General features: G+C 53.4%; 420 protein-coding genes, 10 tRNA genes, 1 rRNA gene, 1 other RNA gene, 3 pseudogenes, 1 riboswitch and 2 other annotated features (2 of these 438 cut by a window edge). Of the genes and pseudogenes, 256 read left to right on the forward strand and 179 right to left on the reverse strand.

Features of this window, described 5'->3' with window-relative positions:
- The 4 genes from rnr to SGBXF1_RS01905 form a co-directional block, all read left to right on the forward strand.
- A protein-coding gene (gene rnr, locus SGBXF1_RS01890) for a ribonuclease R (protein WP_037422566.1) crosses the window boundary here: on the forward strand, positions 1-954 show its end. 1530 nt of this gene lie to the left of the window's left edge; the window shows 954 of its 2484 coding nt (coding positions 1531-2484); its start codon lies beyond the left edge, outside the window; its stop codon occupies positions 952-954.
- 59 nt (positions 955-1013) lie between these two features.
- A complete protein-coding gene (rlmB, locus tag SGBXF1_RS01895; RefSeq protein WP_037422563.1) occupies positions 1014-1745 on the forward strand; it encodes a 23S rRNA (guanosine(2251)-2'-O)-methyltransferase RlmB in 732 nt (243 codons plus the stop codon).
- Positions 1746-1878: 133 nt separating this feature from the next.
- Positions 1879-3513 (forward strand): isovaleryl-CoA dehydrogenase, encoded by a 1635-nt coding sequence (locus SGBXF1_RS01900; protein ID WP_130382646.1) that lies wholly within the window; start codon positions 1879-1881, stop codon positions 3511-3513.
- 87 nt (positions 3514-3600) lie between these two features.
- Positions 3601-3999: a DUF350 domain-containing protein gene (locus SGBXF1_RS01905; RefSeq protein ID WP_037422557.1), complete on the forward strand. Its 399-nt coding sequence runs from the start codon at positions 3601-3603 to the stop codon at positions 3997-3999.
- Here SGBXF1_RS01905 and SGBXF1_RS01910 read toward each other — a convergent pair.
- Positions 3996-4271: a YdgH/BhsA/McbA family protein gene (locus SGBXF1_RS01910; protein WP_037422554.1), complete on the reverse strand. Its 276-nt coding sequence runs from the start codon at positions 4269-4271 to the stop codon at positions 3996-3998. The two genes, SGBXF1_RS01905 and SGBXF1_RS01910, sit on opposite strands and share 4 nt — an antisense overlap.
- Before the next feature lie 121 nt (positions 4272-4392).
- Positions 4393-4701: a biofilm peroxide resistance protein BsmA gene (bsmA, locus tag SGBXF1_RS01915; RefSeq protein WP_186427735.1), complete on the reverse strand. Its 309-nt coding sequence runs from the start codon at positions 4699-4701 to the stop codon at positions 4393-4395.
- Positions 4702-4828: 127 nt separating this feature from the next.
- Between bsmA and yjfP the strand changes: the two genes are divergently transcribed.
- The gene (gene yjfP / locus SGBXF1_RS01920; RefSeq protein WP_061807509.1) at positions 4829-5581 is read left to right on the forward strand and encodes an esterase; all 753 of its coding nucleotides are present in this window, start codon (positions 4829-4831) and stop codon (positions 5579-5581) included.
- 94 nt (positions 5582-5675) lie between these two features.
- Here yjfP and SGBXF1_RS01925 read toward each other — a convergent pair whose 3' ends face one another.
- A complete protein-coding gene (locus tag SGBXF1_RS01925) occupies positions 5676-5942 on the reverse strand; it encodes a YdgH/BhsA/McbA family protein (protein WP_037422545.1) in 267 nt (88 codons plus the stop codon).
- 457 nt (positions 5943-6399) lie between these two features.
- On the opposite strand from SGBXF1_RS01925, the gene rpsF reads away from it, so the two are divergent.
- The 5 genes from rpsF (at position 6400) to SGBXF1_RS01950 (ending at position 8311) form a co-directional block, all read left to right on the forward strand.
- Entirely contained in the window at positions 6400-6798 is a 399-nt protein-coding gene (gene rpsF / locus SGBXF1_RS01930) for a 30S ribosomal protein S6 (RefSeq protein ID WP_006317459.1), read from the forward strand.
- An 8-nt stretch (positions 6799-6806) separates the two neighbouring features.
- Positions 6807-7124: a primosomal replication protein N gene (gene priB / locus SGBXF1_RS01935; RefSeq protein ID WP_037422542.1), complete on the forward strand. Its 318-nt coding sequence runs from the start codon at positions 6807-6809 to the stop codon at positions 7122-7124.
- 4 nt (positions 7125-7128) lie between these two features.
- Complete coding sequence (gene rpsR / locus SGBXF1_RS01940; protein WP_000135199.1) at positions 7129-7356, forward strand: 30S ribosomal protein S18; 228 nt, start codon at positions 7129-7131, stop codon at positions 7354-7356.
- Positions 7357-7395: 39 nt separating this feature from the next.
- A complete protein-coding gene (gene rplI, locus SGBXF1_RS01945; protein ID WP_012004910.1) occupies positions 7396-7848 on the forward strand; it encodes a 50S ribosomal protein L9 in 453 nt (150 codons plus the stop codon).
- A gap of 109 nt (positions 7849-7957) precedes the next feature.
- Entirely contained in the window at positions 7958-8311 is a 354-nt protein-coding gene (locus tag SGBXF1_RS01950) for a DUF488 domain-containing protein (RefSeq protein WP_130382644.1), read from the forward strand.
- A 48-nt stretch (positions 8312-8359) separates the two neighbouring features.
- On the opposite strand, the gene SGBXF1_RS01955 is transcribed toward SGBXF1_RS01950, so the two are convergent.
- Positions 8360-9034: an OapA family protein gene (locus SGBXF1_RS01955; RefSeq protein WP_037422536.1), complete on the reverse strand. Its 675-nt coding sequence runs from the start codon at positions 9032-9034 to the stop codon at positions 8360-8362.
- 288 nt (positions 9035-9322) lie between these two features.
- Here SGBXF1_RS01955 and fklB point away from each other — a divergent pair, with 288 nt between their 5' ends.
- Entirely contained in the window at positions 9323-9943 is a 621-nt protein-coding gene (fklB, locus tag SGBXF1_RS01960) for a BamJ family beta-barrel-assembly machinery protein (protein WP_037423251.1), read from the forward strand.
- 43 nt (positions 9944-9986) lie between these two features.
- Here fklB and ytfE read toward each other — a convergent pair whose 3' ends face one another.
- Positions 9987-10652: an iron-sulfur cluster repair protein YtfE gene (ytfE, locus tag SGBXF1_RS01965; RefSeq protein ID WP_037423249.1), complete on the reverse strand. Its 666-nt coding sequence runs from the start codon at positions 10650-10652 to the stop codon at positions 9987-9989.
- A gap of 122 nt (positions 10653-10774) precedes the next feature.
- Positions 10775-12727, reverse strand: coding sequence for a bifunctional 2',3'-cyclic-nucleotide 2'-phosphodiesterase/3'-nucleotidase (locus tag SGBXF1_RS01970; protein ID WP_186427736.1), 1953 nt, complete (start codon positions 12725-12727; stop codon positions 10775-10777).
- 382 nt (positions 12728-13109) lie between these two features.
- On the opposite strand from SGBXF1_RS01970, the gene cysQ reads away from it, so the two are divergent.
- The gene (gene cysQ, locus SGBXF1_RS01975; protein ID WP_165392882.1) at positions 13110-13850 is read left to right on the forward strand and encodes a 3'(2'),5'-bisphosphate nucleotidase CysQ; all 741 of its coding nucleotides are present in this window, start codon (positions 13110-13112) and stop codon (positions 13848-13850) included.
- Here cysQ and SGBXF1_RS01980 read toward each other — a convergent pair whose 3' ends face one another.
- Positions 13851-14408 carry a YtfJ family protein gene (locus SGBXF1_RS01980; RefSeq protein ID WP_037423240.1) on the reverse strand — a complete coding sequence of 186 codons (558 nt, stop codon included), beginning with the start codon at positions 14406-14408 and terminating at the stop codon, positions 13851-13853.
- A gap of 323 nt (positions 14409-14731) precedes the next feature.
- On the opposite strand from SGBXF1_RS01980, the gene SGBXF1_RS01985 reads away from it, so the two are divergent.
- Positions 14732-14938, forward strand: coding sequence for a DUF1107 domain-containing protein (locus SGBXF1_RS01985; RefSeq protein WP_037423237.1), 207 nt, complete (start codon positions 14732-14734; stop codon positions 14936-14938).
- Positions 14939-15007: 69 nt separating this feature from the next.
- Here SGBXF1_RS01985 and paeA read toward each other — a convergent pair whose 3' ends face one another.
- Together paeA and msrA are read right to left on the reverse strand one after the other, a co-directional pair.
- Positions 15008-16339 carry a polyamine export protein PaeA gene (paeA, locus tag SGBXF1_RS01990; protein WP_037423234.1) on the reverse strand — a complete coding sequence of 444 codons (1332 nt, stop codon included), beginning with the start codon at positions 16337-16339 and terminating at the stop codon, positions 15008-15010.
- Between the two features lie 177 nt (positions 16340-16516).
- A complete protein-coding gene (gene msrA, locus SGBXF1_RS01995; RefSeq protein ID WP_403348634.1) occupies positions 16517-17158 on the reverse strand; it encodes a peptide-methionine (S)-S-oxide reductase MsrA in 642 nt (213 codons plus the stop codon).
- A gap of 286 nt (positions 17159-17444) precedes the next feature.
- Here msrA and tamA point away from each other — a divergent pair, with 286 nt between their 5' ends.
- The 3 genes from tamA to SGBXF1_RS02010 are packed head-to-tail and all read left to right on the forward strand — an operon-like array spanning position 17445 to position 23346.
- A complete protein-coding gene (gene tamA, locus SGBXF1_RS02000) occupies positions 17445-19181 on the forward strand; it encodes an autotransporter assembly complex protein TamA (protein WP_061807505.1) in 1737 nt (578 codons plus the stop codon).
- Complete coding sequence (gene tamB / locus SGBXF1_RS02005; RefSeq protein ID WP_186427737.1) at positions 19178-22996, forward strand: autotransporter assembly complex protein TamB; 3819 nt, start codon at positions 19178-19180, stop codon at positions 22994-22996. Before tamA ends, tamB begins: the two co-directional genes overlap by 4 nt.
- Before the next feature lie 2 nt (positions 22997-22998).
- Positions 22999-23346: a gamma-glutamylcyclotransferase family protein gene (locus tag SGBXF1_RS02010; RefSeq protein ID WP_037423222.1), complete on the forward strand. Its 348-nt coding sequence runs from the start codon at positions 22999-23001 to the stop codon at positions 23344-23346.
- Positions 23347-23398: 52 nt separating this feature from the next.
- Here SGBXF1_RS02010 and ppa read toward each other — a convergent pair whose 3' ends face one another.
- The gene (gene ppa / locus SGBXF1_RS02015) at positions 23399-23929 is read right to left on the reverse strand and encodes an inorganic diphosphatase (protein WP_037423219.1); all 531 of its coding nucleotides are present in this window, start codon (positions 23927-23929) and stop codon (positions 23399-23401) included.
- Positions 23930-24185: 256 nt separating this feature from the next.
- Between ppa and SGBXF1_RS02020 the strand changes: the two genes are divergently transcribed.
- A complete protein-coding gene (locus SGBXF1_RS02020; protein WP_061807502.1) occupies positions 24186-25739 on the forward strand; it encodes a methyl-accepting chemotaxis protein in 1554 nt (517 codons plus the stop codon).
- Positions 25740-25800: 61 nt separating this feature from the next.
- On the opposite strand, the gene fbp is transcribed toward SGBXF1_RS02020, so the two are convergent.
- Positions 25801-26805 carry a class 1 fructose-bisphosphatase gene (gene fbp / locus SGBXF1_RS02025; RefSeq protein WP_012004925.1) on the reverse strand — a complete coding sequence of 335 codons (1005 nt, stop codon included), beginning with the start codon at positions 26803-26805 and terminating at the stop codon, positions 25801-25803.
- Between the two features lie 168 nt (positions 26806-26973).
- Here fbp and mpl point away from each other — a divergent pair, with 168 nt between their 5' ends.
- Positions 26974-28353 (forward strand): UDP-N-acetylmuramate:L-alanyl-gamma-D-glutamyl-meso-diaminopimelate ligase, encoded by a 1380-nt coding sequence (mpl, locus tag SGBXF1_RS02030; protein ID WP_037423212.1) that lies wholly within the window; start codon positions 26974-26976, stop codon positions 28351-28353.
- 198 nt (positions 28354-28551) lie between these two features.
- On the opposite strand, the gene yhcN (SGBXF1_RS02035) is transcribed toward mpl, so the two are convergent.
- From yhcN (SGBXF1_RS02035) to argR, 3 genes are all read right to left on the reverse strand, one after another.
- Entirely contained in the window at positions 28552-28815 is a 264-nt protein-coding gene (gene yhcN / locus SGBXF1_RS02035) for a peroxide/acid stress response protein YhcN (RefSeq protein ID WP_037423210.1), read from the reverse strand.
- A gap of 123 nt (positions 28816-28938) precedes the next feature.
- Complete coding sequence (yhcN, locus tag SGBXF1_RS02040; RefSeq protein WP_037423207.1) at positions 28939-29202, reverse strand: peroxide/acid stress response protein YhcN; 264 nt, start codon at positions 29200-29202, stop codon at positions 28939-28941.
- Between the two features lie 405 nt (positions 29203-29607).
- Positions 29608-30078 carry a transcriptional regulator ArgR gene (gene argR / locus SGBXF1_RS02045; RefSeq protein WP_020824937.1) on the reverse strand — a complete coding sequence of 157 codons (471 nt, stop codon included), beginning with the start codon at positions 30076-30078 and terminating at the stop codon, positions 29608-29610.
- Positions 30079-30543: 465 nt separating this feature from the next.
- Here argR and mdh point away from each other — a divergent pair, with 465 nt between their 5' ends.
- The gene (gene mdh, locus SGBXF1_RS02050; protein WP_186427738.1) at positions 30544-31482 is read left to right on the forward strand and encodes a malate dehydrogenase; all 939 of its coding nucleotides are present in this window, start codon (positions 30544-30546) and stop codon (positions 31480-31482) included.
- Between the two features lie 68 nt (positions 31483-31550).
- Here mdh and SGBXF1_RS02055 read toward each other — a convergent pair whose 3' ends face one another.
- A complete protein-coding gene (locus SGBXF1_RS02055) occupies positions 31551-31811 on the reverse strand; it encodes a helix-turn-helix domain-containing protein (protein WP_037423200.1) in 261 nt (86 codons plus the stop codon).
- A gap of 181 nt (positions 31812-31992) precedes the next feature.
- On the opposite strand from SGBXF1_RS02055, the gene SGBXF1_RS02060 reads away from it, so the two are divergent.
- Positions 31993-32343, forward strand: a complete 351-nt coding sequence (locus SGBXF1_RS02060) for a DNA-binding protein (protein ID WP_037423198.1) — start codon at positions 31993-31995, stop codon at positions 32341-32343.
- Positions 32344-32391: 48 nt separating this feature from the next.
- On the opposite strand, the gene ispB is transcribed toward SGBXF1_RS02060, so the two are convergent.
- Positions 32392-33363, reverse strand: a complete 972-nt coding sequence (ispB, locus tag SGBXF1_RS02065) for an octaprenyl diphosphate synthase (protein ID WP_037423195.1) — start codon at positions 33361-33363, stop codon at positions 32392-32394.
- Positions 33364-33632: 269 nt separating this feature from the next.
- Here ispB and rplU point away from each other — a divergent pair, with 269 nt between their 5' ends.
- From rplU to cgtA, 4 genes are all read left to right on the forward strand, one after another.
- A complete protein-coding gene (gene rplU, locus SGBXF1_RS02070) occupies positions 33633-33944 on the forward strand; it encodes a 50S ribosomal protein L21 (protein ID WP_037423192.1) in 312 nt (103 codons plus the stop codon).
- Positions 33945-33961: 17 nt separating this feature from the next.
- Complete coding sequence (gene rpmA / locus SGBXF1_RS02075) at positions 33962-34219, forward strand: 50S ribosomal protein L27 (RefSeq protein ID WP_004933559.1); 258 nt, start codon at positions 33962-33964, stop codon at positions 34217-34219.
- 112 nt (positions 34220-34331) lie between these two features.
- Positions 34332-35303 (forward strand): DMT family transporter, encoded by a 972-nt coding sequence (locus SGBXF1_RS02080; protein ID WP_061807500.1) that lies wholly within the window; start codon positions 34332-34334, stop codon positions 35301-35303.
- Between the two features lie 16 nt (positions 35304-35319).
- Positions 35320-36492: an Obg family GTPase CgtA gene (cgtA, locus tag SGBXF1_RS02085; RefSeq protein WP_037423186.1), complete on the forward strand. Its 1173-nt coding sequence runs from the start codon at positions 35320-35322 to the stop codon at positions 36490-36492.
- 49 nt (positions 36493-36541) lie between these two features.
- On the opposite strand, the gene pmrB is transcribed toward cgtA, so the two are convergent.
- From pmrB to dacB, 3 genes are read right to left on the reverse strand one after another with little or no spacing between them, the layout of a single operon-like run.
- On the reverse strand, positions 36542-37606 hold the full coding sequence (gene pmrB, locus SGBXF1_RS02090; protein ID WP_130382633.1) for a two-component system sensor histidine kinase PmrB: 1065 nt from the start codon (positions 37604-37606) through the stop codon (positions 36542-36544).
- Positions 37603-38265 carry a two-component system response regulator PmrA gene (pmrA, locus tag SGBXF1_RS02095; RefSeq protein WP_037423181.1) on the reverse strand — a complete coding sequence of 221 codons (663 nt, stop codon included), beginning with the start codon at positions 38263-38265 and terminating at the stop codon, positions 37603-37605. Before pmrA ends, pmrB begins: the two co-directional genes overlap by 4 nt.
- Before the next feature lie 8 nt (positions 38266-38273).
- A complete protein-coding gene (gene dacB / locus SGBXF1_RS02100) occupies positions 38274-39707 on the reverse strand; it encodes a serine-type D-Ala-D-Ala carboxypeptidase (protein WP_037423179.1) in 1434 nt (477 codons plus the stop codon).
- 256 nt (positions 39708-39963) lie between these two features.
- Between dacB and greA the strand changes: the two genes are divergently transcribed.
- Positions 39964-40440 carry a transcription elongation factor GreA gene (greA, locus tag SGBXF1_RS02105; RefSeq protein WP_037423174.1) on the forward strand — a complete coding sequence of 159 codons (477 nt, stop codon included), beginning with the start codon at positions 39964-39966 and terminating at the stop codon, positions 40438-40440.
- A 114-nt stretch (positions 40441-40554) separates the two neighbouring features.
- Here the strand turns inward: greA and yhbY are convergent, their stop codons facing one another.
- Complete coding sequence (gene yhbY, locus SGBXF1_RS02110; protein ID WP_004933536.1) at positions 40555-40848, reverse strand: ribosome assembly RNA-binding protein YhbY; 294 nt, start codon at positions 40846-40848, stop codon at positions 40555-40557.
- A 144-nt stretch (positions 40849-40992) separates the two neighbouring features.
- Between yhbY and rlmE the strand changes: the two genes are divergently transcribed.
- The 19 genes from rlmE to yedF all read left to right on the forward strand — a co-directional run bounded on the left by rlmE (position 40993) and on the right by yedF (position 60773).
- A complete protein-coding gene (gene rlmE, locus SGBXF1_RS02115) occupies positions 40993-41622 on the forward strand; it encodes a 23S rRNA (uridine(2552)-2'-O)-methyltransferase RlmE (RefSeq protein ID WP_012004940.1) in 630 nt (209 codons plus the stop codon).
- A 56-nt stretch (positions 41623-41678) separates the two neighbouring features.
- A complete protein-coding gene (gene ftsH / locus SGBXF1_RS02120) occupies positions 41679-43610 on the forward strand; it encodes an ATP-dependent zinc metalloprotease FtsH (protein ID WP_037423171.1) in 1932 nt (643 codons plus the stop codon).
- 100 nt (positions 43611-43710) lie between these two features.
- A complete protein-coding gene (gene folP / locus SGBXF1_RS02125; RefSeq protein WP_186427739.1) occupies positions 43711-44544 on the forward strand; it encodes a dihydropteroate synthase in 834 nt (277 codons plus the stop codon).
- A 7-nt stretch (positions 44545-44551) separates the two neighbouring features.
- Positions 44552-45889: a phosphoglucosamine mutase gene (gene glmM / locus SGBXF1_RS02130; protein ID WP_037423165.1), complete on the forward strand. Its 1338-nt coding sequence runs from the start codon at positions 44552-44554 to the stop codon at positions 45887-45889.
- 251 nt (positions 45890-46140) lie between these two features.
- Positions 46141-46476 carry a preprotein translocase subunit SecG gene (gene secG, locus SGBXF1_RS02135; RefSeq protein ID WP_020824951.1) on the forward strand — a complete coding sequence of 112 codons (336 nt, stop codon included), beginning with the start codon at positions 46141-46143 and terminating at the stop codon, positions 46474-46476.
- 78 nt (positions 46477-46554) lie between these two features.
- Positions 46555-46641: transfer RNA gene (locus SGBXF1_RS02140), tRNA-Leu, on the forward strand.
- A 60-nt stretch (positions 46642-46701) separates the two neighbouring features.
- Positions 46702-46778, forward strand: a tRNA-Met gene (locus SGBXF1_RS02145).
- A 217-nt stretch (positions 46779-46995) separates the two neighbouring features.
- On the forward strand, positions 46996-47448 hold the full coding sequence (gene rimP, locus SGBXF1_RS02150) for a ribosome maturation factor RimP (protein WP_004952852.1): 453 nt from the start codon (positions 46996-46998) through the stop codon (positions 47446-47448).
- 21 nt (positions 47449-47469) lie between these two features.
- The gene (gene nusA / locus SGBXF1_RS02155) at positions 47470-48978 is read left to right on the forward strand and encodes a transcription termination factor NusA (RefSeq protein WP_012004946.1); all 1509 of its coding nucleotides are present in this window, start codon (positions 47470-47472) and stop codon (positions 48976-48978) included.
- Positions 48979-49002: 24 nt separating this feature from the next.
- Positions 49003-51690, forward strand: a complete 2688-nt coding sequence (gene infB / locus SGBXF1_RS02160; protein WP_037423159.1) for a translation initiation factor IF-2 — start codon at positions 49003-49005, stop codon at positions 51688-51690.
- Positions 51691-51758: 68 nt separating this feature from the next.
- Entirely contained in the window at positions 51759-52169 is a 411-nt protein-coding gene (rbfA, locus tag SGBXF1_RS02165) for a 30S ribosome-binding factor RbfA (RefSeq protein WP_037423156.1), read from the forward strand.
- Complete coding sequence (gene truB / locus SGBXF1_RS02170; protein WP_186427740.1) at positions 52169-53113, forward strand: tRNA pseudouridine(55) synthase TruB; 945 nt, start codon at positions 52169-52171, stop codon at positions 53111-53113. Before rbfA ends, truB begins: the two co-directional genes overlap by 1 nt.
- Positions 53114-53237: 124 nt before the next feature.
- On the forward strand, positions 53238-53507 hold the full coding sequence (rpsO, locus tag SGBXF1_RS02175; protein WP_012004950.1) for a 30S ribosomal protein S15: 270 nt from the start codon (positions 53238-53240) through the stop codon (positions 53505-53507).
- Positions 53508-53762: 255 nt separating this feature from the next.
- Positions 53763-55880, forward strand: coding sequence for a polyribonucleotide nucleotidyltransferase (gene pnp / locus SGBXF1_RS02180; protein ID WP_186427741.1), 2118 nt, complete (start codon positions 53763-53765; stop codon positions 55878-55880).
- Between the two features lie 138 nt (positions 55881-56018).
- Positions 56019-56903: a lipoprotein NlpI gene (gene nlpI / locus SGBXF1_RS02185; RefSeq protein WP_012004952.1), complete on the forward strand. Its 885-nt coding sequence runs from the start codon at positions 56019-56021 to the stop codon at positions 56901-56903.
- 247 nt (positions 56904-57150) lie between these two features.
- The gene (gene yrbN, locus SGBXF1_RS24010; protein ID WP_223499600.1) at positions 57151-57225 is read left to right on the forward strand and encodes a protein YrbN; all 75 of its coding nucleotides are present in this window, start codon (positions 57151-57153) and stop codon (positions 57223-57225) included.
- Positions 57215-59176, forward strand: coding sequence for a DEAD/DEAH family ATP-dependent RNA helicase (locus SGBXF1_RS02195; RefSeq protein ID WP_061807495.1), 1962 nt, complete (start codon positions 57215-57217; stop codon positions 59174-59176). Before yrbN ends, SGBXF1_RS02195 begins: the two co-directional genes overlap by 11 nt.
- A 146-nt stretch (positions 59177-59322) precedes the next feature.
- On the forward strand, positions 59323-60537 hold the full coding sequence (yedE, locus tag SGBXF1_RS02200; protein WP_037423147.1) for a selenium metabolism membrane protein YedE/FdhT: 1215 nt from the start codon (positions 59323-59325) through the stop codon (positions 60535-60537).
- Complete coding sequence (gene yedF / locus SGBXF1_RS02205; RefSeq protein WP_012004955.1) at positions 60534-60773, forward strand: sulfurtransferase-like selenium metabolism protein YedF; 240 nt, start codon at positions 60534-60536, stop codon at positions 60771-60773. The genes yedE and yedF overlap by 4 nt, the downstream gene beginning before the upstream one ends.
- 34 nt (positions 60774-60807) lie before the next feature.
- Here yedF and SGBXF1_RS02210 read toward each other — a convergent pair whose 3' ends face one another.
- On the reverse strand, positions 60808-61821 hold the full coding sequence (locus SGBXF1_RS02210; protein WP_172479768.1) for a luciferase-like monooxygenase: 1014 nt from the start codon (positions 61819-61821) through the stop codon (positions 60808-60810).
- A 225-nt stretch (positions 61822-62046) separates the two neighbouring features.
- On the opposite strand from SGBXF1_RS02210, the gene SGBXF1_RS02215 reads away from it, so the two are divergent.
- Genes SGBXF1_RS02215 through SGBXF1_RS02225 form a run of 3 tightly spaced genes read left to right on the forward strand, consistent with a single transcriptional unit; the run spans position 62047 to position 65290 of the window.
- Positions 62047-63018: an HlyD family secretion protein gene (locus SGBXF1_RS02215; RefSeq protein WP_037423142.1), complete on the forward strand. Its 972-nt coding sequence runs from the start codon at positions 62047-62049 to the stop codon at positions 63016-63018.
- Complete coding sequence (locus tag SGBXF1_RS02220) at positions 63000-64154, forward strand: ABC transporter permease (RefSeq protein ID WP_130382625.1); 1155 nt, start codon at positions 63000-63002, stop codon at positions 64152-64154. The genes SGBXF1_RS02215 and SGBXF1_RS02220 overlap by 19 nt, the downstream gene beginning before the upstream one ends.
- The gene (locus tag SGBXF1_RS02225; RefSeq protein WP_037423138.1) at positions 64151-65290 is read left to right on the forward strand and encodes an ABC transporter permease; all 1140 of its coding nucleotides are present in this window, start codon (positions 64151-64153) and stop codon (positions 65288-65290) included. Before SGBXF1_RS02220 ends, SGBXF1_RS02225 begins: the two co-directional genes overlap by 4 nt.
- Before the next feature lie 15 nt (positions 65291-65305).
- Here the strand turns inward: SGBXF1_RS02225 and SGBXF1_RS02230 are convergent, their stop codons facing one another.
- The 4 genes from SGBXF1_RS02230 to ubiU form a co-directional block, all read right to left on the reverse strand.
- Complete coding sequence (locus SGBXF1_RS02230; RefSeq protein ID WP_037423134.1) at positions 65306-65941, reverse strand: CerR family C-terminal domain-containing protein; 636 nt, start codon at positions 65939-65941, stop codon at positions 65306-65308.
- A 30-nt stretch (positions 65942-65971) separates the two neighbouring features.
- Positions 65972-67228 carry a M24 family metallopeptidase gene (locus tag SGBXF1_RS02235; protein WP_186427742.1) on the reverse strand — a complete coding sequence of 419 codons (1257 nt, stop codon included), beginning with the start codon at positions 67226-67228 and terminating at the stop codon, positions 65972-65974.
- 251 nt (positions 67229-67479) lie between these two features.
- Positions 67480-68358 (reverse strand): U32 family peptidase, encoded by an 879-nt coding sequence (locus SGBXF1_RS02240; protein ID WP_037423128.1) that lies wholly within the window; start codon positions 68356-68358, stop codon positions 67480-67482.
- An 11-nt stretch (positions 68359-68369) separates the two neighbouring features.
- Positions 68370-69365: a ubiquinone anaerobic biosynthesis protein UbiU gene (gene ubiU / locus SGBXF1_RS02245; protein WP_130382619.1), complete on the reverse strand. Its 996-nt coding sequence runs from the start codon at positions 69363-69365 to the stop codon at positions 68370-68372.
- Between the two features lie 257 nt (positions 69366-69622).
- On the opposite strand from ubiU, the gene ubiT reads away from it, so the two are divergent.
- Both ubiT and SGBXF1_RS02255 read left to right on the forward strand, forming a co-directional pair.
- Entirely contained in the window at positions 69623-70144 is a 522-nt protein-coding gene (ubiT, locus tag SGBXF1_RS02250) for a ubiquinone anaerobic biosynthesis accessory factor UbiT (protein ID WP_037423121.1), read from the forward strand.
- Positions 70138-70641 carry a GNAT family N-acetyltransferase gene (locus SGBXF1_RS02255; RefSeq protein ID WP_186427743.1) on the forward strand — a complete coding sequence of 168 codons (504 nt, stop codon included), beginning with the start codon at positions 70138-70140 and terminating at the stop codon, positions 70639-70641. Before ubiT ends, SGBXF1_RS02255 begins: the two co-directional genes overlap by 7 nt.
- On the opposite strand, the gene SGBXF1_RS02260 is transcribed toward SGBXF1_RS02255, so the two are convergent.
- The 4 genes from SGBXF1_RS02260 to speFL all read right to left on the reverse strand — a co-directional run bounded on the left by SGBXF1_RS02260 (position 70628) and on the right by speFL (position 74951).
- On the reverse strand, positions 70628-70936 hold the full coding sequence (locus SGBXF1_RS02260) for a GIY-YIG nuclease family protein (protein ID WP_152555907.1): 309 nt from the start codon (positions 70934-70936) through the stop codon (positions 70628-70630). The two genes, SGBXF1_RS02255 and SGBXF1_RS02260, sit on opposite strands and share 14 nt — an antisense overlap.
- A 91-nt stretch (positions 70937-71027) precedes the next feature.
- A complete protein-coding gene (gene potE, locus SGBXF1_RS02265) occupies positions 71028-72344 on the reverse strand; it encodes a putrescine-ornithine antiporter (RefSeq protein ID WP_082797620.1) in 1317 nt (438 codons plus the stop codon).
- Positions 72345-72407: 63 nt separating this feature from the next.
- Entirely contained in the window at positions 72408-74570 is a 2163-nt protein-coding gene (gene speF, locus SGBXF1_RS02270) for an ornithine decarboxylase SpeF (RefSeq protein ID WP_186427744.1), read from the reverse strand.
- Between the two features lie 276 nt (positions 74571-74846).
- On the reverse strand, positions 74847-74951 hold the full coding sequence (gene speFL, locus SGBXF1_RS02275) for a leader peptide SpeFL (RefSeq protein ID WP_112363015.1): 105 nt from the start codon (positions 74949-74951) through the stop codon (positions 74847-74849).
- 431 nt (positions 74952-75382) lie between these two features.
- On the opposite strand from speFL, the gene SGBXF1_RS02280 reads away from it, so the two are divergent.
- Both SGBXF1_RS02280 and SGBXF1_RS02285 read left to right on the forward strand, forming a co-directional pair.
- Complete coding sequence (locus SGBXF1_RS02280; protein WP_061807478.1) at positions 75383-75817, forward strand: YhbP family protein; 435 nt, start codon at positions 75383-75385, stop codon at positions 75815-75817.
- Between the two features lie 46 nt (positions 75818-75863).
- On the forward strand, positions 75864-76502 hold the full coding sequence (locus SGBXF1_RS02285; RefSeq protein ID WP_186427745.1) for an NAD(P)H-binding protein: 639 nt from the start codon (positions 75864-75866) through the stop codon (positions 76500-76502).
- Here the strand turns inward: SGBXF1_RS02285 and phnP are convergent.
- The 11 genes from phnP to phnF all read right to left on the reverse strand — a co-directional run bounded on the left by phnP (position 76453) and on the right by phnF (position 84825).
- The gene (gene phnP / locus SGBXF1_RS02290) at positions 76453-77235 is read right to left on the reverse strand and encodes a phosphonate metabolism protein PhnP (RefSeq protein ID WP_186427746.1); all 783 of its coding nucleotides are present in this window, start codon (positions 77233-77235) and stop codon (positions 76453-76455) included. The genes SGBXF1_RS02285 and phnP overlap by 50 nt on opposite strands.
- Before the next feature lie 84 nt (positions 77236-77319).
- Positions 77320-77922 carry a DapH/DapD/GlmU-related protein gene (locus SGBXF1_RS02295; protein WP_037423100.1) on the reverse strand — a complete coding sequence of 201 codons (603 nt, stop codon included), beginning with the start codon at positions 77920-77922 and terminating at the stop codon, positions 77320-77322.
- Entirely contained in the window at positions 77919-78488 is a 570-nt protein-coding gene (gene phnN / locus SGBXF1_RS02300; RefSeq protein ID WP_130382613.1) for a ribose 1,5-bisphosphokinase, read from the reverse strand. Before phnN ends, SGBXF1_RS02295 begins: the two co-directional genes overlap by 4 nt.
- The gene (gene phnM, locus SGBXF1_RS02305) at positions 78488-79624 is read right to left on the reverse strand and encodes an alpha-D-ribose 1-methylphosphonate 5-triphosphate diphosphatase (RefSeq protein WP_037426038.1); all 1137 of its coding nucleotides are present in this window, start codon (positions 79622-79624) and stop codon (positions 78488-78490) included. The genes phnN and phnM overlap by 1 nt, the downstream gene beginning before the upstream one ends.
- Entirely contained in the window at positions 79624-80328 is a 705-nt protein-coding gene (gene phnL / locus SGBXF1_RS02310) for a phosphonate C-P lyase system protein PhnL (RefSeq protein ID WP_037426035.1), read from the reverse strand. Before phnL ends, phnM begins: the two co-directional genes overlap by 1 nt.
- 16 nt (positions 80329-80344) lie before the next feature.
- A complete protein-coding gene (gene phnK, locus SGBXF1_RS02315; protein WP_037426032.1) occupies positions 80345-81133 on the reverse strand; it encodes a phosphonate C-P lyase system protein PhnK in 789 nt (262 codons plus the stop codon).
- Entirely contained in the window at positions 81133-81993 is an 861-nt protein-coding gene (locus SGBXF1_RS02320) for an alpha-D-ribose 1-methylphosphonate 5-phosphate C-P-lyase PhnJ (RefSeq protein ID WP_037426030.1), read from the reverse strand. The genes phnK and SGBXF1_RS02320 overlap by 1 nt, the downstream gene beginning before the upstream one ends.
- Entirely contained in the window at positions 81986-83071 is a 1086-nt protein-coding gene (locus SGBXF1_RS02325) for a carbon-phosphorus lyase complex subunit (RefSeq protein WP_186427747.1), read from the reverse strand. Before SGBXF1_RS02325 ends, SGBXF1_RS02320 begins: the two co-directional genes overlap by 8 nt.
- A complete protein-coding gene (gene phnH / locus SGBXF1_RS02330; RefSeq protein ID WP_130382607.1) occupies positions 83071-83652 on the reverse strand; it encodes a phosphonate C-P lyase system protein PhnH in 582 nt (193 codons plus the stop codon). The genes SGBXF1_RS02325 and phnH overlap by 1 nt, the downstream gene beginning before the upstream one ends.
- Positions 83653-83655: 3 nt before the next feature.
- Positions 83656-84099, reverse strand: a complete 444-nt coding sequence (gene phnG / locus SGBXF1_RS02335; protein ID WP_037426023.1) for a phosphonate C-P lyase system protein PhnG — start codon at positions 84097-84099, stop codon at positions 83656-83658.
- Positions 84100-84825: a phosphonate metabolism transcriptional regulator PhnF gene (phnF, locus tag SGBXF1_RS02340; protein ID WP_172479798.1), complete on the reverse strand. Its 726-nt coding sequence runs from the start codon at positions 84823-84825 to the stop codon at positions 84100-84102. It abuts the gene before it with no gap.
- A 267-nt stretch (positions 84826-85092) separates the two neighbouring features.
- On the opposite strand from phnF, the gene SGBXF1_RS02345 reads away from it, so the two are divergent.
- On the forward strand, positions 85093-86151 hold the full coding sequence (locus tag SGBXF1_RS02345; protein WP_061807473.1) for a permease: 1059 nt from the start codon (positions 85093-85095) through the stop codon (positions 86149-86151).
- 42 nt (positions 86152-86193) lie between these two features.
- On the opposite strand, the gene nrdG is transcribed toward SGBXF1_RS02345, so the two are convergent.
- From nrdG to SGBXF1_RS02360, 3 genes are all read right to left on the reverse strand, one after another.
- Positions 86194-86658 carry an anaerobic ribonucleoside-triphosphate reductase-activating protein gene (gene nrdG / locus SGBXF1_RS02350; protein WP_037426017.1) on the reverse strand — a complete coding sequence of 155 codons (465 nt, stop codon included), beginning with the start codon at positions 86656-86658 and terminating at the stop codon, positions 86194-86196.
- A gap of 60 nt (positions 86659-86718) precedes the next feature.
- On the reverse strand, positions 86719-88857 hold the full coding sequence (gene nrdD, locus SGBXF1_RS02355; protein ID WP_186427748.1) for an anaerobic ribonucleoside-triphosphate reductase: 2139 nt from the start codon (positions 88855-88857) through the stop codon (positions 86719-86721).
- A 272-nt stretch (positions 88858-89129) separates the two neighbouring features.
- On the reverse strand, positions 89130-90038 hold the full coding sequence (locus SGBXF1_RS02360; RefSeq protein ID WP_037426011.1) for a LysR family transcriptional regulator: 909 nt from the start codon (positions 90036-90038) through the stop codon (positions 89130-89132).
- Positions 90039-90142: 104 nt separating this feature from the next.
- On the opposite strand from SGBXF1_RS02360, the gene SGBXF1_RS02365 reads away from it, so the two are divergent.
- Positions 90143-90667, forward strand: a complete 525-nt coding sequence (locus SGBXF1_RS02365; protein ID WP_186427749.1) for an NAD(P)H-dependent oxidoreductase — start codon at positions 90143-90145, stop codon at positions 90665-90667.
- A 27-nt stretch (positions 90668-90694) separates the two neighbouring features.
- On the opposite strand, the gene treC is transcribed toward SGBXF1_RS02365, so the two are convergent.
- Positions 90695-92359, reverse strand: coding sequence for an alpha,alpha-phosphotrehalase (gene treC / locus SGBXF1_RS02370; protein ID WP_186427750.1), 1665 nt, complete (start codon positions 92357-92359; stop codon positions 90695-90697).
- A 56-nt stretch (positions 92360-92415) separates the two neighbouring features.
- A complete protein-coding gene (gene treB / locus SGBXF1_RS02375; RefSeq protein WP_037426002.1) occupies positions 92416-93831 on the reverse strand; it encodes a PTS trehalose transporter subunit IIBC in 1416 nt (471 codons plus the stop codon).
- 320 nt (positions 93832-94151) lie between these two features.
- On the opposite strand from treB, the gene SGBXF1_RS02380 reads away from it, so the two are divergent.
- A complete protein-coding gene (locus SGBXF1_RS02380; protein ID WP_186428454.1) occupies positions 94152-94565 on the forward strand; it encodes an Exc2 family lipoprotein in 414 nt (137 codons plus the stop codon).
- A gap of 42 nt (positions 94566-94607) precedes the next feature.
- On the opposite strand, the gene treR is transcribed toward SGBXF1_RS02380, so the two are convergent.
- Entirely contained in the window at positions 94608-95555 is a 948-nt protein-coding gene (gene treR / locus SGBXF1_RS02385) for a trehalose operon repressor TreR (protein ID WP_037425997.1), read from the reverse strand.
- A gap of 419 nt (positions 95556-95974) precedes the next feature.
- Here treR and mgtA point away from each other — a divergent pair, with 419 nt between their 5' ends.
- Positions 95975-98683 carry a magnesium-translocating P-type ATPase gene (gene mgtA / locus SGBXF1_RS02390; protein WP_037425994.1) on the forward strand — a complete coding sequence of 903 codons (2709 nt, stop codon included), beginning with the start codon at positions 95975-95977 and terminating at the stop codon, positions 98681-98683.
- A 156-nt stretch (positions 98684-98839) separates the two neighbouring features.
- The gene (locus tag SGBXF1_RS02395; RefSeq protein ID WP_186427751.1) at positions 98840-101233 is read left to right on the forward strand and encodes a beta-N-acetylhexosaminidase; all 2394 of its coding nucleotides are present in this window, start codon (positions 98840-98842) and stop codon (positions 101231-101233) included.
- A gap of 76 nt (positions 101234-101309) precedes the next feature.
- Here SGBXF1_RS02395 and SGBXF1_RS02400 read toward each other — a convergent pair whose 3' ends face one another.
- From SGBXF1_RS02400 to SGBXF1_RS02450, 11 genes are all read right to left on the reverse strand, one after another.
- Positions 101310-102038 (reverse strand): proteasome-type protease, encoded by a 729-nt coding sequence (locus tag SGBXF1_RS02400; protein ID WP_186427752.1) that lies wholly within the window; start codon positions 102036-102038, stop codon positions 101310-101312.
- A gap of 75 nt (positions 102039-102113) precedes the next feature.
- Entirely contained in the window at positions 102114-102908 is a 795-nt protein-coding gene (locus SGBXF1_RS02405) for a transglutaminase family protein (RefSeq protein ID WP_061807465.1), read from the reverse strand.
- A complete protein-coding gene (locus SGBXF1_RS02410) occupies positions 102905-103834 on the reverse strand; it encodes an alpha-E domain-containing protein (RefSeq protein WP_037426377.1) in 930 nt (309 codons plus the stop codon). The genes SGBXF1_RS02405 and SGBXF1_RS02410 overlap by 4 nt, the downstream gene beginning before the upstream one ends.
- Complete coding sequence (locus tag SGBXF1_RS02415; protein WP_037426416.1) at positions 103828-105264, reverse strand: circularly permuted type 2 ATP-grasp protein; 1437 nt, start codon at positions 105262-105264, stop codon at positions 103828-103830. The genes SGBXF1_RS02410 and SGBXF1_RS02415 overlap by 7 nt, the downstream gene beginning before the upstream one ends.
- A 278-nt stretch (positions 105265-105542) precedes the next feature.
- The gene (ridA, locus tag SGBXF1_RS02420) at positions 105543-105929 is read right to left on the reverse strand and encodes a 2-iminobutanoate/2-iminopropanoate deaminase (protein ID WP_017891419.1); all 387 of its coding nucleotides are present in this window, start codon (positions 105927-105929) and stop codon (positions 105543-105545) included.
- A 221-nt stretch (positions 105930-106150) separates the two neighbouring features.
- Positions 106151-106615 (reverse strand): aspartate carbamoyltransferase regulatory subunit, encoded by a 465-nt coding sequence (gene pyrI, locus SGBXF1_RS02425; RefSeq protein ID WP_020825003.1) that lies wholly within the window; start codon positions 106613-106615, stop codon positions 106151-106153.
- A 12-nt stretch (positions 106616-106627) separates the two neighbouring features.
- Positions 106628-107563: an aspartate carbamoyltransferase gene (gene pyrB, locus SGBXF1_RS02430; protein WP_037426380.1), complete on the reverse strand. Its 936-nt coding sequence runs from the start codon at positions 107561-107563 to the stop codon at positions 106628-106630.
- A gap of 443 nt (positions 107564-108006) precedes the next feature.
- Positions 108007-109011: a FecCD family ABC transporter permease gene (locus SGBXF1_RS02435; RefSeq protein ID WP_186427753.1), complete on the reverse strand. Its 1005-nt coding sequence runs from the start codon at positions 109009-109011 to the stop codon at positions 108007-108009.
- A complete protein-coding gene (locus SGBXF1_RS02440; RefSeq protein WP_037426386.1) occupies positions 109011-109967 on the reverse strand; it encodes an ABC transporter substrate-binding protein in 957 nt (318 codons plus the stop codon). Before SGBXF1_RS02440 ends, SGBXF1_RS02435 begins: the two co-directional genes overlap by 1 nt.
- Before the next feature lie 292 nt (positions 109968-110259).
- The gene (locus SGBXF1_RS02445; protein ID WP_186427754.1) at positions 110260-111048 is read right to left on the reverse strand and encodes an ABC transporter ATP-binding protein; all 789 of its coding nucleotides are present in this window, start codon (positions 111046-111048) and stop codon (positions 110260-110262) included.
- Between the two features lie 19 nt (positions 111049-111067).
- On the reverse strand, positions 111068-112309 hold the full coding sequence (locus tag SGBXF1_RS02450; protein WP_186427755.1) for an amino acid deaminase: 1242 nt from the start codon (positions 112307-112309) through the stop codon (positions 111068-111070).
- Between the two features lie 192 nt (positions 112310-112501).
- Here SGBXF1_RS02450 and SGBXF1_RS02455 point away from each other — a divergent pair, with 192 nt between their 5' ends.
- From SGBXF1_RS02455 to SGBXF1_RS02470, 4 genes are all read left to right on the forward strand, one after another.
- Complete coding sequence (locus SGBXF1_RS02455; protein ID WP_186427756.1) at positions 112502-113365, forward strand: MurR/RpiR family transcriptional regulator; 864 nt, start codon at positions 112502-112504, stop codon at positions 113363-113365.
- Positions 113366-113404: 39 nt separating this feature from the next.
- Positions 113405-114844 carry an N-acyl-D-amino-acid deacylase family protein gene (locus tag SGBXF1_RS02460; protein WP_186427757.1) on the forward strand — a complete coding sequence of 480 codons (1440 nt, stop codon included), beginning with the start codon at positions 113405-113407 and terminating at the stop codon, positions 114842-114844.
- A 17-nt stretch (positions 114845-114861) separates the two neighbouring features.
- A complete protein-coding gene (locus SGBXF1_RS02465) occupies positions 114862-115260 on the forward strand; it encodes a RidA family protein (RefSeq protein ID WP_061807459.1) in 399 nt (132 codons plus the stop codon).
- Positions 115261-115377: 117 nt separating this feature from the next.
- Positions 115378-115638, forward strand: coding sequence for a Rho-binding antiterminator (locus SGBXF1_RS02470; protein WP_186427758.1), 261 nt, complete (start codon positions 115378-115380; stop codon positions 115636-115638).
- Between the two features lie 92 nt (positions 115639-115730).
- On the opposite strand, the gene SGBXF1_RS02475 is transcribed toward SGBXF1_RS02470, so the two are convergent.
- The 7 genes from SGBXF1_RS02475 to argF (SGBXF1_RS02505) form a co-directional block, all read right to left on the reverse strand.
- Complete coding sequence (locus SGBXF1_RS02475) at positions 115731-117299, reverse strand: ABC transporter substrate-binding protein (protein ID WP_186427759.1); 1569 nt, start codon at positions 117297-117299, stop codon at positions 115731-115733.
- Between the two features lie 226 nt (positions 117300-117525).
- Positions 117526-118017: an arginine repressor gene (locus tag SGBXF1_RS02480; RefSeq protein ID WP_037426409.1), complete on the reverse strand. Its 492-nt coding sequence runs from the start codon at positions 118015-118017 to the stop codon at positions 117526-117528.
- Positions 118018-118078: 61 nt separating this feature from the next.
- On the reverse strand, positions 118079-119509 hold the full coding sequence (gene arcD / locus SGBXF1_RS02485; RefSeq protein ID WP_130382581.1) for an arginine-ornithine antiporter: 1431 nt from the start codon (positions 119507-119509) through the stop codon (positions 118079-118081).
- Between the two features lie 90 nt (positions 119510-119599).
- A complete protein-coding gene (gene argF / locus SGBXF1_RS02490) occupies positions 119600-120604 on the reverse strand; it encodes an ornithine carbamoyltransferase (protein WP_037424441.1) in 1005 nt (334 codons plus the stop codon).
- An 18-nt stretch (positions 120605-120622) separates the two neighbouring features.
- Positions 120623-121540 (reverse strand): carbamate kinase, encoded by a 918-nt coding sequence (locus SGBXF1_RS02495; RefSeq protein WP_455431402.1) that lies wholly within the window; start codon positions 121538-121540, stop codon positions 120623-120625.
- Between the two features lie 18 nt (positions 121541-121558).
- A complete protein-coding gene (gene arcA / locus SGBXF1_RS02500) occupies positions 121559-122779 on the reverse strand; it encodes an arginine deiminase (protein ID WP_037424437.1) in 1221 nt (406 codons plus the stop codon).
- A gap of 606 nt (positions 122780-123385) precedes the next feature.
- Positions 123386-124405, reverse strand: coding sequence for an ornithine carbamoyltransferase (argF, locus tag SGBXF1_RS02505; RefSeq protein WP_186427761.1), 1020 nt, complete (start codon positions 124403-124405; stop codon positions 123386-123388).
- Positions 124406-124568: 163 nt separating this feature from the next.
- On the opposite strand from argF (SGBXF1_RS02505), the gene rraB reads away from it, so the two are divergent.
- Together rraB and miaE are read left to right on the forward strand one after the other, a co-directional pair.
- Positions 124569-124997 carry a ribonuclease E inhibitor RraB gene (rraB, locus tag SGBXF1_RS02510; protein ID WP_037424433.1) on the forward strand — a complete coding sequence of 143 codons (429 nt, stop codon included), beginning with the start codon at positions 124569-124571 and terminating at the stop codon, positions 124995-124997.
- Between the two features lie 54 nt (positions 124998-125051).
- Complete coding sequence (gene miaE / locus SGBXF1_RS02515) at positions 125052-125816, forward strand: tRNA isopentenyl-2-thiomethyl-A-37 hydroxylase MiaE (RefSeq protein ID WP_037424431.1); 765 nt, start codon at positions 125052-125054, stop codon at positions 125814-125816.
- 23 nt (positions 125817-125839) lie between these two features.
- Here miaE and SGBXF1_RS02520 read toward each other — a convergent pair whose 3' ends face one another.
- Positions 125840-127447 carry a GMC family oxidoreductase gene (locus SGBXF1_RS02520; protein ID WP_186427762.1) on the reverse strand — a complete coding sequence of 536 codons (1608 nt, stop codon included), beginning with the start codon at positions 127445-127447 and terminating at the stop codon, positions 125840-125842.
- 352 nt (positions 127448-127799) lie between these two features.
- On the opposite strand from SGBXF1_RS02520, the gene SGBXF1_RS02525 reads away from it, so the two are divergent.
- Entirely contained in the window at positions 127800-128807 is a 1008-nt protein-coding gene (locus SGBXF1_RS02525) for an acyltransferase family protein (protein ID WP_186427763.1), read from the forward strand.
- 157 nt (positions 128808-128964) lie between these two features.
- Here SGBXF1_RS02525 and SGBXF1_RS02530 read toward each other — a convergent pair whose 3' ends face one another.
- The 4 genes from SGBXF1_RS02530 to pepA form a co-directional block, all read right to left on the reverse strand.
- Positions 128965-129468 (reverse strand): GNAT family N-acetyltransferase, encoded by a 504-nt coding sequence (locus SGBXF1_RS02530; protein WP_037424425.1) that lies wholly within the window; start codon positions 129466-129468, stop codon positions 128965-128967.
- A gap of 304 nt (positions 129469-129772) precedes the next feature.
- A complete protein-coding gene (locus SGBXF1_RS02535; protein ID WP_061807452.1) occupies positions 129773-132649 on the reverse strand; it encodes a valine--tRNA ligase in 2877 nt (958 codons plus the stop codon).
- A gap of 13 nt (positions 132650-132662) precedes the next feature.
- Entirely contained in the window at positions 132663-133115 is a 453-nt protein-coding gene (locus SGBXF1_RS02540; RefSeq protein WP_037424421.1) for a DNA polymerase III subunit chi, read from the reverse strand.
- Between the two features lie 195 nt (positions 133116-133310).
- On the reverse strand, positions 133311-134822 hold the full coding sequence (gene pepA, locus SGBXF1_RS02545; protein WP_037424420.1) for a leucyl aminopeptidase: 1512 nt from the start codon (positions 134820-134822) through the stop codon (positions 133311-133313).
- Between the two features lie 280 nt (positions 134823-135102).
- Here pepA and lptF point away from each other — a divergent pair, with 280 nt between their 5' ends.
- The 5 genes from lptF to SGBXF1_RS02570 all read left to right on the forward strand — a co-directional run bounded on the left by lptF (position 135103) and on the right by SGBXF1_RS02570 (position 141637).
- Complete coding sequence (gene lptF, locus SGBXF1_RS02550; RefSeq protein WP_037424419.1) at positions 135103-136197, forward strand: LPS export ABC transporter permease LptF; 1095 nt, start codon at positions 135103-135105, stop codon at positions 136195-136197.
- Positions 136197-137267 (forward strand): LPS export ABC transporter permease LptG, encoded by a 1071-nt coding sequence (lptG, locus tag SGBXF1_RS02555; RefSeq protein ID WP_037424418.1) that lies wholly within the window; start codon positions 136197-136199, stop codon positions 137265-137267. The genes lptF and lptG overlap by 1 nt, the downstream gene beginning before the upstream one ends.
- A gap of 321 nt (positions 137268-137588) precedes the next feature.
- A tRNA-Leu gene (locus SGBXF1_RS02560) sits at positions 137589-137673 on the forward strand.
- A gap of 164 nt (positions 137674-137837) precedes the next feature.
- A complete protein-coding gene (locus SGBXF1_RS02565) occupies positions 137838-139100 on the forward strand; it encodes a tyrosine-type recombinase/integrase (RefSeq protein ID WP_186427764.1) in 1263 nt (420 codons plus the stop codon).
- Positions 139101-139198: 98 nt separating this feature from the next.
- Positions 139199-141637: an SIR2 family protein gene (locus SGBXF1_RS02570; RefSeq protein WP_186427765.1), complete on the forward strand. Its 2439-nt coding sequence runs from the start codon at positions 139199-139201 to the stop codon at positions 141635-141637.
- 865 nt (positions 141638-142502) lie between these two features.
- Here SGBXF1_RS02570 and SGBXF1_RS02575 read toward each other — a convergent pair.
- Both SGBXF1_RS02575 and SGBXF1_RS02580 read right to left on the reverse strand, forming a co-directional pair.
- Entirely contained in the window at positions 142503-142757 is a 255-nt protein-coding gene (locus SGBXF1_RS02575) for an ogr/Delta-like zinc finger family protein (protein WP_186427766.1), read from the reverse strand.
- Positions 142754-143086, reverse strand: coding sequence for a hypothetical protein (locus tag SGBXF1_RS02580; RefSeq protein WP_186427767.1), 333 nt, complete (start codon positions 143084-143086; stop codon positions 142754-142756). Before SGBXF1_RS02580 ends, SGBXF1_RS02575 begins: the two co-directional genes overlap by 4 nt.
- Before the next feature lie 113 nt (positions 143087-143199).
- On the opposite strand from SGBXF1_RS02580, the pseudogene SGBXF1_RS02585 reads away from it, so the two are divergent.
- From SGBXF1_RS02585 to SGBXF1_RS02595, 3 genes and pseudogenes are all read left to right on the forward strand, one after another.
- A pseudogene (locus SGBXF1_RS02585) lies at positions 143200-143373 on the forward strand (TA system toxin CbtA family protein); the annotation flags it as partial.
- A 442-nt stretch (positions 143374-143815) separates the two neighbouring features.
- On the forward strand, positions 143816-144721 hold the full coding sequence (locus SGBXF1_RS02590; RefSeq protein ID WP_238321000.1) for a hypothetical protein: 906 nt from the start codon (positions 143816-143818) through the stop codon (positions 144719-144721).
- Between the two features lie 335 nt (positions 144722-145056).
- Positions 145057-145692 carry a carbonic anhydrase gene (locus SGBXF1_RS02595; protein ID WP_017891468.1) on the forward strand — a complete coding sequence of 212 codons (636 nt, stop codon included), beginning with the start codon at positions 145057-145059 and terminating at the stop codon, positions 145690-145692.
- Positions 145693-145920: 228 nt separating this feature from the next.
- On the opposite strand, the gene SGBXF1_RS02600 is transcribed toward SGBXF1_RS02595, so the two are convergent.
- From SGBXF1_RS02600 to SGBXF1_RS02635, 8 genes and pseudogenes are all read right to left on the reverse strand, one after another.
- Positions 145921-147039, reverse strand: coding sequence for an HNH endonuclease (locus SGBXF1_RS02600; RefSeq protein WP_186427768.1), 1119 nt, complete (start codon positions 147037-147039; stop codon positions 145921-145923).
- Positions 147040-147293: 254 nt separating this feature from the next.
- Entirely contained in the window at positions 147294-147602 is a 309-nt protein-coding gene (locus SGBXF1_RS02605; protein ID WP_186428456.1) for a hypothetical protein, read from the reverse strand.
- Between the two features lie 96 nt (positions 147603-147698).
- Positions 147699-147773, reverse strand: a pseudogene (locus SGBXF1_RS23985) (hypothetical protein); the annotation flags it as partial.
- A gap of 204 nt (positions 147774-147977) precedes the next feature.
- Positions 147978-148943, reverse strand: coding sequence for a GTPase (gene yjiA / locus SGBXF1_RS02615; protein ID WP_186427769.1), 966 nt, complete (start codon positions 148941-148943; stop codon positions 147978-147980).
- Between the two features lie 12 nt (positions 148944-148955).
- Positions 148956-149159 carry a YbdD/YjiX family protein gene (locus tag SGBXF1_RS02620; RefSeq protein WP_004953088.1) on the reverse strand — a complete coding sequence of 68 codons (204 nt, stop codon included), beginning with the start codon at positions 149157-149159 and terminating at the stop codon, positions 148956-148958.
- Positions 149160-149478: 319 nt separating this feature from the next.
- Entirely contained in the window at positions 149479-151659 is a 2181-nt protein-coding gene (locus tag SGBXF1_RS02625; protein ID WP_037424412.1) for a carbon starvation CstA family protein, read from the reverse strand.
- 361 nt (positions 151660-152020) lie between these two features.
- Positions 152021-152731 (reverse strand): trehalose-6-phosphate synthase, encoded by a 711-nt coding sequence (locus SGBXF1_RS02630; protein WP_186427770.1) that lies wholly within the window; start codon positions 152729-152731, stop codon positions 152021-152023.
- A gap of 64 nt (positions 152732-152795) precedes the next feature.
- Positions 152796-154175, reverse strand: coding sequence for a glutamine synthetase family protein (locus SGBXF1_RS02635; RefSeq protein ID WP_186427771.1), 1380 nt, complete (start codon positions 154173-154175; stop codon positions 152796-152798).
- Positions 154176-154433: 258 nt separating this feature from the next.
- Here SGBXF1_RS02635 and SGBXF1_RS02640 point away from each other — a divergent pair, with 258 nt between their 5' ends.
- On the forward strand, positions 154434-154682 hold the full coding sequence (locus SGBXF1_RS02640; RefSeq protein ID WP_186427772.1) for a hypothetical protein: 249 nt from the start codon (positions 154434-154436) through the stop codon (positions 154680-154682).
- A gap of 514 nt (positions 154683-155196) precedes the next feature.
- On the opposite strand, the gene yncE is transcribed toward SGBXF1_RS02640, so the two are convergent.
- A complete protein-coding gene (gene yncE, locus SGBXF1_RS02645) occupies positions 155197-156273 on the reverse strand; it encodes a 7-bladed beta-propeller protein YncE (protein ID WP_186427773.1) in 1077 nt (358 codons plus the stop codon).
- A 264-nt stretch (positions 156274-156537) separates the two neighbouring features.
- The gene (locus SGBXF1_RS02650) at positions 156538-157356 is read right to left on the reverse strand and encodes an AraC family transcriptional regulator (RefSeq protein WP_186427774.1); all 819 of its coding nucleotides are present in this window, start codon (positions 157354-157356) and stop codon (positions 156538-156540) included.
- A gap of 116 nt (positions 157357-157472) precedes the next feature.
- On the opposite strand from SGBXF1_RS02650, the gene SGBXF1_RS02655 reads away from it, so the two are divergent.
- The 8 genes from SGBXF1_RS02655 to SGBXF1_RS02690 all read left to right on the forward strand — a co-directional run bounded on the left by SGBXF1_RS02655 (position 157473) and on the right by SGBXF1_RS02690 (position 165709).
- Positions 157473-157859, forward strand: coding sequence for a hypothetical protein (locus tag SGBXF1_RS02655; RefSeq protein ID WP_186427775.1), 387 nt, complete (start codon positions 157473-157475; stop codon positions 157857-157859).
- A 9-nt stretch (positions 157860-157868) separates the two neighbouring features.
- Positions 157869-158747 (forward strand): helix-turn-helix domain-containing protein, encoded by an 879-nt coding sequence (locus tag SGBXF1_RS02660; protein ID WP_186427776.1) that lies wholly within the window; start codon positions 157869-157871, stop codon positions 158745-158747.
- 297 nt (positions 158748-159044) lie between these two features.
- On the forward strand, positions 159045-159965 hold the full coding sequence (locus SGBXF1_RS02665) for a L,D-transpeptidase family protein (RefSeq protein WP_037424405.1): 921 nt from the start codon (positions 159045-159047) through the stop codon (positions 159963-159965).
- Between the two features lie 331 nt (positions 159966-160296).
- Positions 160297-160704 (forward strand): ExbD/TolR family protein, encoded by a 408-nt coding sequence (locus SGBXF1_RS02670; protein ID WP_037424404.1) that lies wholly within the window; start codon positions 160297-160299, stop codon positions 160702-160704.
- Between the two features lies 1 nt (position 160705).
- Positions 160706-161452: an energy transducer TonB family protein gene (locus tag SGBXF1_RS02675; RefSeq protein WP_061807431.1), complete on the forward strand. Its 747-nt coding sequence runs from the start codon at positions 160706-160708 to the stop codon at positions 161450-161452.
- Between the two features lie 39 nt (positions 161453-161491).
- Positions 161492-163738 (forward strand): TonB-dependent receptor family protein, encoded by a 2247-nt coding sequence (locus SGBXF1_RS02680; RefSeq protein ID WP_061807430.1) that lies wholly within the window; start codon positions 161492-161494, stop codon positions 163736-163738.
- A 77-nt stretch (positions 163739-163815) separates the two neighbouring features.
- Positions 163816-164466: a MotA/TolQ/ExbB proton channel family protein gene (locus SGBXF1_RS02685; protein ID WP_037424398.1), complete on the forward strand. Its 651-nt coding sequence runs from the start codon at positions 163816-163818 to the stop codon at positions 164464-164466.
- Positions 164459-165709 (forward strand): phospholipase D-like domain-containing protein, encoded by a 1251-nt coding sequence (locus SGBXF1_RS02690; protein WP_186427777.1) that lies wholly within the window; start codon positions 164459-164461, stop codon positions 165707-165709. Before SGBXF1_RS02685 ends, SGBXF1_RS02690 begins: the two co-directional genes overlap by 8 nt.
- Before the next feature lie 20 nt (positions 165710-165729).
- Here SGBXF1_RS02690 and SGBXF1_RS02695 read toward each other — a convergent pair whose 3' ends face one another.
- The 5 genes from SGBXF1_RS02695 to aptA form a co-directional block, all read right to left on the reverse strand.
- Entirely contained in the window at positions 165730-166812 is a 1083-nt protein-coding gene (locus SGBXF1_RS02695; protein ID WP_186427778.1) for a hypothetical protein, read from the reverse strand.
- 84 nt (positions 166813-166896) lie between these two features.
- The gene (locus tag SGBXF1_RS02700; RefSeq protein WP_186427779.1) at positions 166897-168006 is read right to left on the reverse strand and encodes a DmpA family aminopeptidase; all 1110 of its coding nucleotides are present in this window, start codon (positions 168004-168006) and stop codon (positions 166897-166899) included.
- Positions 168007-168008: 2 nt separating this feature from the next.
- Positions 168009-169385 (reverse strand): APC family permease, encoded by a 1377-nt coding sequence (locus SGBXF1_RS02705; protein WP_130382541.1) that lies wholly within the window; start codon positions 169383-169385, stop codon positions 168009-168011.
- A gap of 163 nt (positions 169386-169548) precedes the next feature.
- Positions 169549-171057 carry a CoA-acylating methylmalonate-semialdehyde dehydrogenase gene (locus tag SGBXF1_RS02710; protein ID WP_186427780.1) on the reverse strand — a complete coding sequence of 503 codons (1509 nt, stop codon included), beginning with the start codon at positions 171055-171057 and terminating at the stop codon, positions 169549-169551.
- 12 nt (positions 171058-171069) lie between these two features.
- Positions 171070-172410: an omega-aminotransferase AptA gene (gene aptA / locus SGBXF1_RS02715; protein WP_186427781.1), complete on the reverse strand. Its 1341-nt coding sequence runs from the start codon at positions 172408-172410 to the stop codon at positions 171070-171072.
- 135 nt (positions 172411-172545) lie between these two features.
- On the opposite strand from aptA, the gene SGBXF1_RS02720 reads away from it, so the two are divergent.
- Positions 172546-173475 carry a LysR family transcriptional regulator gene (locus SGBXF1_RS02720; protein ID WP_061807424.1) on the forward strand — a complete coding sequence of 310 codons (930 nt, stop codon included), beginning with the start codon at positions 172546-172548 and terminating at the stop codon, positions 173473-173475.
- A 133-nt stretch (positions 173476-173608) separates the two neighbouring features.
- Here SGBXF1_RS02720 and SGBXF1_RS02725 read toward each other — a convergent pair whose 3' ends face one another.
- On the reverse strand, positions 173609-174736 hold the full coding sequence (locus SGBXF1_RS02725) for an iron-containing alcohol dehydrogenase (protein ID WP_186427782.1): 1128 nt from the start codon (positions 174734-174736) through the stop codon (positions 173609-173611).
- A gap of 265 nt (positions 174737-175001) precedes the next feature.
- On the opposite strand from SGBXF1_RS02725, the gene SGBXF1_RS02730 reads away from it, so the two are divergent.
- From SGBXF1_RS02730 to SGBXF1_RS02740, 3 genes are all read left to right on the forward strand, one after another.
- A complete protein-coding gene (locus tag SGBXF1_RS02730) occupies positions 175002-175760 on the forward strand; it encodes a helix-turn-helix transcriptional regulator (RefSeq protein ID WP_037424385.1) in 759 nt (252 codons plus the stop codon).
- A gap of 101 nt (positions 175761-175861) precedes the next feature.
- Complete coding sequence (locus SGBXF1_RS02735) at positions 175862-177163, forward strand: NAD(P)/FAD-dependent oxidoreductase (protein ID WP_061807422.1); 1302 nt, start codon at positions 175862-175864, stop codon at positions 177161-177163.
- 21 nt (positions 177164-177184) lie between these two features.
- Entirely contained in the window at positions 177185-177550 is a 366-nt protein-coding gene (locus tag SGBXF1_RS02740) for a cupin domain-containing protein (RefSeq protein ID WP_037424379.1), read from the forward strand.
- Positions 177551-177588: 38 nt separating this feature from the next.
- Here SGBXF1_RS02740 and SGBXF1_RS02745 read toward each other — a convergent pair whose 3' ends face one another.
- The 4 genes from SGBXF1_RS02745 to SGBXF1_RS02760 form a co-directional block, all read right to left on the reverse strand.
- Entirely contained in the window at positions 177589-178395 is an 807-nt protein-coding gene (locus tag SGBXF1_RS02745; protein ID WP_037424376.1) for an alpha/beta hydrolase, read from the reverse strand.
- Between the two features lie 98 nt (positions 178396-178493).
- A complete protein-coding gene (locus tag SGBXF1_RS02750; protein WP_037424373.1) occupies positions 178494-179606 on the reverse strand; it encodes a class II histone deacetylase in 1113 nt (370 codons plus the stop codon).
- A gap of 13 nt (positions 179607-179619) precedes the next feature.
- On the reverse strand, positions 179620-180792 hold the full coding sequence (locus SGBXF1_RS02755; RefSeq protein ID WP_186427783.1) for an MFS transporter: 1173 nt from the start codon (positions 180790-180792) through the stop codon (positions 179620-179622).
- A gap of 147 nt (positions 180793-180939) precedes the next feature.
- The gene (locus tag SGBXF1_RS02760) at positions 180940-181587 is read right to left on the reverse strand and encodes a response regulator transcription factor (protein ID WP_037424234.1); all 648 of its coding nucleotides are present in this window, start codon (positions 181585-181587) and stop codon (positions 180940-180942) included.
- 568 nt (positions 181588-182155) lie between these two features.
- Here SGBXF1_RS02760 and SGBXF1_RS02765 point away from each other — a divergent pair.
- The 7 genes from SGBXF1_RS02765 to SGBXF1_RS02795 all read left to right on the forward strand — a co-directional run bounded on the left by SGBXF1_RS02765 (position 182156) and on the right by SGBXF1_RS02795 (position 189613).
- The gene (locus SGBXF1_RS02765) at positions 182156-183868 is read left to right on the forward strand and encodes an arylsulfatase (RefSeq protein ID WP_186428457.1); all 1713 of its coding nucleotides are present in this window, start codon (positions 182156-182158) and stop codon (positions 183866-183868) included.
- The gene (locus SGBXF1_RS02770) at positions 183865-185049 is read left to right on the forward strand and encodes an anaerobic sulfatase maturase (protein ID WP_186427784.1); all 1185 of its coding nucleotides are present in this window, start codon (positions 183865-183867) and stop codon (positions 185047-185049) included. Before SGBXF1_RS02765 ends, SGBXF1_RS02770 begins: the two co-directional genes overlap by 4 nt.
- A 132-nt stretch (positions 185050-185181) precedes the next feature.
- Positions 185182-186675, forward strand: coding sequence for an APC family permease (locus SGBXF1_RS02775; protein WP_186427785.1), 1494 nt, complete (start codon positions 185182-185184; stop codon positions 186673-186675).
- Positions 186650-187237, forward strand: a complete 588-nt coding sequence (locus tag SGBXF1_RS02780) for a DUF3156 family protein (protein ID WP_061807417.1) — start codon at positions 186650-186652, stop codon at positions 187235-187237. The genes SGBXF1_RS02775 and SGBXF1_RS02780 overlap by 26 nt, the downstream gene beginning before the upstream one ends.
- A complete protein-coding gene (locus SGBXF1_RS02785) occupies positions 187230-188012 on the forward strand; it encodes an SDR family NAD(P)-dependent oxidoreductase (RefSeq protein ID WP_061807416.1) in 783 nt (260 codons plus the stop codon). Before SGBXF1_RS02780 ends, SGBXF1_RS02785 begins: the two co-directional genes overlap by 8 nt.
- Before the next feature lie 10 nt (positions 188013-188022).
- On the forward strand, positions 188023-188820 hold the full coding sequence (locus SGBXF1_RS02790; RefSeq protein WP_186427786.1) for a MoaF C-terminal domain-containing protein: 798 nt from the start codon (positions 188023-188025) through the stop codon (positions 188818-188820).
- Positions 188821-188824: 4 nt separating this feature from the next.
- Entirely contained in the window at positions 188825-189613 is a 789-nt protein-coding gene (locus SGBXF1_RS02795; protein ID WP_037424220.1) for an SDR family oxidoreductase, read from the forward strand.
- Positions 189614-189688: 75 nt separating this feature from the next.
- On the opposite strand, the gene hpaR is transcribed toward SGBXF1_RS02795, so the two are convergent.
- The gene (hpaR, locus tag SGBXF1_RS02800; RefSeq protein WP_061807414.1) at positions 189689-190141 is read right to left on the reverse strand and encodes a homoprotocatechuate degradation operon regulator HpaR; all 453 of its coding nucleotides are present in this window, start codon (positions 190139-190141) and stop codon (positions 189689-189691) included.
- A 325-nt stretch (positions 190142-190466) separates the two neighbouring features.
- Here hpaR and SGBXF1_RS02810 point away from each other — a divergent pair, with 325 nt between their 5' ends.
- From SGBXF1_RS02810 to hpaC, 11 genes are all read left to right on the forward strand, one after another.
- Entirely contained in the window at positions 190467-191099 is a 633-nt protein-coding gene (locus SGBXF1_RS02810; protein WP_037424215.1) for a fumarylacetoacetate hydrolase family protein, read from the forward strand.
- A complete protein-coding gene (locus SGBXF1_RS02815; protein ID WP_037424213.1) occupies positions 191096-191860 on the forward strand; it encodes a fumarylacetoacetate hydrolase family protein in 765 nt (254 codons plus the stop codon). Before SGBXF1_RS02810 ends, SGBXF1_RS02815 begins: the two co-directional genes overlap by 4 nt.
- Positions 191857-193311, forward strand: coding sequence for a 5-carboxymethyl-2-hydroxymuconate semialdehyde dehydrogenase (hpaE, locus tag SGBXF1_RS02820; RefSeq protein WP_012005080.1), 1455 nt, complete (start codon positions 191857-191859; stop codon positions 193309-193311). Before SGBXF1_RS02815 ends, hpaE begins: the two co-directional genes overlap by 4 nt.
- A 181-nt stretch (positions 193312-193492) precedes the next feature.
- Complete coding sequence (hpaD, locus tag SGBXF1_RS02825; RefSeq protein ID WP_061807412.1) at positions 193493-194350, forward strand: 3,4-dihydroxyphenylacetate 2,3-dioxygenase; 858 nt, start codon at positions 193493-193495, stop codon at positions 194348-194350.
- Positions 194351-194359: 9 nt separating this feature from the next.
- Positions 194360-194746 (forward strand): 5-carboxymethyl-2-hydroxymuconate Delta-isomerase, encoded by a 387-nt coding sequence (locus SGBXF1_RS02830; RefSeq protein WP_037424210.1) that lies wholly within the window; start codon positions 194360-194362, stop codon positions 194744-194746.
- 10 nt (positions 194747-194756) lie between these two features.
- Entirely contained in the window at positions 194757-195560 is an 804-nt protein-coding gene (gene hpaH / locus SGBXF1_RS02835) for a 2-oxo-hept-4-ene-1,7-dioate hydratase (RefSeq protein ID WP_186427788.1), read from the forward strand.
- Between the two features lie 75 nt (positions 195561-195635).
- Entirely contained in the window at positions 195636-196430 is a 795-nt protein-coding gene (gene hpaI, locus SGBXF1_RS02840) for a 4-hydroxy-2-oxoheptanedioate aldolase (protein WP_186427789.1), read from the forward strand.
- A 16-nt stretch (positions 196431-196446) separates the two neighbouring features.
- Positions 196447-197817, forward strand: a complete 1371-nt coding sequence (hpaX, locus tag SGBXF1_RS02845; RefSeq protein WP_037424201.1) for a 4-hydroxyphenylacetate permease — start codon at positions 196447-196449, stop codon at positions 197815-197817.
- Between the two features lie 142 nt (positions 197818-197959).
- Positions 197960-198856, forward strand: a complete 897-nt coding sequence (gene hpaA / locus SGBXF1_RS02850) for a 4-hydroxyphenylacetate catabolism regulatory protein HpaA (protein ID WP_037424197.1) — start codon at positions 197960-197962, stop codon at positions 198854-198856.
- Between the two features lie 193 nt (positions 198857-199049).
- Positions 199050-200612: a 4-hydroxyphenylacetate 3-monooxygenase, oxygenase component gene (hpaB, locus tag SGBXF1_RS02855; protein ID WP_130382511.1), complete on the forward strand. Its 1563-nt coding sequence runs from the start codon at positions 199050-199052 to the stop codon at positions 200610-200612.
- A gap of 17 nt (positions 200613-200629) precedes the next feature.
- Complete coding sequence (gene hpaC, locus SGBXF1_RS02860) at positions 200630-201142, forward strand: 4-hydroxyphenylacetate 3-monooxygenase, reductase component (protein WP_037424192.1); 513 nt, start codon at positions 200630-200632, stop codon at positions 201140-201142.
- A 38-nt stretch (positions 201143-201180) separates the two neighbouring features.
- Here the strand turns inward: hpaC and ampH are convergent, their stop codons facing one another.
- Both ampH and SGBXF1_RS02870 read right to left on the reverse strand, forming a co-directional pair.
- Positions 201181-202323 (reverse strand): D-alanyl-D-alanine-carboxypeptidase/endopeptidase AmpH, encoded by a 1143-nt coding sequence (gene ampH, locus SGBXF1_RS02865; protein WP_037424189.1) that lies wholly within the window; start codon positions 202321-202323, stop codon positions 201181-201183.
- A gap of 197 nt (positions 202324-202520) precedes the next feature.
- Complete coding sequence (locus SGBXF1_RS02870; protein ID WP_037424186.1) at positions 202521-203279, reverse strand: FadR/GntR family transcriptional regulator; 759 nt, start codon at positions 203277-203279, stop codon at positions 202521-202523.
- 235 nt (positions 203280-203514) lie between these two features.
- Here SGBXF1_RS02870 and SGBXF1_RS02875 point away from each other — a divergent pair, with 235 nt between their 5' ends.
- The 7 genes from SGBXF1_RS02875 to fucP are packed head-to-tail and all read left to right on the forward strand — an operon-like array spanning position 203515 to position 209687.
- Entirely contained in the window at positions 203515-204255 is a 741-nt protein-coding gene (locus tag SGBXF1_RS02875) for an SDR family oxidoreductase (RefSeq protein WP_186427790.1), read from the forward strand.
- A 59-nt stretch (positions 204256-204314) separates the two neighbouring features.
- Positions 204315-205160: a fumarylacetoacetate hydrolase family protein gene (locus SGBXF1_RS02880; protein WP_186427791.1), complete on the forward strand. Its 846-nt coding sequence runs from the start codon at positions 204315-204317 to the stop codon at positions 205158-205160.
- A 14-nt stretch (positions 205161-205174) separates the two neighbouring features.
- On the forward strand, positions 205175-206452 hold the full coding sequence (locus SGBXF1_RS02885; protein WP_037424178.1) for an L-fuconate dehydratase: 1278 nt from the start codon (positions 205175-205177) through the stop codon (positions 206450-206452).
- Between the two features lie 14 nt (positions 206453-206466).
- Positions 206467-207330 carry an amidohydrolase family protein gene (locus SGBXF1_RS02890; protein WP_186427792.1) on the forward strand — a complete coding sequence of 288 codons (864 nt, stop codon included), beginning with the start codon at positions 206467-206469 and terminating at the stop codon, positions 207328-207330.
- Positions 207308-208084 carry an L-fucose dehydrogenase gene (locus SGBXF1_RS02895; RefSeq protein WP_186427793.1) on the forward strand — a complete coding sequence of 259 codons (777 nt, stop codon included), beginning with the start codon at positions 207308-207310 and terminating at the stop codon, positions 208082-208084. Before SGBXF1_RS02890 ends, SGBXF1_RS02895 begins: the two co-directional genes overlap by 23 nt.
- Positions 208081-208434 (forward strand): L-rhamnose mutarotase, encoded by a 354-nt coding sequence (locus tag SGBXF1_RS02900; protein WP_186427794.1) that lies wholly within the window; start codon positions 208081-208083, stop codon positions 208432-208434. The genes SGBXF1_RS02895 and SGBXF1_RS02900 overlap by 4 nt, the downstream gene beginning before the upstream one ends.
- A 23-nt stretch (positions 208435-208457) precedes the next feature.
- Positions 208458-209687, forward strand: coding sequence for an L-fucose:H+ symporter permease (gene fucP / locus SGBXF1_RS02905; RefSeq protein ID WP_037424167.1), 1230 nt, complete (start codon positions 208458-208460; stop codon positions 209685-209687).
- Between the two features lie 17 nt (positions 209688-209704).
- On the opposite strand, the gene SGBXF1_RS02910 is transcribed toward fucP, so the two are convergent.
- Positions 209705-210778 (reverse strand): GGDEF domain-containing protein, encoded by a 1074-nt coding sequence (locus SGBXF1_RS02910; protein WP_061807407.1) that lies wholly within the window; start codon positions 210776-210778, stop codon positions 209705-209707.
- A gap of 263 nt (positions 210779-211041) precedes the next feature.
- On the opposite strand from SGBXF1_RS02910, the gene SGBXF1_RS02915 reads away from it, so the two are divergent.
- Positions 211042-211326, forward strand: a complete 285-nt coding sequence (locus tag SGBXF1_RS02915) for a DUF1435 domain-containing protein (protein ID WP_037424165.1) — start codon at positions 211042-211044, stop codon at positions 211324-211326.
- A gap of 83 nt (positions 211327-211409) precedes the next feature.
- On the opposite strand, the gene SGBXF1_RS02920 is transcribed toward SGBXF1_RS02915, so the two are convergent.
- The 4 genes from SGBXF1_RS02920 to SGBXF1_RS02935 form a co-directional block, all read right to left on the reverse strand.
- Positions 211410-211496, reverse strand: a tRNA-Leu gene (locus SGBXF1_RS02920).
- A gap of 43 nt (positions 211497-211539) precedes the next feature.
- Positions 211540-211626, reverse strand: a tRNA-Leu gene (locus SGBXF1_RS02925).
- 34 nt (positions 211627-211660) lie between these two features.
- A tRNA-Leu gene (locus SGBXF1_RS02930) sits at positions 211661-211747 on the reverse strand.
- Between the two features lie 72 nt (positions 211748-211819).
- The gene (locus SGBXF1_RS02935) at positions 211820-212764 is read right to left on the reverse strand and encodes a LysR family transcriptional regulator (RefSeq protein WP_186427795.1); all 945 of its coding nucleotides are present in this window, start codon (positions 212762-212764) and stop codon (positions 211820-211822) included.
- A 119-nt stretch (positions 212765-212883) separates the two neighbouring features.
- Between SGBXF1_RS02935 and SGBXF1_RS02940 the strand changes: the two genes are divergently transcribed.
- Positions 212884-213876 carry an aldo/keto reductase gene (locus SGBXF1_RS02940; protein ID WP_186427796.1) on the forward strand — a complete coding sequence of 331 codons (993 nt, stop codon included), beginning with the start codon at positions 212884-212886 and terminating at the stop codon, positions 213874-213876.
- Positions 213877-213938: 62 nt separating this feature from the next.
- On the opposite strand, the gene rsmC is transcribed toward SGBXF1_RS02940, so the two are convergent.
- The gene (rsmC, locus tag SGBXF1_RS02945) at positions 213939-214982 is read right to left on the reverse strand and encodes a 16S rRNA (guanine(1207)-N(2))-methyltransferase RsmC (protein ID WP_061807404.1); all 1044 of its coding nucleotides are present in this window, start codon (positions 214980-214982) and stop codon (positions 213939-213941) included.
- A gap of 191 nt (positions 214983-215173) precedes the next feature.
- On the opposite strand from rsmC, the gene SGBXF1_RS02950 reads away from it, so the two are divergent.
- The 13 genes from SGBXF1_RS02950 (at position 215174) to deoD (ending at position 227595) form a co-directional block, all read left to right on the forward strand.
- Positions 215174-215611 carry a DNA polymerase III subunit psi gene (locus tag SGBXF1_RS02950; protein WP_037424156.1) on the forward strand — a complete coding sequence of 146 codons (438 nt, stop codon included), beginning with the start codon at positions 215174-215176 and terminating at the stop codon, positions 215609-215611.
- Entirely contained in the window at positions 215556-215999 is a 444-nt protein-coding gene (gene rimI, locus SGBXF1_RS02955; RefSeq protein ID WP_037424153.1) for a ribosomal protein S18-alanine N-acetyltransferase, read from the forward strand. Before SGBXF1_RS02950 ends, rimI begins: the two co-directional genes overlap by 56 nt.
- A gap of 170 nt (positions 216000-216169) precedes the next feature.
- A complete protein-coding gene (gene prfC, locus SGBXF1_RS02960) occupies positions 216170-217759 on the forward strand; it encodes a peptide chain release factor 3 (protein ID WP_037424147.1) in 1590 nt (529 codons plus the stop codon).
- Between the two features lie 533 nt (positions 217760-218292).
- On the forward strand, positions 218293-218907 hold the full coding sequence (osmY, locus tag SGBXF1_RS02965; RefSeq protein WP_061807403.1) for a molecular chaperone OsmY: 615 nt from the start codon (positions 218293-218295) through the stop codon (positions 218905-218907).
- A gap of 156 nt (positions 218908-219063) precedes the next feature.
- Positions 219064-219225: a DUF1328 domain-containing protein gene (locus tag SGBXF1_RS02970; RefSeq protein ID WP_004955572.1), complete on the forward strand. Its 162-nt coding sequence runs from the start codon at positions 219064-219066 to the stop codon at positions 219223-219225.
- A gap of 58 nt (positions 219226-219283) precedes the next feature.
- Positions 219284-219469 carry a CsbD family protein gene (locus tag SGBXF1_RS02975; RefSeq protein WP_037424142.1) on the forward strand — a complete coding sequence of 62 codons (186 nt, stop codon included), beginning with the start codon at positions 219284-219286 and terminating at the stop codon, positions 219467-219469.
- 10 nt (positions 219470-219479) lie between these two features.
- Positions 219480-220601 (forward strand): patatin-like phospholipase family protein, encoded by a 1122-nt coding sequence (locus SGBXF1_RS02980; RefSeq protein WP_037424137.1) that lies wholly within the window; start codon positions 219480-219482, stop codon positions 220599-220601.
- Positions 220598-221374 (forward strand): TatD family hydrolase, encoded by a 777-nt coding sequence (locus SGBXF1_RS02985; protein ID WP_186427797.1) that lies wholly within the window; start codon positions 220598-220600, stop codon positions 221372-221374. Before SGBXF1_RS02980 ends, SGBXF1_RS02985 begins: the two co-directional genes overlap by 4 nt.
- Positions 221375-221571: 197 nt before the next feature.
- Positions 221572-222849, forward strand: a complete 1278-nt coding sequence (locus SGBXF1_RS02990; protein ID WP_037424132.1) for a NupC/NupG family nucleoside CNT transporter — start codon at positions 221572-221574, stop codon at positions 222847-222849.
- 374 nt (positions 222850-223223) lie between these two features.
- Positions 223224-224003, forward strand: a complete 780-nt coding sequence (deoC, locus tag SGBXF1_RS02995; protein WP_186427798.1) for a deoxyribose-phosphate aldolase — start codon at positions 223224-223226, stop codon at positions 224001-224003.
- A gap of 69 nt (positions 224004-224072) precedes the next feature.
- Positions 224073-225395 carry a thymidine phosphorylase gene (gene deoA, locus SGBXF1_RS03000; RefSeq protein ID WP_061807401.1) on the forward strand — a complete coding sequence of 441 codons (1323 nt, stop codon included), beginning with the start codon at positions 224073-224075 and terminating at the stop codon, positions 225393-225395.
- A gap of 69 nt (positions 225396-225464) precedes the next feature.
- Positions 225465-226688, forward strand: a complete 1224-nt coding sequence (deoB, locus tag SGBXF1_RS03005; protein WP_012005115.1) for a phosphopentomutase — start codon at positions 225465-225467, stop codon at positions 226686-226688.
- 175 nt (positions 226689-226863) lie between these two features.
- Positions 226864-227595, forward strand: coding sequence for a purine-nucleoside phosphorylase (deoD, locus tag SGBXF1_RS03010; RefSeq protein WP_130382496.1), 732 nt, complete (start codon positions 226864-226866; stop codon positions 227593-227595).
- 90 nt (positions 227596-227685) lie between these two features.
- Here the strand turns inward: deoD and SGBXF1_RS03015 are convergent, their stop codons facing one another.
- Complete coding sequence (locus SGBXF1_RS03015) at positions 227686-228375, reverse strand: YtjB family periplasmic protein (RefSeq protein ID WP_037424122.1); 690 nt, start codon at positions 228373-228375, stop codon at positions 227686-227688.
- A 104-nt stretch (positions 228376-228479) separates the two neighbouring features.
- On the opposite strand from SGBXF1_RS03015, the gene serB reads away from it, so the two are divergent.
- From serB to SGBXF1_RS03035, 4 genes are all read left to right on the forward strand, one after another.
- Positions 228480-229457: a phosphoserine phosphatase gene (gene serB / locus SGBXF1_RS03020; RefSeq protein WP_037424121.1), complete on the forward strand. Its 978-nt coding sequence runs from the start codon at positions 228480-228482 to the stop codon at positions 229455-229457.
- Positions 229458-229519: 62 nt separating this feature from the next.
- Entirely contained in the window at positions 229520-230905 is a 1386-nt protein-coding gene (gene radA / locus SGBXF1_RS03025; RefSeq protein ID WP_020825123.1) for a DNA repair protein RadA, read from the forward strand.
- Positions 230906-230961: 56 nt separating this feature from the next.
- Positions 230962-232236: a multifunctional transcriptional regulator/nicotinamide-nucleotide adenylyltransferase/ribosylnicotinamide kinase NadR gene (gene nadR / locus SGBXF1_RS03030; RefSeq protein WP_037424120.1), complete on the forward strand. Its 1275-nt coding sequence runs from the start codon at positions 230962-230964 to the stop codon at positions 232234-232236.
- Between the two features lie 127 nt (positions 232237-232363).
- Positions 232364-233836, forward strand: a complete 1473-nt coding sequence (locus tag SGBXF1_RS03035) for a glycosyltransferase family 39 protein (protein ID WP_186427799.1) — start codon at positions 232364-232366, stop codon at positions 233834-233836.
- On the opposite strand, the gene SGBXF1_RS03040 is transcribed toward SGBXF1_RS03035, so the two are convergent.
- Positions 233830-234831 carry a zinc-binding alcohol dehydrogenase family protein gene (locus SGBXF1_RS03040; protein WP_130382490.1) on the reverse strand — a complete coding sequence of 334 codons (1002 nt, stop codon included), beginning with the start codon at positions 234829-234831 and terminating at the stop codon, positions 233830-233832. The two genes, SGBXF1_RS03035 and SGBXF1_RS03040, sit on opposite strands and share 7 nt — an antisense overlap.
- 98 nt (positions 234832-234929) lie before the next feature.
- Here SGBXF1_RS03040 and SGBXF1_RS03045 point away from each other — a divergent pair, with 98 nt between their 5' ends.
- Positions 234930-235841 carry a LysR family transcriptional regulator gene (locus SGBXF1_RS03045; protein WP_061807394.1) on the forward strand — a complete coding sequence of 304 codons (912 nt, stop codon included), beginning with the start codon at positions 234930-234932 and terminating at the stop codon, positions 235839-235841.
- Between the two features lie 30 nt (positions 235842-235871).
- Here the strand turns inward: SGBXF1_RS03045 and ettA are convergent, their stop codons facing one another.
- The 5 genes from ettA to SGBXF1_RS03070 all read right to left on the reverse strand — a co-directional run bounded on the left by ettA (position 235872) and on the right by SGBXF1_RS03070 (position 240559).
- Positions 235872-237539 (reverse strand): energy-dependent translational throttle protein EttA, encoded by a 1668-nt coding sequence (gene ettA, locus SGBXF1_RS03050; protein ID WP_037420609.1) that lies wholly within the window; start codon positions 237537-237539, stop codon positions 235872-235874.
- 268 nt (positions 237540-237807) lie between these two features.
- Positions 237808-238305 carry an outer membrane lipoprotein YfiB gene (gene yfiB, locus SGBXF1_RS03055; RefSeq protein ID WP_037420612.1) on the reverse strand — a complete coding sequence of 166 codons (498 nt, stop codon included), beginning with the start codon at positions 238303-238305 and terminating at the stop codon, positions 237808-237810.
- A gap of 37 nt (positions 238306-238342) precedes the next feature.
- Complete coding sequence (gene dgcN, locus SGBXF1_RS03060) at positions 238343-239590, reverse strand: diguanylate cyclase DgcN/YfiN (protein WP_061807393.1); 1248 nt, start codon at positions 239588-239590, stop codon at positions 238343-238345.
- Positions 239587-240201: a regulatory sequestration protein YfiR gene (gene yfiR / locus SGBXF1_RS03065; RefSeq protein ID WP_037420614.1), complete on the reverse strand. Its 615-nt coding sequence runs from the start codon at positions 240199-240201 to the stop codon at positions 239587-239589. Before yfiR ends, dgcN begins: the two co-directional genes overlap by 4 nt.
- Entirely contained in the window at positions 240185-240559 is a 375-nt protein-coding gene (locus tag SGBXF1_RS03070) for a hypothetical protein (protein ID WP_130382482.1), read from the reverse strand. Before SGBXF1_RS03070 ends, yfiR begins: the two co-directional genes overlap by 17 nt.
- 386 nt (positions 240560-240945) lie before the next feature.
- Here SGBXF1_RS03070 and sltY point away from each other — a divergent pair, with 386 nt between their 5' ends.
- Both sltY and trpR read left to right on the forward strand, forming a co-directional pair.
- Positions 240946-242874 (forward strand): murein transglycosylase, encoded by a 1929-nt coding sequence (gene sltY, locus SGBXF1_RS03075; protein ID WP_037420619.1) that lies wholly within the window; start codon positions 240946-240948, stop codon positions 242872-242874.
- Positions 242875-242929: 55 nt separating this feature from the next.
- Positions 242930-243259 (forward strand): trp operon repressor, encoded by a 330-nt coding sequence (gene trpR, locus SGBXF1_RS03080; RefSeq protein ID WP_037420622.1) that lies wholly within the window; start codon positions 242930-242932, stop codon positions 243257-243259.
- A 17-nt stretch (positions 243260-243276) separates the two neighbouring features.
- Here trpR and yjjX read toward each other — a convergent pair whose 3' ends face one another.
- Complete coding sequence (gene yjjX / locus SGBXF1_RS03085) at positions 243277-243816, reverse strand: inosine/xanthosine triphosphatase (RefSeq protein WP_061807392.1); 540 nt, start codon at positions 243814-243816, stop codon at positions 243277-243279.
- A 110-nt stretch (positions 243817-243926) separates the two neighbouring features.
- Here yjjX and gpmB point away from each other — a divergent pair, with 110 nt between their 5' ends.
- Complete coding sequence (gpmB, locus tag SGBXF1_RS03090; protein WP_037420628.1) at positions 243927-244574, forward strand: 2,3-diphosphoglycerate-dependent phosphoglycerate mutase GpmB; 648 nt, start codon at positions 243927-243929, stop codon at positions 244572-244574.
- Here gpmB and robA read toward each other — a convergent pair.
- Positions 244571-245440, reverse strand: a complete 870-nt coding sequence (gene robA / locus SGBXF1_RS03095; protein WP_037420631.1) for an MDR efflux pump AcrAB transcriptional activator RobA — start codon at positions 245438-245440, stop codon at positions 244571-244573. The genes gpmB and robA overlap by 4 nt on opposite strands.
- A gap of 344 nt (positions 245441-245784) precedes the next feature.
- Here robA and creA point away from each other — a divergent pair, with 344 nt between their 5' ends.
- Positions 245785-246264 (forward strand): protein CreA, encoded by a 480-nt coding sequence (gene creA / locus SGBXF1_RS03100; RefSeq protein ID WP_037420635.1) that lies wholly within the window; start codon positions 245785-245787, stop codon positions 246262-246264.
- Between the two features lie 44 nt (positions 246265-246308).
- Here creA and arcA (SGBXF1_RS03105) read toward each other — a convergent pair whose 3' ends face one another.
- Positions 246309-247025 (reverse strand): two-component system response regulator ArcA, encoded by a 717-nt coding sequence (gene arcA, locus SGBXF1_RS03105; RefSeq protein ID WP_004949989.1) that lies wholly within the window; start codon positions 247023-247025, stop codon positions 246309-246311.
- 633 nt (positions 247026-247658) lie between these two features.
- Between arcA (SGBXF1_RS03105) and SGBXF1_RS03110 the strand changes: the two genes are divergently transcribed.
- The 5 genes from SGBXF1_RS03110 to thrC all read left to right on the forward strand — a co-directional run bounded on the left by SGBXF1_RS03110 (position 247659) and on the right by thrC (position 253392).
- Positions 247659-248345, forward strand: a complete 687-nt coding sequence (locus SGBXF1_RS03110) for a tRNA/rRNA methyltransferase (RefSeq protein ID WP_037420638.1) — start codon at positions 247659-247661, stop codon at positions 248343-248345.
- A gap of 212 nt (positions 248346-248557) precedes the next feature.
- A complete protein-coding gene (gene thrL / locus SGBXF1_RS03115; protein WP_071998276.1) occupies positions 248558-248626 on the forward strand; it encodes a thr operon leader peptide in 69 nt (22 codons plus the stop codon).
- Positions 248565-248683: a sequence feature (Thr leader region), on the forward strand. (Overlaps the previous gene by 62 nt.)
- A gap of 25 nt (positions 248684-248708) precedes the next feature.
- On the forward strand, positions 248709-251168 hold the full coding sequence (gene thrA, locus SGBXF1_RS03120; protein WP_037420641.1) for a bifunctional aspartate kinase/homoserine dehydrogenase I: 2460 nt from the start codon (positions 248709-248711) through the stop codon (positions 251166-251168).
- A gap of 1 nt (position 251169) precedes the next feature.
- Entirely contained in the window at positions 251170-252099 is a 930-nt protein-coding gene (gene thrB, locus SGBXF1_RS03125) for a homoserine kinase (protein WP_186427800.1), read from the forward strand.
- A gap of 3 nt (positions 252100-252102) precedes the next feature.
- Positions 252103-253392, forward strand: coding sequence for a threonine synthase (thrC, locus tag SGBXF1_RS03130; RefSeq protein ID WP_037420646.1), 1290 nt, complete (start codon positions 252103-252105; stop codon positions 253390-253392).
- A 66-nt stretch (positions 253393-253458) separates the two neighbouring features.
- Here the strand turns inward: thrC and yaaA are convergent, their stop codons facing one another.
- Entirely contained in the window at positions 253459-254232 is a 774-nt protein-coding gene (gene yaaA, locus SGBXF1_RS03135; RefSeq protein WP_061807390.1) for a peroxide stress protein YaaA, read from the reverse strand.
- 105 nt (positions 254233-254337) lie between these two features.
- Positions 254338-255762, reverse strand: coding sequence for an alanine/glycine:cation symporter family protein (locus SGBXF1_RS03140; RefSeq protein WP_186427801.1), 1425 nt, complete (start codon positions 255760-255762; stop codon positions 254338-254340).
- A 380-nt stretch (positions 255763-256142) separates the two neighbouring features.
- Here SGBXF1_RS03140 and tal point away from each other — a divergent pair, with 380 nt between their 5' ends.
- The 3 genes from tal (at position 256143) to SGBXF1_RS03155 (ending at position 259266) form a co-directional block, all read left to right on the forward strand.
- The gene (gene tal / locus SGBXF1_RS03145; protein ID WP_037420655.1) at positions 256143-257096 is read left to right on the forward strand and encodes a transaldolase; all 954 of its coding nucleotides are present in this window, start codon (positions 256143-256145) and stop codon (positions 257094-257096) included.
- A gap of 150 nt (positions 257097-257246) precedes the next feature.
- A complete protein-coding gene (gene mog / locus SGBXF1_RS03150; RefSeq protein WP_130382476.1) occupies positions 257247-257834 on the forward strand; it encodes a molybdopterin adenylyltransferase in 588 nt (195 codons plus the stop codon).
- Between the two features lie 124 nt (positions 257835-257958).
- The gene (locus SGBXF1_RS03155) at positions 257959-259266 is read left to right on the forward strand and encodes an MFS transporter (protein ID WP_061807388.1); all 1308 of its coding nucleotides are present in this window, start codon (positions 257959-257961) and stop codon (positions 259264-259266) included.
- Between the two features lie 47 nt (positions 259267-259313).
- Here SGBXF1_RS03155 and satP read toward each other — a convergent pair whose 3' ends face one another.
- Positions 259314-259913 carry an acetate uptake transporter gene (gene satP, locus SGBXF1_RS03160; RefSeq protein WP_037420812.1) on the reverse strand — a complete coding sequence of 200 codons (600 nt, stop codon included), beginning with the start codon at positions 259911-259913 and terminating at the stop codon, positions 259314-259316.
- Positions 259914-260237: 324 nt separating this feature from the next.
- On the opposite strand from satP, the gene dnaK reads away from it, so the two are divergent.
- From dnaK to nhaR, 4 genes are all read left to right on the forward strand, one after another.
- Positions 260238-262151, forward strand: coding sequence for a molecular chaperone DnaK (gene dnaK, locus SGBXF1_RS03170; protein ID WP_130382474.1), 1914 nt, complete (start codon positions 260238-260240; stop codon positions 262149-262151).
- Between the two features lie 106 nt (positions 262152-262257).
- The gene (gene dnaJ, locus SGBXF1_RS03175) at positions 262258-263385 is read left to right on the forward strand and encodes a molecular chaperone DnaJ (RefSeq protein ID WP_186427802.1); all 1128 of its coding nucleotides are present in this window, start codon (positions 262258-262260) and stop codon (positions 263383-263385) included.
- A 235-nt stretch (positions 263386-263620) separates the two neighbouring features.
- Positions 263621-264787, forward strand: a complete 1167-nt coding sequence (gene nhaA, locus SGBXF1_RS03180; protein ID WP_037420670.1) for a Na+/H+ antiporter NhaA — start codon at positions 263621-263623, stop codon at positions 264785-264787.
- Positions 264788-264981: 194 nt separating this feature from the next.
- Entirely contained in the window at positions 264982-265881 is a 900-nt protein-coding gene (gene nhaR / locus SGBXF1_RS03185; protein ID WP_037420673.1) for a transcriptional activator NhaR, read from the forward strand.
- 70 nt (positions 265882-265951) lie between these two features.
- Here nhaR and rpsT read toward each other — a convergent pair whose 3' ends face one another.
- Positions 265952-266215 carry a 30S ribosomal protein S20 gene (rpsT, locus tag SGBXF1_RS03190; RefSeq protein ID WP_037420676.1) on the reverse strand — a complete coding sequence of 88 codons (264 nt, stop codon included), beginning with the start codon at positions 266213-266215 and terminating at the stop codon, positions 265952-265954.
- A gap of 390 nt (positions 266216-266605) precedes the next feature.
- Here rpsT and ribF point away from each other — a divergent pair, with 390 nt between their 5' ends.
- The 5 genes from ribF (at position 266606) to ispH (ending at position 272431) form a co-directional block, all read left to right on the forward strand.
- A complete protein-coding gene (gene ribF / locus SGBXF1_RS03195; RefSeq protein WP_037420679.1) occupies positions 266606-267544 on the forward strand; it encodes a bifunctional riboflavin kinase/FAD synthetase in 939 nt (312 codons plus the stop codon).
- A gap of 155 nt (positions 267545-267699) precedes the next feature.
- On the forward strand, positions 267700-270516 hold the full coding sequence (gene ileS, locus SGBXF1_RS03200) for an isoleucine--tRNA ligase (protein WP_186427803.1): 2817 nt from the start codon (positions 267700-267702) through the stop codon (positions 270514-270516).
- On the forward strand, positions 270516-271025 hold the full coding sequence (gene lspA, locus SGBXF1_RS03205; RefSeq protein ID WP_037420684.1) for a signal peptidase II: 510 nt from the start codon (positions 270516-270518) through the stop codon (positions 271023-271025). The genes ileS and lspA overlap by 1 nt, the downstream gene beginning before the upstream one ends.
- A 1-nt stretch (position 271026) precedes the next feature.
- Positions 271027-271497 carry an FKBP-type peptidyl-prolyl cis-trans isomerase gene (gene fkpB, locus SGBXF1_RS03210; RefSeq protein ID WP_037420687.1) on the forward strand — a complete coding sequence of 157 codons (471 nt, stop codon included), beginning with the start codon at positions 271027-271029 and terminating at the stop codon, positions 271495-271497.
- Positions 271478-272431, forward strand: coding sequence for a 4-hydroxy-3-methylbut-2-enyl diphosphate reductase (gene ispH / locus SGBXF1_RS03215; RefSeq protein ID WP_037420690.1), 954 nt, complete (start codon positions 271478-271480; stop codon positions 272429-272431). Before fkpB ends, ispH begins: the two co-directional genes overlap by 20 nt.
- Before the next feature lie 307 nt (positions 272432-272738).
- Here the strand turns inward: ispH and SGBXF1_RS03220 are convergent, their stop codons facing one another.
- Complete coding sequence (locus tag SGBXF1_RS03220) at positions 272739-273662, reverse strand: LysR family transcriptional regulator (RefSeq protein ID WP_186427804.1); 924 nt, start codon at positions 273660-273662, stop codon at positions 272739-272741.
- Positions 273663-273853: 191 nt separating this feature from the next.
- Between SGBXF1_RS03220 and pvcA the strand changes: the two genes are divergently transcribed.
- The 8 genes from pvcA (at position 273854) to kefC (ending at position 285685) form a co-directional block, all read left to right on the forward strand.
- Complete coding sequence (gene pvcA, locus SGBXF1_RS03225) at positions 273854-274810, forward strand: L-tyrosine isonitrile synthase (RefSeq protein ID WP_186427805.1); 957 nt, start codon at positions 273854-273856, stop codon at positions 274808-274810.
- 99 nt (positions 274811-274909) lie between these two features.
- The gene (locus tag SGBXF1_RS03230) at positions 274910-275773 is read left to right on the forward strand and encodes a TauD/TfdA dioxygenase family protein (RefSeq protein ID WP_186427806.1); all 864 of its coding nucleotides are present in this window, start codon (positions 274910-274912) and stop codon (positions 275771-275773) included.
- A 21-nt stretch (positions 275774-275794) separates the two neighbouring features.
- A complete protein-coding gene (locus SGBXF1_RS03235; protein WP_186428458.1) occupies positions 275795-277054 on the forward strand; it encodes a glycosyltransferase in 1260 nt (419 codons plus the stop codon).
- Between the two features lie 367 nt (positions 277055-277421).
- Positions 277422-278243, forward strand: a complete 822-nt coding sequence (gene dapB, locus SGBXF1_RS03240) for a 4-hydroxy-tetrahydrodipicolinate reductase (RefSeq protein ID WP_037420700.1) — start codon at positions 277422-277424, stop codon at positions 278241-278243.
- 470 nt (positions 278244-278713) lie between these two features.
- Positions 278714-279862, forward strand: a complete 1149-nt coding sequence (gene carA, locus SGBXF1_RS03245; RefSeq protein ID WP_130382466.1) for a glutamine-hydrolyzing carbamoyl-phosphate synthase small subunit — start codon at positions 278714-278716, stop codon at positions 279860-279862.
- A gap of 16 nt (positions 279863-279878) precedes the next feature.
- Positions 279879-283103 (forward strand): carbamoyl-phosphate synthase large subunit, encoded by a 3225-nt coding sequence (gene carB / locus SGBXF1_RS03250; protein ID WP_037420703.1) that lies wholly within the window; start codon positions 279879-279881, stop codon positions 283101-283103.
- Between the two features lie 178 nt (positions 283104-283281).
- Positions 283282-283839, forward strand: coding sequence for a glutathione-regulated potassium-efflux system oxidoreductase KefF (gene kefF, locus SGBXF1_RS03255; protein ID WP_061807377.1), 558 nt, complete (start codon positions 283282-283284; stop codon positions 283837-283839).
- Positions 283832-285685, forward strand: a complete 1854-nt coding sequence (gene kefC / locus SGBXF1_RS03260; protein WP_186427807.1) for a glutathione-regulated potassium-efflux system protein KefC — start codon at positions 283832-283834, stop codon at positions 285683-285685. Before kefF ends, kefC begins: the two co-directional genes overlap by 8 nt.
- Positions 285686-285727: 42 nt before the next feature.
- Here kefC and SGBXF1_RS03265 read toward each other — a convergent pair whose 3' ends face one another.
- On the reverse strand, positions 285728-286342 hold the full coding sequence (locus tag SGBXF1_RS03265) for a LysE family translocator (RefSeq protein ID WP_037420712.1): 615 nt from the start codon (positions 286340-286342) through the stop codon (positions 285728-285730).
- 128 nt (positions 286343-286470) lie between these two features.
- Between SGBXF1_RS03265 and SGBXF1_RS03270 the strand changes: the two genes are divergently transcribed.
- The 4 genes from SGBXF1_RS03270 (at position 286471) to SGBXF1_RS03285 (ending at position 290441) form a co-directional block, all read left to right on the forward strand.
- Entirely contained in the window at positions 286471-287271 is an 801-nt protein-coding gene (locus SGBXF1_RS03270; RefSeq protein ID WP_037420820.1) for a threonine/serine exporter family protein, read from the forward strand.
- Positions 287268-287732, forward strand: coding sequence for a threonine/serine exporter (locus SGBXF1_RS03275; RefSeq protein WP_037420715.1), 465 nt, complete (start codon positions 287268-287270; stop codon positions 287730-287732). The genes SGBXF1_RS03270 and SGBXF1_RS03275 overlap by 4 nt, the downstream gene beginning before the upstream one ends.
- A gap of 142 nt (positions 287733-287874) precedes the next feature.
- Entirely contained in the window at positions 287875-288357 is a 483-nt protein-coding gene (folA, locus tag SGBXF1_RS03280) for a type 3 dihydrofolate reductase (RefSeq protein ID WP_037420718.1), read from the forward strand.
- Positions 288358-288551: 194 nt separating this feature from the next.
- Entirely contained in the window at positions 288552-290441 is a 1890-nt protein-coding gene (locus tag SGBXF1_RS03285; RefSeq protein WP_186427808.1) for a PhoX family protein, read from the forward strand.
- A gap of 39 nt (positions 290442-290480) precedes the next feature.
- On the opposite strand, the gene apaH is transcribed toward SGBXF1_RS03285, so the two are convergent.
- From apaH to lptD, 6 genes are all read right to left on the reverse strand, one after another.
- Complete coding sequence (gene apaH / locus SGBXF1_RS03290) at positions 290481-291332, reverse strand: bis(5'-nucleosyl)-tetraphosphatase (symmetrical) ApaH (RefSeq protein ID WP_186427809.1); 852 nt, start codon at positions 291330-291332, stop codon at positions 290481-290483.
- Between the two features lie 4 nt (positions 291333-291336).
- The gene (gene apaG, locus SGBXF1_RS03295; protein WP_012005174.1) at positions 291337-291714 is read right to left on the reverse strand and encodes a Co2+/Mg2+ efflux protein ApaG; all 378 of its coding nucleotides are present in this window, start codon (positions 291712-291714) and stop codon (positions 291337-291339) included.
- Positions 291715-291726: 12 nt separating this feature from the next.
- Positions 291727-292545 (reverse strand): 16S rRNA (adenine(1518)-N(6)/adenine(1519)-N(6))-dimethyltransferase RsmA, encoded by an 819-nt coding sequence (rsmA, locus tag SGBXF1_RS03300; protein ID WP_037420728.1) that lies wholly within the window; start codon positions 292543-292545, stop codon positions 291727-291729.
- The gene (gene pdxA, locus SGBXF1_RS03305) at positions 292538-293530 is read right to left on the reverse strand and encodes a 4-hydroxythreonine-4-phosphate dehydrogenase PdxA (RefSeq protein WP_186427810.1); all 993 of its coding nucleotides are present in this window, start codon (positions 293528-293530) and stop codon (positions 292538-292540) included. Before pdxA ends, rsmA begins: the two co-directional genes overlap by 8 nt.
- Positions 293517-294815 carry a peptidylprolyl isomerase SurA gene (gene surA, locus SGBXF1_RS03310; RefSeq protein WP_037420734.1) on the reverse strand — a complete coding sequence of 433 codons (1299 nt, stop codon included), beginning with the start codon at positions 294813-294815 and terminating at the stop codon, positions 293517-293519. Before surA ends, pdxA begins: the two co-directional genes overlap by 14 nt.
- Before the next feature lie 65 nt (positions 294816-294880).
- Positions 294881-297244, reverse strand: a complete 2364-nt coding sequence (gene lptD / locus SGBXF1_RS03315) for an LPS assembly protein LptD (RefSeq protein ID WP_186427811.1) — start codon at positions 297242-297244, stop codon at positions 294881-294883.
- A 228-nt stretch (positions 297245-297472) separates the two neighbouring features.
- Between lptD and djlA the strand changes: the two genes are divergently transcribed.
- The gene (djlA, locus tag SGBXF1_RS03320) at positions 297473-298294 is read left to right on the forward strand and encodes a co-chaperone DjlA (RefSeq protein WP_186427812.1); all 822 of its coding nucleotides are present in this window, start codon (positions 297473-297475) and stop codon (positions 298292-298294) included.
- Positions 298295-298687: 393 nt separating this feature from the next.
- Here the strand turns inward: djlA and rluA are convergent, their stop codons facing one another.
- The 3 genes from rluA to SGBXF1_RS03335 form a co-directional block, all read right to left on the reverse strand.
- Entirely contained in the window at positions 298688-299338 is a 651-nt protein-coding gene (gene rluA / locus SGBXF1_RS03325; RefSeq protein ID WP_061807367.1) for a bifunctional tRNA pseudouridine(32) synthase/23S rRNA pseudouridine(746) synthase RluA, read from the reverse strand.
- A 58-nt stretch (positions 299339-299396) separates the two neighbouring features.
- Positions 299397-302303, reverse strand: a complete 2907-nt coding sequence (gene rapA / locus SGBXF1_RS03330) for an RNA polymerase-associated protein RapA (protein WP_061807366.1) — start codon at positions 302301-302303, stop codon at positions 299397-299399.
- A gap of 269 nt (positions 302304-302572) precedes the next feature.
- Complete coding sequence (locus SGBXF1_RS03335; protein ID WP_186427813.1) at positions 302573-304936, reverse strand: DNA polymerase II; 2364 nt, start codon at positions 304934-304936, stop codon at positions 302573-302575.
- Positions 304937-305120: 184 nt separating this feature from the next.
- On the opposite strand from SGBXF1_RS03335, the gene SGBXF1_RS03340 reads away from it, so the two are divergent.
- Complete coding sequence (locus tag SGBXF1_RS03340) at positions 305121-305891, forward strand: DedA family protein (protein ID WP_037420752.1); 771 nt, start codon at positions 305121-305123, stop codon at positions 305889-305891.
- Positions 305892-306134: 243 nt separating this feature from the next.
- Here SGBXF1_RS03340 and ilvN (SGBXF1_RS03345) read toward each other — a convergent pair whose 3' ends face one another.
- From ilvN (SGBXF1_RS03345) to sgrR, 7 genes are all read right to left on the reverse strand, one after another.
- Positions 306135-306428, reverse strand: coding sequence for an acetolactate synthase small subunit (ilvN, locus tag SGBXF1_RS03345; RefSeq protein ID WP_037420755.1), 294 nt, complete (start codon positions 306426-306428; stop codon positions 306135-306137).
- Between the two features lie 3 nt (positions 306429-306431).
- Entirely contained in the window at positions 306432-308126 is a 1695-nt protein-coding gene (gene ilvB / locus SGBXF1_RS03350) for an acetolactate synthase large subunit (protein ID WP_061807364.1), read from the reverse strand.
- A 111-nt stretch (positions 308127-308237) separates the two neighbouring features.
- A complete protein-coding gene (gene ivbL / locus SGBXF1_RS03355) occupies positions 308238-308354 on the reverse strand; it encodes an ilvB operon leader peptide IvbL (protein ID WP_208295193.1) in 117 nt (38 codons plus the stop codon).
- Between the two features lie 88 nt (positions 308355-308442).
- Entirely contained in the window at positions 308443-309147 is a 705-nt protein-coding gene (thiQ, locus tag SGBXF1_RS03360) for a thiamine ABC transporter ATP-binding protein ThiQ (protein ID WP_186427814.1), read from the reverse strand.
- Positions 309134-310741 (reverse strand): thiamine/thiamine pyrophosphate ABC transporter permease ThiP, encoded by a 1608-nt coding sequence (thiP, locus tag SGBXF1_RS03365; RefSeq protein ID WP_186427815.1) that lies wholly within the window; start codon positions 310739-310741, stop codon positions 309134-309136. Before thiP ends, thiQ begins: the two co-directional genes overlap by 14 nt.
- Positions 310717-311703, reverse strand: coding sequence for a thiamine ABC transporter substrate binding subunit (gene thiB, locus SGBXF1_RS03370; RefSeq protein ID WP_186427816.1), 987 nt, complete (start codon positions 311701-311703; stop codon positions 310717-310719). Before thiB ends, thiP begins: the two co-directional genes overlap by 25 nt.
- A gap of 57 nt (positions 311704-311760) precedes the next feature.
- Positions 311761-311867, reverse strand: a riboswitch (TPP riboswitch).
- A 37-nt stretch (positions 311868-311904) separates the two neighbouring features.
- Complete coding sequence (sgrR, locus tag SGBXF1_RS03375) at positions 311905-313566, reverse strand: HTH-type transcriptional regulator SgrR (protein WP_186427817.1); 1662 nt, start codon at positions 313564-313566, stop codon at positions 311905-311907.
- A gap of 90 nt (positions 313567-313656) precedes the next feature.
- Here sgrR and sgrT point away from each other — a divergent pair, with 90 nt between their 5' ends.
- The 3 genes from sgrT (at position 313657) to SGBXF1_RS03390 (ending at position 316862) form a co-directional block, all read left to right on the forward strand.
- A complete protein-coding gene (gene sgrT, locus SGBXF1_RS03380; RefSeq protein ID WP_186427818.1) occupies positions 313657-313830 on the forward strand; it encodes a glucose uptake inhibitor SgrT in 174 nt (57 codons plus the stop codon).
- 211 nt (positions 313831-314041) lie between these two features.
- Positions 314042-315247: a sugar efflux transporter gene (locus SGBXF1_RS03385; protein WP_037420772.1), complete on the forward strand. Its 1206-nt coding sequence runs from the start codon at positions 314042-314044 to the stop codon at positions 315245-315247.
- 142 nt (positions 315248-315389) lie between these two features.
- Positions 315390-316862: a DASS family sodium-coupled anion symporter gene (locus SGBXF1_RS03390; RefSeq protein ID WP_037420773.1), complete on the forward strand. Its 1473-nt coding sequence runs from the start codon at positions 315390-315392 to the stop codon at positions 316860-316862.
- Between the two features lie 135 nt (positions 316863-316997).
- Here SGBXF1_RS03390 and leuD read toward each other — a convergent pair whose 3' ends face one another.
- The 5 genes from leuD to leuL all read right to left on the reverse strand — a co-directional run bounded on the left by leuD (position 316998) and on the right by leuL (position 321852).
- Positions 316998-317600: a 3-isopropylmalate dehydratase small subunit gene (leuD, locus tag SGBXF1_RS03395; RefSeq protein ID WP_037420776.1), complete on the reverse strand. Its 603-nt coding sequence runs from the start codon at positions 317598-317600 to the stop codon at positions 316998-317000.
- Positions 317601-317609: 9 nt separating this feature from the next.
- Positions 317610-319010 carry a 3-isopropylmalate dehydratase large subunit gene (leuC, locus tag SGBXF1_RS03400; RefSeq protein ID WP_037420779.1) on the reverse strand — a complete coding sequence of 467 codons (1401 nt, stop codon included), beginning with the start codon at positions 319008-319010 and terminating at the stop codon, positions 317610-317612.
- A gap of 1 nt (position 319011) precedes the next feature.
- Positions 319012-320103, reverse strand: coding sequence for a 3-isopropylmalate dehydrogenase (gene leuB, locus SGBXF1_RS03405; RefSeq protein ID WP_037420782.1), 1092 nt, complete (start codon positions 320101-320103; stop codon positions 319012-319014).
- 2 nt (positions 320104-320105) lie between these two features.
- Positions 320106-321680, reverse strand: coding sequence for a 2-isopropylmalate synthase (gene leuA / locus SGBXF1_RS03410; protein ID WP_061807358.1), 1575 nt, complete (start codon positions 321678-321680; stop codon positions 320106-320108).
- A gap of 88 nt (positions 321681-321768) precedes the next feature.
- Positions 321769-321852 carry a leu operon leader peptide gene (leuL, locus tag SGBXF1_RS24015; RefSeq protein WP_186428459.1) on the reverse strand — a complete coding sequence of 28 codons (84 nt, stop codon included), beginning with the start codon at positions 321850-321852 and terminating at the stop codon, positions 321769-321771.
- A 721-nt stretch (positions 321853-322573) separates the two neighbouring features.
- Between leuL and leuO the strand changes: the two genes are divergently transcribed.
- From leuO to cra, 5 genes are all read left to right on the forward strand, one after another.
- Complete coding sequence (gene leuO, locus SGBXF1_RS03420; protein ID WP_061807357.1) at positions 322574-323521, forward strand: transcriptional regulator LeuO; 948 nt, start codon at positions 322574-322576, stop codon at positions 323519-323521.
- A gap of 465 nt (positions 323522-323986) precedes the next feature.
- A complete protein-coding gene (locus SGBXF1_RS03425) occupies positions 323987-325795 on the forward strand; it encodes an AMP-dependent synthetase/ligase (protein ID WP_186427819.1) in 1809 nt (602 codons plus the stop codon).
- A gap of 315 nt (positions 325796-326110) precedes the next feature.
- Positions 326111-327829: an acetolactate synthase 3 large subunit gene (gene ilvI / locus SGBXF1_RS03430; protein WP_186427820.1), complete on the forward strand. Its 1719-nt coding sequence runs from the start codon at positions 326111-326113 to the stop codon at positions 327827-327829.
- Positions 327830-327831: 2 nt separating this feature from the next.
- Positions 327832-328323, forward strand: a complete 492-nt coding sequence (gene ilvN / locus SGBXF1_RS03435; RefSeq protein ID WP_004950121.1) for an acetolactate synthase small subunit — start codon at positions 327832-327834, stop codon at positions 328321-328323.
- A gap of 215 nt (positions 328324-328538) precedes the next feature.
- Positions 328539-329543 (forward strand): catabolite repressor/activator, encoded by a 1005-nt coding sequence (cra, locus tag SGBXF1_RS03440; RefSeq protein ID WP_020825201.1) that lies wholly within the window; start codon positions 328539-328541, stop codon positions 329541-329543.
- A gap of 42 nt (positions 329544-329585) precedes the next feature.
- Here cra and SGBXF1_RS03445 read toward each other — a convergent pair whose 3' ends face one another.
- On the reverse strand, positions 329586-330026 hold the full coding sequence (locus SGBXF1_RS03445; RefSeq protein WP_186427821.1) for an L-alanine exporter AlaE: 441 nt from the start codon (positions 330024-330026) through the stop codon (positions 329586-329588).
- An 871-nt stretch (positions 330027-330897) separates the two neighbouring features.
- Here SGBXF1_RS03445 and mraZ point away from each other — a divergent pair.
- The 16 genes from mraZ to lpxC all read left to right on the forward strand — a co-directional run bounded on the left by mraZ (position 330898) and on the right by lpxC (position 348750).
- Positions 330898-331356, forward strand: a complete 459-nt coding sequence (gene mraZ, locus SGBXF1_RS03450) for a division/cell wall cluster transcriptional repressor MraZ (RefSeq protein ID WP_037420797.1) — start codon at positions 330898-330900, stop codon at positions 331354-331356.
- A 2-nt stretch (positions 331357-331358) separates the two neighbouring features.
- A complete protein-coding gene (rsmH, locus tag SGBXF1_RS03455) occupies positions 331359-332300 on the forward strand; it encodes a 16S rRNA (cytosine(1402)-N(4))-methyltransferase RsmH (protein ID WP_037420800.1) in 942 nt (313 codons plus the stop codon).
- Positions 332297-332617, forward strand: a complete 321-nt coding sequence (gene ftsL / locus SGBXF1_RS03460; RefSeq protein WP_012005204.1) for a cell division protein FtsL — start codon at positions 332297-332299, stop codon at positions 332615-332617. The genes rsmH and ftsL overlap by 4 nt, the downstream gene beginning before the upstream one ends.
- A 42-nt stretch (positions 332618-332659) precedes the next feature.
- Entirely contained in the window at positions 332660-334423 is a 1764-nt protein-coding gene (locus tag SGBXF1_RS03465; protein WP_012005205.1) for a peptidoglycan glycosyltransferase FtsI, read from the forward strand.
- Complete coding sequence (gene murE / locus SGBXF1_RS03470) at positions 334410-335897, forward strand: UDP-N-acetylmuramoyl-L-alanyl-D-glutamate--2,6-diaminopimelate ligase (RefSeq protein WP_186427822.1); 1488 nt, start codon at positions 334410-334412, stop codon at positions 335895-335897. Before SGBXF1_RS03465 ends, murE begins: the two co-directional genes overlap by 14 nt.
- Positions 335894-337255: a UDP-N-acetylmuramoyl-tripeptide--D-alanyl-D-alanine ligase gene (gene murF, locus SGBXF1_RS03475; protein WP_037420806.1), complete on the forward strand. Its 1362-nt coding sequence runs from the start codon at positions 335894-335896 to the stop codon at positions 337253-337255. Before murE ends, murF begins: the two co-directional genes overlap by 4 nt.
- Entirely contained in the window at positions 337249-338331 is a 1083-nt protein-coding gene (mraY, locus tag SGBXF1_RS03480; protein WP_012005208.1) for a phospho-N-acetylmuramoyl-pentapeptide-transferase, read from the forward strand. Before murF ends, mraY begins: the two co-directional genes overlap by 7 nt.
- Before the next feature lie 2 nt (positions 338332-338333).
- The gene (gene murD, locus SGBXF1_RS03485) at positions 338334-339653 is read left to right on the forward strand and encodes a UDP-N-acetylmuramoyl-L-alanine--D-glutamate ligase (protein ID WP_186427823.1); all 1320 of its coding nucleotides are present in this window, start codon (positions 338334-338336) and stop codon (positions 339651-339653) included.
- Positions 339650-340852, forward strand: coding sequence for a cell division protein FtsW (gene ftsW / locus SGBXF1_RS03490; protein ID WP_037426050.1), 1203 nt, complete (start codon positions 339650-339652; stop codon positions 340850-340852). The genes murD and ftsW overlap by 4 nt, the downstream gene beginning before the upstream one ends.
- 3 nt (positions 340853-340855) lie before the next feature.
- Positions 340856-341920, forward strand: coding sequence for an undecaprenyldiphospho-muramoylpentapeptide beta-N-acetylglucosaminyltransferase (murG, locus tag SGBXF1_RS03495; protein ID WP_186427824.1), 1065 nt, complete (start codon positions 340856-340858; stop codon positions 341918-341920).
- Positions 341921-342005: 85 nt separating this feature from the next.
- Positions 342006-343484 (forward strand): UDP-N-acetylmuramate--L-alanine ligase, encoded by a 1479-nt coding sequence (gene murC, locus SGBXF1_RS03500; protein ID WP_186427825.1) that lies wholly within the window; start codon positions 342006-342008, stop codon positions 343482-343484.
- Positions 343474-344394, forward strand: coding sequence for a D-alanine--D-alanine ligase (locus SGBXF1_RS03505; RefSeq protein WP_186427826.1), 921 nt, complete (start codon positions 343474-343476; stop codon positions 344392-344394). The genes murC and SGBXF1_RS03505 overlap by 11 nt, the downstream gene beginning before the upstream one ends.
- A gap of 1 nt (position 344395) precedes the next feature.
- Positions 344396-345247 (forward strand): cell division protein FtsQ, encoded by an 852-nt coding sequence (ftsQ, locus tag SGBXF1_RS03510; protein ID WP_037426058.1) that lies wholly within the window; start codon positions 344396-344398, stop codon positions 345245-345247.
- The gene (gene ftsA / locus SGBXF1_RS03515) at positions 345244-346500 is read left to right on the forward strand and encodes a cell division protein FtsA (RefSeq protein WP_004950148.1); all 1257 of its coding nucleotides are present in this window, start codon (positions 345244-345246) and stop codon (positions 346498-346500) included. The genes ftsQ and ftsA overlap by 4 nt, the downstream gene beginning before the upstream one ends.
- Before the next feature lie 74 nt (positions 346501-346574).
- Positions 346575-347729, forward strand: a complete 1155-nt coding sequence (gene ftsZ, locus SGBXF1_RS03520; protein WP_004950150.1) for a cell division protein FtsZ — start codon at positions 346575-346577, stop codon at positions 347727-347729.
- Between the two features lie 103 nt (positions 347730-347832).
- A complete protein-coding gene (lpxC, locus tag SGBXF1_RS03525) occupies positions 347833-348750 on the forward strand; it encodes a UDP-3-O-acyl-N-acetylglucosamine deacetylase (protein ID WP_037426060.1) in 918 nt (305 codons plus the stop codon).
- A gap of 140 nt (positions 348751-348890) precedes the next feature.
- Here lpxC and SGBXF1_RS03530 read toward each other — a convergent pair whose 3' ends face one another.
- Positions 348891-349415, reverse strand: a complete 525-nt coding sequence (locus SGBXF1_RS03530) for a DUF721 domain-containing protein (protein WP_037426063.1) — start codon at positions 349413-349415, stop codon at positions 348891-348893.
- A 26-nt stretch (positions 349416-349441) separates the two neighbouring features.
- Between SGBXF1_RS03530 and secM the strand changes: the two genes are divergently transcribed.
- From secM to mutT, 3 genes are all read left to right on the forward strand, one after another.
- On the forward strand, positions 349442-349975 hold the full coding sequence (gene secM, locus SGBXF1_RS03535; protein ID WP_130382430.1) for a secA translation cis-regulator SecM: 534 nt from the start codon (positions 349442-349444) through the stop codon (positions 349973-349975).
- Positions 349976-350062: 87 nt separating this feature from the next.
- The gene (gene secA, locus SGBXF1_RS03540) at positions 350063-352774 is read left to right on the forward strand and encodes a preprotein translocase subunit SecA (RefSeq protein ID WP_037426069.1); all 2712 of its coding nucleotides are present in this window, start codon (positions 350063-350065) and stop codon (positions 352772-352774) included.
- 102 nt (positions 352775-352876) lie between these two features.
- A complete protein-coding gene (gene mutT, locus SGBXF1_RS03545) occupies positions 352877-353281 on the forward strand; it encodes an 8-oxo-dGTP diphosphatase MutT (RefSeq protein ID WP_186427827.1) in 405 nt (134 codons plus the stop codon).
- Between the two features lie 41 nt (positions 353282-353322).
- Here mutT and yacG read toward each other — a convergent pair whose 3' ends face one another.
- The 3 genes from yacG to coaE are packed head-to-tail and all read right to left on the reverse strand — an operon-like array spanning position 353323 to position 354938.
- Positions 353323-353514, reverse strand: coding sequence for a DNA gyrase inhibitor YacG (gene yacG, locus SGBXF1_RS03550; RefSeq protein WP_037426075.1), 192 nt, complete (start codon positions 353512-353514; stop codon positions 353323-353325).
- A 51-nt stretch (positions 353515-353565) separates the two neighbouring features.
- Entirely contained in the window at positions 353566-354318 is a 753-nt protein-coding gene (zapD, locus tag SGBXF1_RS03555; protein WP_061807348.1) for a cell division protein ZapD, read from the reverse strand.
- A gap of 5 nt (positions 354319-354323) precedes the next feature.
- Complete coding sequence (coaE, locus tag SGBXF1_RS03560; RefSeq protein WP_186427828.1) at positions 354324-354938, reverse strand: dephospho-CoA kinase; 615 nt, start codon at positions 354936-354938, stop codon at positions 354324-354326.
- A 379-nt stretch (positions 354939-355317) separates the two neighbouring features.
- Here coaE and SGBXF1_RS03565 point away from each other — a divergent pair, with 379 nt between their 5' ends.
- Positions 355318-356361, forward strand: a complete 1044-nt coding sequence (locus SGBXF1_RS03565; RefSeq protein WP_037426081.1) for a GMP reductase — start codon at positions 355318-355320, stop codon at positions 356359-356361.
- 68 nt (positions 356362-356429) lie between these two features.
- On the opposite strand, the gene hofC is transcribed toward SGBXF1_RS03565, so the two are convergent.
- The 4 genes from hofC to nadC all read right to left on the reverse strand — a co-directional run bounded on the left by hofC (position 356430) and on the right by nadC (position 360603).
- Positions 356430-357629 (reverse strand): protein transport protein HofC, encoded by a 1200-nt coding sequence (gene hofC, locus SGBXF1_RS03570; RefSeq protein WP_186427829.1) that lies wholly within the window; start codon positions 357627-357629, stop codon positions 356430-356432.
- Positions 357626-359074, reverse strand: a complete 1449-nt coding sequence (gspE, locus tag SGBXF1_RS03575; protein ID WP_186427830.1) for a type II secretion system protein GspE — start codon at positions 359072-359074, stop codon at positions 357626-357628. The genes hofC and gspE overlap by 4 nt, the downstream gene beginning before the upstream one ends.
- Complete coding sequence (ppdD, locus tag SGBXF1_RS03580) at positions 359071-359520, reverse strand: prepilin peptidase-dependent pilin (protein ID WP_186427831.1); 450 nt, start codon at positions 359518-359520, stop codon at positions 359071-359073. The genes gspE and ppdD overlap by 4 nt, the downstream gene beginning before the upstream one ends.
- A gap of 192 nt (positions 359521-359712) precedes the next feature.
- Entirely contained in the window at positions 359713-360603 is an 891-nt protein-coding gene (nadC, locus tag SGBXF1_RS03585; protein WP_061807344.1) for a carboxylating nicotinate-nucleotide diphosphorylase, read from the reverse strand.
- A gap of 250 nt (positions 360604-360853) precedes the next feature.
- On the opposite strand from nadC, the gene ampE reads away from it, so the two are divergent.
- Complete coding sequence (gene ampE, locus SGBXF1_RS03590) at positions 360854-361708, forward strand: beta-lactamase regulator AmpE (protein ID WP_037425630.1); 855 nt, start codon at positions 360854-360856, stop codon at positions 361706-361708.
- 71 nt (positions 361709-361779) lie between these two features.
- Here ampE and hemL read toward each other — a convergent pair whose 3' ends face one another.
- Positions 361780-363069 carry a glutamate-1-semialdehyde 2,1-aminomutase gene (gene hemL, locus SGBXF1_RS03595; protein WP_186427832.1) on the reverse strand — a complete coding sequence of 430 codons (1290 nt, stop codon included), beginning with the start codon at positions 363067-363069 and terminating at the stop codon, positions 361780-361782.
- Between the two features lie 178 nt (positions 363070-363247).
- On the opposite strand from hemL, the gene clcA reads away from it, so the two are divergent.
- Both clcA and erpA read left to right on the forward strand, forming a co-directional pair.
- Positions 363248-364687 (forward strand): H(+)/Cl(-) exchange transporter ClcA, encoded by a 1440-nt coding sequence (clcA, locus tag SGBXF1_RS03600; protein WP_037425633.1) that lies wholly within the window; start codon positions 363248-363250, stop codon positions 364685-364687.
- A gap of 89 nt (positions 364688-364776) precedes the next feature.
- Positions 364777-365121: an iron-sulfur cluster insertion protein ErpA gene (gene erpA / locus SGBXF1_RS03605; protein ID WP_004950184.1), complete on the forward strand. Its 345-nt coding sequence runs from the start codon at positions 364777-364779 to the stop codon at positions 365119-365121.
- A gap of 58 nt (positions 365122-365179) precedes the next feature.
- Here erpA and SGBXF1_RS03610 read toward each other — a convergent pair whose 3' ends face one another.
- The 4 genes from SGBXF1_RS03610 to mtnN all read right to left on the reverse strand — a co-directional run bounded on the left by SGBXF1_RS03610 (position 365180) and on the right by mtnN (position 367778).
- The gene (locus SGBXF1_RS03610; protein WP_037425636.1) at positions 365180-365425 is read right to left on the reverse strand and encodes a hypothetical protein; all 246 of its coding nucleotides are present in this window, start codon (positions 365423-365425) and stop codon (positions 365180-365182) included.
- Positions 365426-365654: 229 nt separating this feature from the next.
- Complete coding sequence (locus SGBXF1_RS03615; RefSeq protein ID WP_012005233.1) at positions 365655-366269, reverse strand: TRIC cation channel family protein; 615 nt, start codon at positions 366267-366269, stop codon at positions 365655-365657.
- Positions 366269-367030, reverse strand: a complete 762-nt coding sequence (gene btuF, locus SGBXF1_RS03620) for a vitamin B12 ABC transporter substrate-binding protein BtuF (protein ID WP_475297050.1) — start codon at positions 367028-367030, stop codon at positions 366269-366271. Before btuF ends, SGBXF1_RS03615 begins: the two co-directional genes overlap by 1 nt.
- 46 nt (positions 367031-367076) lie before the next feature.
- Entirely contained in the window at positions 367077-367778 is a 702-nt protein-coding gene (gene mtnN, locus SGBXF1_RS03625) for a 5'-methylthioadenosine/S-adenosylhomocysteine nucleosidase (protein ID WP_186427834.1), read from the reverse strand.
- A 129-nt stretch (positions 367779-367907) separates the two neighbouring features.
- Between mtnN and dgt the strand changes: the two genes are divergently transcribed.
- Positions 367908-369425: a dGTPase gene (gene dgt / locus SGBXF1_RS03630; RefSeq protein WP_037425647.1), complete on the forward strand. Its 1518-nt coding sequence runs from the start codon at positions 367908-367910 to the stop codon at positions 369423-369425.
- A gap of 191 nt (positions 369426-369616) precedes the next feature.
- The gene (gene degP / locus SGBXF1_RS03635; protein WP_037425651.1) at positions 369617-371056 is read left to right on the forward strand and encodes a serine endoprotease DegP; all 1440 of its coding nucleotides are present in this window, start codon (positions 369617-369619) and stop codon (positions 371054-371056) included.
- A gap of 65 nt (positions 371057-371121) precedes the next feature.
- Here the strand turns inward: degP and barA are convergent, their stop codons facing one another.
- A complete protein-coding gene (gene barA, locus SGBXF1_RS03640) occupies positions 371122-373842 on the reverse strand; it encodes a two-component sensor histidine kinase BarA (RefSeq protein ID WP_130382412.1) in 2721 nt (906 codons plus the stop codon).
- An 84-nt stretch (positions 373843-373926) separates the two neighbouring features.
- Between barA and SGBXF1_RS23770 the strand changes: the two are divergent.
- The 5 genes and pseudogenes from SGBXF1_RS23770 to eno form a co-directional block, all read left to right on the forward strand.
- Positions 373927-374509, forward strand: a pseudogene (locus SGBXF1_RS23770) (class I SAM-dependent RNA methyltransferase family protein); the annotation flags it as partial.
- Between the two features lie 9 nt (positions 374510-374518).
- Positions 374519-376750, forward strand: coding sequence for a GTP diphosphokinase (relA, locus tag SGBXF1_RS03645; protein ID WP_130382410.1), 2232 nt, complete (start codon positions 374519-374521; stop codon positions 376748-376750).
- A 60-nt stretch (positions 376751-376810) separates the two neighbouring features.
- Positions 376811-377605, forward strand: a complete 795-nt coding sequence (gene mazG, locus SGBXF1_RS03650; RefSeq protein ID WP_037425657.1) for a nucleoside triphosphate pyrophosphohydrolase — start codon at positions 376811-376813, stop codon at positions 377603-377605.
- A gap of 367 nt (positions 377606-377972) precedes the next feature.
- The gene (gene pyrG / locus SGBXF1_RS03655; RefSeq protein ID WP_037425661.1) at positions 377973-379610 is read left to right on the forward strand and encodes a glutamine hydrolyzing CTP synthase; all 1638 of its coding nucleotides are present in this window, start codon (positions 377973-377975) and stop codon (positions 379608-379610) included.
- Positions 379611-379691: 81 nt separating this feature from the next.
- On the forward strand, positions 379692-380987 hold the full coding sequence (eno, locus tag SGBXF1_RS03660) for a phosphopyruvate hydratase (RefSeq protein ID WP_037425665.1): 1296 nt from the start codon (positions 379692-379694) through the stop codon (positions 380985-380987).
- Positions 380988-381087: 100 nt separating this feature from the next.
- On the opposite strand, the gene SGBXF1_RS03665 is transcribed toward eno, so the two are convergent.
- On the reverse strand, positions 381088-381237 hold the full coding sequence (locus tag SGBXF1_RS03665; protein WP_186427835.1) for a hypothetical protein: 150 nt from the start codon (positions 381235-381237) through the stop codon (positions 381088-381090).
- 50 nt (positions 381238-381287) lie between these two features.
- Between SGBXF1_RS03665 and SGBXF1_RS03670 the strand changes: the two genes are divergently transcribed.
- The 3 genes from SGBXF1_RS03670 to SGBXF1_RS03680 are packed head-to-tail and all read left to right on the forward strand — an operon-like array spanning position 381288 to position 384097.
- On the forward strand, positions 381288-382478 hold the full coding sequence (locus tag SGBXF1_RS03670) for an NAD(P)/FAD-dependent oxidoreductase (RefSeq protein WP_186427836.1): 1191 nt from the start codon (positions 381288-381290) through the stop codon (positions 382476-382478).
- Between the two features lie 10 nt (positions 382479-382488).
- The gene (locus tag SGBXF1_RS03675; RefSeq protein WP_186427837.1) at positions 382489-382860 is read left to right on the forward strand and encodes a hypothetical protein; all 372 of its coding nucleotides are present in this window, start codon (positions 382489-382491) and stop codon (positions 382858-382860) included.
- A gap of 46 nt (positions 382861-382906) precedes the next feature.
- Complete coding sequence (locus tag SGBXF1_RS03680; RefSeq protein WP_186427838.1) at positions 382907-384097, forward strand: methionine gamma-lyase; 1191 nt, start codon at positions 382907-382909, stop codon at positions 384095-384097.
- Between the two features lie 33 nt (positions 384098-384130).
- Here SGBXF1_RS03680 and hutH (SGBXF1_RS03685) read toward each other — a convergent pair whose 3' ends face one another.
- The 8 genes from hutH (SGBXF1_RS03685) to SGBXF1_RS03720 all read right to left on the reverse strand — a co-directional run bounded on the left by hutH (SGBXF1_RS03685) (position 384131) and on the right by SGBXF1_RS03720 (position 395086).
- Positions 384131-385654: a histidine ammonia-lyase gene (hutH, locus tag SGBXF1_RS03685; RefSeq protein WP_186427839.1), complete on the reverse strand. Its 1524-nt coding sequence runs from the start codon at positions 385652-385654 to the stop codon at positions 384131-384133.
- A 10-nt stretch (positions 385655-385664) separates the two neighbouring features.
- A complete protein-coding gene (locus SGBXF1_RS03690) occupies positions 385665-386522 on the reverse strand; it encodes a quaternary amine ABC transporter ATP-binding protein (protein ID WP_061807335.1) in 858 nt (285 codons plus the stop codon).
- A gap of 5 nt (positions 386523-386527) precedes the next feature.
- A complete protein-coding gene (locus SGBXF1_RS03695) occupies positions 386528-387373 on the reverse strand; it encodes an ABC transporter permease (protein WP_037425673.1) in 846 nt (281 codons plus the stop codon).
- Positions 387374-387440: 67 nt separating this feature from the next.
- Positions 387441-388406: an ABC transporter substrate-binding protein gene (locus tag SGBXF1_RS03700; RefSeq protein WP_037425676.1), complete on the reverse strand. Its 966-nt coding sequence runs from the start codon at positions 388404-388406 to the stop codon at positions 387441-387443.
- Between the two features lie 52 nt (positions 388407-388458).
- Entirely contained in the window at positions 388459-389850 is a 1392-nt protein-coding gene (locus SGBXF1_RS03705; protein ID WP_130382398.1) for an amino acid permease, read from the reverse strand.
- A gap of 226 nt (positions 389851-390076) precedes the next feature.
- Positions 390077-391612: a histidine ammonia-lyase gene (gene hutH / locus SGBXF1_RS03710; protein ID WP_037424697.1), complete on the reverse strand. Its 1536-nt coding sequence runs from the start codon at positions 391610-391612 to the stop codon at positions 390077-390079.
- Complete coding sequence (gene hutU / locus SGBXF1_RS03715) at positions 391609-393300, reverse strand: urocanate hydratase (protein ID WP_037424785.1); 1692 nt, start codon at positions 393298-393300, stop codon at positions 391609-391611. Before hutU ends, hutH (SGBXF1_RS03710) begins: the two co-directional genes overlap by 4 nt.
- A 439-nt stretch (positions 393301-393739) precedes the next feature.
- Complete coding sequence (locus tag SGBXF1_RS03720; protein ID WP_186427840.1) at positions 393740-395086, reverse strand: MFS transporter; 1347 nt, start codon at positions 395084-395086, stop codon at positions 393740-393742.
- Positions 395087-395409: 323 nt separating this feature from the next.
- Here SGBXF1_RS03720 and queE point away from each other — a divergent pair, with 323 nt between their 5' ends.
- Entirely contained in the window at positions 395410-396081 is a 672-nt protein-coding gene (queE, locus tag SGBXF1_RS03725; RefSeq protein ID WP_037424703.1) for a 7-carboxy-7-deazaguanine synthase QueE, read from the forward strand.
- Positions 396082-396216: 135 nt separating this feature from the next.
- Here queE and queD read toward each other — a convergent pair whose 3' ends face one another.
- Complete coding sequence (queD, locus tag SGBXF1_RS03730) at positions 396217-396576, reverse strand: 6-carboxytetrahydropterin synthase QueD (RefSeq protein ID WP_012005257.1); 360 nt, start codon at positions 396574-396576, stop codon at positions 396217-396219.
- A gap of 437 nt (positions 396577-397013) precedes the next feature.
- On the opposite strand from queD, the gene cysJ reads away from it, so the two are divergent.
- From cysJ to SGBXF1_RS03745, 3 genes are all read left to right on the forward strand, one after another.
- Positions 397014-398813, forward strand: coding sequence for an NADPH-dependent assimilatory sulfite reductase flavoprotein subunit (gene cysJ / locus SGBXF1_RS03735; RefSeq protein WP_186427841.1), 1800 nt, complete (start codon positions 397014-397016; stop codon positions 398811-398813).
- The gene (gene cysI / locus SGBXF1_RS03740; RefSeq protein ID WP_037424710.1) at positions 398813-400528 is read left to right on the forward strand and encodes an assimilatory sulfite reductase (NADPH) hemoprotein subunit; all 1716 of its coding nucleotides are present in this window, start codon (positions 398813-398815) and stop codon (positions 400526-400528) included. The genes cysJ and cysI overlap by 1 nt, the downstream gene beginning before the upstream one ends.
- Before the next feature lie 71 nt (positions 400529-400599).
- Positions 400600-401334 carry a phosphoadenylyl-sulfate reductase gene (locus SGBXF1_RS03745; RefSeq protein ID WP_037424712.1) on the forward strand — a complete coding sequence of 245 codons (735 nt, stop codon included), beginning with the start codon at positions 400600-400602 and terminating at the stop codon, positions 401332-401334.
- Between the two features lie 59 nt (positions 401335-401393).
- On the opposite strand, the gene SGBXF1_RS03750 is transcribed toward SGBXF1_RS03745, so the two are convergent.
- Positions 401394-402467 (reverse strand): aminopeptidase, encoded by a 1074-nt coding sequence (locus SGBXF1_RS03750; RefSeq protein ID WP_186427842.1) that lies wholly within the window; start codon positions 402465-402467, stop codon positions 401394-401396.
- 261 nt (positions 402468-402728) lie between these two features.
- Here SGBXF1_RS03750 and cysG point away from each other — a divergent pair, with 261 nt between their 5' ends.
- The 5 genes from cysG to SGBXF1_RS03775 all read left to right on the forward strand — a co-directional run bounded on the left by cysG (position 402729) and on the right by SGBXF1_RS03775 (position 407550).
- Entirely contained in the window at positions 402729-404159 is a 1431-nt protein-coding gene (cysG, locus tag SGBXF1_RS03755; RefSeq protein WP_186427843.1) for a siroheme synthase CysG, read from the forward strand.
- 9 nt (positions 404160-404168) lie between these two features.
- Positions 404169-405077, forward strand: a complete 909-nt coding sequence (cysD, locus tag SGBXF1_RS03760) for a sulfate adenylyltransferase subunit CysD (protein ID WP_037424720.1) — start codon at positions 404169-404171, stop codon at positions 405075-405077.
- A gap of 11 nt (positions 405078-405088) precedes the next feature.
- Positions 405089-406516 carry a sulfate adenylyltransferase subunit CysN gene (gene cysN / locus SGBXF1_RS03765; RefSeq protein ID WP_186427844.1) on the forward strand — a complete coding sequence of 476 codons (1428 nt, stop codon included), beginning with the start codon at positions 405089-405091 and terminating at the stop codon, positions 406514-406516.
- 1 nt (position 406517) lies between these two features.
- The gene (gene cysC, locus SGBXF1_RS03770) at positions 406518-407147 is read left to right on the forward strand and encodes an adenylyl-sulfate kinase (RefSeq protein WP_037424723.1); all 630 of its coding nucleotides are present in this window, start codon (positions 406518-406520) and stop codon (positions 407145-407147) included.
- Positions 407148-407232: 85 nt separating this feature from the next.
- Positions 407233-407550, forward strand: coding sequence for a DUF3561 family protein (locus tag SGBXF1_RS03775; protein WP_186427845.1), 318 nt, complete (start codon positions 407233-407235; stop codon positions 407548-407550).
- Between the two features lie 52 nt (positions 407551-407602).
- Here the strand turns inward: SGBXF1_RS03775 and SGBXF1_RS03780 are convergent, their stop codons facing one another.
- The 3 genes from SGBXF1_RS03780 to SGBXF1_RS03790 form a co-directional block, all read right to left on the reverse strand.
- Entirely contained in the window at positions 407603-408325 is a 723-nt protein-coding gene (locus SGBXF1_RS03780; protein WP_037424787.1) for an amino acid ABC transporter ATP-binding protein, read from the reverse strand.
- Positions 408309-409028, reverse strand: coding sequence for an amino acid ABC transporter permease (locus SGBXF1_RS03785; protein ID WP_051922616.1), 720 nt, complete (start codon positions 409026-409028; stop codon positions 408309-408311). The genes SGBXF1_RS03780 and SGBXF1_RS03785 overlap by 17 nt, the downstream gene beginning before the upstream one ends.
- A gap of 88 nt (positions 409029-409116) precedes the next feature.
- Entirely contained in the window at positions 409117-409887 is a 771-nt protein-coding gene (locus tag SGBXF1_RS03790; protein ID WP_037424732.1) for a basic amino acid ABC transporter substrate-binding protein, read from the reverse strand.
- Between the two features lie 406 nt (positions 409888-410293).
- On the opposite strand from SGBXF1_RS03790, the gene ftsB reads away from it, so the two are divergent.
- The 8 genes from ftsB (at position 410294) to rpoS (ending at position 416878) form a co-directional block, all read left to right on the forward strand.
- Positions 410294-410614, forward strand: a complete 321-nt coding sequence (ftsB, locus tag SGBXF1_RS03795; protein WP_037424733.1) for a cell division protein FtsB — start codon at positions 410294-410296, stop codon at positions 410612-410614.
- 3 nt (positions 410615-410617) lie between these two features.
- Positions 410618-411325, forward strand: coding sequence for a 2-C-methyl-D-erythritol 4-phosphate cytidylyltransferase (gene ispD / locus SGBXF1_RS03800; RefSeq protein WP_186427846.1), 708 nt, complete (start codon positions 410618-410620; stop codon positions 411323-411325).
- Positions 411326-411335: 10 nt separating this feature from the next.
- On the forward strand, positions 411336-411809 hold the full coding sequence (gene ispF / locus SGBXF1_RS03805; protein ID WP_004950274.1) for a 2-C-methyl-D-erythritol 2,4-cyclodiphosphate synthase: 474 nt from the start codon (positions 411336-411338) through the stop codon (positions 411807-411809).
- Positions 411810-411813: 4 nt separating this feature from the next.
- A complete protein-coding gene (truD, locus tag SGBXF1_RS03810; RefSeq protein WP_186427847.1) occupies positions 411814-412860 on the forward strand; it encodes a tRNA pseudouridine(13) synthase TruD in 1047 nt (348 codons plus the stop codon).
- 272 nt (positions 412861-413132) lie between these two features.
- Positions 413133-413894: a 5'/3'-nucleotidase SurE gene (gene surE / locus SGBXF1_RS03815; RefSeq protein WP_186427848.1), complete on the forward strand. Its 762-nt coding sequence runs from the start codon at positions 413133-413135 to the stop codon at positions 413892-413894.
- Positions 413888-414514, forward strand: a complete 627-nt coding sequence (locus tag SGBXF1_RS03820; protein WP_061807322.1) for a protein-L-isoaspartate(D-aspartate) O-methyltransferase — start codon at positions 413888-413890, stop codon at positions 414512-414514. Before surE ends, SGBXF1_RS03820 begins: the two co-directional genes overlap by 7 nt.
- 325 nt (positions 414515-414839) lie before the next feature.
- Positions 414840-415826 carry a murein hydrolase activator NlpD gene (nlpD, locus tag SGBXF1_RS03825; protein ID WP_037424748.1) on the forward strand — a complete coding sequence of 329 codons (987 nt, stop codon included), beginning with the start codon at positions 414840-414842 and terminating at the stop codon, positions 415824-415826.
- Between the two features lie 53 nt (positions 415827-415879).
- A complete protein-coding gene (rpoS, locus tag SGBXF1_RS03830; RefSeq protein WP_012005280.1) occupies positions 415880-416878 on the forward strand; it encodes an RNA polymerase sigma factor RpoS in 999 nt (332 codons plus the stop codon).
- Between the two features lie 77 nt (positions 416879-416955).
- On the opposite strand, the gene mutS is transcribed toward rpoS, so the two are convergent.
- Positions 416956-419511 (reverse strand): DNA mismatch repair protein MutS, encoded by a 2556-nt coding sequence (gene mutS, locus SGBXF1_RS03835; protein ID WP_186427849.1) that lies wholly within the window; start codon positions 419509-419511, stop codon positions 416956-416958.
- 364 nt (positions 419512-419875) lie between these two features.
- On the opposite strand from mutS, the gene SGBXF1_RS03840 reads away from it, so the two are divergent.
- Together SGBXF1_RS03840 and SGBXF1_RS03845 are read left to right on the forward strand one after the other, a co-directional pair.
- Complete coding sequence (locus SGBXF1_RS03840; RefSeq protein ID WP_186427850.1) at positions 419876-420649, forward strand: type IV toxin-antitoxin system AbiEi family antitoxin; 774 nt, start codon at positions 419876-419878, stop codon at positions 420647-420649.
- A complete protein-coding gene (locus SGBXF1_RS03845; protein ID WP_186427851.1) occupies positions 420642-421559 on the forward strand; it encodes a nucleotidyl transferase AbiEii/AbiGii toxin family protein in 918 nt (305 codons plus the stop codon). Before SGBXF1_RS03840 ends, SGBXF1_RS03845 begins: the two co-directional genes overlap by 8 nt.
- Positions 421560-421713: 154 nt before the next feature.
- On the opposite strand, the gene SGBXF1_RS03850 is transcribed toward SGBXF1_RS03845, so the two are convergent.
- From SGBXF1_RS03850 to SGBXF1_RS03860, 3 genes are read right to left on the reverse strand one after another with little or no spacing between them, the layout of a single operon-like run.
- Entirely contained in the window at positions 421714-422718 is a 1005-nt protein-coding gene (locus SGBXF1_RS03850; RefSeq protein ID WP_238321001.1) for an NHL repeat-containing protein, read from the reverse strand.
- Positions 422719-422746: 28 nt separating this feature from the next.
- Positions 422747-423721, reverse strand: a complete 975-nt coding sequence (locus tag SGBXF1_RS03855; protein ID WP_238321002.1) for an aldo/keto reductase — start codon at positions 423719-423721, stop codon at positions 422747-422749.
- Positions 423722-423766: 45 nt separating this feature from the next.
- Positions 423767-424570, reverse strand: a complete 804-nt coding sequence (locus tag SGBXF1_RS03860; protein ID WP_186427852.1) for an SDR family NAD(P)-dependent oxidoreductase — start codon at positions 424568-424570, stop codon at positions 423767-423769.
- Between the two features lie 106 nt (positions 424571-424676).
- On the opposite strand from SGBXF1_RS03860, the gene SGBXF1_RS03865 reads away from it, so the two are divergent.
- The 6 genes from SGBXF1_RS03865 (at position 424677) to chbG (ending at position 430988) form a co-directional block, all read left to right on the forward strand.
- Positions 424677-425591, forward strand: coding sequence for a LysR family transcriptional regulator (locus tag SGBXF1_RS03865; protein ID WP_061807318.1), 915 nt, complete (start codon positions 424677-424679; stop codon positions 425589-425591).
- 494 nt (positions 425592-426085) lie between these two features.
- On the forward strand, positions 426086-426403 hold the full coding sequence (locus SGBXF1_RS03870; RefSeq protein WP_020825274.1) for a PTS sugar transporter subunit IIB: 318 nt from the start codon (positions 426086-426088) through the stop codon (positions 426401-426403).
- An 11-nt stretch (positions 426404-426414) separates the two neighbouring features.
- Complete coding sequence (chbC, locus tag SGBXF1_RS03875) at positions 426415-427776, forward strand: PTS N,N'-diacetylchitobiose transporter subunit IIC (protein ID WP_037424763.1); 1362 nt, start codon at positions 426415-426417, stop codon at positions 427774-427776.
- Between the two features lie 49 nt (positions 427777-427825).
- Positions 427826-429211, forward strand: coding sequence for a glycoside hydrolase family 1 protein (locus tag SGBXF1_RS03880; protein ID WP_186427853.1), 1386 nt, complete (start codon positions 427826-427828; stop codon positions 429209-429211).
- Positions 429211-430074 (forward strand): transcriptional regulator ChbR, encoded by an 864-nt coding sequence (gene chbR / locus SGBXF1_RS03885; protein ID WP_037424765.1) that lies wholly within the window; start codon positions 429211-429213, stop codon positions 430072-430074. Before SGBXF1_RS03880 ends, chbR begins: the two co-directional genes overlap by 1 nt.
- Positions 430075-430226: 152 nt before the next feature.
- Positions 430227-430988, forward strand: coding sequence for a chitin disaccharide deacetylase (chbG, locus tag SGBXF1_RS03890; RefSeq protein WP_186427854.1), 762 nt, complete (start codon positions 430227-430229; stop codon positions 430986-430988).
- A gap of 4 nt (positions 430989-430992) precedes the next feature.
- On the opposite strand, the gene SGBXF1_RS03895 is transcribed toward chbG, so the two are convergent.
- Entirely contained in the window at positions 430993-432387 is a 1395-nt protein-coding gene (locus SGBXF1_RS03895) for an MFS transporter (protein WP_186427855.1), read from the reverse strand.
- A gap of 251 nt (positions 432388-432638) precedes the next feature.
- Between SGBXF1_RS03895 and pncC the strand changes: the two genes are divergently transcribed.
- The 15 genes from pncC to tnpA all read left to right on the forward strand — a co-directional run bounded on the left by pncC (position 432639) and on the right by tnpA (position 443119).
- Entirely contained in the window at positions 432639-433127 is a 489-nt protein-coding gene (gene pncC, locus SGBXF1_RS03900; RefSeq protein WP_061807314.1) for a nicotinamide-nucleotide amidase, read from the forward strand.
- A gap of 112 nt (positions 433128-433239) precedes the next feature.
- Positions 433240-434301: a recombinase RecA gene (recA, locus tag SGBXF1_RS03905; protein ID WP_037424778.1), complete on the forward strand. Its 1062-nt coding sequence runs from the start codon at positions 433240-433242 to the stop codon at positions 434299-434301.
- Between the two features lie 68 nt (positions 434302-434369).
- Positions 434370-434876, forward strand: coding sequence for a recombination regulator RecX (gene recX / locus SGBXF1_RS03910; RefSeq protein ID WP_186427856.1), 507 nt, complete (start codon positions 434370-434372; stop codon positions 434874-434876).
- A 133-nt stretch (positions 434877-435009) separates the two neighbouring features.
- Entirely contained in the window at positions 435010-437637 is a 2628-nt protein-coding gene (gene alaS, locus SGBXF1_RS03915; RefSeq protein ID WP_061807312.1) for an alanine--tRNA ligase, read from the forward strand.
- Positions 437638-437889: 252 nt separating this feature from the next.
- The gene (csrA, locus tag SGBXF1_RS03920) at positions 437890-438075 is read left to right on the forward strand and encodes a carbon storage regulator CsrA (protein WP_004091602.1); all 186 of its coding nucleotides are present in this window, start codon (positions 437890-437892) and stop codon (positions 438073-438075) included.
- Between the two features lie 310 nt (positions 438076-438385).
- A tRNA-Ser gene (locus SGBXF1_RS03925) sits at positions 438386-438478 on the forward strand.
- A gap of 3 nt (positions 438479-438481) precedes the next feature.
- Positions 438482-438558 (forward strand) — tRNA-Arg (locus tag SGBXF1_RS03930).
- A 61-nt stretch (positions 438559-438619) separates the two neighbouring features.
- Positions 438620-438696, forward strand: a tRNA-Arg gene (locus SGBXF1_RS03935).
- Positions 438697-438746: 50 nt separating this feature from the next.
- Positions 438747-438823: transfer RNA gene (locus SGBXF1_RS03940), tRNA-Arg, on the forward strand.
- Positions 438824-438850: 27 nt separating this feature from the next.
- A non-coding RNA gene (locus SGBXF1_RS03945) (RtT sRNA) lies at positions 438851-438971 on the forward strand.
- A 173-nt stretch (positions 438972-439144) separates the two neighbouring features.
- Complete coding sequence (gene yqaB / locus SGBXF1_RS03950; protein WP_186427857.1) at positions 439145-439711, forward strand: fructose-1-phosphate/6-phosphogluconate phosphatase; 567 nt, start codon at positions 439145-439147, stop codon at positions 439709-439711.
- Complete coding sequence (locus tag SGBXF1_RS03955; RefSeq protein ID WP_186427858.1) at positions 439708-440136, forward strand: YqaA family protein; 429 nt, start codon at positions 439708-439710, stop codon at positions 440134-440136. Before yqaB ends, SGBXF1_RS03955 begins: the two co-directional genes overlap by 4 nt.
- An 82-nt stretch (positions 440137-440218) precedes the next feature.
- A complete protein-coding gene (gene gshA, locus SGBXF1_RS03960) occupies positions 440219-441781 on the forward strand; it encodes a glutamate--cysteine ligase (RefSeq protein ID WP_186427859.1) in 1563 nt (520 codons plus the stop codon).
- A 166-nt stretch (positions 441782-441947) separates the two neighbouring features.
- Complete coding sequence (gene luxS, locus SGBXF1_RS03965; RefSeq protein WP_037424812.1) at positions 441948-442463, forward strand: S-ribosylhomocysteine lyase; 516 nt, start codon at positions 441948-441950, stop codon at positions 442461-442463.
- Positions 442464-442660: 197 nt separating this feature from the next.
- A complete protein-coding gene (gene tnpA / locus SGBXF1_RS03970) occupies positions 442661-443119 on the forward strand; it encodes an IS200/IS605-like element IS1541C family transposase (protein WP_129935314.1) in 459 nt (152 codons plus the stop codon).
- Between the two features lie 116 nt (positions 443120-443235).
- Here tnpA and SGBXF1_RS03975 read toward each other — a convergent pair whose 3' ends face one another.
- Together SGBXF1_RS03975 and SGBXF1_RS03980 are read right to left on the reverse strand one after the other, a co-directional pair.
- Positions 443236-444525, reverse strand: a complete 1290-nt coding sequence (locus tag SGBXF1_RS03975) for an HlyC/CorC family transporter (protein WP_037424814.1) — start codon at positions 444523-444525, stop codon at positions 443236-443238.
- Positions 444526-444565: 40 nt separating this feature from the next.
- The gene (locus SGBXF1_RS03980; protein WP_186427860.1) at positions 444566-445357 is read right to left on the reverse strand and encodes a cytochrome C assembly family protein; all 792 of its coding nucleotides are present in this window, start codon (positions 445355-445357) and stop codon (positions 444566-444568) included.
- Positions 445358-445526: 169 nt separating this feature from the next.
- Here SGBXF1_RS03980 and ffh point away from each other — a divergent pair, with 169 nt between their 5' ends.
- From ffh to rplS, 5 genes are all read left to right on the forward strand, one after another.
- On the forward strand, positions 445527-446888 hold the full coding sequence (gene ffh / locus SGBXF1_RS03985) for a signal recognition particle protein (protein WP_037424818.1): 1362 nt from the start codon (positions 445527-445529) through the stop codon (positions 446886-446888).
- Positions 446889-447104: 216 nt separating this feature from the next.
- Positions 447105-447353: a 30S ribosomal protein S16 gene (gene rpsP / locus SGBXF1_RS03990; protein ID WP_004932501.1), complete on the forward strand. Its 249-nt coding sequence runs from the start codon at positions 447105-447107 to the stop codon at positions 447351-447353.
- An 18-nt stretch (positions 447354-447371) separates the two neighbouring features.
- A complete protein-coding gene (gene rimM, locus SGBXF1_RS03995) occupies positions 447372-447920 on the forward strand; it encodes a ribosome maturation factor RimM (RefSeq protein WP_037424830.1) in 549 nt (182 codons plus the stop codon).
- A gap of 52 nt (positions 447921-447972) precedes the next feature.
- On the forward strand, positions 447973-448740 hold the full coding sequence (gene trmD, locus SGBXF1_RS04000) for a tRNA (guanosine(37)-N1)-methyltransferase TrmD (RefSeq protein ID WP_037424833.1): 768 nt from the start codon (positions 447973-447975) through the stop codon (positions 448738-448740).
- Positions 448741-448794: 54 nt separating this feature from the next.
- Positions 448795-449151 (forward strand): 50S ribosomal protein L19, encoded by a 357-nt coding sequence (gene rplS, locus SGBXF1_RS04005; protein ID WP_012005300.1) that lies wholly within the window; start codon positions 448795-448797, stop codon positions 449149-449151.
- 112 nt (positions 449152-449263) lie between these two features.
- On the opposite strand, the gene SGBXF1_RS04010 is transcribed toward rplS, so the two are convergent.
- Entirely contained in the window at positions 449264-449482 is a 219-nt protein-coding gene (locus SGBXF1_RS04010) for an ogr/Delta-like zinc finger family protein (protein ID WP_061807308.1), read from the reverse strand.
- Between the two features lie 322 nt (positions 449483-449804).
- Positions 449805-450569: a DUF481 domain-containing protein gene (locus SGBXF1_RS04015; protein WP_037424880.1), complete on the reverse strand. Its 765-nt coding sequence runs from the start codon at positions 450567-450569 to the stop codon at positions 449805-449807.
- A 584-nt stretch (positions 450570-451153) separates the two neighbouring features.
- Between SGBXF1_RS04015 and SGBXF1_RS04020 the strand changes: the two genes are divergently transcribed.
- Both SGBXF1_RS04020 and tyrA read left to right on the forward strand, forming a co-directional pair.
- On the forward strand, positions 451154-452227 hold the full coding sequence (locus tag SGBXF1_RS04020) for a 3-deoxy-7-phosphoheptulonate synthase (RefSeq protein ID WP_037424883.1): 1074 nt from the start codon (positions 451154-451156) through the stop codon (positions 452225-452227).
- Positions 452228-452233: 6 nt separating this feature from the next.
- Positions 452234-453355 (forward strand): bifunctional chorismate mutase/prephenate dehydrogenase, encoded by a 1122-nt coding sequence (gene tyrA, locus SGBXF1_RS04025; protein ID WP_061807307.1) that lies wholly within the window; start codon positions 452234-452236, stop codon positions 453353-453355.
- A 44-nt stretch (positions 453356-453399) separates the two neighbouring features.
- Here tyrA and pheA read toward each other — a convergent pair whose 3' ends face one another.
- The 4 genes from pheA to bamD all read right to left on the reverse strand — a co-directional run bounded on the left by pheA (position 453400) and on the right by bamD (position 456232).
- A complete protein-coding gene (gene pheA, locus SGBXF1_RS04030; RefSeq protein WP_037424889.1) occupies positions 453400-454557 on the reverse strand; it encodes a bifunctional chorismate mutase/prephenate dehydratase in 1158 nt (385 codons plus the stop codon).
- Between the two features lie 42 nt (positions 454558-454599).
- Positions 454600-454726, reverse strand: a sequence feature (Phe leader region).
- Positions 454678-454725: a pheA operon leader peptide PheL gene (pheL, locus tag SGBXF1_RS23745; protein WP_187962929.1), complete on the reverse strand. Its 48-nt coding sequence runs from the start codon at positions 454723-454725 to the stop codon at positions 454678-454680. (Overlaps the previous feature by 48 nt.)
- Before the next feature lie 120 nt (positions 454727-454846).
- Positions 454847-455188, reverse strand: coding sequence for a ribosome-associated translation inhibitor RaiA (raiA, locus tag SGBXF1_RS04035; RefSeq protein ID WP_037424892.1), 342 nt, complete (start codon positions 455186-455188; stop codon positions 454847-454849).
- A 312-nt stretch (positions 455189-455500) separates the two neighbouring features.
- On the reverse strand, positions 455501-456232 hold the full coding sequence (gene bamD, locus SGBXF1_RS04040; RefSeq protein ID WP_037424894.1) for an outer membrane protein assembly factor BamD: 732 nt from the start codon (positions 456230-456232) through the stop codon (positions 455501-455503).
- A 131-nt stretch (positions 456233-456363) separates the two neighbouring features.
- On the opposite strand from bamD, the gene rluD reads away from it, so the two are divergent.
- The 4 genes from rluD to SGBXF1_RS04060 all read left to right on the forward strand — a co-directional run.
- Complete coding sequence (rluD, locus tag SGBXF1_RS04045; protein WP_037424897.1) at positions 456364-457341, forward strand: 23S rRNA pseudouridine(1911/1915/1917) synthase RluD; 978 nt, start codon at positions 456364-456366, stop codon at positions 457339-457341.
- Positions 457341-458072, forward strand: coding sequence for a purine nucleoside phosphorylase YfiH (gene yfiH, locus SGBXF1_RS04050; protein WP_186427861.1), 732 nt, complete (start codon positions 457341-457343; stop codon positions 458070-458072). Before rluD ends, yfiH begins: the two co-directional genes overlap by 1 nt.
- A gap of 130 nt (positions 458073-458202) precedes the next feature.
- Positions 458203-460776, forward strand: coding sequence for an ATP-dependent chaperone ClpB (gene clpB / locus SGBXF1_RS04055; RefSeq protein ID WP_037424903.1), 2574 nt, complete (start codon positions 458203-458205; stop codon positions 460774-460776).
- A gap of 520 nt (positions 460777-461296) precedes the next feature.
- Positions 461297-461373 (forward strand): 16S ribosomal RNA (locus SGBXF1_RS04060); it runs 1466 nt beyond the window's last position.

Below are 461373 nucleotides of genomic sequence, written 5' to 3' on the forward strand. Positions count from 1 at the left end.
GGTAACAAGCCGCAACCGAAAGACTACGCGACCTTGATGGATGAAGTGTCCGAACGTCCCGATCATGAAATGCTGCAAACCATGTTGCTGCGCTCCATGAAGCAGGCGATCTACGATCCTGAAAACCGCGGCCACTTTGGTTTGGCGCTGGCTTCTTATGGTCACTTCACCTCGCCAATCCGCCGTTACCCCGATCTGGCACTGCACCGCGCGATCAAATATGTGCTTGCCAAAGAGCACGGTCAACCGAAAGAGCGCTGGACGCCGACAGGCGGCTGGCACAGTGAGTTCGAAGAGATGCTGCAACTGGGCGAGCACTGTTCGATGGCTGAACGTCGCGCCGATGAGGCGACACGCAATGTCGCTGACTGGTTGAAGTGCGACTTTATGCAGGATCACGTCGGGGAAGTGTTCAGCGGTATTATTGCCAGCGTGACCGGTTTTGGTTTCTTTGTCCGCCTGAATGATCTGTTTATCGACGGTCTGGTACACGTATCATCGCTGGATAATGATTACTATCGCTACGATAATATCGGCCAGCGCCTGATTGGCGAATCTTCCGGCGTGGTTTATCGCTTGGGTGATACCGTTGAGATCCGTGTGGAAGCGGTGCATATGGATGAGCGTAAGATCGATTTCGCGTTGGTCTCCAGCACCCGTAAACCACGCGGTGAAGGTAAAACTGAGCGCGACCGTGCCAAGAGCGGCCAACGCACCCTGCGTGGTGGCGCAGGCGCAGGTCGTACTCAAGCACCACGTAAACGTCGTGGTGGCAAAGCGCCAGCCAATTTTGAGCCTGACAGCGCCTTCCGTAAAGACGAAGCCAAACCCGCTGACAAGGTGAAGAAAGACAAAAAGGCGAAAGCCAAGAAAGTGTCCGACAAAACCCGGAAAATAGCGGCGGCGACCAAGGCCAAACGCGCCGGCAAGAAGAAAGGTGCTGAGCAGGCTTAAGCTGCCACACGTCATTATCACCGGCTGGCAAACGCCAGCCGCACAGTTAAAAGAGCATCATGAGCGAAATTATTTACGGTATCCATGCCGTCAAAGCCCTGTTAGATAACGATCCGCAACGCTTCCTGGAAGTGTTTATCCTCAAAGGGCGCGATGACCGCCGCTTGCAACCGCTGATCGCGGAGCTGGAAGCGACCGGTATTGTTATCCAGGTGGCAAACCGCCAGTGGCTGGATGATAAAGTCGAGGGCGCGGTGCACCAGGGGATTATCGCCCGGGTGCGTGAAGGGCGTCAGTATCAGGAAAATGATTTGCCGGCGCTGTTGGAAAGCGTGGATACGCCGTTCCTGCTGGTACTGGACGGCGTGACCGACCCGCATAACCTTGGCGCCTGTCTTCGCAGTGCCGATGCGGCCGGTGTACACGCGGTGATCGTCCCGCGCGATCGCTCTGCCCAGTTGAATGCGACTGCCAAGAAAGTGGCCTGCGGCGCGGCGGAAAACGTTCCGTTGATTCGCGTCACCAATCTGGCGCGTACCTTGCGTTTACTGCAAGAAATGAATGTCTGGGTCGTCGGCACGGCAGGCGAAGCCGATCACACTTTGTTCCAGAGCAAAATGACGGGCCCAATGGCGCTGGTGATGGGGGCAGAAGGCGAAGGTATGCGCCGTCTGACCCGTGAACACTGTGATGAGTTGATCAGTATCCCGATGGCCGGGACAGTGTCTTCACTGAACGTTTCAGTCGCTACCGGTATCTGTTTGTTCGAAGCAGTACGTCAGCGCAGTTGATTTACCCATAAGGGCGCAACGTATTGCGCCCTTATTAATTAGGTCCTCATTTCCCACCCTGTGATCTCATCTGCGGCAGAAATCGCCCTGACGACCATACTTACTCCTGACGCTTTTATCAGGGAGCAAGCTCATGGTCTGGAATACACACACCGTTTTTAATCAGCCGAAGCCGCTGGGTAACAGCAATCTATTCCTGTCCGACACGCCGTTGCATGAAGCCATACAGCGCGAGCAAGCCGGTTGGGATGCGGAGGTGCTGGCTTCGTTGGGGCAGCAGTTGGGTACTCAGGAATCGCTGGAGCTGGGGCGGTTGGCCAACGTCAATCCGCCGGAACTGCTGCGCTATGACGCCACCGGTCAGCGGCTGGATGATGTCCGCTTCCACCCTGCCTGGCATATTCTGATGCAAGGGTTGATCGCCAACCGTGTGCATAACCTGCCGTGGCAGGAGGATGCGCGTATTGGTTCGTTCGTGGCGCGCGCCGCGCGTTTTGTGCTGCACGCCCAGGTTGAAGCCGGCACCTTGTGCCCAGTGACCATGACTTTTGGTGCAATTCCATTACTGCAACGTTCATTGCCTGCTGAATTCCAGACTTGGCTGACGCCGCTGCTGTCTGATCGTTACGATGCACATTTGTTACCCGGCGGGCAAAAACGCGGATTGCTAATTGGCATGGGGATGACCGAGAAACAAGGTGGTTCCGATGTGTTAAGTAATACGACCACCGCTACGCCTTTGGCTGCACGTGGCCCGGGAGAAGCTTACAGGCTGGTGGGGCACAAATGGTTCTTCTCGGTGCCACAGAGTGATGCGCACCTGGTGCTGGCGCAGGCCGAAGGTGGGCTATCTTGTTTCTTTCTTCCGCGTATTCTGCCTGACGGTACACGCAACGCAATACGGCTGGAACGTCTAAAAGACAAACTCGGCAACCGTTCAAATGCTAGCAGTGAAGTTGAATTCCAGGACGCCGCCGCCTGGCTGGTGGGTGAGGAAGGGGATGGTGTGCGGCATATCCTAAAAATGGGTGGCCTGACGCGATTTGACTGTGCATTGGGTAGCCATGGTTTGATGCGGCGTGGCTTATCGGTAGCGCTATATCATGCCTTGCAGCGACAGGCGTTTGGTAAACCACTGATCGAACAACCGATGATGCGCCAGGTGTTAGCGCGGATGGCATTGCGGTTAGAAGGGCAGACAGCGGCTCTGATGCGGTTAGCGCGTGCCTACGACAGCGTTGGCACCGGTGCGCCTTTGGAGCAGGCACTGTGCCGTGTGATGACCCCGGCTGCGAAGTTTGAAGTCTGCCGACAAGGCATCCCTTTTGTCGGTGAAGCGATGGAAGCGTTAGGTGGAATCGGTTACTGCGAAGAGAGTGAGCTGCCGCGACTGTACCGTGAAATGCCGGTAAACAGCATTTGGGAAGGGTCAGGCAATATCATGTGTCTGGACGTGATGCGTGCCTGGGGAAAGCTGCCGGTGGTGCAGGAGGCCCTGGAACTCGAATTTGTTGAGGTCAGGGGACAGAATCGCCACTTTGATCATCAGTGGCGACGGCTGCTCCAACTGATGCGTAAACCTCAGGAAGAACAAGGGCGCGCGGTCACCGGTGCGTTATTCAATCTGTTCGCCGCGGCGCAGCTTCTGCGTCACAGCTCTCCCCCGCTGGCAGAGGCCTGGTGTCAAATGATGCTAGATGCCCGTGGTGAAAGGGCATTGCCAGACCGGTTATGCGAAACGTTGTTTACCCGAGCGATGGGGGGCTAGGGAAAACAGTGGCGTCGGAACGAGAAAAGCTTTTTAATTCAGCACTTGGCCCGTAAGGGATACTGACCTCTGACCAGGAAGCATGACATGGATATTCTTAGCGCGTTGGCGGCATTCGCCTCTTATTTCTTCAGTGGCTTTGCCATGGTTCTGGTGTTCTTGTTTGTTTATACCCGCATTACGCCACACGACGAATGGGCGCTGATTAAGGCCGACAATCAATCTGCTGCTTTCGGATTCGTTGGTGCTTGCTTGGGTTATGTGATCCCGTTGGCCAGTGCGGCGATCAACTCTGTCAGCCTGTTGGATTACTTGCTGTGGGGTGTTGTGGCTTTAGTGGTGCAACTGCTGCTGTTTGCGGCGGTGAAAATCTACATGCCGCGCATCAGTGACAAGATTGAATCTAATCACGTGGCCGCCGGGATTTTCCTGGGGGGCGTTTCGATCAGCGGCGGCGTATTGAATGCGGCTTGCATGACCTATTAAAGATAGAGTATTGCCGAGGCGCGCCAGCCAGGTTGGTGCGCCTGTTCTTCCATCTTCAGGATGCGATAATAACTGGCCCCGTGCTCATCAGCCTTACGGGCTATCAGTTGTTCTACATCCTGAGGTGAGCCGGACAGGTTATTTAGCGTGATTTCAGCGATTTCACTGAGCGGAGTAACGCGATCTGCAGGTGCCAGTTCAGCGGACTGGGCGCTGGCGCTGAGTAACCCCATGGAAAGCAGGAGGGCGGTGAGTGCGGCGGAGCGTGTCATGGCGTTCCCCTTCGTCGGATCCTGGATCCACGCCGCAGGGTGCGGCGCGCTGTTTGCCAGTGTGCAATATCCAACTTCAGTCTGTGCAAAGCCAATGTAAATCTTATTAAAACTCTAAGGGCTACCGATACAGGATCGCCTGTGAATACCATTGGCCGGGAACCACGGTTTCACTGTTCATGATGATCATGTAATAGCGTGCCCCGCTGGCGTTGGCTTTCTGCTGTATTACCGCTTCCACATCCATTGGACTACCGCGGACCAGCGCGCTGGTGGTACCCATTTTCACCAGGCTGCCAGTTTGTGCCCGGGTTATCTCCTGTGCTTGACCGGTCGGTGGTGGTGGTGCTTTTGGTGTTGTGGTCATCATACCGCAGGCGCTAAGCAGCATAACCAGTGTTAGGGGGAGTAACAGGCGGGAACGTTTCATGAGCACCTCGGGAAAGTCGACAGCATGATTTCAGTGTAACCCATTATAAATTGGAACAGATTGAGCTAATGCTTTTTAGCGCAAGTTTGCCATTATGAAGGCAACAAATATGCAGAGGGTAAAACGGATGATTGAAATCTATGACGAGCGGGCAGGGAATATTGCCGTGATCCACGCAGTGCCTGCAGGGCAATATCATCAACCGCTGCCGACGATATTTTTCTATCATGGTTATACCTCATCAAAAGAAGTGTATGCCTACTTTGCCTACGCGTTAGCCAAAGCTGGGTTCCGCGTGGTGTTGCCGGATGCCGATCTACACGGTGAGCGTTTTGACGGTGATGAACAAAAGCGTCTGGCCAGTTTTTGGGAGATCCTGCGGCGTAATATTGATGAGTTGCCTGTGCTCAAGGCACATTTTGAGCAGCGTGGCCTGCTTGTGGAAGAGCGTATCGGCGTTGCCGGTGCGTCAATGGGCGGTATGACGACACTGGGTTGTTTTGCCCGTTATTCATGGGTGAAAGCGGCAGCCAGCTTAATGGGGGCCGGTTATTACACGTCCCTGGCGCAGACGTTATTCCCCCCGTTAGATGAGCAAGGACATCATTTGGCAAGCCGCGACTTTGATGCGCGTATTGCCGTGCTAGCAGATTATGGTCTGGAACATCAGTTGGCGAAAATTGTCGATCGTCCGCTGTTGTTGTGGCACGGGGAGGCGGATGATGTGGTCCCGGTGGCAGAAACCTTGCGATTGGCTACGGAGCTTCGCCAGAGCGGCTGGGATCAGCAATTGACGTTGCTTACGGAGCCTGACGTCAAGCACCGCATTACACCGCAGGCGCTCAGCGCAACGGCCGATTTCTTCATACGCACGTTGTAAAAAAAGCCCCCTGTATCCAGGGGGCCGACGACGACATTCACATTTTTATTTACCGCTTTTAGGCGCGGCTGACTTCCTGGCGTTGCATTTTCTCTTAGCGATACAGTTCGGCACTAACATGCATGGTGCTGTTGTTTTCAGGTTCATGCAGGGCAATGATCCGATAGGCAGTAGCGCCACGTTGCTCGGCTATTTTGTTCACTTGGCTACTGGCATCATCAGGGGAGACAACGTCCTGGTTTAGCGTGACGAACCCGACGCTTTGGCGTTGATCAGCCTGATGTGAAGTAATTTCAGTGGCGGCCATGACATGGGCGGAAAACAGTAAAGCAATGGCAGTAGCGATGGTAATGCGTTTCATAAGTGCCTCTCTTAACTGTTTGCTTCAACGGCCTGACAGCCGGTGCCAGTGCAGCAAAAAGTTATTTGTATGTATTGAATAACCTCGAATCTTTTTCGTCGCGCTGTCTGCGGCGGATAAGTACAATTTTAGACCTTCATGCAGGATTAAAAAGGGGGCTATTTTGACATCCTCTTTCAAAAAAAATGAATGAGATTTGCGAATCAGTGATGATTTCATTGAAAGATTTTTTGAAGTGATGGATCTGTGTACATAGGTTACGCAGGCAGCAAATCGTGCTATTTCCGTAGCAGGTTCGCATTACCTAGAATAAATCCCCTTCGGTCCTTGAGTTTCCTCGCTAGCGCAAGTATGATTACGCGTCATTTTTTCAGCCGCACACACATACACGTTCCTTGCTTCCATGGGCCGCGGTTGACCCTGACAGGAGGCTGAATAATCCGTAAGGAGCAATTCGATGCGTCATTACGAAATCGTTTTTATGGTCCATCCTGACCAAAGCGAACAGGTTCCGGGCATGATCGAGCGTTACAGTGCTACCATCACTAACGCTGCTGGTCAGATTCACCGTCTGGAAGACTGGGGCCGCCGTCAACTGGCTTACCCGATCAACAAACTGCACAAAGCTCACTACGTTCTGCTGAACGTTGAAGCTCCGCAGGAAGCGATCGATGAGCTGGAAACAAACTTCCGCTTCAACGACGCCGTTATCCGTAGCATGGTTATGCGCGTTAAGCACGCGGTAACTGAAGCATCTCCGATGGTTAAAGCGAAAGACGAACGTCGTGGCGATCGCCGCGAAGACTTCGCTAACGAAACCGCAGATGATGCAGATGCTGGGGATTCTGAAGAGTAATTGCTGCCGTGACATCTAATCGTCTGGTTTTGTCGGGCACTGTGTGCAAGACACCGGTTCGAAAAGTGAGTCCTTCCGGGATACCCCACTGCCAATTTGTGCTTGAGCACCGTTCGCAGCAAATGGAAGCCGGATTCAGCAGACAAGCATGGTGCCGAATGCCCGTGGTTGTCAGCGGACAACAGTCACAAGCACTAACTCAAAGATTAACGGTCGGCAGTCAGATAACCGTGCAAGGCTTTGTTAGCAGCCATCAAGGGCGCAACGGGCTGAACAAATTGGTTCTGCATGCCGAGCAGATTGAATTGATAGATTCTGGAGACTAGCCTAATGGCACGTTATTTCCGTCGTCGCAAGTTCTGCCGTTTCACCGCGGAAGGCGTTCAAGAGATTGACTATAAAGACATCGCTACGCTGAAAAACTACATCACTGAAAGTGGTAAAATTGTCCCGAGCCGTATTACCGGTACTCGTGCCAAATATCAGCGCCAGCTGGCCCGTGCTATCAAGCGCGCGCGCTACCTGTCTTTGTTGCCGTACACTGATCGTCATCAGTAATCGGCCACTGTCCATTAACGACTTTGAGAGGATAAGGTAATGCAAGTTATTCTGCTTGATAAAGTAGCAAACCTGGGCAGCCTGGGTGATCAAGTTAACGTTAAAGCGGGCTACGCCCGTAACTTCCTGGTACCACAGGGCAAAGCTGTTCCTGCTACCAAGAAAAACGTAGAGTTCTTCGAAGTACGCCGTGCAGAACTGGAAGCCAAACTGGCTGAAATTCTGACTGCTGCTGAAGCTCGCGCAACCAAGATCAACGAACTGGGTTCAGTCACCATCGCGTCTAAATCAGGCGACGAGGGTAAACTGTTCGGCTCTATCGGCACCCGCGACATCGCTGACGCAGTTACTGCGGCAGGCGTTGAAGTTGCCAAGAGCGAAGTTCGTCTGCCGAATGGCGTTCTGCGTACCACTGGTGAACACGAAGTTCAATTCCAGGTACACAGCGACGTATTCGCACAGCTGAATGTAGTTGTGGTAGCAGAAGCTTAATTGCTCCTGTTCACCAAGTTAAAACGCCAGCCTCGTGCTGGCGTTTTGCTTTTCTGCGTCCAGTAAAACGCGTTACCCTGCTAGCACCTTGGGTGAGGAGCAGTGGCAAATGGCAGTGATTTACTTAGAGCGAGTGTATGATTTTTCCGGCCCTGCGCCGGTTAACTGTTATCTGATTGACCGATTGTGGCCACGAGGTATCAGCAAGGAGCGGCTACAGGGGGTTCAATGGCTAAAGCAGGTCGCGCCAGATAACGCACTACGACAGTGGTTTCACCAGCACATAGAGCAGTGGGAATTATTTGAAAGCCGTTACCGGCTGCAATTGGCAGAAAATGACGCCTGGCAGCCACTGGTGGCGTTATTACGGCAGGGAGAGCCCTTAACCTTGCTCTATGGCAGCAAAGACACACAGCACAACCACGGCATCGTGCTGCGCGACTTTTTATTGACGCAGATTTAGGCTGCCTGTCCATTGCGCGTGAATACGCGGTCAATGACGAGGCAGAATTTAACGCTCGCGGCGATAGCTACCGTCGGCCTGGCGGCGGAACAACACCTGAGTGTTATCTGCGGCAGTGACCGATAACGCAGTAATCACGCCGTTAGTGTCACGTTCGATACGCACTTCCTGGCCGGCCTTCATGTTGCTGAGTGGCTTATCGTTACCTTCAACTTGGGCCATCGCGAAGACTTCATTCACCGGCAGACTATTGTCGCGGAACAGTTGCGCCAGCGTTTGCCCCGGTTGGATTTGGTAACGTTGCCAGTTACCGGCTGGCTCCGGTTCGGCAGCGTGCTGCTGCTGAGGATCATTTTGCAGATCGGCCTGCAGTGGTATGTTGTTGCCCTGCTGGGTGACCGGGAACGGCTGCTCGCTGTTTTCTGATGAATACGGCCACAGCAGTGCCAACAGCAAGATAATGCCGAAAATCAGGGTCCAGCGACGGTGGAAATAGGGTAATGGCTCCATCCAACCGAAGCCGTCCGGCAGGTGCCAGATCTTCAGCAGTAGCGCTTTGATGTTTTGCCCCTTACCGCTTGCCGGTGACTGTTCTGAATCCGGATCCTCTACTGCCTCTGGCGCGGAGCCTGGTTTCAGGCGCTGACTGAAGTTCAGCCAGGTGCGCAACAACGGCTGGTAGACTCGGGTGGTCTTCCTTCTCCTGGGCGAGATTCTGCCCATGGTAACCTCTCTTCAACGGCGTAAAAATATCACGGTACAAAAGGGTGTACCGCCGACCCGATGCCCTGCTTCCAGTATAGTCTGCTAACTGATTGAAGTGAAAGGCAGCAGCAAACCCATACCTGTTGCGACAGGCGATTCGCCTGGGCTCGCGGGAGCGGGTGTTAACTGAGGGTTATTGTTTCTTTTTCTACGACAAAAGTCATCATTCTCCACACAAGATTTTACCCGGCATTGCGGCGCTGTTATGCTGCGCTTTCGACTTTTTACAGACTAAAGGAAAACCCCATGACAACCCCTTCTTTTGACAGCGTTGAAGCGCAGGCGAGCTACGGGATTGGTTTACAGGTCGGCCAGCAGTTGCAAGAGTCCGGTCTGGAAGGTTTACAACCGGAAGCTTTGCTGGCAGGTTTGCGTGACGCGCTGGAAGGGAATGCCCCGGCGGTTCCGGTAGACGTGGTGCACCGTGCGCTGCGTGAAATCCACGAACGTGCGGATGCCGTGCGTCGTGATCGTCAACAGGCGATGGCTGTTGAAGGCCAGAAATTCCTGGAAGACAACGCCAAGCGTGACGAAGTGACGCTGACCGAATCTGGTCTACAGTTCTCCGTACTGGAGCAGGGTAATGGCCCAATCCCGTCCCGTCAGGATCGCGTGCGTGTGCATTACACCGGTCGTCTGATTAACGGCGATGTGTTCGACAGCTCCGTAGAACGCGGCCAACCGGCAGAATTCCCGGTTAGCGGCGTGATCCCAGGCTGGATCGAAGCGCTGACCCTGATGCCGGTCGGTTCTAAATGGCAGTTGTATATTCCACACGACCTGGCCTATGGCGAGCGTGGTGCTGGCGCATCCATCCCGCCATTCAGCGCGCTGGTGTTTGACGTCGAACTGCTGGAAATCCTGTAATCCTCTGACAGGTTTCTCTGGGCGCCTTAATGGCGCCCTTGTTTTATGCGCCGTTCAGCGCGCGTGGGAACAACAGGCTGTTCTCCAGATTGATGTGTTCCATCAGGTCATCGATGAACTCGTCGATGCCGCCATACAGCGCCTGCCAAGTATTGCAGGCACCTTCTGGTGGCGTCACGTTGTTGGTGAGGAACTTCACCACTTCCAACTGTTCGCCCGCTTCGTCATGCTCATGTTCCATTACTGAGATCGGTCCAGCCGCTTGGCGTCCCATACCTTGCTTGATCATCGGGAACAGGATCTGTTCTTCTTTCATCATATGATTTTCCAGATCCAGCCGGATCAGGTTCAGCTGCTTCGCCAAGCCACGCGGACAGGTGGGTTTGTCGGCATGAACCCGTTCGACTTTTTCCGCCATGAGTACCAGTTCGGCTAACTGTTCGCGATGCCGCTGATGGAAGCGTGGCAGAATATAATCAATCACTTCACCGAGGGGCGCAGTATGCCAGTCATGACGTTGTTCTGGTGTGGAGGCGAGGGTGGCCAATTCGCTTTCCAGCTGCTCGATATCCAGCCCTTTACGCTCGGCAGCGCGTTGCAGTGTTTGTTTTCCACCACAGCAGAAATCTAAATCGTTCAGGCGAAACAGGCGTGATGCCCGGGGAATAGCGATGGCGAGAGCGCCGAGGGATTGGTTACGGTAATCCATAGGAGAGCCTCTTTAAATGAAAAAAATAATAACATGCATTTTAAATGCAATTTAAAGGACGCGCCAGAGAGAAAAAGGGGTAGATGGCCGGAGGAAACGCAATTTCCCCTCCGGCCTGCTGCTTATTTGCTTCTTAAATCAATCAGATAAACTGCAAATCCGATGTTATCCGTACCTTCTGATTTCATTGGATACTGGGCATGGGTTTTGATAAACGCTGTGGCTTTTTCGCTTGGTGATGTTTCGAAGCGAATATCCAGTGGCTGCGGGCTGCTGAACGTCGCCAGACGCCAGTTATTATCTACCTGTGGCCGTACTGCACCCTGCTGCTTGGTTTCAGCACTGATATAAGCTGCCAGTACCGAACGGTTCTCATCCGGTGAAGCGAAGGCAATATGCTGATCGCCTGTGCCGGCAAACTTACCGCCGTAGGCACGGTAATTATTGGTGGCAACCAGGAAGATGGCATTTGGATCAATAGGCTTGCCTTTGAACGTCAGACCTTTGATACGCTCCGCCTTATCGTTGATCAACTGGCATTCACCGTCGTAACGTGCAGGCTGGCTGACGTCGATCTGATAATTTACCCCGTCAATCACATCAAAGTTATAGGTGCGGAAACCATCCCAGTTGATCAGACCCTGTGGTTTGGTGCTGTTAATGTCGATTTGATTGAATTGCCCGGCGGAACATTCCAGCCATTCTTTCACCTCTTTGCCACTAGCTTTTACCACTACCAATGTATTGGGATAGAGGTAGAGATCCGAAGCGTTACGGAAGGTGAGCTGGCCTTTCTCCACTTCAACGAAGCTGGCCGGATCGTTTTTGCGTCCGCCAACTTTGAACGGCGCAGCGGCTGATAGAACTGGCAGGTCAGCAAGATCCGGATCGCCCTGAATATAATGCTCTACATAGGCTTTCTGCGCGTTATTCACGATTTGTACTGTTGGATCATCCTGAATCAGGGCCAGATAGCTGTACATGTTGTCATCTGCTTTGCCGACGGGCTTACTGACGAAATCACGTGTGCCTTTATGATCTTCGGCCAGTACTTTCACCAGATTGGCGTCTTCCGCGGCCAGTGACTTTTTGTTCTCTTTGTCGTAAATCGGCCGCGCTTGCGCCTTGGCCCTCGTGACTTTCCAGGCACCCCCGTCGTTGTTCAGTTGCAAATCGACTACGCCGAGGTGATCACCCCATTGACCCGGCATCACCGCCGGTATGCCATTGAGCGTACCTTGTTCAATGTCTGCGCCTTTGATATTGGCAAAATCCTTACTCGGGAACACCGCGTGAGCATGGCCGAACATGATGGCGTCAATGCCTGGCACTTGGCTGAGGTAGTACACCGAGTTTTCCGCCATCGCTTTATAGGGTTCGCTGGATAAACCGGAGTGCGGAATCGCGACCACCAGATCGGCACCTTGTTTACGCATTTCTGGCACGTAACGTTTTGCGGTTTCGGTGATGTCGTTAACCGTAACTTTGCCCTGCAGGTTGGCTTTATCCCATACCAAAATTTGTGGCGGTACAAAGCCGATATAGCCAATTCGCAAAGTATGTTCTTTGCCATCACGGTCTTTTACCGGTGTATCGACGATAATGTAAGGTGTGAACAGGGTTTTTTGCGTTTTAGCGTCGATGACGTTAGCGTTGATATACGGGAATTTGGCTCCGGCAATGGCATTTTTCAGGTAGTCGAGCCCGTAGTTGAATTCATGGTTCCCGATGTTGCCAACTACATAGTTCAGGGTATTCATTGCCTTATACACTGGGTGTACATCACCGGGTTTCAAGCCTTTGGCCGCCATATAGTCGCCGAGCGGGCTGCCCTGAATAATGTCGCCGTTGTCGACCAGCACCGTATTAGCCGCTTGTTGGCGTGCCTGTTCAATCAGGCTGGCGGTACGGACCAGGCCGAATTTATCGGTTGGTTTATCCTTGTAGTAATCGAAGTCCATCATGTTGCTGTGCAGGTCGGTGGTTTCCAGCACGCGCAGATCGACCGTGGCCGCCTGCGCCGAGGCGCAAACCAGCACGGCAAGGGCAGACAACGTCAGCGAACGCTTCATCATTTTTGGCTTTCTCCATTCCATTTTTCGAGTTTTATCGCAGAGGGACATGTAATTAACATTGGTTGTCTCACCAAACTGTGAAGTGTGGCAGAAAATTGACCGAGGTATCTGAGGAAATGTCACAGTTGTGACGGCAAAGACTTGAGTAATTACCGAAGGTTAAATCGTTATGATGGATATTCGACGCAAAAAAAACTAGGCTGCTAGCAATGAGAAAGGGGAAATGGCCCACGGAACCGTATACCCGTCATATTTGAAGCTGCTTCTTTGTTGGCAGCGCCTACTCACCCCGCTCACATAGTGGACTATGCTCCTAGGGATTTGTAGAACTTACCGCCGCGATGCAGCTCCAATTATTGAGGGTATTTATCTGAGGTGAATGATGTTAGAAAAAATTTGCCAACTGTCCCGCGAGGCGGGAGCCGCCATTATGGCGGTGTATAATGGTGAGCAACCACTTGATGTTGCACAGAAAAAAGATGATTCCCCGGTGACGGCGGCCGATCTGGCGGCGCACCACATTATCAAGCGTGGCCTGGCGGCATTAACGCCGGATATCCCGCTGCTGTCGGAGGAAGATCCACCGGCTTGGTCTGTGCGGCAGAGCTGGACGCGCTACTGGTTGGTTGATCCGTTGGACGGCACCAAGGAGTTCCTGAATCGCAACGGCGAGTTCACGGTAAATATCGCGCTGATTGAAGACGGGCAGGCGGTGATGGGCGTGGTTTACGCCCCGGCGATTGACGTGCTGTATTTGGCCGAACGTGGTAAAGCCTGGAAAGAAGAAAAAGGTCAGCGGCAGGCAATTGGCGTCAGCAATGCCCATCCACCACTGGTGGTGGTCAGCCGTTCGCACAGTGACGAAGAATTGAAAGATTACCTGAACCAGTTGGGTGAGCATCAGACGGTTTCTGTCGGATCCTCGTTAAAGTTTTGTCTGGTCGCAGAAGGCAAAGCGCAGCTCTACCCGCGGTTTGGACCAACTAATATCTGGGATACCGCTGCCGGTCATGCAGTCGCCGTAGCGGCCGGGGCACAGATCCACGATTGGCAGGGTAAACCTCTGCTCTACACGCCACGTGAATCGTTCCTTAACCCCGGCTTTCGGGTTTCGTTGTTCTAATTACTTTGCCAGAAGTTGGTGCAGTTGGGTCATGACCTGCTGCACTTCTTCCGGTGTCAGTGCGCCATCTTTGGCAAACTGGATCCTGCCTTGATTATCCAGCACAACAATGGCTGAGCCCTTCGGCTGCAAATCCCACGCTTTGCGTACGTTGCCGTTGCTGTCGACAATAAACTGCGACCACGGGAATTCTTTCTTGCTGTCTTCAATGCTGTTGCGCACAAACATCGCGGTGCCGAGCAGCGCATCGTCGGTATTCACAATTGTCGTCGTTTGGTAACGATCATGCGGTAGCTTAGCTTTCTTGATCGCTTCTATCAGTGGGTCGTTCATGTCTTTGGCGGAGCTGCGGCCAGCAATATGTTGTATGACTCGCACTTTCCCACTGAGCTGCGCGCTATTCCAGTTTTGATAGCTAAACTTATTATTAGCGTAATCCAACTCTCCCTTATCGCTGACGCCAACTGGCGCGACGCGTTGCTGGAGCTGGAAGTTGTGCGCGGAGGCGAAAAGGGGAGCAAACAGCAGGGATACAATGAGCATGTGGCTTTTTTTCATGCCTTCTCCTAAGGGGAAACGGTGCCGACAGCACCCGATAGCCTAAAGCATAGGCGGTGATCAGAGGTCTGTCCTGTTACCCGGATCGCAGTTTTTCCTTCTGGGGGCAAATGCCTGTATTTTGAAGGGATATACTGAAAAAGTTATATATTATCATATACAATTCTGTCAAAAAGTGTAAATCCAGTGCAGATCTCCAAGCGCAAATGAACGATATGGTCTTTACTGGGTCTACTACATGGCAATCACGTTGCGTTCTTACTTTAGAAGCTGCTGCCTTGGCGGCTCGCTGAGCGCATGGACAAACGGAGGAGAGTAATAGAATGAGAATCTTCCAGCGTTATAATCCGTTGAAAGTGGCAAAGTACGTAAAGACCTTGTTCCGTGGTCGGCTGTACATCAAAGATGTTGGTGCGTTTGAGTTCGATGAAGGAAAAATCCTGTTGCCAAAAATCCGCGACAGGCGCCATTTCAGTGTGATGTCAGAGGTAAACCGTCAGGTGTTACTGCTGCAATCCGAAATGGGGTGATTGGGCACAGAGCCTCAGTCAAAAAATACGGCCCCCAAGGGGCCGTTTATGTTTTTGCAGTAAGTGTCGTCAGACTGAAGGGGTTTCGTCCGGCGCTTTTGGCAGTGTCGCCGCCGGTTTATCGACCAACCGAGTGACCAGCAACTGGTCAATCTTGTAGCTGTCGATATCCACTACTTCAAACTTGTAGCCGGCATATTTGACGAAGTCGGTGCGCTTAGGGATTTTGCGCAGCATATACATCATAAAGCCGCCAATGGTCTCGTAGTTACCTGCTTGCGGGAACTCGTCGATATCCAGCACACGCATCACGTCATCGATAGGCGTACCGCCTTCAATCAGCCATGAGTTCTCATCGCGCGCCACGATCTGCTCTTCCTGCCCCTGACCGACCAAATCGCCCATCAGCGTGGTCATTACGTCATTCAATGTGATGATGCCTACGACCAGCGCATATTCATTGAGAATGACCGCAAAGTCTTCACCTGCCGTTTTAAAGCTTTCCAATGCTTCAGACAGCGTCAGGGTATCTGGCACGATCAGCGCTGAGCGGATCTGTACGCCACTGCTCAGCACCAAACTTTGATTACCCAACACGCGGTTTAACAGGTCTTTGGAGTCAACGTAACCGACGACCTGATCGATATTGCCGTCACACACCAGGAACTTGGAGTGCGGATGCGTTGAGACTTTTTCGATGATGCTTTCTTCGCTCTCGCGCAGATCAAAGTAAACCACGCTTTCGCGTGAGGTCATCGACGAAGGCACTGTGCGCGATTCCAGTTCGAAAACGTTTTCGATCAGTTCATGCTCTTGCTTACGCAGAACCCCAGCCAGTGCGCCGGCTTCCACCACCGCATAGATATCGTCTGAGGTGATGTCGTCTTTACGTACCATCGGCAGTTTGAACAGACGGAAAATCAGGTTTGCCATACCGTTGAAGAACCAAACCAGCGGTCGGAAAATCATGATCGAGAAACGCATCGGGTTGATGATCCGGACGGCGACCGTCTCTGGTGCAATCATACCGATGCGCTTCGGCGTCAAATCTGCGAACAGGATAAACAAGCTGGTCACCAGCACGAACGAGCAGATGAAGCTAACCTGCTCAGCCATCTCTGGGGATAAGAAACGGTCAAATAACACTTTAAAACTAGGAGAAAAGGCTGCATCACCGACGATACCACCAAGGATGGCCACGGCGTTCAGGCCAATTTGTACCACGGTAAAGAACAGCCCCGGGGTTTCCTGCAGTTTGAGGACTTTGGCGGCATTGACGTTACCTTCGTCAGCCATCAGTTTCAGTTTAATCTTGCGTGACGCGGCCAGAGATATTTCCGACAGTGAGAAAAACGCACTCACTGCGATCAGAAAAAGAATCAGTAAAATACTGTTTAACATAATCTATCCATACGTGCCGACGGGATGACGGCGCTCTTGAGGAAGGGTAGTACATTGTAAAAAAAGTAGTGATAACAACCAGAAAGGAGGCTATCAGGCCGCAGATGCGGCCCGCACAGTATAGCAGCAGCCCCACAGGAGCCGCCAGCGGTTAAAAAATTACCGCTGGCCAGTGGGTTAGCGTTGAGGGGGCAAGCAAACACCAATACCGCCCAAGCCACAGTACCCTTCTGGGTTCTTATACAGATATTGCTGATGGTCATCTTCGGCATAGTAAAATGGCAGCGCCGGAACGACCTCGGTGGTGATGACGCGTTTGTCACCCGCTTCGTTCATGGCTTGTTGGAAACGCTGTAGGCTGCTTTCGGCTTCGGCCTGCTGTTCTAGCGTTAGCGTATAAATTGCCGAGCGGTACTGAGTACCAACGTCGCCACCTTGGCGCATGCCCTGAGCCGGGTCGTGATTCTCCCAGAAGACGTGCAGCAACTGTTTATAACTGATGATCTTCGGGTCGAACACGACACGCACCACTTCGGTATGGCCGGTCTGGCCACTGCACACTTCACGGTAGGTTGGATTTGGCGTATAGCCGCCGCTGTAGCCTGCAGCAGTGCTGTATACCCCCTGCTGTTGCCAGAACAGGCGCTCCACCCCCCAGAAACATCCCATGGCGAAGATCGCCACCGCCATACCCTCTGGCACGTGAGTCATCGAATGATCGGTGACCACATTGAGTGTGGCAACCGGCATGGGAGTCGTGCGGCCAGGCAGTGCGTTCGCCTTGTCGACGGTTTGTGTTTTATCAAAAAATGGCACCACGGTTGACTCCTGTTGTCACAGTAAGAATTGGCCTAAGAGGCGGCAGTTCGGTTGTATCTAACCGCAACTTTGCCCACAATAAGCTACATATTCAGATTATGTATCAGATTAACGCAGTATTTAGAGCGCCAAAAGCGAAGAATGCGCCAGTTTACTGCGACAGTAAAACCGTAACATGCAGCGTCTGGAATAATGCTGAAAGGGTTGCCGTCTTGATAGCGCGGAGTATGCCCTGGTACCAGAGCGAGTGTTATTACAGGAAAGTAAAATAAATTAAGGAGAACGCGTGCCACGATACCGAGCCCTGTGCTTTTTGTGTGCGCTGCTCGCGACGCCTGCGGCGTATTCGGCGAATGTGCGGCTGCAGGTTGAAGGACTTAGCGGGGAACTGGAAAAAAACGTCCGGGTGCGTTTGTCATCCATCACGCCGGAAGAGGTCAGCACTGACGGCCGTTTCCGCGCACGTGTGGATGAAGCCGTCCGTCAGGGGCTACGAGCGCTTGGCTATTATCAGCCAACGATCGACTTTACCTTGGATGATCGCCCTGGGCTGTCGCGTCCGATACTGCACGCCAAGGTGAATCCAGGTGAACCCGTGCGGATTGCCGGTGCCAATATCGTGCTGGAAGGCGGCGCGAAAACCGATGATGACTACCTGGCACTGGTTAAAAAAGGCAGGCCAACGATAGGTGAGATCCTCAATCACGGCAAATACGACAGCTTTAAAGGGTCATTGACCGGCATGGCGCTTCGCAAGGGCTATTTCGATGCTGATATGACCAAAAGCCAGCTCGGTGTCGCAGAAGATCTGCATAAGGCCTATTGGGACATCGACTTCAACAGTGGGCAGCGTTATCGCTTTGGCCAAGTGAAGTTCAGCGGCTCGCAAATCCGTGAAGACTATCTGCAAAATCTGGTGCCCTTTCATCAGGGGGATTACTACAGCTCGGAGGATTTGGCCGAGCTGAACCGCCGTTTGTCCGCCACCAACTGGTTTAACTCGGTGGTCGTATCCCCTGATTTCCAAGATGCCAAAGAGAACAAGATTTTGCCGCTAGATGCGTTGGTGACACCACGCACCCGAAACACCATTGAAACCGGGGTGGGTTATTCCACTGACGTTGGCCCGCGTGTGAAGGGCACCTGGAAAAAACCGTGGCTCAACGATCGTGGCCACAGCCTGGAAACCAGCGCCAGCGTTTCGGCGCCAGAACAACAGCTCGATTTGACCTATAAAATCCCGTTGCTGAAGAATCCGCTTGAGCAGTACTACCTGCTGCAAGGAGGGTTCAAAAACGTCGATCTCAACGATACCAAATCTGTTACGTCAAAAGCCGTGGTTTCCCGTAACTGGGATTTGTCCAGTGGCTGGCAGCGGGCGTTAAACCTCACCTGGCGTCTTGACCACTTTACCCAAGGTACCGTGACCAATACCACTATGCTGCTGTATCCCGGTGTGAGTGTAAACCGGACCCGTTCCCGTGGTGGTTTGATGCCGACATGGGGCGACAGTCAACGTTACTCTATTGATGTATCTGACAGCACCTGGGGTTCTGACGTGGACTTCGCACTGATGCAGGCACAGAACGTCTGGATTCGTACGTTGGCCGACAAGCACCGTTTTGTTGCGCGTGGGCAGGTGGGGTGGATTGAAACCAACGACTTTGAAAGAGTCCCGCCAGACCTGCGATTCTTCGCCGGTGGGGACCGCAGTATCCGCGGCTATAAATATAAGGGCATTTCTCCTCGAGACGACGACGGCAAGTTGACCGGCGCCTCTAAAATGCTGACTGGCTCGCTGGAATATCAATACAACGTGACCGGAAAATGGTGGGGCGCAGTGTTTGTGGACTCCGGTGAAGCGGTGAACGATATCACCCAGAGTAATTTCAAAACCGGTGCTGGTTTTGGTGTGCGTTGGCAGTCACCGGTCGGCCCGGTGAAACTGGATATCGCTGCTCCGGTTGGTGATAAAGATACCCACGGGGTGCAGTTCTATATTGGTTTGGGGCCTGAACTATGAGCCTGATAAAAAAGATTTGTTTGGGTTTCCTGATTGTTCTGCTGCTGCTGATTGGCGGAATTGCGTTCTTGTTGGGCACCACTAGTGGTTTGCATATGGTGATAAACGGTGCGGCACGCTGGGTGCCGGGACTGGATATCACCAGTGTCAGCGGTGGTTGGCGTGATCTGACGCTGAAAGGCGTGAAATATCAAATGCCGGGTGTCACCGTGAATGCCGGGCAGTTCCATTTATCACTCGATCTGGCCTGCTTTAAAAACAGTTCTTTGTGCGTCAATGCATTGACGGCACAGGACGTGGACGTCGTGGTGAAAACCAAAGAAATGACGCCATCCGCACCAGTCGCAGAGACCAGCGAACCAACGACGAATCTGAGCACGCCGTACCCGATTACTTTGCGCATGTTGGCGCTGAATAACGTTAAAGTCAGCGTAGACGACACTGCCATTTCGCTCGGCGAATTCCGTACCGGTGCACAGTGGCAGGAGCGTGCGTTGACACTGCTGCCCACCAAAATTAGCGGATTACTGATTGCACTGCCGAAAACGCCGCAAAACCCACTGCCGGAGGCTGTGCAGCCGGTGGTTGACGTAGCGAAAAAGGTAGAGGAAAAAGCCAATCAGGCCGCGAAGCCAGTACCACAGCCCATAGAGAAGCCACTGGGCGAAACATTGAAAGAACTGTTCGCAAAACCGCTGCTGCCGGACCTGCCGGATATCCGCTTGCCGCTGGACATCACGGTCAAGGAGATCAGTGGTGAACAACTGCGGCTGACAGGGGACACCGACGTGCTGATTACGAGCTTGCTGTTGCAGGCCAGCACTCAAGATCAGCATATCAAGCTGGACAATTTCGATGTGAAATCCCCGCAGGGCACGCTGTCGGCCCAAGGGCAGGCAACGCTGACCGGCAATTGGCCGGTGGAGATGGTAGCCAACAGTACGGTGAACATTGAACCGCTGAAAGGCGAAAAGATTAAACTGAACATTGGCGGCGGGCTGCGTGAAGAACTTAAGGTAGCGCTCAACCTGTCCGGTCCGGTCGGCGCGCAGCTTGATCTGCAAACCCAACTGGCCGAAGCCGGTTTGCCGCTGGCGTTGACGCTACAAAGCAAACAACTGAAATGGCCTCTGAGCGGTGAAGCTCAATATCAGATCAATGACTTCCGCCTGCGTTTCAATGGCAAGGCAACCGACTATGCGTTGTCGACTCGCGCCAATATCAAAGGCCAGGATCTGCCTCCAGCCGTATTGACGCTAGACGGTAAAGGCAACATAGAGCAGTTTAAATTGGAACGCCTGCGTCTGGCAGCCTTGCAGGGTAATACCGATCTGACTGCGCTGGTGGACTGGAGCAAGGCCATCAGTTGGAATTCACAGCTGACGCTGAGTGGTATCAATACCGCCAAACAGTGGCCGGAGTGGCCGGCGAAGTTGGACGGTAAGATCACCACGCGCGGTAGCCTGCATGGCGGCAGTTGGCAATTGCAGGTCCCAGTGCTGCAACTTGACGGTAACGTGAAGCAAAATAAGGTCACCGCACGTGGCACGCTGAGCGGTAATGCTGCAGGCCAGTGGAAAATTCCGGGTATCGATCTGACCCTGGGACGCAACCAGCTGAACGTCAAAGGGCAACTGGACGAGAAGAGCTGGAATCTGGATGCGAACATTGACGCACCGCGCCTGGACGGTGCCTTGCCGGGACTGGGCGGTACGGCGAAAGGCCTGCTTAAACTACGTGGCAACCTGCAGGCACCTCAGTTGCTGGCTGACCTGACCGCTTCTGGCCTGCAGTGGCAGGCATTACGCATCAACCGGGTGAAAATTGACGGCGACGTGCGTTCCAGCGATCAAATTCAGGGCCAATTGGCAGTGCGTGTTGAACAGCTGAAGCAAGATGCACTGGACATCAACCTGCTTCAGCTTACTGCCAAAGGCAGTGAGAAACAGCATCAGTTACAACTGAAAATTGATGGTAAACCGGTATCCGGTCAACTGGCGTTGCAAGGCAGTTTTGACCGTCAGCAGCAACGCTGGCACGGCAATCTGAACAATACACGTTTCGATACGCCGGTGGGCGAATGGCGATTGACTCGCGCCATTGCGCTGGATTACCTGAATACTGCGCAGAAAATCAGTATTGGGCCGCACTGCTGGCAGAACCCGAATGCTGAACTGTGCGTGCCGAAAACTATCGAAGCTGGTCAGAGCGGGCAGGCAAGCGTCGTGTTGAACCGTTTTGATCTCGCAATGATTAAACCTTTCCTTGGCCCGGAGACGGCGCTGAGTGGGGTCTTCACCGGACGGGCAGACGTGAGCTGGAAGCCTGGTGGTGCACTGCCGGAGGCGAAGGTCTCGTTGGTGGGGAATGGGGTTAAAGTGGTACAGCAGGTTCAGGGCAATGCATTGCCGATTGCCTTTGACACGTTGAACCTCAATGCCGGTCTCACCAATGGCCGTGCGCAGGCCGATTGGTTGATCAAACTAAATAACAATGGCCAGTTTGACGGCAATATCCAGGTGGCTGATCCGCAGGTGCGCCGTAATATCAGCGGTAACGTCAATATCACTAACCTTTCACTGGCAATGATTAACCCTGCGCTGATGCAGGGGGAAAAAGCCGCAGGTATGCTGAATGCCAATCTGCGTCTGGGTGGCAGTGCACTGAAGCCTTTAGTGTATGGTCGGATGGCCTTGGATAAGGTGAAGGTGCAGGGGCACTGGATGCCGTTTGACATGACGGAAGGCCGGTTGGTGATGAATTTCGGCGGCATGACCTCAACGCTGGAAGGATTGGTTAGCACGACTCATGGTCAGCTTAATCTGTCCGGCGACGCTGATTGGCGTGATATCAACGCATGGCGTGCACGCATTGCCGCCAAGGGCGATAAATTACGGGTGACGGTGCCGCCGATGATCCGCATCGATGTTTCGCCGGATTTGATATTCGAAGCCACGCCGCAGCTGTTCTCACTCAATGGTTCGGTAGACATTCCGTGGGCGCGTATTACGGTACAAGATCTGCCAGAGAGTGCGGTCGGCGTCTCTTCCGATGAAGTGATGCTGGACGACCAGCTTAAACCGATACAGCCGAAAACGGCTTCGATCCCGATCAACAGCAACCTGATGATCCACGTTGGCAACGATGTGCGGTTGGATGCCTTTGGCCTCAAAGCGCGGCTGAAGGGGGATCTGAAAGTGGTGCAGGATAAGAACGGCCTGGGCCTGAACGGTCAGATTGACATCCCTTCCGGTCGCTTCCATGCTTATGGTCAGGATTTGATTGTCCGCAAGGGCCAGTTGATGTTCTCGGGGCCGCCGGACCAGCCATTGCTGAATCTTGAGGCGATCCGTAACCCGGATTCGACCGAAGACGACGTTACCGCTGGGGTACGCGTCACTGGGTTGGCGGATGCACCGAAGCTGGAAGTGTTCTCGGATCCGGCAAAATCGCAACAGGAAGCGCTGTCTTATCTGTTGCGTGGGCAAGGATTAAGTAGCTCCGGCGCCGATGGCAACGCAATGACCTCAATGTTAATTGGGATGGGGGTTGCACAAAGTGGTCAACTTGTGGGTAAAATCGGCGAGGCGTTTGGCGTAAGCAATTTGGCCCTGGATACTCAAGGGGTCGGTGACAGTTCGCAGGTCGTCGTGAGCGGCTATGTTCTCCCAGGCTTACAAGTAAAATATGGGGTGGGTATATTCGACTCATTGGCCACACTGACGTTGCGTTACCGCCTGATGCCTAAATTGTATCTTGAAGCGGTGTCTGGTCTCGACCAGGCATTAGATTTGCTCTATCAGTTTGAGTTTTAGCGATGCGAATAATTGTCTACGGCAGTTTACGACGCAAACAGGGAAACAGCCATTGGATGACCAACGCCCAATGGCTCGGCGAGCATGAGCTCGAAGGCTATCAGATTTATAATCTGGGCCATTACCCGGCGGCGATCCCTGGAGAGGGCACGGTACATTGTGAGGTGTACCGTATTAACTCATCGATATTGGCCGAGCTGGACGAACTGAAAAGCAACACCCGGGACTATAAGCGTGAGCTGATTCAGACGCCTTATGGGAGTGCGTGGATCTACCTGTATAAACACAGCGTAGACGGTTACCCGCGGATTAACAGCGGTGACTGGCTGAAGCGTCTCGACGAAAAGTAAAAAAAAACACCGCTCACTGAGCGGTGTTTTTTTATCGGACGGCGGCTAAGAATTACTTCTTGGCAGCACGTTCGAAAGAGGCAACGATTTCAGCTTTGGCAGCGGCAGCGTCTGCCCAGCCTTCCACTTTCACCCATTTGCCCTTCTCCAGATCTTTGTAGTGCTCGAAGAAATGAGAGATCTGTGCTTTCAGCAGTTCTGGCAGGTCGTTCACATCGTTGATGTGATCGTACTCTTTGCTCAGTTTGCTGTGCGGAACGGCAACCAGTTTCGCATCTTCACCGGCTTCGTCAGTCATCTTCAGTACGCCCACCGGACGGCAGCGGATCACTGAGCCAGGCTGCAGCGGGTATGGCGTTGGTACCAGTACGTCAACAGGATCACCGTCCAGAGACAGGGTGTGGTTGATGTAACCGTAGTTGCACGGATAGAACATCGCGGTGGACATGAAACGGTCAACAAACAGCGCGCCGGTGTCCTTGTCGATTTCATATTTGATCGGATCGGCATTGGCCGGGATTTCGATAACTACGTAGATGTCTTCTGGCAGGTCTTTGCCAGCAGGGACGTTAAGCAAGCTCATGTCGGTTTCCTTTAATCAAACCAGAAATGGAGTGGCGGCTATTATAGCGGACTCTTTTACGATTTCCTGCCCTTTTCATCAACGTGCTCCCGGCCCAGAGCCATCCATTGAATTTCCAGATTAATCCTCCGGCGATGTTAAGTTTTCACCGCGGTTGCCGATAACTTCATTAAATAATAATGAGTCGGCGAAGTCTGACTCTGCGTTTTACCTCCTCTACGTTAGATCTCACTATTTCTGAAGCCGGGAAGAACTCATGTTAAAAAAGATTACGGTCAAGGCAGGGCTGATTGCCTTGCTGAGCCTGATGACGCTGCTGCTGATTATGGTCAGCACCATCGGCGTCAACGCCATTAACGAAGGGTCGCGATCGTTGCACACCCTCAACCAGATTTTAGGCGAAGAACTGGGCTCGCTGGCCAGTAGCTCCAACCTGACGTTACGAGCCAGAACTGCTGCTTCGCTGGCGGTACGTCAGCGTGAAATCGGTCAGATTGAGGTTTCAGACGCGACGGTTGGCCGTATTTATGACTACCTCGAACAGTCGAAACAGGAAATGGCGCGCTTTGTCCGTGTCGGCACCGTGACAGAACGCGGGCGTGAGCTGTCCACTCGCCTGCAAAATAGTTACCGCGCCTATCTGGAACAGGGTGTCAGACCGATGGCTGACGCCATCAAGGCCGGCAAAGTCGATGACTATTACGACATCCAGGAAACCAAAATCTCTGCCCTGAGTATCGCTTTTGAAAAAGACCTCAGCGATTTCCGCAGCTTTGCCATGAAGATTGGCCAGCAGCGGGTACATGAAGCGGAGAGCAACGCCAGTACCAAGATAACCCTGATTGTGATCGCCGGTCTGCTTAGTGTCTTGCTAGCGGTATTGGCCTGGTTTGCATTGAGGATGATTATCCTGCGCCCACTCGATGAATCTATTGCCCAACTGGAATATATCGCAGGTGGCGATCTGACTCACACCATCACTGGCGAAGGGAATACCGAAATGGGTCGTCTGGTGCGCGCAATGCAGCGTATGCAGCAGGCGCTGGCCAGTTCGGTTAGTAAGGTGCGTGACGCCAGCAGCCAGATTGACACCGGTTCACGCGAGTTGGCTGCCGGCAACCTGCATCTGGCCCAGCGCACTGAAGAATCGGCCGCCTCGCTGGAAGAGACGGCTGCCAGTATGGAACAATTGACCTCGACGGTGAAAATGAATGCCGAAAACTGCGAACAGGCCAATCAACTGGCGTTGAGCGTATCCGGCATTGCCAATCAGGGCAGTGAAGTGGTGAGTCAGGTGATGAGCAAGATGCAGGCGATCACCGACAGTTCACGTCGCATCGCTGATATCATCAGTGTGATGGACGGTATCGCTTTCCAGACCAATATTTTGGCGCTGAATGCGGCTGTAGAGGCGGCTCGTGCTGGCGAACAGGGCCGAGGTTTTGCAGTCGTGGCGGGTGAAGTTCGCAGTTTGGCCCAGCGCAGTGCGCAGTCAGCAAAAGAGATCAAAGGGCTGATTGAAGCGTCACAGAATCGCGTGCAGGAAGGCGAGCAGATGGCAGAGTCTGCGGCGAAAACCATGAATGGCATTACCGGCGAAGTCGGGCGTGTAACGGCGTTGATGCGGGAAATCTCTGCGGCTACGCGTGAACAAAGTAGTGGGATTGAGCAGGTAAACCTAGCGGTGGCTCAGATGGATCAGGTGGCGCAACAAAATGCGGCGTTAGTTGAAGAGTCAGCGGCGGCGACACGATCGCTGGAGGATCAGGCTCAGCAACTGGCGCAGAGTATGGCGGCGTTCAAATTATAATGTAGGGGTGCAGCATGCTGCACCCCTGGGGTCAATATGTAGAACCCCTACGTTGAACGCTTTATTCGTCCGGATTTTCGGCGATAAAGCGTTCTGCGTCTTCAACCATAGATTTGGTGCCGACGAAGAACGGTGCACGCTGGTGCAGTTTCACCGGGGTAATGTCCAGAATACGGTTTTTACCGTCACTGGCTTTGCCACCGGCTTGTTCTGCCAGGAACGCCATCGGGTTACATTCATACAGCAGACGCAGCTTGCCTTGTGGGTGGCTAGCGGTGCTTGGATAAATGTAGATGCCGCCTTTCAGCAGGTTGCGGTGGAAGTCGGCAACCAGTGAACCGATGTAGCGTGAGGTGTAAGGACGTTGTGTTGCTTCGTCTTGTTCCTGGCAATACTTGATGTATTTCTTCACACCGCGCGGGAACTTGATGTAGTTACCTTCGTTGATGGAATACATATTGCCAGTGGCTGGGAAGCGCACTTTCTCATGGGACAGGCAGAACACGCCCAGAGACGGATCGTAAGTAAAGGCATGCACGCCATAACCGGTGGTGTACACCAGCATGGTGGATGAACCATAAACTACGTAGCCAGCAGCGACCTGAGCACTGCCCGGTTGCAGGAAGTCTTCTTCGGTCACCGGAATGCCTACCGGGGTAATGCGACGATAGATAGAGAAAATCGTACCGACCGAGACGTTGACATCAATATTGGACGAACCGTCCAATGGATCCATCAGTACCACATACTTGGCATTTTCAGCCCGCTCGCCGTCGAATATCACGATTTCATCTTCTTCTTCGGAAGCGATACCCGCAACTTCACCGCGCGCTTTCAACGCCGCTTTCAGCTTTTCATTGGCGTACAGGTCCAGTTTCATCTGAACTTCACCCTGTACATTGGAAACGCCGCTGGTGCCCAGAATATCAACCAGACCCGCTTTGTTGATATCGCGGTGGATGATTTTGGCGCCCAGTTTAATTGCAGAAAGTAGCGCAGTCAGCTCGCCGGTGGCGTGAGAGAAGTCGTGCTGTTTCTCGACGATAAATTCGCCTAACGTTTTCATGACACAATCCCTGAATCTACGGATGGGTAGCGGTTTGTTAACATACCGCCAACGTATTCGCGAGCAGTGTAGCCCAAAGATGAGCGCTATTCATAGGCAAATCCATTTCTTCTGGACGATTCTGGGCGTTAGAATAAGCCAACATTCGACGTACTCTATGAGAAAACTATGCGCATTCACATTCTTGGGATCTGTGGCACCTTTATGGGCGGGCTAGCGGTGCTGGCACGTTCGCTAGGGCATGAGGTGACCGGCTCTGACGCTAATGTCTATCCGCCGATGAGCACGCTGTTGGAAAAAGAAGGGATCGAACTGATCCAAGGCTACGATCCTGCTCAGTTGGATCCCATGCCGGATCTGGTGATCATTGGTAACGCCATGACACGCGGCAACCCCTGTGTTGAAGCGGTACTGGAGCAGGGCATCCCTTACGTTTCTGGCCCACAGTGGTTGCATGACTATGTGCTGCGCGATCGCTGGGTACTGGCCGTTGCCGGGACTCACGGTAAGACGACCACTGCCGGTATGGCAACCTGGATCCTCGAAGTCTGCGGATATAAACCGGGCTTTGTGATCGGCGGTGTTCCTGGCAACTTTGACGTTTCTGCTCGCTTAGGCGACAGCCCGTTCTTTGTGATCGAAGCTGACGAGTATGACTGCGCGTTCTTCGACAAGCGTTCCAAGTTTGTGCATTACAGCCCACGTACGCTGATCATGAATAATCTGGAGTTCGATCATGCCGATATCTTCGATGATCTGAAAGCAATCCAGAAACAGTTCCATCATTTAGTGCGTTTGGTTCCAGGCAAGGGCAAGATCATTTTGCCTGACAACGACAATCACTTGAAACAGGTGATGGCGATGGGCTGCTGGAGCGAGCAGGAGCTGGTCGGGGAAGAAGGGGCATGGCGTGCACAGAAGCTAACACCGGACGCCAGCCATTATGCGGTATTCCTTAATGGTGAGCAGGTGGGGGAAGTTAAGTGGTCGCTGGTGGGTGAACACAACATGCATAATGGCTTAATGGCCATTGCCGCTACGCGCCATGTTGGTGTGATGCCTGCGGATGCTTGCCGTGCGCTCGATGATTTCATCAATGCGCGCCGCCGTCTGGAATTGCGTGGTGAAGCCCATGGTGTGACGGTCTATGATGACTTTGCCCATCACCCAACGGCTATCTTGGCGACCCTGGCCGCGCTGCGTGGCAAGGTCGGTGGTACTGCCCGAATTCTTGCCGTGCTTGAGCCCCGTTCCAATACCATGAAAATGGGGATCAGTAAGAACGATTTGGCGCCATCGCTGGGTCGTGCTGATGAAGTATTCCTGTTCCAGCCGCATCATATCCCCTGGCAGGTGGCAGAAGTGGCCGAAGCCTGCGTGCAGCCAGCCCATTGGAGTGCCGATCTCGACACGTTGGTAGAGATGATTGTGAAAACGGCCCAGCCGGGTGACCATATTCTGGTGATGAGCAACGGCGGTTTCGGCGGTATCCACGATCGCCTGTTGGAAGCGCTGGCTCACAAGTCGGAACCGAAAGTCACCTATTGATATATAGGGTGGCGTTAAAAACCTTTCTAAGGGCCGGCAGCGGCCCTTTTTTTGCGCATAAAAAAGCCCTCGCGAGCGAGGGCAACGGGGTTCGTCGGATAGGACGACGAAGCTTCTTCAGGGAATCAGTGCTTACGACAGAACTCGGCAGTGGCAGTGACGAGGGTAATCAGTTCGGTAAGCATGTCCTCTGAATTGTTATTTATAGATTTCGGCAGTCGCATGCCAGTTGCCGTTTTCGTAGGCTTCGATCACTCGGTAGGCTTTAGCGCCTTGTTTGTCAGCCTTGTCAGACAGTGCCTGACGAATATCGGAAGGCGCGCCGGTAATGCCGCTGACGGTAATGGTACCGGCAGACTGAAGATTATTGGCCTGGTCATTTGTGATTAACGCAGCGGCAGAAGCACCGAAGGAAACAACTGACAGCAGGCTGAGTGCGACGAGGGTAGTTTTCATGCTCATGATATTAAGTCCTGTTGCGATAACCGCCTGGAAGGGCTTTTTCAGCGTTTTTATACTTGAAGGCTGTTATCGGGGTACTGGGTTCCAGAGTTCTATTGCCCGTTTCCGGGTAACGCCTTGTACTTATTTATAAATTTCTGCGGTAGCGTGGAAGTTGCCTTCGTTACGCGCTTCAATTACACGGTAAGCGGTTGCCCCTTTGGCATCGGCTTTCTCAGACAGTGCCTGACGGATGTCGGAAGGTGCACCGGCTACGCCGCTAACGGTAATTGTGCCTGCAGCCTGCATTTTTTCTGCTTGGCTTGCATCAACAGATTGTGCTGCAAATGCACCGAAAGAAAGCATGGACAGAACGCTCATGGTTGCAATGGTAGCTTTAATTTTCATGGTTTGACCTCATCGTATTCTTTTATCAGTTCCAGTGAACTGTGATTTACGTCACGGAAATGAGTATACATCTAGTAACGCTAAAAATTAATAGTTAGCTAACAGTTTCTAGTGAAACTTTATTATGGAGTCACTCATCTTTTATAACTAAAAGGAATAAAAACAGGTTATAAAACGATCTTTTGATGTTAAATTTATGTGATTTCAATAAGGTAAGTGCTTTTGACCAAAAGTGCGGAAGATTGCAGTAGCTATCACTGGCTACACAGAAATGTCATTGAAATGTGTTGTAGCGCGAAGGAAATCTAGAGTTATACGTGGTAGGGGATGAAAGGAACGTAAGGATAGGGTTAAAGAAACGCTAACAAAACGCGACGGCTAGCCGCATTTTGTTAGCGTTAAGCATCATAACTCTTGTTCAAACAGCGTTAGGATGGCTTCGTATAACTGGCGAGCGGTAAAACTGCTGGCTGGGGTAACAAAAATAGTGTCATCACCGGCAATGGTGCCCAGGATCCCTTCGGATTTCCCTAATGAATCCAACAAACGGGCAATTAACTGTGCTGCGCCAGGGCTGGTATGGATGACGACCACTGCATCATTATGGTCGACATCAAGCACCAGGTTCTTCAGCGGGCTGGTGGTGGTCGGCACACCGAGTTCTGCTGGAAGGCAATACACCATTTCCATCTTGGCATTGCGCGTACGCACTGCGCCGAACTTGGTCAGCATGCGCGATACTTTGGATTGGTTGATGTTTTCGAAGCCTTCTTCTTGCAGCGCCAAAACGATCTCGCCTTGAGAACTGAATTTTTCTTCTTTCAATAACGCTTTAAACGCTTTGATCAGATCTTCCTGCTTTGCGGGATTACGCATTTTGCACCGTAGAATGTTGACAATGGAAGTGATTATTATGCATATAAATGAATTTTTATGCAATGAAAGGACGCCCAGGAAAAACAATAATGCCCGGACAATGAGGAAAGTGCGGCATTTTAACAAAATCCGTACCCCATGAATATGCCCTTTCAGCGACCTAAAAGTCGTCTGTGGTGGTAAAGAAAATGTTATTAAAATGATGTTGTTCTGATGTTATGTAAGGGTGTAATGTAACCGCCGGTTAACTTGCTCGTGAATAACCTCGCAGTATTTTTGATTAGTGTGCGCTATGCCCTTAATGCGTAAGCTATTTAATCTAAAATGAGCGCGACATCGGCTGTTTTATTGCGCCAGTTCTCAAACGAACTGTTAAGAGATTGTTTTTAAAGGTGTAATAATCTAAGGTCCGTAACAAACATATTCACGGCGCTTTATATATTTAAGATAATAAAGGAGTATAGGATGAAAGTTGCAGTTCTCGGTGCTGCTGGCGGTATTGGCCAGGCCCTCGCCCTTCTACTCAAAACCCAGCTTCCTTCAGGTTCTGAACTCTCTCTCTACGACATTGCCCCTGTGACTCCAGGCGTTGCCGTCGATTTAAGCCACATCCCTACCGCAGTAAAAATCAAAGGCTTCAGTGGTGAAGACGCAACGCCAGCTCTGCATGGCGCAGACGTTGTGTTGATCTCTGCCGGTGTTGCACGTAAGCCAGGTATGGACCGTTCAGATCTGTTCAACGTGAACGCGGGTATCGTGCGTAATCTGATTCAGCAAGTGGCAACAACCTGCCCGAAAGCCTGCATCGGTATTATCACCAATCCGGTTAACACCACCGTGGCTATCGCAGCAGAAGTGCTGAAGAAAGCCGGCGTGTATGACAAAAACAAATTGTTCGGCGTCACCTCGCTGGACATTATCCGTTCTAACACCTTCGTAGCTGAGCTGAAAGGCAAGCAGCCAGAAGAGTTGAACGTGCCAGTTATCGGTGGGCACTCTGGTGTGACCATCCTGCCACTGTTGTCACAGATCCCTGGCGTGAGCTTTACCGAGCAGGAAGTGGCTGATCTGACCAAACGCATTCAGAATGCGGGTACCGAAGTCGTTGAAGCCAAAGCCGGTGGCGGGTCTGCAACGCTGTCAATGGGTCAGGCAGCGGCACGTTTCGGCCTGTCCCTGGTTCGTGCGCTGCAAGGCGAAAAAGGCGTGGTGGAATGTGCTTATGTGGAAGGTGATGGCAAATATGCTCGCTTCTTCGCACAACCGCTGCTGCTGGGCAAAAACGGCGTTGAAGAACGCAAAGACATCGGCACTCTGAGCGCATTCGAGCAGAAAGCGCTGACAGACATGCTGGATGTGCTGCATAAAGATATTGAACTGGGCGAAAAGTTTATCAATAACTGATCAACCAACGATGTAAGTGTATGCATCAGCCGCCGGACAAGGTTCCGGCGGTTTTTTTATGCCTGCGGTTATGACCGAATGCGCGCTTTTCGATCCAGCAGATTATGGGTATGTGGATCGAAATAACGGCTTGGCCAGATCTCTGCAGGGTGTATGTCGAGACTTTCGGCAATTAACCATTCCCCTTTTGGCCAGGGGCGTGACAATGCATTTGCCAATGTTGATGAGCTAAGCCCCGCTTTGCGCGATACCGCCGCCAGTGTCGTCCCCTTCTTACGTAAAGCCGCAATGATATCCGCCGGGTGCCAGTCCTTGTTCTCTGAGTTCATGTTTGCATTCCTTTTTTTGATTAGCGAAAGTTCTGTTAGTGGTATAACTAACAGGTCAAGATTAATCGTTTAAACAACATGAATCGCTTATGCGGAAACTAGCATACCACTAAGTTTCTAAAAAAATACCCCAATAGTTTCCAAAAAAAGATATTTGCCAACTTTCCCAGAGATCATGGCTATGAAAAAAGAGTGGTTTGCCGCCAAGGAACTGACAGGCGTGGCAGGGTTACCTTCCTCACCACAGGGAATAAATTTGATGGCGCGCCGTGAAGGCTGGACCAGCCGACGCCGTAAAGGCGTACAAGGCAAGGCGCTGGAATATCATATCGACAGCTTGCCGAATAACACCCGTAATCTTCTGATATTGAAAGAAGACTCTGCGCATTATGACGTTGAACGTCAGGATCCACTCACGGTGTGGATTGAGTATTTCTATCACCTGACAGAGAGCGAGCGTGAGAAAGTATTGACGTTCTTGATGCGTGAAGGGATCGGTGGCCTGTTGGCGAGAATCTTACCGGAGAAATGAGCAGACCCGCAGAGCGGGTCTGTGGAAACAGCAGATGTTTATTGTTTCTTAAAAATCACGTTGAACCGCAAGGTGTGCCAATCCTTCCAGCGCAGTGCGATGGGATGATTCTGGCAGGACCTGCAGTGCGGCAATGGCCTTGTCGGCTTCTTCCTCCGCGCGCTGGCGCGTGTATTCCAGCGAGCCGCATTGCTGCATGGCTTTTAGTACGGGCTCCAGCAAATGACGGCCATTGCCTTGTTCAATTGCACCGCGGATCATGGCTTTCTGCTCGCCTTCACTATTATGCATGGCGTGCAGCAACGGCAATGTCGGCTTCCCTTCATTGAGATCGTCACCGGTATTTTTACCCAGGGTGCTGCCATCGGCGCTGTAATCGAGCAGATCGTCGATCAGCTGGAAGGCGGTACCAAGATAGCGACCGTAATCCTGCAGTGCTTTTTCTTCTGCAACGCTTGCGTCTGAGAGGATCGCCGAAGATTGCGCTGCTGCTTCAAACAGGCGTGCGGTTTTGCTGTAGATCACCCGCATGTAGCTTTCTTCGGTGATATCCGGATCGTTCACGTTCATTAACTGCAGTACTTCGCCTTCTGCAATGACGTTAACGGCTTCGGACATCAGCGCCAACACGCGGAGAGATTCCAGGCTCGTCATCATCTGAAAAGCACGTGTATAGATGAAGTCGCCTACCAACACACTGGCGGCATTGCCGAAGGCGGCATTGGCAGTTGCCTTGCCGCGACGCATGTCGGATTCGTCCACCACGTCATCATGTAGCAAGGTGGCGGTGTGAATGAATTCGATCAGCGCAGCAACGGTAATGTGTTTATCACCCTGATAATGCAAAGCCCGGGCCGCCAGAACGGCGATCATCGGGCGGATGCGCTTACCGCCACCACTGATAATGTAATAGCCAAGCTGATTGATGAGCGTGACATCAGAATTCAGCTGTTCGAGAATTGTTGCGTTCACGGCCGCCATATCTTGCGCGGTTAACTCGGTAATTTGCTCTAGGTTCATTGTATTTTTTTCAGCTGTGTTTCTCTTCACCGCGTTGAGATCGCTGCTCACATCGGTACATGGCGGTAACTGTCCCCCTGATTGTACTTGAAAAACGGTTCAGATAAACGCCATGAAAGAAACTGTGCTTTTTTTCTTCTTTTTTCTGCTTCTGGTCTTATTCTGCTCTTGTCATATGCGGGATTATTGCGTAGAATTCGCGCCCTATTGTGAATATTTATAGCGCGCTCTGTACTAAACAGTTGGGCACGCGGAAAGCGGAGTTTTATATGTACGCGGTTTTCCAAAGTGGTGGTAAACAACACCGAGTAAGCGAAGGTCAAACCGTTCGCTTGGAAAAGCTGGACATCGCAACTGGTGAAGCTGTTGAGTTTGACCAGATTCTGATGATCGCTAATGGCGAAGATATCAAAATCGGCGTTCCTTACGTCGATGGCGGTAAGATCAAAGCTGAAGTAGTTGCTCACGGTCGTGGCGAGAAAATTAAGATCGTTAAGTTTCGTCGTCGTAAGCACCATCGTAAGCAGCAGGGCCACCGTCAGTGGTTCACTGACGTTAAAATCACCGGCATCAGCGCTTAAGTTAGGGGAGCAGATTAATGGCACACAAAAAGGCTGGCGGCTCGACTCGTAACGGTCGCGATTCAGAAGCTAAACGTCTGGGCGTAAAACGCTTTGGCGGCGAAGCAGTACTGGCAGGCAGCATCATCGTTCGTCAGCGCGGCACTAAATTCCACGCTGGTACCAACGTGGGTTGCGGCAAAGACCACACTCTGTTTGCTTTGAAAGACGGTAAAGTCAAATTCGAAGTTAAAGGCCCGAGCAATCGTAAATTCATCAGCATCGAAGCTGAATAATTTTTCGAGCCTTACTAAATAGATGTAAGCCCCGCAATTCGTTGCGGGGCTTTTTACATTCTAGGGTGTTGGGCTGCTTGTACGCAGACCCGTTAGCGCTGGCAAAGGTAAGATGGAAACGAAACAGCAGGTCGGAATTGGCATTTCTCTGGCGGTGACTACAGCGGTTTGCTGGGGCGCATTGCCAATTGCGATGAAAGAAGTGCTGGTAGTGATGGAGCCGTTTACCATCGTTTGGTATCGCTTTACCATTGCTGCGCTTGGGCTGGGTCTTATTTTAGCCGTGCGCGGCAGGCTGCCGCCAGTGACCCTGTTTCGTCAACCGCGCTGGTTGCTGATTCTGGCTATCGCTACAGCGGGCCTGCTGGGGAACTTCATTTTCTTCAGCTCTTCGCTGCAGTATCTCAGCCCGACAGCATCGCAGGTGATCGGCCAACTGTCACCGGTCGGCATGATGTTTGCCAGCGTACTGATTTTAAAAGAGCGCATGCGCATCACTCAGGTGATAGGCGCGTTGATGCTGATTTTTGGGTTGTTGTTATTTTTTAACGTCAGCCTGATTGAGATTTTCACTCGCCTGACAGATTACACCCTTGGGGTGCTGCTGGGCGTGTGTGCGGCGATGGTGTGGGTCACTTATGGCGTTGCGCAGAAAGTGTTGCTGCGCCGATTAGCCTCGCCGCAAATACTGGTAATGTTGTACACTTTATGTGCAATAGCCTTATTTCCTCTGGCCAAGCCAGAGGTGATTTTTCAGCTCAGCGGCTGGCAATTAGCTTGCTTGCTGTTCTGTGGCGCCAACACGCTGATTGGCTATGGTGCGCTGGCGGAAGCAATGGCGCGCTGGCAGGCGGCGCAGGTGAGTGCGTTAGTGACGCTGACACCGCTGTTTACCCTGCTTTTTTCAGATTTATTGGCGTTGGCTTGGCCACACGTATTCGCCGCCCCGACATTAAATGTCGTTGGCTATGTCGGTGCTTTCGTGGTGGTAGCGGGCGCCATGTTTTCCGCAATAGGTCACCGTTGGTGGCCGCGACGGGCAGAAACCCGCCTGGTTGCTCCTTTGAAGCAGCCCGGTGAATGATTTACGGAGACGGTAAATGAAGTTTGTAGATGAAGCAGCGATTTTGGTCGTTGCAGGTGACGGTGGTAATGGTTGCGTCAGCTTCCGCCGCGAAAAATATATCCCGAACGGCGGACCAGATGGTGGTGACGGCGGCGATGGCGGCGACGTCTATTTGTTGGCGGACGAAAACCTCAACACGCTGATCGACTACCGCTTTGAGAAATCTTTCCGCGCCGAACGTGGTCAGAACGGCCAAAGCCGTGACTGTACAGGTAAGCGTGGTAAAGACATTACGATCAAAGTCCCTGTCGGCACCCGTGTGCAAGATCAAGGCACTGGCGAAATCCTCGGCGACATGACCCGCCATGGTCAGCTTCTGATGGTCGCGAAAGGGGGTTGGCATGGTTTAGGCAATACCCGTTTTAAATCATCAGTTAACCGCGCCCCACGCCAGAAAACGCTGGGTACCGCTGGCGAAGCGCGCGACATCTTGCTGGAGCTGCTGCTGCTGGCCGATGTGGGCATGCTCGGTTTGCCAAATGCCGGTAAGTCGACGTTCATCCGTGCAGTATCCGCCGCCAAGCCGAAAGTTGCTGACTATCCGTTTACCACGCTGGTACCAAGCCTGGGTGTGGTACGTATGGATCACGAACAAAGCTTCGTGGTTGCCGATATCCCAGGGTTGATCGAAGGTGCTTCTGACGGTGCTGGGCTGGGTATTCGCTTCCTGAAGCATCTGGAACGCTGCCGCGTATTGCTGCATTTGGTGGATATCGCTCCTATCGATGAATCTGATCCGGTAGAAAATGCCAAAATCATCATCAATGAGTTGAATCAATACAGCGCAAATCTGGCAGATAAGCCACGCTGGCTTGTTTTCAACAAGATTGATGTGATTGGTGAGGAAGAAGCGGCCGTGCGTGCCAAGGCGATTGCAGAGAGCATGGGCTGGGAAGGCAAGTACTACATGATCTCCGCCGTTAATCGCGAAGGCGTCAACGCGCTGTGTTGGGATGTGATGAAGTTTATCAATAGCCAACCGAAGGCGATGGCGATCGAAGAGAGCGCGCCGGAGAAAGTCGAGTTCATGTGGGATGATTATCACCGTGAACAACTCGCAGAAGTGGAAGCTGAAGCGGATGACGACTGGGATGATGACTGGGACGAAGATGACGACGAAGGCGTCGAAATCGTTTACCAGAAGTAATCTTGTGAAGAGAAGGGCTCAGTTAACACTGGGCCCTTTTTTATCGACGTTACTTGTTCAGCACGTTTTCCGGTAGCCAGCATTGGGCATTTAGCCCACTGGTATCCTGACGGTTTTCCATCGTCAAGCGTCCTTGATGCAGTTGTACGATACGGGTCACTATATTTAGCCCCAATCCACTGCCGCCGTACCGCTGGTCCATACGACGAAACGCCTGGGTGAGCTCGCCCACCATTTTCTCTTTAATGCCGGGACCTTCATCAATCACTTGTAGCAAATAACCGTGTTTCTGCGCGGCAAGTTGTACCCGAATGTTGCTGCCTTTTGGGCTGTAACGATGGGCATTTTCCACCAAATTACGCAGCAAGAGGCGCAACAGTACTGGGTCACCGTGAACCGGCGCGGTTTCAGGCAGCTGCCATTGCAGTTTTTGTTCACGCTGTGCGACCAATTCTTCGAGCTCTTCCTGCAGGGGTTGGATTACGTTGTTTACCCAGTCGAACTGTTGGTAGTGGCCGCTGGCAAAATCTTGTCCGGCGCGCGCGAGCATCAGTAATTGTTCGACGGTGTGCATCAGTTGGTCAATGCGGGCAATTAACGGACCGCTTTGCGGAATACCCTGTTTTTCCATGAGTTCCAGATGCAGCCGGATCCCCGCCAGCGGCGTGCGCAGTTCGTGTGCGGCATCGGCAGTAAAAAGCCGTTCTTGCTGGATTGTGTTATCTAGTCGTGAGAACAGTTGGTTGAGTGTGGTGGTAACCGCCATCATTTCAAGACTGTCACTGTTGAGCGGGAGTGGTGTCAGGTTATCGGCGGAACGCTTCTCCAGCCGTTCCTGCAGTTGATTAAGTGGTCGGATAATCCAACTGATAGCCCAAAATGAGGCCAGCAGAGTGACTATCATCATGATTAACGAAGGAGCAAGTAGCGAGGCTATTGCTTCGGCGATCTCCGTATCGACACGTTCGGTGCGAACTTTAGCCGACAAGGTTTCATCCACCAGGAAGCTGATTTGCTCCTGACTTTCGTGCCAGAGCCAAAAGGCGCTAATGAGCTGGGTGACCAAAAGGATCAGCGCCAGCATCAGTAACAGACGGCGGCGCATGCTGATCATGATGAAGACTCCAGGCGGTAGCCGATACCACGCACGGTACGGATACGGTCCTTACCTAATTTGCGGCGTAGGTTATGAATATGAACTTCTAGCGTGTTAGAGCCCAAATCATCCTGCCAGGTATAAAGATCCTGCTGTAACAATTCGCGGTTAACCGTTTGGCCGGCGCGCATCATCAGGCGTGACAGGATGGCAAACTCTTTCGGTGTGACTTCCACCGGTTGCTGCTGAACATACACCTGTTGGCTGGAAAGATTGAGCTGGAGATCATCCAACTGCATAAGATTGTCACTGTGGCCCTGATAGCGACGAATAAGGGCACGTACACGCGCTTGCAGTTCAACCAATGCGAAGGGCTTCACCAGATAATCGTCAGCACCGGCGTCCAGCCCATCGACACGGTCTTCAAGGGCATCGCGAGCCGTAAGGATGAGTACCGGTAAGTCGACTTGTTGACGGCGCCACTGCCGCAGCAGGCTGGCGCCATCCATGTCAGGCAGGCCCAAATCGAGGATGATCATGCTGTACTGGCTAGTGATGAGCAGGGCGCTGGCCTCCGCCGCCGTGGCGGCGCAGTCGCAGGCATAGCCTTCCCCAGCTAATGCCAGCGACAATCCTTGTTGCAGGAGCTCATCGTCTTCCACAATCAGCAGTTTCATCATTATCCTCAGTTATTCTGATAAATATCCCGGTACAAGCGGCTTTCAAAACGCACCAGCGGAGCGCGGCGCTGTTTTTGATCTTCCGGTGGTACGGCATAACCTGACAGATACTGCACGAATGCAAAGCGCTGACCGCTAGCGGTCGTAATAAACCCGGCCAGATTATATACGCCTTGCAGCGCACCGGTTTTTGCAGAAACCTTACCGTCAACACCAGCTTCGTGTAACCCGCCGCGGTAGCGCAGGGTACCGTCGTAGCCCGACAGCGGCAGCATCGAAATAAAGTTCAGCTCATTGTCATGCTGCGCAATGTACTGAAGTGCCTGCATCATGGTCGCTGGGGCCAGCAGGTTATGGCGTGACAGGCCTGAACCGTCCACCACGATGCTGTTGCCCAAATCGACACCGGCTTTCTGACGAAGTACCTGACGTACAGCATCAGCACCGGCACGCCAGGTTCCTGGGACACCAAAGCGTTCATGCCCGATCGTCCGGAACACGGTATCGGCGATCATGTTGTCCGACTTCTTCAGCATGATCTTCAGTAGTTCGTGCAGTGGTGCCGACTGCGCTTGTGCGATCACGGTCCCTTTAAGGCCCGGCTGGGTCTGGCGCTTCAGGTGACCGTCGATCTGTATGCCAGCCTGTGTCAGCTCATCTTTCAGGATGGCTCCGGCATAGCTGGCGCCATCTTGGATGGCGAAGGCCAACGGCAGTGGATCGCTACGTTGGGTCAGGCAGCCGGTCAGAGTAAAGCGATTTAGCTCACCGGGTACAACATCCAGCTCACAGTATTGAGCGTCTGGCGACCCTTTAGCCAGTGTACGAACCTGGCTGAACATATTGACCGGGTAATAAGAGGCCACGCGAATAAAAGCCATATCGCCCGGATTTGGCGCGCTGTACAGCGACACCGAGAAACAGTTTCGGTCGACAATCGCGGCTGCCGGCGGTGCGCTAAAACACTGCGTCAGGTCGTTCCACGGCCAACCAGGGGCTTTATCATGGCTGGCGAATACTGACGTATCGACCAGCACATCACCGGTAATTTGGCGCACACCCTGCTTTTTCAGGATGGCGACCATATTGCGCAGACTCTGGCGCTTAAAGGTCGGATCGCCGCTGAAGCGAGCAATCAAATTGCCGCGCAGTATGCCGTCGCTGATATCACCTTGGCTCTCCAGCGTGGTCGTGAAGCGGTAATCGGGGCCGAGCTGCAATAATGCAGCCAGCGCGGTCAGTACTTTTTGGGTACTGGCCGGTAACGCCATTTGCTGTGAATGATAATCGATGGTCGGCGTATCGGCGCCGATCTTCTGAACTACCAGGGCAAGGTTGGCCCCATCAGGCAAATATTGTGTGTAATCTTCAACCGGGGCCGCATTCGCATTTAGAACAAATGCGCAAGCCAATGCACTGACAATTCGTGAAAAACGCATAATCTCGGTATAACAGCTGGATAACGTGCCGTCATACTACGGTGCATTCAGGGAAAAAGTAAACGATGACCCTCAAGGAACTCTACGCTAAAATGCGTATCAAAATGCAAAATCGATCCTGACTTGGGCAACTGTTCCGAGTCAGGCTTCTTTTGTTTATCGCCTGGAGGCGGCGGGCATGTACCCTCCGTTTTTTCATACGAACACGTCAGGATGACGGCTATTTGAACAGGAAAGATTTAGAGGTATTTACACGATGAAACAGATTCCGATGACCTTGTTTGGCGCTGAAAAACTGCGCGAAGAGCTCGAATATTTGAAAGGCGTGCGCCGTCCGAAAATCATTGCGGATATCGCTGACGCCCGTGAACACGGCGATTTGAAAGAAAACGCAGAGTACCATGCCGCTCGTGAGCAGCAGGGGTTCTGTGAAGGGCGTATTCAGGAAATTGAAGCCAAGTTGTCGAACGCGCAGGTGATCGACATCACCAAGATGCCAAATAATGGCCGCGTGATTTTTGGCTCCACCGTTTCGGTGATGAACCTGGATAGCGAAGAAGAAGTGACTTACCGCATCGTTGGTGACGATGAAGCCGATTTCAAGAAAAATCTGATTTCGGTTAATTCTCCAATGGCGCGCGGTTTGATCGGTAAAGAACAAGACGATGTGGTCGTGATAAAAACACCGGGCGGCGATGTCGATTATGAGATCTTGAAGGTTGAATATCTCTGAACATTCGCTATTCGTTCAGAAATTCGCCAGGGTTTTGTAAAGAAAGGAAAAAGGCCGCACGCGGCCTTTTATCTGAATCAGGTGCATGGCACCTTTTCGTTAACCCAATGCTTATTAACGCGGTAGACTGATCTTGCGCTCTTTAGATGGGCGGTAAAGAATAAGCGTACTGCCGATAACTTGTACGTTGCAGGCACCCGTTTCACGCACGATAGCGTCGGCGATCAGGGTTTTGGTTTCGCGATCTTCAGCAGCGATTTTTACCTTGATCAGCTCATGATGCTCCAGAGCCTGTTCAATTTCAGCCAGCACCCCTTCGGTGAGACCGTTATTACCCAGCATGACAACCGGTTTTAACGGATGCGCCAGGCCTTTCAGGTGCTGTTTTTGTTTATTATTCAGATTCATTGTCTTTTTTGCTTAAGTTGGGATTGAAAACGGTACATTCTACCGCCATCTCATGTATATCACCAAATCGGTCTTCACCGGTGTGAGTCTACATGAGCAGCGAACCTGACATTAAGACTCTTTTTATGATAGTTGGAAAACGAGATGGCTAATAAAAAGCGTTCTGCTAGCTCCAGTCGCTGGTTACAAGAACACTTTAGCGATAAATATGTGCAACAGGCGCAGAAAAAAGGGCTGCGTTCGCGCGCCTGGTTTAAACTTGATGAAATACAGCAGAGTGACAAACTGTTTAAACCCGGCATGACCGTAGTGGACTTAGGTGCGGCACCGGGTGGTTGGTCGCAATATGTCGTGACTCAGATCGGCGGTTCCGGCCGCATTATCGCCTGTGATATTTTGCCAATGGATCCTATCGTTGGCGTCGATTTCCTTCAGGGCGATTTTCGTGATGAACTGGTGCTCAAGGCTCTGTTGGAACGTGTAGGTGAAAGCAAGGTTCAGGTAGTCATGTCTGACATGGCTCCGAATATGAGTGGCACTCCGGCCGTCGATATTCCAAGATCGATGTATCTGGTGGAATTAGCACTGGGAATGTGTCGTGATGTCCTCGCACCAGGCGGAAGTTTCCTGGTGAAGGTGTTCCAGGGAGATGGTTTTGACGAGTACCTACGGGAAATTCGCTCCCTGTTTACGAAGGTTAAGATTCGTAAGCCAGACGCTTCCCGCGCACGTTCGCGCGAAGTGTACATTGTAGCGACAGGGCGCAAGCTGTAGTACCCTAACGCTGTTTGTTAACACAGTTGTAATATGAGGTTAATCCCTTGAGTGACATGGCGAAAAACCTAATTCTCTGGTTAGTCATCGCGGTAGTGTTGATGTCTGTATTCCAGAGCTTTGGGCCCAGCGAGTCGAATGGCCGTAGGGTGGATTACTCTACCTTCATGTCCGAACTGACCCAAGATCAGGTTCGCGAAGCGCGAATCAACGGACGTGAAATTAACGTTACCAAGAAAGACAGTAACAAATACACGACCTACATCCCTGTCAACGATCCTAAGCTGTTGGATACGTTGTTAACCAAGAATGTGAAAGTTGTTGGTGAACCGCCTGAAGAGCCGAGTTTGCTGGCTTCTATCTTTATTTCATGGTTCCCGATGTTGTTGCTGATCGGGGTCTGGATCTTCTTCATGCGGCAAATGCAGGGCGGCGGCGGCAAGGGCGCGATGTCCTTTGGCAAGAGCAAGGCCCGCATGCTGACCGAAGACCAGATCAAAACCACGTTTGCTGACGTTGCAGGTTGTGACGAAGCAAAAGAGGAAGTGAGCGAACTGGTTGAATACCTGCGCGAGCCGAGCCGTTTCCAGAAGTTGGGCGGTAAGATCCCTAAAGGTGTGCTGATGGTTGGCCCTCCAGGGACCGGTAAAACGCTGCTGGCGAAAGCTATCGCCGGTGAGGCAAAAGTGCCGTTCTTCACCATCTCCGGTTCCGACTTCGTTGAAATGTTTGTCGGTGTTGGTGCTTCTCGTGTGCGTGACATGTTCGAGCAGGCGAAAAAAGCAGCGCCATGCATCATCTTTATCGATGAAATCGACGCCGTCGGCCGCCAGCGTGGCGCCGGTCTGGGTGGTGGTCACGATGAGCGTGAACAAACGTTGAACCAGATGCTGGTTGAAATGGACGGCTTTGAAGGCAACGAAGGCATTATCGTCATCGCTGCAACTAACCGTCCAGACGTGCTTGACCCAGCGTTGCTGCGTCCAGGCCGTTTCGACCGTCAGGTGGTTGTTGGCTTGCCAGACGTACGTGGTCGTGAACAGATCCTTAAGGTGCATTCACGTCGTGTGCCATTGGCTCCAGATGTTGATGCCTCTGTGTTGGCACGTGGTACCCCTGGGTTCTCGGGTGCTGATCTGGCTAACCTGGTCAATGAAGCCGCACTGTTTGCTGCCCGTGGCAATAAACGTGTCGTGTCGATGGTTGAGTTTGAAAAAGCCAAAGACAAGATCATGATGGGTGCGGAACGTCGCTCCATGGTGATGACTGAAGCGCAGAAAGAGTCAACCGCGTATCACGAAGCAGGCCACGCCATTATCGGCCGTCTGGTTCCTGAGCACGATCCGGTACACAAGGTAACCATTATTCCTCGTGGCCGTGCATTGGGTGTGACCTTCTTCCTGCCGGAAGGGGATGCGATTAGCGCCAGCCGTCAGAAGCTAGAGAGCCAAATCTCTACTCTGTATGGCGGTCGTCTGGCTGAAGAGATCATTTACGGGCCAGAGAAAGTCTCTACCGGTGCGTCGAACGACATTAAAGTGGCGACCTCGATTGCCCGCAACATGGTGACCCAATGGGGCTTCTCCGAGAAGCTGGGGCCACTGTTGTATGCGGAAGAAGAGGGCGAAGTGTTCTTGGGCCGTTCCGTCGCCAAGGCGAAACACATGTCTGACGAAACTGCGCGCATCATCGACCAGGAAGTTAAATCCCTGATCGAACGCAACTACATCCGTGCGCGTGCGTTATTGATGGAAAACATGGACATCCTGCATTCAATGAAGGATGCCCTGATGAAGTATGAAACCATCGATGCGCCACAGATCGACGATCTGATGAACCGTAAAGACGTGCGTCCGCCAGCGGGTTGGGACGATGCGGGTAAAGGCAGCAACTCCGACAATGGTGGCACACCAAAAGCCCCAACGCCGGTTGATGAGCCGCGTACGCCAAACCCAGGCAATACCATGTCTGAACAGCTAGACAAGTAACTTTAGCTGTGTAATAACATCGAACCCCGGCATGCCGGGGTTTTTTATTGCCCGGTGGGCAGTAAACCAGGCAATCAGGCAATAGTAAGGTGAATTAGCCATGCAGCTAACCGTGCGAGACATGACTCTCGATCTTTCCCATCCAAGGGTGATGGGGATCCTCAATGTAACTCCGGATTCTTTTTCTGACGGCGGCAAGCACAACCAGCTCAATCAGGCGTTGCTACATGCACATGCACTGATTTCGGCCGGTGCGACCATGATTGATGTGGGTGGTGAGTCGACCAGACCGGGGGCGGCAGAGGTCAGTGAAGAGGAAGAGATCGCACGCGTAGTGCCGGTAGTCGAAGCGATTGCTCAGCGTTTTGAAGTCTTTATCTCTGTGGATACCTCGAAAGCTGGGGTGATCCGTGAGTCGGCTCAGGCGGGCGCGCATCTGATCAACGACGTTCGCTCTTTGCAGGAGCCGGGTGCGCTGGCGGCGGCGGCAGAAAGTGGCCTGCCGGTGTGCCTGATGCACATGCAGGGGGAACCGCGCACCATGCAGCAGGCGCCGCACTACGATGACCTTATCGGCGATGTGCACGCATTTTTCCAACAGCATATCGAGCGTTGCCATGCTGCCGGAATTACAAATCAGAAATTGCTGCTCGACCCAGGATTCGGTTTCGGTAAGAATTTAGCGCACAATTATCAGCTTCTGGCCAGATTGTCAGAGTTTCATCGCTTCGGCCTGCCGTTACTGGTAGGGATGTCGCGCAAGTCGATGATTGGACAACTGCTGAATGTACCGCCTGATCAGCGGGTCATCGGCAGCGTGGCCTGTGCGGTGATCGCCGCCATGCAGGGCGCACAGATTGTCAGAGTGCATGACGTTAAAGAAACCGTCGAGGCGATGCGTGTCGTCGAGGCAACACTTTCAGCTAAGGGATGACAGAGACATGAGCGAGCGCAAATATTTTGGTACTGACGGCATTCGTGGCAAGGTCGGTGATAGCCCGATTACCCCTGATTTCGTTCTGAAGCTTGGCTGGGCGGCGGGTAAGGTATTGGCACGCCATGGTTCACGTAAAATTATCATCGGCAAAGATACCCGCATTTCCGGCTACATGCTGGAGTCTGCGTTGGAAGCGGGTCTCGCCGCTGCAGGTTTGTCTGCCTCCTTCACGGGCCCCATGCCAACGCCGGCGGTGGCCTATCTGACCCGGACCTTCCGTGCAGAAGCCGGTATTGTGATCTCGGCATCGCATAACCCGTTTTACGACAATGGCATTAAATTTTTCTCCATTGACGGGGCGAAACTGCCGGATCATGTTGAAGAAGCCATTGAAGCCGAAATGGAAAAGCCGCTGACCTGCGTCGAATCCTCAGAATTGGGTAAGGCTAGCCGAATCATCGATGCCGCTGGTCGTTATATCGAGTTCTGTAAAGGTACCTTCCCGAGTGAACTGAGCCTGAAGGGCCTGAAAATTGTGGTGGACTGCGCCAACGGCGCGACTTATCACATTGCTCCGAGTGTTCTGCGCGAACTGGGCGCCACGGTGATTGCTATCGGCGTTGAGCCGGATGGCATGAACATCAATGAAAAGTGCGGCGCAACAGACGTTCGTCAATTGCAGGAACGCGTGCTGTTGGAAAAGGCACATGTCGGTCTGGCGTTTGATGGCGATGGTGACCGCGTGATGATGGTGGATCACCTGGGCAACAAGGTTGATGGCGACCAGATTCTCTACATCATTGCCCGTGAAGGGCTGCGTCAGGGGCAACTGCGCGGTGGCGCCGTCGGCACGTTGATGAGCAACATGGGGCTGGAGCTGGCACTGAAACAGCTGGGTATCCCGTTTGCGCGCGCCAAAGTAGGCGACCGCTATGTACTCGAAAAGCTGCAGGAGCTGGGCTGGCGCATCGGCGCGGAAAACTCTGGCCACGTGATCTTGCTGGACAAAACCACTACGGGTGACGGTATTGTCGCCGGTTTGCAGGTGCTGACCGCTATTGTTCGCAATAGCATGAGTCTGCATGATTTGTGCAGCGGCATGAAATTGCTGCCACAGATTCTGGTCAATGTGCGTTTTGTCGGTGAACACAATCCGCTGGAGTCCGAGGAAGTGCGCAAAATCACCGAGCAGGTTGAAACTGAATTGGCTGGTCGTGGCCGCGTCCTGTTGCGTAAATCTGGCACTGAACCACTGATCCGCGTGATGGTGGAAGGCGAAGATGAGCAGCAGGTGACTGCGCTGGCGCATCGTATTGCCGACGCGGTGAAGTCTGCAGGTTAATTGATCATTACTGCGTTCGGGGGCACTTAGCGCCCCCGGGAATCACAGCCTGCGCATTTTATTGGTGTTTTTTTCTGCAAACGCGCCGGTGGCTGCAAATTGCCCTTGCGCGGTTTGGCGCCTTTGGTTAGTATTCACACCCGCTTCAGTGGGCAGTTTGATATAACGCCTGCGACTTCTTATTAGAAAAGAAGCCTATGGGGTGTGAAGCATTTGGCACGCGGTGAAGCCGCAAGGATACGGGTACAACTATGTACGAAGCTCTTCTGGTAATTTTCCTGCTGATCTCAATCGGGCTGGTAGCTCTGATTATGCTGCAGCAAGGTAAAGGCGCTGATATGGGAGCCTCATTCGGAGCAGGTGCATCTGGCACATTGTTCGGTTCGAGTGGTTCCGGCAACTTCATGACCCGCATGACGGCTGTGCTGGCGACGTTGTTCTTCGTCATCAGTCTGATCCTGGGCAATCTGAGCACCAACCAGAGCAAGAAAGGCAGCGAGTGGGAAAATTTGGGTCAGCCAGTGAAATCTGAGCAGACTACCGCGCCGGCAGCACCAACCAAGCCGAGCAGCGATATCCCGCAGTAAGCGCCAGGCAGTAACAGAGTTTGAAAACGGTTGTTGTTACCTCGATATAAATAACAGCCGTTAGCAGTAAGAATCAGTACCGAGGTGGTGGAATTGGTAGACACGCTACCTTGAGGTGGTAGTGCCCTAACGGGCTTGTGGGTTCGAGTCCCATCCTCGGTACCAAATCCCAGAGATAACTTGCAATTTTGCGATTATCGGCGTAATATTTGCCACGTTTTCGGACGCGGGGTGGAGCAGCCTGGTAGCTCGTCGGGCTCATAACCCGAAGGTCGTCGGTTCAAATCCGGCCCCCGCAACCACTTTCCTTTAAGTGTTTATTTTCAAATACACTTTTCGATTGAATTCCGCTTTTCTCGATCAACATTTGAAAATGACACTTGTTAGAAAGTTGCACCGAAGCCGCTTAGCGGCAAACAGGGTCCAGTTGCATAAAGCCCCGAATTTTCGGGGTTTTTTGTTATTTGGCAACAGAATCACTGGGCTATTAGGCCCTTTTTTTATGTCTTGGGGGTGGGCTTGTCCACATTAGAGCAAAAATTAACAGAGATGCTTTCGGCACCGGTAGAAGCGTTGGGCTTTGAACTTGTAGGCATCGAATTTATTCGTGCGCGCCAATCGACGCTCCGTATCTATATTGATAGTGAAAACGGCATCAATGTTGACGATTGTGCTGATGTCAGCCACCAGGTCAGCGCTGTATTGGACGTTGAAGAGCCAATCACAGTCGCTTACAACTTGGAAGTCTCCTCTCCTGGCCTTGATCGCCCGATGTTCACCGCAGAGCACTATACTCGTTTCCTCGGTGAAGAAGTCAGCCTGGTCCTGCGCATGGCCGTACAGAACCGTCGCAAATGGCAGGGCATTATTAAGTCTGTCGATGGCGAGATGATCACGGTTACTGTGGAAGGGAAAGATGAAGTGTTCGCGCTGAGCAATATCCAGAAAGCGAACCTGGTACCCCACTTTTAAAGTTTGGATGAGGCAACTAGGATGAATAAAGAGATTCTGGCTGTTGTTGAAGCTGTTTCCAATGAAAAATCCCTTCCGCGTGAGAAGATTTTCGAAGCGCTGGAAACCGCATTAGCCACCGCCACCAAGAAAAAATACGAGCAGGAAATCGAAGTTCGCGTCAGCATTGATCGCAAAACGGGTGATTTCGATACCTTCCGCCGTTGGGTCGCCGTAGATGAAGTGACTCAGCCAACGCGTGAAATCACGCTGGAAGCTGCACAGTATGAAGAGCCAGGCATTGAGCTGGGCGGGTACATCGAAGATCAGATTGAGTCTGTTACCTTTGACCGTATCACTACTCAGACCGCAAAACAGGTTATCGTACAGAAAGTACGCGAAGCTGAGCGCGCCATGGTTGTTGATGCTTTCCGCCAGCACGAAGGTGAAATCGTCACCGGCGTGGTGAAAAAAGTTAACCGTGACAGCATTGCGCTGGATCTGGGTAGCAACGCTGAAGCAGTGATTGGTCGTGAAGACATGCTGCCACGCGAAAACTTCCGTCCGGGCGACCGCATCCGCGGCATCCTGTACGCTGTTCGTCCTGAAGCCCGTGGTGCACAGCTGTTTGTCAGCCGCTCCAGCGCTGAGATGCTGAAAGAACTGTTCCGCATCGAAGTACCGGAAATCGGCGAAGAAGTTATTGAAATTAAAGCGGCAGCCCGTGATCCTGGCTCTCGTGCAAAAATTGCAGTGAAAACCAACGATAAGCGTATCGACCCTGTCGGTGCTTGCGTCGGTATGCGCGGTGCGCGCGTTCAGGCCGTTTCGAGCGAGCTCGGCGGTGAGCGTATCGACATCATCCTGTGGGATGATAACCCAGCGCAGTTCGTCATCAACGCTATGGCGCCGGCAGACGTTGCCTCGATCGTTGTTGATGAAGATAATTGCACTATGGATATCGCCGTTGAAGCCAGCAATCTGGCACAGGCGATCGGCCGTAATGGCCAAAACGTGCGTTTGGCATCCCAGCTGTTAAAACAACATCGTGACGATGACCGTTGGGAACTGAACGTGATGACGGCGGACGATCTGCAGGCCAAGCACCAGGCCGAAGCTCATGCCGCCATTGATACCTTCACCAAACATCTTGATATTGACGAAGATTTCGCCACCGTACTGGTTGAAGAAGGCTTCTCTACTCTGGAAGAGTTGGCTTATGTGCCAATCAAAGAGTTGCTGGAAATCGACGGTCTGGATGAAGATATGGTTGAAGCGTTGCGCGATCGCGCCAAAGCTGCATTGACCACGCTGGCCCTGGCACAAGAAGAAAGCCTGGGCGACCAAAAACCTGCTGACGATTTGCTCAACCTGCCGGGTCTTGAGCGCAGCATGGCCTTTAAACTGGCCGCGCGTGGGGTTTGTACGCTGGAAGATCTTGCCGAGCAGGGTGTTGACGATCTGGCTGATATTGAAGGGCTTAGCGATGAGCAAGCCGGCGAGCTGATTATGGCCGCACGTAATATCTGTTGGTTTGGCGACAACGCGTAATAAACTGTAGCAGGAAGGAACAGCATGACGACAGATGTAACCGTAAAATCACTGGCAGCAGAGATTCAGACTCCAGTTGATCGCCTGGTACAGCAGTTTGCTGATGCAGGGATTAACAAGTCTGAGACAGACTCTGTAACCCAACATGAGAAAGAAGCCTTACTGGCGCACCTGAACCGTGAACACGGTAGTGCGCCGGGTAAGCTCACGTTGCAGCGCAAAACGCGCAGCACCTTGAATATTCCGAGCACCGGCGGTAAAAGTAAATCGGTGCAAATCGAGGTCCGCAAGAAACGCACTTATGTAAATCGCGATACGCCAGAAGCCCAACAGGCTGAAGCGGCAGAGCAGGCACAGCGTGAAGCGGAAGAGCAGGCACAGCGCGCAGCAGAAGAGCTGGCGAAACGCGAAGCAGAAGCAAAGCGCGCAGCCGAAGAGCAAGCCAAACGTGAGGCCGCGGAGATTGCTAAGCGTAATTCAGCGGAAAAAGAAAAAGTGACGAATCAACATACCGACGAAATGACCAAGCCAGCTCAGGCAGAAAAAGCACGCCGTGAAGCCGAAGCCGCTGAACTGAAACGTAAAGCGGAAGAGGAAGTACGACGTAAGGTTGAAGAAGACGCCAAACGTGTCGCAGAAGAAGCGCGCCGCATGGCCGAAGAGAAAGGCGAAGAATGGGCTGCTGCTGAGAAAGCCAGCGCAGCGGTTGAAACTGCCGATTATCATGTAACCACTTCCCAGCACGCCCGTGCTGCCGAAGACGAAAACGACGCTAAAGTTGAAGGCGAACGCCGCAGCCGTACCCGTGGTGGTAAAGCAACCAAGCAGAAGAAAGGCAATAAACTTTCCGAGTCTAAAGCAGACCGTGAAGAAGCGCGCGCCGTGACCCGTGGTGGTAAAGGCAAGCGTAAGCCAAGCACTCTGCAACAGGGCTTCAACAAGCCGGCTCAGGTGGTTAACCGTGACGTTGTGATCGGCGAAACTATCACCGTAGCTGAACTGGCTAACAAGATGGCGGTTAAAGGCTCTCAGGTCATCAAAGCGATGATGAAACTGGGCGCAATGGCGACTATCAACCAGGTCATCGATCAGGAAACCGCACAGCTGGTTGCCGAAGAGATGGGCCACAAAGTTATCCTGCGTCGTGAGAACGAGCTGGAAGAAGCGCTGATGAGCGACCGTGATACCGGTGCCGCTGCTGAGCCACGTGCGCCAGTCGTGACCATCATGGGCCACGTTGACCACGGTAAAACTTCTCTGCTGGACTACATCCGCTCCACCAAGGTGGCAGCAGGCGAGGCCGGTGGTATTACCCAGCATATCGGTGCTTACCACGTAGAAACCGAAAACGGCATGATCACCTTCCTGGATACCCCAGGCCACGCAGCGTTTACCTCAATGCGTGCCCGTGGTGCTCAGGCGACTGACATCGTTGTTCTGGTTGTTGCTGCTGATGACGGCGTGATGCCGCAAACCATCGAAGCTATCCAGCATGCGAAAGCAGCGCAGGTGCCGTTGGTTGTTGCAGTGAACAAAATTGACAAGCCGGAAGCTGATCCAGACCGCGTTAAGCAGGAACTGTCCCAGTACGGCGTTATGCCGGAAGAGTGGGGCGGCGAAGCACAGTTCGTCCACGTATCTGCGAAAGCCGGTACTGGCATCGACGAACTGCTGAACGCAATCCTGCTGCAGTCTGAAGTTCTCGAACTGAAAGCAGTACGCAGCGGCATGGCCAGCGGTGTGGTTATCGAATCCTTCCTGGATAAAGGTCGTGGTCCGGTTGCTACCGTACTGGTACAAGAAGGTACGCTGAATAAAGGCGATATCGTTCTGTGTGGCTTTGAATACGGCCGTGTGCGTGCGATGCGTGACGAACTGGGTCGTGAAGTGACCTCTGCAGGTCCTTCTATTCCGGTTGAGATCCTGGGCCTGTCCAGCGTTCCTGCTGCCGGTGATGAAGCGACTGTTGTGCGTGACGAGAAGAAAGCGCGTGAAGTTGCGCTGTACCGTCAAGGCAAGTTCCGCGAAGTTAAACTGGCACGTCAGCAGAAATCTAAACTGGAAAACATGTTTGCGAACATGACCGACGGTGAAGTTTCTGAACTGAACATCGTACTGAAATCTGACGTACAGGGTTCTTGTGAAGCCATTATGGATTCACTGCTGAAACTCTCTACTGACGAAGTGAAAGTGAAGATTGTTGGCTCTGGTGTTGGTGGTATCACTGAAACCGACGCAACGCTGGCAGCTGCTTCTAACGCCATCATCCTGGGCTTCAACGTCCGTGCCGACGCTTCTGCACGCCGCGTGATTGAAGCAGAAAGCCTGGATCTGCGTTACTACTCCGTGATCTATAACCTGATCGACGAAGTGAAGCAGGCGATGAGCGGTATGTTGGCGCCTGAGTACAAGCAGCAGATTATCGGCCTGGCCGAAGTACGTGACGTGTTCAAATCACCTAAATTCGGTGCCATTGCAGGTTGTATGGTTACCGAGGGTAATATCAAACGTCACAACCCAATCCGCGTTCTGCGCGACAACGTGGTTATCTATGAAGGCGAGCTGGAATCCCTGCGCCGCTTCAAAGATGACGTTAACGAAGTCCGTAACGGCATGGAATGTGGTATCGGCGTTAAGAACTACAACGACGTGCGCGTCGGCGACATGATCGAAGTGTTCGAAATCATCGAGATCCAACGCACCATCGCTTAACGCTAGCACATCTGCTTAAGTCTGTTCTGGGGGGCCTTGTGCCCCCCGATTTGTCTGGAGAATCCAAAATGGCAAAAGAATTCAGCCGCGGTCAGCGCGTGGCACAAGAGATGCAAAAAGAGATTGCTATCATTCTGCAGCGTGAAGTCAAAGATCCGCGTATCGGCATGGCTACCGTTTCTGGTGTAGAAGTTTCTCGTGATTTGGCTTACGCCAAAGTTTATGTCACCTTCCTGAACGTGTTGACCGAAAACGCCGATCCGGAACTGGTGCCTAACGGTATCAAAGCATTGCAAGACGCATCCGGTTATATCCGCACGCTGCTGGGTAAAGCTATGCGCCTGCGTGTAGTTCCAGAGCTGACTTTCGCTTACGACAACTCCCTGGTTGAAGGCATGCGCATGTCTAACCTGGTGACCAACGTAGTGAAGAAGGACGTCGAACGCCGTTCCGCATCAGGCGATGACGAGGAGGCTTAATGAGTCGCCCTCGTCGCCGCGGCCGTGATATCCACGGTGTCCTGTTGCTGGACAAATCGCAGGGTTTGTCATCCAACGACGCCCTGCAAAAAGTAAAACGCCTCTATAACGCTAACCGCGCGGGCCACACTGGCGCGCTCGATCCGCTGGCGACCGGCATGTTGCCAATTTGCCTCGGTGAAGCGACCAAGTTTTCACAGTTCCTGCTCGACTCCGATAAACGTTATCGTGTTATCGCCCGTCTTGGTCAGCGTACGGATACCTCGGATGCCGATGGTCAGATAGTGCAAGAGCGGCCGGTGAATTTCACCCAGGCACAGCTCGACATAGCACTGGAAAGCTTCCGTGGCGATATCAAGCAAGTACCTTCGATGTACTCGGCGCTGAAGTACCAAGGCAAAAAACTCTATGAGTATGCACGCCAGGGTATCGAAGTCCCGCGTGAAGCACGCAGCATTACCGTTTATGAATTGCAGTTTATTCGCTGGGAAGGGGATGAGCTGGAGCTGGAAATTCATTGTTCAAAAGGCACTTACATCCGCACCATCACCGATGACCTCGGTGAGCTGTTGGGTTGTGGTGCACATGTGATCTACCTGCGTCGTCTGCAAGTGGCGACCTACCCGACCGAACGCATGGTCACGCTGGAGCAGCTGAACGCATTGCTGGAGCAGGCGCAGGCGCAGGACATTGCGCCGGCAGAACTGCTCGATCCACTGCTGATGCCGATGGACAGTCCGGTGGAGAACTACCCGGAAGTGAATCTGCTACCCGTTGTTGCGGGTTACGTTAAGCAGGGGCAGCCAGTGCAGGTTGCCGGTGCACCGGCCTCGGGCATGGTACGGATCACGGAAGGTGAAGAGCGTAAATTTATCGGCGTGGGTGACATTGCCGATGATGGTCGTGTGGCACCGCGCCGCCTGGTAGTCGAATATTTCGACTGAGGGTAGAAAACGCACTGCCTTGCGATCGCACTGCGCTAAGAGTAGAATGGCGCAGCTTATGCATTGGGTTGCTGAATTAGAGATCGGCGCCTGTATTTATTATCTATAATTCTGGAGTATGACAATGTCTCTAAGTGTTGAAGCTAAAGCTAAAATCGTAGCTGATTTCGGTCGTGGTACTAACGACAGCGGTTCTTCCGAAGTTCAGGTTGCCCTGTTGACTGCGCAGATCAACCATCTGCAAGGCCACTTCTCAGAGCACAAAAAAGATCACCACAGCCGTCGTGGTCTGCTGCGTATGGTTTCTCAGCGTCGTAAGCTGCTGGACTACCTGAAGCGTAAAGATGTAGCACGTTACACCAGCCTGATCGAGCGTCTGGGTCTGCGTCGCTAATCTAGCGAGTTTCAGTGGAAAGGGGCCTATTTTGGCCCCTTTCTTCTAGGAAGCATAAGCAAATCAGGTTAATGTATTACTGATGTTTCCAAATAGGATCTTCCATTACAGAGGTTCGCGCGGCTAATGAGAGGCTTTGTCTCAGGCTTGAGATAAGGATTGTCATTAGTCGCGAGGATGTAGTGAGAAGGCAAGTCGAGTCACTGGCGTGTCGAGTCGTCAATACGATTGCGCGCCTAATCAAAGGATATAATTTTGCTGACACCGATCATTCGCAAATTCCAGTATGGCCAGCATACCGTCACTATTGAGACGGGTATGATGGCTCGTCAGGCCACTGCCGCTGTTATGGTGAGCATGGATGACACCGCCGTATTCGTTACCGTGGTTGGCCAGAAAAAAGCCAAGCCAGGCCAGAGCTTCTTCCCACTGACGGTTAACTATCAGGAGCGTACCTACGCTGCTGGTCGTATCCCAGGCAGCTTCTTCCGTCGTGAAGGCCGTCCGAGCGAAGGCGAAACTCTGACTTCACGTCTGATTGACCGTCCGATCCGTCCACTGTTCCCAGACAGCTTCCTGAACGAAGTTCAGGTGATCGCGACCGTTGTTTCCGTCAACCCGCAAGTTAACCCAGACATCGTTGCGATGATTGGCGCTTCTGCAGCCTTGAGCCTGTCCGGTATTCCGTTCAACGGCCCAATCGGTGCTGCGCGCGTGGGTTACATCAACAACCAGTATGTGTTGAACCCAACTACCGACGAGCTGAAAGAAAGCAGCCTGGACTTGGTTGTTGCCGGTACCGCTGGTGCTGTACTGATGGTTGAATCCGAAGCTGACGTTCTGAGCGAAGATCAGATGCTGGGTGCTGTGGTCTTTGGCCATGAGCAACAGCAGATTGTTATCGAGAACATCAATTCACTGGTTGCTGAAGCTGGCAAACCTAAGTGGGACTGGCAGGCACCTGCAATCAACGAAGTGCTGCACGCACGCGTTGCAGAACTGGCAGAAACCCGTCTGGGCGACGCTTATCACATCACCGAAAAACAAGAGCGTTATGCTCAGGTAGATGCGATCAAGAGCAGCGTTGTTGAAACGCTGTTGGCGCAAGACGACACTCTGGACGTGTCTGAAATTCAGGACATCCTGGGTAGCGTTGAGAAAAACGTCGTTCGTAGCCGTGTACTGCGTGGCGAACCACGTATCGATGGTCGTGAAAAAGACATGATTCGTGGTCTGGACGTGCGCACTGGCGTACTGCCGCGTACCCATGGTTCCGCGCTGTTCACCCGTGGTGAAACTCAGGCTCTGGTTACTGCAACGCTGGGTACTGCCCGTGATGCACAGAATCTGGATGAGCTGATGGGCGAGAAGACCGACAGCTTCCTGTTCCACTACAACTTCCCTCCGTACTCCGTTGGTGAGACTGGGATGGTAGGTTCGCCTAAACGTCGTGAAATTGGTCACGGTCGCCTGGCGAAACGTGGCGTATTGGCTATGATGCCTAAAGCAGAAGATTTCCCGTACACGGTGCGTGTGGTTTCTGAAATCACCGAATCCAACGGTTCTTCTTCTATGGCTTCAGTCTGTGGTGCTTCTCTGGCGCTGATGGACGCAGGTGTGCCAATCAAGGCTGCTGTTGCGGGTATCGCAATGGGCCTGGTTAAAGAACAAGACAACTTTGTTGTTCTGTCCGACATTCTGGGTGACGAAGACCACCTGGGCGACATGGACTTCAAAGTAGCCGGTAGCCGCGACGGTATCACCGCGCTGCAGATGGACATTAAAATTGAAGGCATCACCCGCGAAATCATGCAGGTGGCACTGAACCAAGCCAAGGGCGCGCGTCTGCACATTCTGGGCGTGATGGAACAGGCTATCAGCACCCCGCGTGGCGATATCTCTCAGTTTGCACCACGTATTCATACTATCCGCATCAACCCGGATAAGATCAAAGACGTGATTGGTAAAGGCGGCTCTGTCATTCGTGCGCTGACTGAAGAGACCGGTACTACCATCGAAATCGAAGATGATGGTACAGTTAAAATTGCTGCTACCGATGGTGAGAAAGCGAAATTCGCTATTCGCCGCATCGAAGAGATCACCGCTGAGATCGAAGTAGGCCGTATTTACCAGGGTAAAGTTACCCGTATCGTTGATTTCGGCGCATTCGTGGCGATCGGCGGCGGTAAAGAAGGTCTGGTTCACATCTCTCAAATCGCTGACAAGCGTGTTGAGAAAGTGACCGACTATCTGCAAATGGGTCAGGAAGTGCCGGTTAAGGTACTGGAAGTTGACCGTCAGGGCCGTGTGCGTCTGAGCATCAAAGAAGCGACAGCACCAGAAGCAGGTTCACCTGCGCCTGAAGCAGAATAAGTAGAAAAAACTGTATAGATAGATTTACAGCTCCCCGCCATGGGGTTGGGAGCTGTTCGTATCGCGCGGGTAGGATGCTTGCGTATTAGCAAACGGATGACAGGACGTTCATCCAATGTTTGTCTTCGGGAGTGGGAAATGAAGCCTTTCTTGCGCTGGTGTTACGTTGCGACAGCACTCATGCTGGCAGGATGCAGCAACCATGATTGGCGTAAAGACGAAGTTTTGGCGATCCCGTTGCAGCCAACTCTGCAGCAGGAAGTGATCCTGGCGCGCATGGAACAAATACTTGCCAGCCGGGCACTGACGGACGATGAGCGTGCGCAGCTTTTATATGAGCGCGGTGTGTTGTATGATAGCCTCGGGCTACGTGCATTAGCGCGAAATGATTTTTCGCAAGCGCTAGCAATACGTCCTGATATGCCAGAAGTTTTCAACTACCTGGGCATTTACTTAACGCAGGCAGGCAATTTTGATGCTGCCTATGAAGCGTTTGATTCTGTACTAGAGCTTGATCCAACTTACAATTACGCGCGTTTAAACCGGGGCATCGCACTGTATTATGGCGGCCGCTTCCCGTTGGCGCAGGATGATCTGCAGGCGTTTTATCAAGACGACCCAAACGATCCCTTCCGTTCGTTGTGGCTGTATCTTGTGGAAAGAGAAATCGATCCCAAGAAGGCTGACGTAGCGCTCCAGCAGCGTTATGACAAAGCGAACCGAGGGCAATGGGGATGGAATATTGTCGAATTCTACCTGGGCAACATTAGCGAAAAAACGCTGATGGAACGCCTCAAGGCAGATGCAACGGATAACACTTCGCTCGCTGAGCATCTCAGTGAAACTGACTTCTATTTGGGTAAACACTACCTGAGTCTGGGGGACAAGGACACCGCTTCGGCGCTGTTCAAACTGACGGTTGCTAACAACGTTCATAACTTCGTTGAGCACCGCTATGCATTGTTGGAATTGGCGCTGTTGGGCCAAGAACAAGACGACCTATCGGAATCGGACCAGCAATAGCTGACGAACACCTCTACCCAAAAGATTTCAAGTTGCGGCAAGGCGGCAATCTAACGAATCCCTGGGAGCTTAGTTCACTAAGTGACGAGGATGCGGGAGAGCAGCCAAAACAGCGGCAGCTTGGAAGATGAAGGGTAATCAGCCTGAACGACATTGGTTTTACCGCCAAAGTTATCGCCTTTACGGGCGAGGGCTTTTTTGTTCGTTTTATAATCTAATTTGAGCCGGTTCACACTTTTCAATGAAAATGACTGAAAATTTTCTCGACGAGTTATGTAGACTGGCTGCCATTATTAATGAGGCACGTGTACATGACTACTGAGCTTGAAACCTCTTTTGTTGACCTGGGGCTGTCTGCTCCGATCATTTCTGCCCTGACCGATCTGGGCTACGAAAAACCGTCACCGATCCAGGCTGAGTGTATTCCTCACCTGTTGAACGGCCGTGATGTGCTGGGCATGGCACAGACCGGTAGCGGTAAAACTGCAGCATTCTCGCTGCCACTGTTGCACAACCTGAAAGCTGAGCTGAAAGCACCTCAAATCTTGGTGCTGGCACCGACCCGCGAATTGGCGGTTCAGGTTGCAGAAGCAATGACTGATTTCTCTAAACACATGCATGGCGTTAACGTCGTGGCCCTGTACGGTGGCCAGCGTTATGACGTGCAGCTGCGCGCTCTGCGTCAGGGCCCGCAAATCGTTGTAGGTACTCCAGGCCGTCTGCTGGATCACCTGAAGCGTGGCACCCTGAACCTCTCTAATCTGAGTGGTTTGGTGCTGGATGAAGCCGACGAAATGTTGCGTATGGGCTTTATCGAAGACGTAGAAACCATCATGGCGGAGATCCCGGCTGAACATCAGACCGCGCTGTTCTCTGCAACCATGCCGGAAGCTATCCGTCGCATTACCCGTCGCTTCATGAAAGATCCGCAGGAAGTGCGTATCCAATCTAGCGTCACTACTCGTCCTGACATCAGCCAGAGCTACTGGACTGTGCAGGGCATGCGTAAAAACGAAGCGCTGGTGCGTTTCCTGGAAGCAGAAGATTTTGATGCGGCGATTATCTTCGTTCGTACCAAAAACGCGACCCTGGAAGTGGCTGAAGCGCTGGAGCGCAGTGGTTACAGCAGCGCAGCACTGAACGGTGACATGAACCAGGCACTGCGTGAGCAGACTCTGGAGCGTCTGAAAGATGGTCGTCTGGACATCTTGATCGCAACTGACGTTGCTGCCCGTGGTCTGGACGTTGAGCGTATCAGCCTGGTTGTGAACTATGACATCCCTATGGATTCAGAGTCTTACGTTCACCGTATCGGCCGTACAGGTCGTGCAGGTCGTGCAGGTCGTGCGTTGCTGTTCGTAGAAAACCGCGAACGTCGCTTGCTGCGTAACATCGAACGCACCATGAAGCTGACTATTCCAGAAGTTGAACTGCCAAATGCAGAACTGCTGGGTGAGCGTCGTCTGGCCAAGTTCGCCGCTAAAGTACAGCAACAGCTGGAAAGCAGCGATCTGGACATGTACCGTGGCCTGCTGGCTAAACTGCAGCCGGGCGAAGAAGAGCTGGAAATGGAAACACTGGCCGCAGCACTGCTGAAAATGGCACAGGGTGAACGTCCTCTGATTCTGCCACCGGATCCAGTATTCAAACCGCGTCAACGTCGTGAATTCAACGACCGTGACGATCGCGGTAACGACCGTCGTCGTGATGCACGTCCAGACAGCCGTGATGGTGGCGCTGAGCGTCCACGTCGTGAGCGTCGTGACGTTGGCGAAATGCAGCTGTACCGCATTGAAGTGGGCCGTGATGATGGCGTGGAAGTTCGTCATATCGTTGGCGCGATTGCTAACGAAGGCGACATCAGCAGCCGTTACATCGGTAACATCAAGCTGTTCGCTGGCCACTCTACTATTGAGCTGCCAAAAGGTATGCCGGGCGAGATCCTGTCTCACTTCACCCGTACCCGTATCCTGAACAAGCCGATGAACATGCAACTGCTGGGCGATGCACAGCCGCATGAGCGTCGTGAGCGTCCTGCCTCTGCCGGTAACGGCGAGCGTCGTGGCGGTGGTCGTCCATTTAACGGCGAACGTCGTGAAGGTGCAAACCCAGGTCGTCGTTCTTTCGGTGATCGTCGTGAAGGCGGTGCTGCTGCACCTGCTGGCAACGGTGGCGAGCGTCGTGGCGGTAACTTCAACCGTGATGGTCAGCGTGCACCACGTCGTGATGACGCCGCTCCGGCTACACCACGTCGTCGCTTCGGTGATGCATAACGCCTGATTTAACCGTTCGCGGTTAATCGGACTAAAAACCAGCCTTCGGGCTGGTTTTTTTATGCCTGAAATTCACCATTAAGTGCGGGAAAATGGCGTATCATTTATAAGGTTTTTTCTTATGGATACTATGCACGGGAGATGCCATGAGTTGGCAGCAGTTTAAGTCTCAATATCTGGTGCGTTTTTGGGCACCTTTACCTGCGGTGATTGCTGCGGGGATCCTTTCTACCTATTACTTCGGCTTGACCGGCACCTTCTGGGCAGTAACAGGGGAATTTACCCGTTGGGGCGGCCATGTATTGCAATGGTTTGGTTTCCACCCTGAACAATGGGGTTACTTCAAAGTCATTGGCCTTGAGGGAACGCCACTGCAACGCATTGATGGCAGGATGATCATCGGTATGTTCGCCGGCTGTATCGCTGCGGCGCTGTGGGCCAATAACATCAAGCTGCGGCAGCCGCAGCATCGCATCCGCATTGTACAAGCGTTGCTGGGCGGTATCATCGCCGGTTTTGGGGCGCGTCTCGCGATGGGCTGCAATCTGGCTGCATTCTTTACCGGTATTCCTCAGTTCTCACTGCACGCTTGGTTCTTCGCGCTGGCAACCGCTGCGGGATCTTACTTTGGCGCTAAATTTACGCTGTTACCCCTGTTCCGTATTCCGATCAAATTACAGAAAGTGAAGGCTGCCGCGCCATTGACGCAAAAGCCTGAACAGGCTCGTCGCCGATTCCGTCTGGGGATGGTGATTTTTTTCCTGTCGATTGCCTGGTCATTATGGACGTTATTTGATGCGCCGAAACTGGGTATTGCCATGTTGTTCGGTATCGGTTTTGGCCTGTTGATTGAGCGAGCTCAGATCTGCTTTACCTCGGCGTTTCGTGATTTGTGGATCACCGGACGTACCCACATGGCAAAAGCGATCATTATCGGCATGGCGGTCAGCGCCATTGGTATTTTCAGTTATGTGCAGCTGGGTGTGGCGCCGAAAATCATGTGGGCTGGCCCGAATGCGGTGCTGGGCGGCCTGCTGTTCGGCTTTGGCATCGTGCTGGCTGGCGGCTGTGAAACCGGCTGGATGTATCGCGCGGTGGAAGGGCAAGTTCACTATTGGTGGGTTGGGCTTGGCAATATTATTGGTGCCACGCTGTTGGCTTACTATTGGGATGATTTGGCCCCGGCATTGGCAACGAATTACGACAAAGTCAATTTACTGGATACCTTCGGCCCGATCGGCGGTCTGCTGGTGACCTACCTGCTGCTGGCGTTGGCATTTGCCGCCATGCTGTGGTGGGAGAAACGCTTTTTCCGCGCCAAGCCCGACGCGCAGGTGGTTAATTTAAGGAGTGTGTCATGAAGCAAACGGCGATAGTGCCAGATTACCGGCTGGATATGCTCGGTGAGCCATGTCCTTATCCGGCGGTGGCGACGTTAGAAGCCATGCCGCAATTGAAACCGGGGGAAATCCTGGAGGTGATCAGCGATTGCCCGCAGTCGATCAACAACATTCCTCTCGACGCACGCAATCATGGCTACAAGGTGCTGGATATCCAACAGGACGGGCCGACCATCCGCTATTTGATCCAGCGCTGATAAAATGAGGGCGCCGTAAAGGCGCCCAAAGCGTTTATCCTTTCACTAAATCGCCTTTGACGGCGGCCACAATCTCAAACGAATGTAGCCGTGCCTGATGATCAAAAATCTGGCCGTTGACCATGATTTCATCCGCTCCGGTTTCGCGCAGCAATGTCTGCAATCCGTTACGGACAGTGCTTTCATTACCGACAATCGACATGCGCAACGCCTGATCGACCCCGTATTGTTCACCGGCGGTCCACAGCGCGTGGATATTGTCCACTGGTGCGGGCAACGGACCAGGCGAGCCGCGACGCAGATTAATAAACTGTTGCTGCATAGAGGTGAACAGGAAGCGCGCATCGGCATCGCTGTCGGCAGCTACCACGTTGACGCATACCATGGCATGCGGCTGCTGGCATTGTTCTGAAGCCTTGAAGTTGTCGCGGTACAGGTTCAGAGCCTGGAACAGCATCTCCGGCGCAAAGTGGGATGCGAAGGCAAATGGCAGGCCGAGCTGGGCTGCCAACTGGGCGCTATACAGGCTGGAACCCAATAGCCAAAGTGGCACATGTAATCCCTGCCCGGGGACGGCCTGCACCGCCTGTCCTGGCTGCGCATCACAAAAGTAATGTTGCAGTTCTTGTACGTCGCGCGGGAAATTATCCACTTCGCCGGACAGATGGCGCCGAAGTGCCATCATCGTGCGTTGATCGGTGCCGGGCGCGCGACCAAGGCCCAGATCGATACGTCCAGGGTACAGCGATTCCAGCGTACCGAATTGCTCGGCGATCACCAGCGGCGAATGGTTAGGCAGCATTACGCCGCCGGAACCAAGGCGGATACTTTTGGTGCCAGCGGCCAGATAACCCAGCAGCACTGACGTTGCTGCGCTGCCGATACCCGTCATATTGTGGTGTTCAGCGAGCCAATAGCGTTGATAATCCCATTTCTCGGCGTGTTGTGCTAAATCTAAAGAGGCGTGAAACGCATCACGCGGTTTGGCCCCTTGTGGGATGGGGGATAAATCCAGTACCGAAACCGGTACCGCAGTTTTTTCAGTCATGTCATCGTCCATCAAAGAGTTGATCGCTTAAAGGGCGATTGCAGGGATCTGCAAACTACAAAGCAGAATGTGCTTTTAGTGTTAAAAGCATAATCCAATTTATAGTTATAAAAGAGGATATATGTGCTTGTAATATCCTTATGATAAAAATGGTTTTTTGGGAGCTTATTAAAATATGGACGTGTTGATTTCCGCCTGCCGCTTACCGCTCAGGGAGCTGAGATAATGAAAAAAAAGACATTGTTTACCCTGCTATTGATGGTGGTAGCGATCGCCATGGCGATTTTGTTCCGTGCCCATAATCAAGACCTGCTGCTGCAAGGGGAAGTGGATGCCCCCGAGGTGATAGTGGCGTCTAAGGCCAAGGGACGGGTAGTAGAACGTTTGGTGGAGCGTGGTGATGACGTCAAGGTCGGGCAGGTCATGATTCAGCTCGACAGCCCAGAACTGATGGCACAACTGCGCTCTGCGCAGGCGACACGGGACGAAGCCAAGGCACAGCTCGATCAGTCGTTGCATGGTACGCGTGAAGAAAGCATTCGTAACTTGCGTGCTAATCTGGCGCAGGCCGAAGCCCAATACCGTAATGCGCAGAACGATTACAACCGCAGCCTGAGCGTATCCGGCAAAGGGTATATTTCGAAGTCTGAGCTGGATAGCTCACGCCGTGCGCGTGATACTGCCTTCCAGCAGGTGCAAGCGGCCAAGGCCAATCTGGACGAAGGGACCAACGGTGACCGTATCGAACTGCGCCAACAATATGCGGCGGCGTTGCGGGCAGCGGAAGAAAATCTGCTGCAAATCAAAGCACAAACGGACGATTTGCAGGTGTTAGCACCGGTCGATGGCGAAGTGGGGCCTATCCCGGCAGAGGTCGGGGAGCTGTTAAACGCAGGTAGCCCACTGTTGACGTTGATCCGTGTACCTGACGCCTATTTCGTGTTCAACCTGCGTGAAGACATTTTGGCTCACGTACGCAAGGGCGATAAGATCAAAATGCGTGTACCGGCGCTGAAGGACAAAATGATTGAAGCCGAAGTACGCTATATCGCCCCACTGGGTGATTACGCAACCAAACGCGCCACGCGAGCCACCGGTGACTTCGATCTGAAAACTTTCGAAGTGCGTTTGTATCCGTCACAGCCGGTGGAAGGCCTGCGCCCAGGGATGAGCAGCTTATGGCTATGGAAAGAGTAAGGGCAGGTTGGCGCTGCTTCAGTCACGCGTTCGATAATGAATGTCGCGTGGCCTTTCGCAGCCCGGTTGTACACTGGCTAAGCTGGATCTTCCCGTTGATGCTGTTTGGTCTGATTAGCAGCAACTTTTCGGAAGGTACTTTGTTGGATCTGCCGGTGTCGGTGGTGGATAACGATCACAGCTCATTGTCCAAGTCGTTGACCCGGAGGCTGGATGCGGGCTCACATGCCCATGTTGAAGCCTATGACGGTGGATTGGGTGAGTCGCTGCACCGTCTGCGTAGTGCGCAGGATTACGCGTTGTTGTATGTGCCGCCGGATTTTGAAGCCGATGCGTTGGCGGGCAAGCAACCGAGTGTGGTGATGTATTACAACGCACTGTTCTACGGTGCCGGGCTGTACTCCACTCAAGATTTCAGTGGGTTGATGGCTGAAATTAACGCCAACTACCGCAGTATTATCGCGGGTGAAATGGGTAAGACCTTACCGCCATTGGCGGACGTGACGCTATCGTACGGCAGTTTATTCAATGCCAGCGGCAGCTATATCTATTACCAGCAGTTCGCTGCCACCATCCATCTGCTGCAGTTGTTTGTCGTGACCTGCATGATTTACGTGTTGGCGCGCAGTAAATCGCTATTAAAAGCCCGGCCGTTTAGCCTAGCACTGCTCGGTAAACTGGCACCCTATACCCTTTGTTTCACCAGTCTGCTGATGGTTGAGATTGCTGCGTTAGTCGGTATTTTTGATGCTCGTGTTAGTGGCAACCCGCTGTTTATGCTGATGATCGCTTTTTTCTATGTCATGGCAGCGCAAAGCATTGGCCTACTGTTGTTTACTTTCACCAGCACTACTATCACCGCTTACAGCCTGATCGCTATTTTAGTGAGTATTGCGCTGACCTTCTCGGGAATGGCGGTACCGGAACTGTCGATGCCGCTGCCTGCGCGTATCATCTCCAATATCGAGCCGCTGACTCATGCGCTGTACGCGATGTTTGACGTTTTCCTGCGGCAGGTGCCGGCCAGCGCCATTTTCAGCGTTTGTGCGTTGCTGTCGGTCTATCCTCTGGTGACCGCACTGTTAGTGCGTAACCGACTGTTGCCACGGCTCCTGAAAGAGGGGGGCGCAGGATGAAAATCTATTGGCAAACCTTCGTTCGGGTACTGCTCGGTATGTTGGAGCGGCCGATGTGGCTGATGCTGATCTTGTCGCTGTGTGTCATGAGCATGGTCTATGCCAACCGCACGGTGTGGGATTTGCCGGTGGGTGTTATCGATCAGGATCACAGCACGGCCAGCCGTCAACTGATCCGCCAACTGGACGCCACGTCAAAAATTGCCATCGTGACCTACGATAGCCTGGAACAGGCGAAGCTCGATCTCGGTTGGCGCAAGCTGTTCGCGGTGATCATCATGCCGGTGGATCTGGAGAAGAAGATCCTGAGCGGCCAAAACATCGTAGTGCCGGTTTACGGAGACGCCACCAACCGACTGGCCAACGGCCAGATCCAACAGGACGTGGTCGCGGCCTACCAACAGCTCCTGAATCAGTACAACAATGGGTTGCTGCTGCGTAGCGGATTCAGCGAACGGCAAGCGCAGGTGATCCTGACGCCGATACAAGGGCAAACGCTGGATGTATTCAACCCTGGTATCAGCTTTGCGGCGATCATCTTCCCTGGTCTGCTGGTGATGTTGTTGCAGCACTCGTTATTGATTGCCTGTGTACGCGTCAGCATTGCCATGAAAAGCATACCCGGCGGCAAGCCACCGTTGGCGGCTCATTTGGGCGGGCTGACGGCGTTGTTACCGATTTGGCTATTTTTGTCGATCGTGCTGTTTGTGCTGTGGCCGTGGGTATTGGGTTACCGTCAGACAGCGGGCATCCTGGAAATTTTGCTGCTGACCTTCCCGTTCTTGTTGGCCGTACTGGGGTTGGGCAAGTTAGTGACTGAGTGCTTGCGCAGCGTAGAGATGATCTACCTGACGCTGGCATTTATCACCACGCCGATATTTTATCTTTCAGGGACTATCTGGCCGCTACAGGCTATGCCAGCTTGGGTGCGGGCGATTTCCTACTGTATTCCCTCCACTTGGGCAACCAAGGCCGTTGCCGGGGTCAACCAAATGGGACTGTCGCTCAATGAAGTCTGGGGCGATGTGGCGATGCTACTGGTGCTGGGCGCCATTTATACGCTGTTGGGAATTGGTGTGGCACTGGTACGTAACAGCGTGGCGCTACGTAGCTTGTTCCGCAAACGTCGAGCCTAGCCTACACCGCCGTGTCTAGTGTTGTGCGGCGGCGACCGACATAATGCCTATTAGCCCGGCAATCTGTGCCACTTCTTGCGGCGACAGTGCATTTTCGCCAAGTCGCCGTAGCAGGGCTTCCCGCGCCACGGAGAAGGCTAACGCCTGACCGAGGATAGCGTGAGCGCGCAGAATATTTTCCCGTAGATCCGCGGTTTCACCACGGATCGCCGCGACCAACTCACTCACAGCCTGATGCAGCGGTAAGAATAAACGAGAATACAAGGCATCAAACTCAGCGCTGGGCTGGAGTTGTTCGCGCGCTAATAACAGGCTGCTTGCCGTCGAGGTTTCAGACCCTAGCAAGGCACTAACGAAATCTTGCATCAGCGTTTGTAAAGCCACTGCTGGCGATTGTGAGTTTGTCAGGCGGCGAGGCAATGCTAAATGTTCAACGATTCCGTTGGCAACGTGTTCAAGCACTGCCAAATATACGCCTTCTTTGCCGCCAAAATGATACGGAATGGCGGATTGATTTACGCCCGCTTCATCGGCCAGCTGTCGGGTACGTACACCTTCTAATCCCTGTTTACTGAACAGGCTCAACCCTGCCCGGATAAGCCGCTCTTGGGTTTCGCGGGTTCGTTCACTGAGCCTGTCCTGATCTTGCATGAATACATCATCTCCTGATAATCGGTTCGCTTAGCTGCCTGCTAGCATCAACCGCGTAGAATTTTCATTAAGCGCTACACCACCCGATTCCCCGACCAATACTGTACCGCCGATGTTAGCCATGTGCCGACCAAAGGCACAGTTAGGCTCGAAGGCGAAGCACATACCTACCTGTAGTGGAACATCACGCCCTACGGTTGGCAAACGTTTGAGCTGTGCATAGCGAGCAGCTTCAGGCAAGGACTCAATACCTGGTGCCGCGCCGAAGCCGACTGGACCGTAAGGATTGATACTATGGATCAATGGATGTACATGCCAGCCTCCAGAGGCTAACAGCGGTTGTTCCATGGCATCGACTACATCACCGAAGGTATTGCCTGTGCGTAGTGTTTGCAATCCTGCTTCATAGCTCGCCCTGGCAACCTCTGCAGCGCGCAAGATCTCCGGGTGCACTTCGCCAATAGCGACAGCGGCCTGGTGCTGTGTTTCCATCATACCGTACAGTGCGAAGATCTCCGACAGCACGAGGTCACCTTCCTGCAACACCCGCGGGGCTTGCGCACGGTATTGCCAAGCCGGTGGCCCCCAACCGACGTATTCAGGCCCAGAGCCCAGTAAGAGCTCGGCGGTATAGCCCCCCATCGAAAAGCAGGTTGCCGTCACTGCTGCGACCAGATCTGCTTCGGAAACGCCGGGCTGGGCTGTGGCTCGTAGAGTTTCACTCATTGCTTCGCCGATGTGCGCGGCATAGCGTACCAAAGCTAATTCTTCTTCACTTTTTACCGATGCACGCTGGAAGAATTCACGGTATACCGGAACCCAGCTTGCTGCCGGGAGCGCATCTGCTAATCCTTGAAGGGTACGAGCTGGCATGGCGCCGTCAAAGTAGAACGGCGGATAGGGCTCTAACCCGATAATACCGATGCGCGTTCCGTCCAACCGACGATTGGCTAGCCAGGCTCCGACGTCGCGGCCAGTTTTGCCAACAAACAGCTGTTCTGCGTCGATCCACTGCAAGTCGCCGCGCAACGATGCCTGAATGTGATCGGCCACCATCAGCGAGGCAAAAGTGTAAACCCGCGGTGGTTCATCGCCGATAAAGACGATGATTGAGCCGGGACGGTCGTTGGTGAAATAGCAATCCGGTGCGAAACCTGCAGGGGCAGCAGCTTCTCGATCGCCATACACGATCAGGGCTGCCAGGTTCTCCGTCTGAATAATGTCGCGCGCCAACTGCCAGCGGCGGTCACGTTCAGTATGGGATAACGGTTTTGGCGGTACCAACATGGTGTGACTCCTTTTTACTTGTCGGGAGTTTGAAATTAATTCATTCAAATGAATTAATCAATGTTTAAATTTTGATCTGAATAATGCACGTGTTGTGACTGTGGTGATGAGGATGATTTGCCCCGGTTGGATTTCGGTGCATTTATCGTATGCAGGGTTTTAGGGAGCATGTCTTTGTACGGGAGGAAGTGGATTGACCTAGATAAACAGAGTGTGTCGGCGTGCCGACACACGAATAATGTATGCCGCGGTTATGACACCAACTCCAGCCCGGCAACCCGCCGCCAGTAACCGTTGCAGTCGGCCTGATCGGTGAGCGTTAACGGCTGCGCACCATGTTCGTTAGCACGGAAGTGCTCGACCAGCGCTAGCGTCTCGGAACCCTGTGGCGAAAGACGCACAATGTCCACCAACCCCTGCATACCGGACAGTTCGTTGCCCAGGTTGTAGCAGTAACCACTCATGGTCTGAATGCCATTGAGTACAAACACCTGCTGCTGTTCTTGCGAACGCATAACTCGCCCTTGTGGGTATTTGATGCAGCAGGTTTCGCATTCATCCTTGGCGCGATCTTCCGAGCGTGCGGTAAAGCAGCGTGCAGAATAGGCCAGCGGCAGATGACCATAGCTCAGTACTTCAACCTCAAACTGCTGGCGAAAGCCCAGTTCATCGCACTGTTCCAGCAGTTTAGCCAGCCAGTCACGTGACAGTTCGACAGGCATACACCAGCGCATCATGCCCTGACGGTGCAGCAGGCGCAGAGTGTAGGCGTTGTAGCAGTTCAGCGCATGACCAGCGACGAACGGCAGGCCGCGCTCCGCCGCCATGTTTACGCTACCCAAATCGTTGGCTTCAATCAGGAATTCACCGTTCTCCACATAACGCTTCAGTTCATTTAGCTCAGACGGTGCCTGCAACAGCGCCAGAGTAGAGAGCACCACTTGTTTACCGCTGTGGGCGATCTCTTGTGCCAGCGCTAACCAGTCGCCTACTTTCATCTCGCGTCGTTTGGTACAGACACTTTCGCCGAGATAAATAATCTCGGCACTACTATTCACCGCTTGTCGGTAAAAATCTTCGACCTCGGTTTTCGGCCAGTAGTACAGCACCGGGCCTAATGCGTATTTCATGTTTCCTCCTGCTACTGCCATTTGCGGTGATAGGCGCCGAGTGTCGTTTGCGTGCCTTCAGACATCGCTCCAAGGGCTTCCATCCAGCCAGCATCGGCCTGATAGGCAGCGGGATCGGCCTGACAGCGATCAATAGCCTGACGCCAAACGCGGGCGACCTGACTGACATAGGCCGGACTGCGTTGACGACCTTCAATCTTCACCGACGCGATATTGGCAGCCAGCAGTTCCGGCAGCAGTTCCAGCGTATTGAGGCTGGTGGGTTCTTCCAGCGCGTGGTAACGCACGTCATCGACCAAATAGCGCCCCTTGCACAGCGTTGGGTAGCCGGCATTCTCATCGTCGCGATAACGGTCGATCAGCACACCATTCAGGCGTGACTCCATGCCTTGAGGGGTTTGTTGCCAGCGTACGTAGCGCGCCGGTGAACAGGCGCCGACGGTATTAGGCGACTCTCCTGTGAGATAAGAAGAGAGATAGCAGCGTCCTTCGGCCATGATGCATAGACTGCCGAAGGCGAATACTTCCAGCGGTACTGGGCTGGTGCGTGCCAACTGTTTGACCTGATGCATCGATAACACGCGCGGCAGTACGACCCGGCCGACATCGAAATGGCGCTGATAAAAGCGGATTGCCTCTTCGTTGGTGGCAGAGGCTTGCACTGACACATGACGTTCCAACTGTGGGTAACGTTCGGCGGCATATTCCAGCATGGCCAAATCAGCCAAGATCAACACGTCAGCGCCCAACTGTGCTGCCATGTCTACTGCGCGTTGCCAGCGGGCATAACCGTCCGGGTGGGCGAAGGTATTGATGGCAATATGCAGCTTACGGTTGTGACGGTGCACGTAGTCGACCGCTTCCTGCAGCTTTTTCTCGGTAAAGTTGAGGCCGGCAAAGTGGCGCGCGTTGGTATCATCTTTCAGGCCGATATACACGGCGTCGGCGCCGTTATCTACCGCGGCCTTCAGGGCCGGCAGATTACCGGCGGGACAAAGCAGCTCCATAGATTTATCCTGACTCAGCCGCACACCCGTGGCGGGCGTAGGCTGTCACAATGGTTGCCGGTGTCCGTTTTCAACCGGCAAACGCTAATCGGGAGGCAATTTTAGTGAAAGCGCGATGAACAGGCTTTGATTTGGGGCAGCTTCTGGCGTATTGATAAAGCTGGCGGTGAAATGCACTATTTGTTGATATAGAGCGCTTCAGCCGCGCGTCATTGTGGCAAAATAGCACAAGTCTGTATTGAAAGGAGTGAACGACAGTGTTGGAACAATTACGAGCGCGCATTGTGCGCCAGGGGCCGTCGCTGCTGCGCGTACCGCTAAAATTCACGCCGTTTGTTTTACAGCGTCAACTTCTGGAACAGGTGTTGGGCTGGCAGTTCCGTCAGGCGTTGGCGGATGGCGATCTGGCGTTTCTTGAGTCGCGCTGGTTAAAGATCGAAGTTCGCGATCTGGCGCTACACTGGTTTATGACGGTAGAAAACGACAAACTGGTTGTCAGCCAACACGCCGAGGCTGATGTTAGCTTCAGCGGGGATGCCAACGATCTGATTCTGATCGCGGCGCGTAAGCAAGATCCGGATACGCTGTTCTTTCAGCGTCGGCTGCAGATTGAAGGGGATACCGAATTGGGCCTGTATGTAAAAAATCTGATGGACGCCATCGAACTGGAAGCCATGCCTATGCCATTGCGCGTGGGCCTGCTGCAACTGGCGGAATTTGTGGAAGCAGGACTGCAGGAGGGCACGGTGCAAACTTCCCGTGTGCCGGTAGCATGCTAATCCGCGTAGAAATTCCGGTAGATGCCGCGGGGATCGATGCTCTGCTGCGTCGCGCTTTCGGGCGTGATGACGAGGCCGATCTGGTGCAACAATTGCGCGAAGATGGCTTGCTGACGTTAGGCATCGTCGCCACCGACGATGAAGGCGGTGTCGTGGGTTATGCCGCGTTCAGCCCAGTGGATGTGGCCGGTGAAGATCGCCAATGGGTCGGTCTGGCTCCGCTGGCGGTAGATGAAAGTCTGCGTCGACAGGGGTTGGGCGAAAAGCTGATTTACGAAGGGCTGGATGCGCTTAACGAGTTTAGTTATGCCGCGGCAGTCGTACTGGGCGAACCGGCTTACTACGGGCGATTTGGCTTTAAGCCTGCCGCCGCCTACGGTCTAAAGTGTCGCTGGCCAGATACCGAGGCTGCGTTCCAGGTTTACCCACTGGCGGAAGATGCCTTGACCGACGTAAGCGGATTAGTTGAGTACTCAGAGCCGTTTAACCGGCTTTAGCGTTAACGTCCGGCAGTAAATAATCCAATGAAAGAGGCGGGTGGCTCACCAGCCTCTCTTTTTGCGTTTTGCTTAGTTGCTTGACCCGATATTCCAGTCTCAATGCTTTTGAGCGATCCCCCGCCTGACAGTGAAAAGCCAGCACCAGTTGGCCTTTACCCCGTAGCGCCTTGGCCCCTTTGCCCGCCTGATGCTGCGCCAGCCGCCGCGTTACGTCGGTAGTAATGCCGGTATACAGCATACCGCTGGGCATGCGCAGCATATAGAGATGCCAGGTTGAAAGTGTTTCTGTCATGAATAAGCAGCAACGTTGGTGGCCAGGGACGGATTATGATGGCATGTTCCCTGTCGTAATCCTATCCCCGACCACCCATGGCTTATTACCGCTAGCCTTTTTTCCCTGCCATTTCAAAACGAGGTGAAACCAGACCGTACAACGTCCAACCGAGGAAGGTGGCAATTGCGCCCCACATCATGGCCTCTTCGCCGGAGCTGTAGAGTGCATAGAAGCTGTAGAGTGCCCCAATACCGGCGATGATATTGGCAATCCGCGCTTTGTTCTCCGGTACTTTTGCCACCTTCTGAATGATGATCAGCGCTGCCATCGACAAGATGTAAGGGATGATATTGGTCACCACAGCCAGATTCACCAACACGTTGAACTGCTTATTCAGCGACGGGCTGATGGTCATCAGAGACAGCACGCTCTGGATCACCACGATGGTCAACATACCTTTAACCGGAGCATCGGCCTTGCTGAGTTTGGAGAAAATTTTCGGGAAGAAACCGCTGTCGGCAGAGGATTTGAACACCTGCGCAATGGTGAACTGCCAGCCCAGTAGTGAACCGACGCAGGACATGATCATCAGTGCCATGATGATCTTACCGACTGTCGGGTTGAACATGTGTGAAAACGCTAGCCCGAAAGGCGCGGTCGAGTTAGCCAGGTCCATATTGGGTACGATACCGGCAATGACGTTGGTTGAAACGATGTAGATAACCGCAGCACTGAGAGTACCGCCGAGTACGGCGATCGGAACATTACGTTCAGGGTTTTCCACGACGTCAGTATTGGCACAGGCGGATTCAAGACCCAGGAAGGCCCACAGTGTCATGGAGATAGAAGCCCCAATGGCTTCAAACGTTGGCACCGAATGCGGATTCCAGGCGGCGATATAGGCGCTGCCACTGAACCAGTGCCAGCCGATGATCGAGATTCCCACCACCGGGATAATAACGCCCCAGACCGTGATACCGCTGATCCTGCCGGTAATGCGTGCACCACCGAAGTTAGCGACCGTGGCCAGCCACAGCACACCAATGGTGGCGATACAGATCCCTAATGGGCTTAGATTGGCGCCAAACAGTTCAGTGCCGTAGCCGACGGCGGAAATAGCGATGGCGATATTGGCAATCAGCAACGATACACCGTAGGTGTAGTTCGCCATGAAATTCCCTGATTTACCGAAGGCGTATTCGGCATACCCGCCCATGCCGCCGGATTTTCGGCTGAACATGCCGCATTTGGCGAAAGCATAAGCGAGCGCCATTGAACCTATGGCTGTGACCAACCAGGATACGATGGAAATTGTGCCTACTTCGGCCAGTTTGGTCGGCAGCATAATTATGCCAGAACCCATCATGTTCACTGCGGTTAGGATCGTTAACTGAACGACCCCCATTTTATTATTAGACTTACTCATGATCATTCTCTCTTTTATAATGCGATCTGGGCGGTGAAGGGTATTCACCGCCTTGTAAGGTGTTTAATTTTTCATTACATAACCGTACGCGCGGTTCCAGCCATCTTCATCTTTCTGGATATACACGCCCTGTAATTCCGGTGCGAAACCAGGCAATAAATTGATGCCTTCTTCCAATGCCAGGAAATAACGCTGTGCAGCGCCACCCCAAATTTCACCAGGTACTACACACAAAACACCTGGGGGATAAGGCAAAGCACCTTCAGCGGCAATTCTACCTTCGGCTTTCGCCAATGAGACCAATTCCACATTGCCGCGAACAAACTCGGTGTTTGCATCTTGTGGATTCATGGCTACGCGAGGGAAATAACTTTTCCTGAACATTTCTTTTTGCAGTTCTTTAACGTCATAGCTTACGTAGAGGTCATGCATTTCTTGGCAGAGTTGGCGAAGGGTATAGTTTTCATAACGCTGATGATTGTTTTTATAAACCGCAGGCAAGACTTCGCTAATTAAAGAGTCTTGTTCGATATGTTTTTCAAAACGAGCAATAAGCGCCACCAAATGCTGCATTTTGGCGATGTCTTCGGCCGGTGTGAGCAAGAACAAAATAGAATTGAGGTCGCATTTCTCCGGCACGATGCCGTTTTCGCGCAGATAGTTGGCCAGGATAGTCGCCGGAATACCGAAATCGCTGTAGTTGCCACTTGCCGTATCAATACCCGGCGTGGTGAGTAGTAACTTGCATGGATCGACAAAATACTGTGACTCTGCATAGCCTTCAAAGGCGTGCCATTTCTCGCCGGGAATAAAGTTGAAGAAACGCAAATCGTTGGCCATTGCTTCGGTGTCATAAGATTGCCAGGCTTTGCCGTCGATCTGGTCCGGTACGAAAGGTTTGATTAAGCTACAGGTGTCCAGCAGCATTTTGCGCGCTTCAATGCCTACGCGAACGCACTCTTTCCACAGACGTTGACCACTCTTACCTTCATGCATTTTGGCATTGACGTCCAGTGCGGCAAACAGTGGGTAGAATGGGCTGGTGGAAGCATGCAGCATAAAGGCATTGTTAAAGCGTTTGTGGTTGCAGTAACGATCTTGCCCCTTGATATGCTTGTCTTTCTTGTGAATTTGCGAGGTTTGTGAGAACCCGGCCTGCTGCTTATGGACAGACTGAGTCACAATGATCCCAGGATCGCTTTCATTGAGTTCAAGCAGCAAAGGCGAGCAGTCTTTCATCATCGGAATGAATTGCTCATAGCCGACCCAGGCCGAATCGAACAGGATGTAATCGCACAGATGGCCAATTTTATCGACTACCTGACGGGCGTTATAAATGGTGCCGTCATAGGTGCCCAACTGAATGATCGCCAAACGGAAAGGTCTGGCTTCATTGGCGCGTTCAGGGGCGACTTCGCGGATCTGCTGGCGCAAATAGCGCTCTTCAAAGCAATGGGCGTCGATTCCGCCGATGAACCCGAACGGATTGCGGGCGGTTTCCAGATATACCGGCGTCGCGCCTGCCTGAATCAGCGCACCATGATGGTTGGATTTATGGTTATTACGGTCAAATAGCACCAAATCACCGCGTGTCAGCAGGGCATTGGTCGCTACTTTGTTTGAGGCAGATGTACCGTTGAGAACAAAATAGGTTTTATCAGCGTTAAACACTTTAGCGGCATGCTGTTGTGCTGCGCAGGGAGCGCCTTCATGAATCAATAAATCCCCCAATTTCACGTCTGCGTTGCACATATCAGAACGGAAAAGGGTCTCGCCGAAGAAGTCAAAGAACTGGCGTCCTGCCGGATGTTTACGGAAGAATTCGCCCCCCTGATGCCCTGGGCAAGCAAAGGTCGCGTTACCCATCTCGACATATTGCGTGAGCGTATTAAAGAATGGTGGCAGCAGCTCACTTTCATATTTTACCGCTGCAGCTTCCAGCTGTTTGCCATAGAACTGGGTATTTTTGCCACAGAGTTCAAATACACCATGCAGGGCTGGGAGTATGGCGTTGTCCAACTCTTCTTCGCAGCAAACTGCGACAAACAGAGGAATATTCAAGCCGATCTCTTCGAGGTGTGCCACCATACCCTGAGTGACGTCTTCTACCGACAGCACGATGGCAGCAATATCATTGAAGTCACTCTGATGGACATCGACAATTTCACGAGAGGTTTCAAAACAGCCTACTGTTTTGATATTGGCGGCAATTTTCAATTTATTCATTTTTATCATTCTTCAGACAAAGGTATTCCACCAACAAGATTAATGATCTTATTGTGATTACCTTATATAAAATAAAGGTGTGAGAAGAACATGGCAGTGCTTAATAGCACAGCCTGAGTTCTCTCTATTGTATTTTCTGATGCTGCGTTTACGCGATACAGCTATTCACTTGCACGATTTACTGAAAAATTGATGTGCATATCCGTCCTGATTTCTCAGGATAAATAATGTAGACGTAATAGTGATCGGCTGCTTTGGGTAAAGCGAGAGGGGGTGTTATCTGAAGTTAAAGAAGGCAAAGCTAAAGCAGCTGCGATGAGCCATCATCATAATATGCGTAGTGCGCCTAATGTGTGCCATTTTTCGGTTGTTATTTTCCATTTCTAATCCACCTTGCTGAGTGAAAAGATGGCGCTATTTTAACGCCCTTCAGACTAAAATATGTGACGTTAGTCACGTAAATACGGCAATTGATAAATAATTATTCACTTGTTATTCAGTGATGTGCATAAACAGTGAGTGATGACATTTTTTTGCATGTAAATAGATTGATAAAAAAAAAGGATTTTTTGCATCATGTCTTGCCGGTGATAGAGAGTGGACAAAAAAATTGCGTCTAAACTGGCTGTATAATGCACATATGAAGATGCTTTGTTTTTTTAATGTTATAAATACACTCACGATGGTTTGGAATATTAATTCATGTTTAGTGTTTTTATATTCGTTTTTAATTTTTGCTGGCATTATCGTTATTTGTGACCCTCCTCAACAACGCAAGGTAAGATGAGAAGAGATGAAAGGGAGAATTGACGTTGAAAACGACTGAAGAGCAACAACAGATCGTACATTTCCTCAGTAAGCAGCATGTGCTAACGCTTTGCGCCGGTAATGGTATGGACATGTGGTGCGCCAACTGTTTTTACGTGCTTGATGCCGAGAATATGGCGCTGTGGCTGATGACGGAAACGCACACTCGTCATGGCGAGTTGATGCTGCAAAATAGCCGAGTGGTCGGCACTATCGCGCCAAAGCCGAAGACTATCGCGTTGATCCGTGGCGTACAGTATCGCGCTGAAGCGGTGATGCTGAGCGGCGATGAAGAAATGCGGGCACGTGCGCGTTACTGCAAGCGTTTTCCAATAGCCAAGATGATGAAAGCGCCGATTTGGCGGCTGGCTCTGCAAGAAGTGAAAATGACCGACAACACCCTCGGCTTCGGCAAGAAACTGCATTGGGCGCGGATCTGACGTAATAAACTATACTTTTCAGAGAGATCAATCGGCAGGAGGGTATATGGCACGGGTATTCATGGTAGGGGCTACCGGGTTGGTGGGGCGCGAATTGTTGCGCCTGTTACAGGCCGATCCGCAGGTCACGGCGATCGTGGCGCCAACGCGCAAGCCGCTGCCGGCGCATGGAAAATTAGTCAACCCCGTGGGTGATGACCTGTTCGCACTACTGACAAAGCAGGAGCAGCCGGTCGATATTGTTTTCTGTTGCTTAGGCACCACACGACGTGAGGCAGGCAGCGATGCTAATTTCCACTACGTCGACTACACACTGGTGATCGAAAGCGCGTTGACCGGCCGGCGGTTGGGCGCCCAGCACTGCCTCGTTGTCAGTGCGCTAGGGGCGAATATCCGTTCCACCTTCCTCTATAACCGTACTAAAGGGGAGATGGAGCAGGCATTGCGTGAGCAAAACTGGCCGCGACTGACGTTGGTGCGCCCATCGATGTTGTTGGGCGAGCGTTCATCGCCACGTTTGCTTGAACGTATCACCGCGCCACTGTTCACATTGTTACCCGGCAAATGGCGCGCAGTTGCCGCAAAAGACGTGGCGCAAACGCTGTTGGAGCAGGCGTTCAGCCCCGGCAGCGGCGTTAAGGTACTGGAATCCGATCGGCTGCATTGCTTTCACAGCGCACACTGAGATTATCGAACGCCAGCTCCAGGCCGAGTGGTAATTCGTTATCCATCAGCCACAGATCGAGATGATGGCTGATATGCGTAAGCAAAGTGCGGCCTGGCTGCAGGCGTTGCTGAATCTCCAACGCGCGGGTTAAATCGTTATGATTACGTGGCATCTGGGGTTGGGGCGGCAGACTACAGTCGAGTATCAGCAAATCCAGCGGTACCTGGCGCAGGAAAGCGTCGGCATCCGGCGGCAAACCGACAGTATCGGTCAGGTAGGCCAGCGATTTCCCTGCGGCCTGGATCAGATAACCCAGTGTGAGTTTCGAATGCTGCAGAGGCAGCGGCGTGACGAGCAATCCTCCCAACTCAAGGGTTTCGAAAGGTTTGAACGGAGGTTGAAATGCCAGAATACCGGGGTGCTTAAAGAGATCATCGCAACCCTGTTCATCTGCCGGACCGTACACGGGGATGAAATTTCCGCACCCCCAACGCAAAGGAAATAACCCCTGTACGTGATCCATGTGGTAATGTGTCAGTAAAAAACGTTGAATTTCCCCCGCCGAAAAGCGCCGTTCTAACGACGGTAATCCCGCATCCAGCAAGGTCGTTTCTCCCTGAAATTTAAGCATCGCGCTGCAAGGTCTGCGCCTGAATGCAGGCTCGCGTCGCGCCCGCTGACAGACTAAACAATCGCAACCAAACACGGGGATCTGTTGCGCGCCGCCGGTACCGAGAAACGTCAGTTGCATGTCGTCACTCCCATCCTCTTTGCCTTTCACGCCACAGCATTGTTGGCTGCAACGTGAAATTCATTGGGTAAGATTGATAAGGCTCTAGAGATATTTTTCTGCAAAGGCATGAATGTCGCGAAAATCTGCCAGCCGTTGCTGTAGCGTCTGATGATCCCAATGCCACCACTGGCTACGTTCGATACGTTCAATCAGTGCATCATCAAAACGCATGCCGATCTTTTTGGCCGCCACCCCGGCGACAATCTCATAAGGGGCCACATCCTTGGTCACCACGGCGGCACTACCAATTACCGCACCGTTGCCGATGCTGACACCGGGCATCACGATGGCGTTATGGCCGATCCACACGTCGTGGCCTATGGTCACGTGGTGCTCACGTCGCCAGTCGAAAAATGCTTCGTCGTCTTCACCCAGATCGTACTCTGAAGCGCGGTAGGTGAAATGATGTTGGGCGATGCGTTGGTAGGTTGGGTGGTTGCCAGGATTGATGCGTGCGTAAGAGGCGATTGACACAAATTTGCCGATGGTAGCGTAGAAAATCTGGTTATGTCCGGCAGTGTAGGAATAGTCGCCCATTTCCACTTCTTCCAGAATCGCGTCATCAGCCAGGTGGACATACTGACCGAGTCGACTGCGGGTTAGGGTCACGTTGTCGCCGATTCTCGGTTGTGCAAAGTCGCTCATAGTATGGCGTCCTGAGGGTATTTTGTGGATGAAGGAAGCAGCGCGAAAAGCGCCGCCAAAGTGTCATCGAGGTTGCCGTCGTTATCCAACAAACGGCAATGGGTGGGCAGATGTTGTTGATACTCCGCTGCCCGTACCAGTCGCTGCTCGATCTGGTCGGCACTTTCACGTCCACGGTTCTGTAGACGCTGACGCAAAATATCGGTGCTGACTTGCAGGCACACCGGCAGCAGTTGTGCACCGTAGCGCTGCTGCGCCTGCGGCAGGTGGGCGCGCGAACCATTGACCACCACGTCGATCCCCTGAAGTAACCAGAGATCCACCTCGATCCCAAAGGCGTAATGGTGTTGGTGCGCTTGCCAGTCGAGGGCAAAAAGCCCCTTGGCACGGCGGCGCAGGAACTCCGGTTCGCTAAGTGCAATATGGTTCTCGCAGCCGGCGTCTGCCGGTCTGGTGATATAGCGGTGCGCGACCAGCGGCGCGTTATCAGCATCGGCACGCAGTGCAGCCAGCAGGCTGTCTTTACCCGAGCCGGAAGGCCCCATCAGATAGATAAGATGCGCCATCAGAACACCTGCTTGCCCTGGCGCCACACGTTTTGCACGTAGATGTGCTCGCCGTGCGACCGTGCTAATACCAGATCCGCGCGTAATCCTTCGGCGATGGTACCGCGATCCTGCAAATCCAACGCCCTGGCCGGGTTGCGGGTGATCATCTGCACCGCTTGCGGCAAGTTATAGCCATTGCGCTCATCGGCGGCGATGCGAAATGCTGCATCCAACAGACTGGCCGGGTAATAATCTGAGGATAAAATATCTAGCACCCCCAGCGTCGCCAGATGGTGCGCTGCAACGTTGCCGGAATGTGAGCCGCCACGCACGATGTTCGGTGCGCCCATCAGCACCTGCAATCCTTGTTGGTGCGAAGCAAGGGCAGCATCTTCGGTAGTGGGGAATTCGGCAATCACACTACCCAGTGCGCAGGACTCGTTGACGTGGGCGGCGGTAGCATCGTCGTGGCTGGCGAGCGAAATTTTACGCGCCCGACAATGGGCGGCAATGGCTTCGCGATTCGGCGTGGCCCAGCGGCCAGAAAGCTCGACCTGCCGCTCTTCATACTCGCTCATCTGCTGATCATTGAGATGATATTTGCCCTGATAATACTCCCGGTATTTTTCGCGTGAGGCGAACTGGCGCTGGCCCGGTGAATGGTCCATCAACGACACCAGCGACACGCCGGGTTTGTCCATCAGTTGTTCGAACAGCGGCAGGGTACTTTCGTTGGGCAGTTCGCAGCGCAGGTGCAACCGGTGTTCGGCGCGATTGACCCCGGCGCGCTGGCTGTGGATCACCGCGTCGATCATTTTTTGCAGGTTTTCCAGACGATGACCGCCGTCGCGCACGTCACCTATCGCCACCGCGTCCAGCACCGTGGTGATGCCGTTGGCCACCATCAGTGCGTCATGGCTGCTCATCGCCGAATGCGCCGGCCAGTCGACATTTGGGCGCGGGGTGAAAAACTTGTCCAAGTTATCGGTGTGCAGTTCAATCAAACCCGGCAGCAGCCAGCCGCCTTCGCCGTTCAGTGCTTGTGGCAATTGGCTTGGCGTATCGGCAAAGCTGCGAATAATACCGTCGCTTACCTCCAGCGATCCTTCTACGATCTGATCTTCCAGCACCAGTTTAACGTTATTGATGATCATCAGAGGATCTCCAGCGCCTGTGGCGCCTGCATGTCATATAACCGGTCGGCGACCTGTTGGCGGACGCCTTCGTCATGGAAAATACCAACGATCGCCGCGCCGCGTTGTTTAGCCTGTTCGATCAGCCCGACTACTGCCGCGCTGTTGCGGCTGTCGAGTGACGCGGTCGGCTCATCGAGTAGCAGGATCGGGTAGTCGACAATAAAGCCGCGCGCGATGTTCACCCGTTGTTGTTCACCACCGGAGAAAGTGGAGGGGGCCAACTGCCACAGGCGCTGCGGTACGTTGAGTTGATTGAGCAGCGTCTCGGCGCGTTCGCGGCATTCGGCGCGGTTTACGCCCTGTTCCAGCAGCGGTTGCATCACGACGTCCAGCGCGCTGATCCGCGGGATCACCCGCAGAAATTGGCTGACCCATCCGAGGGTGTGGCGGCGAACCGCCAGGATCTGGCGCGCTTCGGCCTGCACCATGTCCAGCCATTCCCCCTGATGATTGACCCAAATATGGCCGCTGTCGGGCAGGTAGTTAGCGTACAGCGAACGTAATAAAGTTGATTTTCCGCTGCCGGAATGCCCGTGCAGCACCACGCATTCGCCACTGCTGACGGTCATGTTGGCATCGTGTAGCACCGGCAGTTGTGTGCCGTGCTGCTGGTGGAGCACAAAGGTTTTACTAAGGTGTTCAACCCGGATTTGAATAGTCATCTGTTATCACCTTGCGTTACGACAGCACCGAAGAAACCAGCAGTTGGGTATAGGGATGATGCGGATCGTCCAGCACCCGGTCGGTCAGGCCACTTTCCACCACTTCGCCCTGTTTCATCACCAGCAACCGGTGTGCCAGCAGACGTGCTACGCCGAGATCGTGGGTAACGATCACCGCTGCCAATTGCATCTCCACCACCAGGGTGCGCAGTAGGTCGAGCAGTCGCGCCTGTACTGAAACGTCCAGCCCGCCCGTAGGTTCATCCATAAATACCAGCTTCGGGTGGGTCACCAGATTACGGGCGATCTGCAATCGCTGCTGCATGCCACCGGAGAAGGTGGTTGGCAGATCGTCAAGGCGTGACACAGGGATCTCGACGTCTTCCAGCCATTGGGCAGCCTGGCGGCGGATGTCACCGTAGTGGCGCTGGCCGATAGCCATCAGACGTTCACCGATGTTGCCACCGGCAGAAACCTTGGGGCGCAGCCCGTCGAGCGGATGCTGATGCACCACGCCCCAGTCGGTGCGCAGCAAACGGCGGCGATCGCTTTCCGCCATCGCGTACAGGTCATGCTGTTGCCCGGCTTGCGGACGATAGATGATCTGTCCATTCTGCGGCGCCAGCCGTGCAGAGATCGATTTCAGTAGCGTGGTCTTGCCAGAGCCAGATTCACCGACGATGCCCAGCACTTCACCGGGATAAATATCGAAAGACACATCGCTAAAACCTTTGCCGGGTGCGTAAAGGTGAGTAAGGTTAGCCACCGACAGCAGCGGCGTGGTGCTCAAAGGGGTGGAAGTCATCAGTGCTGCACCTTTTGCGAAGGTTGCGCCAGTTGCTGCTGGCAGTAATCGGTATCTGAGCAGACGAACATGCGGTTGCCCTGGTCGTCGAGCACCACTTCATCCAGATAGCTGTGGCGTGAGCCGCACAGCGCACAAGGCTCGTCCCACTGTTGTACGCTGAACGGATGATCGTCGAAGTCCAGGCTTTCTACCTTGGTAAAGGGTGGCAGGGCATAGATACGTTTTTCGCGCCCAGCGCCAAACAGCTGTAATGCGGGCATCATGTGCATCTTCGGGTTATCGAATTTCGGTATCGGCGACGGGTCCATCACGTAGCGGTCATTGACCTTTACCGGGTAGGCATAGGTGGTGGCGATATGACCGTAGCGCGCGATGTCTTCATATAGTTTCACCTGCATCACGCCATACTCTTCCAGTGCGTGCATCTTGCGGGTTTCGGTTTCACGCGGTTCGATAAAGCGCAAAGGTTCGGGGATCGGCACCTGATAAATCAGGATCTGGTCCTCGCGCAAGGCGGTTTCTGGAATACGGTGTCGGGTCTGGATCAGCGTAGCCTCCGGCGTGCGTTCGGTGGTGGCAACCCCGGCGACACGCTGGAAGAAGCGACGGATGGAAACCGCATTGGTGGTGTCGTCGGCCCCCTGGTCGATCACCTTCAGCACGTCGGCGCGGCCAATCACGCTGGCAGTCAACTGAATACCGCCGGTGCCCCAGCCGTAGGGCATTGGCATCTCACGGCCGCCGAACGGCACCTGATACCCGGGGATCGCCACCGCTTTCAAAATAGCGCGGCGGATCATACGTTTGGTCTGTTCGTCCAGATAGCCAAGGTTATAGCCGGTTAATACTTCACTCATCGCGGGCCTCCTGACGCTCGCTAAACTCCTGCCGCAGACGTTTGAGCAATTCCAGTTCGGCCTGGAAATCGACGTAGTGTGGCAATTTGAGATGGGAAACAAAGCCTGCGGCTTCGACATTGTCGGCATGGGCCAGAACGAACTCTTCGTCTTGCGCCGGGCTGGCGATGCCTTCGTCGTATTCAGGGCTTTGCAGAGCACGGTCCACCAGTGCCATCGCCATTGCTTTGCGTTCAGCACGGCCAAACACCAGGCCGTAGCCGCGGGTGAAATGTGGTGGTTGGTCTGCTGGGTCGATGAAACCGTTGACCATTTCGCACTCGGTTAACAGGATCTCGCCGATATCTACGGCGAAACCCAACTCTTCGGGCACTATCTCGACGGAAACATAACCCGTGCGGATTTCACCGGCGAACGGATGGGTACGGCCGTAACCACGCTGAGTGGAATAGCTCAGTGCCAGCAGGAAACCTTCGTCACCGCGTACCAGCTGCTGTAAGCGTGCCGAGCGGGAACAGGGGTAGACCGGAGGATTGCGGGTGATATCATCCGGCGTGCTGCCGTCATCCTGTTCCGCCAGTGCTAACTGCTGCTGGCTGAGCAGACTGAACACGTGCGCGCAGTTCTCTGGCAAGGGTTCGTCGGCATGGGGTGCACGCGGCGCTTCACCTTCCGCCAACAGGGCAAAATCCAGCAGGCGGTGGGTGTAATCGTAGGTGGGGCCCAGAACCTGCCCACCGGGCAAGTCTTTGTAAACCGCAGAGATACGGCGTTCCAGCCGCATATTAACGGTCTCTAAAGGTTCGCTGACCGCCAGCCGTGGCAAGGTGGTGCGATAGGCGCGCAGTAAGAAAATCGCCTCGACCAGATCACCGCTCGCCTGCTTGATCGCCAGTGCTGCCAATTCCGGGTCGTAGATACCCCCTTCGGTCATCACGCGATCTACCGCTAATCCCAACTGTTGTTCAATTTGTTGAGTACCGAGCGCCGGTACGCTGTCGCCACCGCGTCGCAGTTGCTCTTGTAACTGATGGGCGGCCTCAATGGCTTTTTCGCCCCCTTTAACGGCAACGTACATCAGCACACCTCCACGCGGGTGGTCCGCGGTAACGCCAGAAGACGTTCACCGCAGGTCAGTAGAAAGTCCAACCCTAGCGGGAAGCGCTGCGGGCGGTTGATGAGATAGTCCAGTAGTGCGGGAGGTAACGACGGAGAGATAATCCGTTGATGTTCAATGCCGGGGCCGGTGAGTCGTAAAGCGGTACCCTGTTCCAAACTCTCGAGCTGCACCACGACGGTGGTACTGAATTCAGGGGAGATCTCACTGCCGTGCGGCAATGCTTGTAAATCAGTGGCTTGCAGTTGCGCATCGAACAGGGCAAAACACACCTGATCAGCCTGTGTCGCCATTGGTGCACCGCTATGGAAGCGAATGTTTGTTAGCACTTGCTCACTTTCTAGCGCTGAACACAGTTGCAGTGGGGTCTCCTGATCCGCCAGCGTCAGCAGTGCGGCGGTACTGGCGGCATTCAATGTGCCCCAGGCCGGGCTGCCCGGAAGCGTGACGACATGCCCTGGCTCGCTTAACGCCTTAAGAATCAAACGGAAAGCTTGTTGCGATTGTTCTATCGGTTGTGCAAAACCTGTCAGTAGGCTCATTGGTTAATCCCCTCGCACCAGCGTAAAGAAGTCCACCCGGCTGGACGCAACTGCCCGCGCGCGCAGCTGGCGCTGTTCATGCTGTAGGGCAGCCAGCGGCTCAATCAGTTGTTGTTGCAGTAACTCGGCTTGATCTGGCTGTTGCAGCAGAGCATCTGCCAGTGCGCAGAGTTCGGCATGTGCTTTGTCACGTCCGGCGATATAGCTGTAGCCGTAACCGCCGTTTTCCAGTTGCACCACCGCACGGGTGACCGTCATATCACCCAATACAAAACGGCGGCCGGTAGCACCCATGCGCCCTTGTAACTGCGCAAGGCCAATCTCTGGTGCGCGAATGGTTTGGAAGCGCGGGCTGAGGTTCAGCGCCTGCCAGTGACTGCGTAGCTGGGCGGGTTGGCTGTGCGCCAGTACTGACATCCAGCGTTGTCTAGGCTGTAAGGCTTGCATTCAGTGCTCCATCGTCAGTTCAATCATGTCGGCGCGCGCCAGGCTGACGGAGTATTCCGCCACGTTGTCACTGCCGGTGCAGACGTTCAGGGTGCGCACGCACAGCAGCGGCGCGTGGGTGGCTATCTCCAGCAGTTGACTCTCTTTGGCCTGAGCGCGGCGGGCACTGATACGCGTCTGGCTGCGGGTCAGCGGCTGGTGGATGTTGAGTTCGATAAATTCGTGTAATGAGCCGCTATGGAACTGCTGTAACGCAGGCCACCAGTCCAGATCGGGCAGATAATGGTCGATCAGGCTCATCGGCACGCCGTTGACCCGACGCAGGGTACGCAGGTGGATCACCGTTTCGCCTTCTTCACGCGACAGTGCACTGGCAACATGCCCATTACACGGGCGTAATACAGCGAGTAAGCGCTCACTGGTGGGGTGGCTGCCTTGCTCGAACAGGTTCTGACTGAACCGGGTATTGGCATGTAGCGGATAGTCATAGGGGCGCATCAGCACCAGAATGCCGATGCCGTGTCGGCGTTGCAGCCAGCCGCGATCCACCAATTGGTCGACTGCGCGGCGAAGGGTATGGCGATTTACTTGATAGCGCTCCGCCAGTTGTTGTTCGGAAGGCAGATAGTCGCCACAGCGGTATTGGGTACGCAGCTCTTGCTCAAGCTGCGCGGCGATTTGCTGGTAGCGGGTAGGGAAACTGGTCGGATGTCTAGATAAGTCCATCATAATAAAAACCTCGGCGTGCCGAATGCTCATTAAAATCTATGGGATGTCAGTTTTTCTTACAGTGCTTGTGCTGCTCACAACGCTACAGCGTGAAAGGCGACGGGTATGTCCCGTGGTGAAGTTGGCATTATCTTGCCGGGGCCAGATGACAATCGCGTTACGCATCGGTGGCGAACAGATGAACTATTTTGGACAGACTGATGATGCGTACTGGCCTACGTCGCGCTAAGCTGACGCCATTGATGACTGAACCGAGCCAATCCCATGCCACATCCCCTGACTGCAACTGAAAACCGTGCCCGCCCCTGGCCATTGTGGAAACCGATTCTGTTTCTGCTGGTGATGGCCGTTGGTCTTTACTACGTCAAATGGCAGCCTTATTACGGCAAGGCCTTTTTGGCTGCCGAAACGCACTCGATCGGCAAATCGATACTGGCTAATGGTGACAACAGCCCGTGGCTGGCGGCCTGGCACTATGCGTTGATCTATTTCACTGCGGTGTGGAAAGCGGCGGTACTTGGTGTGGTGTTGGGCTCGCTGGTGCAGGTATTAATCCCGCGTGATTGGTTGATGCGTACATTGGGACACCCACGGTTTTCCGGCACCTTGCTCGGCGCGGTGATCGCACTGCCGGGCATGATGTGTACCTGCTGTGCGGCACCGGTTGCCGCCGGGCTGCGCCGTCAGTCGGTATCCAGCGGCGCGGCGATGGCATTCTGGCTCAGTAACCCGGTGCTGAACCCGGCGACGCTGATTTTTATGGGCTTCGTGCTCGGCTGGCAGTTTGCCGCTATTCGGCTGGTGGCCGGGGTGATGATGGTATTGGGTATTGCCTGGCTGGTGCAGCGCGCGACTGCCAACGACCCGCAACCCGCCGCATTGCAAATGCCGGTGATAGCGCTGGAGAAAATCGAGGAGCAACCTTTCTTCGGGCGTTGGCTGAAGGCGCTGTGGTCGCTGTTTTGGTCAACCATACCGATTTACATTTTGGCGGTGTTGGCGTTGGGTGCGGCGCGGGTCTGGTTGTTCCCGCATGCTGATGGCGCGATAGATAACAGTGTGCTGTGGATTATTGGGTTGGCGATCGCCGGTTGTTTGTTCGTGATCCCTACGGCGGCGGAAATTCCGATTGTGCAGGCGATGATGTTGGCTGGCATGGGCACGGGGCCGGCGCTAGCGTTGTTGATGACCTTACCGGCGGTCAGTGTGCCTTCACTGCTGATGCTGAACAAAGCCTTTTCCGCTAAAGCTCTGATTCTGACGGCGGCTTTAGTGGCACTGTGTGGGATCGTGACAGGCGTGGTGGGAGTGTGGCTGGTGTAAGGTGAGAAAGGCGCAGCTTACAGGCTGCGCCCTTGAAAACAGTCAACGCAGCTTATGCACCACCTGATTGGCGCTGCCGCGCCAGATCAATGCCGGGTCTTTTAAGTCCTGCACAAACTTGCCGTCAATCAGCACGTTAATCCGATCCACTACCTGCATTTGCTGTTCATCCAGTTCAGCTAGCCGATAGCCCGTCCACAGCCAAATATCCTTGCCGGGGCACTCGGCATGCACTCTTTTCACCAATTGCAGCACCGCCGGGATATTGGCCGGATGCAGCGGATCGCCGCCGGACAGCGACAGGCCCTGGCGCGGAATACGCGTGTCGTTAAGGTCGGCAATCACTTGGTCTTCGATCGCTTGGGTAAATGGCTGCCCGGAATTGAGCCGCCAGGTGCTTTTGTTGTAGCAGCCAGGGCACTGGTGTACGCAACCGGCAACAAACAGCGTGCAGCGAGTGCCAGGGCCGTTGACCACGTCGATGGGATAGTACTGGTGGTAGTTCATATTTCGCTTTCTGATAGTAGGGGCTCAGCATGCTGAGCCCTGATGTATCGCTGCCCGACGTTAGCCGATCTGTCCATTCCCCAGGTGTTTCACCCGGCGTTTCACTTCCTCCTGCTTGCCTGCGTTGAACGGTCTGGCATCCGGGCTACCGAGGTAGCCGCACACCCGACGCGTAACGGACACCTTGGATGGCTCGTGATTACCGCATTTCGGGCAGGTGAAGCCTTTGCTGGTACAGGAGAATTCGCCGGTAAAGCCACACTCGTAGCACTCATCGATCGGCGTGTTGGTACCGTAATAAGGCACGCGGCTGTAGCTGTAATCCCATACATCTTCCAGTGCTTTCAGGTTGTGTTGCAGGTTCGGGTATTCGCCGTAACAGATGAACCCCCCATTGGCCAATGGCGGGTAAGGCGCTTCAAAATCCAGCTTGTCGTACGGATTGACCTTTTTCTCTACGTCCAGATGGAAGCTGTTGGTGTAATAGCCCTTGTCGGTGACACCCGGCACCACCCCGAAATCAGCGGTATCTAACCGGCAGAAGCGATCGCACAGGTTTTCGCTTGGCGTGCTGTACAGGCTAAAACCGTAGCCGGTTTCGGCTTTCCAACTGTCGGTAGCAGCCCGCAGATGCGCAACAATGGCGACCGCTTTGGCACGCAGCGCTTCATCGTCGTAAACATGTTGTTCATTGCCGAATAGCGCATTGATAGTTTCATGCAAGCCGATATAGCCCAGTGAGATCGACGCGCGGCCATTTTTGAAAATGTCGGCAATATTGTCGTCAGCTTTCAACCGCACACCACAGGCACCTTCCATATACAGGATGGGGGCCACGCGGGCTTTGATACCCTCGAGCCGCGCGATACGCGTCATCAGTGCTTTCTTCGCCAGCAGTAAACGTTGATTCAGCAGTTGCCAGAAGCGGCTTTCATCCCTCATAGCCTCTAGCGCAATGCGCGGCAGGTTTAGGCTGATGACACCGATATTGTTGCGGCCGTCGTGCACCAGCTCGCCATCCTCTTCATAGGTACCGAGGAAGCTGCGGCAACCCATCGGCGTTTTGAACGAACCTGTGACTTTCACTACCTGATCGTAATTGAGGATGTCTGGATACATGCGCTTGCTGGCACATTCTAGTGCCAACTGTTTGATATCGTAGTTTGGATCGCCATATTGGTGGTTCAGGCCGTCGCGAATGGCGAACACCAGTTTAGGGAACACTGCTGTCTTGCGGTTCTTGCCCAGCCCGGCGATACGGTTTTTCAGAATAGACTGTTGGATCAACCGTGATTCCCAGCACGTACCCAGGCCGAATCCGAAGGTGACGAACGGGGTTTGCCCGTTGGCGGTGTGCAAGGTATTGACCTCGTACTCCAATGACTGGAAGGCGTCGTAACACTCTTTCTCGGTGCGTGCCATGGCGTAGCCTTGCGCGTCCGGGATCTGCCACTCTTCGGCGACTTGCCGGTGCTTGTTGAAGCTTTCGCTGACGAACGGTGCCAGGATCTCGTCGATGCGGTTAATGGTGGTGCCACCATAAATATGGCTGGCGACCTGTGCGATGATCTGTGCGGTGACGGCGGTCGCGGTGGAGATCGACTTCGGTGGTTCGATCTCGGCATTACCCATTTTGAAGCCGTTGGTCAGCATGCCTTTCAAATCGATCAGCATGCAGTTGAACATAGGGAAGAAGGGCGAGTAATCGAGATCGTGGTAGTGGATCTCGCCGCGCTCGTGGGCCAGCACCACGTCACGTGGCAGGATATGCTGTTTGGCGTAATGCTTGGCGACGATCCCGGCCAGCAGGTCGCGCTGGGTAGGGATCACCTTGCTGTCTTTATTGGCATTTTCGTTCAGCAACGCCATGTTGCTTTGTTCCACCAGGCCGCGGATCTCTTGGTTGAGTCGCCCACGCAGTTCGCGTGCCACGTCACGATCGTGACGATATTCGATATAGGCGCGTGCCAGCTGTTTGTATTCGCCGGCCATCAGCTGATTTTCAACCGCCTGCTGAATTTCATGGATATCAACGCGCTGCTGTTGTGACATCCGTTGAGCGACTACGCGGGCGACAGTAGCGCAGTAGTCAGCATCGACAATCCCGGCGGCCAGTGCTGCCCGCTCGATAGCTTGCCCAATGCGTGCCTCGTCAAAAGGTACCTGGCAACCGTCCCGTTTAATCACTACTGGTTTCACGTTGTTACTCCTTGTTCCCCGAGGGAGCGCTGATGCCCGGCAGCCTGAAAGCTATTGGGTATCGGTATGATTTCGGCTTATCCACAGGGCAAAGCCGCAGCGCACAAGGGCTGAGGCGACGTGTGGATGATTTTGTGGATAACTACTACATATAGGTGTTGGTGTTTCTTAATGCACTATATATAGATATTGGCAGGGTTCTTTTGACGTAGGACAAAGAAATTGAAAGAGCGGGCGTTAGCTGTACAAACGTTAATTTACGGCCTGAAAACTCAGGCCGGGCGGTGACGAAAATGCTCTAGCAGGAACTCAACCCAGACGCGTACCCGAGGCGGAAGGTCGGCAGAAGCGTAATACAGCCACAGTTGAGTCGGCTGTGGCCAGCAGCCCGCCAGCACCGGCAGCAGAGTACCTTGCGCAAAATGCTGTTCCGCGTACCAGCGAGCCAGGCAGGCGATGCCTACCCCAGCCAGGGCCGCATCCAGCAGCATCTCCGGCCGGCTGGCAACCAGGCGACCATGCAGCTCCAGCGTTTTGGCGTCGCCGTGCTGACGCAGAGGCCATTTTGCGTTGCGCCCGGTAGCCGGGTTACGGTGCAGCAGGCAGTTATGTTGCAGTAGATCGTCAGGATCCTGCGGCATGCCGTGTTGCGCCAGATAACCGGGTGAGGCCGCCAGCACCATCTGCATTGAGTATAGGGGGCGCGCCACCAGTCGACTGTCAGGATCGACCCGGCTGCCAATACCTACGTCAAAGCCTTCACCCACCAAATTGACTACTCGCGCATCCAGTGAAAGATCGAGATCGATCTGCGGATAACGCTCGAGAAATTGGGGGATCAATGGCATCAACATTTGGCGGCCGAAGCCGGGGATCATACTGACGCGTACCGTCCCTGATGGTGTTTGCTGCGCACTGCCGGCGGTTTCCAGCGTTGTGGACAGCGCCTGCCACAGCGGAGCGACTTGGTGCAGCAGTGCTTTACCTTCGTCGGTCAGCACCACGTTGTGGGTATTGCGCTGGAACAATCGCAGCGCCAGCTTTTCTTCCAGCACGCGAATATTTTTGCTAATCGCCGCCGGGGTGACACCCAACTGGCGCGCAGCAGCAGAGAAATTCTGTGCCTGGGCTGCGGTGAGAAACGCTGGCAGCAGGCGATGTACGTCAAAGGGCAGTGACATAGTGGTTGATACTTTCAGTTGAAATTGAAGTGACAACTAACAGCCTACACCCGGCGTGCAGGAAATGGAAAAATGCGATATCAAATCTTAATCAAGGATCTCTTATGTCGCGTATTCTCGTGTTAACCGCTCACCGTTTCCCTGATGATTCACGTATCAACAAAGCGTTGATCGAAGCACTGCGCCCGCTGCCAAACGTGACTATTCACGAACTGATGCGCGCTTACCCGGACTATCAAATTGACGTGGCGCGTGAGCAGGCGTTGTTGCAGAGCCATGATGCGGTGGTGATGTTGTTCCCATTCTACTGGTACAGCTCACCCGCGATCCTCAGTGAATGGCAGGACGCGGTATTAACCCACGGTTTTGCCTACGGTACTGATGGCACCAAACTGCAGGGTAAACCGTTGCAACTGGTGGTCACTACCGGCGGCAATCAGCAGGCCTATACGCCTGAAGGGTATAACCGCTATCCAGTAACAGATTTACTGCGCCCGTTCCATGCAATGGCCAATCTGACCGTCATGGATTACCTGCCGCCGTATCTGGTTCAGGGTGTGTTTGATATCAGTGAGGAGCGTCTGGCGCAAGAGGCAGCCGGTGTGGTGGAATTACTGGAAAAACTGTAAGGCGCAGCAAGCCACGCCCCGGCAGTATTAGTCTTCTAACAGCCACCATACGGCTTCGAATGGCCGCAAGGTAGTGGCCTGCGGTTGCGCAGGCGCATTAGCGTAGTTGCTCATTAGCGGGCGCCACAAATCAGACGGCTCTACGCCTTCCGCTTGCCAGGCCAGCGACTCGCGGCTCAGGTTGGCGACAACCAACAGGCGTTGGCCGTTCCAGCTGCGCTGGTAGCACCACAGTGCCGGGTGGGCGGGGGCCAGGTCACGGTAGTCACCGTGAGTCAGCAGTGGATACTGCTTGCGCAGGGTGATTAATTGGCGATAGGCGTAAAACACCGAATCCAGATCGGCCAGCGCCGTTTCGGCATTGATTTGCGGGTAGTTTTCCGCGCAGCTAATCCACGGGGTGCCTTGAGTGAAACCGGCGTTCGGTGCGGCGCTCCACTGCATCGGCGTGCGGCCGTTATCGCGTGATTTACTGGCCAAGATAGCCAGCAGCTCGGCGTCACTTTTGCCCTGTGCACTGAGTTCGCTATACATATTCAGGCTTTCCACATCGCGATACTGCTCTATGGTGTTAAAGCCCGGGTTAGTCATGCCGATCTCTTCGCCCTGATAAATATAAGGTGTGCCCTGCATGCCATGCAGCACCATTGCCAGCATTTTGGCGGCCGGTACCCGCAGCTCGCCTTCATCACCGAAGCGAGAAACGATGCGCGGCTGATCGTGGTTACACCAGAACAGCGCGTTCCACGCCTGATTATGCATGCCTTGCTGCCAGTGGCGGAAAATCTGTTTGAGTTCAACGTAATCAGGCGCGGCCAGTGTCCATTTTTCGCCGTCGGCATAATCCACCTTCAGATGGTGGAAATTGAAGGTCATCGACAGCTCTTCACCACTTTTTGCCGCGTACTGTTGGCAATGTTCCAACGTGGTGGACGACATCTCCCCTACGGTCATCAAGCCGCGTGGCTGGAACACATCCCGGCTCATCTCTTGCAGAAATTCATGAATACGCGGCCCGTCGGTGTAGAAACGGCGACCGTCGCCTTGGTTATCAGAGGGGAAATCCTGCTGCTTGGAGACCAGGTTGATTACGTCGAGACGCAGGCCGTCCACGCCCTTGTCGGCCCAGAACTGACACACTTTCTTCAGTTCCTCGCGTACCGGTGGGTGCTCCCAGTTAAGATCTGCCTGCTCGGTAGCGAACAGATGCAGATAATACTGACCACTGTCGGCGTGCCATTGCCAGGCGTTGCCGCCAAACTTGGAACGCCAGTTGTTCGGCGGTGTGTCGCCTTCGCCGTCGCGCCAGACATAGAATTGACGGAACGGGCTGTTACGATCCTGTGAGGCTTTGAACCACGGGTGTTCGGTCGAGGTATGGTTGAACACCATGTCCATTACGATGCGGATGCTGCGCTGGTGGGCGGCAGCGATCAGACGGTCGAAATCCTCCATGGTGCCGTAGGCCGGATCGATGGCGCAGTAGTCCGCCACGTCATAGCCGTTGTCCACCTGCGGGGAGACATACACCGGCGTCAGCCAGATCGCGTCGATGCCCAGTTCCTGCAGATAGTCCAGCCGCTGGGTTACACCGGCCAGATCGCCGTAGCCATTGCCGGTGCTGTCCTGAAAACTCTTCGGATAGATTTGGTAGATGACACCGTTTTGCCACCAGGGGATTGGATTGCTCATAGTAATACCTTTGAATCGTGACAACGGGCCCGGCTTGGCGGGCCCCTACATTTCAATCAGACCGGCAGCTCACCGCGGCTGGCTTTGCGTTTGTAAACCATGATGGTCAGTACCAGAGGGATAATCACCGCCACCAGGATCGCCACCGTGTAAATCATCCAGAACTGCGGTTTGATCGACAGGATGCCCGGCAAACCACCGACGCCGATACCGTTAGCCATCACGCCGTCCAGGCCGCAGATCAGCCCGGCGAAGGCGGAGCCGATCATCGCGCACAGCATAGGGAAACGGTATTTCAGGTTGATCCCGTACATCGCCGGTTCGGTAACGCCGAGGTAGGCGGAGATGGCCGCCGGTACAGAGATTTCTCGTTCGTTGGCTTTACGGCTGACAATGATAATGCCCAGTACCGCAGAGGCTTGTGCAATGTTAGACAGCGCAATCAGTGGCCAGACCGGGGTACCACCCATGCTCTGGATCATCTGCATATCGATGGCTAGGGTAGTCTGATGCACACCGGTAATCACCAGCGGTGCATACAGGAAGCCAAACAGCGCGGCGCCAATCGGTGCGAAGCTACCGGTCATCACGGCTTTTACCGCCCAGGCTACGCCATCGCCAATCATGCGACCAAACGGCCCAATAAACGCGTGTGCCAGGAACACTGCCAGCAGCAGTGAAACCACCGGCACTACCACCAGATACAGGTAATCCGGCACGATCTTTTTCAGGCGGGTCTCAATCCAGCCCAGCGCCATACCGGCCAGCATGGAAGGGATCACCTGCGCCTGATAGCCGACTTTCTGAATGGTGAACCAGCCGAAGTTCCACACTTCCGGAATCTGCTGACCGAGTTGATAGGAATTCATCAACTGCGGGGAAACCAGCGTGACGCCCAGCACAATACCCAGCACCGGCGTGCCACCCATTTTTTTCACTGTGGACCAGCAAATGGCGACTGGCAGGAACATGAAGATGGCTTCGCCGAGCAGCCACAGGAAGTCGTAAATGGTTTTCCACGCCGGATGCATCTGCGCCAGCGTTTGGCCGCCGGACATCGGGATGTCGCCGATCACGTTGCGGAAACCGAGGATTAAACCGCCGCTGATCAAGGCAGGCAGCAGTGGGAAGAAGATTTCAGCAAAGTGAGAGATGGCACGTTCGCTCCAGGTCATGTTCTGGCGCGCTGCCACTTTGGCTTGTTCTTTATCCGCTTCATTGACGCCGGTGGTGGCGATCAATGCCTGGTAGTAATCACCGACTTCCGGACCAATCACCACCTGGAACTGACCGGCATTGGTGAAGCAACCTTTGACCATCGGCAGCTCTTCGATTTCTTTCGGTTTAGCCAGAGCTGGGTCATTGAGAACAAAACGCAGCCTGGTAATGCAATGGCTGACGGTAGCGATATTCTCGCGCCCGCCCACCAGCACAATCAGGCGATCGATATCCTGCTGTTTTACTTTGCTCATTATTAGATACCTTTCTTGGTATGGGACTGTCGCAGAGGTGTTGACTGAGTAATGATCAAAGCTTAGTCATTCCCCTTTTCTTATGGAATGGGAACGTTCCCGGTTTGGGGCGAGGATCACAAAACGATAAAAAAATGACCATTTATCCCGCAGGGAATTTTGAGCGCTGGCCGAAACATCCAGCAATATTATCTTGAACAAACGCATTGGCGGCTATACTGTCACCCTTAACAATCAATAAGTTGATTGAAATTAGCGCGACGCGTTAGTCCAATACATTATGTGATCGTCGCTACCACGCACTTTTTCAAGGAAGAATGATGACTTTGACATTGCCCCGAATTCTTATTGTTCTCACCGCGTTGTTCCTGAGCGCCTGTACCGGCCAAAAAAGCAGCCCGGAACGCCACGCCCGGCATGCGATTTATCAGCTGGCGCGAGAGGATTTTTCCCCCGAAATGCGGACGCAAATTCCGGACTCGATAAAAGCCTCTATTCCGTTTTTTGACCAGTTCTATCAAATGGGGAAGGCCGATCGGGCCAAAGGATTGACGCGCAAGCAGGCAGAGCAGCAGGAAGCCTATTTCCGCAGCCCTGAATTCCTCAGCGACATGGGGAAGAAAGGGAAATTTATCAATCGGGAATATTCAGTGGATAACCCGCAAAAACAACGCCAGATCCTGCTGGATTCCGCTGTGGCTACCTACTGGGATGGCTATGAAGGACGGCCTTGAAAGCGGTTATCACGCTACCTAATAGCCCCAGCAAACCCGCCCTTAGGCGAGTTTGCTTGGTACGATGATCTGGCGGATACCCAGTTCGCCGCTGAGCTGGCCTAATAACTGCTGGGCGGCTTGCAGCCCGGCGCTGCCGTAGCCGAGGTCAACCGAAAACGTTTCAGGGAACAGGAAATTAAGCAGCGGGGTATTACCGATACCGCAAACTTGCAGTGGGGCAATATGTTGCTGTTGCAGGTATTTGATGGCGCCCAGGGCGATGGTGTCCGAGGCGCACACCAGCGCCGTGGTCTGGGGATCGATGACCGAAGCGGCCAGTTGGAAACCACTCTGATAGCTCAGTTCCCCCAAGGCTACGCTTGGGGTTATCCGCTGTTGCTGGCAAGCGTCCAGATAAGCCTGATGGCGGCGCATACCCGTGGTGGCATCCGAAAGTTGTACTCCCAGGTAACTGATGTGCTGGTGGCCCTGTTGTTGAAGGCGTTCCATCAACAGCCGTACGGCACCGTCATCATCGTAGCAAACTGAAGAAAACCCCTCGTATTCGCGAGCCAGCACCACCATCTTGTCTTGCCATGGGCTTAGCATCGCTGCCGTCAGTCCTGTGAAGCCAAATAGGATCACCCCGTCGACGTTACGCTGCTGCAGGACGTGCAGATGCTCTTTCACCAACCGTGTTTCAAACTGACTTTCCATAACGATCGGGTCGAAGCCCTGCTGATAGAGCAGCGGCAACATGGTACGCACCGCCTGGTTTTCCGACGGTGAGTCGAGACGGGAAACGATAATACCCACCACTTTGTCGCTTTGGCCGCGCATCGCACGTGCCGACTTGGACGGTGTAAACCCCTGCTGACGGATCACCGCCTCCACCCGTTCGCGGGTCTGCGGGCTTACGCTGCCTTCGTTGTTCAACACCCGTGATACGGTGGATTTTCCTACGCCGCTCAGGCGTGCGATGTCCTTGATGGTCAGCCGGTTTTGCATGGTTTACTTGTCGTTTAGGTTAAAAGGCGTAAATTGACGGCGTACGCTGAATGCCCGTCAGCATAGCCTATTTTCCGCAACGGATCTTGGCGCAATAAGGGGATTTGTGTACTGCGCTGAACGGCCGCTCTTGTCGTTCGATCTTTTCATTTACCGGAGGTTATCACCCGTATGGATCCCGATCCGACAGCCTTAGACACTCACTCGGTGATCCGGTAAAACCTGCCCGCTCTGCGCTGCTGTTTTACCGGTGAAGTAAACGGTAACCGGTAGCGCACGCCCGTCGTTCGCTCCTGCTGCTTTTAAAAATACAAGAATCTGCTCCGGCAGAGGCTTTTTGGCGTGTCCGAAAGCCTGGCTGGGGAAAGATCCTGCGTTCACCCGCTGCCGTGAGGCAATGGGCGACGAGGTGCGAAAAAATGAAACTGAAAAATATCCCCCGTCGGCTGCTGGGCTTGCTCAGCCGCAATTTACCGCGCCGTTTGGTGCACCGTGACAGCTTGTTGGACGGCCTTAGCGGCAAAGCTCAGGGGTTGCCCGCCGGCCTGGCGCAGCAGCGTTTAGAATGTGCTGCTGCTGACACAACCCAACTGTACTTGCGCTTCCATAGCCATCCTGAAGGCATTACCGCCCATGAGGCGGATGTGGTGCGTCAGCGCTGCGGTGAAAACATTATCGACGATCAGCAGCAAGAGGCTTGGTGGCAACACCTGTGGCACTGCTATCGCAACCCATTCAATCTGTTGCTGACTGCACTCGGCATGATCTCGTATGCGACGGAAGATCTGACCGGTGCACTGGTGATCGCCCTGATGGTGGTGATCTCGACACTGCTTAATTTCATTCAGGAAGCGCGATCCAACAAGGCGGCAGATGCGCTGAAGGCCATGGTCAGCAATACCGCGACAGTGATCCGCAGTGACGCGTTGACGGGCAAAAGTGAACATATTGAACTGCCAATATCCCAGTTGGTGCCAGGCGATATCATAAAATTGGCGGCAGGCGACATGATCCCGGCGGATCTTCGCGTGTTGTCGGCTAAGGATCTGTTTATCAGCCAGGCCGCACTGACCGGTGAATCTCTGCCTGTAGAGAAAGTTGCCGAGTTGCGCGGGCAGGTGGACGATCCGCTGGAATGCCAAAACCTGTGCTTTATGGGCACCAACGTGGTGAGTGGCACCGCGCTGGCGATGGTGATCGGTACCGGCGGGGATACTTACTTTGGCCAGCTGGCGCAACGCGTCATCAGCCAGGATGAGCAACCGAACGCCTTCCAGAGCGGCATTAGCAAGGTCAGCTGGCTGTTGATCCGTTTTATGTTGGTGATGACACCGATTGTGTTGCTGATCAACGGCTACACCAAGGGTGATTGGTGGGAAGCCGCGCTGTTTGCACTGTCGGTTGCGGTGGGGTTAACACCGGAAATGTTGCCGATGATCGTCACGTCGACATTGGCCAAAGGGGCAGTAAAACTGTCCAAACAGAAGGTGATCGTCAAACGCCTGGACGCTATTCAGAATTTTGGCGCCATGGATATTCTGTGTACTGACAAAACCGGGACTCTGACCCAGGATAAAATCGTACTGGAACGTCACACTGACGTCTTCGGTGTCGCCAGTGATCGGGTGCTGCATTACGCCTGGCTGAACAGTTTCTACCAGACCGGGCTGAAAAACCTGCTCGACGTGGCGGTGCTGAGCTGTGCAGAGCAAAATGAACAGCCGGATGTGCTGCAACATTACCGTAAGGTCGATGAGATCCCGTTTGATTTTGAACGCCGCCGTATGTCGGTGGTTGTGGCCAAAGACGCGCAATATCACGAGCTGATCTGCAAGGGTGCCCTGGAGGAGATGCTGGCAATTTGCAGCCATGTGCGGCAAGAAGATGAGGTGATCCCGCTGACTGAAGCGCTGCTGACTCGGATTCGGCGTATCACCGACGATCTTAACCAGCAAGGGCTGCGGGTTGTCGCGGTGGCTAACAAGATCCTGCCAGCGCAGGCGCATGAATATAGTGTGGCTGACGAATCGGATCTGATCCTCGAAGGGTATGTGGCCTTCCTCGATCCACCGAAGGAGAGCACGGCGCCTGCACTGGCGGCGTTGAAAAACAGCGGTGTCACGGTGAAGATCCTCACGGGTGACAATGAGCTGGTGGCAGCGAAAGTGTGTAAAGACGTCGGGCTGGCGGCGGATCATGTGTTGCGTGGCAGTGAAATCGAACAGATGGACGATGAGCAACTGGCGCAGGCGGCGGCACGTACCACGGTATTCGCCAAGTTGACGCCACTGCACAAGGAACGCATCGTCAAGCTGTTGCGCCAGCAGGGTCATGTGGTTGGTTTTATGGGGGACGGCATCAATGATGCGCCGGCGCTGCGTGCGGCGGACATTGGTATTTCTGTCGATTCTGCGGTGGATATTGCCAAGGAAGCGGCGGATATCATTCTGCTGGAAAAAAGCCTGATGGTGCTGGAGCAAGGTGTGATTGAGGGGCGTCGTACCTTCGCCAATATGCTCAAGTACATCAAGATGACCGCCAGCTCCAACTTCGGTAACGTGTTCAGCGTGCTGATTGCCAGCGCTTTCTTACCGTTCCTGCCGATGTTACCGCTGCACCTTCTGATCCAGAACCTGATGTATGATATTTCGCAGATTGCGATTCCATTTGATAACGTGGATGACGATCAGATAACGCAGCCGCAGCGTTGGAACTCCGGCGATATTGGGCGCTTTATGGTGTTCTTTGGGCCGATCAGTTCGATCTTCGACGTGCTGACCTTCAGCCTGATGTGGTGGGTGTTTAAGGCCAATACGCCTGAAATGCAGACGTTGTTCCAGTCCGGCTGGTTTGTTGAAGGTCTGCTGTCGCAAACACTGATTGTGCATATGATTCGCACACGCAAAATTCCGTTTATCCAGAGTCGCCCTTCGTGGCCGCTGTGTATCATGACGCTGGTTGTGATCACTACTGGTATTGGCCTGACCTTCTCGCCGTTAGCCGGTTTCCTGCAATTGCAGGCACTGCCGCTCGGCTACTTCCCGTGGTTGGTGCTGATCCTGGCCGGTTATATGGTGTTGACCCAGTGCGTGAAAGGCTGGTTTGTGCGCCGCTACGGCTGGCAATAATTCCCGCGCCCCTCTTGCATGCGTAAGAGGGGCATTTGTGATCCAACCCGGCTTTTCGCCCTCACCGTTGGACATCTGCACTGTGCTCAGTCTTTATTTACAGCTTCATTATCTTTTTGCTGTTTTTATTGATTTTTTTCCTCTGAGGAATTTCTGATGCACAGAACTCTGCGCTATACGCTATTGGCTTCATCGTTATTATTGTCTCTGGGCGCACTGGCGCAGCCAGCCGGTGATCTGCCGTTGATGCCCTGGCCGCAACAGGTTGAACTGACTCAGCCAGCAGGCAGGCTGGTGCTGGATCACCGCTTATCAATTAACGTGCAAGGCGACGATTTGGCCGATGCGCAGCAACGTTGGCGGCAGCGTCTTGAGTTGCAAACCGGCTGGACGTTGGCGCCGCAGGCAACAACAGATACGGGCGTGGTCGTTAAGGTCGATATCAAAGATAAGGTGGCGGTGCAGCCGCTGCCGGACAGTGACGAGAGCTACAAACTCGTGGTGAAACCGGACGGCGTCACGTTGACAGCCAATACCCGTTTTGGCGCGTTACGCGGGATGGAAACCCTGCTCCAGCTGGTACAGACAGATGAGCAGAACACCTTCCTGCCGTTGGTAAGTATCACCGACGTGCCACGTTTCCCGTGGCGCGGTGTGCTGTTGGATTCTGCACGTCATTTCCTGCCGGTGGCAGATATTCTGCGCCAGCTTGACGGTATGGCAGCGGCGAAACTCAACGTGTTTCATTGGCATCTGACCGACGATCAGGGTTGGCGCTTTGCTTCAGAGCATTACCCTAAACTGCAACAACAGGCCAGCGACGGCCAGTTTTATACCCGTGAGCAGATGCAACAGGTGGTGGCCTACGCGACCGCACGCGGCATCCGGGTAGTGCCGGAAATCGATCTGCCAGGCCATGCTTCAAGTATCGCGGTGGCCTACCCGGAATTGATGAGTGCGCCGGGGCCGTATCAGATGGAACGCAAGTGGGGTGTACATAAGCCAACGCTCGATCCGACACGTGATGACGTTTATCAGTTTGTTGACGCCATCATAGGTGAACTGGCCGCGATCTTCCCCGATCCATACCTGCATATTGGCGGTGATGAGGTCGATGCCAGCCAGTGGAAAGAATCAAAAGCCATTCAGAGCTTTATGCAGCAACATCAGTTGGCTGATACCCATGCACTGCAGGCCTACTTCAACCAAAAGCTGGAAAAAATCCTTGAGCAGCACCAACGGCAGATGGTTGGCTGGGATGAGATTTATCATCCGTCTCTGCCACGCACCATTGTTATCCAGTCCTGGCAGGGGCCGGATTCACTCGGTGCCAGCGCGCAGGACGGGTACCAGGGCATTCTGTCCACCGGCTTCTACCTTGATCAACCGCAGAGCACGGCCTATCACTATCGCAATGAGATCCTGCCGCAGCCACTGGGCGTTGCTACCGAGGTGCAGCCCGATGAGAAAGCGCAGAGCTGGCAGTTCAGCATGCCGCGCCTGAAGGGCAGTGCAGTGGAGGGCAGTTTTACCCTGATTGAAGGGAAACAGGGTTGGCGTGGCTTTATCGATTTTAATGGCAAGTCTCGGCGCGCATTGCACGATATTGTCTGGCGTTCTCCACAACAAGTGAGCTTCCGTCTCGATACCTGGATGGGGGATACGCGCCCGGTGTTCACGTTGGATCAAGACAAACTCAGTGGGTATACATTGGTCGGCAACGTACGTTACCCGACCAGCGGCAGTAAGCTGGCCACTGTTCCGGCAGGCAAGATGCCGGTAGTGCCGGGGCTGAAGCAGCAGGCTAATATTCTCGGCGGTGAAGCGGCGCTATGGGCGGAAAACATCAGAGCCCCCATTCTTGATCTTAAACTGTGGCCGCGTGGGTTCGCGGTGGCGGAGCGCTTGTGGTCAGCGCAGGATGTGACCGATGAAAACAACATGTATCGGCGACTGGCGGCGGTTGATGCCTGGTCGGTCGTGTCGGTGGGGTTGCAGCAACATGCTGAGACCGCTCGCGAGTTTACCCGGTTGGCGAACAGCGTGCAGATCGCACCGCTCTACACGCTGGCTGAAGCGGTAGAACCGGGTCAGTACTACACCCGCCAGCATTTGAAATTCAAGGCCGGCAACTACCATCAGTTCGAGCCGCTGAACCGCTTTGCCGATGCGTTACCCCCGGAAAGTAACGCGGTACGCGAGATGGGCCTGCAGGTTGCCGCGTTGGTGAAGGATCGTAACGATCGAGCCGCAGCGCTGGCGTTGCGCGAGCGTTTGCAGCGTTGGCAGTTGAATACCGCCCCGGTAAAAACGGTGATTGCCGGTAACAGGGTGATGCAGGACTTGGCTCCGGTGGCGCAGGATGTCGGCTCATTGTCCACATTGGGTCTGATGTTGCTGGAACGCTATCAGCAAAACAAGCCCTTGAGCAAAGCCGAAGCCGGACAGATACAACAACAACTGGATGCAGCCGCACAGATACGGGACGAAGTGGTGATTGCGGCGGTTTATCCGCTGGAAACCTTGCTGCGTGCCAGCGCGATCGAATAACTTTCTGCCTCGTCGGGCTTTGCTTCGTTGGGCTTTGCATGCGTAGGGGCTCAGCATGCTGAGCCCTCACAAAAACTTACAGCTGCAACGGCGGCAACTGTTTGAAAATGCTGACCAGCCCTTCGCCCCAGCCTCTGCGGATGGCGCTGAAATGTGGATGATCTTCAGTAATCCGATATTGTTGAGCGCTGCTGAAGCTGTCGCGTGGGTAGATCATCACGTCGAGCGGCAAACCGACCGACAGGTTGCTGCGTAGTGTGGAATCGAGGGAGATTAGCGCGCACTGCATCGCTTGTTCCAGCGGGGTATCGTAATTGAGCACCCGATCAATAATCGGTTTGCCGTACTTACTTTCGCCAATTTGGAAATAGGGCGTATCGCGGGTGGCTTCGATAAAATTGCCTTGCGGGTAGATATGGAATAACCGCATCTCTTCGCCCGTGATCTGGCCGCCAAGCAACAGGCTACAACTGAAGTCGGTGGTGCTCCCGCTCTGCTGGGCTTCGCTGTCGCGTTGGATCACTTCACGCACGGTTTCGCCCACCAGCGTGGCGGCTTCGTACAGACTGGGTGCGTTCAATAGATTTAGGCGCTCGGCATCCTTACAGCGGCGCTGTAGCAGGCTAATGATACTTTGGGTGGTTGCCAGATTACCGGCGCTTTGCAGCACCAGCATGCGGTCACCGTCTTGCTGGAACACGTGCAGTTTGCGGAAGATGGAAATATGGTCCACTCCGGCATTGGTGCGTGAATCGGAAGCAAAGACCAGCCCGGATGATAAGCGCATGGCCACACAATAGGTCATACCACAATCCCTCAAAACAGTACTGGCACACCGCCAAACGCCAGCGTGCCGTAAACCTTCGTTTTCGGCAAGATGCTATTGTCCGGTTGGCATCATCTGCACTTCGGCCATGGTCTGCATATTTTCACAGCCTCCCCCTAACCGTATGCCGCGTACCGGGCATGCGTCCAGATAGTCGATACCCACGGCAAGCTTAAGGTGCTGATTTGGCAAACGGGTGTTATTGGTGACGTCGAAGCTGTGCCAGCGTTCGTCGACCCAGGCTTCGGCCCACGCATGAGTAGCGACATGGCTAGAATCTTCGCTGTAGAGATAGCCACTGACATAGCGTGCCGGAATATTCAGGCTGCGGCAGCAGGCCAGAAACACATGGGTGTGATCCTGGCAAACACCGGTACCGGTCGCGAAGGCTTGGGCAGCACTGTCGGTGACGCTGGTGGAACCTGGGCCGTAAGGCATTTTCAGCAACAGTTCGCTCATCAGGTGTTCCAGCCCGTCGAGCACCGCGTGTGGTTGGTAATAGCGTAGGGCAAAGGCCTGTATCGCACTGTCGGGCTGGGTCAACGGGCTGTGGCGCAGAAAGACCAACGGTGACAGATGCCCCATGACCTGATCTTCTGCCCCGTCTTCAATCTCCACCACGCCATGGGCCTGAATGGTAATCGCCTGATGCGGATGGTCCAGCGTCAGTACATGCAGCACGTTGCCGAAGGCGTCAGTGGTGCATACCGCATCTTCCGGTAGCGTCAGTTGCCAGGAAATGATGCGTTGATGCTCTGAGTCCTGTGGCGTCAGGCGCAGATACTGGGTGCTACGCTGTACCTGTTGGGCGTAGGTATAATGGGTATTGTGCTCAATGTTCAGTTTCATTGTGCCTCCAGATAAGTGTGATGGACGCTCTCCGCGATACCGCCAATTTGCCCAAGAAACGCTTCTAACCAGTCGTTCAGCCCAACCTCATTCAGGTCTTTCATGCTGCTGAAACGCAGTTCGGCGTGCAGTGTATGTGCCAGCCGGCGTGGCTGATTTGAACGGTTACCGCCAATTTGCTCCAGCTGCTGCACCATATCGCCGACGCAGGCCAGCAGGGAGCGCGGGATTTCATTACGCAAGATCATCAGTTCGGCAATGGTGTCCCGGCTGAGCTGCTGCTTGTAGATGCTGTGATAGGCTTCGCGTGCGCTGACTGCCCGCAGCAGTGTGTCCATGCGGTAATACTCACGTACCGGGTCGCCGTCGCTGTCCATCAAGGTATTCTTGACACCCAGCAGGCGTGCGGTGCTGTCGGCCCGTTCCAGCAGGGTACCGAGGCGGATAAAGCACATGGCATCGCTGCGCAGTAGGGTGCCAAACATGGCACCGCGAAACAGGTGTGAGCGTTCTTTCACCCAATCGAAAAAGGCATCTGCGCCCACCGAACCGATGCCCTGACGGCGGATCAGCTTCATCTCGATCCAGGTCGCGTTAATGCACTCCCAAACCTCGGAAGACAGGCTGCCGCGCACCGCATGGGCATTGTTCCACCCCATTTGCAGACAGCTGTAAATGCTACTGTGATTGCGGCTGTCGAGTGCAAAAAAACTCACCAGATTGGCCATGGTCAGGTCGGGATAGGCGGCGGCATACAACTGCCCGGTACTGGTCAGATTGAGTGGCACCTGCAAATCCTGATCTTCGCTGTCGCGGATCGGCATCATCGACAGCTTATTAGTGACATCGAGCACCCGGGCAATGCTTTCTGCCCGCTCCAGATAACGGGCCATCCAATAGAGTTCACTGGCAGTTCGGCTCAGCATACGTCGTCCTCCAACACCCAGGTATCCTTGGTTCCCCCGCCTTGCGACGAGTTGACCACCAGCGAACCTTGCGCCAGCGCCACACGTGTCAGGCCACCTGGCACCAGTCGAATTTCGGCACCGCTGAGGGCAAATGGCCGCAGATCGATATGTCGTGGGGCCAGGCCTTCGTTGACGAAAGTCGGACAGGTCGACAGCGCAAGTGTATTTTGCGCAATGTAGTTATGGGGTTTGGCTAACAGCAAGGTGCGGAAATGGGCGATTTCGTCTTTGGTCGCTGCCGGGCCGATCAACATGCCGTAGCCACCGGCCCCGTGGACTTCTTTCACCACCATCTGATCCAGATTTGCCAGCACATACGACAGCTCATTCTTGTGGCGACATTGCCAGGTCGGCACATTGTTGAGGATCGGCTCTTCTTGCAGATAGAAACGCACCATGTCAGGCACATACGGATAGATTGATTTATCGTCGGCCACGCCGGTACCAATGGCGTTTGCCAGTACCACGTTGCCGGTGCGGTAAACCGACAGCAGCCCCGGAACACCGAGCATTGAGTCAGGGCGGAACGCCAGTGGATCGAGGAAAGCGTCATCCACCCGGCGGTAAATGACATCCACCTTGCATGGTCCGGCGGTGGTACGCATAAACACGGCACCGTCTTTGACGAACAGATCAGCGCTTTCAACCAGCTCAACCCCCATCTGCTGTGCCAGGAAACTGTGTTCGAAATAGGCGCTGTTAAAGCGGCCCGGTGTCAGTACCACGACCGTGGGATCGTTAATCGGCGAGCTTTCACGCAGGGTTTGCAGCAGGTGCGATGGATAGCGCTCCACCGGTGCAATACGTTGCTGGGCGAACAGTTCGGGGTACAGGCGCATCATCATCTTGCGGTTTTCCAGCATGTAGGAAACGCCGGAAGGGGTACGCAGGTTATCTTCCAGCACGTAATACTGGCCATCGCCGTTGCGCACCATATCCACGCCAACGATGTGCGCGTAAATATTGCGGTGCAGATCGACGCCTTGCATACAGGGCTGATATTGATCATTAGCCAGCACCTGTTCTGCCGGAATGATCCCGGCTTTCAGAATGTGTTGTTGGTGGTAAATGTCGTGAAGAAAGGCGTTTAACGCCTGGACGCGTTGGCGAATACCGCGATCGAGCATCGCCCATTCGCTGGCGGGTATGATACGTGGCACGCTATCAAACGGGATCAATCGTTCGGCACCATCATCCTCACCATAGACATTAAAGGTAATCCCCACTCGGTGAAACAGCAGTGCAGCTTCTTCCCTTTTGCGCTGAATGGCCTTTTGATCGGCCTGTTGCAGCCAGTGCCAGTAAGCTTCGTAGTGACCCCGGTGTTTACCCTCAGCCAGAAGCATCTCATCAAAAAACGGTGAAGCGGACAGATCGATATTTAGCATCATCACCTCGTCGACATTGCAGGCTGTAAACGGATCCAGCATAAAATGTGCCAAGGTGATAAAGGGGCGAAAATGGCGCGAAACCACGGTTTTTCGCCGATAAAGAGCACACTTTAGGTGCAGTCAAAGAAGAGGTTGCCTTAAAACAGGGCGAAACTACGGTAAGTGTGGGCCAGAGTGATCGTTAGTGGCGCGCCATTAGAGGGACATGCTGTAACTGGAATAAATAAAAACGGCCAGCCGAGGGCTGACCGTTGGTCGCGTGCGTGGTCGTGGAATTAACGACGAACGGCGATGGCTTCGATTTCGATTTTCACGTCTTTTGGCAGACGCGCGACTTCGACGCAAGAACGGGCCGGGAACGGCGCGCTGTGCTCGGTAAAGAAGCTTTCGTAAGCGGCGTTAACGGTGGCGAAATCGTTCAGGTCTTTCACGAATACCGTGGTTTTCACGATATCGGCGACTTTCAGGCCGGCAGCTTCAACGATTGCTTTAACGTTTTCCAGTGACTGGCGTGCCTGAGCGGCGACGTCGTCGGCAACGGCGCCGGTTTTAGGATCAACCGGGATCTGACCGGAAGTGATGATCATGCTGCCCAGATCAACGCCCTGCACGTAAGGACCAATGGCTGCCGGGGCGAGTTCAGTGCTAATGTTACGTGACATTTTTTCTCCTAATTTACCCTTCGTCTTTCAAACCGCAGCGTTGTTGACTGCGTGTGCTCACCCCAGTCACTGACTTAAGTCAGCTCCTGGGAATTCCCACACTTGCCGCCTAGCTGCGGCTCGAAATCCATTGGGTAATAAACGTGGGTATTTTCTTCAGTGACTCATTATAGGGAGTGGCGAGCAGATTAACAGCGCCGTTCCCGGTCAATAGGCATATTTCAGTCTGCCTGTAACACCACCTGATGTTCGAACTCTTTCTCGCAGTAGCGGCACTTCAGATGTACGTCACCGTCGCGGGATTTTACGCTAAAGCTGGACGACACCGGTTCGCTGCGGCTGATGCAGTTGCTGTTCGGGCAGGTCAGCACGCCGTCGATATGATCCGGCAGGCTGAGGGTCAGTTTACGCACCACTTCGTAATTATCGATGCGGTTGACCGTGGCTTTGGGCGCATACATCGCCAACTGGTTAGCCTGTTGTTCCGTCAGGAATGTGTTCTCGATTTTGATCAGGTCTTTGCGGCCCAGCTCATTGGAGGGCAGGTTCAGGCCGATAGTGATGCGCTGATCGGTGGCAGTCAATTTGAACAGCGTCAACAGCTTAAAACCTATCTGTGCCGGAATGTGGTCAATCACCGTACCGCATTTGATCGCTTCAACCTGCAGTTTATTATCGTGAGTCATGACGGTTCCCCCTTAAAGAGCCAAATCTGCGTTTAATACCAGTGCCAACAGTGCCTGACGGGCGAAAATACCGTTACCTGCTTGCTGGAAATAGTAGGCGTACGGTGTTTTATCCACGTCGGTGGTAATCTCGTCAATGCGTGGCAGTGGGTGCAAGACTTTGAGATTGGTGCGTGCATCCGCCAGATCCGCTGCACGCAGGACGAACTGCGCCTTCACGTTAGCGTATTCGGAAGGATCCAGACGTTCTTTCTGCACCCGGGTCATGTAGAGAATATCCAATTCAGGAACCACTTCTTCAATGCTGCTGTGCAAGCTGTATTGGATGCCTTTCTCTTCCAGCATTTTCAGGATATAGGTCGGCATGGCCAACGCGTCCGGGGCGATGAAGAAGAAGCGGTTGCCTTCAAATTTAGCCAGCGCCTGTGCCAGCGAGTGCACGGTACGTCCGTATTTCAGGTCGCCCACCATAGCAATGTTGATATTGTTCAGGCGGCCCTGGGTTTCTTGAATGGTAAACAGATCGAGCAGTGTTTGGGTCGGATGCTGGTTGGCGCCGTCACCGGCGTTGAGCACCGGAATACCCCCGGAGAATTCGGTTGCCAGTCGTGCAGCACCTTCCTGTGGGTGGCGCATCACGATGGCGTCGACGTAGGTACCAATCACCGAGATGGTATCAGCCAAGGTTTCGCCTTTCTTGCCGAGTGAGGTGTTGCTGCCGTCGGCAAAACCAACCACTGAAGCTCCCAGGCGGTGCATCGCGGTTTCAAATGACAGGCGGGTACGGGTTGATGCTTCAAAGAAGCAACTGGCAATGACCTTGTGCTTTAGCAGTTCAGGCTGTGGATTGGCTTTCAGGCTGGCAGCGGTGCGTAGCACCAGTTCCAGATCCTCGCGGCTGAGATCGTTAATAGAGATGATATTTTTGTGATACAGCGGGTTGGCCATTTTTCACTCTCCTCGATGCATGCCCGTGGCGCGGGAATGCCCGTTATCTTTCGAACCACAGCGGCGTTGGCTTCTCGTTTTTACCCCAATCACTTAGTTGATTAAGCTCCTGGGATACCATCGGTTGCTGCCTGGCTGCGCCCCGAAATCTATTGGGCATAATTTTTTAAGGCAAAAAAAAGCCCCTCAACGAGGGGCTTGAAAAGATCGGTTTAGCAACAGGAGAAATAACGGCAGTTGGCTGCCGATTGGCAGTCGGTTTTGTCGGTTGTGGCTAACAAAACAAACGTCGTTTTTCATGCTTTCTCCTGGCAAATTGTCGCGCATTATACTCGCGCTTTTGGACACTGCAAGCGCTAAAACGCCGATTTTTTGTCATTTCGCAATCGATTGGCTGGTGGATTTGATGTGTTGCTTTTAGATACATGCGAATAGCGCGAGGATCAGTGAGTACGTCGTAGCAAAATAACCAGCACGAAAATACCGCCAAGGCCGGCGGTAATAATCCCAATGGGAAGTTCCTGTGGCGCGATGATGACACGGCTTAGGAGATCTCCGGCGGAGAGCAATATAGCCCCCAATATGCCAACTAGCGGCAGCAGACGGCGGTGACGGACGCCGGTGAATGGGCGTGCCAGGTGGGGGACCATTAAACCGACAAACCCAATGACTCCGGTTAAGGCGACCAGCAGTGCAGTCGCCAGTGAACAACACAGAAATACCTCAGTGCGTAAGCGATTCGTGTTGATGCCCAGGGTGCCTGCGGTTTGTTCTCCCGCCAGTAAGCCATCCAGTGAACGCCAGCGGAATGCGATCAATATCACCAGTAACAGCAGCGCTATCACTGCAAAAATCAGGTTGTCCCAACGTGCTAACCCCAGCCCACCCAACGTCCAGAAGAGTACGCTGCTGGCTGCCCGTTGATCACCGGAAAACACCAAATAATTTGTGAAGGCGCCGAATAAAAAAGAGACCGCCAGGCCGCAGATAATCAATTTCTCGGTGCCTTTCTGCGACTGCGTCACAAAAATAATCATCACCACGGCAGCGGAGAGCATGCCGCCGACAAAAGAGGAAACCGGTAATGTCCACGCCCCGAGGCTATCACCGAGGCGGGTAATCACCAGCACTACGCCGGCAGAGGCGCCAGAAGAGAGACCAAATAAGAACGGGTCGGCCAGATCATTACGGGTCGTGGTTTGTAATAGTGCACCAACCAGCGCCAACCCGGCACCTGCCAGCAACCCGAGCAAGGTGCGTGGCAAACGCAGTTCCAGCACAATGCTTTTAATCATTGGCGGCACCTCACCAGGGGTAATGCCTAGCGCAGCCATCACCTGAGTGAAAGAGAGTGCCACACTCCCTTGTGCGACATTGGCGAGGATGAGCCCTGCCAACAACAGCGGGGCAATGCCCCAGACCAACCTAAAACGCGTTGTTTCCGACATTAGCTGACGGCAGCGGGATAAAGGGCGTGAGCCAGTTTGTGGATAGCCTCAATATTGACAGGGCCCGGCGTCAATTCCTGATATTTTAATTTCAAATAACGGTGGTGGATGACAGCCAGGGTTTTCTTCATCAGCGGATGTTGTTCGAGAAAACGCTGTCGTACGTCGGTATCGTGATTCGTCTCCGACTGGTAATCCACCAGGATGATAAATTCAGGTTCAGTTGCTGCGACACTTTCCCAGTTGGTGGTCGTCCAACTGGTGTTTAGGGTATCCATCACATTCTTCGCTCCCGCGGCCTCAATAATGGCTGTTGGCATTGCGTAAGCGCCGCTGGTAAAGGGTTTATCCTCACCAGAATCGTAAAGAAACACTTTGATAGGTTTTTGCGTCGCAATTTTGCGATGGATATCCACGACCTGCTGCTTCCAGCCATTGACCTGTTTCTCCGCATCCTCCTGTTTACCGAATACTTTACCGAGCCTGATCATATCGTCGTAGAGCAAATCCATACTGGCCCGTGGACGATGGCTGTTGACGTGGATACAGCTTTCACTCAGTACCAGCGTTTTGATATTAAATTTTGCCAGCGCTTGCGGGGTCACGTCACCCCGAAGCCCATAGTTCCAGCCGGCGAAGAACAAATCAGGGCTCACGGCGAGCAGATTTTCGATCGTCGGATATTTCGGTGCCAGTTCAGGAATCGCGCCCTGTTGTTGCGTGAATTCAGGGATGTTTTTATACCAACCGGAGATCCCTGTGACACCGACAATAGCAGGCTGTAAATTCAGGGCAAACGCCATTTGCGACATATTAATGTCTTGAATAACGGCACGTTGTGGGGGTTGGTTAAAGGTAAGGGGCTGGCCACAGTTGTCCACCGTGACAGGAAAACCAGAAGCAGCGGCACTGCCTGAGGTGAATATCAGTAATGCGGCGAGGGCGAACTTTTTCACATCGACTCCAGATTCATCACACCGAAGGACCATTGAGATCGCTTTGGCGTCGGTTTCTGGCCTCGCGTCAACCTTCACCCTGCGGGTGTCTTGTCTAAGGTGTCGTCAGCATTAAAGCCGTGGAAGACGGTGGAGAAATATCACGCCACTTCCCGGATAACCGCGTGGGTTAAATCGGCAAAACCGAAGCCAGCAACCTGGCCCGTTGATTAGGGTGGCAACATACCTGAATAACGCACATGGCAAATGTAGTTAGATCAAACAACGGTCGATTGTGATGATTTCACCGGCATTATGTCGGTAACGCCTCGAAGAAACGTATTGCTTTGCCGGTTTCCGGATGACGTGCTTGCAGAGATCGCATACCAAACACCTGTTGCAGGTGCACTGACTCCAGCACGCTATCAGGACGGCCATAACAAACGATCTTGCCTTCATTCATCATGATGACGTTGTCAGAAAAGGGCTGTACCAACTCAAGATCATGCAACACTTTTAGCGTGGCTATCTTTTTCTGCTGGATCAGCGACAGCAGTTGGTGCCGGGCGAGTGGATCGAGATGGTTGGTGGGTTCATCAAGCAATAATAACACGGGCTGCTGCGCCAGGACGCGTGCAAACCCTGCACGCTGGCGTTCACCACCAGAAAGCTTACTCAACGGCATATGTTGCAGATGGCAGATACCCACGTCATCCATTGCCTTTGCAATAATGCGTTGGTGCTGTGACTGCACGCTATCGGCCTGCCAGGGCAGACGACCAAGGGCAACATACTCGTTAACTTTAAGGCGTAAATCAGCGTTATCGTGTTGGGTGAGCAACGCAATAGCGCGGGCGCGTTGATGGGGTTTTAAGGCGGATAAGCGATCCCCCCGGAAAAGGATTTCACCGTCACTCGGCGTTAACTCGCAGGTAATGAGCCGTAGTAACGTGGATTTTCCACTGCCGTTTGGGCCGATAATGGTAACTGACTCACCTTGCTGAAGCGTAAACGTGATCCCATTAATCCGTGGCGCTTCCCCTGGGCGAGCCAGGGAAAGATTCTTCACCGATAAAAGACTGTCGGTGGGCAGGTTATTCATGAAATATCCTTTTCCGTTATCAGAAAAATGTCTCAATGGTTTCGATGACATTGTAATCATCATCAATCAAAAATAACGTTTTCCATTTATCAAAGGTCAGGCACGGGTGCGATGTGGCGAACACCAGTATATCGCCGACCTGTACCGGGAACTCTGCCGGGCAGCTCAGCATGGCGTGCTGATCCATAATCCCCTGGGTCGTCAGGTGCTGGACGCCGCTCTGTTGCTGAACACCACTGCGGTAATGGGCGATTGGTTGCGGCAAGCCGGCGTCGAAAGCGGCATCGCGCTTGCCGAAATTGACGATAACCCGGCCCGGTTCCGGGACTGACTGCACCAGCGCAATCAATTCCAGTGCTGAGGTTAACTCGCCCGCCAGATCACAGGCGTAGCTGTCACGGGCCAACACGGCATTTTGCGCGTCTTGGTAAATCCCCTGATCGTGGGTGATGTAACAGCCGGGGCGGATCACCAGGCGGCAGTTTGCCGGCAGCGTTTCTTGGCACCAGACGCTGCAAACCACGTCATACCAAGAGGAACCGGCACCGGTCAGGAGGGTTTCCTCACCGGAAAAAACACCTTGCTGGTGCAGTTCACGCAACAGGCCGGCAGCATCACGCAAGAATTGCTCGATTTTTTGCTGGGCGTTGTCACCGTGCATTACCCCTTCATACAACTCTATACCTTGTAAGCGCAAACCGGGCAGCGCGGCGATCTCATGCGCCAGCTGTTTTGCCTGCACAACGCTACGGCAGCCACAGCGACCGCCGGGTACACCTAATTCCAATAATACGTCCAGCGTTTGGCCATGTTGACTGAAAAAGGCTGAGAGGGCCTGCGCATTGCTTAAACTGTCGATACAGCAAAAGAAAACCGTATTGGGATGCTGAGTCTTCAACTCGGCGATCAGCTGCATGTTGGCTCTACCGACCAGTTGGTTGGCCATCAACACTCGCGGTACGCCTGCGTCCATTGCTACTTTTGCTTGCCAGGCGGAGCCGACACCGATTGCCCAGGCACCTTGTGCCACCTGACGCTGGAAGATCCATGGTGTCATGGTGGTTTTGCCATGCGGGGCCAGAGAGACACCGCGCGCATCGGCATAGCCTTGCATCCAGGCAATATTGCTTTCCAGGCTGTTGCGCTTAATGGCGACAGCGGGCAGGCAGACATCTTCGTTAATCAGGTTCGCCGGGTTGTTTGGGTCAGCGTGCATCACGGCGGCTTTGTGGGTAACGGTGAAATTTTTTTGGTATTTCATAACATTATCCTTTTGATGTTCTATCTATTTTGAATTATGTATCTTTATTTATGATATTGATTTAATTTGTTTTTTAATTTTATTGTTCTGTTTTTAGGTACAAAGTATCATTTTTAGGTCTGTTTTTTGTGTAGTCTTCCACTGTTTTCTTGCATTGTAAATGACAAACTTTAACCACGATAAGGTGAGGCGATGAGTGTTGAGATCGACATTATTTCGCGTATTACGGAGCGTTTTATCGAGCTGAGTAGCGCCGAAAAACGCATTGCCCAATTCATCCTGGACGATACCCAAGCGGTGATCGCCTTACCGATAGCCGAACTGGCTCGGCAGGCCAGCGTTAGCCAAGCCTCAATCACGCGTTTTGCCAAAATGCTGGGGTGTAAGGATGTGCGCGATCTTAAGGTCAAACTGGCGCAGTCGTTGGCAGTCGGGCAGCGATTTATTCATGAAGAGCCTGATCTGGAAGGGATACAGGGGATTTATGAAACCATCATCAATGTCCTGAACGTCAACCGGCGGGCGATCGATGAGCCAGCCTTGGCAAAGGCGGTGGGGTGGCTCAGTGATGCCCGGCAAATTGTGGCAATAGGCATGGGGGGCGGTTCAACCATATGCGCTGCGGAGGTACAGCATCGCCTGTTCCGACTTGGGTTACCGGTGACGGCGCAGAGTGATGGTTTGTTGGTGCGGATGATGGCGGCGGCGGTGGCGAAGCACGATGTGGTAGTGGCGCTGTCATTGGGCGGTTACACGCAAGACGTGGTGGAAAGTGCGGCCATAGCACGGCAGTACGGTGCCAAAGTAGTGGCGATCACACCTGCGGGAACGCCACTTGCGGCGCAAGCTGACGCGTTGTTGCCGCTGGTGGTGCATGAGAATGATTACATCTACAAACCCAGCACATCGCGCTACGCCATGCTGGCGATGGTGGACGTGTTGGCGACGTCACTGGCTGTGGCGAATAAACGTCAGTCCAGAGACCGGCTGCGCCGTATCAAGTTGGCGTTAGACAGCCATCGCGGCGGAACCGATCGACAGCCGTTGGGGGATTGAGCCCGTGGCCCACAGACAATAACGGAAGGATGATGATTCATGCGGTATCAGTATCTGTTTAAAAATGTCACGGTGATCGACGGCAGCGGTGGGCCGCAATACCGGGCAGATGTTGCGGTAAAAGACGATCGCATTGCCGAGATTGCCCCCTGCATTGAGGCTGATTCTGAGGTAGTGATCGATGGCCGGGAGCGGGTGTTGTCGCCGGGATTTATTGACGTGCATACCCATGATGATACCAACGTGATCCGCATGCCTGAGATGCTGCCGAAGATTTCACAGGGGGTCACGACGGTGATTGTCGGCAACTGTGGTATCAGCGCGGCCGGAGCGGTGATCAAAACCCACGTGCCTGACCCGATGAACCTGCTGGGAGAGAAGGCGCACTTCGTGTACCCGACGATTACTGACTATCGTCAGCAAATTGAACATGTGACCCCTGCGGTGAACGTGGCGACGCTGATTGGGCATACCACGTTGCGTAGCAACCAGATGGATGACCTGTTTCGTCCGGCTACGGGCGAAGAGATTGCTGCCATGCGCCAGCAGTTACGGACCGCGTTGCAACAAGGCGCGCTGGGGCTGAGTACGGGGTTGGCGTACGCTTCAGCGTTTTCGGCACCTACCGAAGAGGTCATGGCCCTGGCAGAGGAACTGGCCGATGAGCAGGGGATTTACACCACCCATCTGCGTTCGGAGTTTGAACCCATACTCGACGCCATGGATGAGGCATTCCGCATTGGCCGCCATGGCCGGGTGCCGGTGGTGATCTCGCACCATAAATGCGCGGGAGCCAAAAACTGGGGCCGTACGCAAGAGACGCTAAAGCTGTTCGACAAAGTACGCCAGACCCAGGATGTCTCCTGTGACTGTTATCCCTATTCTGCCAGTTCATCCACACTGGATCTAAAACAGATCACCGATGAATTCGATATCGTCATCACCTGGTCCGAGCCGCATCCAGAGATGGCGGGACAGTCTTTGCGCGACATCGCCGGTACCTGGTCGATAAGCCTGGTTGATGCAGGCAAGCGACTGATGCCGGCAGGGGCAATTTACTACAACATGGACGAGCAGGACGTGCGTCGGGTGTTGAGTTATCCGTTGACCATGGTGGGATCGGATGGCTTACCGAACGATCCGATGCCACATCCGCGTCTGTGGGGTGCCTTTCCGCGGGTACTTGGTCATTACAGTCGTGACGAAGGGTTGTTCCCCTTGACCGTTGCGGTGCACAAAATGAGTGGCATGTCCGCGGCGCGCTATCAGTTGCCACAACGCGGGCTGATCAAAACAGGGTATTACGCCGATCTGGTACTGTTTGATGCGTTAAAAGTGAAAGACAGCGCGACATTCAGCCATCCTCAGCAACCCGCCGCCGGGATCGACGCGGTGTGGGTGAACGGTGTACTCAGTTACGAACACCAGGCCGTTACTGGCCTGCGCGCCGGGCGGTTTTTGCACCGCCAAGGCAAATAAATCGACAGGAGTAAGGCATGACGATCAAAAGATACGGCGTTGACGGTGGTACCGGGACCGGTGGGCAGCACCTGCCTTTTGCCAGAGCAGTAGAGGCGGGCGGTTGGTTGTATATTTCCGGCCAGACACCGATGAAAGACGGTGAAGTGGTTGAAGGTGGGATTATTGAGCAGTCCCGTCTGGCGATCCAAAACTGCCTGGATATCATGATGGAAGCGGGATATGGCCTGGAGGATGTGGTGCACGTTAAGGTTATTCTGACCGACGCGCGTTATTTCCAGTCATTCAATAAAGTGTTCCGTGAGTTTTTTGCGGCTCACCCACCGGCGCGTATTTGTGCCGTCGCGGATTTGGTGGTGGATTGCAAAGTTGAAGTGGATATTACCTGCTATAACGCTGCACGCATTACCCGCTAGTGGGTGACGAAACGATCATGTTTAATGGTTTCATTGTGTGATGCGCTGCAAAAAATCAGGCTTACGGAGGGGCCTGGTTCACCTTCATCGACCTAATGGGCTAAAAGAGGTTGTATTATGAATACCTATCAACCGATTGATTGCGATCTCCATGACCATTTGGAAATCGCCTGCTTATATTTCTGGGTATTAAAAATTGAGTTAGACGATGGGAAGGTAATAACCGCTAAATCCATCACCACGCTGACACGGCCTGGCGACGGCGAGTTTCTTATTCTGGATGATGATGGGGAAAGAGTGAGTATCCGTCTTGATTATATTCATGCCATAACTCATCTGGATAAAAATAAGCCGGCTCATCGCATTGTTTTTAAATAAAGAGTTGATATTACCCTGGTCAAGAAAATTGACCCGTTATAGAAGAGGCGGCGCTGGCCGCCTCGTCTATCCCACGTCTTAAAGACGCCGCCTTATTTGCTGACGCGATCGTAATAGACCATGTCGGCATTCAGACCCTGCTGATAGCCTTTGACGTTATCGCGCAGCACCACTTCGGTTTTTGCCTGATCGATAAAGACATACGGCGAACTGCGCTGTAGCTCCTGCTGCATTGCGGTATACAGCGCGGTGCGCTTGGCAGGATCGGCTTCGGCCACGGCCGCCAGCGTCTGTTTGCTAAGCTGCGGGATCTGCCAGCCATTGAGGCCTGCGACGGTGCTGGTCTTGCCGTCGTTATAGGCGAAGGCACTGGCATTGGAGTGGGCGTCGAAGTAGTCCGGGATCCACAAACGGATCGCTGCCTGATGCTGTTTGGCTCGGACACGTGAATAGACCTGGCTGCCAGCGGCCGGCAACAGTTCGACCTTCACACCCCCTTCGGCAAAGCTGGCTTGTAGCGCCTGCGCGATGGTGATAAACGGCGGTTTGTTCTCTACGTCCAGCGTCAGCGAGGCATTGGTGATACCAGCCTTGGCAAGAATCGCCTTGGCTTTTGCCGGATCGAAGCTGAACGGATTGTCTTTCAGTGCACCCGGCAACCCGACGGGCAGGAAGCTCTGATGCACAAAATATTGGCCTTTAAGTAAATCCTTCGTGATGCCCTGGTAGTCAATGAGATAACGGGCGGCTTCCCAGAAGGCCGGATTTTTCAGCAAGGGGTTAGCGGTATTACCGGTGTTGAACACCAGGTAGTTCTGCTCGGCTGAAGGGATCTCCAGCACCTTCACACCCGCTTGATTCTTCAATGCGACAGTTTGGTCCGGGCCAAGCTCACGCGCCACGTCGGCGTCGCCTTGCTGGATCAGCAGGCGACGGGTGGCGGAGTCCGGCACGCTTTTAATGATAATGCTTTTCAACAGTGGCTTACTGCCCGGCGACGTCGGGTTAGCGTCCAACACAATCGCCTGATGGGGTTGATAGACGCGCATTTTAAATGGCCCGCTACCCGCAGAGTGCATTTTTAGCCAGGCGTTACCATAGTCACCGTCTTTGACATTGGGTTGCACTGCCTTGCTGTCGACGATCGACGCGATAGGCGTAGAGAGAATATTCAGTGCTACCGCCGGGCTGACGTTCGCCGTCCAGCTCAGTTGCAAACTGTGGTCATCGATTTTCTTCAGGTGTGCATCGATGTTATCCGGCTGCCAGCCGAGCACGTTAAGGATAAACGCCGGTGATTTGTTCATCTTCACGGCACGGCTGTAGGAAAAGATCACATCATCGGCAGTGAGTGGGTTACCGGAAGCGAATACCGCCTGCGGGCGCAATTTTATCGTCAGCGTTTTCGCCGCGACATCGCCCTGCCAGCTTTCTGCCAGTACTGGCACGACTTTCGCCGGGTCATCGCGATCCGCCTGTACCAACCGCTGATACAGGCTTGGTACGGTCTGGATGCTGGACAATTCGTTGGCTTCCGCTGGATCGAGGCTGACAATATCGTCCAGCGATTGCACCACCACCAGTGTGTTGGGAGGTGTCGCGGCCAATGCGGTAGTAGACAGAGCAGCAAGTACGAATAGCGGCAGGATTTTGGCTTTCATTGATGTTATCCCTTAAATGCACCGTGATCCCCGGTGCCGAGAACGCATTGTTATCATTGGTTTTTGCAGCGTTTTCGCCGTCAGCATGCACGGTAGAACCTTTACTGATGGCTGACAAAGGCTAATCGGCTATTTTATATGACAAAAAACACTATAAGACGGCGGGCAAGGATTCGCTAACGTAGGTGGGAATAAAGCCCTCGTTGAGAAAGGGCTTTGGGGGCGATCAGAGGGCGGAGCTGGTTTCCAGCAAGGCTTTCAGACGTTGATGCAGTTGAGCGACATAGCGGGTATCCCGCGGTGCGACCCACACCACATTGCTGCTGGCGATAACACCCAATACGGCGGGCCAGGCGCAAAGATCAATGATGCGTGCCATGGCTTTTGCATAGCCAGAATTCATGTGGATCAGCACAAAATTGTCGTTATGCTCGACATCAATCAGCATGGCTGACAACGGCTCGCTGATACACGGGGCTGGATGATGCAGCGCATTAAGAGAGTAGACCTTTTTCCCTTTGGCGTTTTGCACCTTCATTACCCCCAGTGCTTTCAGCAGACGGGAAACGGTCGACTGACTGATGCCTGGATAACCCCCTCGTATCATTTCACTGCGGATTTCCTCCTGTGATGAATAGCGTTGGCTCACGACCAGCTTGCGGCACAATGCCAGTTTCCGTTGTTCTTTCTCCCACAGGGTTTCTATTTTATTCGCCATTATGTTGCCTTGGTTTAAAAATGAGTGACAACTCTATATAAATCAATGCAATGAAGATGGGTTAACCGAGGGTGATATGACCCGTCGCAATCATATAAAGGGTAATAAGGGCGACAATGACCAAAAGAACGGCAATTAACGCTTCGTAACCTTTCAACAACCGTTCTGCATGTTGATTTTTTTGATGCCAGAGGAAGACCAGCAAGCCAGGGACGAACAACAATGAGGTCAGTAACATCTGGCTGCCGGCTGCATAGCACAGCCAGAAACCGTAGACGGTGCCTATCAGCCCAAGGATCAGATCGCGGGTACGCGTTTCACCCGGTTGGTAGCTTTCACCGGTGATCGCCAGTTTCAGGCCATAGGCGGCGCTGAACAGATAAGGGGGAAGGATAGCGGCAGTCGCGATGGAGAATAGCGCCTGATAGCCCGCACTGTAGACCAGCGTCAGCAACAGGAAGAGCTGTATCAAACCATTGGTGATCCACAGCGACACTGCTGGCGAGCCATTGGCGTTGGTTTTGGTGAATATCTGCGGGAACATGCCGTCTTTGGCTGCGACGAACGGCAACTCTGCGGCGAACAGTGTCCAGGCGAGCAGCGCACCGGCTACCGACAGAATCACGCCGGCTGCGACAAAACGAGCCCCCCAAATGCCGACCACGGATTCCAGTACACCGGCCATTGACGGATTTTTTAATCCGTTCAACGTTGCCTGATCGAGCACGCCCATCGACAGCACGCTGACCAGGATATAAATCACCAGGCAACCCAGCAGACCGATCACCGTCGCTTTGCCGATATCGGCACGTCTGGCGGCCCGTGAGGAAACAACGGTAGCGCCTTCAATACCGATAAAGACCCAGGTGGTGACCAACATGGTGTTTTTTACCTGATCAAACAAGGCAGGATGGCTACCGTCGACCACCATCATGCGGCCCCAGAAGTCTGCGGTAAAAATACCGATACGGAAGGCGATCACGACCGCCACAATAAACACCAACAACACCAGTACTTTGACTACCGTTAACACGGTATTGATCATGGCCGCTTCCTGCACGCCACGTAGCACCAACGCATGCACCAGCCATAGAACGATGGACGCGCCGAGGATTGATTGCCAGTTATTGCCCAGGCCGAACACCGGGAAGAAGAAGCTTAGGGCACTGAACAACAGCACCGCATAAGACACGTTCCCCAGCCAGGCGGAGAACCAATAGCCCCAGGCAGACTGGAAGCCAATAAAATCGCCAAACCCGGCGCGAGCATAGCTGTAAATACCGCCCTCCAGCTGCGGACAGCGGGCACTGAGGTTCTGATAAATTAATGCCAGGCAGATCATCCCTACGGCGGTGATCAACCAACCGATCAGCAGTGCGCCTGGTGAGGCGACGGAAGCGAAATTTTGCGGCAGGCTGAACACGCCACCGCCCACCATGGATCCGATGACCAGCGCAATCAGGGCCACCAGCCCCAGTTTTTTTTCAGACATGAGGGTTCCTCCAGCTGCGCAGGGCAGCAGGAAAATAATGATTCAGAGGTAGAGAAGACACGGCGGCAGACGATACCGCCGCGCCGTCAATCAGTCGCCGAGGGTGGCGACCATCACGGCCTTAATGGTGTGCATGCGATTTTCCGCTTCATCGAACACAATGGAGTGGGCCGATTCGAACACGTCATCCGTGACTTCCAGCCCTTTCAGGCCATAAGCGAGCTCAATTTCCTTGCCTACTTTGGTCTGTTCGTTGTGGAAGGCCGGTAGACAATGCATGAATTTAACCTGTGGGTTACCGGTAGCTGTCAGCACCGCGGCATTAATCTGATAAGGCTGCATCAGGCTAACGCGTTCCGCCCAGGCCTCCTTCGGTTCTCCCATCGATACCCACACGTCGGTATAGAGGAAATCGACACCTTTAACGCCTTCCTCAACCTGGTCGGTAACCGTGATATGTGCGCCGGTATCGCGGGCGATGTCTGCGCACTGTGCCAGCAGGGCTTCATCCGGCCAAAATGCCTTAGGGGCGACCAGGCGGATATCCATGCCCATTTTTGCTGCACCTACCATCAGCGAGTTACCCATGTTGTTGCGTGCATCTCCGAGGTAGGCGAAAGCGATCTGATCAAGGCTTTTGCCTGGTGCATGCTCCAGCATGGTCATCAGATCGGCCAGGATTTGTGTAGGGTGGAATTCGTCGGTCAGGCCATTCCATACCGGCACCCCGGCAAATTCGGCCAACTCTTCCACGATGGACTGCGCGAAGCCCCGGTATTCGATGCCGTCATACATGCGGCCCAATACCCGCGCGGTGTCTTTCATCGACTCTTTATGGCCAATCTGGGAACCGCTTGGGCCGAGATAAGTCACCTGAGCGCCCTGATCGAACGCGGCTACCTCAAATGAACAGCGAGTGCGGGTAGAGGTTTTTTCGAAAATCAGCGCAATGTTTTTACCGCACAGTTGCTGCTTTTCTACATTGCCGTATTTGGCTTTTTTCAGCGTGAAGGCCAGGTCGATCAGGTATTGGATTTCATCGGTGTTGAAATCCAGCAGTTTCAGGAAATGACGGTGGCGTAAGTTAATGCTCATAATCTTGTTCCTCTCTGTTCAAAGCGTTGGCGTGATTAACGTGCCTTTCTCACCGGCCAGGATACGGGTGGCATCCTGTAGCGCGCCGATGCCGGCGATACCCTGGGCGTAGCGTACAAAATGGCTGGCGGCCGAGATCTTCGGTCCCATTGAGCCAGCGTCGAAGGTGATGCCGGCCAGATCGTCTGGCGTGACTTTGTCCAAAGCGCGTTGTTGTGGCGTACCCCAGCCGAGATAAACGGCATCGGCGTCGGTGAGGATAAGCAGTGCATCGGCCTTGATCTGCTCTGCCAGGAACGCAGCGGAAAGATCTTTATCGATCACGGCCTCAATGCCTTCCAGACGACCTTCACGGCGTAACACCGGGATGCCACCACCACCGGCGCAGATCACCAGATGCCCTTGGGCGATCAGGGTGTTAATCGCGTCGGTCTCGATGATGTTGAGCGGTTTCGGTGACGGCACTACGCGACGGAAATATTTGCCGTCTGGCTTGATCGTCCAGCCTTTCTCCAGGCTTAGTGCCAGTGCACTTTTCTGGTCATAGACCGGCCCGATGTATTTGCTGGGGTTGCCGAAGGCACTGTCGTCAGGGTCGACCTCCACCTGAGTCAGCAGGGCGCTAACCTGTTGCTTTGGCAGGCAGTTTTTCAGCTCCTGTAGCAGCAGATAGCCGATCATGCCCTGGCTTTCCGCACCCAGTACGTCCAGCGGGTAGGGGGCAACCTGCGGATAGGCATTATTTTGCAGTGCCAGTAAACCGACCTGCGGGCCGTTACCGTGTACCAGTACGACGTTCCAGCTTTCGGTCAGTGCCGCAATCTGGCGGCTGGCAAGCAGGACGTTACGGCGTTGGATATCCGCCTCAAGCGGTTCTCCGCGGCGCAGCAGGGCGTTCCCACCCAGGGCAATCACCACTGTGGGTTTAGTCATGATGTTTACTCCGTCGGGGGATCAGATGTCGTCGCGTTCTAACGGGCAGCTCATACAGCGTGCGCCGCCGCGGCCACGGCCCAGCTCATCGCCGGGGATCGGCAGGACGGTGATGCCAGCTTTGTCGTATTTTTCGTTGGTCCAGGTGTTGCGTTCGTAGCCGACCACCACGCCAGGCCGGATGGTGAGAACGTTGTTGGCGTCATTCCACTGTTCGCGTTCGGCCTCGAAGCTGTCGCCGCCGGTGGTAATGAGTTGCACCTGACTGATACCCAGCGCGCGCTCGATAGCGGTCAGGAAGTGTTTTTCCTGCTGGCGATGCAAGCCACCTTTGCCGTCCGGTGTTAACGTCCAACACTGCGCTTCTTTACGCACCACTTCTGGATAAACCGAGAAAGTATCCAGATTGATATGAGTCATGACGGTATCCAGGTGCATACAAGAACGGTGTTTTGGCAATTCCAGAGCGATGACCCGCTCCGCCTGATGGGATTTGAACAGTGCCTGCGCCAGGAATTCGACCCCTTGCGGCGTAGTGCGCTCCGACATGCCGATTAATACGGCGCCACGACCAATGACCAAAACGTCGCCGCCTTCCAATGTGGCATGATCGTAATTACGTTCCTCATCGCCAAAATAGGTGGTGAAATTGCCATTCGCAAAATACGGGTGCCATTTATAGATAGCGCGCAGGTTATTTGTTTCACGCTGGCGCGCGGGTTTGGCCATTGGATTAATCGACACGCCGTTATATATCCAGCATGAGGTATCACGGGTGAACAAATGATTAGGTAACGGCTTCATAATAAAGTCGGTGCCCTGATGCGTATCAACCACCATATTACTGAAGCTGGCCGGCACTTCCTCATATGTCAGGCCGCCGGTCATATGACGCGCCAATTGGCGGTCGGGTAAATCACCCAGCCAGCCGCGAATGTCGGCGGCGAGCGACGGCCCCAGACGGAAGTCAGAAACCTGTGCTGACAACAACCACTGCTTAGCCGCGGGAATGCTCATGGTTTCGGTCAGCAGATCGGTCAGCAGCAAAACTTCGACATTCTGTGCACGCAATGTTTGCGCAAAAATATCGTGTTCCGCACCGGCACGTTCTACGGACAATACGTCGTCGAATAATAATTCCTGACAGTTTGATGGGGTTAATCGCTTTAAACTTAAATTAGGTCGGTGAAGCATAACGCTGCGCAGCTGGCCTATTTCAGAACCTACATAATTCTTATCCATGTCATTTCCTATTATCAGATTTAGGTAACATCGAACAAAACGAAATAAAGGTTTATTTCATTTATTGAGAATGGGTGCAGTGCCGTTGCCGCTGATAATAAACATTGCTTCCGGTTGTTTTGTGATGGGTGTCACATTGAGAGGGCGCGAAAAATGAAAAGGATTATCAATTGATTAGCGTCATTGTTTTATTGGAAATTTCATTTATCAAAATGAATTAATACGCATCTATCGCGTTAATTATCCAAAAATAAAGCAAGTTCACCTTAAAGGTGAGTGACTTAATTTATTGTAATTGCTTGGTTTTATCGGATGGCTGGCGTAGTTATGCATTTACAGATTATTAATATCCTGGTGCACTCAATTTCTTTTGAATTTTTATTCCCGTCGGTAACGGATAATGGGTTTTTATTTTTGTGACGCAGCGGGCTTCTATTTTATTCCAACAGGATAAACAAGGTATTAGCACAGTGCATTTCCCTGAGGGTGGAGAGGTTATGTACGTCGGGTGCATAAAAATCTGCAATACAACGAGACAGAGTGGGATAGTTAATCGGTTGGGGCTGGGGTGGCGAGAAAGCCCACCCCTATTGGGGGAGTCAATCGTTAAAGGGATTCGCTTAAGGTGGCGACCATCACTGCTTTGATGGTGTGCAGACGGTTCTCTGCCTGATCGAACACGACGCTGTGCGCCGATTCGAACACATCATCGGTGACTTCCATGCCGCCGTGCAGCCCGTATTGTTCGGCCATTTGCTTGCCAAGTGTGGTTTGGTCGTCGTGAAATGCCGGCAGGCAGTGAAGGAATTTGACGTTCGGGTTGCCGGTCAGTTTCACCATCGCCATATTGACCTGATATGGCTTAAGCAGGGCGATACGCTCCTGCCAGGTTTCTTTTGGTTCCCCCATCGACACCCACACGTCGGTATAGAGGAAATCTGCGTCTTTTACCCCTTCGGCGATGTCTTCAGTCAGGGTGATCTTCGCACCGGTCTTCTGCGCTAATGCCTGGCACTCTGCCACCAGGTTTGCCTGTGGCCAACATGCCTTTGGTGCCACCAGACGCAGATCCATGCCTGCCAAGGCTGCGGCCTCCAGCAGGGTATTGCCCATATTGTTGCGGGTATCGCCGAGGTAAGCGAACTTCACCTCATTGAGTGGCTTGCCCGGCAGGTGTTCCTGCACCGTGAGCAGATCCGCCAATAACTGGGTTGGGTGGAATTCATTGGTCAGCCCATTCCACACCGGTACGCCGGCATGATTTGCCAAGGTTTCTACCAGGTGCTGACCGTAACCGCGGTATTGAATACCGTCATACATGCGGCCCAGCACGCGGGCAGTGTCTTTCATCGATTCTTTGTGGCCGATCTGACTGCCACTCGGGCCGAGATAGGTGACCTGAGCGCCTTGATCGAAAGCGGCAACTTCGAAAGAGCATCGTGTACGGGTCGAGTCTTTTTCGAAGATGAGCGCGATGTTTTTGCCCTGCAAATGACGAGTTTCCTTGCCTTGCTTCTTGGCCTGCTTCAAATCGGCGGACAGTTGCAACAGCATCTGCAGTTCTGCCGGGGTGAAATCCATTAACCTCAGGAAGTGACGTTTGTAGAACGGGTTTATGCTACTCATTGCCGTATATCCTTATCGCTTAAATTGAATTTAAATTCACTTTATATGTATGAATATTCAATTTCAAGCCCGGGATGGAAATCTTTCACGTTTATCGTGGAAGCAATGCCGACGGTGTGTGAAAATAGAAGGAATACAGGCCATTTGACTTGAGGATATAGGCATGGCAAACAGCGAACAGCTAGACGAACAACGTGAAGAGACCCGCCTGATCATCGAAGAACTGCTGGAAGACGGCAGCGATCCAGAGGCGCTCTACACCATCGAACACCATTTCTCTGCCGAAAAGTTTGAAGTGCTGGAGAAAGCCGCTGTCGAAGCCTTCAAGTTAGGCTACGAAGTGACTGACGCCGAAGAGCTGGAAGTGGAAGACGGTACCCTGGTGATGTGTTGTGACGTAATCAGCGAAGTCAGCCTGAAGGCCGAACTGATCGACACTCAGGTTGAGCAACTGGTCGCGCTGGCGGCACGTTGCGGCGTTAACTACGACGGCTGGGGCACTTACTTCGAAGATCCGAACGGCGAAGAAGGTGACGATGATGAAGAAGACGGTGACTTCATCGACGAAGACGACGACGGTAAACGTCATTAATTAACTTCTGCTTAATTCCTGTGGGCCAGCGCTTGTTGGCCCCTGATAAATGACATGAAATACCAATCTCTGTTAGCCCCTATTTTAAACTTCCTGCACTGTGAAACCCCAGACGCCTGGATTGATGCTGCGCGCCGCCCAGAAAATCTGCCGCTGTTGCTGACTGACCATATGGTATGCGAGCTAAAAGCTGCGCAGACCGGCATGTGGCTGATCCGCCGCTATGTAGCAGACAAAGAGAGTGGTGACGCGTTACTGGCACTCCTCAGGCCCTATGAGGCGTTTCTGCATGAAGCGCAGGGCGTGCCGGAAGCCCTGTTTCAGCAGAACAATTTCACCCGCAAGATCCTGCCAAAAAACGGCTCGGCCTATGGTCAGGATCTGGCGGACAAGATGGTGTTGTTGATCAAAGAAGAGCTCCACCACTTTTCTCAGGTGCTGGAGATCATGCTGGCACGGCAGATCCCGTATAAGAAGATCACCGCCAGTCGCTATGCTAAAGGCATGATCCGTGAGATCCGCACCCACGATCCGGCGACGCTGATTGATAAACTGATTTGTGGTGCGTATATCGAAGCGCGCTCCTGCGAACGTTTTGCCCGCCTGGCGCCGCATCTGGACGACGAATTAAACCGTTTCTACGTTTCACTGCTGCGCTCTGAAGCGCGCCATTATCAGGATTACCTGACGCTAGCCGAACAGATTGCCGGTGGCGATATCAGCGAACGGGTGGCTCATTTTGGCCGTATCGAAGCGGCACTGATCCAGACCCCAGACAGCGAGTTCCGTTTCCACAGCGGTGTGCCCGCTATCGCCTGATAGCTGGGCATCCGTGGCATGTTTTATTCCGGTGTGCCCAGCAAGATATCTACGGCTTTCTCTGCCAGCATAATGGTCGGCGCATTGGTATTGCCGCTGGTCACCTGCGGCATCACCGAACAGTCGATCACCCGCAGCCGTTCAAAACCGTGCACTTTGAGCTGTAAGTCGGTGACCGAGTCCTGTGGGGATTGCCCCATGCGGCAACTGCCCACCGGGTGATACACCGTCTTGCAGAAGTTGCGCACGAACTCTTCCAACTGTGCTTCATCGTTCAGCCATGCCGGCTGCGGCATCAGTAGATCTTTGATGATCGGTTTGAGGGCGGCGGTTTGTAGGAAGCGCAGGCCAAACTTCACTGCGCGCACGCTGCCGGCCAGATCTTCCGGATGACCGAGGTAGTTGGCATGCAGTTTCACCGGATCGCGTGGATCGCGGCTGCGCAGCAGAACTTCACCGCGTGCTTTGGGTTGCAGATAGCCGACCTTCAGCGTGAAGCCGTGGATATTAGGTAAAGGTTCGCCAGGTACATCGTCCCAGCTGTCGAGCATCGGCAGGAAATGGATTTGCACATCTGAGCGCCCGTCACCCAGACTGTCAGTGAAGACAGCGCCTTCGAGCACGTTGGAGCTCAGTACGCCGCTGCGAAATGCCAGCCATTCGGTACCGTGGCGCAACGCTTGCAGGCCGCGATCGGCACCGTACAGACTGATAGGGTCGCGGGTACTGACGTTGATCGACATATGCAGGTGATCGTGGAAGTTTTTGCCTACTGGCAGATCCGCGCGCGGTTCGATGCCCAACTGTTGCAGATGTTCGCGTGGCCCAATGCCGGACAACATCAGGATCTTCGGTGATCCTACGGCGCCGGCGCTGAGAATCACCTCTTTTGTTGCATGTGCAGTGACTTCGGCACCGCCATTTTGGCTGTACACCACGCCGGTGGCGACGTTGTTGTCGAATACCACGCGGTGCACCAGCGCATTGAGCTTCACGACCAAGCGTTGCTCGTTGCGCACTGCTTTCAGGTAGGTGCGTGCGGTGCTGGCGCGCTCGCCGTGGTGGGTGGTGGTTTGGTAGAAGCCGACGCCGTGCTGGCTGTCGCCGTTGAAATCATTACGGTAGGGTAGATCCAGCTCTTGGCCCGCGCGGATAAACGCCATGCTAAGCGGGTGACGGTAGCGGTTCTCGCTGACCGGCAGCAGCCCTTCGCCACCGTGATAGGCATCCGACAGGCTTTCGTTGGCCTCGGCACGTTTAAAGTAGGGCAGCACGTCCTGATACCCCCAGCCGACGCAGCCATAGCGTTCGGCCCATTCGTCATAATCCTGCCGCTGGCCACGAATGTAGATCATACCGTTGACCGAACTGCTGCCACCCAGCACCTTGCCTTGGGCTATCTGCATACGCCGGTTGTTGGCGTGTGGCTCCGGTTCGGTCTCATACGGCCAGCTTTTCTTGGCGATGATCTTCGCCACGCCAGCTGGCATCTTGATGAATAGATTATTGTCGTCACCACCGGCTTCCAGCAGCAGTACCCGCGCCTGGGTACGGCGGATCAACTGTGCTGCCAAGACGCAGCCGGCGGAACCTGCGCCGACAATGATGTAATCAAAAGTGTTTTCCGACATGACTGCTCCCTGTGCGATTGCGGCATGAGCCTGTTCTGGCAGAGTATCGCAAGCGGGCAGGAGGTCAATTTGCAATCGTTAATTTATTAATGAATATCACAAAATTTATTTTTAAAATTAACTATCATTTTGATTTTTATGGAATATTAACAACATAACTATATTAATATTTTATCTTTTAATTTTGCATGTGTATGCTGATGCGGCGGGAGTGCGGTTTTATAAAGAATTGGCACATTGTTTCTTAACGGAATATTAAATATGAGACTTATCCGATCAGGAAAGAGAGTGTCAGAGTAAAAATGCTGCTATATGATGAATCCCTCTATTATTGGATAAGATATTAAGAAATATGGAAATTTCGATTAATAAATCTAATTATTTAAAAGGGATTGCCATCATTTTGATGTTGGTCCATCACCTGTTTGCCTACCCTCTGCGAATTAGCCCGGATATCCCGATCTATCATATTGTTAACCGCGTCGACATTGAGATGTACCTTGGCCTGTTCGGCAAGATTTGCGTGTCGATGTTCCTGTTTTTATCGGGTTATGGATTCTCGCTTAAAAAACAAATCTCGCTTAAATATATTTGGGGGAAGCTGAAGAACTTATATATCAGCTACTGGATAGTGCTGTTTATCTTTGTGCCGATTGGCATTATTTTCTTTCCGGGAGAAAGGTATACCCTTTCTCCATCGCTGTTTTTCGAAAACCTGATTGGTCTTAAATCCACTTATAACAGCGAGTGGTGGTTCTTTAAACTTTACGTTTTGTATGTGCTTTCTCTGCCGCTGTTGTCGCGGCTCAATACCTATCCATTGCTGGGGCTGCTGGTGTTGGCGGCAGTGTGTGGCAAAGGGTTGCAGTATTTTGCTTGGGCACCGGAGGTGCTAATCGAATATTGCACCTGGCTGTTGCCTTTCGGCTTTGGCATGGTGTTTGGCCGTAGCCAGAAAATGCCGGCAAACACGTGGCTGGTGAAGCTGATCGTTACCCTAAGCCGTACACACCCGTTGATCTTACTGATGGTGACAGTGGCGGTGTTTATCGTTGCTCATAACCCTGGGCTGCTGCTGGTGACACCGCTGTTTATTATCGCGTTGATGAATACCGCTGACGGCCTGGGTAGCACGGTGAATCGGGTTGTGGGTGAGTTGGGCAAACATTCGATGTACATGTGGCTGACCCACAGTTTCTATTGCTATTACTTCACTCAAAAGCTGATCTTTGCGCCGCGCTATACGCCGCTGATCCTGTTGTTGTTGATTGTGGTGTCATACCTGACCAGTCTGGTGCTGAGCCGGATTGAGTTGGCTATCAAGGGCGGAGTGATGAAGAGGGTGCAGAAGGTAGAGTAGGCTGGATAAGAAAAGAGATCACTTATGTGTTCTCTCAGAAGACGGGCAATGTTTGTTATTAGGGAGAGCGTGCCGAAGGGGTCGTAGCAGCCTTGGCTGCCGGAGCGCCCTTCGGTGCGCTAGGCCCGGGTATCTCGGGCCGAACAGTAAACGCTGATCACAGGGTCTTCAGCATGGTGACTTCGCAGTCGACGTGGCCGGTGGTGCCCATCGCCTGGTCGATATGCTCAAAGCCCAGATGCTCATACAGGCCGATGGCCTGCGTCAGGCTGGCGGTAGTTTCTAAATAACAACAGCGGAAGCCCTGTTGACGGGCGAACTCCAATGCTTGCAGCGCCAGGCGTTTTGCCAGGCCCTGGCCGCGCAACAGCGGCAGGAAATACATTTTCTGTAATTCGCAAATATCGTCTTCACCGCCTTGCAGTGGTGCAACACCGCCGCCACCGGCAATCTGACCATCCACTTCTATCACCCAATACGCGCTGCGCGGCAGGCTATAGAGTTGATACAAGACGTCCAGATTGGGGTCAGAAACGGTATAGCCTTTGTCCGCCGTCAGACCGTGTTCGGCGGAGACTTCGCGAATGACATTAGCAATAGCGGCATTATCATCAGCCGTTATTGGGCGCACCAGAAGACGTACTGGGGTTGCTGTTGTCATGTTTACACTCGCCATTAAAGGGAACCACATTCGTTTTTATCGCAACACAAAACGCACCGGAGTTATTTCCCGGCGGCGTCCATGCAGCATTATATACCCGTCATCTTTCAAGTTGCAGCGTTGTTACCTCCCCAGTTACTTACCTGAGTAAGCGCCTGGGGATGAGCGAGCTGGGCGCCTGGCTGCAACTTGAAAGCTATAGGGTAGGCTTTGTAATAACATCTTAAGCGGGCCGGATGCAACGGCGATAAAAAAACAGCGGGGAAATCCCCGCTGTTTTCAGCTGTTGCAGTGATTCGACAGATTACAACGCGGCGATGGACGCCTGCTGTTCCTGCAACTTCACTTTACCTTCTTTGCAGGCAGTCAGACGTTCGCGTTCTTTCGCGACGACGGCTTCTGGCGCGCGCGCCACAAAACCTTCGTTAGACAGCTTGCCTTCGATCGAGGCGATTTCTGCATCCAGCTTGCCCATCTCTTTCGACAGACGCGCAATCTCGGCGTCTTTATCGATAAAGCCGGCCATTGGGATCAACAGCTCGGCACCGTCTACCAGCTTGGTGACGGATAACGGGCCTTTGTCACCGGCAGGCAGCAGAGAGATAGACGACAGACGCGCCAGACGCTCGATAAAGCTCTGGTTCTCCTGCACGCGGCGCTCTGCGTCGGCGTTGCAGTTGCGCAGCAGCACTTCCAGCATTTTGCTCGGCGCGATGTTCATCTCGGCACGGATATTACGTACCGCGGTGATCGCCTGCTTGATCCACTCCAGGTCGTTCAACGCCTGCGCGTCTTCCAACGCGGCGTCGTACTCTGGGAATGGCTGCAGCATGATGGTGTCTGCAGTTTCGCCAGTCAGGGTCTTCACGCGCTGCCAGATGGTTTCGGTAATGAACGGGATCACCGGGTGCGCCAGGCGCAGCAGGGCTTCCAGCACGGTGATCAGCGTGTGGCGGGTGCCGCGCTGTTCCGCTTCGCTGCCGTTGGTCACGACAGGCTTGGTCAGCTCCAGATACCAGTCACAGAACTGGTTCCAGGTGAATTCGTACAGGATGTTGGCGGCCAGATCGAAGCGGTAAGTGTCCAGCGCTTCGCGGTATGCCTTCACCGTGCGGTTGAATTCAGCCAGGATCCAGCGGTCTGCCAGCGACAGCACTTTCTCGCCACCGTTAAAGCCACAGTCCTGGCCTTCGGCGTTCATCAGCACAAAGCGGCTGGCGTTCCACAGCTTGTTACAGAAGTTGCGGTAGCCTTCCAGGCGCTTCATGTCCCAGTTAATGTCACGGCCGGTAGAAGCCAGTGCCGCCAGAGTGAAGCGCAGGGCGTCGGTGCCGTGCGGCTCGATGCCGTTCGGGAATTGCTTCTCGGTGCGCTTACGGATTTTTTCCGCCAGCTGCGGCTGCATCATGTTGCCGGTACGTTTTTCCAGCAGGTCTTCCAGTGAGATACCGTCAACCATGTCCAGCGGGTCGATCACGTTACCCTTCGACTTGGACATCTTCTGTCCTTCGTCGTCGCGGATCAGACCGGTCATGTAGACGGTCTTGAACGGAACCTGAGGCTTACCGTTTTCGTCCTTCATGAAGTGCATGGTCAGCATGATCATGCGCGCAATCCAGAAGAAGATGATGTCGAAGCCGCTGACCATCACGCTGGTCGGGTGGAAGGTTTTCAGCGCGTCGGTTTGTTCTGGCCAGCCCAGAGTAGAGAAGGTCCACAGGCCGGAAGAGAACCAGGTGTCCAGCACGTCTTCGTCCTGGTTCAGCACCACGTCTGGGCCCAGGTTGTTCTCGCTGCGCACTTCTTCTTCGCTGCGGCCAACGTAGACTTTGCCGTTCACGTCGTACCAGGCCGGGATACGGTGACCCCACCACAGTTGACGAGAGATACACCAGTCCTGAATGTCACGCATCCAGCTGAAGTACATGTTTTCGTACTGCTTCGGCACGAACTGGATCTCGCCTTGCTCAACCGCCTCCACCGCCACTTTCGCCAGCGGTGCGGTACGCACGTACCATTGGTCGGTCAGCATCGGTTCGATCACCACGCCGCCGCGGTCGCCGTAAGGCACCGTCAGGTCGTGCGGTTTGATCTCTTCCAGCAGGCCCAATTCTTCAAAGGCGGCGACTACCGCTTTACGCGCTGCGAAGCGCTCCAGGCCACGGAACTGGGCTGGGATTTCGTTGCAGTAATCTGTGCAGATTTCGCCGAGCGTATTGAACACTTCCGCTTCCTGACGGATATCGCCGTCGAAAGTCAGGATGTTGATCATGGTCAGACCGTGACGTTTACCGACTTCGTAGTCGTTAAAGTCGTGCGCCGGGGTGATTTTCACGCAGCCGGTGCCTTTTTCCATATCGGCATGTTCGTCACCGACGATGCGGATGCGGCGGCCAACCAGCGGCAGAATAACTTCTTTGCCGATCAAATCTTTGTAGCGCGGATCTTCTGGGTTCACGGCCACGCCGGTATCACCGAGCACGGTTTCCGGACGGGTGGTGGCGACTACCAGGTAATCTTTGCCTTCGGCAGTTTTGGCGCCGTCGGCCAGCGGGTAGCGCAGGTGCCACATGGAGCCTTTGGATTCGCGGTTTTCCACTTCCAGATCGGAGATGGCAGTGCGCAGTTTCGGATCCCAGTTCACCAGGCGTTTGCCGCGGTAGATCAGATCTTCTTTGTGCAGGCGGACAAACACTTCGCGTACGGCGTTGGACAGGCCTTCGTCCATGGTGAAGCGCTCGCGCTCCCAGTCCACGGAGTTGCCCAGACGACGCATCTGACGGGTAATGGTGCCGCCGGATTCTGCCTTCCACTGCCAGATTTTGTCGATGAACGCGTCGCGGCCATAGTCATGGCGAGTTTTGTTTTCTTCTGCGGCGATCTTACGCTCAACCACCATCTGGGTGGCGATACCGGCATGGTCAGTACCGGCCTGCCACAGGGTGTTTTTACCCTGCATGCGCTGGTAACGGATCATGGTGTCCATGATGGTCTGCTGGAATGCGTGGCCCATGTGCAGGCTGCCGGTGACGTTCGGCGGCGGGATCATGATGCAGAAGCTTTCCTGGCTGGTATCACCATTTGGCTTGAAGTAACCCTGGTTTTCCCAGTGATCGTACAGCTTCTGTTCGATCTCTTTCGGGTCGTATGCGGTATCGAGATGACTGTTTGTCTTTTCCATTTTATATCGTTGTTCAGTGAGTTGGCGGCGTGGCCGTGGTCAAATGGAAGCCGACGCTGCGATAAGCTTTATATCGGTCGCGCGCCAACTGTTTCAGGGTGTCTTCGTAAGGGACGAAGTCTACCACTTCATGGAAAGCAGTAGCAAAATCTGCAAACTGCGGCAGCAGGGCGATCAGTAGATCGCGCGGGGAGTTGCCGCGTTTACCGGGCCAGCATAGCTCGACCGGCGCACCGTAGTGCGGGCCTTCACCGGCCAGATTGTGTGGTACGAACTGGTGCGGATCGCGCTGCCATAGCGCCTCGTCCAACCGTTGGGCTTGTTCCTGGCTTTCGCAGGCGATCAACACCCGCTTGCCGGAACGCCAGCGCTCGGCGGCAACGGCGCAGGCCACGGCCTCATGGGCGCTGAGCGCACCTGCGGGTTCCGCGTGTTCAATTAAATAGAACGTTGCCTGTTTGCTCATGAGTCCATTGCCGTTAGAAAAAATTAGGGGCGCAACTTGTGCGCCCTTCGCTTTGTTACCGTGATTATATACCCAATAGGTTTCAAGTTGCAGCTAGGCGGCAAGTTCGTAAATCCCCAGGAGCTGACATAAAGTCAGTGACTGGGGTTTACGAGCACAGCCAACAACGCTGTAGCTTGAAAGATGAAGGGTATTTTAATCGTCGCCGTTTAACCCAGCACGGTTCAACAGGAACTGTGACAGCAAGGCTACCGGACGACCGGTAGCGCCTTTGGCCTTGCCTGAACGCCAGGCAGTGCCGGCGATATCCAGGTGTGCCCAGCTATACTTACGGGTGAAACGCGACAAGAAGCAGGCTGCGGTGATAGCCCCGCCCGGACGGCCACCAATGTTCGCCATATCGGCAAAGTTGGAGTCCAGCTGCTCGTAGTACTCGTCGGACATCGGCAAACGCCACGCGCGGTCGCCGGCCTGTTCGGACGCGCCGATCAGTTCGTGCGCCAGCGGGTTGTGGTTCGACATCAGGCCGGTGATGTGGTGGCCCAACGCGATCACGCAGGCGCCGGTCAGGGTGGCAACGTCAATCACCAGCTCCGGATCGAAACGCTCGACGTAAGTCAGGGTGTCGCACAGTACCAGGCGGCCTTCGGCGTCGGTGTTCAGCACCTCGACGGTCTGGCCGGACATGGTAGTCAGCACGTCGCCCGGACGATAAGCGCTACCGCCAGGCATGTTTTCACAGCCCGCCAGCACGCCGATCACGTTCAGCGGCAGGTTCAGTTCCGCCACTACACGCATCACGCCGTACACGGTAGCTGCGCCACACATGTCGTACTTCATCTCGTCCATGCCATCGGCAGGTTTGATCGAGATGCCGCCGGCATCGAAGGTCAGCCCTTTACCGACAAGCACAATTGGCTTAGCGTCCGGGTTCGGATTGCCCTTATATTCCATCACCGACATCAATGACTCGTTGCGCGAGCCAGCGCCAACCGCCAGATAGGCGTTCATCCCCAACTCTTTCATCTGCTGTTCGCCGATGACGCGAGTGGTGATGTTGGTGCTGAAAGCGTCCGCCAGTTGGCGAGCCTGTGACGCCAGATAACCGGCGTTACAGATGTTCGGCGGCATATTGCCGAGATCTTTCGCCGCTTTGATGCCTGAAGACACCGCCAGACCGTGCTGGATAGCACGTTCACCGCTGGTGAGTTCACGACGGGTCGGCACGTTGAACACCATTTTACGCAGTGGACGGCGTGGCTCCACTTTGTTGCTTTTCAGCTGATCGAAGGTGTAGAGCGTTTCTTTAGCGGTTTCTACCGCCTGACGCACCTTCCAGTAAGTGTTACGGCCTTTCACGTGCAGCTCAGTCAGGAAGCAGACTGCTTCCATGGAGCCGGTATCGTTAAGGGTATTGATGGTTTTTTGAATCACCTGTTTGTATTGGCGTTCATCGAGCTCGCGCTCTTTGCCACAGCCAATTAACAGGATGCGTTCGGAGAGAATGTTAGGTACATGGTGCAGCAGTAACGTCTGCCCGACTTTACCTTCCAGTTCGCCACGGCGCAGCAAAGCGCTGATATAACCATCACTGATTTTGTCGAGTTGTTCTGCGATAGGGGACAAGCGGCGCGGTTCGAAAACGCCGACTACAATACAGGCACTGCGCTGTTTTTCCGGGCTACCGCTTTTTACACTGAACTCCATGCACTCTCCTGAATCTTAAAGACAAAGGCGGACGCTACGGCTAGAATGACGCACTCCGTAACGATCTCCGGCCATCGAGTTAACTAACTATGTTAACCTGAACGGCGTAAATTGCTCTGTTTTGGCGACTATAAGTAAGTTCCTATAGGACACCCAAATGCTAGATGTTGTAATACTATTTTAGCTGTGTCGGTTGCCATATGATGAGAATAAATGGCGGATTAGCGATGAAACTATCGATTTTCCTGCAAAAAGACAAGTTTTCACAGGCGTAATAAGCGTGATCATCATAAGATATCTGGTACGGGAAACGCTAAAGAGCCAAATCGCAATCCTGTTCATCCTGCTTCTGATCTTCTTTTGTCAGAACTTAGTCAGGGTGTTAGGCGATGCGGTGGACGGCGATGTCCCGACAAATTTAGTTCTTTCTTTGCTCGCATTGGGTGTGCCGAAGATGGCGCAGCTAATCCTGCCATTAAGCCTGTTTCTCGGTTTATTGATGACGCTTGGGCGGCTGTATACCGACAGTGAAATCACCGTGATGCATGCCTGCGGTCTGGGTAAACGTACCCTGATCATCGCGGCAATGGTCTTGGCACTTTTCACTTCCGTCATTGCAGCGGCCAACGTGTTCTGGGTCGGGCCCTGGGCCTCGCGCTATCAGGACGTGGTGGTGTCCGAAGCCAAAGCTAACCCGAGTATTGCCGGGCTGGCAGAAGGGCAGTTCAAGACGTCACAAGACGGTAACGCGGTGCTGTTTATCGGCAACGTTAAAGGCAGCACCTTCAATAATGTGTTCCTGGCGCAACTGCGGCCGAGTGGTAACCAACGCCCATCCGTGGTGGTGGCTGAGCACGGCCAGATTAACCAGTTGAATGACGGTTCGCAGGTGGTGACGCTGGACAAAGGCACCCGCTTTGAAGGTACTGCACTGCTGCGCGACTTCCGTATTACCGATTTCAACGACTATAAGGCGGTGGTAGGCCACCGTGCGGTCGCCGTGGACGGTAACCAGGCCGAACAGATGTCGATGAAGACGCTGCTGGAGTCTGACGACCCGGACGCACGTGCCGAGTTCCATTGGCGCCTGACGCTGGTGGTGTCTGTGGTGCTGATGGCGTTGCTGGTTGTGCCGCTCAGCGTGGTGAACCCACGACAGGGCCGCGTGCTGAGCATGCTGCCAGCCATCCTGCTGTATTTGATATTCTTCCTGCTACAGACCTCGCTGCGTTCCAACGCCGGTAAAGGCAAACTGGACCCGATGTTGTGGCTCTGGCTGGTCAACGCCGTGTACTTTGCGATCGCGCTGGCGCTGAACCTGTGGGATACCGTGCCGATGCGTAAGCTGCGTGCACGCCTGAGAGGAGCGGCCTGATGTTTGGTGTTTTAGACCGATATATCGGTAAGACGATTTTCAACACCATCATCATGACGCTGTTCATGCTGGTGTCGCTTTCCGGCATCATCAAGTTCGTCGACCAGCTGCGCAGAGTGGGCCAGGGTGACTATACGGCGCTGGGCGCCGGGATGTTTACCCTGCTGAGCGTGCCGAAGGACATCGAGATCTTCTTCCCGATGGCGGCCTTGCTGGGGGCATTACTTGGCCTGGGGCAATTGGCGACGCGCAGTGAACTGGTGGTGATGCAGGCTTCTGGTTTTACCCGCATGCAGATCGCCGGTTCGGTGATGAAAACCGCCATTCCGCTGGTGCTGTTGACCATGGCGATTGGCGAGTGGGTAGCCCCGCAGGGCGACCAGATGGCGCGTAACTACCGTGCGCAGCAGATGTACGGCGGTTCACTGCTTTCCACCAAAAACGGCCTGTGGGCGAAAGACGGCACCGACTTTATCTACATCGAACGCGTAGCGGGTGAGAAAGAGCTTTCCGGCGTGAACATTTACCACTTCAACGACCAGCGCAGGCTGGAGACGGTACGCTACGCCGCTAGTGCAACCTTTGAAGACGGTGTATGGAAGCTGTCGCAGGTAGATACGTCTGACCTGACCAACCCTAAACAAGTTACTGGTACCCAGACGCTGACCGGCGAATGGAAGACCAACCTGACTCCGGACAAACTGGGCGTGGTGGCGCTGGACCCAACCTCACTTTCGATCAGCGGCTTGCACAACTATGTGAAGTACCTGAAACAGAGTGGTCAGGAAGCCAACCGCTATCAGTTGAATATGTGGAGCAAAGTGTTCTCGCCACTTTCCGTTGCGGTGATGATGCTGATGGCACTGTCGTTCATCTTCGGGCCGCTGCGTAGTGTACCGATGGGTGTGCGTGTGGTAACCGGTATCAGCTTCGGCTTCTTGTTCTACGTGCTGGACCAGATATTCGGCCCACTGAGCCTGGTATACAACATGCCGCCGGTACTGGGCGCGTTGCTGCCAAGCATGCTGTTCTTGTTGATCAGCGTGTATATGCTGCTAAAACGCAAGTAGCGACGCTACAGGCAGTTTAAGAAGGCGTAGCCATTGGTTACGCCTTTTTTGTTTCTGGGAGCCCTGCACGTTGCGCCCGTGATGTTTGCCGCAGGTATCGCCGATGTCATTCGTAGGGGCGATGCACGCTGCACCCGTGCCGTTTGCCACAGGTATCCGCGATGTTATTCGTAGAATGAGGGCTTATTTCGCCTACAAAATGAGCCAAACATGACCCTGTCGACGATTTTTTCAGCACTTAACTCATTGAACAACGGATAAGTGTTGCGTGCGGATCGCTGAAAGGTATAATGCACACGTTTTCCGCATACTACTTGCAGTGCCGAAGTGGCGAAATCGGTAGACGCAGTTGATTCAAAATCAACCGTAGAGATACGTGCCGGTTCGAGTCCGGCCTTCGGCACCATTAGTATGTTCGAGAACGTCCGTAACAGTCCGTAAGTTACTGAAGAAAAAGCCGAAAGGCTTTTTTTTTGATCTAAATCCGTCCGAGCACATCCGTTGCAATCCGGGTATCGGTGGGGGCATAATTGGGGGCATCTACACTTCGATTGAAAATGTGCCCCCAAAATGAAGCTCAACGCCCGCCAAGTCGAGACCGCAAAGCCCAAAGACAAAACCTACAAAATGGCCGATGGTGGCGGTTTGTATCTTGAGATCACCGCGAAGGGATCCAAATACTGGCGCATGAAGTACCGACGACCTAATGACAAAAAAGAAGATCGCTTAGCATTTGGTGTGTGGCCGACAGTTACCCTTGCCGAAGCTCGTGGAAAACGAGATGAGGCCAAAAGGTTACTGGTGCAGGGAGTAGACCCAAAAGCCGAGCAGAAGGAAGCACAGGCCGAAACGGCAGGGGCATATACTTTCGAAACCATCGCCCGAGAATGGCATATCAGCAACAAGCGCTGGAGCGAGGATCATCGTTCGCGAGTGCTCCGCTATCTGGAACTGCATATTTTCCCGTATATTGGCGCAGCTGATATTCGCGGCCTTAAAACCAGCCATCTCTTAGCACCGATCAAGGTTGTTGATGCTACTGGCAAGCACGATGTTGCTCAGCGCCTGCAACAGCGTGTTACGGCTATCATGCGTTTTGCTGTCCAGAACGATTATATTGATTCGAACCCTGCAGTTGATATGGCTGGAGCCTTAACGATAACCAAGGCTCGGCATTATCCGGCTCTGCCCCCACACCGTTTTCCAGAGTTTCTTGCTCGTCTTACCGCTTACCGTGGTCGCATGATGACGCGTATCGCTGTAGAGCTTTCATTACTTACCTTTGTGCGTTCTAGTGAGCTGCGTTTTGCTCGCTGGGATGAGTTCGATTTTGATAAAGCTTGCTGGCGCATACCTGCAAAGCGGCAAGAAATAGAAGGTGTTCGCTACTCGCACCGTGGGATGAAGATGAAAGAAGAACACATTGTTCCGCTCAGTCGTCAGGCGTCGTCCTTGTTGGAGAGGTTGAAACTGCTAAGCGGTGATAACGAGCGACTTTTCCCCGGCGATCACGACTCCAAAAAAGTCATGAGCGAAAACACGGTAAATAATGCGTTGCGTGCGATGGGATACGACACTAAAACGGAAGTCTGTGGGCACGGTTTTAGGACGATGGCGCGCGGTGCTTTGGGTGAGTCAGGGTTATGGAGTGATGACGCGATAGAACGTCAGCTAAGCCATTCAGAGCGAAATAATGTGCGTGCTGCTTATATTCATACATCAGAACATTTAGATGAGCGTCGCTTGATGGTGCAATGGTGGGCTGATTATCTTGAAAATAACCTTAATTGTAGTATCAATCCGTATGAATACGCAAAATTTTACGATAAGTGAAAATATTGTTACTGTCTGAAAGTGTAGCGTATATTAATTATTAAAACTAATTGATATAGTTATTGTGAGCATAGTGTAGAAATCATAAGGATTTTATTATGAATGATAATACGCAACAAGTAAAAACTATGGACATCAAACAGGCTCTGTTTCAAGCCCTTAAAGGAAATAGTGTATTGTTTTTAGGTGCTGGTTTTAGCTATGAAGCCAGAAATAAATTCTCTAATAGATTCCCCAGCGCAAATGAATTGTCAGAAGATATTCAAAACCGATTGACATCACCTGATGATGGCGTATTAAGTCTGAAAGAATCATCTGAGGATTACATCGATGAGTTTGGTAAAGAGAAGTTATTTAGCTTGATATCAGAAACTTTTAGAACTAAAAATACCACTAAGGATTACAGCAGCTTAGCGAAAATAAATTGGAAAAGAATTTATACAACGAACTATGATGATTTGGTTGAAACAACTTATCGTTCAGCTAATAAAACTATAAATTCATTGTTGATGACTGATGAGCCTGCATTGATGACGGCTGATGATACAACATGTTTGCATCTGAACGGGTTTGTTGAAAAAATGGCATTAAATAAGTTCAATGCCGAATTCAAGTTAACAGAAACAAGTTATTTAACGAGAATGTTTTCAAATGGGAAGTGGAAAACCATATTTAATGCTGATCTAAGAGAATGTGATTATATATTTTTCATTGGTTATTCTCTTTACGATATTGATATTGAATTACTACTTATCGAAAACTCTGAGATAAAAGATAAAATTGTATTTATTACGGCACCAGAACCCAATTCAAGACTCGTAAAGAAATTAGTAAAGTATGGTTCCGTTCATAATATAGGGATTTCTGGTTTTTTAGATGAGTTGTCAATTTCTATTGATACTTGGAAAGAAATTAAGCAAGAATTTCATTTCACACAGCTAAGGAGATTTATCTCTCCTACTCCTCATACAGATTTCAAAACAAATGACATAGTCTCTCTTTTTTTATATGGTGAAGAAAATCAACCATTAATAAAAAATGCTATCGAGAAAAAAAAGTCTGGTTACTATATTTTTAGAAGTAAGATAAAAAATCTTGATTATGATCTCCGGAATAATTCATGTGTTGTGGTTCATGCAAAATTAGCAAATGGGAAAACTCTATTCTGCCTCGGAGCATTAGAATATTTAATTGAGATGGGTTACACACCATTCGTGTTGGATCTTGGTAAAGAAATTACGGTGAGGGAAGTTGAAGAGTTAAAAAAAGAAAAGAAACCACTGTTACTAATCGAAAACTATCATAGGCATTTAAAAAACCTAGAGCTGATAGCATCGCTGAATACTGATGGAATTAAACTACTACTATCGAGTCGTACTGAGTTACATGAGATATACAATGAAGAAATTACATCTATAGGATGGTCACATATAGATATTAATGTTAATTACTTGACTAATGAAGAGATTGAATCCGTAGCAAAGTTGATGAGTTCTAATGGACTTTTTGGTGAAAAATCTAGATTAAATGATAAAGGCAAGACCGATCTGCTTAAAAACAAACTGAGGGGGGAGTTTTCTCTAATTTTAGGAGAGATTCTTCAAGCCCCTCAAATCACTGAAAGAATAGAGTCACTATTGGATTTAGTTAACAAGGATAGTGAACTTGAGGATTGTTTGCTCATTTGCTCTATAGCTTCATATTTATCTTATGATTTAGATAGTATAGATATACAAACTCTCACATCGGTGAGGGGCATAGATGGAGTAAAATATTTAAAAAACGAAGTGGCCTCACAAATTCTGGAGAAAAATAACAGATTAGTATTATTGAAAAATCCCGTTTTGGCTAAAGTTATTATTGAAAGAAAAAGTGCAAGCGATCCTCGAGGAATGTTGGAATTTTTAGTCTCCCTGTATGAGTCTTTAAATAAATACAGTAATGGAGAAGCCAAGTATAATGTATTTATGAAAGATGTGAATGTTTTCTCAAATTTGCTTAAAATATTTGGACTTAAAAATGTTGTGTTTATTGATGAGTTCTATGAACGTGTGAGATTATATTCTGATAATAGTAAAAATCAGCACTTTTGGTTACAATTTGCAATAGCCAAACTATCTATTAAAGATTATCCAACTGCTGAGAGGTTTATTCAAACTACTTACTCTTTGGCTCAAGGTAAAAATTACAATCATGATTGGGTAAATTGTCAATATGCTCGACTACTTATTGAAACAGCCTCAACATTAACAAGTAAAGAAGATAGGATTGATAGGATAAAACAAGCTCACGCCCTCATTATCGGGCAAAATAATAGACAGTATCCTTTCCGTGTTGCTAATAAATATTTTGATTTCTTAGAAGAGGTGGAGCGAGATATAGATTTGGATACAAAGAAAGTCATTGCTGGATTATTGAGGGAATTTGATGCTAAGTATATCAAGACTAAACTTGCAATGAACAATCAATCCCATCAGGTGATGGAGCAGTTCAGGCGCCGTTGTAATGGTTTTTTTCGAGCAAATCCTACTCTTTGATGATTTATTGAGTGAGATTGTATGGGTGGGTTATTTTAAATAAGCCCTTTGGAAAGATGGGCTTTTATTTTTATTATTTTAACTAGTTAGGGTTGTTTTTATAATCTATTCTGACGTGCGTGCGTTGGATTTCTTGTGGGGTTCAATATTATTTATCAAGGTATGTGCTGTGCAATCAATACTCTCATGAAAACATTTAACTTCAAATTTTTACATTCATCTTTTCACGAAATATATAATATGAGGCTGGTAATAAAAAATAAATAATCATATGCCAAGTGTATTTAATTAATTACGTATTTTAACCTTGTGTGCATGCTATCCCGTCTCGCCTGTAGGTTTCAATTGTGTCATGCCGAAGCCAGATGAGTACTATGTCGGCAGGGAATGAAAAGTGCATTTTCTTGCATGTAGTTTCATGCAACTTTTGTGTAAGTATCCCGTCAAATTGGACTATGCAGCCTTGCTGTGCGTCCCATTCACTTAGCAAAAAGAAACACACTCAGAGGGCTATCATGGCACGATAATGCCTGCATCCTGCTAAGTAAAATTGCAAAAAATAAATGGCTCAGCGACGAGTTGACGCATTAAATGAAAAGTCGCTCAAACCTCTGCGCGCGCAATACTCCCTCGCCTACGCGCTCTGACTTTATCATGCACATTTCATGCATGATACAGAGGCCCTGTAAGCCCTTGTGCCGCAGGGTTCTGGCTGTTTTTAGAGGTTGGGGATTAATGCAAAATCATGCACTCTATGCATGCACGCGCAGTTTGAGGCAGGCTAGCCAGAAAAAAGGCTGTTTTCGGGCTTGGGGCAAGGTCAAAACCCCGCAGCAAAATCAGCAATGCGACGGGGCCAGTTCAATCAATGAAGTGTTTGATTTCGGCTATAACGGCGGTAGCGATTTAATGTCCTTTTCTCCGGCGGCGGTAAATCATCGCTGGTCACCGTTTCCGCTTGAATGGGCTGACATAAAATCTTATCGACGCTCTCCACCGTTTTAAATGTGCAGGAACACCCGATGTTTTGGCACTGATAATAGGCCTCTTTCGTTTGTTCGGTCACATAACGACTGGTACGGGTATAAGACGAATGGGTGCACAGCGGACAACGCATCATGATGTGGCCCCTTGCTGCTGCAAACGCTGACGTTTTGTTCTCAGCTCTGTTGCAACATGCATTCGACGCATTGGGCTGTTTTGCAGTTCTGGCAATACCCCGGTTTCTTCCGGCTTCGTCAGCCCGATGTCGTTCAATACCGGGTGCTCAATGTTCTGTAGCGACGTAGCACTACGGATACGGTAGCTCAGTGCCCCCAACAGACGTTGCTCAATCATTTTCATCGGGTCGTTCCCATAAACGCCGTAAGCCTGTTTCGCCAGCGCACAAGCCTTGATGACGTCAGGGCTGATAAGCGCAGCACTGAGCGCGTTTACCGCCTTGCTCATCGCATGTTCGGCAAAAGCAGTCAGGGCAACTTCATGGCCGTCACCACTTTCGGGGCCGTGCCGCCGCTGAACTGCTTACTTGCCTGCTGGAACAGCACTAGAGCCTGACGTAAAATGACACACCGTTCAGTGACGAAACCATCATTAAGGAACATATTGAGGCCAGCGTCACTCTGGCTAATGCCGTTAATTTTCTGGTGGAAAAATATGAGCTGGTTCGTATAGATCGCAGAGGATTTAGCTTGCAGGAGCAATCATCGTATCTCTGGGCTATAGATATTCTGTGAGCGCGAAACACTGCTGGCCTGTTGAGTTAAAGTTGTAATAATGTGGAATAGTGAATGCATCGACAGTCTTTATAATTTACACTTAAGATACTTTTCCTTATTTACTCGCTGCAACATGCGTCTGTGATTATTGGTAAGCGTATATGTTTATTTCTGATAAAATACAATGTAAACATTAGTGTAAATTTCAACCAAGTAATGAGTTGATTTGCTTGACAAGCATTGAGTGTATAGCGACGGAAGATGACACCAAGTTGAGCTAGATAAAAGCCCGATCTGTTCGCTATACCTTCCAATTTTTCTCCAGTAATGAAATTTGTGTTTTCATAATAAGTGCAGTTAGTTCATCTAATGGATCACCGCTATCTATAAAGTACAAATTGGTATCGCAGCTTCTCCCAGTAACGTGAGCTGAATCATGCCATCTAACTAAAGGTTCTTTATGAATAATGGTATGATTAAGAGAAATCCAATTGAGGGAACCAAAGTGGATAGAGCTTTGTGTACTATTGATGAACAAGAATGGAGCGCGGATGCATTTTATGCGTTGCCGCCTGCTGAGATGCAATTAAAGAGACGGAGTTTGCTTTGTACCGAATGTAAGGGTAATGCATGGTTCAGACGTTCAAGTTACGGAAATGATGCACCGCATTTTTGCGCCCATCACCAGGAAAACTGCTCATTGGGGACCTCATACGAAGCTGTGGGGGAGGGGGATGAAAATAAGAGCCTACCTGCATCAGACGCTGATAGCGGCATAGTTTTAGATTTGGGGTTAACTCAAAGCTATGACATTGATGTCAAAACAGTAGTGGATACATCTGAAAATACACCCCAAGGACAAAAGTTCACAGGTAAAAAAACTGTTGATGGTGGTAGTCTAAAATATCCAGCACATTTTACTTTGAAGAACCTACTTTACAAATTAGTACAGTCGAAAGGGGTATGCTATACCGATAAAAAGGTGAGATTTAAAGATCAATTTTTTAACGATTTACCAGAGCGCGGAGCTGAACTGTTTGTCGAATTTATTAATGTTGCGCCATGGATGAACGGTGCCCGTAGAATTTTTTGGGGCTTTATTAGTGATGTTGGACAAACAAGAGATGGCAAGATTTGGTTAAATGCAGGCAATATAAAATCTGGGTTAAGTGTCTGTATCAATAGCGAAATTTCAAGTGAGTTTAAAGAGCAATTTAAGGTTAAAAATAGTCTTGATGAATTAGATGGATGTCATGCACTAATTATTGGTACTTGCACATATGCTACAACAGGTAAACCTATACTGAGGTGTGGTGATCTTAGTTATATCGTACTGAGAAGGTATAAGTTTGATCAGGATTTATGACATCAGCCTGTCTGTGTAGTAAATGGTCTATGTACCTACTTGTTTCCTGAGAGCTTCGCAAAGGGAGCCAAATGTTGTCGTATGACGTGTCGCTGACCTGCGGAAAATAAATTTGGGTAAGTTCGGGTTGAGGGGATGCTGCTCTCGCAATAATGGAGGAATAAAGTCGAGTCCTTCCGGCTCAATTGTGGAGGCAGGTCTGGCTTAACGAACGGCTCTTGCTTCGTACGCATGTTTCGCAGTCCCTTGAACGTTCATTCCCATCCAAGAGGTGCTGGACTAACCGGGAGTGATGATTATCATGTTATCGATACTACCGATCCAGAGAGCGTGTTATGCAACATATCATTGAAGGTTTCCTCAGCTTCCAGAAAGAGATTTTCCCACAGCGTAAGGAACTCTTCCGCAGCCTTGCCTCCAGCCAGAACCCTAAAGCGCTTTTTATTTCGTGTTCTGACAGCCGCCTGGTACCCGAGCTTGTGACCCAGCAAGAACCGGGGCAGCTTTTCGTTATCCGTAACGCGGGCAACATCGTTCCTTCCTTTGGCCCGGAACCGGGCGGGGTGTCGGCGACCATTGAATATGCGGTTGTTGCATTGGGCGTCACGGATATCGTGATTTGCGGCCACTCGAACTGCGGCGCCATGAAAGCGATAGCTTCTTGCCAGTGCCTTGACCCGATGCCTGCTGTGGCCCACTGGCTGCACTACGCGGACGCGGCCAAAGCGGTGGTAGAGAAGAAAACGTGGGATAACGAAATCGACAAAGTTAACGCTATGGTCGAAGAGAACGTCATCGCCCAGCTAAATAATATTAAGACTCACCCGTCCGTTGCCGTGGGCCTGCGCAACAACGGCCTGCGTCTGCACGGCTGGGTGTACGACATCGAAAGTGGCGAGATCCGTACGCTGGATAAAAATACGAAGAATTTCGTTTCACTGGCGGATAACCCCGCAGTTCACTTCGAATAAAGTGATGGTTGGCTTTGTCTATGAAATTCAATCCACGTTTCGGCGTGGATTTTTTATGGGTAGTTACTTGCTCCCCATTGATTAGCACACCTCGATCTTAATAAGGTTGTCATTAGCAAAGCGTGGGCAGAGGATGATGTGGGGAAAAGATGCTCCTTTTGCGTAGGCTCATCTCTTTCAACATCATCCTCTAAGCAGTTCTACTTGAATGTTTTTTATAAAGAAAAACTATTTAAAGCCAGCCTCTTTAAACTCCAGCTTCACCATCAAAGTCTGATTCAGCGCTTTCCCATCAGCACCGCTATGTATCCGACGATGGCAGGTAGGGCAGATAGCGCCAACCCACTGAGGATGGTCGGGGCCTTCATCAGCTAGGCGTTTTGTGTGATGAGGCTCCAGGTAGGGTTCGCCATTCTTTTTCATGAACGGAGCCGGTTTATCGCATGACTCACAGATGCCATTGGCGCGTTGCAGTACGTATTTTTTCACGTCCTCGCTGCGCTTGAACCAAGAATTCTTGCTGTCACTTTCTTTACGCTGGCCCGTCATCATGGATGATTTTATGGCCTTGGCACGTAGCTGCTCGAGCGTTTCTTTCTTTTGGTCAATTTCTGATGTAATGGTGTCATTGTCAACGTCTTGAGCGGAAGATACCCGGAATAAATTAAAAACGATCCCTTGCCTCATTTTTTTCTCGGTATCTAGACATTGGGTGTAATTCCATGAATCGCACTCAAACAATCCAACAAACTTTACGCCAGTACGTTTTTTATTATATTCAAATAAAAGTATATCCCTACCATTATCTTTATGGTCTCGGATATGTTTATTACCGTTGGTAAACGCCATATCACCGTTTTGGCCTTCTCCCGTGTAGGAGAAGTGGTCGTCGGTAGACCATCCATCTTTATACCCATGAGTTTCGCCAATCTCACCAGTAAAAATGAAAATCACGGGGAAATCTTTTGGTGTGGATATTCCACCCTGTTCTTGTCCACCGTAGAGGTCGTGGAGGTCTTTACGCTTGTAAAGTTTACCTTTTTCTAATTTCTCCAGAGGGTGTGGTGTTTCAATTACTTCGAAGCCAAGGTTTTTAAACGCTTGGATAACCGTTTCAAGATTAGCACTGAACTTTATCTTCTCTGATGGTTCCCCAAGCTGGAGAATATAAGATGCCGTGGCGATCCCATTAATATCGTACAGGGATTTATTATAACTGACCTTGTGTGTTCTTATTTTTTCAATTTTGTTTTTTTTAAGGAAATTATCATAACCTTGGTTGTTATATTCCTTGATTGCGTCTAAAACAGCATCTTTCGAAGATAACATCGCGATCTTAATAGCCAAAACATTCCCCTCATTGCAGAACAGATTCTGATCAATGTGTTTGCGTACTGCCAGCGGCCATGCGTCGTTATCCAGCAGTTAACTCATCGATTTATCGAATGCGTTAACTATGCCAGGCCACGGGGGAAATGCCTACCTTCGTGAATGTGTTTATCGTGATATGTCAGTCAGATCTATGAGATTTACTGGGGTGATAAGAACGGCACAAAACTAATACCGTTCTTATTATTTATTATGTTTTTTATTTTAACCTGTCAGCTCTGGCATTCCATCTGCCGTAGCGCACGACCATAAAGGTTGCACAGCGCAGGCACCAAGTGAGCCGTCGCGTTGAGGTAATGATTCAGTTGTTCCCACTGGGTGTCGTCAGGTTGCGGGTTGTTTTGCAGCAGGTCACCGAACAGCATCAGGCCGTGGCAGAGTCCTTCGGCCTGTTCGGCGGAGAGGGCGGCAAGGTCTAGGAGTTGCGTTGAATCAAAGGTGCTGAGATCGAGCTGATTGAACAGTTGGCGATAGAGGGTGAGGGTGTTTGTGGCGGGTTGTGAAGTAGAAGTGTTTTCCATGTGTTTGCTCTCCTTAGTGTGGTGCGCTGCTACCACATAAGACGCTAAACCTATGGTGGTAGCCCAAGCGGAGTTAGCGTTACCGGACACTAAGGAAACCGGCGCTTCTTGCGAAGCCTCCGCCTGGGCCACCATAATTCTGGATGTTCTAGGCCCCAGCATTATATACATAATGCTGCTCAGTGTATGTTCGGAACGCTAACTCCGGCTGCGGATTGTGCCGCAGCCAACAGACTATAGCGCTGGCAGGAAGGCTAAAAAACAGGCTGTATAGAATTACAGGTGGGTTACCGTAAAGTCTGGAATGTGGCTCGCAATTATCACGTTCGGCGGCCATTGTTATCATCGCCAATGGCCCTTGTGGATTACCTAAAACTATTTATCCAATGCCGTAAACCTCGCCCGAATCACTTCTTCCGGCAAATCCACGCCAATAAACACCAGCGTACTGCGGCGTTCTTCGTCGGCCAGCCACTCGCGGTCCCAGTCGGCGTTATACAGCCGTTGTACGCCCTGGAATAACAGGCGGCGCGGCTCGTCCTTGATCGACAAAATTCCCTTATAGCGCAGCAGGCTGTCGGCGTATTCCAATAACAGGCCTTCCATCACTTCGGAAATCTGCATCAGCTCAAGCGGTTGGTCGTGATACACCACAATCGAGCCAATGTTGTTTTGTGCTTGCGGAATACGGCGGAACAGCGGGGCAGGCGGCGTCAGGGTCAGCTTGTCGTTCAGCACAAAGCCTTCGATGTCGAACAGCACGCCCAGATCGATATCGCCGTGCGTCACTTTATACACCGGTGCGCGGGCGTTCATTTGTTGCAGCCGTTGGATCAGCGCTTCGCAGTCCGGTGCCACGTCAGTTTTGGTCAGCAGAATGCGGTCGGCGTAGCCCACCTGCGCCTGCGCGATGCTGAACTGGTTCAGTTGTTGATCGGCATGTGCGGCGTCCACCAGGGTGATGATGCCGTCCAGCAGGAAGCGTTCGCAGAGGATCTCGTGCGAGAAAAAGGTCTGGGTGATCGGGCCGGGATCGGCCATACCGGTGCATTCGATGATCAGCCGGTCGAACTCCAGTTGGCCCTGGTCCACACCGTCCAGCAAGTCCAACAGTGCGTCTGCCAGCTCATTGGATTTGCTGCAGCAGATGCAGCCGTTGCTCAGGGTAGTGATGCGGCTGGCACGCTCGCCAATCAAGGCGTTGTCGATCGGCACTTCACCGAACTCGTTTTCGATTACCGCAATCTTGTAGCCGTGTTCGGCGTTCAGAATATGGCGTAGCAGGGTAGTTTTACCGGCACCCAAAAAGCCGGTCAGAATGGTGACTGCGATGGGTTTCATTACGGGTCCTTGTTAACAACAGCGCATACCGCCTTTGCCGTCTCCACCGTAGCGGGCTTGCTGGCGTTCGCGGAAAAACTCTTTATAGGTCATCACCGGCTTGTCCGGGTGGTTGTCTTTCATATGCTGGACGTAGGTATCGTAGTCAGGCACGCCCACTAACATGCGCGCTGCCTGCCCGAGATATTTCCCCGCCTGGCCGAGATTTCCGAACATCGCCTTCCCCTCGTTGATGAAAATACCCTGCATATATACCCGTCATACTTGAAGCTGTCTCTTTGTTGGCTGCGCCGACTCACCTCGGTCACATAGTGGACTATGCTCCCGGGGACCCGCAGGTTTGCCACTGCGATACAACTCCACGTATGTGGGTATAGATCTCATTATATCCAATAGATTTCAAGTTGCAGGTAGGCGGCAACTGAGCGAAACCCCAGAAGCTTGGCCTACCAAGTTACTGGGGTGAGCGAAGGCAGCCAACACCCCTGAGACTTGAAAGATGAAGGATATATGCAGGGTATCCGTTAAATCACCCTCAGTGCTGCGGTGAAACTTTGACGTCTCCTTCGGTTATGCCCTTGGCAGGCGTTTCTTCAGGCACCGGCACGTATGGCGTTTCCTGGTCAGTACGGTTCGGGTTTTTGTGCGCCGCCATGGCGGTTTTCACCCCGTAGAAGATGATGCTGTACACCACCAGCAGGAACAGAATGCTCAGCCCGGCGTTGGTGTAGTTGTTCACCACGATATGGTTCATGTTAGCCACTTGCTGAGCGGTCAGCTCGGCACCGCCTTCGGCGATTTTGCGCTTGTACTCCCCGGCCTGGAAGAAGAAGCCTTCCAGTTGCGGGTTGTCGCTGAACAGCTTCAGACCCAGCGCATAGGTGGTACAAATCAGCAGCCACACTGCCGGTAGCACGGTGACCCAAATGTACTTGGTACGTTTCATCTTAATCAGCACCACGGTACCCAGCACCAGCGCTACGGCAGCCAACATCTGGTTGGAGATGCCGAACAGCGGCCACAGGCTCTTCACGCCACCGAGCGGATCGACCACCCCTTGATACAGCAGGTAACCCCATAGACCGACGCAGCCTGCGGTGCCGACAATACCGGCAACCAGCGAGTCGGTTTTTTTCAGGAATGGTGCAAAGTTGCCCAGCAAGTCCTGCAACATAAAGCGGCCGGAACGGGTACCTGCGTCCAGTGCGGTCAGGATGAACAGTGCTTCAAACAGAATACCGAAGTGGTACCAGAAGCCCATATTGGCACCAGGAATGATCTGGTGGAACACGTGAGCGATACCCACCGCCAGCGTAGGCGCGCCACCGGCGCGGTTCAGCACTGAAGGTTCACCGATATCTTTAGCGGTTTGCAGGATCTGTTCCGGACTGATGACAAAGCCCCAGGAACTGACGGTCGCTGCCGCATGGGCAGTCACATCGCGCAGTGACGCCATGATCATCGGTGCGTCTTCGGTCCCCAAACGGTGCAGGTCTGGCATGGTGATGCCCAGTGCCGCTGGTGGGGTGTTCATGGCGAAGTACAGGCCAGGTTCGATGATGGACGCGGCAACCAGCGCCATGATGGCAACGAAGGACTCCATCAGCATCGCGCCGTAACCGATAAAGCGTGCGTCTTTCTCATTGGCCAACAGCTTCGGCGTGGTGCCGGAAGCGATCAGCGCATGGAAGCCGGACACTGCGCCACAGGCGATGGTAATGAACAGGAACGGGAACACCGAACCCTTCCACACCGGGCCGGTACCGTCGATAAACTGGGTCACCGCCGGCATTTTCAGCTCAGGATTGAGGATTACGATGCCAATCGCCAGGCCGACGATCACACCAATTTTCAGGAAGGTCGCCAGATAGTCGCGTGGTGCCAGGATCAGCCACACAGGCAGCAGGGCGGAAACGAACGCATAACCAATCAGTGTAAAGGTGATGGTAGTGTCTTTAAAGGTCAGTGCCGGGCCCCAGTAAGGGTCGTGGGCAATTACGCCACCGAACCAGATGGACGCCACCAGCAGCACGATACCAATGACCGACACTTCACCCACCCGGCCAGGGCGCAGGAAGCGCATATAGATGCCCATAAACAGGGCGATCGGCACGGTGGCGCAGACGGTGAACACGCCCCACGGGCTTTCCGCCAGTGCTTTCACCACGATCAGGGCCAGCACCGCCAGGATGATGATCATTATCAGGAAGCAGCCAAACAGCGCGATAGTGCCCGGTACGGGGCCCATTTCCTTTTTGATGATCTCACCGAGCGATGCGCCGTTGCGGCGTGAGGAGATGAACAGCACCATAAAGTCCTGCACTGCCCCCGCCAACACCACGCCACCCAGCAGCCACAATGTACCAGGCAGGTAACCGACCTGCGCAGCCAACACCGGGCCGACCAGCGGGCCTGCGCCGGCAATGGCAGCAAAGTGGTGGCCGAACAGCACGTTCTTGTTGGTCGGCACGTAGTTAAGGCCGTCGTTGTTAACCACCGCCGGGGTCGCGCGGAAGGCATCCAGCTTCATCACCTTGGTGGCGATGTACAGGCTGTAATAACGGTATGCCACCAGATACACCGCCACCGAGGCGACGATGATCCACAGGGCGCTGATGTTCTCGCCGCGGCGTAGTGCCACTACGCCCAGGCAAGAAGCGCCGAGTATTCCCAGCAGCATCCAGGGTATGTGTTTTAAAATCCCCTCTCGGTTCATTGAGATGTCCTTAGTTCAAATCTGCAAAAAAATGAGTGAGTTAATCCGCTTATAAGATGTTTCAGGCACACGGCCTGGGTGCGGATAACGGTCGGGTATGAACTCTAAATAATTCGAGTGGCATTGAGGTGGCAAGGGCACGAAGCCCGATGAGCTTACATAAGTAAGTGATTCGGGTGAGCAGCCGTAGCCAACAACGATGCAACTTGAAGTATGACGAGTTTAGGAACAGCTCATCATTGCGCCTTGGCACAGGGGAAGACATCTGAATTTCAGTCAGCGGTGCTATAGGGGAGCTAAGCGGTCAAAAAACAGGGGTGAACGGTTGGACGCTGTGCGGCAACGCCAACCGGGCAGCGAGTCAGTAGATCTTGCGGGTGTTGATCCCCGCCGGGAAGATGCCGGCGGTAAAGATATGACCGTTAACCTGCAACTGGTCGTCGGACAGCATTTCCACCGGGTATTCGTTGGCCAGATAGTTGAGGAAGTTATTGCGATCATCAAGTGTCTGAAAGCCGATCAGGTCGTAGAAAAGCAGCGACTCGATTAACCCCAGGTGATCGGGGATCTGCCGCAGCAGTGCCGCCGATGGGAACGGCAAATGGAAAAAGAACGCGCAAGGGTTCATCAACCCTTGCTCCTTCAACGCCTGGCCGCAGGGCAGCAGTTGGTAATCATCAATGCAGATGATGTCGTTCGGGCACACATATTCGCAGGCGATATTAGCGAAATGTTGGTTGAGCTGCCGATAAGCCTGGTAGTTCTCCGGCGTGAAGTGCGCTTTCTCTGGGTAGTTATGGAACACCGGCCACAGGCCATCGTGATAGTAGCCCTGATAGTGGAAGTGAAACTCCTCGGTCGACAACGGGAAGGTTACTTGTTCATAGCCGCTGCGATGCTGATAACTGACCGGACGGAGCGTTGCCGCGCCAAAATTTTGCACGTCGCCGTTCCAGCCCAGCCACAGACCTTGATCGTCATCACTCGTGGTACCGGACGATAAGGCCTGCGAGGCGCAGGCCAGATCCTTGCTGTCACACTGCTTATTCGAGATCAAAACCAAACGAGACATGTTTTGCTCCTTGTTCAATTATGAGGCGAATATATTCGCCCCAACATACAGAACTCTGGCGGCGTTAAAGCATCCAGCTGACTTCCGCTGCGGTGACTTGCCCTTCAAAGCGGTGCAGTTCTGCGGTCTTACAGGTATGCCACAACGCAGTAAATGCCGGGCCGAGGTTCTCGCGCAGCGCCGGACATTGGCGGAAGAGCGTTAATGCCTCCTGTTGGCTGAGCGGCAGCATCGCCGCGTCATCATTTTCGTCACCGTTACCGCAGGCTGGCGGGGGCAGTGGCAGAGCATGTTCCAGCCCGTACAGCATGCCGCTCAGCATCACCGCCACCGCCAGATAAGGGTTGGCGTCGGCACCTGCCAGCCGGTATTCGATGCGCTGGTTGGCGCTATCGGCACAGGGCAGGCGCAGCGCTACCGTGCGGTTGTTGTGCCCCCAGGAGGTGCGTAATGGCACATGCATGCCTGGGCGGAAGCGGCGAAATGCGTTGATATTTGGCGCGAGTATTGCCATCGACGCCGGCATTAACGCCAGCATCCCGGCCATCACCTGTGTCATGGTAGTGCTCAGTTCACCCGGTGTGCACGCCAGTAGGTTGTTGCCCTGTTCATCCTGCAAGCTGATATGAAAATGCAAACCGCTGCCGGCTGCCTGCGCGCAAGGTTTTGCCATGAAGCAGGCGTGCTGCTGGTGTTTCTCTGCTATCTGGCGGGTAAGGCGCTTCAATGCCAGTACCTGGTCACAGGCCTCTAACACCCGTGCGCTGTGGTGCAGGTTTAGCTCATACTGGCCGGAGGCCGCCTCGGCCACCACGCCGGTCAGCGTCAGCGCTTGTAACCGGGCCTGATGTTCGATGTCATTGAGCAGCGCATGGTGGCGTTCTGGGGCATCGACAGAAAAACTCTGCGTTGGGTACTGGCTGGTGTCGGCGGGTTGTTGCAGCGGGTCATGCAGATAAAACTCCAGCTCTGCGGCTACCACGGGGTAATAACCTTTGGCCTGCAGGCGTTTGAGTACCTGTTGCAGTACCACTCGCGGCTCCAGTTCACAGGCGTCACCGTCGGTGTTTTTCATCGTTAGCAGCAGTTGTGCATGGTGTTGTGGGTCACGGGCACAAGGCCGCAATGTACCCTGCACTGGTAGACACAGCCGGTCGGGTTCCCCCGCTTGTTGGCCCAGTCCGCTTTCTTCGATCACCCGGCCGTTAAGATCCATCGCGTAGATCGACAGTGGGAAATAACAGCCCTTATCCAGTGCGAACAGCTCGGCAACTGGTAGCCGCTTACCGCGGAATTGGCCGTTCAGATCGTTAAGATAAATATCGACGTGTTCGGTGTCCGGATAACGCTGTAAATACTGCTCTACTTCTTTGCGGAATGAGCGTGTCCGTGAAGCAGGTATATCCGCCAGCATCGGGTTGAAGCCAATAATATTAGAATACATCGTGGCCCCCGAATTTAATAAAAACAGAGGAGTAAATAATAAATAATGTAGGGGATAAACACATGAGGCATCCGTCTCGTGAGGCCATATTGGCGATGTAATGATGTTATCTGCGCCCCTAAAAACTGTCTGTAAAAACGCCGTAACTTTATTTCCGCTCAGAATAAAAAAGCTGTAAATAATGCGTGTTGATCTGATGGCTGAATAATAAATGGCTGCATATCCTGCTGAATAACCCGTTATTCAGGAGAGAAAACTATGCTCAGGGGATTTATTTTGATTTCTGCCGCCGTTATGGCATTCAGTGCAGGTGCGTCGTCCGAAGCGGCCTGGGCCAGTGGCGATAAAGCGCTGCAAATGGCCTGCCTGGAGACCAGTGAATTGAAAGGGGCCAAAGCCGCTGGCGATATTATCCATTATGGTGACGACGTCGGTTACTCAGCGTTGCTGATCACAGGGCGCTATCCGCAACCGTTTATGCATAACAAAGCGGGGAAGGAGCTGTAATGCTTGTCAGTTAGTGTTTATCTAAGCGTGTGAGCAACGTTTCGGTCGATAAATCTACGGGGTTCTATGCGGTTTATACGCTCCGACCGAGCAAGGGACCGTAAGGCGCGGTCCCTTGCAACCCGCGCCTTCGGCCCCTCCAATTGCCGGACATTGTTCTTACAGATAATTGCCCTACGTTTATGGCAATTCCCTTTACACGCAACTAACAGACACCAACGAAATAATCTATCAGGCCGTCATTAGGGAAAGAGCTATGCCTTTACCAGCGTGCCACCAAAAAAGCGGTGAGCCAGGATGCCGACGGGCTGGTGGGTAAGGTACAGCCGCCATTCAGGGTTCAGGATGAATGAGGGATAATCGATTAGGGGCCTTCGTGGTAGGGGCGCTGCATGCTGCGCCTTATTGTATAACCAATGGGTTAGCTCGGGTCGAACATGTTCGACCCCACTGGTTTAGCTATCACTCCGGTTTTTCAGCCGTCTGAGGGGCACCGTAGCGCCCCTTGTCGGTGTTATTTCAAAGCGATACGGATCACGTCATCCGGCGCCGTGGCTTCTTTCTCACGGCTGGAAGCCTGCTTAACGCTGACGTACAACGTTTGGCCATCCGGTGACAGCGCAAGGCTGTTCGGGTGGGTTGGCGTTTTGATCGTCTGCAACAGCTTGTAGTTCTTGGCGTCAATCACACTGACTTCACCCGCCTGGCGATGGGTCACGTAGACTTCATTGCGCGCCGGGTTGAACAGTACTGCCAGGGATTCTGGCACGTCGATTTTGCTCAGAATGTTGCCGTCGCGGATATCGACAACCAACACCTGTGCCTGCTTGGAGTCGGTGATAAAGGCGCGGTGCGTGGCTGGATCCAGGCTGATGTTCAGGAAGAAGTGCTCTTTGGATTCATCGAGTTTCTTGCGGCTGACAACCTTGTTGGTTTTGGTGTCGATAGTCACCAGTTCGCCTTCGGCGTTGGTCACGTACAGGCGGCTTGCGGCAGCGTCCAGTGCCAGACCGGTACCGTACTTACCGGTTTCGGTGATGGTGGTGCGCAGCGTCAGGTCTTTACCGTCCACAACCCACACCACGCTGGATTCACCCAGCCCAGTGATATACAGGGTATCGGTGGTGGCATCAGCGACCAGCTCACGTGGCGCCAAGGGTTTTACCGTCTCGGAGCGCTTGCGCGCGTCCAGCACCAGGCGGCCTTTCACCTCGCCTGTTTTGCCATCGATGGCGGTCACCGAGTTGCTGGTGGTATTGCCGAAGAACAGCGTGTCGGTTTTGCTGTTAATGGCTGCGCCGAACGGTTTGATATCGTTGTGAATGATCTGGGTGATATCCAGCGTCTGTGGATCCAAACGGTACACCACGCCGCCTTTATCCAGCTTACGGCTTTGTGACGTAGCCAAATACAGTGCGTTCTCGCCCTGGCTGTACACCATTTCATAAGCGCCTTTGCCGACCGGTTTACGCAGTAGTTCTGGCTCACCCTGCGCAAACAGCGGAGCGGAAAACAGCATTGAAGTGAGTAGCATCAGTGGGAAAGCTGTGCGCCCGCCGAAACGACGGTTGCGAGTTGTTGCAGAGTTCATAACCTCTCCATGGAGTTAAAAAGTCTATCGTCACAGAGCCGTTGCTCTGGGACCAAGAAAGCTCATCATCGAATTGAAGGTAAAGTCCTGCCGGTCACGTCGTGGCGCACCGGGTCTTTATGTTTGCGAATAGTAATCATTATTTATTGAGAATGGGAGTTATTTCAGTGTGAGGTGGAGTGAAACTCACAGTGTGGAGAGAGGAGAAGGGATGCTGGCAAGGCCCGAATGGCTCGGGCACCTCAATCGCTGTACTGCTGTGGATTACATGACGATCCCGACTCCTTGCGCCCGATCCGCTGCATTTTTCTCCGCCAAATAACGCGCCGGTGGCTTGCCTACCGCTTTGCGGAACATGGTGACAAAACCGCTGGCGCTCTCATAGCCAAGATCCAGCGCTACCCGCTGTACGCTGTCGCCCTTGGTCAGACGTTGTAGCGCCAGCACCACGTGCAATTGTCGTCGCCAGTGGCCAAAGCTCATGCCCATTTGCTGTTGTAGAGTCCGGTTGAGGGAACGTTCGCTCATGCCGATACGTTGCGCCCATTGGCTGAGGGTTGCCTTATCCGCTGGATTAGCCAGCAGGCGTTCGGTTAACTGGCGGATACGTGCGTCATGGGAAACCGGCAGGTGCAGGTTCTCAACCGGCGCGCTGATCAACTGATCCAGCAAGACGCTGGTCAAACGCCCTTCAGGCCCCTGTTCGTCGTACAGCGGATCGAACCCGCTGGCCTGCAACAGCAGTTCGCGCAGGAGTGGAGACACCGCCAATGTGCAGCAATGTTCGGGTAAGCCGGCGATAGCATCCTGATCGACAAACAGACAGTAGCACTCGCTGGCGCCGGCCCCTTGCGCGTTATGCAGCACATTGCTGGGCATCCATAACGCGCACTGCGGGGGCACCAACCAAAGGCCGTTTTCCACCTCGCAGCGGATCATGCCGCGCACCGTATAAATCAACTGTGCCTTGCGGTGCCGGTGATGGGTTATCTCCCAATCGCTGTTAATGGTGGAACCCTGGACGGCAAAAATGGCCCGTGGCACCTGATCAATGTCAAAACGCGGTGTGGTGATGAAGGTCATGAGAATAATTCTCAATTTGGCGTAATTGAAAAACATTATGTCCTGATTGTGCAATGTGGTCTAGCACCGCGATCGATACAGTAAGCGCTCGTTTTAGCACTCCCAGGAGACATCGCATGTCATTAGACTCCGCCATCTTCCCGCTGGTGTGGATGCGTCAGCCCACGGCAGAGCAACCGCACGACACCGCCGCCGAATTTGCCGAATTCAGCCGCTTATTGCAGCGCGAGCAGCCCTTTGTGCTGTTGTGCGACCGGCGGATGGATGACGACGGTAAGCATGATCGTGATGAGCGCACTCAAATCGCACTCTGGAAACGCGATCACCGTGAGGCGCTTGCGCGCTGGGTGAAGGGCATGGTGTTGATTGAGCCGGATGACGTGCGGCGGCAGGCCGCAGAGGCATTTGTCGATTTTGCCAGCCGATTCTGGGGTTATCCGGTTCAGGTGGTCGCCAGCGAACGCCAGGCTCATGAACTGGCGCAACGTTTGCTGGTGCAATAAGGGGGAGCGATGTATCAACAACAGGTAATTACGGCACTGCTGGACTGGATCGAGCAAAACCTTGAACAGCCATTGTCACTGGACGACATTGCCAACAAGTCGGGCTATTCCAAATGGCACCTACAGCGGTTGTTCAAACAGTTGACCGGCCACGTACTGGGGACTTATGCACGACGCAGAAGGTTGACCGCGGCGGCCCGTGAGCTGCGGCTTACCAGTGCCGGTGTTGCTTTTATCGCGGATAAATACCAGTTTGATTCCCAGCAGACCTTCACCCGCTGTTTTAAAAAACAGTTCGGCATGCCGCCGGCCGGTTATCGGCGCAGTGCGGATTGGTCAGGTCAAGGTATGCAGCCGCCATTGCGGTTAACGGATGAGCCACTGCCGCAGGCGGACATCATCACGCTGCCGGCAATGCAACTGGTGGGGCGTACCCAGCACCGCAGTTGTACGTTGGGGCAACTTCTGCAGTCGAAAAATGCGCTGCGCCAGCATGCCTGGCGCCAGATGTTGCCGATGGAAACCGAGGCGCCGACGGTCGTGTATGGTCTCACCAGCCTGGAGGCTGACAGCCGGCAGCGCAGTGGGCAGCGCATGGCTTATACCCTGGCACTGGCGGACGATCGGGTTGACGGGGAACAGGTGCTGATTGAACAGGGGGATTACGCCAGTTTTGCCTATCAGGGACAGGTTGAAGAGTTACAAAACTTTATCGCCCGTTTGTATGACACGGCGATACCGATGATGAAAGCGATACGGCGACCGGGTCAGGATATCGAGCGTTTTTATTCCATGCCGGGCGGTGTTTGCAGCGTAGATGGCGCGGCGATCCGCTGCGAATATCTGATTCCCATTCGTCGCATGTCACCGCAAACTGCCGCACTTTAGCGGCGGTTTTCACAGAAATTCCTCTTCGTGCTGCACCAGGTTACAAAAAAGTTCGATATTGCGCCGGTAATGTTTCACACTTAGGTTGATGTGCACATATAATGCGCATCCGGTCATATACCCTATGCCTTTCAAGCTGCAGCGTTGTTGGCTGTGTGCGTCCACCTCGTCCACTTACCTGAGTAAGCGCCCGAGTATTCGCGCATTGGCTGCCGAGCCGCAACCTGAAATTCTGTGGGTACAGAGGGCCGAGTTAACCTATATCTATAATTGCCAGTGGCCACAACCAACACGAAGATGAAAATGAGCATTCGCGCGTTACTAACCCTGTTTACGGCACTGGTGGTATTCAGCCAAGCTGCCTTCGCCGTTGTCTATCCTTTGCCTGCCAAAGACAGCCGTCTGGTGGGTGAGAACATCCAAATCACCGTACCGGAAGACAGCAAGTTGCCGCTGGAGAGCTTTGCCGCTCAATACCAGATGGGCCTGAGCAACATGCTGGAAGCCAACCCAGGTGTGGATCCCTTCCTGCCGAAGGCCGGCAGCACACTGACTATCCCGCAACAATTGATCCTGCCAGACGCCCCGCGTGAAGGCATCATCATCAACAGCGCCGAGATGCGTCTGTACTACTACCCGAAAGGTACTAACACGGTGATCGTGCTGCCAATCGGTATCGGCCAACTGGGTAAAGACACCCCGTTGAACTGGACCACCACGGTGCAGCGTAAGAAAGACGGCCCAACCTGGACGCCAACCGCCAAAATGCGTGCAGAGTATGCTGCTGACGGTGAAATCCTGCCTGCGGTATTCCCAGCCGGTCCGGATAACCCAATGGGGCTGTATGCGCTGTACGTCGGTCGTTTGTATGCGATCCACGGCACCAACGCTAACTTCGGTATCGGTCTGCGCGTGAGCCACGGCTGTGTGCGTCTGCGTGCTGACGACATCAAGTTCCTGTTCGAAAACGTGCCAGTCGGTACGCGCGTGCAGTTCATCAACGAGCCGATCAAAGCCAGTGTTGAACCGGATGGTTCTCGCTACCTGGAAGTGCATAACCCACTTTCTGCTAACGAAGAACAGCTGAAGTCGAAAGATCCTGTGCCGTTGACCATCTCTGCGCCTGTGGGCAAAGTGGTGATGGACCCTGCGGTTAACCAGAGTGCAGTTGATGCGGCAATCAAAGCCCGTTCCGGTATGCCGGTTAAAGTGAACTGATTGATTCAGTGTTGCGGAAAAGACGCCTTCGGGCGTCTTTTTTTTGGCTGAAAAACGCTTCAGGGGAGAAAGCACAACCGGAAGCCTTGTGGTGAATTGTCATAATAATCACAGTGCATCTACCTCTGCTATCGCCACCAGAAATGCCCATCCTGTGATTATTCCATTAAAAATCATCGCTGATTAATAAGTTATATAACCCCTCTGACCAGTTCCTGATTGAAAAAATTCTCTCAAATTATGTGCACTGTGAAAATAAGATCACACAAGCGTAACAAAAGGTAAACATAGGCTCTCTATATTGGCTGCTTTGCTTTTGGGAGGGAGTGCCATGCGTAACTGGAACGAGCCGAAAAAGAACAAAGCGCACATCGAATTGATCCCGATGATCGACGTGATGATGTTTTTGCTGGTGTTTTTTGTGTTGATTAGCCTGAACGTGATCCCGGCCCTCGGGCTGAAGACCCAACTGCCGTCTGCGGGCAGTGCTCAGCAATTGAAGCCGCAGAAAAAGGCGATCATCACGCTGGGCGCAGAGGATCAATTGCAGCTCGACGGCCAACCGGTCGCACTGAATGCACTGGTCAGCACGCTGAAACAGCAGCAGCAGGAAAACCAGACCACCACCATTATCGTCAACAGTGACAAAGGCGTGGCGGTAGAGCGGCTGGTGGCGGTGATGGATAACCTGCGTCAGGGCGGCTTCTACTCCGTCTCTATCGCCACACGGAAGCTGTGACATGTATCTGCTCTATCGTTCACGTCACCTTTTCAGTTGGTTACCGGCGCTGATTGTCGCTGGCTGTGTGCTGTTTGCCAGCCAGCAGGCGGCACTGAAAATTCAGCCGCGCTATGACGAAACTGCCATGGAGCTGGCGTTGGTCGAGCCGGAACCTCAGACACAGCCAGAACCAGAACCTCCGGTGGAAACGCCGCCACAACCCGAACCCCCACCGCCAGAGCCGGAACCTATTCCTGAACCGGTAGTGCCGGCCCCAGAGCCGATTATTGAAGCCAAGCCGGTGCCAAAACCGCAGCCGAAACCTAAACCGGTAAAAGAAAAAGCCAAACCGGTGGAGAAGGCCAAACCCGTCGCAGCACCGGCAGCGCCACGAGCATTGGTCAGCAAGCCAGCGGCAGTAACCGCTCCGGCAGCTCCGGCAGCGCCAAAGGTGAATACGCAGGCGATCGAAAACGGATATTTACAGGCGTTACGCCACGAGCTGGAACAGCGCAAGCGCTACCCCAGCGGACGGCAGGCCTCTCTCGAGCGACCTCAGGGCAACGTAGAAGTGTGGCTGGAGGTTGATCGCAGCGGTCGGGTGCTCTCGTCCGGCATCACGAATAAAGCCACCAGTATGCTGCTCAACCGTGCGGCACTGAGCAGTCTGCAAAGCATCAGCCAGGTGAAGCCGTTCCCAAGCGACGCTTTCAACGGGCAAACAACAAAACGATTTTCAGCCACGTTCAATTATCAGGCGCCTTGACGCCTGGCATAACAGTTTGATCTTTATGGGAAGGGAACAATGAAATCTTTCAATCGATCTGGGATTTATCTGGCAGTGATGTCGGCGATATTGCCGGGTGCGGCACTGGCGGCGGACTCGACCGACGTCGGTACCATCAGTGTAAAGGGGCAGTCGCTGGGCGGTGGCATGATGGTGCAGGACGACAGCGCCAAGTCACGCTCCACCGTTACCAAAGAGGCGATGGATAAAATGCCGGCAGCGGCCAACGCCATCGACAAATTGAAATATACCCCGGGCCTGAACGTTAACAGTAATGACGCCAGCGGCCTGAGCGGCGTTGATTACACCATGCGCGGCATGAACTCTGATCAGATCGGTCTGTCGATGGACGGTATTCCCATCAACGACTCCGGCAACTATGCGGTGTACCCGAACTTGCTGGGCGACTCGGAGAACCTGGAGGAGATATTCGTTACCCAAGGTTCCTCTGAGGTTGATGGCCCGCATATCGGTTCCAGCGGCGGTAACATTGGGATGGTAACGCGCCGTCCGTCGAAGGACTTTGGCGGCTTTGTTAAACAGACGCTGGGCAGCAACAACCTGAGCAAAACCTTTGCGCGTTTAGAGACCGGTGAGTACAACGGCTTCAGCAACTGGCTATCCTACTCGCACACTGAAGCGAAAAAGTGGCGTGGTGAAGGGCGCAACTATTCCGATAAGTTTGAGATGAGCTCGTTGTATGAGGACGGTAACGGTAACAGCAGCAACCTGGTGATGAAGTACAACCGTCAGAATAACGTTAACTATAACACCCTGAGCAAGGCGCAGTTTGAAAATGACGGCCGTTATGCCAACGATTACTCTGCTACGCCGGAGTACAACAGCAAGGGCCAGTTGACCAAGTACTACAAACTCAACCGCAATCCGTTCGATACCTTTACCCTGTCGTTCACCCAAAAACTGCAACTGCGTGACAACCTGGCGTTGACGGTACAACCCTATTACTACTGGGGTAATGGTGGTAGCTTCAACGGCCAAACTGCTTCTGTGCTGTCCAATACATCAGATAAGGCGGGTCAGTACGATCTCAGCAATTTGAAATCCAACACTTATTACCGCCCATCCTGGACCCAGACCTGGCGTCCGGGTATCACCACCAAGCTGAAGTGGGACATCAACGATCAACACAGCCTGGATATCGGCTACTGGTATGAACGTGCGCGTCAGTCACAGACCCAACCGTTTATCGGTATCAAGGACGACGGTAACCCAGAGCAAATTTCGGGTAAACCGGGCGGTTCCGATCAGGTAAAGGATGCCAATGGCAAAACCGTGCAGGGGCGTAACCAGTACACCATCACCCCAGCGCAAAAAGTGTGGCTGCAGGACACCTGGTTTGCCACGCCGGACTTAACCTTCGTCGGCGGGCTGGCCTATCAGTATGTTGAACGAAATGGGGATAATAAAGGCAGTCTGTATAACGTGCCGGAAAAGCGCGATGCCAGATACCATGAATTCCTGCCGAACTTCAGCGCCAGCTACAAGCTGAATCAGGAAAACCAGGTGTTCTATAACCTGACGCGTAACATGCGTACCCCGCCAAACTACGTGCTGTACAACGTGGGGGATTCAATCAGCACCAAGCCGGAACTGAGCTGGAACCACGAGTTGGGCTGGCGTTTCCAGCAGGAAAATATGCTGATGAGTGCCACGCTGTTCTACATGCGCTACAGCGATCGTCAAATCTCCACCACCAACCCGGCCGGTGACTACGAGATGATGAACATCGGCAACGTCGAGAACAAAGGGCTGGAGCTGGAGTGGAGTGGCCAGTTGCCGCATAACTTCAACTACTACACCTCGTATACCTACACCCAATCTAAGCAGAAGAGCGACATCGTCAGCAACGGCGGTCTGCCGCTGCCAACCAGTGGCAAAGAGGTGCCGAACGTACCGAAAAACCTGCTTAACATGACACTGGGTTATGACGATGGCCTGTACTACAGCAGTGTCAGTGGCAAATACGTCGGGGCGTTCTACGGCGACTTGACCAATGACGAGAAGATTGGCGGCCGTACGGTATTCGACTTGGCCGCGGGTGTGCATTTGCCGGTGGACAAAAAGATCGTCAAGAGTGCGGCGTTGCGCTTTGGTATCAGCAACCTGTTTGACAAGGAGTACCTGACATCGGTGCGCACCACCACCTTCAACGCGGCCCCTTATGGCGGTGTGAGGGCCAGCACGCCGTACTACAACGTCGGGGAAGAACGTACCTTCAGCGTCTCGCTGGAAGCCACCTTTTAACTAATTAAACGCTATGGTTTTCACGTTGCAGCCAACAACGCTGCAACGTGAAAGACGATGGGCAAGAGGACCGAACGATGAATGCCAATCTGTTACACGACATTATTTTCTACGTGATGTACGCCGCACTGGCGATTGCGCTGGTGATCATTGTCGAGCGCGCGCTGTACTTCGCTTACACCCAACGTCAGGCGCGCCGACTGGAGCAGGCGCTGACGCTGGACGTGCATCGTACCGCCGATTTGCCAGATGAACTGACGCAACGCAACAGCCTGCCACTGGCGGTGATTTCACCGGTGTTGGATCAAAAGCACCGTGCCGGCGACCGTGAGGCGATTGGCGATCTGATTGATGCTCAGTACCTGTTGAGTAAACCGCTGATGGCGCGAGGTCTGTGGCTGTTGGAAACTATCGTGACTGCTGCGCCATTGTTGGGGCTGCTGGGCACGGTAATGGGGATTATCGAAACCTTTAAGGCACTGGCTGCCTCTGGGGTGTCTGAGCCAAGTCTGGTTTCTGCTGGTATGGGGACGGCGCTGTACGCCACCGGGTTGGGTATCGCCATCGCGCTGCTGTGCCTGGTGGGAAACAACTATCTGCAAAGCCGTATGGAACGTATTAATGAACTGCTGAAAGTGCTGTTGATCCGTGCGGGCGCGCCGACCAGCCGTCCGGAAAACGGCAGCCGCGAGCAATGGGTTGACAGCGAGGCACCACGCTATGCCTAATGGCCGTCAACCACGGCGGCCTCTGGGCCGCCTTTACACTGCGTTATGGGGTGGCTGTCTGTTGATGTTGAGCCAGAGTGCGACGGCACGTTTTGAGATTCCCGGCTACGAGCTGGTATACACCGCACCGGTGGAAACCGCTTTGCAGGCAGATGACCTGCGCAACACTGCGGAAGTGTGGCAACAGATGTTTGATGCGGCGAAAACCCGTATTGATCTGGGCCAGTTCTATGTGGCGAATGAACAGGGATCGTTGCTGGACGGTGTATTGCAGCACCTGAAAGCCGCAGGTGAGCGCGGGGTGAAAATCCGGTTTCTGATGGAAGAGAAGGGTATTCGCATCTCTACTCCTGAGACACTGGAACAGCTTAAGGCGATCCCGAATCTGGAGCTGCGCATTATTCCTTACCAGCGTCTGAGCGGTGGCATTTTGCACGCGAAGTATCTGCTGGTGGACGGTGAGCAGGCATTTGTCGGCAGCCAAAACTTTGACTGGCGTGCATTGGCGCATATCCACGAAACGGGATTGCGTATCAGCGATGCCGGGGTTGTTGGGCAGATCCAGGCGATCTTCGAGCAGGACTGGCAGGCTCAGGCCTTGCTGGCTGCGGATAAACCGGTGCCACAACTGCCGTACCAGCCAAATACCGAAACACCGCAGGGCAACTATTTGGTCGCCAGTCCGCGCGCTTACAATCCTGCCGGGGTGGTTGACTCGCAGGTGGAGTTGCCGCGTCTGTTGGCAACCGCCAGGCAGCAGGTTCGGGTGCAGGTGATGGATTACGCGCCGCTGTCCTATGGCCCGGAACGCAGCCGGCCTTACTATGCCGTGATCGACAACGCCCTACGCAGTGCCGCTGCACGCGGCGTGAAGATCGAGCTGATGGTTGCCAACTGGAACACCAAAAAGCCGGATATCGCCTGGCTAAAAAGCCTGTCAGTGGTGCCGAATGTGCAGATAAAGATCGTCACGATCCCACCGGCAAGTAACGGGTTTATCCCGTTCGCCCGGGTGATCCACAGCAAAATGATGACCATCGACGGTGAAACGACGTGGATCGGCACCAGCAACTGGACCGGCGGTTATCTGGATAATTCGCGCAATCTGGAGCTGGTGTTGCACAACCCAGTGATGAGCCAGCGGGTGGATAAGCTCTACAGCCAACTGTGGGACAGCGTTTACGCCGAACCGCTTAAGCTGGATTACGACTACCCGGTACCCAAACCGGGCGGCGAGTCCTGAGATCGAAAATAGAGTGGTGGTCATTGATTGTCTTTGGATGAGATTTCACATTTATATTCTTCAAAGGAAATGTTGTTTTCACCAAAATAGGCAACGGAGACCACCCCATTTTCCAGTTCAGCGACAGTCGCTTCCAGCGGCAGATTAGTGCATTGATAGTTGGTATGATAATGAAGCTCCACAAGGAATTTCTTTGCCAAAAGACTGACCGTCGGTGAACTGATGTTAAACATACTGTGCATGCCTGAGATCATCAACGACGCCAGTATTAGAGGAGCGAATCTGCGCGGCAGCATAATGAGTTTTTTCACTTCCAGTTGTTTGTCTGCATCGGACGAAAGACGTTTTTTCCCGGTGATGAGACGCTGTGCCATACGTTTGGTTAATTTCGGTGCGAATATCTGTAACGGCATGATGAAAACCATTGGAATGATAATGGCTAACCATTCAATCATTGCCATTGTTATAACGAACAGCAGGATGATGCTTAAGTAAGTGATTGGCGTATAGAGGGTCGCTAATATATTGGTAATTTCCGGGAAAAAACGCGAGCTGCTGTGTGTGAGTTCCGTCAGCCAACTCTTTGACATTGCAGATGAGATATAAAATGCCAATGTTCCGACACCAGCTAGCAATACTTTACCTGCCAATCTTGCCCAGGTCTTTTTTATCATCCATTCGCACCTGGATTTTAAATCCAACAGGGCGGCGAGGGCATAAATCCCGATGCTAATCTGCATCAACAGTAGGCTATGTACATCGATAAATAAAACGTAGGGAATATGCAGGATAATGAGGAGAGTCGCAAGATAAAGCAGGAATTCGGTGAAAATAGACAGTTTATAAAATTTTCTAGTATTGACCACCAATCGCCAGTAATGCCTGATTAATCTTGATTTTATTGTGGGTAGCAGGGCAACAGTTCTAAGTAAAAACATTGTCGGTAATGTCAAAAATAAACACAGGGTGATGGCATGAATAATATAGTTTTTGTTGTGGAAAAATAACGCGAAGAGGGCCAGTAAAAAACTTATTACAAGTTGGGCTCGACGTTTTTCTAGTGGGCTTTTATTTAAAAGAGACTTGATCGAGTGGCGGCTCATCACTAATTCCTTGAGAATAAAAAATGGACGCCGCCCAGAATAGCATTTTTTAGTCTGCCCTCATAACAAGAGCAGATTTTGGGATTATTTTCGCCAGCCGGCTTGCTCCAGTGCCGTCAGCAACTGCTCTGCACTTAATCCTTCCGCCCGATGGCCGTTACCGGAAACGGTATTGGCCGCCAGCAACGCATTGATAATTGCCTCTTCTACCGCCTCAGCCGCCGCGGCAAACAGCTCGGAAATGTAATCGTTATTCACCATGCGCAATGGGGTGGTGAAGGCTCCCTTATTGGCGTAGTCGGCTGGCGGCAGCCCGTCGTTGCCGGTGGCGAAGGCGATAAAGATATCACCGCTGGAGTCTTCAGTGCCGCCGCCGGTACGGGCAATGCCAATGCTGGCACGTTGGGCCAGTCGCGTGCATTGGTGCGGCAACAGCGGCGCGTCGGTGGCGAGTGTAACGACGATTGATCCCATACCCGGATGCGGCAGTTGCGGGGTGAATGGCGAATGAATATGCCCCAGATGGCGACCCACCGGATATCCGCCAACCAAAAGCGACGCACGCTTACCGTGGTTGGCCTGCACGATGGCGCCAACCGTCCAACCTCCGCGATCGGCGGGCAGACGACGGGATGCCGTACCGATCCCCCCTTTGAACTCATGACAAATCATGCCGCTGCCGCCGCCGACTGCACCTTCCTGCGGCAATCCGTCGTGCGCCGCTTGCAGTGCTTGTCGCACGTGCTCCGGTTTGACGTGAAATCCGTTGATGTCATTGAGCAGGCCGTCGAAGGTTTCCATGACTACCGGCATATTCCAGTACACCGCATTGTCGTCGGCGGGCAGTGCTTCGCGTTCCAGGGCAATCAGGCTGTCACGCACCACCCCGACGCTGTGGGTGTTGGTGAAGGCGATTGGGCTGGTGAGCAGACCGGCTTCGCGGATCCATTCCAACCCCGTGGCGTCACCGTTCCCGTTGAGGACATGCACGCCGGCAAAGCAGGGGGATTTTCGGGCCTGACCGGCACGGGGTTCAATGATCGTAACGCCGGTCCGCACGCTACGACCGTCGGCCAGATCGGCGTGGATGCTGGTGTGACCAACGCGGACACCGGGCACGTCGGTGATGGCGTTCAGCGGGCCGGCAACGCCGTGACCAATCTTAATGCCCAAATCCTGAGCGCGCTGCGACATGGTTATTCTCCTTCTATTGAGGGTTCAACGAGCGGGACGGTTTGACGGGTGTGCATATAGCTCAGCACCAGGCCAAAACAGAGGATACCGGCAATGATAATAAAGTCTTTCAGGCTGCTGGCGATCAAAATTGTCCACAACACGTACAGGCAGCCAAGCAGTGCTATCACCACAGGCAGCGGCCACAGTGGCATCAGATACGGGTGATGGAAATGCACACGGCGACGGCTGATCAGCGCAGCGATGGCCATAATGATGTACACCAGCAGCAGCAGGATCACGGTAAATGAGGTTAGATCGCCGAGGTTGGAGCAAAAGGCCAGCAGCGCTGAGGGGATGCCGAACAGCAGGGTGGCAATCCACGGCGTGCCAAAACGCGGGTGAATCTTTTTCAGTGCCCGGTTCACCTGTGGCAGCCAGAAACCGTCACGGCCACTGGAGAACATCATCCGGCTGAACTGGGCTACGATAGCGATAATGGCGTTGAACACAGAGAGGTAAATGGCCCCGCTGACCACCCGCGCCAGCGTCGGTCCGCCCAATTGACTGACTACGTAGCCGACGGGGTCCGCCTGTTTGGCCATTTCAACCAAAGACGGCGCACCGATCAACAGCGCGGTGAAGGGCAGCAATTCAACCAGCACCACGATCACCAGCGTTAACATGATGGCGGTCGCCATCGGTTTGCCCTGTTCGCGCATATCTTCTGCCATGTACACCGCAGCGCCATATCCGTTGTAGGAAAATAGTGCGACGCCGACCATGGCGACGATTAACGGCACGGAGACTGGCGCCAGCACCCCTTCGGGATTGAGCATTACTGGGGCGGTGAGTATGTCTGCGCTCTGATGCGGGTTGCTGAACCCCAGCCAGGCGATTAAGCCCAGCACTGCGATCTCGACCACCAGAAAGGTGCCGGTCAGCAGGGCGTTGGCCTTGATATTGAAAATGGCGCAGGCACCGCCGATCAGGATGGTGATCATGCCTGCCGTAGAGGCGTCAAATTGCGTGCCCAGCGCGGTATTTAAATAGGGCACCGCGCCAGTAGCCAGCACGGCCGGGACAAAGAGTGCGGCGCTGAGGATAAAAAGGTAAGTTTGTAGCCCACACAGGGTGCCGAACAGCCGTTTAATGATGCTGTATTCGCCGCCTGCGCTGGGGTGTGCGGCGCCTAGCTCTGCGTAGCACAGCGCGATGGTGGCTGCGATAAAGGCGGCGATCAGAAATGAAATAAAGGCGCCGCTGCCGGCGCTGGCAATCGCCAGTGGAGCGATGACAAAGATAGAGCTGGCTGGTGTGACGCCGGAGGCCGTAATCATCACGACGTCGAGGACGCTGAGATTACCTTTGAATTTATGTTCTGGTGTGGGCTCTTTCATTCAATACCCCATTAACAACGCGTAAGTGAGTGATGTTGCGGACGGCGATCATGCGATAGCACATTGCGATGGCATGTCGTTGTCCGGGCCTGATTAAATAGAGCGCGTGGAAAAAGAGGGCGAATGCCTTCGCCCCTATAAAATCATTATTTTTATTATGAAATTACCCTTGCCCGGACGGGAAGCTGAAGCTGGCATGCTGGGCGTCATGGGACGAAGGCCAGCGCTGGGTAATGGTTTTGCGCTTGGTGTAAAACCTGACGGCATCCGGTCCGTAAGCGTGCAAGTCGCCAAACAGCGAACGTTTCCAACCGCCAAATGAGTGGTAGGCCACTGGTACCGGCAATGCAACGTTAATCCCCACCATGCCGACCTGAATATGATTAGAGAAGTAACGTGCCGCCTCGCCGTCGCGGGTGAACAGACAGGTGCCGTTACCGTATTCATGGGCATCAATCATCGCCATTGCCTCTTTTAGCGTGTTGACCCGCACTATGCCTAACACGGGGCCGAAGATTTCCTCCTGATAAATCCGCATACCGGGTTGTACGCGGTCAAACAGTGTCGGGCCGAGGAAATAACCTTGGCTGGGCTGCCCGTTACCGTCTTGTACCTTCAACTCACGGCCGTCGACCACCAACCGGGCGCCTTCTTCAACTCCCTGATCGATGTAGCTTTTTACCTTTTGATAATGTTGCTGAGTGACCAGCGGACCCATGTCGTTGTGGTTATCGCGACCGGCACCCACCCTCATGTTGGCCATTTGCTGTTGCAAGCCGGCGATCAGAGCATCGGCGGTTTCATCTCCTACCGCGACAACCAGTGGAATTGCCATGCAACGTTGCCCACAAGAGCCGAATGCCGCCCCCATCAGTGCATTGACGCTGCCGGTGATGTCAGCGTCCGGTAACACCACTGCGTGATTTTTCGCACCGCCCAATGCTTGCACCCGTTTGTTTTGGCCGCAGCCGGTGTGATAAATATGCTCCGCTACCGGCGTCGATCCGACAAAACTCACCGCTTTAACGCGTGGATCATGCAGCAGAGTGTCCACGGCTTCGCGGTCGCCGTTGACCAGATTCAATACGCCGGGTGGCAGCCCAGCCTCCGATGCCAGTTGAGCGATATATAACGTGGAGGAGGGCACGCGTTCAGAAGGCTTCAATACAAAGGTATTGCCGCATGCCACAGCCATCGGCCACATCCACAACGGCACCATCGCCGGGAAGTTAAAGGGCGTGATACCGGCCACGACACCCAGTGGCTGAAACTCACTCCAACTGTCGATACCGGGCCCGGCATCCTTACTGTGTTCCCCTTTGAGTAGTTCCGGTGCATAGCTGGCGTACTCAATATTTTCGATGCCGCGTTGGAGTTCACCCATGGCGTCACTGAGTACTTTGCCATGCTCGGCGGTTATCAGTTGGCAGATGTGGTCGGCATGCTGTTCCAGCAACGCTTTAAGACGAATCATGATCCTGGCCCGTTTCAACGGCGGGGTATCTCGCCAGGCTGGATAGGCCCGTTCGGCGGCATCTATGGCACTTTCCACGGTGGCACGGTCAGCCAGTAACACGTCCTGATGTGACAGCCCGGTCGCCGGATCGAATACCGGTTGGCTGCGGGTGCCGCCAGTGGCGGACTGACCGTTGATCCAATGTGCAATTGGCATGGTATTCGCTCCTTATTCAGTGGCGTTGATGGCGTCGCCCAAGGCGTTGATTAACGAATCGATCTGCGCCTCACTGCTGATAAACGGCGGCGCCAGTTGCAGGGTGTCGCCGCCGTAGCGGACATAAAACCCTTTTTCCCAACAACGCATTGCCACCTCGTAGGGCCTGCGTGCTGCTTCTCCCGGTCGTGCCGCCAGCGTGATACCGGCCGCCAAGCCAAAATTGCGAATGTCGGTAACGTGGTGGCAGCCCTGTAAACCGTGCACTGCCTGCTCAAAATACGGTGCCAGTGCCTGAACCCGCTCAATCATCTGCTCGCGTTGAATAATATCCAGTGTCGCCAACCCAACGGCACAGCTAACCGGGTGGGCGGAATAGGTATAACCGTGCGGGAATTCGAGCAAATACTCGGGGTCATCGGTGTCCATAAAGGCCTGATAAATCTCTGGGCGAACCACTACTGCCCCCATCGGTTGCGCGCCGTTGGTCACCTGTTTGGCGATATTCATAATGTCTGGCGTGACACCGAACGCTTCGGCTCCGGTCAACGCGCCGCAGCGGCCGAAGGCGGTTATCACTTCGTCAAAGATCAGCAGAATATTGTGTTGGGTGCAGATCTCACGGATGCGTTGCAGATAGCCAACGGGCGGCACAATCACCCCAGCGGAGCCGGAAAAGGGTTCAATAATGACGGCAGCAATGGTTGAAGCATCACGCAGCGCGATGATCCGGTTCAGTTCTTCTGCCAGCTCGGCCCCCTGCGCAGGCATCCCGCGTGAAAAAGCGTTATCCGTCAGCAAGGTATGCGGCAGGTGATCAGCCTCGGCGCTGGTACCAAAGGCTTTACGGTTACCGGCAATCCCACCCACGGCAATCCCACCGAAGTTAACACCGTGATAGCCCTTTTCGCGGCCGATAAAGCAGGTTTTTCCTGCCTGACCTTTGGCTCGCCAGTAGGCCCGCGCCATTTTTAATGAAGTGTCTGCCGCTTCGGATCCGGATCCGGTGAAAAAGACATAATCCAGCCCGGCTGGTGTCATGGCTTTAATTTTATTCGCCAACTCGAACGATAAGGCATGGCCGAATTGGAATGCCGGGGAGTAATCCAATTGGGAAAGTTGTTTATGAGCCGCGTCGGCTATTTCTTTGCGGCCATGGCCTAAACCGCAGCACCATAGCCCTGATAAACCGTCAAATATTTTACGCCCGTCCTGGCTGGTATAATAAACGCCTTCAGCGTGGCTTATCATTCGCGGGTTGGTTTTAAAATTACGGTTACCGGTAAACGGCATCCAATGTGCTTCTAACCATTCACGTTCGGGTTTATTTTTAGGGTGATTTAAATCAGCCATTTTTCCCTCCGGGCGGGAGAATCGATGAGGTTAATTAAATAACCTGGCGTGTTAATGAATTGTTGCTTTAAATTGACTATGTTCTGCTTCTTCACTAATGTGAATAATCATATGTCGAAACTTACTTAAGGTTTTATGCAAGTAAAAAAGCGCGCACTTTTGGGGCAGTTATCGGATATGGACTTGCGGTTGCTGCGAGTGTTTAAGGCCGTGGTTGACTGTGGTGGCATGAGCGCCGCCGAATTGGAATTGAATATCAGTCTGTCGACCATCAGCAAGCATATCAAAGATCTGGAACAGCGTTTGGGCCTGACACTGTGCCATCGCGGGCGTGAGGGGTTTGCGGTCACTGACGAAGGGCTGCTGATTTACCAGGAAACCATTAATCTCTTGGCGGCAACCGAGGCTTTCCGTCGTGGCGTGGATGATGTGCACCAGCGTTTGGGTGGACAACTGCATGTGGCGATATTTGATCATACCGTCAGTAATCCACAGGCACATATCGGGCGAGCTATTGCGTTATTTAGTGAACAGGCACCGGACGTGTCTTTGCAAATGTATGTGGAGCCGATAAATACCATTGAGCGCGGCGTTATTGATGGGCAATTTCAGGTTGGCATTATTCCCATGCACCGTAGTGCAGAAAGTTTATCTTATAGTTCGTTATTTAATGAGAGGATGTTCTTATATTGCGGTGCGCAGCATGAATTATTTTCTGCTAATCATGAAACGCTGAATTGGGATCTATTGCACAATTATGCCTTTGCTGGATTAGGTTACCATTCGCCGAATATGGAACTGAGCCTGCAACAGCATTTGCATCGCAAAGCGACGGGTTTTGCCCAAGAATCGATAGCGACATTAATCCTTTCCGGTAAGTACGTCGGTTTTCTCCCCGACCACTATGCGGCATTTTTTGTCGCGCAGAAGATGATGCGGGCGATCAAACCCTCGCTGTTCTGCTACCACTGTGAGTATTCCAGCGTATTACGGCGTTCACCCAGCCCGCAACGGGTCGTGAAGCTGTTCCACGAGTGCCTGCTGGCGGCTCATGGAACAGCATGATGTTACTGATCTTTCTTCTTGCCGAAAATCTTGATCAGCACGCCGACCAGTATGCCAATCGCGATGCCGGTGAAAATCCAGCTGATGATACCCATTTCCGATCTCCCGCTATTACTTTGATCTAATTATATAATCATTCGACGCGGAATGCGCCTTCGATCATCAGCTGCCGCTGCGGCGCACTGTAGTCGATCAGTGAGTTCTTGCTGTTGGATTTGGCCAGTGTGACGGCCAGTTCGTCGGCGGAAATGGGCAGATCGTCCTGCCAAAACGTGGCGATGGCGTTGCGGGTAATGAAGTCGATCAGATAGCGTTCCGGGCTGTCTTGTTGTTCGGGGAACAGGCGAGTGGCGAGTTCGGCCATCAGTGCCCGCTGTTGCGGTTGTTCACTCTGCGCCAGCAGCTCGAGGAAGGGCAGCAGCAGACGGCCACACACCTGTCCATGGTGGTAGTCGCGCAATGCGCCAATTTCACCTGCAATACCGTGGATCACACCTAACCCTGCGGCGCTCAGCGTCAGCCCACCAAGGTAGGAAGCTTGCATGATGTCCTCACGTGCCTGAGCACTGCGGTTGAGTGTCGGCCAGGCACGCAGGAAGTGGCGGATACCGGTCAGCGACATCTCACGTGTCATGGCATTGGCGGTTTTGGATAAGTAAGCTTCGAACAAATGGGTGAAGGCATCGATGGCGCAATAAGCCAGTACCTTGTCCGGTGTGCCCTGTAGCAGTTGTGGATCCAGGATCGCGGTATGCGGCACAAAGTTGTTATGCCGCAGCGAGGCTTTTACCTTGCTGAAGTGAGTATCTGTGATTACCGCGTTCTGAGTCACTTCGCTGCCGGTGCCGGCCGTGGTCGGAATGGCAATCAGCGGCAAGGTGGCACCACTGATTTTAGTGTCGCCGACTTTTTCCATATAGCGCAGGGTCGGCAACGGGTGTTCAACCAGTGCGGCAAATGCCTTGGCGGCATCCAGTACGCTGCCACCGCCGATCGCGACTACGCGTTGAGCTTTTCCGCGCCAGCGCGCGACCCAGGCGTCGATCTCTTGCGGCGACGCCTCGTGACTGACTATTTCGGTACCGATCAGCAGCGGTGTCAGCGTGTCCGCCAGGGAAGAATACACCGCGCCATTGAGAAATGAGCGGCAGCTAAACAGCAGCGTCGGTTGCGGCTCTGCGGTCAGTAGCGGGATCAATTGGCTGATGCTGCCGTGGCCGAACCAGGTATGGCGGTTGGCGATCGTCAGGCTGGTGGTCATAGTCTCTCCTTGGCGCACGAAAACCACAGCATAAGCCAGCCTCTGCGGCTGAACCACTGCTTTTCGCTGCCTGAAAGACATTCCGTTAATATGTTAACCCAGCATGATTGCTTCAGGGCGCGATAATCTCGCGAAGGTGTGATTTGTTTAACATGTAAACAATTCAGGGATTGCATTTGGTGCTATTGAGTGTTTTCTATAACAAGCAGGCCAGAATGAAGCCGGAGCAAAGTGATTGTTAATTTATTAATGATGGCGGGCGAATATGACTATTCAGGTCGAACGATTATCAGCAGTGATCGACGCAGTGGCGACTCAACGCTTTTATCCTAGCTTGCTGGCCTGGCTGGAAGGCTTTTTCGCCTTTGATAATGCTATTGTCTACGCTTTTGAACGCGGCCAGGCACCACGTTGCCTGATAAAAACCGAGAAGGAAAACAGCGACGCGGTTAACCAACTCTACCAGCAGGGCGCTTATTTGCAGGATCCGTTTTATCAGGCGCTGAATGGCGGTGGGAGTGACGGAGTGTTAACGTTGCGCCAGCTCGCACCGTGCGGTTTTTACCATACTGATTATTACCGTAATTTTTACCGAAAAACCGGCTGGCACGATGAAGCTGGCGTACTGCTGCCCCTGACGACGGAACGCGGGCTGGGGGTGTTTTTCGGCTCGGCGCGTCAGTCTGTGGGAGTACGCTCTCCGCAACTGACAGAGTTGCGCGACGCGCTGACACTGTTGAAAAGTGTCGCTCGCCTGCATGGTGAAGTGATCGCGGCGCCCGCTGCGCCGGACAAGGTGACGGACCATGCCGTGCAGGCACGTTATCTGTTGACGCCACGTGAGCGTGAAATTGTGGATCTGATCCTTGAAGGCTCCGGTTCACAGCAGATCGCCGACCGGCTGTTTATCAGCCTGGGTACGGTGAAAAATCACCGCAAGAACATCTACAGCAAGCTGAATATCGGCTCACAGGCCGAGCTGTTCAGCCTGCTGTTGGCCACACCGCTGCGACGCAGTGCCTGAGTGTTAATTATTTGTTGCGAATGTCCCTAAGGGGACATAGCGACGACGACGTCGCTTGCTGATAATCCGATGATAGAGCCAAGGTCATCGGGAGTGCGGCAGTGAATAATAATATCGAATCGTTAACCTACTACGCGGCAACCAAGAAGTACGATCTGCGCTTCCCGACGCTGGAAGAAGATCTGGACGTTGACGTGGTCATCATCGGTGGTGGCTTCTCCGGCATTAATACCGCACTGGAGCTGGCGGAACGGGGCATCACCAATATTGCCATTCTTGAAGGGCGCCATCTGGGCTACGGCGGCACTGGCCGCAACGGTGGACAGGTGATGGCGGGGATCGGCCATGATCTGGAAAAGATCAAACGTCATGTCGGTCCTGCCGGGCTAGAAACCATCTTTAAAATCAGCAACCTTGGTGCCGGGATTATTCGCGAGCGCATCAAAAAATACCACATCGATGCCGACTTCTGTTTTGGCTACGGCTATCTCGGCAGCAACGCGCGCCAGGAGAAAACCTTGCGCAGCTGGCTGAAGGAGTTTAAAGCGGTATCGCCGGATGAAGAGATCGAACTCTATACCGGTGCGGAAGTGAAGCAGGTGGTGGGTTCAGACGCTTATACCTGCGCATTGAAACACATGGGCGGCGGGCACGTGCATTCACTTAACCTGCTGTTAGGGGAAGCTCAGGCGCTGAGCGGCTATGGCGTGAAGATCTTTGAAAACAGCAGCGTGCTCGGCGTGGAATACGGTTCGCGTATTAAGGTACGTACCGCCATGGGATCGGTACGCGCCAACAAGATGCTGTGGGCCTGTAACGGTTTTCTCAACGGCATGGAACCGTTCATCTACAACAAAACCATCAATACCTATGCTTTCCAACTGGCGACCGAACCGCTGCCTGACGAACTGATCCGCCAGATCAGCCCGATTCGCGGTGCTTACAGCGACATCCGTCCGGTGATTGACTATTACCGTGTGACCAATGAAAACCGTTTGCTGTTCGGCAGCGCGACCCGACTGATCGAATACATTCCGGCGGATCTCAAAGCCTGGAACCGTAATCTGATGTTGAAGGTGTTCCCCTATCTGCATGACGTCAAGATCGACCTGGCCTGGGGCGGCCCACTGTGTTGTAGCGCCAATCTGTTCCCGCAGATTGGTACTTTGCCACAGCACGATAACGTGTTCTACGTGCAGGGTTATTCCGGTTTTGGCGTCACGCCGAGCCATATCGTCTGCAAGGTGTTGGCGGAGGGCATGAGTGAAGGATCCGATCGTTACGATCTGATGAGTTCGATTCCGCACGTCAATATCTTCGGCAAGGACAAACTGCGGCGGGTGATGACCACTGCCGGCAAGGTTTGGCACCAGACATCCGGTTACTGGAAAGGCCGCCGTTAATTCTTATGAGAGGAGAGAGACATGAAACCATTACTGCTGAAGCAAGCGTTGCCTGAATTGCTGGAGATTGGCAGCGTCAGCAACCTCGGTGCCAAGGTGATCGCTGGTGAGCCAAACGTGGGCGTCGCGAGTATTTTTGGTGAGCCAACGGATAACCTGAATTGTGGCATCTTTAGCTGTACACGCGGTACCTTCGTGATGGAGTACCCGTTTGCTGAACACGCCACCGTGTGGGAAGGCACGGCAACGCTGACTGATGAGAACACCGGTAAATCCGTGCAATATCAGGCCGGTGACTCCTGGTTTGTCGAAAAGGGCACGCCGGTGCGCTGGGAAATCACCTCCGATCGTTTTGTAAAACACTACCTGGCGATTGTCGAAGGTTGATCTCGTACTTCCCCCTCTTCGCTGGAGAGGGGGATCCGCTACCCCAGCACCCGTTCAATAAAACTGCCGATCCGCCTCAAGATCTGATCTTTGTTCGTCTCGTTAAAGCTTTCATGACGCCCACCGGGGTTCACCATGGATTCAAAATCGTGGCCCTTCAGCACGTTGATGGCGGTTTGCGACTGCGCCATAAGCACCAGCCGGTCGTCATCACCGTGTATCCATAACGTTGGCAATGCACCAAAGCCCGGCCCGGCGTTGATTTTGGCCAGCATTTGCTGAATGCCATGCAAGGTTGGGCGCTTGAATGGGCCGTGCCACACCAGCGGGTCGGCCTGATAGGCAGTGCCAACTGCCGGATCGCGCGACAGGGTGGCGGTATCAAGCGGATCGTCAGGGATCTTCGAGAGATTCAGCAGATCGGAAATTTGGGTTCTTTCGCCAATTAGTGGACCGGAAAGCACCAGCGCACGCACGTTATCCCCATAACGCTGAACGTAGCGGGTGGCGATCATGCCGCCCATGGAATGACCAATGACCACCAGTGGTACCCCAGGGTGCAGTTGCTGGAAATGTGCCGCCACGCGGTGAACGTCGTCGACGACGGCGTCATAATCTTCAATTAATACGCGCTCACCCTGTGACAAGCCGTGGCCAACATGGTCGGGGCCAAACACGCGCGCACCTTGGGCTTCCAGCGTGCGTGCTACGTACTGATAGCGACCGAGATGCTCGCCGTAACCGTGTACCAGCAGCGCCAGAAAGCGCGGTCGGTCATGGCCCCAATCATGTACCGCGATATCGCCCTGGCCACCTTTGATAAAGCTAATCTTCTGTTCAGACATATTATTTTTCTCATCGGTAGGGATAAACGGAAACCCTATTCAGCGTAGTGGCAAAGCGAGGAATTGGTAGGGGCGCAAGATGCTGCGCCCTGAGGTGATTAGCGAATGAACTGCTGCGCCAGTTGATCAATAGCCTGACGCTGGAACTGATTGAAGGCCTCGCGTGGTTGCTGTTGTTGGATAAATTCCAGTAGCGGATCCTGTACTTCGGTACGGATGCCGCTGAGTTCTTCCATCACTGCCAGACCGCAAAACGGTACGTAGGATTCGGCATAACCGCCTTCATGCACCATCACCAATTTGCCATCGCACAGGCGATCGGCGGCGTCCTGCACCAGGGCTGTCATGTGACGGAAACTGTCACTGTGTAATTGCATACGCGCCAGCGGATCGAGGGCGTTGGCATCGTAACCGCAAGCGACAATGATCATTTCCGGTTGGAATTGTTCCAGCGCCGGAATGACAATTTGGCGCATGGCGTGCAGGTAACCATCATCACCTGCCCCGGCCAGCAGCGGAATATTGATGTTATAGCCTTCGCCCGCACCGGCCCCGCGATCCTGCTCACCAGAGTATCCTGCCGGGAAGCAGCCATCCTGATGCAGTGACAGTGTTAGCACGTCGTCCCGCTGCCAGTAGATATGCTGGGTGCCATTGCCGTGATGGACGTCCCAGTCGAGCACCGCCACCTTGCCCAGACCGTATCTTGCTTTGGCACGTTCGATGGCGATGGGGATATTGGCCAAAAAGCAAAAACCCATCGATTGGTCCGGCAGGCAGTGGTGACCCGGCGGGCGTGACAGTGCATAGGCGTTGTCCAGATCGCCCTGCAGCACCGCCTCGACGGCTGCACAGGCTAATCCGGCGGACAACTTGGCTATCTCGTAACTGCCGGGGCCCAGCGGCGCTTCCTCGCCCAGCATGCCGCCGCCGTTGTCGCTTAACTGTTTGAAGCGTTGTAAATAGTGGGCCGGATGAATGCGTAGCAGGTCTTCATCCGATGCCAGCTCCGCGCTCAGCAGCGTGAGCTGGCGCGACAGACCGGACACGTCCATCAGGTTCTTCATGCGCCGTTTGGTTTCCGGCGATTCTGCATGGCCCGCCCCCGAAGGCGGTTGTACCCAGCCGCCGACCGGTAGCGTGGTGGCGTGCAGGCCGGTGCTGTGCCAGAAACAGCGTTCATCAAACAAGAAACCGGTTTTTCTTTTCACCTTTTTACTCCTGTTAAACGGCGCGGCGAACGCGCTGTGAAGCCAACAAAATCAACAGCAACGACAGCAGCGCACTACCCAGTGCGCCGACCAACAGTGCATCGAAGCCGCCGAAAGACTCAATCAGATAACCGGCCAGCGTTGGTCCAATCGCCATGCCACCGCCAATCACCAGATTGATGTTGTTCATGAGTTTGCCGTTGTTATCCAACCCGGCAACGCGGGCCAAAATAAACGGCAGTACAAAGGTCCAGGTGAACTTGAACAGCACTGCGGCGGCGGCGAAACGCAGCAGCAAGGGTTCCCTGAACAACAGCCCAATACCGGCGATCAATAAACCGTAACTCAGCCAAATCAGCGTGTTGCCGCCACGGCGTGCACTGATTAACGCGGCACCACCGGCACCAACGATGCCAAACAGTGTGGCGGCGGCCAGTACCTGACCGCTGTTGACCGGCGAGAGGCCCGCGGCGGCGGCGATGCTGCCGATAAAGGTCCAGACTGCGCTCAGGCTGATATAAAAGGTCAGTACGGACAGTACGGCGAAGGCTTTACGGATCCAGGGAGTTGCTGCGGTTTGGACTGCGGTATGCGCAGGGTGAAATCCAGTAGGGAAGGCGCGGATCAGTAGCAGGCAACACAGCATGATGGCTGCCAGAATCAGATAAACCGCCATCAGGCCAAAATGGGCAAACAACGGCGGCAGTACCAGCAACCCGACGGTCCCCAGTACCAGTTGTCCCAGTACCCACAGAGCGTAGACCCGGCTCGGATTAGCGGTGCTGGCGGCGCAGGTGATACACAGGATCATCAGCGTGCCGCCCGCGAGCGAAGCGACAAAGCGTAGCCCCAGGAGCAGGCTGAAATCACTGACCAGTGCCGAGGCCAGATTTCCGACAATAAATACCGCTGCCGCCAGCGCCGCGATTCGACGCCAGTTAACGCGCCCAATCCACCACCAGGCGGGCAGGGTCGCCAGGCTCATTGCGCCCAGTTCGGTGGAGAACAGGTGCCCGATTTGCGCAGGAGTGAGGTGCCATTGGCTGGCTAATTGTGCTGCTACCGCTGGGGCAGTCATCAGGATGCCCGGCGCAATGGCGGCAAAGATAATAATGGCAGTCAACAGCCGCGGCGGGCAGGGGAGAGCCGCCCCGGCAGCGGGTACAGAAACGGAATCACTGGACATAATAATTATCCCCGCAGGTTAAGCCTTAATCAGATATACCCGCGATGCCGTGTTTGGGGCAGGCGGACACCGCGCCATGGATGGCGAATAATTAACGCGTTGAATTAACAACGCCATAACTGATTGCTATGACTACAGTTTCATTAATTAACCGTGGGCAATAAAGCTGCTGGCCACTAATTCGGTACGATTTACCACGTCGGTTTTGGCAAATATATTACGCATGTGGGTTTTCACCGTTGACAGTGAAATACCCAATTTCAGCGCAATACGTTTATTGCTCGCCCCTTCGCGCACCATATTCACGATTTCTTGCTCTTTGGCGGTCAGTAATTGGGCTTCCCCTTCAGGCAGCAGATCGCGGGTGGCCAGTTCGATCAACGGCATAACCGCCCGCAAGCGGCTACGTTCCAGCTCGGTAAAGGGGGTATCGCGGATCAACGACACGCCGGCGACGATGCGTTTGCGCTGGCGGATAAATATCTCGGTCATGTCGCGCATGTCATTGGGCAGCATAAAATCATGATAGTAATGACGATTATTGGCAATCGCCATCGGGCTCATACCGACCATATTGATATCCTGATGGTGGAAATTGGCCGGTTTGAGTGGGTCGATTTGCTGGAAATGATTCAAATACTGCTGATGGGTTTTATCGGAAATGCCATGCAAAATATAGTGATCCGGCCGCAAATCTGAATTCACCAAATAAAATACCCCAGCGGACACCGGGATCAGGTGTGCAATGGTGGTCAGACAGCTAGTGATAAAGGCATCAGGTGATGCAGTGTGCATGATTCATTTCCTCCCTTTACCCGTCGTCTTTAAAGCCGCAGCGTGATTAGCGGCAACGTTAAATTCATTGGGTATGTCATTCAGGTACTGGGACGGTACGTGTATCTGTATACAATATGAACGATACAAGCATAGTTGTAGCAATTTCGCAACACAATAAAAACATATTAACAACGTGAGCCTGATTGCAATAAAATACATAAATAACAAGATGACACTTGGCTCATTATCGCGGTCTTTACTCAATTTCCTGTCTGTTTCGTTAATACATTAATGAAATTTTTGTGACGTTTTCCCGCTGAATTTACAGCGGTTTCCCCTCTTTCCTCAGTGCGGACACCTTTGCGTTCTGCGTGCTACATCTCGGCTTCTTCATTCCGGCGCCTCGTTCTTAAGAACGATAGCCAGGCTTTTCCATTGCTTCCTACACTGCCAAAAACCGCTCAGGCCATGCTTTGAAGATAACGGCAGCCGACGGAAAAAGGATAAGACGAAAAAACTATGACCTTTCTCGGGCTGAGGTGTTTGGTTGTTCAACCCGAATGACAATGCAGGGGATGAGGTGATGATGAAGAAGAAAACACTCGCGGTGGCGCTGGGTAGCGCACTGTCGGGGATGGCTCATGCGGCAGACACTGGGCGTCCCAACGTGCTGATAATTTTGGTCGATGACATGGGCTATTCCGACATTAGCCCATTCGGCAGTGAGATCCCCACGCCCAACCTGCAGGCACTGGCCGAGCGAGGGGTGCGCATGAGCCAGTATTATACTTCGCCGATGTCTGCCCCAGCACGTTCGATGTTGATGACTGGCAATACCAACCAACAGGCCGGTATGGGCGGCATGTGGTGGTACGAAAGCACGGCGGCGCAGCCGGGTTATGAAATGCGACTGACCGACCGGGTGACCACGATGCCTGAACGTTTCCGGGACGCTGGCTATGCCACCATGATGGCGGGTAAATGGCATCTGGGCTATGTCGACGGTGCTAAACCAACCGATCGCGGTTTCGAACGCGCTTTTGCCTTTATGGGGGGCGGTACCAGCCATTTCGACGATGCAAAACCGCTAGGCACTGTCGAAGCCTTTCATACCTTCTACACCCTGAATGGCAAACGCGTCTCGCTGCCGCAGGATTTCTATTCCAGCAAGGCCTACGCCACCCAGATGGAGCAGTGGATCAGCGATACGCCGAAGGATAAACCTATCTTCGCCTATCTGGCTTTCACCGCCCCGCACGATCCGTTGCAGGCACCGGATGACTGGATCGCAAAATTTGACGGCAAGTATGATGCCGGTTACCAGCAGGCCTATCAGCAACGTATTCAGCGGTTGAAGGCATTGGGGATCATTTCCGATAACACGCCGATGCCGACGCTGGCACTTGATAAAGCCTGGAAAGACATGACGCCGGAGCAACAGAAATACGCGGCGAAAACCATGCAGGTGTACGCAGCGATGATTGCCTATATGGACGATCAGGTCGGTGGGGTACTGAAGACGCTGAAACAAACTGGGCGTGATAAGAACACGGTGATCATCTTCGCCACCGACAACGGCGCCAACCCGGCCAGCGGCTTCTACTACGGTTCGAAGCCGGAATATTGGCAGCAGTTTGACAACAGCTACGCGAATATTGGCCGCAAGGGTTCCTTTATCTCTTACGGGCCACACTGGGCTAACGTCAGCAATGCGCCTTACGCTAACTATCATAAAACCACCAGCGCGCAGGGTGGGATCAATACTGACTTCATCATTTCTGCACCGCAGCTGAAAGGACGCGGTGGCATCGATAAAACGCCCATGGCGGTGTATGACATCGCACCGACGCTCTACGACTACGCTGGTATTGATGCCAGTAAGCAACTGAAGGGAAAACCGACGCTGCCGATGGTTGGCGTCAGCTTCAGGCGGTATTTCAGCGGTGATATCGACACTGTACCGCGCTCGACCTACGGCGTTGAGCTGCACAATCAAGCTGCCTTCGTGGAGGGCATCTGGAAGCTGCGACGGCTGGTGAAAGCCGGACCGACGGCGCAAATGGCCCCTTGGGGGCTGTTCAACTTACAGAACGACCCCCTCGAAACACAGGATGTGGCTGCCGCCAACCCCGAGCGGGTTAAGCGGCTGAGTGAGGAATACCAGCAGTACGCTGATAAAGGCATGGTGATTGAAGCTAAAGGCGAAGCGATTGATTACCTTGGGGTGGACGCTAAATCCGGCAACTATATTGGTCTCGATCCAGTTACCCATAAGCCTTTACCTGAGGCAGCAGAATGAACCTGACTCAACTGCGTGCGCAGCAGATCCCGGTTGCCGTCGAACCGCGTGCGGCGGTGCCGTTCCATCTGTTGGTCAAACCGATCGGGGCTGGCTGTAATCTGGCCTGCAACTATTGCTATTACCCGCAGCGGCAGGGCGAGCGAACGCAAAAAATGGACGACGGGCTGCTCGAGGATTTTATCCGGCGCTATATTGCCGCCCAACCGCGCTACAGCCGCGAGATTAACTTTGTTTGGCAGGGCGGTGAGCCACTGCTGGCAGGTATCGGTTTTTACAAACGGGCCCTGGCGTTGCAGCAAAAATATGCGCTTTCAGGCGTCAGGATCAGCAACAGCATACAGACCAATGGCACATTGCTGAATGCCGCATGGTGTCGGTTGTTCAAACAGCATGATTTCATCATCGGCGTCAGCCTTGACGGCGACCGACAGATCCAAGACGCGCACCGTCCGGATAAGCGTGGCGACAGTAGCTATGACGATGTTCTGCGCGGTATTGCGCTGCTGCATCGGTATCACATCGAGTTCAACCTGCTGGTGGTGGTACATGACGGTGTGGTGGATCGGGCACAGGCGATGTACGACCATTTTGTCGCCCTCGGTGCACGTTACTTGCAGTTTCAGCCACTGATGCTGGAAGGTGACGCCCCGGATGCCGGGTACGGATTGAGCGCCGCCAACTGGGGGCGTTTTATGTTAGCGATTTACCGTCGTTGGCGTGGGCAGGGGCATTGGGGGAAGGTGTTTGTGATGAACATCGAACATGTTTACGCGCAGTACTTCACCCAAGTCAGCCCCAGTTGCGTGCATGCTGAACGCTGCGGCGGCAATTTGGTGATGGAGCCGGATGGTCGCCTCTACGCCTGCGATCATCTGATGGACGCACAGCATTATCTGGGGCATTTCGATCAGCACACGTCCTTCGCGGATTCTGTATCGGCGGCAACAGCCATGGCATTCGGTCAGGTCAAAAGTCTGCGTCGCGAATGCCAGAGTTGCAGCGTGAAAAGTGTCTGTCAGGGCGGCTGCCCGGCGCATATCGGTGCGGATCGCTACAACCGGCTGTGTGCGGGTTATTACGCCTTCTTTTCTGCACTGCTTGAGCCGTTGCGTGCTTACCCGCGTAGCCCGCAGGGCGCCATGCAATGGCGCATTGCTGTGAGCGGCAGCACAGCTTGAGTTCCTCTCGTCCTTAAGGACGATAGTCAGCATTTTCTATTCCTCTCTATAGTGATATTGCCGCCACTGGCGACGTAAAACCTGCAAATGCACCATCAGGGCAAAACGATAAAACTATAAGAGGAAATAACCATGAACCTGTCGTCGCGGCTTCACGCCCACCTTGAGCGGGGTAAGGTCGGATTCCCCACCACGCTGGCCAGTTCGGTCGGGGTGATTATGGCCAGTCCGGTGATCCTCACTGTCACCAGTGGTTTCGGTATCGGCGGCGACACCTTCGCGCTGGCGATGTTGATCGCTTTTATTATGATGCAGGCCCAGCTCACCACTTTCTCCGAGGCGGCGGCGATATTGCCGACCTCCGGCTCGGTGTACGACTACATTGCCTGTGGCATGGGGCGCTTTTTTGCCATCACCGGCGCGCTGTCAGCCTACTTGATCGTGCATATCTTTGCCGGTACCGCGGAAACCATTCTCTCCGGCATCATGGCGCTGGTGAATTTTGAACACCTCAATACCCTGATGGAAACCCACAATGCGTCCTGGATGGTCGGGGTCGGGCTGGTGATCGTATTCGGGTTACTTAACGCATTCGGTATTGAGGCGTTCGGCAAAGCGGAAATCGTGCTGACGTTCGCTATGTGGAGCACGCTGGTGATCTTTGGCATTGCTGGCTTGCTGTCACCGCATGCGGTTCCACTGGAAGGTTGGTTTGGCAGTACGTTGAGTCTGAGCGATCCGTTCGCTGTGTTTAGTCTGATTGGCATGGCGATGTTCATGTTCGTCGGCTGTGAGTTGGTTACGCCGATGGCGCCGGAGATCAAACGTTCCGCCAGTGTGATCCCGCGTGCGATGTCGCTGGGCTTGTGCGGCGTGGCGGTTTGCATGGCGCTATACGGTGCGGCACTCAGTCATCAGGTGGAAAACGTGGTAGTGGATGCTGCTAATGGCGTTCACCTGCTGGATACACCGATGGCGATCCCGGCCTTTGCTGGTCAGGTTATGGGGGAGTTCGGCAAATACTGGCTGGGCGTCGGGCTGTTACTGGCCGGGGCGGCGACCATTAATACGCTAATGGCGGCCGTGCCACGTATTCTGTATGGCATGGCGTTGGACGGCGCGCTGCCACGTATCTTCGCTTATCTGCACCCGCGCTTTAAAACCCCGGTGGTGGGGATTTTGGTGGCGGTGCTGATCCCTTGCGTACATGCCTTTGCCATTCAGGGCAATCTCGATCGCATTATACCTTTGGTGTTGGCGGCAGTCTGTGCCTGGGGCGTGGCCTACCTGCTGGTGACCTGTTCGGTAGTGATCCTGCGTATTCGTCGTCCAGACTTGCCGCGTGCTTATAAATCACCGTGGTTCCCATTGCCGCAAGTCATTTCCAGTGTGGGCATCGTGTTGGCGATTATCTATATCACCCCGCCGGGCATGAACCCACGTGCCGTCTACATTCCTTTCAGCATCATGATCGGCCTGACCGCAGCCTATGCGCTGTTCTGGACCCTGTGTGTGCAGAAGGTCAACCCGTTCAAACCGGTGCCAGTTGAGCAGGTGCTGGAAACTGCTTTTGCGAAAGCAGAAAACGAGGAGGCGCAGTTTGATCGGCTTACTTCCCTCACTTAACCGCCTTTGGCAGCGCGCGCCAACCGGCTATCAGCCAGGGGTGACCCTCAGTCGCCTGGCAAGCAACCTGCAGCCTTATGCCTGCGAGCGGCTTTCGCCCTGTTTGCTGCGCCTGACGTTGCCACAGGGGCCAGTGATCGACATTAGTGAACAGGTTAGCGCGTTGTTTATGGCGCATATCGTCAGCCATCGTTTCCTATTGCAGGGCGACTGCTCGCTGAAAGCGCCCCTGACGCTACGCATTACCGCAGGCGGTTGGCTACGTCGACGCGGTGTGGTGTATCGCGCCCGTCGAGATGATGCCATAGCACAGCAGGTGATTGCTGCCCTACAGCGTTATCCGCAAATAGACCAAACGTTGGAGCAACTTGATTTCCGTCGTATTCAATTGACGGTGGTCGCTGGCCGTTGGCGGTTGGAGATAGAGCATTTTGCGGCATCCGAGGTGGTCAGTCGGTTGCCGGCGGGGCGCCGTTATCTGCGGTTGGAGCCGGAGCAGCGGCGGCTACTGTTGAGCAGTTTGCTGATGATCGGCCAATTGATGGAGAAACTCGATGAGTAGAGTCGTAGTGATTACCGGTGGTGGCACAGGTGTGGGTGCCGCTTGTGCCCGATTACTGGCGGATAACGGAGACCGTGTGTTTATCATCGGCCGACGCCGTGAACCCTTGACGGCGCTGGCGGACGAGATTGGTGTACAGGCTTTGGTGGGCGACGCGTCCAGCGGGGACAGTTGGAAATCCGTGTTGTTACCGGCCATTTTACAGCAGGCTGGGCGCATCGACTGCCTGATAGGGAGCGCAGGTGGCATGGGATTGGGGCGCATTACCGAGATGAGTGATGACCACTGGCGGCAAGCGCTGGACAGCAATCTCAACAGCGCCTTCGCCAGCGCCCGAGCCTGCCTGCCGGAACTGGTTAAAACGGGCGGCAACCTGTTGTTTGTCGCGTCTATCGCGTCACTGGCTGCCGGGCCAGAGGTCTGTGGCTATGTCACCGCCAAACACGCTTTGATCGGGTTGATGCGCTCTATCGCCCGTGATTATGGCCCACAAGGCGTGCGTGCCAATGCCGTCTGTCCGGGTTGGGTCACAACCCCGATGGCGGATGAAGAGATGCTGCCGTTGATGGCTGCGCACCAACTTACGCTGGAACAGGCCTACCAACATGTCTGCCGTGACGTGCCGCTGCGCCGTCCTGCCAGCGCCGAAGAAATTGCCGGCATCTGTCGTTTTCTCTGTTCGCCGGAAGCGTCAATCATCACCGGCGCGGCGCTTGTAGCCGACGGCGGTTCAACCATTGTTGACGTACCGACATTGGCTTTCACTTCTCTATAAGGAGCATCACATGAGTTCAGAAGCGGTATTTATTCAGGTTGGCGCGTTGGCGGAAGGTTTTGCACCGCACAGCAATACACTGGAACAACAACACGGACTGAGCGGCAGTGCGCTAGCATTGCGCTTTACCGATGGGGAAATGCTGAGCTGTCATTTTGTCGATGAGCAAACGCTGAGTTGGGGTGAATACCGTGGCATTGCTTATCGTGCCACCAGTATTCGTCCCGGCATTTTATTTATCGATTTTCTCGATCCCGCACAGGATAACGCCAGTATCACGCTGGTGTGCGATCGCAATCAGGGCAATTTTACTGCGGTGTATGGCCAATTGCCGGATGAGGAGCAAACCCGTTTGGACGCCTTTAGCCGCGTTGAGCAGGGGCTGCCGCTGACGGCCGTCAACGCCGAATTCCAATTCGGCACATTGGATGGTGCCACGGTTGCACCACCGCATTTCACCGACGAGTTGATCGGTATGCGCAATATGTACACCTACAGCCCGACAGAGCGTTACGAACATATCTACCTGAACGACAATTTCTACGCCTGGCAGTGTCTGGATGGTGTGGAGAAAGGGCTGGCGGATGTGGATCGTTGTCATTACGTGAAAGTGGCTGAAAAACTCTACCTGTTCGTCTGGCGCGAGAAGATCGTGCCGACGTTAGGGGTGGTGATGATCGATCTGCAAGGCATGCGGACTGACGGCAAGATCCTCGGTTATCAGGGCAGCGATTTCAGTGCGCTGAGCAATTTTGCGGTGGGCGCTCATGCGCAAGTGCTGAACACGACCCGCCATCCACGGGGATAAGCCGATGAAGACGACGTATGCGGCCGATGCCTTCAGCGGCAAGGTAGTGTTGGTGACTGGCGGTGCGCAGGGTATTGGGCTGGCGATTGTCAGCGCCTTTGCCCAACTGGGTGCGACGGTGGTGATGGCGGATCTGCAACTGCAAAAAGCGCAGGAAGCGGCCGAGACGCTGCAACAACAGGGTTGGCAGGTGCAAGCGATGGCCTGCGATCTGGCCGATCCAGGGCAGATTGCCGAATGGGTAGCGGCGGTGGGGCTACGTTATCAGCGGCTGGATGTTGTGGTCCACAATGCGGCTTATTTCCCGTTGACGCCGTTTGCCGAAATAGATGCTGTGCTGTTGCAACGTACGCTGAGCGTCAATCTGATGGCACCGTTCTTTCTGGCGCAGGCGGCGTTACCGTGGATGCAGCGCCAGGGCGGCGGTTGCATTCTGGTGACCTCATCGGTGACCGGGCCACGGGTGGCTTATCCTGGGTTGGCGCACTATGCCGCCTCCAAAGCTGGGGTTAACGGTTTTATTCGCGCGGCAGCGTTGGAGCTGGCAGAGGCAGGCGTACGGGTTAACGGCGTAGAGCCAGGGATGATCCGCACACCGGCGATGGCCAACCTGGGGGGGACTGCGCTCAATCAGGCGATTGCCGCCGCAGTGCCGCTGGGACGGCTGGGAGAACCTGAAGACATCGCTGCTGCGATGGTGTTCCTGGCCTCACCGGCGGCGGCCTACATTACCGGGCAGACGCTGGTGGTGGATGGCGGCGCGTTGTTACCTGAAGCCCATCCTCTAACTTGAAGGTAGGGGACGAACATGTTCGTCCCGATTGATACGGGCGCAGCACGCAGCGCCCGTACGGAGGAAATGTTTGAATCACTTTTTTGTTGGATGGGCGGTCACGTTGGCGGGCAGTTTATCCCCCAGGGTGATCAGTTCGTCCAAGAGTGCCATTAGTTGGCCCATCTTCTGCTGCGAAAACGCAGCTTCAATCTCACCGTACCCCTGTTCTACCTGATGGCGAGCCACCTCATACAATTCCTGGCCTTGCTGGGTCAGTGAAACGTAGAGCTTGCGCTGATCGTTAACCGGCTTCAGGCGGAAAATAAGCTTATCGCGCTCCATGCGCGACAAGATGCCGGTCAGGCTGGGGCGCAAGATGCAGGTTTCTGCTGCCAATTCATGGAACTCAATAGAGCGGCTATTGGCCAGCACGCGAATGATACGCCACTGCTGTTCCGTCAGATTATGGCTTTTCAGGATCGGGCGGAAAAACCCCATGGCGGTTTCACGCGCCTGCAGCAGGGCAATAGTTAAGGATTCATGCATAGATTTAGCCTTTGCTATCAAGGTGTTTGTTATTCCGGCGTTGATCGCTGGGAACGCAATATGCTGCCTGGATTTATTAATAACTTAATAGTAGCCAAGTTTACCTTGCCGGATAAAGCGAAAATGCACCTGCGGGTGGAAAAATCGCCTGAAAATGATTAATACGTTGAATAATCACGCTAATGTTCACTGTTTGTGAATATTTTGTTATCACGATCACAAATCAACCCACCCGCGTTGCGTAAAAGCTGAACAGCGTATAAAAGTAATCATTAACATATTAATGAATGCCGGTTGTCATGTTCTGTCATTGAAAGGAGTTTGCATGAAAGGCACCGTATTTTCCGTCGCGTTAAACCACCGCAGCCAAATTGACGCCTGGGATCAGGCGTTCCATGAACTACCGTATAAAACCCCGCCGAAGACCCCGGTATGGTTTATCAAACCGCGTAATACCCACCTCGCCAATGGCGGGGCGATCCCGTTTCCTGCCGGTGAGCAGGTGCAGAGTGGTGCAACGCTGGCGGTAGTGATTGGCGACACCGCGCGTAAGGTGCCGGTTGAGCGTGTGGCTGATTATCTGGCCGGTTATGCACTGGCTAATGACATCAGCCTGCCGGAAAGCAGCTTCTATCGCCCGGCAATCAAAGCGAAATGCCGCGACGGTTTTTGTCCGTTAGGCGATATCGGCCAGTTAGCGACCTCTGCCAAGCTGGAGATCATCACCGAAATCAATGGCGTAGAGCAGGATCGTTGGTCGACGGCCGATCTGGTGCGTTCGGTGCCGGAACTGATCGCGGCCATCAGCGATTTTATTACCTTGCAGCCGGGGGACGCGGTACTGATCGGCACGCCACACCAGCGTGTTGAGATCAAACCGGGGGATGAAGTGACGGTGCGCGCTGCCGGTTTGCCGACCCTGACCAACCGTGTGACGCAGGCAGGAGAAACAGCATGAGACACGCCCGAATTCGCCATCACGGCAAAGTTGTTAACGTCAGCGTTGATGAGCAACTGCGCGTTACCCTGCCGGACGGCAGCGTTCTGAACGAGTTGGACGCTGAGTGGTTACCGCCAGCACAGGGCACGGTGTTTGCCTTGGGTTTGAACTACGCTGATCACGCCAGCGAGTTGGAGTTCAAGGCACCGGAAGAACCTTTGGTATTCCTGAAAGCGCCAAACACCCTGACCGGACACCGTCAGGTATCGGTGCGCCCGGCCGACGTCGAGTATATGCACTATGAAGCCGAGCTGGTGGCAGTGATCGGCAAGACTGCGCGTAACGTCAGCCGAGAAAACGCCATGGACTATGTTGCGGGTTACACCCTGTGTAACGACTACGCCATTCGCGACTATTTGGAAAACTACTACCGCCCGAATCTGCGCGTGAAAAGCCGCGACACCTTGACCCCTATTGGGCCTTACATTGTGGATCGTGATGATATCGCCGATCCGCACCGTCTGGCGCTCAGTACTTACGTCAACGGTGAGTTACGCCAGCGCGGCAGCACTGCCGATATGATTTTCGATATTCCGTACCTGATCAGCTACCTGAGCGAATTCATGACGCTGCAACCCGGCGACATGATCGCCACCGGCACGCCGAAAGGGCTGGCTGATGTGCTGCCGGGTGACGAAGTGGTGGTGGAGATCGAGGGCATTGGCCGTTTGGTTAACCACATCATCAGTGAAAAAGATTACGAGGAAAGCCTGCGATGAAAACCATCAACCATTGGATTAACGGTAAGAATGTAGCCAGCAAAGAGTATTTCACCACCACCAACCCGGCTAACGGTGAGGTGCTGGCGGAAGTGGCTTCAGGCGGACAGTTGGAGATCGATCAGGCAGTAGCCGCTGCTAAGGCGGCATTCCCTAAATGGGCCAATACGCCAATGAAAGAGCGTGCGCGCCTGATGCGTCGCCTGGGTGAATTGATCGATGAGAATGTCCCGCAGATCGCCGAGATGGAAACTGCCGATACTGGCCTGCCGATCCACCAAACTAAAAATGTGCTGATCCCACGTGCGTCGCACAACTTTGAGTTTTTCGCCGAGATCTGCCAACAGATGAATGGTCGTACTTATCCGGTGGACGACAAGATGCTCAACTACACGCTGATCCAGCCGGTGGGTGTGTGTGCGCTGGTGTCGCCGTGGAACGTGCCATTTATGACAGCCACCTGGAAAACGGCGCCTTGCCTGGCATTGGGTAACACTGCAGTGCTGAAAATGTCCGAGCTGTCGCCGCTGACCGCTGACCGCCTGGGTGAACTGGCGCTGGAAGCCGGTATCCCGGCAGGGGTACTCAATGTGGTACAGGGTTACGGTGCGACTGCCGGGGATGCATTGGTACGCCATAAAGATGTGCGTGCAGTGTCCTTTACCGGCGGTACCGCCACCGGCCGCCGCATTATTGAAAGCGCTGGGCTGAAGAAGTTTTCCATGGAACTGGGTGGGAAGTCGCCGGTACTGATTTTTGAAGATGCGGACATCGAACGTGCCTTGGATGCCGCGCTGTTTACTATTTTCTCTATCAATGGTGAACGCTGCACGGCCGGTTCGCGCATCTTCATTCAGGAGAGCATTTATCCGGAATTCGTTAAACGCTTTGCCGAGCGCGCCAACCGCCTGCGCGTGGGTGATCCGCAGGATCCCAACACCCAAGTGGGGGCGCTGATCAGCCCGCAGCACTGGGAAAAAGTCTCTGGCTATATCCGCCTTGGGCTGGAAGAAGGCGCCACTCTACTGGCGGGTGGCCCGGATAAACCGGCCGGCTTGAGCCACGGCAACTTCCTGCGCCCGACGGTGCTGGCGGATGTCGACAACCGTATGCGCATCGCGCAGGAGGAGATTTTTGGGCCAGTGGCCTGCCTGCTGCCGTTCAAATCAGAAGAAGACGGCCTGCGTATGGCCAACGACGTGGAATACGGCCTGGCGTCGTATATCTGGACGCAGGATGTGAGCAAGGTACTGCGTCTGGCCCGCAATATTGAAGCGGGCATGGTTTTCGTTAACACCCAAAACGTACGCGATCTGCGCCAGCCATTTGGCGGCGTGAAATCGTCCGGCACCGGCCGTGAAGGTGGGGAATACAGCTTCGAAGTGTTCGCCGAGATGAAGAACGTGTGTATTTCCATGGGTGATCACCCGATCCCACGCTGGGGCGTCTAAATCCGCTCCCTGTTTTATAACTAAAAAAGATATACCCAAAATCATTGGAGTGCATCAAGGCAGATGGTACGGGCGTTGCACGCTGCGCCCGTATTAGCCGGGGCGAATAATTCGCCCCCTAGGGTGAATGCTTGCAGTCAACACAGATGCAGCTTCAAGGATGCCGGGTATAGGAGGTTGTATGGGTAAGTTAGCTCTGGCCGCCAAGATTACGCATGTTCCATCGATGTACCTGTCGGAACTTCCAGGAAAAAACCACGGTTGTCGCCAGTCGGCGATCGACGGCCACAAAGAGATCAGTGCGCGCTGCCGTGAAATGGGCGTCGACACCATTATTGTGTTCGACACCCACTGGCTTGTGAACAGCGCCTATCACATCAATTGCAGCCCGCATTTCGAAGGGTTGTATACCAGCAATGAATTACCGCACTTCATCCGCGACATGACCTACGAATATGACGGCAACCCGGCGTTAGGTCAGCTGATCGCCGCCGAGGCCTGCAAACTCGGGGTACGAGCCAAAGCGCATGAGATCCCAAGCCTGAAGCTGGAGTACGGCACGTTGGTGCCGATGCGTTACATGAACAGCGACAAGCATTTCAAGGTGATCTCAATTTCGGCGTTTTGCACCGTGCATGACTTTGCCGACAGCCGCCGTTTGGGTGAAGCGATAAAAACCGCGATTGAGAAATACGACGGTACGGTGGCGGTATTGGCCAGCGGTTCGCTTTCACACCGTTTCATCGACGACCAACGTGCTGAAGAAGGCATGAACAGCTACACACGTCAGTTCGACCAGCAGATGGACGAACGGGTGGTCAAGTTGTGGGAAGAAGGGCGTTTCCGTGAGTTTTGCGAAATGCTGCCGGAGTACGCCGATTATTGCTACGGCGAAGGCAACATGCATGACACCGTGATGCTGCTTGGCTTGCTGGGGTGGGATAAATATGACGGCAAAGTGGAGTTCATTACGCCGTTGTTCGCCAGTTCAGGCACCGGGCAGGTTAATGCCGTGTTCCCGTTGCCGGCTGAAGCCTGAGGAGTATCCATGCCCCATTTTTACGCTGAATGTACCGACAATATCCGCCTTGAGGCGGATTTGCCCACACTGTTCGCCAAGGTTAATCAGGCGCTGGCGGACACCGGCATTTTCCCGTTGGCCGGCGTACGCAGCCGCGCTATTTGGCTGGATACCTGGCAGATGGCCGACGGCAAGCAGGATTACGCCTTCGTGCATATGACGCTGAAGATTGGTCACGGCCGCAGTCTGGAGAGCCGTGAACAAGTGGGAGAAATGTTGTTCGCTCTGATCACCGAGCACTTCGCTGCGTTGATGGCCAGCCGCTATCTGGCGTTGTCCTTCACCATGGAAGAGCTGGATCCGGTGTTGAACTACAAACAAAACAATGTCCACGCGCTATTCCGCAAAGAGTAAGGGGCCGTCAATGTTGGATAAAGAGCTGGTTAGCCGTGCCGTGCAGCGTTTGCATCAGGCGGAGCAGAATCGTGAGCAGATCCGCGCGTTATCACTGGAGCATCCCGAGATCACCATCGAAGACGCTTACGCCATTCAGCGGCAATGGGTGGCGCTAAAGATCGCCGAAGGCCGCACATTGAAGGGCCATAAGATCGGCCTGACATCGCGTGCTATGCAGGTCAGTTCGCAGATCACTGAACCGGATTTTGGCGCCTTACTTGATGACATGTTTTTCAATGACGGCAGCGACATTCCCATCGATCGTTTTATCGTGCCACGCGTTGAGGTTGAGTTGGCATTTGTGCTGGCCAAGCCATTGCGTGGGCCGAATTGCACACTGTTTGACGTCTACAACGCCACGGATTACATCATTCCGGCGCTGGAGATCATTGATGCACGTAGCCATAACGTCGATCCCGAAACGCAGCGTCCCCGCAAGGTGTTCGACACCATTTCCGATAACGCCGCCAACGCCGGTGTGGTGATGGGCGGTAGACCGATCAAACCGGATGCATTGGATCTACGTTGGATCAGTGCACTTCTGTACCGCAATGGCGTCATCGAAGAGTCTGGCGTGGCGGCGGCAGTGCTGAACCACCCGGCTAATGGTGTTGCCTGGCTGGCCAACAAGCTGTTCCCGTATGACGTGGAACTGGAGGCTGGTCAGGTGATCCTTGGCGGCTCCTTCACCCGGCCAGTTGCCGCTCGGCGCGGCGACACCTTCCATGCGGATTACGGCCCGATGGGCTGCATTAGCTGCCGGTTTGTGTAATCAGCAGGTTCGGTAGGCCGAACCTCAAGCGTGTTGGGGCGCTGCTGGCTGCGCCCGTTAATCAGGGAGAATGTGATGTTAACCAACTCTTTTAAGGAGGCGTTGCAGGAAAAGCGCCCGCAGATTGGCCTGTGGCTGGGTTTATGCAGCAGTTACAGCGCAGAACTGCTGGCCGGTTCCGGTTTCGATTGGCTGTTGATCGACGGTGAACACGCGCCTAACAACGTACAAACGGTGCTGGGCCAGTTGCAGGCTATCGCGCCTTACCCGAGCCATCCGGTGGTACGCCCGGCCTGGAATGACGCGGTGATGATTAAGCAATTGTTGGATATTGGTGCGCAAACGCTGCTGATCCCGATGATTCAGAACGCCGAACAGGCGCGTGATGCGGTGCGTGCCACCCGTTATCCGCCGAACGGTATACGCGGTGTCGGCAGTGCGTTGGCGCGGGCCTCTCGCTGGAATCGGGTACCGGATTATCTGCAACAGGCTGATGCACAGATGTGTGTATTGGTGCAGATCGAAACACGTGAGGCAGTGAAAAATCTGGACGAGATCCTGAAGGTGGAAGGCGTCGACGGGGTATTTATCGGTCCGGCGGATTTGAGCGCGGATATGGGGTTTGCCGGTAATCCGCAGCAACCGGAGGTGCAGCGCACTATCGACGATGCTATTGCGCGTATCAGCGCAGCCGGCAAAGCACCGGGCATTTTGACGGCTAATCCGGAACTGGCGCAGCATTACCTGGCGTCTGGTGCGCTGTTTGTTGCGGTGGGCGTGGATACCACTCTGCTGGCGCGAGCGGCGGAAACCCTGGCAAGCCGCTTTAAACAAGAGCAGCCACCTGTGCAATCCCCGAGCGTTTATTAGACTGAGAGAACACACCATGAGCAACGTCGATTCGCTGCCGCCGGTCAACCCGGCGCAGCAACATAAAGCGTTAACCGCCGCCGAGCAATCGGTGATTAAAAAGTTATTTCGGCGACTGATTATTTTCCTGTTTGTGCTGTTTGTTTTCTCTTTCCTCGACCGCATCAATATCGGTTTCGCCGGGTTGACGATGGGTAAGGATCTCGGCCTCAGTTCGACCATGTTTGGACTGGCAGCGACCTTGTTCTACGTCACCTATGTGATCTTTGGTATCCCGAGCAATATCATGCTGGGGATCGTGGGGGCACGACGCTGGATCGCGACCATCATGGTGTTGTGGGGGATCGCCTCAACCTGCACCCTATTTGCCACCGGGCCGACAAGTTTGTATGTGCTACGGATGATCGTCGGCATTACCGAAGCCGGTTTTCTGCCGGGCATTTTGGTGTATCTCACCTACTGGTTCCCGGCGTTTTACCGTGCCCGTGCCAATGCGTTATTTATGATTGCTATGCCAGTGACCATGGCGATCGGTTCGTTGGTATCCGGCTATATTTTGGCACTGGACGGCCTGATGAACCTCAAAGGCTGGCAATGGCTGTTCCTGGTGGAGGGGATTCCTTCGGTGCTGCTGGGTGTAGTGGTGTGGTTCTATCTGGACGATACCCCGGCCAAAGCCAAATGGCTGACCGATGAAGAAAAAAGCAGCCTGAAGGCGATGATGGATGCTGACAAGCTGCAACTGGTACAGCCCAATGGGCCGGGCAGCCATCGGGCGATGCAGCAGCGCAGCCTGTGGCGGGAAGTGTTCACGCCAATTGTGCTGATGTATACGCTGGCTTATTTCTGCCTGACCAATACGCTGAGTGCCATCAACATCTGGACGCCGCAGATCTTGCAGAGCTTCAATCAAGGCAGCAGCAACATTGTGATCGGTATTCTGGCGGCGATCCCGCAGATCTGTACCATTGCCGGGATGATTTGGTGGAGTAAACGATCGGATCGATTGCAGGAACGTAAACACCATACGGCGCTTCCGTACCTGTTTGCCGCAGCCGGGTGGTTGCTGGCTTCGGCGACCGACCACAGCATGATCCAATTGTTGGGGATCGTGATGGCATCGGTGGGGTCTTTCACGGCGATGGCGATCTTCTGGACCACACCGGATCAGTCGATCAGTCTGGAGGCTCGTGCAATTGGGATCGCGGTGATCAATGCCACAGGCAATATAGGATCGGCGGTTAGCCCGCTGTTGATCGGCTGGTTCAAGGACCTGACCGGCAGCTTTAACTCCGGACTGTATTTTGTTTCGGCATTGTTGATCATCGGCGCACTGATCGTGTGGCGTATTCCGATGCAAGGCTCGCGTCCACGGGCCACACCATAAGCTTGATATTAGCCATTTTGGCCTGGGACAGTGCTCGTAACCCTAACGGAATGGGTTCATGTGCGCTGTCCATGGCCAAACTGCCTGCGACAATGATGCCTAATAAGGCTTATCACTGATCTCATCGCTGAGGGAGGATGATGTGCAGAAAAGTACCGGTTTTATCGCCAATATCGATATATGCAAAGAATACGATGCGCGTTACGCCACGGATGAAGTGCACTACGAAACCTTTGCCGGGCTGGCGGCGTTTTTTGGCCGCGATATGCAGGTGCACTGGCATGACCGTTTCTTCCAGGTACATTTCCTGGAGACCGGCAAGATTGAGTTGCAGTTGGACAGCCAACACTATTCGGTGCAGGCCCCGTTATTTATCCTGACACCGCCCTCGGTACCACATGCCTTCTTCACTGAACCGGACAGCGATGGTCACGTATTGACGGTGCGTCAGGAGCTGATATGGCCGTTGCTGGAACGCTTGTACCCTGGCAGCAATTTGGCACTGGATATGCCAGGTATCTGTTTGTCGATGGCAGATGCGCCACACGAATTGACGGCGCTCAGCCATTACTGGGCGTTGATCCGCCGTGAGTTCAGCCAAGGGCTGGCCGGTCGTGAGCAGACGCTGGCGCTGTTGGCACAGGCGGTATTGACTCTGCTGTTACGCAATGCCGCACTGGAAGATTCTGCGACCAGCGGCGTGCGCGGTGAGCTGAAGTTGTTCCAGCGTTTTAACAAGATGGTGGATGAACGTTTCCGCGATCACCTGCCGGTACCGGACTATGCCCAGGCGCTGGGAGTGACCGAATCACGGCTCAATGACCTGTGTCGGCGTTTTGCCAATCAGCCTCCCAAACGACTGATATTCGATCGTGTGTTGCGTGAAGCCAAGCGTATGCTGCTGTTCAGTGCCTGCACGGTGCATGAAACCGCTTATAGCCTGGGTTTTAAGGATCCGGCCTATTTCGCCCGTTTTTTCAATCGGCTGGAAGGTTGCTCTCCCTCAAGCTACCGCGCCGCACAACATCCTCTTTCGTAAAAGCAGGACAGCACCTGGATCACACTTTGCCGCGAAAGCGGCAAACCCACCTGAAAAGTACCCGCGATTGCCGCAAAAGTCTCTTCTCGAAATCGGCGTTGGGAGCTTCAATTAAGCAACCAAAAGAAAACATTATTTTAACAAATGGCCGAATACACGGCCCATAAAATGCCGATTACGAGGAAGACAACGAATGAAACCAGAAGACTTTCGTGCTGACAGCAAACGTCCGTTCACCGGGGCTGAGTATCTTAAAAGTTTGCAGGACGGCCGTGAAATCTACATCTACGGCGAGCGAGTGAAAGATGTCACCACTCACCCGGCGTTCCGTAACGCGGCGGCGTCAGTCGGCCAGTTGTATGACTCATTGCACGATCCGGTCAGCCAGGATCGTCTGTGCTGGAATACCGACACCGGCAACGGCGGTTATACTCACAAATTCTTCCGCTACGCCCGCAGCCCTGAAGAAATGCGTCAGCAGCGCGATGCCATCGCCGACTGGTCACGTCAGAGCTACGGTTGGATGGGACGTACCCCAGATTACAAAGCGGCTTTTGGTTGCGCACTGGGTGCCAATCCGGAGTTTTATGGCCAGTTCGCTGACAACGCACGCCACTGGTACAAACGTATTCAGGAAACCGGCCTGTACTTTAACCACGCTATCGTCAACCCGCCCATTGATCGCCACAAGCCGGTTAACGAAGTGAAAGATGTGTTCATTAAGGTGGAAAAAGAGACGGATGCCGGCATCATCGTCAGCGGCGCTAAAGTGGTGGCGACCAACTCGGCGCTGACTCACTACAACTTTATCGGCTTTGGCTCGGCACAGGTGATGGGCGATAACCCGGACTTCGCACTGATGTTTGTCGCACCGATGGACGCCGAAGGAGTGAAACTGATCTCCCGTGCTTCTTATGAATTGGTCGCTGGTGCCACCGGATCGCCGTTTGATTACCCGCTATCGAGCCGTTTTGATGAAAACGATGCGATCCTGATCATGGATCATGTGTTGATCCCGTGGGAAAACGTCCTGATCTACCGTGATTTCGATCGTTGCCGTCGTTGGAGCACTGAAGGCGGATTTGCCCGGTTGTTCCCGTTACAGGCGTGCGTACGCTTGGCGGTGAAGATGGACTTTATTACCGCACTGCTGCAAAAAAGCCTGTCTTGTACTGGGGTGCTTGAATTCCGTGGCGTGCAGGCCGATCTCGGTGAAGTGGTCGCCTGGCGTAATCTGTTCTGGTCGTTGAGCGATGCAATGTGCGCTGAAGCCACCAAGTGGGAAAACGGTGCTTATCTGCCGGATTCCGCTGCGTTGCAGACGTATCGCGTGATGGCGCCGATGGCCTACGCCAAGGTGAAGAACATCATCGAAAAGAACGTCACCAGCGGTTTGATTTACCTGCCGTCGAGTGTGCGTGACATGAATAACCCAGAGATCGACAAGTATCTGTCTCGCTATGTGCGCGGATCTGACGGCATGGATCATGTCGAACGTATCAAGATCCTCAAATTGATGTGGGATGCGATCGGCAGTGAATTCGGCGGTCGTCACGAGTTGTATGAGATCAACTATGCCGGTAGCCAGGACGAGATCCGTCTACAATGTCTGCGTCATGCACAAGGATCTGGCACCATGGGCAAGATGATGGAAATGGTCGACAAATGCCTGTCCGATTACGATCAACATGGCTGGAAAGTACCGCATCTGCATAACAATGACGATATTAATCAACTGGATAAACTGCTTAAGTGATCCGGTAGGAGGTTTGTATGTCTCAGGAAAATGAACACCGTCTGCTGTTTCGCGACGCTATGGCCAGCCTGTCTGCGGCGGTGAATATCGTGACGACCGATGGCCCGGCGGGGCGCTGTGGTATTACCGCCACCGCAGTGTGCTCAGTGACGGATACGCCACCGACGTTGCTGGTGTGTATCAACCGCAACAGCGCGATGAACCCGGTTTTCCAGGCGAATCAGCGACTGTGCGTCAACGTGTTGAACCATGAGCAAGAGCTGATGGCGCGCCACTTTGCCGGTATGACGGAAGTCAGCATGGAAGAGCGTTTCCGTCTGGATGAATGGCAAAACGGTGCGTTGGGCCAACCGGTGTTACGTAATACGCTGGCGAGTCTGGAAGGGGAGATTGAGCAGATCCAGAGTATTGGCACCCATCAGGTGTATCTGGTGCAGATCCGTCAGATTGTGGTGAGTGCGGCGGGCAACGGCTTGATCTACTTCAAGCGCAACTTCCATCCGGTGATACACGAGATGAGTTTAGCCTGAGATTAACGGGGTGCAGCGGCATGCTGCACCCCTTAACCTTAGCTTTTATTGGCGGCTAATTCGCCCACCAGCCGGTTAACTGGATCGCTCATATTGGTGAATTTGCTCAGTTCTGAGCGAGTAACGACCACAAATACCCCAACATTTTTCTGCGGAATCATTGCCATATAGGTAATAAAGCCGCCGCCACCGCCCGTTTTCTGAATTATCCCCGGCAGCTCGCCGTTTGGCGCCATATATACCCAACCCAGACCCAGTGCGCTGGCTTCGCCCGGTACGTCCATGCCTTTCAACGAGACCAGATCGTTACGCTGGAAGTACATGGTCTGTTCGCTGGCGGCAGTCGATTTACGTGAGCCTGAGACGTTAGAGGTAAGGAACTGTTGCATCCAACGTTGCATGTCGCGTGGGGTGGAGTAAACACCGCCACTGCCCCCGGCAGCCGTTGTGTCACGGCAGGCACTCGGTCCAGCCGAAGCCACCATCAGGCGTGAACACTGTTCGGCACTTGGAGTGAGGGTGGTGTCGACCATGCCGAGCGGTGCAGTGATTTTTTCCTTCAGCAGCGCGCTGTATGGTTTACCCGCTGCGCGTGACAGTGCATCTGCCAGCAGGTCATACGCCAGGTTGGAATAAGAAGCACGTACGCCCGGTGGTACGGTGACGTTGGCGTGTTCCAGCCATTGCCAGCGTTGCGCTTTGGTCGGCCAGGTAAATACTGGTGTTTTTGGCGGCTTCTTGCCTGGCTGTTCACGCGGCAGTGCGCTGGTATGGGTTGCCAGGTTCAGTAGTGTGATGGGTTGGCGAGTGTTATAAGCCGGTACGTAAGCGCCCTGCGGGGCATATTTACGCAATGGGTCATTGAGCTTAACCCGACCTTCCGCCGCCATCTTAACCATTACCTCACTGGTCATCAGCTTGGTGATGGAGGCGATGCGGATCAGTGAATCCGGGCGTGGGCGCAGGTTATTCCCGGGTTTGGTGTCACCAAAACTGCGGTTAACCACCTGATTACCGTCGATCACCACCAGCGCCATACCGGTGGCACCGCTGTTGTAGAAAATATGTTCGGCATACTGGTCGACGATTTGCGAAGCCAGTTGCGGGGCGGCGGCCTGCGCGGCCAGCGGTGCGGCACACAGGCACAGCGCCAGCAATGAAGCGGAGAAAGAGTTCTTCAACGGTCGTTATCCATTTTAAAGGGCAGTATGCAGCGCCACTACCTGACTTGAGGATGAGCGAGCTGGCCGCCTAGCTGCAACTTGAAAGCCATAGGGTACGGTCTGATGTCAGTGTAATGTGCCTGGGCCTTGGCTGCATGTGGAAAAAAGAGCGTTTTGATAAAAATTTTCCCCCGTCCAAGTGAAGCCCAAGTGACCTACTGTGCGCGGGTGAAAATGGCGATCACTTCATCCAAATGGGCTTTCATCGCCTTGCGCGCGCCGCGTACGTCACGTGCTTCAATTGCCGCCAGAATCTCCCGGTGTTCTTGCTCGGAACGGTGTGGCATATCGTCAGGCGTATAGTGGCGTTGCAGTACACGGAACATGCTGCCATAACGGTGGCCGAGCAGATGGCCGATGATAAATGCATAGGCCGGGTTACCGCTGGCCTGGGCGATGCGGATATGAAACAGCCGATCGCCGGGGTGGGTCGCTGAGCCCGCGCGGTTATCGCGGCAGTTTTGCTCATAAGCTTCACGAATGCCGACCAGTTCCAGATCTGTGGCATGACGTGCGGCCAGGGCGGCGGTTTCTGGTTCGATCAACAGGCGAGTTTGCAGCAGTGAGAAAGGCGGCAGCTCGGCGTTAAAATCCAGCTCGATATTCAGTTCATCATCGATTTCTGCCCACTGATCACGCCCGGCCTGCGTCATTACCGGTTCCTGCGAGGCCAACACCGGCGTCTGTGCGCGGACGATCACCCCGTTGCCCACTTTGACATCCACCAATCCGATCACTTCCAGCGCAATCAGCGCCTCACGGACGGAAGCACGGCTAACTTGTAGCTGCTGAGCCAGATCTCGCTCGGACGGCAGGCGGCTGCCCGGAGGAAATTCATTATTATCGATAAGTCGTTTCAGTTGGTCAGCTATCTGTCTGTAAATCCTTGGGTTTTCCAGTCGAGTGATCGGCATATGTTACCTTAGGCTGTTCGGGTAAAAGTGATTCAGCGCACAATTATTAGTCAAGCTGCTTGAGTAATAGTTATTCAAGTGTAAAAAATTGGTTAACCAAAATGCTGTTTTAACTGTGTCTTATAACATTATCACCAAACCATAACGCGAACAGCGTCTTTTGTCATGTTAAAGGCCTGACCTTTAACCGCCTTGAGTGGCCTGACCATTAGACCTTTGATCCAAGGGAGCGAAAATGAATTTAACCGGAAAACGCGTGCTGATTACTGCGGCTGGGCAGGGGATTGGCTTCAGCACCGCCAGGCTTTTTGCCGGTGCAGGCGCGGATGTCATTGCCACCGATATCAACACTGAACAACTGCGGGGATTGCCCGGCATTCAGCCGATGACGCTGAACGTGACCGATCCCGTGGCGATCGCCGCAGCGGCAGAAACGCTTGGACCGATCGACGTGTTATTCAACTGTGCGGGCGTGGTGCACAGCGGTTCGATCCTGGAATGCAGTGAGGATCAATGGGCTTTCGCCGTCGATCTTAATGTGACCGCGATGTTCCGCATGATCCGCGCCTTCCTGCCCGGCATGTTGGCGCGCAAAAACGGTTCGATTATCAACATGTCTTCAGTTGCCTCCAGTGTGAAAGGGGTACCGAACCGCTTTGCCTACAGCGCCACCAAAGCCGCAGTGATCGGCCTGACACGTTCTGTCGCGGCGGATTACGTCACGCAAGGCATTCGTTGCAATGCCATTTGCCCCGGCACGGTGGAGTCACCGTCGTTGCGTCAACGTATTGCTGAGCAGGCGCGTGAACAGGGGCGAAGTGAAGAAGAGGTGTATCAGGCGTTCGTTGCCCGTCAGCCAATTGGTCGCATCGGCACCACCGGCGAAATAGCCCAGTTGGCGCTGTATCTGGCGTCCGATGCCAGCTCTTACACCACCGGTACGGTGCAGATTATTGATGGCGGTTGGAGCAACTGAGGAATGGGGTATCAGACTGCTGATCCCTTCCTCCGACATACTTTTTCAGAGAGGACTGCATGAAACTTTTACGCTATGGCGCACCTGGGCAAGAACGCCCCGGAATTCTCGATGATAACGGTCAAATCCGTGACCTTTCGCAGCATATCGCCGATCTGAGTGGTGACGCACTGTTGCCCGCCGCATTGGATCAACTGCGCGCGCTGGATATCGCCAGTCTGCCGTTGGTGCAGGGCCAGCCGCGGCTTGGCCCTTGCGTCGGCAGTATCGGCAAATTTATCTGCATTGGTCTGAATTACGCCGATCACGCAGCGGAAACCGGCGCAGCGATCCCGCCTGAACCCGTGGTGTTCAGCAAGTGGACCAGCGCGGTGGTCGGGCCGAACGACGAGGTGCAGATCCCACGTGACTCGGTCAAGACCGACTGGGAAGTGGAACTAGGGGTGATCATTGGTCAGGGCGGACGTTATATCAGCGAGCAGGATGCAATGCGTCACGTCGCCGGTTACTGCGTGATTAACGACGTCTCCGAGCGTGAATTCCAGATCGAACGCGGTGGCACCTGGGACAAAGGCAAAGGGTGCGATACTTTTGGCCCGACAGGCCCCTGGCTGGTCACGGCCGACGAAATCGCCGATCCCCACAGCCTGAATCTGTGGCTGGAAGTGGACGGCAAACGCTATCAGGACGGCAACACCAGCACCATGATCTTCCGCATTCCGCACATCATCAGCTATCTGAGTCGTTTCATGAGTCTGCAACCGGGCGATGTGATCTCCACCGGCACACCGCCGGGCGTCGGCATGGGACAGAAACCGCAGCCAATCTACCTGAAGGCCGGACAGACAATGCGTTTGGGCATTGAAGGACTGGGTGAACAGCGTCAAATAACCGTACAAGCCTGATGAGGAGCATTGCCATGACGACGATTACCGCACTGCGGGTTGAAGATATTCGCTTCCCGACCTCGCTGGCGCTGGACGGTTCCGACGCGATGAACCCGGATCCAGACTACTCTGCCGCTTATGTGATCCTGGAGACCGACCGCGAAGATCTCACCGGCCACGGGCTGACCTTTACCATCGGCCGTGGCAATGAGATCTGCTGCGCGGCGATCCGGGCACTGGAGCACCAGATCGTCGGGGTTCGACTCGAGGAGATCACTGCCGATATGGGGGCCTTCTGGCGGCGCTTCACCGGCGACAGCCAGTTACGTTGGATTGGGCCAGACAAGGGCGCGATTCACCTGGCGACCGGCGCCGTGATCAATGCGGTATGGGATATGTGGGCCAAAGCAATGGGTAAGCCAGTGTGGCGACTGGTGGCAGAGATGACGCCAGAGGAACTGGTACGTTGTATCGATTTTCGTTACATCACCGACTGCATTACACCGCAAGAGGCACTCAGCTTGCTCAAACAGCGGGCAGAAGGCAAAGCACAGCGTCTGGAGCGCCTACTGGAAGAGGGTTACCCCTGTTACACCACGTCCGCTGGCTGGTTGGGTTACCCGGACGACAAACTGCGTCGGTTGTGTCAGGAAGCGGTCGACGCGGGTTTCTCCTATCTGAAGCTCAAGGTGGGTCGCGATCTGGAAGACGATATCCGTCGGGTGCGTATCGCTCGCGAGGTCATCGGTCCTGATCGTCAACTGATGATTGATGCGAACCAGGTATGGGAAGTTAACGACGCCATTCCCTGGGTGAAACATCTGGCATTCGCCAAACCCTGGTTTATCGAAGAGCCTACCAGTCCGGACGATGTGGAAGGACACCGCCGCATCCGCGAGGGCGTTTACCCGGTTAAGGTTGCCACCGGCGAGATGTGTCAAAACCGTATCCTGTTCAAGCAGTTCATCATGCGTGAAGCGATTGATGTGGTGCAGATCGACGCGTGTCGTCTTGGCGGCGTTAATGAAGTCTTGGCAGTGATGTTGATGGCCGCCAAATACAACCTGCCGGTATGCCCGCATGCGGGCGGTGTAGGTCTGTGCGAATACGTCCAGCATCTGTCGATGATTGATTACCTGTGCATTGCCGGTACCCACGACGGTCGGGTCATTGAATACGTCGATCATCTGCATGAACATTTTGTCCACCCTTGTGACATCAAGGGAGCGGCCTACATGCCACCGCTCAATCCCGGTTATTCGATCGAAATGCATGCATCGTCGCTCGAACAGTATCGGTTCCGCGGTTGAACGGGAAACAGCCCATGCTGCGTATCGACGCCCATCAACATTACTGGCATTACCATCCGCAACGCTATCCGTGGATCAGCGAACAGATGGCGGTACTACGGCAAGATTTTGGCCCGGCAGAACTGGCTCCCTTGCTGAAATGCCACGGTTTTGACGGTGCGCTGGTGGTGCAGGCCCGCCACTGCGAGCAGGAAACCCAGATGCTACTGACGCAGGTACAGCAGAGCAGGGGCGTATGTGGCGTGGTGGGTTGGCTGGACATTACCGCACCGCAACTGGCGCAGCGGCTTGATGAGCTGCGCCAACAACCTTTGCTGCGGGGTTTGCGTCATCAAGTGCAGGACGAACCAGAGCCGGGCGCCTGGTTGGCACGTTCAGAAGTGCGACGTGGCATGCAGGCGTTGCAGCGACAGGGTTATACCTACGACATTTTAGTCACCCACCGGCATTTGGCCGCGGCAGCACAGTTTGCTGCTGAGCACGACGATTATTGGTTGGTGCTGGATCATCTCGGCAAACCGGATATCGCGCAGGGGGCCGAACACTGGGCGCAGCAAATCAAACCGCTGGCGGCGTTAGGGCATGTGGTTTGCAAACTGTCCGGGTTGATCACTGAAGTGCCCAATGGGCAGTGGCAAACGTCTCAGTTGTTACCGTTTATTGAGGCGGCGCTGGAGGCATTCGGCCCACAGCGACTGATGTTCGGGTCTGACTGGCCAGTGTGCCTGCTGGCGGGTGAGTACAGCCAGGTTTATCAACTGAGTGAGCAGGCGATCGCCTCGCTGAGTCCTTCGCAGCAGGCGGAGATTTGGGGCGGCACTGCCTGCCGAATTTATGGGTTAACGGAGTCTGGTTATGGATCTGTATCTGAAAGATAAGGTGGTGATTGTTACCGGTGGTGGTTCTGGCATCGGCGCAGCCATCTCACAGCTGTTGGCGGAAGAAGGGGCAATCCCGGTGATTGTCACTAACGCCATGCCAGAGACCGAGTTTCTGGCGCAGCTGCATCGCTTGCAGCCACAGAGCACGGTGATCATCACCGATTTGTGTGCAGAACAAGAGTGTCGGCGGGCAGTGGCACAGACGCAGGAAACCTTTGGTCGTATCGATGCAGTGGTCAATAACGCGGGTGTTAACGATGGCGTAGGGTTGGATGCCGGGCGTGAAGCCTTTGTCGGATCGCTGGAGAAAAACCTGATTCATTACTACTTGATGGCGCACCTGTGCCAGCAAGCCTTGCAAAAGAGTAAAGGGGCCATCGTTAACATTGCGTCCAAGACTGCACTCAGTGGGCAGGGTGGCACCAGCGGCTATACCGCCGCCAAAGGTGCGGTGCTGGCGTTGACACGCGAATGGGCGGTATCGCTGCGCCATGAAGGTGTACGGGTGAATGCGGTGGTACCGGCAGAAGTGATCACGCCACAGTATCAGCGCTGGATTAATACCTTCGCGCAGCCTGAACAGCAACTGGCCGCGATCACCGCGCGTATTCCTTTAGAACAACGGATGACCACACCGCAGGAAATTGCCAATACCGCGGTGTTTTTGATCTCATCGCGGTCGTCACACACCACCGGGCAATGGCTGTCGGTGGACGGCGGTTACCTGCATCTTGATCGGGCGATTACATGAACGGCGGGACGGGGCAGCGCTTTTGCCAGGCGCTCGACTTGGTCGATTCACCGGCGCTAATCGAGGAATACCTGAGTTATCACCAGCAGATCTGGCCAGAAATTGCTGCTCATCTGCGTGAGCACGGCATCCTGGATATGGAGATTTATCGGCTGGGTACCCGGCTGTTCATGATCGTTGACGTCAGTGCCGAGTTCGATGCTGTGCGGTTTGATGCCGCCAGCCTGAGCAATCCCCACGTGCAGCGCTGGGAAGCCCTGATGTGGCACTACCAGGTCGCCACCCCCTGGACGCCGCAGGGCGATAAATGGGTGGTGATGGAGCGGATATTCTCTTTGAAACAACAATAACTTACCCTACCGAGGATATATCAATGCTTGCTGAAAAAACTGTGGCCCCACCTCAGGCGGGCGCCAGGGCGACTGCCAATCTGCGTTGGGCGTTTATCTTGGTCACCAGTCTGTTCTTTATGTGGGGACTGTCGTATGGCCTGTTAGACGTATTGAATAAACATTTTCAAGAAACGTTGCACGTTACCAAGGCGCAATCAGGATTATTACAGGCCGCGTATTTCGGTGCCTATTTCCTGGTGGCGCTGCCTGCCGGCTATTTTATGGATAAAAAAGGCTACAAGGCCGGTATCCTGATAGGACTGTGTTTGTATGCGCTGGGGGCATTGCTGTTTGTGCCCGCCGCGTCGGCGAACAGCTTCGGTATGTTCCTGTTCGCGCTGTTTGTCATTGCCTGTGGGTTGGGGTGCTTGGAAACGGCTGCTAACCCCTATGCAACGGTGTTGGGGGACGCGCAGGGCGCTGAACGGCGACTGAATCTTTCCCAGTCGTTTAACGGTCTGGGGCAGTTTATCGGTCCGATGATTGGCGGTACGCTGTTTTTCTCCGCCACCCAGGGCACCAGTAGCGGTGACCAGAGTGCAGTGAAGATGACCTACGTGGCGATCGCCGTGTTGGTGCTGTTGATTGCCTTTTTGTTCAGTCGTACTCGGCTGCCGGATATCCGTGAAGAAGAACAGCCTGAGCACGGTGAAATCGCTCAAGGGCTGTGGCAACACAAACACTTTGTCGGCGGGGTGATTACCCAGTTCTTCTATGTGGCGGCTCAGGTTGGGGTTGGCGCGTTCTTTATTAACTATGCTACCGAACACTGGCGCGATGTTTCCAACCAAAGCGCGTCCTACTTGCTTTCTATCGCCATGATTTGCTTTATGGTGGGGCGCTTCTTCAGTACCTGGCTGATGGGCAGAATCAAACCTGCCACGTTGTTGATGTTTTACTCGCTGATTAACATTGTGTTGTGCGGCGTAGTGATGCTCAGCATAGAGGGGGTTTCGGTGGTGGCGTTAATCGCCGTGTTCTTCTTTATGTCGATTATGTTCCCAACCATTTTTGCCCTGGGTGTGAAAAACATGGGCAAACACACCAAGCGTGCCAGTTCCTTTATGATCATGGCGATCGTCGGGGGAGCCATCATGCCTTACTTTATGGGGGCGCTGGCGGATCGCTACAGTACAGCGTGGTCGTATCTGTTGCCGCTGTTGTGCTTTGCCGTGGTATTTGTTTACGGCTTGCAGCAACGTCGCCGCTAATTTTATCGCCCGCCGGCTCAGACAGCGGCGGGCTGCGTGTTTTGCGCCAACTGAATATTATTACGACCGCTGTTTTTCGCGTGATATAACGCAGCGTCTGCTGCACGAATAGCCGACGATACATCCAGTTTGTCCAACGCGGAGATCCCGGCGCTGAGCGTGACTGTGGTGACTTCTAATTGGTTAAACCGGTGAGGGATTTTTAATTCCTGCACACGTTGCCGCACTTGTTCAGCCAGCTGAGTTGCGTAATCTTCACTCACGTTGGTCAGCAGCACCAAAAACTCTTCCCCACCGTAGCGCACCACAATATCACGTGAACGTACCGAATCCCGGATAGCGATGGCTACCTGCACCAGCGCTTGGTCGCCCATGGTATGACCATAGTTATCGTTATAGGCTTTGAAATGGTCAATATCGAGTAACACCACGAAATGACAGCCGGACGGGGGAGCCGTTAGCATATTGATTTTATTTTCCAGGCCACGGCGGTTATAAAGCCCGGTTAGCGGATCGATCATGCTTAAATTGCTAAACCTGTCACGTTCGTTATACAGATTAGCCACCAGTGCTTGGGTAAAGAGCTCACTGCGTTTGAGCATCAGGTGGTGGATAGAGAAAGCGATAATCGGCAATACCGTGGTGAATACGATCCGCATCGTATTGTGCATACCATCCAAAAATAGAATGACCAATGCAGAAGGCACGGCATGCAGACAGAAAGCGATAAAGTTGTCCGTTAGGGCAATAGCACTTATAAAAAACATACTGAACAGACTAATTAATAGAAAACTTTGGTTGTTCGGCGCACAGTACTGACTTTTAAGGTAAATATGTGCCGCCCACAGCAGGCCGATAACAAAGGAAAATAGATTCAATTTTCTGACGTATAACCGTGGAGACTGCAAGGTAAATAACAGTGCTACCAGACAAAATAGCGGTATACCTAATAACGGTAGGGTAAAAGCAGGTTTATCTTTAAATGGGACCAATAATGTAAATAAGGAAGACGCAGTGTTCATCAACAAAAATAAAAATAATGATAAGCGGTGCTTGCTGTTCAGCAGTTCCTGATAAGAACGCGCGTTCATACGGGATTCACTCTTTACAATATCGATCTGTCGAAAAATTAAGGTTGCGAAAAATTCTTCCGGTATGAATTAAACACCCGCATTGTATGGTTGTTGATTGTGATTATTAACATGCGAATAAGACTAAGAATTTTCTTATGGCAAACTATCATTTTTCCACCGTTGTGTCATCCGCGTTTGGTCGTCGGGGTGAAAATGATGCGCAGTGAAAAAAAGTGTTATATGATATTGGTTATCATTATCACTTGAAAGGTAGGGTTATCATGATTGCAGCCATGATTACCGCGTGTGGGTTGTGGGGCGTCAGTTGGTGCCTGGGCAACCGTCTGGCCAGCGCCTGGGGCGTTTTGCTGCCATGCGCTCTAATGCCGTTACTGGCATTGATCAACCTGGATATGATGCAACTGCGTACACTCATTGTGATCGCGATGCTGGCCACATTGGTGATGTTGTTTAACAGTCGCTGGCGTCACTACTTGCTGCTGCCGTCTTGCATGGCGTTGGCAGGGGGCTTGGCGGCAATCGGTTTGAACTTCAACCTGGGCTGAAAACGCAAAACCACGCTTTCGCGTGTTCTTTATCGTTTCAATGGGGAGTTTCTTTGGGGATGTTACCGGAGAGAGTTATCGATTGGTGCGAAGAGAGGGACTTGAACCCTCACGTCCGTAAGAACACTAACACCTGAAGCTAGCGCGTCTACCAATTCCGCCACCTTCGCACAGTCGATACTGTCATTTTGCTTTCGATTTATATCACCAGCTTGGTGCGAAGAGAGGGACTTGAACCCTCACGTCCGTAAGAACACTAACACCTGAAGCTAGCGCGTCTACCAATTCCGCCACCTTCGCATTGATGCTGTGCAATATAAATCATGTGGTTATTTGGTGCGAAGAGAGGGACTTGAACCCTCACGTCCGTAAGGACACTAACACCTGAAGCTAGCGCGTCTACCAATTCCGCCACCTTCGCATACCAGAAACATTACCGGAGTAACGCTACCACGGAGGCGAATTCTAGAGATTTTGGCGGGTACGTCAATAGTTATTTCCCCTGTTTGCTGGCGTTTGCTGGAAATATAGCCATATCACTGCTTTTGTCGTTCGCAAACAGCCAAATCAGCCAGTCAATCAACACCCTGACCCGTGGCGCAAGGAAACGACCGGGAGGATACATGATGTAAATGGGCATCGGCGGGGGCGGTGTTTCCGCCAATACTTCCACTAATTCCCCCTTTTGCAGCCAAGGTGCCAACGAATAACGAGACGCTTGTATGAGTCCCAGGCCGGCGCGACAACCGCTGGTGTAGGCATCAGCGCCACTGACGTTTAGCCGGGTGGGTAGTTCGCGTAGTTCCACTTTGCCATTACGACAAAACTCCAAGGGGTAATTACGGTTGCTGTTGAGGGAAAAGTAGCCCACGGCCTGATGCTGTTGTAATTGATCAATCGACTGCGGCACGCCAAACGTCGCCAGATAGCCGGGAGACGCACAGGTTAACTGCGGCATCATGGCAATGCGACGTGCCACCAGGCTGTCGTCCTCGGTTTCCCAGGCGCGCAGTACGCAATCCACACCCTCACGCAGTAAGTCTACATGGGTGTCGTTGGCTCCCAGCGACAGAGTGAGTTCTGGATAGCGCTGATAAAAGTCGCCCAATGCCGGAATAACGATTTCCCGTGCCAACGAGTGGGGCATATCAATGCGTATATTGCCGGATGGCTTGAGCTTATGGTGGCTAAACAGAGTGTCCGCCTCTTCCAATGCCCCCAGCAACTGCACACAGCGTTGGTAATAAAGCGTGCCTTCGCTGGTCACTTGTACCTGACGGGTTGTGCGGATCAGCAGGCGCACGCCGAGGCGTTGTTCCAATCGCTTGAGCGCATTACTGACCGTGGCTCGTGGCAATTGCAGACGCTCGGCCGCCCGACTGAAGCTGCCCAATTCGACGATACGGGTGAAAATGCGCATGGCCTGGATCTGATCCATCGGCTTCTCCGTATTGTTAGCGATTTATGAACAGTGATGAGCAATCCGCATTATTTATCTTTGCAGGGTAAACAACCAGACTTTGTTGCGATATCAATCCACGGTATGAGGGCAACACAATGCAACAACGTCAATTAGGCCCCAATGGCCCGACTGTTTCTGCTCTGGGCTTGGGCTGCATGGGGATGAGTGATTTCTATTCGACGGCGCAGGACGAAAAAGAGGCCATCGCCACACTGCACCGGGCATTGGAGCTGGGGGTCACACTGCTGGATACCGCCGACATGTACGGCCCACACACGAACGAGCAACTGGTGGGGCAGGCGATCAAGGGCAAACGGCAGCAGGTATTTTTAGCGACGAAGTTCGGCATCCTGCGCGATCCCACCGATCCTGCCGCACGCGGCGTCAGCAGCAGGCCGGAATACATTCGTCGTTCGGTTGAAGGCAGTCTGAAGCGGTTGGGGGTCGATGAAATTGACCTTTATTACCAGCACCGAGTCGATCCGCAGGTGCCCATTGAGGATGTCGTGGGCACCATGGCGGATCTGATCCGTGAAGGGAAGATCCGTCACATTGGGCTTAGCGAAGCTTCGGTTACTACGCTTGAGCGCGCGCACAAGGTGCATCCGATCACCGCGTTGCAAACCGAGTATTCACTGTGGACGCGTGATGCCGAGCAAGGCGTATTGGCGGCCTGCGAGCGTCTGGGCATCGGTTTCGTTCCTTACAGTCCGCTGGGGAGAGGTTTCCTGACTGGGGCGATCCAGCGGCCTGAGGATTTGGATGCCGATGATTTCCGCCGCAGCAATCCGCGCTTCCAGGGGGATAACTTTGTCCGTAACCTGGCTTTGGTGGCGAAAGTGACCGAGCTGGCGAAACAAAAAGGTGTGGCGCCATCGCAGCTGGCGTTGGCCTGGGTATTGGCACAGGGCGAGCATATTGTGCCGATTCCGGGCACCAAACGTCGCCGTTATCTGGAAGAGAACATCGCAGCAGCGGAACTGACGCTTAGCCAGGCTGAACTGGCGGCAATTGAGGCTGTGTTCCCGGCAGAGGCGGTCGCGGGCAACCGCTACAGTGCGGAGTCGATGACGTATATTAACGGCTAAATAAAAAGGGCGCGGCGTGTGAACGCTGCGCCCTGATTCCCGGAATGAGCGGGCAATCTGACTTATTTTTTCTTCTTGGTATCGCGTGGCGCACGGGCTACGGTCGCCTGATAAACCTTGAAGCGTCCGTTTTGTGCCAGTACTTCATGGCTGCCAAAGGTGGCGTCCAGAATGTCCGGATACGGCAGGAAGGCGTTGGCCACGATGCGCAGACGACCACCAATCGGCAGGTGTTTTAACGCACCGCGGATCAGCGTTTCGGCCGCAGTCAGGCTGGTTTGTAGGCCATCATGGAACGGCGGGTTGGAGATAATCAGATCGAAACGGCCGGTAATGTCGGAATAGACGTTACTGACGATCACTTCACCTTCAATGCCGTTGGCGGCCAGGGTTGCACGGCTGGATTCAATGGCGGCCGCATTGACGTCGCTGAGGGTCAGCTTCATCTTTGGTGACATCTTGGACAACACGGAAGCCATGACACCGGCACCACAACCCACGTCCAGCACTTTGCCTTTCATGTGTTTATCCAGTGTAGACAGCAGCAGTGAACTCCCGACGTCCAAGCCATCACGGCTGAACACGCCCGGCAGTGTTTTCACTTCCAGATCGTGTAATTGATAGCTTTCCCACCAGTCTTCAAGTGCGAACTCGGTCTGAGTATCCAGACGACCGTGATACAGGCCACAGCGGCGAGCGCTGTCGATTTTAACCAGTGTGATGTTGTCTTCCACCATCTGATCTGCGCTGCGTACGCCGCTGCGGTTCTCACCGACCACGAACACGTCAGCGCCGACTGGCAGTAACGCCAGAATGTTGCACAACTGGAATTGCGCTTCCTGTTTGCTCTTCGGCCAGTAGTAGATCAGCGTATCGCACTCGGCGACGAACGCGGCGTCCACGGTCAGACCAAACTGCACGTTGTCGCCCATCGCCCGGTTCAGTAACTGCCAGTGATGGTATTGTTGGGTATGGACACGCACATCCGCGGCCTCGAATTGGGCCGGCAGGGTATCCTGCAGGTCACCGGCAAACAGAACGCGGCGTTCAATAAACTCATCACTGTGGCGCAGCATAACTTCACTGGCGGGGGTTAATGCAGACATCAGGTTTTGGCTCCTAGAAATTAGACCGGGGATTATAGAGCTTTGTGGCGATATGTTCGACGGGTTTATATACCCGATGCCGTTGACGAAAGATGAAGGGATGTTGGCGCAGGCCGTGCGGGTTTGTTAGCATAGCGCGGCGCATGGCAGGCATGGCGCACCACAACAGGTAGATCCTGACAGGAATCGGCATGGCATCAAAACGCGACTGGCTGTTACAACAACTGGGTATTACGCAGTGGACATTGCGCCGCCCGGGCGTGTTGCAGGGCGAAGTAGCGGTCAGCCTGCCACCTGAGGTGCGTTTGTTGGTCGTAGCGCAGACCTTGCCTGAGCATAACGATCCGCTATTTTGCGACGTGCTGCGTAGCCTGGGATTGACCCCGGCGCAAACCTACGGCCTGACACCGGACCAGGTGGCCATGCTGCCTGAGGATACCGAATGCAACAGTTGGCGGTTGGGCGTTGCGGAGCCGCTTGCGGTGGCCGGCGCGCAGCTCTATAGCCCGGCTCTGGCCGAGCTTTCTCTCGATGCGAGTGCCAAACGCGCACTCTGGCAGCAGATTTGTCATCATGAACACTATTTCTACCCTGAACGCGGCCGATCTGGCCACAGCCTTCAAGATTGAGCAAGCCAGCCACGCCTTTCCCTGGACACAAGCTACCTTTGCCAGTAATCAGGGCGATCGTTACCTGAATCTGAAACTGGAAGTTGACGGGCAGATGGCAGGTTTTGCCATTACCCAGATCGTGCTGGATGAAGCCACGCTGTTCAACATCGCCATTCATCCAGACTGGCAGCGCCGTGGCTTTGGCCGCCAACTGCTCGAAGCGCTAATTGCACAATTGGAACCCCGCGGCGTGTTTACGCTGTGGCTTGAAGTGCGTGCCTCTAACCGTGCCGCCATCGCGCTGTACGAAGATCTCGGCTTTAATGAAGTGACCATCCGCCGTAACTACTACCCTGCTGCCAATGGGCGTGAAGACGCGATAGTGATGGCGCTGCCGCTGGCTTAGCGGGTGTCGCGTTTCTAACTTCTCCGCTGGGAAAAGCATTGATTGTCACCGGTTGACAAATCAGCGAAAATACCCGGCTATTATCTTTTATTTACCGCTTTGCCTGGCGCCACGATCGGCGTGTTCTGATGTGCTTTCGCAGGGCGGACTAACTGTAGAATCTGAAAAACATGTCTCCTAGTGAATTTGCCCGCGAAGTCTCGAAAAGAAGAACTTTCGCCATCATCTCGCACCCCGATGCCGGTAAAACAACCATTACCGAAAAGGTGTTGTTATTCGGACAGGCTATCCAGACCGCTGGTACGGTAAAAGGCCGCGGCTCAAACCAGCATGCCAAATCCGACTGGATGGAGATGGAAAAACAACGTGGTATCTCCATTACTACTTCGGTGATGCAGTTCCCGTATCGCGAATGCCTGGTTAACCTGCTGGATACCCCAGGGCACGAAGACTTCTCCGAAGATACGTACCGTACCCTGACCGCTGTTGACTGCTGTTTGATGGTGATCGACGCGGCGAAAGGGGTTGAGGATCGTACCCGTAAACTGATGGAAGTTACCCGTCTGCGCGATACACCGATCCTGACCTTTATGAACAAACTGGACCGTGATATCCGCGATCCAATGGAAGTGATGGACGAAGTTGAGCGTGAGCTGAAAATCGCCTGTTCACCGATCACTTGGCCTATCGGCTGCGGCAAACTGTTTAAAGGGGTTTATCATCTTTACAAGGATGAAACCTACCTCTATCAGACCGGTAAAGGTCACACCATCCAGGAAGTGCGTATTGTCAAAGGGTTGGATAACCCGGAGCTGGACGCTGCCGTCGGTGAAGATCTGGCTGCGCAGTTGCGTGAAGAGCTGGAGCTGGTGCAGGGTGCATCTCACGAGTTTGATCACGACGCTTTCCTGAGCGGTGATTTGACGCCGGTATTCTTCGGTACCGCACTGGGTAACTTCGGTGTGGACCATATGCTTGACGGTCTGGTGGCTTGGGCCCCAGCACCTATGCCACGTCAAAGCAGCACCCGTGAAGTGGTCGCGGCGGAAGAGAAGTTCACCGGTTTTGTCTTTAAGATTCAGGCCAACATGGATCCTAAACACCGTGACCGCGTTGCCTTTATGCGTGTAGTCTCCGGCCGTTATGAAAAAGGCATGAAACTGCGTCAGGTGCGTACTGGTAAAGACGTGGTGATCTCCGATGCATTGACCTTCATGGCGGGCGACCGTTCGCATGTGGAGGAAGCTTATCCGGGCGATATCATTGGTCTGCATAACCACGGCACGATTCAGATTGGTGATACCTTCACCCAGGGTGAAGATATGAAGTTCACTGGTATTCCGAACTTCGCACCGGAACTGTTCCGTCGCATTCGCCTGCGTGATCCACTGAAGCAAAAACAATTGCTGAAAGGCCTGGTTCAGCTGTCCGAAGAAGGGGCGGTACAGGTCTTCCGTCCGATTGCCAACAACGATTTGATTGTTGGTGCGGTCGGTGTGCTGCAGTTCGACGTGGTGGTTGCGCGGTTGAAAAGCGAATACAACGTGGAAGCCTTGTACGAGTCGGTCAACGTATCGACCGCGCGCTGGGTTGAATGCAGCGACGTGAAGAAGTTTGAAGAATTTAAACGTAAGTGTGAGCTCAACCTGGCATTGGACGGCGGAGACAACCTGTCTTACATCGCACCAACCATGGTGAACCTGAATATCACACAGGAACGTTATCCTGAAGTGGTGTTCCGCAAAACGCGCGAGCACTAACAGAGCAGTAGGGCGCCTTAGGGCGCCCTACTGTTATTGAATCCCCACCACAGCCTGCTAATTAGTAAATCCCTCTCATCAGTTTTCTCTTTCTCATCACCATCAGCATTTTCTCGGGCCAACCTGCTTTTTTTGCCATATGGTCTATATTTAACAGGGCACTGCCAGCCGGGTAAGCGTAATTCACTGTATTTGTTCATAACCGCAGCGAGTTATTCGGTACTGTTGCCAATTAGAGACAGTGTGATGTCATAAATATCAATAACATAGCTATAACATCGATTTTACTGACTGATGTTGTCGTCAATAGGCGACAGTTTTTAGTTTGAAAAGTAAGCTTATTTTGTTTTGTTATTGATTTTTAAGTTAATTTTAAAATTGGCACAGCCGTTGCAATGGTCCTGGTGTGGCAACAATCGTTTTACGTGAATGTCTGATCGTATAGAAATCGTGAAGTATTTACTGAGTGGGCCGCGTTATGGCGGCTGAAGAATCCGTCACCATTTTGGATTCACAACCAAAGGAAGAGATCGATGAAAAATACTAAATTTGCACAATCACTGATGGCTGTTGTTTTGGGTTCCGTTCTGGTTAGTGGCAGCGCGCTGGCTGAAGATACAATGCTCAATAAAGCGTCAAGTGCCGCTGATAGCGCGGGTGCTAAAATCGATAGCTCCATGAAAAAAGTCGACGGCTACATGGATGACAGCGCAACAACGGCTAAAGTTAAAAGTGCGCTGGTCGATGACAAAGCCATCACAAGTACGGATATTTCGGTGAAAACCGAGAAAGGTACCGTAACCCTGAGCGGGTTTGTCGGTAGTCAGGCGCAGGCCGAGCACGCGGTAGAAGTGGCCGGTAAGGTTGAAGGCGTTAAATCCGTCAGCGACAAGCTGCACGTGAAAGATGAAAGCAAGCAGTCCATGAAAGCGTATGCCGGTGATACTGCGACCACCAGCGAACTGAAAGCTAAGCTGCTGGCCGATGACATCGTGCCTTCACGTAATGTGAAAGTGGAAACCACCGACGGTGTGGTGCAGCTTTCCGGTGAAGTAAAAACCCAGGCGCAGTCTGAGCGTGCAGAGAGCATCGCCAAAGCTATCGACGGCGTGAAAAGCGTCAAGAACGACCTGGTTGTTAAACCATAAATTTTTAGAACACGTAACAACAAGCACCAAATCCTGGGTTGACCGCGAGGTTAACCCAGGATGCACCATCAAAAAAAGAAACTGACCTGCAACCTGGGAAAGCCTGAGAAGGGCACAGGTTGCGATGTGTTTTTTCACTATGGTAAGGAGAAGCTTATGTTTCGTTGGGGCATTATCTTTTTAGTTATCGCACTGATTGCTGCGGCGTTAGGTTTCGGGACCTTGGCAGGTACCGCCGCTTGGGCTGCAAAAATCGTCTTCGTCGTGGGCATCATTCTGTTCCTGGTCAGCCTGTTTACCGGCCGCCGACGTCCTTAGCTTTTCTCTCAAAGTGTAACAAAGCTTAATTCCTTTTCTCACCGCAGGGAGGTCAATCATGAATAGCGACATCATCCTCGGACGCTGGAAACAGTTGAAGGGCCGGGTGTGTCAGGCATTGGCGGAGTGGTCCGACAATGACTGCATCTGGTTGATGGGAAGCAATGATTGCCTCTCTGGTGTACTGCAAGAGGATTACGGAAGAGAGCAAGACGAGGTATCCTCGGGTAAAACGTCTCACTGAGGATGCAGGGTTGGGATACAGAATACCCATCACGCTCGGCAATATAGAACCGCTGGCGTATAAACCTTACCGGCCCGGTAAAATGGCGCTGGTATGTGAAGGAGGCGGGCAGCGCGGCATTTTTACCGCCGGCGTGCTGGACGAGTTTCAGCGTGCCCGCTTTAATCCTTTTGATCTGATGATCGGCACTTCTGCCGGCGCACAAAACCTCTCGGCTTTTATCTGTGGCCAGATGGGCTACGCGCGGCGGGTGATCACCCGCTACACCACTTCCGCTGAATTCTTTAACCCATTGCGCTTTGTGCGCGGCGGGCATCTGATCGATCTTGACTGGTTACTCGATACCACTACGCAACAACTGCCGCTGGCGATGGATGTTGCGGAAAAAAGCCTGATTGATGGCCGTGAATTCCTGATGTGCGCCTGCCGCAGTGATGACTTCGAGCCGACCTACCTGCCGGCACAGCGCGAAAGCTGGCTGCCGGCCATCAAAGCATCCAGCGCTATCCCCGGTTTTTACCGTATGGGTGTGGAGCTGGACGGCGTTAGCTATCAGGATGGTGGCATCAGTGACGCGATCCCGGTTGAAGAAGCCTATCGCCGTGGCGCAGATACTATTGTGGTGATCCGCACCGTGCCATCACAGATGTATTACACGCCGCAGTGGATGAAGCGCATGGAGCATTGGCTGAGTGAAAGCAGCCTGCAACAGATGGTGCGCATCCTGCAACACCATGAGCAAAGCTATCACCGTATTCAGCAGTTTATTGAGAAACCGCCCGGCAAGCTGCGTATCTTTGAGATTTTCCCACCGAAACCGTTAGCCAGTAATGCCTTGGGTAGCCGTGTGACGTCGCTTAATCAGGACTATCACTTGGGCCGCAAGTGCGGGCGTTACTTCCTGGCGACCGTGGGTCACTGGTTGGTAGAGCAGGACAAACTGGACGGGATGAAGGTGAAAAAGGCGCTGTCGCGTCGTTTGATCCAACCGGAAAATGTCATTATGCCTTCACCGATTATTACTGATGTCAGCCACCCGCGTGAGCTTGCCAACCCGTCAGAAGCCAAGCTGGCGGCAATGGACATTATTTTGCCGGGCGAAGTGCCACCGGGTGAGGGTGGCCTGCTGTGATGTACGACTTCACCGACACCCACTGTCATTTCGATTTCCCGCCGTTCAGTGGTCATGAGCAAGAAAGCCTGGCACTGGCTGAACAGGCGGGCGTGCAACGGATCATTGTGCCGACGGTGACCGCCGATCGCTTTGCGCGGGTACTGAAGCTGGCACGAGAATATCCACCGCTGTTTGCCGCTCTGGGTCTACACCCGTTGTATATCGCCCAACACCAAGAGTCTGAACTCGAGCAGTTGGCGGCATTCCTGGCCAGCCGCCCGCCGAAGCTGGTGGCCGTGGGGGAAATTGGCCTCGATCTGTATATGGAAAACCTACAGTTTGAACGACAGCAGCGTGTACTGACGGCCCAATTGGCGCTGGCTAAACAATACGATTTGCCGGTGATTCTGCATTCTCGCCGTAGCCATGATCAGTTGGCTGCGATGCTACGCCGCACTCCAGTACCGCGTCGTGGCGTGGTGCATGGCTTTGCTGGCAGCTTGTCGCAAGCGCAGGCGTTTATTCGTCTGGGGTATTACATTGGCGTTGGGGGCACCATCAGTTATGAGCGGGCGCAGAAAACCCGCAACGTCATGGCCCAACTGCCACTGACAGCGTTGTTGTTGGAAACTGATGCGCCAGATATGCCGCTAGCCGGTTATCAAGGCCAACCCAACCGTCCTGAGCGTGCTGCTGAGGTCTTTAAGGTGTTATGCCAACTACGTTCTGAATCTCCCGACGATATTGCGGCTCATCTGCAACACAACACTCACGCCCTGTTTACGCTCTGAGGTGTAAACCCATCATAAATGTGATGCACGTCACGTTATAAGATTTTCATTTGCTTCCTGTTGTATACATTTGTGACATAAATCGGTGCGGGTATCGTCTCGCTCCGTATAATCGCACCCCGAAATCACTCATAAGCAACCCTCGCGGTATAACCGGACAGGGATGCATTTCTTCTTTCGCAACAGGGATACTTTGCATGCAACTCATCATGAGCCTGGTCGGCATGGCGGTGCTGATCGCCATCGCCGTACTGCTCTCCAGCAACCGCCGTGCGATTAAGTTTCGCACCGTTGGCTGGGCATTCGTTCTTCAGGTCGCCATCGGCGCGCTGGTGCTGTATGTCCCGGTAGGCCGTGCCATTCTTGGCGGCATGTCGGCTGGCGTGGCTAACGTGATTGCCTATGGTAATCAGGGGATCTCATTTATCTTCGGCGGTCTGGTTTCCGACAAGATGTTTGAAGTCTTTGGCGGCGGCGGCTTCGTTTTTGCGCTGCGCGTCCTGCCGGTGATCGTGTTCTTCTCCTCGCTGATTGCGGTGCTTTACTACCTCGGCATCATGCAACTGGTGATCCGCGTGCTGGGCGGCGGAGTGCAAAAATTGCTGGGCACTTCACGTACCGAATCGCTGTCTGCAACCGCCAACATCTTCGTTGGCCAGACCGAAGCTCCGCTGGTGGTGCGCCCGTATATCGCTACCATGACTCAGTCTGAGTTGTTCACCGTAATGTGTGGTGGCCTGGCTTCCGTCGCCGGTTCGGTGCTGGCGGGCTATGCCCAGATGGGTGTACCACTGGAATACCTGATTGCTGCTTCATTCATGGCCGCACCGGGTGGCCTGCTGTTTGCCAAGCTGATGGTGCCGGAAACCGAAAAAACTCACGACAAAGACGATGCGACGAAGCTGATCGCAGAAGAAGACCGCCCGGCTAACGTGATCGATGCAGCGGCTTCCGGTGCGGCTTCGGGCATGCAGCTGGCGCTGAACGTCGGTGCGATGTTGTTGGCGTTTATCGCATTGATTGCGTTGTTGAACGGCATTCTTGGCGGTATTGGCGGTTGGTTCGACTATCCGCAACTGTCGCTGGAACTGATACTGGGTTGGGTGTTCTCACCGATCGCCTTCCTGATCGGTGTACCATGGCATGAAGCGATGACCGCCGGTTCGTTTATCGGTCAGAAAATTATCGTGAATGAATTTGTTGCCTATATGAACTTCGGCGCTTACCTGCGTCCGGACGATGTGGTGGCGGCAGATGGGCTGCAAGTGCTCTCAACGCATACCAAGGCGATTATCTCCTTTGCCCTGTGCGGTTTTGCCAACTTGTCATCGGTAGCGATCCTGCTCGGTGGTCTGGGCAGCATGGCACCGAACCGTCGTCACGACATCGCACGCTTCGGTCTGAAAGCCGTGGCGGCGGGGACGCTCTCCAACCTGATGAGCGCGACTATTGCCGGGTTCTTCCTGGCGCTGTAAACCCTGGGCTGTCCTGCCATAGTGCGCATGCCCTATTGCAGGACTCCGCCTATACTCTAAGACGGGCACAGGAATGCTGTGCCCGTTGTCTTTGTCCGTTTCTTTAGCGAATTTGTGAACGATATCGCGTTATTTTGTGATGCTCTTCACATATAATTCCAGCCTGTTACAGTGTTATTTCATATAGTGTGACTGTGAACGCGAATTGCCTCGGGCGATCGTGTTCAAATAGCTATTACTGACCCTGCGCGAAGCGAAGGGTTATGTGCGGTGAGAAGGATCTCAGTTGCCGCCGTGGGAACCCTGTTCCCCAGCGCTATCTTCAAGGAACCAAGTCCGCTCGCCAACACCCAGGTTCTCAGTTGGAGAGTTTTATGACCGAATTAACCGCAGCAGCGCAACGAGCGCTGACCTTAATGGATTTAACCACGCTGAACGATGATGACACCGACGAGAAAGTGATCGCGCTGTGTCGTCAGGCGAACAGCCCAGCTGGCCATACGGCAGCCATCTGTATTTACCCACGTTTTATCCCTGTGGCGCGTAAGACGCTGCGTGAACAAGGGACGCCGGACATCCGTATAGCGACCGTGACCAACTTCCCGCATGGCAACGACGATATCGATATCGCGTTGGCGGAAACCCGTGCGGCTATCGCCTACGGTGCTGATGAAGTGGATGTGGTATTCCCCTATCGCGCGTTGATCGCCGGGAATGAGCAGGTGGGATTTGAACTGGTAAAACAGTGCAAACAGGTCTGTCAGGCGGCTAACGTCCTGTTGAAAGTGATCATCGAAACCGGTGAGCTTAAGCAGGCAAACCTGATTCGCAAAGCGTCGGAGATTGCCATCAAGGCCGGTGCTGACTTTATCAAAACCTCTACCGGTAAAGTGCCCATCAACGCGACGCTGGAAAGCGCTGAGCTGATGATGTCGGTGATCCGCGATATGAATGTCGCCAAAACTGTAGGCTTTAAGCCTGCCGGTGGTGTACGTACGGCGGAAGATGCACTGCATTATCTGCAACTTGCCGATCGTATTCTGGGTGAAGGCTGGGCCGATGCGCGTCATTTCCGCTTCGGGGCTTCCAGCTTGTTAGCCAGCCTGCTGACGACGCTGGGCCATAGTGCCGAGACGTCCGGCAGCGGTTACTGAACGATTACGTCGGTAAGGCGCGATACGGCGCCTGCCTGCACCCTACATTCGCTAAAACAGGGGGATGCCTTGTTCCTGGCACAAGAAATTATTCGTAAGAAACGTGACGGCCAGCCGTTGAGCGAAGCGGAAATCCGCTTTTTCATCAATGGCATTCGTGACAATGTGGTTTCCGAAGGTCAGATCGCCGCACTGGCGATGACCATTTATTTCCACGATATGACTATGCCGGAGCGCGTAGCGCTCACCATGGCAATGCGTGATTCCGGCACCGTGCTGGACTGGAAAAGCCTGTCGCTGAATGGACCCTTGGTCGACAAGCATTCCACGGGCGGTGTGGGCGATGTGACTTCACTGATGCTGGGCCCAATGGTGGCCGCATGTGGTGGTTATGTGCCGATGATTTCCGGCCGTGGTTTGGGTCATACCGGTGGGACGCTGGACAAGCTGGAAGCGATCCCGGGTTTTAATATTTTCCCGGACGACAATGCCTTCCGTAAGATTATTCAGGACGTAGGTGTAGCGATTATCGGCCAAACCAGCTCGCTGGCACCGGCGGACAAGCGTTTCTACGCGACCCGTGATATCACCGCGACCGTGGATTCTATTCCGCTGATCACCGCCTCGATTCTGGCGAAAAAGCTGGCCGAAGGGCTGGATGCGTTGGTGATGGACGTTAAGGTCGGTTCCGGTGCCTTTATGCCAACCTACGCATTGTCGGCTGATTTGGCACAGGCGATTGTGGGTGTGGCCAACGGTGCGGGCTGCAAAACCACGGCATTGCTGACTGACATGAACCAGGTACTGGCTTCGAGCGCCGGTAATGCTGTGGAAGTGCGTGAAGCGGTACGTTTCCTTACCGGTGAATACCGTAACCCACGCTTGCTGGAAGTGACCATGGCGTTGTGCGTGGAAATGTTGCTTTCCGGTGGGCTGGCGACAGACGACGCCGATGCGCGTGCCAAACTCCAGGCGGTATTGGACAATGGTAAGGCGGCGGAAGTGTTTGGTCGTATGGTGGCTGCGCAACAAGGCCCAACTGATTTCGTTGAGCGTTACGACAGCTATCTGCCTGCAGCAACCCTGAGCAAACCCGTTTATGCCGAGAAACAGGGCATTATCAGCGCGATGGATACCCGCGCACTGGGCATGGCAGTCGTGTCACTGGGCGGTGGTCGTCGTCGTGCGACCGACAGTATTGATTACAGCGTTGGCCTGACCGGCATGGCGCGTCTGGGCGATAAAGTCGATACCCAGCAGCCGCTGGCGGTGATCCACGCTAACGACGAAGAAAGCTGGCAGCAGGCGGCCGAAGCGGTACGCAATGCGATGGTGCTGAGTGACAAAGCGCCGGAAGTGACGCCAGTAGTTTATAAGCGTATCACTGAATAATTAACGAATCAGGAGTGGCAGCGGCGTTTTCGTTGTCACCCACAGCGTGAGAACACGCAGGAGAGCATGATGAAACGCACATTTATTATGGTATTAGACTCATTCGGTATTGGCGCAAGCGAAGATGCGGCTAAATTTGGCGATCAGGGTTCCGATACGCTGGGGCATATTGCCGAGGTTTGCGCGCGCGGTGAAGCTAACGTTGGCCGTCAGGGCCCGTTGACGCTGCCTAACCTGAGCCGTCTGGGCCTGGGCAAAGCGGCGGAAGAATCCACCGGTACTTTCCCGCAGGGGCTGGATCGCAATGCAGACATCATTGGCGCCTATGCTCACGCCAGCGAGCTTTCTTCCGGTAAAGATACGCCGTCAGGCCACTGGGAAATTGCCGGCGTGCCGGTGTTGTTCGACTGGGGCTATTTCAGCGATGAGCACAACAGCTTCCCGCAGGAACTGCTGGATAAACTGGTTGAGCGTGCCAATTTGCCGGGTTACCTCGGCAACTGCCACTCATCCGGCACCGTGATCCTCGACCAACTGGGTGAAGAACACATGAAAACCGGCAAGCCGATTTTCTACACTTCTGCCGACTCGGTCTTCCAGATCGCCTGTCACGAAGAGACCTTCGGCCTGGACCGTCTGTATGAGCTGTGTGAAATCGCCCGTGAAGAACTGACCGAAGGCGGTTATAACATTGGCCGCGTGATCGCGCGTCCGTTCCTGGGCGACAAGCCAGGCAACTTCCAGCGTACCGGTAACCGCCATGACCTGGCAGTAGAGCCACCGGCGCCCACCGTGCTGAAAAAGCTGGTGGACGAGAAGGGCGGCGAAGTGGTGTCTATCGGTAAAATCGCCGATATCTACGCTAACGTGGGCATCACCAAAAAGGTCAAGGCGACCGGTATCGACGCGCTGTTCGACGCCACCCTGATCGAAATGGAAAAAGCAGGTGATAACACCATCGTGTTCACCAACTTCGTTGATTTTGACTCCTCATACGGCCACCGCCGTGATGTTGCAGGCTATGCCGCCGCGCTGGAGCTGTTCGACCGCCGCCTGCCGGAGCTGCTGAAACTGGTTAAAGATGAAGACATCATTATCTTCACCGCTGACCACGGTTGTGACCCAACCTGGCCGGGCACCGACCACACCCGCGAACACATCCCGGTGTTGGTTTACGGCCCGAAAGTAAAACCAGGCTCGCTGGGCCACCGTGAAACTTTCGCCGACATCGGCCAGACGGTTGCCAGCTATTTTGGCGTGTCGCCGATGGATTACGGCAAATCGATGTTCTAAGCCACGCCTTTCAAGCTGCAGCGTTGTTAGCTTCACGAGCAAACCCCAGTCACTTACTCAAGTAAGCTCCTGGGGATTCACTCGCTAGCTGCCTAGCTGCAACTCGAAATCCAATGGCTTAGATGTTTGGCGTTTTTATTAAATACTTAAATACGATTTCTAAAGGAAGACAATTATGGCTACGCCGCATATTAATGCTGAAATGGGTGATTTCGCTGACGTAGTACTGATGCCGGGCGATCCGCTGCGTGCAAAATACATTGCGGAAACTTTCCTGGAAGGCGCGGTGGAAGTGAACAACGTGCGTGGCATGCTGGGTTTCACCGGGACTTACAAAGGTCGCAAAATCTCTGTAATGGGCCACGGTATGGGGATCCCATCTTGCTCCATTTATGCGCGTGAACTGATTGCCGAGTTCGGCGTGAAGAAAATCATCCGTGTGGGTTCCTGTGGCGCAGTTCGTGACGATGTCAAACTGCGTGACGTGGTGATCGGCATGGGTGCTTGCACCGATTCCAAAGTGAACCGCTTGCGTTTCAAAGACCATGACTATGCGGCGATTGCTGACTTCGACATGGTGCGTAACGCGGTAGACGCAGCGGCAGCGCAGGGTATCCCGGCGCGCGTGGGTAACATCTTCTCTGCTGATTTGTTCTACACGCCAGATCCAGACATGTTCCAGGTGATGAAGAAGTACGGCATCCTGGGTGTGGAAATGGAAGCCGCCGGCATCTACGGTGTGGCTGCGGAGATGTACGAAGAGTTTGGTTGTAAAGCACTGACCATTTGTACCGTTTCAGACCACATTCTGCGTCATGAAGCGACCACTGCGGCAGAGCGTCAGACCACCTTTAACGAAATGATCGTTATCGCGCTGGAATCTGTACTGCTGGGTGACAAAGCATAATACCTTGCGGGCGCAGCAGCATGCTGCGCCCCAATGCGATTCTATTGACTAAGTTTCACGTTATTCAATTCACGCATCTGCATGCGGCCTTTAGCGCTTTTTCCCTTCTTCTTTTTTCTCTTTCGGTTGTTCATCATCGTCATTTTCTACCGTGTTACCTTCATCCAATGGTGTATTGGCGGTCAGGAGATACGGTGACTGTTGCCAGCGGCTACGACGGTGTTGCAGCAGGGTTCTGGCCAAAATAATGCCGATCGCCAACGCCAGCAGGATCATCAGACGTAGCAGGTTGGTGGTGTTGTCGACCTGTTTGGACTCAGTTGCCAACACGTGGGTATCCAGCGTGATGCGGATAAAGCCAATCGGGCCGTCTTTGCTCTGGATGGATTCAACCAGTTGGTGGTTGAAGTAACTACCGGCGCGTTTACCGTCAAGCGACAGACGATCGCGTATACTTATTTGTTCGCCGGCGTGGGAAATCAATGTGCCGTCAAGCTGATAGACGCTGGCGTCCAGAATACGGCTATGATCGGTGAGTTGTTTGAGGATGGCATCGATGCGTTGATTGTCGACATCGTTGTCGTCATCCATCAGAGGGGCGAGACTTGACGCGACCTGTTTGGTCAGCGTTTGTGCCAGTTCTTCCACCTGTTCGGATCGCGCCAACTGGTGACTCAGGCTAAAATAGGACGCGCCCTGCATCAATAAAACCAGTAAAGCCAGGCAAATCAGGATAATAGCAGTGCGGTGCAGGCGGAATTTCAGTTTAGCGCGAGCCATGCAGGTTCCTTGGGCATCTTGGACACTTTATGTTGCCAGAAGCAATGGCGATAGGATAGCTTGATGCGTCGTTTTATCATGCAGTGTTTTTTCAGGAGTTAAGGATGTCGAATAGTCTGACCTATTGCGATCTCCCGGCAGAGATCTCTCAATGGCCGGGTCTTCCCCTTTCGCTGAGCGGTGACGAAGTGATGCCGCTGGATTATCGGGCGGGTCATACCGGTTGGCTATTATATGGCAGAGAACTGAACAAAACGCGCATCACCGACTTCCAGCGTAAGTTGGGTGCGGCGATGGTGATCGTGACCGCCTGGTGTGTTGAAGATTATCAGGTGGTGCGTCTGGCCGGTACTTTGACGGCACGCGCCAAGCTGTTGGCGGCAGAGAGCGGACTGGATGTGGCACCGCTCGGTAAGATCCCCCATCTGCGCACCCCAGGGTTGTTGGTGATGGATATGGATTCGACCGCGATTGAGATTGAATGCATTGACGAGATCGCCAAACTGGCAGGTGTGGGCGAGCAGGTGTCGGAAGTCACCGAGCGTGCGATGCGGGGTGAGCTGGATTTTACCGCCAGCCTGCGCCAGCGCGTAGGTACGTTGAAAGGTGCCGACGCTAATATTCTCAAGCAGGTGCGTGAAGAGTTGCCGTTGATGCCGGGATTGATCAGCCTGGTGCGTAAGTTACAGGCAATGGACTGGCATGTGGCGATTGCTTCTGGCGGTTTCACTTATTATGCCGAGTACCTGCGCGATAAACTGAAATTGGTGGCGGTAGCGGCCAATGAACTGGAAATTCGCGACGGCAAGCTGACCGGTGAAGTACTGGGACCGATAGTCGACGCGCAGTTCAAAGCTGATACGCTGGTCGCACTGGCGGAAAAACTGGGTATTCCGCCTCAGCAAACTGTGGCCATCGGCGACGGTGCCAACGATTTGAAAATGATGCAGGTTGCCGGGTTAGGCATCGCCTATCACGCCAAACCGAAAGTGTATGAGAAGGCGCAGGTGTCGATTCGCCATGCTGACCTGATTGGCGTGCTGTGTGTACTGACCGGCAGCCTGAAACACGAAGTTCGCTAAAATTGACCCTGATCCGGCGAGAATGCCAGACAGCGGCAATGTGGTAAAAACAGAGGTAATACGTGGCAAAAGCAGCAAAACGGGCGTTTGTATGTAATGAGTGCGGAGCCGATTATCCGCGCTGGCAGGGGCAGTGCAGCGCTTGCCACGCCTGGAACAGCATTACAGAAGTGCGTCTGGCTGCCGTGTCTTCTTCTTCTCGCAATGAACGCCTCAGCGGTTATGCCGGCGATGCCGGCATCAGCAAAGTGCAAAAGCTGTCGGATATCAGTCTGGAAGAGTTGCCGCGTTTCTCCACCGGTTTTCTTGAGTTTGACCGCGTATTGGGTGGGGGTGTGGTGCCGGGCAGTGCTATCCTGATTGGCGGTAATCCCGGTGCTGGCAAGAGTACGCTGCTGTTACAGGTATTGTGCAAACTGTCCGAACAAATGAAGACCTTGTACGTAACCGGTGAGGAATCCTTACAACAGGTCGCGATGCGCGCTCACCGTCTTGGTTTGCCGACCGGCGGTCTGAATATGCTGTCGGAAACCAGTATCGAACAGATTTGCCTGATCGCCGAGCAGGAGCAGCCAAAACTGATGGTGATCGACTCCATCCAGGTGATGCACATGGCGGATATTCAGTCTTCGCCGGGCAGTGTGGCACAGGTGCGTGAAACCGCAGCCTACCTGACACGCTTTGCCAAAACACGTGGTGTGGCGATTGTGATGGTGGGTCACGTGACCAAAGACGGTTCTCTGGCCGGTCCGAAAGTATTAGAACACTGTATTGACTGCTCTGTGTTGCTGGACGGCGATGCCGATTCGCGTTTTCGTACCTTGCGCAGCCACAAAAACCGCTTCGGTGCAGTGAATGAACTGGGCGTTTTCGCTATGACTGAGCAAGGCCTGCGTGAGGTCAGCAACCCGTCGGCCATCTTCCTGAGCCGTGGTGATGAAGTTACCTCAGGCAGTTCGGTTATGGTGGTGTGGGAGGGAACACGACCGCTGTTGGTCGAGATTCAGGCGTTGGTCGATCATTCAATGATGTCCAACCCTCGCCGGGTTGCGGTTGGCCTGGAGCAAAACCGCTTGGCTATCTTGCTGGCCGTTTTGCATCGGCACGGTGGTTTGCAGATGTCCGATCAAGACGTCTTTGTTAACGTGGTCGGCGGGGTGAAAGTCAGTGAAACCAGCGCCGATTTGGCATTGCTGATGTCGCTGGTATCCAGTTTGCGAGATCGCCCACTGCCGAACGATCTGGTGGTGTTTGGGGAGGTCGGTCTGGCGGGAGAAATTCGTCCGGTACCGAGTGGGCAGGAACGTATTTCTGAGGCGGCCAAGCATGGTTTCAAACGGGCTATCGTGCCGCACGCTAACGTGCCGAAAAAACCACCGGCCAACATGCAGGTGTTCGGCGTGAAGAAATTGGCGGACGCATTGGACGTGCTGGAACAGTTTTATTAATTGCCACGCGGTGTGAAGATTATGCTATTTTGTTTAGCATATTAAACGGAGGGACTATGCGGCAATTTGATTACCTGAAGGCGTCGATTAAGCAGAAGAGCTGCACTCTGCAGCAGGTGGCAGATGCCAGCGGCATGACAAAAGGCTATCTCAGCCAGTTGTTAAACGATAAAATCAAAAGCCCAAGCGCCCAAAAACTGGAAGCGCTGCACCGCTATCTTGGCCTGGAATTTCCTCGTCGTGAGAAAACAGTCGGTGTGGTGTTTGGTAAATTTTACCCTTTGCATACCGGCCATATCTACCTGATTCAACGCGCTTGCAGCCAGGTGGATGAACTGCACGTGATTCTGTGCCACGACGAACCGCGCGATCGGGAGCTGTTCGATAACAGCTCCATGTCGCAACAACCGACGGTTAGCGATCGGTTACGCTGGTTACTGCAAACCTTCAAATACCAGAAAAACATCCATATTCATTCATTCGACGAACAGGGTATCGAACCCTATCCGCATGGCTGGAATGTGTGGAGCGATGGGATGAAAGCTTTTCTGGAACAGAAAGCCATCGTACCGAGCTTTATCTATTCCAGCGAAGCACAGGACGCCCCGCGTTACCGCGAACACCTGGCGATTGAAACTATCCTGATCGATCCCGAACGTTCATTTATGAATATCAGCGGTAGTCAGATCCGTCAGGATCCCTTCCGCTATTGGGACTATATCCCGACCGAAGTGAAACCATTCTTTGTCCGCACCGTGGCGATTCTCGGCGGTGAGTCGAGCGGTAAATCGACGCTGGTGAATAAGCTGGCGAATATCTTTAATACCACCAGTGCCTGGGAATATGGCCGTGACTATGTGTTCTCGCACCTGGGTGGTGATGAAATGGCGTTACAATACTCTGACTATGACAAAATCGCTTTGGGCCAGGCCCAGTATGTTGATTTTGCAGTGAAATATGCCAATAAAGTGGCATTTATTGATACTGACTTTGTCACCACACAGGCATTCTGTAAAAAGTATGAAGGGCGTGAACACCCCTTTGTGCAGGCGCTGATCGACGAGTACCGGTTTGATCTGGTGATTCTGTTGGAAAATAACACGCCATGGGTGGCGGATGGCCTGCGGAGCCTTGGTAATCCCAATGACCGCAAAGCCTTCCAGCAGCTGCTGGAGGAGATGCTGCGTGCCAATAACATTGAGTACGTGCATGTGGAAGCCAGCGGCTATGACGAGCGTTTCCTACGCTGTGTCGACTTGGTAAAACAGTTGTTGGCGGCTGACGCTAGCCGTTTGATAGCCGCGCCTGAAAACCAGCACGTCATTGGTTGATGTTGTCCAATGTGTGATCACTCAGGCAGAAATAGCAGTTAAACGCTGGATTTCACTGTTGTTTAGTTAAGGTTCATTAACCATTTATTAGGTTAAGCGTTTCGTCGAAACAAATGCTGTAGAGACTATGACGTATCGCTTACTTGCTATCTGGTTACTGTTCTATGCCGCTGCGTGGACACTGCTGACTGTTCACCTCGATCCAACCGTGCCTTATGATGCTGTCGAAGCATTAAACTGGGGCATCAATGCAGAGTGGGGCTCGCCGAAAAACCCGTGGTTAGTGGGGGTGGCGATGCACCCTGTGCTTTGGTTGCCCTGGTTGCCGTTGAATATTTATTGGTACGCGAGTCACTTCGTGGCAATCGCCATAGGTATGCTGGGCGTATGGATTCTGGCGCGGCATCTAAGTGGTAGCACCCGGTTGGCTTGGCTGGCACTGTTGACGCTGAACCTTTCAGGCATCATTAATTTCGATATTATCCCCTATAACGACAACTATTTGCTGGTGATGCTGTGGCCGTGGATGATGCTGTTTTTTCATCAGGCGATCACCCGTTCTGCTAACTGGTGGCTGGCGTTTGCCGTCACGGCGGGTTTGGCGACGATGGCGAAGTATTCAACCTTTGCATTTGTTTATTTCGCTTTCCTGTCGACGCTGTTTGTACCGCATATTCGTCGCTGCTACAGGCAGCCTCAGTTTTACCTCGCAGTTGCCGTTTGGCTGGTTATCGTCTTGCCTAATCTGGTTTGGTTGTGGCAGCATGATTTTGCCGCATTCAAATGGGTCGACTCACAAGTCAAAATGCAGTTAAACCTGGATATGCTGCAATCGCTGCTGTTGGTGTTTTATCCGTCACTGTTCCTGTGGCTGATTTTACGACGAGCGGGGGCGGTGCTGGCATGGCCTGACGATACTTCGAAGCGGGTACTGTTAGGCATTTATCTGTTGCCATTAGGCATTATTACCTTCTGGTTTTCTTTCAACGTGGGCGGTCGATTGACCGAGTGGCTGCAACCTTTCTTCGTGCTGGCTCCCGCGTTGTTGGTGGGATGCGTGAAACAACCGCCTCACCGTTCATTGCGCGGCGCTGCAGTGGGAATGATGTGTGCAGCACTCGTTATTTATCTGGGTTATGCCGCCATCATGTTAGGCAACGTGCGTAATGCTGGGCAAAAGATGGTGGGTATCAAGGCGTTCAGTGCCGGGGTTGAACAGCGTTGGTTGCAACATTACGGAACGGAATTGAATTATGTGGGGGGCGCTTATTTATCACAATGGATGACGGTGTATGCCGTTTCCCGCCCGCAGACGATTACGCGTTGGTCCAATCATGAGCGGCCAAACATTTATAACGCCCATATCAATTATGCGCAGATTGCACAGCACGGGGCCGTGCTGTTTGGTCATTTGGGGGAATCCTGCGAGCAAACGGATTTCGATGGGGCTCTGGCCAGTTGGCCCAGGATACGTATTGACGAGCAGCAGAGCTTGCAGTATCAAGCCGATCCCAACGCTACGCCGCAGCCGGTGTGCATTGCTTTTGTTCGACCGGAAAAGGCGCGTGACGCCTTAACGCCACGCGCTTTGCCTCAGTAAACAATTACCAATTTGCCCTGCATATGGCCGTCGCGCAGTTTTCCATGCGCGGCGGTCAGGTTGTCTACCGTCAACCCATGCAGCGTCTCGCTCAGGGTGGTAGTTAACTTCCCTTCGTCCAGCAGCTGTGCGACTTGCTTAAGGATCTCACCTTGCTGGGCAATGTCCGGCGTGGTGAACATGCTGCGGGTAAACATCAATTCCCAGTGCAATGCAGCACTTTTCAACTTTAGGGCGCTCTGATCCAGCGGTTGCGCATTTTCTACGATAGTGCAGATATGGCCCATCGGTGCGATCAGATCCGAAATGGCTTTCCAGTGACCATCGGTGTCGTTCAAACACAAAATATAATCCACATTTTCAATCCCTTGCTGTGCAAGGTTGGCCTTCAGATCGCGATAATCAACGACCAGATCGGCGCCGCGTTCCAGACACCAGGCTGCTGATTCTGGACGTGAAGCCGTTGCAATCACTTTTACCTGGCTGCGCTGTGCGGCAAAGGGGATCGCCAGGGAGCCAACACCACCGGCACCGCCGATAATCAATAAAGTTTTGTCTGGCGCAGCGTCCTGAATTTTCAGGTGTTCGAATAGCGCTTCCCATGCGGTCAGCGCTGTTAGTGGCATGGCTGCGGACTCAGCCCAGTTCAGGCTACGAGGTTTGTGGGCCGTGATACGCGAATCAATCAACTGATGAGTACTGTTGCTGCCCGGGCGGGTGATATCACCTGCGTACCAGACTTCATCGCCGGGCTTGAAACCGCTGACATTGCTGCCGACTTCAACCACCACACCGCTGGCATCCCAACCGAGAATACGTGGCTGTTGCAGGCCGCTTTTTTGCAGGCCGGCATGGACCTTGGTATCCACCGGGTTGACCGACACTGCTTTGACCTCTACCCACAGATCGTAAGGACCTGGTGCCGGTTTTTCTGGGCTGATTTCAATGAAGTTTGCCGGGTTTTTCGGGTCTACGGCAATGGCTTTAATTGGCATGACTGTGCTCCTTTCAAGTGAATAACCACAGTGTAGACCTCTTGGTGGTGAGTGATAAGATGGACAATAACTAACTAAGTGTTCGTTTGAGGTGAACAATGCGGTTTAAACAGTTACAGGACATGGCGCTGTTTGCACTGGTGGCTGAGTGTGGCAGCTTTACCGCCGCTGCCAGGCGTGCAGCGTTGCCTAAGTCCAGCGTCAGCCAGCGGATCAGCCAATTGGAGCAAACGCTGGGCCTGCGGTTACTGAACCGCACCACCCGCCAGCTCAATCTGACCTTTGCCGGTGAACGTTATTTGGAACATTGTCAGGAGATGTTGTCCGCTGCCGAACGGGCAGATCTGGCTCTGCAACGGCTGCGTGATAACCCCAGCGGTCGGTTACGTATATCGACCCCCGCAGGCTTAGGGGCAACCTTGTTGCCGCGATTGACTGCGGATTTTCAACGTCAATATCCAGATGTCTCATTGGAGGTGTCGGTGTCTGATGCCATGGTAGATATGGTGCAGGAAGGGTATGACGCAGCGCTGCGGACCGGCAAACCGCAGGACTCTTCACTGATTGGCCGTCGTTTGGGCCATGCGCCCCGCTATTTGTTGGCATCATCGGCTTATTTGGCGCAGCACCCACCAATCCTTCACCCGCAGCAGTTGCAGCAGCATCGCTGTATTGCACACAGTTCTTGGCCAGCCTGGAACCTGCGCCGGAGTGATGAGTATTTCCGTTGGCAACTGCCGACGCGGCATATTACTGATAATCTGTTGTACGCGCGTGAATGTGCGATTGCCGGGGCTGGGATAACCCTCTTACCAGCATTTCTTAGCCGTGAGGTGGTAGCGCAGAAGCAGTTGGTGGAAGTGTTGCCGGAATGGCAGGCAGAAGGGAATGAGCTGTATCTGGTCTATCCGAGCCGCAAACTGAATTCGCCGGCGCTGGCCTGTTTTATCGACGTGGTGTTGCAGCACCCGGTGTTTGACGATTATGCCCGCGAGCTGGCGTGGGAATAAAAAAAGCGCCGCATGCGGCGCTTTCCGGGATTACTTGGCGATTCGTTTGTACTTGATACGATGTGGCTCAAGTGCTTCGGCACCAAGAGTACGTTTTTTGTACTCTTCGTATTCGGTAAAGTTACCTTCGAAGAACTCCACATTGCCTTCATCCTGGTAATCCAGAATGTGGGTGGCGATACGGTCAAGGAACCAACGGTCGTGCGAGATAACCATCGCGCAGCCTGGGAACTCAAGCAGGGCGTTTTCTAACGCGCGCAGGGTTTCGATATCCAGGTCGTTGGTCGGTTCATCGAGCAGCAATACGTTACCGCCAACTTGCAGCAGTTTGGCCAGGTGCAGGCGGCCACGCTCACCACCGGACAGTTCGCCAACACGCTTGCCCTGATCAACACCCTTGAAGTTAAAGCGGCCGACGTAGGCACGGCTTGGCATTTCAGTGTTGCCGATACGCATGATGTCCTGACCACCGGAGACTTCTTCCCAGACGGTTTTGGCGTTATCCATGCTGTCGCGGAACTGATCGACCGAGGCCAACTTGACGGTATCACCCAACACGATGCTGCCGGAATCAGGCTGTTCCTGACCGGACATCATGCGGAACAACGTAGACTTACCGGCGCCGTTCGGACCGATAATGCCCACAATGGCCCCTTTTGGTACCGCGAAGGTGAGATCATCAATCAGCACACGGTCGCCGTAAGACTTACGCAGGTTGCTGACTTCAACGACTTTATCGCCCAAGCGTGCGCCAGGTGGGATAAACAGTTCGTTGGTCTCGTTACGCTTTTGGTATTCAGTGCTGTTCAGCTCTTCAAAGCGGGCCAAACGAGCCTTGCCTTTAGACTGACGGCCTTTAGCGCCCTGGCGAACCCACTCCAGCTCTTTCTCAATGGATTTGCGACGAGCGGCTTCGGAAGAGGCTTCCTGTGCCAGACGAGCGTCTTTTTGCTCCAACCAAGAAGAGTAGTTACCTTCCCATGGAATACCTTCACCGCGGTCAAGCTCGAGGATCCAGCCGGCCACGTTGTCGAGGAAGTAACGGTCGTGCGTGATTGCCACAACGGTACCTTCGAAGTCGTGCAGGAAGCGTTCCAGCCAAGCCACGGATTCAGCATCCAGGTGGTTGGTAGGTTCGTCGAGCAGTAACATGTCAGGTTTTTCCAGCAGCAGGCGGCACAGCGCCACGCGGCGACGCTCACCACCGGAAAGGTTGGCGATTTTTGCGTCCCATTCTGGCAGGCGCAACGCATCAGCGGCACGCTCAAGCTGGGTATTTAGGTTGTGACCATCATGAGCCTGAATGATCTCTTCCAGGCGGCCCTGTTCAGCGGCCAGCTTGTCAAAGTCAGCGCCTTCTTCAGCGTACAGTGCGTACACCTCATCCAGGCGTTTCAGAGCACCAACCACTTCCGCCAGCGCTTCTTCGACTGACTCGCGGACAGTATGCTCCAGGTTCAGCTGTGGTTCCTGTGGCAGGTAGCCGATTTTAATCCCTGGCTGCGGGCGAGCTTCACCTTCGATATCGGTATCGATGCCGGCCATGATGCGCAACAGGGTGGATTTACCCGAGCCGTTCAGACCCAGCACACCAATTTTGGCGCCAGGGAAGAAGCTCAGAGAGATATTTTTCAAGATGTGACGCTTCGGCGGAACCACTTTGCCGACGCGATGCATGGTATAGACGTATTGAGCCACGTTGCTCTAGCCTCTCTATATCAGTTTTTATAGGATGTCTGGCTGCGGAGTGTAGCCCGTTTCGAAAGCGGATCCCAGACATCACTCCGCGATCGCTAAGTATAACTCTTTATGCGACCGTAAAGGCGTATCCCCTTCATCTTTCAACATCACCAGCGCGCGGGTTGCCTTCACGCATCCCCGGTCATTGCATTTACTCAATGTCCGGGGATCCGCGGTGTTATCGTCTTGCTGAAAGTTGAAATTTAGCAGGGATGAAAAGGGTGGATTACGGCGTGACGACGATCGCGACGCGGCGGTTTTCCGCACGACCGCTGGAAGTACGGTTATCGGCAACAGGATCGCGTTTGCCCATGCCACGCGTTTCAATGTTGGCGCGAGGAATACCTACGCTGGCCAGCAAATCGGCGACGGCATCGGCACGGCGCAGCGACAGTTGATCGTTATAGCTGTCTTCACCGTAATTATCGGTATGACCATCCAGACGGAACTGGGTAATACCGACGCTCATCAGTGCGCGACCCATTTTTTGTACCGTTTCGGTACTTTCCGGGTTCAGTTTGCCGACGTTATTGCCAAACAGTACTTTGTCGGACAGGCCAAACTCCCAGCCGTTATCCGTCAGTTTGAATCCCTGTGATTGCAACAAAGCAATCTGCTCAGGCGTTAGGCCCTGCGGTTTGCTCTGGCAGCCAGCGAGGGCTAGCAAGGCGATAAACATCATCGTCAGCAGTGAAAAACGGCGTTTTAGTGTTTGCTGTATCATAATCAAAATCCCTAGTTTTATTTTTTTAGCCGGGGCTTTATTTCTGTATGGCCAGCCGCCAGCCTCCGTTATAACGATGCTTTGCCTGGTACATGGCATCGTCAGCTTCGTGCAAGAGTCCCTGAGGCGTTACCGCATGTTCAGGGTAAAGCGCAATACCGATACTCAGAGAGGAAATCACCGTCTCGTTGTTCGGCAAAATTACCGGTTGAGTCATACAGTCGATAATATTATCGGCAATTTGCAGCACATCTTCCGTAGTGTGGACCGGCGCCAACAGTACGGCGAACTCATCACCTCCTAAACGTGCCACCAGATCGCTTTCCCGCAGCTGCGCGCGAATACGCCCGGCAATCGTGGTCAGCACCACATCGCCTGCCGCGTGGCCGTAGCTGTCATTGACTTCCTTGAAGCGATCACCGTCTATAAACAGCACCGCCAGTTTTTCTTTTGGCTTAATGTCTCCTAACGCGCGGCTCAATCGGCCTTCAAAGAATGCGCGGTTTGGCAAGCCGGTTAGGCTGTCATGGGTTGCCCGGTGTGTCAGTGAGTCATTTTCCTGTTTCAGGTGCGCCTGCCAGGCTTCCAGCTCGTCAAGCAGGCCATTAAAGTCACTGCTTAACTCATGCAGTTCGGCAATGGGGGCAGAAGGCACCCGCAGACCAAATGTACGATCGCGTCGCACCGCATGCGCCACGTTGGCAATGTCGTCAAGTGAGCTGACAATCCCTAGCAACATGCGGCGGGAAAGGACCAATGAGCACAGCGTACTGAGCACCAGACAGGCGAGCATGCCCACCATACCGCGCAGCAGGAAGCGCAGCAGACTACCGCCGTGCCCGCTAAGCCACACTTTACCGACCACTTTGCCTTCATGGGTAATCGGCAGTATCACCGGTTCCGGTAGCGCCCAGTGAGCGACGACTTGCTCCATGCCATGCAAAGGACCGTCTTTGGGATGACGCCAACTGGCGAGCACCTTGCCGTTGTTGTTCAGGATCCTTGCTTCTGACACCTCCTCATTGGAGGCGATCAGTACCAGCGCTTCGTGTGCGGCGCTGCGGTCTTCAAACACTACCGCAGCTTCGACGGTATAGCTGATGGAGCGTGCGATCAGGTGCAAGTTGTGGTTGGCATAGGCGCGTAGCGCAAACAGCGCGACCAGCGTCAGGAAAATCCCGGCGGTGCCGACAGCAATCAACGCCAGTGCAAGATGAACTCGTTGCAACACCCTGCCCAGCGTAGGTCGTGACTGACCCGATCTATTCTTGCGCAACCACTTCATAGCGGAGGCGCCTGTTTGCGTGCGAGTTGAAGCACGTTAGGGTGAACGCGCACGCCGCTGCGTGCTAGTGCGTCAAGGTTCACTTTAAAGCTGGCGGTGTCACCTTCGATCTGCAGGCAAAACGCGCTGCCGGCAGAACATTCACCGTCGTTCTCACTGATACTGAGAATGGAGCGTCCGCTAATGCGTTGCATAAAATTCTGTTTCTGGCTGGCGCTGATATTACCCAGATAGATCACATCACAGCCGGTGCTCAGCAGTGGGCTATCGAAAGGAATACGCTCAGCTTTTATTGGCCGAGGGGCGCTCAGCAGAATGGGATCGAACAGGCCCTTGGCATATTGGGTTGGCGCCGTCACGCATAACCGTATTGGATTGGGTTCACTGTGCCAGCGGGCGTAGCTGATAATGCCAACGACGACTGTGGTCACTGCATGGGTGCGATTTTTATAGGGATCGACAGTCTCGGGGCGGGCTAAACTGGGAAAAGCCAGCAGAGTGGCAAGAAACAGCGACAATAGACGGCCATAATTCAGGCGTGCGCAAATGAAACTCATAAATGAGTTTTTTGCGCAGGTTGCCAATAACGCGGCATTATTCGCCATCTTCATCTGCCATTCCTGCCCACGTCCGCGCACTGTTGCGGCAACGTAACAATGAGAAGCCTGACCCGGTTGAAGGGATAATTATCTTGCTGAAAACTGTCAATCGCACTGCCTGATGAACACTATCTAACCCATAATTGGCGCGGATTGTATTATAAGATATCTCGGTTGCGCGCTTTATGTGCCGTTTTCTCGGAATTATCTTATCTTTTTTTAACAGTATAAAAACGTCCACCTGAGTTTGCCAGGCGTTTTCAGCAAAGTTGGCGCAGCAGGTCAGGGATTCAGCGGTTTGCGCAACATCTCTCTTTCGTAGTTCTGATAGTGGAATTCTATGGTGGCTAATAATTTCAAATGACTTCATCTTATTATCGGCGTAGCCATTAATAATGGCCGAGCGCGTCATTTTTCAGTGATAACACCAGGCCAAAATGATTAATACGGCAGAAATTGCCGCCAGCTTTATTTTATTTGTCAGCGACGGTAAACCTTTTTTACCTGTAGCCCATCGTGGCGATAAACTTCTTCTACAGTAGTGAATGGATAAGCGATCGTGCTGTCTATGATAGATGGCTGAGTCGGTCGCTCAGCACATCCTTTTGTTCTGGCGTGATGATGATGATTTTCCACGACAGAACGTGAAACACTCGGAGAGCCGATTTCCCTCGTCCGTTGGCTGCTGGCGTAGCGCGGCAACGGGGGGGGAATTGTCTCTGGCAACACATGAGCATTAGCGAGGAAAGAGTCAGTATGGTCAAGGTAGACAAGTGGCGGTTTTTAGCTGTGGGCCTGTGCCTGACGGCATTCTCAAGCGCCGCATTGGCGGATTCTCTGGACGCCCAGCGTCAACGTTACCTGCAGATTAAGCAGGCGTGGGACAGTAATCAAATGGACGTCGTGGCACAACTGATGCCGACGTTGCGTGATTATCCACTTTACCCCTATCTGGAATACCGTGAGCTGACGCAAGATCTCAGCCAGGCTGGGTTCTCTGAAGTGAATGACTTCATTAAGCAGCACCCGACACTACCGCCTGCCAAATCGTTGGCTCCGCGTTTTGTTAATGAGCTGGCACGGCGCGAAGACTGGCGCAGTCTGTTGGCTTTCAGTCCACAGGCGCCGAAACCTATCGCTGCGCGTTGTAATTATTACTACGCCAAATGGGCCACGGGTGATCAACAGGCGGCCTGGAGTGGTGCTGGTGAGGTTTGGATGAGCGGCAAGTCGTTGCCGGGCGCCTGTGACAAGCTGTTCAGCGTTTGGCAGGGGGCAGGTAAGCAAACGCCGTCGGTGATCCTGGAGCGTATGAAGCTGGCACTGAAAGAAGGCAACAGTGGATTGGTGAACAGCCTTTACCGCCAGTTACCGTCAGATTATCAGACGATGGGCGATGCGTTGGTGCGCCTGCAAAATGATCCCGCGACGGTGGAGTCCTTCGCCCGCAGCGTGGGACCGACTGACTTTACCCGGGCAGCAACCAGCATCGCTTTTGAACGTCTGGCACGTCAGGATGTGGAAAACGCCCGTGCGATGATCCCAACCCTCGCCCGTTTGCAGAAAATGAGCGACAGCGAACGACTGGGGCTGGAAGAAGCGGTGGCATGGCGCCTGATGGGCAGTGATGCCACCTTTGAACAGACACAATGGCGCGATAAGGTGATCCTGCGCAGCCAATCTCCCACATTACTGGAACGCCGTGTGCGCATGGCGCTGGGCAATGGCGATCGCCAAGGCGTAGCGACCTGGTTAGCCCGTTTGCCAGAAGAGTCACGTAATAAAGATGAATGGCGTTATTGGCGTGCGAGTATTTTGTTGGACGAAGGCAAACGCAGTGAAGGGGAAGAGATCCTGCGTCGCCTGATGACTGAGCGTGGCTTTTATCCAATGGTAGCGGCGCAAAAATTGAATACAACCTACCCTGTTATGGTCGCCGTGGCAGCGAAGCCGCGCGCCTCGTTGGTGGACGGGCCGGAAATTGCCCGTGTGCGTGAACTGATGTACTGGAATATGGACAATCTGGCACGTAGCGAGTGGACCTCCTTCGTGGCCAGTCGCAGTCGCCCAGAGCAGGAAGCGCTGGCGCGTTATGCTTTCGAGCAGAAATGGGCTGATCTCAGTGTGCAGGCGACTATCGTCGGTAAACTGTGGGATCACCTGGAAGAGCGTTTCCCGGTTGCCTGGCCACAAGAGTTTCGTGCTGCCACTGATGACAAAGGGATAACGCCGAGCTATGCCATGGCGATTGCCCGCCAAGAGAGTGCCTGGAACCCAAAAGCGCAGTCACCGGTGGGGGCGAGCGGTTTGATGCAGGTGATGCCGCGAACCGCGCAGCATACCGTTGAGATGTACAATATTCCGGGTTACTCAAGCCCAAGCCAATTGCTTGACCCGCGTGTCAACATTACCATCGGCACCAGTTATCTGGAGTACGTTTACCAGCAGTTTGGGCGTAACCGTATTTTGTCATCTGCGGCTTATAATGCCGGTCCTTCTCGCGTAAATACGTGGCTGGGCAACAGTGAAGGGCGGGTTGATGCTGTGGCGTTTGTCGAAAGCATCCCTTTCTCGGAAACCCGTTCTTATGTGAAGAATGTGCTGGCTTACGATGCATTTTATCGCTATCTCATGCACCGGCCAGCCAAAGTGCTGACCGATGCTGAGTGGCAGAGGCGTTATTGATTTTGACGGCGCTATGGTATGCTGCTGTACTAGTTAAATAGTATGGTGGCTTGCCATGACGCAATTATCACTTAACGACCCGGCTCTTTCAGAACAAGGTAATGAGGATTGGCTGCGCTTTGTTGCGCTGCTGCAAAACTCGTTTGCACAAGATCTGCATCAACCTCTGATGCAACTGTTGCTGACGCCGGATGAACGTACGGCTTTAGGCACGCGGGTGCGGATTATCCAGGAACTGATGCGCGGTGAGATGAGCCAGCGTGAGCTGAAAAACGAATTGGGGGCAGGCATTGCCACTATCACTCGGGGTTCAAACAGCCTGAAGGCGGCAACACCGGCGCTAAAGCAATGGCTGGAACAGCAGTTGTTGGGCGATACGCAGTAGCGTAACGCCCAACAGGGTTACTTCTGCGGTGCGCTGTTGTGGTTTTGGTAGATTGGGTTGTGGAAGGGCACCAACGCCAGTAGCAGCGCCTGATGGTAAACACTGGTGCGGCTCAACCGCCCGTCGGTAAAGATACCGATAGCGCCGCCCTGGCGTTTCACTTCGGCATTGCCGGTGATGGTCGCCATCTCACTTCCCAATTCGCGGCCGGCGCGAATTCCCTGTAAAATCGTCTCTGGTAACATCAGGCTGGCTGAGCGCGACTCGCCACGGGTGTATGGGTTTTCCACCGTCATCCAGGCGAAAGTCATATTCTCTTCGATACCAGCTTCCACGCCGACCCAAAAGTCGGCTTCTGGGCGTACTTGCCGCGCTTCCATTACACGCTGGCGTGCCCCGGTGCGGGTTTCGTGATTACCTATGGGTTGCAGTGAGACGCCGCTGGCGACGTCGACTGATTCAATGCGGCATTGGCCCGCGCCAAAGGTGTCATCAAAGGCCAACTCAATAGCCTTGATCTTTGCCGGGTTGGTAGTTGCAGCGACAACATGATACATAACGGGTTTGGCATCCTTAAGCTAAGAGCCTATTCAAACGTCAGACTTTTGCGAAAGCGGTTTCTGACGAAGATAAACTCAGGTTTCACGCAGTATAACGGAAAAGCAAAATGTTACAGGTATACCTCGTTCGCCACGGCGAAACGGAATGGAATGCGGCTCGCCGTATCCAAGGCCAGTCCGACAGCCCGTTAACCGCTAACGGTGAACATCAGGCTCGTCTGGTTGCCCAGCGCGTCAGCAAACAAGGTATCACGCATGTGATTACCAGCGATCTGGGGCGCACCCGACGCACCGCACAAATCATCGCAGAGGCTTGTGGCTGCGAGGTGATTAACGATCCACGTTTGCGTGAGTTGCATATGGGGGTGCTGGAAGAGCGCCTGATCGACAGTCTGACGCCGCAGGAAGAGCAGTGGCGTAAGCAGATGGTCGATGGTACTGCGGACGGGCGCATCCCTCAAGGTGAATCCATGAGTGAGTTGGGCGAACGTATGCGTGCGGCATTAGAAAGCTGTCTGATGTTGCCTGAGGGCAGCAAACCGCTGATCGTCAGCCACGGTATCGCTTTGGGGTGTTTGATCAGCACCGTGCTCGGATTGCCGGCTTATGCTGAACGTCGCTTACGCCTGCGTAACTGTTCGCTGTCGCGTGTCGACTATCAGCAGAGCCCATGGTTGGCTTCTGGCTGGATTGTCGAAACCGCGGGCGATGTCACGCATCTGGACATGCCCGCGTTGGACGAACTGCAACGTTAACGGCGAATCGGGATCAAGTAGTCGCAGTTGATCTCGGTCGGGGGCTGAGGTGGCCTACGGTCACCTTTTGGATAAAAGCGCTCAATGTCGTGCCCTTTACGGCGCGTAAGTTTGAGCGCCGGCAGGCAGGTGCCATACACAGTCAGAATAAAGTCCTGTAGGCCAGAGGCCGGGCCTTCATAGCTGAACATGGCATACTCGCCACCTTGCAGTACGAGCGGCTGTCCTGCCTGAATTTTTGCCGGCACGTGATCTGGTTCCAGCGCTGTGGTGTACAGCACTTCCTGTTCGTCATCCTTTTCCTGGCTTGGGCGCGAATGATGCAACCCGTACAACACCGGTGGCAGCGTGTCTGCTTCGCCCAGATACTGGCGCCAGAACTGTGAACGCAGCTCGGTACGGAAGTTGGAAATTTGCTCTAATGTGCAGGAATAGCTTTGCGTCAGGCCAATCAGATGCTGTTCCGGCAGTGAGACAAACTCTGGCTGCGGCAGGGTAAAGGCCCCCAGGCGAATTGGCGGGCAAATACCGAATGCGCTCCAGTCTTCTGCACGACGATATAGCGCTGGCGTTTGCGCAAACTGTTTTTTAAATGCGCGTGTGAATGTCTGCTGCGAGTCGAAGCGATACTGTAAGGCAATATCCAGAATAGGTCGGCTGGTTAAACGCAGCGCTACCGCAGCTTTGGATAATCTCCTTGCCCGGATATAAGCGCCGATGGCGTTACCGGTAATATCTTTGAACATCCGTTGTAAATGCCACTTGGAGTAACCCGCTTTAGCCGCCACGTTGTCCAGCGACAAGGGTTGGTCCAAATGGCTTTCCAGCCAGCTAAGCAGATCACGAATGATACCGGCTTGATCCATAGATCTTCCTCGTAGAGCTTTAGGGTAGGGACCCGAACTGTTTATTCATTACGCTGGTGCTTGCGCTATCAGACCAATCCATGAGCCATTTTGCGTAGCACTCTTTACCTCTTGCAGCGGGTTGCGCGAGAGTTGGATAGGGGCACACCTTAAACGGGCGAAAAGAAATAACGACGCCGCATAATAGCAATTTTTTTCCTCCGAGACTCCCAAAGATTTTTTTCACGCTCTGTGCTAAAAAGATCGGTGCGGACCAGAAAGAACCCTATTCTGTGACCTAAAACATAAACAATATTGATTGCCTGCGCCTATTTCTTTAGGTTCTGGCTATTGGAGTTAAGTGAATGAAAAAAGGATGGATATTTTTGTTTGGTTTAGTTTGCGCAACAGTAAACAGTGCGCAGGCCGAACAGGTTGGGTCAGTGGATACGGTATTCAAACTCTTTGGTCCAGACCACAAAATTGTAGTGGAGGCGTTCGATGATCCTGATGTCAAAAATGTAACTTGTTATATCAGCCGGGCAAAAACCGGTGGTATTAAAGGTGGGCTGGGATTAGCGGAAGACACTGCGGATGCGGCCATTTCTTGTCAGCAGGTTGGGCCGATTGAGCTGAACGATAAAATTAAGAACGGTAAGGCGGAAGGCACCGTCGTGTTCCAGAAGCGGACATCGTTGGTGTTTAAGAAGCTGCAGGTAGTGCGTTTTTACGACGCTACACGCAATGCATTGATTTATCTTAGCTATTCAGACCGTGTAGTGGATGGTTCACCGAAGAACGCGTTGAGCGCGGTGCCAATCATCCCATGGGGTGAGGCAAAATAAGATTTGGGGTTCGATAGAACCCCAAATATTTTAACGCGGGAGACTTACTCTTCCAGATCGCCGCAGAAACGGTAACCTTCACCGTGAATGGTGGCGATAATTTCTGGTGTGTCTGGCGTTGATTCGAAGTGCTTGCGGATGCGACGGATGGTCACGTCCACGGTACGGTCATGCGGCTTCAGCTCACGGCCGGTCATTTTCTTCAGCAGTTCGCCACGGGATTGGATCTTGCCCGGGTTTTCGCAGAAGTGCAGCATGGCGCGGAATTCACTGCGCGGCAGTTTATACTGTTCGCCTGCCGGGCTGATCAGTGAGCGGCTATTGATGTCCAGCTCCCAACCGTTGAATTTATAGCTTTCAACCAGGCGACGTTCTTCGCCGACGCTGCCCAGGTTCATGGTACGTGACAGCAGGTTGCGTGCGCGAATGGTCAGTTCACGCGGGTTGAACGGCTTGGTGATATAGTCATCAGCGCCGATTTCCAATCCGAGGATCTTATCAACTTCGTTATCACGGCCGGTCAGGAACATCAGCGCAACGCTGGCCTGTTCACGCAGTTCGCGTGCCAGCAGCAGGCCGTTTTTGCCTGGCAGATTGATGTCCATGATAACCAGATTGATATCATTTTCAGACAGGATGTTGTGCATTTCTGCACCATCATTGGCTTCATGAACAACGTAGCCTTCCGCCTCGAAAATGCTCTTCAGGGTGTTACGAGTGACTAACTCGTCTTCGACAATCAGAATGTGCGGGGTCTGCATATTTGCTACCTAAAATTGCCAACAAAATAGAAAATAGGAAGTACAGAAGTCTTTGTTTTCTTGGTGGAGGGCAGAGATTAGCGCTCACGTTCCCTCTTAACAAATGACTACAGTACGTAAACTCGTTCTTGATGCACTTTCCATCTCATGTCAACAAGATCGCTAGCTTGGTGGGGGTGCTATTCCCTACAACCCCAAAGGTGCCAAAACGGCGCATATCCTAACCCTATTAACAGCAATATAACAGTGCGTACCGAATTCATCACCCAACAAAACTAAGCTTTGTTGACATATATCAAATTCAATTGTAGCACGTTAACAGTTTTGTGAAAAACACTTACAGAAATGCCAGCTTAAGTCACAGATGCATAAATTCTGTGTACGATTCAGCATTGTTGCGCCTAATGGGGTAGAATTATCGGCTTATTGATAAAGGGGTTCTTTTAACACTTTGATTAATAAGAGCAGTAAATCATAAGCAGCAATAATATGTATTACGCTCTATTTATCAGGCCAATAACTCATTTAACCCTATCTCTCGTGGCTGTCGGGATTATTGTTGCGCGCTTGTAAATATAATCAGACTATCCTGAACAGTCAAAAACTCGCAATCCCTCATTTTGTGGAGTATTGATGCAGCTTCATATTGTTTTAGTGGCTCCGGCACGGCCGGAAAACGTCGGCGCTGCGGCGCGGGCGATGAAAACCATGGGCTTCACTTCGTTACGCATTGTCGATAGCGAAGCGCACCTGCAACCAGCGGCGCGCTGGGTCGCCCATGGGGCAGGGGATATCCTTGACGGCGTGCAAACTTTTTCAACGCTTGAGCAGGCGTTGGCGGATGTTGATTTCACAGTGGCGACCACTGCTCGCAGCCGTGCACGATTCCACTATTACTGTACGCCCCAGCAGTTGCTTGGTCAGTTGGACGAACGCCGCCAGTGGGTCAGTCAGGCTGCGCTGGTGTTTGGCCGTGAAGATTCCGGCCTGACTAACGAAGAACTGGAATTGGCCGATCTGCTCACCGGTGTGCCAATGCAGGCAGATTACCCTTCCTTGAATCTTGGCCAGGCAGTGATGGTGTATTGCTATCAATTGTCTGCGCTGATGAACGTAAGCGCACCGCAGGAGCCGGTGGCTAATGAAGGCCAGCTTAAAGCACTGCGTCAGCGTGCCGACGGGTTACTTGGCGCGTTAGGGGTCAGTGATGACCAAAAATTGCGTGACTGGTTGCATCAGCGACTCGGTGCTTTGCAGCAGCGGGATACGGCGATGCTGCATACTTTGTTGCATGACATCGAAAAAAAACTGACAAAGTGATACCCGCAAACATGGCTTATTATGCAGTGTGATCCACTGCAAAATTGCTTCCTGTCGGTATTTTTGTTCTGTCATTTGGCTTTTCAGCTCTCTCATTGCTCAATAGCCCCTTTGGGTGATAAATAAGCAAAAATAAGAAATAATTTGACTTGGGATAGCGATTGCTTTAACCAATAGAGGGGACAGAGTATTTAATGAGACAGACAGAAAAAATGCGAAACATCAGCCTGAACACAACAATTATTACCACCACCGATACCACAGGTAACGGGGCGGGCTGACGCGTACAGGAAACAAAAGAAAAAAGCCCGCACCTAACCAGTGCGGGCTTTTTTTTCGGCTTAAATTCGGGAGAGATAAGAAATGCGAGTGCTGAAATTTGGCGGAACCTCGGTAGCGAATGCAGAACGTTTTCTGCGCGTCGCCGACATCATGGAAAGTAATGCACGTCAGGGACAGGTGGCCACGGTATTGTCCGCTCCGGCTAAAATCACCAACCACTTGGTGGCGATGATTGACAAAACGGTAGCAGGGCAAGACATTCTGCCAAATATGAGCGATGCAGAACGCATCTTCGCTGACTTGCTGAGTGGCCTGGCGCAGGCGTTGCCCGGTTTTGAATATGATCGTCTCAAAACATTGGTTGATCATGAGTTCGCTCAACTCAAGCAGGTGCTGCACGGTGTTGCACTGCTCGGACAATGTCCGGACAGCGTGAATGCGGCCATCATCTGCCGCGGTGAGAAGCTCTCCATCGCGATCATGGAAGGCGTGTTTCGTGCCAAAGGTTTCCCAGTAACGGTGATCAACCCTGTCGAGAAATTGCTGGCTCAGGGGCACTACCTGGAATCTACGGTAGACATTGCCGAATCCACACTGCGTATCGCTGCGTCGGCGATCCCGGCGGATCACATTGTGCTGATGGCCGGTTTCACCGCGGGTAATGACAAAGGCGAACTGGTCGTGCTGGGCCGTAATGGTTCTGATTACTCCGCTGCCGTGCTGGCTGCTTGTCTGCGTGCCGACTGTTGTGAGATCTGGACTGACGTCGATGGTGTCTACACCTGTGACCCGCGTACTGTGCCGGACGCCAGGTTGTTGAAGTCGATGTCGTATCAGGAAGCAATGGAGCTTTCTTACTTCGGCGCCAGCGTACTTCATCCCCGCACTATCGCCCCGATTGCCCAGTTCCAAATCCCTTGCCTGATTAAAAATACCGCCAACCCGCAAGCCCCAGGCACGTTAATCGGCGGTGAAAATTTGGATACCGATACCCCGGTTAAGGGCATCACCAATCTGAATAACATGGCGATGATCAACGTCTCCGGTCCGGGGATGAAGGGCATGGTCGGCATGGCTGCACGGGTGTTCGCCGTGATGTCGCGTGCGGGTATCTCGGTGGTGCTGATTACCCAGTCCTCTTCTGAATACAGCATCAGTTTCTGTGTGCCACAAAATGAGTTGCAGCGCGCGCGTCGTGCACTGGAAGACGAGTTCTATCTTGAATTGAAAGATGGCCTGCTGGAGCCGCTGGACGTCATGGAAAAGCTGGCGATTATTTCGGTAGTCGGCGATGGCATGCGCACCCTGCGGGGCATTTCGGCCAGTTTCTTCTCAGCACTGGCACGCGCCAACATCAACATTGTTGCTATCGCACAGGGGTCTTCAGAGCGTTCTATCTCGGTCGTGGTGAGCAATGATTCCGCGACGACCGGTGTTCGTGTCTGCCACCAGATGTTGTTCAACACTGATCAGGTGATTGAGGTGTTTGTCATCGGCGTCGGTGGCGTTGGTGGTGCATTGATCGAGCAGATTTACCGCCAGCAGCCGTGGTTAAAACAAAAGCATATTGATCTGCGCGTGTGTGGTATCGCCAATTCCCGTGCCATGTTGACCAACGTGCACGGTATTGCCTTGGAAAGCTGGCGCGATGAGCTGGCCGGTGCGCAAGAGCCGTTCAACCTTGGCCGTTTGATCCGTCTGGTGAAAGAATATCACCTGCTGAACCCGGTCATTGTCGACTGTACCTCCAGCCAGGCGGTTGCCGATCAGTATGCGGATTTCCTTGCCGATGGATTCCACGTGGTGACGCCGAACAAAAAGGCCAATACCTCGTCGATGAATTACTACCAGCAATTACGCACTGCCGCAGCCGGTTCGCGTCGTAAGTTCCTGTACGACACCAACGTTGGCGCTGGCTTACCGGTGATCGAGAACCTGCAGAACCTGTTGAACGCGGGCGACGAATTGACGCGTTTCTCCGGTATTCTCTCTGGTTCGCTGTCATTTATTTTTGGCAAGTTGGATGAAGGGATGTCGTTGTCGGCTGCAACTCAGCAGGCTAAGGAAAAAGGGTACACCGAACCGGATCCGCGTGATGATCTGTCCGGTATGGATGTGGCGCGTAAGTTGCTGATCCTGGCCCGCGAAGCGGGTTACAAGCTGGAGTTGGCTGATATCGACGTCGAGTCGGTGTTGCCGCCGTCCTTTGATGCCTCTGGTGATGTAGATACCTTTATGGCGCGCCTGCCGGAGCTGGATAATGAATACGCCCGCAACGTAGCCAATGCCACCGAGCAGGGTAAGGTGCTGCGCTATGTGGGTGTGATCGAAAATGGTCGCTGCCAGGTACGTATAGATGCGGTAGACGGCAACGATCCGTTGTATAAAGTGAAGAACGGCGAGAACGCCTTGGCTTTCTACAGCCGTTACTATCAGCCGTTGCCGCTGGTGCTGCGTGGCTATGGCGCCGGTAACGATGTGACCGCAGCGGGCGTCTTTGCTGACTTGCTGCGCACACTGTCATGGAAGTTGGGAGTTTAATATGGTTAAGGTGTATGCGCCGGCCTCAATTGGTAACGTAAGCGTCGGTTTCGACGTTCTGGGGGCCGCGGTGTCCCCGATTGACGGTACTCTGCTGGGCGATTGCGTCAGCGTAGAGGCTGCCGAAACGTTCAGTTTGCAGAATGCCGGCCGTTTCGTCAGCAAACTGCCGGACGACCCGAAAGAGAATATCGTTTACCAATGCTGGGAGCGTTTCTGTCAGGAAATTGGTCAACAGATCCCGGTGGCGATGCGGCTTGAGAAAAATATGCCGATCGGCTCCGGGCTGGGCTCAAGCGCCTGTTCGGTGGTCGCTGGGTTGATGGCGATGAATGAATTTTGCAACCGCCCATTGGATAAAATGAAGCTGTTGGGCCTGATGGGCGAGCTGGAAGGCCGCATCTCCGGCAGCGTACATTACGATAATGTGGCGCCTTGCTATCTCGGCGGCCTGCAGTTAATGCTGGAAGAAGAAGGCTTCATCAGCCAGGAAGTGCCATGCTTTAAAGACTGGCTGTGGGTGATGGCCTACCCGGGCATCAAGGTATCCACCGCCGAAGCGCGTGCGATCTTGCCCGCGCAGTATCGTCGTCAGGACTGTATCAGCCATGGCCGCTATTTGGCGGGCTTTATTCATGCCTGCCATACCCAGCAACCGCAATTGGCCGCCAAACTGATGCAGGATGTGATTGCCGAGCCGTATCGCACCCGCCTGTTGCCGGGCTTTGCCGAAGCGCGCAAAGCCGCGCAGGACATCGGTGCGTTGGCTTGCGGTATCTCCGGCTCTGGCCCGACGCTGTTCGCCGTTTGCAACGACAGTGCGACCGCACAGCGCATGGCTGACTGGCTGACTCATCACTATCTGCAAAACGACGAAGGTTTTGTTCATATTTGCCGTCTGGATACCGCAGGCGCACGACTACTGGGATAACGCATGAAACTGTACAACCTTAAGGATCACAACGAGCAGGTCAGCTTCGCACAGGCGATCAAACAGGGCCTGGGTAAACAGCAAGGGCTGTTTTTCCCGCTGGAGCTGCCGGAATTTGAACTGACGGAAATCGACCAGTTGCTGGAACAGGATTTTGTCACGCGCAGCAGCCGTATTCTGTCGGCGTTTATTGGTGATGAAGTTTCTGAAGAAGCATTGCATAAGCGTGTGGCGGCGGCCTTTGAATTCCCTGCGCCAGTCGCGCAAGTCGAAGACGACATTGCCTGTCTGGAGCTGTTCCATGGCCCAACGCTGGCGTTCAAAGACTTCGGTGGCCGCTTTATGGCGCAAATGCTGGCAGAAGTGGCGGGCGATCAGCCGGTGACTATTCTGACTGCGACTTCCGGTGATACCGGCGCTGCGGTAGCGCATGCGTTCTACGGCCTGAAGAATGTACGCGTGGTGATCCTGTATCCGCAGGGCAAAATCAGCCCGCTGCAGGAAAAACTGTTCTGCACCCTGGGTGGCAACATCCATACCGTGGCGATCGACGGTGACTTCGATGCTTGCCAGGCGCTGGTGAAACAGGCATTTGACGATCAGGAATTGAAAGAAGCACTGCATCTGAACTCGGCTAACTCTATTAATATCAGCCGACTGCTGGCACAGATTTGTTATTACTTCGAAGCGGTAGCGCAACTGCCGCAAGAAGCACGCAATCAGTTGGTGATCTCGGTACCAAGTGGCAACTTCGGTGATTTGACTGCCGGCCTGCTGGCCAAATCATTGGGTCTGCCGGTGAAGCGTTTTATCGCCGCGACCAATGCCAATGACACCGTGCCGCGCTTTCTGACTAACGGCCAGTGGCAACCACACGCCACCGTGGCGACGTTGTCGAATGCGATGGACGTTAGCCAGCCGAACAACTGGCCGCGGGTAGAAGAACTGTTCCGTCGTAAGATCTGGCAGTTGAAAGAGCTGGGCCATGCAACGGTCAGTGACGAAACTACCAAAGACAGTATGCGCGAGCTGGCACAATTGGGCTATCTCTCTGAACCGCACGCGGCAATCGCTTATCGCGCATTGCGCGATCAGTTGCAGGATGGGGAGTTTGGCCTGTTCCTGGGTACCGCGCATCCGGCCAAGTTCAAAGAGAGCGTAGAAGAGATCCTGGGTCAGGAACTGCCATTGCCGAAAGCATTGGCATTGCGTGCTGATTTGCCGCTGTTGTCGCACAACCTGCCCGCCGGTTTTGGCGAACTGCGCAAGTTCCTGATGGCCTTGCCAGCCTAATCCTGCTGGGGACATAAAAAAGCGAAAAGCCGTCATTGCGACGGCTTTTTTTATGGCTGAGACGGATTACTGCTCCGGGCGTTTGAACACCAGTTCGTTGCCTTTGGAATTGGCCTCATCAAAGGCATAGCCTTCCAGGTTGAAATCAAGCAGTTGTTCACGCTGCGTCAGGCGGTTTTTGATGATAAAGCGGCTCATCAACCCGCGTGCTTTCTTGGCGTAGAAGCTGATGACTTTGTATTTGCCGTTTTTCTCGTCGAGGAACACCGGTTTAATCAGCTCACCGTGCAGTTTGGCCGGTTTCACTGATTTGAAGTATTCGTCGGAAGCCAGGTTGACCACCACGTCGTCACCCTGCTGTTCCAATGCCTCGTTGAGCTTTTTAGTAATTTGCTCGCCCCAGAAACTGTACAGATCCTTGCCCTTGGCATTTTCCAGTTTGATGCCCATCTCCAGACGGTAGGGCATCATCAGATCAAGCGGGCGTAGCACGCCGTACAGCCCGGACAGCATACGCAGATGTTGTTGGGCGAAATCAAAGTCATCTTCGCTGAAATCCTGTGCGTGCAGGCCGGTATAAACGTCGCCTTTAAAAGCCAGCAGGGCCTGGCGGGCATTGTCCGGGGTGAATTTTGGTTGCCAGTCGCCAAAGCGAGCGGCGTTCAGGCCGGCCAGTTTATCGCTGATGCCCATCAGCTTGGAGATTTGTACCGGCGTTAGGTCACGGCAGATTTTGATCAACTGCTTAGATTTGTCCAACAGTTCCGGCTGTGTAAAGCGTTCTGTCGCCAGCGGGCTTTCATAATCAAGAGTTTTTGCAGGTGAAATAATAACGAGCATGGCCAGATCCTGTTTATCCAAGAGCGACTACTGTAGCAAAAAGCGCGGCAAAAAGGGTCAATGGGTCTGATAGGCAGGGCGCATGTGATGATGCGCCCTCCTAAATTAATTTTTGTCCCATACGCCCGGTTCAAGCTGGGATTTCAGTTCGGGGAAGCGGTTGGCGTCGAAAGTGGGTAATTTTCCCAGCGTTCGCTGACGGTGGTAATCATTCGCCAGTTTCAGCGCCACACGTGACAGCAGCAGGATTGCAGTCAGGTTGGTAATGGCCATTAAAGCCATAGAGGTATCAGCCATTTTCCATACCACCGGCAGCTCTGCCAATGCGCCAAACATCACCATGCCCAGCGCGGCGCAACGGAAAATCAGCAAACCTGCCGGGTGGTTGTGCTCCAGGAACAACAGATTGCTCTCGGCATAGGCATAGTTGGCAATAATAGAGGTAAAGGCGAAAAAGAAAATGGCGATGGCGACAAACGGCGAGCCCCAACTGCCCACGGCGGCGGAAAGTGCCCGCTGCGTCATGTCGATACCGCTGATGTTGGCTACCGGTTGGTCCAATACGCCAGAGGACAGAATGATTGCGGCGGTCGCGCTGCAAATCACAATGGTATCAATAAATACCCCGAGCATTTGCACATAGCCCTGAGAAGCCGGGTGTGGCGGATAAGGTGAAGCGGAGGCCGCGGCATTGGGCGCGGAACCCATACCTGCTTCGTTGGAAAACAGACCGCGCTGAACGCCCTGAGTCATCGCCTGAGAAATGCCATAGCCGACAGCGCCTGCTGCTGCTTCTTGCAGCCCGAAAGCGCTTTTGACCACCAGAGACAGGATTGCTGGCATATGCTCAATGTTATGGCCAATCACCCACAGGGCTAGCAACAAATAAGCGGCTGCCATCACAGGGACGACCAACTCGGCCACGCGGGCGACGGAACGAATGCCACCAAAGATCACTGCGCCGCTCAGGATGACCAGGCCGATACCGACATACAGTGGTTTCACGTGGAAGGCGACGGCGGACGCCTGAGCGATGGAGTTGGCTTGCACGGCGTTGAACACCAGGCCAAAGGCGATGATCAAAAAGATTGAGAACAATACGCCCATCCAGCGCATGCCCAGACCTTTCTCCATATAATAAGCTGGGCCACCGCGATAGTTACCCTGATGGTCTTTGGTTTTGTAGAGCTGCGCCAGGCTGCTTTCTACAAAAGACGTGGCCATGCCGATAAACGCCACTACCCACATCCAGAAGATAGCCCCAGGGCCACCGGCGGTGAGAGCGATCGCTACTCCCGTAAGGTTGCCGGTACCAACGCGGGCGGCGAGGGTGGTACAGAGTGCTTGAAAAGAGGAGATGCCAGCGCTGTCGCTCTTGTTGCTGTGCTTGAGCACCGAGAACATATGGCTGAAATGGCGGACCTGAATAAAACGGGTACGCAGCGTGAAATAAATGCCTGTACCAAGCAGCAAATAAATCAGTACCGAACCCCACAAAATATTATTTATAAAATTCATCAGGTCCGTCACGGATCCCTCCTTGTTGAATTTGTTGCGCACCACGCCGTATCCACCGCGGGTGAAAAGACATTGCTTGAATTTTTACAAGAGCTTAGCTGAAACCAGCCTGGTTCTGAGCAATTGAGATTTTTCTCAGATTTTGTCACCCATTGCACTAATTTTCGCGAATTTAACATAATTTATTCAATCGATAGCACGTTATTGCCTTTTCATCAGCTCGAGAATGGCGAAAGATAGCGGCGTAAACGGTTGCTCGCTCAAGGATAAAACTAGCGTCGCCAGGCCGTGATTTTCCAGCCTTGCACCGGGCCTTACGCATGTTATTATCAAGGCAGGGCATGGTTGAACGATGCCAAAAGTTCATGCACACACGATGAGATAATGCCAACATGACCGATAAATTAACTTCCCTGCGCCAACTGACTACCGTGGTTGCAGATACGGGCGATATCGCGGCAATGAAGCTGTATCAACCGCAAGATGCTACGACCAACCCTTCGCTGATCCTCAATGCAGCCCAAATTCCTGAATACCGCAAACTGATTGATGAAGCCATTGCCTGGGCACGCGAGCAGAGCAGCGATCGCGAACAGCAGATCGCCGATGCCGCCGACAAGCTGGCCGTTAACATTGGTCTGGAAATCCTGAAGCTGGTCCCGGGCCGCATCTCCACTGAAGTGGACGCACGCTTGTCTTACGACACCGTTGCCAGCGTTGCCAAGGCCAAGCGCCTGATCAAACTGTACAACGATGCCGGCATCAGCAACGATCGCATCCTGATCAAACTGGCTTCTACCTGGCAGGGCATCCGTGCCGCGGAGCAGCTGGAAAAAGAAGGCATCAACTGTAACCTGACACTGCTGTTCTCCTTCGCTCAGGCGCGTGCTTGTGCTGAAGCCGGTGTGTTCCTGATTTCTCCGTTTGTTGGCCGTATCCTCGACTGGTACAAAGCCAATGGCGACAAGAAAGAGTTCGCGCCAAACGAAGATCCAGGTGTGGTTTCCGTTACTGAGATTTACCAGTATTACAAAGAGCACGGTTACAAAACCGTGGTGATGGGCGCCAGCTTCCGTAACGTTGGCGAAATCATCGAACTGGCTGGCTGTGACCGCCTGACCATCGCCCCTGCACTGCTGAAAGAGCTGGCAGAGAGCGAAGGCACGCTGGAGCGTAAACTGGCTTACACCGGCGAAGTGAAAGCGCGTCCTGCGGCGTTGACTGAGCCTGAGTTCTACTGGCAGCACAACCAGGATCCAATGGCAGTTGAGAAACTGACCGACGGTATCCGCAAGTTTGCCGTAGACCAGGGTAAGCTGGAAAAAATGATCGCCGATCTGCTGTAATTTCCGCAATCAGCGCAGAAAAAGGTGGCTTAGGCCGCCTTTTTTTATGCCCGCAGATCCCGCTGGCGGGTAGACACTTTATACTCTCTGGATTCATAACAGGGCGGGAAATGAACTCGTCCGAACCCCATCAGGCTGTAGAGGTTACGCATGGACATATTACGTATTGGTTTGGTTTCCGTTTCTGACCGCGCTTCTGGCGGTGTTTATCAGGATAAAGGCATACCCGCGCTGGAAGAATGGTTAACCGCAGCGTTGGCGACGCCGTTCAAATTGGAAACCCGGCTGATCCCCGATGAGCAAACGCTGATCGAACAAACCCTATGTGAGCTGGTGGATGAAATGGGCTGCCATCTGGTGCTGACTACCGGCGGTACAGGTCCGGCACGGCGTGATGTGACTCCAGATGCCACCTTGGCGATAGCGGATCGCGTGATGCCTGGCTTCGGTGAGCAAATGCGTCAAATCAGCCTACACTATGTGCCAACGGCAATTCTTTCGCGTCAGGTGGGGGCGATCCGCAAGCAAGCGTTAATCATCAACCTGCCGGGTCAGCCCAAGTCGATCAAAGAAACGCTGGAAGGGGTTAAGGACGAACAAGGTAAGGTGGTGGTGCACGGTATCTTCGCCAGCGTCCCTTACTGCATACAATTGCTTGAGGGACCTTATGTGGAAACTCATGCCGGGGTGGTAGCAGCATTTCGCCCGAAGAATGCACGTCGCGAGATAAACCTCTAAATTTCAGCGTTGTGTGGGATAAATCCCAGTCGAACTGGTGTGAAAAAAATTTGCCGTTATAGTAAGGATTCGTTTACAGAAAGCCGCTGGCTTTTATTTTAACAGTCTCCTCCGACGGTACCCTATGCCTCACGATAATAATCGCCGGTTAAACCGGCAAGACTACAAAACGCTGACGTTAGCTGCTCTGGGCGGTGCGTTAGAGTTCTATGACTTCATCATTTTTGTTTTCTTTGCCGCGGTCATGGGCGAGTTGTTCTTTCCAGCAGATATGCCGGAATGGCTACGTCAGGTGCAGACCTTCGGCATCTTTGCCGCAGGTTATCTGGCACGTCCGCTGGGTGGCATCGTGATGGCGCACTTTGGCGATCTGGTCGGTCGCAAAAAAATGTTCAGCCTGAGTATTTTACTGATGGCGTTGCCAACGTTGGCGATGGGTCTGTTACCGACCTATGCCAGCATCGGCATTGCCGCACCACTGTTGCTGCTGCTGATGCGGGTGCTGCAAGGCGCGGCGATCGGCGGCGAGGTGCCGGGGGCCTGGGTGTTTGTTGCCGAGCACGTGCCGCGTCGTCGCATCGGTTTTGCCTGCGGTACGCTGACTGCCGGTCTGACCGTCGGCATCCTGCTGGGGTCGTTGGTGGCGACGGTAATCAATACCACACTCAGCCAACAAACCATTATTGAAGGCGGCTGGCGTATCCCGTTCCTGCTCGGCGGTATTTTCGGTCTGGTGGCAATGTATCTGCGCCGCTGGTTACAGGAAACGCCGATCTTCATCGAGATGCAGGCACGGAAAGCCTTGGCGGAGGAGCTGCCGCTGAAGTCCGTAGTACTTAACCATCGCAAGGAAGTCGTGGTGTCGATGCTACTGACCTGGCTGCTGTCTGCCGGCATTGTGGTGGTGATTCTGATGACGCCGACCTATTTGCAAAAACAGTTTGGCATCGCCCCGGCGCTGTCGCTGCAAGCTAACAGCATCGCCACCATTATGTTGATTGCCGGTTGTATTATCGCTGGGCTGTCGGCGGATCGCTTTGGTGCCAGCAAAACCTTTATTGTTGGCAGCATGTTACTGGCTGGCTGCAGTTGGTTGTTTTATCGGACGGTGGGAGAACACCCGGAAATGTTGTTCGCCTGCTATGCGCTGGTGGGCTTCAGCGTGGGTGTCGTCGGGGCTGTACCCTATGTAATGGTGCGGGCTTTCCCAGCGGAAGTGCGGTTTACCGGGATTTCGTTCTCATATAATGTCGCATACGCTATTTTTGGGGGTTTAACCCCAATATTTGTAACGTTGATCATGAAGTTAACCCCGTTAGCACCCGCTTACTATGTATTGGCGTTGTCGGGTATTGGGTTGCTGCTGGGAATATACCTGCACCGTGACCTGAACAGTGAAACCAAGGTACAGCGGGCCCGCTCTTACAGCTAAAAAAAGCCCTGCAAAAATTGCAGGGCTTTTTGTTTCAGTGGCGGTGATTATGCCGCCGCGCGAATCGGCTCTACATTGTTGACGTTGGGTTCGCCAATCGGCAGAACCTTACGACCAAATTGCTCGTTGAGCACTTCTGCCATTGCCAGATAAATAGCACTGGCTCCGCAGATAATTCCTTCATAACCCGCAACGTTCAGCAGCGCATGATTGCCCGTGATATTGCCAATCGCCAGCAAGGCGAACAGCAGTGTCAGGCTACCGAACACGAACTGCAGCACACGGTTGGCGCGCAGAGTACCGAAGAACATGAACAGTGTGAAAACGCCCCACAATGCCAGATAAATACCCAGTACGCTGGCGTCGGTCGGTTCGGCCAGACCCAGGCGTGGCAGCAGCAACAGACCGACCAGGCTCAGCCAGAAGCTGCCATAAGAGATAAAGGCAGTCATGCCGAAGGTGTTGCCCTTCTTGTATTCCAGCAGGCCGGCCATAATTTGGGCCAGTCCACCGAAGAAAATCCCCATACTGATAATGGCGGAATTCAATGGGAAAAAGCCCGCGTTGTGCAGGTTCAGCAAGACGGTGGTCATCCCGAAGCCCATCAGGCCGAGAGGGCCGGGATTCGCCAACTTGTTGGTGTGCATAAGTCCTCTGCAATAACAGAAAATTAACGGAAATAGCGAAGTAAATTCATAAATGGTCTGAATGGCCGAAAAATCGATAACTTCCATCAGAGCGCGCGGCATCATAATGATCCCCGGAACAGGAAACAATGATCTGAGTGACGATAAAAAAGAAATTTTTTTCGCCTTACCCCTTGATGCTGAGTTGGATGGCCCCATCTTATTTGCAACCGCAGTTGCTGACCGCGGCTAAGACTGAAATGTTGGGCAGTTGAAAAACAAAAATTTGCCCGCATATAGGTTAGCAACCTGACCGAATATGAATTTATTAGTGGAGACGTTTAGATGGGCAAAATTATTGGTATCGACCTGGGTACTACCAACTCTTGTGTAGCTATTATGGATGGTGGTAAAGCGCGCGTGCTGGAGAACAGCGAAGGCGACCGTACTACACCTTCGATCATCGCATATACCCAGGATGGTGAAATTCTGGTTGGCCAGCCTGCTAAGCGTCAGGCTGTTACTAACCCACAAAACACCCTGTTTGCGATCAAGCGCCTGATTGGCCGTCGCTTCCAGGATGAAGAAGCACAGCGTGATAAAGACATCATGCCGTACAAAATTGTGGCTGCTGATAACGGCGACGCATGGGTTGAAGTAAAAGGCCAGCGTGTAGCACCACCGCAGATTTCTGCTGAAGTGCTGAAGAAAATGAAGAAAACGGCTGAAGATTACCTGGGCGAACCGGTAACTGAAGCGGTTATCACTGTTCCTGCATACTTCAACGACGCACAGCGTCAGGCGACTAAAGACGCCGGTCGTATCGCAGGTCTGGAAGTAAAACGTATCATCAACGAACCGACTGCTGCTGCTCTGGCTTACGGCCTGGACAAAGAAGTTGGCAACCGTACCATCGCGGTTTATGACCTGGGTGGCGGTACTTTCGATATCTCTATTATCGAAATCGACGAAGTTGACGGCGAAAAAACCTTCGAAGTTCTGGCAACCAACGGTGATACCCATCTGGGTGGTGAAGACTTCGACAGCCGCTTGATCAACTACCTGGTGGAAGAGTTCAAGAAAGAACAAGGTTTCGATCTGCGCAATGATCCGTTGGCGATGCAGCGTCTGAAAGAAGCCGCTGAGAAAGCGAAGATCGAACTGTCTTCCGCTCAGCAGACCGACGTTAACCTGCCGTACATCACTGCAGATGCGAGCGGTCCAAAACACATGAACATCAAAGTGACCCGTGCAAAACTCGAGTCGCTGGTTGAAGATCTGGTTGCGCGTTCTATCGAGCCACTGAAAGTAGCTCTGAAAGATGCAGGCCTGTCGGTTTCCGACATCCAGGACGTGATCCTGGTGGGCGGCCAGACCCGTATGCCAATGGTTCAGAAGAAAGTTGCTGACTTCTTCGGTAAAGAACCACGTAAAGACGTTAACCCGGACGAAGCCGTTGCGGTGGGTGCTGCGGTACAGGGCGGCGTGTTGGCCGGTGATGTGAAGGACGTTCTGCTGCTGGACGTTACCCCGCTGTCGCTGGGTATCGAAACCATGGGCAGCGTGATGACTCCGCTGATCACCAAAAACACCACTATCCCGACCAAGCACAGCCAGGTGTTCTCTACCGCTGAAGACAACCAGTCTGCGGTAACCATCCACGTGCTGCAGGGTGAGCGTAAACGCGCTAACGATAACAAGTCACTGGGCCAGTTCAATCTGGACGGCATCCAGGCTGCTCCACGCGGTATGGCGCAGATCGAAGTTACCTTCGATATCGACGCCGACGGTATTCTGCACGTGTCTGCTAAAGACAAGAATACTGGCCGTGAGCAGAAAATCACCATCAAGGCTTCTTCTGGTCTGAACGAAGAAGAAATCCAGAAAATGGTGCGTGATGCTGAGCTGAACGCCGAAGCGGACCGTAAGTTCGAAGAGCTGGTGCAGACCCGTAACCAGGCTGACCATCTGATCCACGGTACCCGTAAGCAGTTGGAAGAAGCGGGCGACAAACTGCCGGCAGAAGACAAAACGGCTATTGAAGCTGCGCTGAAAGATCTGGAAGCTGCGATTAAAGGCGAAGATAAAGCCGAGATCGAAGCGAAGACCCAGGCTCTGGTGCAGGTTTCTGGCAAACTGCTGGAAATGGCTCAGGCGCAGCAGGCTCAGCAAGGTGCTGATGCTGGTGCTGACAACGCGGCGCAGAAAGACGACGACGTGGTTGACGCTGAGTTCGAAGAAGTTAAAGACAAAAAATAATCGCCCTTAAGCGGGCACGTAACGGCCGAGAGGCCGTTACTGGAAACCAGCACGGGCGTCGAGGCAACTCTGCGCCCGTGCACGCATGTTAAGGGTTACAGAAATAATGGCGAAGAAAGACTATTACGAGATTCTCGGCGTCTCCAAGACGGCGGAAGAGCGTGACATAAAAAAGGCGTATAAGCGCCTGGCGATGAAATACCATCCTGACCGTAACCAGGATCAAGACGCCGAAGCCAAGTTTAAAGAGATCAAGGAAGCGTACGAAGTCCTGACCGACGATCAAAAACGTGCCGCCTACGATCAGTACGGCCACGCAGCCTTTGAACAAGGCGGTATGGGCGGTGGTGGTGGGTTTGGCGGCGGTGCCGACTTCAGCGATATCTTTGGCGACGTGTTTGGCGATATCTTTGGTGGTGGTCGCCGTCAGCGTGCCAGTCGCGGTTCTGATTTGCGTTACAACATGGAGCTGTCCCTTGAGGAAGCGGTTCGTGGTGTAACCAAAGAGATCCGTATTCCGACGCTGGAAGAGTGTGGCGTTTGTCACGGCAGCGGTGCGAAACCAGGCAGTTCGCCAGTGACTTGCCCAACCTGTCACGGTCAAGGCCAGGTGCAAATGCGCCAGGGCTTCTTTACCGTGCAGCAGGCCTGTCCACATTGCCATGGACGCGGTCAAATTATCAAAGACCCGTGCAACAGCTGTCATGGCCACGGTCGGGTAGAGAAAGCCAAAACGCTGTCGGTGAAAATCCCGGCTGGCGTTGATACTGGCGACCGCATCCGCTTAGCGGGTGAGGGTGAAGCCGGTGAGCATGGCGCACCAGCGGGCGATCTGTACGTTCAGGTTCAGGTGAAAGCGCACCCGATCTTCGAGCGTGAAGGGAATAACCTGTACTGTGAAGTGCCAATCAACTTCGCAATGGCAGCATTGGGCGGTGAGATCGAAGTGCCAACGCTGGATGGCCGCGTGAAGCTGAAAGTACCGTCAGAAACCCAGACGGGCAAACTGTTCCGCATGCGTGGCAAGGGTGTTAAATCAGTACGTGGTGGCAGTCAGGGCGACCTGTTGTGCCGCGTGGTGGTGGAAACTCCTGTTAACCTGAACGACAAACAGAAGCAATTGCTGAAGGAACTGGAAGAAAGCCTGGGTGGTCCTTCTGGTGATAAAAACAGCCCCCGTTCGAAGAGCTTCTTCGACGGTGTGAAAAAGTTTTTTGATGACCTGACGCGTTAAGCTGCTGTTCTGTCAGCGTACTGCATAACCCCGGCGTCAAAACCGGGGTTTTTTATTGGTTATTGTGTGCCAATAACCCTATATAAAGTGTGATGCTTATCGTAAATAGCTCGGTTTTTACGATTGTTAAAGCATTTATAAACGTGTTTTATCGAGCTAAATCGCCGTCTATACTCATTCCATTACTTTGTTTGCGAGGCTATTTCTGCTTCGCGCATCTCTGGAGAGACGTATTGTGACCAATATCATTCGTCAATTTTTACGTCAGGAAGCCGCAGGCGGCATTATCCTGATCGTAGCCGCGATTATCGCGTTGATCATGGCCAATACCCCAGCCCAGGGGATTTATCATGCTTTCCTCAATTTACCTGTCATGGTGAAAGTGTCCTCACTGGAAATTGCCAAGCCGTTGCTGCTGTGGATTAACGACGGCCTGATGGCGATCTTTTTCCTGGTGGTTGGGCTGGAGGTCAAGCGTGAACTGATGCAGGGTTCATTAGCCGGGCGTGACAAGGCGGTGTTTCCCGCTATTGCTGCGTTGGGCGGCATGTTGGCACCGGCATTAATTTACCTGCTGTTCAACGGCGCTGATGAGGTTACTCGCCAGGGCTGGGCAATTCCGGCGGCAACTGATATTGCGTTTGCCCTTGGGGTAATGGCGCTGTTGGGGAACCGCGTACCCACCAGCCTGAAGGTGTTCCTGCTGGCGCTGGCGATTATCGATGACCTGGGTGTGATCGTGATTATCGCACTGTTCTATACCCATGAAGTGTCGATGGCGGCGTTGGGTGTAGCTGCCGCGTCTGTTGCGGTGCTGGCATTTATGAACTGGCGTGGCGTAGGGAAAACCTCGCTTTATATGATTGTCGGCCTGGTGCTGTGGGTGGCTATCCTCAAGTCCGGGGTACATGCGACCCTGGCGGGTGTAATTATTGGCTTCATGATCCCGCTGAACGTGAAGAAAGGCCCATCTCCTTCGGAGACTCTGGAGCACGAGCTGCACCCATGGGTGGCGTTCCTGATTCTGCCGCTGTTCGCTTTTGCCAATGCGGGTGTTTCATTACAGGGCGTGTCACTGAGTGGGTTGACCTCACTGCTCCCTGTCGGTATCGCAGCGGGCTTGTTCATCGGTAAGCCGTTGGGTATCTTCACCTTTAGCCTGCTGGCGGTGAAGTTGGGCATTGCCAAACTGCCTGAAGGAATTGGTTTCAAACAGGTGTTTGCCGTTTCCGTGCTCTGTGGTATTGGTTTCACCATGTCAATTTTCATCGCTTCGCTGGCATTTGGCGATGCGGATGTCGTACTAAGCACGTATTCGCGGCTGGGTATCCTGATTGGGTCAACCACGGCGGCGGTGGTCGGGTACGGTCTGTTGCGCATGTCGTTACCACGAGTCAGATAACCCCTTTAGGGGATCCTCTGTTCGTAAGTACAGATTACAATAGCTGGTCGGAGCTGCGCAGTATAAAATATGCGCAGCTTCGACCGTTCTGTTTGGGACGAATGCAGCAACAGGTTGTCTGAAACAGGGAAAGGACATTAGTCGCTCGTCACGGTCGATCGTTTAACCTGACGAAATGTTAAGGAGAGCACCTCGTGAGGATGTCGCATATTAACTTTAATCACCTTTACTACTTCTGGCAGGTCTGCAAGGAAGGTTCGGTGGTCGGCGCCGCTGAAGCATTGTTTCTGACGCCGCAGACCATCACCGGCCAGATCAAAGCACTGGAAGAACGTTTGGACGGCAAGCTGTTCAAGCGTCAGGGGCGTGGGCTAGTGCCTTCTGAATTGGGGCAGCTGGTTTTCCGCTACGCCGACAAGATGTTTATGCTCAGCCAGGAAATGCTGGATATCGTCAATTATCGCAAGGAATCTAACCTGCTGTTCGACGTTGGGGTCGCGGATGCGCTGTCCAAACGTTTGGTGAGTCAGGTTCTGGAGACCGCGGTAGTGGTGGATAATGAGCAAATTCATCTACGTTGCTTTGAGTCGACGCACGAGATGCTGCTCGAACAGCTCAGCCAACATAAGCTCGACATGATCTTGTCAGACTGCCCGGTGGACTCCAGCCAGCAAGAAGGGTTGTTTTCGCTCAAGCTGGGTGAATGCGGTATCAGCTTCTTTTGCCGTCAGCCGGCGCCGGACTTACCGTTCCCCGCTTGTCTTGAACAACGCAAGCTGCTCATTCCAGGCCGGCGTTCGATGCTGGGGCGTAAGCTGCTTAACTGGTTTAACACCCAGGGTATCCAGGTAGAGATCTTGGGCGAATTTGATGATGCGGCCCTGATGAAGACCTTTGGCATGTACCACAACGCGATCTTCGTTGCACCGACGCTGTATGCGCAAGATACCTATAACGATGATGACGTGGTGGAGATTGGGCGCATTGATAGCGTGCAGGAAGAGTACTACATCATTTTTGCCGAACGTATGATCCAGCATCCCGCGGTACAACGGGTGTGCAACAAGGATTTCTCCGCACTGTTTACTTACTAGAGCGGTGAAAACAGCAGACGTAAAAAAACCGGCCTGAGCCGGTTTTTTTATCAAGCAGACAACGTAATGCTTATTGCATTGCGTTGATACGCGCAGTCAGATTTGACTTATGGCGTGCTGCTTTGTTTTTGTGGATCAGGCCTTTAGCTGCCTTGCGGTCCACGATTGGTTGCATCACGAGGAATGCGTTTTTTGCAGCTTCTTTATCGCCAGTTGCGATAGCAACTTCTACTTTCTTGATGTAGGTACGCATCATAGAGCGGCCGCTAGCGTTGTGCTTACGACGTTTCTCAGACTGTACGGCGCGTTTCTTAGCTGATTTGATATTAGCCAAGGTCCAACTCCCAAATATATTCTATTGAGGACAATTCGAAGGCCGAGGAATATCCCCTTTTAGTCTTCGTTTGTCAACGGATTTGTGCAAATAAGCGCCGTTTGTACGGGCGGCACTTGCTACGTTGTGATGGGGCAGGATTTTACCAGCTTCGGTCATGGGAATACAGTGTTTCGCGAGAAAATTCGCCAATGAGTTGCTGTATTGGCCGCAAGCTGTTGGTCGTGGTCGATAATCAGCTTCATGTTGCCGGATAAACTGCGGTTAGGGCGTTTCACCTGCAGATTATCTCCGGTATGGTATGTCTATTACACAAAGGCACCAATCGCGGGTTAACCTTAACCGCTGTACAAGGTATAATCCGGCGATTTCCACTGTTTTGAGCCAGCTATGGAGCTAATTCGCGGCATTCACAATATCCGGGCACGCCACCATGGTTGTGTGCTCACCATCGGCAACTTTGACGGCGTACACCGCGGTCACCAAGCGTTGCTGGAGCAGCTGAAACAAGAGGGGCAACGCCTCGGGCTGCCAGTGATGGTCATGATCTTTGAGCCGCAACCGCTGGAAATGTTTGCAGCGGACAAGGCACCGGCCAGACTCACGCGTTTGCGTGATAAGGCCAAATATCTGGCGCAAGCGGGCGTTGACTACCTGCTGTGCGTCAAGTTTGACCCGCGTTTTGCCGCCAACACGGCACAGGCGTTCGTTGCCGAATTGCTGGTGGAAAAACTGGGCGTGAAATTCCTGATGGTCGGGGATGATTTTCGCTTTGGCGCGACGCGTCAGGGCGATTTTCCGTTATTGCAAAAAGCCGGGATAGAATACGGTTTTGAAGTGATCAGCACGCCGACCTTCCGTGAAGGCGATCAACGTATCAGCAGTACGGCGATTCGCAATGCACTGCGTGATGATGATCTGGCGCAGGCTGAAACGCTGTTGGGTCATCCGTACAGCATTTCAGGCCGAGTAGTACACGGTGATGAACTGGGCCGCACCATCGGCTTCCCTACGGCCAACCTGCCGCTGAAACGCCTGGTTGCACCGGTAAAAGGGGTCTATGCGGTGGAAGTGTATGGCCTGGGGTCTGAACCGCTACCTGGCGTAGCCAATATTGGTACGCGACCAACCGTTGCCGGCGTGCGCCAACAGCTGGAAGTCCATCTGTTGGATGTCACAATGGATCTTTACGGGCGCCATATTGACGTGGTGCTCCGCGCGAAATTGCGCAATGAACAGCGTTTTGCTTCGCTCGATGCCCTGAAGCAGCAAATCGCCAATGATGTGGTGACGGCCCGGAAGTTCTTCGGGTTAAAAACACTGGTTTAATCGTTTACCCTCAATAATTCGAGTTGCATCGCGGCGGCAACCGCACGAATCCGAAGAGCTTGCACAGGCAAGTGATTCGGATGAGAAAGGGCGGCCAACAAAGATGCAGCTTGAAGTGTGGGGGGTAAATAGCCGAAAACGGAAACGAGAATCTCATGAGTGACTACAAGAATACCCTGAACTTGCCGGAAACAGGGTTCCCGATGCGTGGCGATCTGGCCAAGCGCGAACCTGGCATGCTGCAACGTTGGTATGAACAGGATCTGTACGGGATTATTCGTACTGCCAAAAAGGGCAAAAAATCCTTCATTTTGCATGACGGCCCTCCGTATGCGAACGGCAGCATTCACATTGGTCACTCGGTTAACAAGATTCTCAAAGACATTATTATCAAGTCGAAAGGGATGTCCGGCTTCGACTCGCCTTATGTCCCAGGTTGGGACTGCCATGGCCTGCCGATCGAACTGAAAGTCGAACAACTGTACGGTAAGCCGGGCGAGAAACTCACCGCGGCGGAATTCCGTGTCAAATGCCGTGAGTATGCCGCTGAACAAGTTGAAGGCCAGAAGAAAGACTTCATCCGTCTTGGCGTGCTGGGCGACTGGGATCACCCGTATTTGACCATGGACTTCAAAACCGAAGCCAATATCATCCGCGCGCTGGGCAAGATCATCAGCAATGGTCATCTGCTGAAAGGCGCAAAACCGGTGCACTGGTGTACCGATTGCCGTTCTTCGCTGGCAGAAGCGGAAGTGGAATATTACGACAAGACTTCACCGTCTATCGATGTGGCGTTCCACGCGGTTGACGCGGCAGCGGTAGCGGCCAAATTTGGTGTGACCAGCTTCAATGGCCCGATTTCTTTGGTGATCTGGACCACGACCCCATGGACCTTACCTGCTAACCGTGCAATTTCATTGCATCCGGAATTTGCTTATCAACTGGTGCAGGTCGAAGGTCAGTGCCTGGTGCTGGCGGCTGAACTGGTAGAAAGCGTGATGAAACGCGCCGGTATCAGCGCGTGGACCGTACTGGGCAGCTGCAAAGGTGCCGATCTTGACCTGATGCGTTTTGAACACCCATTCATGGGCTTCGACGTACCGGCGATCATGGGTGAGCACGTCACGCTGGACGCGGGTACCGGTGCGGTGCATACCGCAGGTGGCCACGGCCCGGATGACTTTGTTATCAGTCAGAAATACGGTTTGGAAATTGCCAACCCGGTAGGGCCGAACGGTTGTTATCTGCCGGGTACTCATCCGCTGCTGGATGGCAAGTTTGTGTTTAAGGCCAATGATCTGATCGTTGATCTGCTGCGTGAGAAAGGTGCATTGCTGCATGTGGAAAAACTGGTTCACAGTTACCCATGCTGCTGGCGTCACAAAACGCCGATCATCTTCCGTGCAACGCCTCAGTGGTTCATCAGCATGGATCAAAAAGGTCTGCGTAAGCAGTCGCTGGAAGAGATCAAAGGCGTGCAGTGGATCCCTGAGTGGGGCCAGGCGCGCATCGAAACCATGGTCGCTAACCGCCCGGACTGGTGTATTTCACGTCAGCGTACCTGGGGCGTGCCGATGTCCCTGTTTGTGCATAAAGACACAGAACAACTGCACCCACGCAGCGTAGAGCTGATGGAAGAAGTGGCAAAACGTGTTGAGCAAGATGGTATTCAGGCCTGGTGGGATCTGGACGCAGCCGACATTCTCGGCGCGGATGCTGCCGACTACGTGAAAGTGCCAGATACCCTGGACGTGTGGTTCGACTCCGGTTCGACTCACTCTTCCGTAGTCGACGTTCGCCCTGAGTTCAATGGTCATGGCGCCGACATGTATCTGGAAGGCTCTGACCAACACCGCGGCTGGTTCATGTCATCACTGATGATCTCAACCGCCATGAAAGGTAAAGCGCCGTATAAAGAAGTGCTGACTCACGGTTTCACCGTGGACGGTCAGGGCCGTAAAATGTCCAAGTCCATCGGCAACACCATCAGTCCACAAGACGTGATGAACAAGCTGGGCGGCGACATCCTGCGTCTGTGGGTAGCCTCTACCGACTACACCGGTGAAATCGCGGTATCTGACGAGATCTTGAAACGTTCTGCTGATTCTTATCGCCGCATCCGTAACACAGCGCGCTTCTTGCTGGCGAACCTGAACGGGTTCGAACCGAGCACGGATTGCGTGGCACCGGAAGACATGGTGGTACTGGATCGCTGGGCAGTCGGTCGTGCTCTGGCGGCACAACAGGATATCGAGCAGGCTTATGCCAACTACGATTTCCATGAAGTAGTGCAACGCCTGATGCAGTTCTGTTCTGTCGAGATGGGCTCCTTCTACCTGGATATCATCAAAGATCGCCAGTACACCGCGAAGAGCGACAGTGTCGCCCGTCGCAGCTGCCAGACTGCTTTGTTCCATATCGCAGAAGCATTGGTACGCTGGATGGCGCCGATCATGTCGTTCACTGCCGATGAAATCTGGGCTTTCCTGCCGGGCAAACGTGCGCAGTACGTGTTCACCGAAGAGTGGTACGACGGCCTGTTCGGTTTGGCTGAAGGCGAAGGCATGAACGATGCTTTCTGGGCTGAACTGCTGAAAGTGCGTGGCGAAGTGAACAAGGTGCTGGAACAGGCACGTGCAGACAAGCGTCTTGGTGGCTCGCTGGAAGCCGCAGTAACGCTGTATGCCGATAGCGAACTGGCTGAACGTCTCAACAGCCTGCAGGATGAGTTGCGCTTCGTGCTGCTGACCTCTGGCGCGCACGTTGCACCTCTGGCTGATGCGCCAGCAGATGCACTGACGTCAGAACTGGTGAAAGGCCTGAAAATCGCCTTCAGCACCGCTGAGGGTGAGAAATGCCCGCGTTGCTGGCATTACACCACCGATATCGGTTTGGTGGCGGAGCATGCAGATCTCTGCGGCCGCTGTGTTATCAACGTAGCCGGCGACGGCGAAAAGCGTAAGTTTGCCTAATGAGTAAACCTATTTGTTCGACCGGCTTGCGCTGGCTGTGGCTGGTAGTCGTCGTGTTGGTACTGGATTTTGCCAGCAAGCAGTGGATCCTCGGTAACTTTGTGCTGGGCCAGTCCCAGCCACTGATCCCGTCGTTCAATCTGTTCTATGCGCGCAACTACGGTGCTGCGTTCAGTTTCCTCGCCGATCATGGCGGCTGGCAGCGTTGGTTCTTCGCCGGTATTGCGGTGGCTATCGTGGCGGTGCTGTTGGTGATGATGTACCGCAGCAGTGCACAGCAGAAGCTGAACAATATCGCCTATGCTTTCATCATCGGCGGTGCGCTTGGTAACCTGTTCGATCGCTTATGGCACGGTTTTGTTGTCGATTTTATCGACTTCTACGTAGGCGATTGGCATTACCCGACTTTCAACCTTGCAGATAGTTTTATTTGCGTAGGGGCGGCGATGATCGTGCTGGAAGGCTTCTTGTCGCCAGCGAACAAAAGCGCAAAGAGTAAAGGTGAGTAATATGACGGCTCAGGTTAACGGTAGCAGTGAAGTGCTGGTGCACTTCACGCTGAAACTGGAAGACGGTTCGACCGCAGAATCCACCCGCAGCAGTGGCAAACCGGCACTGTTCCGTTTGGGTGATGGCAGTTTGTCCGAGCAGCTGGAAGCACAGTTGCTTGGCCTGAGTGCGGGCGACAAATGTGCTTTTACCTTACAGCCAGAAGCGGCATTTGGTGCAGAGAACCCGGATCTGGTTCAGTTCTTCTCGCGTCGCGATTTCGCGGAAACCGGGGTGCCGGACGTCGGCACAATTATGCTGTTTACCGCTGTCGATGGTAGCGAAATGCCAGGCGTAGTACGTGAAGTGGCGGAAGATTCGATTACCGTTGATTTCAACCATCCGCTGGCGGGCCATCCGGTGACCTTCGATATCGAAGTGCTGGAGATCGATCCGCAGCAGGAGGAGACGCATGCAAATATTGCTGGCTAACCCACGTGGCTTCTGTGCCGGGGTTGATCGTGCGATCAGTATCGTTGAACGTGCGCTGGAAATTTACGGCGCGCCTATCTATGTACGCCACGAAGTGGTGCATAACCGCTATGTGGTAGATAGCCTGCGTGAGCGCGGGGCGGTGTTCATTGAGGAAATCACCGAAGTGCCGGATGGGTCTATTTTGATCTTCTCGGCGCACGGTGTTTCTCAGGCGGTACGAGCAGAAGCCAAAGCACGTGATTTGACCATGCTGTTTGATGCAACTTGCCCACTGGTAACCAAAGTACATATGGAGGTGGCGCGAGCCAGCCGCCGTGGTACCGAGGCGATCCTGATTGGTCATGCGGGCCATCCAGAAGTGGAAGGCACCATGGGCCAGTACAGTAACCCTAAAGGGGGCATGTACCTGGTCGAGTCGCCAGATGATGTGTGGAAGCTGCAGGTGAAGGATGAGAGCAACCTGTGCTTTATGACACAAACCACATTGTCGGTGGATGATACGTCTGACGTGATCGATGCATTGCGCAAGCGCTTCCCGAGCATTATCGGCCCGCGTAAGGACGATATCTGCTACGCCACCACTAACCGTCAGGAAGCAGTACGTAACCTGGCTGGTGATGCGGATGTGGTTCTGGTTGTGGGGTCGAAAAACTCGTCTAACTCTAACCGTCTGGCGGAGCTGGCTCAGCGTGTCGGCAAGCCGGCATATCTGATTGACTCCGCGGCTGACATTCAGGAAGCCTGGCTGAAAGGTGCCCGTAATATTGGTGTTACCGCCGGAGCATCCGCACCTGACGTGTTGGTTCAGGATGTGATCAGTCGTCTGAAGGCGCTGGGTGGTGCTAACGTGCAGGAAGTCAGTGGACGCGAAGAGAACATCGTGTTTGAAGTGCCGAAAGAGCTGCGGGTTGATATCAAGCAGGTTGAATAAGCATCAGCTACAAATAAGATAACGGGGAGCCTAGGCTCCCCGTTTTGCTTTTTGGGGACGGTGCCAGGAAATAAAAGTATTAACGTTGAGTAGAGAAAGGGGACTAATTCAAATTTTCTGCTATTTAAAGTCAAATTTGTTCTGACAATTTGAATTAATGATAGGAGAAATACTTATATAGGGAGTGAGAGAGTTATTAAGGATAATATCATTAGTCTGCAATCTAAATGAGCTCTGGTGCTGGTCAGCAATGGGCTGAAAAGTTAAATAACTAAATTAAGTGGTGTTACGGAAACTTCTTATTTCATTAAGTTCTGAACTGCTCTAAAGAATGCTTCTCTTTTTTCTGTAAATGGATTTTCATATGCTCTAATAAACGGCGAACTTTTAATGGTTGGCTGTCCCTTCTTGGCATAATTGCAAAGCAATTAATATCGGGTAATCGCCACTCGGGTAACACTTCCACCAAATCACCGTTGTGTAATTCACGCTCAACATTGACAAAGAAATTACGGATGATTCCTTTGCCAGCCAGTGCCAATTCTTTCATCGCCATACCGTTATTGGTAAATAAACGTCCGGTCATTCGCAACCGATGTTCTGCACCGTCATGGTGGAGCAGGCGAACAAACTGCGGATTGCCCAAGGGAGTAAAAGTGACCCATTGGTGGTGGGTTAGTGACTGAGGACTATCGGGTATGCCGTGGCTGGCAAGGTAGGCCGGAGAGGCACACAGGACTTCGCGAAAGCGTGCCAGCCGGGTCGAGACGTAACTGGAGTCGGCTAACACACCACCACGAATTGCCAGATCAATGCGTTGGCCTATCAGGTCGATTTTTTCGTCATGAATCTCCAATCTCAGTGTGATCCGTGGGTGTTCGTCCAGGAAGCTTTGCAGCGCCGGCACCAGATAATGGGTGGCAAACTCCGTGGAGGTGGCGACGCGCAATTCCCCCGCCAGTTCGCCGCGCAGGGCAGCGATACGCTGCTGTCCCCGTTCGGCTGCATGGATCATCAGTACACAATCCTCATAAAAACACAGTCCGGCCTCGGTCAGGCTCAATGAACGAGTAGAACGTAGAAGTAATTGAATGCCCAGTTCGGTTTCCAGCAAGCGGATATGCTGGCTGACGGCGGAAGTAGTAATGCCTAATTCTTTGGCTGCCATGCTGAACGCGCCGCAATCGACAACTTTAGAAAAAATGGCCATGCGTTTTAGAATATTACTCATAGTTTGTTAAGTTCAACTTAACCAAGATTGTGAATTATACGGGCTAATAATATAGCATTTTCTCTTCTATATTGCCTGAAGCAGATAAATCGTGAGGGCAGACTTATTTCCCGAGCGTCATCTCTCTTTTTGATAAGTCTTATTGCGTTTGCGAATAAATTGCCTGCGCCACATCTGAACAGGAGTTAATTGTGGATAGTGCTCGTATTAATACAATATCGTTAAAAATCCTTCATGAGCTATTGCAATATCGACGTCGGTTCCCAGGATTGGAAACCTCAAACACTGCGGAAGAACATGCCGTTTCTCAGGTACAATTACCGCGTATCCGTGCATTTATTGAAAACCAACAGCGTATTGAATTTGTACTCCCGGCCTTCCCAACAAAATCACCTAATACTAATAAGGTGATTGGTTCGGTGCCCGATATGGCAGAACGGCTGTCGCTGATATTCCTTAATTCTCTCTGCCAGCGTATTCAGCTTTATTACCCGCCAGGTGCGCATATCGTCATCTGTTCTGACGGTCATGTTTTCGGTGATTTGATCCGCGTCAGCGACGACGCCATTAACCACTATCAGCGCGAAATTGAAAACTTGTTACACGAAGTTGGGGCGACTCACCTGAGCGTGTTCAACCTGGGCGATGTGGAAGGGTTGGCCGAACATACCGGTGATTACGATCTCCTGCGTCAGTTGCTGGTCGACGGCTATGCCGAATCGGAAACGACGATCAAACAACAGTTGATGCAGGATGAACAAGGGTTACAGCTGTATCGCGCCATCACCCGCTTTTTGTATGAAGACAGTCAACTTCCTGATTACGCTGGTTCCAACGCGGCGCTGCAAAAAGATGCCAAACAACGTGCGTGTGGCGTGATACAGCGTAGCTGGGCTTGGGGCAATTTGTTGGCCCAGCATTTCCCATCGGCGATACGCTTGTCTATTCATCCGCAGCCTGCGGACAGCCTGAAAATGGGCATCCATATGATGCCAACAAAAGATGATTGGCTGACCCCGTGGCACGGTGTAGCGGCGAACATCAACGGACAGTTTGTATTGATGAAGCGCAAGGATGCTCAACAGTTAGCGGGTGAGCTGGTAACGATCCGCGGGACACCCAGCCATTACCTGATCGAACAGCCTTAAATGGCGTAATAGGCCAGATTACGCCCGCAATCTTGGCGGGCGTCTTTTAACGGCACGGTTGCCGTGTGAGCAGCAAATTCGATTCAAGGAGAGTTACTGATGGACAATCAAACACTGAACTGCCGCATTGAACTGAATACCCCCTTTGGTGCGGTACTGACCCCTATGCACTCTGGGCAGCACATCAGCGAACTGCCGGTGGCTGCACTGCGGGCATTGGCGCAGCAGCATCATCTGCTGGTGTTGCGCGGCTTTGATTCCGGCTTTAACGACCCACAGGTACTGACTCATTATGCCGAGGGGTGGGGAGACATCATGATGTGGCCGTTCGGTGCTGTGTTGGACGTGAAAGAACACCCGGACGCCAAGGATCACATTTTCGACAGCAGTTATGTGCCACTGCATTGGGATGGTATGTACAAGCCGACCATTCCAGAATTCCAGCTGTTCCACTGCGTTGCTGCACCTTCACAGGATGAAGGCGGACAGACTACCTTTGTTGATACCACACGCTTGCTGGCCAATGTCGATGAATCACTATTGGCCCAATGGCTGACGGTATCGATCTCCTATCGTATTAAGCAGGTGGTGCACTATGGCGGTGAGGTATGTTCGCCACTGGTGGTGACGCATCCAAGCGGTCATGGGCAGATCATGCGTTACAACGAGCCACCGACCGAGGGCAAGAAATTCCTGAATCAGCATGCTTTGGAATACCACGGCGTGCCGCAAGATCAACAGGAGGCTTTCCATCAGACGTTGCAGCAGCACTTGTACGATCCGCGCCACTATTATGCCCATCAATGGCAGCAGGGTGACGTGGTCATAGCTGACAACTTCTCGTTATTGCACGGCCGTGAAGGTTTCACGGCCCGTTCCGCACGCCATTTGCAGCGCGTGCATATTCAGAGTCACCCGGTGTGCGCCAATCTGGCGCTGAAGCCGGCTAACGCAGAGGTTTAACCCGTTATGGCATGTATTCTGATGACCGCAGTGGCAACGCCGGGTCATGTTTATCCGATGCTGAGCATTGCTCGACACCTGATTGCGCAAGGGCATCAGGTTCGGGTGATGACCGGCGCCCTGTTTCGTGAACGTGCAGAAGCGGCTGGCGCGCAATTTATCGCCTTTGATGAGCGGGTGGATTTTGATTACCGCTATCTTGAACAGCACTTTCCAGAGCGTGCTGCGTTGCCTCCCGGTAATGCACAGATGGCGTTAGCGCTGAAAGATTTTTTTGCTGCGCCGATCCCACTATTGGATCAGCAATTACGCATCGCGATTGCGGCTGAGCCCACGGATTTGTTGATGGTGGAAAACTGCTTCTATGGCGTGTTGCCACTGTTGCAGACGATGGATCGTCCCCCGGTGCTCGGCATTGGCGTGACACCGTTGTCGTATTCTTCAACGGATTCGATCTTCTACGGGCCGCGTATACCCCCCGCATTATTGCCTCGTGATCTGCTGCGTGAGCAACTGGTGGATGATGAGACCCGTTTGCTCATCGATGAAGTGCAACAGCGTTTTGATTTTGCGATGGCTCAATCCGGCGGTAAGCCACTGCAACAAGCGTTTACTGATGCATTGATTGGCGGCTGTGATCGCTTCTTGCAACTGGCCACTCCGGCGCTGGAATATCCCCGTGACGATTTGCCTGACAGCGTGCGCTTTATCGGTCCATTACGCCATGTAGCGACGGCGGAGCAGACCCCAGATCTGTGGGATGAGTCAGATCGTCGTCCGTTGGTGATCGTCTCGCAGGGCACGCTGGCGAATGTCGATCTGCACCAGTTGATTGTGCCAACACTGAAGGCGCTGTCGCAGTTACCAGTGCGGGTTTTGGCGACCACTGGCGGGCGTTCGGTCGAAGCACTGTTGGCGTTGTTGCCTGCCAACGCTAAGGTACAAGAGTTTATCTCTTTCGATCACTGGTTGCCGCAGGCGGCGCTGCTGATCACCAATGGCGGTTACGGTTCGATCAACGCCGCGTTGGATCACGGTGTCCCCTTGATTGTCGCCGGTACGGGGGAGGATAAACTCGAGGCAGCTACGCGGGTGGTCGCTGCGGGCTGTGGGGTAAACCTACAGACCAGCAATCCGGATGAAGCACAGTTGAGGCAGGCTGTGCGGCAGATTCTGGCACAACCACTGTATCGACAGCGTGCGGCGCTGGTCCAGGCTGATTATGCTCGTCATGATGCGCTGGCGATGATCGCTGAGGAAGTGGTGGCATTAACCGGGTGAACAACCCGTTTCATGACCTTTTAGGCACCCTTCGTGGTGCCTTTTTTATGCAGTTTTATCCAGTCAAAACTGCATGATTATGTACAATCGCGAATGGGTGTTTATTGCAGCGAATGTTAACCCATTGACAGCATTACTGATGAAAAGCAGGGAATATCATAATTTTCTAATTATGAAATGAATCCTCTGGTGGTGATAAGGTGTGGCAGTTAACCTGAACCAATATCCCCACTATATTTGAAGTGGCATCCGTGTTGGCTGTGTTCACTCACCCGTAAGAGTACGTTCATCGGGGAAAACGCCTTTGCAGCCTGGGTGTCGCTCTGATTATCTCGGGTGCTGATATCACAATGACAAGAGAGCATGTATGACTGATTCACAAATCCGCATTGCGATTGCGGGTTCCGGCGGCCGTATGGGTCGTCAATTGATCCAGGCGGTACAACAGACGCCTGGTGTGGTGCTGGGTGCGGCGATTTCACGCCCGGGTTCAAGTCTGATCGGTGTTGATGCTGGTGAACTGGCAGGCATCGGTACGTTGGGCGTGGCTGTTAGCGACAGTCTGGAAAGCGTTGTCGATGATTTTGATATTCTGATCGACTTCACTCGTCCGGAAAGCTCCCTGATGTATCTGGCTTTCTGCGTCGAGCATAAAAAAGCTATCGTGATCGGCACCACCGGTTTTGACGATGCGGGCAAAGATGCCATCCGCGCTGCTGGCGAGCAGATTGGTGTCGTGTTTGCTGCCAACTTTAGTGTGGGCGTTAATCTGGTGCTGAAACTGTTGGAAAAAGCTGCCCAAGTGATGGGTGACTATACCGATATTGAAATTGTAGAAGCACATCACCGCCATAAAGTGGATGCCCCGTCAGGGACCGCGCTGGCGATGGGGGAAGCGATCGCCGGTGCGCTAGGGCGTGATCTTAAGGAGTGCGCCGTGTATGCACGTGAAGGTTATACCGGCGAGCGTGACCCAAAGAGTATCGGCTTTGCCACTATTCGTGCTGGCGACATTGTTGGTGAACACACAGCCATGTTTGCCGACATTGGCGAGCGGGTGGAAATCACCCATAAAGCCTCCAGTCGCATGACTTTTGCCAGTGGCGCAGTTAAAGCCGCTATATGGTTGAATAACTGTGATAAAGGTCTGTTTGATATGCGTGATGTACTGGGTCTTGACCAGTTGTAATTAATTTATACACCATCGTGATGTGGTTGTATTAATCATAACCATATGATTAAAGGACAATAATTTTATTGTCCTTTTTTTTAACATGAAAAATGATGTCTTCGTCATAATTATTGTTAGTGACGTGTATTTTTTTGTGTTTTTGTGGGTTTTTTCGTTCGTAATAGGCGTTGGTGATGTTTTCAACCCGATATTGGGTCTTCATTATTGCTATTTTCTGTCATCCCATCCCGCAACCGTTTACCAGCCCGAGTTTAGCGGTGTTTTTATGGCGACTGAGGCTATTAAACGCCGAGAAGTGCAAAAATAAGAGAAAAAATGGCGCTTTGGGTAGACAAGTGAAGCACTCATCATTAAAATGCGCCCAATTTGCCAAAAATTGACCTTGAGGGCGGTTTTTGCATTGATTTAGATCGCGATATCTGAATTAATATGCAAATATTGTGATTGATTATTCCTTGGAGGGTGTTTTGATTAAGTCAGCGCTATTGGTTCTCGAAGACGGAACCCAATTCCACGGTCGGGCCATCGGGGCAGAGGGTACGGCAGTGGGGGAAGTGGTCTTCAATACGTCGATGACCGGTTATCAAGAAATCCTCACTGATCCTTCCTACTCCCGCCAGATCGTTACTCTTACTTATCCCCATATCGGCAATGTCGGCACCAATGCTTCCGACGAAGAATCCTCCGCTGTACACGCCCAAGGCCTCGTCATTCGTGACCTCCCACTGATTGCCAGCAACTACCGCAACGAAGAAGGCCTGTCTGAATACCTGAAGCGTCATAACATCGTGGCGATTGCCGATATTGATACCCGCAAGCTGACTCGCCTGCTGCGTGAGAAGGGTGCTCAGAACGGTTGCATCATCGCTGCTGACACACCGGATGCTGCTTTGGCGTTAGCGAAGGCGAAAGCCTTCCCAGGCCTGAAAGGCATGGATCTGGCTAAAGAAGTGACCACCCAGGAAGCTTACAGCTGGCAGCAGGGTAGCTGGACACTGGAAGGCGAACTGCCGGAAGCCAAGACAGCTTCTGAACTGCCATTCCACGTTGTGGCATATGATTACGGCGCCAAGCGCAACATCCTGCGTATGCTGGTGGATCGCGGCTGCCGTCTGACGGTAGTACCGGCACAGACCCCGGCAGATGATGTATTGAAGATGAATCCGGATGGTATTTTCCTGTCCAACGGCCCAGGTGACCCAGAGCCCTGTGATTACGCTATCACGGCGATTAAACAGTTCCTGGAGACCGACATTCCGGTGTTTGGCATCTGTCTTGGCCACCAGTTGCTGGCACTGGCTAGCGGCGCAAAAACCGTGAAGATGAAGCTTGGTCACCACGGCGGCAACCACCCTGTGAAAGACCTGGATAACGACTGCGTCATGATTACTGCGCAGAACCACGGTTTTGCGGTGGACGAAAATAACCTGCCGGCCGAACTGCGCATCACGCATAAATCCTTGTTTGACCACACGGTGCAGGGCATTCACCGCACCGATAAAGCAGCGTTTAGCTTCCAGGGTCACCCTGAAGCCAGCCCGGGCCCACATGATGCCGCGCCGCTGTTCGATCACTTTATCGAACTGATCGAGACTTACCGTTCTAACGCCAAATAATCAGGAGCAGTAAAAAATGCCAAAACGTACAGACATAAAAAGCATCCTGATCCTCGGCGCTGGCCCGATTGTTATCGGCCAGGCGTGTGAGTTCGACTACTCGGGTGCCCAGGCGTGTAAAGCGCTGCGCGAAGAGGGTTACCGGGTAATTCTGGTGAACTCCAACCCGGCCACCATCATGACCGACCCGGAAATGGCAGATGCGACCTACATCGAGCCAATCCACTGGGAAGTGGTGCGTAAAATCATCGAAAAAGAGCGTCCAGATGCCGTGCTGCCGACCATGGGCGGTCAGACCGCACTGAACTGTGCACTGGAGCTGGAACGTCAGGGCGTGCTGGCCGAGTTTGGCGTGACCATGATTGGCGCGACCGCTGACGCGATCGATAAAGCTGAAGATCGTCGCCGTTTTGACGTAGCAATGAAGAAAATCGGTCTGGACACCGCGCGTTCAGGCATCGCACACAACATGGAAGAAGCGCTGGCGGTTGCCGCTGACGTTGGCTTCCCATGCATCATCCGTCCTTCCTTTACGATGGGGGGTACCGGTGGCGGCATCGCTTATAACCGCGAAGAGTTCGAAGAGATCTGCGAACGCGGTCTGGACTTGTCACCAACCAAAGAGCTGTTGATTGATGAGTCGCTGATTGGTTGGAAAGAGTATGAGATGGAGGTGGTGCGCGATAAGAATGATAACTGCATCATCGTCTGCTCGATTGAAAACTTCGACGCCATGGGCATCCATACCGGTGACTCAATCACCGTAGCACCGGCGCAGACGTTGACCGACAAAGAATACCAAATCATGCGTAACGCCTCGATGGCGGTGCTGCGTGAAATCGGCGTGGAAACCGGCGGCTCTAACGTACAGTTCTCGGTTAACCCGAAAACCGGCCGTTTGATCGTCATCGAAATGAACCCGCGCGTGTCCCGTTCTTCGGCACTGGCGTCGAAAGCTACAGGCTTCCCGATTGCTAAAATCGCCGCCAAGCTGGCAGTGGGGTATACGCTCGATGAACTGATGAACGACATCACGGGTGGTCGTACGCCTGCATCGTTTGAACCGTCTATCGACTACGTTGTGACTAAAATTCCTCGTTTCAACTTCGAGAAATTTGCCGGTGCTAACGACCGTCTGACCACGCAAATGAAATCCGTTGGTGAAGTGATGGCCATTGGCCGCACCCAACAAGAGTCGCTGCAAAAAGCCCTGCGCGGTCTGGAAGTCGGTGCCACAGGTTTTGACCCGAAAGTCAGCCTGGATGACCCGGAAGCGTTGACCAAAATTCGTCGTGAGCTGAAAGATGCGGGCTCTGACCGTATCTGGTACATCGCTGACGCCTTCCGTGCTGGCCTGTCAGTTGACGGTGTATTCAACCTGACCAACGTTGATCGCTGGTTCCTGGTACAGATTGAAGAACTGGTGCGCCTGGAAGAGCAGGTTGCCGAAACCGGCATCAACGGCCTGACCCAAGAGTTCCTGCGTACCCTGAAGCGTAAAGGCTTCGCTGATGCACGTTTGGCCACTTTGGCTGGCGTCGCCGAAAGCGAAATCCGCAAACTGCGCCACGGTTATGGCCTGCATCCGGTTTACAAACGTGTGGATACCTGCGCAGCAGAGTTCGCCACCGACACCGCTTACATGTACTCCACCTATGAAGAAGAGTGTGAGTCCAACCCGACCAATGACCGTCCGAAAGTGATGGTGCTGGGCGGTGGTCCGAACCGTATCGGCCAAGGCATTGAGTTCGACTACTGTTGCGTACACGCCTCGCTGGCGCTGCGTGAAGATGGTTACGAAACCATTATGGTCAACTGTAACCCGGAAACCGTGTCTACCGACTACGACACCTCTGACCGCCTGTACTTCGAGCCGGTGACGCTGGAAGACGTGCTGGAAATCGTGCGCATCGAGAAGCCGAAAGGCGTGATCGTGCAATACGGCGGCCAGACTCCGTTGAAGTTGGCGCGTGAGCTGGAAGCTGCCGGTGTGCCGATTATCGGTACCAGCCCGGATGCCATTGACCGTGCCGAAGACCGTGAGCGTTTCCAACAAGCGGTGCATCGTCTGGGCCTGAAACAGCCGGCTAATGCCACTGTTGCCACCATCGAACAAGCGGTAGAGAAAGCGGCGGGCATCGGTTATCCGCTGGTAGTGCGTCCATCCTATGTGCTGGGTGGCCGTGCGATGGAAATCGTGTATGACGACATCGACCTGCGTCGTTATTTCCAGAACGCGGTCAGCGTTTCTAACGACGCGCCAGTGCTGCTGGACCGCTTCCTGGATGACGCGGTAGAAGTCGACGTCGACGCCATTTGCGACGGCGAGCGGGTGCTGATTGGCGGCATCATGGAACACATCGAACAGGCGGGCGTGCACTCCGGTGACTCCGCTTGCTCACTGCCGGCGTACACCTTGAGCAAAGAAATTCAGGATGTTATGCGTCAGCAGGTTGAGAAATTGGCGTTTGAGCTGCAAGTTCGTGGCCTGATGAACGTACAGTTTGCTGTGAAGAATAACGAAGTCTACCTGATTGAAGTCAACCCACGTGCAGCACGTACCGTGCCGTTCGTCTCTAAAGCGACAGGTGTACCCTTGGCCAAGGTGGCTGCGCGTGTGATGGCAGGCAAAACACTGGCTGAGCAGGGCGTGACGGAAGAAGTTATCCCGCCGTACTACTCAGTGAAAGAAGTGGTGTTGCCGTTCAACAAATTCCCAGGCGTTGACCCGATTTTAGGGCCAGAAATGCGCTCTACCGGGGAAGTGATGGGCGTTGGGCGCACCTTCGCAGAAGCCTTCTCCAAGGCGATGCTTGGTAGCCAGTCAGGCATGAAAAAACAGGGCCGTGCACTGCTGTCAGTACGTGAAGGCGATAAAGCCCGCGTGGTGGATTTGGCCGCAAGCCTGCTGAAACAGGGTTTCGAGCTGGATGCAACTCACGGCACCGCAGTGGTATTGGGCGAGGCGGGGATTAACCCACGTCTGGTCAATAAGGTGCATGAAGGTCGTCCGCACATTCAGGACCGTATCAAGAATGGCGAGTACACCTACATCGTTAACACCACGGCTGGTCGTCAGGCGATTGAGGATTCCAAGCTGATTCGCCGCAGTGCACTGCAGTATAAAGTGCATTACGACACGACCCTGAACGGCGGCTTTGCCACCGCGATGGCGCTGAAGGCAGATCCAACCGAGCAAGTCACTTCGGTACAAGAGCTGCACGCACGCATCGGTAAGTAATCTCCCATTGCCATAACATCCGGGCGCCGCAGTTAACTGCAGCGCCCTTTTTTATCTCTTTCAGTCAATTTGTTGTGTCGCGTTAAAAATTTCCGCTATCAATCAATACGTAAACTGTCACTCTTGTGATTGGTATATGCTTGAAGTATTGGCAAGGAACGAAGGAACGACGACAACCATGATCCTGATTATTTACGCCCATCCGTATCCACGGCATTCCCATGCCAACCAACGTCTGTTACAGGCGGTAAAGGATCTTCCCGAGGTGGAAGTCCGTTCGTTGTATGAGCTGTATCCCGATTTCAACATCGATATCAATGCTGAGCAGCAAGCCTTGGAGCGCGCCGATCTGGTGGTGCTGCAACACCCGATACAGTGGTATAGCCAACCGCCGCTACTGAAACTGTGGATTGATAAAGTGCTGGAACATGGCTGGGCTTATGGCCATGAAGGCGATGCTTTGGTGGGGAAAGATGTCCTCTGGGCCGTTACCAGTGGTGGGGATGAACACCATTTTGAACTGGGTGATTACCCCAATTTTGCAGCATTGGCACAACCACTGCAGGCGACAGCATTGTATTGTGGCATGAACTGGCAGCCCTACTTTGCCGTGCATAACACCTTTACTTGCAATGAACCGGCGTTGATTGCTGCCGGTGAGGCTTACCGCCAGCGTTTAGTTGCATATCTGATGGAACACAGTGAACCGGCGGAGCAGGGAGTTGAGCATGGATAATCACAACATGATGATTGAGGGGCTGATCTATCTGGGATCGGCTGCGCTGTTCGTGCCGATTGCGGTACGACTCGGCCTGGGATCGGTGCTCGGCTATCTGATTGCCGGCTGTATTATTGGTCCCTGGGGATTGAAATTGGTGTCCGACGCGGAGTCGATCCTCACCTTTGCCGAGATCGGCGTCGTGCTGATGCTGTTTATCATCGGGCTGGAACTGGATCCGAAACGGTTGTGGACACTGCGTGCTTCGGTGTTTGGCGGCGGTATTATGCAGATGGCCGCCTGTGGGCTGGCACTCAGCGCCTTCTGTTATTTCCTTGGGCTGGATTGGAAGGTGGCGTTGCTGATTGGCCTGACGCTGGCGTTGTCCTCTACGGCGATAGCCATGCAGGCCATGAGCGAACGTAACCTGACGCCGTCACCGATTGGTCGCAGCGCCTTTGCCGCTCTGTTATTCCAGGATATTGCGGCGATCCCGCTGGTTGCGATGATCCCATTGATGGCCAGCAGCGGTGCTGTCACCACCTTGGCGACCTTTGCCCTGTCGGCGGCCAAGGTCGTGGGGGCATTGGTCACGGTAGTGTTGCTCGGCCGCTATGTCACTCGACCGCTGCTGCACTTTGTTGCCCGTTCCGGTATGCGTGAAGTCTTCAGTGCCGTGGCACTGTTCCTGGTCTTTGGTTTTGGCATTCTGCTGGAAATGGCCGGGCTGTCGATGGCGATGGGGGCTTTCCTCGCAGGAGTGATGTTAGCGAGTTCTGAATACCGCCATGCATTGGAAAGCGATATTCAGCCATTCAAAGGGTTGTTACTCGGGCTGTTCTTCATCGGCGTCGGCATGTCTATCGACTTCGGCACTCTGTTCCATCATCCGCTGCTGATCGCATCGCTACTGTTGGGCTTTATGCTGATCAAGGCAGCGTTGCTGTGGCTGATTGGACCGTGGCTGGGTGTACCGAAACGTCAGCGTGGCATGTTTGCCATCTTGTTAGGTCAGGGCAGTGAGTTTGCTTTTGTCATCTTTGCGGCTGCGCAACTGGCTGGAGTTTTACCGCCAGAATGGGCCAAGTCGCTGACACTGGCTGTGGCTCTGTCGATGGCGATGACACCGTTGTTGTTGGTGGTGGCCGCACGGCTTGAGAAGAACGCGCCGAAAGACGAACGCCCGGCGGATGAGATTGACGATGAGAATGCCAGCGTAATCATCGCCGGATTTGGTCGTTTCGGTCAGATCGCCGGCCGTTTATTGCTGGCCAATGGCGTGCATACCGTGGTGTTGGATCACGACCCGGACCATATTGAAACACTGCGTAAATTCGACACCAAAGTATTTTATGGCGATGCCACCCGTGCCGATCTCCTTGAGGCGGCGGGGGCTGAGCATGCCAAGGTGTTGATTAATGCTATCGATGACGTAGAGGCCAACTTGCAGCTGACCGAACTGGCCAAGCGGCACTTCCCGCATCTGAAGGTGGTGGCGCGTGCACGTGACGTTGATCACTGGTATCAGCTGCGGCAGTTGGGGGTGGAAAGCCCGGAACGTGAAACCTTTGAAAGCTCGCTGCGTATCGGCCGTGAAACACTGGAGCTGCTGGGGCTGGATGCCTATGAGGCGCGTGAGAAAGCAGATACCTTCCGGCGTTATAACCTGAAGATGCTGGAAGAAACACTGGAAAATTATCAGGATACTGAATTCCGCCTTGCGAGCCTACAACGTGCCAAAGAGATGCTTAGTGCTGCTATCGAGCAGGACCAAAATCGACTGGCTCGGGTACAGCAAAGTGGTTGGCGTGGCAGTATTGATGGCAAAGCACCGGAGGATGAAGTGGTGGAAGCCAAAGGATAAATTGAGTGGGCGCAGCGCGGTGCTGCGCCCTGTAACGCAGAGTTAACTCAGTGCGACTTTGATACCCAGGGCAATCAACATGCCGCCCAATAATTTATCCACTATCTTCTGGGTCTTTTCCAGCCCGCGACGTACCGGGCCACTTTGGATCAGGAACACCAGCGCTGGCCACCACAGGACAGACAGACCAAGGATAATCCCCGCGTACCACAGCTTTTCACCCAATCCAGAATCGATCTGCAATACCTGAGTGAATACCGCCAGGAAGAACAGCGTGGCCTTCGGATTGAGCAGATTACACAGATAGCCCTGCACAAAGGCGCTTTTCAGGCTCACCTGCTGCTGCGGTAAATTGCTGACGTTCATTTTGCCGCCACCGCGTGACAACAGTGCCTGAATACCAATCCAGACCAGATAGGCCGCACCGGCGTATTTCAGCACGTTGAACAGCCATGGTGTGGTGGTGATCACTACCGCCAGCCCGGCAACGCAGTAAGACATATGGGTTGCGACGCCGCAGATCACACCGAAAGCGGTCATCATGGCAGCCAACCGCGGATAGCGGGCGGCATTCTTGATCACCATGAAAAAATCAGGGCCGGGCGACAGCATCCCCAGGGTGGCAATACCGGCAACGAACAGCGAAGTTTCAAGCATGATTTGACTCTCTGCACAAAAGGCCTAATTGCGCTGATAATAACGCTGCTTCTCCTGATGCGCATCAACCAAATGAGGTAATGTTTGGCAATAAGATGAACTTTATTTTGATGAACCAGGGGCCCCACATGCAGCAGCCGACCACCACCGACATCCCGCCGCCGCAGCGGCAACAGCGTGAAATCACCCGCCTGTGTATTCAATGCGCCTTACTGTTGTTACAGCATGGGGCGGAAAGTATGGTGGTGGAGCAGTTGTCGACGCGTTTGGGGTTGGCATTGGGCATGGACAGCGTAGAAAGTTCGATATCGGCCAACGCGGTGGTGTTGACGACCCTCAGTCACGGTGAATGCTTGACCACGACACGTAAGAACGTCGATCGCGGCATCAATATGCAGATGGTGACCGAGGTGCAACATATCGTTATTTTGGCAGAACACCGGCTGGCGGATGCACACGACGTGGCCCGCCGTCTCCAAAAAATTCGTCCGCTTCGCTATCCACGCTGGCTGGTGGTGTTGATGGTGGCGTTATCTTGCGGTTGCTTCAGCATGCTCAACGGTGGCGATCAAAAAGCGTTTGCCGTGACCTTTATCGCCAGTGGTCTGGCGATGTCTGTGCGCCAAATGCTGACCGCCCGCCACATGAATCCGTTGATCAATTTTTGTCTGACGGCCTTTGTCGCCACTTCGGTTTCCGGATTGCTGCTGCGATTGCCGATGTTCAGCCAAACCTCCACGGTGGCGATGGCCGCCAGCGTGTTGCTGTTGGTACCCGGGTTCCCACTGATTAACGCGGTCGCCGATATGTTTAAGGGACACATTAATACCGGCTTGGCGCGTTGGGCGATGGCGAGCTTGCTGACGCTAGCCACCTGTATTGGTGTAGTGATGGCGATGTCGCTGTGGGATCTGCGGGGGTGGTCATGAGTTTGCTTTGGGCTTTACTGCAGGACATGTTGTTGGCGGCGGTGCCGGCGCTGGGTTTTGCCATGGTATTTAACGTGCCGGTGCGCGCGCTGCGTTATTGTGCACTGCTTGGCGCAGTAGGCCACGGTTCACGCATGCTGATGATGCACGCAGGAATGAACATCGAATGGGCCACGTTTTTGGCATCGATTTTGATCGGTATGATCGGCATTTACTGGTCGCGCTGGTTGTTGGCACACCCGAAGGTGTTTACCGTGGCGGCAGTGATCCCGATGTTCCCAGGGATCTCGGCCTATACTGCGATGATCTCGGTGGTGGAAATTTCGCATCTGGGTTATAGCGAGGCGCTGATGGCTACCCTGATGAGTAACTTCCTCAAAGCCTGTTTTATCGTCGGCGCGTTATCGATCGGGCTGTCATTACCTGGGCTGTGGCTATATCGGAAACGCCCGGGAGTTTAAGCGTGATCAGCCGGTAAAATTGAGTATTAGTTATGCTGATAAGAGCTATCTTATATATTCATATTGCTTGATTAGCCTATCGACGGCAGATAGGGCTTTACGTATAGTGTGAGCAATTTTGCTGCCTACACAGGGTTTAACAATGATTATCAGCCTGATCGCTGCCTTGGCGGCGGATCGCGTTATTGGTATGGAAAACGCCATGCCGTGGCACCTGCCAGCAGATTTAGCGTGGTTTAAACGTAACACGCTGAATAAACCGGTTATTATGGGCCGTAAAACGTTCGAGTCCATTGGTCGTCCGTTACCGGGTCGCCATAACATCGTTTTAAGCAGCCGTCCTGGTAGTGAAACCGGGGTGACTTGGGCGACGTCACTGGACGAAGCACTGGCCGCTGCTGGCGATGTCGAAGAAGTCATGGTGATGGGCGGTGGGCGTATTTATACCCAATTCCTGCCACGAGCCAACCGCATGTACCTGACGCATATCGATGCCGAAGTCGGTGGTGACACTCATTTCCCTGACTATGAGCCGGATGAATGGGAAACCTCGTTCAGTGAGTTCCACGATGCTGACGAGCTGAATTCTCACAGCTATTGCTTCGAGATTTTAGAACACCGCTAATAATCGGGTGTTAGCAATATCCTACAAAGGGCGCAAGAGATTGCGTCCTTTGTCGTTTCTGCGGGCAAAGGTTTTCTGACTTCTAGTTGTAACATTTTCGTCACACTTCCTGATTAGTATGAAGCCCAACTCTGAGCGCCCGGCAACTCTGGTGAATCTTGACTGCGGCGCCATATTAAAAAGGAAATAAACCTATGACGACCAAAATTGAGCAATTAGATGCCGATCGCCTGACCGATCCCACCCGCCGTAAGTTACTGCTGGGCAGTGCAGGTGCCGTTGGCCTGGCCGGTTTCCTCGGCGGCGGCATTTGGACCGTGTCCGCCGAGGCACTGGCAGAGGATTTACCGCCAAATAAGCTGCTGGGCTTCAAAGGCATTGCGGCCTCAACGGCCGATGAGGTGGCGATTGCACCGGGGTACCGCGCTGAGGTGCTGATCTCTTGGGGGGAACCGCTGGTAGAGGGGGCCGCCGCGTTTGACCCGCAGGGCAACAACAGCGCCGCCGACCAGGAAAAGCAATTCGGCGATAATAATGACGGTATGAGCTTTTTCCCGATTGATGACAACCACGGCGTGATGGCCATCAACAACGAATACGTTAATGAGCAATACCTCTTTGCCCACGGTGGCACCAAAGCCACCAGTCTGGAAGATGTGCGTAAATCTCAGGCCGCACATGGTGTTTCTATTGTTGCGGTGCGCCGTGACGGTGACAGCCAGCGTTGGGAAGTAGAACGCCCATCACGCTATAACCGCCGCATCACGGCCAATACCGAAATGCAGTTCAGCGGCCCGGCTGCCGGGCATCCGCTGTTGCAGACGGCGGCTGATCCTACCGGACGTAAGGTGCTGGGCACCTTCGGCAACTGCGCCAACGGTAAAACGCCCTGGGGCACTTACCTGACCTGTGAAGAGAACTTCGATACCTATTTTGGCACCCATCAGGCCGACTATAAGACCACGGCGGAGCAAAAGCGCTATACGCTAAAAGTCAGCGAACCGGAACGCAACTGGCCAGATTACGACGAGCGTTTTGACGTGGCGAAGAACCCGAATGAATTTAACCGCCACGGTTGGATTGTCGAAATCGACCCTATGAATCCGACCTCGACGCCAATCAAACACACAGCGCTGGGTCGCTTCAAACATGAAAATGCCGCGGTAACCGTTGCCAAGGATGGTCGCCTGGTGGTTTACATGGGGGACGATGAGCGCGGCGAGCACATTTATAAATACGTTTCCAAAGGCGTGGTCGACGTGGCTAACCCGGCCAATAACCGTAGCCTGCTGGACGAAGGCACGCTATATGTGGCGCAGTTTGACGGTGATGCTGCCGGCACACCGTTGAAAGGCACCGGGCGCTGGATTGCCCTGGAGTTCGGCAAGAACGGACTGACGCCGGAAAATGGCTTCCGGGATGAGGCCGAAGTGCTGATCTTCGCCCGCAAGGCTGCGGCACAGGTGGGCGCCACCAAAATGGACCGCCCGGAATGGATCGCAGTCAACCCGCATGATGGTCGCGCCTACTGCACACTGACCAACAATAGCAAGCGCGGCGAAGAAGGTATGCCATTGAACGCGGCTAACCCACGCCCGAACAATGTCTATGGCCAGATTATCCGTTGGGATGAAGGTGGCGATGCCACGGCGGCGTCATTCAACTGGGATATTTATGCACTGTGCGGCAACCCGATTGCGCACCCGGAAGGGGTGAATCGTGGTACGCCAAACATTACTGCGGACAATACCTTTAACAGCCCGGATGGCTTAGGTTTTGATAAGTCAGGTCGTCTGTGGATCCTCACCGACGGTAAATACAGTAATAAGGGCGACTATGCAGGGCAGGGGAACAACCAGATGCTGGTGGGCGATCCACTCAGTGGCGAGATCCGCCGCTTTATGGTTGGGCCAAAGTCGTGCGAGTTAACCGGGATTACTTTCACTCCAGATTACAAGACGATGTTCGTCAACGTACAGCACCCGGGCGAAGAGGGGGATTCTCATTTCCCGAACAACAGTCCACGCCCGCGCTCGTCAGTATTGATGATTACGCGTGAAGACGGTGGAGTGATCGGGGCTTAACCAGAAAATAGCGGGGCGGTGTTGACCGCCCCGGCTTGATTATGACGCTACCTGTTGGTGTACGCCGTCCAGCAGATCCCGGCGATTAGCCGGTTGGGTAAAGTACTGCTTATCTTCCCAGCGCAACATGGTCAGGTCACCTCCCCAGCAACAGCCGGTATCGAGACCGATAACGCCTGCTGGCGTACCCTTACCTTCCAGTGATGCCCAATGACCAAAGATAATGGTGTAATCGGCATCGACCAGTCGTGGCAATTCAAACCAAGGTTTGAGTGGGGCCGGTGCTGTACCTGGCGCATCTTTGCAGATCATGTCGAGCTGGCCATTCGGGAAGCAGTAACGCATGCGTGTCAGCGCGTTGGTGCTAAACCGCAGTCGCGCCAATCCGCTCAGCTCTGGGCTCCAGTTGTTCGGCATATCGCCGTACATGGCGTCGAGGAATAGCGGATAGCTGTCACTGCTCAGTACGGCTTCCACTTCACGGGCGCAGATTTGTGCCGTTTCAATGTCCCATTGCGGGGTGATTCCGGCATGTGCCATCACCAGTTTGAGTTGTTCATCCACTTGCAGCACCGGTTGGCGGCGCAGCCAGTTGATAAGCTCATCAGCGTCAGGGGCTTCCAGCAATTGAGTGATGCGATCTTTAGGCTTATTGCGACTGATACCCGCATAGACAGCTAACAGGTGCAGATCGTGGTTGCCCAACACCATACGTACCGCAGGACCGAGTGAACGCACGTAACGCAGCACGTCCAACGAACCGGGGCCGCGGGCAACCAAATCACCGGTCAGCCACAGCTGGTCATGCTGAGGATCGAAAGCAACTTGGGCCAATAGCGACTGCAGTTCATCAAAACAGCCATGAACATCGCCGATAAGATATGTCGACATAGAATTAGTGGATCAGTGTTGGAATAGCTAAGCGGAACACGGGAATAGCGGTCTGGAACGGTTGACCTTGATGATCAACCATTTCGTAATGCCCTTCCATGGTACCCAGTGGCGTTTCAAGAATCGCGCCGCTGGTGTATTGGAATTCTCCCCCAGGTGGAATGAGAGGTTGTTCGCCAACCACCCCTTCACCCTGAACTTCGGTTTGACGGCCATTGCTGTTGGTAATCAACCAGTAACGGCCCAGCAGTTGTACGTTGAAACGCCCCAAATTGCGGATGGTGATGGTATAAGCGAAGACGTAACGTTCTTCCTCAGGTATCGATTGTGATTCTACATAGACACTTTGTACCTGAATACATACACGAGGCGAATCAATCATGACCACTACTCCTTATTGCTGCGGCGCGGGATTGGCTGAAAGCCAGTTAGCCAGCTTACAGTATTGCGCCACAGAAATATTCTCTGCTCTAAGTACCGGATCGATACCCAATTCCGTCAGTTGCTCTGGCGTGAACAGGTCACCCAGGCTGTTGCGGACAGTCTTCCGGCGCTGGTTGAACGCCTGAGTTGTAATCCGGCTTAGCATGCGTACGTCACCCACTGGGTTTGGGTTCACCAGGTGCGGAACCAGACGTACCACAGCGGAATCCACTTTTGGCGCTGGGGTGAAAGAGGTCGGTGGTACTTCCAGCACCGGGATGACGTTGCAGTAGTACTGTGCCATCACGGTTAAACGCCCGTAGGCTTTGCTGTTTGGCCCAGCAACCAGACGGTTGACTACCTCTTTCTGCAACATAAAGTGCATGTCGCGGATGGCCTGAGTATAGCTGAAAAGGTGGAACATCAGCGGTGTCGAAATGTTATACGGCAGGTTACCAAACACGCGCAGCGGTTGGCCAGCCTGCTCGGCCATTTCGGCAAAGTTCACCGTCATGGCATCTTGCTGGTGAATGGTCAGTTTGTCTTTCAGCTGCGGGTGGTTCGCCAGACGTGCCGCCAGATCGCGGTCCAGCTCAATCACTGTCATGCGGTCCATACGTGCGCCAACCGGCTCGGTCAATGCACCCAACCCGGGACCGATTTCAACAACCGCTTCACCCGGCATTGGGTGAATGGCGGAGACAATGCTATCGATGACAAACTGATCGGTTAAAAAGTTCTGTCCAAAGCGTTTGCGGGCAAAGTGCCCTTGGTGGACTTTATTATTCATTACAATTAATTATCATTTTAATGGCGAGATTCAAGGCCGTTTTGAAACTGCCTGCATCGGCGGTGCCGGTGCCTGCAAGTTCTAAAGCGGTACCGTGGTCGACCGAGGTACGGATAAAAGGCAAACCGAGGGTAATATTTACCGCCCGGCCGAACCCTTGGTATTTTAGCACTGGCAGACCCTGATCGTGATACATCGCCAGCACAGCATCGGCATGTTGCAGATATTTGGGCTGGAACAGGGTGTCTGCCGGCAGTGGGCCGATCAGATGAATACCTTCAGCACGAAGCGCGTCTAGCGCCGGGATAATGGTATCGATCTCTTCACGTCCCATATGGCCGCCTTCTCCGGCATGCGGATTCAAACCACAGACATAAATTTGTGGTTGGGCCAGGCCAAATTTGGTTTTCAGGTCATGGTCGAGAATATGGATGACTTCATGCAAACTCTGCTGGGTGATAGCGCCAGGCACCGCCAGTAAAGGCAGGTGAGTGGTCGCCAGTGCCACGCGCAGCTCTTCGGTCGCCAGCATCATCACGACACGATCGCAGCCGCTGCGATCGGCAAAGAATTCGGTATGGCCAATAAAGGGGACACCGGCATCGTTGATAACGCCTTTGTTCACCGGTCCGGTTATCAGTGCGGCGAATTCGCCATTCAGACAACCGTCGCAGGCGCGTGCCAGCGTTTCCACCACGTAGGCGCTATTGCCCACGTTCAATTCACCCGCTACTACCGTATGAGCGAGCGCGACGGGTAAGACCGTCAGCGTACCGGCTCGCTGTGGCAGGGCTGGCTGCTGTGGTTGATAGTCGCGCAGTTGCAACGGCAGGTTTAACTGCCGGGCGCGCTCAAGCAACAAGGCCGGATCCGCGCACACCACAAGTTCAACAGGCCAATCCTGTTGCGCCAGCGCTGCCACCAAATCCGGCCCAACCCCGGCAGGCTCGCCGGGGGTGATTACGATACGATTATTGTTGTGCATTACCGTCAAGGATCTTCACGTAAGCCTGAGCACGTTGTTCCTGCATCCAGGTTTGCGCTTCTTCAGCAAACTTGCGGTTGAACAACATGCGGTAAGCACGGTCTTTCTGCGCCGCGTCGGTTTTATCCACCTGACGCGTATCCAGCAACTGAATCAGGTGCCAGCCGAAGGAAGAGTGCACTGGTTGGCTGACTTCGCCTTTACTCAGTTTCATTAAGGCATCGCGGAAAGCGGGATCGTAGATGTCTGGAGAAGCCCAGCCGAGATCACCACCCTGAAGTGCAGAACCTGGATCCTGAGAAAGCTGTTTAGCTTCGTCAGCAAACTTGGCGCGGCCGCTCTTGATTTCTGCAGCAACGGCTTGCAGTTTTGCACGTGCCTGATCGTCGGTCAGCACCACAGACGGCTTCAGCAGAATATGACGTGCATGAACCTCGGTGACGGATACTGACTGGTTTGCACCACGGATATCGTTCACTTTCAGGATGTGGAAGCCAACGCCAGAACGGATTGGGCCGACCACATCACCTTTTTTGGCGTTAACAAGTCTTTCGGCGAACAGAGTAGGGATTTCCTGCAGCTTGCCCCAACCCATGTTGCCGCCTTTCAGCGCCTGGGAATCCGCGGAGTAGGCGATCGCCAGCTTGCCGAAGTCGGCCCCGCCGTTGATTTCACCCATCAGTTTTTTAGCCAAGGCTTCCGCGTCGTCAACCTGCGCCTGCGACGGATTTTCCGGCAGCGGGATCAGGATGTGACTGATGTTCATTTCAGTATCGCTACCGTTCTGAGCGCCAACCTGCGTTGCCAGTGAGTCGACTTCCTGAGGCAGGATGGTGACGCGTCGGCGCACTTCGTTGTTACGCACTTCAGAAATCAGCATTTCCTTACGGATCTGCGAACGGTAAGTGTTGTAGTTCAGACCTTCATACGCCAGACGGCTGCGCATCTGATCGATGCTCATTTTGTTCTGTGCGGCGATATTACTGATGGCTTTGTCCAGATCGGCGTCGGAAACGTTGATCCCCATTTTCTTGGCCATCTGCAACTGGATGTTATCCATAATCAGACGCTCAAGGATCTGGTGACGCAGTGTCTTGTCATCCGGCAATTGTTGCCCGGCCTGCTGCGCATTAAGTTTCACCGACTGCAACAGGGTGTTTACGTCGCTCTCAAGCACAACGCCGTTATCCACGACGGCGGCGACTTTATCCACTTCTTGGGGTGCTGCGAACGCGGTATTGGCGCAAACCACCAATCCGAGAATAAGCGTTCTCCAGTTCTTCATACATTTCCCATTATGTAATCCGCAAATGCGGGTGAAAGTTCTCGTTTTCAAAGTGTTACAAAGCATCAAAATGCACGCTGGTAAGGCAGAATGCCGGAACGCAACATTTCCGCGGAGCCCAGACTGTGATCGCTGCTCAGGCCACGCAGTTCGACGTTGAATGAAACTTTGTTGTCATAAACGCTGGTATTGTTGCTGTTGTTCCAGTCGGTGATCTTGCGCTCATAGCCCAAGGTTACCGCCCAACAGCAGGTGTTGTACTTCACGCCGAGCAACTGATCGGCAGATTGTTTTGCACGGGTGTCGTAGTAATAAGCACCTACAACGGCCCAGCGATCGGCAATCGGCCAACTGCCGGTGACGCCCACTTGCGAAATACCGTCCTGATAAGCCGGAACCTGCGTGGTATTCAACGCCGTCTCAATATACTCCGGTGTAGCGTAACGGTAGTTCAACTGCAATACGCGTTCAGAATCCTGACGGTATTCCAGTACACCATTACCCAATGAGATGCTATTGAGACGCGTGTCATACTGCAGACCGCCACGCAGACCCCAACGATCGTCAATCTTCCAATAGCTATCGCCAGCCCAAGCCAGGCTACCGGTATCGTCATTGTTGTCGTAACGCGTCGTTTGGTCGCCGGTACGAGAACGGCTGAAGTAGTAGATTTGACCTACGGAAACATTAAAACGTTCAACCAGCGCGTCATCATAAATACGCGAGGTCAAACCGGTTGAAATACGGTTCTGCGAAGCAATGCGATCCAGACCACTGTATGTGCGGTCACGGAACAAGCCAGAGTAGTCGGTTTGCAGCAACGTGGTGTCGTAGGTATAGATGTTGCTTTGGTCACGATACGGCACATACAAATACTGCACGCGCGGCTCGAGGGTTTGTGTATAGCCCTCAGACCAGTTCATTGGGCGATCGAATACCATCTTGCCGTCGACTTTGAACTGCGGCAGCACGCGGTTCACCGAATCTTCCAAGTCTGGCGCATTGTTACCGGTGCGGTTCTTGTAGTTGGTTGCAAAACCGTCAGGAATATCCTGCTGATAGTGGGTCGCCAGCAGTTTGGCTTCGGTGTTCAGACTGCCCCAACCGTTGGTCAGTGGCAGGCTCAGCGTCGGTTCCATATGCAGACGCGTGGCGTCAGGGCTGTATGGGTTAACGCTAATGAACTTGGCTGCCTGGCCGTAAATGTGGAAATCGAACGGGCCAATATCGTCTTTATAGTAGTTCAGGTCCAACTGTGGCTGAACTTTATAAGAATCCGATTGGCTGCGGTCGGTATCGTCATAGATCTGGAACTGTTTGGAGCTTAAGGTCGCGTCCCAGTTATCAATGGCGTAGCCGACGCTGAATTTCTGCGTGGCATAACCGTCGGTTGTTGAGCCGTATTTGGAGTCCAGATCGGTAAAGTATTTGGAGTCGCTGACCTTGGTGTAGTCGACGTTGAAACGCCACACCTTGTCCATAACACCATTGTGGTTCCAGTAGAACAACCAACGCTTACTGTCGTCAGGGTTGTCCTTGCTGTATTCCTTATCGTTCGGCAACCAGTCTAATTCCATCAGGCCCAAGCCAGGCTGTACCAGATAGCGGAATTCGTTCTGCAACTGCAAGCCACGTCGGGACATGTAGTGTGGTGTGATGGTGGCGTCGAAGTTTGGCGCAATGTTCCAGTAATACGGCAGCATGAACTCAAAGCCATTGCTGCTACCATATTTTGCATTCGGGATCAGGAAACCGGAACGACGTTTATCACCCACCGGCAATTGCAGGTAAGGACTGTAGAATACGGGGACGCCGCCAATTTTAAAGCGGGCGTTCCAGATTTCTGCAACCTGCTCTTCGCGGTCGTGGATCACTTCGGAGCCGACTACGCTCCAGCTGTCGTCACCTGGCAAACAGGACGTAAAGGTGCCGTTTTCCAGAATGGTGTAACGGTTGGCACCGCGCATCTTCATCTTGTCGGCGTCACCGCGCCCCTGACGGCCTACCATTTGGTAGTCACCTTCATAGACATCGGTATCTTTATTATTCAGGTTTGACCAGGCTTTCGGACCTTTCAGTTTGATCTGATTGTCGCTGTAGTGCACGTCACCGGTCGCCGTTACGGTACGTACCGGCTCGGTCTGCCCTGGGTTTTGCGTCTGGTTAAGCTCCACCTGTTTGGCGGTCAGGGTGCTGTTGCCTTGCTCAATATTCACGTTACCGGTGAACAGCGCGCTTTTTGGATAATCTGCGCGAGAGTCATCAGCGTGAATAGTGACGGGCTGGCTGTTAGGATCGCCGCTGACCAGCGGTTTGTCATAAACAGGTACGCCAAGCATACATTGCTCAGCCAGGTCAGCCAGCGCGTGCTGACTGTAGAGTGCCGTCCAAATCAGTGTGGCCAGCAGTGTTGGGAAACTTTTTTTCATACGCGGTTTTGGTGTTCCGTCATCAGAGGCGTCATGTCCGGCAAACGGTCAGAGACTATATCACTCATCTGCGTTGCGCTAGTGTTAAATCCGGCCGTTTACTTGCGTCGTCGATAGGCGCAAAGATAAATGACAGGTATGATAATCCAAATCCTGGGAAAAATCGCCTTAACCCTTACCTAAGACGGAAGGGAGCAGTCGGCTTTCGGCATGATAATTGAGGAGTATATGCAGTATTGGGGAAAACTGCTCGGGGTCATCGTGGCCATTTGGGCTGGCGCGGGATTCTGGGGTGTAGTTTTGGGGCTGATTGTCGGTCATATGATTGACACTGCGCGCAGCAACAAGCGTAGCCGGGGCTTTTTCGCCGATCAGCAAACGCGGCAAACGTTGTTTTTCCGCACCACTTTTCAGGTGATGGGTCACCTGACTAAATCTAAAGGGCGCGTTACCGAGGCGGATATTCAGATCGCCAGCCTGTTTATGGATCGTCTGCAACTGCACGGTGAAGCCCGTACGGCGGCACAGCAGGCGTTTCGTGAAGGCAAGCAAAGCCAGTTCCCGTTGAGGGAGACACTGCAGCAGTTCCGCAGTATCTGCTTCGGTCGTTTTGACCTGATTCGGATGTTTCTGGAAATTCAAATCCAGGCGGCATTCGCCGACGGTTCGCTGCATCCAAACGAGCGGCAGGTGCTGTATGTCATCGCTGAAGAATTGGGCATTTCACGGGCGCAGTTTGATCAGTTCCTCAGCATGATGGAAGGTGGACGCCATTTTGGTGGCGGTCAGCAAGGCGGGTATTCGCAGGGCGGTTACCAGCAGGCACAGCGTGGGCCTACTTTGGATGATGCCTGTAAAGTGCTGGGTGTCAGCAGCAGCGACGATGCGACTACCATCAAGCGCGCTTACCGCAAGCTGATGAGCGAGCACCATCCGGATAAGCTGGTGGCGAAAGGTTTACCACCGCAAATGATGGAAATGGCCAAGCAGAAAGCGCAGGAAATTCAGGCGGCATATGACCTGATCAAGCGTGAAAAAGGCTTCAAGTAACGATACCAGTCATACTTGAAGCTGCCTCTTTGTTGGCTGCGCCTGTTCACCCCGGTCACATAGTTGACTATGCTCCCGGGGATTTACATGCTTGCCGCCTCGACGCAACTCCAATTATTTAGGGTATAGAACCGTCATACTTGAAGCTGCCTCTTTGTTGGCTGCGCCTGCTCACCCCGGTCACATAGTTGACTATGCTCCCGGGGATTTACATGCTTGCCGCCTCGACGCAACTCCAATTATTTAGGGTATAGAACCGTCATACTTGAAGTTGCCTCTTTGTTGGCTGCGCCTGTTCACCCCGGTCATGTACTTTCTGTACGTTTCCGGGGTTGCGCTTAGTTACCGACTTTCTGCAACTCGAAGTATTTGGGGTATAGCCGTCCGGTGGTGTTAGAAATCCGGCTCGGCGCGAAAATGCATAGGTGTCTGGAATGCGGGGTGGGTAATACGCAGTTCCTGGGCGTGCAGCTGTAGTCGGGGTGCCATGGCCTTGGCTTCTGGATGTGCATAGAAACCGTCACCGAGGATCGGGTGGCCTAGCGCCAGCATGTGCACGCGCAATTGGTGCGAGCGACCGGTGATCGGCATGAGTTTTACCCGCGTGCTGCCATCGGTATCACGTGACAGCACCAGATACTCAGTCTGTGCCGCTTTACCCGTTTCAAAACACACTTTCTGCAACGGTCGGTTAGGCCAGTCACAAATCAGTGGCAAATCCACCAAACCTTCGTCGTGTTCCAGATGGCCCCATACGCGAGCGATATAGGACTTCTTCGGTTCACGTTCGCGGAACTGGCGTTTCAGTTCACGCTCAGCCGCCTTGTTCAGCGCCACCACAATCACACCACTGGTTGCCATATCCAGGCGATGCACCGACTCGGCGGCCGGAAAGTCTGCCTGAATGCGCGTCATCAGACTGTCTTTGTTTTCCGGCGCACGGCCGGGTACCGACAGCAGGCCGCTCGGCTTGTTGACCACGATAATGTGCTCATCCTGATACAGGATATGCATCGGGCCTTGCGGGGGATTGTAGGGTTCCATCTCATTGGCTCCGCTGAAAAGGCCACGCGGGGAACCGGGGTCCCCCGCGCTGTGCCGGTTACTGGTGGGTCACAACGACCAGACGGATTGCATCCAGACGCCATCCTGCTTCATTCAGGTTAACCAGCACCTGCTTGCGATTGAACTCCAGCGCTTCGACTTCGTCATCACGGATGTTCGGGTTGACCGCCTTCAGGGCTTCCAGACGCGCCAGCTCGGTGCTCAGCTTGTCATCCGCTTCCTGTTTTGCTTGCTCGATCAAGGCACGGGCCTGCTCTTCAACCAGGCTTTCCGCCTGTTGCAGCATAGCGTGCACATCTTGCTGCACCGCATTGACCAGCTTGCTGGAGGTATGGCGGTTGACCGCGTTCAACTGACGGTTGAAGCTTTCGAATTCAACCTGTGCCGCCAGATTGGTGCCTTTGCGGTCCATCAGCATACGGATTGGCGTCGGTGGCAGGAAGCGGGTCAGTTGCAGGTGCTTCGGCGCTTGTGCCTCAACCACATACACTAATTCAACCAACAAGGTCCCGACAGGCAGCGCCTTGTTTTTCAACAGAGAAACGGCACAGCTACCGGTATCGCCGGACAGGATCAGATCCAGACCGTTGCGGATAATCGGGTGTTCCCAACTGACGAACTGTGCATCTTCACGCGACAACGCCTGCTCGCGATCGAAGGTGACGGTGCAACCGTCCTGCGGCAGGCCCGGGAAGTCCGGCACCAGCATGTGGTCAGATGGCGTCAGGACAATCAGGTTGTCGCTGCGATCGTCCTGATTGATACCGACGATGTCGAACAGGTTAAGCGCAAAGCCCACCAGGTTGACGTCGTTGTCCTGATTGGCAATGGCTTCAGCCAGTGCCTGTGCTTTCTCGCCGCCGTTGGAGTGCATTTCCAGCAGGCGATCGCGGCCCTGCTCCAGTTGCACCTTCAGGTGGTCATGCTGCTGACGGCAGGTGTGAATGAATTCATCCAGCCCTTCTTGTTCAGTAGGCGACGCCAGGAAACCGATCAGTTGCTCATAACCACTGTCATAAATGGTACGGCCGGTCGGGCAGGTATGTTCGAAGGCATCAAGCCCTTCGTGGAACCAACGCCCCAGTACCGCCTGAGCGGTGTTTTCCAGGTAAGGCACCATGATTTGAATGTCATGCATCTGGCCGATACGGTCCAGACGGCCAATACGTTGTTCCAGCAGATCCGGGTTAAACGGCAGATCGAACATTACCAGATGGCTGGCGAACTGGAAGTTACGGCCTTCGGAACCGATTTCCGAGCACAGCAGCACTTGAGCGCCGTCTTCTTCTGAAGCGAAGTAAGCGGCGGCACGATCGCGTTCGATAATCGACAAGCCTTCATGGAACACTGCGGCACGGATAGCTTCACGCTCACGCAATACCTGTTCCAGTTGCAGTGCGGTGGCGGCCTTGGCGCAGATCACCAGCACTTTTTCGTTGCGGTTGCTCACCAGGTAATTCAGTAACCACTCAACGCGCGGATCGAAGTTCCACCAGGTGGCGTTTTCGCCTTCAAATTCCTGATAGATTTGCTCTGGGTACAGCATATCGCGTGCGCGTGCTTCAACGGTTTTCTTCGCACCCATGATGCCAGACACTTTAATGGCGGTCTGATATTGGGTCGGCAGCGGCAGTTTGATTTGGTGCAGGTTGCGGTGTGGGAAGCCTTTTACACCATTGCGGGTGTTACGGAACAGCACACGGCTGGTGCCGTGGCGGTCCATCAGCATGGTGACCAGTTCCTGGCGTGCCTGCTCGGCGCCATCGCTGTCGCTGTTGGCGGCCTTCAGCAGTGGCTCAATATCTTGTTCGTCGATCAGTTCGCCCAACAGATTCAGCTTATCATCGGCCAGACGTTCACCGCTCAGTAGCAAGGTGACTGCATCCGCCACAGGGCGGTATTTCTGCTGTTCTGCGACAAACTCGTGGTAGTCGTGGAAACGGTTTGGATCCAACAGGCGTAAGCGTGCGAAGTGGCTTTGTTGGCCAAGTTGCTCTGGGGTTGCAGTCAGCAGCAGTACACCGGGAATGTGCTCAGCCAGCTGTTCAATGACTTGGTATTCGCGGCTGGGAGCATCTTCGCTCCAGGCCAAGTGGTGTGCTTCATCCACTACCAGCAAATCCCACTGGGCATCGGCCAGTTCTTCCAGGCGCTGCTTATTACGGCGCACGAAGTCCAGCGAGCAGATCACCAACTGTTCAGTTTCAAACGGGTTGCTGCTGTCGAGCTTAGCTTCTGAGTAACGGCTGTCGTCGAACAGAGAAAAATACAGGTTGAAGCGGCGCATCATTTCGACCAGCCACTGGTGCTGCAATGTTTCTGGCACCACGATCAACACGCGCTCGGCACGGCCCGCCAGCAATTGCTGGTGGATGATCATACCGGCTTCAATGGTTTTACCCAGACCCACTTCATCTGCCAACAGAACGCGTGGCGCATGGCGCTGGCCGACTTCATAGGCAATATGCAACTGGTGAGGGATCAGGCTGGCTCGCATACCGCGCAGACCGGCAAATGGCAGACGATACTGCTCGCTCTGGTATTTACGGGCGCGGAAACGCAAAGCGAAGCGATCCATACGGTCGATCTGGCCGGCAAACAGACGGTCCTGTGGCTTGCTGAAGGTCAGCTTACTGTCCAGCAGCACTTCACGCATTGACACACCGCTTTCCTGGGTGTCCAGACGGGTGCCAATGTAGGTCAGCAGGCCGTTATCCTCTTTGACCTCTTCTACCTGCAGCTCCCAGCCTTCGTGGTTGCTGATAGTGTCGCCCGGGTTGAACATCACGCGAGTGATTGGCGAGTCATTTCTGGCATAGAGGCGGTTTTCGCCGGTTGCGGGGAAAAGCAGGGTAATCATGCGCGCATCCAGCGCCACGACAGTACCCAGTCCTAATTCGCTTTCCGTGTCGCTGATCCAGCGTTGACCAAGTGTAAAAGGCATATATTGTCGGCTCGATTCTTTTTAAGTAAGTCTTGTTACCGGGCTTTGATCACCGCGGTACCCGTATCAAACGTCTGCTAATCCCGATTTATTTTAATATGGCGGGCAATAGCTATTCACCCCATGCAAACATCGTCAGACGGCATGAGTGAAGTGTGGTCCAGAATTTGGGAAGGGCGCTATGGTAATGGAAGGCGACGCGTTCGTCACCTGCAAAACCTGATGATTTTTCTTAACCCTTCGCCAAAGCCCGCGGGACGGGCTGAATGTCAAAACAACCCCATTTGCCCGGTCACCAGCGTGGTAAAATCGTCATGCAAGAATGGGAGTATAGCGTCTGCCACAGGTTGTAACTGACGCTCCAGATAATGGGGATAATCAATTGCCGACTGCTGGGTCTCAAGCGGCTCAGGCCCGGCCACGGTCATGACATAGCTAATCCAGCCGCCGTTCTGGTATTGAAGCGGTCGCCCCTGCTGACGATTATAGTCGTCAGCGATGCGTGCAGCACGAACATGTGGTGGTACGTTGCGCTGATATTCGTCCAGCCTCCGGCGTAGGCGCTTGCGGTAGACCAAGCGATCGTCAAAATCACCATTGAGCGTTTGGCTGACGTATTCCCGCACAAAGTCCTGATATGGCTGTTGCTTAAAAATGCGTTGGTAGAGCAGTTGCTGGAACTGCTGCGCCAGCGGTGTCCAGTCTGTGCGCACGGTTTCCAGGCCTTTGTATACCATTTCTTCGCTGCCATCCGCTCTTGCGATTAACCCGGCATAACGCTTTTTACTGCCCTGTTCGGCACCACGGATGGTAGGCATCAGGAAGCGTGAATAATGGGTTTCGAACTCCAGTTCCAGGGCATTATCCAGCCCATATTGCTCCTGTAAATGTTGTTGCCACCATTGGTTCACTTGCTGGACCAGCGTCCGGCCAATGTTGGCTGCCTGCTGCTCGTCATGCGGTTGCTTGAGCCAGACGAAGGTAGAATCGGTATCGCCGTAGATCACCTGGTAACCTTGCGCTTCTATCAGCTCTCGTGTTTGGCGCATGATCTCATGGCCACGCAGGGTGATCGACGAAGCCAGGCGGGGATCGAAAAAGCGGCAGCCGCTCGATCCCAATACCCCATAAAGCGCGTTCATGATGATCTTCAATGCCTGGGATAACGCTTTGTTCTGCTGACGCTTCGCCGCTTCACGGCCCTGCCAGATCTGCTCGACGATCGCCGGCAGGCAATGTTTTTCACGTGAGAAACGCGCATTGCGGAAGCCGGGCACTGAATCGGCATCGCTCGGGTGTTGCATACCTTCCACCAACCCAACGGGATCGATCAGGAAAGTGCGGATGATCGACGGGTACAGGCTTTTGTAATCCAGTACCAGAACTGAGTCATACAGGCCGGGTCGCGAATCCATCACAAAACCGCCGGGGCTGTGTTCTTCCGGCTGTTCGCCGAGATTGGGGGCGATAAAACCCAGTCGGTGCATGCGTGGCATATACAGATTGCTGAAAGCCGCGACCGAACCGCCGCTACGATCGGCTGCTAACCCGGTCACCGTGGCGCGCTCCAGCAGGAAGGTCAACAATTCGGTTTTGGCAAAAATTCGCGTCACCAGCTCGCAGTCTTTTAGGTTGTAGCGCGCCAGCGCCGGTTTGTCTTCTGCGAAGCGTCGGTCTATTTCAGCCATCCGCTGATAGGGGTTGTCGATCGACTTGCCTTCCCCCAGTAATGTCTGTGACACGTGCTCGAGACTAAAAGAAGGGAAGTTCCAGGTGGCAGATTTTAGCGCCTCGATGCCGTCGATAATCAACCGCCCGGCAGCGGAGGCGAAAAAGTGATTCTGTTTGAAACCGTGTTCACGCCATTCGAGCAGGTTGCCACCACGGCCCAGCTTTAGCGGGATTTGGTAACGTTCAGCGTGTTTTTGCAGTACTCGCAGATCGAACTGCACCAGATTCCAACCGATGATGGCATCGGGATCGTGTTGTTCCAGCCACTGGTTCAGGCGTTCCAGCATCTGTGGGCGACTGACGCAGTACTCCAGGTCAAAATCCAGCGGTTCATTGCCACCGTTGGCCGGCCCGAGCATGTAGACCTGGCGCTGACCGCAGCCTTCCAGAGCAATAGAGTACAGCTCACCATGAGCAGTGGTTTCAATGTCCAGCGAGACCAGCTTCAAGGCAGGGCGATATTCTGGCGCGGGTTTCATTTTACTGTTGAGCAGTGGACCAGTGCCATTTGGCTGGCCGCTGAACCATACCGGCGCGGTGATAAAGCGCTCCATCAGATAGCGTTCAGGCGGGCGAATATCGGCTTCGTAGATATTAACGCCGCCGTCTTTCAGCAGCCTTTCCAGTTTGATCAACTGACGGTGTTGGTGGCAGTACAGCCCCAGTACCGGGCGATGATGAAAATCAGTCAGCGGTAAGAGTTTTAGCTCCCATTGCCGTTCTTCGCGCAGCAACAACTCAGCACGTTGACGCTGTTCGGCAGGAATGAAGGCGACCGAAGTCTGCGGTGCCAGGCGAAGTTGCTGCGGGCCATTCTCGGTCGCCAGCCAAAACTCCACCTCGGTGCCGGCGGGCGTATCACGCCAGTGGCGGGTGAGCAAGAAACCCTGTTGGAGTGACATCGCGCTGTTCCTGACAAGCTAAGCTATAAGGGAGAATATATAGACTATAGTATGGGTTTTTATACAGTAATTGTCTATTGGCACACAGTTCTGCCAAAAAACCATACAATTCACCGGTTGACTCGTTCCCGGTCGCACCTGACAATCCCACGCCCACGCGCTTTGGATAACCAACAGAGGTTTAATGGAAGCCTATTTACAGCATTTAATTACCCAGTCTTTGGCTTTCACTCTGATGGTCGTCATGCTTGTCGCGTTTTTGGAGTCATTGGCGCTGGTGGGATTATTGTTGCCCGGCACGGTGATGATGGCCAGTATCGGTGCATTGATCGGCAGTGGTCAGGTTGACTTCTATTACGCCTGGGCGGCAGGTATTGTCGGCTGTCTTTTGGGCGACTGGATTTCTTACTTTATCGGTCGTGCCTTCAAAGGGCCGTTGCACCGTTGGTCCTTCCTGAAAAAGAACAAGGCGATGCTCGACAAGACCGAGCATGCGTTACATCAGCATAGTATGGCGACCATTCTGATTGGTCGTTTTATTGGCCCGACGCGTCCACTGGTACCGATGGTTGCCGGGATGTTGGATTTACCGCCGTACAAATTCGCATTGCCGAACATTATCGGCTGTATCACCTGGCCACCGGTCTATTTTTTCCCGGGTATTCTGGCTGGTGTGGCGATCGACATTCCTGCCAGCGCTAACAGTGCGTTATTCAAATGGCTGTTGTTTGCGGTGGCGATGCTGATTTGGCTGGCCGCCTGGCTGAGCTGGCGCTGGTGGCGTGAAGGTAAACGCAGCAATGACCGTTTGAGCCAATGGTTGTCGCCACTGCGGCTACGGATAGCCTGCGTGCTGAGTTGGATCCTGGCGATCGGCACCTTTTATTACCTGTCCCAACAGCCGCTGATGCCGGTTTACCGGCATTTACTTTGGAAGGTGCTGGCAGGGCAGTAACAAGAGGGTATTCACTTCAGACTGCTGACCAAGCCAATTATTAGGGAGAGCGTGCCGAAGGGGGCGTAGCGGCTTGTCCTCCGACCAATTTACCGGGAGCAAATTGGAACGACTTTCAGTCGGCCCATAGGGTGGGACACATGGACGTGTCCCATAATGGCCATTCGGTGCGCTAGGCCCGGGTATCTCGGGTCCAAAGACAACTTTGTCATCAAACTCGGGGGCGTAACGCCCCTCTGTACATTACTGGAAGAATGCCTCCAACTGTTCGAATACCCGCACGTCTTCGCTGTGGCGCTTTACCTGCAACACATCTTCGAGTTTTTCCACTTGGCTTATCATCTGCATCAGTCGTTGATCGTCCGCTACCAATAGCCAGATGCGGCTCTGTTTACCGTCTTTCAGCGGTAGACACAGAATGCCTTCCACGTTAAAGGCACGGCGGGCGAACAGACCGCACACATGCGACATCACGCCGGGATGGTTACGTACCGTCAGCTCCAGGATTACCTGCGGGTTATTGTATTGTTCTGACATGGCTTATTCTCCAATCATGTCGATGTTAGCGGCACCCGGCGGCACCATCGGGAAGACTTTTTCATTGATATCGATCAGCGCGTGGATCAGACAAGGGCCCGGGCGTTGGATCGCTTCTGCGAGAGCGGCTTGCGGATCTTCAGCGGCGTTCAAATCGCAGGTGTCCAACCCGAAACCGGCGGCAATCTTGATAAAGTCGGTACGCTTGGGATAGGCGGCGGCAAAAATACGCTGCTGATAAAACAGGGTTTGCTGCTGATGTACCAGTCCCAACGCCTGATTGTTCATCAGGATAATTTTCACATCCAGATCATGCTCAACGGCGGTGGCCATTTCCTGAATGTTCATCATCAGGCTGCCGTCACCGGAGAAGCACAGCACCTTGCGCTGCGGTTCGGCCAGGGCTGCGCCTATCGCTGCCGGCAGACCGAAGCCCATGGTGCCCAATCCGCCGGAGGTCAGCCACTGGCGCGGACGACTCAGCGGGTAGGCCTGCGCCACCCACATTTGATGCTGGCCCACGTCGGTGGTGATAATGGCGCTTTCATCCACGCAGCGCGCAGCAGCCAGCACCAGCCCATAGTGGCTCAGTGGATCTTCGGCATCCGGCATGCTGAACGGGAACTCGCGCTTCAGGCCGTTGACGGTGTCCAGCCATTCGCTGCGCGGCTGCGCCTCAATCTGTGGTAACAGCTGTTGCAATACCTGGCCAACGTCGGCATGAATGGCAATGTTGGCCTGCTTCACCTTGCCCAGTTCGGCACGGTCAATATCCACATGAATAATGGCGGCGTTCGGGCAGAACTGTTCGGTTTTGCCAATCGCCCGATCGTCAAAGCGGGCGCCCAGTACGATCAGCAGATCGGCCTCTTGCAGAATAAAGTTGGTGCTGCGTGCTGCATGCATCCCCAGCATGCCCAGCGACAGCGGGTGTTGCACCGGCATCGCACCCAACGCCATCAGCGTCATGGTGGTCGGCAGGTTGGCGCGTTCCGCCAGCTCAATCGCCTGTTGGTAAGCATTGGCGCAGATGATGCCACCACCCAGATACAGTACCGGGCGTTTGGCCTGGTTGATCATCGCAGCGGCCTGGGTTACGTCAGAGGCCTCAAAGGCCGGTGCCGCATCGGGAATGGCGATCGGCGGCAGTTCATCCAAATCGATCACCGCAGTTTGTACATCTTTAGGCACGTCGATCCATACAGGACCAGGACGACCGGATTCTGCAATCCGAAATGCATCACAGATCACTTGCGGCAGTTCGCGGATATCGCGTACCAAATGGTTGTGCTTGGTGATAGGAATCGAGATGCCGTAGGTATCTACTTCCTGGAAGGCGTCGGTGCCGATCATTGAGGAAGGCACTTGGCCGGTGATGCATACCAGCGGGATGGAATCGAGCTTGGCGTCAGCGATAGCGGTGACCAGATTGGTTGCGCCCGGTCCGCTGGAAGCGATACATACCGCCGCCTTGCCATTGGCACGCGCCATGCCTTGTGCCATAAAGCCCGCGCCCTGTTCGTGGCGTGCCAGTACGTGATGAATGCGGGTGCTTTGGCTCAGTGCGTCATACAGCGGCAGTGCAGCGCCGCCGGGAATGCCGGCAACGGTGGTGATGCCCTGACGTTCCAGCAGATGAACGATCAGCTGTGCGCCGGTGAAGCGGTTGCCTTGCTGTGGCGTGCCCGAAATTGCCATGTTCCTATCCTTTCTCAAGGCCGGTTCGCTTTTCTGGGCAGGGGGCTGAAACTAAAAACCCCGCCCGGTTTGCGCCGGCGGGGTTTGGGAATCGATGCGTTGATTCGGACCCTACGGCGCATTGCCGACGACCACCACCACACGCACGACGACCATCACCGCGGCTGGTAGCGCGGTAACTAGTAGGGTCGAAGTCAGCGAGGATGCGATCACAGGGAACCTTATCATCAGTAAAAAAAGTCAGGATTTTATAAAACCACAGGCGCAAAATTCGCACAACAGGTTTATTTGCGCAGCATAAAAAACGCGCTGCGGATCACGCTTTGTGTGAAATGCCGAGCACTCTGGCTTCTGGTGCGCTGCCGTCCAGCAGCGCCTGCGTTGGACCGTCGTAAAAAATGCGGCCATCGACCACCAGCAAGGTGCGTGGCGCAATACGTGCAGCATCATCCAGGTTGTGAGAGACCATCAGCAATGTCAGGTTGCGCTGGTCGCAAACTTCTTGCAGTAGCTGCAACATTTCATTGCGCAGTGCTGGGTCGAGTGCTGAAAAAGGCTCGTCGAGCAACAGGATTGGCTGTTGCCTGATCAGACAGCGGGCCAAGGCTGCACGCTGTCGCTGCCCCCCGGATAGCTGTGACGGCAGGCGCAGTACATGTTCTTCCAATCCGACTTGTCGCGCGATTTGTGCCAACTGTTGCTTCTGTTCTTCGTTCAGCCGCAATCCGGGATCCAAACCTAATCCGATGTTTTGCGCCACCGTCAGATGGGCGAACAGGTTATTTTCCTGAAACAGCATCGAGACAGGGCGTTTAGCCGGTGGCGTTGTGGTGTGGTCGCTGCCATCTAGCCGCAGTTTACCGCTGGTGGCTGACAGGAACCCGGCAATCAGGCTAAGAAGCGTACTTTTGCCCGCCCCGCTGGGGCCAAGCACCGCGACACGTTCGCCTGGTTCAATGCGTAGATCAAAGCGCATTGGCAGGTGTTCATACAGGTAGGTCAGTTTTTCAAGATCTATCATGGTGGCCCGGTAAACGTTCGATCAGGGTAAACAGCAGGAAGCACAACAGTAGCAGCAACAGTGCGGTGACCGCGCCGTCATTACTGCGATAGGCACCAATCTGCTGATACAGGTAAAAAGGCAGGGTGCGGAAGTGCTCGTTGCCAAACAGGGCCACCACACCGAAATCGCCAATCGACAGTACGCAGGCGAAGGCCAGCGCCTGGGCCAGTGGGCGGCGCAATGCTTTTAGTTCGATAAGCCGCAGTCGCTGCCAGCCGTGGATATCCAGCGACAGGCACAGCGGGTTATAGCGTTCGGCCAGGTCACGCATCGGGTTTTCCAGCACTTTCAGCGCGTAGGGCACCGCCATCAGTGCATTGGTGAGGATCACCAGCGCATACGGCGACTGCGGCAGCCCCACGGTATCGCTTAACAACAAGAAGAAGCCGGTCGCCAGCACGATACCCGGCATTGCCAGGATCACCATACCGCTCAGCTCAAGTCGCTGGCCCCAGCGCAGCCGCTGTTGCAACTTCAGCTCACGGCTGCTCCACAGCAGCATCATGGTCAGTACCACGCACAGCGCACCGGCACCGAGAGCAATACGTAACGAGGTGAATAACGCCTGCCACAGCACCTGTTGTTGCAGTACGCTGACCAGGCTTTGGTTGGCACCGTCGGCAATGACGGCCAATAGCGGGGGCAGCAGCAGTAGCAGCGCGGCGGCAATCAGCAAAAAATCACTCACGCGGCGCCACAAGCTGTCTTCCGGATTGCGCCAGATGTGGGCATGGGTACTGCCCACGGGCAGCGCCTGACTCAAGCGCTGGCTGAGCACCACCAGCCCCAGGCAGCAGGCCAGTTGGATCAGAGCCAGCAGTGCAGCGCGGCTGAGATCGTAGTCATAGCTGAGCGCCTGGTAGATCGCCAGTTCGATGGTGGTGGCCTGCGGCCCGCCGCCCAGTGACAACACGGTGGCGAAGCTGGCAAAGCACAGCATAAAGATCAGCGCGCCGCTCGGCAGGATCTGGCGACGCAGTGCTGGCCACTCAACGAAGCGGAATTGCTGCCAGCCGCTCATGCCAAGCTGGGCCGCTAATTGGCGTTGTTCGACCGGAATATTTTCCAGTGCCTGCAGCAGCAAGCGAGTCGCTAACGGCAGATTGAAGAACATGTGTGCCAACAGGATGCCCTGCAAACCGTAAGGGGAGAAACTGTAGTTAATGCCGAGCCAACCGCATATTGCAGCCAGCCAGCCTTGTCGGCCATAAACACTGAGCAGGCCGAACACCGCCACCAGTACCGGCAGCACCAGCGTCATGGCGCACAGCCGCAGCAGTAACTGGCGGCCGGGGAAACGGCGACGGAACAGTGCGCGTGCCAACAGGATCGCGGGCAGCACCGAGATCAGCGCCGACAACAACGCCTGCCAGAAGGTGAAACGCACCACATGCCACAGGTAGCTGTCCTGCCACAGACCCCGCCAGTCGCTTTCGGGCGCGTGTCGCCACAGCGAACCCATCGCCAGTACGGCGACGGTCAGGATCAGACCGGAAGCCAGCAGCCCCGGCCATAACCAGCGTGGGATCAGTGGCTGACGGCGGTTTGCCATGCCCGGATCCAGTTGCCGCGTTGTTTAGCCACGTCTTCAGCGCTGTATTGTAGCGCTGTCTGCGGTACGGTCATTTGCTCAAAACCTGCCGGTAGTTGGGTTTTGATCACCGGGTACATCCAGTTACCGGTAGGAATAGTGTTCTGGAACGCTGGAGTCACCATAAATTGCATAAAGCGCTCGGCCAGTGCCGGTTGTTTGCTGGCCTTGAGTTTGCCCGCCACTTCGACTTGCAGATAATGACCTTCGCTAAAGTTGGCAGCGGCGTAGCTGTCTTTCTTCTCTTCAATCAGATGATAGGCCGGAGAGGTGGTGTAGCTGAGTACCAGATCGCCTTCACCTTTCAGGAACAGACCGTAGGCTTCACTCCAGCCCTTGGTCACGGTGACGGTTTTCTTCGCCAGTTTCTGCCAAGCTTCGGGGGCTTTGTCACCATAAACTTTCTGCATCCACAGCAGCAGCCCCAGGCCCGGCGTGCTGGTGCGAGGATCTTCGTAAATCACTTTCCAATTTTGGTCGCTGTCGACCAGTTCTTTCAGGCTTGTGGGGGGATTTTTCAGTTTTTCTTTATTGTAAACAAAGGCAAAGTAGCCGTAGTCGTAAGGCACGAAGGTTTTATCCTGCCAGCCGCCGGGGACGCTTAACTGAGCGCTGTCGACGTTGCTTGGTGCGAATAAACCGGTTTGCTGCGCGGCCTGTAACAGGTTGTTGTCCAACCCCAGAACCACGTCGGCGGCACTGTTTTTGCCTTCCATACGTAGACGGTTAAGCAGTGATACGCCATCTTCCAGTGCCACGAATTTCAGCTCACAGTCGCACTGGGCCTCAAAGGCCTTTTTGACTGCCGGACCAGGGCCCCAGTCTGCAGCGAAGGAATCATAGGTGTAGACCGTCAGCGTGGGTTTGGCGAACACCGGCGCGGCGCTCAGCAACAATAATAAGGGCAGACTTTTTTTGACCACTTTGCACTCCTGAACATTTAGGGGGCAAGGGTATCTGAGGGGGCGAGTGGCGGCTGCCGGTTCGCTAGGCTCAAATCCCTCCGCCGGTATTGACCGGATCAGGTTCGACGGGTTTATTCTCAGCAAAATCGGCACGCCGCATTTTTGCACCCCGTTGAGACGGCGCCATTGTAAAGACTAACGGGCGTCGGTGAAAGGCGCTTATGCTTCCGGCGGCGCAAACCACGCGGATTTAAAATCAAACCAGCCGAGGGTGTTCATCCGCACACCGCGCATACTGCGTTGACCATGCAATTGCAACCAGTGGTGGAACAGCGGGTGTAGCTGATGGCTGCTGACCAGACGTCGGCCAAAATCGGCCAGCGGTAAGGTATTGGCGCGCCACAACGTCGCATCTTCAGCGAGATCTTCATTCATGCAGTGCTGCATTAGCGGCAACTCATACAGCGTGGCGAACAGCGAGAATTCCAGCGGCAGATAGAAGTTAGCGCTGCCTAGCCACACATCGCTGATCGCATCGCCTTTATGCCAGGTATCGTAATCGACGATCTGAATCTTCAGCTTGATACCCTGTTGCACCAGCAAGGGTTCGATCGCCTGTTGAATGGCGTGGAATTCCGAGTGTTCGCTGTAGAAGGTCAGTGTCAGTTCGGTTAACCCAGACGGCTTGGATTGTAGTGCCAGCGCACGGTTATGGTGCCAGCGCGGCAGAATGCCATAGGCGGGAGACCAATAGCGTTGATAGACTGGCCCGGCGTTGCTCAGCAGTGAAATCGGGTTGATCAACTCACACAGCCAACTGCGAATGGCCGGATCCGCCGCCAATGAGGAGCGCTGATCAAACAGCAGGAAATAGCAGCCTTCTTCCAACCGGCTTTCCAGTTCATTTTTGCCAGTGTCGTCCGCCTGCAACTGGACGCCGGAGTGCACCAGTTCTTCGGTCACTTCCGGCAGCACCCAGATGTTCACCTCATCGATCAGTGCGCGGTAACCAAAGTAATCGTCGAAGGCGTGAATTTTCATCTGGCTGCGGTGGTTGCGTACCACACTGTACGGTCCGGTTCCTATTGGATGGCGTGAGAACTCCGGCAGACTCTGCCACTCACGTGGGAGGATCATGGCGTGCACAGAACCCAGCAACCAGGGTAGCCAGTAGTCGGGGCTGAGCAGGTGCACGTCAATCACGTATGGCGTCGGCGAGATCACGCGCTCGATATGGGAAAACAGGGGCTGTGGCATCAAGCGACTGAGCGTACTGATGACATCCTCCATTTCCAGCTCGCGGCCATGATGAAAATGAATCGCCGGACGCAGATAAAAACGCCAATGCAGCGGTGTTAAAGCTTGCCAATGATGCGCGAGGTCTGATTCCAGTTCCCCGTTTTCCTCATTTATGCGCGTCAGTCCGCTGAAAATCTGCCGTGCCAAATGGGTTTCCGAACGTCGTAACGCTGAACCGGGCAACAGGTTGTACAACTGGCGATAGTAGAGCACGCGCAGAATGTGTTTGCCCTGACGAAAGCTGCGGCCCAGTTGGGACAGCAGCATCTGCCGCACCACATTTTTATCGCCGACCAGTTGCACCAGTTGATCAATACGGTCTTGCTCCAACAATTCTTCCGCACGCTGCTGCTGCAATGCCAGGCCAGTGTAGTGGAAGGTGAGCCGCGAACGTTTACCACGCCCCGATTCCGCTTGCCAGGTCAGCCAGCCTTGCTGCTGCATGGCTCCAAGTAACGAACGCACGTGACGACGTGAGCAGGTGAGCACTTCGGCCAGCTCTTGCAGCGTGGTATCGGTCGGCTCGCCATGGCAGCGTTGCCACAGACGAATGAACTGCTGTTGCAATCTGGAGGTGGACATAAAAGAGGAACGCTCCGGTATCAACCCATCAATTTATCTTTCCCTATATTACGCCGATAATTTTCCTCAATGAAAGGGGGAGGGCGACAGATGAAAGTTTTCTTGTCAAAACAGTTCTATCAACGGTATTTCAGCGCGGTACGCCGCCAGCATGCCGATTGGCTGGGGCTGGTGCCTGAACAGGCGCGGCTGGATATGCTGGCTCACCTGACCCAATGGGACATCCATAAGATGGCGGACAAGGAATATCGCGAGCATCTTTGATGCGACAACTGAGTTAGGCCACTGCGCTTTGAGCAGCAACATCGCGGCTTGAAAGGCGAAGGGCACAAGAGTTTCTGAGTAATGGTGCTGTTTCACCAGCCAGTGGGGTCATACCCACTGGTTTTTTTATCACCAGCCGCGGTGATGTTCTTGCAATTTATCTGCCGTAGCCTAAGGTTCTCTCTTCCGCATTAGGGCCAGGGACGACAATATGAAACGTCTGTACGGGTTACCACGCCGCTTTAATCCCATTTTTGCCGCTTTCCTGCTGATTGCGTTTCTTTCTGGCATTGCCGGAGCGTTATTGGCCCCGACGCTGAGCCTCTTCCTTACGACTGAAGTTAAGGTACGGCCACTGTGGGTTGGTCTGTTTTACACCGTTAATGCCATTGTCGGTATTGCCGTCAGTTTTCTGTTGGCCAAGCGTTCGGATACGCATGGCGACCGGCGTAAGTTGATTCTGGTGTGTTGTATTATGGCGATCGGCAACTGTCTGTTGTTTGCCTTCAACCGTGACTATTTGACGCTGATCACCGCCGGTGTGCTGTTGTCGGCGATTGCCAATACCGCGATGCCGCAAATTTTCGCGCTGGCGCGAGAATATGCTGACAGCTCGGCGCGTGAAGTAGTGATGTTCAGTTCGGTGATGCGTGCACAACTGTCGCTGGCATGGGTAATTGGCCCGCCGCTGTCGTTTACGTTGGCGCTGACCTACGGATTTACCGTGATGTTTGTAATTGCGGCGACAACCTTTGCTGTCTGTGCGTTACTGGTGTGGTTTACCTTGCCATCGGTGCCGCGTGCTGGGCAGGAAGTTCAGGACAATGTACTTACCAATACGGCTTCGGCGCCTATTGCACCCGCCAGTGCCTGGCGTAACCGTGATGTACGGCGCTTGTTTATCGCCTCGATGCTGATGTGGACGTGCAATACGATGTATATCATCGATATGCCGCTCTATATTACCGCGGATTTGGGGCTGCCGGAGAATCTGGCGGGCCTGCTGATGGGCACTGCGGCGGGGTTGGAAATTCCTGCAATGCTGCTGGCCGGCTATTACGTCAAACGGTTCGGTAAGCGCAACATGATGTTGTTTGCTGTGGTGGCGGGTATTTTGTTTTATGCCGGGTTGGTGATGTTTAAATTCAAGCTGGCTCTGATGGTGTTACAGCTGTTCAACGCCATATTTATCGGCATTATCGCCGGTATCGGCATGCTTTATTTCCAGGACCTGATGCCGGGACGTCCGGGGGCTGCGACGACGCTGTTTACCAATAGTATTTCTACCGGTGTGATTCTGGCGGGGGTACTGCAGGGGGCATTGGTGGAAAACCTGGGCCATTATGCGGTGTATTGGTTCGCGACCATCCTGGCAGTAGCGGCGTTATGGATGAGTGCTCGCGTGCGGGAAGTGTGAGTTTTAACATCAGCAACATTGACGCATGTCATTGAGAACATTACGCCAACCCTCCAAGCTAAAGGGAACACGGAGCGTGACTGCTACGCTCCCGCCCATCTTGCTGCTGAGATGCCGATCCGTTTAGAAAAGTGGGTATGTTATGGATAAACTAACACCGCTCAAGCCTGTTCCTTCCCTGTTTGCCCTCGCTGCGACTTTGCTAATTTGGTTTGTGATCCCTGTGCCTGCTGGGGTAGAGCCCAATGCCTGGCATTTACTGGCGCTGTTTATCGGCACTATTATCGCCATTATCGGCAAAGCGATGCCCATTGGTGCCGTTTCGGTGGTGGCTATTGCGCTGGTAGCAGTGACCGGTGTTACCAACCCGGGTAACCCAGGCGCGGCGCTGAATGATGCGCTGAGCGGATTTTCCAACCAATTGATTTGGCTAATTGGTTTCTCGATCATGATCTCTCTTAGCCTGAACAAAACCGGGTTAGGGGCGCGCATTGGCTATTACTTTATTTCGCTATTCGGCAAAAAGACACTGGGGATCGCCTATGCATTAACGCTGGCGGAGACCACGTTGGCACCGGTAACGCCAAGCAATACTGCCCGTGGCGGCGGGATTATCCACCCGATCATGAGATCGATCGCCGATAGCTTTGGCTCCAAACCCGAGTTGAATACTTCCGGTAAGATTGGGCGCTATTTGTCACTGGTGAATTACAATATCAACCCCATCACTTCTGCGATGTTTATCACTGCTACGGCACCTAACCCATTGATCGTCAGTTTGATTGCCAAAGGTACCCATGGCAACTTTGAGCTTACTTGGTCAATGTGGGCTGTTGCAGCTCTGGTGCCAGGCTTGTGCTCGCTCATCGTTATGCCGCTGGTCATTTATCTGTTGTATCCGCCGGAAGTAAAAAGTACCCCGGATGCACCACGTTTCGCCCGGGAAAAACTGCAGGCCTTGGGGCTAATCACATTACCCGAGAAAATCACTTTGGCGGTGTTTGCCTTGCTGTTGGTGATGTGGGCAGGTATCCCAGCGATGATCTTTGGTCCGGCATTGTCGGTTAACCCAACCACTGCGGCGCTGATTGGCCTGGCGGTGCTATTGGCGACGGGGGTGTTGAGCTGGGAGGATGTACTGAAACACAAGGGCGCTTGGGATACGGTCGTGTGGTTCTCCGCGCTGGTGATGATGGCCAGTTTCCTTGGTAAGTTGGGATTGATCAGTTGGCTGTCGCAAACGGTGGGCAACGGTATCGATCACATGGGTATGAGCTGGGTAGGTGGTACGGTGTTACTGACTATCATCTATCTGTATTCGCATTACTTTTTCGCCAGCACGACCGCGCACGTCACTGCCATGTTTGCCGCGTTCTTTGCTGCCGGGGTTGCACTCGGTGCACCGCCCGCGTTGCTGGGGCTTATCCTGGCGTTCTCTTCTTCACTAATGATGTCACTGACTCACTATGGCACAGGTACGGCACCGATTATTTTCGGCTCTGGCTATGTGACGCTGGGTGAATGGTGGAAGGCCGGTTGGGTGATGAGCGTAGTTAACCTGCTGATTTGGATGTTGATTGGTGGGGCGTGGTGGAAGTGGCTAGGTTACTGGTGAAACCCGTCATACTTGAAACTGCCGCTGTCTTGGCTGCGTAAGCACACCCCTGTTACTTAGTTCACTAAGCTTCAGGGGATTCTTACTTGCAGCCTTGCCGCAGTTCCAATTATGTAGGGTATTAGTAGCCGATGATCAGTTCAGAAACGCCGGCTGCTGTGCTTCGTAGCGGGAAATATCCGCTTCGTGCTGCAACGTCAAACCGATGCTGTCCAGCCCATTGATCATGCAGTGGCGACGGAAGCTGTCAATTTCGAACGGATAGCTTTTACCACCTGCGTTGACGGTCTGATTTTCCAGATCAACCACGAACTCCACACCTTCATTGTCGGCCACCAGTTTGAACAACTCATCGACTTCTTGTTCGCTCAGTGTGACAGGCAGCAACTGGTTGTTGAACGAGTTGCCATAGAAAATATCAGCGAAGCTGGGTGCGATCACGACTTTGAAACCGTAATCGGTCAGTGCCCAAGGCGCATGCTCACGTGAGGAACCACAGCCAAAGTTTTCACGCGCCAGCAGGATGCTGGCCCCTTTGTAACGCGGTTTGTTCAGCACGAACTCCGGGTTCGGTTGCTGACCGGCATCGTCGAGAAAACGCCAGTCGTTGAACAGGTGCTGGCCGAAACCTGTACGCGTTACTTTCTGTAAAAACTGTTTTGGGATGATGGCATCGGTGTCGACGTTAGCCGCGTCCAGAGGTACGACTAAACCGATATGCTGAGTAAATTTAGACACGTTAGCCCCTTAGTGAATATCACGGATATCGGCGAAATGACCGGCAACGGCCGCCGCAGCAGCCATCGCAGGGCTGAGCAGGTGAGTACGTCCACCACGGCCCTGACGCCCTTCAAAGTTACGGTTGCTGGTGGACGCACAGCGTTCGCCGGGGTTCAGGCGGTCGTTGTTCATCGCCAGGCACATTGAGCAACCTGGCAGACGCCATTCAAAACCGGCTTCAATAAAGATTTTATCCAAGCCTTCCGCCTCTGCCTGCGCCTTCACTGGGCCGGAACCAGGCACCACGATTGCCTGAACGCCGTTGGCAACCTTACGCCCCTTGGCGATCGCTGCCGCTGCGCGAAGATCTTCGATGCGCGAGTTGGTACATGAACCGATAAACACTTTGTCGATCGGCACGTCAGTCAGCTTGATACCCGGTTTGAGGTCCATATAGGCCAGTGCTTTCTCGGCAGAGGCGCGTTCGACAGGATCGCTAAAGGATTCCGGTGCAGGGATCACCTGATTGACGGCAATCACCTGGCCTGGGTTGGTGCCCCAAGTGACTTGTGGCGCAATATCTTCTGCGCGTAAGCTGATCACAGTATCGAATTTGGCATCGTCATCGGACTTCATAGTACGCCAGTAGCTGACAGCCTGTTCCCAGTTGCTACCGGTCGGCGCAAACTGGCGGCCCTTCAGATAATCAAAGGTGGTGTCATCTGGTGCAACCAAGCCAGCTTTGGCACCCATTTCGATCGCCATATTGCACAGGGTCATGCGGCCTTCCATACTCAGCGCTTCGATCGCCTTTCCGCAGAATTCCACTACGTGACCGGTACCACCGGCGCTGCCGGTTTTACCGATCACCGCCAGTACGATGTCTTTGGCGGTAATGCCAACGGCGGCATCCCCGGTGACTTCAATTTTCATCGTTTTGGCGCGGCCCTGTTTCAACGTCTGGGTCGCCAGTACATGTTCGACTTCCGAGGTACCAATACCGAATGCCAGCGAGCCGAAGGCCCCGTGAGTTGCGGTGTGGGAGTCTCCGCACACGATGGTCATACCCGGCAGAGTCATACCCTGCTCAGGGCCGATCACGTGCACGATCCCCTGGAACGGGTGGTTCAGGTCGTACAGCGAGACACCAAATTCCGCGCAGTTCTTGATCAGTTCCTGCATTTGAATTCGTGCCATTTCACCGCTGGCGTTGATGTCTTTGGTCTGGGTCGAGACGTTGTGATCCATGGTGGCGAAAGTCTTGCCGGGTTGGCGAACCTGACGGCCCATGGCCCGCAGGCCATCAAACGCCTGCGGCGAAGTGACTTCGTGCACCAAATGACGGTCGATATACAGCAATGGTGTTTCGTTCGGGGCTTCGTACACCACGTGGGCATCGTACAGCTTTTGATATAAGGTTTTGCCCATGTTATGCCCCTTGAGTTACGAAGCGGGCGATAATGTCACCCATTTCATCAGTGCTGATCGCTTTACCTTCACCGGCCAGATCGGCAGTGCGGTAACCTTGTTCCAACGCCTGGTTGATGGCACGTTCTACGGCATCAGCCGCATCAAAGGCACCCAGGCTGTAACGTAACAGCAGGGTGGCAGAAAGGATCTGAGCGATCGGGTTAGCGATACCTTTGCCCGCGATGTCTGGCGCAGAGCCACCCGCGGGTTCATACAGGCCGAAGCCTTGTTCGTTCAGGCTGGCTGATGGCAGCATACCCATTGAACCGGTGATCATGGCGCATTCGTCGGACAGGATGTCGCCGAACAGGTTGGAGCACAGCAGCACGTCGAATTGGGACGGATCTTTAATCAGCTGCATGGTGGCGTTGTCTATGTACATGTGTGACAGCGACACGTCCGGGTAATCTTTAGCAACCTGATTGACCACTTCACGCCACAGGATCGAGCTTTGCAGCACGTTGGCTTTGTCGATAGAGGTGACTTTGTTGCGACGTTTACGGGCGGACTCAAAGGCGATGCGTGCAATGCGTTCTATCTCGAAGCGGTGATAGACCTCAGTATCGAAGGCACGTTCCTGCATACCTTGGCCTTCACGGCCTTTCGGCTGGCCAAAGTAGATACCGCCGGTCAATTCACGCACACACAGGATATCGAACCCACGGGCGGCGATGTCTGCGCGCAGTGGACAGAATTCTTCCAACCCTTGGTACAGACGAGCGGGACGCAGGTTACTAAACAGCTTGAAGTGCTTACGCAGTGGCAGCAACGCGCCGCGTTCAGGTTGTTCGGCCGGCGGCAGGTGTTCCCATTTCGGGCCGCCCACGGAACCGAACAGGATCGCATCGGCTTGCTCGCAACCTGCGAGGGTAGCTTGTGGCAGCGGGCTACCATGGCGGTCGATAGCGATGCCACCGACGTCATATTCGGCTTCGGTGATGCGGATATCAAAGCGCTGACGCACTGCGTCCAACACTTTACGCGCTTGGGCCATTACTTCTGGACCGATTCCGTCTCCGGGTAAGACGGCAATGTGGTAAGTCTTCGTCATGTTCACACCGTTTCCTGATTATTTTGATGTTTGCTTTGTTGCAGACGCTGTTTTTCTTTTTCTACCTGCTGAGAGCGCCAAATATTATTCAATACGTGAACCATCGCCTTGGCTGAGGATTCCACGATGTCGGTCGCCAGACCCACGCCGTGGAAGCGTCGGCCGTTGTAGGACACGACGATGTCAACCTGGCCCAGCGCATCACGGCCCTGGCCTTTGGCAGTTAACTGGTATTTCACCAGTTCGATCGGATAACCGGTAATGCGGTTGATGGCTTGATAAACTGCGTCAACCGGGCCATTGCCTGTGGCCGCTTCGGCCTTTTCTTCTTCGCCACAGATCAGTTTCACCGATGCGGTAGCCATGATGCTGCTGCCTGACTGCACGCTGAAGTAGTCCAGGCTGAAATGCTCTGGTTCTTCTTGTTGCTTATTAATGAAGGCCAATGCCTCCAGATCGTAATCGAACACTTGGCCTTTCTTGTCGGCCAGTTTCAGGAATGCGGCGTACAGGTTATCCAGGTTATAGTCCTGTTCCTTGTAGCCCATCTCTTCCATACGGTGTTTTACTGCAGCACGGCCGGAACGGGAGGTCAGGTTCAGTTGCACATCTTTCAGACCGATGGTCTGCGGTGACATGATTTCGTAGTTTTCACGATTTTTCAGGACACCATCTTGGTGGATACCGGATGAGTGTGCGAAAGCATTGGAACCCACAATCGCCTTATTGGCTGGGATCGGCATGTTACACAGCTGGCTGACGATTTGGCTGGTGCGGAAAATTTCCTGATGGTTGATATTGGTGTGCACGTTCATGATGTCCTGGCGCACTTTGATCGCCATGATCACTTCTTCCAACGAGGTGTTGCCTGCACGTTCACCAATGCCGTTTAACGTCCCCTCAACCTGACGTGCGCCAGCTTGAACCGCGGCGATAGAGTTACCAACTGCCATGCCCAAATCGTCATGGCAATGGACAGAAATAATGGCTTTATCGATATTAGGTACGCGGTTGTACAGCGTGGTGATGATGCCGCCAAACTGATTCGGTGTGGTGTAGCCTACGGTGTCAGGGATATTGATGGTTGTAGCGCCAGCATTAATCGCCGCTTCCACCACACGACACAGGTTATCGATCGGCGTACGGCCTGCATCTTCACAAGAGAATTCTACGTCGTCTGTGTAATTGCGTGCACGCTTCACCGACCGAATCGCCATTTCCAGCACTTCGTCGAACGAGCGCTTCAGTTTCGATTCGATATGAAGGGTTGAGGTAGCCAGGAATACGTGAATACGAAAGGCTTCGGCAACGCGCAATGCTTCGGCCGCGACGTCGATATCTTTATCTACGCAACGGGCCAAGCCACACACACGGCTATTTTTAATCTGACGAGCAATGGTTTGCACTGATTCGAAATCACCCGGTGAAGATACTGGGAAACCGACTTCCATGACGTCGACTCCCATTCTTTCCAGCGCCATCGCAATTTGAATCTTCTCTTTCACGCTCAGACTGGCTTGCAGCGCTTGTTCACCATCACGCAGCGTTGTATCGAAAATAATGACTTGTTGGCTCATCAGGGCGTTCCTTATCGTGTTTATTTCACGCTAAGCGGGTAAAAAAAAACCCGCGCAGTAGCGCGGGTTTGTTATGTCGTGGGCTGAATCAGCTCTGAACTGCGTCCACCGGCATACCGCGCAAAGAAAATGCGTTAAGTAGTAGGCCTAGTAGACGGTAAGTACGGTTCATAGCGGTTCAACTTCTCTAAAATAATGTCGTTGTCTAATTTGATACGTTATTGGCTTGGCTATGTCAACACCTGATTGAAAATGGGGATGGTCTTTACATACGTGATTAACTGATATCGTGCTTTAGACGATAATTCGGCAAAAAATGATATTATCAGATAAAAAATCATGAGTGATTTGCGGGCGTCTCAGCATAAATTAACTGAATGTATATTGTCGCAATTGCTTCTGATTTTCATTTGGTTAAAATTAAACGTGTCTAACCATCGGTCTCGTGATGCTAAAAGAGCGCTTTTCCTTCTTTTGTATTTCCAGCGTCAATGTGTTTTCTTTTTTTATGTATCTTGTGAATGAGTTATAAAATATGGATATCAACGGATAAAAATAGACATTTGACATGTTGTGCTTTTGTATTTTATTTTCTTGTGATCTGACCAGTTAGTGATAAAGGTGTTAGATGATATTATAACGATAAGTTATTTATGATTATTTGTTGAACAGCCAATGATAATTTTCTGTCTGCTGCAAAGAAAAGAAATGAGACGTACGTCAGGATTTAACCTTTAATCATGTTTTTATATAGGATGATGCTCAAGCCAATTTTTAAATGGAAAGGCGGGAGATAACTAACTTTTTCGTGTGTGATCAAGAGAGTGATGTTTCAATCATTGTTTTTATTATATTCGTTTGAGTTATCTAAATAGGACTTAGTGGAGTGGGATATGTCGGAATGTAATTCAGAAGTTGTTATTGATAAAGAGGTAGGTGATATACACCTGCGTAGCGTCGATCTGAACTTACTTACGGTGTTTGACGCCGTTATGCAAATGCAGAATATTACGCGGGCGGCGAGCTTTTTGGGGATGTCACAACCCGCGGTGAGTAACGCCGTGGCACGTTTGAAGCTGATGTTTAATGACGAGCTGTTTGTACGTTGTGGACGTGGTATTCAGCCCACGGCACGGGCGAGGCAGCTGTTTGGCCCTATGCGCCAAGCGTTGCAGTTAGTGCAAAATGAATTGCCAGGGGCGGAGTTTGAACCTGCCACCAGTGATCGCACTTTCTCTGTTGCACTTTGCAGCCCGCTTGATTTACGTTTGGGGGCAACAATAATCAACCATGTTAAAGAAATTGCGCCACAAACGCATTTAAAAATAAAGTCTTATATAACAAGTAACATTGACAACCAATTGCGTTATCAGGATGTGGAATTTGTCATTGGTTATGCAAATTTCGAATCTACTGAATTTAACAATGTCATGCTTTTTGAGGATGAGCTGATGTTAGTCTTGGCTCAGAAACATCCGAGAATAGATATCGACATCACACCGGAACAGATTTTATCGGAGCAGCATGCTGTCGTCTCGCTTGAGGGATTTTATTCATTCAGTAAACCTTACTATATAGAAGACACGATGCGGCGGGTCATCACTCAGCAGTGTACGGATTTATATAGTGTACTGAACATTGTATCCAATACTGACATGGTTGCTATTGTTCCCGCTTGGCTAGCTCAGCAGCAAGCTGAAAAGTTACAGTTGAAATATATTCCCTTGCCTTGGTTTGAGAACAAGGCCACATGTTATCTTTCTTGGCATGAATCGGCTGAGCGTGATAAGGGGCATCAATGGTTGAAATCTATGCTGAGTCAGCCTGAGATAACTGAGTAAATAGCTGGTTATTACCCCCGAGGCGGTTATCTCCCGATTGGGGGAATAATTTTTGCTGTTTGTTTATTAGGAATTATCTTGGATTTTTCTAAGATATATCTTGAGCTAAGTGTTTTTAATTAACTACTTCCTGATTTTTTCGATAGTTTTACCGAAAACAGCCATTATGAAATTATATCCTGACATTTTAATAATGGTTAGTGTTTTTACCTGTTGGTAGGGCGCTGCTGCCTGACATGCATTCTGTAGCCTGAACCAAACCTTTTAACCTTCCTTTTGTCCAAACGAATGGACGTGGTGAAATTAATCTCAGTTTTAGCGCACACTTCGACGCTGAAAACTCTTTTCCCGCTGCCAGAGAGTAGGTAGACTGCGCGAAAAAAAGTAAACACGTGTAAGCTGAGATGCAGGATGTACCGTCCTGCCCAAGGTTAACTGTTTGATTCATTTCAGGCTTAGAGCGCTATGATCAATAATTTGCTGCAATACCATTTGACTCACCGTATACAGCACCAAGTTTCCCACCGTGCCGATCGCACAGCTTTTCGCCAATGGTCTCCGAATGGTGAGACGCAGCTGACCTGGCGACAGGTCGATACGCATATCAGCCACATCGCTAGTGCGTTACTGGCGTTGGGCGTTGACGTGCAGGAACGTATCGCGATTTTTGCTAACAACTGCATGGCCTGGTCACTGGTTGATTTGGCCATTCTGCAATTGCGTGGTGTTAGTGTGCCGTTGTATGCCACTAATACGGCGGCCCAGGCAGCTTTTATCATTAATGATGCTGATATACGGATTCTGTTTGTTGGTGAGCAGGCCCAATTGGATGCCGCTATTGCATTGCGTGGCGTGTGTCCGCAACTAAGCCATATTATTGTGTTTGATGACGCTGTCGATCTGCGTGGCTGCGAAATTGCACAGCACCTGAATACCTTCGAGCTGGAAGCTGACCTTGCCGCTGTTGAATCGCAGCGGCAGCAGCGTATCGCCGATTGTGATTTGAGTGATCTGTTCACACTGATCTATACCTCTGGCACCACCGGCGAGCCAAAAGGGGTCATGCTGGATTATCGTAATCTGGCTGCGCAGCTTTATCTGCACGATGAGCGGCTGACGGTGAATGAAGAGGATGTTTCTCTCAGTTTCCTGCCGATGTCACATGTGTTTGAACGTGCCTGGAGCTTTTTTATCATGCACTCCGGCGCACAGAACGTATTTTTACCCAATACCGACTGGGTGCGTGAGGCCATGGCGTCGGTGCGTCCAACGCTGATGTGCGCTGTGCCGCGTTTCTATGAAAAAATCTTCAGTGCAGTGCATGAAAAGGTTGCACGTGCGCCGTGGTTGCGGCGTGCGTTGTTCCATTGGGCCATTGTTTGCGGTGAGCGCAAATTCCTGCAGGAACGCGCCGGTAAGCCTTTGGGTAAGCTGTTTGATCTTTCCCATCGTTGGGCCGATAAGCTAGTGCTGAGCAAGCTGCGTGGCATACTTGGCGGGCGGGTGCGTTTCTTACCCGCGGCAGGGGCCAAACTTGACGACAACGTCATTCTGTTTTTTCAGGCGATGGGCATTAACATCAAATACGGTTATGGCATGACTGAGACTTGCGCCACGGTTTCCTGTTGGGAGGAAAGCAACTTCCGCTTTGGCTCAATTGGTAAACCCTTACCGGGAATTGAAGTGCGTATTGGGCAAGAGAATGAAATCCAGGTACGTGGTCCAATAGTGATGCGTGGCTATTTCAATAAACCACTGGAAACGGCTGACAGCTTTACGGAGGACGGTTGGCTGAAAACGGGGGACGCCGGTGCTATTGATGAAGGCGGTAACCTGTTCATCACTGAACGCCTTAAAGATCTGATGAAAACCTCTGGCGGTAAATATATTGCGCCGCAGATGCTTGAAGGAACGCTGGCGCAGGATCGCTTTATCGAACAGGTGGCGATCATCGCCGATGCGCGTAAATTTGTTTCTGCTTTGATTGTACCGAGCTTTGAGTCCCTGGAAGAGTACGCCAAGTCCATCAACTTGAAATATCAGGATCGGCTTGAACTGTTGCGCAATAGCCACATTCTGGACATGTTTGAAAGCCGCCTGCGTGAAATGCAAAAAGAGTTGGCGCGTTTTGAACAGGTGAAAAAGTTTACCCTGTTGCCGGCGGCTTTTTCTATGGAACTGGGCGAGCTGACACCAACGTTGAAGCTGCGCCGTAAAGTGATTTCTCAGCGTTATCAGCGTGAAATTGACTCAATGTATCAGGAGCCCGCTTAACGGCATCTACTGGGCTGGTGTCCAGCGAAAAGAGCAACATCATTCTTGCCTGATATAGTTCTGTAATTATCTGCCTGACTGAAACAATGCCTAGCTTGATTTACCTGTGGCTAGTGCATTGTTTCTGTAAATTCCCGATCCCCAGCCTGTGACAGTAACCATTCATTTACTGTGTCATTTTGCCGTTTGCCTGCCTCATATTCTGACGTTATGTTAATGGGTTATAGTCAATCCATAAAAATTTTGGGGTATTGCCCCACAACAGGCGTCACGTTCCGGCGCCAGATAAGAATAAGTTAGCCTGGAGGCAAACCCATGGAGATGTTGTCAGGAGCCGAGATGGTCGTCCGATCGTTGATTGATCAGGGCGTTAAGCATGTATTCGGTTATCCCGGCGGGGCGGTGCTCGATATTTACGACGCCCTGCATACCGTTGGAGGAATCGATCACATATTGGTTCGTCATGAGCAAGGTGCAGTGCATATGGCCGATGGCTACGCACGCGCGACCGGTGAAGTGGGGGTGGTGCTGGTAACTTCCGGCCCTGGGGCGACCAATGCGATTACAGGCATTGCGACGGCCTATATGGACTCTATCCCGATGGTGGTGCTTTCCGGACAGGTTCCCAGCTCGCTGATTGGCTACGACGCCTTCCAGGAATGTGACATGGTCGGGATTTCTCGTCCGGTGGTGAAACACAGCTTCCTGGTGAAACGTACCGAAGATATTCCCGGCATACTGAAAAAAGCGTTTTACCTGGCCTCTACGGGCCGTCCTGGCCCTGTCGTGATTGACCTGCCGAAAGACATCGTGGGTCCTGCGGTGAGAATGCCATACGCTTACCCGGATGAAGTGAGTATGCGCTCCTATAATCCAACGGTGCAGGGGCATCGTGGGCAGATCAAACGCGCATTGCATACTATTCTGTCGGCCAAAAAACCCGTTATGTACGTCGGTGGTGGCGCGATCAACTCGGCGTGCGACGCAGAACTGCTGGAACTGGCAGAAAAACTGAGTCTGCCGGTCACTTGTACACTGATGGGGCTGGGCGCGTTCCCCGGCACACACCGCCAGAGCGTTGGTATGTTGGGTATGCACGGTACTTATGAAGCCAACAAAACCATGCACAATTCTGATGTGATCTTTGCTGTCGGCGTGCGTTTTGACGATCGTACTACCAACAACCTCGCCAAATACTGCCCGGACGCGACTGTACTGCATATCGACATTGACCCTACATCAATATCCAAAACGGTAGACGCTGATATTCCCATTGTTGGCGATGCCAAACAGGTGTTAACCCAGATGTTGGAACTGCTGGCGCAGGAAGACAAAGCGCAGGATCACGATGCGTTGCGTGATTGGTGGCAATCCATCGAGCAGTGGCGTGCACGCGACTGCCTGGGTTACGACAAAAACAGCGGCACCATCAAGCCACAGGCGGTGATCGAAACCTTGCACCGGCTGACCAAAGGGGACGCTTATGTCACCTCCGATGTCGGTCAGCACCAGATGTTCGCCGCACTCTACTACCCGTTCGACAAACCCCGCCGTTGGATCAACTCCGGTGGGCTTGGCACCATGGGCTTTGGTCTGCCGGCAGCACTGGGTGTAAAGCTTGCGCTACCTGATGAAACCGTGGTGTGTGTGACCGGCGACGGCAGCATCCAGATGAATATTCAGGAATTGTCCACCGCATTGCAGTACAACCTGCCGGTGATTGTTGTGAATCTTAACAACCGTTATTTAGGTATGGTGAAACAGTGGCAGGACATGATTTATTCCGGCCGCCACTCCCAATCTTATATGGATTCCTTACCGGACTTCGTCAAACTGGCAGAGGCGTACGGCCACATAGGTATTGCCATTCGTACGCCGGATGAGCTGGAAAGCAAGCTGGCGCAGGCGCTGGCTGAAAAAGAACGCCTGGTATTTGTCGATGTGACCGTCGATGAAACCGAACATGTTTATCCAATGCAGATTCGTGGTGGAAGCATGGACGAAATGTGGTTAAGTAAAACGGAGAGGACCTGATCATGCGCCGTATTTTATCTGTATTGCTGGAAAACGAATCTGGTGCGTTATCGCGTGTGGTGGGTTTGTTTTCTCAGCGTGGTTATAACATCGAAAGCCTGACGGTAGCGCCGACTGATGATCCCACGCTCTCACGCATGACGATTCAAACCGTCGGTGATGAGAAAGTGTTAGAGCAGATCGAAAAGCAGCTGCATAAGTTGGTGGATGTGCTGCGCGTTAGCGAACTGGTGCAGGGTGCACACGTTGAGCGTGAAATTATGTTGGTGAAGTTACAAGCCAGCGGTTATGGCCGTGAGGAAGTGAAGCGCTGCGCTGATATTTTCCGCGGGCAGATTGTCGATGTGACCGCCACGCTTTACACCGTTCAGTTGGCCGGTACCAGCGATAAGCTGGACGCCTTCCTTAACGCGGTGCGCGAAGTGGCCGAGATCGTTGAGGTCGCGCGCTCTGGCGTGGTTGGCGTGTCGCGCGGCGATAAAATCATGCGTTGAAGCCCAATGTAGCAGGATTTAGGGGCGTGGCAGGGCTGCGCCCTTTGTTTTTCGGTGTTTTTTGCCTGTTTGCTGGCACCTTTCGGCAAAAGCGGTTGCTCAGCAGTGTTTTCTGCTGTTAGATCGCAGAGGCTGGATTGAATACCCGCACAGGATGCGATGGTTAATCCGAGCATAGCTTTCACTTCTATTTTCAGCGTCATTAAGGGGTTAACGTGAAACTGGATGAAATCGCGCGTCTCGCAGGCGTTTCGCGCACCACGGCCAGTTATGTCATCAACGGCAAGGCGAAGCAGTATCGTGTCAGCGATAAAACCGTCGAAAAAGTGATGGCCGTGGTCAGGGAGCACAACTATCACCCAAATGCCGTAGCGGCAGGGTTGCGCGCTGGGCGAACCCGATCAATCGGTTTGGTGATACCGGATCTGGAAAATACCAGTTATACCCGGATTGCCAACTATCTGGAGCGTCAGGCGCGTCAACGTGGTTACCAGTTGCTGATTGCCTGTTCGGAAGATCAACCGGATAATGAAATGCGTTGCATTGAGCATTTGCTGCAACGTCAGGTTGATGCGCTTATTGTATCCACCGCGCTGCCACCGGAGCATCCGTTTTATCAGCGTTGGGCTAACGATCCTTTGCCGATTATCGCGCTGGACCGAGCGCTGGACCGCGAACACTTCATCAGCGTTGTCGGTGCCGATCAAGAAGACTCTTTCGCGTTGGCACAGGAACTTCGTACATTCCCGGCAGAGTCCGTGCTGTATTTGGGCGCGTTGCCGGAGCTTTCCGTTAGCTTCCTGCGTGAACAAGGGTTCCGTCAAGCATGGCAAGATGATGAAAGGCATGTCGATTATCTGTATGCCAACAGCTATGAACGTGAGGCGGCGGGGGTGTTATTTGCCGAATGGCTGAAAACTCATCCAATGCCACAAGCATTGTTCACGACTTCATTCTCTTTGCTGCAAGGAGTGATGGATGTAACGCTGAAACAACGCGGTCGTTTGCCGACCGATCTGGCCATCGCCACATTCGGCGATCATGAGTTGTTGGACTTCCTGGAGTGCCCTGTCTTGGCAGTCGCACAGCGCCACCGTGATGTGGCCGAGCGCGTGCTGGAACTGGTCTTGGCCAGCCTGGATGAACCACGCAAACCTAAACCTGGCCTGACGCGTATTCGCCGTAATCTTTTCCGCCGTGGCAGCCTGAGCCGCAAATAATCTTCTGGCAGGTGTGCTGTTTTGCACTCCTGCCGAATCCCCTTATACGTAACCCGCCACTCTGAACAGCTTTCTGCAATATTCGAGAAAGTAGCCATACACCACGCCCATCGCCATTGAGACTACCGCGTTGCTGGTTACTGCGGTCATGATTTGCTGCCCGTCGGCACCTACGCTCCACAATATGGCCGCGTAAACCGGCGATTGGAAACTGACATAGGCCAACAAGTCGGCAAGGTTACGCAGTAAAAAAGGATGACAGTGAAGACGTTTAGCGACGCGGATAAAGGCGTCACGATAACGGCCATAAGGCCAGGCGATCAGGATATTGACGGGAATTGACAGCAAACGAGATGAGAGTGACTGCTGAAAACTCATCCCGGATATCAGGATTTCTATTGCCATGCCGGCAATGAAACAGTACACCACCAGTGCAAAGGTATCGGCGGCGGCGCTACGCCAATGCGGAACAGGCGAAAGCATAGTGCAATCTCCGTGATTATTAGTTAATGTTCTGTTAATTGTTTAATTTAAAGATGTTAAGTCTGGTCTTTCATTCTTTACGTAGTTTATACCTTCATCAAGTGTTAACTAAGTAGTTGAATATTTTTATTTAACGGGGTTGTGTGATTTTTGTTCTGGGAGAATGCAGAAGAATATGGCGCGAAGGGATTAAAAATGGATGCATTCAAACTATTCAATAAAAAACAATGAGTTGCATAATCTTTAGTCGCAAGGTGATTATTTTCACTAAAAATTGTGGAAATAAATGATGTAAGGAAATGAAACCATAATTGTAAACAGGTATTTTGAGAATAATCTTACTAAATTGATTTAAATCGAAATTAGCTCGCCTCGTAATATCCGAGTGATTTATTTTTCTGCCTGACTTATCACTGGCGCATTAATTGAAGTAAAATAGCCCCCGGCTTGGGGTGAAATAACCATTGAGCGTTATTAACTCAATAGCTTATGCCATATTTCACTTTTAGAGCGAGCTGACGTTGGGCCTTGCCCGCTGCGGCTCGCGCAGGGTTACAGGGCTGTGATTGCCGAGCTGAAAAATGAGACATCGATTGCAGAAGGAAGTATTGAGTTAATTAATCGCCGATTTGTCAGGTTTTTAATCAGGTTCTTTCCGCTTAGAAAATTCTCCCCGTTTATCATGATGTTAATTTTTAATCATCTAATAAATAGCGTTCCTTTCGCGAGCTAGCTCCCAAAATGACCGAAGAAATATTGCCAAAGCGCTGGCGCTCTGGCTTGACAAGGTTTTCATACCCTCCGTAAACTCCATTATGTGGGAATTTGTGGGGTAAAGTGGTGAAAACGGTCGTGAAGGGGTAACTCAGGAATGTTCCGTGGAGCAACGATGGTTAACCTCGACAGCAAAGGGCGGCTTGCCGTACCCACCCGTTATCGGGATTTGCTGAACGAGCAATCGCAAGGCCAAATGGTCTGTACCATTGACCTCCACCAGCCCTGCCTGCTGCTTTATCCACTGCCCGAATGGGAAATTATTGAACAAAAGTTATCCCGTCTGTCGAGTATGAATCCCGCCGAGCGCCGCGTTCAGCGCCTGTTATTGGGACATGCCAGTGAGTGTCAGATGGATAGTGCCGGTCGGTTGTTGTTAGCCACTACGCTACGTCAACACGCCGGGCTTACAAAAGAAGTGATGCTGGTCGGGCAGTTCAACAAGTTTGAACTGTGGGATGAACAGACCTGGTATCAACAAGTCAAGGATGATATTGACGCAGAACAGTCGACTCAGGAACCGTTGTCTGAGCGGCTACAGGACTTGTCGCTATAAGCATGTTGGAAAATTATAAACACACTACCGTACTGTTGGATGAGGCGGTTAACGGCCTCAATATTCGCAGTAACGGCATATATATCGACGGTACTTTTGGCCGCGGTGGCCATTCGCGTCTGATTCTGTCCCAGCTAGGGCCGGAAGGACGTTTGCTGGCAATTGACCGCGACCCACAGGCGATTGCAGCCGCCAAGTCTATTGAAGATCCTCGTTTTAGCATCGTACACGGCCCATTCTCAGATTTGTCACACTATGTGCGGGAACGCGAATTAGTGGGGCGGATTGATGGCATTTTGCTCGATCTGGGCGTTTCTTCCCCGCAGTTGGATGACGCAGAACGCGGATTCTCTTTCATGCGTGACGGTCCGCTGGATATGCGTATGGACTCATCGAGCGGTCAGTCGGCTGCTGAATGGCTGATGAAAGCAGAAGCAGACGACATTGCCTGGGTGTTAAAAACCTTCGGTGAAGAGCGTTTCGCCAAGCGCATTGCTCGCGCCATCGTAGAAAGAAACCTCGTAGAGCCAATGACGCGGACTAAAGAGCTGGCCGATTTGATCGCCAATGCCAGCCCGTTCCGGGATAAGCATAAGCATCCGGCAACTCGCAGCTTCCAGGCGATCCGTATCTATATCAACAGTGAATTGGAAGAGATTGAACGTGCGCTGGACGGCGCGCTGGAAGTGCTGGCCCCACAAGGGCGCCTGTCGATCATCAGCTTCCATTCTTTAGAAGACCGTATTGTTAAACGCTTCATGCGCCATCATAGCCGCGGTGCTCAGGTTCCTGCGGGTATTCCGCTGACTGAAGAGCAACTGCGCAGCATGGGCGGGCGTACGCTGAAAGCGCTGGGCAAGATGATGCCTGGAGATGCCGAAGTCGCTGAAAACCCACGTGCGCGTAGTTCGGTGCTGCGTATTGCCGAGAGGATGCCCGCGTGATTGGTAATGAGCGTCACGGTTTAGTTGGAGTCATTGGCGGTGATTTGCTGCGCAACGCCAAGATCCCATTGATTTTGCTGATTGCTTCGCTGGTTTCTGCGGTTTTCGTGGTGACAACCGCGCACCGCACCCGCTTGTTGACCGCCGAACGCGAGCAGCTTGTTTTAGAGAGAGACGCTCTGGACATTGAGTGGCGCAACCTGATTCTGGAAGAGAATGCTCTTGGGGATCACAGTCGGGTAGAGCGCATCGCTACTGAAAAACTGCAGATGCAACATGTTGATCCATCGCAGGAAAATATCATCGTTAAACAATGAAGGGTTTAACTGAAATCATTACACGGAGTAGAAAGGGAACGCATGAAAGCAGCACGCCCCGGTAAGTTGAAACGCCAGGAAGATCAGGCCAGCTTTGTAAGCTGGCGTTTTGCGTTGCTGTGCGGCTGTATTTTGCTGGCGTTGGTTGGGTTGATGCTGCGTGTGGCTTATTTGCAGGTGATTAACCCGGACCGCCTGGTGAAAGAAGGCGACATGCGATCACTGCGCGTGCAGGAAGTCCCGACGTCGCGCGGTATGATCAGCGATCGCTCAGGACGCCCGCTGGCGGTGAGCGTCCCGGTGAACGCTATCTGGGCGGATCCGAAAGAGCTCAATGAGCGCGGGGGCATTACGTTGGACAGCCGCTGGAAGGCGCTGTCTGATGCGCTGAATATCCCGCTGGACCAGCTTTCTACTCGCATTAATGCCAATCCGAAGGGGCGCTTTGTCTATCTGGCGCGTCAGGTGAACCCGGCGATCGGCGATTACATTCACAAGCTGAAACTGCCGGGGATTTATCTGCGTCAGGAATCCCGACGCTACTATCCTTCCGGTCAGGTGACTTCGCATATTATCGGCGTAACCAACATTGACGGGCAGGGGATTGAAGGCGTTGAGAAGAGCTTCGATCGCTGGCTGACCGGGCAACCGGGCGAAAGGACTGTGCGTAAAGACCGCTTTGGCAGGGTGATCGAGGATATCTCATCTGTCGACAGCCAGGCCGCGCATAACCTGGTCCTGAGCGTCGATGAACGCCTGCAAGCGCTGGTTTACCGTGAACTGAACAACGCTGTGGCGTTCAACAAGGCTGAATCTGGTACCGCGGTACTGGTGGATGTGAACACCGGCGAAGTGTTGGCGATGGCTAACAGCCCGTCTTACAACCCGAACAATATGGCCGGTACGCCGAAAGAAACCATGCGTAACCGTGCTATCACCGATATTTTTGAACCCGGCTCCACCGTGAAACCTATGGTGGTTATGACGGCATTGCAGCACGGCATTGTGAAAGAAAACAGTGTGCTCAATACCGTCCCTTACCGTATCAACGGCAAGGAAATCAGAGACGTTGCGCGTTACGCGGAACTCTCTCTGACCGGGATCTTGCAGAAGTCGAGTAACGTCGGCGTTTCACGGCTGGCGTTATCGATGCCGTCCTCAGCGTTAGTAGATACTTACTCTCGTTTTGGATTGGGAAAAGCGACCAATTTGGGGCTGGTCGGAGAAAGCAGTGGCATATACCCAAAAAAACAACGGTGGTCTGACATAGAGAGGGCCACCTTCTCTTTCGGCTATGGGCTAATGGTAACCCCGTTACAGTTAGCGCGAGTCTACGCCACGATCGGCAGTCTGGGTGTTTATCGCCCGCTGTCGATTACCAAAGTTGACCCACCGGTTGCCGGTGAGCGTGTCTTCCCTGAACCTCTGGTGCGCACTGTCGTGCATATGATGGAAAGCGTTGCCTTACCCGGCGGCGGTGGGGTGAAGGCCGCGATCAAGGGTTACCGCATTGCTATCAAAACCGGTACTGCCAAAAAGGTGGGACCGGATGGCAAATACGTCAACAGATACATCGCTTATACCGCTGGCGTTGCGCCAGCCAGTAATCCCCGTTTCGCTCTGGTGGTGGTGATCAACGACCCGCAGGGTGGGAAATACTACGGTGGTGCGATTTCTGCACCGGTGTTTGGCGCCATCATGGGCGGCGTATTGCGTACCATGAACGTTGAGCCGGATGCGTTGCCCACCGGTGAGAAAAGCGATTTTGTAATCAACAGAAAAGAGGGTTCAGGTGGCCGATCGTAATTTGCGCGACTTACTCGCTCCGTGGGTGCCAACGGCACCCGGGCGCGCGCTGCGGGAAATGACATTAGACAGCCGTATTGCGGCTGCCGGGGATCTGTTTGTCGCCGTTGTCGGCCATCAGACGGATGGACGCCGCTATATTCCGCAGGCTATCGCGCAGGGTGTTGCCGCTGTGATTGCCGAAGCTGAAGGACAGGCCGAAGACGGCGCTATCACGGAAATGCATGGCGTTCCGGTGATTTATCTGAGCCAACTCAATCAGCGCCTGTCCGCGCTGGCTGGCCGTTTTTATCATGAACCGGCAGAGCGTCTACGTCTGGTTGGTGTCACCGGTACCAACGGCAAGACCACGACGACCCAACTGTTGGCGCAGTGGGGCCAACTGCTGGGTGAAACCAGCGCAGTGATGGGCACTGTAGGTAATGGTCTGTTGGGTCAAGTATGCCCAACGGAGAACACGACCGGTTCTGCTGTGGACGTTCAGCATGTACTGAATGAACTGGTTGAGCGCGGTGCTACGTTTGCCGCGATGGAAGTTTCTTCTCACGGTTTGGTGCAAAACCGTGTGGCGGCGTTGCCATTTGCTGCTGCGGTGTTTACCAATCTGAGCCGTGACCACCTGGATTACCACGGTGACATGGCTAATTACGAAGCGGCCAAGTGGTCGTTGTTCGCGAGCCACGAAGTGGGCCAGGCGATTATCAATGCGGATGACGAAGTCGGTCAGCGCTGGCTGAGTAAGTTGCCGGATGCGGTTGCCGTTACCATGCAGGATAACTTGCAGCCAGGTTGTCACGGCCGTTGGCTGAAAACTACCTCCGTTAATTATCACGACAACGGTGCCACTATCCACTTCAGCTCAAGCTGGGGTGATGGTCAGATTGAAAGCCGCCTGATGGGTGCTTTCAACGTCAGTAACCTATTGCTGGCACTGGCAACCCTGTTGTCGCTGGGCTATCCGCTGGACAAATTGGTAGCAACCGGCCACCAACTGCAACCGGTATGTGGCCGTATGGAAGTGTTTAACGCACCGGGCAAACCGACAGTTGTGGTCGATTATGCCCACACCCCAGACGCGTTGGAAAAAGCGCTGGAAGCTGCACGGCTGCACTGTGTAGGGCAATTGTGGTGTGTATTCGGTTGCGGTGGCGATCGTGATAAAGGCAAACGTCCGCTGATGGGCGGTATTGCTGAGCAGTTTGCCGATCGCGTTGTAGTGACTGACGACAATCCGCGTACCGAAGAACCTCAAGCGATCATTACCGATATCCTGACTGGCCTGCTGGACGCTGGGCGCGCCTTGGTAATCCATGGCCGCGCGGAAGCTGTTACCAGCGCCATTATGCAAGCTAAAGAACAAGACGTAGTACTGGTGGCGGGTAAAGGGCACGAGGACTACCAACTGGTTGGGAATCGCCGCCTGGATTACTCCGATCGTACCACCGTCGCGCGTCTGCTGGGGGTACTGGCATGATTCCTGTCTCCCTTCGGGCACTGGCCGATGTATTGGACGCTGAGTTGATCGGCGCCGATTGCCAAATCGTTGAGGTGACGACAGATACCCGTCAGGTGACCGCGGGTTGCTTGTTTGTGGCATTGAAAGGTGAGCGTTTCGACGCTCACGATTTTGCTGTTGATGCTGTAGCCGCAGGTGCTGGGGCTTTGCTGGTAAGTAAGCGCTTATTGGTGGATGTTCCACAACTGGTGGTGAAAGACACCCGCTTGGCCTTGGGGCAGCTCGCTGCCTGGGTGCGCCAGCAGGTACCTACCCGCGTTGTGGCGTTAACTGGTTCCTCGGGCAAGACATCGGTGAAAGAAATGGCTGCGGCCATTCTGCGTGAGTGCGGTGAAGTGCTGTATACCGCCGGCAATTTCAACAATGACATTGGTGTGCCACTAACGCTGCTGCGTTTGCAGCCGCAGCATGACTTCGCCGTGATTGAGCTGGGCGCGAACCATATTGGCGAGATTGCTTACACCACCGCATTAACCCGTCCGCAGACCGCGCTGGTGAATAACCTGGCGGCCGCTCACCTGGAAGGCTTTGGCTCGCTGGCCGGTGTTGCCCAGGCGAAAGGCGAAATTTTTGCCGGTTTGCCGGCTGACGGTGTGGCGATCATCAACGCCGACAATAACGACTGGCCGCACTGGCAGAGCATGCTGGACGGCAAAACTGTCTGGCGTTTCTCACCTCAGGCGGCGGAAGGTGTTGATTTCTTCGCCAATAATGTGCAGGTCAATGGCAAGGGAACGCAGTTTACGCTGCACAGCCCATTCGGTACCGCGCCGATCGCGCTGCCGTTGCCGGGCCGTCATAACGTGGCCAACGCGTTGGCCGCGGCGGCACTCGCCATGTCGGCAGGTGCATCGCTTGAGGCGGTGCGTCAAGGGTTGACAAATTTACAGGCAGTACCGGGGCGTTTGTTCCCGATCGCGCTTTCTGACCATCAGCTGCTGCTGGATGACAGCTATAACGCCAACGTCGGTTCAATGACCGCCGCTGCACAGGTACTGGCCGAAATGCCGGGCTATCGCGTGATGGTAGTGGGCGACATGGCAGAGTTAGGGGCGGAAGCCGAAGAATGTCACCGTCAGGTGGGTGAAGCCGCTCGGATGGCGGGAGTCGATAAAGTGCTCGGTGTGGGTCCGTTAAGCCAGGCGCTGATTGAAGCCTCCGGTAACGGCGAACATTTTCAGGATAAGGCAGCAGTGATCGCGCGCGTGGCGGAATTACTGTCAGAACATGCGGTAATTACCGTGTTAATCAAGGGTTCACGTAGTGCCGCAATGGAGCAGGTAGTACGCGCGTTACAGGAGAAAGCACCATGTTAGTTTGGCTGGCCGAGCATTTGGTCAAATATTATTCCGGCTTTAACGTCTTTTCCTACCTGACGTTCCGAGCCATTGTCAGCCTGCTGACCGCGCTGTTCCTCTCTCTGTGGATGGGACCGCGGGTGATTAAACGCCTGCAGGAAATGTCCTTTGGCCAGGTCGTGCGTAACGATGGCCCAGAGTCGCATTTCAGCAAACGTGGTACGCCGACCATGGGCGGCATCATGATCCTGACCTCTATCACCGTTTCTGTGTTGATGTGGGCCTATCCGTCAAACCCTTACGTGTGGTGCGTGCTGTTCGTCCTGGTGGGCTATGGCATCGTCGGTTTCGTTGATGACTATCGCAAGGTGGTACGCAAAGACACCAAAGGGCTGATTGCTCGTTGGAAATACTTCTGGCAATCGGTGATTGCCCTAGTGGTTGCTTTCGCCATGTATGCCGTAGGAAAAGACACGCCAGCCACCGAGCTGGTTGTGCCGTTCTTTAAGGACATCATGCCGCAGCTGGGCCTGTTATACGTGTTGCTGGCGTACTTTGTGATTGTGGGTACCAGCAACGCGGTCAACTTGACCGACGGGCTGGATGGCCTGGCGATTATGCCAACGGTATTCGTGGCCGCGGGTTTTGCGCTGGTGGCTTGGGCTACCGGTAACATGAACTTCGCCAACTACCTGCACATCCCGTATCTGCGTCATGCCGGTGAGCTGGTGATTGTGTGTACCGCCATTGTTGGCGCCGGTCTGGGCTTCCTGTGGTTCAACACCTACCCGGCTCAAGTTTTCATGGGCGATGTTGGTTCGCTGGCATTGGGCGGCGCATTGGGCACCATTGCGGTGCTGCTGCGTCAGGAGTTCCTGTTACTGATCATGGGCGGCGTGTTTGTGGTTGAAACGCTGTCGGTCATTTTGCAGGTGGGATCGTTCAAGCTGCGTGGACAACGTATCTTCCGCATGGCACCGATTCACCACCACTATGAATTGAAGGGCTGGCCAGAGCCGCGCGTGATCGTGCGCTTCTGGATTATTTCGCTGATGCTGGTGCTGATTGGCCTGGCGACGCTGAAGGTGCGGTAATCATGGCAGACTATCAGGGTAAAAAAGTCGTCATCATTGGGTTGGGCCTCACCGGCCTGTCCTGTGTTGATTTCTTTATGGCGCGGGGCGTGACGCCACGCGTTATGGATACCCGCGTCTCACCGCCAGGGCTGGACAAGCTGCCCGACAGCGTAGAGCGTCATCTGGGCGATCTGAATCAGGACTGGCTGTTGGCGGCGGATTTGATCGTCGCCAGCCCGGGTATGGCGTTGGCTACCCCAGCGTTGAGCGCCGCAGCGGACGCTGGCGTGGAAGTCGTTGGCGATGTTGAACTGTTTTGCCGCGAAACCCAGGCACCGATCGTGGCCATCACTGGTTCCAACGGTAAAAGCACGGTCACTACCCTGGTGGGTGAGATGGCAAAAGCAGCCGGTTGGGCGGTGGGCGTCGGCGGCAATATCGGTCTGCCTGCACTGAGCCTGTTGCGCCAAGAGTGCCAATTGTACGTGCTGGAGCTGTCTAGCTTCCAACTGGAAACCACGTCTAGCTTGCATGCGGCAGCAGCGACCATTTTGAATGTCACCGAAGATCATATGGATCGCTACCCGTTTGGCCTACAGCAGTACCGTGCCGCCAAACTGCGAGTCTATGAAAATGCTGAAGTCTGTGTGGTAAACGCGGACGATGCGCTGACCATGCCTGTCCGTGGCGCCGATGAGCGCTGCGTTAGCTTTGGCGCGGATGTGGGTGATTATCACCTGAACCGTCAGCAGGGCGAGACCTGGCTGCGGGTTCGCGGTGAGAAAATCTTAAACACCCGTGAGATGAAGCTGACCGGCCGTCACAACTATACCAATGCGCTTGCCGCGTTGGCATTGGCTGATGCAGTGAAGATTCCACGCGCTTCCAGCCTTAAAGCGTTAACGACCTTTACCGGGTTGGCACACCGCTTCCAACTGGCATGGGAACATAACGGCGTACGCTGGATAAATGATTCTAAAGCTACCAACGTTGGCAGCACCGAAGCGGCGCTGAATGGTTTGCAGGTGGAGGGGACCCTTCATCTGTTGCTGGGTGGTGATGGCAAATCTGCCGACTTCTCCCCGTTGGCGCGTTACCTGCAAGGCGATAATGTCCGTCTGTACTGCTTTGGTCGTGATGGTGAGCAGTTAGCGCAGCTGCGACCGGAGGTCGCAACGTTGACCGATACTATGGAGCAGGCGATGCAGGCGATTGCCGGCCGGGTGCAATCTGGCGACATGGTGCTTTTGTCACCGGCGTGCGCCAGCCTTGATCAGTTCCGTAATTTTGAAGTGCGTGGCGACGAGTTTGCCCGCTTGGCACAGGAGCTCGGCGGATGAGACTACGCTTGCCGAACTTCGGGCTGACCGAACTCTTTAAAAACTGGGTCGCGGGATCGCGTGATAACGACTCGGTCAATATGGTGTTGTACGATCGCACTCTACTGTGGCTGACCTTTGGGTTGGCCATTATCGGTTTTGTGATGGTGACGTCGGCATCGATGCCGATCGGCCAGCGTTTGGCGGACGATCCTTTCTTGTTCGCCAAGCGTGATGCGTTATACCTCGGGTTGGCGTTCGGCCTGTCGATGGTGACGTTGCGTATTCCGATGGAAGTCTGGCAGCGCTACAGCAATGTCATGTTGCTGATGTCGATTGTGATGCTGTTGATCGTATTGGTGGTGGGTAGTTCGGTAAACGGGGCATCGCGCTGGATCGCGCTGGGACCGTTGCGTATTCAGCCAGCGGAGCTGTCCAAGCTGTCGTTGTTCTGTTACCTGGCGAGCTATCTGGTCCGTAAGGTTGAAGAGGTGCGCAGCAACTTCTGGGGTTTCTGCAAACCGATGGGCGTTATGGTCGTGTTGGCGGTATTGCTGTTGGCACAGCCGGACCTCGGTACTGTGGTAGTGCTGTTTATCACTACGTTGGCGATGCTGTTCCTGGCTGGCGCCAAAATGTGGCAGTTCCTGGCGATCATCGGTTCCGGAGCTTTTGCGGTGGTGCTGCTGATTATTGCAGAACCTTACCGTATGCGTCGTGTGACGTCGTTCTGGAATCCATGGGCCGATCCGTTCGGCAGCGGTTACCAGCTGACCCAGTCTCTGATGGCCTTTGGTCGCGGTGAATTCTGGGGGCAAGGGCTGGGTAATTCGGTGCAGAAACTCGAGTATTTGCCGGAAGCACACACCGACTTTATCTTCTCGATTTTAGGCGAAGAACTGGGCTATATCGGTGTGGTTTTCGCATTGTTAATGGTATTCTGCGTCGCTTTTCGTGCGATGTCGATTGGTCGCCGCGCGTTGGAGCTGGATCAGCGCTTTTCCGGCTTTTTGGCCTGTTCAATTGGCGTGTGGTTTAGCTTCCAGGCGCTGGTTAACGTTGGCGCCGCAGCCGGCATGTTACCGACCAAAGGTCTGACGTTGCCACTGATAAGTTACGGTGGCTCGAGCCTGCTGATTATGTCGACGGCAATCGTGCTGTTGTTGCGTATTGATTATGAAACGCGTCTGGCTAAAGCCCAGGCGTTTGTGAAGAGGTAAGGGATGAGCGGGAAACCTAAGCGTTTAATGGTGATGGCAGGTGGTACCGGCGGGCATGTGTTCCCGGGACTGGCGGTCGCACATCATCTGATGGCGCAAGGCTGGCAGGTGCGCTGGCTTGGAACCGCAGACCGAATGGAAGCCGATCTGGTGCCAAAGCACGGGATCGAGATTGATTTCATCCGTATTTCAGGCCTGCGTGGCAAAGGGTTGAAAGCCCAACTGAGCGCGCCACTGCGTATTTGGCATGCTGTACGCCAGGCGAAAGCGATTATGCGTAGCTACCAGCCGGACGTGGTGCTGGGCATGGGCGGTTATGTTTCCGGCCCTGGCGGTTTGGCGGCATGGCTGTGCGGTGTCCCGGTGGTATTGCACGAGCAAAACGGTATTGCCGGGCTGACCAACCGTTGGCTGGCGCGTATTGCCAAAACCGTGTTGCAGGCATTCCCTGGTGCGTTCCCGAACGCGCCTGTTGTGGGCAACCCTGTGCGTACCGACGTACTGGCATTACCGCTGCCAGCAGAGCGATTGAACGGGCGTGAAGGGCCTATTCGTGTGCTGGTGATTGGTGGAAGTCAGGGCGCCCGGGTACTGAATCAGACAGTTCCTGAAGTCGCAGCGAGATTGGGCGATAAAATAACGCTCTGGCATCAGGTAGGCAAAGGTGCACTGGAAAACGTGTTGCGCGACTACGAGAGGGTAGGGCAGACACAACATAAGGTGACTGAGTTTATTGATGACATGGCTGCTGCTTACGCCTGGGCTGATGTAGTGGTGTGTCGTTCTGGTGCGCTGACCGTCAGCGAGATCGCAGCAGCAGGTCTCCCGGCGATATTTGTGCCATTCCAGCACAAAGACCGTCAACAGTATTGGAATGCTCGTCCGCTGGAAGAAGCCGGTGCGGCGAGGATTATCGAACAACCGCAGTTTAACGCCGATGTCGTCGCGGAACTGCTGGCAAGTTGGGATCGTCCGACGTTGCTTGCAATGGCCGAAAAGGTGCGCGCAGTTGCTATCCCTGATGCCACAGAACGTGTGGCGGCAGAGTTGGTGCGGGTCGCCAAATAATATATGCAGGGGTTCGGTACGCCGGGCCTGAATTAAAGAATGTTAGAGAGGGGCCTGGCACGCCAGACCCGGATTAGAGAGACTGATGAATACACAGCAACTGGCGAAACTACGTACTATCGTGCCCGAGATGCGACGCGTCCGGCACATTCACTTTGTCGGCATCGGTGGCGCCGGCATGGGTGGTATCGCCGAAGTGTTGGCTAACGAAGGTTATCAAATCAGCGGTTCCGACTTGGCACCAAACCCGGTAACCCAACAATTGAGCGCGCTTGGGGCGACGATTTACTTCCATCACCGCCCGGAAAATGTGCTGGATGCCAGCGTAGTGGTGGTTTCTACCGCCATTTCCGCCGATAACCCGGAGATTGTTGCAGCCCGTGAAGCGCGTATTCCTGTGATCCGCCGTGCGGAGATGCTGGCCGAATTGATGCGTTTCCGCCACGGTATCGCTGTTGCTGGTACGCACGGTAAGACTACGACGACCGCGATGGTCTCGAGCATTTATGCCGAAGCCGGCCTGGACCCGACCTTTGTGAACGGCGGGCTGGTGAAAGCGGCGGGTACCCATGCGCGTCTGGGCTCCAGCCGTTACCTGATTGCGGAAGCGGACGAGAGCGACGCGTCGTTCCTGCACTTGCAGCCGATGGTGGCGATTGTCACCAATATCGAAGCCGACCATATGGAGACTTACCAGGGCGACTTCGAAAACCTGAAGCAGACGTTTATTAACTTTTTGCACAATCTGCCGTTCTACGGCCGTGCGGTGATGTGTGTTGATGATCCTGTCGTGCGTGAATTGCTGCCGCGTGTGGGTCGTCATATCACCACTTACGGTTTTAGCGAAGATGCTGATGTGCGCATTGAAAGCTATCGCCAGATTGGGCCGCAGGGCCACTTTACGCTGAGCCGTCAGGACAAACCGTTGTTGACAGTGACCCTGAATGCGCCGGGCCGTCACAATGCGTTGAACGCCGCGGCGGCAGTGGCGGTAGCGACAGAAGAAGGGATCGATGACGCAGATATCCTGCGTGCGCTGGCAGGTTTCCAGGGCACCGGTCGTCGCTTCGATTTCTTGGGCGAGTTCCCGCTGACGCCGGTCAACGGCAAAGAGGGTACCGCAATGCTGGTAGACGATTATGGCCACCACCCGACTGAGGTGGACGCTACGCTGAAAGCAGCGCGTGCGGGGTGGCCGGATAAACGGCTGGTTATGATTTTCCAGCCACATCGTTATACCCGTACCCGTGATTTGTACGACGACTTTGCTAACGTGTTGTCGCAGGTGGACGTGCTGTTGATGCTGGACGTGTACTCCGCGGGTGAAACGGCAATCCCAGGGGCGGACAGCCGTTCGCTATGTCGCACTATCCGTAGCCGCGGCAAGTTGGATCCGATTCTGGTTTCCGATCCAGACACCGTGCCGGAAACCTTGGCGCAGTTGCTGCAAGCAGATGACCTGGTGTTGGTACAAGGTGCCGGCAACGTGGGTAAAGTTGCCCGAAAACTGGCTGAGCTTAAGCTGCAGCCACAGAAGAAAGAGGAGGAACATCATGGCCGATAAAGTTGCCGTATTGCTGGGTGGTACCTCCGCTGAACGTGAAGTGTCATTACAATCTGGTGCCGCCGTACTGGCCGGATTGCGTGAAGCCGGTATTGATGCGCATGGCATTGATATCCGTGACTTCCCGGTGACCCAGCTGAAAGACCACGGATTTACCAAAGTATTTATCGCGCTGCATGGCCGCGGTGGTGAAGACGGCACTCTGCAGGGGATGCTGGAGTTCCTTGAGTTGCCTTATACCGGCAGTGGCGTGATGGCGTCGGCGCTGACCATGGACAAATGGCGCACCAAGATGGTGTGGCAGTCGATGGGCTTACCGGTGGCACCTTATGTAGCGCTGAACCGTAAGCAGTATGTTGGTGCTGAAAAGACTGCTTTGATTGCTCGCGTCGAAGCTCTGGGCCTGCCGCTGATCGTCAAGCCGAGCCGTGAAGGGTCGAGCGTTGGCATGAGCAAAGTCACTGAGCGTGACGCGCTTGAAGCGGCGTTGGAAGAAGGTTTCCGCCATGACGACGACGTGCTGGTCGAAAAGTGGCTGAGCGGTCCGGAATACACGGTTGCGATGTTGGGCGATCAGGTATTGCCTTCAATTCGTATTCAACCGGCCGGCGTGTTTTATGACTATCAGGCCAAGTACATTTCGGACGATACCCAGTATTTCTGTCCGAGTGGCCTGGGTGCGCAGCAGGAAGCCGAAATGGCTGCCCTGGCGTTACGCGCCTACCGTGGGCTGGACTGCAGCGGCTGGGGCCGCGTGGATGTGATGCAGGATAGCGATGGCAGCTTCTATCTGCTTGAGGTGAATACCTCGCCGGGCATGACCAGTCATAGCCTGGTGCCGATGGCAGCGCGCCAGTCTGGTTTAAGCTTCTCGCAGCTGGTAGCGAGAATTTTGGAGTTGGCCGACTGATATGTCGCAAGCTGCCCTGAATGCGCGTGAACGCGAGGTGGATAATAACCCGCGCCGCAGCAATGGAACCCAGTTAGCAGGAATGGTTTTCCTGCTGATGGTGTTGGGAACGGTCCTGTGGAGTGGCTGGGCGGTTATTGGCTGGATGAAAGACGCCAGCCGCCTGCCGCTGTCACGACTGGTGGTAACCGGTGAACGTCACTACACCACCAACGACGATATTCGCCAGGCAATCTTGGCGTTGGGATCGCCGGGTACTTTCATGACGCAGGATGTGGATATCATCCAGCAGCAGATTGAACGCCTGCCGTGGATCAAGCAGGCCAGCGTGCGTAAGCAATGGCCGGATGAGCTGAAGATCCACCTGGTGGAATATGTCCCGGTAGCACGCTGGAATGATTTGCACATGGTGGACGCAGAAGGCAAGTCCTTCAGCGTGCCTGCAGAACGAATTGGCAAACAGAAATTGCCGTTGCTCTATGGCCCGGAAGGGAGCGAACAGGATGTTCTTGAAGGTTATCGGGCCATGAGCAGCATGTTAGCGGCCAGCAAATATACGCTGAAAATGGCGGCCATGAGTGCCCGCCATTCCTGGCAGCTGGCTTTGGATAATGATGTTCGGCTGGAGCTGGGACGCGACGATCGTACTGGACGCCTGCAGCGCTTTATCGAGCTTTATCCGGTATTGCAGCAGCAGGGGCAGGCTCAGAGTAAGCGAGTCAGCTATGTCGACTTACGCTATGAGTCCGGTGCATCGGTAGGTTGGGCCCCAGTGTTTATCGACCCGCAGGCAGCAGGCGATCAGCAAAACAGTAATCAGCAACAGAATCAGGCACAGGCAAAACAACAATGATCAAGTCGACGGACAGAAAACTGGTAGTTGGACTGGAGATCGGTACTGCAAAAGTCTCCGCATTAGTAGGGGAAGTTCTGCCCGATGGCATGGTCAACATTATCGGGGTGGGCAGTTGCCCGTCTCGCGGTATGGATAAGGGTGGCGTTAACGACCTTGAGTCGGTAGTGAAGTGCGTACAGCGCGCTATCGATCAGGCTGAACTGATGGCTGATTGTCAGATTTCTTCGGTTTACCTCGCATTATCGGGTAAACACATCAGTTGCCAGAACGAAATAGGGATGGTTCCTATTTCCGAAGAGGAAGTGACACAGGAAGATGTCGAAAACGTGGTGCATACCGCTAAATCGGTACGCGTACGCGACGAACACCGCATCCTGCACGTCATCCCTCAGGAATACGCCATCGATTATCAGGAAGGCATCAAAAACCCGGTTGGGTTGTCCGGCGTGCGTATGCAAGCCAAGGTGCATCTGATCACCTGTCATAACGACATGGCGAAGAACATTGTTAAAGCAGTAGAACGTTGCGGTCTGAAAGTGGACCAACTTATTTTCGCCGGTCTGGCCGCCAGTTATGCGGTCCTGACCGAAGATGAGCGCGAACTCGGCGTTTGTGTGGTGGATATCGGCGGCGGCACCATGGATATGGCGGTGTACACCGGCGGTGCGCTGCGCCACACCAAAGTGATCCCTTATGCCGGGAACGTGGTCACCAGCGATATCGCTTACGCCTTCGGCACACCGCCGACAGATGCGGAAGCGATCAAAGTTCGACACGGCTGTGCGCTTGGGTCGATTGTTAGCAAGGATGAAAGTGTAGAGGTGCCAAGCGTTGGGGGGCGTCCTCCTCGTAGTCTGCAAAGACAGACACTGGCTGAAGTTATTGAGCCACGCTACACCGAACTGTTGAATCTGGTTAACGATGAAATTTTGCAATTGCAGGAGCAACTGCGTCAGCAAGGGGTGAAGCATCATTTGGCAGCAGGTATTGTGCTGACCGGTGGCGCCGCCCAGATTGATGGCCTGGCAGCTTGTGCGCAACGGGTGTTCCACACTCAGGTACGCATCGGCCAACCCTTGAACATCACGGGTCTGACGGATTATGCGCAGGAGCCTTACTACTCTACGGCGGTAGGTCTGCTGCACTATGGAAAAGAGTCTCACCTGAGTGGTGAGGCAGAAGTAGAAAAACGCGCCTCAGTGGGCAATTGGTTTAAACGTATCAATAGCTGGCTGAGAAAAGAGTTTTAATGTTTCAACAAAGAGATCATGCTGAGTAATCTTTTTATGATCTCGCAGCGACAGGCACAAAACGGAGAGAAACTATGTTTGAACCAATGGAACTAACCAATGACGCGGTGATTAAAGTCATCGGCGTCGGCGGTGGCGGTGGCAACGCCGTTGAACACATGGTGCGCGAGCGCATCGAAGGTGTTGAATTCTTTGCCGTTAATACAGACGCTCAGGCGCTTCGTAAAACGGCAGTTGGCCAAACCATCCAGATCGGTAGTGGTATTACCAAAGGTCTGGGTGCAGGCGCGAACCCTGAAGTGGGTCGCAATTCAGCGGAAGAAGACCGTGAAGCCCTGCGCGCCGCACTCGATGGTGCAGACATGGTCTTCATTGCAGCCGGCATGGGTGGCGGTACCGGTACCGGTGCAGCGCCGGTTGTCGCTGAAGTTGCTAAAGACTTGGGTATTCTGACAGTGGCCGTGGTGACTAAGCCTTTCAATTTTGAAGGCAAGAAACGCATGGCGTTCGCTGAGCAGGGTATCGCAGAATTGTCCAAACATGTGGACTCACTGATCACTATCCCGAACGACAAGTTGTTGAAAGTTCTGGGTCGTGGCATTTCTCTGCTGGACGCGTTCGGCGCGGCTAACGACGTACTGAAAGGCGCGGTGCAGGGTATTGCCGAACTGATCACCCGTCCGGGCCTGATGAACGTCGACTTCGCCGACGTGCGCACCGTGATGTCCGAAATGGGCTACGCGATGATGGGTTCTGGCGTGGCCTGTGGTGAAGACCGTGCTGAAGAAGCTGCGGAAATGGCGATCTCCAGCCCACTGCTGGAAGACATCGACCTGTCCGGCGCTCGTGGCGTGTTGGTCAACATCACCGCTGGCTTTGACCTGCGTTTGGATGAGTTCGAAACCGTGGGTAACACCATTCGTGCTTTCGCTTCCGACAATGCCACCGTGGTTATCGGTACCTCGCTGGATCCGGAAATGAACGACGAACTGCGTGTGACCGTGGTTGCGACCGGTATCGGCATGGACAAACGTCCAGAAATCACGCTGGTGACCAACAAACAGGCTAGCCAGCCAGTGATGGATCATCGCTACCAGCAGCACGGCATGTCGCCGTTGCCGCAGGAAGTGAAACCTGCCGCTAAGGTAGTTAACGATCCGACTGCGCAGCCTAATAAAGAGCCCGACTATCTTGATATTCCTGCTTTCCTGCGTAAGCAGGCAGACTAAGAATATCCTGAGAATTTGGAATCTCCGCTCTTTGTGCTAAACTGTCCCGCCGGCCATGCTGTATGCTTGGTCGGTAGGATTGATAACATTGCGAGATAAAACGATGATCAAACAAAGGACATTAAAACGTATTGTTCAGGCGACAGGTGTCGGTTTGCATACCGGCAAGAAAGTCACGCTGACAATGCGCCCCGCGGCGGCTAATACCGGGGTCATCTATCGTCGCACTGACTTGAATCCACCGGTTGATTTTCCGGCTGATGCAAAATCCGTGCGTGATACCATGCTCTGTACTTGCCTGGTGAATGAGCATGACGTGCGTATTTCTACCGTTGAGCATCTTAATGCCGCGCTGGCTGGGTTGGGCATCGACAACATCGTTATCGAAGTTGACGCCGCCGAGATCCCAATCATGGACGGTAGTGCTAGCCCGTTCGTCTTCTTGTTGCTGGATGCCGGCATCGAAGAACTGAACTCTGCGAAGAAATTCCTGCGTCTGAAAGACACCGTGCGTGTTGAAGATGGCGACAAGTGGGCCGAGCTGTCCCCGCATAACGGGTTCCGCCTGGACTTCACCATCGACTTCAACCACCCGGCGATCGACGCCAGTACGCAACGCTACCGCCTGGATTTCTCTGCCGACTCGTTCGTGCGTCAAATCAGCCGTGCGCGTACCTTCGGTTTCATGCGTGACATCGAGTATTTACAGTCACGTGGTTTGGCGTTAGGTGGCAGCTTTGACTGCGCCATCGTGGTAGATGACTATCGCGTTCTGAACGAAGATGGCCTGCGTTTTGAAGACGAATTTGTTCGTCACAAAATGCTGGATGCTATCGGCGATCTGTTCATGTGCGGCCACAATATCATTGGCGCGTTTACCGCGTACAAGTCTGGCCATGCGCTGAACAACAAACTGCTGCAAGCAGTATTGGCAAAACAGGAAGCGTGGGAATACGTCACCTTCCAGGACGAAGCAGAAATGCCACTGGCATTCAAAGCACCGTCCACCGTATTGGCATAAGCCCATACTCGATTAATTCGGGTCGTGTCTTGACGGCAACGCAGTAAATCCCCAAGAACTTACAGAAATCAGTGATTGGGGTGAGTGTAGCACGTTAACAAAAAGATACGGCCGGAGGTATGAAGGGTAAATACCGCTGATTACTTATCACGACTGGTAGCGTTGGCACTCTCTCCGGCCAGCGACGCCAGTCGTTCCAATATCTTGCGCAGTTTTTCTGGACTTCTGCTCGCCAATCCCCTTAATTCTTCAGCACTTTCCTGGCTCAGATGACGCATCGGTGCGCTCGGCTGCGTATTTCCTGCCGTTTTTGCGGTGTTCTGCACAAGGTTGCTCCCTTTTGCCATCAAGGCCGGATTAATCCTGATGTCGATCGACGACAATGATGGTAGAATTTGCGCTCGTAGTGCAGATAATAAAGCCGGTTGTTCGTAGCGTAGGCGCATCATCCAGCTGGCATTTGCCGTTTCTAGCACTAAAATACCCTGTCGGAAATTCGCGACGCGGCACCAAGGATGCAGTTGAACCGGCAATAGGCCTTTCACTGCACGGTTAAGCTTAAGCAGCGCCACTGCGCGTTGCTGGACGTTATGCAGCGGCCCTTTGTCTTCTGCAGACGCGTCGTCGAACAGGGAATCTAATAATTGTGGACGGCTATCGCGCATAATGGGCTCCGGCGGATAATAAACTCGTGATCGGTATTCTAAATCGTTGGCGACAATTTGGCAGACGTTATTTCTGGCCCCATCTCCTGTTAGGGATGGTTGCGGCCACGCTTGGCGTACCTACAAATCTGGCAGGCAGCCCTGATCAAGCCGCTCTGCCGAGCACTTCCTCTAGCCTGAACCGGCAAAATTCCGCCAGTAACGCCTTTAATAGCCTGGCGTTGTTGCAGGAAGCGCATCGCCGCCCGACCTTCAGTGTCGATTACTGGCACCAGCATGCGCTTCGCACCGTCATTCGTCACCTTTCTTTTGCTCTTGCACCGCAGGCAGTCTATGCGCGAGTGCAGGAAAACGAAGCGGAAGTGGCTGAACCCCCATTGCAGGTGGCGCAACTGGCGCTACTTTCAACTCTTAACGCGCTGCTGACGCATGAGCCGAAGCCGCCGACCATCATTCGTGATACCCACCATGCCGTACTGCCTGCCTTTGCACAACATCAGACTGGGTTGTGGCTCGCACAGGTGCAGGGCATCCGCGCCGGGCCAACTATCGTAAGCTGATTTTTGCCCATCGGGCGACAAAAAAACCTAAAAATAACAGCAAATTGACGGCCTGTGTTGGCTGTCATGACAGAGATATCAAACATCATGTTAGTGAAATTATTGACCAAAGTTTTTGGTAGCCGTAACGATCGTACGCTGCGCCGCATGCGCAAATCGGTTGAGCTGATCAATCAGATGGAACCGGACATGGAAAAGCTATCCGATGACGAACTGAAAGCCAAGACCAATGAGTTCCGCGCGCGCCTGGAAAAGGGCGAAGTGCTGGAAAACCTGTTGCCGGAAGCCTTCGCCGTGGTGCGTGAGGCAAGTAAGCGCGTATTCGGCATGCGTCACTTTGACGTGCAGCTGTTGGGCGGTATGGTTCTGAATGATCGCTGCATTGCAGAGATGCGTACTGGTGAAGGTAAAACCCTGACCGCAACCTTGCCGGCTTACCTGAACGCCTTGAGCGGCCGCGGTGTGCACGTGGTTACCGTGAACGACTATCTGGCACAGCGTGACGCCGAAAACAACCGCCCACTGTTCGAGTTCCTCGGTCTGAGCATCGGTATTAACCTGCCAGGTATGCCTGCACCGGCTAAGCGTGAAGCCTATGCCGCAGACATTACCTACGGTACCAACAACGAATACGGTTTTGACTACCTGCGCGACAACATGGCATTCAGTCCCGAAGAACGCGTTCAGCGCAAGTTGCACTATGCGTTGGTGGATGAGGTTGACTCCATTCTGATCGATGAAGCGCGTACTCCTTTGATTATCTCGGGCCCGGCGGAAGACAGCTCTGAGATGTATATCAAGGTTAACAAACTGATTCCTAAACTGATTCGTCAGGAAAAAGAAGACTCAGATACTTTCCAGGGTGAAGGCCACTTCTCGGTTGACGAGAAAGCGCGTCAGGTACACCTGACTGAACGCGGTCTGATCTTGATCGAAGAAATGCTGATGGACGCCGGCATCATGGAGGAAGGGGAGTCACTGTACTCACCGACCAATATCATGCTGATGCACCACGTAACTGCGGCGTTGCGTGCCCACGTACTGTTCACCCGTGACGTTGACTACATCGTCAAAGACGGTGAAGTTATCATCGTTGACGAACACACCGGCCGTACCATGCATGGTCGTCGCTGGTCTGATGGTCTGCATCAGGCAGTAGAAGCCAAAGAAGGCGTGGAAATCCAGAACGAGAACCAAACGCTGGCATCGATCACCTTCCAGAACTACTTCCGTTTGTACGAGAAGTTGGCGGGGATGACCGGTACTGCGGATACCGAAGCGTTTGAATTTAGCTCTATCTACAAGCTGGACACCATTGTGGTGCCAACTAACCGCCCAATGCTGCGTAAAGATATGCCTGATCTGGTCTACATGACTGAACAGGAGAAGATTGGCGCTATCATCGAAGACATTCGTGAACGTACCGCTAACGGCCAACCCGTGCTGGTTGGTACGATCTCAATCGAGAAATCTGAAGTTGTTTCGCGTGAGCTCGAGAAGGCTGGCATTGCCCATAAGGTATTGAACGCCAAGTTCCACGCCATGGAAGCGGATATTGTTGCGCAAGCCGGTCAGACCTCTGCGGTTACTATTGCCACCAACATGGCGGGCCGTGGTACCGATATCGTATTGGGTGGCAGCTGGCAGGCAGAGATTGCTCAGTTGGAAGATCCAACTGAAGAACAGATTGCTGCAATTAAAGATGCCTGGAAAGTTCGCCATGACGCAGTGTTAGCCGCAGGTGGCCTGCACATTATTGGTACCGAGCGTCATGAATCTCGCCGTATCGATAACCAGCTGCGCGGCCGTTCTGGTCGTCAGGGTGATGCCGGTTCATCCCGCTTCTACCTGTCGATGGAAGATGCCCTGATGCGTATTTTCGCCTCTGATCGCGTTTCCAGCATGATGCGTAAACTGGGTATGAAAGAAGGTGAGGCCATTGAGCACCCATGGGTCACCAAAGCCATTGCCAACGCACAGCGTAAAGTGGAAAGCCGTAACTTTGATATCCGTAAACAGTTGCTGGAATACGATGATGTAGCCAACGATCAGCGGCGTGCTATCTACAGCCAGCGTAACGAGCTGCTGGACGTGTCTGACGTTAGCGAAACCATCAGCAGCATCCGTGAAGACGTATTCAAAACCACTATCGATGCCTACATTCAACCGGAGTCTCTGGAAGAAGAGTGGGATATTCAGGGGCTGACTGAGCGCCTGAAGAACGACTTCGATCTGGATATGCCAATTGCTGAATGGTTGGACAAAGAACCAGAATTGCACGAAGAAACGCTGCGTGAGCGTATTCTGGAAACAGCTAAAGAAGAGTACAAACGTAAAGAAGAAGTTGTTGGCGCCGAGATGATGCGCAACTTTGAAAAAGGCGTGATGCTGCAGACGCTGGATTCACTGTGGAAAGAGCATCTTGCGGCCATGGACTACTTGCGTCAAGGTATCCACCTGCGTGGTTATGCGCAAAAAGATCCTAAGCAGGAATACAAACGTGAGTCTTTCAACATGTTTGCGACCATGCTTGAATCACTGAAACATGAAGTGATCAGCGTGCTGAGCAAAGTGCAGGTGCGGATGCCGGAAGAGGTTGAAGCACTGGAACAGCAACGCCGCGAAGAAGCTGAGCGCCTGGCGAAACAGCAACAGTTGAGCCACTACGAAGAAAACGCGCTTGTTACCGAAGATCCTGATGCTCCGGCGAGCGCAGAACGCAAAGTTGGCCGTAACGATCCTTGCCCTTGCGGTTCCGGTAAAAAATACAAGCAGTGTCACGGCCGTCTGCAGAAGTAAGCCCGGCAGTGTATAACCAATAAAGCCCAGGGGTTCAGCATGCTGAACCCCTGTTTTTTTGGGGCGAACTGCGTGCCCCGACGAATCAATCAGGAGAATGCGATGAAACACCTGAACATTGCTGTCGGCATCATTCGTAACGCCCAGCAGGAAATCTTTATTACCCGGCGAGCGGCCGATTCACATATGGCCGGTTTTTGGGAGTTTCCAGGCGGTAAGATTGAGCAGGGTGAGACGGCAGAACAGGCGCTTAACCGTGAACTGCTGGAGGAAACGGGTATTGAAACCGAGCGTGCAGAGCTGCTGGAAGTATTTGAGCACCACTTTACCGATCGTATCGTGACGTTGAATTTTTATTTGGTGGAGGGCTGGACGGGCGAGCCGTTTGGCCGTGAAGGACAGCCAATGCGTTGGGTGAAGCAGGCGGATTTACGGGAAGATGAGTTCCCAGAGGCCAATGTCAGCATTATTAAACTGTTGGTGGCGCAGGCTAACGCCGCGCAGTAAAGCGACCGGCCTGGTAAATATCAGGCCGGTAAGCAGTACGATCAGCGATCGTCTGCCTCGCTCCAGTCTTCGCTTTCTGACAGATCACTGCTGCTGGGAATACGTTTCTCTTCATCAGCCCATTCGCCCAGATCAATTAGCTGACAGCGTTTGCTGCAAAATGGGCGGAAGGGGCTGACTTCACCCCATACCACGCCTTTGCCACAGGTTGGGCATTTCACTACGGTCGTCATATTCGGTTCCTTACACCCTTTCAACATGTGAAAGGTCTTTATTGCATTGGGTTAACAACAGGCCAACTCAAAGGTTAATCGTTCCGGCACTACGCCAAACTCACTGTCCAGTGGCAAGAAGCGGATCGCATAGCGAGTCTTATGGCCGGAAATCTGTGGGTAAAGCTGGTGAGCCAGGTTGATGCGCAAGCGCAACAGATCGGCACCTTCAGCGTTATCCTGGAAGAAGCCATTCAAACTGATTTGATTGCGAAATGGCCCTGACTGACGGATAAGATCCAGCACCATGGTCAGTGCTTGGTTCAGCGGTTCCAGCGTTTGCAGCCACTGGCTGACGTCGTCATTGCGTTCCTGCTGAGGTGCATGCATCCACATGTGCAGTGTTGGTAAGTCAAAACTGCAACAACCGCCAGGGATACTCAGGCGTTGACGGACCAGGCTAATCAGCCGGTCTTCACGTAGCGATTGACCGAGGCGTGGGGCGGACATCAGAGCCGCAGCACATTGCTTTAACTGGTTGCGCAACTGCTCTACCAGCGACATATCGACGCCAGGTACATCGGCCCATGCCAGCAGTTTTTGCTGCTGACGCTCCAGTTCTTTCAGTAACTCAGTGCGCACTTCGCCGCGTTCCAGCACGTCCAGCAGATCGGCAATGGTACGGAAGAACGTCAGGGCGATGGCTGTTTCACTCAATGCGCGCTGACCGTGCAATTGTTGCAGTAAAAACTCCATACGCAACCAGGTGCGCATTTTTTCATTCAACGGGTGTTCAAAAAGAACGCTTGGGGAAACATCACTCATTCAGTTTAATCCTGTCGGGTCGCTGATGCCGCCAGCTCAAGGTAACGGCGATGCAGTGCGGCAACTAATGGCTCTATCCCCTGAGCAGCGCCGCTATTATCAATTATGTCATCAGCAACGGCCAGACGCTGTTCACGCGTGACCTGTGCGGACAGTATGTTCTGTGCCTGCTGACGGCTGATACCGTCGCGGGCAATGGTTCTGGCCAACTGAGTTTCGCTGTCAACGTCGACCACCAACACGCGGTCAGCACGCGCCTGCAGGTTATTTTCCACCAGCAGTGGCACGACCCAAAGTGCATAGGGACTAGTGACTTGCGCCAGTTGGCGTTGGGTTTCCTGATGAATCAGCGGATGCAGCAGTTGGTTCAGCCAGCGCTTTTCATCAGGGTTACTGAAGATACGCTGACGCAGCGCAGCACGGTTAAGTGTGCCGTCAGGCTGCAACATTTCATTACCAAAACGTTCGGCGATGGCCGCCAGAGCCGGGGTGCCAGGCCCAACAACTTGCCGGGCAATGACGTCAGCGTCGACCACCGTCACGCCATGGCGTGCAAAGGTATCCGCTACGGTTGATTTACCGCTGCCGATACCTCCTGTCAACGCAACAATGTAGGCCATGGTAGGAAATGCACCTGGTATTCATAAAAAAATAATAGACGAATCATAAAGCGATCGCGCAGAAGTGCAAGTCAGCAGGTGGTGCTTGTCCGGTCGCTTGCGTTGTACGCTGATAAAAAAACGGAGCCAGAAAGGAAAATGAGCGGGAGCTCACACTGCGGTTGCGCAGGTAAATTTGTCGGATTGTAGCGTAAATAATCGAGAATTCGCAGTCTTGTCCGGCGATTATTAGCGCGTATGATAGCGTCACTGGAACTGGCATTAATCTATACCCGCCATTCTTCAAGTTACAGCGTTGTTGGCTGCCACTTCAAATTTATAGGGTATAGGTTCGAATACTCTCTGCGATCCGTCGCCATAAACCAGGAAATCATTAGTCATGCGTATTGAAGAAGATTTGAAGTTAGGCTTTAAAGATGTGCTGATCCGCCCTAAACGTTCTACGCTGAAAAGCCGTTCTGAGGTTGAGCTGGAACGTCAGTTTACCTTCAAACATTCTGGCTTGAGCTGGTCCGGTGTGCCGATTATTGCCGCCAACATGGACTCAGTCGGCACCTTCAGCATGGCAGAGGCCCTGGCTTCCTTCGACGTTCTCACTGCCGTACACAAACACTATACCGTTGAGCAATGGGCCGCATTCGTGCAACGCGTCCCAGCCTCAGTGCTGCGCCACGTTATGGTTTCAACCGGTACCTCCGACGCTGATTTTGTGAAGATGCAGCAGATTTTGGCCTTGTCGCCGGGGCTGAAGTTTATCTGTATCGATGTGGCTAATGGTTACTCAGAGCATTTTGTCGCCTTCTTGCAGAAAGCGCGTGAGGCCTGTCCAAACCATGTTATTTGCGCCGGTAATGTCGTCACTGGCGAAATGGTTGAAGAACTGATCCTGTCTGGTGCTGATATCGTTAAAGTCGGTATTGGCCCTGGCTCGGTTTGCACCACCCGAGTGAAAACTGGCGTTGGTTATCCGCAGCTGTCTGCAGTGATCGAGTGTGCAGATGCGGCACATGGCCTTGGTGGTCAGATTGTCAGCGACGGCGGTTGTTCAGTGCCGGGTGATGTTGCGAAAGCCTTCGGTGGCGGTGCGGACTTTGTCATGTTGGGTGGCATGTTGGCAGGTCATGACGAGTGCGAAGGGACCGTGGTGGAAGAAAACGGTGAGAAATTCATGCTGTTCTACGGCATGAGCTCCGAGTCTGCCATGAAACGCCACGTTGGTGGCGTTGCTGAGTACCGAGCAGCTGAAGGAAAAACCGTTAAGCTGCCTTTGCGTGGTGAGGTGGAATTTACCGTTCGTGACATCCTGGGTGGCCTGCGTTCTGCTTGTACTTATGTTGGTGCAGAACGTCTGAAAGAGCTGACCAAACGTACCACCTTCATCCGCGTAGCGGAACAGGAAAACCGCGTATTCGGCAGCAAGTAATCTGGCTTGCTTGCACGTAGTCAAATGGTGGGCGTAGTTCAGTGCTGCGCCCATGTTGGTCTCCGGGTTCACCCCAACACATTCCCTAACTGAAAAATCGGCAGATACATCGCGATTACCAGCGTGCCGACGATCCCACCGACCACCAACATCAATATGGGTTCCAGCGTTTGTGCCAATGTGTCGGCCAGTTCAAAGGTTTGCTGCTCATGCCACAGCGCAAGTTTGCCCAGCAGCGTATCTAACGCCCCTGATTCTTCGCCTACTCGTACCAATTGCTGACATAACGAAGGGAACAGCGCTTGTTGCTTCAACGCACTGTGAAAAGTGTGCCCCTGTGCAATCTGTTTCTGCACCGCCTCAATCGCCTGACGGTAAAACAGGTTATCTACCGACAGTGCGGCTGCGTTCAACCCTTCGATTAGTGTTAACCCGGCTTGCTGGGTCATCGCCAGAATACGGAATATTTGGCTTAGGCAACCGCCTTTGATCAAAGGGGCAATCAACGGCAGGCGTAGCAGTGCTGCCTGTTCACGCCTGCGCCAGTGTGGTTGTGGGTGTAGGCGACGAAAATAAGCCAATATCGAACAAAACAGTATGACGGCTAGCCAAGGGCCGCTCTGGATCAACAGGGCTGAAAGATTCAGCAGCCCTTGAGTAAACCACGGCAGTGGCGCATTGAATGACTGGTATATACCGGCAAACTCCGGCAACACCATGACCAGCATCAGAATGCTTACCAACAGCGCCACTGCACAGATAAACAAGGGATACCGCAGTGCCTTAACCACTTTCTTCTGCAGCTTTTGATGGGCTTCCTGTTGTTGAGCCAATTGTAGACAGCATTCATCCAGGTGGCCGGTTAGTTCCCCAATGGCGATCAACTGGCGGTAGATCAAAGGGAATATGGCAGTTTGTCCGGCGATGGCTTCAGAAAACGGCTGGCCTTGCCGCACCAGCTCGCTGAGCTCGCGTAACAAACAGCGCCAAGCGGGGGAGGAGTGCTCTGCCGCCAGAAGTTGTAATCCGCTAACCAGCGGTAGCCCGGCCTGTAGCAAGGTGGCAAGCTGGCGGGTGAATTGGATCAAAGGTTCTCCGCGCCACTGGCTGGAGGTAATGCGCTTACCGCTGTTAATTTGGTAGGGCTGCAGCCCCTGTTCGATAAGCCATAGGCTGACCTTGTTCTTTTCGGGGCTAATCAACTCCCCATGGATCATTTGGCCTTGGGAATCAATCGCCTGCCAGAGGAAAAGGCGTAAGGTTTTCACGGAGCCTCTCCAGTATCGGCAATGATGCCGACAATGCGATACACCTCTTCCAGCGAGGTAACACCTTGCGAAACCAACGTTAACCCGGCTTGTATCAATGTTGCCTGCCCCTGCTGACGGGCAATTTCGGCTAACTGGTCAGGGGCTTCACCTTGCAATAGACCGGTCTGCACCTCTGGTGTGATAGTCAACAACTCATAGACCCCGATACGGCCATAGTAACCGCTGAAACAGTGCTCACAGCCATCGGCTTGCCAGGGTTGTAAAGGAAGAGGCCAAATCGCAGTGGGAAAGCGTACCGCCTCGGTTTGTTGATAACGGCAGTGAAGGCAAAGTTTGCGCACCAATCGTTGGGCAATCACCAATTTCAGGCAGGCGGCAATCAGATATCCGGGAATACCCATATGGGTCAGGCGCGTCAGCGTTTCGCTGGTGGAATTGGTGTGCAATGTGGAAAGCACCAGGTGACCGGTTTGCGCAGCTTTAACCGCGATTTCTGCGGTTTCTCGATCGCGGATCTCACCGATCATGATGATATCCGGATCTTGCCGCAGTAAGGCGCGCAAAACGCGGGAGAAATCCAGATCGGTTTTGGCGTTAATCTGCGTTTGGTTGACGCCAAACAGTGGGATCTCAATAGGATCCTCAACACTGCATAAATTGCTCTGTGCGTCATTCAACTGGCGGAGGCCACTATAGAGAGTAACGGTTTTACCGCTACCCGTCGGGCCGGTGACCAGGATCATGCCCTGAGGGCAGGATAGCGCTGCGGCAAACTGTGCCAGCGCAGTCTGATCCATACCCAGCCGTTCCAGCGGCAGTTCCTGACGCTCCGTGTGCAGGATCCGCAGTACGACTTTTTCACCATGCAGCGTGGGTAAGGTGGCGATACGCATTGAGTATGTCGCGTTATCCAACTGCACGCTGAGCTGACCATCTTGCGGTAGGCGGCGTTCAGCAATGTCCAGTTGCCCCATGATCTTCAGCCGGGCGGTAAGGCGTGCGGCAAGCGCAAAAGGTGGTGAAGCTATGGCTTGCAGTACGCCGTCGATGCGTAGCCGGATACGCAGCGTCTGCTGGTAAGGTTCGACATGAATATCCGAGGCACGCCGCTGAATAGCGATGCGCAAGGTCTGATTAATGAACTGCACGACGGGTGTGTCACTTTCGTCATTTAGTGAGGGCGCATCGGGTTCTGGTTCCTGAAGGGCTTGCTGGAGATGGTTGCCCTGTATTTGACGGCGGTTCAGTTCCAGCTCCAGCCGGGCTGTTGGCCACTGTTCCAGATGAATGCGTTTACCGGTAGCGAAACGCAGAGCTGATAGCAGTGCCTGAGGCGCTTCTTCAGCCAGGGCGACGTTCAGACAGTACTCATCTTCACTGAGTGCCAGCGCCTGATAGCGTCGACACAGTGCATGGATTTCATCGCTGATCGTCACACTCATGGTGTTGGCGTCGTGTTGGTTGTATCAAAACGGAAGACCTCTTGGCAGGTCTCTTGCAGGTTGGTGTTGTCACTGGTGCACTGGCGGGTCCAGCGGGTCAGACCTTGGGTATTTTGAGTTGGGGTCAATGCCACTGTCAGTCCCTGTAGCGTTTGAGTACCGGTCAGCGATATCACACCTTGGCTGACCTGAACTGCGCTGACATAACGTGATGTCCCGCCCGTAGGGATGCCTTGGCTGCCAGCGTTACATGCGGTGGGTACGCCATTGTCGAGCACACATAATTCAACGGCCATTTTATACGGGGTCATGGTTTGCAGCATGTCGGTCATCGCTGCTTTTTGGATATACCTCTGATAGGCAGGAATGCCGATGGCGCTAAGGATCGCAATAATGGCGATCACGACCATCAGTTCGATCAAAGTAAAACCGCGTTGTGTTTCCATCTGTTGTTGCCTCCCAATGAATGTGGAAGGCAGGGTAACCACTTGGGATAGGGGCTTCGAGGGGCTTAAGAGCGTTTTACGGTGTGCATCCAGCGTAACGTGTTGTGTTTGCAGCAGGGGTAACAACGTTGGGGTGTACGTCGCAATGTTGGCGGGGTAACGCCTCCCCGTCGCAACGGGAAGGCGGAGGCATTATTTGAAGCGCATCGACAGATCGAGGGCAGTCACGTGTTTGGTAAGCGCACCTACAGAGATGTAGTCCACGCCAGTTTCCGCGAAGGTGCGTAACGTTTCACTGGTCACGTTGCCAGAAACCTCCAGTTGTGCACGGCCCTGAGTTTGCGCCACGGCGGTACGCATCATTTCTACGCTGAAGTTATCCAGCATGACAATGTCTGCACCGGCATCCAACGCTTGTTGTAATTCATCCAGCGACTCAACCTCTACTTCAACCGGTACATCAGCATGCATCCAGAATGCTTTTTCGACCGCTTTTTTGATCGAGCCGGAGGCAATGATGTGGTTTTCCTTGATCAGGAAGGCGTCGGATAACCCCAAACGGTGATTGCTACCACCACCACAGAGCACGGCATATTTCAACGCGGTCCGCAGCCCTGGGAGGGTCTTTCGGGTATCCAGCAGGCGGGTTTGTGTGCCTTGTAATAGCGCAACATAGCGACTGACTTCGGTCGCTACGCCGGAAAGTGTCTGCACAAAGTTCAACGCGGTACGCTCACCGGTCAGCAACACCCGTGCCGGGCCTGCCAGTTTGCAGAGCGGTTGATTGGGCACCAGGCTATCACCGTCCGCGACTAACCATTCGACTTTTACCTGGTTACCCAGTTGGATAAAGACTTCGTTCAGCCAACGCTTACCACAAAAGATGCCGGGCTCGCGGGTGATAACGGTGGCTTCTGCCTGGGTGTCGGCCGGTAATAATTGCGCGGTAATATCGCGTTCGGCATCGACTTCACCACCCAGGTCTTCACGCAGCGCCTGGGCAACGGCATAGGGGATATCGCTTTCAATTCGTTCAAGAAGCTCGGTGCGGCGACTGTCGGCACTGTAGCGGCGTGTCGGCATAGAAAACTCCGAAATGGACGGTAAGTTCGTAGAGGGAACATGCTACTCTGTTGCCGTGACAAGTACCACAGCAGCACGTTGGTTGCGCTGCTAATCATACATTATCCGATGCCCACGGCGCACATCATCGGGCACAGTGGGATTGTCCCAGCCCAGTGTTTGACGGGGATTTATATCTGGCATCTCTGGAACAACCCGGCAAGCACGATGACGCTATGCTTGGAATAATGGAAAAGGAGAGGAGTCGCTAATGACGCTGTTTACGCTGTTACTGGTTCTGGCGTGGGAACGTTTGTTCAAGTTAGGGGAGCATTGGCAGTTGGATCACCGCCTGGAGGTGGTGTTTCATCGGTTACATCGGTTTTCGCTAGCACAAACGTTACTGATGACTCTTGCCTGGATGGTCGTGGTAGGGGGCATTCTGTGGCTGGCTCAAGGGCTGTTTTTCGGCGTAGTGACGCTGTTGCTGTGGATTATTATTGATTTGCTGTGTGTGGGCGCGGGCATTAAGCGCAAACATTACCGTGCTTATCTGAAAGCAGCACGTCAAGGGGATGTACATGCCAGTGATCAGATGGCGGAAGAGCTGGCGCTAATCCATGGACTGCCAGTGGATTGCAGTGAAGAACTGCGCTTGCGTGAACTGCAAAATGCGCTGCTGTGGATTAACTTCCGCTATTATCTGGCGCCGCTGTTCTGGTTCGTGGTCTGCGGGCCTTACGGGCCGATTGCGCTGGCGGGCTACTCCTTCCTGCGTGCTTACCAGACCTGGTTGGCGCGCCATAATACCCCACTGGAACGTTCACAGTCGGGTATCGATCATCTATTGAACTGGCTGGATTGGATCCCGGTGCGTCTGGCCGGTGTGGCTTACGCGCTGTTTGGACATGGTGAAAAAGCGCTGCCAGCCTGGTTTGCGTCGCTGGGCGATCTTCATTCTTCGCAGTATCAGGTGCTGACGCGATTGGCACAGTTCTCACTGGCGCGTGACCCCCATATGGATCCGGTGCAGACTCCACGTGCGGCGGTAACGTTGGCGCGCAAGGTGACCATGATCATTGTGGTGGTGGTGGCGGTATTGACGATCTACGGCACCTTGCTCTAAGACAGTGTTTTGTTATGCCAATAGAAATAAAAACGGGCGCTTAGCGCCCGTTTTTATTGGATAACCAACGTTTACAGCTTGGCGAAGCTGCGGCGTGCAGCGTCGATGGTGCGTTGGATATCTTCTTTGCTGTGCGCAACGGACATAAAGCCAGCCTCGAAGGCCGAAGGCGCCAGATAAACCCCTTCATCCAGCATCAGATGGAAGAAACGCTTGAAGCGCTCAACATCGCATTGCATCACATCCTGATAGCAGGTGACAGACGGTGCATCGGTAAAGAACAGGCCGAACATGCCACCAACGTGGTTCACCACCAGCGAGATGTTTTCTTCTTTAGCTGCATGAAGCAGGCCATCCGCCAGCATATCTGTTAGTTCTGTCAGCGTCTGGTGGACACCAACCTGCGAAACTTCGGTCAGGCAGGCAAAACCTGCCGCCATCGCAATCGGGTTACCGGACAGCGTGCCTGCCTGATAGACCGGACCGGTGGGTGCCAGCGCTGCCATCACTTCACGACGGCCGCCGAACGCGCCAACGGGCATGCCACCACCGATGATTTTACCCAGGCAGGTAAGATCAGGCTCTACATCGTAATAAGACTGTGCCCCTGCCAGCGCCACGCGGAAGCCGGTCATGACTTCGTCGATAATCAGCAGGGCACCGTACTTGTCACACAGTTCGCGCAAGCCTGGCAGGAATTCCGGCAAAGGTGGCACACAGTTCATGTTGCCGGCGACCGGCTCTACGATGATACAGGCGATCTCGGAAGGGTACTGCTCAAATGCGGCACGGACCGAGTCCAGATCGTTAAAGGTGCAGGTCAGGGTGTGTTTGGCAAAGTCGGCCGGTACGCCCGGTGAGTTTGGTTGGCCCAGCGTCAGCGCGCCGGAGCCGGCTTTTACCAGCAGGCAGTCGGCGTGACCGTGGTAGCAGCCTTCAAATTTGATGATCTTATCGCGATTGGTATAGCCACGCGCCAAGCGGATTGCGCTCATGGTGGCTTCGGTGCCTGAGTTCACCATCCGCACCATATCCATGGTCGGCACTAGTTCGGTGACCAGCTCGGCCATTTTGACTTCCATCTCGGTAGGCGCGCCAAAACTCAGGCCGCGCTGTGCCGCTTCGATCACTGCGTTGCGGATCGCCGGGTGGTTGTGCCCCAGTACCATTGGGCCCCAGGAACCGACGTAGTCGATATAGGCTTTGCCGTCGACGTCGAACAGGTAAGCCCCGTCTGCACGCTCGATAAACAGTGGCACACCACCAACGCCGCTGAATGCACGCACCGGAGAGTTAACCCCGCCTGGGATTACCTGTTGTGCCTGGGCATACAGATTTTCGGACTTGTTGTGTAAGCTCATAAATCGGCTCCTGGATTCTCTTTGAATGATTTGACCGCGCTATTCTAGTGAAGTGTTCGCTGATATGAAACGATCACAGTCAGATACCTATTTAGGGGGGCGGTTGGTCAGTGGGTGCGCTAGAATAATCGACTTGCCTATTTGTATTACATTTAATTCCATTAATGAATAACCCATTATGACTGAATTACAGCAACAATCACCGCTAGCGCGCGCTCCACGACTGAAGCGTAGTGACATGGTTCGTCAGTTTATGCGTCGCGATAAAACGCCCGTGGCGATCCTGTTCATGGCTGCAGTGGTGGGGACTCTGGCCGGTTTGCTTGGCGTGGCATTTGATAAAGCGGTGGATTGGGTGCAGCAGCAGCGCCTTTCTGCGCTGGCACAGGTCGCGGATTACTGGATTCTGGTTTGGCCGTTGGCTTTTGTTCTTTCTGCTGCACTGGCAGTGCTTGGCTATTATCTGGTTCGCCGCTTTGCCCCTGAAGCCGGGGGATCGGGTATTCCGGAAATTGAAGGTGCATTGGAAGAACTGCGGCCGGTGCGCTGGTGGCGAGTGATCCCGGTGAAATTTATTGGTGGCATGGGGACGCTGGGAGCGGGCATGGTGCTAGGCCGTGAAGGGCCAACGGTACAGATGGGGGGCAACGTTGGGCGCATGGTGCTGGATATTTTCCGCATGCGCGGCGCAGAGGCGCGTCATTCGTTGCTGGCTACCGGTGCAGCTGCCGGTCTTTCTGCTGCTTTCAATGCGCCGCTGGCCGGTATTTTGTTCATCATCGAAGAGATGCGCCCGCAGTTCCGCTACAACCTGATCTCAATTAAAGCGGTGTTTATCGGCGTTATTATGTCGAGCGTAGTGTTTCAGTTGTTCAACGGTGAGGGATCGGTTATTGCGGTGGGCAAGCTTTCTTCTGCGCCGATTAATACCCTTTGGTTGTATCTGGTGCTGGGGGCAATATTCGGCGCGGTTGGCGTGATGTTCAACGCGCTGATTTTCCGCACACAGGACATGTTTGCTCGTCTGCACGGCGGCAAAATGCGTAAGGTTCTGCTGATGGGGGGATTGCTCGGCGGTATCTGCGGTATCCTGGGGTTGATCCAACCGGAAGCTGCCGGTGGCGGTTTTGGTCTGATCCCGATCGCAGCGGCAGGTAACTACAGCGTTGGCATGCTGATGTTTATTTTCATTACACGGGTGATCACCACGTTGCTGTGTTTCGGTTCCGGCGCACCGGGAGGGATTTTTGCACCGATGCTGGCACTGGGAACATTGTTTGGTACGGCTTTTGGCTTGGCCGGTGCTCACTTGTTCCCACAGTATGGTATCGAGGCTGGCACATTCGCGATTGCCGGAATGGGGGCTTTGTTTGCTGCGACAGTACGTGCACCTCTGACCGGTATCGTGTTGGTGTTGGAAATGACCGACAACTATCAGCTCATACTGCCCATGATTATTACCTGCCTTGGTGCTACGCTGGTGGCCCAGTTCCTTGGGGGTAAGCCGTTGTATTCCTCCATATTGGCCCGTACGCTACAGCGTCAGGAAGCGCAGCAGGCCAGTGAAGCGGCAGATAAAACAGGTAAAGAAAATACAACAAATGCGGTGAATACTTGAACGCAACACTCAGGTATTGGATAATCATTAACATTAATCCGGCCGCCATTGTAGCGACCTGATGCAGAACAATGTTGGGAGTAAAGAGTATGAGTGATGAAACAGCACTGCCCCTGCAATTTACCGAGGCAGCAGCAAGTAAGGTTAAAGTCCTGATTGCTGACGAAGAAAACCCGAATCTGAAGTTACGGGTTTACATTACCGGCGGCGGTTGCAGCGGATTCCAGTACGGCTTCACTTTTGACGATAAGGTCAATGACGGCGATATGACCATCGAGAAACAGGGTGTTGCGCTGGTTGTTGATCCGATGAGCCTGCAATATCTGGTCGGTGGTTCAGTTGATTATACCGAAGGGCTGGAAGGCTCGCGCTTCGTGGTGACTAACCCGAATGCCAAAACCACCTGCGGTTGTGGATCCTCGTTCAGCGTGTGATCCTGCCTGTCACCGTATAAAACCCGCCAACCTCACAGGTTCGCGGGTTTTTTTATGGTTACCATTCCACTGTGACCAGTTCTCGGTAAGCATCATTTTCGCCCTCTGTGACTAACGGGCTGCGGGTGACTTTAGGCTGGGTGTTGGCCGTATTACCGCATTTTACCTGTGGCGTTGTGCCACCTGTATCCACGCTGCAGATTGGGGCGATGGTCAGGCTAATGCCAATTTGTCCGCTCGTACTGCCAGCGTAAACGAAAGGGCTGCACAGCAGCACACTGAATAAAAAGAGAATATTTTTCATAATTTGGGGAATAGCCATCCGTAAGCAATCACATAATGGCTTATCGGCAAAAAGTTAATAAGTTTTAACAAGGCTGGGGAATAATTAACTCGGGGTTAAAAAGTTTATTACATTGTTTTCCAGCATATTTTAAGTGGTTGATAATAACATTTGGCTATTAATTGGTCTAATATTCTGTTTTTGGATGTGCCGATATACTAAGCTTCCGCCCGATTCGGGCGGAAGCGGGTTATCGTTCGAGGATAAAAGCAGGGAGTTTGAGGTGCCAGCGGATCGCTGCGAGCCGGATTGCCAGTGTAATGCCCATTCCGAGCATCATCGCCTGTTGTAAGGGCATACCGAACGTCGCATAGGCGGTAGCATGGACAATGCCACCGATAATACAGGCGGTAGCATAAATTTCGGTTCGCAGAATCATCGGGATTTCCCGGGCCAGTACGTCACGGATAATACCGCCGCCAACCCCAGTAATTACACCCATACAGATTGCCACCAATGGACTGGCATCGGCGGCGAAGGCTTTATTTACCCCAATGCCGACAAATACTGCCAGTCCAACTGCGTCCAGCACCGGCAGGATCCATTTGGGTAAGCGGCGCGGCTGACGCACCAGCAGCAGTGTTAGTACACAGGTGATCATTGCTACCACTAGATCGGTTGGATCCTTAACCCAAAAGACTGGGCCGTTGGCCAATGCCATGTCACGGATGGTGCCGCCACCGACCGCAGTAACTACGCCCAGGACGAGCACACCGAACGGGTCCATACGTAATTTGCCAGCCAGTAATACACCAGAAATGGCGAAAACCGCGGTGCCGAGAATATCCAGCCAGAACACCAGCATTAATGAAGCTCCGCCAATTGATGACACAATTGCTGGGCTGCCAGCATGATGCGTGGCCCAGGACGGTTAAACCAGTCACCATTCAGCGCAATCACCGGTACTTGCAATTGCGGCGCCCAGAAAGCTTTCACGCTGGCTATCTCTTTTTGGTCACCCGTGATGACGATTGTCTGGGGCTGGCGAGCCAGCACTTGTTCACGACTGATTTGCGGCCACGGCATACGGCTATCTGCAAAGATGTTTTCTGCACCGCACAGCGACAATACCTGACTTTGTAACGTGGCACCGGAACTGGTGAATAGCGGTTGGGTGCCGAATTGCAGCAGGACTCGCCGTGACTGATTGTGTGGATATTTTGCTTTCAGCGCAGCAATTTGCTTACGGATAGCGTCTGCGGCCTGATGAGCTTGCTCAGGATGCGGGCTGTATTGCGCCAGCTTGTCCAGGGATTGGGCTATATCATCAATCGTGGTGGCATCCGCATAAAAGATCGGGATGCCGAACGCGGAGAGCTGATCCAGTACTCGCTGCGGATTGCCGCCGCGCCACGCCAGAATCAGGTCCGGCTTCAGTGCCAGCACCCGTTCCAGGTTGATACCTTGCCATGAGGCAACTTGTTCTAGCTTCTTGGCCGCAGGCGGGTAGTCGGAATAAGCGCTTACCGCCAGCAAGGTATCCCCCATGCCAGCGGCATAGGCCAATTCGGTTGTATTGGGTGCCAGGCTGATCACGCGTTGGGCGGCGCCGGCAGGCAGCGCCATCCATAATGCCAGCAGCCACAGCAGGACTGAAAAGCGTTGCGTCACATCAACCGCGCTTAGCCAAGGTTTGCAGCATGGTGTTAACCATCAGTGTAGATTGCTTGGCGGCGACGGAAAGAAACTCGTCAAAGCTCATGTGCGATTCACTGTCAGCAACGTCAGAGATCGCGCGGACGACCACGAAAGGCGTGCCGAATAAGTGGCAAACATGGCCGACGGCAGCGGCTTCCATTTCCACGGCAGCAACGTTCGGGAACGTGGCGCGAATGCGTGCCAGCGGCTCAGCGCCGTTGATGAAAGCGTCGCCGCTGCAGATCAGGCCGCGTACCGCGTTCAGGTGGAGTTGTTTGATGCAGCTTTCCGCCAGTGCAATCAGCGCGTCGTCTGCCACAAAGGCAGCTGGGCAGCCGGCCATTTGGCCCGGTTCGTAACCAAAGGCGGTCACGTCCGCGTCGTGATAACGCACTTCTTCGGAAACCACGATATCACCGACCTTGAGCGTGCTGGCCAAGCCACCGGCAGAACCGGTATTAATCACCAAGTCCGGTTTGCAGTGTTCCAGCAGCAGGGTGGTACCCATCGCCGCAGAGACTTTGCCAATGCCAGACTTTAACAGTGCCACGTCAACGCCGCCGATCTGGCCGGTATAGATTTCACAACCCGCGCGTTGAATGGTCTGACGGTTTTCAATTTGATCGCGCAGCAGGGTGACTTCCTGTTCCATTGCGCCGATGATGCCTACTTTCATAAATAAGACTCGCTGATTGGGTGTGGGAATTGCGCCATAGTCTATCATGGCTCTCATAGAGAGATAATCCGTTGCATATGTCGCCGGGAATTGTTATCACGGAGGCAGGGCGCAACGGCGGAGAAACAGATGTCCGGGATCGACTTTAAGCAGAAAATCAGCTTCCAGCGGCCATTCAGCAAGCCAATTGAAGCCGAAGAAGAATACGACATTGTCCGGCAGTTCGAGAGCGATCGCGGGCGCATTGTCAATTCAGCCGCCATCCGCCGCCTGCAGCAAAAAACCCAGGTGTTTCCCCTCGAGCGCAATGCAGCGGTACGTAGCCGTCTGACGCACTCGATGGAGGTGCAACAAGTCGGGCGGCATATTGCCAAAGAGATCCTCAATCGCTTCAAGCAGGATGGGCGGATCGATGCACTTGGCCTGACAAAACTGCTCGACCCCTTTGAAAGTATTGTAGAAATGGCCTGCCTGATGCACGACATAGGCAACCCGCCTTTCGGTCATTTTGGCGAATCGGCAATTAATGACTGGTTCTCGCAACGGCTTGATCCCGCCAGTTGCGGCAGCGAACCTGCCAGTAACGATCGCTGCCAGGTCAGCGTATTGCGTCTGCATGAAGGTGAGAGCGATCTTAACCGCCTGCGTAGCCGCATCCGCCACGATCTTAGCCATTTCGAGGGTAATGCCCAAGCGATCCGGTTGGTGTATACCCTGTTGAAGCTGAATCTGACGTATGCGCAGGTGGGATGTATCCTGAAATACACCCGTCCGGCCTATTGGGCAACTGACATTCCTGCCAGTCACGACTACCTGATGAAAAAGCCAGGTTTTTATCTGGCAGAGGAAGCCTTTGTTGATCGGTTACGGCGTGAGCTAAATATGGGGGAGTTTGACCGGTTCCCATTGACTTATATTATGGAAGCCGCAGACGATATTTCTTATTGTATCGCCGACCTGGAAGACGCAGTGGAAAAAAACATTTTCACTGTCGAACAGCTTTACCAGCATTTAACTCAGGAATGGGGTGAAGTATCGCCGGGCGATATGTTTGATAAAACTGTGGCTAGCGCTTTTCGCAAGAGTGATCGTGGTGGCACACGGCGTAGTGCTGAAGATCAATTCTTCATGTATCTGCGCGTGTTCACTGTGGCGCGTTTAGTCCCACACGCGGCGCAGCGCTTTATTGATAACCTGGATGCGGTGTATCAAGGCAACTTTAATCAGGCATTGCTGGAAGACTTTAGCCCAGCGTACCAACTGCTGAAAATATTCAAGAATGTCGCGTTTAAACATGTCTTCAATCATCCGGAAGTTGAGCAGCTTGAGTTGCAGGGCTACCGTGTAATCAGCGGTTTACTGGATATCTATAGCCCATTACTGGCCATGCCGTTGGCAGATTTTACCCGTCTGGTACAGGAAGACAGTCATCGTGCTTACCCGATCGAAACACGTCTGTTCCATAAACTTTCTACTAAACACCGGCTGGCATATGTCGAAGCGGTTGAAGGATTGCAGCACCTGTCGCCCGAGCAATTGGCGATCCGTGAATATTATTTCCGTGCCCGTTTGCTACAGGATTATATCAGCGGTATGACCGATCTTTATGCTTATGATGAATACCGCCGATTAATGGCTGCGGAATAATTCTTTGAGCTAATAAATGTTATTTTAAGCATTTTCGTTCGCAGTGCGGTGCATATTTCTAGTTTTGTAAAGACGGACAATATTTGTTTACTATTACCAATAATCTGCGCCGGAACTTCGGGTTATTAATATGTTCTGACTATGCACAAAGACCCTAATACTTTCTGAACGACTTTATAAGAGACACACAGATGAAAAAAACCGCATTAGTCCTGAGCGCGCTGGCATTTAGCATTGGTATGGCGATGGGCCCGGTGACGGCCAGCGCTGCAGAAACCGCGTCTTCCAGTACCCAGCAACTGCCAAGTTTGGCACCGATGTTGGAGAAAGTGATGCCTTCCGTGGTGAGCATTAACGTTGAAGGCAGTACCACAGTTAATACACCGAAGATGCCGCAACAGTTCCAGCAGTTCTTTGGTGAAGATTCACCGTTCTGCCAGGATGGTTCACCGTTCCAGGGATCACCGATGTGTCAGGGTGGTGCTGGTGGTGAGCAGGGGGCTCCTGGTCAAGGTACTCAGCAAAAATTCCAGGCGCTGGGTGCCGGGGTGGTAATTGACGCCACTAAAGGCTACGTGGTGACCAACAACCATGTGGTGGACAACGCCAACAAAATTCAGGTCCAACTGAGCGACGGCCGTAAGTTTGACGCCAAGGTGATCGGCAAAGATCCACGTTCTGATATTGCGTTGATCCAGCTGAAAGACTTTAAAAACCTGACGGCGATTAAAATGGCGGACTCGGACCAACTGCGCGTGGGTGATTATACCGTCGCGATCGGTAACCCGTATGGGCTTGGCGAAACAGCCACTTCTGGTATCGTTTCTGCCCTGGGCCGCAGCGGATTGAATATTGAGAACTACGAGAACTTTATCCAGACCGATGCGGCAATTAACCGCGGTAACTCCGGTGGCGCACTGGTTAATTTGAACGGTGAATTGATCGGCATTAACACCGCGATTCTGGCGCCTGATGGCGGCAACATTGGTATTGGTTTCGCGATCCCAAGCAACATGGTGAAAAACCTGACCGCGCAAATGGTTGAATATGGTCAGGTGAAACGCGGTGAGTTGGGCATTATGGGTACCGAGCTGAACTCTGAACTGGCGAAAGCGATGAAAGTCGACGCGCAGCGCGGGGCATTTGTCAGCCAGGTCATGCCGAAGTCTTCTGCCGCCAAGGCGGGCATTAAGGCCGGTGACGTGATTGTTACCATGAACGGCAAAGCCATCTCCAGCTTCGCGTCATTCCGCGCGGAAATCGGGACTCTGCCGGTTGGCAGCAAAATGTCGCTGGGTATCATTCGCGACGGCAAGCCTATTACCGTGGACGTCACGCTGGAACAAAGCACCCAAACGCAGGTTGAGTCCGGCAACATCTACACCGGCATTGAAGGTGCCGAGTTGAGTAATGGTCAAACCGGTAGCCAGAAAGGTGTGAAAGTGGATAACGTTAAAGCTGGCAGCGCCGCAGCGCGCATCGGCTTGAAAAAAGGCGACTTTATCCTCGGAGTTAATCAGCAGCCCATTCAAAACCTGGGCGAATTGCGTAAGATCCTCGACAGTAAACCTTCGGTGCTGGCACTGAACATCCTGCGCGGTGATACCACGTTGTATCTGCTGATGCAGTAATTGCTTATCTGTTCTTACTAAAAAGGCACGCTATGGCGTGCCTTTTTTATGTCTTGTGCGCAGTATCAAGCCAGATGAGTACGTGCAGCCTGGCTAACCAGCTCAATCTCATCGAGCAGTTCCAACCATTCCGGTTCCAGGTCGTCATTGCTGACGCCCAAGCGTAGCTGTTGTTCGAGATAGAAACACAGCTGTTTCAGACGTGGCACGCCGCTGTAACTGCAACTGCCGTGCAGCTTGTGGATCAAATCGAGAATGCTGTCGTCTGCCGCGCCGTCCAGCAGGGCTTGTACCCGTCCACTGACTTGAGGCAGGAAGTCGAGCAGCATCTGGAGTAGGTCGTGCGCCAGATCAGGCTTGTTTGCTGCCTGACGTAGTGCCAGTGGCCAGTCGAGTGACTGTAAGGATTCATGGGTTGATGTCGACGGGACCTGCTCATCACTGTGGTAGCGCGCCAACACGCGCGTGAGCATAGCTTCGTCAATTGGCTTGGCCAGATAGTCATCCATCCCGGCCTGCAGCAGATGCTCGCGTTCACCGCTGACTGCATGGGCGGTGACGGCGACGATGGGGGTTGAATTGTGGTGTGGTAATTGGCGGATCAGTTCGCTGGTGCGGATACCGTCGATATTTGGCATCTGAATATCCATCAGGATCAAATCCAGCACGTTGTCGCGTGCCAACACTAACGCTTCTTCTCCGCTTTCACACAAGAGCGTCTTTTCCACCTGCTCAGCCAACAGTGTACCGATCAGCTTCAGGTTGGCCGGATTGTCGTCAACGGCCATCACTGTGAGTGGCAGGCGTTTGCGTTCTGGCAGGGCAGCCAGGCGCAGCGGGGTTTCCATACGCAGCAGCGGGAACAGACGGTTGCTGGTGATGGGTTTGATCAGGCAGCCGGCAGCGCCTTGCTGTTTAAGCTGTTCTGCGTTGATCTGCGACTGGCAAGGCAGTGCCAGAATCACACGATTGGCGATCTGCAGTGCTGCCAGCAGTTTGCTTTCGTGTTGTGCCATATTGTCGCGGAAAGGGATCGGTACCCCCACCAGCAGGAAATCGTAATTTTTCTTCGGCAATTGGGCGAGCGTTGGCGAGTGGGTGATCACCAGGTTGGTGGCACTCAGCATGTTAAGCGTTGCCTGAGCTGCCATCGGATTGGCTTCGATATATCCCAGCGTTTTGCCTTGCAGGTCCGGCAAATTTGCCGATAGCGACAGCATGCCCTCGTGCAGATCGAGTGTGATGTGGAACCAGAAGGTCGATCCGCGATTCAGTTGGCTGTGGAAGCAAATATCGCCACCCATTTCTTTTACCAGTTTCTGGGTAATCACCAACCCCAGGCCGGTACCGCCGTGGCGGCGTGAAATGCTGGCATCGGCTTGTCGGAACGCCTGGAACAATTGCGACTGTTGCCGTTCGGATATACCAATACCGGTGTCATGGATTTGTACTTCCAGTTCGATCTGGCGATCTTGCTGGCCTCGCAGCTCGACGCGGATATCAATGTTGCCCGTTTCGGTAAATTTGATCGCGTTGCCGAGCAGGTTGGTAATGATTTGCTGCAAACGTAACGAATCGCCGATCACTTGCTCTGGCACGTCGTTGTGTACGTCCAGCGTCAGTTCCAGTCCTTTCTCATGAGCGCTAGGCGCCAGCAACACAATCACTTCGTCCAGTGTTTCACGCAGTGAGAACGGAATATGTTCAAGCACTAACTTGCCGGCTTCCAGTTTGGAGAAGTCCAGAACGTCGTTGATGATGGTCAGTAAGTTATTGGCCGAGCGTTCAATGGTTTGTAGATAGTCGGTCTGCGTGACGCTCATTTCGGTTTTCAGCATCTGGCGAGTAAAGCCGATCACACCGTTGAGTGGGGTACGGAGCTCGTGCGACATGTTGGCCAGGAATTCGGATTTGATACGCGCCGCTTCCTGCGCGCGTTTCTTCGCCAGATCCAGTTCAACGTTTTGGATCTCCATTTGCTCCAGCGTCTCGCGCAGGTCGGAGGTAGCCTGATCGATGTTCTGTTGCATCTCCTCATGATACGCAGTGAGCGACATTGCCATTGAGTTGATGCCGTTCTTTAGCATATGCAGTTCACCGAGCATAAAGCCTTCGACGCGGCTGTCGAGCTGTCCACGGCGAATGCGGTCTACGGTATTGACCATATTACGGATCGGGCCGGTGACGTCGCGCATCAAGCGGTAAGCGAACAGGATAGCGATGCACATACACAACAGCAGCAACAGGGTAGAGACAAACACCTCTTTGTATTGCTGCAGTCGGACTGATTGCAGATCCAGTTCGATCGCGACATAGCCCAGACGGTTGTCCTGTTGAGGATCGTTATTGGCTGTTTGATCAGGATACTGACTCTCCGCCAGGATCGGGGTGCGTAGGATCAGTGAGTCGCCTCGACGCGTTAACATCAGATCGGTGGGGATGGGCATCCCTTTCGGCAACTGCAATTGGGCAACGTTGTGATGGTAATTAGAAGTGACGAACAGATTATTCTGCGCGTCGAACACGGTAATTGAACGCACAATATCTGAATGCCGACGGTGTAACAGGCTGACTAACTGCCTGACCGACTCACGGCTGCGGAACGTCATGCCGTACTCGCTGGCCACTGCCAACGGTTCGATAATACTGGCACCGGCGTCAACCAGCTGTTCTTGCAATTCATTGTAGCGATGTACTACGAAGAAGGTGCTGAGCAACAGACCAATCAAAAGCGTTGGGGCCAGAATTAGGATCATCATGCGCGCCCGCAGGCTGTATTTGGTCATGGGAGTCCAATGTGGGAGAATTGCCGAACACACCCTACTTTAAATGAACCGGCACTCAATCGACAAATATGGTGCAATTTATTTAGCTACCGGCTCGAAAAACTGTACAGAGAAGTGCCGTATTATCGGGTCGACGGGCTACGCTTAGACTTCTGTCTGCGTGACTTTATCCAGGAAAATGCCAGGGTAAATCGGTAAAGGGTGGTGCGGGCCCTTGAATGGCTCAAGATTCAACCCAATGATCGGTTATTGGATCTGTTCTGCTGCATGGCAATTTTATCCTGCCGTTGGCGCGATGCGCTGCCGTGGTGGGCATAGAAGGTGTTGCCACACTGATAGCGAATGGGCAATATAATGCACATAAGAAAAGGCTGAGAAATGCCTGCTTCTTCCTCGATAATGGGGACGAAGACATTGAGCAGCAACCTTGAGCAGCACAAGGATTTGATAAGGTGATGCTGGACCTTGCCCATGCGGGCGCGGCCGGCATGATGTCACATATTGTAAAACTGGCGCCAGCGGGTGGTTTACGTTTTATGTAACCTTACTGAGCGTCGGTTATCGTCTTGCGCGTGTGTGGATGTTGGATCTATTTCCACAGACGGGGCATCTTGAGTCAATGGCGCTGTTTATTAACGGTCGTGCGCCAGAGGTCGCTGCAAAGTAGGGAGAGGTTATGGTTGCGGTAAGAAGTGCACATCTGAACACGGCTGGTGAATTTGCTCTCGATGAGTGGATTGCCAGCTTGGGGCTACCTAACCCGCAGTCATGTGAGCGATTAGCCGCAACCTGGCGCTACTGTGAGCAGCAAACCCAGAACCATCCTAACGCGTCGTTGTTACTGTGGCGTGGGTTGGAAATGGTCGAAATTCTTTCGACCCTGAGCATGGACAATGACAGCATGCGCGCCGCGCTGCTGTTCCCGTTGGTGGATGCCGGCATCGTACAAGAAGATACCCTGACTGAAGAATTCGGCAAGGGCATTACCTATCTGGTACATGGCGTTCGTGATATGGATGCCATTCGTCAACTGAAAGCCACCCAAAACGACTCTATGGCCTCCGAACAGGTCGATAACGTGCGTCGCATGTTGTTGGCGATGGTGGAGGATTTCCGCTGCGTGGTGATCAAGCTGGCGGAGCGTATCGCCCACCTGCGAGAAGTGAAAGACGCGCCGGAAGACGAACGGGTGCTGGCAGCCAAAGAATGTTCGAACATCTACGCGCCACTGGCCAATCGACTCGGTATCGGGCAACTGAAATGGGAGCTGGAAGATTTTTGCTTCCGCTACCTGCACCCGGACGAATACAAACGCATCGCCAAGCTGCTGCATGAACGGCGTATCGATCGCGAACAGTTTATTGATGACTTTGTTGCTTCGCTGCGCAGTGCAATGGGCGACGAAGGTATTAAGGCGGACATTTACGGTCGACCAAAACATATTTACAGCATCTGGCGCAAAATGCAGAAGAAGGCGTTGGCGTTTGACGAGTTGTTTGATGTCCGCGCGGTACGCGTGGTGGTCGAACGCTTACAGGACTGTTATGCGGCGCTGGGGATTGTACATACTCATTTCCGTCATCTGCCGGATGAGTTCGATGACTATGTCGCTAACCCGAAACCCAACGGTTATCAATCGATCCACACCGTGGTTCTGGGGCCACGCGGCAAGACGCTGGAGATCCAGATCCGTACCCGCCAGATGCATGAAGACGCTGAACTGGGCGTGGCCGCGCACTGGAAATACAAAGAGGGTGCGGTCGCGACGGTACGTTCCGGCTATGAGGAGCGCATCGCCTGGTTGAGGAAACTGATCGCCTGGCAGGAAGAGATGGCGGACTCCGGCGAGATGCTCGACGAAGTGCGCAGCCAGGTGTTCGACGATCGGGTCTATGTGTTTACCCCGAAAGGCGATGTCGTGGATCTGCCGGCCGGTTCCACACCGCTCGATTTTGCTTACCATATTCACAGCGATGTCGGCCACCGTTGCATCGGTGCCAAAATAGGCGGCCGTATCGTGCCGTTCACCTACCAGTTACGGATGGGTGATCAGATTGAAATCATCACTCAGAAGCAGCCGAACCCAAGCCGTGACTGGCTGAACCCTAACCTGGGTTACGTCACTACCAGCCGCGGACGCTCCAAGATCCACAACTGGTTCCGCAAACAGGATCGCGACAAGAATATTTTGGCCGGTCGTCAGATGCTGGACAGCGAGCTGGAGCACCTTGGCATCAGCCTGAAAGAGGCTGAGAAGCTGCTGATTCCGCGTTACAACATGAATTCACTGGATGAAATCCTGGCGGCGATTGGTGGCGGGGACATCCGCCTGAATCAAATGGTGAACTTCCTGCAAGGCAAGTTCAACAAACCGAGTGCCGAGGAACAGGATCGTGAAGCGCTGCGCCAGTTGGTTCAGCATAAAGCGCCGCCAGCGACTCGCAGTAAAGACAATGGCCGGGTAGTGGTAGAAGGGGTCGGCAACCTGATGCATCACATTGCCCGCTGCTGTCAGCCGATCCCGGGTGACGATATTGTCGGCTTTATCACCCAGGGGCGCGGTATCTCCATTCACCGTGCGGACTGTGATCAACTGGTCGATCTGCAATCGCACGCGCCGGAACGCATTGTTGATGCGGTGTGGGGGGAAAGTTACTCCAGCGGGTACTCACTGGTTGTGCGCGTAATGGCTAACGATCGCAGCGGTTTGTTGCGTGATATCACCACCATTTTGGCCAACGAAAAGGTCAACGTGCTGGGCGTTGCCAGCCGGAGCGATACCAAAAAGCAGTTGGCGACCATCGATATGGACATAGAGATCTACAATCAGCAGGTGCTGGGCCGGGTGCTGGCAAAACTCAATCAACTGCCGGATGTGATAGACGCCAAACGCCTGCACGGCAGCTAATTTTACATTTTTTATCGTGGGGCCCATATATTGGGCCCCGCACCTTTCAGAGACCTCGTCATGACCCAATCTTCTCCGCTGCAACGCTTGCTGAACATCATGAAAACGCTGCGCGATCCGCAGGCCGGTTGCCCGTGGGATCGCAAGCAAACCTTCGCCACGATTGCCCCTTACACGCTGGAAGAAACCTATGAGGTGCTGGATGCTATTGAGCGTCAGGACTATAGCGATCTGCGTGACGAACTGGGCGACCTGCTATTCCAGGTGGTGTTTTACGCTCAAATGGGCCAGGAGCAGGGGTTGTTTGACTTCGATGAGGTATGCAACGCCATCAGCGACAAGCTGGAACGTCGTCACCCGCATATCTTTGGTGAAGCCGATGCAGCGGACAGTGAAGCCGTTGCGGCGCGCTGGGAGCTGCTGAAGGCCGGAGAACGTGCAGAGAAAGAACTGCATTCGGCGCTGGATGATATTCCGCAGGCGCTGCCTGCGTTGATGAAGGCGCATAAAATTCAAAAGCGCTGCGCCGCGGTTGGTTTCGACTGGCATACGATTGGTCCGGTGCTGGACAAAGTGTACGAAGAGATCGACGAAGTGATGCATGAAGCCAAGCAGGCGGTGGTCGATGAACAGAAACTGGAAGAAGAAATCGGCGACCTGTTATTCGCCACGGTGAATTTATCGCGCCACCTTGGCCACAAAGCTGAAAACGCGCTGCAGGCGGCTAATCGCAAGTTTGAACGCCGTTTCCGCCAGGTAGAAGAGATCGTTAAACAGCGCGGCTTACAGATGGGTGAAGCCACACTGGAGCAGATGGAAGAGGCGTGGCAGCAGGTCAAACGCCAGGAAAACTAATCCACAGCAGTGCTGTCCTATGATTATCGCAATGTTGATCGGCGACAAGGTTCACTCAAGCTGAAACGGTTAAGCTTTGGGCCATGGTTTGCTGAACCGTGACGCCTCAACAGGAAAACGCCAACAAACTGAAATCTAAGGCGTTTTATTGTTGTAAAAGGGCGTTAAAATAAATTTCTCCATGCTAACTCATTGTTTTAAAAAGGCAGCTGGTCGTGGGCCAATAGAATAAACCCGGATTAACTCCTGATGGTGACAGAGATGATGGACAGTAAAACGATCGTTTGTAGGTCTGAAGAGGTTCGGGTATACTACTTTCCCGTCTTGGTTCTTCCATCGTCTTTAAACCTAAACTCTCAGGTTCAGCATGACAACTAATTATATTTTTGTGACCGGCGGGGTCGTATCCTCTCTGGGTAAAGGCATTGCCGCAGCCTCTCTGGCGGCTATTCTTGAAGCCCGTGGCCTCAACGTTACCATCATGAAACTGGACCCGTACATCAACGTGGATCCGGGCACCATGAGCCCGATTCAGCATGGGGAAGTTTTCGTCACCGAAGACGGCGCAGAAACCGATCTGGATTTGGGTCACTACGAGCGCTACATCCGTACCAAAATGTCGCGCCGCAACAACTTCACTACCGGTCGTATTTACTCCGACGTTCTGCGTAAAGAACGCCGTGGCGACTATCTGGGCGCAACCGTACAGGTTATTCCGCACATCACCAACGCGATCAAAGAACGCATCCTCGAAGGTGGCGAAGGCCATGACGTGGTGCTGGTGGAAATCGGCGGTACCGTCGGCGATATCGAATCGCTGCCATTCCTGGAAGCCATTCGTCAGATGGCTGTGGAAGTGGGCCGTGAACACACCCTGTACATGCACCTGACACTGGTGCCGTATATGGCTGCTGCCGGTGAAGTGAAAACCAAACCTACTCAGCATTCCGTAAAAGAGCTGCTTTCCATCGGTATTCAGCCTGATGTGCTGATTTGCCGTTCCGATCGCACCGTTCCTGCTAACGAACGTGCAAAAATCGCACTTTTCTGCAACGTGCCGGAAAAAGCGGTTATCTCCCTGAAAGACGTTGATTCTATTTATAAAATCCCAGGCCTCTTGAAATCTCAGGGCCTTGATGATTATATTTGTAAACGATTCAGCCTCAATGCGCCGGAAGCGAACCTGGCCGAATGGGAACAGGTGATTTACGAAGAAGCCAACCCAGGCGGCGAAGTGACCATTGGTATGGTCGGCAAATATGTCGAGCTGCCGGATGCCTATAAGTCAGTGATCGAAGCCCTGAAACACGGTGGCTTGAAAAATCGTCTGACAGTGAACATCAAGCTGATCGATTCGCAGGATGTAGAAACCCGCGGCGTAGAAGTACTGAAAGGTCTGGATGCTATCCTGATCCCAGGCGGCTTCGGTTACCGTGGTGTGGAAGGCAAGGTGATGACCGCGCGTTATGCGCGTGAAAACAACATCCCTTACCTGGGTATCTGTCTGGGTATGCAGGTGGCGCTGATGGAGTTCGCCCGCAATGTTGTGGGTATGGAGAACGCCAACTCAACCGAGTTTGTGCCAGACTGTAAGTACCCGGTGGTGGCGTTGATCACCGAATGGCGTGACGAAGACGGCAACGTCGAAGTGCGTACTGAAGAAAGCGATTTGGGTGGCACGATGCGTGTCGGTGGCCAACAATGCCACCTGACTGACAACAGCTTGGTTCGTCAGATGTACGGCGAAGAGACCATTGTTGAACGTCATCGTCACCGTTATGAAGTTAACAACATGCTGTTGAAGCAAATTGAAGCCGCCGGGCTGTTGGTTGCCGGCCGTTCCGCAGACAACAAGCTGGTTGAGATTATCGAACTGCCGAATCATCCATGGTTCGTCGCTTGTCAGTTCCACCCGGAATTTACTTCGACGCCGCGTGATGGTCATCCGTTGTTCGCCGGCTTTGTGAAGGCCGCTGGTGAGTATCAGAAGCGCCAGGTGAAATAAAATATTTGGTAGGCGGCGCGCGGTGAGAACCGCGCGCTGTTTGTCTGGAGTTTTAGTTTAACTTGTACTGAGGAAAACCTAATGTCCAAAATCGTTAAAGTCATCGGTCGTGAAATCATCGACTCCCGCGGTAACCCGACTGTTGAAGCCGAAGTGCATCTGGAAGGCGGTTTCGTAGGTCTGGCTGCTGCGCCGTCAGGTGCTTCTACCGGTTCCCGTGAAGCACTGGAACTGCGTGACGGTGACAAGTCTCGTTTCCTGGGTAAAGGCGTACTGAAAGCCGTTGCTGCAGTAAATGGCCCGATTGCTCAGGCAGTACTGGGTAAAGATGCCAAAGACCAGGCTAACATCGATAAGATCATGATCGACCTGGACGGCACTGAAAACAAATCTCAATTCGGTGCTAACGCCATTCTGGCGGTTTCCCTGGCTGCTGCTAAAGCGGCTGCGGCTTCCAAAGGTATGCCACTGTATGAGCACATCGCTGAGCTGAACGGCACCCCAGGCAAATTCTCTATGCCACTGCCGATGATGAACATCATCAATGGCGGCGAGCACGCTGACAACAACGTCGACATTCAGGAATTCATGATTCAGCCAGTTGGCGCGAAATCCCTGAAAGAAGCGGTACGCATCGGTTCTGAAGTGTTCCATCACCTGGCGAAAGTACTGAAAGCCAAAGGCATGAACACTGCAGTAGGCGACGAAGGCGGCTACGCGCCAAACCTGGGTTCTAACGCCGAAGCGCTGGCTGTTATCGCTGAAGCGGTAAAAGCGGCAGGCTATGAACTGGGTAAAGACGTTACCCTGGCGATGGACTGTGCAGCGTCTGAGTTCTACAAAGACGGTAAATATGTTCTGGCTGGCGAAGGTAACAAAGCCTTCACTTCCGAAGAGTTCACTCACTTCCTGGAAGACCTGACCAAACAGTACCCAATCGTGTCTATCGAAGACGGTCTGGACGAATCTGACTGGGATGGTTTCGCATACCAGACCAAAGTGCTGGGCGACAAAATCCAGCTGGTGGGTGACGATCTGTTCGTAACCAACACCAAGATCCTGAAAGAAGGCATCGAGAAAGGCATCGCTAACTCCATCCTGATCAAATTCAACCAGATCGGTTCTCTGACCGAAACTCTGGCTGCTATCAAGATGGCTAAAGACGCAGGTTACACCGCGGTGATCTCTCACCGTTCAGGTGAAACTGAAGACGCAACCATCGCTGACTTGGCGGTTGGTACTGCGGCTGGCCAGATCAAAACCGGTTCTATGAGCCGTTCTGACCGCGTTGCTAAATACAACCAACTGATCCGTATCGAAGAAGCGCTGGGTTCACGCGCTCCATTCAACGGCCTGAAAGAAGTTAAAGGTCAGTAATAACGGCTTGGTTCGTTGCTAAATAAAAAACCCGCTTCGGCGGGTTTTTTTATAACTGATTATTTTAATAAGTTATAGTGAGTTATTTATTGTTTTTTAATTAATCCACTGACATTGTTATTTTAACCTGATGAATTAATTGATGTAATAAAATTCCTATTTTTTTAATTCCTTTTTTAATTGCTTTATATTTTTTAGTTACTAGACTGCCAGTAAGGCAGGGGCCTGATACCTGCAAACCTGCCTCCATTCGTTCCCCTATCAAATTGCCGACCCGTAGGCCGGCTGGGCGAGGGTTTGATGCGAAACAGGATTGTGATTGTCGGTGGTGGCACTGGCGGGACTATATTGGCTAATTTACTGGCCGCGAAATTGCACCGGGAGATAGTGAATAATAAAGTTGAGTTATTAATGATTTCGGATTCTCCACTCCATTATTATAAACCCGCTTTTATGTACGTAGCTTTCAACGCTTTTTTTAAGCAGGAGCTGACCCGCTCTCAACAAAGCCTGCTGCGCCCGGAAATAAAATTTATTGTCGATAAAGCCGAGCGTTTCGATTTATCTCAAAGGTTTATTCATTGCCAAAGCGGCAAACATTACCCCTATGATTTTCTGGTGTTTGCCACCGGCTGTGTACCCTGGCCGGATCGTATTGACGGACTGGCGCAGGCGGGCGATCACTTCTACCAATATCAGGCTGCCCGACAGCTGGCCCAAAAGCTGGCAACTCTAGAAAAAGGCCGAATTTTTATTACCGTCTCTTTCCCCGAAACGCCTAACGTGCCGCATCAGTGCGGCATTGCCCCGATAGAAACCACCTTGATGCTCGATGATTACCTGCGTCGGCGTGGGGTACGTAAGGCGGTTGAAATTGTTTATACCTATCCCAGCGTTTCGCAGCTGCTGCGCAACTGCCTGTTTTTGCAACGCCCGACTGCTGAAGCCTTGCCCGGCATCTTTGCAGCGCGCGACATTCACCACCAGCGTGGGTTTACCCTCAGTAGAGTCGATGCGCAGCAGAAAATCGCCTATTCCGCCGAAGGAGATGAACAGCCATTCGATATTCTGATGGCCACACCACCGATCCGCGCCGTAGAGGCGGTGTGCAATACCGAGCTCAGTGAGGGGAAAAATGGTGAAGGCTGGTTGCCGACCGACCACCAGACACTGCAGGTTTATGGTCAGCAGGGAGTGTATGTCATCGGCGATACGGTGGATCTGCCGGTCAGCAAGGCCGGCGGTTCTTGCCACAATCAGGCACCAGTGATCGCCGACAATATCGTGGCTGAACTGCGACTGGGCCAGACCATCAGCCACTACGACGGCAAGGTACAGGCGATCGCTCAAATGGGGCTACAGGCCGGTATGCCACTGGTTTACGACTACCGCAATGATGTGTTGCCGACGCCGTCAACCAAAGTGGGCGGCATGCTGCGCAACGGCTTTAATCGCGGTCTGTATTGGGCGACGGTACGCGGGTTGATTTAACGGAGGGCTTATGAACGCATCTGAACAAGAATCTCTGGCACCTCTACTGGACAAGTTGCAGCCATTACTGGCGGGTGGACGGCTCGATAACGTGGTCGATCTGCTGTCACTGCTGTCGGATCTGGTGGATATCGCTGATAACGCGTTGGTGGAAAAGTTGGCTGGTGCTTTTGAAGATCTGGTGGCGGCTGGCTGGGAAGGGGGCATGGCCTTGAAGATGGCGCATACCGAGCTGCAGTTGGATCCACCGCCCGCTAATTTTCGTTCAGTGTATGCCTCGCTGCGTCAGCCGGATACCTTGCTGGGCCTGATGCTGGTGCTGCGCACCCTGCAAATCATAGGCCAGAGGATGCGCAGCAGCGCGATGCCCCCGGACGTTTAAGCGGGATCATTGAAATTGCTTTCACTCACTCATGAAAGGAGTTGTCATGTCTGCCATCCTCAGGCACGGCTTTGCCACGCGTGCGATCCACCACGGCTACGATCCTCAGCAATATTTGGGAGCGCTTTGCCCACCGGTGTTTATGAGTTCGACCTTTACCTTCCCGACAGCGGAATACGGCGGTGCCTGTTTTGCTGGTACTGAGACAGGCTATTTTTATTCACGCATTGCCAACCCAACGGTCAATCTATTGGAGCAGCGAATTGCCGATCTGGAAGGCGGGGAGGCATCTGTGGCATTTGCCTCCGGCATGGGCGCAATTACCGCCTGTTGTTGGACGTTGCTTAGTCCGGGTGATGAACTAATTGTCGATGAAACTATTTATGGCTGTACCTTCAGTTACTTCCATCATGGGCTGGCGCGCTACGGCGTGAAAATTACCCACGTAGATATGACCCGACCGGAGCAGTTGGCGGCGGCGATAGGTCCGCGTACCCGGTTGGTATATTGCGAAACGCCGGCGAACCCGAATATGCGCCTGGTCGATATTGCGGCGGTGGCCGAGATTGCCCACTGTCAGGGGGCATTGTTGCTGGTGGATAACACCTATTGCACGCCATATCTGCAACGGCCGCTGGAATTGGGCGCTGACATTGTGGTGCATTCTGCCACCAAATACATCGGCGGGCACGGTGACTTACTGGCTGGGTTGGTGGTGACACGTCAGGATCTGGCGCAGGAGATCCGTTTGGTCGGGCTGAAGGACATGAACGGCGCGGTGTTGTCGGCGCAGGATGCCGCGCTGTTGTTGCGTGGCCTGAAAACCTTACCGTTACGTATGGAGCGACACTGTGACAACGCTCAACGTCTGGCGGAAATGTTGGCGCAGCATTCTGCGGTGGAGCGGGTTTATTACCCCGGGTTGGAGAATTTCCCGCAGTATGCATTAGCGCAGCGGCAAATGGCACGGCCGGGTGGCATGCTGGTATTTGAATTGAAAGGCGGTATGGCGAGCGGGCTCCGCTTCCTCAATGGACTAAGCTTGATACTGCGTGCCGTCAGCCTGGGAGATTGCGAGTCTTTGGCCCAGCATCCAGCCAGTATGACGCACTCGGCTTACAGTGCCGAGGAACGGCAACGCCACCATATCAGCGACGGTTTAGTTCGTCTGTCTGCCGGGTTGGAAGATCTGGCTGACCTGCAAGCGGATATTCGTCAGGCCTTGGCACAGCGCTAAGTTAGATACCCTGCCCAGCGGGCAGGGTGGGTGCTACAACAGTGTCGGGGCGATCTCCAGCAGCGCTTGTTCGTCCTGCAGTAGCGCGGCGCTGCTGGCGATGTCCGGCGCCAGCCAGCGGTCCTGATGATAAGGTGCCACCACCTGCCGTAAACGTTGCCAGGCACGGTGAGTGCCTTCACCAAAACGGTACTGCTTTAGGAATTCAAAGGCTTGTGCCGCCAGCAGGTATTCAATCGCCAGGATCTGGTTCACGTTGGCTAACGACTTATGCAACCGCAATGCTGCCCCGGTTCCCAGACTGAGATGATCTTCCTGCAGTGCCGAAGTCACATAGTTATCGACCACGCAAGGTTGCGCCAGTTGACGGTTTTCCGCACACAGCGATGCCGCGACATATTGAGCGATCATCATGCCGGAATTCACCCCAGGTTCGCTGACCAGAAATGCCGGCAAGCCGCTGACCAGCGGGTTAATGAGTCGATCGATGCGCCGTTCTGCGATACCGCCGAGTTCGGCGATGGCGATCGCCAGCAGATCGGCGGCCATTGCCACTGACTCGCCGTGCGGGTTGGCTTGCGACATCACGCGATAGTTGTCCGGTGTGCCGAGCAGTAGGGGATTGTCGGTAGCGCCGTTCAGTTCGGTTTCAATCTGTCGTTCAGCATGAGCAATCTGATCACGGCAGGCACCATGTACCTGTGGGATCGAACGGATGCTCAGAGCATCCTGAGTACGAATGCCTTCACTGGCGGCAATCATCTCACTGCTGTTTAATAGCGTCCGCAGATTTCGGCCTACCTGCTGCATCCCCGGGTGGGGCTTAAGCGCTAAAATTTCTGAGTCAAAGGCGGCGATCTGCCCACCCAGAGCTTCGAAACTCATGGCGCCAAGTACGTCCGCCCAGCGGGCCAGCCGCCAGGCATCGGCCAACGCCAGGCAGCTCAACCCCGTCATGCACGGCGTGCCGTTGACCAGGCACAGACCATCTTTGGCACCCAGTTGCGGGGGCACTATGCCTTCTTCCGCCAACGCATGAATTGCCGTGACGAGTTGGCCACGGTAGCTGACTTCACCCAACCCGAGCAGCGCGACGCCGACATGTGCCATATGGGTCAGATAGCCGACCGAACCCTGTGACGGCACTTGCGGGGTAATCCCCCGGTTAAGCAGTGCCAACAGGGTTTCTACTACCGGACGCCGAATACCTGATTTGCCATGGCTGTAGTTGACGATGGCGCAACAGATGATGGCGCGGGTCTGTTCATCGCGCAGTGGTTCCCCTACGCCGCAGGCGTGACTCATCAGCGTGTTGCGGGAAAGTTGTGCCAGCTGCTCGCCGTGCAGCGCCTGATTGCACAGCGCACCCAGACCGGTATTGACGCCATAGGCGCGCTGCTCACTGGTAACGATCTTCTGCACGATGGCCTGTGCATTATCGATGCGCGCCCAGGCTGTGTCAGACAGACTGAGAGGGGCGTGATGGCGCGCGACTGCCACCACGTCTTGCCAGCGCACTGGCTGGTTGTCGAGGATAACCGAAGAGGGATAATGCATAGTGAGTTCCTCAGGCACGGGCGACGCTCATCGGGCGCGGTTTTTTCACGTTTTCATCCAATGCCAGGCGGCGCTGCACGAAGCGGTTAACGTATTCATCGGCCGGATTGTTAAGAATGTCCTGTGGTGTGCCGACCTGGATCAGTTTCCCGTCCTTCAAGATCGCGATCCGGTTGCCGATACGTACAGCCTCATCGAGATCGTGCGTGATGAACACCAACGTTTTGTGTAGCTCTTTTTGCAGTGCCAACAGTTGATCCTGCATCTCTGCACGAATTAACGGATCGAGCGCACTGAAGGCTTCGTCCAGCAAAATGATATCGGTATCGGTAGCCAGTGCGCGGGCTAGCCCGACGCGCTGACGCATACCGCCAGAGAGTTGATGCGGGTATGATTTTTCGTAACCCTTTAACCCAACAGTATTTATCCAGTGCAGTGCGCGTTCCTGATACACTTCTTTTGCCTCACCTCGCACTTTCAAGCCATAGCCCACGTTGTCCAAAACGGTTTTGTGGGGCAGCAAGCCAAAGCTTTGGAATACCATACTGATCTTGTGACGGCGGAAGTGCTCAAGCTGCTTTTCGTCATAGCGCAATATATCTTCGCCATCCACCAGGATCTGACCGCTGGTGGGGTCGATCAGGCGGTTAAAGTGGCGTACCAGCGTGGATTTTCCCGATCCTGACAGGCCCATAATCACGAAGATCTCACCGGCCTCGATCGACATCGACAGATCGTGTACGCCGATCACGCAGTCGGTCGCTGCCTGGACTTCCTGCTTGGTATTACCTTGCTGGCTCATGGCCAGCGCTGCCGCCGTTTTGTGGCCAAAGATCTTGTAGACGTTTTTGATTTCGATTTTGTTCATCGGGGTTACCTCGCAACGGCGGAACGGCCATAAGCCTGAGTGATACGGTCAATGACCACGGCCAGAATAACGATCGCCAGACCTGCCTCCAGGCCCAGACCGACGTTCAGTGTCTGAATGCCCACCAGCACGTCTTCACCCAGCCCACGTGCGCCGATCATCGAAGCCACAACCACCATCGACAGTGACATCATGGTGGTTTGGTTAATACCGGCCATAATGCTTGGCAGCGCCAGCGGTAACTGCACGCCGAACAGTTTCTGCCAACGGTTGGCGCCAAAGGCAGTGACGGATTCCATCACTTCTTTGTCCACCTGACGGATACCCAAATCGGTTAAGCGGATTAGCGGTGGTGTGGCGTAAATCACCGTTGCAAGGATAGCGGGTACTTTGCCAAGGCCGAACAGCATCAGCACGGGGATCAGATACACGAAGCTTGGCATGGTTTGCATGACGTCCATCAGCGGCATCATCACTGCTCGTACGCGATCGTTACGTGCTGCCAGTACACCAAGTGGAATACCGATAATGACCGCCAGCAGGGTGGCAACCAACACCAGCGCCAGGGTTTGCATTAATTTATCCCACATACCTGCGGTGCCGACCAACAGCAGCAAACCCACGATCACCACCGTTGGTAACCAGCGGCGGGTGGCATGCCACGCCAAAAGTCCAACGACGGCCAACATCAGCCACCATGGCGTCGCGCGCAGCAGGCTCTCAAGGTGGATCACTGCCCACAGCAGGGTGTCGGAAATCTTGCGGAACATATCGCCATAGTTGTTGACCAGGACATCGACCCAGCGATTGATCCAATCGGCGATGGAGAAAGTAAAACGTTCTGGGAACATAAATATTACCCCTGTCAGGCCCGAAGCGCACAGGCTCCGGGTTGGTGTTTACTGAATGTCAAAGCGATTACAAAGAGGCCTGAATTTTTTTCGCTGCGTCTTCGCTGACCCACTGTTTCCAGATGTCTGGGTGCTGTTTGAAGAACTCCAGTGCCAGCTTCTGCGAGCTGATGCGTTCCTTGCTCATACGTGCCAGATTCTGGTTAATCAGATCCAGCGGTATGTTCACTTTTGACAGCATCTGCACCAGTTCTGGTGCCTGCTGGTTAAACACGCTGGAAATACCGACTTTGATGTGGATGTTTTTATCGACGCCGGGTTCGTCCAGTTTCACCAGATCGAGTTGGCCCATGATTGGGGTTGGCGACCAGTAATAGAAGAGAATTGGCTCGCCGCGGCGGTAGCTGGAGAGGATTGCGGTATCCAGGGCAGGGCCGGTACCTGGGCGGAAGTTAGTAAACTTATCATCCAGTTTGAATTTCTTCAGGATCGCGGTGTTGTCCAATTCACAGGTCCAACCGGCCGGGCAGTTGTAAAAGCGGCCTTTGTCTGGTTCTTCTTGATCGCGGAAAACCTGCACATATTTGGCTAAGTCCGGGATGCTTTTCAGATCGGGTGCCAGTGGTTTCAAGTTGCGTTTGGCATCGCCTTCAATCACATAGCGGGGCACGTACCAACCTTCGACAGCCCCGACAATCGGCGCACCAACGCTGACCGCTTTGCCGGATTTCTCAGCTTTGTTCCAGACTTCGCTACGGCCAATCCACTCTTCTGCAAATACCTGAATGTCGTTGGTGCCGACTGCCTGTTCCATGGTAATGGAATTGCCCGGCAGCGCGTCGGTTTTGCAGTCGTAGCCCTTTTGCAGCACGTATTGCATGACGTCAGTCAGCAGCATGCCACTTTCCCAGTTCAACCCGGCGAACTTGACCGGTTTGCCGGATTCGCACCAGCCTGCTGCGCGCGCGGACAGACTGCCTGTCATCAGTCCGAGCGCAATGAGTGGTATCCATAATTTGTGTCGTGTTTGCATGGTGATACTCCACGTTAATGACGAAGAGCCCGGGAACGGCGGGCTCATGAGGTTAATACTGTGGTGAGGTCGTGACGGGTGAACCCCCGCCTTTTTTACGTACCCACAACCAGTAAGCCAAAGTAAGGAATGCCACCCACACCAGCCCAACGTACAGGGCGATGCGGCTGTCTTCGAAGTAGCCGAGCAGACCGATGACGAACAGCATAAATATTGTCGCCAGCGCGGGGGCGACTGGCCACCATGGCACTGGGAAGCTCAGCTTACTGACCTCTTGCGGTGACAGCGTGCGGCGCATGGCGATCTGAGACAGTAGGATCATCAACCATACCCAGACAGTGGCGAAGGTCGCGATGGAGGCGATGATCATAAAGACCTGTTTTGGGATCAGGTAGTTGAGTACCACACCCAACAGCAGGGCGACTGACATCACCAACACCGTCATCCAGGGCACACCACTGGACGTCAGTTTAGAGAAGCTTTTTGGCGCCTGGCCATCCTGCGCCATGCCGTACATCATGCGACCTGCACCGAAGATGTCGCTGTTAATGGCGGAGATGGCGGCGGTGATCACCACCACGTTCAGGACGTTGGCGGCAGAGCTGATACCTAGATTGCTGAAGATCTCAACAAACGGGCTTCCGTTTTGGCCGATGCTGTTCCACGGATAGATAGCCATCAACACCAGCAGCGTCAGTACATAGAACAGCAGAATACGAATCGGCACGGCATTAATGGCCTTTGGTAACACTTTCGCAGGATCTTTTGCCTCGCTGGCCGTGATACCAATGATTTCGATGCCGCCAAAGGCGAACATCACGACTGCCAATGAAGCGACCACGCCGCCGATGCCGTTAGGCATAAAGCCGCCGTGTGCCCACAGATTGCTGATGCCGGTGGCATGCTGAGTCTGGCCAAAACCAAACAACATCACTGCGGCGCCACCGATGATCATCGCCACAATGGCTGCCACCTTGATCAGCGACAGCCAGAACTCCATTTCGCCGAACACTTTCACGCTGCACAGATTGAGCGCACCGATAAACATGATGATGCTGAGCACCCACACCCATTGGGCGACGTCCGGGAACCACAGCCCCATATAGATGCCGAAGGCGGTCACGTCCGCCAGGGCAACAATCACCATTTCGAAGGTATAGGTCCAGCCGGTGAGGAAACCGGCCAACGGGCCAAGGTAGTGACTGGCGTAGTGGCCGAAGGAACCGGACACCGGCTGATGCACCGCCATTTCACCCAGTGCACGCATCACCATAAATACGGCGGCACCGCCTACCAGATAGGCCAGTAGTACTGCCGGACCGGCCAGTTGGATTGCTCCGGCAGAGCCGTAGAACAGACCGGTACCGATGGCTGAGCCGAGCGCCATAAAGCGGATATGTCGCGCGTTTAGTCCGCGTCTGAGTTGTGTTTTTTCGTTATGCATGTTGCTTCCCGTCACGTTTTTACGGCAGAGCAGGCACGCGCTATCCGCACCGGGTGGAACGCACCCGGAGGGACAGAACAAACTGCGTGGCATTCCCTTCATGTATGAAGCTGCATCTTTGTTGGTTGCGTTTGTAGGCCTCAGTCACATAGTTATCTATGCGCCTGAGGACTTACAAACTTGCTGCCTCGATGCAACCCCAATTATTTAGGGTATAAGGTGGTATTTATGCCTGGCTAGGCAGCAGTGCTGCAGGCATCAGTGAGGTCAGATGACCGGCTGCCAACAGCAGGCTGGCGGCTTCAATGTCGGGGGCGAAGAAACGATCCTTGTCGTAGTAACTGACCTGCTCACGTAATACGTGGCGCGCCTGCTCCAGACTTTCTGTGGTTTTTAGACCTTTACGTAAATCCAGCCCCTGGCAAGCCGCCAGCCATTCGACGGCCAGAATGCCGCGAACGTTATCTGCCATCTCCCACAGGCGGCGACCGGCAGCCGGTGCCATGGACACATGATCTTCCTGGTTGGCAGACGTCGGGATACTGTCGACACTTGCCGGATGCGCCAGCGCTTTGTTTTCGCTGGTCAGCGCCGCGGCGGTCACCTGAGCAATCATAAAGCCGGAGTTCACACCGCCGTTGTCCACCAGGAATGGTGGCAGTTGTGACATGTGTTTATCCATCATCAATGAGATGCGGCGTTCAGACAGCGAGCCGATTTCGGCAAACGCCAGCGCCAGATTGTCAGCGGCCATCGCGACCGGTTCGGCATGGAAGTTACCGCCGGACAGCACGTCGCCCTGGTCTGCAAATACCAGTGGGTTATCGGACACCGCGTTGGCTTCAATTTCCAGTACTTCGGCGGCCTGGCGAATTTGCGTCAGGCAGGCGCCCATTACCTGAGGTTGGCAGCGCAGGGAGTACGGATCCTGCACTTTCTCACAGTTGCGGTGTGAATCAGATACTTCGCTACGTTCGCCCAGCAGATGGCGGTAAGCGGCGGCGGCGTCGATCTGACCACGTTGACCGCGAACGGCATGAATGCGCGCATCAAACGGGCTGCGTGAGCCCAGAGCGGCTTCCACCGTCAGGCTACCGGTGACCGTTGCTGCGGCGTACAAGTCTTCCACGTCAAACAGGCCGCGCAGAGCAAAGGCGGCGGAAACCTGAGTACCGTTCAGCAGCGCCAGACCTTCTTTGGCCGCCAGCGTCAGTGGCTTCAGGCCCGCTTTGGCCAGCGCTTCAGTAGCCGGTAGCCATTCACCCTGATAACGGGCTTTGCCTTCACCCAGCAGCACCAGACTCATGTGCGCCAGCGGTGCCAGGTCGCCGGAGGCGCCCACGGAACCTTTCAGCGGGATGTGTGGATAGACTTCGGCGTTGACCAGTGCCATCAGCGCCTGAATGACTTCCAGACGGATGCCGGAGAAGCCGCGCGACAGGCTATTGATTTTCAGCACCATAATCAGGCGCACCAGATTGTCGTCGGTTGGCGCACCAACGCCAGCGGCATGTGACAACACGATCGAACGCTGCAAATCTTCCAGGTCTTCACGGGCGATACGGGTGGACGCCAGCAGGCCGAAACCGGTGTTAATACCGTAAGTGGTACGGTTTTCCTCAACGATACGTTCAACGCAGGCGACGCTTTTCTGGATATCTGCGTAGGCATTGTCGTCCAGAGTCAAGGTGACCGGGTGTTGATAAATTTCACGTAGTTGCGCCAGTGTCAGTTGGCCAGGGCGGATAGTCAGCGCTTTCATGCTTTGTCTCCTTGAGTCGCAGCCACCATCGGCAGGTTCAAACCTTGCTCGCGGGCGCATTCAATGGCGATGTCGTAGCCGGCATCAGCATGGCGCATCACGCCGGTAGCCGGGTCATTATGCAATACGCGGGCGATACGTTCGGCGGCTTCATCGGTGCCATCACAAACGATAACCATACCGGAATGCTGTGAGAAGCCCATGCCGACGCCGCCGCCATGGTGCAGAGAAACCCAGGTTGCGCCGCTGGCAGTATTCAACAGGGCGTTGAGTAGTGGCCAGTCAGATACGGCATCTGAGCCATCTTTCATCGATTCTGTTTCGCGGTTCGGGCTGGCAACTGAACCAGAGTCCAGATGGTCACGACCAATCACGATAGGTGCTGACAGTTCGCCGCTGCGTACCATTTCGTTGAAGGCCAAACCCAGCTTGGCGCGTTGGCCCAAACCAACCCAGCAAATACGTGCCGGCAGGCCCTGGAAGCTGATACGCTCGCGCGCCATATCCAGCCAGCGGTGCAAGTGCTCGTCATCTGGGATCAGCTCTTTAACCATCGCGTCAGTTTTGTAGATGTCCTGTGGATCACCAGACAGCGCAGCCCAACGGAATGGACCAATGCCGCGACAGAACAGTGGGCGAATGTAAGCAGGGACGAAGCCCGGGAAATCAAAGGCGTTGTTGACGCCCATTTCTTTCGCCATTTGGCGAATGTTGTTGCCGTAGTCGAAGGTTGGCACGCCCATTTTCTGGAAGGCCAGCATAGCTTCTACGTGTTCAGCCATAGATTGCTTAGCGGCGGTGACCACTTGCGCAGGCTCGCTTTGGGCGCGCTGGCGGTATTCTTCCCAGCTCCAGCCTTTTGGCAGGTAGCCGTTCAGTGGGTCATGGGCGCTGGTTTGGTCGGTGACCATATCTGGGCGTACACCGCGGCGAACCAGTTCCGGCAGAATGTCTGCTGCGTTACCGCACAAAGCGATGGAGATGGCTTTGCCTTCGGCGGTGTATTTTTTGATGCGGGCCAGTGCGTCGTCCAGATCTGTAGCTTGCTCATCGACATAGCGAGTTTTCAGGCGGAAATCGATGCGGCTTTGCTGGCATTCAATGTTCAGCGAGCAAGCGCCTGCAAGCGTGGCAGCCAGCGGCTGTGCGCCACCCATGCCACCCAAGCCGGCGGTCAGCACCCAGCGGCCTTGCAGGCTGCCGTCATAATGCTGGCGACCTGCTTCCACGAAGGTTTCGTAAGTACCCTGGACGATGCCTTGGCTGCCGATGTAGATCCAGCTACCTGCGGTCATCTGGCCGTACATGGCCAGGCCCTTGGCATCCAGTTCGTTAAAATGTTCCCAGGTCGCCCAGTGTGGGACCAGGTTGGAGTTGGCGATCAGTACGCGTGGTGCGTTGCTGTGAGTTTTGAAGACCCCGACAGGCTTGCCTGACTGGACCAGCAGGGTTTCGTCATCTTCCAGGGTTTTCAGGGTCGCGACAATTTTGTCGTAGCAGTCCCAGTCGCGCGCGGCGCGGCCAATGCCGCCGTATACCACCAGCTCATGTGGGTTTTCCGCGACTTCCGGATCGAGGTTGTTCATCAGCATGCGCAACGGCGCTTCGGTCAGCCAGCTTTTTGCATTTAATTTTGTGCCGCGTGGCGCGCGTACATCGACATTGCGAACTTTGTTATTTGCAGTCACAGCATTTTCCTCAAACAGTATCGGTGCAGATCCCATGGTGCGGTCGGGTAAATCACCACGCCATAACAATGGGTAGGTTTTATTAACATATACTTGTATGTACAAGCATATGCAACACCGACCAGTGAATGCTGAAAATGGCATAAGAGAAAGTTATTTTTGTTTGTAATCAATGTGATAATGATTTTATTGACGTTAATCTCATTAGTGAGGCGCGGAAGAACAGTGAGCTATTCAACAAAAATGAATTAAAAATGGGTCAATTTTGAGCGCCTAATCACAATAATTTTACATACCTATTACAAGTTAGGGCGAGTGATAAAAAAGTCCTATCGCTGCAAGCAAAACGCCCGCCAGAGGGCGGGCGCGAGAGCGTTGACATAGTGCTCTGTTGTTTGTTGGCAGGGGCACTGCATGCTGCGCCCCGAATAGTTAACCTTTATGCGGGTTTGTCAGCAGGCTGTAACACCGCCCGGCGGGTCATTTTGAATACTGTGGCGATAGCCGCGATCAGTGCAGGTACACACAGGAACATCAAAATACTCTGTACTTCCCACTGCATGGCCAGTAGTTGCGCCCCCATCATGGTACCCGCTACACCGCCAAAGCGGCCAATCCCTTGCATCCAGGCAATGCCGGTGGCGCGGCTGTGGGTCGGATAAAAAGTGGCTGCCAGCGTTTGTAGGCCTGATTGCGCGCCGTTCATGGTGATGCCCATCAGGAAGATAAAGGTACCCAGTAACAGGATATGGCTGTCTTCGGTTGCCATTGCCACAATCAATAGGGCAGTTATGACAAAGCCGCACGACACCACTTTATGGGCGTTCCAGCGATCCATCAGCCAGCCGGCCACCAGAATGCCGAGGGTACCGCCGAAGGTAAACAGCGACGTCAGAATTGCCGATTGCTCCAACTGATAGCCTAAACCCTGCATCAGGATCGGCATCCAGCTCAGCAACACGTAATAGATCACCAGGCCCATAAAGTAAGTCAGCCACAGCATCAATGTGCCAGCCAGGTAAGGTCGGGTGAACAAGAGGCCAACACTGGTTTTTGACTGTGCCAGCTTTTCTTCATACAGAGAGAAGCGTGTCACCTTGTCGAGATCCTGGCTGACAAAGCGCTGGGCAATGCGTTTGATTTTAATGGCGTCTTTGCCGCGGTTAACCATGTATTTCACCGATTCCGGCAGGAACAGAATCAGCAGCACCGTCAGTACCAACGGCGCGATCGCACCCAGAAGTAGCACGCTATGCCAACCGTAGGCCGGGATAAGCCACGACGAAATCGCACCGCCGCCTGCGGCACCCAATGGGAAACCACAGTACATGGTGTTAATCGCTAATGAGCGGCAGCGCTGTGGTGCATATTCAGAAATCAGTGTGATGGCGTTTGGCATGGCTGCCCCCAGCCCCAAACCGGTCAGAAAGCGCCATAGCGTCAGGCTATTGAGTGAACCGGCATAGGCGGTCGCCAGGCTCGAAAGACCGAAAAACAGGCATGAAAACACCAATACTCTCTTGCGACCAATACGATCGGAAATGGGGCCGGCGACCAGTGCGCCAAGGGACAGACCCAGCAGTGCGGCGCTCAGCACCGGGCCGAGATCCTGTTTCACAATGCCCCAGTCTTTGGCGACTGAAGGGGCGATATACCCCATTGCCGCAGTGTCAAAGCCATCAATGGCCAGGATCAGGAATCCCAAAATGATCAAGGTCCAGTGAAACAGCGAGAATTTGCTGTCGTCGATGGCCTGCTGAATATTCAACTCGGTGGAATGAGTCATGGCACCCTCTAAACGCAGATGTGATTGTGATGAATGAACCGCCGGAACTGGCGTCCGACTTGTGCTTGCCTGTATATACATCTGCGTGCGAGCGGTTTATGTCAAATATATTTATCTTATACGTTAAATAAATGTTGTTTTTGCGAAGCAGATTACACCGTCAGCGCAAAAGGATTGCTGAGTAAGTGAAGTAAATGAAGCGGATAGCCGGTCAGATAAGCTGGCTAGGGCGAGGAGGATAAAATTTAATACAATTTCGCCCGTTTGGTCGCCGGGCAGGAATCTGCGATAATCCCTTTTTACCTTTCCAGATTGAGAAACCGATGCAGTACCCGATTAATGAAATGTTCCAAACCTTGCAGGGCGAAGGCTTTTTCACCGGTGTTCCGGCCATTTTTATCCGCCTGCAGGGCTGCCCGGTGGGATGCAGCTGGTGCGATACCAAACATACCTGGGAAAAGGAAGCCAATCGGGAAGTTGATATGCAACGGATTCTGGTGAAAACCGAAGAGAGTGATGCTTGGGGCAGCGCCAGCGCTGAGCAGTTGTTGGCAGTCATTCGTCAACAAGGTTATACCGCTCGCCACGTGGTGATTACGGGCGGGGAGCCCTGCATTTACGATCTGACCCCACTGACAGAGTTGCTGGAAGATAATGGCTACGGTTGCCAGATTGAAACCAGCGGCACTCACGAGATTCAATGTTCAGCGAAAACCTGGGTAACGGTTTCACCCAAAGTGAATATGCGCGGTGGCATGAAGGTGTTGAGCCAGGCTTTGCAACGTGCAGATGAAGTGAAGCACCCGGTTGGACGCGAGCGTGATATTGAAGCACTGGATGCGCTGCTGGCAACGCTGCACGATGAGAAACCGCGGATTATTGCGTTACAGCCGATAAGTCAGAAGGAAGAGGCGACTCGCCTGTGCATTGAAACCTGCATAGCGCGCAACTGGCGCCTGTCGATGCAGACCCATAAATATCTGAATATCGCTTAGTGTCTTGAGTCATACCTAATAGCTTTCAAACTGCAGCTTGGCGGCAAGTGCGAGAACCCAGGAGCTTACTGAGGTAAGTGACTTGGGGGACTGCACGCAGCCAATAACGCTGCAGCTTGAAAGATGAAGGGTACTTTAACCTTTATACACGCATCCCGCAGTACAGGTTTCTTTCACCATCACCGCAGTCAGTTCCGGCAACTGAGGTTTGAGCTGCTGCCAAATCCAGGCGGCGAGAACTTCGCTGGTGGGATTTTCCAATCCTGGAATATCATTGAGATAGTTGTGATCCAGGCGCTCCCAGATCGGGGAGAACACGGCTTTAAGCTCGGCGAAATCCATCACCCAACCGGTGTGTGCATCCACTTCACCGGTCACTTCCAGACGCACCATAAACGAATGCCCGTGCAGACGGCCGCATTTATGGCCCTCCGCGACATTCGGCAAGCGGTGTGCGGCTTCAAACTGAAAATCTTTAAACAGCGTGGTTGCCATTATTACGGCCTCATTGACTCAAAAACCGCCGAAGTTTACCGGAAACGGCGCTTGCTTGCCATTTATACCGCTTTAGTCTACAGGTCCCGTTGAAAAAGTTGGGTTAACACTTTTTTTGTTTGGTATGAGTACGACCTATCGATTGGAGTAATGAGCGGTAAATGCGATTCATTCAATAATCTTCAAAAAAAGAGCTTTATTTTCAGGTGGATAAAAATCCTTCTTTAACGCTTTAACCGTTATGGCTTACCAGAAAAACAGCTTAGTCATTTTAGTTATTATTTATTGCTATCCCTTATTTAATCGTTGCTAATCTGCTCGGTAACCTTACAAACTCTCCTGATCTTTTCAGGACCGCAGACTGAACGAAAAGACAGCGACTGACACTGGCGAGCACCTGGCTGGATAGGTGCCAAGTATAGGAAATAAGTACAGCAATGACGACTCAGGCTCCTCCAACATCTTTGCTCCCGCTGACGCCCGAACAGCTGGCGCGCCTGCAGGCGACGATTGGTGAATATTCACCAACGCAGCTGGCGTGGCTGTCAGGTTATTTCTGGGGAATGGTTAATCAACAGCCTGGCGCCGTAACTATTGCGCCGGTGGCTTCCGCCGCCGCCAGTATCACGCTGATTTCCGCGTCACAGACCGGCAACGCGCGCCGTCTGGCAGAACAGCTGCGTGACGATCTATTGGCTGCCAAATTGAGTGTCACCCTGGTGAACGCCGGGGACTACAAATTCAAGCAGATTGCTCAAGAACGTTTGTTGGTGATCGTCGCCTCCACGCAGGGCGAAGGCGAGCCAGCGGAAGAGGCGGTGGCACTGCACAAATTCTTGTTCTCAAAGAAAGCGCCCAAGCTTATCGAGACTGCATTTGCGGTCTTCGGGCTGGGGGATACGTCCTACGAGAACTTCTGCCAATCGGGCAAAGACTTCGACAATAAACTGGCTGAATTGGGTGCTGAACGCCTGGTCGAGCGGGTTGACGCTGACGTGGAATATCAGGAACTGGCTACTGCCTGGCGCAAACAGGTTGTGGAAGTACTGAAAGCACGTGCGCCGGCGGAAAATGCTGCTCCGGGTGTGCTGGCCAGCGGTGCGGTTGATCTGCTTGATAGCAGCCCGTACAGCAAAGAACAGCCGCTGACGGCGCAATTGGCAGTGAAGCAAAAAATTACGGGACGTGCATCTGATAAAGATGTTCGCCATATCGAAATTGACCTGGGTGATTCCGGCCTGCGTTACCGACCGGGTGACGCACTGGGCGTCTGGTTCGATAACGATCCTGCGCTGGTGGACGAACTGGTGCAACTGCTATGGCTGAAAGGTGATGAGCCAGTCGATGTGGAAGGCAAAACCCTGCCGTTGGCGCAGGCATTGCGCAGCCATTTTGAACTGACGCAGAACACCACACTGATCGTGGATAAATACGCGGCCTTATCGCGTGATGAGAAATTGATCGGGCTGCTGGCAGATAAAGCTGCGTTGCAACATTACGCGCACAATACGCCGATTGTCGACATGGTGCGCCAGGCGCCGGCCGATCTCAATGCAGACCAATTGGTTGGTCTGCTGCGCCCGCTGACGCCGCGCTTGTATTCTATCGCTTCCTCACAGGCCGAGAACGAAAACGAAGTCCACGTAACCGTCGGCGTAGTCCGCTACGACATTGACGGTCGTGCTCGGGCTGGCGGCGCCTCCAGTTTCCTGGCCGATCGCCTGGAAGAGGACGGCGACGTGCGGATCTTCATCGAGCATAACGACAACTTCCGTCTGCCGGCTAACCCGGAAACGCCTGTCATCATGATTGGCCCTGGTACTGGCATTGCGCCATTCCGCGCCTTTATGCAGCAGCGCGATGCTGACGGTGCCGGTGGCAAGAACTGGCTGTTCTTCGGCAACCCGCACTTTACCGAAGATTTCCTGTATCAGGTCGAATGGCAGCGCTATGTGAAGGATGGCCTGCTGACTCGTATCGATCTGGCCTGGTCACGCGACCAACAACATAAAGTCTATGTACAAGACAAACTGCGCGAACAGGGGGCGGAAGTGTGGCGCTGGATCCAGGAAGGCGCGCACATTTACGTCTGTGGCGATGCGAACCGCATGGCGAAAGACGTGGAAAACACATTACTGGAACTGGTGGCCGAGCACGGTGGCATGGATACCGAGCTGGCGGATGAATTTTTAAGTGAGCTGCGCCTTGAGCGCCGTTATCAGCGAGATGTTTACTGATGAGTGATAAACACCCGGGGCCTCTAGTGGTTGAAGGCAAATTGGCCGATGCCGAGCGTTTGAAGAAAGAAAGCAACTTCTTACGCGGCACCATCGCTGAAGATTTAAAGGACGGCCTGACCGGTGGTTTTACCGGTGACAACTTCCTGCTGATCCGTTTTCACGGTATGTATCAACAGGACGACCGTGATATTCGAGCTGAACGCGCCGAGCAGAAGCTGGAGCCGCGCCATGCGATGATGCTGCGCTGCCGTCTGCCGGGGGGCATTATCTCCCCGCAGCAATGGTTGGGCATTGATAAGTTTGCACAAGAAAGCACATTGTACGGCAGCATTCGTATCACAAACCGTCAGACCTTCCAGTTCCATGGCATTTTGAAGGGTAACGTCAAACCGGTGCACCAACTGTTGAACCGTTTGGGGCTGGACGCGTTGGCGACCGCCAACGATGTTAACCGCAATGTGCTCTGTACCTCTAATCCGGTGGAGTCAGAACTGCATCAGGAAGCCTACGAATGGGCGAAGAAGATTTCCGAACACCTGTTACCACGTACCCGCGCTTATGCGGAAGTGTGGTTGGATCAGGAAAAAGTGGCGACTACCGACGAAGAACCTATCCTCGGTGCGACCTATTTGCCACGCAAATTCAAAACAACGGTGGTGATCCCGCCGCAAAATGACGTTGATTTGCACGCTAATGACATGAACTTTGTCGCGATCGCCAAAAACGGCAAACTGGTAGGCTTCAACCTATTGGTGGGCGGTGGTCTGTCGATTGAACACGGCAACAAGAAAACCTATGCGCGCAAGGCCAGCGAGTTCGGTTATATCCCGCTGGAACACACGCTGGCAGTAGCCGAAGCGGTGGTGACCACCCAGCGTGACTGGGGCAATCGTACCGATCGTAAAAATGCCAAAACCAAATACACGCTGGAGCGCGTCGGGGTGGATACTTTCCGCGCCGAAGTAGAAAAACGTGCAGGCATCACTTTTGAGCCGATCCGCCCGTATGAATTCACCGGTCGTGGCGATCGTATCGGTTGGGTGAAGGGCATTGATAACCAATGGCACCTGACGCTGTTTATTGAGAACGGTCGATTATTGGATTACCCGGGGCGCCCGCTGAAAACGGGTGTGGCCGAGATCGCCAAGATCCACAAGGGCGACTTCCGCCTGACCGCCAACCAGAACCTGATCGTCGCCGGTGTGCCGGAAAGCGAGAAGGCGAAGATCGAAGCTCTGGCGCGGGATCATGGTCTGATCGACGATGGGGTCAGCGTGCAGCGCCAAAACTCAATGGCCTGTGTCTCGTTCCCGACCTGTCCGCTAGCGATGGCGGAGGCGGAGCGCTTCCTACCAGAGTTTGTCACTAAGGTAGAAGGGATCCTGCATCGGCATGGCGTGGGTGATGAACACATTGTATTGCGCATCACTGGTTGTCCGAACGGTTGTGGGCGTGCACTGCTGGCGGAGATTGGCCTGGTGGGTAAAGCGGTTGGCCGCTATAACCTGCACCTGGGCGGTAACCGGGAAGGCACGCGTATACCGCGTATGTACCGCGAAAATATTAACGAAGAAGAAATTCTGCGAGAGATTGACCAACTGGTGGGCCGCTGGGCCACAGAGCGCACGGCAGGTGAAGGTTTTGGTGATTTCACCATCCGCACCGGTGTGGTTAGGCCAGTGATTGATTCGGCGCAGGATTTCTGGGACTGACGCCGTTTGGCCCCGCTGACACAGGGGGTCGGATCTGCGCGGTATGATTCAAGCATCAGGAGGCAGGTAACATGGCTGAATTCAATCTGGCGGAGCTGAATGCACTGCCCAAGTCAGGGCAAGCACTGGCACTGGCGGTCGTTAATGGTCAGCTGGAAACCCTTTCCGCCGAGCAACGTGTGGAATGGGCGCTGGAGCATCTGCCTGGCGAATTTGTGCTCTCTTCTAGCTTTGGTATTCAGGCGGCTGTGTGCCTGCATCTGGTGACCAAGATCAAACCGGATATTCCCGTGATTCTCACCGATACCGGCTATCTGTTCCCAGAAACCTACCAGTTTATCGATCAGTTGACTGACAAACTGAAGCTGAATCTGCAGGTGTTCCGCGCCAATCAGTCGCCAGCCTGGCAGGAAGCGCGCTACGGCAAATTGTGGGAACAGGGCGTTGAGGGCATAGAGAAGTATAACCTGCTTAACAAGGTTGAGCCGATGAACCGTGCGCTGGAAACCCTGGGTGGACAGACGTGGTTTGCCGGTTTGCGCCGCGAACAATCGGGTAGTCGTGCTCACTTACCCGTGTTAGCCGTGCAGCGTGGGGTGTTCAAGATCTTGCCGATTATCGATTGGGACAACCGCAAGATATATCAATACTTGACTGAGCACGGCCTGAGTTACCACCCGCTGTGGGAACAAGGCTATCTGTCGGTCGGAGATACCCACACCACGCAGAAATGGGAACCCGGGATGAGCGAGGAAGAAACGCGCTTCTTCGGTCTAAAGCGTGAGTGTGGTCTGCACGAAGGTTAATGTGTCAATCAAGCTGCCAAGGGCTCAGCATTTGCTGGGCCCTTGTTATTTTGGAGGGATTACTTTTTCTTTTGTGTTTTTTCCGGGTGCGCCTGTGCCAGCTCCTTGATCAGCGGTAACAAGATCTGCACGCTTTCGCGGCTGCGCTTGTCGATCCGCCCTGGCAGATTACGCTCCAGGTATTGCAAGTTATCGTATTGTGGGCGATGCCAACTCATGCCCTGCGGAAAGTGCGGGCTGACGGCGCGCTGTTGGTAACCATCTTTATCACCCAGTGACCAGTTGGTGGCTTCGACAGACATCACTGGAATACCGGCTTTATCAAATACTTCCTGATCGGAACAACAACCGGTGCCTTTCGGGTGCGCCTTGCTGCCAGGATTAGTGGCGGCGGCGATACCGTAGCGGTGGGCAATGTCCAGCGCGCGATCGCGGCTCTGTTTTGCCATCTTCGGCGGCGTTTTGAGGCCGGAATTGAAATACAGGCGATCACCGGTAATCAGGCTATCGAGATTAATCACCAGCACCGTGTTGCTTTTTTCTTCTGGGCTCATGCGCTGCAGGTAGTTCTGTGCGCCCTGCAAGCCAATCTCTTCCGCGCTGGTGGCGACAAAGCGCAGGCCGTACGTTGTGGGGATATTCTTCAGACGCTCCGCCAACTCCAACATCACACCGACGCCGGAAGCATTGTCATCGACGCCCTGCAGCGTCAGCCCACCGAGGTTGTTATCCAGGTCGGCGTCGCTTTGCGGCGTATAGGTATCAAAATGTGCCACGATCAGGATTTGCTGCGGATTGCTGCCATTTTTAGCGGCGATCACTGAACTGGCGGTGACGTTATTCCAGTTCTTTTTCCCGTCCTTGCTGGTGTAGATATAGCGGGTATTGAAACTGCGGATATCGCTCTGATAGCCCATTTTGCTGAACTGTTGTTTCAGATAGTCTGCGGTGAGCAATTCCGCCGGGCTGCCCGCCATTCGACCGGGAAAATAGGTGGCAATGTGACGGATCTGGTCAGCGGCAAATTTGCCTATCGGGGCTTCCTTCGCTGACTGAGCTACAGCCGAAACGCTGAAAACACCGCCGAGCACCGCTACCAGCAGGCCGGTTTTCAGATTAAAACGGGAAAACATACCGAAAAATCCTTCTTTGATATCGGCGAGACCGATTATTTTTTGCGGTGTCCAGTATGAGACGCTACGCGAGATTAAACAATTTCTCCCGCTCTTAAATTTGGTGCGAATGTGCAAACTTCCAACAGGGTTATCACCGCTTAAGCCCTACGCTGCGGCCTATATTCCATAAAGGAACTAGTCATTCCTTTTCGTCATTTCAGAGGCTAAATCTCAGCCCGTATAGTCACACTATCTTTCTGCATATATGAAAAGGCTGTTGTGGACTATCTACCTATATTTGCCGACCTGAAACAGCGCCCTGTGTTGGTCGTTGGCGGCGGTGAAGTGGCTGTGCGCAAAGTTGATCTTCTCCTGCGCGCCGGGGCTGAAATACGGATAGTTGCGCAGTCACTCTCGCCAATACTCGAACAATTGCGTCAGCAAGGGCATATCCACTGGCTGGGGCAGGCTTTTGCCGCACAGCAACTGGATGAGGTTTTTCTGGTGATCGCTGCGACTGACGACAGCGTGCTGAATGCGGAGGTATTTGCCGAAGCGGATAAACGCCGGGTGCTGGCAAACGTGGTGGACGATCAGCCGCGTTGCTCGTTTATTTTCCCGTCGATTATTGACCGTTCGCCGCTGGTGGTAGCCGTCTCTTCCAGCGGTCAGGCACCCGTACTGGCGCGTATGTTGCGTGAAAAGCTTGAAGCTTTGTTGCCCGCTAGCTTGGGGCAGATGGCTGACGTGGCTGGGCGCTGGCGCGGCCAAGTGAAACAAAGGCTGAATGCGATCGGCGAACGCCGTCGTTTTTGGGAGAAAACCTTCAACGGCCGATTCTCAACGTTGGTGGCCAATGGTCAAACCGTAGAGGCTGAGCGGCAGTTGGAGCAGGACTTGCAGCAGTTTGCGCAGAGCAACGAAGGTTCCCAGGGCGAAATTGCGTTGGTGGGGGCAGGTCCAGGCGATGTGGGGTTACTCACCCTGCGTGGATTACAGGTGATGCAGCAAGCTGACGTGGTGCTGTATGACCATTTGGTCAGCGATGAGATTCTGGACTTGGTTCGGCGTGACGCGGAGCGCATCTGTGTGGGCAAACGTGCTGGCGCGCATTCTGTAATTCAGGAAGAAACCAACCGTCTGCTGGTGGAACTGGCGCAGCAGGGCAAGCGTGTAGTACGGCTGAAGGGGGGCGATCCCTTTATCTTCGGCCGCGGTGGTGAAGAATTACAGGTGGCTGCGGCAGCGGGTATCCCGTTCCAGGTGGTGCCGGGCGTGACGGCGGCTGCCGGTGCAACGGCTTATGCCGGTATCCCACTGACGCACCGCGATCATGCACAGAGCGTCACTTTTATTACCGGCCACTGCCGTCCCGACGGCGATGGTATGGATTGGGCCGATTTGGCGCGTGCGCGCCAGACTCTGGCTATCTACATGGGCACCATGAAGGCGGCGGATATCAGCCAACGCCTCATCGCCCACGGCCGCGCAGCGACGACGCCAGTGGCGGTGATCAGCCGCGGTACGCGCGCGGATCAACGGGTGCAAACCGGCACGCTGCAACAGCTTGAAGAATTAGCTCAACAGGCACCGTTACCGGCGCTGCTGGTGATCGGCGAAGTGGTGGAGTTGCATCACCAAATCGCCTGGTTTGGGCATCAACCGAAGACGGAAGGGGTATCACGCCCAGCCGTCGTGAATTTGGCTTAAGGATCTGTTATGGACGAAAAACGACTCACTCATTTGCGGCAATTGGAGGCGGAGAGTATCCATATCATCCGTGAAGTCGCCGCTGAATTCGGCAACCCGGTGATGCTCTATTCCATCGGCAAAGACTCTTCCGTGATGCTGCACCTGGCGCGTAAAGCCTTTTACCCAGGCACGCTGCCGTTCCCGCTGCTGCATGTGGATACCGGTTGGAAATTCAGCGAAATGTACCAATTTCGCGACCGCACGGCCAAAGAATACGGTTTCGAGCTGTTGATCCACAAAAACCCGGAAGGCGTGGCGATGGGCATTAACCCGTTCGTTCACGGCAGTGCCAAGCACACCGATATCATGAAGACCGAAGGCCTGAAGCAGGCGCTGAACAAATACGGTTTTGATGCCGCTTTTGGCGGGGCTCGCCGCGATGAAGAGAAGTCACGTGCCAAAGAGCGTATCTATTCTTTCCGTGACCGTTTCCACCGTTGGGACCCGAAGAACCAGCGTCCGGAGCTGTGGCACAATTATAACGGTCAGATCAACAAGGGGGAGAGCATCCGTGTGTTCCCGTTGTCGAATTGGACCGAGCTAGACATCTGGCAATATATCTTCCTGGAAAAGATCGACATTATCCCTTTGTATCTGGCGAAACCACGTCCGGTGGTAGAGCGTGATGGCATGCTGCTGATGGTGGACGACGATCGCATCGATCTGCAGCCAGGTGAAGTGATCAGTCAGCGTATGGTGCGTTTCCGCACGCTGGGTTGCTGGCCACTGACCGGTGCGGTGGAGTCGGAGGCGGAAACGTTGCCGGAAATCATCGAAGAGATGCTGGTATCCACCACCAGTGAACGTCAGGGACGGATGATCGACCGCGATCAATCCGGCTCGATGGAGCTGAAAAAGCGTCAAGGGTATTTCTAAGGAGCCGCCGGATGAACAACGCAATTGCACAACAAATCGCTGAACAGGGCGGTGTCGAATCCTACCTGCACGCGCAGCAACATAAAAGTCTGTTACGGTTCCTGACCTGCGGCAGCGTCGACGACGGCAAAAGTACACTGATCGGTCGTCTGCTGCACGATACTCGCCAGATCTACGAAGATCAGCTGTCAACGTTGCACAGTGACAGTAAGCGTATCGGTACTCAGGGTGAAAAACTCGATTTGGCACTGCTGGTAGATGGCTTGCAGGCTGAACGCGAGCAAGGCATCACCATTGATGTGGCTTATCGTTATTTCTCGACCGAAAAGCGTAAGTTTATTATCGCGGATACGCCAGGACACGAGCAGTATACCCGTAATATGGCTACAGGGGCTTCTACCTGCGATCTGGCGATCCTGCTGATCGACGCCCGTAAAGGGGTGCTGGATCAAACTCGCCGGCACAGTTTTATCGCGACGTTGTTGGGTATCCGCCATCTGGTGGTTGCGGTTAACAAGATGGACCTGGTGGATTACCAAGAATCGGTATTCGAGCAGTTTAAACAGGATTATCTGAGCTTCGCTGAACAGTTGCCGAACGATCTGGACATCAAGTTTGTCCCGCTGTCGGCACTGGACGGCGATAACGTGGCCAGTGAAAGCACCCATATGCCTTGGTACAGTGGTCCAACACTGTTACAGGTGCTCGAAAGCGTGGATGTGATCAGTGAACGTGAGACGCAGCCTCTGCGCTTCCCGGTGCAATATGTTAACCGACCGAATCTGGATTTCCGTGGCTACGCGGGGACATTATCGGCCGGTGTCGTGCGTGTAGGCCAACGTGTGAAGGTGCTGCCTTCTGGCGTTGAATCCACCGTTGCGCGTATTGTCACCTTTGACGGTGACTTGCAGGAGGCAGTGCCGGGTGAGGCGATTACTCTGGTGCTGAAGGATGAAGTGGACATCAGCCGTGGCGATTTACTGGTGGATGCCGGGGAAACACTGCAAGCAGTGCAAAGTGCATTGGTGGACGTAGTGTGGATGGCTGAGAAACCGCTGTTGCCAGGACAAAGCTACGACATCAAAGTAGCCGGTAAGAAGACTCGTGCACGCGTGGAAGGTATTCGCCACCAGGTAGAAATCAACTCGCTGGCACAGCATCAGGCAGACACATTGCCGCTGAATGGCATTGGCCTGGTGGAACTGATCTTTGATGAACCGCTGGTGCTGGACAGTTATCAACGTAACCATGTGACTGGCGGACTGATCTTTATCGATCGCCTGAGCAATGTCACGGTCGGTGCCGGGTTGATCCGCGAAGCCTTGCAGGATGTTCAGGCGTCAGCCGGGGACTTCAGCGCATTTGAGCTGGAACTGAATGCGCTGGTGCGTAAGCATTTCCCGCATTGGGGCGCACGCGACCTGATCGGGGGCAAGTAACGTGACCGACGTAGAGCAACGGCCAACCGGGCCGGATGATGACAATGTGGTCTGGCATCCGCATGCGGTAGCGCGTGCGGATCGCGAAGCCCGTAACGGCCATAAAGGCGTGGTGTTATGGTTTACCGGGCTATCCGGTTCGGGTAAATCGACTGTCGCTGGCGCATTGGAACAGGCGCTGCATACCCTTGGCATCAACACCTATCTCTTGGATGGGGACAATGTGCGTCATGGCCTGTGCCGCGATCTGGGCTTCTCCGACGATGACCGGCGTGAGAATATTCGCCGCGTGGGCGAAGTGTCCAAGTTGATGGTAGATGCAGGTCTGGTGGTACTCACCGCCTTTATTTCACCACACCGTACCGAAAGGCAGATGGTACGTGAACTGCTTGATGAAAATCGCTTTATCGAGGTGTTTGTTGACACGCCGCTGGCGGTTTGTGAGGCACGCGATCCAAAAGGATTGTACAAAAAAGCCCGTGCCGGTGAACTGCGAAATTTCACCGGAATTGACGCGGTTTATGAGGCACCGGAACGGCCGGATATTCATCTTGATGGCCAACAATTGGTAACAAATTTGATTGCGCAATTGTTAGACGTACTGCGTGGTCGGGCTATTATCAAACCCTGAATTCAGAAAAGCGTGTGGCGTTTTTGCGTCATACGCTTTTTACGCTAAGCCCGCCGAAGAGCGTGCCGAATAACCAGGGATCACTATGCAAAATGTCTCGCCAATATTGATTGACTCAAGCCAGGAGAAAGAGGAACCCTCTTATTCTTTCCTGGGCGGCGTCTGCGGCTTTGTTTTCTACTGGCTGGCGTTCGCTGTGCCGTTTTTGGTCTACGGCTCCAACACACTCTTCTTCCTGCTCTACACCTGGCCGTTCTTCCTGGCTTTGATGCCGGTTTCGGTACTGATCGGTATTACATTGAGTATGCTGTTGCGTGGTCGCTTGATCCTGACGCTGCTGCTGACAGGGACTATTGTGCTTTGTCTGTTCTGGCTGGTATTCAGTTTTCTGACTGGCTGGTGACATGGCGGGCGCAGTTGCCTGCGCCCGACGCATTGCAAAGCCGTGCTGAAGGTTACAAAACTTTGCTTAGAAAAGCCTGAGTTCGCGGATTGGTCGGATTGCTGAAAATCTGCTGTGGTGTCCCTTCTTCCTGAATGATCCCCTGATCAATAAACAACACCCGATCGGCCACTTCACGGGCGAAGCCCATTTCATGAGTGACCACCACCATGGTCATACCTTCATGCGCCAATGATTTCATTACCGCCAGCACTTCGCCAACCAGCTCGGGATCGAGTGCTGATGTGGGCTCGTCGAACAGCATGATTTTCGGCTCCATCGCCAGCGCACGAGCAATGGCCACACGTTGTTGCTGACCACCTGACAGGCTATTGGGATAGGCGTCAATTTTGTCCAGCAGACCGACCTTGCGGAGCAATGCTTCTGCACGCAAAGTGGCGTCGCTGCGCGAGAGCTTTTTCACCCCCATCGGCGCCATAATGATGTTTTCCAATACCGTCATATGCGGGAACAGGTTAAAGCGCTGAAATACCATCCCCACGCTCTCGCGCATTTTGTTGAGATCGGTTTTCTGGCTGTGTATGGCAAAACCATTGACCAGAATCTCGCCGCCGGACAGGGTCTCCAGTGCATTGATGCAGCGCAGGAAAGTGCTTTTACCCGATCCGGACGGGCCGATGACGCAGATCACTTCGTTTGCCGCGATCTCGCAGGAGATTCCTCGCAGCACATGGCTGTCGCCAAATTGTTTTTGCAGGTTATGTACGCGAATCACTTTTCCCAAACCTCTTTTCCATGTGTTGCACCATCAGCGAAAGCAGGAAGGTGAGGACCCAATAGACCAATGAAATGGTCAGGTAGGGTTCCCAGTAGGTAGCATAAGCCCCTGAAACGGTACGGGCTGCATAGGCCAGGTCTGCAAGGCCGATGGCTGAGGCCAATGAGGAATCCTTGACGATGGCAATGGCGTTATTGCCCAGCGGTGGCAACATGCGGCGGAATGCTTGTGGCAAGATCACCTTACGCATGGTTTTGCCGTAGCTCATGCCCAGCGAGCGCGACGCTTCCATCTGACCACGATCGATTGACTGAATGCCTGCGCGGAAGATTTCCGAGACGTAAGCGCCAGCGTTGAGCGTAATCGCCACGACGCAGGACAGAAACGCGCCGTAGTCTGAGCGGAGTGCGCGGGCGAAGTCGCTGCTCATCAGACCGTTGGTGACCAGCAGGCCGTCACGCGGGTTGATAAATAGCGGCACCAACGCGAAGTGCACAACCATAATCTGCACAAACAGTGGCGTACCGCGAAAGGCGCTGATGTAAATGCGCACCGGCCATTGTACGCCGTAATGCAGTATCGGTTTCCAGATGCCGTGCGGCGCTTGTGCCAGACGACCTAGCCCGAGGAGCAAACCCCAGGTGGTGCCCAGTATCACGCAGATAATGGTGCATTTGATGGTCATCCAGGCGCCTTCCATAAACAATGGGGCGTACTCCTGGATGATCTCCCAACGAAAATTCAAGGTCGGATCCTTTTTAAAAAATGTTCAGGCTACAGCGTGTCAATTATTCAGCTGGCAGCGTCGGCACGTTGCTGTCAAACCAGGTCTGGTAGATTTTGGCGTAGGTCCCGTCAGCAACGATCTTCTTCAGACCGGCGTTGATCTTACCGCGCAGTTCGTCGTTGCCTTTGGCGACGGCAATGCCGAAATATTGGCGCTCGAACTTGGCGTCGGATACCAATTTGAATTCTTTATCCGGGTGGGTCTTGATGTAGAACTTGGCTACCCCGACGTCGCCAACTGCGGCGCCAATACCGTCTTCATACAACTCCTGCAACATTAGCGGCGTATTGTCGAAGCGCTTGATGGCGGTGCTGTTCTTGCCCAGAGTATCGGACACCACAATGTCGCCGGTGCTGGAGTTTACGACGCCGACCTTCAATGCTTTAAGTGCAGCGATAGAATCCACGGTGGAATCTTTGGGTACGACGATAGCCTGCTCGGCCGGGAAGTAAGGTGCGGAGAAGTCGACCATTTGCTTACGTTTGTCGGTAATGGTGATACCCGAAATAATGATGTCACGATCGCCGGAGTTTAGTGTGGCAAAGATACCTTCCCATGGCGTATTAACCAGTTTGACCTGAAAGCCCTCAGCGTTGGCTACGGCTTTGATAATATCAATATCAAAACCTTCCAGCTGTTTACTGCTGTTTTCAAACTCGAATGGACGATAGGTGCCGCCGGAGCCGACGACATAAGTTGGTTCAGCCGCCAAGACTGACGCCGACAGGGTGGCGGCCAGGCAGGCGCCAATCAGAACTACGTGTTTTAACATCGTTATCCCCGGTAATTAAATGTCGTGTGTTGAGTTTATTTATGCACTATTGATGCATAAAAATAATCTTTAATGAATAAAAACACAACTCATACCTGATGATGAATTTTTTAATAGTGTTAAATATGCAATTTTTGTATGTGCTTGGAGTAAGTGTTGGTCAAATGCGAAGGCAGCCAGTTTTTCTTACTGCATAACAGAGAAATTGCTGAATGAGAGCATGCTGCTTTATCTGGCAGGTTTCTGAACGGGCGAAAGTGGTTTTTTTTGCCGCTTTCAGCTCGAATTTAGGTTATAAACTGAGGAAATTCTCATCCTACTCTGAATTTGGCGGTGAAATGCCGTTCTCAGTGTGGAGTCCAACGAAAAGTTGTGGGATGATTAGGCGGTTTTTCAGGGGGCGGAGATGGGAAAACTTACGCTGTTATTGCTGGCATTGCTCGGTTGGTTACAGTATTCACTGTGGCTGGGCAAAAATGGTGTTCACGATTATGTGCGGGTCAATGATGACGTTGCGCTCCAACAGGGCAGCAATGCAAAATTGAAAGCGCGTAACGATCAGCTGTTCGCCGAAATCGACGATTTGAACGGCGGTCAGGAAGCGATCGAAGAGCGTGCGCGCAATGAACTGAGCATGATTAAGCCCGGTGAGACTTTCTATCGTCTGGTTCCTGATCAATCCAGACGCAACGCGGCGTCATCCTCGCAAAATAACCTACAAAAGTAACGCATGAATCACTCCGCAGGAACCTTTCCATCGGTGATTGCCGTCCTGCCCGCTGCTGGTATCGGCAGCCGTATGCAGGCGGATTGCCCGAAGCAGTATTTAACCATCGGCCACCAAACTATTCTCGAACACGCGATCCATGCGTTGCTGCGTCATCCGCGTATTCCGCAGGTGATTGTGGCAATCGGTCCTGATGACCAGCAGTTCCACCAGTTACCCATAGCAAAAGATCCTCGTGTGCGTGTGACCGTCGGCGGTCAGCAACGCGCTGATTCGGTGATGGCTGGGCTACAACTGGCCGGTGAGGCCAAATGGGTGCTGGTGCACGACGCGGCACGGCCGTGTCTGCATGCCGACGATCTCGAACGTCTGTTGGCGATTACCGGACACAGCGAGGTGGGTGGCATTTTGGCCGCGCCGGTGCGTGATACCATGAAACGCGCCGAACCGGGTTGCAACGCGATCTCACATACCGTTGAACGCCAGGATCTATGGCATGCATTGACACCACAGCTATTTCCGTTGGCGTTGCTTAAGCTCTGTTTGCAGCGTGCGCTGGATGACGGTGCGACAGTCACTGATGAAGCCTCTGCCCTGGAGCATTGCGGCTATCATCCGTTGTTGGTTACCGGACGTTCGGACAATATTAAGGTCACGCGACCAGAAGATTTGGCGCTGGCAGCATTCTATTTAACTCAGTTGGACAATTAAGGAGCGCATCATGCGTATCGGTCACGGTTTTGACGTACATAAATTTGGTGGCGAAGGGCCGCTGGTGATCGGTGGTGTTCGTATCCCTTATGAGAAAGGTTTGCTGGCCCATTCCGACGGTGATGTAGCGCTGCATGCAGCGACAGATGCCTTGTTGGGTGCGGCAGCGCTGGGGGATATCGGCAAACTGTTCCCGGATACCGATCCCGCTTTCAAAGGCGCCGACAGCCGTGAACTGCTGCGCGAAGCCTGGAAACGTATCCGTGCGAAAGGCTATCGTCTGGGGAATTTGGATATCACCATTATCGCCCAGGCACCTAAAATGGCGCCACATATCCCGCAAATGCGTATTTTCTTGGCGGAAGACCTGCAATGCCATATGGACGACGTCAACGTTAAAGCCACCACCACCGAACAGCTCGGTTTTACCGGCCGTGGTGAGGGCATTGCCTGCGAAGCGGTTGCCTTGTTGATCAAGGAATAACGGCATGGACATGGCTAACTTGACCTGGCTGCATGGCCAGCCACAAAGCACAGGCGTGTTGAAAGCCAACCCGGAAGATTTCGTGGTGGTGGAAGATCTGGGCTTTGAGCCGGACGGCGAGGGTGAACATGTGTTGGTGAACATCCGTAAAAATGGATGTAACACTCAGTTTGTCGCGGATTATCTGGCGCGTTTTGCCGGTATTCATGCCCGCTCCGTGAGCTATGCCGGCCTGAAAGATCGCCATGCGGTGACCGAACAGTGGTTCTGTTTGCATCTGCCAGGCAAAGAAACCCCCGATTTTACGCAATTCTCACTGGAAGGTTGTGAAGTACTGGCCAGCGCCCGTCATCTACGCAAAATGCGCATTGGTACGCTGAAAGGCAATGCCTTCACGTTGGTATTGCGTCATATCTCTGATCGTCAGGATGTTGAGTCGCGCCTGCAGGCGATTACAACCGGTGGCGTACCCAATTACTTTGGTAGCCAGCGTTTTGGCCGCGGTGGCAATAACCTGGTGATGGCACGGCGTTGGGCGAATGATGAGATCCGAGTTAAAGAGCGGAGTAAGCGCAGTTTTTATCTTTCCGCCAGCCGTAGTGCCTTGTTTAACCTGATCACGAGTCGACGTTTGGCTAATCAGCAGCAACAGACTGTGCTTGAAGGTGATGCCTTGCAGCTCAGTGGCCGTGGTAGCTGGTTTGTTGCTAAAGCGGACGAACTGGATACGTTGCAACAACGCCTTGATGCCGGTGAATTGCTGATTACGGCTCCTTTGCCGGGTGACGGTGAACCAGGTACAGCAGGGGAAGCACTGAGTTTTGAACAACAGTGCTTGCTGGAACACCCTGAACTGATGGCGCTTTTAACGCGTGAGCGCGTTGAGCCAGCACGTCGAGCACTGTTGCTACAGCCAAAAAATATGCAGTGGGACTGGTGGGATGATACCACCGTCGAACTGCGTTTTTGGTTGCCCGCCGGCAGTTTTGCCACCAGTGTGGTGCGCGAAATTATGCGGCAGGACAACAGTGATGCGGATATTAGTGAGTAATAAAAAACCTGCGCAAGCAGGTTTTTTTTTGCCTGATGCAGAGTGGTTAAATGAGGTCCGGTTTATTTAGTCTTGAGCTTTCTGTCTTTGGTCATGCTTGACGGTGGTGTATCAAGGAGCGTCTTTTCCCTTGGTGACTGGACATGCCGGGGGGAGTAAACATAATATCTGCTGGCTAAGCGCCTCCTTTTGGGCACTTTCTACCGAGTATTTATAAGCTGGGCCGCGTTGAAAGGGGGTCTGGTTGAGAGATAAAAAGAAGATAACCTCTTATGCGGATATTACTGAGTAATGACGACGGCGTGACCGCCCCGGGCATTCAGGTGTTGGCGGCGGCACTGCGTGAGTTCGCCGAAGTACAAGTTGTAGCACCCGATCGTAACCGCAGCGGTTCTTCCAATGCGCTGACGCTGGAATCTCCATTGCGCACCCTGACGATGCCCAATGGGGATATTGCCGTACAGCAAGGGACGCCGACCGATTGCGTGTATCTGGGTGTGAACGCTCTGATGCAACCTGCACCGGATATTGTGGTTTCCGGTATCAATGCCGGCCCTAATCTGGGTGATGATGTTATCTACTCCGGCACTGTCGCGGCCGCCATGGAAGGCCGCCATTTGGGTTTGCCGGCGTTGGCGGTGTCGCTGAACGGCCACCAGCATTATGCTACTGCCGCAGTGATTACCTGCCGGATACTGCGTGCGTTACAGCGTGAGCCGTTACGTACCGGTAAAATTCTGAATATCAACGTGCCTGATTTACCCTTGGAACAGGTTAAGGGGATTCGCGTGACACGTTGTGGCAGCCGACATCCAGCCGACAAAGTGTTCTGTCAGCAGGATCCGCGTGGGCAAAACCTCTATTGGATCGGGCCACCGGGTGATAAGTTTGATGCCGGACCGGACACGGATTTCGCTGCAGTTGAGCAGGGTTACGTGGCAATTACGCCATTGCAGGTGGATTTAACCGCCTATGCGGCCCAAGACGTGGTAAAAACGTGGTTAACCAAAGCAGGGGTTGGCGGGGAATGGTGAACAAGCGTATGCAAACATTGCTGACGCAGCTGCGTCAACAAGGGATCCGGGACGAACGGTTGCTGCAGGCGATCGAGGCGGTGCCGCGTGAACGCTTTGTTGATGAGGCACTTGAACACAAAGCTTATGAAAATACAGCGCTGCCCATCGGTTCCGGCCAAACGATCTCCCAACCTTATATGGTCGCACGGATGACCGAACTACTGAACCTGACGCCCACATCAAGGGTGTTGGAGATCGGTACCGGCTCTGGCTATCAAACCGCTATCTTGGCGCATCTGGTGCAACATGTTTGCTCCGTTGAACGCATCAAAGGATTGCAATGGCAGGCTAAGCGCCGCCTGAAGCAACTCGATCTTCACAATGTTTCCACTCGTCACGGTGATGGCTGGCAGGGCTGGGCATCGCGTGGCCCGTTTGATGCCATTATTGTCACTGCTGCGCCGCCGGAAATCCCCCCAGCGCTTATGGAGCAGTTGGATGATGGCGGTATTCTGGTATTGCCGGTGGGTGAGCAGGCCCAAATCCTTAAACGCATTCAGCGGCAGGGGGGCGAATTTGTCATCGATACTGTTGAGGCGGTGCGCTTTGTACCCTTGGTGAAGGGTGAATTGGCCTAGCGATTGTCTGAATTTTCGACAGGAAACGAAATCTGTTGCACTTTCATCACCTCCGGTTAAGGTTTTACCGTTTCAATAAAACTAATTTTCAATACAATTGCCTTTCTGCGTAGTTGTCTTATGGTGCAGCAGCGCTAATGTGGTTAGCATTGGCGCGCTGTTTTGAGGCTCAGGCATGAAATTTCCTGACGTTCAGGGATCGGCCGTGGGCACCTTTCGTGGTAGAAACTGAGAGAATGGTAAAAGCTCAGCTACGATGTAAAGGGTATTTTGGATATATCGCTGATATTGCTGTCATGGGGGAAGCATGAGCACGGGAAGCCCAATGATTACATTACGCCGGGTTGCGGTGTGTACGATGGTAAGTTTGTGGTTGGCGGGTTGTACAAACAACGCGTCGACATCGGCCCCTATCAGTAGTGTGGACGGTGGCGGATCTGCCGCATCCAACAATGCCGGCATGCCGGCGAACTCTGAAGGCCATATTGTTTATAACCGCAGTTACACGTCGATCCCCAAAGGGAGCTACAGCGGTAATACCTATACGGTTAAGCGCGGAGACACGCTGTTTTACATCGCATGGATCACCGGTAACGACTATCGTGACCTGGCTCAGCGCAACAATATTCCTGAACCATACAGCCTGAATGTGGGTCAAAACATTCAGCTTGGTAATGGTTCTGCCAACGGAAACGGTGGCATGCTGGCGGCAACAGACGCGACTAGCGGCGGTGTTCCGAAGCCACCATCAAGCTCTCAGATACAAACTGCAACGGTTGATTCTCAATCAACTAACGCGTATTCTGATAATTCGGGTAAACAGAATGTAGGTAAGATGTTACCTGCAGCAGGCGCAGTGGCGGCAACTACCGCAACAGCCCCTGTTACCGCACCGGTTGTTGCTCCACCAGTGAGCAGCACCGTCAGCAATAGCGCCCCAGTAAGTACCTGGAGATGGCCTACTGACGGTAAGATTATTGATAACTTTTCCTCATCAGAAGGTGGGAATAAAGGTGTTGATATCGCCGGGTCCCGTGGGCAGCCGATTCTCGCTACCGCCGATGGTCGTGTAGTGTATGCAGGCAACGCTTTACGGGGTTACGGTAATCTAATCATCATCAAACACAATGATGATTACCTGAGCGCCTACGCTCACAACGACACAATGCTGGTCCGGGAACAACAAGAAGTGAAGGCGGGTCAAAAAATAGCCACCATGGGTAGCACCGGAACCAGTTCAGTACGTTTGCATTTTGAAATTCGTTACAAGGGGAAATCCGTAAACCCGCTGCGTTATCTTCCGCAGCGATAGATTGGGCAGAATACGCTGTATTCTGCTCGCGGTATCACGGGTAGGAGCAGCATATGAGCCAAAATACGCTGAAAGTTAACGAGTTACATGATGATGCGGATTTCGACGAGAACGCAACGGAAGCGGAATCATTCGACGAAAAAGCACTGGTTGAAGAAGAGGCCAGTGAGAGTGATCTAGCGGAAGAAGAGTTGTTGTCACAAGGCGTGACCCAACGCGTATTGGATGCGACGCAGCTCTATCTTGGCGAAATCGGCTATTCTCCACTGCTGACCGCAGAGGAAGAAGTTTATTTTGCGCGGCGTGCATTGCGCGGTGACGTGCCGTCCCGCCGCCGAATGATTGAAAGTAACCTGCGGTTGGTGGTGAAAATCGCCCGCCGCTACAGCAATCGCGGCCTGGCGCTGCTGGATCTGATTGAAGAGGGTAACCTCGGTCTGATCCGTGCAGTGGAAAAGTTTGACCCAGAACGTGGTTTCCGTTTCTCGACTTACGCAACCTGGTGGATCCGGCAGACGATTGAACGGGCGATCATGAACCAAACCCGTACCATCCGCTTGCCTATCCACATTGTCAAAGAACTGAATGTCTATTTGCGCACCGCGCGCGAACTTTCTCATAAATTGGATCATGAACCGAGCGCAGAAGAGATTGCAGAGCAACTCGACAAGCCGGTCGATGATGTCAGCCGAATGCTGCGTCTGAACGAACGTATCACTTCTGTTGATACGCCGTTGGGCGGGGATTCAGAGAAAGCGTTGCTGGACATTTTGGCGGACGAAAAAGACAACGGACCGGAAGACACCACACAAGACGATGACATGAAGCAGAGCATCGTTAAGTGGCTGTTCGAACTGAACGCTAAGCAGCGTGAAGTGCTGGCACGTCGTTTTGGTCTGTTGGGTTACGAAGCGGCAACGCTCGAAGATGTGGGCCGTGAGATTGGCCTGACTCGTGAGCGTGTACGCCAAATCCAGGTTGAAGGTTTGCGTCGTCTGCGTGAAATTCTGCAGATGCAGGGCCTGAGTATTGAGGCACTGTTCCGCGAGTAACGCTGATAGTTGAATCGCATCCAAATAAAAACGGTGAGCATCATGCTCACCGTTTTTTTATGCCTGTAATGGGACGACTAGACCATACTTTTCAGGCGGTAAATCCACTCCAGCGCCTGACGCGGGGACAGTGAATCTGGATCCAGTGCTTCAAGTGCTTCAACCGCCGGTGAGGTTTCCTCATTCAGCAGCGTCATCTGGGTGGCGTCAACGGTGCCGGTGGCCGTATGGCTGGAGATCGCCTCCAGTTCACGCAGTTTTTGGCGCGCACGCTTGATCACTTCACGTGGTACCCCGGCCAGTGCAGCCACTGCCAGGCCATAACTCTTGCTGGCTGCGCCGTCCTGCACGCTGTGCATAAAGGCGATGGTGTCCCCATGTTCCAGCGCATCCAGGTGTACGTTAACCACACCTTCCATTTTCTCCGGCAGGGTCGTCAGCTCAAAGTAATGGGTGGCAAACAGCGTCATGGCTTTAATTCGGTTGGCCAGGTTTTCGGCGCAAGCCCAGGCCAGGGATAAACCGTCGTAGGTTGATGTGCCGCGACCAATTTCATCCATCAGTACTAAGCTATGTTCGGTGGCGTTATGCAGAATATTAGCCGTTTCGGTCATCTCCACCATAAAGGTAGAGCGGCCGGAAGCCAGGTCATCCGCCGCACCAACACGCGTAAAGATGCGGTCTACTGGGCCGATCACGGCCTTACTCGCCGGCACGTAGCTGCCGATATGTGCCATCAACACGATCAGTGCTGTTTGACGCATATAGGTACTTTTACCACCCATGTTTGGGCCAGTAATGATCAACATACGACGCTGAGGCGACAGTGAGAGTGGGTTGGAAATAAACGGCTCACTCAGCACCTGTTCGACCACCGGATGACGGCCTTCGGTGATGCGTACACCCGGCTGTTCGCTCATGGTCGGGCAGGCGTAATTCAGTGTTTCTGCACGCTCAGCCAGGTTAGCTAACACGTCCAGTTCAGCCAATGCCCCGGCGCTTTGCTGCAATTCACCCAAGTGCGGTAGCAGCAAGTCGAACAACTCTTCGTACAAACCTTTTTCGATCGCCAGCGCTTTCCCTTTAGAAGTGAGTACCTTGTCTTCATACTCTTTCAGTTCGGGAATAATGTATCGTTCGGCGTTTTTCAACGTCTGGCGGCGCACGTAGTGGATAGGCACCAGGTGGCTTTGCCCGCGGCTGACCTGAATGTAATAGCCATGTACGCCATTGAAGCCAACCTTCAACGTATCCAGCCCCAGCTTTTCGCGTTCGCGGATTTCAAGGCGGTCGAGGTAGTCGCTGGCGCCATCGGCCAGTGCCCGCCACTCATCCAGCTCGCTGTTGTAGCCGGGCGCGATAACGCCGCCGTCACGCACCAGCACTGGCGGGGCTTCAACCACTGCACGTTCCAGCAAATCCTGCAGCTCATCAAACTGACCGACCTGCGATAGCAAGTGTTGTACATGTGGGGTATCCACTCCCTTCAGCAGTGCGTGGATATCCGGCAACTGTTGGAAAGCGTGGCGCATCCGCGCCAGATCGCGTGGACGCGCGCTGCGCAATGCCAGGCGAGCCAATATACGTTCCAGATCGCCTACTTGTCGTAGAGAAGGCTGGAGATCGGCGTAGATATCTTGCAAGGAACCAATCGCCTGCTGGCGATTATTCAGTACATTGATGTCGCGGGTTGGCATGTGCAACCAACGCTTGAGCATACGGCTGCCCATCGCCGTCACACTGCGGTCCAGGATGGCCGCCAGTGTATTTTCAGTACCGCCGGACAAACTTTGGGTCAGCTCAAGGTTACGCCGTGTGGCGGCGTCCATGATAATGCCGTCTTGCTGGCGCTCCATGGTAATACCACGGATGTGCGGTAATGAAGTACGTTGGGTATCTTTAACGTACTGCAACAGACAGCCCGCAGCACGTAACGCCTGATGGGCTTGTTCAACGCCGAAACCGGTGAGATCACGGGTGCCGAATTGCAGGTTAAGCTGTTGGCGTGCGGTTTCGGGTTCAAATTCCCACAGTGGGCGGCGGCGTAGACCGTGGCGCTGTTCAATCAGCGACATCTGTTCAAAGGTTTCAGGGTAAAGCAGCTCGGCAGGATTAGTACGCTGTAATTCTGCGGCCATAGTTTCTATATCGGCCGGTTCAGCGACCCGGAAACGACCGGAGCTGATGTCTAACGTGGCGTAGCCGAAGCCGCGTGCGTCCTGCCAGATAGCTGCCAGCAGGTTATCCTGGCGCTCTTGCAACAGAGCTTCGTCGGTGATGGTCCCCGGAGTGACGATGCGAACAACTTTGCGCTCAACGGGGCCTTTGCTCGTGGCCGGATCACCGATTTGCTCACACAGGGCGACAGATTCACCGAGTTGTACCAATTTGGCCAGGTAGTTCTCTACCGCATGATGTGGTACGCCAGCCATTGGGATAGGTTCACCTGCTGAGGCTCCGCGTTTGGTCAGCGAGATATCCAGCAGTTGGGAAGCGCGTTTGGCGTCATCGTAGAACAGCTCGTAAAAATCACCCATGCGGTAGAACAACAGGATTTCAGGGTGTTCGGCCTTGAGACGCAGGTATTGCTGCATCATTGGCGTGTGTGAATCGAGCTTATTGGTGCTATTCATAAGATTACTGTTTCCAATCCATTGAATTTAAAGTTGGTTGTGATGTTGAGTGTCATCATTAGGTATCACGCCGTTTTACAGAAACTCACCCTATATGGCAGAGGCTGGTGGCGCTAAGGATCAATAAGCCCTTTATACTGCCGCTATACTAGCCCAGCGGGCAATCCGCTGTCACAGGTAAAAATGGGAAGCTTTACGCAAAGTCGGTTTGTAAGGCGGGGGATGAGGTTGCAAAAACCTATATCGATCAGAACCTCTCTTAAGACTCGGCTCCCTTGGTCGTTGTATTAATTGCACTCTACATTGACATAGTACCCACTCAGGGGTTTACTATTTTTATTATTGTCATACCAAGGGTGAATCTATGTCATCAAAACTAAACTGGCTTTTGCAGAATACGACTCCTGGCTCCTTGGTATTACAGTCCTGGCTGACAAAAAACGGCATCAGCCCTTCTTTAGCCAATAAGTATATGCACAGCGACTGGTTACAAAAGATGCGTGCCGGTGTCTATGTACGGAGTGGTCGTGACCCTCAGTGGAGTGACGCCGTACTTTGCTTGCAAAATCAGCTTGGGATTTCTGTGCATCTGGCGGGGCTGACTAGCCTGACCTATCAAGGGCGTTCTCATTATCTTCAATTAACGAGCCAGGCGATTTGGCTTTGTGTAGAGGATAAAGCTTCATTGCCAAAGTGGTTCAAAGAATTTCCCAACGTCGAGTGGTTTGTGCTTTCTAATCAGAAGCTCAATCTACACGACGAAAAATATCTGACCGAAGTGGAAATTAAGGGCGAGCAGTTGAGGGCGAGCGTACCGGAATTAGCGGCTTACGAGATTGTTAATGCAGTCCCTGGAACGCTTTCATTTGAGCATGCAGCAGAGCTGTTTCAGGGGCTGGTAAGCCTTAGCCCCCGTAAAATTGAAGTATTGTTGCGATCGAGTCGAGCAGTGAAAACCAACCGTCTTTACCTGTTTCTGGGCGATCACTATGCTCATGCATGGGTTAAGCGAATAGAAAAAGCCGATATTGATTTAGGGGCAGGAAAGCGGCAAATAGTATCGGGTGGCAAGTTGGACCGAAAGTATCAAATCACTGTTCCAGAGAGCTTTGTTAGCAAAGGGATCTCACATGGATAAGCAATCACCTTATTATCGGCAAGTTGCGTTACTACTCAGTGCATTACCTGTCGTAGCATCAGAGCGCTGCTTCGCACTAAAAGGTGGGACGGCGATTAATTTGTTTGTTCGCGATTTTCCACGTTTATCGGTTGATATCGATTTGGCTTACCTTCCGCTGGAAAGCCGAGATGTGGCATTGCCAAATGTTCGGGCTGCACTGGCGCGTATTGCAGCAATACTGCAACAACAACCAGGTGTTTCTGCGGTGCTACAAACGAACAATCCTGATGAAATGCGTATTGTGGTTTCTTCTCAGTTGGCACAGATAAAAATAGAAGTTTCACCTGTTGCACGGGGCACACTTTATCCCCCAGAAGAACGTGATGTTATTGAAGCGGTAGAAGAAGAGTTCGGTTTCGCTTCCATGCCGGTTGTATCACTTGCCGATCTCTATGGAGGCAAGCTTTGCGCTGCGCTGGATAGACAACACCCTCGCGATTTCTATGACGTCAAAATGCTGCTCGAAACGCAGGGTATTGATCGTCAAATATTTAATGGATTCATCACCTATCTACTGGGACACCCCCGCCCATTATCAGAGGTACTGGACCCCCGTTGGAAAGATATTTCTGAGCTGTATGCGAATGAATTTAACGGTATGGCGTCCCATATAGTCTCTCTGGAAGAGCTCAATGCAATACCCGAATTGATGATTTCTGCTCTCAAAACACATTTTACGCAGCGGGATTATGATTTTCTGATGTCTTTCAAGCGCGGCGAACCGGACTGGGACCTGGCCCCCGAAAACCAGATTCAGCATTTACCTGCGGTGAAGTGGAAGCTGCAAAATATTGGTCGTATGCCAAAAGAGAAACACATACAGGCGTTGGCAAAGCTTGAGGGGACCCTTGCCGGGTGGGTAGGATAGTTTATAATTTTTACTGTATATTCACTCTAGGTGTCACTATACGGTGTTTTATAAACCGCATCGTTTTTACGGCTATGCGCAAATGAAGAAAGGGAGAAATGGGGAGTTGGGCTTGGGAAGCCTATGTTCCAGTAAGCCCAAGGCGGGAGAGGTGTCAGTTGGCGGTGGTTAAAGGCAACTGAAGTTGGTAAATGCGAAAGCTGTCGGGCACTTCGGTTTCGCGCCCAGGTAGAAGACGGTGGCGAATGCGAGCTTCGCTGACAAAGGCGCAGCCCTGTGGTGTGATGTCCAGATTGACTGGCGACTCCATTCCCTCACGAATAACTTCAATAGAATGCATACCGGCAGCACCGGGGTCGGTAATTCGCAGGATCCTGCCCTGGCCGCTTTTAATGCCATTTTCGAGCACGATCAGCGAACCGTCTGGTGCCAATCCCATCCCATCCGGGTTTTCGATAGTGCGAGGCAGCAGGATTTCAGCCAGTTGCGGCGTCGCCTCCCCATAGCTCAAGGTATAGAGCTTCCCGCTGCCAAAATTGGCAATCGCCATCACGTTGTCATTTATCAGGACAATACCTGCAGCGCCGATGCCGTTGGGGCCAGCCAGGCGTTTGTCACGGAAGATTATCTGAAAACTGGCCTCCCCCGGACGAAGCCTCATGATGCTTCCTGCCTTGGTTTCTGTCAGATAAACAGTGCCATCTTTGGCGAGAACCATGTCATTACCCATTCCTCCTTCCGGTAAGGTTAAGCTGCGATTAATCGTGGCATTTGAGACATTCAAAGCAAAAACACGATGGGCACGAGTTTGTCCTGTAGGAAGGAAGTCTGGAGAGTTTCCCCATAACAGCCCCCGTTGCTCATCCAATCTCAGCGTGGTTGAGGCGAAAACGGTATCGGCGCCAGCAAAGAAGGTCTCCCAATTTTCGTTCGGCCGTTTGCGCAAGATGCGGCCGCTAGTCACCAAGCCAACATACAGGGTTCCGTCGGAAGCGCGGGCGATGCCATTAGGATATAGCGCTCCTGACGGCAAAGTCATGCTGGCCGGTGTGCAAGTGGTATCTGATATTGCTGCTGCGGAAGCCGCAGGCGTCGCCATGGCTAATATTAGGGCTGTTAGCGCTACCCACGTCGTGCGATATTTTATTACGTATAACATGTGGCCTCTCCTGAGTTGAATAAGGGGACTACCAGCGTTGGGGGCGAGCTCGTTCTTTCATGGGGGCCTCAAGTGCTGTGATTTCCTCATGAGACAGTGTGAGTGAGAGCGCTTTGAGTGCATCTTGAAGATGGTGTGACTTGGACATGCCTACAATGGGCGCGGCAACTGCCGTTTTAGCCAGTATCCATGCCAGAGAGATCTGGGCCGCTGGTATGCCTCGGGCAGTCGCGATGGCTTCAACAGCCTTAATAGTTTGTTCCACTTCATCTCTGCCGCCGTACCAGCGCGGCGTTTGTTCGTCAGTTTCGGCGCGCACTGTTCCGGATTTTCTCGCTCCGGCCAGTAAGCCTCTTGCCAACGGCGACCAAGGGGTTAGGCCGATACCTTCTTCCAGACAAAGCGGGATTAAATCCTCCTCATCCTCGCGAGTGATCAGGTTGTATTGGCTTTGCATGGAAATAAAGGTGGCCAACTTGTTATCACGTTGAAACGCCAACATTTTCATAAAACGCCAGGCCTGCATTGAGGATGCGCCGAGATAGCGGATCTTGCCGGCCCGTACCAGGGTATCGAGCGTTTCAGCCGTTTCCTCAATTGGGGTTTCCTCATCGAAACGATGTATGACGAACAGATCGATATAATCTGTCCCCAGGCGTTGCAGCGAGGCGTCAACGCTTTGAATGATATGTTTGCGTGATAGCCCGTGGTTGTTGGGTTGTTCGCTCATCGGGAAGAACGCCTTGGTAGCGATCACTATATCGTCTCGGCGTGCAAAGTCCTTCAACGCGCGCCCGAGAATGAGTTCGCTCTCGCCAGAAGAATAGATATTTGCAGTGTCGAAAAAGTTAATGCCTGATTCCAGAGCCGCCCGGATGAAAGGACGGGCTTGATCCTCCTGCAATACCCAAGGGCGCCAGCTAGGTTCCCCATAAGTCATACACCCCAGACAAAGTTTGGAGACTTTCAAACCGCTATTACCAAGGCGAACATAGTTCATCATCTTCCCTCCTGGGGGCGTCGGGTTGGGTAAATACAGGGTTATCTCTCAACGAATTCCGGCGATGGTATAACCGCCGTCCACCAAAATACTTTGCCCGGTGACAAAGCGGGCATCATCCGTTGAAAGCCAGACGGCGACATCACCGATGTCTTCAGACTGGCCCAATCGTTGGGCAGGCGTATGTGCGATGAACGGTGTGAATGCGGATGGATCAGATATGCTGCTATGGGCCATTGGTGTGTCGATGATGCCGGGATTGATGTTGTTGATCCGGATAGCTTGATTGCCATATTCGAGTGCAACCGCGCGGATCAGCGCATCGAGCGCGCCCTTGCTGGCAGAATAACTTGATGAGCCGGCAAGCGCGCCTTTGGCAAGCCAGGACGAAGTATTGACGATCACACCGCCTGAATTTTGCGCCAGAAAAGTCTCGACCTCGTATTTAATCGATAACCAGACACCTCGGAGATTGGTGGCAATCACCGTATCGAAATCTGCGCTGGTTTGCTGATGGATAGGGGCAAAGTTGCCGAGAATGCCGGCGTTGTTGAAGGCAATATCAAGTCGTCCGTAGTGAGAGGTCACTGTGGCGAGCAGGCGGCGGACATCCTCTTCCTGCGAGACGTCCGCAACGACGGCCAGCGCATCTCCGCCAGCGAGAGAAACCTCATGGGCGGTGGCATCTAGCTCAGCGTAACGACGCCCAGCCAAAGCCACTTTTGCCCCTTCCCGGGCATAGGCCAGTACTGCGGCGCGCCCGATACCTGTCCCCCCGCCGGTGACCAGTACGACTTTGCCTTCCAAACGTTTGTGCGGGGTGGTATGTACAGAATCAGCGTATTGAGTCATGGCATTAATACTCAGTTATTGAACACCTCGCCATGCTATGTTGTTGCAAAAAAGATAACTATCCGTTAAAAATTCACTTCACTATTAGATTATTTATATCAATCCAATGAAAAAAACCGACTTGTCAGGGCTGGCGGCCTTTGTGACCATCGCCAAAGAGCGCAGTTTCAGGCGAGCTGCCGCCAGGCTTGGCGTTACACCGCCGACACTCAGTCATACCATGCGTGATTTGGAGGCGCAGGTTGGCATCCGTTTGTTGAATCGGACTACACGCAACGTATCAACAACAGAGGCGGGCGAGCATTTGTTGTCGAAGTTGGCTCCGGTATTTGCCGATATCGATACGGCGCTGGAGAGCCTGAATACCTTTCGCGATCGGCCACAGGGGTTGGTGCGGATCAATGCGCCACGAACGGCAATCGAACTTGCGCTGGTGCCGCATTTAGGGCGACTGGCCCGAGATTACCCAGGAATTACGCTGGAAATTGTGGCGCAAGAGGGCTTTGCCAATATCGTTGAACAAGGCTTTGATGCCGGTATCAGGCTTGGCGAGGATCTACACAACGACATGCGAGCTGTGCGCGTTACTCCTGATTTACGAATGGCTATTGTGGCAACACCTGAATATTTCCAACAGAATGGAAAGCCAAATCATCCCGAAGACCTGTTGAATCATCGCTGTATAGGATGGCGAAAAATTGCTTCGGGAGAACTCTACAAATGGAAGTTTCAAAAAGGTGCTCAAGTGCTTTCTGTTTCAGTGAATAGCTTGCTGATACTCGATGATGCGAGATTGATGTTGCAGGCCGCGTTAGATCACGCAGGCATTGCTTTCGCCATTGAGGAAGAAGTGAGTGAACATCTGGCAGCAGGGCGGCTGGAGCAAGTGATGGCCGATTGGTGCGCACCATTCCCAGGTTTTTATCTTTACTATCCGAACCGCAGAAACCATCCCGTAGCATTGACGACGGTGATCAACGTAGTGCGTTATCCCAACCAGGTGATCCGTCCCGAAGAGTAATGTGCTCTGCCTGAGCCCGATCAGTCAAATTCCTTTCCCCAAAACACCAATCATTTACCACCGCTGTAGCATCGCTTGCATCGTCATATCTTGATGATGCGCGCTAATCAAGGTCGAACTATTTTTTGTTCATCAATCACTCGATGGATGACCCCGCGCATAGAATTATCCATAAACATTCTGCATGTTTATAACTTATTGTTTATAATTGTTATTTGTTTGTTTTCGATGAATTCATTCAACAATTAAAGGTTATTTGGGAGATGGATCACACTATTTTTTTATGTGAAATGTGAAGAGGGTCAATCGACAAGGTCAAGCAGAGACGGTTCTTTATACTGATGGCTTACCGGTCCACTTCGATGCCTCCGTATACTGTCTGTAACCAGGGCAACGTAACGGAAGTTTTCATAAGGAATGTGCGTGAGGCAATAGCTATTGCATCTGGCAAACAAATGACATGGGGCTTTTTTGATTATCTTGAGGGACTTGGTATGGAAAAGAAAAAAATCTATCTGTTTTGTTCTGCCGGTATGTCGACTTCCCTGCTGGTTTCGAAAATGAAAGCGCAAGCCGAGAAGTACGAAGTGCCGGTGATCATTGCCGCTTATCCTGAGGCACTGGCGGCAGAAAAGGGCGCTGAAGCAGATTTGATCCTTCTGGGGCCGCAGATTGCCTACACGCTTGCCGAAGTACAAAAACAATTGCCGAATAAGCCCGTTGAAGTGATTGATTCTGCTTTATACGGCAAGCTCGATGGCCTTGGCGTGTTGAAGGCTGCGGTCGCCACCATAAAAAAAGCTAACCAATAAAGGGGACTGCCGTGAATACGTTAATTGCCTCGTTGGAAAAGGTCATACTGCCTTTTGCTGTGAAAATTGGTAAACAGCCCCATGTTAATGCCATCAAAAACGGGTTCATTCGTTTAATGCCACTGACGTTGACCGGGGCGATGTTCGTTCTGATCAACAACGTGTTTCTCAGTTTCGGTGAAGGGTCGTTCTTCTTTTCATTGGGCGTGCGGCTGGATCCGTCCACCATTGAAACGCTGAATGGCTTGAAGGCCATCGGAGGCAGCGTTTATAACGGCACCCTGGGCATTATGTCCCTGATGACGCCATTCTTTATCAGTATGGCTTTGGCTGAAGAGAGAAAGGTCGACCCATTAGCGGCAGCACTGCTGGCGGTGGCTGCCTTTATGACCGTAACCCCGTTCAGCGTCGGTGAAGCCTATGCCGTTGGCGCTAACTGGCTGGGTGGTGCCAACATCATCTCCGGTATGGTGATCGGCCTGGTCGTGGCTGAAATGTTTGCCTTTGTGGTTCGCCGCAACTGGGTGATCAGCCTGCCAGACAGCGTACCTTCTTCAGTGTCGCGCTCGTTCTCTGCGTTGATCCCGGGCTTTATTATTTTGTCCATTATGGGTGTGCTGGCTTACTGCCTCACGCTGTGGGGAACCAACTTCCACCAAATCATCATGGACAGCATCTCCGCACCGTTGGCGAAAATGGGCAGTGTGGTGGGATGGGTATATGTGATGTTCTCCTCGCTGCTGTGGTTCTTCGGTGTGCATGGTTCGATGGCACTGGCGGCATTGGACAGCGGTATCATGACCCCATTCGCACTGGAGAACGTTGAACTCTACAACAAGTATGGTTCTGTCGAAGCTGCGGTGGCTGCGGGTAAAGAGTTCCACATGTGGGCGAAGCCGTTCGTCGACTCCTACATCTATCTGGGCGGGACAGGTTCAACGCTGGGGCTGATTATCGCTATCTTCATCGCTTCACGCCGTGAGGATTATCGTCAGGTCGCCAAGCTGGCAACGCCATCAGGTATCTTCCAGATTAACGAACCTATCTTGTTCGGCCTGCCGGTGATTATGAACCCAGTGATGTTTATTCCGTTCATCTTGGTTCAGCCAGTATTGACGATTATCACAACGGTGGCTTATTACACCGGGTTGATTCCGCCAATCACCAACATTGCACCATGGACCATGCCGGTTGGTTTGGGAGCATTCTTCAACACCAACGGCAGTATCGTTGCCATGTTGTTGAGTTTCTTCAACCTGGGCGTAGCGACCATGATTTATCTGCCGTTTGTCATGATCTCCAACAAAGCACAGAGCCAGATCGATCAAGCGACGGAAAGCGAAGAAGACATCGCCAAGGCGTTGAAATTCTAACTGTAGTCTGGGGCAGCAGTCCGCTGCCCCGGTTTTAGAGGGGCTTCGGATGAAATATCAATTTGCTGACGATTTCTGGTGGGGCAGTGCCACCTCTGCACCACAGTCGGAAGGCGCAGCCGCACGGGATGGCAAAAGCCAAAACATCTTCGATTACTGGTATGAGATTGCACCTGAACGTTTTCATCATCAGGTTGGTCCGTCCGAAACCTCCACGTTTTATGACAATTTCCAGCAAGACATCCTGCTGTTAAAGGCCCTCGGGCATAATACCTTCCGAACCTCCATCTCCTGGTCTCGATTGATCCCGCAGGGGGATGGCGAAGTGAACCCAAAAGCAGTGGCTTTCTATAATGCGATGATTGACAGTCTGCTGGCCCAGGGCATTACGCCATTTATCAATCTTTACCACTTTGATATGCCAATGTGTATGCAGCAACAAGGGGGGTGGGAAAGCCGGAAAGTCGTTGAGGCCTATGCGCGTTATGCCAGAACCTGCTTCAGCTTGTTTGGCGATAGAGTCACCCATTGGTTCACATTTAATGAGCCGATTGTGCCGGTAGAAGCGGGGTATCTGAACGACCTGCATTATCCTTGTGTGGTCGATTTCAAAAGAGCGATCACGGTGGCTTATCACAGCGTTTTGGCCCATGCCAAAGCAGTGAGTGAGTTCAGGGCGTTGGATAATGCAGGCACGATAGGCATTATTTTGAACCTGAGCCCAACTTATCCTCGCTCGGACAGTGAGGAAGATCGCGTGGCGGCGCACTATGCGGATCTGCTACTGAATAAGAGTTTCCTCGACCCGGTAACCAAAGGGCGCTATCCGGACGATTTGGTGAATTTACTGCGTGTTCATGATCTGTTGCCGCAGACAGCGCCGGAAGATGCGCAGCTGATTGCCGACGGAGTGGTGGATATTCTGGGTGTTAATTACTACCAACCGCGCAGGGTCAAAGCGAAAGAAGGCTACCGGGCGACAGATCCAGTGACTATGCCGGAAGATGTGTTCAGCTATTACGAGATGCCGGGGCGCAAGATTAACCCGCACCGTGGCTGGGAGATCTATGAAAAAGGCCTGTATGACATCCTGATGGATCTGAAGGAAAACTACGGCAATATTCCCTGCTATATTTCAGAAAACGGTATGGGCGTTGAGGGGGAAGAGGCTTTTATCGGCGCCAACGAGCGGGTGGAGGATGATTATCGGATCGATTTCATTCGCGACCATTTGAAATGGCTGCATCAGGCATTGTCAGAAGGTTCAAACTGTAAAGGTTACCATTTATGGACCTTTATTGACTGCTGGTCCTGGCTTAATGCCTATAAGAATCGCTACGGGTTAGTGCGGCTGGAGCGGGAAAGCCAACAACGCACGCTTAAGAAAAGTGGCTATTGGTTTGCCGAAACAGCCAGGCAAAATGGCTTTGACTAATGAGGGCGCACGCGGTGTCTGAGAACCTGGTTTCGCTAAATGCGAACGACGTTAAGCTGATTCGGGAGCAGGATTTCTTTAACTGCAAAGACTTCCATTTGTTTATCTATAACAAGGTGGAAAGCGCTACCGGGCTGCATCAGCATGACTACTACGAGTTCACTATCGTCCTGAGCGGTAAATGCTACCAGGAGATTAACGGCAAACGGGTGTTGCTGGAACGAGGGGATTTTGTCTTTATCCCTATAGGTTCGCATCATCAAAGTTTTTATGAGTTTGGCGCTGCAAAAATCTTCAACGTGGCAATCGGCAAGGTTTTCTTTGAAGAGAACTACCTGCAACAGTTGCCGCGCTGCTTTGTCGCTTCTCAGGCCTATAGCTTAAAAAATGAATTCCTTGCGTATATTGAGTCGGTGGTGGGTTCACCGCAGTTTCGTGAGGATGACTTTGCTGAGTTCTTGGAAACACTGACCTTTTATATCATCAGCCGCATTCGCCACTATAAGGAAGACAGCGGTGAAGGGGATGACATCCCGCAGTGGCTGAAGAATACGTTGGCGGGTATGCATGATAAAGCGATGTTTGGTGAAAAAGCGTTGCTCAATATGGTTGAGTTATCGGGAAAAACTCAGGAATACCTGACCCGTGCAATGCGGCGTTATTACCATAAAACGCCAATGCAGGTGATCAATGAAATCCGCATCAACTTCGCCAAAACGCAGCTTGAGGTCACCAACTATTCGGTTTCGGATATTGCCTTTGATTCGGGTTATGGTGATGTGAGCTTATTTATTAAAAACTTTAAAAGACTCACGGAAGTGACGCCGGGTAATTACCGAAAAAAGTTCTACGGCCCTATTTAGGGCCGCTTCCGATAAGTATTAACGCTGATATTCCGAATACTTTCAGGCCGACGATAGCCTGAAAAAATAAATTACTTTGCTTAAGCGAAGGGGAGTTGCCGTACCTGACGGACGGTATTCCCTTGCCAAAAATTTGTTAAATGGATGCCAAAATGGAAAAGTTACTGATAGTGAATGCCGACGATTTTGGTCTGAGCAAGGGCCAAAATTATGGCGTTATTGAGGCGTTTCACTATGGCGTTGTCTCTTCAACTACTGCGATGGTAAATAGCACGCATATCCAGCATGCCGCGAACCTCAGCCAGCGTTATCCGGGGTTACAGATTGGCCTGCACTTTGTGTTGACCCATGGGTATCCATTGACGGCCATGCCGTCGTTGGTTAACGAACGTGGGGAGTTGGGCAAGTGGTTATGGGAAAAGGCCGAGTCTGCACAACTTGATCTGAATGAAATCCACGATGAATTGATTAGCCAATATGACAAATTTATTGCCGTATTTGGTAAAGCGCCAACGCATATAGATAGCCACCATCATGTGCATATGCTGCCGCAAATTTACCCGCTGGTGGAGGCGTTTGCCCAATCTCAATCCATCCCACTACGCATAGGGCGCCAGGACGTAGAGCGACAAGATATTCCATTGCGTTACGACCACAGCACCGAGTGGTTTGATGCCGGCTTTTACGGTGAAGAGATATCCGAGGCGTTGTTTTTGCAGGTGCTTGAACGCACGGATCAACGCGGTGCCAAATCGGTAGAGATGATGTGCCACCCGGCGTTTCTGGATAAAACTATTTTAGCGAGCAAGTATTGCTACCCACGGCTTGCCGAAGTGGAGGTTTTGACATCGGCGGGCATTAAAAACGCGATAGCGGAGCGTGGCTATCGTTTGGGATCCTTCCTGGATCTGTAACAGCTTACAGCATCGAATGCGCTTTTTTCAGCCCGGTATCCTCATCGGGATCGGCCCCCTGCGGGATAGGCGTTTCAGGTTCTTCTTCCTCTGATGCGCCTGTGTCCTGTTGTTCTATCGGATCAGGGGCCGCTTCCGGTGGCGGCATAGTGTCATGGATGATCTGCTCATCAAACGTTGGGTTCAGTGCCGGGGAAAGAGGGGAACTGGTCAGGCTGTCCGGCAGGGGAATATGAGGTAATGGCGCATCCTGCACAAACTGCGATTCGTCCTGTTTTACCGTCCGGCTGAAGGCCACCAGCAACACACCGCAAAGTGCAAAGAAGGCATACAGTATATTGCCACCCAGTGGCTCGATCAGTGCACCTACAGCCAAAGGACCGATACTGGCACCGACGCCGAAGGCCATCAGCAAACAGGCGGCGAGGGATACGCGCCGTTCCGGTTCGATCAAATCGTTAGCCAGAGCAACCACCAATGGATACAGCGTGAACTGCAACATGCTGACGATAAAGCCCACCACCAGCAATACCGGGAAGTCAATGTGTGGCACCAGCGCCAGCGGCAGTGAAGCCACGATCAATAAAATAGCGTTGATACGCATCAACAATGTGCGGTTGTAACGGTCTGACAGCCAACTGAGCGGGAACTGCGCCACCAGCCCGGCGAAGATAGCTATCGCCATAAACAAGCCCGTCTGCTGGGTGGTTAGCGTTTGCATACTCGCATACACCGGTGCCAGTCCATAGAAAGAACCGACTACCATGCCGATCACCAACGTGGTCGCCAGTACTTTGGGAATAGCGCCAATAAAATAGCGCAATTCCATCGGCGCCGGTGACATGTGTCGGGCATTGGTACGGGTTGTGAGGGCGATAGGGACAAGGCAGAGTGCAAAGCACAGGGCGATAACCAATAGGGTGGTGATGCCAAGATTAGTCTGCAGCATTAAGACCACCTGGCCCAATGACATGCCCAGATAGGTGGCCGCCATATAGAAGCCGAAAACCATGCCGCGTTGGTTGGATTCCGCCTGATCGTTCAGCCAGCTTTCCAGCACCATAAATTGACACATCATGCACAAGCCGATAATCAGCCGCAGCACGACCCACACGGGGATGTATTCCGTCAGCCCGTGTCCCAGCACTGCTGCGGTAATAATACCGGCGCAGGATACGTAGGCGCGGATATGCCCGACACGAGCAATCAGAAAATGACCGACTTTGCCGCCGATCACCAGCCCGATATAGTTGGCGGCGATAATGGCACCGATCAACGCACCGGTCACGTGGATAGAGGTTAAACGCAAGGAGATGTACGTCGTGAGCAACCCTGAACCCAGTAGCATTAGTAGGGTGGTGGTATACAACGGAAAGAAAACACCTAACGTTTTTTTCACTCTATCATCCTAATCTTTTATTCTGATTTGCCCTGGCGCTGACTATGCTGACGGCAAAGACAACCCGGTGATATCCCTCGTGCAAAACACTGCCCGTTAACCCGAGCGTTACATTCGATACTAGCAGTTTGGTCTGCGGCTTAACACCGTATCCCTTGCGAAGCATCGCGCATTTCTGTCACCACAGCGTCAGGCAAGGTTGATAAATGCTACTATCGGGCGCATATACCTTGATTCGCTAAGGAGAGGTTATGAGTGAAAACCAACTGCGTAAACTCAGTATTGCGGTAGGGGAAAAACTGAAGGCTAATGGTCAGTGGATCACCTGTGCGGAATCTTGTACTGGCGGTGGTATCGCCAAAGCGATCACTGACATTGCCGGCAGTTCTGCCTATTTTGATCGTGGCTTTGTCACCTACAGTAATGCCGCGAAACATGACTTGCTGGGCGTGGCTGAAGGTACATTGGTGGCGCACGGTGCCGTGAGCGAAGAAGTGGTGCGTGAAATGGCTCAGGGAGCATTACATGCAGCACAGGCCAATTTGGCACTGTCAGTCAGTGGTATTGCCGGGCCGGATGGTGGTAGTGCGGAAAAACCGGTGGGTACGGTCTGGTTTGGTTTTGCTGAACGCACCGGGCGAGTATTGGCGCGTAAGATGCAATTTGCCGGCGATCGCGATGCAGTGCGGCTTCAGGCGACGATTTTCGCGCTGCAAACCGCCCTTGATGAATTTTTGTAAAATTAGGCTTGATACTGTATGACCATACAGTATAATTAGTGACATTTCCTGCACAACATACATTCAGTGGCAGTGTGGGGTAACACCGACATTGCGTAACGAAGGAGCAAAAATGGCTATTGATGAGAACAAGCAAAAGGCGCTAGCTGCGGCACTGGGCCAGATTGAGAAACAGTTCGGCAAAGGCTCCATCATGCGTCTGGGTGAAGACCGTTCTATGGACGTAGAAACGATCTCTACCGGCTCACTGTCACTTGATATCGCATTGGGTGCGGGCGGCCTGCCAATGGGCCGTATCGTTGAAATTTACGGTCCAGAGTCTTCAGGTAAAACGACCCTGACCTTGCAGGTTATCGCTGCAGCGCAGCGCGAAGGTAAAACCTGTGCGTTCATTGATGCTGAACATGCGCTGGATCCGGTATATGCGAAAAAGCTGGGCGTTGATATCGACAACCTGCTGTGTTCTCAGCCAGATACGGGTGAGCAAGCATTGGAAATCTGTGACGCCTTAACCCGCTCTGGCGCGGTTGATGTGATCATCGTTGACTCCGTAGCAGCGTTGACGCCAAAAGCAGAAATCGAAGGCGAAATCGGTGACTCACACATGGGCCTGGCGGCACGTATGATGAGCCAGGCAATGCGTAAACTGGCCGGTAACCTGAAAAACGCCAACACGCTGCTGATCTTTATCAACCAGATCCGTATGAAAATTGGTGTGATGTTCGGTAACCCGGAAACTACCACCGGTGGTAACGCATTGAAGTTCTATGCTTCTGTCCGTCTGGATATCCGCCGTATCGGCGCGGTGAAAGAAGGCGACGAAGTGATCGGCAGCGAAACCCGCGTTAAAGTGGTAAAAAATAAAATCGCTGCTCCGTTCAAGCAGGCCGAGTTCCAAATCTTGTACGGTGAAGGTATCAACAGTCGCGGTGAATTGGTCGATCTGGGCGTTAAGCACAAGATGATCGAGAAAGCGGGTGCCTGGTACAGCTACAACGGCGATAAAATTGGTCAAGGTAAGGCAAACGCCTGTAATTTCTTGAAAGAAAACCCTGCGGTTGCCGCTGAGTTGGATAAAAAACTGCGTGATCTGCTGCTGCACAGCAGCGGTGAACTGGTTGCTGCAACCAATGAAGGCTTCGACGATGAAGCTGAAACCAGCGAAGAGTTTTAATCGCTGCTGATGTTCGTGAGTGCCGTTGTTTAAGGCACCACGAACATCAATTAAATCAGGCTTGAATAATGAATGACTTGCTAAGCCGCGCCATGCGCCTGCTGTCGCAACGCGATCATAGTGAAGCTGAACTGCGCCGCAAACTTGCGGCGCAGCCATTTATGGCGAAAGCCCGATTTGGTGCAAAATCTCCCTCGTCCTCTGTTCCACCTCCTGAAGAGCCTGTTGATCCTGCCGTTATTGAACAGGTCATCGCTTATTGCTATCAGCATAACTGGCTGGACGATCAACGCTTTGCCATAAGCTACATTGGTAGCCGCAGTCGTAAAGGCTATGGTGCGCAACGGATCCGTTCTGAACTGATGCAAAAAGGGGTGGATAAAGAGCTAACACAGGCCGCGTTGGCGGACTGCGATATTGACTGGTGTGAGCAGGCCAAACAGGTGGCGCAACGTAAATTTGGTGACGAGTTACCAACGGACTGGAAAGAGAAAGCCAAAGTACAGCGTTATCTACTCTATCGTGGCTTCTTCCAGGAAGAAATTCAGTCAATTTACCGTGATTTTGCGCAATGAACGCACACGGGGTTTTACTTCCCCTTGAAGAAAATTTATCTTATCCCCACTTTTTGTTCGTGAGCTAGATGTCATCGTCAGGATGTCACGTATCTTGCTCACGTGTCGTTATTCTAGCCTTTCCGGGAAAATTATGAGCAAGAGCACCGCTGAGATCCGTCAAGCGTTTCTCGATTTCTTTCATAGTAAGGGTCATCAGGTTGTAGCAAGCAGCTCCCTGGTACCTGACAATGATCCGACATTGCTGTTTACCAATGCCGGCATGAACCAATTTAAAGATGTTTTCCTGGGGCTGGACAAGCGCGCCTATTCCCGAGCAACCACCTCACAGCGTTGCGTACGTGCGGGCGGTAAGCATAACGATCTGGAGAACGTCGGTTATACCGCACGTCACCATACCTTCTTTGAAATGTTGGGTAACTTCAGCTTCGGCGACTATTTCAAACACGATGCTATTAGCTATGCATGGGAACTGCTGACCGGTGAAAACTGGTTTAATCTGCCGAAAGAAAGACTGTGGGTAACCGTCTACGAAACCGATGACGAAGCTTTCGACATCTGGCAGAAACAGATTGGTGTGCCGGCAGAACGTATTATCCGCATTGGCGATAATAAAGGCGGGGCTTTTGCCTCTGATAATTTCTGGCAGATGGGTGATACCGGTCCATGTGGCCCATGCACCGAGATTTTCTATGACCACGGTGATCACATCTGGGGTGGCCCACCGGGTAGCCCGGAAGAAGATGGCGATCGCTACATTGAGATCTGGAACCTGGTGTTCATGCAGTTCAACCGTCAATCAGACGGTACCATGTTGCCGTTACCAAAACCTTCGGTAGATACCGGTATGGGTCTGGAGCGTATTGCCGCAGTATTGCAGCATGTTAACTCCAACTATGAAATTGACCTGTTCAGCAAATTGATTGCCGCAGTAGCCAAGGTGACGGGTGCCACAGATTTGAATAACAAATCTCTGCGCGTCATTGCCGACCATATCCGTTCTTGTGCCTTCCTGGTTTCCGATGGCGTGACGCCGTCAAACGAAGGGCGTGGTTATGTGTTGCGCCGCATCATTCGTCGTGCTGTTCGCCATGGCAACATGCTGGGCGCGAAAGACAGCTTCTTCTACAAGCTGGTTGCGCCATTGATCGACGTAATGGGGCCGGCAGCCGACGAGTTGAAGCGTCAGCAGTCACTGGTTGAGCAAGTGCTGAAAACTGAAGAAGATCAGTTTGCGCGCACTCTGGAGCGTGGCTTGATCCTGCTGGACGAGGCGCTGGCCAAGCTGGAAGGCGATACTCTGGACGGTGAAACCGCATTCCGTCTGTACGATACCTACGGTTTCCCGATCGATCTGACTGCAGATGTGTGCCGTGAACGTGGCTTGAAAGTGGATGAAGCTGGTTTCGAACAAGCAATGGAAGCACAACGTCGCCGTGCGCGTGAATCCAGCGGCTTCGGTGCTGACTACAACAGCATGATCCGTGTTGATGGTGCCAGCCAATTCAACGGCTATGACCACGAGCAGCAGCAATCTACTGTGACTGCATTGTTCCGTGACGGCCAGCCAGTGGATGAAATCCACGCCGGTGAAGAAGCTGTAGTGGTGCTGGACGAGACCCCGTTCTACGGTGAGTCAGGTGGTCAGGTGGGCGATAAAGGCGTGCTGAAAGCCGCGGGTGCTGATTTTGAGGTAAGCGATACCCAGAAATACGGCCAGGCTATCGGCCATCAGGGCAAGCTGTCTCATGGTTCTCTGAAAGTGAAAGATCGCGTTGATGCGCAAATTGACACGGTTCGCCGCAATCGCATTCGCCTGAATCACTCCGCGACACACTTGTTGCATGCTGCACTGCGTCAGACGCTGGGTGAGCACGTAGCGCAGAAAGGCTCGTTGGTTAACGATAAATACCTGCGTTTCGACTTCTCACATTTTGAAGCGATGAAGCCAGAGCAAATTCGCGCAGTAGAAGATTTGGTTAACCAGCAAGTGCGCCGTAACCTGCCGGTGCAAACCGAAGTGATGGCGTTGGAAGATGCCAAAGAGAAGGGCGCAATGGCGCTGTTCGGTGAGAAGTACGACGACAGCGTGCGTGTACTGACCATGGGTGACTTCTCGACTGAGCTGTGTGGCGGTACTCACGCCAGCCGTACTGGCGATATCGGTTTGTTCCGGATTCTAAGTGAGTCAGGGACTGCCGCAGGTATCCGTCGTATTGAAGCGGTAACCGGTGAAGGTGCGATTGCTACCCTGCATCAGCAAAGCGATCTGTTACAGGACGTTGCACACCTTGTTAAAGGCGACAGTAACACCCTGACGGACAAAGTGCGTGCAGTTCTCGATCGTACCCGCGCACTGGAGAAAGAACTGCAGCAGTTGAAGGACCAGCAGGCGGCTCAGGAAAGTGCTTCATTATCTAGCCAGGCGAAAATGGTTAACGGCGTACGCTTGTTGGTCAGTCAGCTTGATAACGTTGAGGCCAAAATGCTGCGCACCATGGTTGATGATCTGAAAAATCAATTGGGTTCCGCGATTATCGTGCTGGCCACCACGGCTGATGATAAGGTGAGTTTGATTGCTGGCGTGACCAAAGATCTGACCGACCGAGTGAAAGCCGGCGAGTTGATCGGTACCGTAGCACAACAGGTTGGCGGTAAAGGGGGCGGACGTCCTGATATGGCGCAGGCCGGGGGGACAGATGTCAGTGCCCTGCCAGCGGCATTAGACAGCGTAGAAGCCTGGGTGGCCTCGAAACTGTGAATATAAATAAATAGCACTTACAAACGCCATAACTCATTACTGATTATGGCGTTTTTAACCTGTGCTAACACAATTTGGTTACAATTCCGGGAACAAAGTTTTTCAGGTCGGCTAAACTTATCATTATCTGAGGTGAGACCAAGTCTGCTTACATTTATTGTGGGTAACATGGCTTACGTTTTCACAGCATATGATGGATAATGACGGGGAAACTGAGAGACCCGACTCTTTTAATCTTTCAAGGAGCAAAGAATGTTAATTCTGACTCGTCGAGTTGGTGAAACCCTCATGATTGGCGATGAGGTCACTGTCACAGTGTTAGGGGTCAAGGGCAACCAGGTTCGTATTGGTGTGAATGCCCCTAAAGAGGTGTCAGTTCACCGCGAAGAAATCTATCAGCGCATTCAGGCAGAGAAGTCTCAACAGACGACTTACTGATTTCGAAGCAGCGTCTCGTTGCTCAGCGAGACGCTACTGCGCTTTTTTATGCCCGCCACAAACTATTCCCTGACTTCTTCTGCAAAATCTTCCAGCTCTCTTCTTCACTTTGTTTGCTATTTCACAGTAGCGGCTTGTTGATAAAACACTCTTTTTGCCGTGAAATCGCCCATGTTGAGCGTGAATTGTGCAAACGCACGTGAGTTGGGAAAAATTGTTTGACTTAAAAGTCGGAGAAAGTAATATGTGCGCCACGCAGTGCCGATGAGCTTCTCTAAAGCAAGTTAGGCACAATTCGAAAGAAGCGTATGGTGAGGTGGCCGAGAGGCTGAAGGCGCTCCCCTGCTAAGGGAGTATGCGGTCAAAAGCTGCATCCGGGGTTCGAATCCCCGCCTCACCGCCATTTGCATCCATAGCTCAGCTGGATAGAGTACTCGGCTACGAACCGAGCGGTCGGAGGTTCGAATCCTCCTGGATGCACCATATTTTGCAGTATGGTGGGGTAGTAACAACGTACCATACGGTATCAAAAAAGAATTCCTGTGCATCCATAGCTCAGCTGGATAGAGTACTCGGCTACGAACCGAGCGGTCGGAGGTTCGAATCCTCCTGGATGCACCATTCTTTCTGTCAACTTGTTTCTTCAAGCAGACAAATCAAAAATTAGTAATGCATCCATAGCTCAGCTGGATAGAGTACTCGGCTACGAACCGAGCGGTCGGAGGTTCGAATCCTCCTGGATGCACCATCTAAGAAAAACCCGCTTCGGCGGGTTTTTCGCTTTTCCGACCGCGAGCAGAGCGGTTGGAGGTTCGAGCCGGGCGCAGCGAGACAACGTTGCTTCAGCAACGGCCCGAAGGGAGAGGCGTAGCCGAATCATCCTCCGGGATGCACCATCTAAGAAAACCCGCTTCGGCGGATTTTTCGTTTTCTGGCATTCAGCAACACACTGCTGTTATCCCGCCATCCTTAGGCATCTGCACAGCACATTCCGCTATTACGCGATCAGCGACAACCTTCCGGCTTTACGCTAAAGTAGTTTTCTTTCCTCAACGATCATGGAGTAACGATGTACGACCGCTATCAGGGTCTTATTTTCGATATGGACGGCACCATTCTCGATACTGAGCCAACGCACCGCAAAGCGTGGCACGAGGTGTTGTCCCGTTACGGTATGACGTTTGATGAGGTGGCAATGGTGGCGTTGAGCGGCTCCCCGACCTGGCGTATTGCCCAGGCGATTATTGCCAGCCACCAGGCCGATCTCGATCCCCATCAGTTGGCTGCGGAGAAAACCCGTGCGGTAGAAGCGATGCTGTTGGACAGCGTTCGTCCCTTGCCGTTGATCGAGGTGGTGAAGGCCTACCATGGTCGTCGTCCTATGGCCGTGGGCACGGGCAGCGAGCACCGCATGGCAGAAACCTTGTTACGCCATCTGGGTCTGTTCCACTGCTTTGATGCGATCGTGGGCGCCGATGACGTGCAACGTCATAAGCCGGAGCCAGACACCTTCCTGCGTTGTGCCGAATTGATTGGTGTGCCGCCAGAGAAATGCGTGGTGTTTGAAGACGCAGACTTCGGTATTCAGGCCGCTAAAAGCGCCAATATGGCTGTGGTAGACGTTCGTACGCTGTGAGTAGTACGCTGGTCGTTATGTCGTTGTTTGGCAGCAGCTTCCTCAGTGCGACGTTGCTGCCGGGAAATTCAGAAATTGTTTTGGTCGCCTTGCTGACCAACAGCCGTGTCTCACCGGAAATACTGGTGCTGGCCGCGACGTTGGGTAATACGCTCGGTGGGTTGACCAATGTCATTATCGGGCGCCTGTTACCGGCGTTGAAACCACAGCGAGGACTGGATACAGCGCTCGGGTGGATGCAACGCTTCGGCCCGGCTGCGCTATTGCTCAGTTGGGTACCGGTAGTGGGCGATTTATTGTGCGTGTTGGCAGGTTGGCTGCGCATGCCCTGGGGCCCTGTCGCGCTGTTTCTGTGTATCGGAAAGGCGCTGCGTTACATCATTCTGACGATGATAACGTTACAGGGAATGGCCTGGTGGCATTAACGACGTGAATATAACTCAATATTCTCTCGGGTGCGGATTCAGTATGCTTACGAGTTCTTGTTTTTAGAAGCGGGAGGTCAATTTGATCCCGGACGTATCTCAGGCGCTTTCTTGGTTGGAAGCCCATCCCCATGCATTAAAAGGCATCCGTCGCGGCATTGAGAGTGAAACGCTGCGTGTTACCGCGGACGGTAAGCTTGCAACAACCGGGCATCCGGAGAAATTGGGGGCGGCATTAACGCACCACTGGATAACCACAGACTTTGCTGAGGCATTGTTAGAGTTCATTACGCCAGTTGACGACAACCTCGATCACTTGCTGACGTTCTTACGTGATATTCATCGTCACGTCGCGCGTAACCTGGGTGACGAGCGTATGTGGCCGCTTAGCATGCCGTGCTTTATTGAAGCCGAGCAGGACATTGAGCTGGCGCAGTTTGGCTCGTCGAACATTGGTCGCATGAAAACGCTGTATCGTGAAGGGTTGAAGAACCGATATGGCGCGTTGATGCAAACCATTTCCGGTGTGCACTACAATTTCTCACTGCCGCTGGAGTTCTGGCAGGCATGGGCTGGTGTTAAAGATGCTGAAAGTGGTAAGGAGCAGATCTCAGCGGGATATTTCCGCCTGATCCGTAACTATTACCGTTTTGGTTGGGTCATTCCGTACTTGTTTGGTGCATCGCCGGCGATCTGTTCTTCATTCCTGAAAGGGCGTGAAACCACGTTGCCATTTGAACGTACTGAACAAGGGATGTGTTATCTGCCGTATGCCACCTCGTTGCGTCTGAGCGATCTCGGTTATACCAACAAATCGCAGAGCAACCTGGGCATTACTTTCAACGATCTGCAAAGTTATGTTGAAGGCCTGAAGCGGGCAATTGCCACGCCATCAGAAGAGTTTGCCAAGTTGGGCGTAAAGGACGGCGATCGTTATCTGCAGTTGAACAGCAATGTGCTGCAGATCGAAAACGAACTCTATGCGCCAATTCGACCTAAGCGTGTGACCAACAGCGGAGAGACACCGTCAGATGCGCTGCTGCGCGGCGGTATCGAATACATTGAAGTTCGCTCGCTGGACATCAACCCATTCTCACCAATCGGTGTAGATGCGGTACAGGCACGTTTCCTGGACCTGTTCCTGGTGTGGTGTGTGCTGGCCGATGCGCCGGAGATGAGCAGCGATGAGTTGCTGTGCACGCGTAAAAACTGGAATCGTGTGATCCTCGAAGGCCGTAAACCGGGTCAAACGATTGGTATGGGCTGTGATGACAGCCGTGAGCCGCTGGCAAAAGTAGGTAAAGCACTGTTTGACGATCTGCGCCGCGTGGCGGAAGTGCTGGATAGCGAAGCCGGCGATAGTCAGTACCAGCAAGTGTGCGATGAACTGGTCGCGGCGTTTGACGATCCGGATTTGACATTCTCTGCCCGCATCCTGAAAGCGATGAAGGAAGAGGGGACGGGGCGTGTGGGCCTGGAACTGGCTGAACAATACCGTCAGATGTTGATAGAAGAGCCGCTGGAAATCCTGACTGAAGCCGATCTGGCAAATGAACAGGAAGCTTCGTGGGAGCGTCAACGTAACGTAGAAGCCAGTGATACGCTAAGCTTTGAAGAGTTCCTGAAGCAACATGGCGGGAGCTGAAAAAGAAAAAGGCCACATCAATGTGGCCAAATATGCATCTCTGATGACAGGGATGATGATAACAAATGCGCGTCTTTCACATATTCAGACTCGCTGAGTTAGAAAAGGTTTCCTGGTTAGATAAAAAAGTTTCGAAATAAATACTCTTTTACGAGGAGGTAACGAAATGCCATTGCTGGATAGCTTCACCGTAGACCATACTCGCATGGCAGCTCCGGCTGTCCGCGTAGCGAAAACCATGAAAACTCCTCATGGCGATACCATCACAGTGTTCGATCTGCGTTTCTGCCGTCCGAACCTGGAAGTGATGCCTGAGCGCGGTATTCATACGCTGGAACACCTGTTTGCCGGTTTTATGCGTGACCACCTGAATGGTCAGGGTGTTGAGATTATCGATATCTCCCCGATGGGATGCCGTACCGGCTTCTATATGAGCCTGATTGGTGTACCGGAAGAACAGCGAGTTGCCGATGCGTGGAAAGCCGCAATGGGCGATGTGCTGAAAGTGACCGATCAGCGTAAAATTCCTGAGCTGAATGAGTTCCAGTGTGGGACTTACCACATGCACTCATTGGAAGAAGCGCAGGAAATCGCTAAGCATATTCTTGATCACGACGTGGTAGTGAACCACAACGAAGAGTTGGCGCTGCCGAAAGAGAAGTTGCAAGAACTGCACATCTAGTTCGGTCCCGGTTTCAACGATAAAAAAAGACGCGATATTCGCGTCTTTTTTCTTGTGCACAGAAAACCCCCAGCTAGGCTGGGGGTTTAGTAAAGCTTTCAGCTTTGAGCCAGTTATAAAAACCCCTTTTGATTTGTTAAAACAGTTTGCGGTCTGGCAACTGCAAATGTTCAACAAGAAATCAAAAGGGGGTCCCAATGAGGGACGAAAAGAGCTTAGCGCACACCAGATGGAACTGTAAATATCACATAGTTTTTGCGCCGAAGTACCGAAGAAAGGTGTTCTACGGGGAAAAACGCAAAGCGATTGGCAGTATTTTAAGAAAGCTGTGCGAATGGAAAAACGTGAATATTCTGGAAGCGGAATGCTGTGCGGATCACATTCATATGCTTCTGGAAATCCCGCCGAAGATGAGTGTATCGGGGTTTATGGGGTACCTGAAGGGAAAGAGCAGCCTGATGCTTTATGAGCAGTTTGGGGATTTGAAGTTCAAATACCGTAACAGGGAGTTTTGGTGCCGAGGGTATTACGTTGATACGGTAGGGAAAAACACGGCCAGGATACAAGAATACATAAAGCACCAACTGGAAGAGGATAAAATGGGTGAGCAACTCTCGATCCCGTATCCAGGTAGCCCGTTTACGGGCCGTAAGTAATCCATAGATGCAAATGTCAGATTGCTATGCGCCTGTTAGGGCGCGGCTGGTAACAGAGCCTTATAGGCGCATATGAAAAACCTCCGGCTATGCCGGAGGATATTTATTTCCGGGGGTCAGTGTTGCTGAACACTGGATTGCAGTGATTTTATCGGCGTGACCCGCACCTGTTTGATCATATTGTCCTGTACGTCTAGGATATCGATATCATAGTGACCTACGCGGGCTCGAGTGCCGATTTCAGGGATTTCTTCCAGTTCTTCCAACAGCATACCGTTAACCGTACGCGCATCAGTGGCCGGCAGGGTCCAATTGAACGCCTTGTTTAACTCGCGCACGTTGGCAGTACCGTCTATCAAGACTGAACCATCGCTCTGCGGATTGACCTCTTCCGCTAACGTTGGTGACATGGAGGTTGTGAAATCACCGACAATCTCTTCCAGGATATCTTCAACCGTCACCAACCCCTGAATATCACCGTATTCGTCTACGACGATGCCAACCTTTTCTTTGTTACGTTGGAATTTCACCAGTTGGACATTCAGTGGCGTCCCCTCAGGTACGTAGTAAATCTCATCGGCGGCGCGCAGCAGGTTCTCTTTATTGAACTCTTTCTTCTCGGTCATCAGACGGTAGGCTTCACGTACCCGCAGCATTCCGATAGCGTCATCCAGCGAGCTGCGGTACAGCACAATACGGCCGTGCGGCGAGTGTGTGAGTTGACGCATGATTGATTTCCAGTCGTCGTTGACATCGATACCGACGATTTCATTACGCGGCACCATGATGTCGTTCACGGTCACTTTTTCAAGGTCCAACACTGAAATCAGCATGTCCTGATTGCGACGAGATATCTGCGAGTGGGATTCGTTAACGATAGTACGCAGCTCATCTTTGCTGACGGCGTCGCTGACGCGCACGTTGGTATGGATACCAAACAGGCGCAGAACTAACGTGGTGATGCCATTGAGCAGCCATACCAGCGGAAACATGACCTTTTGCAGCGGCGCCAGTAAAAAGCTGCTGGGGAAGGCGATGCGTTCCGGATACAGTGCAGCGAAGGTTTTCGGCAGTACTTCGGCGAACAACAGTACGGCAAACGTCAATACACCGGTGGCGATAGCGACACCAAAATCGCCATATAGACGCATACCGACAATAGTCGCCAACGCGGAGGCGAGAATATTCACCAGATTATTGCCGATCAGGACGAGGCCAATCAGACGGTCCGGTTTTTTCAGTAGCTTCTCGACCCGGCGGGCAGAGCGGTTACCCTGCTTGGAGAGATGACGGAGACGATAGCGGTTTAGCGTCATCATGCCGGTTTCGGATGCTGAGAAGTAAGCGGAAACCACAATCATAACCACCAGGATAATGATCAGGGTTCCTGTCGAAACATGCTCCAACGCGGTATTCCTTATATATGGAGAAAGAGAGTCTGAGACGTTAACGAACCATCACTTGTTGGATCAGACGGCTGCCGAAGTAGGCTAATGTTAGCAAGAAGGCGCCGGCAAAACTGAACCAAACGACACGGCGGCCACGCCAGCCTTCATGGTAATGACCCCACAACAAAACGATATAGACAAACCATGCCATGATGGACAGCACAGCTTTGTGCACATTCTCTTTGCTGAACAAGTTATCCATATAAAGCAAGCCTGTGCACAACGTGAGAGTCAGTAGCACGACACCGATTTGGGTGATATGGAACATTTTACGCTCGATGCTCATCAGTGGCGGCATATCGGCGCTGAAGGACAGCTTTTTATTTTTCAGCAGATAGTCCAGCCAGGCGAGCTGCAACGCATAAAGTGCGGCGATGATCAGCGTGGCGTAGGAAAACAGTGCCAGGCCGATGTGCACCATCAGTTCAGGGCTGGCTTCCAGATGCGTAATAAACTCACCAGGCATAAAACTGGCAAAGGCGAGATTGATCATCGCGAAGCTATAAACGATGGGCAGCAAGAACCAGCCGCGATCGCGTGAAGCGACAAACGTCATGACCGAGCAGATGATCAGGCTGACTATCGAGCCGATATTGAGCAAGCTGAGGTTTTGCCCGGCACTGACATCAAAAATACGCTGTTGCAGTGCGACGGCGTGGCAAACCAACGCTACCACCGCCGAGACGAGAGCAAGCCGACGGTATGCGCTGTTCTTCCGCAACAAACTGGGAATAATCAGTCCAAGGCTGAGCAGGTAGGCGATCAAAGCCACAATGGAGAAAACTGGCATAGCGTTTAATTTTGCTTCGGCGTGGTGAATTGGATTGTCAGTATAGCGTCCAGCGCGTCCCACTCCAACCGATCTCCAACGCTGAGGCAGAGATCCTCTACGCTTCGTGTTATAATCGCCGCAATTATGTCGCCAGAGCGGCCTGTCATTACACGTTGAGCAAGAGACGATGTTTGAAAATTTAACCGATCGTTTGTCGCGCACCCTGCGCAATATCAGCGGCCGTGGGCGGCTGACCGAAGAAAATATCAAAGAAACCCTGCGTGAAGTGCGTATGGCATTGCTGGAAGCGGACGTTGCGCTGCCGGTAGTGCGGGACTTTATCAATCGCGTAAAAGAAAGCGCGGTCGGTCATGAAGTAAACAAAAGCCTGACGCCGGGGCAAGAGTTCGTCAAAATCGTCAAGAGCGAGCTGATTGCCGCGATGGGCGAAGTGAACACCGAACTGAACCTGGCGGCGCAACCGCCGGCAGTGGTGTTGATGGCGGGCTTGCAAGGGGCAGGTAAAACGACCAGCGTTGCCAAACTTGGCAAATTCCTGAAAGAAAAACAGAAGAAGAAAGTGTTGGTGGTTTCCGCCGACGTTTATCGCCCTGCGGCGATCAAACAGTTGGAAACACTGGCGGAAAGTGTCGGCATCGACTTTTTCCCTTCGGATGTTAAAGAAAAACCGATCGATATCGTTAACCGTGCGCTGCAACAAGCCAAGCTGAAATTCTACGATGTATTGATCGTCGATACCGCGGGCCGTTTGCACGTTGACGAAGCGATGATGGACGAAATCAAACAGGTGCACGCGGCGATAAAGCCAGTAGAAACCCTGTTTGTGGTCGACGCCATGACCGGTCAGGATGCGGCCAATACAGCCAAGGCCTTTAACGAAGCCTTGCCGTTGACTGGTGTGGTGCTGACCAAGGTCGACGGTGACGCGCGTGGCGGTGCTGCATTGTCCATCCGTCACATTACCGGCAAACCGATCAAGTTCCTCGGCGTGGGCGAGAAAACAGAAGCGCTGGAACCATTCCATCCGGACCGTGTGGCTTCACGCATTCTCGGCATGGGCGATGTGCTGTCGTTGATCGAAGATATCGAAAGCAAAGTTGACCGTGAACAAGCGGAAAAACTGGCTAACAAGCTGAAGAAGGGTGACGGTTTCGATCTGACCGACTTCCTGGAGCAGCTTAAGCAGATGCGTAACATGGGCGGTATGGCCAGCATGCTGAGCAAACTGCCTGGTGCCGGCCAATTGCCGGACAATGTGAAATCGCAAATGGACGATAAAGTTCTGGTGCGTATGGAAGCGATCATCAATTCGATGACGCTGAAAGAGCGCGCTAAACCGGAAATCATCAAAGGCTCGCGCAAGCGTCGCATTGCGGTGGGCTCCGGCATGCAGGTGCAGGACGTTAACCGTTTGTTAAAACAGTTTGACGACATGCAACGCATGATGAAAAAGATGAAAAAAGGCGGAATGGCGAAGATGATGCGCGGCATGAAAGGTATGATGCCGCCGGGCTTCCCTGGCCGCTGACAGGTGCTTGCCCTCTGGGGTGAGCGCGTTTAAGCATTTGCCGTTCGCGGTGAAAACCGCCCGAAATATGACTGGCGATAAAAAGTAGTTGACGGCGATCTACGCTTTCGATTGCTTTTTGCGCCAAAATGAGTAAAATTTTCGGGCTTTTTATATTGCAACCGGGCCCCGTTCCCTCAATGGGGCCCGGCTGTTTTATTAACTAAAGAGGATGTTATGGTAACAATTCGTTTGGCACGTGGCGGCGCTAAAAAGCGTCCGTTCTATCAAGTAGTAGTGACCGACAGCCGCAATGCTCGTGATGGTCGTTTCATCGAGCGCGTAGGCTTCTTCAACCCGATCGCATCTGGTCAGGCTGAAGCACTGCGTCTGGACCTGGACCGCATCGAACATTGGGTCGGCCTGGGTGCAACTGTTTCTGATCGCGTTCACGCGCTGATCAAAGACGCTAAGAAAGCAGCTTAATCTGTCGCGGTGGTGGCAATGAGCAAGCAACTCAAACCGGTAGCACCGATCGCGCCGATTGTACTCGGTAAAATGGGGTCTACTTACGGCATCCGTGGTTGGCTCAGAGTATTTTCATCCACCGAGAACGCCGAAAGCATTTTTGACTATCAGCCCTGGTTTATCCAGCAGGCGGGTCAATGGCAGCTTGTCGAGTTGGAAGACTGGAAGCGCCACAGTCAGGATCTGATCATCAAAGTCAAAGGCGTTGATGATCGGGATGCTGCGAATCTACTGACCAATCGCGAGATCCTGGTAGATTCAAAACAACTTCCTCCGCTGGAGGGTGATGATTATTACTGGAAAGACCTTATGGGCTGCCAGGTCGTCACCACCACCGGCTACGAACTGGGTAAAGTCATCGATATGATGGAAACCGGTTCGAACGATGTGATGGTTGTGAAAGCTAACCTGAAAGATGCATTCGGCATGAAGGAGCGGTTGGTCCCGTTTCTTCATGGGCAGGTTATCAAGAAAGTCGATCTCACTGCTCGCGTGATTGAAGCAGATTGGGATCCTGGTTTTTGACCTCCGAATTAAACGGTCGAAACAAGTGGAATGACAGTATGGGGATTGGCTTGTGTTCATTGGTATTGTAAGCCTGTTTCCTGAGATGTTCCGCGCAATCACCGATTACGGGGTGACTGGCCGGGCAGTAAAAAATGGCCTGCTGAGCGTGCAGTGTTGGAGTCCTCGTGACTTCACCTACGACCGGCATCGTACCGTGGACGATCGCCCTTATGGCGGCGGCCCGGGAATGCTGATGATGGTGCAACCCTTGCGGGAAGCCATTCATGCAGCAAAAGCAGCGGCAGGCGAGGGAGCAAAGGTGATTTATCTGTCACCTCAGGGACGCAAGCTGGATCAAACCGGTGTGTGCGAACTGGCGACCAACCAGAAGATGATTCTGGTGTGCGGTCGTTATGAAGGGGTAGATGAGCGCGTAATCCAAACCGAAATTGATGAAGAATGGTCAATCGGCGATTACGTACTCAGCGGTGGGGAACTGCCGGCAATGACCCTGATCGATTCAGTTGCCCGCTTTATACCGGGTGTACTGGGCCATCAGGCTTCAGCAGAAGAAGATTCTTTTGCCGACGGATTGCTGGATTGCCCGCATTATACCCGTCCTGAGGTGTTGGAAGGGATGGAGGTTCCGCCAGTTTTACTGTCGGGCAACCATGCCGAGATACGTCGCTGGCGCTTAAAGCAGTCGCTGGGCCGTACCTGGCTTAGAAGACCTGAACTTCTAGAAAGCCTAGCTCTGACTGACGAGCAAGCGGTGTTGCTGGCTGAGTTCCAACGGGAACATCAGTCCAAGCAGCAGGACTATGAAGGGAACGTCTGAGCAACTGGCTCGACGGGACCGATATATCAGTTTACCTAGGGTAAGAGACATATTATGAGCAACATTATTAAGCAAATTGAACAAGAGCAGATGAAGCAAGACGTACCTGCATTCCGTCCGGGTGATTCCGTGGAAGTTAAGGTATGGGTCGTTGAAGGTAGCAAAAAACGTCTGCAGGCATTCGAGGGCGTGGTTATCGCTATCCGTAACCGCGGTCTGCACTCTGCATTCACTGTTCGTAAGATTTCCAACGGCGAAGGTGTTGAGCGTGTATTCCAGACTCACTCACCAGTAATTGACAGCATTGCTGTTAAACGTCGTGGTGCCGTTCGTAAAGCCAAACTGTACTATCTGCGTGAGCGTACTGGTAAGTCTGCTCGTATCAAAGAGCGTCTGAACCGCGTCGGCTAACGCTGCATCCAAAAGTTAATATCTATGAAGGGGTTGGCATATGCCAACCCCTTTTTTTATGCGTATAAATTTAGATATAAAAAAGTCTGCTGTCATAGGCAGACTTTTTGCGCTATAGCGCGGCGGCACGCGGCTTGGTTTTTTCCGGGTGCGGCTGAGCCGGAATAATATCGCCAGGCTTTACGATCACTCGTGCGACGGACTCATGCGTGGCAAAGGTGCAGCTACAGTTAATATTCTGGCATTGGTGATAGCGTTCTTTGGTCGCTTCGCTGAGGTAACGGCTAGAGCGGGTATGGGCCACGCTACCGCAGAGTGGACAGTGCATCATAAAACCCCCTTGCAATGTATAAGTGAGAACGGATCGGGCATGGGCCAAAATCAAAAAGTTTAGAGACTGCCCTGTCTATTGAACGGGAAGTGGTATCAGCGCTCCTAAGCGTGATGCTCGCAGTATCTACTGTGATAATTGATAGTGTTCATGCTCTGTACCCGTTCAATAATTACTGTGTATATATACAGTATTAAGCTATTTGCTAAAGTCGTCAATAGCTCACGTGATGTTTTTAGCAAAATGTTTAACCTCGAACTTTGGACATAAAAAAAGCCCATCAATGATGGGCTTAGAGAAGATTAGGTATAGAGGCGGGAAATTACAGACCGTATACCAGGCTGATGGACGTTGTGGTATCAGTGTTCTTCGGTGCGGACGCTGGCGGCTTGCTGTTGTAAGTCACGTTATAAGCCAGACGCAGTGCGAACCTTTCGTTAATCGCGACGCTTAGCGCGGTTTCCGAGTTCAAGGTGGTTTCTTCGTTAGCCAGTGCGGACACACCTTCGGAGAACTTGGTGTTGTCGGTTAACTGGTACGAATAGTTAGCTGCACCGTAGGCCAGCGCTTTGGTTGAACGACCACCACCATGATATTCATCGTGACGAACGCCTGGACCAAATTCAACACGCAGATCGCTGAGAGGCCCGTTTAAGATTTGGCGACCATAACCGCCGGTCAGCGTGGAACGGGAGTCATAACCGTTGAAGCGGTCACTCAGCCAACTTGCTTGGCCGAACAAATAGTTTCGATCGGTCAGGTTATAACGGGTACGGCCACCGGCCTGATACTTTTCTGACGAACGCACATTAGAGGAGGTGGTGTTGTTGGCAGCTCCCCAGAGGCTGTAGGCAGCATCGCTGTTGAACCAGGTCATGCTGGTGTTGGCCAACAGGGTTGAGCTTTGCGAGTTGCCTGACTGAGAGTTGTAACCCGCCTGGACGTTACCTTCAAACGGCTTTTTCGCGGTGGCCGGATCGTCCATCGCGGTAAAAAGCGTATTGTCGGCAAGGGCTGAAACACTGGTGAAAGTCGTTAAGCAGCTAATGAACAGCGGAATAGCGCGGCGAGCGCGTAAAGAGAGCATTTTGGATCCAGTTGTTAAGAGTGATTATAAGTGATTTCGGTCACATTATATCGGTTCGTCATGGCGACCAAAATAGCTACGATTAGCTTAAGTTTTTAATTTCTCATCATCACTTATTCACTTTTCTTCTACTTAATTAACCCCTTCCTGCGGCATATCATGCTGAGTATCCTTAGTGTTTGGCTGGTTTTTGGCCAAGGTTGTCGTCTGGTGGCAACAGCGGGTGGGTAGCCGTGTTCGATAATCCTGATGAGAGCGAGAGCTGTATCGCGGCCTGATACTTTGCCGTTAAAAATGCAATGTACATTTATATTTACACTTGGTGGCAATGATGTCCACCTTTTAAGATTAAAAGAGATAAACGAAAATTTTGGTTGTATTTGATTGTTTTTATTTATAAATCATATTATTGATTGCTTTCGATTGTCTATTTCAATGCGGCCTTTCAAGATGATTTGTTAGTGGTAATTTTTTATTTACAGATATCGGATTGAAAACTTTACATCTCATGATATGGTAAGGACCTGAAACGCTCAAGGTTGTATTAACGCTTACGCATAACGGCAAACGACAGGAATAGCATCATGCAAAAAGACGCGCTCAATAACGTTCATATCAGTGCAGAACAAATTCTGATCACTCCGGAAGAACTGAAGAACCAGTTCCCGCTCAGCGCCAGCGATGAAAATGAAATCGCGACCGCACGCAAAACCATCGCTGATATTTTGCAGGGGCGCGATCATCGCCTGCTGGTGGTATGCGGACCTTGTTCAATCCACGACCCGGATGCTGCACTGGATTACGCCCGTCATTTGAAAACCCTGTCGGCTGAATTGAGCGATCAGCTGTATATCGTTATGCGCGTCTATTTTGAAAAACCACGAACCACGGTCGGCTGGAAAGGCCTGATTAACGATCCGTACATGGATGGTTCGTTTGATGTTGAAGCCGGTTTGCACATCGCGCGTCGCCTGTTGCTGGATTTGGTGGGTATGGGCCTGCCGTTGGCGACAGAAGCGTTGGATCCGAACAGCCCGCAATACCTGGGAGACTTGTTCAGCTGGTCAGCGATTGGTGCGCGCACCACAGAATCGCAGACGCACCGCGAGATGGCTTCAGGTTTGTCGATGCCGGTGGGTTTCAAAAACGGTACCGATGGCAGCCTGGGTACGGCAATCAACGCCATGCGTGCAGCGGCGATGCCGCACCGTTTTGTCGGCATCAACCAGGCAGGGCAAGTGTGCCTGCTGCAAACGCAAGGTAACCCAGATGGGCATGTGATCCTGCGTGGCGGCAAAACACCAAACTACAGTGCCGAAGACGTTGCAGCCTGTGAAAAACAGATGCAGGACGCGGGACTCCACCCGTCCTTGATGATAGATTGCAGCCATGGCAACTCGAATAAAGACTATCGCCGTCAACCGGCGGTTGCTGAGTCCGTGGTAGAGCAGATCAAAGCGGGTAACCGTTCGATCACCGGCATTATGCTGGAAAGCCACCTGCACGAAGGTAGCCAGTCTTCTGAACAACCGCGTGCAGATATGCGCTACGGGGTTTCTGTTACCGATGCCTGCATTAACTGGGAAAGTACAGAGACGCTGCTGCGCCATATGCACCAGGAACTCGGCGCCGCGCTGACGGCTCGCACTGGAGAGTAGTAAGTTATGGTGGCTGAACTGACCGCGCTGCGCGATCAAATTGATGAAGTGGATAAAGCGCTGCTGGAGCTGTTGGCAAAACGTTTACAACTGGTAGCGGAAGTGGGTGAGGTGAAAAGCCACCACGGCTTACCCGTCTATGTTCCTGAACGTGAGGCCGCAATGTTGGCCTCACGGCGTAAGGAAGCAGACAATCTTGGTGTACCGCCTGACTTGATCGAGGACGTACTACGTCGGGTTATGCGTGAGTCTTACGTCAGTGAGAATGACAAAGGCTTTAAAACCCTGAATCCACAGCTGCGTCCGATTGTCATTATCGGCGGTAACGGCCAAATGGGCCGGTTGTTTAATCGTCTGCTGACGCTGTCCGGCTACCAAGTCAAGGTATTGGATCAGCAAGATTGGCCGCAGGCCGATGCTTTGCTGGCAGACGCCGGAATGGTGATTGTCAGCGTACCTATTCACGTGACCGAAAGCGTCATTGAACGGTTACCGCAGCTGCCGGCGGACTGTATCCTGGTCGATCTGGCTTCGGTAAAAAATCGTCCGTTGAATGCTATGTTGGCTGCTCATGCCGGTCCTGTGGTAGGTCTGCATCCGATGTTTGGTCCAGACGTTGGCAGTGTAGCCAAACAAGTTGTGGTGTATTGCGATGGTCGCGAGCCGCAAGCCTATCAATGGTTGCTGGCGCAGCTGCAGGTATGGGGCGCGCGTTTGCACCGTATTAGCGCGGTTGAGCACGATCAGAACATGGCCTTCATTCAGGCACTGCGCCATTTTGCGACCTTTGCTTATGGCTTGCACCTGGCAGAAGAAAACGTTCAGTTGGAACAGTTACTGGCACTCTCTTCACCGATTTATCGGTTAGAGCTGGCGATGGTCGGGCGGCTGTTTGCTCAGGATCCGCAACTGTATGCGGATATCATCATGTCGTCGGAAGAGAACATTGCATTGATCAAGCGGTACTACCAACGGTTTGGTGAGGCGATAAAGCTGCTGGAACAGGGCGATAAACAGGCCTTTATTCAAAGTTTCCAGAAAGTAGAGCATTGGTTTGGTGACTATGCGCAGCGTTTCTTGGTGGAAAGTCGCTCGTTGTTACGTCAGGCGAACGACAGCCGGCAGTAATAGCGTATTGGGGTTCGGCACTGCCGAACCCTTTTTTATCGCATTTAGGACGGATTGACCGGGACCACGTTGTCACTGGGGTAGCAACCCAGCACCTTCAGCGAACGCGTGATTGGCGTCAGATCCCTCAACGCTTTCTGCATCGCTTCAGAACGCAGGTTAGCCTGCACATCGATATAAAACATTTCTTCCCACGGATTACCGTTAATTGGGCGAGACTCCAGTTTGGTCATGATGATGCCGTTATCGCGCAGTACCAACAATGCTTCTACCAACGCGCCTGACTGTTGACCGGTAGCCATAATCAACGTCGTTTTAGCCGGGACTTGTTCTGAGACGTCAATAGCTTTACGCGCCAGCACAATGAAGCGGGTAATGTTCTGCTGTTGATTGGCCAGATTATGTTCCAACACCTGTAGACCATAGAGTGCACCGCCAGCTTCGCTGCCCAATGCGGCAGCTTTTGGTGAGTTCAATTTGGCAACTTTTTCCATCGCTGCTGCGGTGCTTTCACAATACTCAATTTTCCAGTGCGGGTAGCGGTTAATGAATTGGCTGCACTGTTGGAATGGCTGAGGGTGGCTATACACGGTTTCGATCTGTGCAAGGTCAGTATCATTGGCAACCAGGACGCAGTGATCGATAGGGTTGGTCAGTTCGCCGACGATCGACAGGCTGGTGTGCTGCAGCAGATCGTAGACGTCGTTAATCGAACCTGAACTGGTATTCTCGATTGGCAGAATGGCGTAATCCGCCTGACCAGTTTCGACCTGGGTAAAGATATCCTGGAATTTCTGGCAACCGCATTCGATCAACTGATCGAAATGACGCGCGGCGTATTGACGCGCAGCCAAGTGTGAATAAGACCCCTTAGGGCCAAGGAATGCGATGCGGGCGGAATGCTGGCTGATTTGATTGAGTTGGCTCTGTAATAGCGCCTGCTGAGTCAATACAGAATCTTCGATAATCAGTTGGAACAAGCGAGTGACGTAAAAACCGTCCAGGTCATAGGGCTTGGCTGCAGCGATCAGGGCATCCAGCAAGTCGCGCTCACGCTCTTTATCGCGGATTGGCCGATGGGAGTGGAGTTTGGTTTTGCCTACTTCTACCGCCAGCTCACGGCGCTCTGCCAGCAAGGACAGCAATTTCAGATCCAGTGCGCTGATGCGTTTGCGCAGCACGAGTAACGGGTTGTCAGTCATAATCAGCTTCTGCCTTGTATTTTTATACGTTGTAAAATAGCCATAAAAAAAGCCCCCTGTTTTCAGGAGGCTTTGCTGTTCGTCTTCGCATTCTTTATCACACGACGAAACGCCTCCCAATCAGGGGAAGGTAAAAAAGAATGCGAAGAAAAACGGTTTACGGACCATGTGTTATCCAGAGTGTGTGATACAGGTTTTAAAGTAACCGCAGGCTTTTATCTCGTCAATAAAAAAACCAGACATCAAACGCGCCCTCAGGCGCGTTTGATGTGAAACAGCCGCTAAACGGTTATTCCTGTTCCGGCTCTACTTCCGGAATAATGTCCTTCACGCTGGTCGCGGCACGGCGTGCTTCGCCTTTATGCTGCACCTTATTCAACTGGCGCTCCAACTTGGCGATCAAATCGTTAACGGCGGTGTACATGTCATCATGTTTTGCGCTGGCAACTAGCGGGCCGTTAGGTGTGGTAATGGTGGCGTCGGCAACAAACCCTTGTGGTTCTTTGGATAGAACGATATGCGGGTTAATCAGTTGGGCCTGCCATTTTTCCAGTTTGGTGAGACGGTCTTCGACGTGACTGCGGATTGCGGGAGTGATATCCATTTGTTTGCTGGTAATGTTCAATGTCATATAACTTACCTCTCTGTCTTTCCGTCTTGGATGGATCCAGCATACCTCGCTTTTTGTTTAAATGCGTGATGTAAATCACGTTTTTTTGTCACTTTTTGCAAAGTTAGTTCAATCTGTGATTCAGCATTTGTATTGGCTATCTAACGCTTGAGTCTTGTGAGCGGAACGCGCATTATTGAAGGGATGCGCGGTGGGGCATTATTGCTAACACTGTGTTTTTGCTTGTGTATTTATCCTGTTTTGGCTAAGTATTCGGCAAATGAAAACGGCAGCCTCGGCTGCCGTTTTGTTTTTCTACTGTTGCCAATCAGGTTATGCTGGGTTGGCAGCAATCACTTTGCCCACTTTGTCGGCCTGACCGTTCAGTTGCAGCTGCTTATACGCATTTTCCATCAGCGGCAACGCATCGCGCGTCGCTTTGGTATCTGGGTATTCACGCAGCATCTGCTCGGCGCGATTAACGACCGCGACGTAGGCACCGCGTTTAGTGTAGTATTCCACCACCGAAAGCTCATACTTGGCCAGGCGGTCTTTCAGATACACCAGACGCTTGTTTGCATCGGTCACGTACTGGCTGTTCGGGTACTGCTGAATCAGCTGGCTGAAATCGCGAAACGCCGCGCGTGCATGCTGAGGATCTCGGTCTGAACGATCGACCCCGAAGAAGCCTTGCAATGCACTGTCATCCAACGCCATATCGGTCAGACCACGCATGTACATCACGTAGTCGATGTTCGGGTGCGTTGGGTTCAGACGCATGAAACGATCGATAGACGCCTGAGCCAGCGGTAAATCGGCAGATTTGTAGTAGGCATAAATCAGATCCAACTGGACCTGCTGAGAGTACGGCCCGAAAGGATAGCGGTTATCTAACGCTTCGAGTTGCGTAATCGCGCCCTTAAAGTTACCGTCCTGCAGTTTTTGCTGGGCAGTAGCATAGATTTCCGAAGGTGGGTTGTCGGGAACCGCATCCTTGGATGTGGAGCAACCTGCCAGCGCCAGGCTCAACGTGGCTGCCGCCACCAGATATTTCATACGCGTCATGACGTTTTGATTATCCTCAGGGTGTTATTCCGGGAGACTGTCCGTTAAGCTCCCGACAAAGACCAGGTACAATAGCACATTATATTAAACGGCATCGCCGTGAAAACCCAACGTTAACGAAGAAGCTGCATATGGCACAACAAGTACAACTCACCGCAACGGTGGCCGAATCTCAACTCGGACAACGTTTAGATCAGGCTTTGGCCGAATTGTTCCCTGATTATTCACGATCTCGCATAAAAGATTGGATCCTGGACAATCGGGTGCAGGTCAATGGCAAAACGATAAACAAACCGAAAGAGAAGGTGCTGGGGGGAGAGACGGTCGCCATTGATGCACAGATAGAAGAAGAGGCACGCTGGGAACCGCAGGATATCGCCCTGAATATCGTTTACGAAGACAGTGATATTTTGGTGATCAACAAACCACGCGATCTGGTTGTGCACCCTGGCGCCGGTAATCCGGACGGCACTGTGCTCAATGCATTGCTGCACTATTATCCTGAAATTGCCGATGTGCCACGTGCCGGCATCGTGCACCGTTTGGATAAAGACACCACCGGTCTGATGGTGGTGGCGAAAACCGTTCCAGCACAAACTCGACTGGTCGAAGCACTGCAGGCGCGTGAAATTACGCGTGAATATGAAGCGGTTGCTATCGGTACCATGACTGCAGGCGGTACCGTTGAGGAGCCAATTTCGCGCCACTCAACCAAACGCACCCATATGGCAGTACACCCAATGGGCAAACCGGCGGTGACGCATTACCGTATTATGGAGCACTTCCGCGCACATACTCGTTTGCGTTTGCGTCTGGAAACCGGTCGTACTCACCAGATCCGTGTGCACATGTCGCACATTAACCATCCGCTGGTGGGTGATCAGCTATACGGTGGCCGTCCACGTCCGCCAAAGGGTGCGTCAGACGCATTTATTGCCACACTGCGCGGTTTCGATCGCCAGGCGCTGCACGCCACCATGCTGCGTTTATATCATCCGATCAGCGGTATCCAAATGGAGTGGCATGCGCCGCTGCCACAGGATATGGTCGATCTGATTAACGCACTGAAAGCTGACACCGAAGAATTCAAAGATCAGATGAACTGGTAATGGATTCGCTCATCTTGCCGGATTGGCCGCTGCCTGCAGGCGTAAAAGCCTGCAGCACAACCCGTAGTGGTGGCGTTAGTGTGCCACCCTATGATTCGCTCAACCTCGGAACCCACGTGGGTGATGAGGCTCGGGCAGTCGCGGATAACCGCCAACGGCTGGTGGTGGGGGCAGCTCTACCGCAGATGCCGGTTTGGTTGGAACAGATACATGGTACGCGTGTCGTACGGTTAGATGGGCGAACGCCGACCGATCTGCGTGCGGACGCGGTTTACAGTAATGTGCCGGGGCAGGTGTGTGCAGTGATGACGGCAGATTGCTTGCCGGTGCTGTTTTGCTCGCAGGCCGGTGATGAAGTGGCCGCAGCCCATGCCGGTTGGCGCGGGTTGTGTAATGGCGTGCTGGAACACACGGTGGCAGAGTTTGCCACTGAGCCAGCAAACATTACCGCCTGGCTCGGTCCGGCGATTGGTCCAGAGCAGTTTGAAGTCGGGCCAGAGGTGCGTACTGCGTTTATAAATGTAGATGCCGACGCTACCGCTGCTTTTACCCCACAGGGTGATAAATTCCTGGCTAACATCTATCTACTGGCACGCCAGCGCTTACAGCGCGCAGGTATCCACGCTATCTACGGTGGTGATCGCTGTACGGTGAGCGAAATCAGTCATTTTTTCTCCTATCGCCGCGATGGAATAACCGGACGTCTGGCAAGTTTAATCTGGGTGATATAACCTATTGAATTAGGACGGTCCAAAGACGCATGATGTAGTACCGAAAATATACAGTCGAAATAACCTTGAAAATTTGAGGGATGACCTCATTTAATCTCCAGTAGCAATTTCGACCAATCTTGGAGGTGTTATGCGTCTGGATCGTCTTACCAACAAATTCCAGCTTGCCCTCGCCGATGCCCAATCTCTTGCACTTGGGCGCGACAACCAGTTTATTGAGCCGTTACATCTGATGAGCGCCCTGCTTAATCAGGAAGGGGGCACGGTTCGTCCACTTTTAACTTCTGCCGGTATTGATGCAGGGCGCGTGCGCACTGAAATCGAACAGGCACTGTCTCGTCAGCCTCAAGTCGAAGGTACCGGTGGTGACGTTCAACCGTCTCATGAACTGGTGCGTGTCCTTAACCTGTGTGACAAGCTAGCGCAAAAGCGGGCGGACAAATTCATTTCTTCCGAACTCTTTGTACTGGCGGTGCTTGAGGATCGCGGGACATTGACCGATCTGTTGAAAGCGGCCGGTGCGACAACCGATAAAATCAGCAAGGCTATTGAGCAAATGCGAGGTGGAGACAGCGTGGAAGACCAAGGTGCTGAAGACCAACGTCAGGCATTGAAGAAATACACTATTGATCTGACCGAGCGTGCCGAGCAGGGCAAACTTGACCCGGTTATCGGCCGTGACGAAGAGATCCGTCGCACCATTCAGGTGCTGCAACGTCGTACCAAAAACAACCCGGTGTTGATCGGCGAGCCTGGCGTGGGTAAAACCGCCATCGTCGAAGGTTTGGCGCAACGCATTATTAATGGTGAAGTCCCGGAAGGCCTAAAACATAAACGTGTGCTGTCCCTCGATATGGGGGCGCTGATCGCCGGGGCCAAATACCGCGGTGAGTTTGAAGAACGTCTGAAAGCGGTGCTGAGCGATCTGTCCAAACAGGAAGGCAGTGTCATTCTGTTTATTGACGAACTGCACACAATGGTCGGCGCGGGTAAAGCCGATGGCGCGATGGATGCCGGTAATATGTTGAAACCGGCGCTGGCGCGTGGGGAACTGCACTGCGTCGGTGCCACCACGCTGGACGAATATCGCCAGTATATAGAGAAGGACGCGGCGCTCGAACGTCGTTTCCAGAAAGTCTATGTGGCAGAGCCTAGCGTTGAAGACACCATCGCTATCTTGCGTGGCCTGAAAGAACGTTATGAACTGCATCATCATGTGCAGATCACGGACCCGGCGATTGTTGCGGCGGCGACATTGTCGCACCGATACATTTCTGATCGCCAGTTGCCGGATAAGGCCATTGACCTGATCGATGAGGCCGCGTCCAGCATCCGTATGCAGATGGACTCAAAACCAGAATCACTTGATCGTCTGGAGCGCCGCATCATCCAGCTTAAACTGGAGCAGCAGGCACTGAGTAAAGAGTCAGATGACGCCAGTAAGAAACGCCTGGAAATGCTTAGCGGTGAGCTGGAACAGAAAGAGCGTGAATATTCAGAGCTGGAAGAAGAGTGGAAGGCGGAAAAAGCTTCACTCTCCGGTACGCAGAATATCAAAGCGGAACTTGAGCAGGCCAAGATCACCCTGGAGCAGGCGCGTCGCGTCGGCGATCTGGGGCGTATGTCGGAACTGCAGTACGGCAAGATCCCAGAGTTGGAGAAACAGCTTGCCGCTGCCACATTGGCTGAAGGCAAAACCATGAAGCTGTTGCGTAACCGGGTGACTGACGCAGAAATTGCCGAAGTGCTGGCACGTGCCACCGGTATTCCGGTCGCCAGAATGCTGGAAGGTGAACGTGACAAGCTATTACGCCTGGAGCATGAACTGCATACACGGGTTATTGGCCAGGATGAGGCAGTGAGTGCCGTATCCAATGCCATTCGTCGTAGTCGCGCTGGGCTTTCAGATCCAAATCGGCCTATCGGTTCGTTCCTGTTCCTCGGCCCGACCGGGGTAGGTAAAACCGAACTCTGTAAGGCGTTAGCTTCGTTCCTGTTCGACAGTGACGATGCGATGGTGCGTATCGACATGTCCGAGTTTATGGAAAAACACTCGGTATCACGGCTGGTGGGGGCACCTCCAGGCTATGTCGGTTATGAAGAAGGGGGTTACCTGACTGAAGCTGTGCGTCGTAGACCTTATTCGGTGATTCTGCTCGATGAAGTGGAGAAGGCGCATCCAGATGTCTTCAACATCCTGTTGCAGGTATTGGATGATGGGCGCCTGACCGATGGCCAGGGGCGTACTGTTGATTTCCGCAATACTGTGGTGATCATGACCTCTAACCTGGGGTCCGATCTTATCCAAGAGCACTTCGGTCAGATGAACTACGCACAAATGAAGGAATCCGTCATGGAAATGGTGAGCCACCACTTCCGTCCGGAATTCATTAACCGTATAGATGAGGTGGTAGTGTTCCATCCGCTCGGTCAGAAACACATCGCCGAGATTGCCAAGATCCAGTTGGCGCGTCTGTACAAACGTTTGGAAGAGCGTGGTTACGAAGTGACGATGACCGAACCTGCGTTGGCGTTGCTGGGCAAAACGGGGTTCGACCCTGTATATGGGGCGCGTCCGCTGAAGCGTGCTATCCAGCAGGAGATCGAAAACCCGCTGGCGCAGCAAATCCTTTCTGGCAAGCTGATTCCAGGCAAACTGGTTACGCTGGATGTGGAAAACGAGCACATCGTTGCCAAACAGTAATTTTCATTGCTCTTAGAGAGTTTTCTGGGCTAACGGCCTTAAAACACCACTTTTCCGGCTAATAAATATCCTAAAAGGCCTTTATTGGTTGTTATTTGAACGCTTGAAAAGTTTTTTGCATTTAGGGGTTGCGGCGTTCTGAGAACTCCCTATAATGCGCCTCCACTGACCGGGAACAACGACTCCTCTAACGAGAAACAAGTCGCCCAGCCAGGAAGAAGCAAGCCGGTGAAAACACCGTTTCTTAATAAGAAAAAAGCTTGACTCTTCAGCGGGAAAGCGTAATATGCACCTCCCGCGTTACCGAGAGTTATCTCAGTAACGAACGCTCTTTAACAATTTATCAGACAATCTGTGTGGGCACTCCACAAGACGATATCCAGAACCTTCGGGTTCGAAAAAATATCAAGTCTTGAAGAGTGACCAAGCAATAAGTCAGTCGGTTGATTCGTCAACGGTCTGATTATTACGAAAGTTAATTTTCGAGCATCGCTTCACGAGTTGAAGCAAATCAAGCTTTTAATTGAAGAGTTTGATCATGGCTCAGATTGAACGCTGGCGGCAGGCCTAACACATGCAAGTCGAGCGGTAGCACAA

The sequence above is a fragment of the Serratia grimesii genome, from assembly GCF_900186025.1.
GTDB classification, from domain to species: domain Bacteria; phylum Pseudomonadota; class Gammaproteobacteria; order Enterobacterales; family Enterobacteriaceae; genus Serratia; species Serratia grimesii.

Coding starts and splice junctions, on each gene's coding strand:
- SGBXF1_RS03855 (WP_238321002.1), bottom strand. CDS start 423,721: ATGATGAACTATGTTCGCCTTGGTAATAGCGGTTTGAAAGTCTCCAAA.
- sgrT (WP_186427818.1), top strand. CDS start 313,657: ATGAAAGTTTTCTTGTCAAAACAGTTCTATCAACGGTATTTCAGCGCG.
- SGBXF1_RS02880 (WP_186427791.1), top strand. CDS start 204,315: ATGAAACTTTTACGCTATGGCGCACCTGGGCAAGAACGCCCCGGAATT.
- mutS (WP_186427849.1), bottom strand. CDS start 419,511: ATGAATAGCACCAATAAGCTCGATTCACACACGCCAATGATGCAGCAA.
- SGBXF1_RS03425 (WP_186427819.1), top strand. CDS start 323,987: ATGATCAATAATTTGCTGCAATACCATTTGACTCACCGTATACAGCAC.
- mgtA (WP_037425994.1), top strand. CDS start 95,975: ATGAAACTGAAAAATATCCCCCGTCGGCTGCTGGGCTTGCTCAGCCGC.
- SGBXF1_RS03610 (WP_037425636.1), bottom strand. CDS start 365,425: ATGAAAAATATTCTCTTTTTATTCAGTGTGCTGCTGTGCAGCCCTTTC.
- hemL (WP_186427832.1), bottom strand. CDS start 363,069: ATGAGCTTACACAACAAGTCCGAAAATCTGTATGCCCAGGCACAACAG.
- miaE (WP_037424431.1), top strand. CDS start 125,052: ATGAAATACCAATCTCTGTTAGCCCCTATTTTAAACTTCCTGCACTGT.
- leuL (WP_186428459.1), bottom strand. CDS start 321,852: ATGAACCGTACTTACCGTCTACTAGGCCTACTACTTAACGCATTTTCT.
- truD (WP_186427847.1), top strand. CDS start 411,814: ATGGACATGGCTAACTTGACCTGGCTGCATGGCCAGCCACAAAGCACA.
- SGBXF1_RS03790 (WP_037424732.1), bottom strand. CDS start 409,887: ATGTTAAAACACGTAGTTCTGATTGGCGCCTGCCTGGCCGCCACCCTG.
- queD (WP_012005257.1), bottom strand. CDS start 396,576: ATGGCAACCACGCTGTTTAAAGATTTTCAGTTTGAAGCCGCACACCGC.
- SGBXF1_RS03230 (WP_186427806.1), top strand. CDS start 274,910: ATGGACAATCAAACACTGAACTGCCGCATTGAACTGAATACCCCCTTT.
- pepA (WP_037424420.1), bottom strand. CDS start 134,822: ATGGAGTTCAGTGTAAAAAGCGGTAGCCCGGAAAAACAGCGCAGTGCC.
- mdh (WP_186427738.1), top strand. CDS start 30,544: ATGAAAGTTGCAGTTCTCGGTGCTGCTGGCGGTATTGGCCAGGCCCTC.
- rlmE (WP_012004940.1), top strand. CDS start 40,993: ATGGCTAATAAAAAGCGTTCTGCTAGCTCCAGTCGCTGGTTACAAGAA.
- lptG (WP_037424418.1), top strand. CDS start 136,197: ATGTTTGGTGTTTTAGACCGATATATCGGTAAGACGATTTTCAACACC.
- rsmA (WP_037420728.1), bottom strand. CDS start 292,545: ATGAATAATAAAGTCCACCAAGGGCACTTTGCCCGCAAACGCTTTGGA.
- SGBXF1_RS03045 (WP_061807394.1), top strand. CDS start 234,930: ATGCGGTTTAAACAGTTACAGGACATGGCGCTGTTTGCACTGGTGGCT.
- pncC (WP_061807314.1), top strand. CDS start 432,639: ATGAGTGAAAACCAACTGCGTAAACTCAGTATTGCGGTAGGGGAAAAA.
- rlmB (WP_037422563.1), top strand. CDS start 1,014: ATGAGCGAAATTATTTACGGTATCCATGCCGTCAAAGCCCTGTTAGAT.
- SGBXF1_RS02670 (WP_037424404.1), top strand. CDS start 160,297: ATGCGTAACTGGAACGAGCCGAAAAAGAACAAAGCGCACATCGAATTG.
- alaS (WP_061807312.1), top strand. CDS start 435,010: ATGAGCAAGAGCACCGCTGAGATCCGTCAAGCGTTTCTCGATTTCTTT.
- SGBXF1_RS02520 (WP_186427762.1), bottom strand. CDS start 127,447: ATGTCGGAAAACACTTTTGATTACATCATTGTCGGCGCAGGTTCCGCC.
- tamB (WP_186427737.1), top strand. CDS start 19,178: ATGAGCCTGATAAAAAAGATTTGTTTGGGTTTCCTGATTGTTCTGCTG.
- SGBXF1_RS02730 (WP_037424385.1), top strand. CDS start 175,002: ATGACTATTCAGGTCGAACGATTATCAGCAGTGATCGACGCAGTGGCG.
- relA (WP_130382410.1), top strand. CDS start 374,519: ATGGTTGCGGTAAGAAGTGCACATCTGAACACGGCTGGTGAATTTGCT.
- SGBXF1_RS02725 (WP_186427782.1), bottom strand. CDS start 174,736: ATGACCACCAGCCTGACGATCGCCAACCGCCATACCTGGTTCGGCCAC.
- hutH (WP_037424697.1), bottom strand. CDS start 391,612: ATGAAAGCGCTGACTATCCGCCCTGGCCAACTGACACTGGCGCAACTA.
- SGBXF1_RS02790 (WP_186427786.1), top strand. CDS start 188,023: ATGAGTTCAGAAGCGGTATTTATTCAGGTTGGCGCGTTGGCGGAAGGT.
- prfC (WP_037424147.1), top strand. CDS start 216,170: ATGTCTCCTAGTGAATTTGCCCGCGAAGTCTCGAAAAGAAGAACTTTC.
- SGBXF1_RS02830 (WP_037424210.1), top strand. CDS start 194,360: ATGCCCCATTTTTACGCTGAATGTACCGACAATATCCGCCTTGAGGCG.
- phnP (WP_186427746.1), bottom strand. CDS start 77,235: ATGCAACTGACGTTTCTCGGTACCGGCGGCGCGCAACAGATCCCCGTG.
- rplS (WP_012005300.1), top strand. CDS start 448,795: ATGAGCAACATTATTAAGCAAATTGAACAAGAGCAGATGAAGCAAGAC.
- nlpI (WP_012004952.1), top strand. CDS start 56,019: ATGAAGCCTTTCTTGCGCTGGTGTTACGTTGCGACAGCACTCATGCTG.
- lpxC (WP_037426060.1), top strand. CDS start 347,833: ATGATCAAACAAAGGACATTAAAACGTATTGTTCAGGCGACAGGTGTC.
- SGBXF1_RS03235 (WP_186428458.1), top strand. CDS start 275,795: ATGACCGCAGTGGCAACGCCGGGTCATGTTTATCCGATGCTGAGCATT.
- robA (WP_037420631.1), bottom strand. CDS start 245,440: ATGGATCAAGCCGGTATCATTCGTGATCTGCTTAGCTGGCTGGAAAGC.
- SGBXF1_RS03385 (WP_037420772.1), top strand. CDS start 314,042: ATGAAACGTCTGTACGGGTTACCACGCCGCTTTAATCCCATTTTTGCC.
- SGBXF1_RS03845 (WP_186427851.1), top strand. CDS start 420,642: ATGGATAAGCAATCACCTTATTATCGGCAAGTTGCGTTACTACTCAGT.
- SGBXF1_RS03340 (WP_037420752.1), top strand. CDS start 305,121: ATGGAAGCCTATTTACAGCATTTAATTACCCAGTCTTTGGCTTTCACT.
- deoB (WP_012005115.1), top strand. CDS start 225,465: ATGAAACGCACATTTATTATGGTATTAGACTCATTCGGTATTGGCGCA.
- SGBXF1_RS03870 (WP_020825274.1), top strand. CDS start 426,086: ATGGAAAAGAAAAAAATCTATCTGTTTTGTTCTGCCGGTATGTCGACT.
- lspA (WP_037420684.1), top strand. CDS start 270,516: ATGAGTAAACCTATTTGTTCGACCGGCTTGCGCTGGCTGTGGCTGGTA.
- dnaJ (WP_186427802.1), top strand. CDS start 262,258: ATGGCGAAGAAAGACTATTACGAGATTCTCGGCGTCTCCAAGACGGCG.
- SGBXF1_RS03220 (WP_186427804.1), bottom strand. CDS start 273,662: ATGAGTAATATTCTAAAACGCATGGCCATTTTTTCTAAAGTTGTCGAT.
- sltY (WP_037420619.1), top strand. CDS start 240,946: ATGGTCAAGGTAGACAAGTGGCGGTTTTTAGCTGTGGGCCTGTGCCTG.
- SGBXF1_RS02480 (WP_037426409.1), bottom strand. CDS start 118,017: ATGGCGAATAAAATAGAAACCCTGTGGGAGAAAGAACAACGGAAACTG.
- SGBXF1_RS02770 (WP_186427784.1), top strand. CDS start 183,865: ATGAACCTGACTCAACTGCGTGCGCAGCAGATCCCGGTTGCCGTCGAA.
- ftsZ (WP_004950150.1), top strand. CDS start 346,575: ATGTTTGAACCAATGGAACTAACCAATGACGCGGTGATTAAAGTCATC.
- eno (WP_037425665.1), top strand. CDS start 379,692: ATGTCCAAAATCGTTAAAGTCATCGGTCGTGAAATCATCGACTCCCGC.
- SGBXF1_RS03785 (WP_051922616.1), bottom strand. CDS start 409,028: ATGGAAGGCGCCTGGATGACCATCAAATGCACCATTATCTGCGTGATA.
- gspE (WP_186427830.1), bottom strand. CDS start 359,074: ATGAGTGTGACGATCAGCGATGAAATCCATGCACTGTGTCGACGCTAT.
- SGBXF1_RS01925 (WP_037422545.1), bottom strand. CDS start 5,942: ATGAAACGCATTACCATCGCTACTGCCATTGCTTTACTGTTTTCCGCC.
- SGBXF1_RS02540 (WP_037424421.1), bottom strand. CDS start 133,115: ATGAGCAAACAGGCAACGTTCTATTTAATTGAACACGCGGAACCCGCA.
- SGBXF1_RS02295 (WP_037423100.1), bottom strand. CDS start 77,922: ATGAGCGACTTTGCACAACCGAGAATCGGCGACAACGTGACCCTAACC.
- hpaR (WP_061807414.1), bottom strand. CDS start 190,141: ATGCATGAATCCTTAACTATTGCCCTGCTGCAGGCGCGTGAAACCGCC.
- pmrB (WP_130382633.1), bottom strand. CDS start 37,606: ATGATCAGCATGCGCCGCCGTCTGTTACTGATGCTGGCGCTGATCCTT.
- murC (WP_186427825.1), top strand. CDS start 342,006: ATGAATACACAGCAACTGGCGAAACTACGTACTATCGTGCCCGAGATG.
- SGBXF1_RS02785 (WP_061807416.1), top strand. CDS start 187,230: ATGAGTAGAGTCGTAGTGATTACCGGTGGTGGCACAGGTGTGGGTGCC.
- bamD (WP_037424894.1), bottom strand. CDS start 456,232: ATGACGCGTATGAAATATCTGGTGGCGGCAGCCACGTTGAGCCTGGCG.
- SGBXF1_RS02060 (WP_037423198.1), top strand. CDS start 31,993: ATGAAAAAAGAGTGGTTTGCCGCCAAGGAACTGACAGGCGTGGCAGGG.
- SGBXF1_RS02020 (WP_061807502.1), top strand. CDS start 24,186: ATGTTAAAAAAGATTACGGTCAAGGCAGGGCTGATTGCCTTGCTGAGC.
- fkpB (WP_037420687.1), top strand. CDS start 271,027: ATGACGGCTCAGGTTAACGGTAGCAGTGAAGTGCTGGTGCACTTCACG.
- murG (WP_186427824.1), top strand. CDS start 340,856: ATGAGCGGGAAACCTAAGCGTTTAATGGTGATGGCAGGTGGTACCGGC.
- SGBXF1_RS02445 (WP_186427754.1), bottom strand. CDS start 111,048: ATGAATAACCTGCCCACCGACAGTCTTTTATCGGTGAAGAATCTTTCC.
- ftsB (WP_037424733.1), top strand. CDS start 410,294: ATGGGAAAACTTACGCTGTTATTGCTGGCATTGCTCGGTTGGTTACAG.
- SGBXF1_RS02210 (WP_172479768.1), bottom strand. CDS start 61,821: ATGACTGAAAAAACTGCGGTACCGGTTTCGGTACTGGATTTATCCCCC.
- djlA (WP_186427812.1), top strand. CDS start 297,473: ATGCAGTATTGGGGAAAACTGCTCGGGGTCATCGTGGCCATTTGGGCT.
- hpaE (WP_012005080.1), top strand. CDS start 191,857: ATGAAAACCATCAACCATTGGATTAACGGTAAGAATGTAGCCAGCAAA.
- cysJ (WP_186427841.1), top strand. CDS start 397,014: ATGACGACTCAGGCTCCTCCAACATCTTTGCTCCCGCTGACGCCCGAA.
- rplU (WP_037423192.1), top strand. CDS start 33,633: ATGTACGCGGTTTTCCAAAGTGGTGGTAAACAACACCGAGTAAGCGAA.
- cysN (WP_186427844.1), top strand. CDS start 405,089: ATGAACAACGCAATTGCACAACAAATCGCTGAACAGGGCGGTGTCGAA.
- treR (WP_037425997.1), bottom strand. CDS start 95,555: ATGCAAAACCGGCTGACCATCAAGGACATCGCACGCCTGAGCGGCGTA.
- surA (WP_037420734.1), bottom strand. CDS start 294,815: ATGAAGAACTGGAGAACGCTTATTCTCGGATTGGTGGTTTGCGCCAAT.
- SGBXF1_RS03745 (WP_037424712.1), top strand. CDS start 400,600: ATGGCTGAATTCAATCTGGCGGAGCTGAATGCACTGCCCAAGTCAGGG.
- SGBXF1_RS03880 (WP_186427853.1), top strand. CDS start 427,826: ATGAAATATCAATTTGCTGACGATTTCTGGTGGGGCAGTGCCACCTCT.
- SGBXF1_RS03270 (WP_037420820.1), top strand. CDS start 286,471: ATGCAGCAGCCGACCACCACCGACATCCCGCCGCCGCAGCGGCAACAG.
- SGBXF1_RS02535 (WP_061807452.1), bottom strand. CDS start 132,649: ATGGAAAAGACAAACAGTCATCTCGATACCGCATACGACCCGAAAGAG.
- SGBXF1_RS02215 (WP_037423142.1), top strand. CDS start 62,047: ATGAAAAAAAAGACATTGTTTACCCTGCTATTGATGGTGGTAGCGATC.
- chbR (WP_037424765.1), top strand. CDS start 429,211: ATGAGGGCGCACGCGGTGTCTGAGAACCTGGTTTCGCTAAATGCGAAC.
- SGBXF1_RS02810 (WP_037424215.1), top strand. CDS start 190,467: ATGAAAGGCACCGTATTTTCCGTCGCGTTAAACCACCGCAGCCAAATT.
- yhbY (WP_004933536.1), bottom strand. CDS start 40,848: ATGAATCTGAATAATAAACAAAAACAGCACCTGAAAGGCCTGGCGCAT.
- phnN (WP_130382613.1), bottom strand. CDS start 78,488: ATGGCGCATCTTATCTATCTGATGGGGCCTTCCGGCTCGGGTAAAGAC.
- cgtA (WP_037423186.1), top strand. CDS start 35,320: ATGAAGTTTGTAGATGAAGCAGCGATTTTGGTCGTTGCAGGTGACGGT.
- SGBXF1_RS02055 (WP_037423200.1), bottom strand. CDS start 31,811: ATGAACTCAGAGAACAAGGACTGGCACCCGGCGGATATCATTGCGGCT.
- SGBXF1_RS01910 (WP_037422554.1), bottom strand. CDS start 4,271: ATGACACGCTCCGCCGCACTCACCGCCCTCCTGCTTTCCATGGGGTTA.
- SGBXF1_RS02635 (WP_186427771.1), bottom strand. CDS start 154,175: ATGTATTCTAATATTATTGGCTTCAACCCGATGCTGGCGGATATACCT.
- ubiU (WP_130382619.1), bottom strand. CDS start 69,365: ATGGAGCTGCTTTGTCCCGCCGGTAATCTGCCGGCCCTGAAGGCCGCG.
- SGBXF1_RS02755 (WP_186427783.1), bottom strand. CDS start 180,792: ATGTCCAGTGATTCCGTTTCTGTACCCGCTGCCGGGGCGGCTCTCCCC.
- dapB (WP_037420700.1), top strand. CDS start 277,422: ATGACTGATTCACAAATCCGCATTGCGATTGCGGGTTCCGGCGGCCGT.
- aptA (WP_186427781.1), bottom strand. CDS start 172,410: ATGGCTGATTTAAATCACCCTAAAAATAAACCCGAACGTGAATGGTTA.
- infB (WP_037423159.1), top strand. CDS start 49,003: ATGACGACAGATGTAACCGTAAAATCACTGGCAGCAGAGATTCAGACT.
- cysQ (WP_165392882.1), top strand. CDS start 13,110: ATGTTAGAAAAAATTTGCCAACTGTCCCGCGAGGCGGGAGCCGCCATT.
- SGBXF1_RS02565 (WP_186427764.1), top strand. CDS start 137,838: ATGAAGCTCAACGCCCGCCAAGTCGAGACCGCAAAGCCCAAAGACAAA.
- ispB (WP_037423195.1), bottom strand. CDS start 33,363: ATGAACCTAGAGCAAATTACCGAGTTAACCGCGCAAGATATGGCGGCC.
- phnH (WP_130382607.1), bottom strand. CDS start 83,652: ATGAGCCTACTGACAGGTTTTGCACAACCGATAGAACAATCGCAACAA.
- fklB (WP_037423251.1), top strand. CDS start 9,323: ATGACAACCCCTTCTTTTGACAGCGTTGAAGCGCAGGCGAGCTACGGG.
- rplI (WP_012004910.1), top strand. CDS start 7,396: ATGCAAGTTATTCTGCTTGATAAAGTAGCAAACCTGGGCAGCCTGGGT.
- SGBXF1_RS03840 (WP_186427850.1), top strand. CDS start 419,876: ATGTCATCAAAACTAAACTGGCTTTTGCAGAATACGACTCCTGGCTCC.
- SGBXF1_RS03820 (WP_061807322.1), top strand. CDS start 413,888: ATGGTGAACAAGCGTATGCAAACATTGCTGACGCAGCTGCGTCAACAA.
- mpl (WP_037423212.1), top strand. CDS start 26,974: ATGCGCATTCACATTCTTGGGATCTGTGGCACCTTTATGGGCGGGCTA.
- SGBXF1_RS02575 (WP_186427766.1), bottom strand. CDS start 142,757: ATGATGCGTTGTCCGCTGTGCACCCATTCGTCTTATACCCGTACCAGT.
- nadR (WP_037424120.1), top strand. CDS start 230,962: ATGCGGCAATTTGATTACCTGAAGGCGTCGATTAAGCAGAAGAGCTGC.
- clcA (WP_037425633.1), top strand. CDS start 363,248: ATGACTGAATTACAGCAACAATCACCGCTAGCGCGCGCTCCACGACTG.
- SGBXF1_RS03335 (WP_186427813.1), bottom strand. CDS start 304,936: ATGTCACTCCAACAGGGTTTCTTGCTCACCCGCCACTGGCGTGATACG.
- nusA (WP_012004946.1), top strand. CDS start 47,470: ATGAATAAAGAGATTCTGGCTGTTGTTGAAGCTGTTTCCAATGAAAAA.
- SGBXF1_RS02360 (WP_037426011.1), bottom strand. CDS start 90,038: ATGTCACTGCCCTTTGACGTACATCGCCTGCTGCCAGCGTTTCTCACC.
- ispF (WP_004950274.1), top strand. CDS start 411,336: ATGCGTATCGGTCACGGTTTTGACGTACATAAATTTGGTGGCGAAGGG.
- SGBXF1_RS02705 (WP_130382541.1), bottom strand. CDS start 169,385: ATGAAAGAGCCCACACCAGAACATAAATTCAAAGGTAATCTCAGCGTC.
- nrdG (WP_037426017.1), bottom strand. CDS start 86,658: ATGAACTACCACCAGTACTATCCCATCGACGTGGTCAACGGCCCTGGC.
- luxS (WP_037424812.1), top strand. CDS start 441,948: ATGCCATTGCTGGATAGCTTCACCGTAGACCATACTCGCATGGCAGCT.
- SGBXF1_RS03665 (WP_186427835.1), bottom strand. CDS start 381,237: ATGGAGGCAGGTTTGCAGGTATCAGGCCCCTGCCTTACTGGCAGTCTA.
- SGBXF1_RS04020 (WP_037424883.1), top strand. CDS start 451,154: ATGCAAAAAGACGCGCTCAATAACGTTCATATCAGTGCAGAACAAATT.
- SGBXF1_RS03285 (WP_186427808.1), top strand. CDS start 288,552: ATGACGACCAAAATTGAGCAATTAGATGCCGATCGCCTGACCGATCCC.
- SGBXF1_RS01950 (WP_130382644.1), top strand. CDS start 7,958: ATGGCAGTGATTTACTTAGAGCGAGTGTATGATTTTTCCGGCCCTGCG.
- rluD (WP_037424897.1), top strand. CDS start 456,364: ATGGCACAACAAGTACAACTCACCGCAACGGTGGCCGAATCTCAACTC.
- paeA (WP_037423234.1), bottom strand. CDS start 16,339: ATGTTAAACAGTATTTTACTGATTCTTTTTCTGATCGCAGTGAGTGCG.
- thiP (WP_186427815.1), bottom strand. CDS start 310,741: ATGGCAAACCGCCGTCAGCCACTGATCCCACGCTGGTTATGGCCGGGG.
- rpsP (WP_004932501.1), top strand. CDS start 447,105: ATGGTAACAATTCGTTTGGCACGTGGCGGCGCTAAAAAGCGTCCGTTC.
- osmY (WP_061807403.1), top strand. CDS start 218,293: ATGAAAAATACTAAATTTGCACAATCACTGATGGCTGTTGTTTTGGGT.
- raiA (WP_037424892.1), bottom strand. CDS start 455,188: ATGACATTGAACATTACCAGCAAACAAATGGATATCACTCCCGCAATC.
- SGBXF1_RS02950 (WP_037424156.1), top strand. CDS start 215,174: ATGGCATCAAAACGCGACTGGCTGTTACAACAACTGGGTATTACGCAG.
- zapD (WP_061807348.1), bottom strand. CDS start 354,318: ATGAGTGATGTTTCCCCAAGCGTTCTTTTTGAACACCCGTTGAATGAA.
- treC (WP_186427750.1), bottom strand. CDS start 92,359: ATGAGCAATCCAATCCCCTGGTGGCAAAACGGTGTCATCTACCAAATC.
- SGBXF1_RS02990 (WP_037424132.1), top strand. CDS start 221,572: ATGCAACTCATCATGAGCCTGGTCGGCATGGCGGTGCTGATCGCCATC.
- SGBXF1_RS02320 (WP_037426030.1), bottom strand. CDS start 81,993: ATGAGTGAAGTATTAACCGGCTATAACCTTGGCTATCTGGACGAACAG.
- rsmC (WP_061807404.1), bottom strand. CDS start 214,982: ATGTCTGCATTAACCCCCGCCAGTGAAGTTATGCTGCGCCACAGTGAT.
- SGBXF1_RS03775 (WP_186427845.1), top strand. CDS start 407,233: ATGCAAAATGTCTCGCCAATATTGATTGACTCAAGCCAGGAGAAAGAG.
- surE (WP_186427848.1), top strand. CDS start 413,133: ATGCGGATATTACTGAGTAATGACGACGGCGTGACCGCCCCGGGCATT.
- cysD (WP_037424720.1), top strand. CDS start 404,169: ATGGACGAAAAACGACTCACTCATTTGCGGCAATTGGAGGCGGAGAGT.
- SGBXF1_RS03720 (WP_186427840.1), bottom strand. CDS start 395,086: ATGACTCATTCCACCGAGTTGAATATTCAGCAGGCCATCGACGACAGC.
- mraZ (WP_037420797.1), top strand. CDS start 330,898: ATGTTCCGTGGAGCAACGATGGTTAACCTCGACAGCAAAGGGCGGCTT.
- SGBXF1_RS03850 (WP_238321001.1), bottom strand. CDS start 422,718: ATGTTATACGTAATAAAATATCGCACGACGTGGGTAGCGCTAACAGCC.
- yqaB (WP_186427857.1), top strand. CDS start 439,145: ATGTACGACCGCTATCAGGGTCTTATTTTCGATATGGACGGCACCATT.
- SGBXF1_RS02475 (WP_186427759.1), bottom strand. CDS start 117,299: ATGAAAGCCAAAATCCTGCCGCTATTCGTACTTGCTGCTCTGTCTACT.
- yjiA (WP_186427769.1), bottom strand. CDS start 148,943: ATGAAACCCATCGCAGTCACCATTCTGACCGGCTTTTTGGGTGCCGGT.
- pyrG (WP_037425661.1), top strand. CDS start 377,973: ATGACAACTAATTATATTTTTGTGACCGGCGGGGTCGTATCCTCTCTG.
- fucP (WP_037424167.1), top strand. CDS start 208,458: ATGCTTGCTGAAAAAACTGTGGCCCCACCTCAGGCGGGCGCCAGGGCG.
- SGBXF1_RS02460 (WP_186427757.1), top strand. CDS start 113,405: ATGCGGTATCAGTATCTGTTTAAAAATGTCACGGTGATCGACGGCAGC.
- SGBXF1_RS02620 (WP_004953088.1), bottom strand. CDS start 149,159: ATGTTCGGAAATCTCGGCCAGGCGGGGAAATATCTCGGGCAGGCAGCG.
- SGBXF1_RS03040 (WP_130382490.1), bottom strand. CDS start 234,831: ATGCCAATTAAAGCCATTGCCGTAGACCCGAAAAACCCGGCAAACTTC.
- ppdD (WP_186427831.1), bottom strand. CDS start 359,520: ATGGAAACACAACGCGGTTTTACTTTGATCGAACTGATGGTCGTGATC.
- tal (WP_037420655.1), top strand. CDS start 256,143: ATGACCGATAAATTAACTTCCCTGCGCCAACTGACTACCGTGGTTGCA.
- tyrA (WP_061807307.1), top strand. CDS start 452,234: ATGGTGGCTGAACTGACCGCGCTGCGCGATCAAATTGATGAAGTGGAT.
- ridA (WP_017891419.1), bottom strand. CDS start 105,929: ATGTCACGTAACATTAGCACTGAACTCGCCCCGGCAGCCATTGGTCCT.
- SGBXF1_RS02195 (WP_061807495.1), top strand. CDS start 57,215: ATGACTACTGAGCTTGAAACCTCTTTTGTTGACCTGGGGCTGTCTGCT.
- SGBXF1_RS02720 (WP_061807424.1), top strand. CDS start 172,546: ATGCAAGTAAAAAAGCGCGCACTTTTGGGGCAGTTATCGGATATGGAC.
- SGBXF1_RS04010 (WP_061807308.1), bottom strand. CDS start 449,482: ATGATGCACTGTCCACTCTGCGGTAGCGTGGCCCATACCCGCTCTAGC.
- SGBXF1_RS01985 (WP_037423237.1), top strand. CDS start 14,732: ATGAGAATCTTCCAGCGTTATAATCCGTTGAAAGTGGCAAAGTACGTA.
- SGBXF1_RS02410 (WP_037426377.1), bottom strand. CDS start 103,834: ATGCTGAGCCGAACTGCCAGTGAACTCTATTGGATGGCCCGTTATCTG.
- argF (WP_186427761.1), bottom strand. CDS start 124,405: ATGAGTAGCATAAACCCGTTCTACAAACGTCACTTCCTGAGGTTAATG.
- SGBXF1_RS01955 (WP_037422536.1), bottom strand. CDS start 9,034: ATGGGCAGAATCTCGCCCAGGAGAAGGAAGACCACCCGAGTCTACCAG.
- SGBXF1_RS02745 (WP_037424376.1), bottom strand. CDS start 178,395: ATGTCTGAACAGAAGATTAGCTTTATCAAAGGTGGCCAGGGCGATATC.
- leuB (WP_037420782.1), bottom strand. CDS start 320,103: ATGACGAAGACTTACCACATTGCCGTCTTACCCGGAGACGGAATCGGT.
- potE (WP_082797620.1), bottom strand. CDS start 72,344: ATGAGTAAGTCTAATAATAAAATGGGGGTCGTTCAGTTAACGATCCTA.
- dnaK (WP_130382474.1), top strand. CDS start 260,238: ATGGGCAAAATTATTGGTATCGACCTGGGTACTACCAACTCTTGTGTA.
- SGBXF1_RS03070 (WP_130382482.1), bottom strand. CDS start 240,559: ATGAAGTCATTTGAAATTATTAGCCACCATAGAATTCCACTATCAGAA.
- btuF (WP_475297050.1), bottom strand. CDS start 367,030: ATGGCGCTGCCTGCCGGCGCCGCCCAACGCGTGATCAGCCTGGCACCC.
- phnF (WP_172479798.1), bottom strand. CDS start 84,825: ATGGACTTATCTAGACATCCGACCAGTTTCCCTACCCGCTACCAGCAA.
- rluA (WP_061807367.1), bottom strand. CDS start 299,338: ATGGAACCCTACAATCCCCCGCAAGGCCCGATGCATATCCTGTATCAG.
- SGBXF1_RS02660 (WP_186427776.1), top strand. CDS start 157,869: ATGTATCAACAACAGGTAATTACGGCACTGCTGGACTGGATCGAGCAA.
- SGBXF1_RS02255 (WP_186427743.1), top strand. CDS start 70,138: ATGCTAATCCGCGTAGAAATTCCGGTAGATGCCGCGGGGATCGATGCT.
- treB (WP_037426002.1), bottom strand. CDS start 93,831: ATGAGCAAAGTAAAACAGCAGGATATCGATCGCCTGATTGTGCTGGTG.
- nlpD (WP_037424748.1), top strand. CDS start 414,840: ATGATTACATTACGCCGGGTTGCGGTGTGTACGATGGTAAGTTTGTGG.
- SGBXF1_RS02915 (WP_037424165.1), top strand. CDS start 211,042: ATGATTGCAGCCATGATTACCGCGTGTGGGTTGTGGGGCGTCAGTTGG.
- SGBXF1_RS02940 (WP_186427796.1), top strand. CDS start 212,884: ATGCAACAACGTCAATTAGGCCCCAATGGCCCGACTGTTTCTGCTCTG.
- ilvN (WP_004950121.1), top strand. CDS start 327,832: ATGCGCCGTATTTTATCTGTATTGCTGGAAAACGAATCTGGTGCGTTA.
- SGBXF1_RS02875 (WP_186427790.1), top strand. CDS start 203,515: ATGAATTTAACCGGAAAACGCGTGCTGATTACTGCGGCTGGGCAGGGG.
- rimI (WP_037424153.1), top strand. CDS start 215,556: ATGAACACTATTTCTACCCTGAACGCGGCCGATCTGGCCACAGCCTTC.
- SGBXF1_RS02465 (WP_061807459.1), top strand. CDS start 114,862: ATGACGATCAAAAGATACGGCGTTGACGGTGGTACCGGGACCGGTGGG.
- yfiH (WP_186427861.1), top strand. CDS start 457,341: ATGGATTCGCTCATCTTGCCGGATTGGCCGCTGCCTGCAGGCGTAAAA.
- rpoS (WP_012005280.1), top strand. CDS start 415,880: ATGAGCCAAAATACGCTGAAAGTTAACGAGTTACATGATGATGCGGAT.
- ftsH (WP_037423171.1), top strand. CDS start 41,679: ATGGCGAAAAACCTAATTCTCTGGTTAGTCATCGCGGTAGTGTTGATG.
- mtnN (WP_186427834.1), bottom strand. CDS start 367,778: ATGAAAGTAGGCATCATCGGCGCAATGGAACAGGAAGTCACCCTGCTG.
- SGBXF1_RS03695 (WP_037425673.1), bottom strand. CDS start 387,373: ATGTTCCCAGAACGTTTTACTTTCTCCATCGCCGATTGGATCAATCGC.
- deoC (WP_186427798.1), top strand. CDS start 223,224: ATGACCGAATTAACCGCAGCAGCGCAACGAGCGCTGACCTTAATGGAT.
- degP (WP_037425651.1), top strand. CDS start 369,617: ATGAAAAAAACCGCATTAGTCCTGAGCGCGCTGGCATTTAGCATTGGT.
- csrA (WP_004091602.1), top strand. CDS start 437,890: ATGTTAATTCTGACTCGTCGAGTTGGTGAAACCCTCATGATTGGCGAT.
- SGBXF1_RS02605 (WP_186428456.1), bottom strand. CDS start 147,602: ATGGAAAACACTTCTACTTCACAACCCGCCACAAACACCCTCACCCTC.
- SGBXF1_RS02405 (WP_061807465.1), bottom strand. CDS start 102,908: ATGAAACTGAACATTGAGCACAATACCCATTATACCTACGCCCAACAG.
- SGBXF1_RS02650 (WP_186427774.1), bottom strand. CDS start 157,356: ATGACCTTCATCACCACACCGCGTTTTGACATTGATCAGGTGCCACGG.
- SGBXF1_RS02935 (WP_186427795.1), bottom strand. CDS start 212,764: ATGGATCAGATCCAGGCCATGCGCATTTTCACCCGTATCGTCGAATTG.
- cysI (WP_037424710.1), top strand. CDS start 398,813: ATGAGTGATAAACACCCGGGGCCTCTAGTGGTTGAAGGCAAATTGGCC.
- dgcN (WP_061807393.1), bottom strand. CDS start 239,590: ATGAAGTGGTTGCGCAAGAATAGATCGGGTCAGTCACGACCTACGCTG.
- yhcN (WP_037423210.1), bottom strand. CDS start 28,815: ATGAGCATGAAAACTACCCTCGTCGCACTCAGCCTGCTGTCAGTTGTT.
- folA (WP_037420718.1), top strand. CDS start 287,875: ATGATTATCAGCCTGATCGCTGCCTTGGCGGCGGATCGCGTTATTGGT.
- leuC (WP_037420779.1), bottom strand. CDS start 319,010: ATGGGCAAAACCTTATATCAAAAGCTGTACGATGCCCACGTGGTGTAC.
- SGBXF1_RS02815 (WP_037424213.1), top strand. CDS start 191,096: ATGAGACACGCCCGAATTCGCCATCACGGCAAAGTTGTTAACGTCAGC.
- hutH (WP_186427839.1), bottom strand. CDS start 385,654: ATGCATTATCCCTCTTCGGTTATCCTCGACAACCAGCCAGTGCGCTGG.
- greA (WP_037423174.1), top strand. CDS start 39,964: ATGAAACAGATTCCGATGACCTTGTTTGGCGCTGAAAAACTGCGCGAA.
- SGBXF1_RS03670 (WP_186427836.1), top strand. CDS start 381,288: ATGCGAAACAGGATTGTGATTGTCGGTGGTGGCACTGGCGGGACTATA.
- SGBXF1_RS03675 (WP_186427837.1), top strand. CDS start 382,489: ATGAACGCATCTGAACAAGAATCTCTGGCACCTCTACTGGACAAGTTG.
- satP (WP_037420812.1), bottom strand. CDS start 259,913: ATGCACACCAACAAGTTGGCGAATCCCGGCCCTCTCGGCCTGATGGGC.
- yfiB (WP_037420612.1), bottom strand. CDS start 238,305: ATGATACAGCAAACACTAAAACGCCGTTTTTCACTGCTGACGATGATG.
- deoD (WP_130382496.1), top strand. CDS start 226,864: ATGGCTACGCCGCATATTAATGCTGAAATGGGTGATTTCGCTGACGTA.
- SGBXF1_RS02365 (WP_186427749.1), top strand. CDS start 90,143: ATGTCGCGTATTCTCGTGTTAACCGCTCACCGTTTCCCTGATGATTCA.
- SGBXF1_RS02220 (WP_130382625.1), top strand. CDS start 63,000: ATGGCTATGGAAAGAGTAAGGGCAGGTTGGCGCTGCTTCAGTCACGCG.
- SGBXF1_RS02595 (WP_017891468.1), top strand. CDS start 145,057: ATGCAACATATCATTGAAGGTTTCCTCAGCTTCCAGAAAGAGATTTTC.
- SGBXF1_RS02230 (WP_037423134.1), bottom strand. CDS start 65,941: ATGCAAGATCAGGACAGGCTCAGTGAACGAACCCGCGAAACCCAAGAG.
- SGBXF1_RS03615 (WP_012005233.1), bottom strand. CDS start 366,269: ATGCTGGTGTTCTGGCTGGATATTCTCGGCACCGCGGTTTTCGCCATT.
- SGBXF1_RS02630 (WP_186427770.1), bottom strand. CDS start 152,731: ATGTCTCGTTTGGTTTTGATCTCGAATAAGCAGTGTGACAGCAAGGAT.
- SGBXF1_RS02695 (WP_186427778.1), bottom strand. CDS start 166,812: ATGAGCCGCCACTCGATCAAGTCTCTTTTAAATAAAAGCCCACTAGAA.
- lptD (WP_186427811.1), bottom strand. CDS start 297,244: ATGAAAAAAAGTTTCCCAACACTGCTGGCCACACTGATTTGGACGGCA.
- SGBXF1_RS02890 (WP_186427792.1), top strand. CDS start 206,467: ATGCTGCGTATCGACGCCCATCAACATTACTGGCATTACCATCCGCAA.
- secG (WP_020824951.1), top strand. CDS start 46,141: ATGTACGAAGCTCTTCTGGTAATTTTCCTGCTGATCTCAATCGGGCTG.
- ppa (WP_037423219.1), bottom strand. CDS start 23,929: ATGAGCTTGCTTAACGTCCCTGCTGGCAAAGACCTGCCAGAAGACATC.
- clpB (WP_037424903.1), top strand. CDS start 458,203: ATGCGTCTGGATCGTCTTACCAACAAATTCCAGCTTGCCCTCGCCGAT.
- SGBXF1_RS02765 (WP_186428457.1), top strand. CDS start 182,156: ATGAAGAAGAAAACACTCGCGGTGGCGCTGGGTAGCGCACTGTCGGGG.
- SGBXF1_RS03445 (WP_186427821.1), bottom strand. CDS start 330,026: ATGCTTTCGCCTGTTCCGCATTGGCGTAGCGCCGCCGCCGATACCTTT.
- secA (WP_037426069.1), top strand. CDS start 350,063: ATGTTAGTGAAATTATTGACCAAAGTTTTTGGTAGCCGTAACGATCGT.
- SGBXF1_RS01900 (WP_130382646.1), top strand. CDS start 1,879: ATGGTCTGGAATACACACACCGTTTTTAATCAGCCGAAGCCGCTGGGT.
- serB (WP_037424121.1), top strand. CDS start 228,480: ATGTCGAATAGTCTGACCTATTGCGATCTCCCGGCAGAGATCTCTCAA.
- argR (WP_020824937.1), bottom strand. CDS start 30,078: ATGCGTAATCCCGCAAAGCAGGAAGATCTGATCAAAGCGTTTAAAGCG.
- pmrA (WP_037423181.1), bottom strand. CDS start 38,265: ATGAAACTGCTGATTGTGGAAGACGATGAGCTCCTGCAACAAGGATTG.
- ytfE (WP_037423249.1), bottom strand. CDS start 10,652: ATGGATTACCGTAACCAATCCCTCGGCGCTCTCGCCATCGCTATTCCC.
- SGBXF1_RS02685 (WP_037424398.1), top strand. CDS start 163,816: ATGAATGCCAATCTGTTACACGACATTATTTTCTACGTGATGTACGCC.
- phnL (WP_037426035.1), bottom strand. CDS start 80,328: ATGACTATTCAAATCCGGGTTGAACACCTTAGTAAAACCTTTGTGCTC.
- rpsO (WP_012004950.1), top strand. CDS start 53,238: ATGTCTCTAAGTGTTGAAGCTAAAGCTAAAATCGTAGCTGATTTCGGT.
- thrC (WP_037420646.1), top strand. CDS start 252,103: ATGAAACTGTACAACCTTAAGGATCACAACGAGCAGGTCAGCTTCGCA.
- SGBXF1_RS01980 (WP_037423240.1), bottom strand. CDS start 14,408: ATGAAAAAAAGCCACATGCTCATTGTATCCCTGCTGTTTGCTCCCCTT.
- ileS (WP_186427803.1), top strand. CDS start 267,700: ATGAGTGACTACAAGAATACCCTGAACTTGCCGGAAACAGGGTTCCCG.
- SGBXF1_RS02530 (WP_037424425.1), bottom strand. CDS start 129,468: ATGACAACAGCAACCCCAGTACGTCTTCTGGTGCGCCCAATAACGGCT.
- pyrI (WP_020825003.1), bottom strand. CDS start 106,615: ATGACTCACGATAATAAACTGCAGGTTGAAGCGATCAAATGCGGTACG.
- phnG (WP_037426023.1), bottom strand. CDS start 84,099: ATGCAAGCCTTACAGCCTAGACAACGCTGGATGTCAGTACTGGCGCAC.
- hpaX (WP_037424201.1), top strand. CDS start 196,447: ATGAGCAACGTCGATTCGCTGCCGCCGGTCAACCCGGCGCAGCAACAT.
- ftsW (WP_037426050.1), top strand. CDS start 339,650: ATGAGACTACGCTTGCCGAACTTCGGGCTGACCGAACTCTTTAAAAAC.
- SGBXF1_RS02470 (WP_186427758.1), top strand. CDS start 115,378: ATGAATACCTATCAACCGATTGATTGCGATCTCCATGACCATTTGGAA.
- dgt (WP_037425647.1), top strand. CDS start 367,908: ATGTCCGGGATCGACTTTAAGCAGAAAATCAGCTTCCAGCGGCCATTC.
- yedF (WP_012004955.1), top strand. CDS start 60,534: ATGAAGCAAACGGCGATAGTGCCAGATTACCGGCTGGATATGCTCGGT.
- SGBXF1_RS02885 (WP_037424178.1), top strand. CDS start 205,175: ATGACGACGATTACCGCACTGCGGGTTGAAGATATTCGCTTCCCGACC.
- recA (WP_037424778.1), top strand. CDS start 433,240: ATGGCTATTGATGAGAACAAGCAAAAGGCGCTAGCTGCGGCACTGGGC.
- SGBXF1_RS03530 (WP_037426063.1), bottom strand. CDS start 349,415: ATGCGCGATAGCCGTCCACAATTATTAGATTCCCTGTTCGACGACGCG.
- glmM (WP_037423165.1), top strand. CDS start 44,552: ATGAGCGAGCGCAAATATTTTGGTACTGACGGCATTCGTGGCAAGGTC.
- rpsF (WP_006317459.1), top strand. CDS start 6,400: ATGCGTCATTACGAAATCGTTTTTATGGTCCATCCTGACCAAAGCGAA.
- SGBXF1_RS02580 (WP_186427767.1), bottom strand. CDS start 143,086: ATGAGCAAGGCGGTAAACGCGCTCAGTGCTGCGCTTATCAGCCCTGAC.
- SGBXF1_RS02260 (WP_152555907.1), bottom strand. CDS start 70,936: ATGACAGAAACACTTTCAACCTGGCATCTCTATATGCTGCGCATGCCC.
- SGBXF1_RS03505 (WP_186427826.1), top strand. CDS start 343,474: ATGGCCGATAAAGTTGCCGTATTGCTGGGTGGTACCTCCGCTGAACGT.
- SGBXF1_RS02900 (WP_186427794.1), top strand. CDS start 208,081: ATGAACGGCGGGACGGGGCAGCGCTTTTGCCAGGCGCTCGACTTGGTC.
- thrA (WP_037420641.1), top strand. CDS start 248,709: ATGCGAGTGCTGAAATTTGGCGGAACCTCGGTAGCGAATGCAGAACGT.
- argF (WP_037424441.1), bottom strand. CDS start 120,604: ATGAGCATTAACTTACGCCACCGTCATTTCCTGAAACTGCTGGATTTC.
- rimM (WP_037424830.1), top strand. CDS start 447,372: ATGAGCAAGCAACTCAAACCGGTAGCACCGATCGCGCCGATTGTACTC.
- SGBXF1_RS02415 (WP_037426416.1), bottom strand. CDS start 105,264: ATGCTAAATATCGATCTGTCCGCTTCACCGTTTTTTGATGAGATGCTT.
- pdxA (WP_186427810.1), bottom strand. CDS start 293,530: ATGCACAACAATAATCGTATCGTAATCACCCCCGGCGAGCCTGCCGGG.
- SGBXF1_RS02690 (WP_186427777.1), top strand. CDS start 164,459: ATGCCTAATGGCCGTCAACCACGGCGGCCTCTGGGCCGCCTTTACACT.
- pyrB (WP_037426380.1), bottom strand. CDS start 107,563: ATGGCCAACCCGCTGTATCACAAAAATATCATCTCTATTAACGATCTC.
- SGBXF1_RS02740 (WP_037424379.1), top strand. CDS start 177,185: ATGAAACCATTACTGCTGAAGCAAGCGTTGCCTGAATTGCTGGAGATT.
- SGBXF1_RS03390 (WP_037420773.1), top strand. CDS start 315,390: ATGGATAAACTAACACCGCTCAAGCCTGTTCCTTCCCTGTTTGCCCTC.
- erpA (WP_004950184.1), top strand. CDS start 364,777: ATGAGTGATGAAACAGCACTGCCCCTGCAATTTACCGAGGCAGCAGCA.
- SGBXF1_RS03035 (WP_186427799.1), top strand. CDS start 232,364: ATGACGTATCGCTTACTTGCTATCTGGTTACTGTTCTATGCCGCTGCG.
- SGBXF1_RS04015 (WP_037424880.1), bottom strand. CDS start 450,569: ATGCTCTCTTTACGCGCTCGCCGCGCTATTCCGCTGTTCATTAGCTGC.
- rraB (WP_037424433.1), top strand. CDS start 124,569: ATGGCAAACAGCGAACAGCTAGACGAACAACGTGAAGAGACCCGCCTG.
- SGBXF1_RS02570 (WP_186427765.1), top strand. CDS start 139,199: ATGAATGATAATACGCAACAAGTAAAAACTATGGACATCAAACAGGCT.
- yhcN (WP_037423207.1), bottom strand. CDS start 29,202: ATGAAAATTAAAGCTACCATTGCAACCATGAGCGTTCTGTCCATGCTT.
- SGBXF1_RS02240 (WP_037423128.1), bottom strand. CDS start 68,358: ATGAAATACGCATTAGGCCCGGTGCTGTACTACTGGCCGAAAACCGAG.
- SGBXF1_RS03015 (WP_037424122.1), bottom strand. CDS start 228,375: ATGGCTCGCGCTAAACTGAAATTCCGCCTGCACCGCACTGCTATTATC.
- SGBXF1_RS02710 (WP_186427780.1), bottom strand. CDS start 171,057: ATGCCAATTGCACATTGGATCAACGGTCAGTCCGCCACTGGCGGCACC.
- rpsR (WP_000135199.1), top strand. CDS start 7,129: ATGGCACGTTATTTCCGTCGTCGCAAGTTCTGCCGTTTCACCGCGGAA.
- ilvB (WP_061807364.1), bottom strand. CDS start 308,126: ATGGCAATTTCGGGCACGCCACAGCAAGGCAACCGCTTCACCGGCGCA.
- ampE (WP_037425630.1), top strand. CDS start 360,854: ATGACGCTGTTTACGCTGTTACTGGTTCTGGCGTGGGAACGTTTGTTC.
- hpaI (WP_186427789.1), top strand. CDS start 195,636: ATGTTAACCAACTCTTTTAAGGAGGCGTTGCAGGAAAAGCGCCCGCAG.
- SGBXF1_RS01970 (WP_186427736.1), bottom strand. CDS start 12,727: ATGATGAAGCGTTCGCTGACGTTGTCTGCCCTTGCCGTGCTGGTTTGC.
- leuO (WP_061807357.1), top strand. CDS start 322,574: ATGTCGGAATGTAATTCAGAAGTTGTTATTGATAAAGAGGTAGGTGAT.
- SGBXF1_RS01905 (WP_037422557.1), top strand. CDS start 3,601: ATGGATATTCTTAGCGCGTTGGCGGCATTCGCCTCTTATTTCTTCAGT.
- SGBXF1_RS02665 (WP_037424405.1), top strand. CDS start 159,045: ATGAAAATGAGCATTCGCGCGTTACTAACCCTGTTTACGGCACTGGTG.
- SGBXF1_RS03465 (WP_012005205.1), top strand. CDS start 332,660: ATGAAAGCAGCACGCCCCGGTAAGTTGAAACGCCAGGAAGATCAGGCC.
- ilvN (WP_037420755.1), bottom strand. CDS start 306,428: ATGTCAGAACAATACAATAACCCGCAGGTAATCCTGGAGCTGACGGTA.
- yedE (WP_037423147.1), top strand. CDS start 59,323: ATGAGTTGGCAGCAGTTTAAGTCTCAATATCTGGTGCGTTTTTGGGCA.
- rapA (WP_061807366.1), bottom strand. CDS start 302,303: ATGCCTTTTACACTTGGTCAACGCTGGATCAGCGACACGGAAAGCGAA.
- phnM (WP_037426038.1), bottom strand. CDS start 79,624: ATGATCATCAATAACGTTAAACTGGTGCTGGAAGATCAGATCGTAGAA.
- SGBXF1_RS02235 (WP_186427742.1), bottom strand. CDS start 67,228: ATGTTGGTACCGCCAAAACCGTTATCCCATACTGAACGTGACCGCCGC.
- rsmH (WP_037420800.1), top strand. CDS start 331,359: ATGTTGGAAAATTATAAACACACTACCGTACTGTTGGATGAGGCGGTT.
- SGBXF1_RS02975 (WP_037424142.1), top strand. CDS start 219,284: ATGAATAGCGACATCATCCTCGGACGCTGGAAACAGTTGAAGGGCCGG.
- SGBXF1_RS02400 (WP_186427752.1), bottom strand. CDS start 102,038: ATGACCTATTGTGTGGCCATGCGCTTATCATCCGGGCTGGTCTTTGCT.
- hpaC (WP_037424192.1), top strand. CDS start 200,630: ATGTCTCAGGAAAATGAACACCGTCTGCTGTTTCGCGACGCTATGGCC.
- SGBXF1_RS02970 (WP_004955572.1), top strand. CDS start 219,064: ATGTTTCGTTGGGGCATTATCTTTTTAGTTATCGCACTGATTGCTGCG.
- apaH (WP_186427809.1), bottom strand. CDS start 291,332: ATGTCGACATATCTTATCGGCGATGTTCATGGCTGTTTTGATGAACTG.
- SGBXF1_RS02775 (WP_186427785.1), top strand. CDS start 185,182: ATGAACCTGTCGTCGCGGCTTCACGCCCACCTTGAGCGGGGTAAGGTC.
- queE (WP_037424703.1), top strand. CDS start 395,410: ATGCAGTACCCGATTAATGAAATGTTCCAAACCTTGCAGGGCGAAGGC.
- SGBXF1_RS03565 (WP_037426081.1), top strand. CDS start 355,318: ATGCGTATTGAAGAAGATTTGAAGTTAGGCTTTAAAGATGTGCTGATC.
- ivbL (WP_208295193.1), bottom strand. CDS start 308,354: ATGATAAGGTTCCCTGTGATCGCATCCTCGCTGACTTCGACCCTACTA.
- mraY (WP_012005208.1), top strand. CDS start 337,249: ATGTTAGTTTGGCTGGCCGAGCATTTGGTCAAATATTATTCCGGCTTT.
- hpaD (WP_061807412.1), top strand. CDS start 193,493: ATGGGTAAGTTAGCTCTGGCCGCCAAGATTACGCATGTTCCATCGATG.
- kefC (WP_186427807.1), top strand. CDS start 283,832: ATGGATAATCACAACATGATGATTGAGGGGCTGATCTATCTGGGATCG.
- SGBXF1_RS02655 (WP_186427775.1), top strand. CDS start 157,473: ATGTCATTAGACTCCGCCATCTTCCCGCTGGTGTGGATGCGTCAGCCC.
- SGBXF1_RS03265 (WP_037420712.1), bottom strand. CDS start 286,342: ATGCTTGAAACTTCGCTGTTCGTTGCCGGTATTGCCACCCTGGGGATG.
- yfiR (WP_037420614.1), bottom strand. CDS start 240,201: ATGAAGATGGCGAATAATGCCGCGTTATTGGCAACCTGCGCAAAAAAC.
- dacB (WP_037423179.1), bottom strand. CDS start 39,707: ATGCGTTTTTCACGAATTGTCAGTGCATTGGCTTGCGCATTTGTTCTA.
- arcD (WP_130382581.1), bottom strand. CDS start 119,509: ATGTCTGAAAAAAAACTGGGGCTGGTGGCCCTGATTGCGCTGGTCATC.
- ispH (WP_037420690.1), top strand. CDS start 271,478: ATGCAAATATTGCTGGCTAACCCACGTGGCTTCTGTGCCGGGGTTGAT.
- yncE (WP_186427773.1), bottom strand. CDS start 156,273: ATGAACTCTGCAACAACTCGCAACCGTCGTTTCGGCGGGCGCACAGCT.
- SGBXF1_RS02450 (WP_186427755.1), bottom strand. CDS start 112,309: ATGAAATACCAAAAAAATTTCACCGTTACCCACAAAGCCGCCGTGATG.
- SGBXF1_RS03750 (WP_186427842.1), bottom strand. CDS start 402,467: ATGTTTTCCCGTTTTAATCTGAAAACCGGCCTGCTGGTAGCGGTGCTC.
- bsmA (WP_186427735.1), bottom strand. CDS start 4,701: ATGAAACGTTCCCGCCTGTTACTCCCCCTAACACTGGTTATGCTGCTT.
- SGBXF1_RS02435 (WP_186427753.1), bottom strand. CDS start 109,011: ATGTCGGAAACAACGCGTTTTAGGTTGGTCTGGGGCATTGCCCCGCTG.
- yaaA (WP_061807390.1), bottom strand. CDS start 254,232: ATGCTCGTTATTATTTCACCTGCAAAAACTCTTGATTATGAAAGCCCG.
- hpaB (WP_130382511.1), top strand. CDS start 199,050: ATGAAACCAGAAGACTTTCGTGCTGACAGCAAACGTCCGTTCACCGGG.
- thrB (WP_186427800.1), top strand. CDS start 251,170: ATGGTTAAGGTGTATGCGCCGGCCTCAATTGGTAACGTAAGCGTCGGT.
- SGBXF1_RS03110 (WP_037420638.1), top strand. CDS start 247,659: ATGCAGCTTCATATTGTTTTAGTGGCTCCGGCACGGCCGGAAAACGTC.
- SGBXF1_RS03155 (WP_061807388.1), top strand. CDS start 257,959: ATGCCTCACGATAATAATCGCCGGTTAAACCGGCAAGACTACAAAACG.
- sgrR (WP_186427817.1), bottom strand. CDS start 313,566: ATGTCCACCTCCAGATTGCAACAGCAGTTCATTCGTCTGTGGCAACGC.
- SGBXF1_RS02590 (WP_238321000.1), top strand. CDS start 143,816: ATGAATAATGGTATGATTAAGAGAAATCCAATTGAGGGAACCAAAGTG.
- mazG (WP_037425657.1), top strand. CDS start 376,811: ATGACCCAATCTTCTCCGCTGCAACGCTTGCTGAACATCATGAAAACG.
- folP (WP_186427739.1), top strand. CDS start 43,711: ATGCAGCTAACCGTGCGAGACATGACTCTCGATCTTTCCCATCCAAGG.
- SGBXF1_RS02525 (WP_186427763.1), top strand. CDS start 127,800: ATGGAAATTTCGATTAATAAATCTAATTATTTAAAAGGGATTGCCATC.
- mog (WP_130382476.1), top strand. CDS start 257,247: ATGGACATATTACGTATTGGTTTGGTTTCCGTTTCTGACCGCGCTTCT.
- chbG (WP_186427854.1), top strand. CDS start 430,227: ATGGAAAAGTTACTGATAGTGAATGCCGACGATTTTGGTCTGAGCAAG.
- speF (WP_186427744.1), bottom strand. CDS start 74,570: ATGAATAAATTGAAAATTGCCGCCAATATCAAAACAGTAGGCTGTTTT.
- thiQ (WP_186427814.1), bottom strand. CDS start 309,147: ATGATAGATCTTGAAAAACTGACCTACCTGTATGAACACCTGCCAATG.
- SGBXF1_RS03700 (WP_037425676.1), bottom strand. CDS start 388,406: ATGCAAACACGACACAAATTATGGATACCACTCATTGCGCTCGGACTG.
- murD (WP_186427823.1), top strand. CDS start 338,334: ATGGCAGACTATCAGGGTAAAAAAGTCGTCATCATTGGGTTGGGCCTC.
- SGBXF1_RS02700 (WP_186427779.1), bottom strand. CDS start 168,006: ATGTCGCAGCGCGCTCAGGATTTGGGCATTAAGATTGGTCACGGCGTT.
- mutT (WP_186427827.1), top strand. CDS start 352,877: ATGAAACACCTGAACATTGCTGTCGGCATCATTCGTAACGCCCAGCAG.
- SGBXF1_RS02285 (WP_186427745.1), top strand. CDS start 75,864: ATGGCACGGGTATTCATGGTAGGGGCTACCGGGTTGGTGGGGCGCGAA.
- SGBXF1_RS02380 (WP_186428454.1), top strand. CDS start 94,152: ATGACTTTGACATTGCCCCGAATTCTTATTGTTCTCACCGCGTTGTTC.
- SGBXF1_RS02870 (WP_037424186.1), bottom strand. CDS start 203,279: ATGCCGATCACTCGACTGGAAAACCCAAGGATTTACAGACAGATAGCT.
- SGBXF1_RS02910 (WP_061807407.1), bottom strand. CDS start 210,778: ATGAACGCGCGTTCTTATCAGGAACTGCTGAACAGCAAGCACCGCTTA.
- rpmA (WP_004933559.1), top strand. CDS start 33,962: ATGGCACACAAAAAGGCTGGCGGCTCGACTCGTAACGGTCGCGATTCA.
- ispD (WP_186427846.1), top strand. CDS start 410,618: ATGAATCACTCCGCAGGAACCTTTCCATCGGTGATTGCCGTCCTGCCC.
- SGBXF1_RS03865 (WP_061807318.1), top strand. CDS start 424,677: ATGAAAAAAACCGACTTGTCAGGGCTGGCGGCCTTTGTGACCATCGCC.
- recX (WP_186427856.1), top strand. CDS start 434,370: ATGAATGACTTGCTAAGCCGCGCCATGCGCCTGCTGTCGCAACGCGAT.
- SGBXF1_RS02225 (WP_037423138.1), top strand. CDS start 64,151: ATGAAAATCTATTGGCAAACCTTCGTTCGGGTACTGCTCGGTATGTTG.
- SGBXF1_RS03705 (WP_130382398.1), bottom strand. CDS start 389,850: ATGCATAACGAAAAAACACAACTCAGACGCGGACTAAACGCGCGACAT.
- trpR (WP_037420622.1), top strand. CDS start 242,930: ATGACGCAATTATCACTTAACGACCCGGCTCTTTCAGAACAAGGTAAT.
- SGBXF1_RS02455 (WP_186427756.1), top strand. CDS start 112,502: ATGAGTGTTGAGATCGACATTATTTCGCGTATTACGGAGCGTTTTATC.
- SGBXF1_RS03980 (WP_186427860.1), bottom strand. CDS start 445,357: ATGCCAGTTTTCTCCATTGTGGCTTTGATCGCCTACCTGCTCAGCCTT.
- yjfP (WP_061807509.1), top strand. CDS start 4,829: ATGATTGAAATCTATGACGAGCGGGCAGGGAATATTGCCGTGATCCAC.
- SGBXF1_RS03860 (WP_186427852.1), bottom strand. CDS start 424,570: ATGACTCAATACGCTGATTCTGTACATACCACCCCGCACAAACGTTTG.
- arcA (WP_037424437.1), bottom strand. CDS start 122,779: ATGGATAAGAATTATGTAGGTTCTGAAATAGGCCAGCTGCGCAGCGTT.
- apaG (WP_012005174.1), bottom strand. CDS start 291,714: ATGATTGATTCGCCTCGTGTATGTATTCAGGTACAAAGTGTCTATGTA.
- pheA (WP_037424889.1), bottom strand. CDS start 454,557: ATGACTGACAACCCGTTACTCGTGCTGCGCAAACGCATCAGCGCACTG.
- ribF (WP_037420679.1), top strand. CDS start 266,606: ATGGAGCTAATTCGCGGCATTCACAATATCCGGGCACGCCACCATGGT.
- creA (WP_037420635.1), top strand. CDS start 245,785: ATGAAAAAAGGATGGATATTTTTGTTTGGTTTAGTTTGCGCAACAGTA.
- hpaH (WP_186427788.1), top strand. CDS start 194,757: ATGTTGGATAAAGAGCTGGTTAGCCGTGCCGTGCAGCGTTTGCATCAG.
- kefF (WP_061807377.1), top strand. CDS start 283,282: ATGATCCTGATTATTTACGCCCATCCGTATCCACGGCATTCCCATGCC.
- SGBXF1_RS02640 (WP_186427772.1), top strand. CDS start 154,434: ATGCTCAGGGGATTTATTTTGATTTCTGCCGCCGTTATGGCATTCAGT.
- leuA (WP_061807358.1), bottom strand. CDS start 321,680: ATGAGCCAACAAGTCATTATTTTCGATACAACGCTGCGTGATGGTGAA.
- speFL (WP_112363015.1), bottom strand. CDS start 74,951: ATGGAAAATAACAACCGAAAAATGGCACACATTAGGCGCACTACGCAT.
- SGBXF1_RS02625 (WP_037424412.1), bottom strand. CDS start 151,659: ATGAACCGAGAGGGGATTTTAAAACACATACCCTGGATGCTGCTGGGA.
- carB (WP_037420703.1), top strand. CDS start 279,879: ATGCCAAAACGTACAGACATAAAAAGCATCCTGATCCTCGGCGCTGGC.
- SGBXF1_RS02675 (WP_061807431.1), top strand. CDS start 160,706: ATGTATCTGCTCTATCGTTCACGTCACCTTTTCAGTTGGTTACCGGCG.
- SGBXF1_RS02680 (WP_061807430.1), top strand. CDS start 161,492: ATGAAATCTTTCAATCGATCTGGGATTTATCTGGCAGTGATGTCGGCG.
- nadC (WP_061807344.1), bottom strand. CDS start 360,603: ATGCCGACACGCCGCTACAGTGCCGACAGTCGCCGCACCGAGCTTCTT.
- SGBXF1_RS02795 (WP_037424220.1), top strand. CDS start 188,825: ATGAAGACGACGTATGCGGCCGATGCCTTCAGCGGCAAGGTAGTGTTG.
- SGBXF1_RS02760 (WP_037424234.1), bottom strand. CDS start 181,587: ATGCACACTGCATCACCTGATGCCTTTATCACTAGCTGTCTGACCACC.
- ilvI (WP_186427820.1), top strand. CDS start 326,111: ATGGAGATGTTGTCAGGAGCCGAGATGGTCGTCCGATCGTTGATTGAT.
- SGBXF1_RS03690 (WP_061807335.1), bottom strand. CDS start 386,522: ATGAACAAAATCGAAATCAAAAACGTCTACAAGATCTTTGGCCACAAA.
- barA (WP_130382412.1), bottom strand. CDS start 373,842: ATGACCAAATACAGCCTGCGGGCGCGCATGATGATCCTAATTCTGGCC.
- ftsQ (WP_037426058.1), top strand. CDS start 344,396: ATGTCGCAAGCTGCCCTGAATGCGCGTGAACGCGAGGTGGATAATAAC.
- SGBXF1_RS02345 (WP_061807473.1), top strand. CDS start 85,093: ATGCCACATCCCCTGACTGCAACTGAAAACCGTGCCCGCCCCTGGCCA.
- coaE (WP_186427828.1), bottom strand. CDS start 354,938: ATGGCCTACATTGTTGCGTTGACAGGAGGTATCGGCAGCGGTAAATCA.
- tnpA (WP_129935314.1), top strand. CDS start 442,661: ATGAGGGACGAAAAGAGCTTAGCGCACACCAGATGGAACTGTAAATAT.
- SGBXF1_RS02010 (WP_037423222.1), top strand. CDS start 22,999: ATGCGAATAATTGTCTACGGCAGTTTACGACGCAAACAGGGAAACAGC.
- yacG (WP_037426075.1), bottom strand. CDS start 353,514: ATGACGACCGTAGTGAAATGCCCAACCTGTGGCAAAGGCGTGGTATGG.
- fbp (WP_012004925.1), bottom strand. CDS start 26,805: ATGAAAACGTTAGGCGAATTTATCGTCGAGAAACAGCACGACTTCTCT.
- gpmB (WP_037420628.1), top strand. CDS start 243,927: ATGTTACAGGTATACCTCGTTCGCCACGGCGAAACGGAATGGAATGCG.
- SGBXF1_RS02395 (WP_186427751.1), top strand. CDS start 98,840: ATGCACAGAACTCTGCGCTATACGCTATTGGCTTCATCGTTATTATTG.
- SGBXF1_RS03680 (WP_186427838.1), top strand. CDS start 382,907: ATGTCTGCCATCCTCAGGCACGGCTTTGCCACGCGTGCGATCCACCAC.
- rbfA (WP_037423156.1), top strand. CDS start 51,759: ATGGCAAAAGAATTCAGCCGCGGTCAGCGCGTGGCACAAGAGATGCAA.
- SGBXF1_RS02080 (WP_061807500.1), top strand. CDS start 34,332: ATGGAAACGAAACAGCAGGTCGGAATTGGCATTTCTCTGGCGGTGACT.
- SGBXF1_RS03275 (WP_037420715.1), top strand. CDS start 287,268: ATGAGTTTGCTTTGGGCTTTACTGCAGGACATGTTGTTGGCGGCGGTG.
- murF (WP_037420806.1), top strand. CDS start 335,894: ATGATTCCTGTCTCCCTTCGGGCACTGGCCGATGTATTGGACGCTGAG.
- ffh (WP_037424818.1), top strand. CDS start 445,527: ATGTTTGAAAATTTAACCGATCGTTTGTCGCGCACCCTGCGCAATATC.
- truB (WP_186427740.1), top strand. CDS start 52,169: ATGAGTCGCCCTCGTCGCCGCGGCCGTGATATCCACGGTGTCCTGTTG.
- phnK (WP_037426032.1), bottom strand. CDS start 81,133: ATGACTTCCACCCCTTTGAGCACCACGCCGCTGCTGTCGGTGGCTAAC.
- SGBXF1_RS02325 (WP_186427747.1), bottom strand. CDS start 83,071: ATGTACGTTGCCGTTAAAGGGGGCGAAAAAGCCATTGAGGCCGCCCAT.
- SGBXF1_RS02895 (WP_186427793.1), top strand. CDS start 207,308: ATGGATCTGTATCTGAAAGATAAGGTGGTGATTGTTACCGGTGGTGGT.
- yjjX (WP_061807392.1), bottom strand. CDS start 243,816: ATGTATCATGTTGTCGCTGCAACTACCAACCCGGCAAAGATCAAGGCT.
- arcA (WP_004949989.1), bottom strand. CDS start 247,025: ATGCAGACCCCGCACATTCTGATTGTCGAAGACGAGTTAGTCACTCGT.
- ftsA (WP_004950148.1), top strand. CDS start 345,244: ATGATCAAGTCGACGGACAGAAAACTGGTAGTTGGACTGGAGATCGGT.